This is a genomic window from Schleiferilactobacillus harbinensis (assembly GCF_008694105.1).
Classification (GTDB): domain Bacteria; phylum Bacillota; class Bacilli; order Lactobacillales; family Lactobacillaceae; genus Schleiferilactobacillus; species Schleiferilactobacillus harbinensis.
The window spans coordinates 1,604,124-2,065,496 of the sequence record NZ_CP041364.1 but is presented as its reverse complement, the minus strand read 5'-3'; the positions used below and the strand labels follow the sequence as shown (position 1 = coordinate 2,065,496).

The following is a 461,373-nucleotide window of genomic DNA, read 5'->3' as shown; positions in this document are numbered from 1 at the left end:
TCGGTTTTCTCGGTGCTGGAACAATTATTGTCCAACACCGGGCAGTACGGGGATTAACCACCGCTGCCAGTCTGTGGGCAATGGCTTGCCTGGGTCTGGCCGTGGGCATGGGCAATTATGTCGTGGCAATTGCCGGAACATTGGTGGTGTTTGGGGTGTTAGCCTTTTTGCAAAAGATCATTCGGGTCCACGCCTACAAGCGGATCGAGATTCAGTATAAGCATAAGCTGGAGACCAAAGAGTTCATCCAAAATTACTTTGATGCCCACCATATCACGGTCACTGATGTGAACTTCAACGTGACTCAAACGGAAGATGTGGCGATTTACACCAATATCTATGAGATTGAGATTCCCAAGGAGTTGAATTATGCTGGGATTATCGAAGAAATCTCAATGAACAAAAACATTATGCACATTCAGACTGTGAGTGTGTGAGAAAGGGGAGAGTCGCATGGCCCAACGCTTGAGAACGGCCCAAAAGCCGCAGCAAAAGCTGACCACGCGGCTCTTTTTGTCGCCAGCGATGCATCAGAGTATTGAAATCCTGCAATTTACTGGGGTACAACTAGATGCCTATCTGCAGCGCATGGCGGCAGAAAATCCATTTCTGCGCGTGCTGGTGCCGCGGGCAGATACCGTTGCGGATGTTTCAGCAGCAGCGCCGACGCTGCCGACACTCACTGACTTTCTGACCGCGCAAGTCCGCCTGCTGAGTATTCCCACAGTAGAAAAGAAAGCTGTCCGGGGATTGATTGCCGAACTGGACGCCAACGGTTACTTGCCGACGGACTTGCCGGCGGTTAATGCAATCGCTTTGGGCATTTTGCAAAGCTTGGAACCCGCTGGAGTTGGGGCGCGCAATCTCACGGAGTGCTTGTTGTTACAAGCTCAGCGGCAAAAGCATTTCTTTCCGTTGGCGGTGACCTTGCTGAGTGCCGGTGAGTTGACTCGGTTGGCGGACGCCAGTACGTGGGCCGCGCTGGCCAGGGACTATGGCGGCGACGCGACGGGTTTAAGCCAGGCGTTGGCCGCGATTCGAACGCTGGATCCGGCGCCAGGCAAACAGTACGCACCGCCGCAGCCAATCCAGTATATCGTGCCAGATTTAATATTGGACCATACAGGCGGCACGGTTCAATTGCTTCCGAATACCAAGCAGCAAAGCCGGTTGCGGTTTGCCCGAAAGGAGTATGACCGTTTGACACACCGGGCGGGCGATGCGGCCGCACAGCAGTACCTGCGTACCCAGCGGCAACAGTTTATGACGCTGCGCAATGCGCTGGACCGCCGGGAAGGCACCTTAGCTGCACTGGGGTCATTGGTGGCAGAGAAGCAGCGGACCTTCTTGCAAGGAAACGGGCAAATGACCCCTTTGACGCAACGGGCAGCGGCACGTTCCCTGCAGTTGCACCCCACTACCATCGGCCGGGCAATCCAGGGTAAATATGTGCAGACCGATCAGCGGATTTATCCGTTGGGTGAATTCTTTCCTCGGGCAGTGGGAACCAACCAGATCACGGCCGAAGCGGTCATTCGACGGATTCAAGATTTAGTGGCCGCGGAAGATCCCAGTGATCCATTATCAGATGCGTTATTGAATGATCAATTGGCCCGGGCGGGCATCGCCATGTCGCGGCGAGCAGTGACCAAATATCGGCGGATGGTGGGCATTCCGACGAGCTATGTGCGCTGGCGGGAATGGCAGAAGAAAGAGGGGGGATGAGGGTGTGAAAGAGCGCCAAGAAAAGTTCCACTTCCCTTGGCGCTCTAGTCGTTCAGCCGGCATCATGGTACAATCGTTGAAGCAGAATAGTTAAAGACGGTTGGCAAATCCGGATCGTTAAGAGGGTGGGGCCTATGGGCGATTATCAAACTCTGAACGAAAGGAGGTGCCGGGTTGTCTGTCACCGATGTGCTGACGATCATGCTCGCATTTGGCAGTTTCGTACTGTTACTTGTCGACTTGATGCTGAAGCTCATCATTTTCTACGACGACAATCAAAAAAACGACCGTCACTAGACTATTGGCGTGGTCTAACGGTCGTTCTACGATTGTTATGAAGTAAAAAGCCAGCCGTCTTAAACGGTTCTGCGGGGAGTCACTTGGGCCAGTGGCTCCTTTGCTGTCTATATTATACAAGATTAGCCCGTTCATTTGCAAAGCTTTCGCCCGATTACTGCGCTTCCTATCAGTTTTGAGTTTATACAATTCCGTCAATTAGCAGAATCATCCCACGTTCAAACACGGTCTGAACGATAAACCGTGTTTGAACGTGAGATTTGTTTGAACACTCACTGAAAATCTCACCGGTATTCCGCCCACACACGCGGTATGATGGTACAAAGAAAGGCGGGCGCACATATGGAAATCACGTACCAAGGAAAAACACTCAGTTTTACCAGCAATCAGGAGGTCTTTTCTCCCCACGGTCTGGATAAGGGCACAGAGGCGATGCTGGATCAGGCGGAGGTGCATGCCGATGACAGTATTCTGGATCTCGGGTGCGGCTTTGGCTTCGTCGGAATCTATTACGCAGCGACCCTGCCCCAAGCGCAGGTGACGATGGTGGATATTGACCCCAACGCTGTGCAGCTGGCACAAGCCAATGCGCAGAAAAATCATGTGACGCCCACAATCAAGCAGAGCGACGGGCTCACTGCGATTGCAGATGCTCATTTCGACGTGATCTTGTCGAATCCGCCGTATCATGAGAACTTTTCCGTGCCTAAGCATTTCATCGAAGACGGCTATCAGCAGTTAAATCCCAATGGCCGTTTCTACATGGTCACAAAGCGCCGACCATGGTATGAAAACAAGATTCGGACCGTCTTTGGCGGGGTGAAAGTCAGCGAAGCCAATGGCTATTTCGTTTTCTATGCCCAGAAACGGGTCGGCGAAACTCGGGGGCATACTCATGAGAAGAAACACACCTTATCAAAGAAGCTGCAGCGCAAGCTTGATCGGGCAGGAAAACACTGATGCAGGTATTGGGAATTTACGGCGGTCAAGACGCCAACGGGCTGACTGCGACAGTGGTGAAAGAAATTTTGAGCGCAGTTGAAGCTCCGGCCACCACGGAGTTTATTGATCTCAATACATTTGATTTGCAGCCAGAAAGTCCGCACCGGCCCAACCCGGATTTAGATCAATTGGCAGCGAAATTGCAGGCCGCCGACGTTTGGGTATTCGGCGCCCCGACCTATTACAGCACGATTCCCGGGCAACTGAAGCAATTCTTTGATGTCATGCGCCACCGCTGGACGCGGATGACGAAAGCTGGAGACAGCTTACCCAATGGAGTTTTTCAAAATAAGCATTATGTATCAGTGACCAGTTGTTTTGCGCCGACGGGGGATAATCTGTTCACCGGCCAAACTGATCTGACGCTGCGGGCAATTGATGGGGCGATGACGCTGGCCGGGGTGCACAAGATCACTGAGCTGGTTTGTCCCAACACCTGGCGACAGCGCACGCCCACGGCAAAGAAGCTGGCTCGGGCGCAGGTAATTGGGCGGCAGCTGAGTCACTATCAGCGAAAGGACGATGAAACTTTGAAACGCTATGTTTTACTCTTCTGCATGATTGCCGTGATGGCTCTAGCAACCATGGGTATTCAACAACTCTGGCCGGCACTGACCAACGGGTTTTGGCTGCGCTACGTGAGTTTTGTAGTCATTTTCTTTGTACTGTTGGCGATCATTCTGCATGTGATGACATTCATGCGGCATAAACGCGCATGAAGATCATGCTCATTGGCAATGCCGGTACCGGGAAATCCACCTTGGCCCGCTGGTTGGCGGCGCAAACGGGCTATCCGGTGATGTATCTGGATCAGTTCTGGCATACCACGGATTATTCAGCAGAAGCGAAACAATGGTTTATCCAGCAGCAGAAGAATTTCTGTGCAGCCCACGACAACTGGATCATTGACGGCAACTACAGTGGTTCGGTGGCGGTCCGCTTGGCTGAAGCGGATTTGGTCATTTGGCTGCAAGTCAGTCGCGTGCGATCCATCATCCGGGTCATTCGCCGGTCTTTGCGCTACCGCCGGGATAAAAATAGCCGCCCAGATATGGCGGCGGCGTTCACGGAACACTTTGACAAGGACTATTGGGACTTTCTGCTTTTCATTTGGCACTATGACGGCGGTAAGCTGAGAAAGGCGTTGGCAGCACAACAACCGGCACCGCAAGTCATCGTGTTGCACGGCACGCGGGCTAAGGAAAAGTTTATGGCGGATTTCAAGCGGCGGCTTGGCTGAAAAGCCCTACTTCCCTTGCGGCTCTGGTGGTTCGGCATGAACCATGACACAAAAATCAAGCAGGATAGTTGAACCACGGTCGGCAAATCTAATCGCGAAGGGGTTGATGCCTATGGGCAATGATCAAACTCTAGCGAGAGGAGGTGCTGGGTTGTCTGATACCGATGTGCTTACCGTCATGATTGCATTCGGCAGTTTAATGCTGCTGCTTGTCGACGTGATGATTAAGCTCATCGAACTACACGACAATCACAAAAACGACCGCCAGTAAACTATTTCACGGTAGTCTGGCGGTCGCTTTGTGATGTATTAGAATTTTTACTGCTGGCCGTCTTCAACGGTTCTGCGGAGGGAGCCACCGCCCAGTGGCTCCCTTTTGCTGTCTCTATTATACAAGATTCTCTGGCACTTTTGCAAAGCAACCGTTTGCAACCCCAGCGGGCTAAGACCGCACAGCCCGTTTTGTGACTAAACCAAACCCGCCCACCAACAAGAGGACCGCCACCCCAAGCTGCCACCAATTATCTGTCCACGACTGCTGACGCATCAAGATAAATAAATTCAACGGCCCGAGGTGCGGATAGCCAATACACAGGGCAAAGTAGACCGTCGGGATCAGGTAAGCTGCAGCCAATGAGCGGGACGCGGCGTAGCTGAACACAGTCAGGCTGCCAACGAACAGGACCTTAGTGACGAAATCAAAGAACAAAACGCCCGCAAAGTTCGGTAGTTGATAGCCGACGATCAGCAGCAGGTTGATCATGCTAAGCAATACGGTATACCAGCCAAAACGAATCATGTATATGGAAACCAATTGCGTCCGTTTGCTATTCAAGACGTCAGTCACCCCGGCAACCTGTTCCGGCAGGAAAATCCCGCCGAAACAGAAGATGGCGGCCAGCGGCATGAACAACTCGCCGGGTAACGCGGCCTGGGTGATCGTAGTCGGGTGCATGGTGAACAGGATCGGCATGATACTGCAAAAGGCGATCGTCAGTATACTGGGGAATAATTCATTAGCCCGGATTTCTTTAACGGCGAGCCGGCCGAATGTGTAAGCCACGATATTTTCCTTCTCTCTGTAGATTCATCAGCACCATGGTCAACCCTAAGAAGACGGTGGCCAAGAGGGTATAGCCTAACCGGTTGATGGCTAATTCTGAGTAATGGGCATAAAAGAAACTCACGTTGTGCAGCGAATTGTGCCGCGGGATCAGGAGCCAACCGTAATTTCCGATCACTTGGTGGGCACCGATCGTCATGGTGATCAGCCACCAGCCGATTTGCAGAGCAAAGCCGGTGAAATTACTAAATAGGGCATCACTGAGAAAACCGACGGCCGTGCTCACTAGCAGCGTGGGCAGGACCCAAAAGCCGGCAGCCTTAAAGAATGCCCAGTAATCGAGTGCGGCCCCGGGATAAAGCAAAATCACGCGGCCAAGCAGCAGCAAGGCGGTCATGAGTACAGGGATCAATAATCCGGCCACGCTGGCGGCATACCGGGTCGCCAGCCATTTGGGCGTGCCCATCGCTTTGGCCTGCATGGTCGGCCGGACCTGGGCACGCCGATCCGTGTAGCAATAGGCAATGATGACAATAGTCGGCAGGATACAAACGATGATGCTCGCAATATCCGCAAACAGCCGGGCATAGGTTCCGGTGATTCGGTCTTTGCGCATGATGAGGGTGTGGTCGCGGCGGGCTTCAGCCAGCGTCATCGGGCGGACCGCGAATCGCTGCAAATTGGCTGCTTGATAATCCGAATGTCCGCCCAATAACTGGTCAACGGGACCGAGTGCTTTTTCCAAGCCGCGGCGAGTATCCGCCTGGCGTGCCTGATTCAGGGCCTGTCCCACTTTGACTTGCGCCCCGGCAGTCAGGGTCACGTTTTTCGCAAAGCCGAAAGGGTATGTCACATGCGCATCGTCAGCGTGTTCTTCTTTTAACTGATCAAGCGCATTGGTCTTTAGGGCATGAAAATCGGTAGTCGTGATCAGATCATAGCGGGCTGTCGGATTCACGGGTGCCGTCGCCAGCCCCCGATCGATCATGGGCCAAACGTTGAGCAGGATAAACCCAACCGTGACAAGGGTATACAGGACAAAGGCCAGACTCGTAGTAAACCGCTTGAATTCCAACCAGAATAATTTCATTGGCGGACTCCTTGGCAGGTGGGCCGCGATTGTAGATACAGATACGCTTCTTCTAAAGTCGGCGCCACTGTGCTGGCACCGGGCATGGCTGCGGTCGCCAGAAATCGGACGTGGGCCGTATCGCCTTGCACGATTTGTTCACTAATTTCGTAGCGGGCTTTGAAGGCACTTAATTCAGCCACCGGCAAGCTGCTGGCGAAAACATGGCCGGCCGCCTGGGCTTGCAATTGAGCGGTGGTGCCCGTAAACAGCAGGTGGCCTTGATCCAGTACGCCAATCCGGTTCGTGGTCGCTTCAATGTCCGAAACAATGTGGGTGGACAACAGAACGATCCGTTCCTGGGCAAACTCCGCCAGCAGATTGCGGAATCGGATCCGTTCTTCGGGGTCCAGACCGGTAGTGGGTTCGTCCACGATCAGGACTTTCGGCTGATTAACCAGAGCCTGGGCAATACCCAGCCGCTGGCGCATCCCGCCGGAGAGCGCTTTGACCTTGGTCCGGGCCTGTTTGGTCAAATTCACTTGCGCCAGCAGGCTGGCAATGCGCCGGTGCTGGTCGCGGGCCGGCACGTGGGCCAGAATAGCCAAATACGTCAGCGCGTCGCTGACGGTCATGGTCGGATAGAAGCCAAAATATTGGGGCAGATAGCCGACTTGCGCGCGAATGGCGGCGCGTTGGGTGATGGGAATGCCGCACATCTGAATACTGCCGGCAGTGGCTTGGTCCAGGGTGGTCAAAATCCGCATCAGCGTGGATTTGCCGGCGCCGTTTTTCCCCAGCAGGCCGAACATGCCCGCCGAGATCGTCAGCGATACGTCATTCAAGGCCGGAGTGTCTTTGCCCCGATAGTGTTTGGTTAAATGATCGATTTGAATCGTATCCATTGAAAAAAGCCTCCCTTTTGCTTATAGGAAGACTTTAACAAGCGTTTATCAAGATTAAGACAAGGATCTTGAATTTCTACAAATAAGCGAACCGGGCCGTCGCCGTGACGCCCTGGGCTGTATTGGCCACTGAGAAACTGCCATGGTGAGCGGTACACAGCGTCTTGCAGATATACATGCCGACGCCTAAATGGTCAGCCGCTTTGCCGCTGGAGAAGAAGGGCAGCTGGGCGTTGGCCTGCTCTGCCGGGGTGAGTAACGGGCCATCGTTGCAGACGGCGATCTCGACGGTTTTCTTACCCACAGTCACCGTGATCCCGACTGTTGTGCGCGCAAACCGGAAGGCATTGGTCAATTGATTATCGAATACCTCCAGGATGGCGGCCGGGGCGACGGCCAGCGGGTGGTCAGGGGCGGCAGGCAGTTCTTCATGCCACGTGAAAGGAATCGTTCCGGCCAGCTTCTGGGCCTCGTCCTTTAACTGGTGCGTTAATTGAGACGGGCTGATTGGGGTGGGGCTGAGGGCAATATTGTGGATGGCCGTAATGTGGGTCATGGTTTGAATAAAGTGGTTGATGCGGTCCAGTTGCTGCTGCATATCCTGCATAATATCCGGATTCAGGGGCTGGCCCGCCTTTTGCAAGGTGAGTAATTCAATATTGCCCTGCAGGACGGTCAATGGCGTCCGCAAGTCATGGGCGAAGGCCGCGTTCACTTGCTTTTGATCATCCGCCAAACGCCAGGCGGTTTGCAAGGCATCCTGCAGCGCTTGGCGCATCTTTTCAAAGGCCTGGACCAAAGCGCCTAATTCATCGGGGGCGGTTGGGGTCAGGTGAAAATCCAGATCCTGGGCCTGAATGCGGGCGACACCGGTTTCGAGCTGCTGCAGCGGGTCGGCCAGTTTGACGCGATAAAAAAGACGGGCCGCGGCGGTCATGATGGCAATCAGGATGGCGAGGCTGCCGCCAATTGCGCCAGTCACAAAGAGAATGGTCACCGCGATCAGCCACGTGGGGGTGACATAAGGGGCAAGTAGGGAGATCAACGCATTCCAGAGCAGCAGATACACTACAATGCTCAGCCCGGCGATCAGGGTGCCTGCCAGAATGAGCCGCAATAACGCTGTTTTAATTGGCTGATCGCGCAGCCAGCTGGTTAATTTTGCCATCGGTAGCCCACTCCCCAAACTGTATCAATCGGACACTGAGCCCCGGCTTGCGCGAACGTCTGGCGAATCCGGCGAATGTGTTCGGTGATCACCCGGTCATCGCCTACCGCGTCGAATCCCCAGAGCTTTTCGTAGAGCTGTTCCCGGCTGAAGACTTGACCAGGATTCAGACTCAAGAAGGCCACTAAATCGTCCTGTTTCTTTTCTAACGCCAAGGGCTGGGCGGCCACGGTGACTTGCTGGGCACTATAATTAATGATAAGATTGCCGAACGCCGCGATTTGGGCCCGTTTCTCCGGGGCACTCGCGCGGCGCAGGTGCGCTTGAATACGGGCGCCCAGTTCAGCCAGGCTGAATGGTTTCGTCACGTAGTCGTCGCCCCCGGCGCCTAAGCCGCGGACTTTATCCGCATCGGTCACCCGGGCGGTAAGAAAAATGATGGGGACACTGGTCACTGCTCGGATGCGGCTGGTCAGGGCAAACCCATCTGTATCCGGCAAGTTCACGTCCAGCAAAATCAAATCTGGATCGTTTTGCAGTTGGGCGATGGCGGCGCCGCCGGAATCCGCGGTGAGCAGGCCATACGTCGCCAGCATCAGATCAAAATAACGCTGCATTAATTGGATGATTCCTGGATCATCGTCCACCAGCAGTACTTTTGGCTGCATGATTAATCGCCTCGCTTCGTACTTCCTATGGTAGCTGAAGAAAGACAACTTTTAAACAATCTCTGACCATCACAGGTAGTAAACCACACCGCCGAGAAGGCCGGCCAGCAGGATCAGCCACACGGGATTAACATGGTACTTTGAATCCAGGAAGAACACAACCCCAAGCACCAGCAAACTGGTCCAATCTAGCGACGCTTTGGCCCATTCCCCCAAACCGTTGATGCCAAAGACTGTGAGCAGCATGAGGGATAAAGCCACAGCCAGGATCAAACCGACCGAGGCCGGTTTGATACCGTCTAGAATGGCGGTCAAAACCCAGTTATCGTTGATTTTGTCTTCGTAGTGCAGAAATAACGGAACAAAAATAAACGAGGGGACACAAACGGCCAGGGTGGCGGCGACCGCGGTCCAGAAGCCGCCGTATAGCTGACCCAGGTAAGTGGCGGAATTGATGGCGATGGGCCCGGGAATCAAACCGTCCAATGCGTTCAAGTCGGCAAATTGCTGCACCGTCATGCCCAGTTTTTCTGATTCTTGGAAGATCAGTGACAGCATCGCGTAGCCGCCGCCAAAGCCGAGAAAGCCGATTTTTAGGAAGGTCAAAAATATCGTGATCATACCCGGCGCACCTGCTTCACCCGGCTCAAGATGATCCCGACGATGCCGGCAATGACAATCAAGGTCGGCGCGTTGGCGAGGTTCAGCACAGTCAACAGGAAGCAGGCCGCGGCGAGAATGATCGTCGGGGCATCTTTCAGATTGAACCGGGCCAAACTATAGGCGGCACTGAAGAGGAAGGCCGCGGAGGCGGCCCGAATAGCGGCCATGATACTCAGCACGACGCCCTCCTGGGGAATCATCTGATAGGCAATCGTGGCCGCCAGCATCAAGACAAAGGCGGGCAAAATCGCCCCCAAGCTGGCGGCAATGATGCCGACCGTGCCACCGATTTTCTTTCCGACAAAACAGGCGTTATTCAAGGCAATCACCCCGGGAAAGGTCTGGGACAGGGTGGCGTATTCGTAGAGCTGATCCCGTTCGATGAGGTGGTATTTCCCGACGAGTTCGCGTTCAATGACCGGCAGCATGGCCATGCCGCCAGAAAAAGTGAAGGTGCCGGCGAGTAGATAGACTTTAAACAGGATCCAGTTTTTATGCACAAAAATTCCCCCTTAGCATCCAGTTTACAGGAGATTTTAGTTGACTCAAAGTACATGTTTAGTACACTGGGCATAACTGAGCGGTTAAGGGGTGGGCAAATGAATATTCGGCAGTTAGAAATCTTCACGGCGGTAGCCGAAACGGGGTCGATCACCAAAACCGCGGAGCAGCTTTATCTTTCGCAGCCCGCGATTTCGAAGACCATTCGCGAGCTGGAGACAGATATTGGCGTGCCGCTATTCGACCGGATCGATAACCGGCTGCACCTGAATCCGGCGGGGCGGGCCTTTCGCATTCGGGCGACGCGGCTGCTGACGGAGTTTCATGACCTCGCTAGTTTCGGCGAACAGACCCAAGCGCTACCGTTGCGCGTGGGCACCAGTATGACGATTGGCCAATTGTCGCTGCCCGCGGCGGTGACTGAATTCCGCAAATTGTATCCTGATACGCCGCTGAAGATTTATTCAGAAAATGTCCAACGAATCAAAGCGCGACTGCTTAACGGCGATGTGGACGTGGCGTTCCTCGAAGGGTTTGCCTCCAGCCAATCTTTTACCGCCCTGCCGATTTCGGAATATCCGCTGCTGGCCGTGGGAGCGCCGCACTTAACGCCAACAGCCCAGCTGACTAGGGCGGAGATGCTGCAGGTGCCATTCTTGTTGAGAGAATTGGGCAGTACCCTGCGGGATCATTTCGACGAAACGATGCACCACATCGGTATCGATATTGAACCGATGCTGCAAAGCACCAGCACCGCCGTTTTGATCAACGCTGCTAAGGCTGGGTTAGGCCTGACCATCTTGCCCTCCCCCTTTGCCCAGCCGTATCTGACCGCCGGAACGCTGCAGCGGTATGAGTTGCCGGGCCAAGAGATGCGGACAGTGAACTATGCCATTACACTGAAAGGCAGTGCCGTGAATGCCGTGCAGCAGGCCCTGGTGGACTGTTTTAAGAAAGCCCAGTGGCATGAGTCGCTGTAAGCCTTAAGAAATGATGCAGGGGTCAATTTTGTCAGACAAGTTCGAATATACTACTCGTTGACTTTGGGGTAGTATATTTGAACTTTTTTGGAGTTTCAATTGATTTTCTCTAACCCATTGAAAAACAACCCGACCGCCAATCGCCGCCATTTCAGCCAGCTTTGGTTGTTCCGGGTAGGATACACCCGATTCGTCAGACACACGAAGCCGGTGCGGGCGGTCAAGTCCAAGGCGATCGACGTCCCGGTGAAACCGGTGTGCCAGAGCCGGGTGCCGCCGGGCTGCCAGCATTGCCAACCTAGTGTGCGGCCGTTGGCAGCATACTGGCGGAGCAAGTCAAAGGCTTGCGGCGGCAAGATTTGCTGACCCTGATACCGGCCGGCCTGCAGATACATGCGGACAAAGTGCGTCAGGTCGGTCAGTGGGGCAAAAAGCCCAGCATGGCCGCTCACACCATGCAGAACAGCGGCTTTCTCATCATGGACTTGGCCGCGCAGCACACCGCCGCGGGCCGGCACGTCTTCGGTGGGCACGAACCGGTGCGGCGCCGCAGTCGGATTGAAGCCGGTATCGTGCATGCTCAGCGGGGCAAAGACGTTATCCTGCAAGCTGGCTGCCAGATCACCATCGATGTGTTGAATCACCCAGCCTAATTGAATGAAGCCCAGGTCGGAATAAACCGTCTGCGTGCCTGGTGCGGCAATCAGCGGCGCCTGTTTGATTTTCTCAATGAGCCCGGCAGCGGACAAATCCAGAGCATTGGGGATGTCTGCCGGCAGGCCGCTGTCGTGGCGTAGAAGCTGGCCAATCGTTAATTGCGGCTGGCGCAGCCCAGTGACGTATTTCCCCACCGGATCGGTCAGCTGGATAATGTTGGCGCCAATCAGCTGTAAAATACGCGTGGTCGTGCCCACTATTTTCGTTAGTGAAGCCAAGTCGTAAAGCATGTCCGGTGCCAATGGGATGGCGTCATTTTCCCGTCCTTGAAAGCCAAGATAGTGCAACTCGTTTTGTTCTGGACCAATCAGCGCATATGAAATACCGTACACGGATCGGCTTGCCAGAGCAGTCTGTAAGACATCGGTGATGGCTCGTGAGTTTTCAATCATTCTTGCCGCTTCCTTTTTCATTAATATGGAACTACTGCGGTTGTCAACTGGAAGGCTATGTGCAACCAAACCCGACTCAGGTATACTCGTACTTGGTGGGATGTTGGAATGGGTATAGAAATACGTTTTCCATATAATTGGCATTTATCGGTTTAATTGCACACATCGGGGCCGATAACTGAAGGGATGGATTAACATGTACATCATCGGAATTGACAGCGGCGGGACGCATATCGTTGCTATTGCGTTTAACGGTGAAGAACAAATCGCTCAGGCAGAAACTGCCGGGGGCGGGAATATTGCCCTGGATGCGGCGGGGACGGTGCACCGAATCGTCGGTACAGTTGAAAAAATATTTCAGCAGCTGCCCGCGGCAGCGTGCGCTGGTATCTTAGTCGGCATTGCAGGAGTCGCCACGGCCGGCGGTCAGGACCAGGTGGTTAGTGCGTTGCATGAATTGTTCGCCGGCCCGGTGGTGGTGATCAGCGACGCCGATTTGGCGATGCTGAACGGTCTGCATGGTAAAAATGGTGTTGTCGCCATTGCCGGGACCGGCTCGATCGTGCTCGCCCAAACACCCCAGGGCCGCCTGCGGGTCGGCGGTTGGGGCTGGCGGTTTGGCGACGAGGGTAGCGCCTATGATATTGCGCGCCGGGCGTTCCAAACGATTCTCAGTGCCCGGGATCATGGCCGCGTCAGTCCGCTGGAAGTACCCCTGTGTGCTGCGTTGCAGGTGCCAGACTACCGTGCGGCCGTAAGCCGCACCTACCAAATGGATCGTGGAACCTTCGCCGGGTTAGCCCGGGCGGTGGCGCAAGCCGCCACGCCGGCTAATCTGGATGCCCGCGGGGCCGTTATTGATGCGGCGAATGCCTTATCAGACCAAATCACGCTCGCATTGGTGCGTACGCGATTACCGGCGCATGCGACTATCGCCTTGACCGGCTCTGTGCCGGCGAACAATGATCTCTATTTCCAAGTCGTAACCGATCGGCTGGGCAGTCATCCCCTGCGCCGGCTGCAGGGCAGTAATGCCCCGGGGGTGCAGTATTATCGCTTTAGATAGATCTGCCGTAATTGCGCCTGCATCTGGTTGTCGACGCCCAGCTGATTTTCAATATAGTCTGGTAAGGACCCGTAGTCGTCTTCGATTTTGACCAAGGCGGCATCCAGATACTCATTTCTGACCGACGCCAGCGACCGGGTGGTGGCGATCAGGGCGCTATTGCTGTCAGCGGCCCGCAAGGCGGCTATCCGGTCCCGCCGATTCTTGTGCAGCAGGGGATTGGACAGCAGATAGTCCGCGCGGATCGTGGCCGCCGGGACGCCCAGTACGGTGAGCAGGTAGACTGTCGCCATGCCGGTGCGGTCTTTCCCCGATGTGCAGTGGTAGAGCACGGCGTCATTGTCCTGGTCGTGGGCACAGAGAATCTCGAAGAAATGATGGAACGCACGCTGTGCACTGCCCCGGCTCACCATGTCCCGGTATGTGTTGACCATGTTCATGAAGCCGGCCACCGGGTCTTTATCATAGAGTTTGCGCAGCTCGACGATGGACTTGCTGACTTGGGTTTCATCCGTTGGGAAAATTGAGTTGAGTTCGTAGCGGGCGCCAGCTGGGACCCGGTCAGGCCACTGCTGCTTTTCCTTGGGCGAGCGCAGGTCAATGATCGTGCGGACGCCGTAATCGGTGAGAAAGGCCAGATCCTGATCACTGAGTTTATTCATCCGGCCGGATCGAATCAGTTTGTGATATTTAATCGTGCGGCCATCAGTCGTTTGATAGCCGCCCAGGTCCCGAAAGTTGGGGCCTTTTTCAATTGGTAGAACGTAAGGCACGGTCACAGTCATTTTTCTCCCTTCGTGAATCAAAAAGGAACCAGGGGCACATGGCCTCTGGCTCCCACAAATAGTTTACACCACTTGCTGTTACTTGGTGGTTACGGTAATGGTTGGCGCGCCCGCTTCAATCCCTTGCGGCGTGACGGGCGTGATGTTGGCCACGGCGGCCATGTTAGTAATAATCGTCATCACTGTCGTCCCTTTGCCGGCTGCCTTGATGGCATCCAGGTCCATCAGCCCGACTTGCTGGCCAAATTGCACATGGTCGCCGTTGCGGATGCTTAAGTCAAATGGCGCACCCTTCAATTCAACGGTATCCAGTCCCAAGTGAACAATGATTTCCAAGCCGGTATCGCTCTTCATCGTCCAGGCGTGCTTTGTATCCATGACACTGACGATCGTGCCGGACACTGGGGCAACAATGGTCCCCATGGCCGGTTCGACCGCGAAGCCGTCGCCCATCATTTTCGTCGAAAAGACATCGTCTTGAACGGCGGATAATGGTTCAAGCTGGCCTTGGACAGGGGCGACGAATTGGGTCGTGCCGGCGGTCACTGGGGCGTCGGCATCATCGGCCACCGCGACATCACCAGCGCCGGCCCCGACGAGGGTGCCGTCTTCATTCTTCGCCACCATGGCGCTCTTGGGCACCCCGAAGAAGTAAGTCGCCACGAAACCGCCAGCGTAAGCGGCCAGCAGACCAAAGACATAGCCCAGCCACTGGTTGTGGGCAATTAACGGGATCAGCGCCATGCCGGACGGGCCGATGGTGATCGCGCCGATGTTGCCGATGGCGCCAATGACGGCCCCGCCGATCCCGCCGCCGATACAGGCGGTAATGAACGGCCGGCCTAGGGGCAATGTCACCCCATAGATCAACGGTTCGCCAACGCCCAGAATACCAACGGGCAGCGCGCCTTTGATCATCCGGGTGAGCTGCTTATTTTTATGCGCCCGGACCCATAGTGCAATCGCTGCACCGACCTGGCCGGCACCCGCCATGGCCAGAATAGGCAGCAGGGGGGTAGATCCTAATTCTTTGATCATTTCCAAATGGATCGGGGTCAAAATTTGATGCAGACCGAACATGACCATCGGCAGGAAGAACAGACCGAGAACGAAGCCGGAGAAGGCCCCGCCTATTTTCAGGACCCAATTGATACCGCCTACGAGGGAAGAAGAAACCAGTCCGGCCAACGGCATGACCAAGAAAATGGTGAAAACTCCCATAGCGAGCAGTGTGGTCACTGGGACGATGATGATATCCAGGGAGTCAGGAATCCAGGTGTGCAGCTTCTTTTCTACCATGGACATGATCCAAACGGAAAACAGCACGCCAATGATACCGCCTTGGTTAGCGGCTAACGGCTGGCCGTTGAAAATATTGAGAATTGGGATTGGTGCCACCAGGCCCGGCAATAGAGTCAGTCCGCCAATGATGCCGCCAAGGCCAGGGGTGCCGCCGAATTCTCGGGCGGCATTGATTCCGACATAAATATTCAAGTAAAAGAATAGACCGCTGTTGATGACCTTCAGCACCGTGATGAATTCGGTCATATCCTTGCCGATCATCCCGGCAGTCTGCATGTTGCCCATGACGCCAGCAATACCGGCGATCAACCCGGCCCCAACAAAGGCTGGAATTAAGGGGATAAAGATAGATGAAATGTGCTTCAACGCGGCCCGCCACCAAGTTTGTTTAAGCTTGGCTTTCTGCGCCGCATGGGTCTCTGCCGCGACGGCTTCCACGGCACTCTTATTGGCCGCATGCCCGCCAGTGGGGAATGGTTCACCCAGGCCGACGCCGACACTGTCGACCATGGCTTGGGCGACTTTATTGACGACGCCGGGGCCGAGGATCACTTGCAGGGTGTCTTCCTGCACGACCCCGAGGACGCCGGGGATTTTCTTCAACGCGGCCATTTTGACTTTACCTTCATCAATGATGGTCATCCGCACCCGGGTCATACAGTGGATCAGTTTGGCGACATTGCTCGGGCCGCCGACGTCGGCGAAAATCGCCGCGCCCATCGTTGCATATTTATCTTGCGCCATACTCGTTATTCCTCCTCGTTCTTGACCGCTTGGGCGATGAACCCATGGGCCTTTCGCAACCGTTCAGCCGCTGCCGCTTTCGGCAGTTGCGTCAAGACCATCACAATGGCCAGCTTCACGTTTTCACCCGCGGCAGCGAAAGCTTCGGCCGCTGTATCCGCGTCGGTGCCGGTGGCTTGTTGGATGATCCGCTTGCTGCGTTCGACCAGTTTCTCATTGGTCGGCCGCACATCAACCATCAAGTTGCCGTAAACTTTGCCGATGCCGACCATGGCTCCGGTGGAGAGCATGTTCAGGATCAGCTTTTGCGCCGTCCCGGACTTCAACCGGGTCGACCCGGTCAGAATTTCCGGACCCACCGGGCATTCGATGGCGATTTGCGCATGCTGGCTGATTACCGCGTTGTCGTTGCAGGCAATACTGATCGTGGTGGCGCCAATGGCATCAGCGTAATCCAGCCCGCCAACGACGTAGGGGGTGCGGCCGCTGGCCGAAATACCGACAACGGTGTCGACCGCGGTTAATTTGTGATCGATCAGGTCCTGCCGGCCCAGCGATACGGAATCTTCCGCGCCCTCCACGGCGACGGTCATCGCCTGCATGCCGCCGGCGATCAGCCCTTGCACCATTTCGGGATCAGTGCCGAAAGTCGGAACACACTCTGCCGCGTCCAAAACGCCCAAGCGGCCGCTGGTACCGGCGCCGATGTAAAATAAACGCCCGTGATGATTAAAAGTTTGAATAATGGCTGTAATGGCTTGTTCAATGGCGGGTAACGCCCGGCTGACACTGACTGGGACCGTCTGATCCTCGGCGTTCATTGCCGCTGCAAATTCATGCACAGACATCGTGTCCAAATGCATGGTTTTCTGATTGCGCGTCTCGGTCGTCAATTTGCTCAGATCCATAATGTTTTCTCCTTCCGGGGTGTTCATATTGGCCGATGCCAATTGAAACCCTTTTCTTAAGTCTTCTGTAGTGTAGCATGATGGAAATACGGTTTCAATAGTAAATGTAAAAGAAGCTAACACATGAAATAATATATCAGGCGGCAGCAAACTCCCATCAATTCCCCTTCCTATTGTTATTTCAAAAGGAACGGCTAAAATTAGTTCTAACGGATAGGGAAGCGGGAATTGAATGACGAAAACAACGAAATTATTACGCCGCTTAGCGACCGGGAGTCAGAATTTGTTGGCGGACAACCTGGTGGGCGTTTATTTGCATGGATCCTATGTGTTGGGCGGGTATAACCCGGCGGTGAGCGATTTGGATTACATTATGGTCGTGATGCGTCGGCTGACGGTGAAAGAAAAGGCCGACTTGATGCATTTCACGACTGAAGAACTGCTGCCGCTGGCGCCGGCGAAGGGTTTGGAGTTCCACGTGTTGTTGTTGGCCCACACGCGGCATTTCCGGCATCCCATGCCCTTTGATTTTCATTTCTCCGAGTACCATCGGGCGGAGTATTTCCGTGATCCGGAGGCTTATATTGAAGGAATGCAGGGTACGGATCCAGACTTGGCGGCCCATCTCATGGTGATTCAGCAGCAGGGCCAGGTGCTCACTGGTTTGCCCATTAAAGATGTGTTTGCCCCGGTGCCGCCAGTGGCTTATTGGCAAAGCATTGTTTTCGACATTGCGGATGCCACGAAACAGATTTTGAATCAGCCGACGTATGTTACCCTGAATTTGTGCCGTGTTTTGGCCTATCGGGAAAATGGGGCAGTGCTGTCCAAGCAGGCTGGCGGCGAGTGGGGTGAGAATCATTTGCCCAAACTCTATCAGCCCTTGGCTTCCTATGCTTTGGCGTCTTATGAGGGAGACGAAGACTTGAAGACGGTGGACGGGACGATGCTGGACCATTTTGGCCCGCATCTGCTGATTCGGTTTGCCCATGAATGTGTTTCGGTGGCGGTGGATGCGAGTCAGAAAGGCGGTCAGCAATGAAGCAGACGAATACGTTAATTACTGGGGCCGATAAGGGTATCGGCTTTGAAACAGCCAAGGAACTTGGTCAACGGGGCCAGCATATCCTGCTCGGCGCCCGCAATGCCCAGCGGGGCCAAGCGGCCATTGAAAAATTGCGGGCGGCGGGCGTCGCCGCAGATCTGATTTTACTGGACGTGACCGACCAAACGACTATTGATCAGGCCGCGCAGACGATTCAAGACCGGTGGGGCTATCTGACAGTTTTGATCAACAATGCCGGAGTTGCCTTGGATCATCATGAAGCGCCGGAGAAAATGCCCATGGCGGTGATTCGAGCGGATTTTGATGTGAATTTCTTCGGCGCGGTCGCCGTCGTGCAGGCGATGATTCCGCTGCTGCGCCAGGGTCAACCAGCCAAAATCATCAACGTTTCCAGTAATATGGGGTCTCTGGGTTTGGCCAGTGACCCCAAGAGCCGGTTCTACCAGGCTAATTCCTTGGGTTACCAGTCGTCCAAGGCCGCGCTGAATATGGCCACGATTTCGCTAAGCAAAGCCTTAGCCCCAGAGATCACTGTGAACGCCGTCAATCCGGGCTATACGGCCACAGAGTTTGGCGGTTCCTGGGCGGGTGAACAAACTGTTGCCGAGGGTGCAGCGAAGATCGTGGATCTGGCGCGGGATGAGGCACCCCGGGTGACGGGGCAGTTTGTAGAAACTGCGGGGCAGCTGCCGTGGTAAAAAAGGGCGTGTCCCAGTCATCATTCGATGATTGGACACGCCCTTGATTATTCTTGGATTTTTTTTGCTAACTGTAATTCATCTCGAATCGGCAGGCCGTTTTCCGCGACTAACGGGATTTTGGGTTTAATCGCACGGGCTTTTGCTACCGCATCAGGGAATACTGCCCTGATTTGATAGCCTCTTTTCTGATAGAACGCCAGCGCCTGCAGATTATCATTCGTCGTGATCGTGGTAATCCGGTGCAATTGCTGCTCTTGGGCCAGCTGTTCCGCTGCTTGCATCAATTGCGACCCGATACCCTGGTTCGGCCGCAGGCTATCCAGAGAAATGATTTCGAGCTCGTCAGATTTCACAACATAGCTCAGTACGCCGACGATTTGCCGATCAACTACGACAACAAAACCATCTAGGTTTCGGATATCATACTGCCCGGAAGAAACCACCATATCTGTGGCACCCCACAGGCGTTGAAACAGGGGCACGACTTGCTGGCGATAGGGGGCAAGCGGGTGAATGGACATCATCAATTTCCTTTCTGTCTAGGCCTCTGCTAACTGCCGGCGCAACGCCCGAATTTCGGCGATATCCGCCTCAGGGTCCGCCACCAGAGCATCGATTTGGTGCTGCAGCAATAACTTAGTTTCACTGGTCAGATGCACTGGCGCCGTTCGCTCTGGATCGACTAACCGATGATCGCGGATCGTGTAGATTTGCTGGGCAACCCGCTGGGTGAAAGTCTGGTCGTGGGAGATTAAGAGCAAGGTGCCGGGATAGCTGGCTAGAAAGGTGCCCAGGGCGTCGATGGCTTTCAGATCCAAGTAATTGGTGGGTTCATCCAATAGCAGGAAGTTGTAATCACCGACCAAAATTCGGGCTAAGTTGGCTTTTACTTGTTCGCCGCCGCTGAGGGTACCGGCGTTTTGGGCCCATTGCGCTGGTGGAAAGCCTAGTCCGGCCAGCAGATTGCGGATCAGATGAACATCTTGGTAACTGTGTCCGGCGACATTCTCCCAGAGGGTTTGGCCGCGATCTAAAGTGTCCAGGTCTTGAGCAAAATAACCGATGCGGGCCAGCTGGTTCCACCAGACCGGTTGCGGCCGGGCCATGATGTCTTTGAAGAACGAGGTCTTGCCGGCCTGGTTGGGCCCGGTGATGGCGACCCGCTGGCCGGCGGGCACTTTCAGCTGAATGTTTTGAATCAGCGTCTTTTTCCCGCGGACCACTGTCCAGCCGCTGACCCGAAGCATCGTATGCCCGGCCAGTTGGGGGGCGGTTAAGTCTTTGAAATGCAGCGGCCGTTCCTTCTTCACCCGATCCGGGGGTACCATCCGATCGATCCGGTGTTCCAAGGCCATGGCGGTTTGGGCTTTCTTCCGTTCCGACTTGTCGTGACTGGTTAAGCCTGCCGCCTTTTTATCAGAATTGCTGAGCTTGCGCGTGTTGCCCTTTTTCAAACGATGGGCTTGCTGCAGACGCTTTTCGACTTGGATTTCTAATGCCTTTTTCTTTGCTAAATAATCGTGATACGCTGCCTCGGCCTTCTGTGCTTGGCGTTGTTCAGCCTGGCGGTAGGCGGCGTAGTCGCCGTTGAAGACGGTCACTGTGGGGTCGCCGAAGACGACGATCTGGTCAAAGGGCTGGGCCAGCAAGGTTTCATCGTGGCTGACCACGATCAGCGTGCCAGCGAAGCGGGCTAACTCCCGGGCCAGCCAGTGCTGATTGAGCAGATCAAGATTGGCTGACGGTTCGTCCAGCAGCAGGATATCGGGCTGCTCGCCCAGGACGTCGAAGATTTCGCGTTTAACCTGTTCACCGCCGCTTTCGCTGCTGAAGTCTTTCAGCTGGGGCACATAACCGATTTTGCCAACGGCTTGGATACGCGGATCATCATTGGCCGCCAGCATCTTGAGCAGCGTTGACTTGCCGGTGCCGTTGGGACCGATAATGGCGACCCGCTGGCGGCGATTCACCGTCAGCTTGGGCAGGGTGAAAAGCGGCTCAGCCGCGTCGGGGAATTGAAAGGATAACTGATTAATTTGGATGGCTAACATATAACGCACTTCCTATTCAGTTGCGAAAAGGGAGCGGATCGCGGGTCAAAAATAGCCCCGATCCACCGCGATCAAGGCTATTTGGGTACACGCCACCAATGTCCCAAAAACCAGCCTTGATCACCAACAGTCCAGACGACTCCCTTGGCATAACGTCAAGGAGTATTCGTCTCTGTGGTGGCTGAGGTTAGTTTTTAGTTTGCACTGTGGTTGTACCTCCGTAATTAATTTAGTTCTAAGATAGCATGGGCTTTTTTGAAAGTAAAGGGATGCCGGTTGACCAGCAGATGTTACCCCTATATACTACACAGCATCGAGGAGTGTCGTATATGATGGAAAATTTTCCTGCTTTATCCGCATTAATGGACCAGTACAGCTCTTTTACGTTCGGCACGGCTAAACGTTTTGGGGTTAGCCGCTATCAGCTGAACAAGGCCATTGATCAGGGTGTCCTGGATAAGTCTGAAACGGGTATCTACGTCAAGGCGGGGTATTTTGAAGACGAGATGAGCATTATTTCGCAACGTTTCTCCCGCGGCATTTTTGACCGCGAATCCGCTTTGATCTATTACGATTTAAGCGATGAAATGCCGTTTCGATACACGATGACGTTCCCAAGGGGATACCACCCAACGGCGCAGTCTTTGAAGAAGCACTTCATTAAAAAGGCCCAATACCGCACTGGCCGTTACTATTCCGCAGAGATTACCACGCAATTAACCGACTTTGGGAACAAAATCCAAATTTACTCGCTGGAGCGGTCGCTGCTTGATGCTTGGAACAGCGAGACGACGCAGCTGTACACGAAGAATGATGCCGTGAAGCGCTATGCCGAACGGCCGGACGGGGATTACAACAAGCTTTTGAAGCTGGAAAGAGAACTGTACCCTAGGTCTACTCTTTCCAAAATCTTGAAGGTGCTGGTTCAATGAAAAACAATCTGAACGCTAACGATGCCAAAATACAAGAAGACGTGAAACGGGAGCAGCTGGTTCAGGCGATAGCGGAAGCAGTGGTCAAGCTGCCGGGTCGAGAGATAAAGACCAAGGAAGAATTTCAGAAATGGTTGGAGGACGATAGCAACTGGTGATTACGCTTGTGTAAAAGTGTAAAAGTGTAAAAGCGTAATTGTGTAAACGAGGGGGGGAACTCCGTGAAATACATTTCCGGGATTTATGCCCTGAATATTCCAGACCCAACGGAACAAACTACCGGGGACTGGCATTGGGGTGCGCTGGACTGGACCCATATTCCGTTGTTTGAAACCCAGGACAGCATCTATGGCGATTACGGCATTCGTCGCGATGCCAAAGTGCCCCACGCCCCAGGGAATGCCCGCTACAACGTGGCCAACCACATCCGTGCCTTATTGGATATGCTGGTTGCTGGCCAATTCGGCTTGGCAGGCGGTATGCGGGATGACTTCATCTGCAATGACGCGCTGACACCGGAAGTGTTCGCCAAAGTTTGGCAGTTGCGGCACGCTGCCAACTGGTCGGAGATCGACAAATTTATGGGCAGTGAGTATTTTATGCAATGGGAGGATTATAAAGATGGGCGAATTCACACCACAACAGCAGCGCCACAAGGCCCTCATCCATGATCTTCTGACCGACATTAATAGCCAGGGCGATCATCAATACATCCTTAAAGGCGGCACGGCCCTCATGGCGTGTTACGGCCTGGATCGGTTCTCAGAAGACGTTAACCTGGATGGACGTGGTAGAGCAATCAAAAACTACGTTGACCGGTTTGCCAAGAAACGCGGCCTTGATTACGGTGTGACTGAGGATACCAGCACCGTGAAACGATTCATGCTGCACGATGGAAATGACCTGTTGGAGGTGACAGCATCCTACCGTAGCAAGTACATTGATCCAGCCACGGTGAATCAGATCAACGGCATCTCCGTGTACAATCTGGACACTTTAGCAATGATGAAGGACAACGCCTACCAGAGCCGAGCGAAAATTCGCGATCTGTACGATTTGATCTTCATTTTGGTGCACTATTGGGATGATGTCAGCCAGCGGACCAAGGCAGCCATTGCGGACGCTCTGTCCTACAACGGCCTGGAGCGGTTTGAGTATGACGTCAAAACGCAGCAAGACGCCCTGATTCGCAAGGATCAAGTAGACGAAATGACCAACAATTTTCTCAGCGTTTACGATCGGTTGGGCCGGCTGACGATGAAAAGCAGGTTGAACTCGCCAAGAAATCAATGAACCAAGACGCATTCAGAAAAGCGGCCATCCAAAAGAAGTTGAAGGGAATGGACCGCAGCTAGGAGGAGAAAAATGGCCAATTCAACTGTCACCATGTCCGCTAAAGGCCAAGTCGTCATTCCAGCAGCATTGCGCAAGGCATTTGGCCTGAAACAGGGCACGCAGTTTCTGGTAGACACTAACGAAAGTGGCGATCTGATTTTGAAAAAGATTCCGGATCGCGCCGATTTGGAAAAACTACTGGCTAATATCCCAAACGAAGTGGTTGAATTTGATGATAATGGACATTACGATCCAAAAAAGTCTCCGGACTTCGATGACTGGATGAAAAATGGATAGCGGGGTTGAAAGGCACAAACTACCCGTTCAGTGAACACTTTGTTTCACGTGAAACAAAACGAGCAAAGTGCTTGACGACAATGCTGATTGGGCCGACGATGACAGAAAGAAATTGAGAGGGGTGACTGGCGTGGCGGAAAACCCAGCAGAGGCATTGCGGGACATTTACAATCTGATTTTGACAAAAGGCACCCGGGACTGGGAACGCCAGCAGTTACAGCAGGCCAAGACAGAAATCGAGACCGGCGCGGCTGTTCCGGCCGTGTTAGAACGGCTGGAAGCCGTATTGCGGCCCCTGGCCAGCCGTAATAATCTCACCCCGGCAGTGACCGACTTTTATGCCCGGCTCACGAATGATCCATTGGGCGACATGGCCTTCGATTTTACCCGCCATGAAGCGGCTGATCTGCCCTATGAAGATCGGGCCATCTTCGGCGGCGGCTGTTTCTGGTGTATGGTCGAGCCGTTTGAAACGATGCCTGGGATCGTGTCGGTGCTGTCGGGTTATACCGGCGGACACACCGCTGAACCGACCTACGATCAGGTGCTGACCCAGACCACCGGCCACGTGGAAGGGGTGGAGATCATCTTTGATACCCGGGTGGTCACTTATGCCCAGCTGGTGGCATTGTATTGGCAATTGACCGACCCCACCGATGCGGGCGGCCAGTTTGAGGATCGGGGAGACGAATATCGGCCGGTGATTTTTGTCCGGGATTCCGTTCAGCGGAAAATTGCAGAACAGTCGAAGCAGGCCTTGATTGCGTCTGGCAAATATCGCCGGCCCATCGTGACCGCAATCGAGGCTGCTAGTACTTTTTGGCCGGCAGAGAACTTCCATCAGCAGTTCTATAAAAAACAACCCAAACGTTACCGGCAAATCGAAAAAGCCCGTCAGCAGTATCTCACTTGGCAAAATCTGCAAGAGCGGCTGCGGCGAGCACGTTAATTTGTTTTCGTTTGGTTCAGGCTGGTGTAGATCAGCGAATCAGTCGGATGAACATGGCCGTTGACCACGAGCGGCTGACTCGCCAATTGATAGTGATAGGTCCGGACGACATCGACCCGCTGGTCCTGGCTCGTCGTATTTTTAACAGCAATTTGATACGTACCCTGGGGCAGGGCCTTGGTCCACCGGTATACATCACCGCTGCGGTGCAGGCGGTACACTTGATTAGTGCGGACATTGCGCAGGGTCACCTGTACTGTCGTATTGAGGTGGATCTGGACCGAAAAGTACGTAGCCGGACCATTCAAGGCAACCTTTTCCGTCAGTACCGTACCTGGCGCTACCGTCGCGGCCTTCGCGTGGTATTGGGTGGACAATTGACTGCGCTGGGCAGCGACGACGGTGCTTTGCGGAGTAAGTGTGACGATGGTGTGCGCCAAGAGCGGCAGGGCGGTCAGCGCTGCCGCCAGGGCTACAAGAGCCAGGTCAGGCTGCGTTTGGTCGGTCTGCCGGGCCGGGACAGGCAGCGCGGCCAGCTGATAGAGCAGCAGCGGGAGAAGCACCTGACCATAGCGTTCTTCCACTTCCCAGAGCAGGGTGTGGAACGCAATATACCCCAGCGCGGTAACAATCGTCAGCAGCAGGACCGCATCGCGGGGGTCGCGGAGTTGCGGCCGCCAGCCCCACAAGCGCCAAGCAACTAAGAATAGCAGCGCGTCGGTGGCGATTTGGTAACTGAGTGCGGTCAACGTTTCAATGAAGGCGGCGTGTTTTTGATACCACGCGGGTGCGGCCCGGAAGCCGCCGTCCCCCCAAGTAAGAATATCCCGGACGGTGAAAAAGGTCCGCAGTTTCGTCAACCATAATTGAAACAAGCCGCTGATCCCTAATTTCTTGACCCGTGCTGTAATTGTGGCGACATCATAGGTTTGCCGGGTCTTGCTGGATAATTGGATCTCATGGCTTACGTCGGTACCGCTGTACATCCCCTGCGAGCTGGTGTTAACCCCCATCAGCAGCCAGGAAGTGACCGGCAGGGCAAATTCGGTATGCGGCTGATAATTGCTGGCCTTGCGGATCATCTGGGTTGCCGGCGTACTGAGAGCAAAGCCTAGCAGAATGATGGCCAGCGGCACGCCCAGAGCGGTCGCTTTCAAGGCCTTCTGGCGAAAGACCAGCCAGCCGACGACGGCGATTGCCGGCAGCAAAACGATCAGGTTCGGCTTAGTTAGTTGGCCGAACAAAACGGCGATACCTAAGAGCGTACCATTGATGATCCGCTGGCGGCGGGTTTGGGTCGGCCAAAGCAGCAGCGTGCGGAAAATCACGAGCAGCACCAGCATGGCGGGCAAGTCAGAATAGAAGACTTGCAGAAAATACGTATAGGCAAACGGGGTGGCGGCCATGAGGGCAAAGGCGCCGATTAAAACGCTGGCCCGTTGGGTGACGCGGCGAATCGTGGCCAATACTAACAGGATGAACCCATCCAGCAGGATCAGACTCAGCAGATGGACGGCCAGGTTGGTGGACAGGTCCAGTACGTTGGTCAGCCGGAGCCAAAGCGACAGAAAAAATGTGATGGGTACATTGTTCGGATAGCGCCAGAAGTAAGTGATGTTCCAAGTCATGTGACCCGCGGCCATTTTGTCGGCTTGCGCCAAAACGCGATAGGCATCGTGGTAAACGGTCACCGGCATGAATGTCAAGACGAGGATCTGCCCAATCACCATCACGAGCAGACCGGCCCCGAGCACCTGGTTGATCCGCCGTCGGGGCAGCCCGTTCAGAATTGGTGCCAGCCAGTGCGCCGCGACCAGGACCAAGACGCTGACGGTCAGCGCGGCCGCCGTCACCAAGCGGGTGCTGGTTCGCAGCAGGCCGCTGGTCGCGCCGATAATGAGGCAAAGGGCTAGTAGGCCAGGCAGAAAAGCCGGCCGCTTGATTTTACGCATGATACTCACCTCTCTTGTTGATGATTTTGCAGTCTTGCCGAGATTAACTGGTACAGTCGAGCGCTGACCCGGGCCGCGAATGGCCGGGCCAGCAGCCAGCAGCCGCTGGCGAACAGCAGGCCGCCCAAGATGTCAGAAGCAAAATGATCCCGCAGATACACCCGGGAGACGGCGACCAACCCGATCCACACGATGCCGATCAGGGTCGCCGCCAGCGCTTGTTCCTGGTCATCGATCAGGGGAATGATCACGAGCAAGATGGAAAAGACCAGGACCGCGGTACACACTGTGTGGCCGCTGGGAAAACTGAACCCTGTATCGGCGGTCAGCTGTTGGGTGGGCCGCGGCCGCTGCACGATGAATTTGACCAGTTCGGCGCCGGCAGCAATGGCCAACTGCAAGCCGCCTAGCAAAAGACTGCGCTGACCAGCGCCCCGCCGCCAAAGATAAACACAGAGCAGAAAAGTTAAGCTCAACACGATGGCGGGACTGCCGCAGAAGGCGATGATGTTGAAAATAGCGGTATTCAACGGGCTTTCTGCTGGAATCAAGGCGGTTTGCACTTGCTGATCCAGCGCCATGACCCAGGCCGCATGGCCCATGACCGCCACCATCAGACCGCCGAAGAGCAGTAATAAGAGGGCGCCGATCAGGCGGTTTGACTTAGCGCTCATTATTCGGCACCGCCTTTGCGGAAACGGTGCAGCACAAGTCGGATGATTGATATGAGTACAAAGATTGACATGGTTTAGAACTCCTTTGATTCGTGACGGATGGCAGACCAGTAACAGACCAGCAGGAAGAGACAGTAGCCGAGGAGGGCCAGCCAGATATTGACAGTCGGCCAATGCCTGGCGAAAACAGTACCCAGAGCGATGCCGCTGTCGGCTGCGAGGGTGACACGGGCCAGAGCAGTGAATGCGGGTTGACGGTGGTAAAGCGTAACGCCCAGCACAGTTCCGAGGACCATCCCGACTAGGCCAGCCCCGAGTATCGGTAAAGTTACCAGCCAGACGAAGAACAAACCCGTACTGACGGTGAGGCCAATCTGTTTGATCAATTGGCGGTGGTGCGCCGACCAATACCGGCCCGTGCCGCCATAGAAGAGGCCAGCAATCACGGGGCTGCCCAGCCCAATAATCAGCAGGGGAATGTTAAATAACCAAGCCGTGAATTGAATGAGCATACCAACGGTCAAACTGACCAGCAGTGCCGCGGAAGAATCAGACCGGCCCGCTTCTTCCGGCAGGCTCAGAAATAAGAAAAAAGTGGCCAGAATGATCACTGGAAATGAAATATCTTTACCCAGAGCGGACATTGAAAATTCACCCAGTGCCGCGGTGAACAGTGTCCGCAGGTCGGCAGACCACGGGTGCGGCGGCCAAGTTGCTGAATGAGCGGCCATAGCGGGCGGCCCCCTTTCTGACACTGTTCAGAATAGAACCCGATCAAATATCCGCCCACATAAGAAAAATGAACTGAATCTGAAGAATCTTCATGAATGGCGGGGCGAGCGGGCCAGACCGGCATTCGTTTCTGAATTTTTTTCAGATTGACGTTCCCAGATCTGGAAAAATAATTTTTCAAGAGGCTGAAAATGATGGCATACAAACAGGCCGCAAACCCGAAATACGAGTTTGCGGCCTGTTTATGTCCAGTTACTTATTGATTGGGGGCGGTATTGTTAGCTGGCGGCAGGGTCAGCTGAATGATCGTCCCTTGGGGCTGATTGTCAGTGATAGTGAAATGCCCCCCGCTGACCTTGGCCAGCTGGGCGGCGATGGCCAGGCCCAGCCCGGTGCCGGGAATTGAGCCGCGGATATCGGCACTGCGGTAGAATCGATCAAAAATGTGCGGCTTATCCTCAGCACTGATGCCCCGCCCCTGATCGGCGACGGTCAAGACGCTGTTGCCGGCAGCATCTGCATGCAGCGTGACGGTGATCGTACTGGCATCAGGGGAATATTTGGCGGCGTTGCCCACCAAATTATCGAGAATGTGGTTGATTGCCGATGCTGTACCGCGCATGGTTAAATCAGGGGTGATCCGACTGACGATTTTTTGGTGTACCGTGGGCATCAAAGCGGTCAGTTGAGCCGTCACGGTTTGCGACAAGTCCAGCAGCGGTGCTGGCCCGGCCATTTGGTCCGCCTGGGACAGGGTAATCAATTCGTTGACTAATTCCTGCATCTGCCGGGACTCCTCGGTGATGTAATGCACTGACTTGGGGATAATCTCTGGGTGATCGGTGCCATGGCGGTCAATGAGCTGGGCATGGCTGCGAATGGTCGCAATTGGCGTGCGCAGTTCATGGGCGGCGTTCACGATGAAAAACTTCTGCTGCTCCTGGCGGTCGTGAAGCTGAGCCAGCAGGGCATTGAAGTTGACGGCCAGATCGGTGACTTCGCTGGGCTTAGCCGGTACGGGCAAAGGCGTTGCCCCGGGATCCTCCGAGGCCTGGATCGTCTTAGTGCTGACGGACAGCGACCGCAGCGGATCAGTGAGCCGATGGGCCAGTCGGCGAATGTAGAACGGACTGATGAGCAGGGTCAAAACCAGAATGATTACCGTCACTTCCATCACCCGGACCAGAATATTCACTTGGCTGTTGAGACTTTGCCAGAGATCGTAGCGGATGCCCCGGGCGTGGGCCATTTGATGGTAGAGCAAAACGCCCTGGCGGGGCTGATAGTACAAATTACGAAAGAGCGGGACCGCGGTGGGCGGCACGGCCAGCAGTTTTTTTGTATTCGGTGAATAATAATGCCGTACTTTGGCGTCTTTGCGCATATTCGTCACGACGACATAGCTGGAACTGGTATCTAAGGTGCTGTTTTTGCGCCAATTTTCCCAGTCATCATCGCCGTCGATGGTTCGTTTCTTAACGCTCTCCACGAGGCCAACAGACGCCACTGCGGTTTCGCGCAGCAGCTGATGGCCCACCGCAATGGTGATCGCCACGCCCAAAGACAGGGTGATGACCGCCACCATGGCGACTAAATTGCGCAGCATGATGGCTGCGCTGGTTTGCTTGTGCTTCCCCATAGTGTTCGCCCCCATCACCCCGCGGCAACATTGTCAGAAATCATATAGCCCGTCCCGCGGACTGTATGGATCAGTTTCTTTTCGTCTGGCGTATCGATCTTGGCGCGCAATTCGCGGACGTAAACGTCGACAATGTTGGGCTGACCTTGGAAGTCCACGCCCCACACACTATTCAGCAGGTCGTCCCGGGTGCAGGCCTGGTCTTGATTGGTCAGCAGCGCCAGCAAGAGTTCATATTCCCGCGGCGTCAGCAGCACGATCTGGTTGTGCCGCTCGACTCGTTTAGTTTCAGTATTCACTGTTAAATCATCCAAATGGTAGACGGCGGCCGTTTGCGGTTCAGCATGACTGTGGCGCAGGGCTACAGCCACCCGGGCCAGCAGTTCTTCCATTTCAAACGGCTTGGTCAAATAATCATCCGCTCCGCCGGTCAGACCGGCCACTTTGTCGCCGATGTAATCCCGGGCTGTCAGCATAATAATCGGCACTTGGCTGGTCCGGCGGATGCGGCGCAGCACACTGAACCCGTCTAGCCGCGGCAGCATCCAGTCCAGGATGATCAGATCAATCTGGTCGGCGTGCGCTTTGAATCGGGCCAGCGCGTCCAAGCCGTCTTTAGCCCACAGTACCGTCATGTTTTCAATTTCAAATTCCGTTTGTAAAGAATCAGCGAGACCTTCCTCGTCTTCCACGAGTAATAGCGTTGTTTTCAAATGACCAGCCTCCATTTTTAATCCTTAAGGATACTGTCTTTCGTCACGCATAATATAGCACAGACCGGCCAGCAGAACGAAAATGAGGAAAGCTTGGCAGGAACTTAGTGAATGACGCTTTGGCACTCTGTTTGCTTATCACTCATTGGATGGTGGCACTTTGCCGTAAGGCAAGGAATCAGCCAGATATACGAGGAGGATGACGATGGACAATCCAAGAACGATCGTGCAGCAATTTGACCTGGTAACGACCCGCAGCCAAATGACCTTAGGGGTGATGGCCAGCGGTCATTTAGTCTGTTTATATTTAGGCCCGCGGCTGGCCAGCCGGGCATCTTTTAAAAATCTGCTAACCGACTTAAATCACGCCAGTTACTTGGCGGATACTGATGGGGTCCATAATTTTCGATTAGAACAGCTGCCTTTAGCCTATCCGACTTTCGGTAATCCCGATTTGCGCGAACCAGCGCTGGTGGTGGCCGACGAAACCGGCAGCCGCATCACGGATCTGCGCTTTGATCATTTGGAGACCTATCCGCATAAACCGGCCATTACCGGTCTGCCCAGTGCTCGGTGGGACGAGCAGACCCGGACTTGGGCCTTTGTACTGAAGGATGAGCGGCTGCATTTGCAGGTTACGCTGGTAATCAGCGCGGATGAGGACCATGATGTGTTTTCCCAGCACGTGATTTGTACCAATCAGGGATCCCATGGGCTGACCATTGAACGGGCATTTTCCTTCAATTGGGATTTCTTATCGGATCAATACCAGATGCTGAATCTGACGGGGGCTTGGAGCCGCGAGAATCATTTACAGTGGACGCCGTTAAAGCAAGGCTTCCAGGGCGTGGACAGCAAACGCGGTGCCAGCGGTCATGGGCAGAATCCGTTCATCGCGTTAGCCGCGCCAGGTACCACGTGGGACCACGGGCAAGTGATCGGCGTGAATTTGGTGTACAGCGGCAACTTCATTGCGCAGGCTAACGTGGATATGCATCAGAATACCCGCTTGCAGATCGGTATCAATCCTTTCAATTTCAGCTGGCAGCTGAATGCCCATCGAACGTTCAAGACGCCAGAAGCGACGATCGTAATCGCCGAGCACGGCCTGAATGAATTGAGTGCCCGTTATCAGCGGTTCTATCAAGACAACCTCATGCGGTCGGCAATTGCTAAGACCCCGCGGCCAGTGGTGATCAATAATTGGGAAGCCACCTATTTCAATTTCAACAAGCAGTCCTTGCTGACCTTGGCAAAAAAAGCCAAGCAAGTCGGGGCCGAGATGTTTGTCCTTGACGATGGCTGGTTCGGTCAGCGCAACAATGATACGTCATCATTGGGGGATTGGATCCCGAACACCAAGAAGCTAGGCGGTTCCTTGACAGCATTGATCAAAGAGATCAATCAGCTAGGATTGCACTTTGGCCTGTGGGTGGAACCGGAGATGGTTTCGCCGAACAGTGACTTATACCGCCGCCACCCCAATTGGATCGTGGCCGATGAGAAGCATCAGCCGCAACTGACGCGCAGTCAATACGTGCTGGATATGAGCCGTAGTGACGTGCAGGATTATTTGATAGACACCCTAGACACGTTATTGACTGAAAACAATATCGAGTACCTGAAGTGGGACATGAACCGAAACATTACGGATGCGTATACCCAGACCGTGCCGCCCCGCCGTCAGGGCGAGTTTGAACACCGCTACATGTTAGGCTTGTATAGCGTGTTGAAGGCGTTGGTGACGAAGCATTCGCGACTGTTGATCGAAGGCTGTGCCGGGGGCGGCGGCCGTTTTGATGCTGGGATGCTGGCCTATTGCTCAGCCATTTGGACGTCCGACGATACCGATGCCATTGCCCGCTTGCCGATTCAGGAGGGCACGGGACTGCTTTACCCAGCCGCGGCGATGAGTGCCCATGTTTCTGCCGTGCCTAACGAACAAATTGGCCGGAAAACCTCGTTGACTACCCGGAGAATCGTGGCGGAACAAGGCTGTCTAGGATATGAACTGGATTTGACAAAATTGACGGCCGCTGAGCTGGCGGCCATCCAGACCCAGATTGCTTCCTATAAGAAATTGCGGCGGATTCTACAATTCGGCCAGCTGATACGTTTGCCCGTGGCCGAACCGGGCAATCAATGGGCCTGGTTAAAGAAAACCGCTGACCAAATCATTGTCGACCGGGTCACGGTGCTGGTGCAGCCTAATACGGTTGAAAAACGCCAACGGTTAACCGGTTTACCGCCGAATGCCCTGTATTTTGAACAGCAGACCCAACGGACGTATGCAGCTGATTTCTTGATGCAGGTCGGCCTGCCGGTTGACCGGCCGACTGGTGATTTCTTTAGCCAGCGCTGGATATTGAGCCGAGTTTGAGCAAATATTTGACGTAAACTCACGGGTAAACACTTCAATAAATTTAGTAAAGTTGTTTGAACAAAAATACGCTTTCTTTGCTATGACTGAATTGGCATGCTGTTTGCTTCATAATATATTGAAATCGGTTGCCGGATAAAATGGGTCTTGAGGCTGGATGATGTGCAACAGGCAGCTCTCGAAGCCGTGTGCAGTTCTGACAGGCGAAACTTATGGAGGTGTTTGCAGTGATTGAAATGATGCGGGTCGACGATCGGTTGATTCACGGTCAAGTCGCTTTGCTTTGGACAAAGCAGCTGGGCTTGAATCGGATCATCGTCGCCAATGATAAAGCGGCAGCCAGTGACATTCAGAAGAATGCACTGCTGTTAGCGGCGCCGGCAGGCGTTAAAGTCGCCGTAGTACCAGTGGATAAGGCCATCAAGATGGCCAACGATCCTCGTGGGGCACACTTTAAAATGCTGTTACTGGTGAATAATGTTGGTGACTTGTACAAGATCGTCAAGGGCGTTGAACCGGGCAATACGAAAGTGGATATCGCGAACGTTGGGCGGGTCAGCGGCGATATTGAGAACAAGCATAAGCTCACTGAGACGGTGTATCTCAATGATGACGAGCTGGCCCAGGTGCAAGAGATTAACGGTCTGGCAAAGAACTTTGTCTATCAACCGCTCCCGACGGACAGCCCGAAGCCTTTTGAGAGTTTACTGAAAGGGGAATAGTCCATGTTACTCTATCAAGCATTTATTATTGCTGTATTTGTGGCTTGGGGAAAATGGTTTGGCGTTTACGGTTCTTTTGGTCAAGTCATGCCGTTCTTCTTCACTCCAGTGTTAGCGCTCTTATTAGGTAAAGATCCAGTCAACGCTCTGATGATTGATGCGGCCATCGCGCTGGCTTTTTACGGCGTTATGCAGATTGGGGCCGTGATGCCCCAGGATACTGGTTTTGGCGGGGCATTGGGCCTAGGGTTTGCCTTGATTTTGAATCAAAAGCCGGCCATTGCCGTTGCTTTGGCTGTGCCGATCTCCATGCTGGCCGTCGTGGTTTGGAACTTGCTGAAGTTCTGGTTTACCACCAACGTTGAACTCTTCGACAAGTATATTGATCAACGCAATATGAAGAAATTCAATCGGCTGTGGTGGATCCAGATGGCGGTGTACATCTTTACTTACTTCATCTTGGCTTTCCTGGCCGTTTTACTCGGCACCCATGGCATCAAGGCGTTTGTCACCAGCATTCCCAAGCCGTTCCTGAGCGGTTTGACCGTTGCAGCTGGCATGCTGCCCGCTGTTGGGATGGGCATGTTGTTGAAGTATGTTTGGAACATTGAGTTTCTGCCGTTCTTCATTGCCGGGTTCGTTCTGGCGGCTTATCTGAAGCTGCCAATTATGGCCATCAGTTTATTCGGGGTGGTCTTCGGTCTAGTCATGTTCTTCATTGATCGGCATATCAATGATGTCAAGAAGAGCATGAGTCTCAGTGCGGCGAATAACGCTGGCTCCGGCAGTGACGATGATGAGGGGGATTTCTTCAATGACTAATGAACAAGAAACACCTAAGAAGAGCAACAAATTGCAACTCAATCCCGCAGAAAAGAAAATGACGAAGCGTCTGTTCTGGCGCAACATGTGGTTAAGTTATGCGATGAGCTATACCCGCCAGCAAGGGGTTGCGTGGGATTGGGTGCACGCCCCGATTTACAAGGAAATCTATAAAGATGATCCAGACAAGTTCTGGGAGGCCATGAAGCGGAACATGGAATTCTACAACACGACGCCAAACATGAACGGCATCGTGTCTGGGTTGGCCGTGTCCATGGAACAAGAGAACGCCAAAGCACCGGCGGGCACCTTCGATACGGCAGGTATCAGCGGTATGAAGATTGGGCTCATGGGCCCGATGGCCGGGATCGGCGATACCTTCTTCGCCGGTGTTTGGTCCCTGATCTTGTCCGGAATTGGGATCAGCTTTGCCAAGGCGGGCAACATGGCCGTTCTGTTATTGTCCATCGTCGGTTTGATCCCCGTCATCGCCGTACGGTGGTACGGACAAAAGTACAGTTACAAGTTGGGCAGCAAGTACATCTCCAAGGCCGTGCAAGATGGCTTGATGACCATGTTCACCAAGGCGACCTCCATCGTCGGGGTGACCGTTGTCGGGGGCATGATTGCCAGCTTGGTCAAGTTCCCGCTGGTTTTCAAGACGAAGATCAATGGCAATGAGTTTGCTTTGCAAAAGATTTTTGATCAGATCATGCCCGGTATTCTGCCGCTGATTCTCTCTATTACGTGCTTCGTTCTGTTGCGCAAAGGCAAGAACCCGGTACTGGTTCTGGTAGGGGTCGTAGCGTTAGGGTTCCTGCTCACATTCCTGGGTATCACTGGCGCCTAAGCAAATTGATTTGAACTGAAGAAACGCAGCGTATTCGCTCCGAGCGATGCACTGCGTTTTCGTGCAGAAAGGAAAAAATAATGAATACTAACGGGCAACCCTGGACAGACGACGTGGGCGACTTGATCCAAGCCCACGGCGGCATGATTTTGCACCACGGTAATACGTACTACTGGTACGGTGAAAATAAAGGGGTCGATAACTATCGCAATGCTGAGGGGGTCAACATGGTGCCGTTTATCGGTATTTCATGCTACACTTCGCCGGACTTGCTGACGTGGCACCATGCCGGGATCGTGTTGAGCGAAGCAACTGATCCCACCAACACGCTGACCAAGGAAAGCATCTGCGAACGGCCCAAGGTCTTGTACGATGCCGAGCGTGGCCGTTTTGTCATGTGGTGCCACTACGATACGCCGGATTACAAATACGCCGGCAACCTGGTAGCTATCGCGGATAATCCGACGGGACTGTTCCAGGTACAGAGGGTATTACGGCCTAACGGCAAAGAGAGCCGGGATATGACGGTGTATCAAGACGGCGAGCATACGTATTTGATCCACAGTTCCGACATGAACAAAACGCTGTATTTCAGCGAGATGACCCCAGATCTGACGGACTGCACCGGGTTTAATGCCAAAGCGTTTGTCGATCAAGAACGGGAAGCGCCGACGGTGTTCCATGACGGGGACTGGTACTATACGATCACCTCTGGCTGCACTGGTTGGAAGCCGAATCCGGCGTTGTTTTCCCGATCGCATTTTCTGTTTTCAAACCAGAAGCTGATTGATAATCCCTGTGTTGGGTCGCGCGCTCGGACCACCTATGACGGGCAGCCGACCTACGTATTGCCGGTCAATGGCCAGTACTATCTGATGCTGGATCATTGGCAGCGGTTTGACTTGAAACATTCCGGCTACAGTATTCTGCCAATTGAAATTCACGGTCGAGATTTGGAGATTCCGTGGACCGACACGCCGTTTGGCGGGCCAATTCAATAAGTCACAGTGTTTAGAATAGTGTTTAACTTTTCCAAAAAAATAAACACTATTTCTTTTAAACACTATCTTGTTTTAGCATACTGAAAATGATACATTGAGCGGTGAGAAAAGGCTTTCGACTAAGCAGAGAGGGTATGGGATAGATGGCATCAGCCAAAGAGCGGGTACTGACGGCCCTGACGAAGTTAAACCAAGGGACCGATGCCGTAGAGACCATGACGATTGCTGAAGCATTGGATTTGAGCCGGTCGGTGACTAGTCATTATTTGTCACAATTACTGACCGAAAATAAAGTGCAGAAGCTTACTGGCCGGCCGGTCCGCTGGCAGCTGGTCCAGGCGGCGCCGGCGCCAATCCCGGAACCAGCGCTGCAACTCCACGCCTTTGCTGAGATCATTGGGGCCAACGGCAGTCAAATTGATAATATCCGCAAATGTATCGCCGCGGTGAAATATCCCAATGGCGGGCTGAATATGCTGCTGACGGGGAAGAGCGGTGTCGGTAAAACCTTCCTCGCCCATACGATCTATGATTATGCCCGGGATACCAAGGTGATTGCGGCGGATGCGCCGTTCAAGGTCTTGAACTGTGCCGATTACGCCAACAACCCGGAACTGCTGTCGTCTGTCCTGTTCGGGTACGTTAAGGGAGCCTTCACGGGCGCCAATACCAACAAAGAAGGGCTGATCCAGGCGGCGGATGGCGGCTATTTGCTGCTGGATGAAATTCACCGGTTATCGGGTGAAAACCAGGAAAAACTGTTTACTTTCATGGATACCGGTCATTTCCGGCCGATTGGCGAAAATCGGCGGGACAGTACGGCGCAGGTGCGGATCATCCTGGCGACGACCGAGGATCCCAATACCGTCTTGCTGGATACGTTCCAGCGGCGGGTACCGGTGAGTGTCCATATTACGTCTTACGCTGATCGGCCGTTGGATGAACGGCTAGCCTTCATTCGGACGTTATTTCACGGTGAGGCCCAACGCTTCAACAGCCAATTGCAGGTGGCACCGGAAGTGTTACAAATGCTGGCTGCTTTACGGCCAGTGGGCAACGTCGGCCGGTTGAAAAACTTGATCAAAGTGGCCTGTGCCCGGGCCTTTACCCGGCAAACCGACCAGCATCCGGAGCAAATGGGGATCACCTTGGAGGACTTCGAAGGCGAAGGCCTAACGGTCCACGCGGATGAACTGGTGATTACGGCCCCCATGACGATTCCGGTCGAAATGGCCACGCCGGGAGCCGTCACCGAGACCGGCGGGGATGCGGCGGCAATTCAGCAGTTTTTAACTGACCAAGCGCACCCCACGGCGGCGGACAGCCGTTTGATGGTCCAGACTTTGGAAGCCCAGCACGCCCATGATCCGATTCGCCAAACGATTTTGCATACCCTGCATGAACGCTTGTATACGCGCATTGTGCGTCATCGCTTCGGGCTGAAGAGCACGGCCGAATATGAGCCGATTTTCTTCCGGCTGTATGCCGAACGGGTCACCGTTTCCCCAGACCAATTGCGCCATTTGCAGCGGGAAGCGGCTGCTAATTTCCCCCGCTCGCTGCATGTTGCGGATCAGTTTTATGCGGCGCTGCCGGTACTGAACCAGGCCAGTCACGATTTGCTGGCCGCACTATTGGCGTGCTGTATCAGTGAGCTGGTGGATGAAAAGATTCCGTTGCGTTGTCTAATGGTCGCCCACGGCAGCCGGACGGCGACGAGTATTCAATCTGTCGTGAACCAGCTGTGCGGCACCTACTTGGTGGATGCCATTGACATGCCCATCGATACGACCATCGACCAAATTATTGGCGAAGCCAAACGGATCGTGGATTCCTTCGACACTTCTAACGGTTTCATTCTCTTAGTGGATATGGGGTCGCTCAGCCAGCTGTACCGCAAGATCAAGAATGCCCTGAGCGGCGATGTACTGGTCATCAATAACTTGACCACGGCCACCGCCCTGGATATTGCCTTGAAGATGCAGAGTCGGCTGCCTTTTGAACAGATCGCCGAGCATGCCCGGACGGATTATGCCATTTCTGCCCAGTATTTCGAAGGCTTCGCCAAGGACCAGAATATCGTCATTTCCTGCATGTCCGGGCTGGGGATTTCGGAGAAGCTGCGGGACATTTTCCACGAGGTGCTGGGCAGTCAAATCAGTTTGGTGACCATGGATTTCAGCCACTTGCAGCAAAGCGTCCGGGCCAACGACCGCAGCGAGTTCGAATCCACCCTGCTGGTGATTACGACGACCAATCTGCCGGAGTCGTTTGCCATTCCCAACATCAATATTTACGATCTGCTGGCGCCCCGCGGGCAAGTCTTCCTCCACGATATCTTGAAGAAATACATCGACCAGCGGACCTTCGATGATTTGTACAATCGCATCGTCCGCTTCCTGTCCATTGAAGGGGTCACGGAGCGGCTCTCGTTCTTGAATCCGACGGTGATCATTCAAGAAGTCGAGACGGTCATTTACAAATTCGAGCATTATTACCGGATTAAACTTGACGGGAAAATCAAACTGAATCTGTACATGTATATCTCGCTGATGGTCGAGCGGCTGATGACCGGCGCCGGGGCGGACCGGGCCAGCGACTTGGCCCCGGAAAGCAGCAGCGAGAAAGACTTCTTCGATGTGGCCAAGGGCATCTGCAAGCCCTTGGAGCTGAAGTACCACATCGATATCAACGGCTATGAGCTATCCTTGCTGTACCAGCTGTTCCAGGCAATCATCAGCGATCAGAATACGCCCAGCATCAGTTAGCAGCGGAATTGAAGCACTTGCCCCCGGGTGAGTGCTTTTTGCTTGGCATGATTTTTGCGTATACCCAGGTGAGACGATCAGAAAAGATAGGAAGAGGTTAGACAACATGACTGAAACACCTGCTTGGGTGCAGCCCTTATTTGATAAAGTCAGTGCCAAGGCGAAGGCCGAAGCGATCCGGTTGGGCAGCGCCATTCCCTATATTCCCGAGGATGGCCATTATGTGGATATGGGTAAAAAAGATGTGATTTGGTGGACCAATGGTTTTTGGGCCGGTACGCAATGGTTGCTGTACCACGCCACTGGTGATCCGGTGTTCAAACAAACGGCTGAAGCTAATGAAGCTGTATTGGATGGGGCGTTCGACAAATTTATCGGCCTGCACCACGACGTCGGCTTCATGTGGGATCTGTCAGCGGTCGCCGATTATCGGCTGACCCAAAACAACCGTTCTTGGGCGCGCGGTTTGCATGCGGCGACATTGCTCGCTGGCCGCTATAATCCCCGGGGCAAGTTCCTGCGTTCCTGGAACCGGGATCGGGCCGGCTGGGTGATCATCGACAGCATGATGAACATCAATCTGCTGTACTGGGCCCGGGATGAACAGAATGACCCGCGCTACGGTTTCATGGCGGAAGATCATGCGGATACGGTAATGAATAACATTGTCCGGCCGGACGGCTCAGTGGCCCACATCGGGATTTTTGACCCGACCACGGGGGCGCTGTTGAAGACTGACGGCGGCCAAGGTTATGGCGTCGGTTCCTCCTGGTCCCGGGGCCAAGCCTGGGCGCTGTATGGCTTTGCTTTGAGTTATGAGCATACGCAGAAAGAGGCCTATTTGGATACGGCCAAACGCGTTGCCAACTATTTCTTGGCTAATATCGCGAATACCGGTGATGTGCCGCTGGTTGATTTCCGGGCACCGCGGGAACCCAAGATTGTGGACACGTCCGCAGGGCTTTGTGCCGCTTGCGGGCTGCTGCTGTTGAGTGAACAGGTGCCGGCATTGGAACAGGGGTTGTATTACGATGCGGCCGTTAAAATCATTAGGGCCGTTGCAGACGAATACCTGGATTTGGATCCGGCAACGGATGGCATTGTCACTGGCGGGACGCCAGCGTATTTCGATGACCAGCATGAAGTGCGGATGATTTATTCAGATTTCTTCCTGGTCGAAGCATTGACCCGTTTGTTGGGCAAAAATTTCTTAATCTGGTAAGTTGACTGGTTCGGCGTGCACTACCCGGTCAAGTTAGTGTTTAGCCTAACTTGACCAGCGGGTTCACCGCGGTATTGGCACGCCGCTTGCTTTATATCTAAATGAAGGCGCTTTTGCGTCAGAAGAATAACGGAGGTGTGGACATGATTGCTATGATGCGGGTCGATGACCGGTTGATTCACGGTCAAGTCGCCGTCATGTGGTCCAAGAACTTGCAGGTGGATCGGATTCTGGTCGCCAATGACCAGATCGCGGGCAATGAGATTCAAAAGAGTGCCTTACTGATGGCGGCCCCAGATGGGATCAAGGCAGCTATTCTGCCAGTGGAGAAGGCCATTGGGTTGGCCAATAATCCCCGGGCCGCTAAGCTGCGCATTTTGCTGCTGGTGAACAATGTCACGGATTTACTGCGGGTCGTGAAAGAAGTGCCGACAGAAGGGGTCAAAGTGGACATTGCCAATGTCGGTCGGGTCGCCGGGGATCTGGAAAACAAGAAGAAGATCACGGATACCGTCTATTTGACCGATGAAGAAATCGCCCAGGCGAAGGAAGTTGGCCAAAGCGCCCAAAACTATGTTTACCAACCGCTGCCTGGCGATTCAGCCATTCCATTCATGAGTCTGCTGAAGGAGGACTAAAAAATGTTCGTCAATGCATTGATGGTGGGCTTAGCGCTCACGATTCAAAAGTTTGGTGACTGGTACGGCAGTCTGGGCTTCAACCGGCCGATGGTGGCCGGGACGATCGTCGGGATCCTGTTGGGCCACCCGACCCAAGGCATCATGATCGGTGCCGCTCTGGAACTGGTTTACTTAGGCAGTATTTCTTTAGGCGGGGTCATGCCCCAGGACTTCGGTATGGGGTCCGTATTCGGCACCGCATTTGGTATCCTGCTATCATCCAAGACCTCGGTCGCTATTGCCCTATCTTTGCCCATTAGTATGCTGGGTACGCTGGTCTATCAAGTGTTTAAGATTTGGGCGACGGCTTTGGTACCCCGTTTTGAAGCGCATTTGAAAGAACATAACATCAAGGCCTTCAACCGCCTGTGGCAAATGCAGCGGGCCGTTTACTTAGGCATGTGGTTCGTGCTCGGCTTCGTCGGCATCATGGCCGGGACCAATGCCATCAAGGCCTTGGTCAATGCGATTCCCCAACCGATCATGAACGGCTTGACCGTCGCCGCTGGGATGCTGCCGGCCGTCGGGATCGCGCTGTTGATGATCACCCTGTGGAACCGAAATTTAGCCCCGTGGTTCTTCTTAGGCTTTGCCGTCGTTTCTTTCTTCAAGGGCACGATGATCGAGGTTGCGTTCATCGGGATCTGTATCGCCATGCTGGTGGCTGTTGCTGACTTAGCTAACCGGCACAAGGGCAGCAACGACACCCCCACCACTAACGGTGCGTCCGCTTCGGATGAGGATGTAGAGGAGGACTTCTTAAATGACTGAGCAAGTGCAAAAAACCGATAGCTTCTTAACCGATAAGTCGACTGAGAAATGGTTCTACCGGAAACTGTTCTGGCGGCAAAACTGGCTGATGTTCTGTACGTCCTATACGAAACAGCAAGCCGTTACTTATTCCTGGGTCTTGGAACCGTTCTTGAAGAAAATCTACGGCGAAGATTCTGATGCATTCTATGACGCCATGCTGCGCCACCAGGATTTCTTCAACACCACACCGATGATGGCGCCGTTCATCATGGGGCTGAACACCTCCATGGAACGGGAAAACCATGATCAAGGCAAGTCCTTCGATGTCTCATCCATTGCCGCCATCAAGGCGTCCCTAATGGGCCCGTTTGCCGGCTTGGGCGACTCTGTGCAGCAAGGCGCCCTGCGGATCATCGCCACCGGGATCGCCATCGGCTTCTGCCAAAAGGGCATGTGGCTTGGCCCGCTGTTGTTCCTCTTGATCTACAACATTCCCAACATGCTGATTCGCTGGTATGGTGCGAAGTTGGGCTACTCTGTCGGCCAAGACTTTGTGGCCAAGACGATGGCGAACGGCATCTTCAAGATCATCACGAAGGCTGTCTCTGTTCTGGGGTTGATGATGATCGGGGCGATGACGGCCCAGTATGTCACGTTCACCTCGACCTATCAGGCCAAGATGGCTGGCCAAGTGTTTAAACTGCAAGCCGTCCTGGATCAAATTCTGCCTGGCTTGCTGCCGCTGCTCTTGGTCCTTGGCTGTTTCGCTTATTTGCGGAAGAAGAATCGCCCGGTCCGGGTACTGGTCGCCATTCTGGTATTAGCTTTGGTGCTGACCCTCTTGGGGATCACTGGCGGCAAGACCGCATAATTACCTGGTTGATGAACGGCGCAGGCGCATGACGGCTGGCGCCGTTCCTTTTTTCTGAAAGGAGAGAAATCGTGACACTATGTAATGACACACTGATCCGTGTCTTGTGTACAGACTTAGACGGCACGTTATTGAACGATAAGAAAGAAGTCGCCCCCGCTGACGTGGCCGCGATCAAACAGTGGCAAGCGGCGGGCCGGCTGTTCGGTATTACTTCCGGCCGTCAGGAAACCGGGGTGGCCCGCGCTATTCGGCCAGAGATTCGGCCTGATTTTGTCGTTTGCTTGAACGGCGCGCTGGTAATCAAGGTCAATGGCCAGCGGGAACGCCGGCCGTTACCGAGTACGGCCGTGGAACAAGTTCTGGGGGCCATGAACGCATATCCCGTGGCGCAAATCATCGTGACCTTTCAGGGCATTTCCCATCCCCTGGATCAGGCATCGGGGGAATTTGCGGGGATTGATCCCGCCCATTTACCGGGAAGCGGTCAAGGTATCGACAAGTTATCGGCCATTATCCGCGATCCCCGGGCCCGGGCTGATCTGCGCTTGGCATTGGCCCAGCTGCCGGTGACGACCACTCATTCCGACACTGATTATCTCGAAGTGACAGGTCAGGGTATTACGAAAGCCAGCGGTTTGCAGCTCGCCCTGGCGGATCGTTATCCCTTAGCCGCCGTGGCGGCCGTGGGGGATTACGGAAACGACGAAGCGTTGATCAAGAGTGTCGGCCTGGGCTACGCTGTGGCTAATGCGACGCCCCGGCTCAAGGCGGTGGCCGACCGGTTGACCGTGGCCAATACGGATGCACCAATTAGCCATATTGTGCAGGATTTGTTGAAATAAGGCAGAAAAAGACGGTGTCGCCGAAAAATGGGCGGCACCGTTTTTCAGTTTATTCAGCTTGCCCAAAGACTTGCAGCTCGGTTAACGCTGGGAAGGTCGATGCATCCTTGTCTTTAACCAGATGGGTCAGCTTCAACCCCGTGATGGTCCGGGGAGCAATGGCAAAGTGCTGCGGGTCAGCAGTTTTTTGCAAATGCAGGACCGTGTCGCTGCCGTCGGAGAAGGCGACGGTAATGCTGGTCCAGTGGCTGTCGTGGGGATAGTCGGCGCGAAGTACGATGACCAATTCCTCGATTTGAACGGGATGACCCAGCGTCAAAGTGAATTCGGCGTCGTCCCGGCCGGCAATGCCCCAGGACTGGAAGGGGTAGTTGCCGTGTTTCTCGTTGGCCAACATGCCGTCAATGGCGTTGCGGGCGTAAAAGGCCGGTTCGTCCCGGGTTTCGGCGTTAGCCGCCGCGTGGGGATAGGCGCCGCTGTCGTGGTGCTGGTCGTGACTGTTCTCGGACCAGTTGCGCTGCGCCTTGATTTCCGCTGGTGTCGCCAGCCGCGCCCAGGCGTAATGGTTGCGGCCGAGGAAGGCCCCGTCAGGATAGGGCCATTCCCGCTCAATGTTAAACGGGATTGTGAACACCCAGGGGGATTTGGTGACATAAAGCAGCGCGGGTTTCAGACCAGCGTCCATTTGGACCCAAACATAGGCCGGCACTCGGTCCACGGTGACCTGTAACGCATCACCCTCGGCATATTGATGGGGAAAAGCCAAATATGCGCTGGTGCCGCTGGGACTCTGTTGTAATTGCTGCTGGCCATGGACCAGCGTGATGTGTAATGACATTTTTAAACTCCTTCTGTGCGAAATGCTTAAACACTAGCTGACTGCCCAGTGTTTAATGCTTATCCACTAGTTTACAAGCAAATAGTGTGCCATCATTGGACGACAGGACTGTTTGGCACGCTGCTTGCTTAGTAACAGAGTGGAACCCAACACAGCAAGGAGACGTAATTAATGACGAGAATTATTTTTATTTCCCATAACAAATTAGCCGCCGGCATGAAGGCCGCAGTCGAGATGATCGCCGGTCAACAGGACAACCTTGAAGCGTACGGCTTAATGCCTGGGCAAAATCCGGACGAGATCATTAGCCATCTGCGGACAACGATCACCCCAGATGAACATGTACTAATCTTGGCCGATCTGGTCGGCGGCAGTATGTGCAACGCCGCCATGGCCTTGCTCAACCTGCCGAACGTGAAACTGCTCGGTGGTATGAACTTGGCCCTGGCCTTACAAGTGGTGCTCACGCCGCCGAAAACGGATGACGAGATCGACCACATGCTGGATCAGGCGAAAACCAACTTGGAACACGTGGTATTGAAGAAAGTCACGAACAACGACGGTGATGCCTTTTTCTAACCATTAAAAACACAGGGGGAGGTGCGGGATGATCATGGCGATGAATTAAGGATTTTCGCTCAATCAAACACAATCGCAGAAACTGGCGCTGACTCAGGGGATGCGCCAGTCCATTGCCATGTTGCGGCTGGATGCGCTGGACTTGCAGGATTATCTGCAAGAAATCAGTTTGGAAAATCCGCTGATCAACGTGAAAATGCCAATGATGGCGCCGGTAGCGACGAGCAGTCCCAGCAGCGGCGAGAGTTATCAGATCAAGGATACGCACGGGTCACTGTTTGCCTATCTATTGGATCAGGTCCATTTGACGATGCGCAAAACCCCGTTGCGGGCGTTGGTGATTTATTTGATCAGTCAGCTCGAACCCAGCGGCTATCTGCCGTTAAGCGACGAGGATATCCTGAAGCAGGTGGCGGTTTCGCCCATCATGCTGCTGGATGCTAAGACCCTGTTGCAGCGGTTGGATCCGCCTGGTGTGGGCGCCCATGATTTACAGGAGTGCCTGCTGCTCCAAGCGGAAAATGATGCTGATGCCGCACCCGCCGCCGCAGAGATTTTGCGGGATCATTTCCAAGCGTTGAAGGATCATCGCTGGACGGCGATTCAAAAAAAGTTGGACCTGACCGATCAGCAATTTGCCACAGCGATGAATTATATCCAGTCATTATCGGCTAATCCCGACCTGCCCTATAACCATACCGCCACCAGCTATGTCATTCCCGAATTGCGGGTGACGACCCGGGGCGGCAAATTGCCCTTGCAAATCATTCAGCACAATCAGCCGCAAGTCGTTTTTGCTGAAGAAACTTACGATCAGTTGAAGCAATCCACCGATGCCGAAGTGGCGGAATACATTCAAGACCGTTATGCCCAGTATCAAACGATTGTTTACAACATCCAACGGCGTACCGATACGTTGATGATGGTCGGGCGGCAGATCGTGCAAGCGCAGTACGCGTTTTTCACCCAACAAAAGAAGACCATCGCGCCGTTGCTGCTTCGAGATATTGCCCAAAAATTGCAGATCAGTGAATCCACTGTCAGTCGGGCGATCAATGACAAGTATATTGAAACCGATTTCGGCGTCTTTCCGCTCAAGGATTTCTTCTCCCGGTACAGCGGCGGGGACGAGGGCGCCGACCGGTCGGTGGATCAGATGACCGATGCGCTGCAAAAATTGGTGGCGGCCGAAGATCCAGCTGCGCCGTTGAGCGATGAACAGTTGGCAGCGGCGTTGCAGGCTCAGGGGTATCAAGTGGCCCGGCGAACCGTGGCCAAATATCGTAAAGAAAAGCACATCCCGTCTTCGGCCCAACGCCGGCGGAATGCGAAGCTGAAAGGATAAATCAAAGTGAAAATTCAAAATCCAATCTTACGGGGCTTTAATCCGGACCCCAGCTTGCTCCATGTCGGTCAAGATTACTATTTAGCCACATCGACCTTCGAGTGGTGGCCCGGGATTGAAATTTATCATTCCCAAGATTTGGTGAACTGGGACTTGGTGTGCGAACCCCTGAATGATGAAGCGGCGAATCCGCTGCGCGGGGTTTATAACTCTGGCGGTATTTGGGCACCGCATTTGAGTTACGCCGATGGCCAATATTGGCTGGTGGGGACGATCATCCGCAGCGCCACGGCCTTCAAGGATACTTTGAATTTCGTAATGACTAGCGATCAGATTGAAAGCCCCTGGTCCAAGCCCATCTTTTTGACCGCCAGCGGCTTTGACCCGTCTTTGTTCCATGATGATGACGGCCGTCATTATATTTTAAATATGCTCTACGATAACCGGTTGGACGAACCGGGATTCAGCGGGATCGCTTTGCAGGAGTTCGACCCGCTGACCATGAAGGTGCTGGACGAGCGCAAGAAGATTTATAATGGGACTAATCTCGGAACCTGCGAGGGACCGCAAATCATGAAGAAGGACGGCTGGTATTATTTGCTTTGCGCCGCTGGCGGTACCGGCTACAGCCATGCGGCGACAGTTGCCCGCAGCCGCGACATTTGGGGCCCTTACGAGAACTCGCCGATCATGCCGTTGATTTCGACCCGTTACACACCATATGCTCCCTTGAAGAAATGCGGTCATGCCTGCTTCTGCAAAGTCAGCGACGATGAGTGGTATATCGTCTTTCTATGTGCCCGGCCCCTGTTGCCGGTGGGCCGGTCCACGTGTCCGTTGGGGCGGGAGACCGGGTTGGCCCCGATTGAGTGGACGGCCGAGGGCTGGCCGCGCTTGAAGAATGGCACTGCCGTACCAGACCTGGAGATCGATGCGCCGTCCATTGCCCATACGCCGCAAAGGCTGGATTATTCGCAGGCGCTGGACTTTGGTCAGCTGACGAAACTGCCGCCGGAGCTGAAGACGCTGCGGGGACCGCTGGGCGATACGGCGTCCTTGACGGAACGGCCGGGCTATTTGCGGCTGCATGGCCGGGAGAGCCTGTCCAGTTTATATCATCAGACACTGCTGGCTCGGCGCTGGCAGGCGTTCCACTTCACCGCCAGTACAGAAATGACCTTTGCCCCGACGAACTTTCAACAGACCGCCGGGCTGATCCTGTTCTATGACACCGAAAACTGGGCCTATTTGTATTGTTCTTATGATGAACGGCAAAAGCAGACGTTCTTGCAAGTGGAGACGGCCACGATGAACAGCTTCCGGTATTTATCCAAGCCGGTGGCGATCGATCCCGCTCAGCCTGTCCAATTGCAGGTGATGGTGGACCGCAATATTGCGCTGTTTTCTTATCAGCAGGGAGAAAATGGCGGGGTGCTGGGCGAGACTTATGCCGCCGACCGGTTGAGTGATGATTACGTGGGCGACCACGGCCACCTTGGCTTCACCGGGGCGATGGTTGGCCTCTGTGCTCAGGACATGGATGCCCATCGCTCCTATGCCGACTTCAAGTACTTTAATTACGACGAAGATCACCAAGGATAGAAAGGTGCGGACACGGGATGCGCAGTTTTGCGGAACATTATCGGTACCGCTTGGGCGATATGATCGCCGATTACCTGGTTGACCAGGATCGCCAAGTTGAGTTGATGATTTATCCAGCGGAGCGGGCGGACCAAGTGACGGTGCCGACTAACCAAAAGACGACCGTCTCGCTGGTGCAAGCAAAATTGGCCGGCGCCGCGGTAGATAAGAACTTTACCAATGGTCTGACTATGTTCAATTCGGCAACGACCCAAAGTCTGCGGCTGGTTGGTCAGCAAGCGGACACAACCGCAGATGGCCGCCAGACGATTACGACTACCCTGCGGGATGACCAAGGCAGCACCTATCAGCACTATTTGGCCTGGCAACCAGGGCAGCAGCGGTTGAAAGTGTGGACGGCCTTTATCAACGGGCGGCCGACTACTCAGCGCTTGGTTTGGCTGGCGTCATTCTGTCTGAGCGGGGTCAGCCCGTTCTATGGCGACCAGATGCCGGCGGGGACGCTGGATTTGATTCGGTTGCACTCCAAGTGGGCGATGGAAGGCCGGATTGAAGAACGGCCCATTGAAGACTACGACTTAGAGACCAGTTGGAAACCCTCTGGCTTAGCGCTGGAACAGTTTGGCCAAAACGGCACGATGCCAGTACGCCGGTTCTTTCCCTATGTCGGTTTGCGGGACCGGGCCGCTGATGTGACTTGGTTAGCCGAGCTGGCGGGACAGGCGTCCTAGCAACTGAACGTCAGTCGGTTAGATGACCGGTTGGCCATTTTTGGCGGCCTGCCCGACGCTGATAATGGCCAATGGTTTACCGATGTAGCCCCTGGCAAAGACTATACCAGTCCGTATGCCTATTTGACCGTGGGCACTGGCGATCTGTTGACGGTCAGCCGCCGTCTGCAAACGCCAATCAAGACCACCGAGCTGCCGATTATTTACAATGAATGGGGCACCAGCTGGGGCAATCCCAGCGCGGACCTGGTCCACGAGTCGGTCGCTTTATTGCAGGACCATCACGTGGATTGTTACGTGATTGATGCTGGTTGGTACGATAGTCCCGATGGCAATTGGGACGGCGGCCACGGGGACTGGCTGGTGGATGTGGACCGGTTCCCCGGCGGTTTGGCGCCGGTGGTGCAAGATATCCATGCCCACGGAATGCAGGCCGGAATTTGGTATGAATATGAAACAGTGGGCCGAAACAGTGCCAAGTCAGCCGATACGGAGGCCCTGATCCAAAAGGACGGCATTCCGGTGACGACCATAAAGCGGCGCTTCTTGGATTTGACGCAACCAGCGGTCCAGACTTACCTGCGGGAACGCATGGTGCAGCATCTAGTGACCAGTGGTTTTGATTATCTGAAAGTGGATTACAACGATAGTGCGGGCATTGGCGCCGCCGGTATTGGCGGGGTGGCCTCGCCCGCTGAGGGGTTGCAGCGGCTGACTGATGCCGCTTTGGCGATGCTGCACGAGGTGCGCCAGGCCGTTCCGGGGATCACCATCGAGAATTGTGCCTCTGGTGGTCACCGGCTGACGCTGACTTGGATCGATGCCACCGATGTATCCTCGTTTTCCGATGCCCACGAGACCCACAGTATTCCCATCATCGCAGCAAATGAGCTGAACGTTATTCCTGCCGCCAAGAACTTGATTTGGTGTGTCGTCCATCCTGAAGATAGTCCAGATGAGTTGTATTTTCATTTGATCGCCACGTTCCTGGGCCGCGTTTGTCTTTCTGGTGATATTCGCCAGTTGCAGCCCAGCCAGTGGCAGATTATTGATCAGTGTTTAGCGTTCTATCAACACTACGCGGCACTGATTGCTCAGGGCGCGCCTTTCCGGGAGGGGCCAGCCGTTTTGAGCTACCATGATCCGGTGGGATATCAAATATCTGGTTTTAAGCAGGACAAGCAAATGCTGGTGCTGATTTTTGGGTATAATTTGCCAGCTCGACGGTTCGTGAATCTCGATATTCCCACAGGCTGGCGGCTGACGGATGCAGTGGGCAGCACTGCGATTCAGCGTACTGACCAGGGCCGGGTGAGTATCGCACCGCACATTTTTGCTGCTCGGGCGTTTGTTTTTGCCCCGACCGCGTAGGCAGGAGGATAGTTTCATGATTTTATTGATTCAGGCGCTGCTTGTTGGCACGGCGCTGGCCCTTCAGAAATGGGGCAACTGGTTCGGCTCGCTGGGTTTTGATCGGCCGATTCTGGCCGGCGCGCTCACGGGGCTGCTGTTAGGCAGCTGGCGAACAGGCATTATTGTCGGTGCGGCCCTTGAGCTGGTTTATTTGGGCAGTGTGACGCTGGGCGGGACGATTGCTTTCGACATCGGCATGGGCACCGTCATGAGCACAGCATTTGCGATTCTGGGGCCATTGCCCTTGGGGGTGACGGTCTTACTTTCTTTTCCTGTCAGTTTGCTGGGGGCTGTCGTGTATCCCGTCTTTAAGAAATGGTCAACCAGCCTTGTGCCGCGCTTTCAGGATGAATTAAAGGCCCACAAAATTCAGGCGTTTAACCGTTTGTGGCACCGGCAATGGCTGGCCTATTTGGGCTTTTGGTTCCTGGTCGGTACTGGCCTGACCCTGCTGGGGGCGCCCCTTTGCCGGTTGCTGGTGCCGGTGCTGCCCGTGCCCTTGGTGCATATTCTGACAGTGGGGGCAGGTATGCTGCCGGCGATGGGCATCGCTGCGATGCTCATTAGTCTGTGGAATAGTGAACTGATTCCGTGGTTCTTCTTAGGCTTCGCACTCGTGGCTTTTTTCAAAGGCAGTATGATCGAAGTTGCCTTTATCGCCAGCGTCATTGCGGCATTGATGGCGGGTAATGCGTGGCACCATCGGCAGCCGCCGAAGGCCAAAAGTGTGGAAGATGATTTTCTTGATGATTAGGGACTATGTATGACAAAGGCGCTGAATCCAGTTGGTGGGTTCAACGCCTTTTTGATGCCCGGTTATTGATAGCGGGGAATGGTGATTGTTTGGCTGCCGTAGTGGACTGCGTACCCAGTAGTCGTGACCGATAACCGGACGTCAGCATCCGCCGGCGCCATGCCTGGGCGGGGATCGCCCAGTACCGCACAGGCTAAGATGTGGCGACCAGGCGTGAGCTGAGTGTACAGTGCTGGTACCACATTTTTCTCCGGTGAAATCAAGTTGGTGTTCGGCCCCTGATCCACATGGGTTGGCTGCCGGTTAGCCAGCAAATCAGTGATCGTGCTGACTGCTTCGCGATTGACGGCGCTGGTGCTGTGGGCCGTGGTCGCCGGTGTCTGGTGCTTCGGATTCCAGGGTGCCAGGGGGAAGCCGCCTTCGTAGGTATCCAGGGTAAACGTTGTGGTCACCTCATGAATACGTATGTGCAGAGTTGCCGTGAGCGGCACCAGGTAAGTAACGACTTGGGCGGTGGTGGTGTGCCAGACACTGACGGCGTAATCGGCATACATTTGACTGGCGTCAATGACGCGGCGGCTGGTGAATTGGTCCTGGCCCGCAATCGAAAAGGCCAACGCATTGTCGATTGCGAATTGCTGGATGTATTGGGTATCCCGGGAAAGATTGAAGCCAAAGTGGGACGAATAGGCAAACTTGCCATATTTTTCCTGGCCGTGATACATCAGCTTGGCGATCGGAAACTGCTTCGAAGCGAGGAAGACGTGCTGGGGAATGGCAGGATCAACAATGAACTGCATACCGCCGGCGGTTTGGTTTGACCGGGCGGGCAGCGCCGGGTAGCCGGCCGCCGGCAGCTGCCAATAGGGATCGGCGGCCGGTAATTCCAGGATCGTGAACAGCTTGAAGGCCCACATGGGCGATCCCGGCGCATTGTAATCCTCGGACAGCAGGTAATTGTTATACCCGTAGCCCACGGATAACGGCCCGGGAGTGCTCAGGGTGATTGGCCGGTGGGCCCAATACTGGACGCTGCGGTCAATGAGGCCCTTGATGATGGCGGGAGAAAAGGCCGTCCCTTGATACGCCCCGCTCAAATAGAATTGGCTCCAGAAGCCGACGGGCGCAAAGCGATAGGTTAATGACCGGCCGAAGGGAATACTCCGACCCTGGGCGTCAAACCAGTAAATATACTGCTGGACGAAAGCTTGCGCTCGCGTAATAAAGTTTTTGGCGTGTTCATCATCCACCAACCGGGCGTAAAGCAGACCGTAGAAATGAAAGGCAAACCCCAGATAATAGTCCATCTGGTGCGTAGGGCCGTCGGTATACCAGCCGTCACCGATGTAGTAGCTGTTGATTTTTGCCAACGCATCGGCCAGCACTGTTGCCGAGTAAGGATACCCGTGTTTCTTCAACGCCGTATTCAGCATGATTACGAAGAAATACCAATTGCCCGCGGGCAGCTGGACGGTGTTGATGGTGTTCAGCCACTGCACCAAGTAGGCCATATCGCTGTCGCCCAGGTCCGCAGCCAGCTGGTCGCCATACAAGCCGAGGAAGTAACTGATCGCCGCTGTTTCCACGACGATCTGGCGGCGGCTGCGGTCCACTGGCGGCAGGCGACGGGCGCGGACCAGCTGGTAAAAGCGCTGAATGGCCGGATCCTCGCCTAACGGTCGGCCAGCGCTCGCGGCCGCCGGAATATGGCCCCACAGCGCCCGGGAGACGGCTTCCAGTTCGCGGATATCCGGGTCATAGGCCGCGCCGGATTCAGCAACGTAAGTATCGTCAACGGGGGAGATGCGGTTCAGCCAGTCTGTAATTTCCTGACGGGTCAGCACAAAGATCGTCCTTCTTTCTGAATTAAAAGAAGCCATACAACAGGCAAAGGATGTATGGCTTCGATACGATGGTGGGGTGATTGGTTAATTAAGGAGAGATGTTCGTATAAATGTCTCAATTGGAAGAAATGAAGAGCAGAACTGATTAACGCACCAGGTAGCCACCGTCAACCGGGATAATGGCCCCGTTGATGTAGCTGGCTGCGTCACTGGCTAAGAAGACAGATACACCCATTAATTCAGAAGGTTCTGCCCAGTGGCCAGCGGGAATCCGGTCCAAGATTTCCTTGTTCCGTTCCGGATCGCGGCGAATCGGGGCAGTGTTGGCTGTCTTGATGTAGCCCGGGGCAATGGCATTGACTTGCACGTTGTAGGCGCCCATTTCGCTGGCGAAGGCCTTGGTCAAGCCGGCCACACCGTGCTTGCTGGCGGTGTACGATGGGATGAACTTGCCGCCTTGGAAGGAAAGCATGGAACCGATGTTGATGATCTTGCCATGCTTTTGCTTAGCAAAGACCTTCGAGGCGGATAGGGACATGTGGTAAACGGCTGTCAGGTTGATGGCAATCACCTGGTCCCAATCCTTGTCTTTAGATTCCAGCAGCGGGTTGCGACGAATCATGCCGGCGTTGTTGACCAAAATATCGATGTGGCCCATCTTTTCGACGGCTTCAGCGACAACTTTGTCGGTCACCCCCGGTTCAGTCAAGTTAACATCGGCGAACTCGACTTTGCTGCCGCGCTTCTCAATCAAACGGCGGGTATTATCCCATTCGTCTTTACCGAAAGTGGGGATGAAAATGTCCGCGCCGGCTTCCGCCATAGCGACAGCATAGCCCTGGCCCAAACCGGTGTTACCGCCGGTGATGACGGCCACTTTACCCGCCAAGCTGTACTGGGTCATTTTAAATTGGTCGAGTTCTTTTTCGTGGGCTGCAATTTCTTCTGGAGATTGATCAAGTGCCATATTGAAAAACTTCCTTTCAGTTCAATGGTTATTGTAAGTAGGAATGCAATTACCGTAATTCCTTCATGGGGATCATATCCATGTCGTCATAGGTCTGGTTCTCGCCGCACATCGCCCAGATGAATGAATAGCTGCTCGTGCCGATCCCGCAGTGGATGGACCAGCTGGGGTTCACGACGGCCTGCTCAGGGCTCAGGACAATATGCTTCGTCTCTGTCGGGGTGCCCAAAATATGGAAGACCCGGGCATCGGGATCAGAGAAGTCGAAGTACATGTACGTTTCCATCCGGCGCGCATGGGTATGCGCTGGCATGGTGTTCCAACCGGACCCATCTTCCAAGACGGTGTAACCCATCTGCAATTGGCAGGTATCCATTTGGCTGGCATCGATGTATTTGTAGATCGTCCGCTTGTTCATGTGCGCCTGATCACCCATCGGCTTGGACAAGGCATTGGCAAACGGCAGCTTCTTGTTCGGGTACGTCTTGTGGGCCGGCGTTGATACGACGTAGAACTTAGCTGGCTTAGCGGCATCCTTCGACGCAAAGACCACGTGCTTGGTGCCCATCCCAACGTAGTAGCCGTCCTGTTTGACCATGTCTTCGGTTTGGCCGTCGATGGTGATCGTCCCTTCGCCGCCGATATTGATCACGCCCAGTTCCCGCCGCTGCAGGAAAAAGTCGACACCCAGACCTTTGTCCAGCTTGATCTCCAACGGTTCATCCGTCGGCGTCACGCCGCCAAAGATCATGCGGTCGTTGTAAGTGTAAGTGAGCAAAATGTTGCCGGGTTCGAATAACTTCGGCATCAAGAACTGCTCGCGCAGCTTATCGGTGTCGTAATGCTGAATATCCTCCGGACTGTGCGCGTACTGAGTAACCATAGAAAACGCCATGTTGTCTCTGTCTCCTTCTTTGTTTGTTTAACAATTTTAAACACTGATGCTGACACTGTTTAATGTTCCCTGAGGTGGAACTGTTTAACTGCTCGGCATCCATGGTACTATACGCAATTAGCGTGCCAGATGAGAAAACCCAGCGAACAAGCATCGAGGAATACTTGCCGGCTGGGTCTTTGCCAAGATGATCCATTAACGGCTGATCTTGGGGAGTGAGAAAGCTGCGTGGTACAGCGAAGCCGGTAAATCGTAGGAGGAGACCGGCCTCACTGTTATTAAGCAATTAACGTGCCAATGCAGATAAAAAGCCCCATTGACGCGCATCGAGGAGTGGCGCTGCGTCAACAGGGTGATAATGCGGCGGTCTGACCGGAAGATCGCCGCGCCTAGGAGTAAGTAAGCATATGGTCGGCGGTGTTTGCAAACAAGGGGGAGTTACAAACACCACCATTAAATAAGCAAGTATCATGCCAATGAGAAATCGGTTCTGAGTGGGAATAATAAGAAAATAGGGCTGATCAACTGCCAAACGGCGGCTGATCAGGCCTATTGCTGTGTGTTTAGTTATTTTGATTCTCAGCTTGTGCAGCGTAACGCAAATGCTGCTGTGTCCGCTTGGCGGCCTTGATGTTCTTTAATGCCCGCGCCGCTGTCTTCTTGTTGGGACTGTGTAATTGACGGTGAGCACTCGCCATATCGATTTTCTCTGCCATGATGATATCACTCTCTTCTCTGGGAACTATAGACCATCATAACACGTTAACTTACTAAATGTAAGTATCCGACGCGCTGCTTAAACGTAGATGACCGCCAGCCCAGCTGGGCCGACGTGGGTCATGATGACTGGACTGGTCAGCCGGTTCAACACATGAATGTCCGGCCGTTTCTCTTTGAGTGTCTTTTCGATCGCATCAGTATCTGTATGACTGTCAACGTATGATAAACCGACCTGGGTCACGTGGGTATCGGCAACGATCGTATCGACCACGTTTTTAAGCAGTTTCTGCATCCCTTTTTCGCCCCGGGCTTTATGGGTGACTTCCAGTTTGCCGTTGGGCATGGTCAGTTCCAGTTTCAGCTTCAGAATGGACGAAACAAAGCCGATGGCCCGCTTGGCCCGACCGCCTTTGGCAAAGTAATCCAGGCTGTTGACGAAACAGGTCAGCGTAATTTTCTTCATATAATCGGTCAGTTTGCCGACGATGGCCTTAGCGTCGCCCATCGTCTTGGCCAGCTTCGCGGCCTGGAGGACAACGAAGGCAAGACCGCGATCGGTCAGACCGCTGTCGAGCACTTCCACGGGCACATCCACTTGCTGCGCCGCCATTTGGGCAGCTTGGGCAGTTCCGCTCAGGACAGAGCCGATGTGCACCGAAACGATGCTGTCGCCGGGCTTGGCCAGCGCCTTGTAAGTTTCAACGAATTGCCCAATTGAAGGCTGACTGGTCTTGGGGAACTCGTCGTCAGTGGCCAGGTGTTCAGAGAACTCCTGGCGCGTCATATCAATGTTGTCGCGGTAAGTTTTGCCATCTAAGATAACTTGCAGCGGCACCACCGTGATGTTGTTTTCTTTAATTTCAGCCGGCGTCAGTTGCGCCGTGGAGTCGGTTACAATGTGAATCATCAAAAATCCTTCTTTCGGGCAATATGCGGTGACTCGAATGTAGAACGTAGCACCCTCTATTGTAGTTGATAAGACTACCTGCCGTCGAGCCTTCTTTTGGTATAATGTGAGTAAACGCATTCGGGGGAAGAGTAGAGCATGCAGCGTATATGGCGCCGATTAGGGCGGGGCACGGCGGTCCTTTTTCTGTTTATGGCCGTGCCGTTCATCCAAGGATTCACGGCTATGGGGGAGAAAATTGGGATCCTCGTCTTGGAGACCCTGGTGGCTCTGCCGCTAATTTGGCCGGTTCGCCGGCGAAATTATGGGTTACCCGCGGCACTCAGCCTGTGGCGGCGAATCGAACACTTGGAATTCATTGTAGTAACGGATAACACGAACCAGCTGGATCAAGAAAAGCGCCGGGAGTTTGCCCAGATGGTGCGGGGAACGCGACCGCTGGTCACGGCTTTTTACGCTGCCGGGAACTGGCTGAGCATGGTATTTTACTTTCTGCGCTGGCCCGTTGTCGGCAACTTGGTCATCAGTGCCACGTGGGTCATCGTCCTGCTGGCCCTGGTCATCATTTATTTAGTCAATGCCTCCCGGGTGTTCAATCAGCATCTGCTGCGGCGGTTTCTCGGCTTGCAGCTGGTGGTGCCGCTGACGCTTCTATGGGGGCTGCTGATCACTGGCGTGATGCGCAGTAACTCGTATCATTACTTGATGATCTACTATCTGCTGCTCAGTGTCGCCGTGACGGCAGCGATTATTTACATCATCCCCAATTATCAATTGCGAGTGCTGACCAACTATACACCGGTACTCAACGCCACGACCACTGTCATTATGTTTGTGGTAACTGAATTCGGCACGGATATCATCAAGGCCTTGATGATCGGGATGGGTCAGCTCAGTGGGAACTCGGGGGTGTTGCTGAAGGCAATGTTTGGGGCCGGGACGATCCCGGCAATCAAGACTGTATTAACGCTGGTCTCCATGATTTTTTTGATCAGCGGCAACATTGTCGCCTTGTTTATTAATCGTCATCGCGTGGCCAGCGAAACACAATTGCGGACACTGCTGGTCAGCCGGCCGACGGTGATCACCCCAGAGTTGTACCATGAATTGCAAGCCATCGTTTATCATGGCTCAATTTATAGCACATTGTACCTCGCCAGTAATCCGCCTTTGGACTCAGCAATTCGGGATTATGAGCGCACTAACGGCAATATATCCCGCGGGTGAGCCAGCCGATAATCCGCCGCCGCAAATTGGCCCGCATCGTGGGCACCCCATTCGGCCAGGGCAAAGGGCAGGCGGGCTGCATGGGCCGCTGCCAGATCTGGCGCTGCATCGCCAATGTAAACAGCGCGGGCTGTTTCCGGCAGTTGCGCCATGACGGCCAGCAGCGGGGCCGGGTCGGGCTTATGTTTGGCGGTCATATCCGCCGTCACGACGATATCGAACGCCCCTTGGAAACCGAAGCGGGTAATTTCTGTCTGCATTTCTTCATGAATCTTTGATGTAGCCACACCAACGGTGACCCCTTGGGCGTGCAACGCGGCCAGTGTATCGTGGATGCCGGGGTATACCGTGGCGTGGTCTTTTAATGCCGCCGCGTGACCCAGCCAGATTGCAAATAAGTGTTGGCGTTCTTTGGGGTCGGCGGTGAATTTCTCCAGGGCCCGCATTCCGGGAATGCCGAGGATAAATAACAGATCTTCTGCTGGCACAGTGCGGTGCTGCACCTCTTGCAGGGTCTGCTGCAATGAATGGACGTAGACGTATTCTGTATCGATCAGGGTACCGTCGACGTCGAAGATGACTGTATCAAACATGATTTCTATTTCTCCTTGCTTAATATTTTTTTTAATGCCTGCATCGTCGGCGAGAGCACCAAGTCCGCCCGGTGCGCGACAGAGATAACGAAGCGCGGCTGGCCCGGCTGACTGATGGGCAAGGCGACCAAGCCGTCGGTCGGGACCACGGCCATTTGGGTGAGAAAGCCGATGCCGACACCTTGGGCAATCATCTGCTTGACCAGGCCAACATCACCGCTGCGGTAAACAATGTTCGGCCGGATGCCAGCGGCTTGGGTGAACCAGCGCAGGGCCTGATCGTGAACGAAGCCTTCATTCAAGACGACGAAGGGCTGGTCGGCTAGAGCGGCGAAGGCGGCTTGCGGCTGCTTCGCCAGCGCGTTAGCGGGTGGCACCACAATACTGAACGGGGCATCCGCCAATGGTATTACCGCCAGCCCCGGCACAGCCAGCGGTCCGCTGCTGCCCAGCAAGGCAATGTCGATACTGCCGTTTTGCAGCATGGCCAGCAGGGTATCGGACCCGCCGCTCTGGGTGAGCAGATGTTCTGTGAGTCCAGCGGCGACCAGCCGCCCGGCAATTTTTGGAAAATAGTAATTGCCAATGATCGGCGGCAAACCGAAGCGGATCTTTTCTTCTTTTAAATGGGCAATCTCAGTATGGGCCAGGGCTAATTCCTGGCCAATCGTGCGGGCGTGGCGGTACAGCTGCTGACCTGCGGCGGTAACAGTGAGCGCGGCGTGGCTTTGGTCCCGGTGGATCAGAGTCACGCCGAATTCGTCTTCCAGCCGCTTGATGGCCAGAGTGATCGTCGGTTGGGTCACACCAAACTGATCCGCCACGCGGGTAAAGTTGCCCAGTTCCACAAGTTGGACGTAATACGCTAAATCACGGGTGTTCACGGTTGACTGCCTCCTCATATAAATAAAGCTTATCACAGCTGGGCGGTGTGACAATAACAATTTGCCGGGTGTAAGGTTCTCTATGTCAACAAAACGAAGGGACGAGATAAATAATGACCAACACACCTGAACAGATTTTAAATAACCCATTTCTCAATAAAGGCACTGCCTTCACGTCCGCAGAACGCAATGCCCTCGGCTTGAACGGCATGCTGCCGCCAGCTGTCCAAACTTTGGATCAGCAAGTTAAGCAGACTTATGCCCAGTATCAAAGCAAGGGCAGTGACCTGGAGAAGCGGATTTTCTTAATGACCATCTTCAACACCAACCACGTCCTGTTCTATAAGTTATTCAGCGAACACGTGTATGAATTCATGCCAATCGTTTACGATCCCACGATTGCCGATACGATTGAAAATTATAGTGCGTTGTTCACCGAACCGCAGAACGCTACTTACTTAAATATTGATGATCCGGATCATATTGAAGACGCCCTGCGCAACAGTGCCGACGGTCGGGACATTCGTCTGATCGTGGTCACCGACGGCGAGGGCATTCTGGGTATTGGCGATTGGGGCACGCAGGGCGTTGATATTGCAGTCGGCAAACTGATGGTTTACACGGCCGCTGCTGGTATTGACCCTAGCCAAGTATTGCCGGTCGTGCTGGATGTGGGTACAAACAATGAAGCCTTGTTGAACGATGACTTATATTTAGGCTTGCGCAAGAAGCGGGTTTACGGCAAGCAGTACCATGCGTTTGTCGACCAGTTCGTGGCCACCGCCGAGAAGCTGTTCCCCAAGCTGTATCTGCACTTTGAAGATTTCGGCCGGAGCAATGCGGCGGACATCTTGAATCAGTACAAGGATCAGATCACCGTGTTCAATGATGACATTCAAGGCACCGGGATCATTGTCTTGGCTGGTATTCTGGGCGCGCTGAATATTTCCGGTGAAAAGATGACCGACCAAGTGTATATGAGTTTCGGTGCCGGCACTGCTGGGGCTGGAATCACCCAACGGATCTATGAAGAATACATCCAACAGGGCATGGATCCGGCGGAAGCCCGGAAGCATTTCTACCTCGTCGATAAGCAAGGGTTGCTGTTTGACGATATGCCGGATCTGACGCCGGAACAAAAGCCGTTTGCTCGTCAGCGCAGTGAGTTTGCCAATGCAGACCAGTTGACTAATTTGGCGGCGGCAGTCAAGGCGGTGCACCCCACGATTCTGGTGGGCACTTCCACCGTACCGGGCACCTTCACCGAAGATATTGTCAAAGAAATGACCGCCAATACGCCGCGGCCGATCATCTTCCCGTTGTCTAACCCGACCAAATTGGCCGAAGCCAAGGCAGCAGATTTGATCCAGTGGAGTGACGGCAAGGCCCTAGTCGCCACCGGGATTCCCGCAGCGCCAGTCAAGTACAATGGGGTCACTTACGAAATTGGCCAAGCCAACAACGCGCTGGTTTATCCGGGCTTGGGTCTGGGGACCATTGCGTCGACCGCACGGTTGCTTACGGATGGTATGATTTCCGCTGCGGCCCACAGTCTGGGCGGCATTGTGGATGGCAGCCAACCCGGTGCGGCAGTCTTACCGCCAGTTTCTAAGCTCAGCGCCTTCAGCCAGACGGTGGCCGTGGCCACGGCGAAGGAAGCGGTGGCGGAGAAGCTGAACCAGGAAGATATCAAGGATGTTGAACAGGCCGTCACAGCGATGAAGTGGACACCGGCCTATACGACAGAAAAGGCGGGTGAGTAAGGGACATGACAGCACTCTTTACCTCTGTGCAGAGTATCCTGACGATTGTTCTGATCATCGCCTTGGGGTACGCGCTGCGGCGCAAGAAGTGGTTTGACGACAACTTTGCCGGGACGATTTCGAAACTGTTGATGCAGATTGCCTTACCGGCATCCATCTTTACCAGTGTGTTGAAGCGTCTGAGCCTGGACAAGCTGGTCAGTTTATCCTCTGGATTAGTTTACGGCTTCGGCGGGGTGGCCCTGGGCTATATCGTGGCTTTCTTGCTGGTCAAGCTGCTTAAAGTTCGGCCAGGCCGGCGGGGGACGTTCATCAACATGTTCGTCAACGCCAACACGATCTTTATCGGTTTGCCGTTGAACATGGCCCTGTTTGGGGATAAAGCAACAGCCTACTTCTTGATGTATTATGTCGTGAACACGGTATCCACGTGGACTCTGGGCGCCTTCCTGATGTCTTGGGATGACCCGACCAAGGCCGACAATCCGGATTCGGGCAAGAGTACCTTCAATTGGAAGAAACTCCTGCCGCCGCCGCTGCTAGGTTTCTTGGTGGCTTTGGTCTTCATGTTCCTGCCCTTTGATGTCATGAAGGTGTCCTGGCTCAGCTTCCTGATCAATGCCCTGGATTACGTGGGCAGTCTGGTCACGCCGCTGTCCCTGGTCTATATTGGGATCATTCTGGCCGACGCCGGCCTGAGTTCCATCCGCTTCGACCGGGATACGGTCGTGGCCTTGCTGGGCCGCTTCGTCATGGCGCCTGCTTTGATCACTCTGCTGATCGTCGGCGGGATGAAGATGGGCTTCAGTATTCCGAGTCTTGAAGCCCAGACGCTGATCGTGCAAGCGTCCGCTCCTGGTTTAGCCGTGCTGCCGATTTTGGCGGATAACGGTCATGGGGACGTGGAGTATGCCACAAATGTGGTCACCACATCGACGGTACTGTTTGCGGTCGTCGTACCGATCGTGATGGTATTGGTTCAGAATATCTAGTTGATCTGAATTACTTTGCGACACCCCGATGTCAAGTGTATTCTCTGCTTGGCATCGGGGTGTTTTGCATATCCTTGGATGGTAAAATATAGTAGTTAAGCGGTTTATTTACGGAAGGGGTTCTCGATTTATGGCACAGGTCATGATTCATGCCGATGATGTCGTTGGGCAGGCACTGTTTGCGGAAGAAACCGGCGGCTTCAGTCTCACTGACCGTCTGGGCGGGGGAATTGATGTCACTGCCTTTGCCCGTCAGCCGGAACGGTATTTGACCGCGGTGCTGCGGCCGGAGTCAGGCGACAGCATGGCCCTCAGCCTGCTGGTTTATGTGACGGGAGAAAAGTCGCCGGCGATGACGATTCGGTTCGGTATTTTACCAACGGTCCGGTCAACGATGGTGCTGGATAAAGAATGGTTCAAAGGCACCGTCCTTTTTCCTGATGCGCCGGTGGGCGGTCTGAAGGTAGTATGCCATGGTCATGCGGTGGCGCTTGCCGATATCACAAAATTGGAACTGGTGACGCTGCCCACCGCCGCACCAGTAACATTGCACGTAACGAATTTGCATTATACTGATACATATCCAAGGATCGGTCTGGATCAAACAGTATTAGTGGATCAGTTTGGCCAGACGATTGCCAAGGAATGGCCGGAAAAGATCCATTCTGAGGGAGAACTGCAGGAACGATTGCGCGCGGCGGCGGATCTGGCCCCGCAGATACCTGTTTCCAGTTGGGACAAATACGGCGGCGACATAACCCGCCAGTTGACCAAGGGGACAGGCTTCTTTGCAACCCAAAAGACTGATGATCGCTGGTACCTAGTCGATCCAGTGGGCAACGCCTTCTTCAGTTTGGGCGTCGACGGTGTCGGCGCCGCGAATGATTGCCGGATTGAAGGCATCCACCGGTACTTAGATTGGCTCCCCGAACACAGTGATCCGGAATATACCCATTTCTTCGCCACCGGGCATACCCCCGCGGGCAAACCAGTGGAGAGCTTCGCCTTTGCCCAAGCCAACTTGCAGCGGGCATTCGGGCCGGACTGGCAGGCGCGCTGGCAGGATATGATGCTGCATCAGCTGCGCGGGTTGGGCATTAATACCATCGGCAACTGGAGCGACCGGGCCTTGATTCGCCGGCAGGCGATGCCCTACGTGACGATGCTACCGCAGTTCCCGGACACAACAGCTCATATTTTCCGGGACTTCCCGGATGTTTTTGCCCCGGAATACACGGAAGCAGCTCAGCAGAGTGCCCAAGCATTGGCGGCGCGGAGGGACGATCCGTGGCTGATCGGCTACTTCTTGCGGAATGAGCCCAGTTGGGCGTTTGTGGATCATCTGAATCTGGGGGCCGAAGTCTTAGCTAACCCGGCCCGAACGGCGACGAAAGAGCGGTTGGTGGCTGATTTGCAGGACCAATACGCGACGATTGCGGCACTGAACACGGCGTGGCACACTGATTTCACTGACTTTGCCGCATTGTATAACACGCCAACCGTCCCGCCCGCGGCGAATGACGACCTGCGGGCGTTCTCTCGAAAAATGGTCAAGCAATACGTCAGTGTGCCAGCTAAAGCCTGCCGAGCAGTGGATCCGCAACATCTGATTCTTGGTATGCGCTGGGCCTGGGTGTCTGATCCCGACCTGATTGCCGGGTGGGAAGACTGCGACGTGTTTTCCATTAATTGCTACGCCATGGATCCCACCAAAGAACTGGATCAAGTTCGTGACCTGGGCGTGGATCAGCCGGTGATGATCGGGGAGTTCCATTTTGGAGCGCTGGATGCCGGACCCACTGCCACAGGTTTGGAAGCCGTCAGCAACCAGAATGACCGGGGGACCGCCTTCCGCCATTACTGCGAACAAGTCGCCGCCCACCCTAATGGGATCGGGTGCCATTACTTCCAGTGTTACGACCAGTTCGCGCTGGGCCGGTTCGATGGCGAAAACTATAACATCGGGCTGTTTGATATTTGCAGCCAGCCGTATCAGGCTTTGGGGGCCGCCATCAAGGAGACTGCCCGGCACATTGATGACATTAATGCCGGCGAAGCGCAGGGGACCGCGCCGTTGGTGACGGAGCTGCCGATGATTGCCTATTAATTCGTGGTATTGTAGGGATATTAAGTTTTCTGGGGAGGAAAAAACTGTGAGACCCAAAATTGATGACGTGGCCCGGGCCGCCAATGTTTCTAAGGCTACTGTATCCCGTTATCTCAACGGCCACTTTGAACGGATGTCACCGGCCACGAAAACACGGATCGCAGCGGTGATTGAGGAGATGGATTATGTCCCGAATCGCCAGGCCAGCGCGTTGAAGTCCCGCCGGACGCACCTAGTGGGAGTCGTTGTGGCCGACGTGTCAAATATGTATTCGACGCGGTTGATCGCTGGGATTAGCGAACTGACCAAAGAAGCAGGGGATCAGATTCTCATTGCGGACAGTGCCAACGATCCCGGTGAGGAACTGCGGACTTTGCAGTTGCTGCTCGGCCAAAATGTAGACGGCATTATTTTGCAGCCGCTCAGTACCGACCCACACACCTATGATTTTATTCAGGCCCAGGGTGTGCAATTGGTGATGGTGGACCGGACAACGACCCCAGTGGCGCAAGTGACAATTACATCCAGCGATTATGCGGCAAGCCGCGAGTTGGCGGAGGCCATTGTTAAGGCCCGCTATCAAGACCTGATCGTTTTTGCTAATCCAATTGCGGGGGCATCATCTCGGCGCTTACGTTACCAAGGTTTTGCCGATGTGGCGCAGGAACACGGCCTGTCGATCACCTTGCTTGAAACCGGTGACGATTCGCCTAAAGAAAAAGATGCCGGCATGATTGGTCAGTGGCTGACCAGTCACCCCGGGCACCGGCCTGCCGTATTTACCACGAATGGCCGCTTGCTGATGGCCGCTTTGACCTGGATGCAAGATCAGGGACTGCGAGCCCCGCGGGATTTGGGCATCTGCGGTTATGATGATTGGGATTGGGCCCGGTTGGCGGGACCAGGGGTGACTAGCGTTAATCAGCATCCCCAGCGCATTGGCCAAACGGCTGCTCGGTATTTATATCAGGCGATCGCGGGTCAACCCGCCCCGGCCCAGCGCATTGAAATTCCGGCTGACGTCACTTTGCGGCATTCTTTATAATTCAGTGATCAACTTTTCTGTCCGGTGGATGAACCTTGTCCGGCCGGCCTTTTTTATTCTGAGAAGGAATCTAAGTGTAAGCGGTTGACTTATTTAGGAAACCGGTTTACTATGAGACTTGTAGAGTTAAGGAAACCGATTTCCTTTATTGGCAGAAAAGCAGACAAACACGGCAAAATCCAAAGGAGGATTTTCATCATGGCAAAACCGGTTATTGTAGCAAATTTACTGTTATTGGCGGATGAATGGCAATCTGGCAAGTCACAGGCAGAGCTGATTCCGGAATTGATCGATTTAGGCTTCGACACCATCGAAATCCGGCGCGAATACTTCCGGGACTTTAACAAAGAAATTCCTGAAGTGGCCCAGCTGGCCAAAGAGCACAATTTGACCTTGTATTACAGCGTTCCGGACGAAGTTTTTGTGGACGGCCAGGTGAATCCGAAGCTGCAAAGCTATCTGGATGAAGGCAAACAACTGGGCATCAAGAAAATCAAGTGGAATACCGGGGACTTTGCCCACTTCGATGGCGATTTAGCAGCGGCCTTGAATCCGCTCATTGCCCAGGGCATTGAAGTCAATATTGAAAATGACCAAACGCAAACCAGCGGTACGTTGGCCCCCGTTGAAAAGTTCCTCGCCGCCATTAAGGCCGCCCACGTTGATTTAGGTTATGTCTATGACTTGGGAAACTGGCCGTTTGTTGGCGAAGATCCGGTCGCTGCCGCCAAAGCACTGACCCAGTATGTGCGGTATATCCACGTTAAGGACGACATCACTACGGGTGAAAAGCCAGTCACAGTCCCGCTGGATGAGGGCGACTTGCCGTGGCGGGAGATCCTCGATATCCTGCCCCAGGATGTCCCGGTGGCCATTGAATATCCGACGACGGATCATGCCGTGATTACGACGGGTAAGGATAAAGTAGCGGCCTACTACGACGCTAAGTAACTTCGCGATCAACACACACAAACAGAAGGAGCATTCACTATGGCACAAGAACGGGTGCAGCTTGATCCGCAGAAATTTGCGGAACAGTTTCTTAATACGCTGGATATTGATGTGCAACCCAAGGAACAAAACTTGGAGAGTGCCGCTAAGCAGGCCCTCGCCGCTTATCTGTCTGCTTATTTCTTGGCAGAGCGGTTTAACTCAACAGAGAACTCATTCTTTGTTGATAAAGACAACAAGGGCATCAAGTCCAGCTATCAACGGATCCTCAGTGAATTGAACGACTATTAAAGGGGAGGCTGACGTGTAATGGGCTCATTAGTTACAGGTATCTTACTCATCGTCACCTTCATCGGCTTCGTTTACTACGCCATGAAAGGCGGCAACCTGACCGTCGGTTTCTTCGTGATGGCCTTGGCCTGGACCATCATTGGCTTAACGCCAGTGAATGTGGCGGTTAAAGAGATCTTTACGGATCCCGTGTTGAATTACGGGAAAACAGCACTTTATATTATCTTAGGTTCCTGGTTTGGCCGGGTCTTGGTCGATACTGGTATTGCTGGCAGTATCAGTCGGCGGACGCAAGCCGTCGGGACAAAAGCCCCGGTGCTGGCCACGATCCTGATTGCGCTGATCACGGCGTTGATCTTCTCCAGTGCGTACGGGGTCGGTTCAGCCATTGCCGTTGGGGTCATTCTTTTCCCCATCATGTTCTCCATGGGCGTGCCCCGGCGGGTAGCCGTTTCGGTCTTCACCCTGTCGATCGGGGCCGCAATGTATATCAACCCGGTATTGTTCAACCAGTTCACGGTGTTCTTTAAAGGCGTGAAGTGGGGCGACCACTACCTGCGTTTCGGTTTTGTTGCGGCCGGTATTCAAATGCTCGTGGTGCTGGTCATGATTTTGTTCTACACCCGAAAGATCCGCAACGGCAAACCGGAAATGGTAGCCGAAGAAGAGGGTGAAGTCAAAGAAGTCCACTGGATCACCTATATTTTACCGGTCGTGCCAGTGGCCATGAGTATCTTCTTCAAATGGGACGCTGTTCCCGCCTTACTGTTAGCAACTTTATTGGCTTTCTTAATGACTGGCAATATGAAGAGCTACAAAGGCTTCGTCAAGATGATGAACGATACGGCCAAAACGGCCATTGGCGATATCGCTGGTTTGCTGATCATGCTGCTGGTGCTGACGATGTTCCAGCAGGCCGCAGTGCATACCATGAGCCAGTTCACTGGTATTTTTAAGGCAATTATCCCGAATAATCGGTTCCTGCTCGTGATCATCATGATGATCATTGCCCCGTTATCCTACTTCCGCGGTCCCTTAATGCTGTATGGCGCGGGTGCTGCCACGGCTGCCATTTTCACTGCCACTGGTCTTTTCCCGCCGTATTTCCTCTACGGTTTGCTGGTCGTACCGACCATGATGGCCGTCTCCGCGGACATCACTCAGTCTTGGAACCTCTGGTCTGTGGAATACGCTAAACTGGATACGAAGACGTTCCTGCTCACTGGGTTACCATGGGCGTGGATTGCTACGGCATTGAATCTGGTCGCCGCGTACGTTCTGTTGTAAACTCTTTCATAGGATGTCAAACCAATTAGGAGGTCATTTTTCATGTCAGAATTCTTAACCATCGGGGAACCGATCGCATTGTTTGCTTCTGAGGACGTGGACAAGTCCCTGAAGGACGCTGTCCATTTCCACAAGTTCTTAGCCGGTGCTGAAGTTAACGTCGCCGTTGGCGTTTCCCGGTTAGGCCACTCCGCCCAATACATCACCCGGGTCGGGGAAGATCCGTTTGGTGATTTCATCAAGGACCAATTGGCGGAAAATCATATTGGCACTGATTATGTATCTTCAACCCCGGATTACTGGACGGCGTTTCAGCTAAAGGACCGGGTCTCCCACGGTGATCCCAGCATCTTCTACTTCCGGCGCGGTTCTGCCGCTGCCCACTTCGAGAAGAGTACGCTGGACAAGATCGACTTTAGCGGCGTTAAGTTTGCACACTTGTCCGGTATTTTCCCGGCCATTTCGGACCAAGCCCTGGATGCCTTCAAGTACTTGATCCAACTGCTCCACGAACACAATATTCGCACGACCTTCGATCCCAATCTGCGGCCGCAGTTGTGGTCCAGCCAAGAAAAGATGGCCAGCACGTTGAATGAGCTGGCCAAAGAGGCGGAAATCATTCTGCCTGGCGACAATGAAGGGAAGATCCTGGTCGGCAGCGACGATCCCAAGACGATCGCTGATTTCTATCTGAATCAAAGCGACCGGACCAAGACGGTGGTCGTGAAGACCGGCGCCAAGGGGGCATATGTTCAGACCAAGGATGGCGAAAGCTATACCGTACCGGGCTTCAAGGTCGACAAGGTGGTTGATACGGTCGGCGCTGGTGATGGGTTTGCATTAGGCTTAGTGACGGCCTTGATGGAGGGCAAGTCCCTGCGTGATGCCGTGGTTCGGGCTAACGCAGTCGGCGCCTTCGCCGTCCAGGCTCCTGGCGACAACGACGGGTACCCGACACCGGAGAAGCTTGAAGCTTTCTTGAAAGCGAACCCGCGGTAAACAGATACGCAAGAATACGTGCTATGATTCTGATGGCACGTATTTTGCTTTTCAGTAGAATGTGAGGAAAGGTGGCAGTTATGCAATTACAAGTGGCAATTGATCGCTTGACACTAACCGACGCAACCGCGCTGGCGCAACAACTTGATGGTAAAACAGACATCATTGAAATGGGCACGTCCCTGGTGAAAGACTACGGCTACCAAGGTATCGTGGCGATGCGGACGGCCATTCAGCACAGTCAGCTGCTGGTGGATTTAAAAACCATTGACGAAGGCGCTTATGAATTCCGCCAGGGCTTCAAGGCCGGCGCGGATATTCTGACCGTCATGGGCGCAGCGTCCGAAGCGACCCTGGCGGCGGTCTACGCGGTCACCCAGGAAACAGGCAAGACCATGATGATCGACTTGATGGAAACCTCTATTGAGAAGCAGCGGCAGATTGCCGGGTTCCCCCAGGCCATTTATTGTCTGCACCACAGTACAGATCGGCAGGATAAAATGGCGCCGGACAGCACAGTGGCTGCTTTCCATGAACAGTTCCCGGACTTGGCCCACTTAGCGATTGCCGGCGGGATCGATCAGACTGGTGCCGCCGCCCTGGCCGCCCAGAAGCTGACGGACATTGTGATTGTGGGATCGGCGATTACCAAATCCGCGGATCCTGTTGCTGCTGCAGAAGAAATGATGGAGGTCGTTCATAAATGACAATTGTTTTACCGGATATTATGAAAGAAATCAACACGGTCATGGCTTTAGTGGATGAAAAACAACTGGACCAAGCCATGCCGTACCTTACGAAAGATAAACGTATCTTTGTGATTGGGGCCGGCCGCTCCGGTTTCCAAGCCAAGGGCTTTGCCATGCGCTTGATGCACATCGGTTACACGGATTACGTGATGGGTGAAACCATTACACCGTCGATTCAAAAGGGCGATACCTGGGTCGCCATTTCCGGCTCCGGTACCACCAAAGGTATTGTTGCCGATACAGAGGCTGCTAAAAAATTGGGCTTGCAGATCGTCGCGTTCACCAGCAACCCAGAGTCGCCGTTGGCCAAATTAGCCGACGCCGTTGTGGTGGTGCCTGGTGCAACCAAGACCGGCAGCGGAGTTAAGTCGATTCAGTTGTTGTCGACACTGTTCGATCAAACTGTGCATATCACTCTGGATGCACTCTGCTTGAAGTTGGCGAAACGTGATGACACCAGCAACGCGGATGCGCTTCACGAGCACGTTAATGTGGAGTAGAATAGGTATCGAAAGAACTAATATATCAGTTTTCCTAAAGAAAAGGAGACTCACTCTTCATGCAAAAAGTTGATCGTCTGTTGCGCCTGCAAAAGGCAGGTATCGTCGCTGTCGTTCGGGGCAACAGCCCAGAGGAAGCCGAAAAGACCGCCGATGCGGTGATCGCCGGCGGCGTTACGGCCATTGAATTGACTTTCACCGTGCCCCATGCGGACAAGGTCATCGAGCATTTGACCGAAAAATATGCCAATGATGATGCTGTCGTGATCGGTGCTGGCACCGTCTTGGATCCCGCCACCGCTCGGGTGGCGATGATCGCCGGTGCTGAGTTCATCGTCAGCCCCAGCTTCAACGCTGAAACGGCAAAGATGTGCAACCTGTATGCGACGCCTTATACGCCGGGCTGCATGACGCCGACTGAGATGCAGAGCGCGTTGGAAGCCGGCGTGGACTTGGTGAAGCTGTTCCCTGGTGCAGTGATGAAGCCGGCCATGGTCAGTGCCGTCCTAGCACCGTTCCCGTACCTGAGCATTATGCCCACCGGCGGCGTCAACGTCGAGAATATGGCCGAGTGGTTCAAGGCTGGCGTTACCCTGGTTGGTGCTGGCAGCAACCTGACTGCTGGCGCCAAGACTGGCGATTATGCTGCCGTCACGGTCCAGGCCAAGAAGTACCAAGCCAAGTTAGCTGAAATTCGCGGTTAATCTGATTTTTCTAAAGAGCAGACGCTACTCATCACGAGTGGGGTCTGTTTTTTCTTCGGTCTGGGGTTGGCGAATTTCCTGCGTACTGAAATTGACCCAGACCAAGTTGACGAGGACGAGCAGACTCGTGCTGAGGAAGACGGCGGAATAACTGAACGCCCCGGAGATGGTGGAGCCGATCAACGGACCCGCCACGTTCCCCGTCGCCTGAAAAGATTGATTATAACTGAAAATCCGGCCGGCCGCGTAGTGCGGACTGTATTTCGCCAGCAGCGTCTGCACCTGGGGAATCAGTGCCGCATCGGCGATACCGACGAGGAAGCGGAGAAAGCCCAGCTGCCAGACATTGGTTACAAACGCTTGGGGAATATAGACCAGCACAGCAAAGGCCAAGCCAATCAGCAAAATTTTCTCCGTCCCGATCCGGTCGCCCAACCGGCCAAAACGCGGGGCCACGAGTAAGGTCGCTACCCCGGGCAGGGAGGCAATGATGCCCGAAATGAAGGCGATGCCGCCGTGGCCGCCCATCAGTTGGCGGACGTACAGACTGAGAATCGGGCTGATAGAGTTATTCGACGCTTGAATGAACATCGTCGTGACAAACATGCCGATGATCACATGGGGATACTTCAATTCATGGAAGACCCGCTTCATCGGCACGGCGTCCGCCCGTTTGATCGGGGTGAAGTGCTCGTGGACCATGAATAAGCTGAGGAAGAAAACGAGCAGCAGCAATCCGCCCGTGACAAAGAACGTGACCCGATAGCCCACCACTTCTGCAATGGCGCCGCCCACCAGCGGACCGAGCAAGGTGCCAGAGACGTTCCCTGTGGTGAGGGTGCCCAGCGCCTGACCGGACTGTTCCCGCGGGGCCGTGGTGGCGATCAAGGCGTTGGCGTTAGAAATATATCCCGCAAAGACACCCTGCAGCAGGCGCAGCAGCACCAGCTGGTAGACATTGGTCACCAGACCCATACAGGCGATGACGATGGCCATCCCTAAACTGGCCCGGAGCAGCATCAGTTTCCGACCGCGTTCATCGGCCAGCCGGCCCCAAATTGGGGAGACGACCGCCGTGACTAAAAAAGTCGCCGCAAAAGTCAAACCGCTCCAAAAGCTGAGTTCAGTCCGGTTAAAGTCCCCCAGTGTATCGATGTAGAGGGACATAAAGGGCATGATCAAAGAAAATCCGATCCCCGCCATGAAATTGCCGAACCAGAGGACCCGGAGATTGCGTTGCCATTCCGGTAGTTTGCCGCGCCGTTTTGCCATGTCTGTCGAATCCTTTCGTGAATTTATTACTATTCAGTTTAGCATAACGACGCGACGGCTTAGGGCAGGCAGTACCTTTTCCGGTCACAGACCGTCCGTGACGGTCCAAGTAATTGTTGTTTGATACGTATCCGGCGTGATGGTCTGGGCAGGCAGGTTGAGCTGAATCTTTGCAGGAGCCCAATTCAAACTAGCCGATCCATAGACGCTTGATTGGCCCAAGGTAAGGGTTTCACTGGCATTATCGGTTAAGGCCAGCGCACCCCCAGCGGTCGTCACATTCTGAGCAGTACCGGTATCGGCAGCTGCGAAAACAAGCTGCGCGCCGGTGATCACAGCCTGGGTGGTGCGACCGGTCAACGGTCCATTGGCCGCCACACTAACCTGCCAGGGACCGGAGGCAGCCGGCAGCCCAACACTTGGCCGATGATCAGTTAAAGTGGTTTGAACATTGCCCAGCGTCGGCAAACTCAGATCGTGGCTGGCCGCGCTGGCTGGATGCCGACCAAAATCCAGATCTGTCGTGGTGAGGGAAAAGTAATGGTCACTGATTGGCCGATAGATGTACGCAATTTGTTGCGGTGCCAGCGCGCTGGTACCGGTCGTCGGTACCTGATAATAGAAAGTCGTTGGCGTATCCTGCGCGCTATGCCAAGTACTGCTGGTACCGCTGCCGGTGTATTCGTAATAGCCCAGATATTGATAGCCAACGGGCGCAGTAGGCTGGGGCGCGTTAGCGATGGCATTGCCCAGCAAGCCAGTTAATGTCCCTGGTGCAGTACCCGCGATGTCAGTCGTTGGATGGCCAGCCAGAATTGGATCCATGGTGGTGATTTGGGGATTTGTATCCGCGCTGGTGACATCCCAATAATGGAAAACGGCACTGGCTGCCGGTTGGGCACTGCCAAATTGCGGCACAAAGTTACCGGAGTCGATGTCCTTGGTCGTGTTGATGCTAAAGTTAGGCGGAGACGTCACTACTGAATTTGCTTTGGGCGCATCGAGGGTCGTGGGCACATAGAAGTAGGAACCATCGGTCCGGGCACCGGCGGCATTGATCACATCAGGCGACTGATCGTATAGATAGCCATGCAAGGCCAACCGCATGCCGGTGCCAGCTGGCAGCTGGTCCGGATAAAGCGTGGCTGGCAGTTGACCGCTGTAAGTCAGGGCAAATGTGACAGTCCCTGTTGTGCCGCGTGCAATATCAGCAAATTGTACTGTCAACTGCTGACCGGTCTGGGTAACGCCAGGTCCGGCCGTTGCTTGCAGGAGTTGGGGCAGGGTGATCAGCGCGGTGGGTTTGATCCAGTCCGCCGGGCCAATACTGGGATTGGCTAATTGCGCGGTGACATACACCGTACTTTTTGGTTGTACAGTGTAAGGCCCGCTGGTGCCGGCAGAGGTTGAAGTCCCACTGAAGCTTAATTTGGGGAGGGGAATATCGAACTTTGCGCTGGGACTCGCGTCGCTGGTGGATGCCGTCCGGCGGTACACGTAAGTAACGATCGTTAACGACTTGTAAGTTGCCGGATTGATGTCGAAATACCATTGATTGCCATCACTGCCGTAAGCATTGGCGTTAATGCGGCTGGTGACTTGCTGCCCGGCGGTATCATAGTGAGTCAATAAGAGATGGGATAAGACCCCCGTGAAATAATTGTTGTCCTTGGTGGGGGCCATACGGATCGGTGCTTTGGTCCGGTAGCTGCCCGATTGCGTGATGGTGGTGGGCAGAGCCAGCGAGGTACCATTCGTGGTCGCTTGGCGAACAACTAATGAGGGACTTTCGGGGGTGAAATAACCGCTTAACTTTTGGATGCTTTGCTCTGCCCAATAAGAACCGGTGGAACCCAGAATGGTGAACGCATAATAGTGTTTCTGGTTGATCAGGTTAATCTCCGCGCTCGTTAATGTCCTGGACCAAGTCATCGTCCGTGTTGAGTTGTCAGGATCGGCGAGAATGATCGTCAACCGGTGCGTCGCTGCGGTATACATGATTTGCATGTTCTGCCACGCGCCGCCAAGGAGATTAACCGCATTGCCAGTCTGACCGGTTAATGGCGTCTGATCGGGTTGACCGTTTTGATTGGCATCAGCGGCGGTGGCGCTCATATAACCGGTCGCATCGGTTTGGGTAAATATACCGAAGGGACCCCATTGCGTCCCGGAAGGGAAAGCGAGTGCACTGATTTTCCGGCCATCAATCAGATCATCCCGCGTCGTATAAGCATCGACGGCTGCTTGCGGGGTGTGTTTCGGATCGCCATAAAACGTTCCAGCCATTGGTCCCTTGGGATAGCCTGGATTCGGCCAGGAATCAATTTTAAAGCCAAAGGCGTTCATAAAATCAGCGGTGCCCAAATTCCCGCCACTCAAACCGATGGAGTGAATTTCCTGGGCTATTCCCTGTGTGCTGCCCATGGCTTTCACCTCATCCGCAGTGTAGGTGGGGTGCAGCGCAAATCCTACCCCGTCAGCAATTAGCGACGCATTAGAATCTTTCTTCAGCCGCACTTGCCAGGAAAAGGAAAAATCGTGCTGCATATCAATGCGCATATTCAGCGTCACTGCCCCAAGTTCAAAGCCGTGATTATCGGTTAATTGGATTTGACTCCAATGGCCGGCACCATCTGTACTGATCTCCGTGTGTCCATGGGGACTGAAGAAATCTTGGGTTTGATCATTGCCGATGTAAACCCGATTAGGGTCAGCCGGATCAGCGGCTAATAAGCGTTGAACGAGTTGGTTGGTCTGGGCCAATTGTGCTGCGCCAGGCGAAATTGTCGCCGCGGCGGCAATCTTAACGCCCAATAGTGCTACTACAAAGAGCAGACCAATAGCGATTAAATAACGTAAAAACACCAAAAAACGATTGCTTCGAATCCAAGTGCACCCATGCTTCATAAACCAATCCCCCCATGTATATCCATGACTGTTCAGCTGGCGAATTCGTTTGACTCCCACAACAAAGAATTCATTGATTTATGCCGGCTTAACATACCAATCAGCTCTACGTGACAATCTTAACATCTTCTCGGCGGGCTGGGTAGAAGCGTGCTTGGGGTATATCAGAAGGAATAAAGTGGGAGGGTACGCATAATTGGGGAGACGGGCGATATTTCCCATTTGTGAAACGCAATACTGATATATAACTATTTTTAGCGATAATAATTGAAACCACGTTTCTTACATGCTATGCTGAAACCGATTTCGAATATGCAATTATTCAACGCTTTTGGAGGCGAAAATCATGAAGAAACACATGCAGGGGATTTGGGCGGCCTTGCTCGGTTTGGCTTTGCTGCTGGTGGTTGTCAGCGGTTGTTCAACCACCAAACCCAAGGCGGCCAGTGTGGTGTCGCCCACCAGCAAAGTGGCCACCACCACAGTGTATTCAAAGGCACTGGGAATCGACTGGAACTATGACGTTTATTTGCCGGCGGGATACAATCCGACAGCTAAGAAACGGTATCCGGTCGTGTACATGATGCACGGTTTGTACGGGAATCATCGGAATTTGCTGGAGCGTTTTAATTCCCAACAGATGCTGGACGGAATTATTCACCGTACCCATCAGGGCGCGATCGTCGTCTTTATTGACGGATTCAACAGCTTCTATATCAATGCTAAGGACGGCATGAAAATGGAAGATGCCATCATGAAGGACCTGATCCCGACCATTAACAAGACCTACAAGGTAAGCACCAAGCGGAGTGACCACGCCCTGGGCGGTATTTCCATGGGCGGTTACGGGGCTGCTCGATTGGCCTTGAAGTATCCCAATTATTTCTCCAAGGCCATCCTCGTTTCGCCGGCGGTTTGGTATAATCTGCCCGCTGATAATGTCTTCCGCAAGACACTGCACGCGTTTACTGACGGCAAGACAAACTGGTCGGATAAAGTATACAATTCCGTATTTCCGACTGAATACCTGGATAGCGAGTCGGCGGATGTGCAGTTCTACGTGGAATCCACAAGTTCTGATACCACAGTGCCGATTAAGGATGTCCAGCGGTTTGTTAAAGCCGTGAAGGCCAACCACAATCCGGTTAAATTCGTGCAGGACAGCGGGGATAATCATAACTGGACGTACTGGACGAAAGCAATGCCCAAGGGGTACCAATGGGTGATTGACCAGTTCAAGGCTGGCAAGTAGAAAGTGGGTGAATGATCATGAAGAATGCAAAAAATGAAGAGACTGCCAAAGAAATTCTGGCCAACGTCGGCGGCAAGGATAATATTCAATCGAACGTCGCCTGTATGACCCGTTTACGCTTGGGGATCAAAGACAAAGGCAAGGTCAACATCAATGCCTTGAAGTCCATTGATGGTGTGCTGGCCGTCGTTGACGCCGATACGCTGCAAGTGGTTCTGGGCCCAGGTAAGGTCAACCAAGTGGCGGAACCGTTCGCGCTGCTCTCAGCCGTACCGCTGGGGTCCGAAGAAGAGGACGACGCCACCGTCGCCCAGGATACCAAAGCCTCTGAAGCGACCGATGTTAAGGATATCGCCAAGGTCAATAAGTCAGAAAACAAGGCAAAGCACGACAAGCCGTTGCAACGTGGCCTGCAGCACATCGCCAACGTCTTCATTCCATTACTGCCAGGGATTATCGCGGCTGGCTTGATTAACGGGTTGACCAACGTCATTGATTATCAGACCGGTTCGGCATTTGTGAATGACTGGTGGTACATGACGATCAAGACCTTAGGCTGGGGCCTGTTCACGTTCCTGCCGATCTTTGTCGGGATGAACGCGGCCCGGGAGTTCCATGGCAGTCCAATCTTGGGTGGCTTGGGCGGCACCTTGTGTCTCGGGGTTGTTGTCCCTGGCTTCCCGCTGGGGTCCCAGGCCATTTCCATGCCGCTAACGAATTCACCCTATGTGGTTGGGGTCGGCGGTTTGCTCACCGCGCTATTCATGGGTATCTTCTTTGCCTGGTTGGAAAAAAACATTCGCCGGTGGATGCCCACTGTCTTAGACACCTTCTTCACGCCGCTGCTCACGGTGATCATCGGTTCTTTGATTGCCGTTGTTTTCCTGCAGCCGGTGGGCGGCTGGTTGACCAATGCCATCTACTTGGTCATGGACTTCGTTTATGGCAAGTTGAGCGTGTTTGGCGGGTTCATCCTATCATCCACGTTCCTGGGCCTGGTTTCTGTCGGCTTGCACCAAGCCTTGACGCCCATCCACGTCCTACTCAACGACCCCACCGGACCAACCCATGGGATCAATTATCTGCTGCCGATCCTGATGATGGCTGGCGGCGGGCAAGTTGGGGCTGGCTTTGCCCTGTACTTCAAGAGTAAGAATGCCCGGTTCCGAAAGATGGTCATGAGCTCGATTCCCGTTGCTATTCTGGGCATCGGCGAGCCTCTGATGTACGCGGTGACGCTGCCTTTGGGCCGGTCGTTCATCACAGCCTGTATCGGCGCCGGCTTTGGCGGGGTTGTCGCCTCCCTGTTCCATTTAGGCGCTGTTTCCCAGGGTGTCTCTGGTCTGTTTGGTCTGTTGATTATGCAACCGGGTCAGCAATTGAGCTATTTATTGGCGATGGCCGTGGCGTATCTGGGCGGCTTTATCGTGACCTGGTTCTTTGGCGTTGATGAAAGCCGGATCGATGAAATCTATCCAGAGAAGTAATTAAATTTAACAGTAATACGGCAATAAGGCAGCCATCCAATTTGCGGGATGGCTGCCTTATTGCCGTATTACCAAGTTAAGCCAAGTTCCAGATGCTGCCAATGACCTGTGCCTGCCCATCAGAACTGGTTACGAATGTTTGAGTTTGGTTAGCGGCCGGAAAAATTCGACTGGTGAAGACTGTTGCGCCGTCACCAATGAAAATTTCAATAGAGGATGTATCGACGAAGACGTGTACTCGGACGCGTTCCCCCAATGGCGTACGCCGGTGCCGGACCGTGCCCCACTGTTCTGCAAAGGAGAGGCCTGCCTGGCTGCGATCCAAAGTACACAGTTGCCGACCACGATCAAGGGTTAAGCGGGTATGGTGCTGATTTAGCACATCCGCTCGGAAATCTAAAGTAACTGTCTGAGTTGCGGCTAAGCTGACCGTCAAATCGAATTCTTGACTGACTTGACCGGCGTAGGGTAAAGCCACTGTACCGGGTCCAATCTGGTTCACGGTTTGCCGCTCACGACGCAGGCTGGTCAGTTCCCGAATTGGCTGTTGCACCAGCTGATTATGATGCACGGATAATTCCCTAGGAATAACTAAGCAACCTGAATAGTGATACTGTTCAGTTGGATAGTGGATTTCTGAAATGCCCATCCAGCCGCTGAGAATTCGCCGGCCATCTGGGGCTTGCATCGTTTGAGTCGCATAGAAATCAAAACCCGCATCCAATTCTTGAAAGGCCCCATGATGGAAGCCGCGGGTGGCGTAATTCAACGGCTCGCCAACGAAACAGCCATTTTGATAGACATTGTTGAAGAAATTGCCATCCGCGCTCAATCCTTGGGGACAGAAGAGGAGCACACCGTGACCATCAACTTCAAAGTAATCCGGGCATTCCCACATAAAACCGAAGTCAGGGGTGTCAGTTTGCACTTCGCCTAACAGCCGCCAAGCAGTTAAATCGGTCGACTGATAGAGTAAAGCAGTACCTGTCAGGTTCTCCCGCTGGGCGCCTAAAAGGGCATAGTAGTGATGATCATGGTGCCACAACTTAGGATCGCGGAAATGCGGCGTATAGCCTGCTGGCGAGCCTGTTAAATAAGGTAGCGCATTCTTTTTCACCTGGTTATTTGCGTTCATCCAGGCACCAATTTGATAGGGTACCCGCACCCAATTGCGGTTCCAGGTGTTACCAGTATACATCAGGAAGAGCCGGTCACCCACGGGCAGAGCGCTGCCGGAATACGTACCATGGCAATCGTAGGACGTATCACTTTCCATTCCCGGTCCCAAATCCTGCCAGTGGACTAAATCCGGCGATGCCAGGTGATACCAGCCATGCTGCCATAGTGCCGGTTGGTGAAAGGCCAGTGGCGACCATTGGTAGAACAGGTGATATTGGCCCGCAAAGAACGAAAAGCCATTGGGATCGCCGAGGGTACCGGAGGCCGGTTCAATATGGAAGTGCTGGCGAAACGGACTCGTTTGGGCCAGTCGTTTTTCGGCCTGCACGATTTGCGGATCGACATCGGCAATATGCGGTACCATTCGCTTGAATTCTTTCTCTCGATCGATTTTTGTGAGCATGTTGATCACCTCCCCTTGTGCTGATTTAATTCAACCCTGCTTCGCTGGTTGCGGCCTTCGTTTGCAGTTTTTCCGTATCATCAGTCACTGCCGGTTTTTTCCCCATCACCCGGGCGACAATCATCGTCGCTACCAGACCAGCCGTTAGACCGATGATGTTGGCCAGTAAATAATTCAGATAGCCATTGTTCGCTGGTGATGCGATGGCAATACCGGGTAATGCTGTGGTGCCGAAGCTGATGGCCGTCAAGCGGGTGAGATAAACGAAGCCGCCGCCGATAGCGCCACCGATGCAGCCGCCAATCAATGGATACCGATTCTTGATATTGATTCCGAAAAGGGCTGGTTCAGAGATGCCGAACAGAATCGAGAAGAAGGCAGAAATGCCAACTTCCTTGGCCTTGCGGTTGTGCCGATTAAGAAACATATAGGCCAGTACGCCGCCGCCTTGACCCATCAGCGCCACACTGAATAGGGGATTCAGGAAGTCCGTCTTCGTGGTGGAAATAAGTTGGGCTTCAACGGCCCCAAACATATTGTGCAGCCCAGTAATGACAATCAGCTGCTGAACGCCGCCAAAAATCATGTACCCGAAGATGCCGAAGGCTTGCGACATCCAGACCAACGCATTGGTGATCCAGGTTGATAAGGTCATCCCAATAGGATCGACGACCAGGAAGAGGATAAAGCTGGAACAAAGAATTGTCAGCATGGGAGCGAGTACAAACTTGATGACCCCCGGCAGAATTTTTTGAAAATAATTGTCCAGTTTGGCCACGATCCAGCCCATGATCAACGCGACGATGATTTGGCCGCCAAAACTGAAGAGTGATACATGCCAGCCAAAGATGTTAGCGACCACCGCTTTGGCCGCGCCGGTGCTGACGTCACTCAGCGAGGGCAAACTGGCTGTCATCATGACCGTACCTAAGGCCAGGCCCATGATTGGCCGACCACCATAGCGCTTTGTGGCGGAATAAACCACGAGCAGCGGCAGCATGGCGAAGATACCGGAAGCTCCGAGATTGACGATTTGACTGACGCCGCTTAATCCAGGCACCGCTTGCACAATGGATTGGCTGCCAATGACTTTTTGGGTAAGCAGATTGTTTAAGCCAATCAAGATACCGCCGGCCAAGATGCCAGGTAAGATTTCGCCAAACACACCAGTTAAGTCGTCAATGAACTTAGAGAACCAGCTCTTGCCCTTTTCCGCGCTGGCGTCAACCGTATCTGAACCATCCGCTTGTGCCTGCATGTCGGGGATCCCCGTATAGGTAATGAACTCTTTTGTCACATCGTCCACCAAGCCGGCGCCAATAATAATTTGCAACTGGTTGCGGTTGATGTTGACGCCTTTAGCCAGGTCCAGGTCAGTAATCGCATCTTTATTGACCTTAGAGACATCTTTTAGGTTAATCCGTAACCGGGTAGCACAGTGGAATGCTTCCATCGCATTATCTTTGCCACCGATCGCGGCGACGACGCGGTCTGAAAAGGCGTCGTATTGTTGTTTCTTATCAGCCATCGTAATGGTCTCCTTTCGGTGATTACAGTATTGAATAATTGCAGCTTCCTTACTCGATTCATTTATAGTATCGTATAATGTAAGCGGTTCGACAATGGCAAAATGTTGCAGCCAATGGGGGCAATGTTGTGCAAGGAGGCAGTGTGTTGGTTCAATTTTACGCATTCAATAATCCAATGGAAAATCCATATTTGTATCTGTCATCCGGCGGGGTCGATCCGACCAAACCGTTACATCAGTATGGGCCGGCTGCCCGCTCCGGGTACATGATTCACTACATTCAGGCGGGCCACGGGACGTTTACCAGCAATCATAGGGATTACCATCTTGGCCCTGGCGACATGTTTTTCTGCGAACCGGGCCGCCCGGTGAACATGTTGGCCGATTCTCATGATCCATGGGTCGTCTATTGGATTCGGTTTACCGGGAAATTAGTGGAACGGTTGGCGGAAACCTTCAACCTCTCTTACCGTGCACCGGTTTTTAACGTTCGGCAGGCAGCACCCATTCGTGACCAGTTGTTGGATATTATTGCATTCTCCCAAGAACCAACTGGCGATCCGCTGCATTATGCCGCTAAGCTGCTGGACTTGATCGGCAATTTGCGCCGGTTGTTTCCAGTGAATCAGAGTGAGGAACGAGCACCCGGCCAAGTGTTGGTGGATCAGGGGACTCAGTATATGCGGAATAATTTTGACACCCCCATCAGTGTCGCCGATGTCGCCGACTATTTAGCCATTGACCGGACTTACTTATTCCGGTTATTCAAAGATAATGTCGGGATGAGTCCCAAAGCCTATTTGACCGACTACCGAATGCACGCCGCTCAAGAAATGCTGGCGCAGACGATGACCCCGATCAAAGTGATCGCCCGTTCCTGCGGTTACCGGGATGAATCCCAGTTTTCGAAGGCTTTTCAACAGCGCATCGGTCAGTCACCAATAGCGTATCGTCGGGCCAATAAATCGCGGTAGACGTGTATAATGGGAAAGAATGGAAAACTTGGAAGAGGTGCGACGATGCAACAATTTAAACTGCTGGCCTTTGACCTTGACCACACGTTATTAAAAGAAGACGGGACATTGGCAGAACCAACGATTCAAGTGCTCAAGACGCTTCATGAATCAGGAATCAAAATCGTTCTGTGTTCCGGTCGGCCGGTGCCGGGCTTGACCCACTTGAATGCGCAACTTGGTTTGACTCAGCCTGGTGATTACTCAGTTTACTTCAATGGCGGCTTAGTCAAAGAAAATGCCACTGGCGAGACGATTTTCAGCCAGACTATGCCGGAACCGGTCGTCCAGGATGTGATTCGTGTTGGGGATCAGTTCCAAGTGCCGATCGATCTGGTCTCCGCCAACGCCGTCTATGCCATCACGGATCACGGCGAGTCGCGGTATCCGCTGGTGGCGCCCCATGGTATGCCGTTCATGTTTTATCCCAGCAATGAGTTACCGGCGGATCATGCGCCGGTTTATAAATGTGCGGTCGCCGCGCAGCCGACGGTGGTCGATCAGTTGCAGAACGGCGTTCACGTCGATGGCGTCAGTGTTACCCGGTCACGCCGCGAGCTGCTGGAACTGATGCCTGCCGGTATTAATAAGCGCGTGGGGTTGGAACACCTGCTTAAGCATCTCGGGTATGGGGTTGAAAACCTGATGGTCTTTGGCGATGAAGAAAACGATCGGGAAATGATGCTGTTTGCGGGGTTGAGTATTGCCGTGGGCAATGCGATTCCGGCAATCAAGTCGATTGCCGATCGGGTGACAGACACCAATGAAGAAAATGGTGTGGCCAACTTTTTGAAAAAGTACTGAAACTTGAAAGCTGGAAATCACGTTAAACATGCGTGGTTCCTGGCTTTTTTGGCACAAAAATAAGCGCAGACTCTCCTGCGTTGTATACTTGATTCGACCAAAAATCTGATACAGAGGAGAGACGCGCCATGAATATTATAGAACATACACGGACTGAATTGGGACTTAAGAACATCATTCTTCGTTTTTCGTCACTCGTGGGCTTGAGCAAGCTGACAAAAAAGGCGAATTTTAGAAGACGCTCATCAATTTCACTGACCAAGGTGCTGGCATGGCTGATCCAAACCAAGTTTTTGGGCCGTTCCCTTTACCGAGCGATGCCCGATCCGGATTGTACGATTCGGACGGTCCGTAATGATCTGAACGATGGCCGTATCAATTGGCAACGACTGACTTGTCTGGTTGGGGCCGCGATTATTAAACATCTACGACCATACATTGATGCCCGCCGACGATTCGCGTTTATTCTGGATGATACCCTTTTTGCACGGGATTATTCCACCAAGACAGAACTGCTTGCCCGTGTGTTTAACCACGACGATCATGTCTATCAACGCGGATTCCGGGCACTCACTTTGGCTTGGAGCGATGGTAACACCCTGTTACCAGTGGATTATGCGCTGATGTCCTCTAAGAGTGCTGCCCAGCGACTGGGGAGCCCAGCTAAAACTACCAGTGGCCGGTCAATTGCTGGTCAACGCCGTGTTCAAGCCCAAGGCAAAATGAATGACGTCTCGGTAGAACTGCTAACGCAGGCTCTGGCAAATCATATTCCGGCTCACTACGTACTTTTCGACAGTTGGTTCAGTTCACCGCGGATGTTCTATACCTTGAAAACAATGGGGTTAGCCGGTATCGGGATGATCAAGCGCACGAAGAAGATCTACTACCGCTATCGTGGCCGACTTTACTCCGTCAAGGATCTCTACGAACGGTTCTGCGCTTCACGCCGGCAAACGCACACCAATTATCAGTACAGCCCCATCGTCACAGCTTATGTGAACTTGGATGATGGGACGCAAGTAGCGTACCCACTGAAGCTGGTATTTGTGACTAACCGGAAGAATGCCAGTAGTTATCTGGTATTAGCTACGACCCAAACTAATTTGCGTCCTGAAGAAATTATCCAGATGTACGGTCGTCGGTGGCAGATTGAAGGCTATTTCAAAGTAGCCAAGCAGTATCTACGTTTGGACAAGTCCCAGGTTCAAAGCTATGACGGTCTTTGCGGTCATTTGGCCGTCGTGATGATGACGTATGACCTGTTGGCGTGGCAACAGCGGTTAAACGAGGATGAACGCACACTTGGCGATCTGTTTTACGAGATGAATGAAGTCATGCCAGACATTGCAGTAACGCAAGCACTGGCATGGCTTCTGAAGGCACTATCCACACTGGGAGCCACTTTAGTGGGCACGGCAGAGGAAGTAATAAATAACATCGTTGACCATTTTGTCAGTTTTCTTCCGAAGAATCTTGTCAACCTATTGGGAATCTGACAAAAACAAGATCATTCCCGCCGCCATCTCACAATTACCAAGGCATCAGTGCACTTTCGGGCTTTCAAGTTTCAGAAAAAGTATTTTTATTTGTAATAACGACGGTAGCCATCTTGAAAGAGATGGCTTTTTTTGATTTAGCCAGATCAAGCAGTATTCTGGGTGATGGAAATGTGTGATGAATTCTGCATGTTCCTGGGCGATTATTCCCGCATTCTGCTGACGGTTCGCCATGGCGATGTTAAACTCTTCTGCTAGCGGCTCGTTGCATGTATCCTGGAAAAGACGAGAGTTTAAAATCCAGCGTCCTCTTCACGCTGGACCGGTATGTGGGCCACGATATGTTCGTTTTGGATGCAAAATAACTTTTTTGTCTTTGCAGAAAGGATGTGCCGCATGGAAATTATCACATTGAATTTGTCTACCGCAATGAGCACCTCGGCCACGTTAACCGGGTATATTCAGACTCCCAGTGAGGAGATTCCTGGGAAAACGCAGCGGCCAGTAATCCTGATTGCGCCTGGCGGCGGCTATACAATGGTGTCTGATCGGGAGGCTGAACCGGTCGCGTTAGCATACGCCAGTCGGGGATTTCAGGCCTTTGTGCTGCGCTACTCGGTGCTGCCGGCAATGTGGCCGGCGCCGTTATTGGAAGCCGCTGAAGCGGTACATCAGATTAGGGCCCATGCTGCGGACTGGTATTTGGCGCCAGATCAAGTGGCGATGCTGGGATTTTCTGCTGGGGGACATTTGGCCGCGGCACTCAGTACATTGGCCGCAGCACCTTTCTTAGCGGATCAGGGGTATCAAGCGGCGGATATTCGGCCGAATGCGCTGCTGTTGGGTTATGCCGTCGTTTCTCTGAAAGCGACGGTCACCAGTAAAAGCCGGCCTGCAGAATCCGGAAATGGCCCAATTGCCGTTGCTGAAAGAGGCCGCAGAGCTGCCGCAGCAAGTGACGGCGGCGACCCCGCCGACATTTCTTTGGGCGACGGCAACGGACGAGACGGTGCCAGTTAAGAATAGTTTGGTGTTTGCTGAAGCGTTGGCGGCGGCCCACGTCCCATTTGCGCTTCATGTATTCCCCCAGGGAGAACATGGGTTGTCGTTGGCTAACAGCCTGACGGAAGGACAGCAAGGGCACACCGTGGAGCCAACGGTGACGCCTTAGTTGGGGTTGAGCGCACAGTGGCTGCAGCTTACTTTCCCTGATGCTGGTATTGTTGTGTAGAATACAGAATAGTCAAAGCGGCCCTCATCCGAAAGAGATGAGGGCCGCTTTGCTGTTTTGTGAGTTATTCAGTCAGGGAAAAACTGGTCTGGTGTACATCGTGAGAATTTGGCCCGGCAAATAGGTCAAACATTCCTGGCTCAGTAATGAATTCACCGTCCCGATTGGCGAAAGATAGCATATCAGGAGTGATAGTCAGTGCAGCGGTTTTGGTTTCACCCGGCTGGACCGGCACCTTTTGAAAACCAATGAGCCGTTTAACGGGCTGCACGATACTGGCCACTTGGTCGTGGATGTAAAACTGGACGGTTTCTTCACGGGGCACCGTACCTGTATTCGTTACTGAGATGGCAGCTGTGAGTTCGTCTCGACCAGAAGCAGCAAGAGTGTCTGAATCCAGCTTTAGTTCACCGTATTGGACGCTGCCATAGGACAAGCCATAGCCAAATGGATAGAGCGGTTTATTTGGGTTGTCGATATAGCGGGATACAAAACGACCGCTATGCTGCGAATGATTTTCTGGCCGCCCGGTACTCAGGTGATTGTAATACAGGGGTAGTTGGCCCTCATCGTAGGGGAAGGTCATGGATAACCGACCGGTGGGATTGTAACGGCCAAAGATGACATCTGCAATGGCGTGGCCGCCTTCGGTGCCAGGGAACCAAGCTTGCAGGATGGCATCAGCCTGGTCTTGCACATCAGTTAAGACCAATGGCCGGCCGCTGATGACGATCAGTACAATAGGCTTATTCAGCTTTCGTAATTCAGCTAATAGCTGCCGCTGGTTGTCCGGTAAACGCAACCGGGTGCGGGAACCTGCTTCGCCGCTTTGCAACGTGTGCTCCCCCGCTGCAAAGACAATGATGTCAGCATTTTTGGCGATTGCTAAAGCTTGATCGTGGTTGCTTTGTTCAGTATTAGAGCCGGAGATGATGTGTCCAATTTGCTCGGCAGAGACCCCCATCTTTTCAAGCATCGATCGATCGCGAATAATGTCGGTTCCTTTAGCTGTTTGCAGCTGCTGGGCCGGAAGATACTCTAAGAAGCCGGCTTTGATGGTGACGGTATCCTTGCGCTCGCCGTGAACCGCCCACAGGCCAAGCAGCTCCTGCTCGTCAGCGTAGGGACCGATTAAGGCAACGCGCTGATTGCCATGGGGATTGAGTGGGAGCAGATTTTCGTTGTTCTTCAATAGTACGAGCGCTTTGCGACTGAGATCGCGGGCTAATGACCGCTTTTCGGGAGTCAGGGTTTGGGCATGTTCCCGCTCTTCCGTGGCCCCGCCATAAGGATGTTCGAATAACCCGAGTTCATTCTTGAGGGTCAATACGCGCCAAACGGCATCGTCAATTTTTGCTTCGCTTAAATGACCGTTTTCTACCAGTGGCTGCAGGCCGTTGGCGTAACAAGGGGATTTCATGTCAATGTCGACCCCTGCTGTCAAGGCTTTGGCGGCCGCATCGGTGCTATCCTGGGCGAAACCGTGCTTGATCAGCTCGTAAACTGAAGCATAATCGCTAATGATGACGCCATCAAACCCCCAACGCTTGCGCAGAATATCCTGCAGCAGCCATTTATCGGCAGTCGCCGGTACGCCGTTCAAGGTTGTGAGTGACGTCATTACCATTTTGACGCCGGCATCGATCGCCGCCTTGTAGGACGGCAGATAGTCCTGGAAGAGGGTGGGCGTTGATAGATCAGCAGGATTGTATTCCCGGCCAGCCTCCGCGGCGCCATAGGCGGCAAAGTGTTTCACGCAAGAGACTAAACCGCTGCCCGCAGCCAAGTTCTTCTGGAATCCTTTGACCATGGCGGCCGCAAAGCGGCTGTTGAGATAGGGATCCTCTCCGGTAGATTCCAGGACGCGGCCCCAACGGGGATCTCGGACCAAATCCACCATCGGCGCAAAGCTGACTTGCAAGCCACTGGCGCGAGCCTCGTCAGCAGTATTCGTGTAGGCCCGTTCCACCAGTGCCGGATCCCAGGTGGCGCCAATACCCAGCGGAATGGGATAAACGGTCTTATAGCCGTAAATAACGTCAGCCATAAACAGCAGTGGAATTGGATGACCGTCTTGGCGTAAGTGGATGTCTTGAATTCGTTTGACTTCTTTAGCACCAGCCACATTGAGTACAGAACCGGCTAGGTCCACTGCTTCTTGGGTAATGCCCAGTTTGCGTTGCGGTCCAAGGGAGATATCAGTGGCATCGAAAAATTCGCCGGAGAGTTGAATCAGCTGACCAATTTTTTCTTGCAGCGTGAGTGATTGCAGTAGATCGTGCAGTTTTGCTTGTTCCATTATTGATCTCCTTTATTTGGCAGCCGCTTGTTCTTCAGCCAGGGCTTTATTGTCAGCGTGTTTGAACCAAGGGTACCAAAGCAGCGGAGACAGAATGAGTTGAATAACTAGTTGTAAGATGATAATGGAGACATGGCCGCCAACGGTGGCATGGAATCCTAGAGGCAGGCCGAAAATTGTTTGGGCGCCGCTGAAACGGCCCACCAAACCGATATTAGTCGCTACATAGGCGATGATGAGCGCAATCGTGTTATTGGTGATGAACGGAATAGCCAGTTCAAAGTTTAATACCAGTGGTGTACCAAAAATGACCGGTTCAGTGATGCCAAACAGGGCTGGCACGATCGCTAAGCGCCCCAGTTCCCGATACCGCTTGCTCTTGGCAATTAACATGAGCAGGACCAGCCCCAATGCCAGGCCGCCCCAAGTCACCACGTTGAAGAAGGCCAAACCGATGATATTCGGAGCAGCGTGACCGGCTTTAATGGCCGCTAGATTTTCCATATCCATGGCTAGCCAAATGGGCGTTACCAAAGGGAAGACGACGTTTGTGCCGTGGATACCGAAGAACCACAAAATTTGCATGATTAAGCTGACCACGATCATTGCCCAAATCGAACCGCCAATGCCGCGCAACGGCACTTGAATGATTGAGTAAATCATCTGATGGAAACTGCCCCAACTCGTGAGCATAAAGAGAAAACTGATGAGCATTGCTACCAGACCGAGCACAATAGTGGGAATCAAGTTGGCGAATGCGTTGGTGACCATTGGCGGGACACCCGCAGGCATCTTGATCGTCCAGCCGTGTTGTTTGATATAGACGTAGGCACGGGCACTCAGCAAACCAATGATTAGAGCAGAGAAGACCCCTTGGGCGGAAAGCCACGTAGTAGGCAGCGCAGCCGTGAGAGATTTGCCATTCTTAATACTGCCCAGTGGCGTTAAGATGAAGAAATTAACAAGGGCAATGATCCCAGCAGCAACCCCGTCGTCGCCTTTGATGAAGAAGGGAACTAAAGCTCTGGCGACGAGGAAAACAATGAACAGGGCCAAACAGCTGATAGTGACAGTACTGACATTGCCCAGTAAAGTTGCCAGTTGGGTCAAATGTGCCCGACCTGCGTAGACACTACCGAGGACAGAGAACGATCCCAGGATGATTAAGCCTAGGGTACCCATCATGGCGCTCATCACGGCCTGTAAATATTTGTTATTGCCGACTTTATCGAGGACCGGGGTGAGCCGGTCAAAGAAATCTTGCATTTTATTTTTCATTGCAATATACCTCCATGCATAATATGATTGCGACTTCGCCTTTTACCCAAAGTATAAAACGGTTGCGCTTTCATGTGCAATGCGTAATAATGACGGAGAATATGTAAAAAAATGACATTGGAGGAATTGCGATGGCAATCCACCACGAACGAGTGCATTCAGATCAGCGGTTGCCGTTTAAGGCGTTTGTATTTGCTGCAAAAAATTTGGATCGGTACATTCCGGCACATTGGCATCAGAGTATGGAGCTGCTTTTCTGTATCTCTGGGAAATTAAACGTGTGGGAACGGGATACTTTTCACCAATTGCACGCCGGTGACGTGATTGTTATCAATTCCAATGTGGTGCATTCTACGCAGAGCCCGACAGCGAATCATATCTTGGTTATTCAGCTGTCCCTGCCGTTGCTCATGGCAGTCACAGAAGGTCAATACACAACAGAATTTATTTTTTCACTCAATACCGTGGCGCAGCCGGCCTTGAAGACTCAGCCGTTGACTGATCAGCTAGAGACGATTACTCAGTTGGTGATGCATCAAGAAAACACGCTCGCTGACCGAATTACGTTACGGGCGCGGGTCATTGCCTTGATTGGTTATCTTGTCGCAAATGACACGACGGCGAATCAACAACAAGGTACAGTGGAGGAATCATTACAGCTGGCCAACAAAATTGCTAACTACATTAATCAGCATTTTCGAGAACCAATCACGCTGCATGCCGCCGCTCAATTCAGCGGCTATTCTGATGGCCATTTCTCGCGGTTGTTTAAGGCATTCTTTGGCATGGGGTTCCACGAGTTTTTGTCAGTGATTCGATTGGACAGTGCTTTCGGTGAACTGATTCACTCCACTCATTCCTTTTCTGACATTGCTAAAGTGGCAGGATTTGGCAGTTACCGTAACTTTTACAACATATTCGTGAAGTATTACGGTATGACCCCAGGCGCATATCGGACGCGGTATTTGTATCAAAAATAGGCATCCGGTGGGGGATGCCTATTAGCATAGTGTGTTGGCTTATTCCGGAATCTTTGGTGCCGCCGTCATTTCACTCTCCGGCCGAGTCATGCCCTCTGGGAACGGCATATCCTTGCTCTTCACCGGAATATCCGGCAGGGCAATTGGAAAGACCTCAACCGGTAAATCAGCATCCTGGCCGCAGGATTGATAGGTCTTCAGCAGTCCTAATTTGATAAAGAGAGTTTGCTGATAAGCAATGCGCGCGTTCCACTCCAGTGTCTCCAGGATACGGGCGCCGATGTGCAGCTCGGATGCGGTGATTACGACGCCGTGGCTGTTGAGCAGAAAGACGTTTTCGACTGCTTTATCACCAATCTTGCTCAGGGCGTCTTTGACGATTTTGGCCAGTTCAATGGAAGTGGCCGGGGCATAGGGCAGAGTCCGAATGCGGCCGAGTTCCCGAGTAGATTCGGTAACATTAGGCATTTCCAGACCGCTGGTGGCCCAGAATAGCGATTCTGGGGCATGGGAGTGGATCACTGTGCGAATACCAGGGTGAGTCTCGTAGGCCCCTTCGTGCAGGTTGATTTCCCGAGTGACCACGCCGACACCGTCGACTTTTTCTTTACTGACCGCATCGACGACCAGGATCTGGGCAGCATGCAGGTCACCGTAGAAGGTCTCGGCCATGAAGGTGGGGGTAATTAGGATATAGGGATGCTCGCTTTGGTCGAACACTTTAACGGAGAGGTTGCCCCCGGCAATATTAGTATCTTTCCGATCGAACAGCAGGCGGACAGTCCGGGCCAGGTCTTCACGTTCCTTTTGAAACATCATTTCCATTGTGTTTTCCTCCAGTTCTGTTGGATGCGATAGTTGGTGCCATCCAATTGCGCTTTTGGCTTAATTATAAGCGCTTACAGACAGCTTGCGGGAGTCAGCTCAGCAGGTTGGATAACGTGCAGAGAAACTGACTGAATCCGTCAGCAATCGTCAAAAAAGCTCACTTAAAATCATTTCACAAGCATAGACTGTGGGAATTATTACGGAGACGGTATAATCATGGTGAGGTGATGAACTTGTATAAAAGCGAACGAATATCCAAAATCCTAGAAATTTTGGAGAAAAAAAAGGTCGTTTCAGTGGCGGATTTGCAGAAGCAGTTGTTTGTAAGCGATTCGAGTTTGCGCCGGGATTTGGTGGAATTGGAACGCACCGGCAAGATCAATCGCGGTTATGGCGTTGTCGAACTCGCTCGGGCCGATAACGTGGAACTTTCCTATATGTTTCGCGAACAGGAACACGAGGCCGAGAAGAAGAAAATCGCCGAAATTGCCAGTACATTTTTGACAGATAATCAGGCCATCTTTATTGATTCCAGCAGTACAGCGTCTTTCTTAGCACCATATTTGAGCGTCCTGCATAGTGCCATCGTGATTACCAATGGCTTGCGGCTGGCAGTGGCCTTGGATAATATGCCCGCGGTGAAGACGTATGTGACCGGCGGGCGGTTGAAGAGCGGTTCTGGGTCGCTGCTGGGGGAAACAAGTGTGGACTATGTGGATAACTTCACGGCAGATCTCGCCTTTCTTTCTTGCACCGGAATCACACCCACCCATATCTATATGTCCAGTGAATCGCAGGCTATCTTGAAAAAAAAGATGATGGCCCATGCTGAGAAAACCGTGCTGCTGGCAGATCATTCCAAGTTTGGCGCCCGCAGTTATTACCGCTTGGCCCGCACAGAAACGCTGGAGGCAGTGATTACTGATGAAAAGCCGGGGGCAGACTTCGTGGCGAACTTGGAGGCCAATGAGGTGGAATTGCTTTACGGCAATTGACGATTGTTGACGATTGATGGTGGTCAGTAGGCCGAAGTGTGACGGATTACCAAGTGGGCGCCGGTTTCTTTTCTGCCTAAATGTAAGGGGTTACACTGTAACTAGTAAACTGGTTGAAAATATAAGGAGGAATTATCAGCATGTTGCAAGTTGAGTATCCAAAAATTGGTATTCGCCCGACGATTGATGGCCGGGAGCGGGGTATCCGCGAGTCATTGGAAGATCAAACCATGGCGATGGCCCACCAAGTGGCCGCGCTGATCCATGAGCAGTTGCGGTATCCCGATGGTACGCCTGTCGAAACGGTAATCGCGGACAGCACGATCGGCGGCGTGCGGGAAGCCGCAGCGGCGAAGACGAAGTTCGACAAGGCCAATATCTGCGGCACGATCACAGTCACCCCGTGCTGGTGCTACGGCAGCGAAACGATGGATATGTCCCGGGACCTGCCCCACGCCATTTGGGGTTTCAATGGGACTGAACGGCCGGGGGCAGTTTATTTGGCCGCCGTGCTGGCTGCCCATGCTCAGAAGGGAATTCCGGCTTTCGGTATCTATGGCGAAGATGTGCAGGATAGCGACGCCGACCAAATTCCCGCTGATGTGACGAAGAAACTGATTCGTTTCGCCAAAACAGCGTTGGCCATCGGCACCATGCGCAACAAGGCCTATTTGTCCATTGGCAGCGTGGCCATGGGCATTGCCGGGTCAACAGTGAATCCGGATTTCTTCCAAGATTATCTGGGGATGCGCAATGAATATGTAGATATGTCCGAAATCACGCGGCGCATTGATGAAGGTATCTATGACCATGCAGAATTCGATAAAGCGTGGGCCTGGGCGCAAGAGCATACGCCGGTTGGGCCGGATATTTACAATGCTGATGATCCGAACAAGTTCTCGGATGCCCAAAAGGCTGAGCAGTTCCAGACCAGTATCAAGATGGTCCTGATTGCCCGAGATCTGATGGATGGTAATGAGAAACTGGCTGAGGAAGGCTTTGGTGAAGAGAGCAAAGGTCATTATGCGATCGCGGCCGGCTTCCAGGGTCAGCGCCAGTGGACCGACCATTTCCCGAACGGCGACTACATGGAATCCCTGCTCAATAGTCAATTTGACTGGAATGGCATTCACGCGCCCAATGTGTTCGCGACGGAGAATGATAGCTTGAACGCGGTGTCCATGCTGTTCAATTATCTGCTGACGAATACGCCGCAGATTTTTGCCGATGTGCGCACCTATTGGAGCCCAGAGGCCGTTAAACGGGTCACTGGTGAGACTCTGACTGGCAAGGCGGCTAATGGTTTCCTGCATCTGAGTAATTCCGGTGCGCAATCGCTGGATGGTGCTGGTTACGAAGAAATTAACGGCCAACCGGCAATCAAACCGTTTTGGGATGTGACCCAGGCTGAAGCGGATGCGGCATTGCAGAACACGCGCTGGATCCCGGCTAATATTGGTTACTTCCGGGGCGGCGGTTTCTCCAGTAATTATGTCAGCCGCGGCGGCGCCAACGGCATGCCGGCAACGATGACCCGGTTGAATCTCGTCAAGGGCGTCGGTCCAACGCTGCAATTGGCCGAAGGGTACATCGTTGATTTGCCGGAGAAAGTTTTCTCTGTGATCAATCAGCGGACTGATCCAGGCTGGCCGTCCACCATTTTTGTACCAACACTGACGGGTCACGGTGCCTTCAAGAGTGTGTATGGTGTGATGGACAATTGGGGCGCCAACCACGGGGCTATTTCTTACGGCCATATTGGCGCTGATCTGATCACCCTGGCATCAGCGTTGCGGATCCCAGTTTATATGCATAATGTCGCTGAAGAGGACATCTTCCGTCCTCGGGCCTGGAGCAACTTTGGCACGGAAGAGGCAGAAGGAGCTGATTTCCGGGCGTGCCAGAACTTCGGCCCGCTCTATCATTAAAGGTAATTAACAAGGGGGACAGGGCAATGCGCGACATCAATCTGATTGCGGTGGATCTAGGGGCCAGTTCCGGCCGCATTGTCTCGGGCGAATTCACCAAGAATGGCCCGGAAATCAAAGAAATCTTCCGCTTTGGCAATCGGCCGGTGCACATTGCCGGCGGCTTATATTGGGACTACATGAAGCTGTTCCAAGACATCAAGTACGGCTTGAACATGGCGGAGAACGAAGTGGGGGCGCTGGCCAGCTTCAGCGTGGATACCTGGGGGGTCGATTACGGGCTGCTGTCGCGCTACGGCGAAGTGGTGGCTGCGCCCCACAGCTACCGCGATCAGCGTACGACCGTTGACCTCAGCGCTTTTGGGCAGCTCATGCCCGCGGCTCAGCTGTTTCAGACCACCGGGGTCTATCCCCAGCAGATCAATTCCAATCTCCAGCTCTTCAGTGATTTGCGCCGCTACCCGGAGTATAGCGGGTTAGTCGCCCAGGTTCTGCTGATGCCGGACTTCATGAACTATCTGTTCAGCGGCATCGCGGAGACAGAGTATACGATTGCCTCCACGACAGGCCTGCTGAATGCAGAAAAGTGGCAATGGGATATACCGCTGATGACGAAGTTGGGGATTCCCACCCCTTGGTTCGGCAAACCGGTGGTCGGCGGCCGAGTCCTGGGACCAATTTTACCTGCGATTCGAGAAGAAATGGGGCTCACGAGTCCCTTGCAAGTGGTGATGGGTCCGGGGCATGATACGGCAGCCGGATTGTTGGCGGTACCGCTCATGCGTCACCCAGACAAACCCACGGCTTTCCTCAGCAGCGGCACCTGGTCGATCATGGGGATTCCCACCAAAGCACCGATCACCAACGATACGGCCTTTGCTAATGGGCTGACCAATGAAGGGGCTTTTGACGGCAGCAACCTGCTGCTGAAGAACCTGACCGGCCTCTGGATCATCCAGGAACTCCAGCGGGAATGGTCCCTGAAGGGGGACAGCATCAGCTTTGAGCGCATGACCAGCGAAGCAGATCATGCCACTAGCATTCACGCGTATATTGATACCGGCGCCGACGTCTTCGCTCAACCAGGTGGGATGAGTGAAAAAATCCACGACTACCTCATCAGCACGCTTCAACCATTGCCTAAGACCCGGGGTGAACTGATTCGCCTGGTGTTAGAAAGCATCGCGTATAGTTATCGGGATACCTTGGAAAAAATAGAAGAAGCTGCTGGCGTGCGGGTGGAACAAATCGCCATGTTCGGGGGCGGTATTCAAAACCGCGTACTGGTGCAATTGACGGCGGATGTCACGGGGCTGCCGGTGATCACTGGCCCAATCGAGGGGAGTGCCACAGGCAATCTCGTTGCCCAGCTCCAGGTGCAGAATATGGCCACTGATGATGAAGTACAGGAAATTGTGACCGCGTTGAGCGATGCCAAGCAGTGTCTGCCGATCGCAGAGAAGGAAGTCGACACGGCCTATCGATTGTACAAGAGTGCGATTGCCAGTCATCAACGGTAATCTGAGTTCAGCAAGAAAGGGTTCCAGAGCGCGATTCGGCTCTGGAACCCTTTCTGTTTGATTTGAAACTGGGCGCTAATTGATCGTTTCTAATGCGTAAATATCATGGCCCTGATGCCGCGGAATGGTGAAGTGTACGCGGCCCTCTTGGATGGTAAACGGGATTTCTTGATGATCACTGACCCGTTCGATTCGCCGAATGGTCTTCGGGAGTTTTAAAGAAAAGTCAATGTCCACGAGGGGCAAGGCCTCTTCAATGATATCGGTATACTTGCTGCGGCGCTGCTGAACATAATGCAGCAGATGCAGTACATACCGTTGGGCAGTTGGCTGCTCATTGAGCACCACATCGGCAGTACTGGGCAAGTTAGTTTGGATCAGCGGGTCGTGATCAAGCAATTGCTGGATGGCGTCCATCACGGCTGCCTTATAATTATACGTCGCCGTGGTGTTGTATAGCGTAAAGATTGGGTGGGCGAAGAAGACGAATGCCTTATTCTGCGCAATCGCGGGATAGTCAGTGGGCGTGTGGAACGGGGCTTGCATATGACTGTAGAAATGCTGGTAGGTCCGGTTGAACCAGGGCTCATAGATGCGGGCCAACGAGGCAGCGCCGGACTGCAGCGCGGTGTACATCCCGCCGCGATAATACAATACCTGTTCGAAGTCCTCCCCATTGCGTACCCAGTAATTCGTTTTGTAGGGACTGTTTTTGATAAATTGGACTGGAAACTGGTCGAATGCAAACTGACCATTGGCAAACCCGGCATGGAATGAAGTGAGCACTTTACCGCCGGCAGCCGTAAATGTATTGACTTTAGCCACCAGCGCGGCGGTGACCGATACTTCATCTGGTAAAACGACCAATCGATAATGGGACCAGTCCATCTCTGAATCAACTACATCAAAGCTTTGATGGGCTTCATTCAACATCGCTACCGCACCGGCCAAAGGCGCAGGAATCTTCACACCGGGTTGGCTATCTGGGTAAACAATCGCGATATCTGCTAGTGAACGGGTATCGGTCAAATACGGTTCAAGCGGTTTGATCTGGTTGAAGACATTGCCAATCAACCCATACGTGTGAGCTTGCAGACGCCCATTCGGGTACATCTGGTCACCGATGGATACCTTGCCGCCGTGGGCGAGAGTCAGAAACACTTCATAGTCCAGCGCGGCAGGATTCTTATAGCTGCCGAAATCGGCCCAGCCAAAGTGGAATTTCGACGTCATGCCCAAGTAATCCATACCCAGATTCTTGGCATAACGAACGGTGGCGGGGAAATAGCCGTAGCCCCATTGACTGCTGGCCAGCGCCTCAATTTCTAAATGGGAGTTGTCCGCAAGCGTTTCTCGAATGGCGGGATTGATTGACCCGGCATTATAGACAATTGGACAGTCGGGTACCTGGGCTCGAATAAACGCGGATAGGTCATGTTGGAAGTGAATCGTGACCGCGTTAACATAGCGGCGGACCTGTTCAGAATCAGTGGCATCGATCCCGGCGGCCGTCATTTTAGCCATACAGGTATGGCAATAACAGGGCGATTGACGAATAATATCGAAGAATAAACCGTCCAGACGTCCCTGAAAATAGTCCATGACTTCGAGTATTTGCTGCTTGAGATAATCAACATAAGGCGAATTGAGACATAATCGTTTGAAACCAGCCTCCAATGGCTTGATCGTCGTAGTCAAACCCTGCAGGATTTCACCGTTTTGGTTGCGCTGAAACCACTCGGGATGCTGATTGCCGATGAATTCGTCGAAGCCCACGGATAGATAGATCGGTGCCTTAATTCCGGCCGCGTGAGCGGCGTCAACTTGCTCGGATAAGAGATTGCGATGCAGATCAGGATGATGATTAGCCGCTTGCGTATCATAAAACGCGTAGCCATGGTGATCTTTCGCAAACAGTGTGATTGAGTCAACACCAGCTGCCAGCAAAGTGGCGGTGAATTCTTTAGGGTCAAACTCTGCAGCGATGGGGCTGCCGAGTTCCGGTGTGTGAAAATCAAGATGAATTTGGCGATACGCTAACTCGGCCATTAAGCACCTTGTCCTTCCGTTGTTTCAGCCGCTTTGGCATTGGCCACTTCTTGGGCATACTCAGTTTTATCAAGTCGTTTAACAAACGGCGCCCAAATCGCAATGTTGAGCAGGCAAAGCAATACCTGGAACACCACGACACGCCAGCCGCCAACCAAGAGGCCGTTCAGGACCACTGGCATACCGGAAATATTGACGCCGTTGAAGCGCGGCAAAAGATTGATCGCCGTCGCGACGTAAGCCAGAATAACGTTAATACTGGCGGTGAAGACCACCGGGATAAACAGGGTGAAGTTCAACACGTAAGGTACCCCAAAAGCCAACGGCTCGCCAATACCAAAGAGCATCGGGACCACAGCCAATTTTCCTAATGTCCGGTAGCGTTCGGAGCGGGCTTTTAATAACCAAAAGACTAAACCAAAGAGAACACACGCCCCAGAGGCATAAACGTAAATGTAAGAATAGCCGATAATGTTAGGCAGCGCCGCGCCGGCCTGGTATGCATTCAGGTTTTCCACATCCATTTGCAAGTAAACCGGCAGCATGACACTCAAGGCCACCAAATGGCCATGAACGCCGAAGAACCACAGGAAGTTGACGATCAACATGATGACCACCAAGGCAATCCAGCTGCTGCCCAACGATTTGAGTGGCGTTTGAATCAGTAAAGTGATTAAAGCGGGTAACGTCGCCACGCTGGTCTGGGCAAAAATGATCTTTACTGCGAAGAAAAGCAGCAATACGGCGCCACCGGTGGTCAAAGCTGCAAAACTGCGGGTAATCATTTCGGGAACGCCCACCGGCATCTTGACGTACAAATTGTGATCTTTAAAGAACTTCATAATGCCGGGAACGATTAATGCCACAATGATTGCCGTGAAAATACCTTCAGCACCGAGTAAATGAACGGGCAGGATGTCCTCTCCCTTGAGTGTGCCGAATGGCTGGACCACCATGTAAGCCATGATTGACAGCAAGCCGGCCATGTAACCATCCTGTTCTTTTGACTGCGCCAGATTGTAGGCAATGGCGAAGGCGGCATAGATCGACAGCAGCCCCAAGGTGACTAAATTGGGATATTTGAGCAGCGGTTTGATACCGCTATTAGTCAGGAATTGCTGGTAACCAGGCGCGCTGATCTTAGCCGCAATGGTCGTTACGATCGTTAATAGCGACCCGATAATAATGATCGGCATTAATGATGCCAAACCCATTGAAACAGCTTTGATATATGAATTTTCTTGAATCTTAGCCGCAATCTTGAGGACGCGGTCGTTGAGTGATAATTTTTCGGACCCCATAGGATTCCCTGCTTTCTTTGTAGAATTTGTGGTGGCTGTTCTTGAATTCTTTTGGTGATTTGTCCTTCACCAGTCCATGCATCCCTGATGGGCACGTAAGTTTATTGAAAAAAATGATTCAAATGGGAGCAGGACGACTCAGGACATCTTTAGCGTACTAGAATTTTAATGAACATGGAAGCGCTTTAGAAAATGTGACGTATCACCACCCGAAACGCCTTTAAAGAGTTCATAATCGCCCAGAATTCGCCATCAATCACCGATTCCGGTCAGTACAACTGCCAATGTCTGGAAGTTGGTTATGAGCAGTACGTAGGGTAAGGCTAACAAATTATTGGGCATATTCGGCCAACAGCGGGCCGTATGGAACAAACACTATTATTGAGTATAACGATATTGTGAATGAGTGTATAAGAAAAGGCCTCGAAAGTTTTTCGAGACCCATTTGAAGAGTTGATGGGTGTTGACCTAATCCTTTTCTTCCCCAACTAGTTTCTGGTCATAGAGTTTAAAGAACGGATAGTAGATAATGACCGAGAGGCCTAAATTCACTAGGGCTAAAACCACTGCCGCAAGACTGCCGCTCGTACCTAGCCAAGCACCGAAACCGACTGGAAGAATCCAAGCAATCGCCGAATTGACGACGCCGACCCAGCCCAGCTTGATGGCGACATAAGCCGTCGTCGCAAGCACCAGCGGATTAACAATGAAGGGAATGATCAGATAGGGGTATAGACAATTGGTGCGCCAAAGATGACAGGCTCGTTGATGTTAAAGATACCCGGGAGCAGGGCGGTGCGGCCTAAAACCTTCAGCTGCTTGGACTTAGCCGCGAAGTTCATGAGCAGTACCAGCCCGAGTGTACCGCCAGCGCCGCCAATGAATACCCACATATTGATGAAGTCGCCCGCAAAGATATTTTTCTGACCAGCGATGTTTTCGGTTAAAGCTACTAATAAAATTGGATTAACAAAACTATTTTTGATAATCGCCGTCCCATGGACACCGACGATCCAGAGCAGATGAATCAGCAGCAGGATGATGATCATCCCCAGCCAGGAGCCGGTGAGATTTTTAACGAAGCCAAAGGGAGCGGATAACAGGGCGTGCAGGTCCGTACCCATGAAACCCAGGATCATGGTGATCACGATCATGACAAAAGCGACAAAGATGGCTGGAACTAAGGAAGCGAAGGATCGGCTTACACCTTCTGGGACACCATCAGGCATTTTGATGGTTACGTTGTGCAATACACAGAAACGGTAGATTTGCACGGCGATGACGCCTGTGACAATGGCAATAAAGATGCCGATACCGCCAAATCGGGTGATCCAGCCATTGGCTAGTGCTAGGCCATTGACTGTTCCTGTGCCGTCTTTGACAGTTACCGCAATTCCTTTGGCCATCCCGTTGGACCAAACGATAGACGGAATCGTCATCAAGAAAGCGAAGAGGGAGAGAATCGCACCAGTAAAGGAGTTGAGCGATTTTTCGCCGGCCAGACGATATTCTTCGATATAATAATAGCCGACGGCCAGTGAATAGTAGAGGGCAATGGACCCTAATGCCATTGTGTTGCCCAGCATGTAGAAGCCGCTGAAGCGCAGCACCGTGTTGGTGAGAAAATCTGCCGCAAACGGCAAAATCTGAGGCAAATTGTTCAGGATAAGGAAGATGGAGGCAACGATGGTGAAGGGTACGGCTGCCAAACTGGCATTCATGATGCCGCGCACCAGCTTTGTACTGGCCACTTTATTCAGCGGGGGCAGCAGCCGTTTTTCCAGAAACGCAAAGAACTTATTCATCTTGAAGTCCTCCTTGGGTAATGAGATTACGATACCAATAATAGCTGTCCTTGGGATAACGGGCCAAAGTCTTCAAATCCTGTTCGTCCCGTTCAACGTAAATAAAACCGTAACGTTTGCGAATTCCTTCGTGGACACTGATCAAGTCGATGGCCGACCAAGGCAGATAGCCCTGAACCGGCACACCAGCCGCCTGGGCTCGTTGGATACTGCGAATGTGCTGTGCCAAGTAGTCGATGCGGTAGGTGTCATGAATTTGGTGGTCACTGGTCAATTCGTCGTAGGCACCCAGACCATTCTCAGTGACAAAAATAGGCAGTGCATAGCGATCGTTGATCATTTCCAGAGTGGTTTCCAAACCCAAAGGATCAATCGTCCAATTGAACTGATTCTTGGCCAGGTAGGGGTTTGTTACGCCCTTATAGAAATTCGGTTCATAGACATCTTCTGATTGCTGGTCAGAAATACCGGCCAGCCGGTCCTGCCCTTTTTGGGGGAACTCTACAGTCGCACTGGTATAATAATTAATCCCTAAGAAATCAGGAAAGTTTTGGGTGACGAGCGCGTGGTCCTCTGGCAGAATAGCCAATTCGACACCGGTTTTATGCAAATAATCGTGCAGAATAGGGTTAATGATACCCTTAACTGAGAAGTCCAGGTAGGCCCAGTTGCGCACAGCATTGAAATACATAGCCGCGCGGATGTCCTCAGGTTTTGCAGTGGCTGGATAAACATAAGAGATGTTGGGTACTGGCCCAATTTGACCATCTGGAATAATTTCGTGACAGGCTTGAATGGCTGATTTTTCAGCCACCATCAGATTGTAAAATGCCTGATAGCGTTCCTGGTGCGTATAGTGAAAGCCGACGATCTTTTCATCAGCCAGAAGCATGATGTTGGGCTCGTTGATTGTCAGCCATTTCTTCACGCGGTCGCCAAAGTGGGAAAATAGGACACGGACATAGGCTTCATAAGCAGATATGGTGGCACGATTATTCCAGCCGCCGGCTTGTTGCAGATTATCCGGCAAGTCGAAGTGGTATGTTGTGATGATGGGTTCAATATGGTGGGCCAGCATGGTATCAATGACGGCATTGTAGTGGGCAATGCCACGATCGTTGACTGGGCCAGTCCCGGCGGGGATGATGCGCGTCCAAGGAATCGAGATCCGTAAGGCGTTGATCCCCATTTTCGCCAAGAGGGCAATATCTTCCCGATAATGGTGGTAGTGATCAACGGCGACAGTAAAATCAGCGATGTCATGATTCTTCCGCGCCCGCGTGTCTTGAACTGACAAAGACTTGCCATCTTCTTGATAGGCCCCTTCGGTTTGGTGGGCGGAAAGGGATGCGCCCCATAAGAAAGTTGAATTTGCCATTTTTCTCCTCCTGCTAGCGTTTACATTCATTCTAGGATACTTTACTCTGGAATTATCAGGAGTGAACATAAGCCGGTGGTAATGTGCTGGTTGGGAAAGGAGTCGCCGAATGAAAGCCACAGCGAGTCAAGTACTTGCCCGGCAACAACGGGAATTTGAATTATTAATGGACCGAAAAAGGATTTCTATTACGGAATTGGCCGCTTTGCTGCAAGTGTCCAGAATGACAATTCTGCGGGATTTGGCGTTATTTGAGAAAAAGAAGCTGATCATCCATGATTATGGCACGGTGGTTTGGATCGGTGATGTTCAGTCAGCAAGTGCAATTGCCTCTTTACGGCAGCGGCAATATCTGGATGCCCTAGCCGCGGCAGTGCAGGATCAGCAAGTCGTGTTGATCAATGCCAGCCCGATGACGGAGTCTGCAATTTTGCGTCTCAGCAACAGACCGGTAACGATCGTCACGAATCAATTACTCACCCGTGCGGACTTCTTGTACCGACCGGCTAAAATTATCATGACTGGCGGTGAGCTGAATATCATTAATCACTTACGCTTCTTTTCCGGAGCCACGGCTATTCAAACCATTAAGGCGCATCCGGCAGACAGTGCATTAATTTTTGCCACTGGTCTGACGGAGCGCTTGTTGACGACAGAAACGCTGCCGCAATCCTTGGTGGACCGCACAATGATTGAGTATGCCGCTACAAACTATGTCTTTCTGGCGGATAATGCGTTGGGCAAAGAAAGTACCTTTATGAGTGTCAAGCGGGAGCGCATCCGGCACATTCTGCAAGCAGGGAATAAAAAATGAGCCGCAAGATTGCGGCTCACATTTCTCTGGACTAATCTTCCCACGGAATAAAGTTCGTAAAGTCCACAGTCCGCGGATCGTCATTCATCGGACCTTTGCCCTGCAGCGTCGCAATCTGCTCATGATTGTCAGCATCTAATTCGAAGTCAAAGACTTGTGCATTGGCGGCGATATAGTCCGGATGAATCGACTTGGGCAACGGCAGGAAGCCTTCTTCCAAGCTCCAGCGGATCAGGATTTGGGCGGCGGAGCGGTTATGTTTTTTTGCAATCGCGGTGACGATCTCGTTATTCAACAGCTCACCGGTAACCAGGGGCGAATACGCCTCGTTCAGAATGTTGTTGGTCGTATCATAGGCGACCAGTTCCTCTTGACGGTCAAAAGGGTTCAAGTAGTTTTGATTCACCGCCGGGACGACTTCCTGGGTTTTTGCCAATTCTTTCAAGTGGCGCACCATATAGTTAGACACGCCGATGGCTCGAGCAGCCCCGTGGGTGTAAAGATACTCCATCGCCCGCCAGGTAGTAGCGTTGAGCTTTTGCCATTCCTGATGGTGGTTGGCAATTTCAGCGCAGTGGACTAAGTACAGGTCGATGTAGTCCAGCCCTAACCGTTGCAGTGAATCAAACTGGGCGTGCAGGACATCATCGTAATTCAAGCGCTGTTCGTTCCATAGCTTGGTGGTGACAAAGATGTCCTGGCGGGGGACACCCGAATCCTTAATGGCTTTGCCTACGGCCTCTTCGTTACCATAAACGGCAGCCGTGTCGATATGCCGGTAGCCGATAGCCAGCGCGGCCTTCACGGCGGTGTAAGCGTCATCTGGCTTAGCCTGCCAGGTACCGAAGCCAATGACGGGAATATGGACGCCGTTGTTCAATGTGTACGTGTCGGTTAATGACTGTGCTTTGATTTTACCCAATCCAATCGTCTCCTTTGTGATTGACTTGATTGTATCGGTAAAAATGGCGCAAAGTCAACGCGCGTACTTGGTGATGATCTCGGCCAGTACAGCGGCTGCGTTGGCAGTGCCAGTTTTAGCCGTATAGTACTGGTGAAAGCGGGAATCGGCGAGATACATTTGTGCCAAGCCTTGATGAGCCTTGGCAGAATAAGTCGGCCAAGTATAATGCAGCCACTCCTTGTGCAAAGCAAATACTTGGTGGGCAGCGGCGGAGTTGATTGTGCCGCTTGCAGCGACTTGTTTCAGCAGCGTCAACATTTTTGCTTCAGTACGTTGCATGGCAGCATAATCGGCGGCAGTTAACCCGGCATACTGATTGTTTGCGGCCGTCACTTGGTCTTCACCATACTTTTCGCGAATTTCGGGGCCAAATTGAGCATCGTTATCCGTAATCTGTTTCTCCTTGAAAGCAGCGAATTTTTCTTCATCTGTCATCGTGGGACCTCCTTGACTGAGTGTTTGATCTAGGTTGATAAGCAAGCGATTGAGACGATCTCGTTCTTGAACAATTCGGGTTCGTTGAGACTGTAGGGCGGTCTGCTGAATTGCTGGCGGGGCATCAAGAATCTGACGTATGGTAGTTAATGGCATACCGAAAAGGCGGAGAAACAGGATGCGTTGCAACCGGTCGACTTGTGCTTCGGTATATTCCCGATAGTCATTGTCTGGATTCCGCTGAGCGCTTAACAAGCCGATGCTATCATAGTAACGCAGTGTACGGGTACTGATACCGGCTAAGGCGGCTAGTTGTTGAATTGTGTAGACCATGGGATCATCCTTTCTTGTTGCTCACAGTATAGTGTATAGGTTGACGCAGCGGTAAGGTCAAACAAAAAAAGAGACATGCCCGAAAAAATTCGGCATGTCTCTTCGTCGTTAAGGAGTCTAAAGTTGATTAGGCGTTAACAGTATTCTCTTCCTCAACCTTGTCAGTCCAAGGAGTCGCCGTTGTGGCCAAGACCTTGTTCAGACGCTCAATGTTAGCGCGTCCCTCAGTCTCCAACCACTTGCGGCCAGCCGCTTCGCCCTCAGCAGCGAACGGCTTGATCCCTGGCTTCCAAGTTGCCCGGCCGCAAAGGACACCATTGAAGGTGGACCCAGCGTCCTTGGCGAATTGCAGTTCCTTTAAGAACAGCTCGTTGGATACCCCAGCGGACAAGAAGATGAACGGTAAGTCAGTGGCTTCGCTCTCTTCCTTGTAGTACTTAGCGGCTTCTGCCTTGCTGTAAACCGGCTTGACGCCTTCGTCAGTGAAGCCTTCGACGAACTTCTGGTTAACCGGAACTTCCAGCTTCAAAACGGATACGTTGTATTGCGGCTTGCTGAATTCCTTAGTGGCAGCGATGACTTTGTGCGGCTTAACCTTGGCAAAGTCAGCGGCGCTGGCGTTCTCGTTCTTACCATCGTAAGTAACCAGCTCCAAGAACAGCGGCAGGCCGTTTTCCTTGGCTTCAGCACCGACCCGCTCAACAAAGGCATACTTGCGATCGTTGATGCTGTCGGGTTCGTCTGGATCATAGTAAAGCAGGAACTTGACGGCGTCCCCGCCCTCGTTCTTGATCCGCAGGGCCGATTGGTTGTCGATCAAATCAGGGAAGCGGCCGGGTTCAGTGGCATCGTAGCCGGTCTTCTCGTAAGAAAGCAGCAGACCGGACTGCGGGTCACGGACCTTAGTGGCCGGCAAGCCATATTCAGGGTCGAGCAGAATGGCACTGGCGTACTTGGTCAATTCGGCAGAAACGGCCTTCTTGAAGTCCACGATCTCGGTTTCGTTAGCGGGCTTGTTGCCGGCTTCCGCGATCATCTTCTTGATCGAACCCCGTTGGTCAATGGCCAAGGCAGAAATGACATTGCTGTCGTTAGACAGCTTCTTCAAGTGTTCCAACTGTGATGCATTCAATTTGACACTCATGAATAGAATGGCCTCCTATTGTAATTGCGTTTGTTTTCCCAAACCGCCTCTATTATAGAACAGGTTGGCGCTGACGTCACATATTACCCCCGATATACCCGGGAATGCACACTTTAGTCATGGTGAAAAGCCGCCACCGCCTGGTATGTTTGCTGTAATACCGGGTCTAAGGCAGTCCCGCGGGGATAAATAAAGCCCATGGGCAGTGGGGTCAGGGTGTCGGCCAAGGGTAGAATGCGCCAGCGATGCGGATCTTGGCTGCGCAGAAAAGCAGCGGATACTAATCCCACGGCGTGGCTGTGTTGTACGACAGTGGCGATACTGTGGTAACTGCCTAGGGCGAGCTGGTAATGAGGAACCAGCGATTGGGCTTGGAAGGCATCGTCCAGAATACGCCGGACATAGAACCGGTCGGCCAGGACGGCCAAGGGTACGCGGCTTAAGTTAGCGAGGGTGGCCTTTTGCAAGGCGTTGTTATCCGGCGCAGTGATGGCCATGAGACGATCGCTGAAGAGGTAGTGGCTGCTGATGGCCGGATCATCCACGGGCAGAAAGGCAATCCCGGCATCCAAGGTATGATTTTTCACCTGGTCAATGATATCCGTGGTGGTCAACTCGCTCATTTGAATGGTGAGTTGGGGACAGGCATCGGCGATTCGGCCGATGATGGGCGAGAAAAGGTGATTGCCGGAGGCCCCAAGACGCAGCGTCTGCCGGGGCGTGCGGGCCGTGACCGAGCGATTGGCATCATCAACGGCTTGGAGGATTTGAATCGCATGGAAGGTGAATTGCCGTCCAGCGGTGGTTAAGGCAATGGCCCGGCCTTGGCGATGGAACAGTTTGGTACCCAGGACACTTTCTAACTTGCGAATCTGCATACTCAGGGCGGGTTCACTGATATCCAGCCGTTCGGCGGCTTCACGATAATTAAGGGTCTGGGTCAAAATGTTGAAATAGCGCAGCTGGGTGAGTGTCCACATGAAAGACGGCCCTCTTTCTAATTGATAATCGTTACTTATTGGTTACCAAGTATACGGCATATTGTTCACGGGTGCACGACTTAATATACTCAATGTGAAGTAAAAAGCAATCAATCGTAGACAAGAGTTATGTAAAGGAGCGTTTGTTGTATGTTTAACCGTCCGTTAAACCGCTGGGTCATGCTAGCCGCGCACGTCGTGATCAACTTCGTGCTGGGCGGCGTATATGCCTTCAGCTTTTTCAAGGGGCCATTAATGGCTGAGTTCCATTGGGATCCGGCCTTGTTGGCGCTGGCTTTTTCCCTGAATATGGGGATCATTCCGATACCGATGATTATCGGTGGCAAGATGATCGATCAGGGGCACGGGAAGGCGGCCATTATTATTGGCGGCATTCTGTTTTCCCTGGGCTTTATCCTATCCGGTTTTGTCCACACCCTGCCAATGCTGCTGCTGACGTACGGCTTGCTGGCTGGATTTGGTTCCGGCCTCGCCTTCACGGGGAATTTGAATAATGTGATGAAGTTCTTCCCGGATCGCAAAGCCTTGGCGTCAGGAATCGTGCTGGCTGGTGTCGGTGTCGGCACCCTGTTGTGTACGGAGCTGGCTAAGTTCTTCTTGGCACAAATGTCGATCACGAATTCACTGCTGTGGCTGGGTATTGTGTATTTGGGCGTGCTGTTCGTCACCCAATTTTTCATCCGCTCAGCGCCAGCTAAGGGCAGCGGCGGAATTCCAGCCTCACCCATGGATCAAGATTGGCGCGGTATGCTGCAAACGGCACGGTTTTGGATATTGTTTATTATTCTCGCTGTGGGCTGTTTTGCAGGCGTGGTCATTAATTCAGCTTCTGTTCAAATCGGGACAGAACAATTCGGCTTGGCTTCCGGCGCTCTGGTGGTCAGCTTGGTGTCTATCTTTAACTCGATCGGTCGGGTCGTTTGGGGTGCTGTAGCCGATCGATTGGGCAACTACCGGACGCTGACTGTGGTTTACCTGAGCATGGCCGCCTTGATGGTGCTGCTTACGTTAGGCAGCGGTGCGGCGGCGTTCTACATTGGCGCTGTGGGGATCGGCTTTGTCTATGCCGGGGTACTGACCATCTTCCCGAGTCTGACTAGTCAAAATTTTGGAATGCGCAATCAAGGGATGAACTACGGCTTCATGTACGCCGGCTTCGGCCTGGGGTCGGTGATTTCGCCCTATGTCACGTCGGCGATCGGGGCCGGCGGTTCTTATAGCCCCGTGTTCATGCTGGCCATCTTCTTACTGGTTGGCGGCGTGGTCATGATTCAAGTGATGCAGCGGATGGGCCAGCGGGCCATTAATCAAGCAAAAGGAGCGGAAGCACATTGAAAATTGCAATTGCAGGTGCGGGCGCCATGGGCGGCCGGTTTGGGACGATGCTGGCGACGACGAACAACCAGGTCATGTTCATTGATCCCTGGGCTGACCATGTCCAAGCCATTAATGATCGGGGATTGCAGGTCCACGTGGGCAACGCAGTGACGCCTCATTGGATCCCAGCAGCCCTGCCTCAGGATGTCCACGGAAGCTTCGACCTGATTATCCTGTTTACGAAAGCGATGGGCATCGCCCCAATGCTGGAATCGTTACGGTCCATCATTACTCGTACGACCCACGTGATGGTGCTGGCCAATGGAATCGGCAACATTGAGCAGGTGGAGAAATTCGTCCCGGGGCGCCAAATTATTGCCGGAGTCACGGTGTGGTCATCTGAATTAGACGGCCCGGGCGAGATCACATTGACCGGTGCGGGCAATGTGACCCTGCAACCATTAGCCGGTCAAAGCGATGACTTTTTCCAAGCAGTTTTGACGGCCTTCCATCAAGCTGGACTCAATCCCATTGCGTCGGATGACGTCTTGGCCGCGATCTGGAAGAAGGCCGCCTTGAACTGTGTCTTGAACACTTATACGGCACTGCTTGATTGCAACGTTGGCGAATTTGGCCGCCTGCCGAATCATGAAACACTGATCGACGGTGTTTTGAACGAATTTGCCGTAGTTGCTCATCATGAGCACGTTGACTTTGATCTAGATGCGGCCCGCCAATTGATTCTGGCCCAGTTTGCGCCAGGAGGCAACAGTGCCCACTATCCGTCGATGTACCAGGACCTGGCGAAGGGGCGGCCGACGGAGATTGATTTTCTTAACGGCTTCATTGCTGCTAAGGGCGCGGCGTCAAATATCCCGACCCCGGTGAATCGCCTGTTGACGCAGTTGATCCATGGGAAGGAAGTGCTGTCGAAGCAATCGGTGAGGATTCCTGCGTAGTACAATACAAAGAGCGGCCTGACATCAGTTTAAATCGATGTCAGGCCGCTCTTCGTTTGAGACAGGTAATGCCAGTTCAATGGTGGGTGGAGTAAAGGTTAATTTGTTTGAGCCCGCCAGTAGCCATAATCAGTTCTAACCCACTGATTGCCGCCAAGATTGAAGTATGTCCGACCATCTGCCAATGTTTGCGTACCATAAGTCAACCAAGAGGAGCGGGCAGGGATAAGCTTCAATACATTCAGATGAGAATCGTATACTGCAACCGACCAGTTAGCATTTTTGGGATAACGTACAGTGAAGATGCCGCGATCAGCAAAGGGGGACGTCGACACGTCGCTTGCTTTGACATACTGCTTACCGCCCAAGTTGTAGGCGATAATTCTGCCATTAGCGTCTTTCACAATACCATAATATTTCCAAGCCGTTGCAATAATGAGTGTTCGGCCTAGAGAGATACTGGTGGCTGAATCAGAATACAGCACCGCTCCCGCATTATTGATAACATAAACGACTCCGCTTGTCTTACTTTCGGTGGGGCCATTGACGGCCACCGTAATTGTACGAGTTAGTGTAGCCGTCCGCCCATACGCGTTCGTGATCGTGTAGTTAATCGTATAGGCACCTGCTCGGTTCGTATTCACGTTGCCGGAAATTTGCCAGTCTACGCTTGGAATCGGCGTACTGTGCGTGCTGTCGGTCCAAGCATAGATACCTGTAATTGGATCAAAGGTAGTCCCCAAGTTGATGGTTGGGTCCTTGACGAACTCCTTGGTGAAAGTAAATTCCGGCGCTGGATAAATAATTGGCAAGACGTTAAGCACCGTGAGCTTAACGGTCTTGGTCTGACCATCGGCGGCAGTCAAGGTAATCTTATAAGTACCTGCTTTTTGCATGTCAACGCTGGAGAGGTCAGCAGTCACAGTGACGGCTTTCCCGTCTTTACCCGTTGCACTGGCCTTGAAATCAGCGAGAGTAGGTTTGGGATCGCCGACGTAGGCGGTGACATCACTCCCGTTAAGCGACTGTTGATTGGCTAAAATCGTGAGCTCAACGGTCTTGGTCCGACCATCGGCAGCAGTCAGGATAACATCATAGGTGCCCGCTTTTTGCATGTCAACGTTGGAGAGGTCAGCAGTCACAGTGACGGCTTTCCCGTCTTTACCCGTCGCACTGGCCTTGAAATCAGCGAGAGTAGGTTTGGGATCGCCGACGTAGGCGGTGACATCACTCCCGTTAAGCGACTGTTGATTGGCTAAGATCGTGAGCTCAACAGTCTTGGTCCGACCATCGGCGGCGGTCAAGATAATCTTATAAGTACCTGCTTTTTGCATGTCAACGCTGGAGAGATTGGCAGTCACATCGACTGCTTTCCCATCTTTATCCGTTGCACTGGCCTTGAAATCAGCGAGAGTAGGTTTGGGATCGCCGACGTAGGCAGTGACATTACTCCCGGCAAACGACTGTTGATTGGCTAAGACTGTGAGCTCAACGGTCTTGGTCTGACCATCGGCAGCAGTCAGGACAACATCATAGGTGCCCGCTTTTTGCATATTAACTTTGGAGAGGTCAGCAGTCACATCGACGGCTTTCCCGTCTTTACCCGTTGCACTGGCCTTGAAATCAGCGAGAGCAGGTTTGGGATCGCCGACGTAGGCGGTGACATCACTCCCGGCAAACGACTGTTGATTGGCTAAGACTGTGAGCTCAACGGTCTTGGTCTGACCATCGGCAGCAGTCAGGACAACATCATAGGTGCCCGCTTTTTGCATGTCGACTTTGGAGAGGTCAGCAGTCACATCGACTGCTTTCCCATCTTTATCCGTTGCACTGGCCTTGAAATCAGCAACAGTAGGTTTGGGATCGCCGACGTAGGCGGTGACATCACTCCCGTTAAGCGACTGTTGATTGGCTAAGACCGTGAGCTTAACGGTCTTGGTCTGACCATCGGCAGCAGTCAGGACAACATCATAGGTGCCCGCTTTTTGCATGTCGACTTTGGAGAGGTCAGCAGTCACATCGACTGCTTTCCCATCTTTATCCGTTGCACTGGCCTTGAAATCAGCAACAGTAGGTTTGGGATCGCCGACGTAGGCGGTGAAATCACTCCCGTTAAGCGACTGTTGATTGGCTAAGACTGTGAGCTTAACGGTCTTGGTCTGACCATCGGCAGCAGTCAGGACAACGTCATAAGTGCCTGGGGTCGATAAATCAGCTTTGGAGAGATCCACGGAAACCTTGATTGCGTTGCCGTCCTTATCCGTTGCGGAAGCCTTAAAATCGTCAACAGTGGGTGTTGGATCCCCGACACGCATAGTGAAATCATCGGCAGAAATGGATTGCTGGTTGGGCAGAGTTGTGGTGCCAATGAAGCGATATGTGAAATCGGAATTTTGAACAGACCAAGAGTTATCGACAACAGGCACTTTTTCCCCCTCATAATCAATCGGTTGGGAGCCGATAGCTACCGTTTGGTTTATAGCCGACAGATTATTTGGTTTCACAATGCTCCCTTGAAATGATTTGGATAGAGGAGATAAATCACTAATGTGATTGGAGTCTAATTTAACTGTAGTCAAGCTGCTGATGTTCTGCAGCGCAGCCACATCGGTCAGATTGTCATTCTCCAGTTCTAGATTGGATAGCTTTACCGCATTTTTGATTCCGGTGATGTCAGTGAGTGCCGGAAGGTACGCTGCACGCAACGATTCCAGATTCGTGAGCGAGGCAAGCGAATTCAAATTTGACAAGGCGGCGTTACCAGAAATAGTGAGCTTGCTGAGAAGATGCAATCCGCTAAGCGGAGTGAGATCGGTAATGCTGTTATAACCCACTTCAAGATTCGTCAGATTGTGAAGACCGCTCAGAACAGAAATATCACTGATTTTATTAGAGTTGAGATGCAGCTCCTGTAAACTAGTTAATTTGGCCAAGGGACTTACGTCTGTAATATTATTGTTATCCAGATCCAGCTGTTGCAACTGAGTCAAATTTGCCAGGGGGGATAGGTCCGAAATGCCATTATTAGTACGAGAGTTGGCAACGCTTAAGATTGACAGATTTGATGCATACTCAAGCCCAGACAAATTGCTGGGCTGATTGTAGTTGATCGACAGTTTGGTCATCTTAGCCAAATCAGCTTGGGTAAAAGCTGAACCAGTAATGATTTTCTCGCTTCGCAACTCAGAGCTGACTGCTTTTTGCAGGTTTTTTATCGGGCATCCACGAATCGACGGACATTGCAACGGCGGCTGGATTTGTTGCTGCGGCTGACACTGTGACATTAGTCAGCAGGACAGTACCAAAGGTGATTCCTGTAATTGCGACTGTTAACCATAATTTGCCTGATTTTAGCAGCTTGAAGTGCACTTTCTGATCGTGTGGCACCCTGTGTAAATGCATGGAAACAAACATCTCCTTGTTCTTTTAAGTGACAAACGTGTCTAAAATACAAAGAAAAGTTGGCGCACCCTACTGCACAATTGTTTGGCAACTTGTGTACAACTCAATCTCTCAATTCCTTAGGAGGAAAGGGATAATTTGCGAGGCAAGCCAATGTAGCAGAGTCCAAACAAGAATGCCTGAATAATAGGCACGCCAACTCGCTTTTTGCCTAACATGGATATGCCACTGTTAGGCACTTGCAGTATACCATATTCTCCTTACCGGGGGAGAAATTTATTTTCGCCGGGACGAGTTTAATTCCTTCCCGAATTGTCAAATTAAGTGCAACAGTGAAGACTCATCCATGTGAATTGGTTTAGGTAGTGGGCAGGGATTCCTCCAGGCCCAGGGGGGAGGCCTGGAGCGCCGCGATTGCGCTGCGGTATCCAAGGCACTTCCTTAACCGGTGGTTTAAGACATCTTGGCTCTTACGAATCTTCTCCTTAGAGACTTCCCATAGTGATTGACCCTTTGGAATGAATTCTCGAATCAAGCCGTTGGCATTCTCGTTACTGCCACGTTCACTGGGTGTATAGGGATGGCAGTAGTAGATCTTTGTTCCTCTGAGTTGGTCCAAGAGGGCGAACTCAGAACCGTTGTCGAAGGTGATGGAGTGGAATAGATAAGGATCATGTGTGTTCAGAACGTATTGCATGGCCTCTAAGCAAGTCCGGGCGTGATAGTTTGGGATCTTGTAGATCAGCTCATAACGTGTGACACGTTCTGTCAGGGTGAGTAATGCTGGTTGGTCGGCAGAACGCTTCCCCTTCACCAGGTCGCCTTCCCAGTCACCAACAAACCAGCGGTTATTGATTTGTTTGGGCCGCTTGTCGATGGACGTTCCAGCGATGCGTTTATTCTTACGCGCATGACTACGGCCTGGCCTTTTCTCGCGACGCCGCAACTTCTCAGGCAGATCCATGTTGGTCACTGACAACAGTCCGGCATCAATGTAGCGATACACGGTCGGCGTTGAGGGGCACGAACGATTAGGCCAGAGTTGCTGGAACTGATGCACGTACCCATCAATACTTTGTTCACGATACGCATGCTTCTTGATCTGAGCGGTCAGCCAGTTAAAGAAGTAGGTACACTTCTCCAACATGCTCTTGGCGTGGGAATGGGTCTGTCGTTCTTCGTGTTGTCGTTGGGCAGCATCAAAGAAGTAATCCTTGTAGTAATGATAATTCGAATCCCGTTGCTGGACTCGGCCGCGCTTAAGCTCACGGCTTACCGTACTAGGGGAATGATGGATGATGTGTGCAATATCGCGAATGGAATATTCATGGGAGTGCCAAAGCGCATCAATTATTCCGCGCTCGCCCTCTGTGAGTTGAGTGTACGAGCCGAGACTGTTAGACTGATTGTGGGTCATGAAGGTCACCTTTCTTGGTAGTTTAGTCGCTTCAAGGATAGGTCTTCATGGCCTATTTTGTTAAATCAACCCGGTCGATTGGTCTAACTCAATCGGTGTTGCACTTCAATTTTAAATCCGGCAGTTTAATTCCTTGACATGGCACCATTATTACCATAGAGTAGATATTCAGTAACACATGTTTTCAATCATCCACCAACTTACAAATCTTTGTTAGATATATCCTAATTAGACGAATCCGGCGAAGCTGATATTGCACAGTGATACCAAATCATTATGTTCGCCTTTTTCTATAAAATAATGTATAATAATGGCAGGCATCTAATAGACACAGGAAATGAGGATTTTTGCATGCGGATTGGCTTTACTCAAGGGGATCCTGCTGATTGTGATTTTCGACAGCAGATTGTGACACTGACAGCAACCGGCGTTGATAGGCTCTTTTTAGAAGAGACCGCTGTCCCTGGTACGATTGGCAATCAATTACACGAGATGCTGGACAGTTTGCAGGCAGATGATGTAGTGGTCATTCCGTCGCTGGCAGCATTAAGCGCAAGCAATACTCAGCTTATTGAACTTATTGATCAAATTTATCAAAAGAATGCTGTGTTGGATGTCTTGGATCTTAGGACATTTCAACAGAACACAACGTTGAAGATGCAGCGTATTCTCACGGCGACGGTGTTAGAGTCACTGCGCTATGCGCAAAAGATGGAACGCAAGCGGCGGCGCGAACAGCAACGTAAGGGCATCATTTCTGCTCAGGCGGCGGGACGCTATCGCGGTAAGCAGCTGGAGTATTCGGATACCGCGCCGGATCCAAAGAAGCGGGAGATTTACCATCAGATTGTTTCGCTGCTGCAGGCGACGCCGCGGGTCGGGGTGAGTGAGATCATGCACCGCACTGGTGTTGCTCGGCAGACCGTTTACAATATTAAACATCGGCTCGAAAAGAAGTAAAGTGCAGACAAATAGCGCATTGCTCGGGAAAGTTCTCAAGCAATGCGCTATTCTTATGCCCAATCGGCGTTTAGTGTTTGGCCGGGGCGGAGTTGTACCGGCAAGGGAGCAAGGTGCTCAGGCGGTTGGTCGTTGATGCAGGCTGTCAAAGTGGCAATGAGCAACTGCCCGAGGCCGGTGAAGGGCTGTTGAATGGTGGCCAGTTCTGGATGGTAGTCCCGCATGAACTGTGTGCCATCATAACCGATTACTTTCAACTGAGTGGGCACGTCAATACCGAGTTTAGCCGCTTCTTCCAGGACCAGCAGTGCGGTGAGGTCGTCGCTGCAGAAGATGCCGTCAATGGGTTGATTCTGCAGCATAGTGCGAATCGTTATCCGTTTCACACTGGCGACGGTGTTGAAACCTAGCGGTGTGACTGTGGGTGTTAAACCGTGTTGGGCCATAACATCGGCGTAGGCTTGCTGCCGGGCATTGGTCGGTTCGCTGGTACCGGCAGAGCTGACTAGCATGACGACGTGGCGGCAGCCCTGGGCAATCAGTGCTTCGCTGGCGATACGGCCCCCCTGGTAGTTATCACTGCTGACAATGGGAATCGTTGGTGCCAGATTACGGTCGAAGGCGACGATGGGCAGCGCAATTTTTTGATACTCAGTAATCCCTAAGTTGTGGGTGCTGGTGATGATGCCGTCAACTTGGTTGGCGGCCAGCATGCGCAGGTAGGCCCGTTCCTTGTCGGCGTTGTTGGCCGAATTGCAGAGGATCGTCTTGTAGCCGGCGGCGAAGAGAGAGTTCTCTAGCGTTGCCACCAGTTCGCCGAAGAAGGGGTTGCTCACGGAAGGAAAAATCAGGCCGACAAGCTGGGTTTTCTTACCGGAAAGCGAGCGGGCCAGGTTGTTTGGCGCATAGTTGAGCTCGCGCATGGCGGCGAAGACCTTGGTCTTTGTTTTCTCGCTTAACGCACCATAGTTATTGATCACGCGGGACACGGTGGTGGGAGAAACTCCTGCCACCTTGGCCACATCGTTCAGCGTTGCCATAATCCCACTCCTAGTTGTTGTTGATATTCAGTGCCGTCAGCGGATACAGCGTCGCGTGCACCGCGTTGGGCGCTGATGTTTCGATTCGCAGCAGGTCTGCCGGAGTCTTCGGGAAGAACCGGACCGTGCAGACTTTCTGACCGTGGTTAAAGTATAACTCCATCACGGAGGTATCGACGAATGCGTTCAGCATGACAGGCTGACCGGCGGGGAGAGAGAGGCGGCGAGTCGTGCCGTATTTCTCAGCAAACGAGACACCGGCTTGACTGCGGTCAACGATGACGGTACCGCTGGTCTGGTCAATGGTGATCTTCACGCCAGCAATAGTCAGCGTCACCGGCACTTGGCTATTTGAATGCAAGGCCAGCTCATAGTGGTCGCCGGTGCCGATGAAGGTCTCGTCATTGCCGGCAATCGTCAGCGGCCGGGCCTCGCCGCGCAGGCTCTTGGTTTCGGCCACGGGATATTGATAGAGTTGGCCGTCGCGGTAGTGAAGCTCCTTGACGAGACTCAAGCAATTAGCCCAGCCGTCTTGGGTGTCTGGTGCGTCCGCGCCCGGCAGACCAATCCAGCTGTTCAGCAGCGCGCGGACGTCTGGTGCGACAAATGCCTGGGAGGCATAGACGTCGAAACCTTCATCGAGATTGACGGGCGTGGTTGGATTGATCAGTGTCCGGGTGTCCCAGTTCACATCGTCCGCGGTGATGACCATGTTCGGGAAGATGTTTTGATAGGCAGCGATTCCCTGGTTGAGACCTTGGGGACAGAAGATGAACGCTTGGTGACCGTCAACACTCACTAAGTTGGGACATTCCACCATGAAGCCATAACCGGCATCCCAGCCGGTATGGAGGATACCCTTGAAGCGCAGCGTATCAATACTCGGGCCTTCATAAATCAATGGAAAACCCTGTTTTTGATCAGATTGGCCGCCAATCAGAACACGATAGCCGCCAGCGGTTGTCCGGGTGATCTGCGGGTCGCGGAATTCATTGGTGAATCCGGTCGGCGGGGTGCTGATCAACGGTTCAGGCAATTTGGTGACCTTGCCCGCTGTATCCAGCCAAGCGCCGACTTGATACGAATGGCGGTGCCATTCGTGGTCGCGGACGTTGCCGGTGTACATCAGGAAGAGCTTATCGTCCATCGGTAAAGCAGAGCCGGAGAAGGCCCCCTGGGCATCGTAGGGCGTATCTGGAATGAGGGCTTCGCCGTCGTTGTGCCAATGGATGAGGTCGGTGCTGCTCATCCGGACCCATGATTTCAGACCGTGTACTGGACCAAAAGGATAGGCTTGATAGAAGAGCTGCCAGCGGCCGTTGAAGAAGCTGAAGCCGTTGGGATCGTTGAGGAGGCCGGTGGTTGGCTGGATGTGGTAGTGCAGACGCCAAGGCGACGCCTGTACCTGGTTGCGGAGATTAACCAAGTATTTGGCCGGCCAGTCTCTATAGGGCCGATAGCGTAATTCAGTGGTCCATTCGTCAATCATATGAGCACTCCTTTCGAATTAAATGTTGGCAGCAACAGGCGCGTTGGCGGACGGCGCGGTCAGAGCAATGAGCTGCTGATCGGCCTGGACAGTATCCTGCGAGATCGGCTGGACGTCAGCGTAGTTGCCGGTATTGGTGATGACGACCATGACTGTGTCATCGTAACCGGCTTGTTTCAGCGCAGCGCGGTCAAAGGTGCCAAGTTCGGCGCCGGCAGTGACTTGATCGCCTTGTTGGACGGTGCTCGTAAAGTGTTCGCCCTTTAAGTTCACGGTGTCGATGCCCAAGTGAACCAGAATCTCAGCACCGTCATTGGACTTGATGCCGTAAGCGTGCTTCGTTGGATAAGCCACGGTGACGACGCCGGTCGCTGGAGAAACGACTTGATCAGAATCGGGGATGATTGCGATGCCTTTGCCCATGATGCCAGTAGCGAAGACTTGGTCGTTGACTTTGCTGATGTCTTCGACTTTGCCGGTGACGGGGGCCATGATGACTTCATCACTGACCGCTGGTGCAACGGGTTCGCCGGTCACGTCGGATGTTTCAGGCTGTTGTACCGGTGCCTTCAGGACGCGCTTGGCGTAAACAAAGGTGGCGGAGAAAGAAAGAACAAGAGAAACGACGGCACAAAGCAGGAACCAGAGGATTGATTGCGGGGCAATAGAGACAAACCCGATTAACCCAGCGGGTCCCATGGAAACTGATAAGACATGGAACATGCCCAACATGGCACTGGCGATACCGGATGCAACCGCAGCACAGAGGAAGGGGAACTTTAACTTCAAATTGATCCCAAAGATTGCCGGTTCGGTGATACCAAGCATGGCCGAAACACTGGACGCAGAGGCCAAAGCCTTTTGCTTAGAGTCTTTCGTAGCAAAGAAGATTGCCGCAGCCGCGCCACCTTGAGCAATGTTTGCCATGGAAGCGACCGGGAAGATGAAGGAGCCGCCAGTCGTGGCTTTTTGTGCCAATAACTGTGTTTCGATCGCGGGGAAAGTTTGGTGTAAACCGGTGATGACGATAGCGGAGTAAAACAGACCGAAAATACCCATGCCGATCCAACCGGTCGTGCTGTACAGCCAAACCAGTCCGCTAGTTAGACCGTCACTGACAGTCCGCAATACGGGACCGACGATTGTAAAGGTCAGAAAGCCTGTGATAACAATGGCCAACATCGGTGTGAAGGTGAAATCGACAGCACCTTTAAGGTGTTTGTGGAAGAATTTCTCCAGTGTGGCCAGGATGAAGGCCACACCCAAAATTGGTAATACTTGGCCCTGATAGCCAGCTTGCGCAATGTGTAAACCGAAGACGTTCCAATAGGGCATTTTCCCGGCAGCTTGGACAGCCGCAACACTATAGCCATTGACCAAAGAAGGCAGGACCATGATCATGCCCATCGTAGCACCTAAGTAAGGATTGCCGCCGAAGCGTTTAGTGGCGGAGTAACCAATTAGGATTGGCAGGAAAGCAAACGGTGCAGACGCCATGGCATTGACCATGTCGGCGAAGCCTTTGATACCAGGCACCATTTGTACGACCGATTGGGCGCCGAACAGATTCGGCGCAGTGAGGACGTTATTCAGCGCCATCAGCAACCCGCCAGCAACCAAGGCTGGGATAATCGGAATAAAAATATCAGAAAGCAGCTTGAATAAATTCAAAATTGGATTTTGTTTGCCGGCTGATGCAGCGACTTTCTTCAAATCATCTGTCGTCGCTTCTTTTAAACCAGTCAGTTGGATGAGGTGGTCGTAAACCTTGTCGACATCTCCCGGTCCGATGATGATCTGGTACTGGCCGTTGGTTTCGAATGTGCCTTTTACATCAGGGTCATTGTCCAACGCTGTCTGGTTGATTTTCTTATCGTCTTTCAGTACTAACCGCAACCGCGTGGCACAGTGTGCAGCGGCTTGGATATTGTCTTTGCCGATGTCGGCTAGGACACGCTTGGCAACTTCGTCATGCTTCATAATAGTGATCCTCCCTTAGATTCATCCCGTTAAGCCTTTTCATCCAAAAGTGTAACCGGCTTCAGAATAATTGTCAAGCGTTTAACAATTGATACCAAAAAGTATAGGAGAACGCCGTTAGTACCCACATAATAAGTGGCGTACGCCTGTCGTTTTCCCAGATAAGCACAATCGGAAATTATGGAGGATGCGAATTTATCAAGAGTGCAATCATTCCAAGTACTAGTTTCACTGATTTGACATACTTCTGAAGCCGCAACTGGCCCTATTGTATGCCGGAGCAGACACTGACCTTACTGACTTGACGTACTTCTGAAGCACAGGCCGCGTTGATTGAAATCGTAATAATGACACTGATCTTACTGATTTGACGTACTTTTGAAGCACAATCTTGGTGTAATCAATATCGCCCTCAGGTACTGACCTTACTGATTTGACGTACTTCTGAAGCTATCGTGACGGTGGTTTATTCGGGGCACGGGGTACTGACCTTACTGATTTGACGTACTTCTGAAGCTCCACCGTTGCCAGGACAAAGGGGTATTCGGGTACTGACCTTACTGATTTGACGTACTTCTGAAGCGCAGATGCAGGTCCAGTGATCCATAGACATAGGTACTGACCTTACTGATTTGACGTACTTCTGAAGCCTGCTGGCCCACCCCTGGTCAGCAGCACACGGGTACTGACCTTACTGATTTGACGTACTTCTGAAGCACAACGCCAAGCGTTCCAGCGTCAACTTTTGGTACTGACCTTACTGATTTGACGTACTTCTGAAGCATGATTGCCGGGTCTGGGCCTATTGCGGCAGGTACTGACCTTACTGATTTGACGTACTTCTGAAGCGAACGTCATGGCGTCCACGTCGGCTAGTTTGGTACTGACCTTACTGATTTGACGTACTTCTGAAGCAGTATCAGCGGCACGTTGAACAGGCCGCAGGGTACTGACCTTACTGATTTGACGTACTTCTGAAGCACCTCCGTCCGTAATTGGTTAATGATGTTTGGTACTGACCTTACTGATTTGACGTACTTCTGAAGCCTTGCCGCAGCACTTCTTCGCCCAATTCACGGTACTGACCTTACTGATTTGACGTACTTCTGAAGCATCGATGCCCAACCACACCCGCTGACTGCGGGTACTGACCTTACTGATTTGACGTACTTCTGAAGCGTAATGGTTGAGCTGCTGGCCGAAAAGGATTGGTACTGACCTTACTGATTTGACGTACTTCTGAAGCTACACCAAGGCATTGTCCAAAAAAATGGTCGGTACTGACCTTACTGATTTGACGTACTTCTGAAGCCGGCGCCCGAGCTGCTCGTCCATTGGCTTAGGTACTGACCTTACTGATTTGACGTACTTCTGAAGCTGGCCGTGCAAATCATCGTGGCTATTGTGCGGTACTGACCTTACTGATTTGACGTACTTCTGAAGCAAGTGGGTATCCGATAACTTGTGGGGTGATGGTACTGACCTTACTGATTTGACGTACTTCTGAAGCAAGCATTGGTGGGGAGTGAACCGGATTTGGGGTACTGACCTTACTGATTTGACGTACTTCTGAAGCAGCAGCACATGATCGTTGGTGTAGCGGTTGGGTACTGACCTTACTGATTTGACGTACTTCTGAAGCGTGATCACTGGTGGTACTGACACGGCTGTGGGGTACTGACCTTACTGATTTGACGTACTTCTGAAGCCGACGCTTTCTAATCGCTTATTCATGGGGTAAATAACGCCAGTCAACGAAGTCGTCATCAATAAAGTAATACCGCGAATTCTCAAATAAGTGCTCGCGACGCACGGATGAGAATTCTCCAACAATGATTGCCGCATTGTATTGACGGCTAGTTTCTTCCAGTTGAGCCAACTCCTTTCTGGTGAGGTAATGACTTGCGTTTAGAAAAGCACAGGGATTGTCGAGACTCATGATTTGACGGGTCTTACAACATAACTCAATATTATCATATACTTCAGTGATTGGGATTGGTGGAGCCTTTGGCCCAATAGCCTTTACAATTGCTGCAACGTCAACAGTTGAGTCAACCTTAAACGGCCAGTTATTCGCAGTCATCAGTTGTTGTAGATGGTTCTGCAATTGACGAAATTCTTCCAGCAGGGATATCTGATCTGAATTTTGAAGTTGTGTCGCGACGAATTTCACTAATTTTTTTGACAGGCTCTGTTGCAGCACATCAGCAAAAGGCTCACCGATCCAATCAATTGCCCGGTCTGGCGAAACTATTTTGTCATTGATAGAGACCACGAGTCCTTCTTCGCCAAATACCAGGGAATTGACGAATTGAGTGTACTGCTTTGGATTACTGAAATCGAACACAGTTAGACCACTCTCTTCTACCAGAAAAGGGTGATACGGGAACAAAGTGATTTTCATAGAATCACCGTCCTTGCAGCAGAGTTTCTCAAGTCATGTGAGGCGGTGCCGCTAATGAAAATCATTGCCTGGTATTGTTTTTCAGTCACCATCATCGCTTGGATGAGGCCATCTTCTGGAGAAATATTCTTTAGGCGTGCAATTAGGAAATCGGCGCTCTTGTTGTTGGGGCACACACGCATGTATACAGATTCTTGCAACATGAGAAAACATTCTCGGTCCAAAGCCTTCTTGAAATGGCGATAGGCGCGTCTGTCGGCGCTGGTTATGGTTGGCAGGTCAAACATCACTATTAATCGCATGAGTCGATACCTCATTGGGAATGGTCATCTCGCATTCTACAGTGTCTGATTCACCGCTCAAGTATTTAAGACAGTCCCGTACAAAAATACCAATCGCGGTGGTAAGGAGGGAGTTCCGGCCATTAAAGCTGATTTCTACATTCATCAAGTCAACTAACTGATATTTGATGTCCGGTGTCAGGTCATTGATGGTCTGCTGGGAGACCCACTGATCTATAAGCGGCCGGAACGGCTCCATTAGATCTGATCCCAGATTAAACGAATTGAGATTACTGTGATGGTGGATCCCGATTTCAGTGAGGAAACCATCACTGACGATTTCTCTATCAACCATGGACAGTAGAATTGCATACCCGTAATTAAGGGCCGCGTTGACAGGAGATTCACTTCGGCGGGAAAACTTGTCGTCGTTGAAGATCCGGGGAAAATACTGCTTGGCAATGGCGGCCTCACGATTGGTTGGATCACCGGTCTCAATTGTTTCGGCGAGCACCTCTAAATAGTCCGTTGCTGCACCGACAAACTGGGCAACGGATATTTGATACCGAACTTTCCAGGTGACAATGCGGGTCCAGAGGGCTTCTGTTCTCTCTGCGGGCCAGTGGCACTGTGTCATGATTCTCTCACTATCTTTTGGACCGGGATACATATTGATTAGTTTTGCGGCGGGCTGGGCCGACCGGCCAATGAATACCACCATCACATCATGTTCTGCTAATTGGGAAAGTGCGTAGGTACTAATATATACGTTTAGTGAGTTGACCAGCACGAGCTGCAGGTCTTCCATCGGCAAGATTTGTTCGTTGGCATTCAATTGAACAACCAGATTTCCTGCTCTGATGGACAATTTGGCATGTTGGGTGATAATTAAATTACGCCAGGCCATAAATATCAGTCCTCCTTTCTTGCTTCCAGCGAGATGGTCGTGATATACTAAGCGTGTTGAAGGCGTCGCGACCTTTAACGCGCATTGACCTTACTGATTTGACGTACTGTATTGAAGTCAAACAAGGCTTCGGCCAAGTTTAATCCATTGGGGTGTTATCACCCATACATAGTGAGTCACCAAGCTTTTATTGGTGGCTTACTATTTTTTTACGCAAGATCCTTTGTAGTAGAAAACAGTCCAGTGGGTGACTCACTGACCAGCAAGGTGTTCACGGGCAGTTTGACGCGCGGCTTGTACTGTAAGCGTCCAAACTCTGATAAGTGTAGTTCCTTGATATCGGTGGAGACGCTGTTGGCGTGCACACATTCCATTATTTTCACTAAAGCCTTTTTTTTAGTTAGCACTTTGTTATCGGATGATTCAATTGGAAGTTCATTGAATAACTGTTCCGCGGCAACCAGTTTTTTACCAAGCCGTTTGTCGGCATATACCTGGAAATATTTGTCGAGTTGAGTGATGATTCGCCGATAGAGGTAACGGAATTGATTGTTTAACTGAAACTTGAAAGCCCGAAAGTGCACTGATGCCTTGGTAATTGTGAGATGGCGGCGGGAATGATCTTGTTTTTGTCAGATTCCCAATAGGTTGACAAGATTCTTCGGAAGAAAACTGACAAAATGGTCAACGATGTTATTTATTACTTCCTCTGCCGTGCCCACTAAAGTGGCTCCCAGTGTGGATAGTGCCTTCAGAAGCCATGCCAGTGCTTGCGTTACTGCAATGTCTGGCATGACTTCATTCATCTCGTAAAACAGATCGCCAAGTGTGCGTTCATCCTCGTTTAACCGCTGTTGCCACGCCAACAGGTCATACGTCATCATCACGACGGCCAAATGACCGCAAAGACCGTCATAGCTTTGAACCTGGGACTTGTCCAAACGTAGATACTGCTTGGCTACTTTGAAATAGCCTTCAATCTGCCACCGACGACCGTACATCTGGATAATTTCTTCAGGACGCAAATTAGTTTGGGTCGTAGCTAATACCAGATAACTACTGGCATTCTTCCGGTTAGTCACAAATACCAGCTTCAGTGGGTACGCTACTTGCGTCCCATCATCCAAGTTCACATAAGCTGTGACGATGGGGCTGTACTGATAATTGGTGTGCGTTTGCCGGCGTGAAGCGCAGAACCGTTCGTAGAGATCCTTGACGGAGTAAAGTCGGCCACGATAGCGGTAGTAGATCTTCTTCGTGCGCTTGATCATCCCGATACCGGCTAACCCCATTGTTTTCAAGGTATAGAACATCCGCGGTGAACTGAACCAACTGTCGAAAAGTACGTAGTGAGCCGGAATATGATTTGCCAGAGCCTGCGTTAGCAGTTCTACCGAGACGTCATTCATTTTGCCTTGGGCTTGAACACGGCGTTGACCAGCAATTGACCGGCCACTGGTAGTTTTAGCTGGGCTCCCCAGTCGCTGGGCAGCACTCTTAGAGGACATCAGCGCATAATCCACTGGTAACAGGGTGTTACCATCGCTCCAAGCCAAAGTGAGTGCCCGGAATCCGCGTTGATAGACATGATCGTCGTGGTTAAACACACGGGCAAGCAGTTCTGTCTTGGTGGAATAATCCCGTGCAAAAAGGGTATCATCCAGAATAAACGCGAATCGTCGGCGGGCATCAATGTATGGTCGTAGATGTTTAATAATCGCGGCCCCAACCAGACAAGTCAGTCGTTGCCAATTGATACGGCCATCGTTCAGATCATTACGGACCGTCCGAATCGTACAATCCGGATCGGGCATCGCTCGGTAAAGGGAACGGCCCAAAAACTTGGTTTGGATCAGCCATGCCAGCACCTTGGTCAGTGAAATTGATGAGCGTCTTCTAAAATTCGCCTTTTTTGTCAGCTTGCTCAAGCCCACGAGTGACGAAAAACGAAGAATGATGTTCTTAAGTCCCAATTCAGTCCGTGTATGTTCTATAATATTCATGGCGCGTCTCTCCTCTGTATCAGATTTTTGGTCGAATCAAGTATACAACGCAGGAGAGTCTGCGCTTATTTTTGTGCCAAAAAAGCCAGGAACCACGCATGTTTAACGTGATTTCCAGCTTTCAAGTTTCAGTTGTTTAAGTCACTGACGTCTTCTGGCGTAATGGGCGAGGTAGTGAGGATGTTAATGAACGTCTGTTGATCATTCCGTGATAGCCAAAGCTGCTGGCAGTTGAATCGTTGCTGATCGCCACCAATTAGTTCAGCATAGTTATCATGAATTACCCGCTGATGGAAAAGAACCTTGTCAGCGACAATCTTGAACTTAGGGGTGCCTTTCTTGGCAGCTAATTCTGAAGCAAGAAAGGCGTGTAGAACTTTCTGCCCTTCAGTTTTTGAAACGACATACGCCTTTTTTAGATCGTTCAGCCAGAGTGTTAAGACCGGCATAACGTACAAATAATCGCCCTTCTTTTTATCTTCAATCCGAACGACAGCCAGATAAGCCCGAGTTACAGAGGTATAACCGCCGTAGAGATTAGTCGAGCGCCCTTTTTTGGTCGGGACCTTAGCATCTGAGCTTCCTCGTTTGTAGATGGTTGTTTTAAACATGGCACCATGCTTCGTGTAAGCTTCATGGACCACTAAAATTTTCTTCAATCCGTACAAATAGTCGCAATAAGGCAGCTCATCCTCGTTGTCCCAAACAATTTCTCCAGTGGCCCGGTTGGTTAAGGGTTCTTTAGATGCCAGAGCACCAATGAAATCAAACGTTCGCAACTTAGTGGCAAACGGAGTGTAATCACCGTAAGTAAAGAGCGAGCTCAGCGATGGATAACGCTGGAGCAAGTACAAGCCCAGACGGGCAGCTAGAAAGGCGTCGAAGGCGTGGTGATAATCATTCAAGCTGCGAATTTTCGGAAAATCAAATTCTTTACGGAATTGGTGGGACAAACTGGCGCGGACACTGACTATTTTAGTGTCGCTTCCAAATTCTTGATCCAGCAATTGGGTTGTTAGCTTAATAATCTGTCGAGTTTCTACGAGTTGTCGTTGGATGAAACCAGGAGCATATTTATCAATATCAGTCTCTCGCATCGAGAGGTTGAACAATTTGGTATTACTGATTAAGCCAGCTTTGTTGAGTTGATGCCAAAAGCCGTTCATTTGTGCGCCAAACCGATCAGCAGCGAAGTGTGCCGCCTTTGTATTGTTGATAGGTGCAGCGGTCAAGACGCGGTTGTCCAGGGAGTCGTCCTTCTTAATGGCTTGGGGAATAATATGGTCAATCTGATACAGTCCAAGCTGATCAATATTGATTGGCTTACCAGTATAGATGTCACGGCCGTTTTGTTGGAAGTACAAGGTCAACAAATCCGTAAATTTAGTCTTGTCCTTTATCGTTGCGGCTAATTCCCGGGCTGTATCAGAATAAGCGACATCCTTCGCTAACTCTTTGTAGGTATCGCTTAGCGTTGTCTCTCGCGGTTTGGTTCGCCGACCTTTTTGACCGGGTTCTCGCGCAGCTTCAATGAAAATCCATTGCGGTTTTTGCCCATGCATGTTAACGCCGGCGGTAAAATGTAGGAAATTGCCGATTAAGAAATGTCGGATTTCCTGCATTTTTTAGTACACTTAAACGCATACTGAATTTGGAGGAATCCCATATGCGTTTAGATGTTGAGCACTGCGTCCACCAGCACCTGATGAATAAAATTAAGCCTAACTTTGCCGAGATTGCCCGGCGATTCGATACCGACCCACGAACGGTCAAACGATACTACGAACAAAGCCTCAACCCAGCTGCCAAGCCACCAGAAAAAATGAAACGGCCCAGTAAATTAGATCCGTTCAAAGGGCTCATCCGAGAGAAGGTCGAAGCCGGCTGCTCCGCTTCCGCCATCTATCATTTCATCAAAGAACACGACTACCGAGGTGGGCAAAGCATCCTGCGAGATTACTGCCGCACAATTCGCCAGAGGGAAACCAAACGGGCAACAGTGCGTGTCGAGACCTCCCCAGGATTATCTGCGCAAGTTGACTGGAAGGAGGACATCGTCCTCACTACCCGCAGCGGCGAAGTGGTAAAAGGAAGCATCTTCCTGTACGTACTCGGCTATTCACGGGCCAAGTACCTGGAGTTCACCTTTAACCGCACGCAGACGACATTATTTGATTGTATGACCCAAGCCTTCGTTGAAACTGGCGGAGTACCCCAAGAGATCTGGTTCGATAATCAGAAGGTCGTGGTCAACCGGCACAAAAGTAATTTTGGCAAGGCCGTGTTCAATGAGACCTTCGCTGAATATGCCAAAGATGCCGGGTTCAAACCGATTGCCTGCCGACCATTTCGGCCGCAGACCAAGGGGAAAGTCGAAGCCTTGGCCCGAACGATGGACCGGTTGCGAGTATACGACCACGAATTCGACACGCCCCTCGACCTAGCTGAAATAGTGCATCTCATCTGTGACCAGCTCAACCAAGAGGATTCCCAAGCAACCGGCGTGCCGCCAGCCCTCCTCCTGGACAAAGAAAAAGAGTATCTGCACAGCTTTGATGGCGAACTGCTTGAATCTTACGCTGACCGAACCGTCGCAAGGAAAGTCAGTAAAGAATCGATGATCGTCTTCGAAAACCGGAGATACTCTGTCCCAACGAGATATATTGGGGAGATCGTGCAGTTAAAGCACGACGACAATACTCTCTGGCTTTATTATAACGGAGAAGAGGTCCGTTCTCACGTAATCACCCCTAAACGATTTAATTACGCCCGGGAGGACATGGCGGACATCGTCCGGTCTGACCTGTACCGCAACCGCGACGATGAAACGATTGACGATTATGTCGATCACAATATGAAAATGTTCGATGAAATGGAGTGACCGCGATGACCAGCTATCAAGCACTAGACGCCAACCTCAGAAAACTCAATCTGCTGTGTTTCGCAGAGCACCTGCCTGTTCTGCTCGATGAGCAGGACAAGGCTCCTAAATCGCTCACAGACGCCCTCTACGCACTGACTCAAGCCGAGCTGGCCTATCGCGAACAGAAACAGTCGGTGACCCGTATTCGGTTGGCTCGGTTCCCTTACGAAAAGCAATTGGACGATTTTGACTTCAGCTATCAGCCCACCCTGGAACGGGCGGTCATTGAGGATCTAGCCTCCTTGCGCTTTTTGAACGACAAAGAAAATATTCTATTCGTCGGCACCTCCGGCGTGGGCAAAACCCATCTCGCTACCAGCATCGGGATGGAAGCCTGCAAGCAGGGCTTCTCGACACTATTCATTCGCTGTGGGGACCTGGTTGAGCGGCTGCGCATTGCACACGACCAGCAGCGAGGCGAGGCAGCCTTGCGCCGGTATGCTCGGTATCAGGTATTGATCATCGACGAGATCGGGTATCTGCCCATTGATTCCATCGGAGCCAAGATGTTCTTCCAGCTTATCGAGCGCCGTTATGAACGGAAATCAACGATCATCACGACCAACATTGCCCTCTCCAAGTGGGGCGATACATTCGCCGACAAGACTCTGGCTAATGCCATTCTTGATCGACTGGTGCACCACTCCCGCGTGATTCGGATCAACGGCCGGTCATACCGCATGAAGGGCCATATCACAGAGCCCAAAGCGGACAAAGCACCGAATGATACTGGTTAGGCCTCTGGCCTAACTGAAGCATCACCACTAATTGGAAAGGAGAAACGCAGCTCAACTAAACCGGCAAAAAACAACATTTTCTAATCGGCAAAAAATGTCATTTTATTGTCGGCGTTGACACATGCATTGCCTTTTGGATATCCTTAACGACAGCAAGCACTTCACGAATGGCCTTCTTGTTTGCCGGAGACGTATAGAAACCGTCAATAATGTCGTTGATCATTGTCTGCCGAGAAACATCGTCAGCGCTCATCTGCGCATCAAATTGACCATCGTTCTGTTCCTTGATTTTCTTGGCAAAATCCGAATCTGTCACGCCCACAATTTCCATGAAATTCTTCGAGGTTTCCCATAAACAGTCCATGACTGTCCGGTGCTCATCGTCAACGATCCCGGCCAGGAGTTTTTTGGAGAAACTGCCCCAGCCACGGTACCGTTTGAGCGCTAACTTGCGGCGTTGTTCTGCTGACAGCCAGGGAATTTTGATAAGCATTTCCCGCCGGTTGTCTTGGTCCTCAAATAGAGTTGCCCAGGCCACAATCTTCTCAATATCGTTTTGATAGTAAGCGGTCGTTAAACGGGTATATGGTTCGCGCCGTAGCCTCCTTGTATGCTTGAGTCATCAAGTGCACAAGGAGGCTTTTTATGGTTCAAATTAAAGATATTGTGCCGGTTCAAATGACAGATCGGACACCCAGCACTGGTGGGAAGCCCCAGATAGCTGCTCGAATCAAGCTCAAAGATGCCGAAGTGATTTTTTATAATGGTGCTGATCGGAGCACTCGGCACATCGTCTTACAGGAGTTGACTGGTAATGTTCCCCAATATCCAAGAACTTAACATCTACATCATCTGTGGCAAGACTGACCTCCGCAAAGGAATTGACGGTTTAGCTGCCTCACTGCGGGAACTCTATGGTGAGAACGAAGTCCCGTACGACCACTCACTATTCCTATTTTGCGGCAGTCAGCGGGACCGGTTCAAGGCCCTTTACTGGGATCGCAGCGGCTTCGTCCTCTATTACAAGCGGTTCGAGAACGGCCACCTGCAATGGCCCCGCAACCGGTCCGACGTACAACGACTAAGCCATTACCAGTTAAAACGATTGATCACTGGTCTAAGTATTATTGAGAGGCGTACCATTCATGACCGCAGGGTCGGATATACCAATTAAATGTGGAAGAGGATGCCAAATGAAATTTGGTATTACCTCTTCCTTTTTATGATCTATAAATGATATAATCCAATAATCAATAATTCAGGAGGGCCACACATTGGTCGACCCAAAAAATAGCATTGCACTCGCAGATGCCACCCCCGAGCAATTACGGACTATCGTCCAAAATTTACTCCACGAAAACCAACAGATGCAGGAGCAGCTGGCCGTATTGAAACGTGTTCTCTATGGTCGTCGCCGCGAATCCAGCCAAAATTTGCCAGATGGGCAAACCAACCTCTTCAACGAACACGTGCTCACCCAGGAAGAACAAGCAGCGGTCGCCAAGGCGAGTGGCGAAGACGAGCCAGTCAAGAAACGCCCTAAGAAAGTGGTTCACCGAAAATCGATGGACCTGAGTCAATTACCACAAAACACTCGCGACTATACTTTAGACACTGAAGATCAGATTTGCCCAGGATGTGGGAAGATGATGGCCGATATTGGGCGGACAGCCGTACGTAAAGAGGTCGACTTTGTCCCCGTTAAGTTGTTGGCCACCACTGTTTACCAGCACACTTACGTCTGCACTAACGAGCAGTGTTTACAAGACCACGGTAAGGTAATCACCAAGAAAGCAGACGTACCGAAGCCCGTGATCTCCCACAGTATGGCTTCAAATGCGGTCGTGACCGAATCAATCTTGACCAAATTTATCTATAAAGTGCCGGATTACCGGCAAGAAAAGCTCTGGCATAATCGTGGCGCAGATTTTACCCGGCAAGCCCTGTCTGGTTGGCCTATCAAGGCAGCCGAAGAATATCTGCGGCCGCTCTACAATTTGATGCATCAAGAACTGCTGGCCCAGGATATCATTCACGCCGATGAGACGCCCTACCGGGTGCTCGCCATCAAGAAGGCCAAGACCTATTACTGGGTTTACACCTCAGGCAAGTTTGCGGAGCATCAAATTATCCTGTATGACCACGGCGACACCCGCGGGTACGGCGAAGCTGAGCGCTTCCTTAAGGGATATACGAAATACCTGCAGACCGATGGCTATGCTGTGTATCCCCGGTTGCCGGATCTGACCAATGTTTATTGCTGGGCGCACGTCCGGCGGAAGTTCGACGAAGCGGTTACCGGTGGTGATACCGGATTGGCACCCATTGGTCGGCAATACTGTAATGAGATGTTCCACTTGGAACAGGGATGGCGTGGCCTGCCCGCAACTGAGCGACTTGCGCAGCGTAAAGAACACCTCCAGCCGCAGATGGATGCCTTCTTCAAATGGTTGTTTGAATTGGGTGACAGTTACTTACCGAAATCCAAACTTGGTCGCGCAGTTGAATACGCACTGGGCCATGAAGTAGGATTACGGGCGGTTCTCCAAGACGGCCGGTTGGAGTTATCCAATAACCGGGCCGAACGAGCCGTCAAAGAGCTGGTGATGGGCCGCAAAAATTGGCTCTTCTCACAGAGCAAACGCGGCGCCGTAGCGACGGGCATCTTATTAAGTGTGCTCAAAACTGCAGAGATAAATCACCTCGACCTTCGTCAATACTTGAACTATTTGTTTGCGGCATTACCTAATTTGCCGGTGCCCGGGGACTTGACGGTCCTACAGGACTATTTACCCTGGTCACCGAAAGTGCAGGAGATCTGCCACGAATAAATAATTCGAGTACAGCAGTGGCGCAATCCTTATGTTAGAGGGTTGCGCCACTTTTTCATATACGCCCGTTTAACGACCTCTTACTTTTGATACTGTGACTGGTCGATTTGCTCCGGGATGATTTGTTGAAGATCTTGGTACGTACTATATCGACTGATCATTTTCTTTGGATCACTGAGGCCTTTGACGTCTGGCCGAGTTTTGTATTCGCCAGCTGTCACTAAATTATCTTGAATCATCCGTACTGTCACACTGGAATGATGCATGCACAGTTGATTGAAGAGACGCTGTTTCGTGTCCCGAGCCAACTTACGGCCGTCGACCCGGATATTGTTCAGTTCGTTTAACACTTCAAACTTTTGGTAGAGCAGAGATTGTTTCGGCAGGACATCTTCACCCAGCAGATAGGTATCAGGCGTCTTCATTCGGTTGATGAATTCGGCAGCTGAAGCAGTTTTATCCACTTTTTCAGTGAAGTTCCAGGGAGTGATAGCCCCTGCTTCTTTTCGGACCATCCAAGCAAAAGATGCCCCAGAAGTTTTTGCTTGTTTCTCTGCGGTAATCATCGGCCCCACGTAATATGGCACGCGAAACCCAACTAGTTCGTCAAGCATATAGGGCAGATTTTTGACCCGTTTCGGGTCGGAAACTGGATTTTTCTCAGCTAGCCAAGAATAGTAGGCTTTTTGATTCTCAATGATCCGATCGAACTCTTGTTGCTGGACCTGGTGGGGAATCACACCATTTTCACTGTTCCGCTGTTTGGGCAGAAACGAGCTCTGTTCAATTTTTCCTAAAATTTGTTGGGCGAGGGGGGATTCGTCTGTCCCAATGATTTTTTTCAAGCGGGTCAAAAAGTCTGCGTAAGGCAAAGGCTTACTCTTGTCTGTGCCAGCAATGTAATCATGATAAGCTGCCTTCAACTCCTGGCTCTTTTTCTTTGACGAATGGTTACGCAAATCCTTAAGCATTTTCAAATCGTCTTGGTGGTGTTCATAGCATTCAATCATTCCTTCAGATAGTGTTTTCCCCGACGGAATGATTGCCGAAAGTTGGACTTGACCATATAACGAATTCAAGGTGTCCAGAAAGTTCATCTGGTCTTCGGTCAGTTGACCAGTGCTGGAGTCGAACCAATCCTGAAAACCGGCAAAGTACAACTTGTTTGTGCTGAATGCATCAGCGTCCATTACGAGTAGTGATGCGACATTGACCTGCAAACCAAGTGTAGCCTTAATAAGCTCCGTGAGGACGGATTTTTTCTTCTTGGCTAGATCTTTGTCCGGTTCAGTAATTGTATTCAGCAACGCAACAATTGCTTTTTGGCGATCTGCCCGAGATTGTTCCTGATTAAGGAGGATGTCAGTTGTCTGGTTCAAAATCTCTGGAGTGATTGGTAACAATGGTCCTTCAAAGTCAAAGATGATCGCTGCATCCTCGTTTAAGGCGGTGAAAGTCTTTCCAAGGTCCAACTTGCCCGGCCTGAAGCTGGCAGTAGGCGCTGGATTCAGGAAATGGCCGCGGTATTTAACAATGTGGTGCAACGCCAAATAGATTTCACGCAAATCGAACTGATGCGGTTCCGTCATTAGTGCATAACGCAAATGGTAAATGGTTGGATATTTTTTGTGGTACTCCTGGTCGGACAGATCATTAAACAGGCCTTTAGCAACATCTGGCGCCAGCGGATCCAGAGGTGAAGTGTTTGCGTATTTCATTCTCAGGAAAAAGTCAGGATCAATTTTGGCAATGTGGGGCGCAAAGATTTCTTTAAGCAAACCCAGGCGCCATTTGCGCCGTTTCAAGCGGCGGCGGGTGGTTCGTGCGGTTCGTCTATCACCAGCGGATATTCCTGAACGAAATAAGCGTACGCCGATACCCAGATGGTGGCGTACGCGAATCACACGACCGTTGACGTTGACGACTGTCCAGCCAATCGAACTTGTGCCGATATCAATACCAACTCCATAAGGCTCCATAACGTTGCTCCTCTTTTCACAATTAATAATCCTATTATCAGGCTTTCGATCGGGGAAGGCAATTGTTTTGTTTCACAAAATAAAAACGACCCCATCACGGGATCGTCGCTGAATCAAATACGCGATTAGTAAACCTTAACGAGCTGAATCGTACCGTCGGTGAACACATTGTACAATGCCACCGTGCTGCGGCCGTTGTTCTTGCCGACCTCAATCTGGTAACCAGACTTGCCGTTCACATTGACTTGTTGATCGAATGCATAAACGAGCGGCGCGTCCGCAGCAAACTTAGCAGCGGCGGTGGGCTTCAACGCATTGATAGCCGCGTCGGAGCTGGTAATCTGTGCCGTTGTACTGCTTGAGCTGCTGGCAGTACTTGAACTGCTAGCTGATGAACTGCTGCTGGTGCTATCCGAGGATGAACTGCTGGTCGTGGACGAGCTTTCGGACTCGCTGCTGCTCTTCTTTGAGCCGCTGTCTTTCTTAACTGTTTCAGTCTTCGATGTACTGCTGGAAGCAGCACTCTGGTTGTTACCTGCGCTGCACGCGCCTAACGTGAGCAAGAGTGCGGCGCTAAGTAACGGTAACGCGATCTTCTTCTTAAGCATGGGTGTGACCTCCTTACTTGATATATTGTACTACGAAAGCGAGCTGAAACCATTAGGATGGTCTGTATATTGTGCTTCAATCCATTGGTTGCCGCCTAGGTTGTACCAGTAATGGCCGTCAACCTGCGTTTGCTTGAGGACCTTCCAGCGGCTAGCGTGCTTCAATGTGCGGCCCGCATAGGAACGGCTGCTGGCATACCCATTCCAGAGCGCAATGCCGTAGCCGGGTACATACTTGATTTGAGCCACCGCGTTTTGAGTCACCGTCGGGGTGGTCGGCGTGCCAGTATCAATATTGGTGCCACCGGTGCTGCTCGAACTGGTCCCAGTAAAGAGGCCGCCGAAATCATAACTCATGTCCACGTGCTGACCATTGTAATTATTGGTGTACTGCCAGGCCGTCGCATTGTCCACACCGGGCATATTGACGCCATAATTTGCCACCCAAATCGGATAATTGCGGGGTACTTTGTTGGCCCAGAACCAGGAGGCCATGGAGTAGGTGACTTGATTATTGAAACCGCGGGCGGCAAGCTGGCTCTGGAAGGAGACGGTGTCATTGTAGGAATCGGGCAGTGAAGAATCTTCCACATCAGCCACCACAACGGTATCTGTGCCTAAATTATATTTGGCAGCGGTGTCCGCAAAGAAGTCAGCTTCATTCTTTGCGTCCTGTGCGCCGCTATACTGGGCATAATGATATAAGCTGACTTTTAAACCGGCTGCTTGGGCCGCTTTGATTTGGGCCCCAGCCTTAGGATTGACGTAGGCGGCGCCGTCAGCGCTGCCTTCGGTCAATTTAATGACCACCCCGGCGATTTTATTGGTAGATAAAGACTTAAAGAAAACAACGTCATCTGGCTGATAGCTGGCGACGTCGGCAAATTGGCCAACGATCGCGGCGTCAGCGTTCGAAACGAAGGTGGCGGTACCGACCCCAATTCCGAGTAACAGGGCAATACCCAGCTTCTGAACGATCTTGCGTGAATGGTGCAATCGAATTCCTCCTCATAGAGTTGGCAACTTGACGCCTGTCGAGTGCCCAGCTCAGGTTTATGTGCTCCCACAAGGATAACAGATAATCGGCTGGTCTACATTACCATTCCTTAACTTTTTTGTCAGACATTCTGGGAGCCTCCTAGGCCGATTGCGCCCACCTGGTCGCCCGGTTTCTTATATTCCATTTATTTTCAAAAATTGGTTCGACCAATAAAAAAGCGGCCGTCACGCGGTCGCTTCAAATCAACACTCTTTATTGGAAAGCGGGTAAGCCGTTAGGGCTGTCAGTGTACTGACCTTCAACCCATTGGTCACCGCCCAGATTGTACCAATATTCACCATCCACGTATTTTTCACCGTAGACAGCCCAGCTGGAGGCGTTGGCTAATGTCCGGCCAGCATACTTGCGGCTGGCACCATAGCCATTCCACAGAGCGATGCCGTAGCCCGGCACGTACTTGATCGTGATGGCCTTGGAGTTAGACGACCCATTGGAATTGATCGTGGTCACGCCGTCCATGCCGGTTGGCGCATACGTGTACTTGCCTTGAATCCATTGGTTGCCGCCCAAGTTGTACCAGTATTCACCGTCGGCATAAGTTTGGGCGAGTACCTTCCACTTCGAACCGGTCAACAATGTTCGGCCGGCATAAGTCCGGTTGGCACCATAACCGTTCCACAGCGCGATACCATAGCCGGGAATGTAGTTGATTGTGGCGGTATCGCCAGTGCTCGGGGTCGTCGTGCCGGTATTGCTGCCGGTAGTGAAGATGCCTGAGAAGTCATAGCTCATATCGACGCTTTGACCATTGTAGTTGCTGGTGTATTGCCACGCCGCAGCGTTGTCCACACCGGGCTTGTCCACACCGTAGTTGGCGACCCAAATGGGATAATTGCGGGGCAGTTTGTTGGCCCAGAACCAAGAGGCCATGGAATAAGTGACTTGATTGTTGTAGCCTAGCCGAGCCAATTCCTGTTGGAACGTGACCGTGTCGCCGTAAGGATTGCTCAAGGAATTGTCCTCGACATCGGCAACCATAACGGTATCTTTACCCAGACCATATTTTGCGGCTTGGCCAGCAAAGAAATCAGCTTCGGCCTTCGCCGCACTCGCCCCGTTATACCGGGCGTAGTGGTATAGGCTGACCTTCAGGCCTGCTGCTTGCGCAGAGGCAATTTGGTTGGCAGCCTTCGGGTTAACATAGGCACCGCTGCCGCTGCCTTCAGTGATCTTCACGACAACGCCGGCCACTTGATTAGTCGCAAGATTCTTGAAGAAAAGAACGTCATCTGGTTGATAGCTGGCGACGTCAGCGAACATACCGTATGTCGTTGCTTGGGCGATTGAATTGAAACCGAACAAAGCAACGAAGAATGTCAGAAACGCGGTCAACAGGACCCGTTTCTTCCTTGAACTGTGCATGCGAATTCCTCCTAAGTGTTTTAAGAAATGCTTAATACATCTCCTCTAGTATACATGGTGAAGTTCGTGCACTGCATTACTATCTGTTTACAAAATCTTTAAGGGCCGGACCCGCGATTACTGCTTAAAAAATAACAAATGGGTCAGGCTGTGTCAGCTTGGCCCATTCGATGTCAGGGTTATTGAATATCCACTTTCTTATCCAGCACTTCATCGCTCTCCTGGGCGATGGTCAGCGCTTGGGAGAGGTCGTAGATAATGTCATCCTTATTCTCGATACCGACGGCGAAGCGCACCAGATTGTCGCGTACACCGATTTCTTTCAGCTTGTCTTTGGGATAGGGCGCGTGGGTCATCGTGGTGGGTCGACAGACTAAGGATTCCACGCCGCCTAGGCTGACAGCCAGGTCGATCATTTGCAGTTTCTCGAAGAAGACACCCAGGTCAACACCCGGTTTGACGGCAAAGGAGATCACAGCGCCCAGGCCCTTGGCTTGCTTCTTTTGAATAGCGGCTTCATCTGGCGAATACCAGCCGGGATACAGGACTTGGCTGACGGCCGGATGCTTTTCTAATGCGCCAATCACAGCCTTGACGTTCTCCTGCTGCCGGTCCAAGCGAATCGCTAGGGTGCGAATACCTCGGAGCAGGGTATAACTGTCGAAGGGACTGAGCGTGGCCCCCAGGGTATTTTGATAGAAGAAAAATTCGTTGTACAAATCGGTGTCGTTCAGCGTAATGAAGCCGGCGTTCAGATCGGCGTGGCCGCCGTAGAACTTGGTGGCGGAATAGACCGTCACATCGGCGCCCAGGGCCAGCGGCTTCTGCAAGTAGCCGGTCATGAAGGTGTTATCAACGATGAGCAGGGCGCCGTGGCGGTGGGCCAGCTCGGCGATCTTCGCGATGTCGTAGACGCGCAGCGTGGGGTTGGCGGGGGTCTCGAGGAAAACGGCTTTAGTATTCGGTTTGAAGTCGGCATCCGAGAGGGTGCTCAAGTCGGTGATGAAGTCATAATCGACCTTACGGGGCCCCAGAATGTCGAGGAAGAACCGGTACGTGCCGCCGTAGATATTGGCGGAAGACAGGATGTGGTCCCCCGGATGGAAGTGTTCAAAGACGGTGGCGATGGCGGCCATGCCGGAGGCAAAACCCAGAGCGTGATCGGCATGATCCAAGCGGGCCACGGCGTCCTCCGCCTTTTGCCGGGTGGGATTCTGAGTACGGATATATTCATATGGGCCGGCTTGGTTGATATCTTCCAGCCGATACGTGGTACTTAGGAAAATCGGCGCCATGATCGCCCCGTATTCGTTGTGCCGGGCGGGGGCCCCTTGGACAGTGAGCGAATCATCATGTAAAGGAAATTCGGGATCCAGCGGTTTTTCAAATTGATCTTTAGTCATGAAGTAATCATCCTTTCTCAACTGCGTTACAGGGCCGGTACTGTTTCTTGCAAGGCGGTGACGATCTGGCTGGCGGCGCGGGCCACGATGGCCGGGTCGGTGGCCAGGTTCAACCGAATAAAGGTGGGGGTTTGCGGGGAGAACCAGGCGCCGTAATCCACTGCCAAGTGGCAGTGATTCTGCACGAAGTCGCGGATCTTGTCCGCGGGGATGTACTGGCCGAGATCAACGTACAATAGGTAGGTGCCTTCCAGCGGATGCAGCTTCACGCCGGGGGCCTGGCGCAAGATCTCGCGGACTTGCCCGTCATTATAGCGAATGATCTGCAGAATTTGATCCAGCCAGGCTGTACCATAACGGTAGGCGGCTTCGCCGGCCACCACGCCCAGCAGGCTGGGTTCCGTCTGGTGGATAGACTTAATGAAACTATCGTAATCCTTGCGCCAGGCCGCGTTGGGAATGATCACATGGGAGTGGAGCAAAGTCGCCAGATTGAATGTCTTGCTCGGGGCATTGACCACAATGACACCGTCCCGAAAGCGGCCGTCGGCGACATCCAGAACCGAGGTGAAAGGCTGCTCACCGATTTCGAAATCCTCGTGGATCTCGTCTGAAATTACTGGGATGCCGTTGGCCACCAATGGCGTCAAAATGGTTTCCAGTTCTTCAGGTTTCCAGATTCGGCCCACCGGGTTGTGGGGTGAGCACCAGATGACCAGTTTGGGCTTGTCTTCCGTGATGATCTTGTGCAAGGCTTCGTAATCCACCTGCCACCCCTGGGGCGTATCCACTAAATTACAGGAAATCAGTTTGCGGTGGGTGTCGGTGACAGCATTAGCAAAGGGATAGTACACCGGTTGAAAAATCAGCACCGGGTCGCCGGGTTCGGTGAGCCAGTTGACCAGGCCGTATAAGGAGTTGACAACGCCGGTGTCGAACCGCAGCCATTCCGGCTTGACGGTAATCCCGTGGCGGTCCCGCTGCCAGTCGATGAAGGCGGCTTTATAACTGTCCGGAATGTAGGAATAGCCGAACACGCCCTCTTCCACCCGCTTGACCAGGGCGTCCCGGACTGGCTGGGCCGTTTTGAATTCCATGTCCGCCACCCACAGCGGTAAGAGGTCCGGGTTGCTGAACCGGTCGTCTAAGGCGTCCCACTTCAAAGTATTGGTGTGGTGCCGATCCACCAGGTGGGTTTTGATAAACGCTTTGTTTTCCGGGGTTAATTCGATTGCCATGCTGCACAGGTCCTTTCTATTATTGCGGTGTTTCTACTGGGCATCAGGCCAAACATCTTTGGCAGTTTTGGCGACCAAGGCCAATTTGGCCCATTGGTCGGCTTCCGTCAGGTTGTTGCCCTCCTCAGTGGAAGCAAAACCGCATTGGGTGGACAGACACAGGTCAGCCAAAGGAACAAACTCGCTGGCGTACTTGATCCGGGCCTTCAACCCGTCTTCATCTTCCAATTCCGGCCGTTTGCTGGTGACCAGGCCCAAGACGATCCGCTGATGCCGGCCGTTGGCGCTGATCTTGGCTAGTGGCTCAAAGCCTCCGGAGCGCTCATCGTCATATTCCAAGAAGAAACCGTCAATGTTCAGTTCAGCTAAGTAATCAGCTACTGGATCGTATGCGCCGGCGCCGGCCCATTGGGACTTGTAGTTGCCCCGGCAGATGTGCATCGTGATGGTCAAGTCTTTGGGCTTGGCGGCGATAATTGCGTTGATTACCCGCACGGCTTCCTTGGCTTGGGCGGCCCATTCTGGCTGCAGGACCTTTTCGTGGGCATTGTGCGCGAAGGCGGCCCACATCCCCCAAGCCGTGTCGTCTAATTGCAGGTAGCGGCAGCCGAGGTCGTAGAAATGCTGGATGGTTTTCTGATACGCGGGAATCAGTGCATCGTAGAAGTCCTGGACATTCTCATAATAATGATTGAGGATGTGGGCCGGTTCGCTGGGGAAGAAAACAGACGGACTCGGAATGGTTTGTTTGGCCGCCACGCCAGCGGGTACGATGCTTTGCAGGTATTGGAACGCTCGAAAGAACGGGTGCTCCGGATTATATGCGACGGGGCCGGTGACGTTCACGCCGCCCGGTCGAGATTCGCCGCCGGAAAAGGCCCAGCCTTCCTTGGGGGTGAAGAACTCTGTACCTTTCAATCCGGCGTAGAAATCCAAGTGCCACCAAGACCGGCGGAATTCGCCATCGGTGACATCCTTGTAGCCTAGGGCCACTTGCTTATCGACGATGCGCTTGATTTCGTCATCTTCGACTTGGGTCAAGGCGGCTTGGTCGATCTTGCCGGCGGCGAAGTCTGCTCGGGCTTGGTGCAACCGGGCGGGCCGCAACAGGCTGCCGACTTGGTCGTAACGGTACGGATAAACGGTTTTCGTTAGTGTGCTATTGGTCATGAATGATCGCTCCTTCGTTTATGTAGGCAAATGAGCTCCGGCCGACAGAAGCGCGGGCCTGCGCTCTCTGGACAAAAAAGACGTCCTTGAAAAAATATTTTCAAGGACGTCTTGCTGTGGGCAAACGCGGTACCACCTATCTTCGCTGACGGTTCACACCTCCAGCCTCACGAGTGCAGTCCAAACCGTAACCTTAGTACGATCAGGACGATACTCCGACGCAATAATGGGCGCACCCACCGCCGCCTCGCATATGAGCTTGGCACCGGAATCGCTCAAAGACCATGTTCGACGCGTTGGCATTACCGGTTCGCACCACCCACCGGCTCTCTGAGAACACCGCGTGCTTCTACTCATCTTCTCACAGCAGTTTTTCGTATTTGCTTTATTGGTATTGACTATAGGGCGAAAAGTGGGCGGTGTCAAGGGTGGAAAATGCGAACTATGATCATTACAGGCGCCCCTGCAGTTCCGTCTGTCGGCCATCCCGCAAGAACACTGGCAGACTATCCAGCGGTGCAGCCGCTGCCACTCGCTGACCACCAGCATAATGCTGGCCGGTCCGCGCGTCGGTCCATTCCGCACCAGCCGGCAGATAGACCTCGCGTTGGCGATCACCCGCATGGACAATCGGTGCGACTAAGATATCTGCACCAAGTAAAAACTGATCATTTACGGGCCACGCTGCCTGATCGTTAGGAAACTCATAAAAGAGCGGCCGCATCACCGGTGCGCCCGTTTCATGGGCCGCGGTCATCACTTTCTCTAGATACGGTTTGAGCAATGCCCGAATCCGAATAAACTTCGTCAGGATTTTCTCCACTTCGGGGCCAAAACTCCATACCTCATTAGGCGCACCGGCTGCTTCCGTTTCTTCGCCATCGGCCTTGTAGACCTTGGTCATCGGTTGCCGCGCACCGTGGATCCGCATTACCGGTGAGAAGGCGCCGAACTGGAACCAGCGCACCAGCAATTCTCGGAATGCCGGGTCATCCGGCCGGCCGCCATGGAATCCGCCGATGTCGGTGGTCCACCAGGGAATGCCGGCAATCCCCATGTGCAAGCCAGCGCTGATCTGATTGCGCAGATCTTGGAAGGTGGAATGAATATCGCCGGACCACACCAAGGCGCCGTAACGCTGGCTGCCGACCCAGGCGCAGCGGACCAGGTTGACTTCGGGATGGCCGTTAGCCGCAATTTCACCCTCATAAAAGCCGCGGACATACTCCCGGGGATACAGATTGCCGGTGCTCAGCACGCTGCCAGCGTAATACGTGTAATTGGCAAAGTCGTAGGTGCTGAATTCCGGTTCCGCTTCGTCCAGCCAGAAGAGATGAATCCCGTGCGCGCCATAGTTTTTCTGCACCTTATCCCACACATAGTGGCGGGCGGCCGGATTTGTCGCATCGTAGAATTCGTTATTCCCATGGAATTTCATCTGCACAGGCAGGCCATGATTCGTGTGGACCAGCAGGCCGCGTTCCCGCATATCGGCGTAATTTTCGCTGCGCTCATCGATTTGCGGCCAAACCGACACCATCAGCTTGATCCCGTAACGGGCACATTCTTCGGCCATCGCCGCTGGATCCGGGAAGAAATGGGGATCAAAGCGATAATCCCCGCAGCGCGGCCAGTGGTAATAGTCGATGACCAGGACGGATACCGGAATTTTCAGCTCATGGTACTTGCGGGCGACTGCCAGTACGTCCGCTTGCGTGGCGTAACGCAGTTTAGATTGCCAGAAACCCAGACCGTAGTCCGGCATCATCGGTGCCTGGCCAACAACGGCGCTGTACTGCGCTTCAATTTGGGCGGGGGTATCCCCGGCCGTGATCCAGTAATCCAGTTGCGCGGTGGCTTGGGCGTGCCATTCGATCACGTTTTTACCGAAAGTCACGGACCCGATGGCCGGGTTATGCCAAAGAAAGCCGTAGCCGGTGCTGGATAAATAAAAGGGGACCGATGCCTGGGAGTTGCGTTGGGCCAGCTCCAGGGTGGTGCCGTTCAGATCGGCGATGGTCTGCTGGTACTGGCCCATACCGGCAAAATGGGCTGCCGGTTGACCAGCAAACGAGGCAGTTAAGGCGTATTGGCCGCCACCAGAAAGCGGCTCGAAGCGGCGGGCCTGACGCTGCAAGGCACCGCCAGGATTTAATTCTTCCAGCAATAAGTCACCGGCAGCATTATAAAACCGCAAACGGCCGGTGCGATCCCACCAATCGCCGTTGTTTATGACGCAGCTGATCTGGCCATTGGTGATTGTGGCCTGGGTGTCAGTCACGGTTACTGCGGCTGTTGAAGCGGTCGGCAGCAGCGCACTGCAGGCCAGATCTAGCGGCCCCGTGGGTGTCGCCACCACCCGGAAGCTGTTCTGGCCCCACGCAATGATCCGCAAGCGCTCATTACTGTTTTGACACTCTAAGTAATTCGGTCCTTTGGTAAAAATTGTCAAAATAATCACATTCCTCCGCTGATAATGCCTATAGTCTAGCGGAGAAAAAGAAAGCGCGCCTTCAAAGAACCGGCACGCACTAGCATTATTCTGTCATCTTTCTGAAAACCGTGGGGGAAACGTCATAATGCCGCTTGAACTGAGCCGCAAAATAGTTGGCGCTTTGAAAGCCGACCTGGAAGGCAATGTCGGTAATCGGCGCGGCGGTCTGACGCAACAGCAGGGCAGCTTGTTGCAGGCGAAAGGCCAGCAAAAAAGCCATCGGAGTCCGGTGAAAGGCCGCCTTGAAGAAACGGGTGAACTGTTCCGGGCTGAGATTAATGACGGCGGCTAACCCGGGGACGGTGAGCGGCTCGGCGAAACGGGCATTGAGATAGGTCAAAATTTGTTTCTGCCGCTGCTCCTGCAGCCGGGCTTGAGCGGTCCGTCGCGGGTCGGGAATCGGATTCGTTAAGAGCTGGGCCAGAATCAGCAACAGCAAACCTTTGAGCAGCAACGGCCGCTCGGGAGCCGTCGCGGCATAGACCGTTGCAAACTGATCCAACAACGGGGCCAGCACAGCCTGATTGACCATTCCGGGGGTGACCGTTGCGACGGTTCGGGTCTTAGTCAATACGGCCTGCACCGCATCAGTGGTTTCACTGGCAATAAAGCGCGGCGCAAAGACGATGGCTGAAAATTGGGCAGCCACCGGCGACGCCGGGACCACATGGGCCGCGTGGATCACGCGAGCGGGAATCAGCGCGGTAGTGCCGGCGGCCATTACCCGGGCGTGGCCGTTGATGATCAGTTCAATTTGGCCTTTCTCCACCGTGAATAGTTCCAGCTCATCATGCCAATGGGCGAAGAAAAAGAACCCGTCCCAACTGCGGCGGGCGTGACCGTACCAAGCCACAGGCAGCGTTAGCGTCCCGTGCCGGGTCGGCTCTTTGAGGGCCATCGCGGGATTCGTCATTTCATCCAGCGGTGCAGGAAGGCACCCATCACCAGCCAGAGCGCTAACGTGATGCCGATGGTAATGATCCAGCCCCAGGGACTATGCTGCGCCGGCAACGGCACGTTCATACCATAGAATCCGGTGACAATCGTCGGCACCGTCAGCAGCAAGCTCCAAACTGTCATGAATTTCATCACGTCGTTCAGGTTATTATTTAGAATCGAATCATACGTCTGGGACAGGTGATCCAACGTGTGGGAGGACAGCTCCGCCATCTCTAGGACCTGGTCCGCTTCAATAACGACATCGGCCAACTGCTCTTCTTCGCCCACCGTGAAGCGCTGGTAAATCGGATGGGCGTGGACCTGGCGCAGCACCATTGTATTCTGCTTGGCCGACCGGCTGAGATAGTCAGCGCGCAGACTCAAGTCGGACAGCCGCAACAGGGCCTTCTTGGTCGTATGCTTCCGCAGTTCGGGCACGATGGCCTTACGCTCGTTATCCACGGTCTGCACTAATGGCGCAAACATGTCGGTCAGCTTGACCAGGCAGGTGAATAAGGCACTGAACGGGGACGTCGTTTCCGTCTGCGCCAGCGTCCGGTACAATTTATCCGACACCCGCAGCGTCGTCCCGTTGTCCACCACCAGCAGCGTCATACCTTTGATGATGAACGTTAGCGGCGCGTCATAGACGTCATCCTCCGGCTGATCCCGGGGCACGTTGTAAATGAGTAAGAAAGTCCCCGTCGCCCGGTCCAGCTCCGCGTGGGGCGATTCGTCCTCGTCCAGGGCGTAAGTGATCACTTCTTCGGTAATGTGATATTTCGTACGCAGCAAGGTCTGCTCCGCGGGTTGTTTGCCGTTAATGATTTGCCAGTGAAATGTGTCCTCGGTCGTCATGGTACTCCTCCCCCAAATAAAACAATAAATCTATTATCGCACATTTGAAAAAACTCGCTATTCCCTAATTGGGACAGCGAGTCGGGGGTACATTAATTCTATTAAATTGGCTTTTCTCTCAATGTCTTAATCCCAAACAGTCGCGGCATCGTGGTTTCACCAGTCCCATTCAACTGCACCGTCACCGTGTGCGGTCCCAGATTAGTGGCGTCGGCCAACGCCAGCACGTCATCCGGCAGGGTCAGATAGGCCCAATAGAAGCCGTTCGCTGGTTCAGCATTGACGGTCACAGTGTCGATCGAAGCACCGCCCACCGCGATGACCGCCCGCTGACCGGCGTCTGCCGTGTTGAACTGCAAAGCCAAGTAATTGACCGCACTGTCCGGATCCACTTGCAGGTTATAGCTGAACCAGCCGTTGCTGCTGGCAGTGCGATACGTGTGCCCAGCGTAGTTGCCCACGGTGGCGTCGGCGCTGACCGCATAGTGCTTGCCGGCCTCGGCGTTGTTGTTATCGAAGAGGAGCAGGCGGTCAATGGTCCGGCGGGCGTCCGCTGCGGCGGCGGCCGCCTGTTTTTGAATCAGGCGATACGCATCGGAATCGGCTTGGGCGAGGGTCCAGTACACTGCGTAGAAGTTGCGGTTCAACTCAGCGTAAGGATGCAGCGTTAAGCCGTTCCCCTGGGCCAAGCCGCGGAGCTTGAACGTGAGCGGCCGGTCGTCGTCGGGATCGTCCACCCGGATCACATGGTCATCCAACACGGATAACCATGTCTTCGGAGTGAACCCGTCTTTAGGGACCAGCAGACTTTCCGCATGGGCGGTCTGGGAGAACTTGGCCACCCGGACTTTCACCCCGCCATAAGCGTAATCTCCTGGGGTGTCCTGATCTGTGGGCAGTGCCCCGGCGAGAATCGTGGGGCCGAATTGGAAAGCCACCCAATCGGGATTATCCGGGCTGGCGACCGTCCGTAAGACCGCCGGAATCGTGTAAAGCAAATCTAATGGGCCATCATTCACAGTAGTGGTGATCCAGTCGTCCGCCGGTTTGTCCTCGGCGGTGCGGGTGAAATCGCCGGCTGAAAGAGAAATCAGGTCATGATTGGCCCACGCCGGAATCCGCAAGTGCAGCCGCAGGGACGAGGCCAGGGGCTGGCTAGGATCCAACCGGTCAATCGTGATGTGCACGGCCGCCTGCTTGGGCAGGTTTGCCGTCTGCGTGATCTTGGCATTCAATTCCGGCAATATCAGCGTACTGCTGAAGAACATGTTGATGTACACATCGTGGTCATCAATGAAGTACAACGAATCGCTGAGTTTGGCAAAGTTCTCGATGCCGGTTCCCTGACAGCACCAGTATTCGCCTTGGGCGGTGCTGCCGTTTAAGCCCGTGCCAGGAACGCCGAACACCCGGGAATACCCGGCTTGCATTGGCTGAAAATAAGTGGTCATGCCGGTGTCTGGATCTTGGGAAGCCAAGATCGTATTTCTGAAGGTATGCTCGTAGTACTCCGAATAGCGGACATCACCGGTGACTCGAAACAGGAGCCGGGTCAGCTTCAGCATATTGTGGGCATTGCAGGTCTCACAGGTGGAATTATCGTTATACCCGCCGTCTTCAGTGCCGTTGGTCGTGGCATCCTGCCACAGTGCATCCGGGGAGTGGAAATGCTCCGATTGCGAGTTATCCCCGATGACGTAAGTATGATGGTCGATGACCATCTGCCAGAAATTCTCGGCCGCTTGGCGATACAGAATATCCAGAGCCAGCTGGTCTTTATTAGACAAGCGGAAATAATACAGCGGATTCTCCGTGTACACGACATACCGCGTGAGCGCGCCAATCAGTTTCGGAATCGTGGTGTTGGCATGCAAGCCCGGCAGCACGTCTTCGTTGTCCGCTAAGCGGGCAAACAACGGCACTTCATCGAACAGATGCGCAGCCGCTGCGTGCTGATCGTCGCCAGTGAGGGCAAACAACTCATAAAGCGCCGCGTTCATCCCACCGTATTCGGTTTTGAGCATATCAACCGCCGCATGTGCTTCGTGCCAGGCATTGATGAAATCCGAGAAACGGCTGGCCGCAGTCAGCGCCGTTGCCCGGATCGTTTCCGTCGGCCCCATCGTCGCTGTGTCCACCAGGCCTTGCAGAATTTTGTGCAAGTTGTAGAAAGGCACCAGCAAGCCATCCGCACCATCGGGCAGGGCTGCTGCTGGAAAGGCCGGAATGAAACCCGCTGATTCGGGATGCGCTTGACCATACGCCGTTTGGGCGGCGGCCAGGCCGTCCACCAGGGTGGTCAATTTAGCCGTCAGGGCCTTTTTCTCTTCGGGGGTCGCAGTCGTTGCGGTGCAGGCCTCGTTCAAGGCAGACAAATAGTGGCCCACAAAGTGACCAGTGAAGCGGGTGGGGCTGGTAGTCCCATCTGGATTGCGGTCGGCCGCCGGGCCGTTTTCCCACCCGCCGTAATTCTTTGCATCGCCGGTGGGCAATCCTGCGGTGGCGCGAAACTCGACCAGCAGGCGCGCGGGGTCGAAACCAAGCAGATAGGCGATTTCCAGTTTCGCCGCGTGCTGCAATCCGGGATCGGTCACGGTCACCCGGGCCATGTCCGCGCCCTGAAGGTAATGGTCCGGCGTGCGGTAGCGGGACAATAATGTATTCGTGACCATTTTTTAGTAAACATCTCCTCACTTTTAGTGAAAACGTATTCGACGCCCATCGTACCGCGTCCTTTACACTGGGTCAACTGGCCGGCACGGCCACCTTTCTGCTTAAAAACGTGCCCCATTCGACAACATAGCGTATCATAGTCGGTATATTAACCGTAATGGATGGGAGTACTGCTATGCGACTGGAATCAATGGGGCAACGACACGACGCGGGGATGTTGCCGAAATGGATCGTGAGCTTGATCAATCATCGGAGTGAAAAAGTAGCGGCTGTCCGCCAATCGCTGGTGCGGGCGGAATATCTCGGCCTGACTTGGCTCGATCAGCAAGTCGTACCGGTCTCTCGGGTGCAAGGAACGATTGGCACGGAGCACCAGCAGCTGGCTAAGGTCCAGGAAGCTCTGGTCCTGGTGGATCTCATCCCCGACTATTGGGTCATTGCTAAAATCGAAGCAGATGACCGCTGGCTGATCGTTAATCCCTATCTGTGCCTGTCGTTTGGCGTCAGCTTTCGAATTTCTGGCGGCCAAGTCAGCATTCAGACTTTCTATACCCCCATTACGGCCGCTGATGGGACGGGCCGGCGGGCCAAGGCTGCGGATATCTTGGAGGCGATTACACTATCGCCGTTAGGGACTGATCCAGCAGTGGGTCTCTTTAGCGAAACCGAAGGACTCACGATCCCGGATGTGCCGGTCACATCGTTCGTTTCGCCCAAGAAGCTATTGCAATTAGAAATCAGCGACGCTGCCGCGGCGCACTACCTCAATACCCTGAGCAGTGCCTGGCCGGAAGCCACCGCCGTCCCGGCCAATCAGGTGATGGACTTCACGCCGTTGGCGGAAGCGGCTCAAGCCAAGGGCGTCCGCGGCCGGCGGGCAAAAGTAATTCAGAACCTGATTGTCGACGCCGGACTAATTCCGACCTATTGGCAAGTCCGCAAGAGCCGGTCCACGTTTACATGGCAATTATTCAATCCATTTGTTGGCCGCCACGTCACGGTGGTCTTGGACCGGGGCGACGTGCCGCGGATTTATAAATACCAACTGCTCAGCACGAAGCACGTCATGACCGATATTACCACCCATTATTTGCTGGAAGCGGCGCTGCTTGCGCCGTTTTAATGATTCCTATGCCAACTTAGCACAGCACAGAAGGGGTTTGGCGGCATAGCCAATCCAAATTTCAACGATAATCGATTGAAGCGCTTGCATCGGTGCGAAAAACGTGCTACAAATAACTATGTAATCTTAATGATTACTGATTTGTGGGATTGTAACCGGCATTGCTGGGCATTACCCTTTCTGCTTGCGGAAGGAGTGTGCCCAGCAATGCCGGCTTTTTTGTTTGCCAACATTTTAGAGAACTGAGTTGCTTCACGCACAAATTTTTGTGGAAGGAGGAATAGCCCGATGCGGGTTGTTAAAAAGATCAACAACAACGTTGCAGTATGTATTGATGGTAATGGCAGTGAATTGGTTGCCTTTGGGAAGGGACTAGGATTTCCGAGAATGCCTTATGAACTTTCGGATTTGGGAAAAATTGATATGACATTTTATCAACTAAATGCACACTATCGGCAACTGTTAACTGAAATTCCAGAGGGTGTGTTCCAAGCAAGTGCAGAGATTGTTGCGAAGGCACGGGAGGTGCTTCCCAGGGAGCTGAATCCCAACACTGTTTTTAGTCTGGCAGATCATATCAACTTTGCCATTATTCGGCTCAAGGATTATCAGGGAGTTCAGCTTCCATTTTCGTACGATATCGCGCAAATGTTTCCAGCCGAAACACAAATGGGCGCATACGCTTTGACTGTAATCCGCAACAACCTTCATGTGCAGCTGCCCAAGTCTGAGGAAACGGCGATTGCAATGCATTTCGTTAATTCCCAAGCGATGGATAGTGAGGCAACACATGCCGATCCAACGGAAGAACTGATTAATCGATCGGTACGGTTGATTGAGAAACAATTTGATATTCAAATTGACCGGCAAAGCTTTACGTATAATCGTTTTGCAATGCATTTACGCTATTACATCAAGCGGGTACACGATCAGTCCCAATTGACGGCTGGTGAAGTGAATGATCTGTTTACAACCATGCAACGGGAAGAACCCATAGTATACCGCTGTGCACAAAGTATCGCGGATTTAATTGATTTGGAGAATGGCACAACGGGAACTACCGATGAGATTTTTTATCTGATGGTTTACGTTAAGCGATTAGTCAATAATGCTCAAACAAAGAAAGAAGGTTAATTTCATGAAAAATCAAGTAAGTCAATATCAACAAATGGGGAAAGATATTTTAGATGCGATTGGCGGTAGTGCGAACGTCACTTCGGTAACGCATTGCATGACGCGATTACGATTCATTTTGAAAGACAATAGTTTACCACAAGATGACCAGGTTAGCACAATTGATGGGGTTATTGGTGTCAACCGTTCTGCCGGGCAATATCAAGTGATTATTGGTCAAACAGTCGATAAAGTTTACGATGCGGTTTGTGCCCTTGGCGGTTTTACAAAAGCCAAGCCAATCAATGAAGATATCGACACGCAGCCTATCGCAAAGACGACTTTTTCCTGGCGGCGGCTTGGTGCAACTGTGATGAATAAATTGGCAGGCAGTCTAACACCGATGATTCCAATGCTGGTTGCCGCGTCCATGTTTAAGATGTTTGCAGCTGTACTCGGCCCAAGTATGCTGCATATATTAACGGGTAGCAGCGACATGTATCGTTTGCTAACTTTTGTGGGGGATGCTGGTTTTTATTTCTTCCCAATTGTTATCGGTTACACGGCGGCGAAACAATTCAATACGTCACCCATAGTGGCCATGTTTCTTGGAGCAATCATGGTTCATCCAGAATTAATTAAAATTGTAACAGCTGGCAAACCATTTTCGATCTTTGGCATACCGATGCATTTGGTTAATTACTCCAGTACTGTGATTCCAATTATTCTGTCTGTTTGGCTGATGAGTTATGTGGAACACACTTTGAAAAAGTATGTTCCTGCGGCACTAAGTACAATTTTTGTGCCAACACTGACAATTATTATTATGTTGCCCCTGACGCTTTGTGTGGTTGGCCCTGCCGGTGGATTCTTAGGCACTTATATTTGTAATGGTATCTTGGCTTTCGGTAAGTTGGGCGGCTTACCAACTATTTTGGCAATTGGTGTGATCGGTGCGCTGTGGGAATTATTGGTTATGACTGGCATGCACCTTGTTATGATCACAACTATGATGATGTTGATTGCTCAAGCTGGACAAGATAATTTTGTTACATTGGGCGCTGCGGCGGCCAGCATTTCTGTTGCTGGAATGTGTGTCGGCGCTGCCCTGCGTCTCAAAGATCCGAAACAAAAAGCACTTGCTTGGAGTTATTTACTCGCCAGTATTGTTGGTGGTGTGACCGAACCGGCGTTATACGGGATCGCTGTTCGTTATAAGCGAACATTCTTGGGCATGATGATTGGCGGTTTTGCTGGTGCGATTTACGCCGCTTTGACCCACGTTGCCGCCTATGTTGTAGTACCGGTTGCTAATTTCTTGTGTTTAACTGCTTATGTCCATAGCGATGTCGGCAATTTGATTAACGGTATTATTAGCGGGGTCATTGCATTTGTCGTAGCGGCAATTGCGACTTATATCATTGGTGTCGAAAAGAAGCCGCATAAAGCCAGCAAACAAGCACTGGTACATGATGCAAAAACAGTGGAGGGCTAACGATATGAAAACGAAAATTATTGTCAGAGCTGACGATTTAGGATATTCTCGAGCAGTAAATTTAGGAATTGCTGATACGGTTAAACATGGGATTATTAATAATGTTGGTTTGATGGTTAACATGCCGACAACTGAGAGTGGATTAGCCATGCTTCAAGGCGAGGATATCTGTCTTGGCTGTCACACCAATATCACAGCCGGCCGCCCCCTCACTGATCCGACCCGTATACCAAGTCTCGTGACGACAGATGGTTATTTTCGATCATCTCGCGATTACCGTACAACCAAGCAAGACTTTGTTGTACTGGCTGAGGCAGTAACTGAGGTTGAAGCACAATACCAACGATTTATTGATTTAACAGGACATAAGCCAGGTTACTTTGAAGGCCACGCCGTGGCGAGCAATAATTTTGTTAAGGCACTTCGAATCGTTGCCCGGCGGCACCACCTTGATTTTCTGGACTTCGCATTTGAGCACCAGCCAGTACCTTATCGCGGGATGAATTTATACATGGTTATGGAATCAATGCAACCGGGGTATGATCCGGTAGAAACCTTACGAAAGATGGCTGCTGTCCGCCACGATGACGGTTACGGTATGATGATTTGCCATCCAGGATACCTAGATAATTATATTTTGACCCATTCAACATTAACGGTTCCGCGGACGAAAGAAGTCGATATGCTTTGTGCACCTCGGACAAAGTCGTGGTTAATTGAACACCAGATTGAACTGATCAAGTATACGGACATAACGGCAAAGACCCCCACTACGCTTTGAAAGTGGATGGCAAGTCTGACGATATTGAAGGCTGCCGATGGTTTTGTTTATCTGACCATCAATGACATGAGTGTAAAAGCTATGCACGTCGGCAATCGGATCCGAGCATGCTTCGGCCAGGTTGTCAGCCAGCGCAAGACGTAGCGGACGACCTGTATACGGACGTTCCAGATCTGTTGACTGAACCAACGCAATTGACCCTGATTCCGTATTACGCTTGGGCCAATCGGGTAGACGGGCAGATGCAAGTTTGGCTGCAACGCGGCAGGTAATGGCCTAGACCAGAACGGTTGTAGAACATAAAGCTCAAAAAATCCCAAGATGTACACAACGATTAATCATTGTATGCGTTTTGGGATATTTATATACCAATCTTAACGGTTTGTTGCAAAAAGACGGTCGAAGTGATTATAATGGAACAAGTGGCTAATGGTTACTACCACAATAAAAATTGGAGGGTCCAATTATGGCATATCGTACCGTTTATCCATATACTAACGAAGTATTGCAGACGTATGATCCAGCGACCGACGCTGAGCTGGAGCAGGCGTTGGCTGCCGGCCACGCCCTATACAAGCAATGGCGGGATGCCGATCCTGCTCCGCGGGCGCGGATCCTGCGCCAAATTGCCGCGCGTTTGCGTGCCAAACGCACTGAATATGCAACAATCATGACCCATGACATGGGTAAATTGATCGGTGAATCGGAGGACGAAATTGATTTGTGTGCGGCGATTGCCGATTATTATGCAGAACACGGACCAGCCTTTCTGCAACCGCAACCGCTGCCAACGAACCAAGGCAAGGCGTACTACGTGCGGCAGGCGACTGGGGTATTGGTAATGGTGGAACCCTGGAACTTTCCGTTCTATCAAGTGATGCGGGTCTTTGCACCGAACTTCATGGCGGGAAATCCGATGATTTTGAAACACGCATCCATCACACCGGGATCAGCTGCAGCATTTCAGGAACTCGTGACTAGTGCCGGTGCTCCGGCCGGTGCGCTGACTAACTTGTTCATGTCATACGATCAGGTCAGTAAAGCCATTGCCGATCCGCGTGTGGCCGGCGTTGCGCTGACCGGTTCTGAACGGGGCGGCGCAAGCGTAGCCGCGGAAGCAGGCAAAAACTTGAAGAAGTCCTCTATGGAGCTGGGCGGTACCGATGTGTTCATCGCCCTTGATGATGCGGATTGGGACAGGGTTTACAAGTTAGCTCCGGCCGCCCGGCTAGCCAATAGCGGTCAGGTCTGCACGTCCGCCAAGCGGTTCGTTATTGCGGCCAGTCACTATGATGAATTCTTGGAGCATCTGAAGGCAGCGTTTGCCCTGCGCAAGCCCGGCGATCCCCTGGATCCGTTGACGACATTGGCGCCAGTATCGTCAGCGAGTGCGAAAAAGAAGATTCAAAGCCAAATCGATGAAGCAGTGGCCAATGGTGCCCAAGTCTATTATGGCAATGAACCGATCGATTTGCCTGGTCAGTTTGTCCAGCCGACCATTTTGACTGGATTAACGCCGGATAATCCGTTGTACAGCCAAGAAATATTTGGTCCTGTGGCCGAGGTCTTTAAGGTCGATAGTGATGATGAGGCGGTGGCCTTGGCCAACGATTCAAATTATGGTTTGGGCGGCGCTGTTTTCTCCCAAGACCAAGCCCGGGCAGAAGCGGTGGCAGCCCGCATTGAGACTGGCATGACGTTTATTAACCAGTCCTTGCGCAGCGTACCGGAATTACCCTTTGGCGGCGTGAAGAACTCCGGTTATGGCCGGGAATTGAATAAATTAGGCTTCAGTACTTTCACGAATGAACATTTGATCGTAGCGGCACCGCAAGACTAGCTGCGGTTTCCAGATGACCCTGACATGCTTTGCAAGCAAAGTGTGCCGGGGTTTTCTTCGTAATGAGGCATATGGTCATGTACGCATCTTTCTGAAAATTAGGTCACCTATACTTGTAACGTAACAAATTTTGAGCAACCTATTTTTGGGAGGATCGTTATGACGAATAGAAATGGATTATTGCGGACCGGCACAGCGTTATTACTGGCGGGCACATTAGCTGCGGGGCCGGGTCCGGCGGTGGTCACTGCCGCAGCAGCGGATAATGCGCCGGTCACGGTGGACCAGCAGGCAGCGGAGCCAACGGCGCCCAAGCAGCCAGCCGGGCCGGAGACGCCCAGTCAAAAGATCAGCGAGACCCTGCGCTTTCGCCTGCAAAATGGTGCCCCGGCCAGCTATGGCACGCCATTGACGATTGAATTCTACGATGCTCAGGCCCCGGAGAAGCTGATTAGTACGAAAGAATTGGCGGCCACCCAGGACGAAACACCCACGGCGGCCAATTCAGAGATCACGATTTCTGACGCCGATGGGTTCCAACCTGGGAAGTCCTACGCCATCAAGCTTAAAGCGGGGGATGAGGCGTGGCAGGCGGTTCCGGGGACGATTGTATTCACAGCGGCGAAGGAGGCGGTGCAGATCGACGTTGATCGATTTGCATTGTTAAAAGGGGTCAAACAGTTTCAACTGGTAGATGAAGCCGGGCAGCCGGTGCAAGCCGTTGTCCGGGCGATTCCAAATATTGTCAACGGTGAGCAAGAAGCTGATGTTCAGCAAAGTGATGAGCAGGGGCTGGTCACCTTTTCAACCGCTGACGCGGGCTTCCGGCGGACGGTGATTTATCACCTGGCGGTTGAGGGATATACGTTCACTGATGGCGTACTGAATTGGAATCTGCTTGGGGGTGAAAAGGGGACCGACGTGACCAAGTTAACGGTGGTTAAAGTCGACCCTCAGCCCGTACCAGTACCGGATCCGTCACCGGTTCCAGCGCCGCAGCCAGTACCGGCCCCTGATCCAACACCGGCGCCGCAGCCCCAAGCCGACCCGCGCACCAGCGTCACTGGGGCGGTTTATATTGCCAGTGGCACAGCGCCCCAATATCACTGGGATGCCCAGACTAATCAGTTAACGCCGAAAGACGCCGCCTTTGATTTGACCCAAGGAACGGGCTGGCAGATTGCGTGGCGGCTGGTAACGCCCAACGGCGATGTGTATTACAGTGTAGCCAATGACAGCTATGTCGCGGCCAAAGATGTGGTCCGCACGCAAGGCTTTCAGAAACTGCGCGGCGTGGTGACGGTGAACGCATCTGGTGCTGCTTTGCGGCAGGGTACGACTGACTCGGACGGCGCAATCAGTCGGCAATTACCCGCTGGTTCCCAGTGGCAATTCTATGGGATTGCAAAAAATGCCGACGGTACCAGTGCGTATTTGCTTGGCGGCAATCAATGGATCAGCACGACTCAAGCGGACATTAGCACCGGCCAAACCCATGGGGTGTTCCGCGTAGACGCCGCCGCAACGGAAACGGTTGACCGCAACGGCCAGACGCTGGCCCGCACCTTGCCTGCTGGTTCCGGTTGGCGCGTGGCCAGCCTGCGGACTTTCCACGGTCAGTTATATTATCAAGTGGCTGCCAATGTGTTTGTGCCGGCTGTGGCCGGAGCGTATCAAGCCCAGGACTGATTCGATAGTTCAATGACAGTTGACATTCCGCAAAATGGTGTTATGCTATTTCTCAATTAAAGTGCAACAGAAAAACGGACTAAGTGAGTAGCCAAGACAGGACTGTACAGAAAACCCGGATTGCTGAGAGCGGGGTAGCCAGTCGCGGCGAATATGGCTTAGCAACCCGGCATACCGAACCGTTAGGCAAGGCTATGATGATTGGCGGCCATTACCCCGCACGCGGATGATTTCGTCCGTCGAGTGGATCGTTTTTGACGATCAAGTGGAATGGTACCGTGGGGCAGCTCACTTCTAACTAACAAAAGTTAGAAGTGGGCTGTTTTTTTGTTAGAGGGCGCAGGCCGACGGTTAGCGGCGTAGGCATAAGGACCAGGATGCAGAAAACCCGCACTTAGGTTTTATGCATCCTGGTCCTTATGCCCTAGCCGCTGTCGGCCGGAGCCCGTTTCGGCGAGGCTGCCTCCCGGACGATCCAATCAGTGCAAGTTTTTTTGTTGGCAGCACAATTTGGAGGAATGGAATGATGGTAAAGAACAAGTTTGTGATAGGCGCGATTGGCATATTGGCGGCAGCAGCGGTCGTTTTGGCTGGGTGCAACAGCCAAAGCAAGGGCAGCAGCGCGGCCAGTACCAGCAGTACCGCCAGCCAGCAAAAAACATTGAAGATCCTGGTATCCGCCGAGATCCCCCAGCTGGATTCAGCGAAGAGTTATGACGTGGTCAGCGACAGTCAAATTTTCAATTTCCAGGAAGGGTTGTATAAATTGGGCAAGAAAGACGCCGTCGTGCCGGCAATCGCCCAGAGCCAGCCCACTGTCAGCAAAGATGGTCTGACCTATACGATCAAGCTTAAAAAGAACGCCGCCTGGAGCAACGGTGCCCCGGTCACCGCCCAGGACTTTGTTTTCGCCTGGCGGCGGGCGGTGGATCCTAAGACCAAGTCCCAGAACGCGACCAAGCTGTTTTCCCTGGCCAATGCTGAGGAAATCAATGCCGGTAAAAAGCCGTTGACCGATTTGGGGGTCAAAGCAGTGGGGGACGATACCCTGCAAGTGAAATTAGCGATTGCCAATCCCTATTTCCTGCGGGAATTGACGGGCACCAATTATTTTCCGCAAAACGAGAAATTTGTTAACAAGGTCGGCGCCAAGTACGGCACGGCAGCCCAATACGTCCTGGCTGACGGCCCATTTATCATCAAGGATTGGAACGGCACCAGCGACAAGTGGTCCTTCGTCAAGAACCCGCATTACTATGATGCCAAACAGGTGAAGCTGACCAAGGTCGATGTATCGGTGGTGACGAATGCCGCTACCCAGGCCCAGACCTTTGATCAAAAGACGGCGGATATCACGCCGGTATCGGGTGAATTTATTGAGAAATACGCTAAAGATCCAGCATATCACCGCATTTCTTCCTATGGCACCAGCAATGTGGAAATTGATACGACTTCTGAGGGGCATCCGGAGCTAGGGAACGTCAACTTCCGGCGGGCGCTGTTCTACGCCGTGGATCGCAAGGCGCTGACCGGTCAGGTACTGAAGGACGGCTCGGTGCCGGCAGTGGGCTATCTGGCCCCTGGGGCGCTGCGCAACCCGGCCAACGGCAAGGATGTCAATACGGAATTGGGCACGCTGACGTATTACAGCAAGGCCAAGGCCCGCAAGTATCTTGCGCTGGCCAAGAAGGAATTGGGCAAGGATAAATTCACACTGACCTTGAAGGGCAGTGACACCGATGCGGGCAAGCGGACAACCGAGTACCTGCAATCCGCCTTCCAAAACGCCCTGCCCGGCGTGACCGTTGATGTGCAAAATATTCCGGCCAAGTCCCTGTTTGCCTCGTTAATGTCCTATAACTTCCAACTGGACACTGGCGGTTGGGAAGCTGAGGCCGATCCGTCCGTGCTGCTGCAACAGTTCACCACCGGCTACACCCACGACCATGGCGGCTTCAGCAACAAACAGTACGATCAGCTGGTCAAAGATGCCCAGGGCAAAGACGCCGCCAATGCCCAACAACGGTATACGGATCTGAAGGATGCCCAGAAAATCTTGTTGGACCAAGCCGTCGTTGTACCGCTGTATCACTCAGCGACGAATCTGTTGATCAATACGCAGCTCAAGGGTGTGCAGACCCACGCCTTTGGCCAGACGTATGATTTCTCCCGGGCCTATTTCAAATAATATCAGCATCCTCCGCCAACCCGGCGGGGGATTTTTTGAGCAGCAAAAAACCGCCAAGACACTGAAATTCAGCATCCTGACGGTGGTGTAACCTGAGTGGAGCCTAACGGACTTGAACCGTCGACCTCCTGCATGCCATGCAGGCGCTCTCCCAGCTGAGCTAAGGCCCCATTTGCTATCGCTCAAACTATATTACAGGAAGACAGAATGAAAAGCAAGCCTTGTGAGTCAATTATTTTTCTGCCGGCCCGGTGTCTGCATCGGTGTACATCGCCTGTACCAGGGCGTCGCTGACCCGCTGGGCAACTAGGGCCTTGGTGGCTAAGTGCACAAGTTCGCGGACGGCCGGCGATGCGGATTGAGCCGTTGGTGTGGTGAGCGGCACAGCCGCGTCAGTTTCTGCCGCAGCCTGAGCGTTGTATGCCTGTACCCATAAATCATAAGCTTCTTCCCAGGACAGCTCAGCAGTCAAAGTGGTTAGATAGTGATGGACGACATCCAGTGAATAGAGTGTTTTGAGCAGCGTCACCAGGATGATCTGGGCTAACTGAGTGCGGCCGTACCGTTTCTTGTCGGGCCGGGAAACCAAGCCTTGCTTGACGTAGCTGTTCACCATGGACTTGGTGACCTCCGTCCCGGTGACCATCATGGTGTAACGATTTGTTTCGCTGATCACTTGGTCCATGTATAGACCGATGTCGCTGAGATCAGCAAACAACGGCAACTGATGCCGCCGAAACTGCTGAATCCATGTTTTGAAAGCCTCAGTGAACGTGCAGATCGCTTCCCTTCTTACTATCCGCCATTATATCATAGAAGAAAAGGGGTACAAATTCAGTAAAAGCGCTTGCAAGCAAATCGATTGTACCCTATAATTTGTACTGACAAGTTGACACAATGGGAGAAATCGTTATGGAGAAAAAATACGAGATCGTTACCGCGACCATTCGGGAGTGGATCACGGGTGGACGATACCAGATCGAAGATAAACTACCAACAGAATCTGAATTAATGAGTCAATTCCAAGTAAGCCGGCACACGGTCCGCAAGTCGCTATCTGACTTGGAAGTGCAGGGCTTTATCTACCGCATCCAAGGCGGCGGGTCTTTCGTCGCGGATTACAAACACAACGCGAACCGCAGCGAGGCTCACACCAAGACGGTGGCGGTCTTGACCACCCACATTACGGACTACATTTTCCCGGCCATCATCTCGGGTATTGAAAGTCAGCTGTCGGCGAATGCTATTTCCATGCTGCTGTCCAGCACGCAAAACGACGAAACACTAGAGCGGAAGAATCTGGAGAAATTCCTGGATGACGATATTCAAGGGGTGATCGTGGAACCGACGAAGAGTGCCTTTACGATTCAGAATGAGGCGTTCTACAAGCGGTTTACCGATGCCCATATTCCTATCCTGACCATCGATGCTAAATCGAATAACGGGACCATTCCGTACTTCATCATGGATGATTTCAAGGGCGGCGTGATGGCTGCCCAGGCATTGATCGACGCCGGTCACGAGCATATTCTCGGGGTTTTCAAGTCCGACGATCAGCAGGGCATTTTGCGGATGAACGGTTTTAGCGAAGCCTTGCAGAAGAGTCAGGGCAGTATTCGCGGCGAGGTGCTGCTGTATCAATCTGAAACCGGCGAAGCCAAGCTGAAACAGCAGATCACCCATATCTTGCAGGAGACCGATCCGCCCACCGGGATCGTCGGCTACAATGACCAGATTGCGCTGGTAGCGTACAACGCCGCCCGCGCTGCGGGCTTGCAGGTGCCCGATGACGTCTCGCTGGTCGGCTTCGATAATTCCCTGTTGGCATCGCGGTTGGGCATCCGCTTGACCAGCATCAACCATCCGAAGTCTCAGATGGGCCAGGATGCGGCCGAGTTGATGATCAAAATGCTGCAGGATCCGTTACATGATTTCAGCGATGAGGCTAAAATCTATCCGCCAGAAATGGTCACCGGCGACTCGGTGCGGCCAGTGCTGGGGGCACATGACCAGGCATCAGGCGAATAGATTGGCAGGGCTGGCTAATGGCTGGCCCTTTTTCTTTGGCCTTAAGTTACCCAAATGACTAATCTCAAATACAATCATTAGCCATTTACCCCTTGAAATGGCTTACACCGTTCGTTACCATATGGATTGTAATCAAATTGTTCGGACAACTTTTCGGGAGGAAATTATGACGACAGAGAAGCAGCCAATCGTGGCCCAGCGGGCTGACCCGTTTGTTTACCGCCACACGGATGGCTATTACTATTTCACCGGGTCGGTGCCCGGGTATCAAGAAATCGAGGTACGCCGGGCCAAGACATTGGCCGGTCTCGAAAACGGAGAACGAGTAACCGTTTGGCACGCCCACGAGCGGGGGCCGATGAGTCAATTAATCTGGGCGCCGGAAATTCATTATATGGATGGCGCTTGGTATATCTATTTTGCGGCAGCGGACGACGCCAATACCCGCAACACCGAGCACCATCACCGGATGTTTGTGCTGCGCAACCGCAATGCCAGTCCCATGAATACGGACTGGGAAGAAATGGGCCAGGTTCAGACGCCCCAGGACAGTTTCAGTCTGGATGCTACGGTTTTCCGGCATGACCAGCAGTGGTACTACGTGTGGGCTCAGCTGACACCAGCCACCCGCACCAGTTCCGATATTTATATTGCCCGACTGGCGAATCCGTGGACCTTGGCGACGGCGCCGATTATGCTGTCGATGCCGGAGTATGACTGGGAACGGTCCGTATATGCGGTCAATGAAGGCCCGGCGGCCATCGTGCACGGGGATAAAGTTTTCATTACCTATTCGGCCAACGCCACGGATGAACATTACGCCATGGGGCTGTTGTGGGCTAATGCCAGTAGTGATCTGTTAAACGCCTATTCCTGGCATAAGCGCCAGACGCCGGTCTTTACCTCCAGTACCGTTCATTCGTTATATGGACCGGGGCACAACAGCTTTACCACCAGTCCGGACGGACAGCAGGACATTCTGGTCTATCATGCCCGGCCATACGATAATGCCCATCTGCAGGGCGGCTTTCTGGGCAATCCAGATCGGCATGCGTACGCCCAATCATTTATCTGGAACAGCGACGGCTTCCCTGTTTTTGGTACTCCGGGGGACAATTAGAAAGGATTGCATACATCATGGGAACAGTTTATATCGACGATCATCGGCCGCTGGGCCGCATTAATAAGGATATTTATGGTCAATTTTCTGAACATCTGGGCCGCTGTATTTATGGCGGCCTGTGGGTCGGGCCGGATTCGGACATCCCGAACACCAATGGGCTGCGCAATGATGTGGTCACCGCGTTGAAGGATATTCAGGTACCCGTCCTGCGCTGGCCGGGCGGCTGCTTCGCCGATGAATACCACTGGCAGGACGGCATCGGGCCGAACAGTCAGCGCAAGACGATGGTCAACAATAACTGGGGCGGGGTGACGGAAAATAATCACTTCGGCACCCACGAGTACTTCGAACTGCTCCAGCAAATCGGCGCAGCGGCGTATATCAACGGCAATGTCGGCAGCGGCACGGTGCAGGAGATGCAGGAATGGGTCGAGTACATGACCATGAACGGTACCTCGCCGATGGCCGATCTACGAGCCAAAAACGGCCACCCGGACCCCTGGCCGGTGAAATACTTCGGCGTTGGCAACGAAAGCTGGGGGTGCGGCGGTAATATGCGGCCGGAATACTATGCGGATTTGTATCGCCGCTACCAGACCTTTGTCCGGAATTATGATCCGGCGCACCCGCTGACGAAGATTGCCTGCGGCCCCAGCAACGATGATTATCACTGGACCGATGAAGTGATGAAAATCGCCGGCCACTACTTGGACGGCATCAGCCTGCACCATTACGCGCTGCCCTCAATCACCTGGAGCGGGAAGAAAGGCGCAGCGCTGAGTTTTCCGGAGCAGGAATGGGTGTCACTGATGCAGAGTGCCAATGAAATGGAAGAACTGATCACCCGGCACAGTGCCATCATGGACAAGTATGATCCGGACAAAAAGAAGAGTCTGGTCGTAGACGAGTGGGGCAGCTGGTACGACGTGGAACCGGGGACGAATCCGGGCTTCCTGTATCAGCAGAATACCATTCGCGACGCGTGTGTGGCGGCGTTGACGCTGCACATTTTCCAGCACCACGTGGACCGCGTGCATTTAGCCAATATCGCCCAGATGGTCAACGTGTTGCAGGCGATGATCCTGACGGACGGCGCCAAGATGATCAAGACGCCGACGTATTACGTCTTCAAGATGTTTTTGGATCACCAGGACGCCACGGCGTTGAATACCCAAGATGACCTGCCAGATACGGTGACCACCTCGGTATCAAAAACGGATAAAGGGTATCTGCTGTCCCTGGTGAATTATGGTTTAACCGCGGCAGAAGAGGTGCGGTACGCATTCCAGACCCACACCGTGACTGCGGCCCAGGGGGAAATCCTGCACAGCACTACCATGGATGCCCATAATGACTTCGAGGCACCGGATGTGGTCCAGCCGGAAGCGATGACGGCGGGGCTGACCCATGATGCCCATCAGGTGACGGTAACGATCCCGCCGATGAGTGTCGTGACGGTCCATGTCCAATAAAGTGCCCTGCTGGACTTGCGGAGATTTGGTCCAGACCGATCCGGATCAAGTCGCGCAAACCATTGCGGACCAATTAGCCCTGGAAGTGGGTAATATTGTGCCCGCAGCGGTGCGGGATGCCCGGCTGGCCGTATGCACGCAATGCCCATTTTTCCAAAACGGCACCTGCACCCAGTGCGGCTGCTATGTCCGCTTTCGCGCTAGTTTAAAGAACAAACACTGTCCTCTGAATCATTGGTCTGACGATAAGGAGTCATCTAAATGACTGAAAACGTACCGACAATTACTGTCCATCCCGACCAACCCGGGGCTGACCTGGGGGATCTCTATGGGATTTTCTTTGAAGACTTGAACCATGCCGCTGATGGCGGGTTGTACGCCGAAATGGTGCAGAACCGGTCCTTCGAGTTCTGTATGGTCGACAACCCGGAGTACCATGCGCTCACGGCCTGGGAAACGGCCCAAGGGACGCCGCTGCAACCGACGCCGTTGACGCTGCGGGTGCTCAGCGACGCGCCCTTGAACCCGACTAACCAGCACTATTTGCAGGTGGATACCCATGAACCGTTGACGATCCGCAATCACGGTTACAATCAGGGAATGTATTTCCAGAACGGCGCCGTCTACAATTTCTCCGTCTTTGCTCGTAAACTGTACGCTCCGGTGACTTTGACAATTGCGCTCACCGATGAGACTGGGCAGGTGCTGGCCAGCGGCGAGACGGTGATCGCCGCGAATGACTGGCGCCAATACCGGGTGTCACTGGTGAGTCAGGCGACGACCACTACTGGCCGACTGCAAGTGACCATTAGCGGCAACGCCCATGTGAGTCTGGACATGATCTCCCTGTTCCCTAAGGATACCTTCAAGGGCCGAGCTAATGGGGTGCGCAAAGACTTGGGCGAAAAGCTCGCTGCTTTGCAGCCGAAGTTCATGCGGTTCCCGGGCGGCTGTTTGGTTCACGACGGCAGCTTAGACCCGCGGGACCGGGATGCCAGCTACCGCTGGAAGAATTCCATCGGCCCGGTTGAAGCCCGGCCTGCCCGGCGCAATTCCTGGGGGTATAACCAGACGCTGGGGTTAGGCTATTTCGAACTTTTCCAATTGGCTGAAGACATTGGCACCACGCCGTTACCGGTCCTGCCCGGCGGCTGGGACCCCCACCATCAGTGGGGTGCACCCTTGGCCGAACTCCAACCGTTTATTGACGATGCGCTGGATCTGATCGAATTTGCCAATGGCGCGCCAGATACGGAGTGGGGCGCGCAGCGCGCAGCAATGGGTCATCCGGCCTCGTTTAATTTGCGCTATATCGCCATCGGCAACGAAGAAGTCGGGCAAGCGTTCTTTGACCGCTATCCCCAGTTCCACGCCCAGATCAAGGCCCGTTATCCCGACATGAAGATTATTAACTCCGCGGGCCCGTTTGCGGCCGGCAGCGAGTTTGACCGCGGCTGGAACAGTGCCCGGAAGCAGCACAGCGATTTAGTCGACGAACATTATTACTGCACCCCGAACTGGTTTCTTGCGAATCAGCACCGGTACGACACATATGATGCGCACGGGCCGAAAGCATTTCTCGGGGAGTATGCCTCCTGGGGTAATCACTGGGGGAATGCACTGGCGGAAGCCAGCTACATGATTGGTTTGGAGCGTAACGCGGACAAAGTCGGGCTGGCTTGTTATGCGCCATTGCTGTGCAACACTGATTACCGGAATTGGGCGCCAGACCTGATCTGGTTCAATCAGCATCAAGTCTACGGCAGCGTCAATTATGATGTGCAAAAGCTCTTCATGAACTGGCAGGGCCAGCACAACATTGCCCATACAGAGACCAATATGCCTGCCGCCACCCCGCTGCCCGCCGCGCCCACGACTGGGGCGGTCCGCTGGCAGGGCGACGGTGCAGATGTCGCGTACAGCAATATGGCGTATACCGACCTGCTCACAGAGACCACCCAGCATTTGGCCGATGGAACAGTCAAAGAGCAGGATCGGGCTGAGGTACTGGCGAAAACCAGCGGCTACTTCCGCCTGACCTTCGATTTCGTCAAGACCGGCGGCCGGCCGGATAAGGGCGTCCACTTGGATTTCGGCGTCGCGGATGAGCAGCACAAGTTCAGCTGGGTGTTAGGCGGCTGGCAAAATCAGGACGCGCTGATCAGTCAGGACGACGAGGGCGGTAACAGCTGCTTGACCGAATCCATTTGGCACGTCGAACCAAACATGCCCTATCACTGCGAATTGACGGTGGACGGCGACCATATTACCGGCAAGATCAACGGTCACGTCTTCAACAATATCCGTATTCCCAGCGGCGAAATTGCCCCATTGTACATCAACACCACCAGTATCGCCGGGCACGTGATCGTGAAATTGGTTAATGTGCAGGCTGCCGCCCAGACCGTCGAAGTGACCGGCCTGCCCGATGGCGAAGCCCTGGTGCTGACCCAGCACGCTGATCCGACTGCCCAGAATTCGTTTGCCCACCCCGACACCGTCATGAAGGCAGAGACGCCCCTGGGGGTGGTGAACCATACGGCATCAATCACCGTGCCGGCTTACGGAATCGTCTTCGTCGTTTCGAGAGGAGAAAAATAATCATGGCAGAAAAAGCCTTTCGCACCTGGGCGCCCACCGCGCCCATGGGTTGGAACAGTTGGGACTGCTTCGGCGCATCTGTCACCGAAGCCGAAGTGAAAGCCAACGCCGATTATCTGGCCAAACATTTGAAACAGTCCGGCTACGAGTATGTCGTCGTGGATATCCAATGGTACGAACCCCACGCCGATTCGTCGGTGTACCATGCGTTTGCCGATTTGGCGATGGACGATTGGGGCCGCTTGGTCCCGGCCGCCAACCGCTTCCCGTCCGCGGCCAATGGTCAAGGGTTTGGTCCCTTGGCGCAATACGTGCATGACTTGGGTCTGAAATTCGGCATCCATATCATGCGCGGTATTCCCCGTCAGGCTGTGGCCCAAAACGTGACTACCGCCGGCGGCTACCATGCCCGGGACATTGCGGCCAATAATATTTGCCCTTGGAACTCGGATATGTACGGGCTGGACATGACCAAACCGGGCGCCCAAGAGTACTACGATTCCTTGCTGGAGTTGTACGCCAGCTGGGGCGTGGACTTCATCAAGTGCGACGATATCGCCGAGTCGACCCTGTACAGCATGCATCGGGCTGAGATTCACGCGTTGCGTCAGGCCATTGACAAGACTGGCCGGGAGATCGTCCTGAGCCTGTCGCCTGGTCCGGCAAATATCAATTATGGGTACTTCTTGCAGGAAAATGCCAACATGTGGCGGCTGACCGATGACTTCTGGGATACGTGGCGCCAGTTGAAGGGCATGTTCCCAGTGGCCGCCAAGTGGGCGCCCATGGTCCGCCCGGGCACCTGGCCTGATCCGGATATGCTGCCGCTGGGGGCGATCCGCCAGCGCAGTGTCGACGGTGGGACCAAGCTGCCCCACACCCGCTTCACGACGGATGAGCAGAAGACCATGCTGACGCTGTGGGCACTGTTGCGGGCGCCATTCTTCTTGGGCGGCGATTTGCCCCAGACTGGCGATGAGCTGGCCTTGATCACAAATCAGGCTGTCTTGGCGATGCGCCAGGAAATCACTGACGCCCATGAAGAGCAGGCGACAGATACGATCGTATCGTGGCAGGCCCAAAGTGCGGCGCACCGTTACTTTGCGTTCTTCAATATCAGTGATGAAGACCGGCAGGTGAGCGCGCCGACTGAGCAATGCACTGAATTGTGGCAGGGAACGCAACTCGATGCGAGCCAAAATGTAACAATACCGGCCCATGGCGTGGCGTTGTTCCGGGCGTAATCTGTGTCAAATAAATTAAGCGGTTCAGAGTCTCGTCACCGAGATTTTGAACCGCTTTTTGATAGTCAATCAAGATTCTTTACCGGAATAAGAATGTCCAGCATAATTAAGGCACCAGAAAAGGGGTGGCAGAAATGAACGAACAACCGATATCAGCACTTGCGGACTATGCCAAGCTGCTGGCAACAGTAAAACCGAATCATCCAGTCATCTTGGCGGAAAATGGTCAATCGCAATATGCGTTAGTGAGTATTAAAGATTTTGCGGCAGCCCAGCTCTTGCAAGAATTACGTGTTGCAGAGCAGGGACCATTCTACGATTTAGACACAGTCATGAAAGAATTGACTGATTAGTTTTGCCGTGCCCGTTTCAGCACCTTAACGTCCTGACCCCGCGTTTCGATCACCAAATCGAAGCCGGGGTCATTGTCGATTTCCCCTAAATTGACCCGGGTCACGTTATCCGTATGGCTCAGGCCCACCAGGCGCTGAGACACAATGGTACGGAAGGTGTCGACGTCCTGATAATGGGCTTCGATCATTTCCCCCGCTTTGGCCAGCGTATAGCCGTCATCAATGAAATTCTTGATGATGATGATCTTCGTCAAGGTTTTCAGGCTATAGCGTTTATTGCCGCCTTCTTCATGACGGATGGGGTGGATCAGCCCCTTTTTCTCCCAATACCGGATCTGGGTCGTGGTGGCGCCGGTAATCCGGCTCGTTTCACCAATCCCCATCGAGATATTCAAGCTCTTGAGCTTCATAATCACATTATCCAATGACTTGCGCCACCTTTCACGTTCTGTCTTCTATTATGAATGTGACATTTAGTCTTGTCAATATCACAAAATGTGGTAAAGTAGTCGTACAACATTTTTTCTGAAAAAGGTGGCTTGGAGTGTGCAAGTAAAAGATAACAATGGCCGCCCCGTCAACGTCGCGATGCTCGTCGTGACGTTGATCACGGGTGTGTTCATTACGGTATTAAACCAAACAATTTTGGCGACGGCCTTTCCAACTTTAATGAAGGCTTTCGATATTTCCACCGCCACCGTCCAATGGCTGACGACCGGATTTCTGATGGTGAACGGGATCATGATCCCGGTTTCTGCCTACTTAAGTGCTAAAGTACCAACCAAATGGCTGTACATTGCGGCGATGAGTATGTTCGAATTGGGCACGGTCATTGCCTTTATGGCCAACAGTTTCCCGATGCTATTGATTGGCCGGCTGGTGCAGGCCCTGGGCGTCGGCGTGACGATGCCGTTGCTGCAAAACATCATGCTGTCAATTTTCCCCATGGAAAAACGCGGTACCGCCATGGGCTTAGCTGGGATCGCCATCGGGGTGGCGCCGGCGATTGGCCCGACCTTGTCTGGATTTGTCATTGATAATTTCGGTTGGCGGACGCTGTTCGGGATGATCATCCCGGTCGCGGCGCTGGTGCTCATTGCATCGTTCTTCTTTATGCGCGATGTGCTGCCGAATACGAATCCATCCATTGATATCCTATCGTTGATCGAATCCACGATTGGGTTTGGTGCCTTGCTCTACGGCTTCTCTGAAGTGGGTAACAAGGGCTGGGGTGATCCCATCGTTCTCGGCAGCATTGCCCTGGGCGCGATCGTAATTGCGCTGTTCTCCATGCGGCAATTACACCTCAAGAACCCCTTCGTCCAGATTCGGGTCTTTACTAACCGCACCTTCACGTTATCCACGATTCTGGGGTCCATTGCCAACATGGCCATGGTGGGGGCTGAAATGGTCATTCCCTTGTACTTGCAGATCATCCATGGCAAGTCTGCGTTGGAATCCGGCCTGACCCTGTTACCGGGGGCACTGTTGATCGCTTTGATGAGCCCGGTCACTGGCGCGGTCTTTGATCGCATCGGTGCTCGCCGCTTGGCGCAACTGGGGCTGTTCCTGCTGGCCATTGCCACCGTCCCCTATGCCTTTATCACGGCGACAACACCGTCCATCTACATTACGGTACTTTACGCCGTGCGGATGTTTGGGGTTTCCATGGTTATGATGCCGTTGACGACTAACGGCATGAACGCCTTGAGCGGTGAAATGATTCGCCACGGCACGGCCGTGAACAACACCGTGCGGCAGGTGGCGACCTCGATGACCACGGCCATCATGGTCTCTGTCTTGACCAACGTCACCAACAGTGCCAAACCAGCGGCGAGCCTTTTGAAGTTAGACCCGCTGGCCTACAAGCATGATTTCTTCAATGCCACCTTGTCCGGCTACCACGCGGCGTTCTGGATCGCCACCGGCTTCAGTGCCGTGGGCTTCATCCTGGCTTTCTTCTTGAATAAGAAGGAGCATTCCAAGGATGTGGACGTCGCCGAGCTGGCTGATGCAGATAGAAAGGAGGCGGCAGAATGATTCTCTGGATTCTTGGGATTGGCGTTCTGGCGCTTTACTTGAGCTTCATTATGATGAAGAAAAGTGCGCTGCGCAGTATCTTCATCGCCGTCTTCGGTATTGTTATGCTGGGCGCACTGCTGCTCATTACGCTGAACGACCGTAATCACTTCGGCATGACTCAAAAAACAACGACGACCACACAAACGATCACGTCGGCGTCACCGAGCAAACAGTTGCCGCTTCTGCTCTATCAAAATGTCGGCACGAACGGCAAACGGCAGGTCTATATTTATAAACACGACAATAAAACGACTCACACCACAGCGGACTATGCGGTGGTGAACCGCGTGCAGCAGAGCAGTTCTGCTGCGGCCCAGGTAACAAAAAAACGGACCGAATGGCGATACAGTTCTAACTTTTACAGTGTGCTCTTCGGAAATGAAAATGACGGTCTATTCGTTAAACAGACGAACACGTTCACCATTCCGAAGACTTGGACGACGTTGACCACGGCCCAGGCTAAAGCTTTGGCCAAGCGGCTGAAAGGCTTGCAAAAGCCTACCGCGGCACAAAAGGCCCGGATGCAGCAGGCCATTGCCGCCCAGGTCGCCGCGGCCCGGGCGAAGAACCCGACGATGACGGCAGCCCAGCAGGCGCAATTGGTTGAACAATTGACTGCAAAGATGCAGCAGCAGGCGGTTCAAGACGCTATTGCGGCGGTTAAAAAGTAAGATGTGACCATTAAAAAATCAGGCATTGCCCCAATTGAGGCCAGGGGTACACTCCCTTCAGGGTGGACAGACCAAATAATCAAAGGTCTGTTCTCCCAGAAGGGAGTTTTTTTATGCGGCGGAAGGGAATCCGTTACTCTTTGGAAGACAAGATTGAGTTCGTTAATCGAGTACTGTCTGGCCAGTCACTCATGGATGTTCAGCGATCCGGAGGGCCGCGCAAGGAAGCATTGAGTCAATGGGTACAGAAGTATAAACAATGGGGAGCAGCCGGACTCGTCCCTAAGGAACGAGCACCGCGACGCCAACAGCGTAAGCGCACGACGTATTCCAGCGAGCTCAAGTTTCAGATTGTTCAGGAATACCTAGCGGGTGGGACGTCCTACTATAAGCTGTGTGCTAAGTACGACATCTCCAATCCAGCAGTCGTTTACCAATGGGTTTCTCTGTATAATAGTGGTCAACTACTACAGACCACTAGAGGGAGTGCACTCATGACCAAGGGCAGGAAAACGACTTACGTTGAGAGAATTGAAATTGCACAGTGGACCATTGCACATGACATGGACTACCAAGGGGCCATTAAGCACTTTGGTGTTTCGTATGGCCAAGTTTATTCATGGGTAAAGAAGTTCCGCGAGAGCGGCGAGGAGGGTCTCACTGATCGTCGCGGCCAGCGTAAGCCTGAAAGTATCCTTGATGAGAATGAACGTTTAAAACTCGAGAACAAGGAGAGCAAGGCTCGGATTGATTATCTGGAGACGAAAATCGCACTATTAAAAAAATTGCAGGATGTAGAGAGAAGGAGTGCCGGCAACGACACCGACAGCACCAATATATTGCCATTCACGAACTCACCCAAGAAGTAAACCAGGTCACCAAGCGATACCACTCGGTATCGGTGTGTTGCCAAATATTCGATATTCCACGCTCTGCTTACTACAAGTGGTTGCGCCGGAAACCGACGAAGCAAGACATCGTAAACGACGAGCTGGTCCGTCTTATCAAGGAACAGGAAGCGGACAACCATTATATTTATGGCGTGCGCCGATTAACGATGATTATCAATCGGGAAACGCAACATCACGTGAACCCTAAACGGGTCCGGCGATTGATGCGGGATAACGGTATCCAGTGTTCGATTCGTCAGAAGAAGCATGATCGAGTAGCGGAGAAGAAAGAATTCATTCTTGGCAATAAATTGCTTAACCAAGACGGCAGTCATGCCTTTCATCCTACCCGGCCAAACGAGGTTTGGGTCACGGACTGCAGCGAGTTGACGTACGGTTTCAATTCAGAGTGCCGCTTGCGTCTGAGCGCGATCAAGGACCTCTACGACCATAGTATCGTAGCCTGGGAGGTTGAACCGACTGAGACTGCCACGCTGGTCACCGACACGTTCAGGGCGGCAGTAGAAGCCGAAGAAGTACTGCCTAAGCTTCTGCACAGTGATCAGGGCTCCAGTTACACTTCCCGGCTTTACAACACGGAATTAGCCGGGTCCGGCGTCATTCATAGCATGTCACGGCCAGGAACGCCTGGCGACAACGGCCCGATGGAGAGTCTCTGGAGTCATGCGAAGGCTGAGTATTTTGCCTTCTTCCACGCCAACACATACGAAGAAATGATGCGGCTCATTGAAGAATACGCGTTGTGGTACAACTGCAATCGGCGCCAAGAAACACTCGATGGCATGACCCCCGTGGAATACCGGAATCATGCCGTTAAGACAGCGGCTTGATCGTGTATTGAGGGACGCATAAGGAGGAGAACCATGATTCGAGAAGGACAATTTTACCAGGCCTGGGACCAAATTACTGGTTTTGATATTTATCGTGATGAACCGCGAGAAGAGATTATTTTCGACGCGGGTGATGTTTTCCAGGTCTACGATCATTCACTTCTTTACGACGAAGAAAGCGATTCGATTGTCGACCTTGTATTTGTTGTAACGCCGACCCGCACAAGGTTCCAAATCTACACAGAAAATGTGATAGCCAAGGCCAAGCGCATCTCTATGGGAACGTATGAGATGGCACTAAATCGGTATCCAACTATTCCAGAAGGACCATTTGATTAGGAAAGTTCTTGGATCAAAAATGGCAGCCCCTGCGGACTGCCAAAATCAGTAACTAATTCGCCCCTAATTGGGGAACAACACGAGAACGACCTTTTAATATTTGAGCTGTCCACTTGACGGGGCACCGCCCCCAGTGCCTGATTTTTTAATGCTCAGATGCATTCTTCGAGGCAACTTTACTGCCTGGGTCTTGCAGGTTGACCGGTAAGGGGTGGGCCTGGACCCACCAGATGAGCAGACCGCTTGTCCCCAACGTAATCAACAGGACCAGCAGCGGCGTGCGGTTCAAGAAGCGCTCGACGCCCTGGTAAGCATGCGATAGGGCAATGACAAACGGGTTCAAGCGAAATGAGTCGTTAATGATATTGATCGCCACGATGGTCCAAAATGCATAATATAAACGGTGCTGGGCAGGGCGGTGCCATTGGATAATGCGCAAAAAAATCAGCGCCACCGACCAGTCAACGCTCACGTGAATCAGCCAATAGGCTGTACCTTGCATTGGCAGGGGCCAATCAGCAGTGAGGGTATCCGTGTAGAAGCGATACATTAACGTCTGACTCATAGTGCCCAAAGTGGCTAACCACATGGCGCCAGCCAAGGCCAGTTGCCCCATGAAGCGCCAGCGGTCTTGATCGCTTAAACCAGCTCGTTGCAAGTCTTGATGTAATTGACTGTTGACGATTATTGCAAGCAGTAAAAGCAGTAGAAACCCGTCGGCGAATGGACTCCTTCCGCCAAAGGTAATCTGGCGAACATATTCCGGCAGCGTTTGGTGCTGCGCCGCTGCTTCGCTGTATAGTGAAGCCACGGAGAAAGCATTCAGCAACAGCGTCACCAGAACAAATATTATGATGCCCCAATGATGTTTGCGCCAGATGATATGCCAACCGAGTTGCATGAAATCCCTCCATTCTGATTGCCGTTAGCGCAACGCCGCCCATTCACATGGCTACATCGGTTTCGCTGAGTTGCGGAACAGCCGATCCTGCTTAACGGGCAGCGGGCGGGCCTGGATCCACCAGGAGAGAAAAGCAATTGTACCGAATTCAAGAATCAAAACGAGTAACGGAGTCCGATTTAGGAACGCAGCCATCTGATACCGCAGCACAGCGGTTGTTCGGAAGAAGCTTAATACTAACGCCGCGCCAATCCATGCAATAAAGAAGTACGCTAAAAATTGAATCCGCCGCTCTGACCATTGCACCGCCCGCAGGCAGAGCAGTGCGGCCAACCAGTAATAGCCGAAGTGAATCAGCCAAGCGGTCACGCCCAACAGCGGCAAAGGCCAAGGAGCAGTGACGGTATCGGTATAATACAAATAGGTGAGAGTCCGGTCGGCAATCGCCAATGTGGCAGACCAAACGGCCAACGCAGCCGCAAACACGCTCATCAAGCGCCAGCGCTGCTGATTAGTTAGACCGATTGCACTGAGCTCTTTTTGCAGTGCACTGGCATCGCCGCCCATGAACACAATCAACAAAATCAGCCACCACACTGCACTGAACGGACTCGTACCGCTGCTGCTGATATGTTTAACAAATTCCGGCAGAGATTCCTTGCCGGCCCAACTGTACATTGACGCAATCTGGATCATCGTCAGTAAGAGTGTCCCAACCAAAAACACAAGCAGTCCCCGGTAGTGCTTGTGCCAAATAACTGCCCAACCGCGCGCCATGATTGTCGCCTCCATTTTTGCCTCCATTTTTGCCTCCATTATACAAAGCGCTTACAGCTAATGCTATTAAAAGCGCTTGTCAGCATACCGGCGCAAAAGTTGCGCCGGGCAGTTAAATCTGGCACAATCGGGTGACACAAGAGGATGATATGGAGGATATTATGCGGAACGTGGGTAAGCTTTTCGTACTGGACTGGAAGCGGATCGGCAAAACGCCGCTTGCCGCGCTGCTGATTGCTGCTTTGGTGGTGATTCCCAGTCTCTATTGCTGGATGAACGTGTGGGCGTTGTGGAATCCTTACAGCAATACCCAGGATTTGACCGTGGCGGTGTACTCCGCCGATCAGCCCGCGGCCTTTCAGGGGAAAAAGGTCGCCATTGGCGATGAATTATTGAGCCAGCTGAAGAAAAACAAGAAACTGGGCTGGCGTTTCGTTAAGTCCAAGCAGGCGGTTCAAGACGGGGTACGCAGCGGCGAGTATTACGCCGGGGTGGTCGTGCCCAAGACCTTTTCAGCGGACTTGCTGACGTTTGTGCAGGGCAAGATCCATAAACCGCAGTTGGAATATTACGTCAACGAAAAGATCAATGCGATTGCCCCCAAGATTACCGGCACGGGGGCGGCGACTTTGCAGAGTACAATTTCTGACCAGTTTGTCACCACTGTGGCGGAAGCGGTGGGCACAGGCTTCAATAAGGCCGGCATCACGCTGGGAGATAATTTACCCCTGATTCGCCGGTTCAGCAGTTTGGTGACCACGACCAATGATCAATTGCCGACGATTGAAAAATATTTGACCGAGGTCGGTGCGCTGCAAAATAAGATGCCTGAGATTCGCCAGAAGCTGCAGGCCGCCAATGATATGGCCGGTTATTTACCAGAGATCAACCAAATGGCACAAAAGCTCACGGCAGCCAATGGTTACTTGCCCCTGGTGGCCGATGCGGGCAGTTTAGCCACGCAGGTCCAGGGCAAATTACCTGAGGTACAGCAAGCCGGCGATCAGCTGAATACGGTGGTGACCCACTTCAGTGATCTGTCGGCAGCAGTGAAAAAGGCCGCCACCGTCACCAGTAATGGCTTGACGGTCATCAATCAAGTTGATGGCACCTTGCCCGCCCTGAATGAGTTTGGCAAGAATGCCCAGGCAGCCATTGCGACAACCAAAGATGAGGTGCTGCCGAAGGTGACGACCGCTTTGGGTATTGTGCAAAACGCTGCCGATTCAGGGCTGACTTTGATTGCGGCCGCCAATACCGCGCTGAGCGCTGATTTAACGACGCTGCAAAATCAACTGCAAAGTCTGGATAGCAGCAGCGATACCGCTGCAGTGAAACAGGCGATGGCGGTTCAGTTGACGGCATTAGCGGAGCGGCAGGAAAAGACCGCCGCGAATGCGACCAGTCTGGCCGATACTTTAACCCGGTTGGAAACCAGTTATAACCAATTGACGGGCCGAGAGGAGCACCCCTTGGCGGTGGCCATTATCCAGCTCAGAACAGTGGCCGCTCTGGCGACCAAGATTCAGCATGATGCCGCTGAGTTGAGTGCCACCCTGCCGAGTATGGACACGGCGGCGATTCAACAGCGGTTGGCTGCGCTGACTGGAACGGCGAACCAGTTTGCCCAGGCCGCCCAAGACTTGCAGGCCAGCGATCTGAGCAGCAGTGTACAAAAACTGATCACAGCCTTCAGCAACCAATTGGCCGCCGCCGGGACGACGCTGACGACGATCAATAATCAGGTTCTGCCGGCCATGCCGGCACTGCTGCAAGGAACAAAATCGCTGCTCACCCAGGCCAATGAATTTTTGACAAAAATGCAAACCCAGCTGCCGGCCCTGCAAAAAGAATTGACGGATGCTAATTCTTGCTGAATGGGCACATGCAGCTGATCAAGAGCGGCATCACGACGGCCGCTGATTTGTACCGCAATGATTTCCCGGCGCTTAAGACCAAGCTGATGCGCGCCACTGATTTCATCAATAATGATTTGCCGGGTGTGGAAAATGAATTGACCAATACGCTGACCCTGGCCAATACCAAAATGCCGGTCCTGCAAAGCGGCTTGAATGACGCCCAAACACTGATCACCAATGACTGGCCGACGCTGAAGGAAGCCATTCAAAAGGGCGCGGCCGCCATTCAAAAGGGAGAGAAATCCGTTGATCTCAGTCAGCTGCTGAAGCTGCTCAGCCGTGATGCCGCCAAGGAAGCCAATTTCTTGGCCACGCCGGTGACTTTGACCCAGCATACGATGTACCCCATTCCCACCTACGGCTCACAAAGCGCGCCATTCTGTCTGGCCCTGTGTATTTGGGTCGGGGCTTTGCTGCTGGGCGCACTGCTCAAGATGGAATACAATTTGCCCCCGGAACTGGCCGGCGTTACCGTGAAACAGCAATACCTCGCCCGCTGGCTGACGTTCGCCGGGTTGGGCATGCTCCAAGGACTGATCGCGGCGCTGGGCAATCTGTTTTTGATCCATACTTACGTGGTGAATAAACCCTTGTACCTGGTGTTTGCGATGTTTCTCGCGCTGGTCTTCGACTCGATCCTGTACATGCTGGTCTCCCTATTCGGCAATATCGGCAAGGGGATCGGAATCATCATTCTGGTCCTGTCCATCTCCGGTGCCGGCGGGAACTTCCCGGTCGTGCTCTCCAGCCATTTCTTCCAAGCAATCAACCCGTGGCTGCCGTTTACCTATGCCGTGAACCTGTTGCGGGAAACGGTCGGCGGGATTTACTGGTCTCACCTGTGGCTGGACGTGGCCGCCTTGACCGCGTTCGGGTTGGTGTTCTTCGGTCTGGGCATTCTGCTGAAGGAGCCGATCCATCCATGGATCGTGAAGATGAATAAAATGGTGCACAAGTCGCAAATTATTGAGTAAGCGAACAGGCGCTGCCTCCCAATGTCGGAGACAGCGCCTGTTTTGGCGTGTTGGCTTAGCCAATATGCCGCGAGAATTTCTTAAAGTGGAACAAAGTATCGATACGCTTAAAGTAATCGTCGGGGATGTGCAGGTCCAGTGCCTTCAAGTTGTTCTGCAACTGGGCTGGTTTGCTCGCGCCAGTGATCAGGCTGGAGATCCGCGGGTCGCGCAGCGCCCAGGCCAGGGAGAAGGTGGCTAAGTCGGTGTTGAGCTCATCCGCCATCTTGACCAGCTCTTCGACCTTCTTCAGATTATCTTCGGTGAGCATGGCTTGAATCTGATCTTGGTAAGTTGCCCGGGAACCGGCCGGAATCGGCTGGCCTAAGCGGTATTTACCCGTGAGCAGCCCTTGAGACAGTGGGGAGAAGGGCACGATGCCCAGGCCCAGCCGGCCGCAGACGTCCATCAATTCATTTTCGATATAGCGGTCGAAAATGTTGTATTGCGGCTGAACCACACTCATCGGGTGCAGGCCGTTGCGCTGAATAATCAATTGCGCTTCGAGAATCTGGACCGGGGTCCATTCGCTGACGCCGTAATAGAGAACCTTGCCGGCGTCGACCAGATTGCTTAAAGCAGTCAATGTCTCTTCCAGCGGGGTTTCCGGGTCAAACCGGTGGCAGAAATACAGGTCCAAATAATCCGTCTGCATATTCTTCAGAGAAGTATCGATGGATTCCATGATGTGCTTGCGGGACAAACCGCGATCATTGGCGCCCTCACCGGTCGGGAAATAAACCTTGCTGGAAATGACTAATTCTTTTCGCGGAAATTCTTTCAATGATTCCCCGAGGAACCGTTCAGCAGCACCGCCGCTGTATGCGTCCGCACAGTCGAAGAAGTTGATGCCATTTTCATAAGCCAGCTTAATGCTTTCGGCAGCCAAGTCTTGTTTTTCTTGACCGTGCAAATTGGTCATCCAACTGCCCAGAGCTAATGCACTGACGCGCAGCCCTTGTTTGCCTAAATGTCGATATTCCATGAGTGATAACCGTCCTTCCATAATTTGTTACCGCTTTAAGCGTAAGGGTAATCCCGCCGGAAGGCAATAACGCACTTTTTAGTTACCGCGGTCGTTGCAGGGTATGTATGGACTGCTCATGGGCGCGGAAGTCCCCAGGAGTCTGACCATAGGCGGCTTTAAACACCCGATAGAAATGACTCAGATCGGAATACCCGACTTGATCGATGATTTCCTCCACACTCAGGTCCGCTGTACCTAACAAGCGCGCGGCTTCTTTCAAGCGTAGATTTTGCAGCAGGGATGAGAAAGAGTAGCCAGTTTCCCGCTTGATATACCGACTTAGGTAGCCCTTGCTGAGGTGAAATTGGTCAGCTACGGCCGTCAAGGTCACGGTCCGCTTATTTTCGCTGATGTAGTGAATGATCTGGGGCATAGCCTGCCGCTGGTGCTGACCGGTCAGCACTTTTACGCTGGTCAAGTGATGACGAATCAATTGACCAAAAAGGAGCATCACATAACTGTTCATGATAATCATGCTGCCGCCTTGGTGCAGCGCCGTCTCCTGGGACTCCTCATACAGGTGCAGTACCGCATCCTCAATTTCAGGATTATTTAATGCTGGAAAAAAGAGAATGTTCGAGAAGTCTTTGACATAGAGCATCTGCCAAAAGAAGTCAGAAATCTGATTGCTCTCCATGAGCAAGGGCGAGAATGTTTCTTCGAAGGTGGTCCGGCGCATGATGATATTGATACAGATGCTTTGGTCGTCATTGACGAAGAAAGCTTGATCAATATTAGGACAGACGATGATTAAGCTGCCCTGAGGAACCAGCGTTTCGGTCCCATGGAGGTAGAAATAACACTGTCCTTGGACGACATAGGATATTTTTACAAATTCCAGGCTGTGTTCGAAAGCGGGCAGATAACGGAGGTGTTTGAACGCGACAATTTCCGATTCTAGGTGCGGTGGGTACACCAACGATTGTTCAGTTGCTGCAGTTATTATGGGCTGCGTCCGCGGGACGAAGAACTGACTTTCGTAAAAGCGCGTAGCAATATCAGACAACGGCTGATCGGGGAAGACCGTTGCACGCTGTTGATGCTTTTTGTAATTCGCGACAAACTCAGTCCAGGAGTGGATCAATGGAAAACCTGGGCCAGGAATATAAGGGTTCGCCTGATAGAGGCGGCGATAGCCAGCCTCAACTGTATCAAATTGAAGTAGTTCATGTAGCAGTTTGGCTTTATCCATAGCGGCACGCTCCTCTCCGCCAGTATACCGGAAAGGTCATATAAAACCAATGAAGACTCCCAGTGACGGCTGTATCCGTTACCAGTACACTGGTTGAGTAAGGCTCGGGGAGCGTTTCCAGAACGTACCAGGTATTATTCACGTTATATCAGCCGCAACTTCTCCGCCATCTGATCAGTGGCGCTGAGTAGATTGCAGCTGGTATCCAATGAAACGGAGGAATCCAGCAATGGATCAAGCAGCAGATAAATCGTTGGTTAAAAAGTATTTCCCGTTGGCAGTTGCCGCAGGGATCGGCTCGATGCTCGGGTCCGGAATTATTGTCGGTCTTGCCGCTACGATTACCGTGTGGCAGCAAACCTTAGCGTTAACAAACGCGCAAGTCGGATTCATCTCGGGTGCGCTGACCTTCGCCATTGCCTTTGGTTCAATCTTTGGCGGGCGCTTGGCGGAAACGGTGGGGTTGACCCGCTTCTTCAATTGAATCAATCTCGTCTATGCCATTGGCGCTGGCATCGTCATGTTGGCTAATAGTTATGCGGTATTACTAACCGGGGTGATCATTACCGGCCTCGCCTCTGGCGCGGATCTGCCGACATCGTTGACCGTCGTTTCCCACGATGCACCCGATAATAAAACCAGTTCGAGCTTAGTTTCAGCCACTCAGATCTTCTGGCAAGTGGGGATTTTCATTTCATACATCTGTTCTTTTGCCGTGTCTACTTTGGCTGGCGCTACCGGCGCGCGCATTGTTTTCGCCATTCTGACGGTGTTTGCCGTGATCACTTGGCTTTGGCGGACGTTATCCCACAAGTTCAAGCAGTTCCACGAAGAAGCCGACGCGCGGTACGCCAAAGCTGGCGTACAAGGCGGCGGTGCTGCCAGGGCAGAAAAGGTTTCCTTAACGAAAGTACTATTCGGCAAAGATAAAGCCAAGTATCTGAGCATTTTACTGGCAATCACGGTGTTTTACGTTGGTTGGAACTTGTTAGCTAATACCTGGGGCCAATTCCAAACATTCATGTTAGTGAAAGCCCATGCGTCACAGAGTCTGGCGACTGGGGCAGGCATTGTCCTCAATGTGATTGCCTTGATCGTTTCGATTATCTTTGCCTCAGTGGCCGGTGGCAAACATCGGAATCAAGCATTTTTTGCCGGCACAGTGATCATGCTAGTCGCCATGGTCGGCTTAGCAGCCAGTACCGGTGATTTGTGGATGATCATGGCAGCCATTGCGTTTTATAATCTGGGCAGCCCGTTGGCCGGTGAGGCCTTGTATAAGGTGTGGACCCAGGAGTCGTATCCAGTCGAAATTCGGTCATCGGTGCAAGGTCTGATTAATGGTTTCTCGCGGATCTGCTGTGCTCTGTTTGCCATGATTACGCCAGCACTGGTTGTGCCCAGTGCAATCAAAACGACAATGTGGGCATTTGCTGGAATCATCGTGATCAGTTTCTTAGGCGGTTTGGTGATGCTGCGGCTGCAAAAGCGATACGGTCGTTTGGATTAATGGTTGAAAGAAAGGAATGAGTCGCGTGTCCGCTACTTTGTCGGTGACACCAGTACACTTAACGGTTGAACACTATCCCGGAGATGTACTGGGAATTGGCCAAACCGTGCCGCGTCTGTCTTGGCAATATTCAGATGTTGTGCCCGCAGATGCGAAAACAGAATTAGAAATCACTCGGAGAATGCCAGCGGCCCAGGCTGTTGTACAGTCCGTCCCGGTGGGCCGGGCGGACAATGTCTTACTGCCGTGGCCGCTCACCCCGCTGAATGCCCGCGAACAGGTCATTGTGCGGGCCAGGCTGACTCAAGCCGATGCAGTTTCTGAATGGTCTGCGCCGTTGCACTTTGAACTTGGTCTGACGGTGGCTTTTGAACGGGAGGCAGCCTTCGTTGGACCCGCCCAATTGGATGGGCATACGGATCATCGGCCGCAGCCGCTTGTGCGGACTGAATTTGTGGTACCAGCCAAACCGGTCCAAGCCCGCCTTTATCTGTCTGCGTTGGGCTTAGTCGATGCTGAATTGAACGGCCAACGTGTGGGTCAGGATATTTTAACGCCAGGATGGACCCAGTATGACGATCGGCTTGAGTTGTGGACGTATGACATTACCCAGCAATTACAAGCTGGGACCAATGCGTTAGGCTTCTGGCTTGGCGACGGGTGGTACCGGGGACGCGTCGGATTCAAGGGCGGTCAGGCAAATGTTTATGGCGACCGCTTAGGCGTCTTTGCTCAAGTTGAAATCTTTTACGCCGACGGCAGTGAGCAACAGATTTTTTCGAATTCCTATGACCGGCAGTGGTATACAGTCAACGGGCCAATTACCGCATCCAATCTTTTCGAAGGCGAGGACTATGATGCCCGATTAACGCAACCGGGTTGGACGATGCCAGGATTCGATGACAGCGGTTGGGACACTGTCGCCCAGATCCCGTTTGATAATCGAAAATTGGAATTGCCCATTCTGCCACCGGTCCGGGCCCATGGTCAGCATCCGGCCGTGACGATTGCGAAAACGGGTGAGCACAAAGGACGGACCAATTGGATCGTTGATTTTGGGCAAAACTGTACACAGCGCGTACGTCTGCATATTCATAACCTGGCGGCTGGTGATCAAGTCAGTATTCAGCACGCTGAGGTCCTAGAAAAAGATGGTTCGCTGTCCACGCGGCCGTTACGCCGGGGCAGCAACTTGATACGTATATCAGCAATGGTGAGGATGCCCTCTGGGAGCCGCGGTTCACGATCCATGGCTTTCGGTATGCGGAAGTCAAAGGCTGGCCCGGTGAATTAACTGCCGCCGATATGGAATGTATTGTGTATTACTCAGCCATGAAGCAGGTTGGCCAATTTGCCAGTTCCAATCAGTTGGTGAATCGATTACATGATAACGTGCTATGGTCCATGCGGTCGAATTTTGTTTCCATTCCAACGGATTGTCCGCAACGGGATGAGCGGCTGGGCTGGACGGGGGATATCTCGCTATTCGCGCCGACGGCAGACTATTTGTATGACACCAGCAGCTTCTTGAGTAATTGGCTGGTGGATGTTCGCTCGGACCAAAAAAAGTGGGGCACAGTGCCTTTCTATACACCGTTCATTCCCTTCGCTGAGTGGTCGAGTCCCCAAGCCATTGCCATTTGGGGCGATGCGGCGGTCACGGTTCCTTGGACTTTGTATATGAACAGCGGCGATAAGCAGCAACTGGCTTCCCAGTATGCTTTAGCCCAGGCGTGGATCGATGAGGTCCGCGGGTATCTTTCCCCAGATGGCGTGTGGGATCGTAAACCCCACTATTCCTTGGGTCAATTGGGCGACTGGTTAGATCCCACCGCGCCGCCTGATGATCCGGTAAAAGCAATGACCCAAAAGGAACTGGTGGCGACGGCGTTTTTCGCCCGCAGCGTGCGGTTGTTTGTCAAAATGGCCCAAGCGTTGGATCGACCGGAAGAAGCAGAGCGTTATGAGCGGTTGGCGCAGCATATTGGACGAGGCTTCCAGCATCGTTTTGTTCACGCTGACGGACGGATGACATCCGATACGCAATGTGCCTATGCGTTAGCAATCGTGTTTAACTTACTCACTGATCAGCCGGAGTTGCAAACTAAGGCGGGCAACCGGTTAGCGGCCCTGGTTCAGGCATCGCATGGTCAAGTCAGCACGGGCTTTGCCGGTACGCCTTACGTGTTGCCCGCATTAACGCAAACCGGCCATCTCCAAGAGGCATACAGCCTTTTTCTATCAGATAAGTGCCCCAGCTGGCTGTATCAGGTCAAAATGGGCGGCACCACCACCTGGGAACGATGGGACTCCATGCTGCCGGATGGTTCGGTGAATCCGGGCGTCATGACTTCCTTTAATCACTATTCACTGGGGTCGGTGGCGGCCTGGATGCACAGTACGATTGGCGGATTGACAGCTACTGCACCCGGATGGCGGACCTTTCGGGTGGCGCCCCAGCCCGGCGGCGGCATTACCCAAGGACAAACGAGTCACGAAACGCCGTATGGTTTGGCGGCCGTGACGTGGCAGCTGCGCGCTGATGAATTTCAGATCACGGTGACGGTACCGAATGGCACGACGGCGACCGTTGTCATGCCGGGCGGGACCGCCAGCAAGACGGTAACGGCGGGTCACTATACGTGGTCGGAGCCGGCAGCAGTGAGCGTTCAATAAATCAATTTTGGCGAGTGGTCTACACGGTGAGTGCAGCTGCTCGCCTTTGGTGCGTCACCAAGCAGAAAGGAAAAATGATATGGTATTGCAAGCTGTTTTGCGTGTGAATAATGAAACGGATTTTACTTTTACTGCCCGACCGCAGTTTTCATGGCAATTATTCGGGGGAGAGAAGGGGCTGCATCAACAGCACTACTTGTTAGAGGTGGCGGCAGATCCTGATTTTTACCATATTCTCTGGCAAATTGAGCGGAATGGCGCGCAATCCTTTGGGGTCAGCATGCCAGCGGTTCAATTGCAACCGACCGCCGAGTATTACGCCCGGGTGCAGGTCCGCACGAACCAAGGTACAACGGATTGGTCAGCCCCAGTGCGCTGGGCTGATCCCCGGACAACTTGGCAAGCTGGCTGGATTCGGCCAGTCAAAACACAAATTGGCGGACCCAAGAAGCAGAAACGGCCATACACTGCCCAGAAAGAATTTACGATTCAGCATCCAGGCCAGCGGGCGATTTTACGTCTTTCTGCCCTAGGGATGTACCATGCCCAGCTCAACGGCCAGGACGTGGGTCGTGATTATTTCCGGCCAGGCTTCACGGATTACAGTCAGCGAGTGCAGTACCAGAGTTATGACGTCACGGCATTGCTGCAAAGGACGAATACTTTGCGTATCGAAGTGACCGAAGGCTGGTATTCCGGGCTCTATGGCTGGTGGGGCGGTCATGATCTATTTGGCAATACCAACGCGGTAATTGCGCAATTGGAGATCGACGGCCAGGTCGTGGTCGGCACCGATGCGTCTTGGACGCAATGGTATGGCCCCCGGCAGTACGCTGATTTATATAACGGCGAGGAATATGATGGCCAGAGCGACTGGCAGCCGGTTGGGCAGATGGTACCGTTTCCTTACAGCAAAGCGGTGTTGGTGCCCCAGGAAGGGCCCAGTGTGCGGGTGTTGAAAAAGATCACCCCGCAACGGCTCTTCCATGATCCGGCGGGACATTTGGTTTTGGACTTGGGCCAAAATATTGCGGGTTGGATCGCGTTTAAGAACCAACATGTGGTTGCCGACACGGTCACGTTGACCCATGGTGAAGTGTTGGACCAGCAAGGAAATTTCTTCCGGGATAATATTCGGGCGGCCGCTGCCGAAGATATTTATCACCTGCCGCTTAACGACGGTCAAACGTATCAACCGCGTTTCACGTATCACGGCTTTCGCTATGTGCAATTGACCGGATTCGCGGATGACGTCCCTGTGACTGATTTCACCGGGGTGGCCATCAGTAGTCTGCATCGCCAGACCGGCACGTTCACCACGGATAATGCCGCGATCAATCAGCTGCAAAGCAATATTCTCTGGGGTCAGCGGGATAATTTTGTGGAGATTCCCACTGATTGTCCCCAGCGCGACGAGCGGGCCGGGTGGACCGCCGATGCCCAAGTCTTCATGCCGACCGCGAATCTGAACTATGATACGCAACACTTTGTGAAACGCTGGCTGCGCGACTTCTTGCCGGCTCAGCAGGCCCAGGACGGTGCGTTGCCGGTGGTCATCCCGGATATTCTGCGCGGCGGGTTCAACGGAACGACCGGCGTTTGGGGTGACGCCGCCGTGCTGATTCCGTGGTACATCTATCGCACTTATGGCGATATTCAAGTCCTGCGGGACCAATATACCAGCATGCAGGCGTGGGTCAATTATGTGCGCCGGCGAGGCACCGAGGAAGGGCTGTACAATACCGGGGCCCAACTGGGTGATTGGCTGGCCCTGGATACGCCAGCGGGCAGCTATCACGGCGGTACGGACCAGAACTTTGTGGCGACGGCCTTCTTTGCCTGGTCCACAGCGGTGCTGGCCAAAACGGCCTGGCTGCTGGGTAAAGTGGCCGATGCCCATGACTATGAACAATTGCATACGAGTATTGTTGCGGCTTTCCGGCGGACGTATTTGGCTGGTGTGACACCAAAGAAAGATACCCAGACCGCCAATGTACTGCTGTTGCAGTGCCAGCTCGTGGAGAAAGGAGAGCGGCCCGCCGTCGCCCAGCATTTGGCCGATTTGATTCAGAAGAACGGCGGTCATTTGGATACCGGCTTTGCCGGGGCACCGTATCTTTGCCCGGTATTGTCCGCGAATGGTCAAACCAAGGCCGCTTATGATCTGCTTTTCCAGGAAAGTTATCCGTCGTGGCTCTACGAAGTCCAGCAGGGCGCAACGACGATGTGGGAACATTGGGATAGTTTGAAGCCAGACGGCAGTTTTTGGAGCAGCGATATGAACTCGTTTAACCATTACGCATACGGGTCCATTGGTCAGTGGCTGTACGAAACCGTCGCCGGGCTCCATGCTCAGCGGCCCGGCTACCAACGGTCGGTGATCGCGCCCCAGCCCGACGCCCGTTTTGGTCATGTGCAGGCCGAGATCAATACGGTATTTGGTCCGTTAGTATCCGACTGGTATTTGCGTGATGGGCAATTCACTTTGACCGTCACGATTCCGGCCAACACGACGGCCCAGGTCGTCCTGCCCAATGGAGCCGGGCAAGAGGCAATGGTCCTGGCCGCGACGGCACAATCGGCTCAGTTTACTGATGGTACATTGCGCCGGCGGACGATTGATTCCTTTGGCGTCAAATTTCAAGAAGCCATTCCTGCCGATGCGGAACTCTGGCCCGTAGCCGCCGCTGACTTAGGCTTTCTTCTAGGATCCGGCACGTACACGTTCCATTATGCGGTCTAAAATCCGTCATTGACAGCAACCGCTCCCATACCCTATTGTTACCGCAACAAGGGAATGTGGAGGAAAATCATGACGTCATTTAAAGTACGCAGTTTTGTCTTGATCCTGCTGGCGTTCGTCCTGGGGTGCAGCGAGTTCATCATCGTGGGCGTGCTGGACGACATCAGCACGGAGCTGCACGTCGGGGTCTCAACAGTCGGTTATCTGGTGACGATTTTCGCGCTGGTTTACGCGGTCAGTACGCCGTTTGTCACGTCGGCAGTGGGCCAGCATACCCTGTATCGGTTTATGCTGTTTTTGATGGGGATCTTCATCATTGGCAATGTGCTCAGTGCGGTGGCGTTCACGTACCCCGTGTTGGTCGTGTCCCGGATCATCACCGCCATCGTTTCCGGGCCGCTGATTTCCATCGCATTGACGTTTGCTAATTACATTGCGCCAATAAGTAAGAAAGCCTGGCTGATTTCCTGGGTCTTCTCTGGATTCAGTATTGCCTCGGTCTTCGGCGTGCCGCTGGGTACTTGGATTGCAACGGCGGCCGGGTGGCGATTGTTGTCGTCAGCGTGCTCACGATGGCGCTGATTGCTTTCTCCCTGCCGCGGGATCTGCGCCAGCGGCGGCGGACGCAAGCAGCCGGGCAGGGGCAAAGTGCCGATGGCGTCATGGCCCTCTTCAAGGATCGGCGGATCCAAATTGGCATGCTGATGCCGATGGTCAGCATTGCCGGGGTCTATGTGGTATACACCTATCTGCGGCCGCTGCTGTCCCGCAACCTGGGCTTCACAACTAATGTCGTCACGATCCTGCTGTTCATCTTTGGGGTGATGTCCCTGATCAGTAACCAGCTCAGCGGCCGGCTGGCTGACAATGACGGCCTGCTGAAGATGCCAAAGATTTTCGGCGCCGAATTGGTGTTGATGCTGCTGATGCCGCTGGCGTTGACGAACCGGGTGACCGGTTTGATCGCGCTGATGCTCATGGGCGTCGTGATGTATCTGATCAATTCACCGATTCAGATGCATTTTCTGGGCGTGGCCGAACGGGATTATCCCCAAGCCATTGTCATGGCGTCGTCTCTGAATTCCATCTTTGCCAACTTCGGCATTGCCCTGGGCAGTGCCACGGGCGGTTTGATCGTGGATCATTTGAGCATGCGGGTCACCGGGTTTGGCGGGGCGGTGTATATCTTGGCCGCACTGTTGCTGGTAATTTGGTTGAATCGGGTGAATAAGCAAGCGGCGGAGGCGGTGCCAGTAAAGCAGGTGCCGACTGGGGCAGCCGCTAAAGTGCAGAAGGGTTAGAAAAAGGAACAGCCGTTATCCTGGACGTTGAACGAGGGCGTCGAGGATAACGGCTGTTTTTAGGGCCTGGGTTTTGACGGCCGAAATCTAGATTGAAGCTCATAGTAAGGGCAACTCCTTAAGACGATGTTACATAAGAGATGTAGGGCAAAACAGGCTAAGCCTGTGCGGACTTCTTATTTGGTGCAGAGTCGCTATCTGGTTTTTTTGAAGTGCCATACCATTTCTTTTGATCCTCGTCGAACTTTTTGGCGACATCTAAATCATGGCGCAGTTCCTGTCGGATTTGCTCACGTTCATCGTCACTTAGCCCATCTAGCCATTTCTGAAATGTGGCGGAGTCGGGTAATTTGTAACTCACGATGGGGCACCTCTTTCATCAACCGAAAAGGGCTTACTATTTCCAAATTGTAGCATGGCAGACGGTCCTTGAACTGTACGAACGCTCGGATAATCAAGTACAATGAGGCTATCTGATATTGACGGGTGATAACATGCATGCACTTTCAATCAAACAGCCCTATGCTTGGCAGATTCTAACCGGCGATAAACCATACGAATATCGAACGTGGTTGCCGGGCACAGTGCAGCAGTTTCTATTGGTCAGTTCCAGTCAGCCATCAGCGATGGACTTCGGCTGGGGCTTGGCCAATGGCTATGCGCTAGCGGTGGTGGATATCACCGGCACACCGCAATTGGAAGACGATGGCAGCTATGCTTGGCCGGTCAAAGTGCATGCGGCGGTGACTCCTTTTCCGGTGAAAGGCAAACTGCATTTTTACGAGGTCGCAGACGCTCAAATCCACCAGCACCCGGAATGGGCAGCAGATCTCCGGCAATATCAGCGCGGCGCATCAGTCAGCGATAACTCGGCGTTCTATCGCGACTACTTGGCCCCACTGGCGGCTGTTGGGTTCAGCCAGATGCCGCTGAAATACCAGAAAATCTATAATACGACCCGGAGTTGGGAACAAGTCGGGGCGGTGTGGGCGCAAGCCAAACGGCAATAGCTGTACCGCCAGAGAAGGGAGCCAGGCCGATGAAACGACTGCATGATTTCTAAGTACCAAGAAAGGGTGCTTAGAATGAGTCGAAGTTACAAACATTTTCCCTGTGTGAAGGAGTTCAACCGCGGAATGAAGGCCGCCACGAATCGGCGGCTGCGGCGCAAGCTGAAGTGCGGCGTGTTCGATGAGGTCATGGCCGGCAAGAGCAATGCCTATCGGCGGCTGTTTGAGAGTTGGGATATTTCCGACTATGCGTTTCGGAGCAGTGCGCAAGAGGCACTGCAACAGACCCGTGATGTGTATCGGTGGACTACTGTTTACAGTACTACCGTAGTGGATATCAAGGATCGAACAACTTGGATTGAAAGTGAGAAACAACTTTGGCTGCCAGTGATCGTACCTGTGAGTTATCGGGAAACGGACCAAGTGCCAGCCAATTGGCATCCCCGACACCCCAGTGCACGGGCTTGGCGGTTGAATCAGAATGTTTGGCAATATGTGCGGGACTATTTACGCAAATAGTATAGTGTAGAACCAGCAAAGCGGCCCAAATCATCCACGATTTGGGCCGCTTTGCTAGTCATCCGGGTTTTATCTTTTTACACCGACGGCCTTCTTGAACAGAAAATTACAGCAATCTGGAGTCGCTTAGCCAATATCAAATTGCTCGGATAAGACATGATACTTGCTAATAGTGATTGCAACCGGATTCACGATGTGCTAGCCTATTACTGGAGTTAGTACGAATAAACAACCAACCCATCATTCAACCTTGGAGGTCATTCTATGACGGTTACTTATCACGTTGCCAAAACTGGCGCAGGCACTAATCCCGGCAGTGCCGCCGCCCCATTTCTCACCATTCAGCAAGCAGCAGACATCGCGGTGGCTGGTGATACCGTGCTGGTCCATGCCGGTACGTACCGGGAGTGGGTCAAGCCGCGGCACAGCGGTCTGAATCAAAACGAGCGCATCACATACGCCGCCGCCCCAGACGAACACGTCACGATCAAAGGCTCAGAAGTGGTTAGAGGCTGGCAAAAACAAGCCGGCGCAGTCTGGGCCGTGACGGTACCTAATACGTTCTTTGGGGACTATAATCCCTTTGCCCACGCCGTTGACGGCGATTGGCTGGTGTACCCAGAGGACCGGTCGGCCCACGAGGGAGACGTCTACCTGAACGGCCATTCGCTATTTGAGGCGCATTCTTTAGACGAAGTGGCGCATCCGCAACGCCGAGAAAAGAACCCGTTCCATCTTTATTGGGGTTTGGACGAGAAAATTCTAGATGCGGATGGCACCGTGTTTGTTTGGTATGCTCAAGTTGATAATGAGACGACGACGATTTACGCCAACTTTGGCCCGGCTGATCCCAATCAAGAAACCGTGGAGATCAATGTCCGCCGGTCCTGCTTCACGCCGGAGGCGATTGGCCGCAATTACATCACGGTCCGCGGTTTTGAGATTTGTCAGGCAGCAACGCCCTGGGCACCGCCGACAGCTGACCAATTGGGGATCATCGGGCCCCACTGGAGCAAGGGCTGGATCATTGAAGATAATGACATCCATGATAGCAAGTGTTCCGGTATCAGTCTGGGCAAAGAAGCCAGTACCGGCGACAACGACTTCACCAAAACCCGGCGCAAACCGGGCTATCAGTACCAGATGGAAGCCGTCTTCAAAGGCTTAGCGGCCGGGTGGGATAAGGCCCGCGTGGGGTCCCACATCGTGCGCCATAACCACATCCATGATTGCGGCCAGACTGGCATTGTCGGCCACATGGGCTGTGCCTTCTCGGATATTTACGGCAACGACATTGCCCGCATCGCGATGAAGCGGGAATTCTGGGGCCATGAGATCGGCGGCATCAAGTTCCATGCTGCCTTGGATGTTCAGATCCACGACAATCATATCCATGAGTGTACGCTGGGCACTTGGTTGGACTGGCAGACCCAGGGCACGCGGGTGGCGCGCAACGTATACGACCACAACGACCGGGACCTCATGGTGGAAGTCAGCCATGGGCCTTACCTGGTCGACAACAACATCTTTGCGTCGGGGTACAACTTCGACAACATGTCCGAGGGTGGGGCCTACGTCAACAATCTCTGCTGCGGCGCAATTGGTCTCAACAAAGTGCTGGACCGGGCGACCCCGTATCATTTTGCCCACACCACTGAAGTGTTAGGCACCCAGCCGATTTATGGCGGGGACGACCGCTGGTATCAGAATGTTTTCGTGGGCAGAAATGACGACCGGTTATACGGCACCGCTGGCTATAACGGCCACCCCACGTCTCTGGCGGCGTTTATTCAGGCGTACGAGGCGAAAGGCGGCGACGTTGAGACCTATGCGCAACTGGCGCAGCCAGTCTACATTGATGCCAATGTGTATCTGCATGGGTCTAAGGGCTACGATGAAGAGCGGCACAGCGTGAGCGATGCGGTTGATCCCCAGATCAAAATCAGCGAGGAAGCAGACGGCTTGTATCTGACCATTACGCTGCCGGCCAATTTCACCCAGGTGCCCACCCGGCAGCTGGATACCGCCGCGCTGGGCGTGCCCCGGGTCGTGGCAGAACCCTTTGAACATCCGGATGGGTCGCCATTGATGATCGCCCAGGATCTGACCGGTGCGATGTTGTCTGAAAAGCCGATCCCTGGACCGATTCAAGCCCTGCAACCGGGTCTTAACCATATCAAGATTATGACCAGAAATTAAGCCGCAGTGAGTCTGGCATTTTTTGATCGATGCGGCATGGGAGCGCCTTTTGGAGGGAGTTCGCGGGGCACTGGGTATTTCCCAGTGCCCCTTTTTGAATAGCTCTTGTACCAAAGTACCACTAGCAGTAAAATATCCTTCGCGCCAAATTTGTGCGGTCAAAAATACTGATGAAAATGCATGTAAGCGGTTGACTTGTCCGGTCAAATATTTTACACTTTGCATTGGATATATGAGTTAGCCAATTAAGTTTAGCGGAGCCGGGTGCACTGCATCCTCTGCCATGAAGGAGTGTCAATCAATGTTGTTAACAGTACCCAATTACAAATTCTGGTTCATCGTCGGGAGCCAAGCCCTGTATGGTGAAGACGACTTGAAGTCTGTCCGTAAGGATACCGAGGTCATCATCAAGGCCTTGAACGATAGTGGCAAGCTGCCTTATCCGATTGAATTCAAGGAAGTCGCCATTGACGCCGAGACTATCACTTCTGCGATGAAAGAAGCCAACTACCGCGACGATGTGGCCGGGGTCATCACTTGGATGCACACATTCTCACCGGCCAAGAACTGGATCCGGGGCACGAAGTTACTGCAAAAGCCGCTGCTGCACCTGGCGACGCAATTCCGGGAAGATATTCCTTGGGATACCATCGACATGGACTATATGAACCTGAACCAGTCCGCCCATGGCGACCGGGAATACGGCTTCATCAATGCCCGCCTGCGCAAGCATAACAAGGTCGTTTACGGCTACTGGAAGAACCCGGAAGTCCAACAAGAGATCGCGGACTGGATGGACGTTGCCGTTGGTTACAACGAAAGTTTCAAGATCAAGATTGCCCGCTTTGGCGATAACATGCGCAACGTCGCCGTCACTGAAGGCGACAAGGTTGAAGCCCAGATCCAGTTTGGCTGGACTGTTGACTACTGGCCGGTTGGCGACTTGGTTGAACAAATCAACAAGGTTTCTGAAGTCGACATTGATAAGGAATACGCTGATCTGGAGAAGAAATACGATCTGGTACCGAGTGCCGGCGACAACGATCCGGAATTCTTCAAGGACCATGTCCGTTATCAATTGAAGGAAAAGATTGGCATTGAGCGCTTCTTGGATGCCCGCGGCTGCACTGGGTTCACCACGAACTTCGAGGATCTGCACGGCTTGAAGCAATTACCGGGGTTGGCTGTGCAATTGCTTCAAATTGAAGGCTATGGGTTTGGTGCTGAAGGGGATTGGAAGTCTGCGGCATTTGGCCGGTTGTTGAAGATCATTGCCCACAACAAGCAGACGGCCTTCATGGAAGACTACACCTTGGATCTGCGTCCGGGCCACAATGTTATCTTGGGCTCGCACATGCTGGAAGTTGACCCGACTTTGGCTAGCACCAAGCCGCGGGTTGAAGTACATCCTTTGGGCATTGGCGACAAGGAAGACCCGGCCCGCTTAGTATTTGACGGCTCTGAAGGCGACGCAGTGGACGTGACCATTTCTGACTTCGGTGACGAATATCGGATGATCATGTACGCGGTTGACGCCAAGAAGCCGGACGTTCCGGCACCCCATCTGCCGGTTGCCCGTCAGCTCTGGGTACCGAAGGCCGGCCTTAAAGAGGGCGCGACCCAATGGATCCAAGACGGCGGCGGTCACCACACGATCCTGACCTTAGCCTTGAGCACCACGCAATTGGTTGACTTGGCCACGATGTTTGGTTTGAAGTATTCTGATATTAAGTAGTTGCGCCGACAATAATCCGCAGTTGCGGGAATAATTGCGCCATCTAAACCGGCCGATAATCCACCCGTATGGATTGTCGGCTGGTTTTTTCTTAAATTGAGCAAAGGAGCATTTTTAAAATGAGTAGTGAAACGATCAAGCAAGAGATTCAGGCCGGGCAGACAGTCTTAGGCATTGAGCTGGGCTCGACCCGGATCAAGGCGGTCCTGATCGACTCCCACTTTGAGACGATCGCCGCGGGCAGCTTTACCTGGGAGAATAAGTTCGTGGACGGGATCTGGACCTATCCGCTGAAGGAAGTCTGGCAGGGGCTGCAATCTGCTTATACCGAATTGACCAACAAGATTCGCGCTGAATATGGTGTTTCCATTACCAAAATCGGCTCCATCGGGGTCAGCGCCATGATGCACGGCTACCTGGCTTTCGACAAAAACGGCCAGCAACTGGTGCCGTTCCGCACCTGGCGCAACAACATTACCGGCGAGGCGGCGGATCAGCTGACGAAGCTGTTCAACTTCAACATTCCCCAGCGCTGGAGCATTGCCCACCTGTATCAGGCCATTTTGAACCAAGAAAAGCACGTGGATCAATTGGACTTCATGACCACGCTGGCGGGTTACGTCACCTGGCAATTATCTGGGGAGAAAGTCATCGGCATCGGTGACGCCTCCGGGATGTTCCCGATCGACGAACAGACCCATGATTACAACGCCAAGATGATCACCCAATTTGAAAGCTATACCGGCGTGCTGGGCCATAATATCAAGATTCGTCACCTGTTCCCGAAGGTCTTGCTGGCCGGTGACCGGGCGGGGATGCTGACGGCAGCCGGTGCGAAGCTGCTGGATGCGACCGGCACGCTGCAAGAGGGCGCGCTGATGGTGCCGCCGGAAGGCGATGCCGGAACCGGCATGACGGCGACTAACGCCGTGCGCAAGCGGACCGGGAATATTTCGGCCGGGACGTCCGCTTTTGCCATGGTCGTGCTGGACAAGCCGCTGAGTCAGGTCCACCGGGACATCGACATCGTCACGACGCCGGATGGCGCGCCGGTGGCGATGGTGCATACCAACAACTGTACATCGGACATCAATGCCTGGATGGGGCTTTTCGCTGAGTTTGCTAAAGCGACTGGCCAGCATCTGAGCGCTGATGAGCTGTACAAGACGCTCTTCAACGAATCCACTAAGGGTGATCCGGACTGCGGCGGCGTGCTGAACTTCAGCAACGTCTCGGGTGAAAATATCACCAATATCCAAGAGGGCCGGCCGCTGTTCGTGCGCACTCCGAACTCCAACTTCACATTGGCCAACTTCATTAAAGCCCAACTGTATTCGGCCTTTGCCCTGCTGAAGATTGGGATGGATATCCTGACGAAGAAGGAACACATCCACACGGACGCGATGATCGCCCAGGGCGGCATCTTCCGGACCCCGAAGATTGCCCAGCAAGTCTTGGCCGATGCGTTGGACATTCCGATTACCCTGATGGCGAATGCTGGCGAAGGCGGCCCGTGGGGCATGGCCGTGCAGGCCCTTTATGGCCTGAATAACGCCGACCACGAGTCGTTGGCCGATTACTTGGATCACCAGGTCTTCGCTCAGCCGGAGAGCACGACGCTGGATCCGGTGGCGGTTAATGTGCAAGGCTTCGACGACTATATCGCCGTCTACCAGAAGGCGCTGCCGGTGGCGGTGGCCGCGGGGGACGACATCCAGGACTACCAGCCGAGCAAGCAGGTGACAGAATGACAAACACCGACGGCGGTTACTTGTTCATTCATTTCACCGGTACGGAACACCCCGCCAGTGGTGAACAAATCTATTTTGCGACGGCTTGCACTGGCATGATTTGCACCAGCAGCAGCCCGTCTTGACCTCTGACGTCGGTGAGATCAGTTGATGTGGCAAGGCTTGTCGTATTTTATTTTTGCCCTCAGCTATGTTGTCACTAATTCACTGTTCGCCTATTATGTCCAATACGTTTTAGGCCGCACCGATAAATTCTATATGGTAGGCATTATCACCACCGTCTTGGGCATTATCTCTGTCGTTCTCTTCCCCAGCATTGAATTGGCCGTCAAGCGGCGGGCCATTTATGTTGGCGGGATCTGCTTAATGCTGATCGGCTACGTGACCTTCCTGCTAGCAGGAAGCAATCTGTTACTGGTGTATATCGCGGTGGGTGTTTTCTTCTTCCCGTATCCGATGATTTTCTTGGCCGCATTAATGACGATCACGGACAGTGTGGAGTATGGCCAATGGAAAAATGGAACGCGCAATGAATCCGTGACGCTGTCCGTCCGGCCGCTGATCGATAAGCTGGCCGGGGCACTGGCCAATGGGATGGTGATCCTAGCGGCCGTCAATTCCGGGATGGTCGGGAAGGCCAAACCCAGCAGTATTCACCCGGACCAGCTGCTGAAGTTCAAAGGGTTCATGTTCTTTGCCCCGATGATCCTGTTGGTGCTGGCGGCGTTCATTTACTTGGCGAAGGTCAAGCTGACGGAGAAGAAGCACCAGGAGATCGTCAATGAGTTGCAAGCGAAGCTGAGTGCGGAGCAAAATAACTAGTCAGAAAAACACCCCAGCCCACTCTCGGAAAAACGAGAATGGACCGGGGTGTTTGCGTTAATGGGTCTGCGCTGCGATTTTCTTGCCAAATTCAGTCTGATCGAAATGATCAATGATGTCTTTCAATTCGTCATGGCGCAGGCTGGCGCCGAAGAGGGGACTGCCGGGTTCGGTCATGATGCCGTCGGCGATCGTGTAATGGACGACGGTGTCAAACCCCATGCTGTCCACGAAGGCGGCCACGGTATCGACGGCCTCGCGGTCATCACCAGTGACGAACAGGGCCTTGCGTTTCGGGTCGCCCTTGGGCCGGGCTTCTTCCTGCAAGTTATGGTAGCCCATGTGATTGAACGTTTTGACGATCGTCGCGCTCTTGAAGTAGGCCTGGACCTGTTCGCTGGACGTGGCTGATGGATTCAGGACTTCTTCGCGAATGCCGTCAGTTTCCCACCAGTAGTTCATGGCATCAATAACCAGCTTGCCCTTGAGTAAGTTAGGATCGATGTTCTTGTACCGGCTGAGGGGAATCGCGAGAATAATGATGTCGCTGTTGGCGACGACGTCGGCGTTCTCCGAAGCAATGGCGCCAGGAACCAAGGTCTTGATGGTTAGGGCGATCTTTTCGACCGCCCCGGAGCCGGAAATGCGCACTTCATAGCCTGCATCCAAGGCGAGTCCGGCGAGAACGATGCCGACTTTTCCGGCGCCTAAAATACCCACGCGTTTAATCGTCATTATTTCACCGCCGCCGTTTCTGCTAAGATTTCCTTCACCCGGGGGACGACTTTCGTGCCGTACAGTTCAATCATTCGTTCACGCTGGGCGGCGGTTTGGTTGCCGGCACCGTAGACGATATCGAAGCGGCCCAGGCCGAGTTGGTCAATCGTCCGAGCCATGCGCTGCGCGACGATTTCTGGGGTGCCCACGTAGAATGAGCCGACCTTGGTTTCGCCGTCGAATTGCTCCCGGCTCATTGGTGCCCAACCGCGGGTCAGGCCGATCCGGTCGAAGTTGGCCTTGATGTTCTTGTAGGCCACTTCTAAGGCGTCATCCTCATCATCTGCGATAAACCCGTGGGAGTGGACGGCGATCGGAAACTCCGGCTTGCCCAGCTGCTGCGCCGCGGTATGATATAGATCAATATACGGCTTGAAGCGGCTGGCTTGGCCGCCGATGATGGCAATGATCACTTTGTAGCCGACCTTTACGGCGCGGATGATCGACTCCGGCGAACCGCCAATGCCGATGTAGGTTTCCAGCTTGCCGTGTTCAGTCTTCGGGTAGACATCTTGATCCTTCAGTGAGGCGCGGAATTTTCCTGACCAGGTAACCGGCTTTTCGTTCCGCAACAGGTCGTACAAGCCCAGCTTTTCGTTGAACAGATCATCGTAATCGGTCAGATCGTAGCCGAACAATGGGAAGGATTCGGTGAACGAACCGCGGCCCAGCATGACCTGGGCGCGGCCGTTGGATAAGGCATCCAGGGTGGCGAACCGTTCATAAACACGCACTGGATCGTCGGAACTGAGCACCGTCACGGCTGTCGCCAGCTTGATGTTCTTGGTTACCGCCGCGATCGAGGCCAGGACGGTTTCCGGACTGGACACGCTATAATCCGGCCGGTGATGTTCGCCGACGCCCATGACGCTCAAGCCGAGCTCATCGGCCAGTTGGCCCTCCCGGACAATTTGCCGAATAGACTGCGCGGCGGTCTGCAAACTGCCGTCTTCATTGGCAACAATGTCCCCGAACGTTTCCAACCCGAATTCTAAGTGATCGATATCTACCATTGCGTATGGCCTCCTATATCTGGTTGCTTACTTTTTGTAAGTGAATAATTATATAGTATGGCATTTTGTGGCGAATGGCAACCCTCAGTTTTTTCCGAGCAGGTATTTTTTGCGTAATGTAATGGGTGATGAGGGAAAATGGCCCTCGTCGGATCCGCAATTAGAATTGGAGGAAACCGGATGGTGTTACAAAAAGTGCGACGCGCTGGTGTGGCAAAAGTTGACGATGAATTTTCTCTCGGTGTATACTTGATGTATACAGAAGGAGATGAGCAGATGACGGTAAAAATTCGCAAGGTCGGCAATTCCAATACGCTCACCGTGCCAAACACGATTCAGCCGCAAGCAACGGAATATGATGTCTATCAAGGCCGGGATGGCGTGATTGTTTTTGTGCCTAAACATCAGAATCCTTTCCGCGATGAGGAATACATCAACACCCATGATTTGACGCAAACCGAAGAAATCGGAGGAACGCTCATTGGCCGCGAAATTCCAGAAGACTGACGCCTACATTCCAGATCAGCAAGACATCATTTGGCTCGATTTTGATCCGGCGGTGGGGCATGAGATTCGAGATCGGCGGCCCGCGGTGGTGCTGAGTAATAAAGGGTACAGCCAGCTGACCAACCTGGTGGTCGTGGCGCCGATTACGCATGCCAAGAAAAACAAATTGCGCAAGAACGGATTTTTTGTCCCGGTCAATACAGAAGACATTGACGGGTACGTTAATCCATTGCAGTTTTTCACTTACGATTACCAAAAACGCCGGGCAGAATATGCTGGCTTTCTGCAAACAGCGGATTATGTCACCGTTAAACAGACTGTGTTAGACATCTTGGATTAGCATCAACGAGGCTCAATTACGCAACGGCAGCGTGATTGGTTTTTCTTTTTAAGTAATAGACTACAAAAGAGATCATGGCGTGTTAACTTTAAGGGAGCGGCTAATAGAAAGAAGGTATTTTCCATGTCTGAAATTCCTACGATTACTTTGCGTGACGGTTTACAATTGCCAGCGATCGGCTTCGGCACCGCCGGTATGCGCGGTGCGCAAGGCGTCCAGGCCATCGATAGTGCGATTAACCAAGGCTACCGGCTGATCGATACCGCCTACAATTACGAGAACGAGGGCACGGTGGGCGCAGCGGTCCGCCGGAGTCCGGTGCCCCGGTCGGATTTGTTCATTTCTTCTAAGCTTCCCGGTCGTTATCACGAATACGGCAAGGCCGTCACGGCCATTCAAGAATCGCTGTACCGAGCGGGCTTAGACTATTTCGATCTGTACCTGATCCACTGGCCGAATCCGGAGCGGAATCAGTACGTGGATGCCTGGCGGGCGTTGATCGATGCCCAGAAGTTCGGCTTGATCCGGTCAATCGGCGTCAGCAATTTTGTCCCGGAATACTTAGACCGGTTGGAGAAAGAAACCGGTGTGCTGCCGGCGGTGAACCAAATCGAGCTGCACCCGCACCACAGCCAGCCGGAGCAGCGGGACTATGATCGCGCCCACGGCATTGTGACCGAGGCCTGGAGTCCGCTGGGCGGGAAGGGCCCGAAGACGCAGCGGATTCAAGAAACCTCGGTGCTCCAGGATTTGGCAGAGAAATACCACAAATCCGCTGCCCAGATTATGCTGCGCTGGGAGCACCAGCTGGGCGTACTGCCCTTGCCGTTGTCCCACAATCCCGGACGGCAGGCGCAAAACTTGGATATTTTTGATTTCAGTCTGACTCCTGATGAGGTGCAGGCTGTCACTGAACTTGATGGGGAACGGCAGGTCACTGGTTACGGTGATCCGCGGACCCACGAAGAATTGTAAGTTGGACAAAGAAAAAAACCTGACGGTGGTTCGCTGCCGTCAGGTTTTTGCGTAATGTATTGGTAGAGGAAAGAGACTGCAACAAGTTCGACAATGGCTTCTGCCTATTATATACTGCATATGGAATTATTTGCAGTATATAATAAGCAAAAAAAGGAGGGATACTGGATGGCCCAGCCGTTGAATCGACTCACAAACCAGTACAGTACGTTCACGTTTGCCACAGCCAAACGTTTTGGTGTGACCCAGGCGATGCTGCAAAAAGCAGAACGGCATGGCGATTTGCGCCGCACTGAACGGGGCGTTTTTGTCGTCACCGGATTTCAGAGCGACGCCCTCAGCATGCTGAGCCAGCGGTTCAGCCTGGGGGTGTTTTCGGGTACGACGGCGCGACAGTTTTACGATTTATCGGATGAATTGTCAGCGTATTATGAAATGACCTTCCCCCGGGGCTATCACAATCCAAGTCTGGCTCGACATCATGTGCGCCCGCGTTATCAGATCCCGCAGCGGTACCAGTTAGGAATTGAAGATGCGTCCACACTTACGGGTAATCCGGTGCGGGTGTACTCAATTGAACGAATGGTGTTGGAGACATGGGAAGATAAAAACGCTGACGTGGAAGTGCGCCAACAAACAGTACAAGAGTTTATCCGCCGATACGGGCAGGATTACCACCGACTGGCGGAAGTTGTCCGGCTTGCAGAGGTCCTCTATCCCAAGACTGGCTTAATTGCCACCCTGGAGGTATTTACATGACCGAGAATCGAGGCTTGGATATTGTCAACCAGCGTGCTGATGAGTTACATGTCCCACGCCAACAGTTTCAACGGTTGTTCTATTTAGAACAATTGCTTATTCAGCTTTCTTCCTCGGAGTACCGGAATGCTTTTATCTTCAAAGGCGGTCTAGAAATTCAAGAAATGTTGGGCATCCGCCACCCATCATTCAATTCTTGATCAATCAAAGACGGTGCAGTTTAGGACTTTTCCGCAAGAACAAATCATTGCCGATAAGGCTGTAACCTTGTTGCAACGTGAAGAAGCCAATACAAGAGCAAAAGACTCGTATGACTTGTATGCTTTAACGACAATGGAACAGAAAGATTGGGACTGGCCAAGCTTGCGTACGGCATTCGCAAAAACTGCGCGTAAGAAGGGCTTGCCATTGCCAACGCTTACTGAGTTGTCTGACGTTCTGGTCCGGTTGAAAAACAGCAACGCTTTACAATCCAATTGGGTTCGCTACCAGAAAGAGCACGAATTTGCGCGGGGAATAGATTACGAGACTGTGATGGGTACAATTGGTGATTTGCTTCAGCGACTTATCAATATCGGCAATTGACCAGCAATCCACAGATAATCTTTTAAGTTGGACGAAAGAAGACCTGACGGCAGCGACACAACCGTCAGGTCTTCTTTCGTAATGCACTGTGATACGGGCAGAAAACGGTCACATGTTTTTCTAAATTCCCAATATGAATGAAACGTTAAACAATGTTGTTTTCGACGGGTCAGTAGTCTGCTCGTTCTCGACCCACTGGACCATCATCGAATGTCCCGTATTTTTCGCGCAACGCTTTAAAGTCAACGTGAGAAAATGTCCCGTCCAGCCAGGGATTTCCTTTGACTTTCTTATGTTCAAGATCAGTCTCGTCAGTTTTTGGATAATTCCTAACTTGATGAGCAATATGGGACTTCGAAATCCGCCTCTTAGTATTGTGAGTCATGGCGTATTCCCCCTCACAACAAGTATATACTGCTGAGCAAGAAAATTCCGCTATCTTGGCTCCGCTTGAGACGAAGCTGTTATACCCTTGAAGGCAGGGGAAGGGCAAAAGAATCATTCGGGGTCATGATCAACCGCTGATTCTGGAAAGACAGTTGATAAACAACATACCCCGACTGATTATAATCTTCAGCGTTCCACCGATTGCCCCAGTACAACAACTGATCATCCACCGGCAGGACAAACGTCGGCTGACTGCCATAAGTCGTTTTGTCGCCGATAGTCACCAGATCAGTCCAGTCGCCGTCAATTCGATCAGCACTGGCGTATTGCCCTTGATTCGGCGCCCAGCCGGTACAGAACGAACTCAACATATAATACCGGCCATTTTGCTTGAACAGCGCCGGCGCTTCCCGGTATTCGCCGTTCCACAACCGATTGACCAAGCGCTGGACATTCAAATAGTCGTCGCTGAGCCGATAAATGTGCATATCGGCATTATCCCGGGCCGTGGAAATAAAGTAGGCCGCGCCATCATCATCTTGGAACAGGGTGCAATCCCGGGACATGAAGCCGAACGGCTGGAAGGACCCGTGGTAAGTGAATTCGTCTTCCGGACTGGCTGCCGTGGCCACCGCTGCGGATGCTTCCCGGTAATCCACACCGTTTTCGTAATGGAGCCACATCACATATTGTTTGGTCTGCGGGTTGTAGAGTACTTTGGGCCGTTCCAAGTTCACCTTGTGCTGCGAATTGCCTAGGTTCAGCGTGGCCCGTACCCGGGTCTTGGCCATGGGCGATTCGGTGGTCAGACTGTGCCGGACGAATTCCCAATTGATCAGATCTTTCGAGCGGTAGCAGCTCACGTAGTAATTCTCCCGCCGATCCTCGCCATACCAGTAATACGTATCCGCCACTTTGATAATCGTGCCGCCATGGGCGTGCAGCGGGGCACCGGCAGTATCGGTCCAGACGGCACCATTGCGTTGTTCAGTCAGCATTTCTTGCGTCCTCCTTGATGGTTGTTTTCACTGTCCATTGTGCCGAAGAAAGGTGGGCACTTGAAGGCGTAATTTGCAGACAAAATAGGCGAATTTGAAGAAACAGTCATTATGCCTTGTGAAGGGCTTACAATGCACAGGCAGATGTGCGAAAATGCCTGTATACAATAGAATTCACAAGTAAAAGGAGACTTTTTTCCATGGCACATACACTGCAAGAAATTGACGCGGTCATCGCCCAGGGCCCGTTTCACCCCACGTGGTCGGAACTCGCCACCAACACCGTTCCTGCCTGGTGGGCGCATGCCAAGTTCGGTATTTTCAGCCATTGGGGCGTCTTTACGGTGCCCGAATTCGGCAGCGAGTGGTATTCCAGAAATATGTATATTCAAGGATCTGCGCCGTTTAAGCATCACGTGGCGACATATGGTCCCCAGGATAAGTTTGGTTATAAGGATTTCATTCCCCTATTCACCGCCAAGGAATTCGATGCGGACAAGTGGCTGGATCTGATTCAAGCCTCGGGGGCGCAGTACTACATGCCAGTGGCCGAGCACCATGACGGCTTCCAGCTGTACAAGAGTACCTTGTCCCACTACAACAGTGTTGAAATGGGGCCGCATCGCGATGTGATTGGGGAGTTGCGCCAGGCGACACTGGCCCGCGGGCTGCATTTCACCCTATCCAATCACCGGGCCGAGCACTGGTTCTTTATGAGTCATGGCCGGGAATTCCCCAGCGATATCCATGGCGAGTTGAAACGCGGTGATTTCTACTGGCCAGCGATGCCGGAACCGAAAGACCACTTTGATACCCGCAGCCAGCCTTATCCTACCCAGGAATACTTGGAAGATTGGCTGCTGCGGAACTGTGAGCTGGTGGATAATTATCAACCCGAGCTGGTGTATTTCGATTGGTGGATCCAGCACGAAGCCTTCAAGCCGTATCTGTTGAAGTTTGCGGCCTATTATTACGACCGGGCGGCCCAGTGGGGCAAGCAGGTGTCCATCTGCTACAAGAACCAAGCCATGGCTTGGGGCAGCGGTATCAAAGAAATGGAGCGGGGCGGTTTCAATACAGCGCAGCCGTTCCATTGGCAGACCGATACGGCCATTGCGCGGAATTCGTGGTCGTACACGACGACTTTGGACTACAAGGAAGCACCGGAGATTCTGTGCACCCTGATCGATACCGTCAGCAACAACGGTAATTTACTGCTGAACTTTGGCCCGAAAGCCGACGGCAGCATCGCCGATAAAGACCGGCAGATTCTGACAGCGATTGGTGATTGGCTGAAAGCCAACGGCGCAGGCATCTACGGTTCTTATCCGTGGGAAAAGTCAGCAGAAGGACCGACCCAAGCGGCCAGTGGAGCGTTCTCGGATAGCAAAGCCCAGGTGTATACGCCTGAGGATTTCCGGTTCACGAGCAAGGATGGGGCCATTTATGCCTATCAATTGGCCCCGGGTGAAAGCGCGGAGGCCGTGGTGAAGACCTTTGCCGCGATGCCGGCGGGCCATGAGGATGAAGGGTACAACGGCATTATCAAACACGTTGAACAGTTGGGCGTTGGCGACGTGCCGTTTACCCGGGACGAGGCGGGGCTGCATATTGCCGGGCAAACGGTTGCGGATGGTGTGCCGCGCGGATTCAAGATTATTTCTGAATAGTAAAACAGCACTGCTGGCAGCCAACACTTTTGCTGTGGTTTTGATATACTAACGGTGACTGAAGAAAGACACAGATTCACCACAACGGTCCTATCACCCGTTGTGGACGATCATCCTCGCGGGTGGTCGTTTTTTGATTACATCACCCATGAATGCAAGCTTGCGCACATGTGCATACCTGCATTCATGGGTGCTTTTTATGCGGTAGGATACTTTCAGCATGCATTAATTGATGGAGGTATTCATACATGACAGAGAAAAACGATCCCGCTAGCGCTCGCCGGCGGATGCACAGCCCGAATAAGAAAACCAAGGCCCGCGCCTTGAAGATCCTGAAAGAGTATAAACGGGTCAAACGCCACGCCCGTTACGTCGCCATGGCCAACGGGAGCAGTGAAGAGAAATGAGAAAATGGCTCAGTCTCCTGGGTATCGCTCTAACTGCTGTCAGTCTCGCGGCCTGCGGTACGCACCAAGCAGCGAAGAGCGCCAACGTCAGCGTTGAATCCAGTCAGCCCACCAAATATCGCCGGGTCGTCGTGTCCACGGGCACGATTGCCCAATATTTATCGGCTCTCCACGTCCCCATGGTGGGGGTGCCGCAGGAAGATAACGTGCCAGCCAGTCTGAAAAAGCTGCCGACCATAGGCCAGCCGCGGCATGTTAATTTAGAGAAAGTAGTCAGTCTGCACCCGGATCTGTTCATTGGCGACGCCGCCATGGCGAATATGACCCAGCAAGCCCTGGCTAAACAGAAGATCAAGACAACTTACTTAGATAATATGAGTTACGACAAAGTGATGACCAACATTGAGCGGCTGGGCAAGATGTTTGGCCGCCAAGCCCGGGCCCAAGCCATCGTCAAGCGGATGAGGCAAAATGAAGGCAAAGCCGTGGCCGGAGCGGCGAAATTAAAAGGAAAGAAGGTGGTGATTCTTTTCGGTACCGGAGAAAACTTCATGGTCGCCACGAAGAACTCCTATCTGGGCAGTTTGCTGGGCAAACTCGGGGTCCACAATATCGCGGACGATCTTGTTCACGCCCCGACGCCTTACATGCCGATTAGTATGGAGTCCGTGGTGGCTAAAAATCCAGATTATATCCTAACGCTGGCCCACGGCAATAAGCAGGCAGCGACCGCGGCGTTCAAGCAAGAAATGGCCAAGCCCATCTGGCAGACCACCGCGGCTCGGCAGCAAAACCACGTCTATGCGTTGGCTGATCAGACTTTTCCGGTGACCGGCAACATCCACGCCGACACCACGTTGACGAATTTAAAGGATTTGTTGCTGTATGGTCCGCAACAGTAAACAACGATCTTTGCTGGCCTTGGTGCTGGGCCTCCTGCTTCTGGTCAGCGTCCTCCTCAGCGTTGGCTCGGGCAGTGTCCATATCCGGCTGCCAGAGATTGCGGCGATCCTGCGCGGGGCCGCCACCCCGAACGCCGCCGTTTTCACTCAGATTCGCCTCCCCCGGGTGAGCTTATCGCTCCTGGCGGGTATCAACCTCGCTTTAGCCGGGCTGCTCCTCCAGACCGTGCTGAAGAACCCGCTGGCTGATCCGGGAATCATGGGGATCAATGCCGGTGCCGCATTTGGCGCCACTTTGATCATGCTGCTGTGGCCCGCCGCTACGGCGGCAGTACCGTTGGTCGCCTTCCTGGGAGGAATGGCGGCCTTCTTGCTGATTGTGGGCTTTTCTTGGCGGCGGAATTTGTCGCCGGTGGTCCTGATTCTCGCCGGGGTGGCAGTGAACACAGTGATCAGCGGTGGCCAGTCCGTGCTGACGACGCTGTTCAGCGATCGGCTGCAGGGGGTGGTCGCTTGGCTAAACGGCGACTTGAGCGGAAAAACATGGGGGCAATGCGGTCTGCTGCTGGTCTATGGGGTGCCGGCTTATCTGACCGTCTTGCTGCTCAGCCGTCAGCTGAATGTATTGAGTCTGAATGATAACGCCGTCGCCAGTCTGGGGTTGCCGGTACGGCGGTATCGGTTAATGTTATCAAGCGTGGCGGTGTATCTGGCCGCTATCACGGTGGCCCAAGTCGGTCTGATTGGCTTCGTCGGGTTGATCGTGCCGCACATCGCCCGCTTGCTGGTGGGCGGCAATCATCGCTGCCTGTTGCCGTTTACTGTCCTGATAGGGGCCGTGGTTGTTTCCTTTGGCGACACTCTCGCCCGAACCATTGTCGCGCCGGTGGAACTGCCCGTCGGTACGATTATGGCGATTTTTGGCGGCCCTTTCTTCTTATTTCTTTTAATCCGGCGAAAAGGGGGTACAGTTTGATGATGACTGGTAAAGAACTCACCTATCGCTATCCCGGTGCGGTTCAACCAGCGCTTCAACAAGCCACGGTGACACTGCCGCCGGGCCAAATCACCGCGTTGATTGGCCCGAATGGATCGGGCAAAAGTACTCTGCTGCGCTGCCTGACTGGCACACTGACGCCGCAACAGGGCACTGTTTGGTTGCAAAACCGGCCTTTACAGCATCTGCCAGCCAGACAGCGAGCTCAGCGGATTGCCGTGGTCCAGCAGGCTAACCAGGACCAGCCGCTGCTGACGGTGGAAGAAATCGTCCGGCTTGGCCGGACACCTTTTCATCGGCTCTGGTCGTCCTGGACGACGGCCGACCAGCACGCTGTTGAGCAGGCTTTGGCCAATACCGGCTTAACCGATTTGGCTGACCAGTCGTATACCGCCTTGTCTGGCGGTCAGCAGCAGCGCGTTTGGCTGGCCATGGCATTGGCTCAAAAACCGGCTGTGCTGTTTCTGGATGAACCGACAACATATCTGGATATCCATTATCAGCTCGGTTTGCTGCAGACATTGCGCCAATTGAGCCGGACTCAAGGGCTGACGGTCGGTTTGATCCTCCATGATTTGAATCAGGTGCTGCAGTTTGCTGATCGGACCTACTGTGTCCAAGCGGGGCGGATCGTTGCCGGCGGGAAAACAGTGACGGTTTTGACCCCGGCCTTGATCCGTGATGTTTTCCAGGTTGAGGCCAAACTCATCAGCGGTACTTTGGCACTTCATTAGTAAAGAGGCGTCCCCATCAATCACGGGGACGCCTCTTTTGGCCGCTTGGCCTAAATGATTTCCAGATGCAATTGTTCCTCAGATACCCACGCCAGTTTCGCTTCCAACTTGAACAAAGTCAGCGAAATGACCGCTGGTACGGCCACACCCATGAGCAGATAGACCCAGAACATGCCCATGTTGGTGGAAGCCAAGGCAATTGGAGCAATCAAGGAGTTCAACCCCAAGCCGGCTAATTTATACGTGGCTTGGAAGTTAAAGACCATCGTCGCGATTGGGGCCGCCACCACTGCGGCCACCATCGGCGGAATCGCCAAGCGCGGATTCGCCAGCAAGTTGGCGAACTGCACTTTCGGCGTGATGATGCCCTGGGCAATGTTCGCGCCCAGATTGTTTCTGCGGAAAGACATGATCGTAAAGCCGACGAATTGTGCGGTGGTACCAATCAATGCTGCTCCGGAAGAGATCGGGTCGAGCATGATGGCTACCGCCAGTGCCGCCGATGATGCCGGGGTCATTAAGAAAATGGACCAGGCCAGAGAGACCAGCATTGATCCGACTAATGGATTGACTTGCATCGAGTTCGCAATGACTTTCGATAACCAGACGAGGGCCGGGGTAGTGACTGCGGCCAAACCCAAGCCGACCACGGTGCCGATGAATGTGGCCGCCAAGGGTACCAGCATCATGTCCAACGGCGTCTTGCCGGTTAGGTAGTTACCAATTAAGACGGCCACTAAGCCCGCGGCAACGGCCGAAATCGGCTGACCGGTGGTCAACACGATGCCGCCAGCGGCCTGGGGCAAGGCGTGTCCCGTCGCGGTGATGCCATTCGTGGCAGATTGAGTGAAAAAGGCCGCGTTCGCCCCAATTGTCGAACTGATCATGGCACTGAAAGTAACGAGCGTATTAGCTTTTAATGTGACGGCGATCGCCACACCAAAGGCTGGTCCGAGCAGGACCTGGGCAATCGCCCCAATTTGGTACAACGCGGTCCAGTGAGTAAAATTGGCGATGGACTGCAACAACAGGCCAATCCCCAAACACACCAAAATGGCATTCGCCACCCCGGCTGATACCCGGTATACGTAATCCATGGTCTTCGGTTTCGCTGCTGCTGATTCCTCCATCCAATCGCCTCCTAATAAGTATTGATGAGAATTGTACTCGGGAATCTAGAAAACTGCAATACTATTTTTGAAAAATATTTGAAAAGTCCAATGAAAAGGAACTTTTCTGCCATCAACCGATAAAAAAAGCCTGAACCCTGGGGCTCAGACTGAAAATTGATTATGTTAATGAACAGGCTTCTTGAATTCCGGCCGCAAGGCATGCCATAAACTCTCCGCTGCCTGCCGCCACTGCTGGCGGGTTGCCGGCGGTACAGCTTGGACGGCATGATGGATGATCCGCAGGTGCCGGACTGTGAACAAATCATGGGTGGTCCTGGCGTGGGTGGCATCCACCACGGTATACAGAGACGCCAGCACTGCACCCCGTTCTTCCCGAGGGATGCTTTGCAGCCATTGGGTGATGGCTTCCTGGGTGTACTGCGACAGAAAATCCGTCTTGGGGCGGCGGACAAAATGCCGGCCGCGTACCTGCCAGGTGAACGGATCATGCTGCCATAGGGTGAACCCGTCACTGTCGACCACACTGAAATCCTGGTGCGGTTCCAGCAGCATGCCAAAGATTGAGGCCTGGGGCACCAGTTTGGTGATCCGCGGTGCCAGCAGTACATACCGCTCTTCCATCTCTGGATCAGGGAGGAAACCCGGTCCGTCAAAATTGAAGATGCGGACGATGTCTTCCCGGGCCGCCGGCGTACTATGCAGGGCGGCGTAAACCGCTAAGTTGCCGCCTTTGGAGTGACCGCCGAGATAATATTGGCCGGGGAAAGCCGCTTGGATATCGTGCAAATAGCGCACGGCGGCCCGTTGCGAGGGCACGACCGGCAGGTAAGACATGTTTAAGTCTTCCTTCCAGCCGGCAATCGTCGAATTTGTCCCGCGAAAGGCAATATAGTACTGCTGCGGCGCAAGTTCCAGCGTCATTGCCGCAAACTGCTGGGCGGCCGCGGCATCGAACTGTTCCCGGCACTGGTGCCACTGAACATCGCGGAAGCGGGGACTGGCAGTGAGCAGCCGCAGCAGCGCTAAGTAATGCGCCGGGACGTAAGTGTGCGCCGTCATTTGCTGCTGTATCGCCGGATCAAGTGCCAAGTCGCCCAGCCGGTGATACGGGGTGGCATACAGCCGGCTGAAATCCATGTACGACAGCACCGCACAAATCAAACCGTCCACTTCGTTGAATGGCTGCTGCGCAAATGACTGCCCGCCATATTGCGCTGCATAATGGGCAAGATAATGACTGGCCACGACTGACATCTCCTTTAATTTTCGATTTTGGCACGGTTGCGGAGAGAAAACAAGCCGCTTAAGACTGACACGGCGGTCGGTCTCAAGCGGCTTGGCGGAACGGAGTTAATAGTTCACTGGTTCATCGCGCGGGACTGGTGCGTTGCCGTAAATAGCCTTCGCCGTCCAGTCCTTGGCTGGATCAGCCCAGAACGGATCGCTGACGGGCAAGCCCAGCGGCAGGAACACCGTATTGCACAGATACACACTGCCGTGATTGATGTAGCCCTCGCCCATGGTTGGCTGATTGCCGTAAAAACCGATATTCAGCCAGCCGTTGGCATCGAACATGTCCGTGGCGGTGGCGGTCCGCTGGATCACAGCGGTCAGCGCTGCCCGCACTTGGCTGGGCGCGACGTTTTCCGGCAGGTTATGCTGCCAGACCGCCTGGGCCAAGGCGTGGAATGCACCAAAGCGATAGGTGATGGATCGGCCCAGTACCGGGAACGTGCCCTCTGGAGAAATCACTCGTTCCAGCGAGGCCGCATAGCGCGCGGCACGCTGGTAGACAACGTCCCGAATAGACCGGGTGTACGCGTCTGAATAATACGTTACCGCGTCCACCAGCAGCGGGTGAATGACGTAACTGTTGTAGTAGTCCACGTGGACATCTTGCCCATCACCGTAGATCCCGTCGCCGCGGTACCACTGCATCATCTTTTGCAGCAGAGTATCGATCTTTTGCTGGGAATAGGCTGGATCGTCCAGCTTCCAGCGCATGATTTCCACCAGCACGCTGAAGAGCACCCAGTTGGATTCATACGGCTTGATCTGGGCGGTCAGTTGCAGGGCGTACAGAAAATCATCTTGGACATCCTCCGGCATATCGTCGATCATCCGGTCCCCGCCGCGCAGAATGCCGTCCGCGAGGAACGCCATATCCACCAGCGGTTGATGGTCGCCGACGATGGGCATGTAATCCCGGGATTCAGGGCGCATGCCGTTGGCTAGGCCGCGGTAATACAGATCGAGAAATTCCGCTTGCACGGCCTTTTCGTTTTCTGGAATATCCGTTGCGCCCAGCCAAGGGCCTAAGCCGCAAATGGTGCGGCCAAATGCCTCCAGCAGGGCCGACGGTTTCAACGGTGGCGTCTCCGTCGGCAAATCGCTGTGCAGTGTCTCGTTCGCCAGACTATGCAGCACCGGCGATGCGATGCGCTGCATCGTGTCAAGCCAATATGTTCGTTCATCAGTCATTCGAATCACCAGCCTACCAGATAAACAGAGCCTGCCCAGTGACCCGCAACAGAGCCTCCAGGTAGAAATAGTCGCCGTAAATTATCGGAAATTCGTGGGTCGCATCATGATAGGCGGCCGTACCTTTCTCTAACAGAAAGTCCGTGCTGGTCTCAAAATGCGCCCGCTGCTCGGTCAATGCTTGGAGGAGACGCAACGCTGCCGCCCGATAGACGGCCGCATTGGCATCTTCGACGTGTTGGGCCAATTCCAGCAGCCCACAGGCCGAAATTGCGCCAGCGGACGTGTCTTCCCAGTGATCGGGCTGAGCAAAGTCCACCGGCAGCAGGCCATCCGCCGGGATCCGGGAGATGACGTAGTTCGCCACTTGCTGACTGCTGGCTAAGAACGCCGGATCGCCAGTGTGCCGGTAACTCAAGGCAAAACCGTACAGCGCCCATGCTTGGCCCCGGGTCCAGCTGGAGCCTTCGCCCAAGCCTTGACCGCCGGGAGCGTCGATATACGCGCCGGTCTCTGGATCCAGATCCACCATGTGGTTAACGCTGCCGTCGGCCCGGAGCAAATACCGTGCCGCTGTTTGCGCATGCTTCTCCGCCACAAACTTGAAGCGGGGATCGTGGGTCTCCCGACTGGCCCAATACAGCAAGGGCAGATTCATCATGCAGTCAATGATGAACCGGCCGGCCATGCGGCCGTCACCTTTGTCGTTCCAGGCCCGGATGAAGTTGCCAAGGGGATTGAAGCGGCCGGCCAAATTCTCGGCGGCCAGCAGACCCCGGTTGCGGGAGGCCTTGTTACCGGTCAGCGTATAGTCCGCCACCGCAGTCGGCAGCCATTTGAAGCCATTGTCGTGGTCCAAACGGTCTGCCTGCATCAAGTTGGCGTCCAGCTGCTGTTCCAGAGTTTCGGCGTTATCCCGGTAAACTTGGGTGCCGGTGACGTGGTAAAGCTGCCACATTAAGCCGCCCCAGAAGCCGTTAGTCCACCACGTGGGGTCCTTCGTACTCAAATCGATAAAACGGCCCTGGTCGTCAGTGGTGTAGGGCATGGCCCCGGCATTACGGGCGGCCACGGTGGGCATTTTGGCGATGATTTCAGCAATCGCGGTCGTGACCCAGACGGGTGCGCTTGTCTCTTCTGTCATGAGAAAAATCTCCTACTTGAGTTCTTGCATGGGAATGGCATCCATGTCGTCATAAGTCTGATTCTCGCCGCACATCGCCCAGATGAACGAATAGCTGCTCGTGCCGATCCCGCAGTGGATGGACCAGCTGGGATTGACCACGGCCTGTTCTGGACTCAGGACGATATGCTTCGTTTCAGTCGGGGTACCCAGAATATGGAAGACCCGGGCATCAGGATCAGAGAAGTCGAAGTACATGTACGTCTCCATCCGGCGGGCATGAGTGTGGGCTGGCATCGTGTTTCAGCCCGAACCGTCTTCCAGCACCGTATAGCCCATCTGCAGTTGGCAGGTATCCATTTGGCTGGCGTCGATGTACTTGTAAATCGTCCGCTTGTTCATGTGGGCCTGATCGCCCATCGGCTTGGACAAGGCATTGGCAAACGGCAGCTTCTTGTTCGGATACGTCTTGTGGGCCGGGGTCGACACGACGTAGAACTTAGCCGGTTTCGCCGCGTCCTTCGAGGTGAAGACCACGTGCTTGGTGCCCATGCCGACGTAGTAGCCGTCCTGCTTGACCATGTCTTCGATTTGGCCGTCGATGGTGATCGTCCCTTCGCCGCCGATATTGATCACACCCAGTTCCCGCCGCTGCAGGAAGAAGTCGACACCCAAGCCCTTGTCCAGCTTGATCTCCAACGGTTCATCCGTCGGCGTCACGCCGCCAAAGATCATGCGGTCGTTGTAAGTGTAAGTGAGCAAAATGTTGCCGGGTTCGAATAACTTCGGCATCAAGAACTGCTCGCGCAGCTTATCGGTGTCGTAGTGGCGAATGTCCTCTGGACTGTGGGCATACTGGGTAACCATGTTGAAACTCATGAATAATCCGCCCCTTTAGATTTCTTAATAGGAAACTCTATTTCTTATACGTACAATCCGACTATAGCATGACCAGCCAGAAAAGCAACCGGATTCATGCATTTCGGCCAAAGAATTGCAGGGCAGTCAACGCCGGAAATGGGGACGCAGGGTCCGCCCGATGCAGATCATGGAACGTGACGGCGGTGGCGGTGTGTTCGGCAAAATCGAAGTATTGCGGTTCCCCGGTCTTGCGCAGGGTCAGAACCTCGTTTTGGCCATCAGAAAAAGTGAGGACGGCGGTGTCCCACCAGCTGTCGTGGGGAAAGTCAGCCCGCAAGACGACCCCGACCCGATCAAGAATGACTGGCCGACCCAGTTCCACGGTCAAAGCAGCGTGGGGATCCTGGTTGATACCCCAGGACAGGTAGGGGTATTCGCCGTGGAGATTGCTGGCCCAGACGCCGTCAATGGCGTTTCGAGCAAAGAAAGTCGCGTCGTTGCGGGTTTCCACGTTAGCGTGGGCATGGGGGAAGACACCGGTGGCTTGCGGCTGGTCGTGGGGATTCAAAGCCCAATCCCGGTAAGTGTCGGTCTCCTCCGGCCAGGCACGCCGGGCACTAAGGTAATGGCGCTGGGTCTTAAACGCTGCCTCGGGCCGGGCGTCCTGGGCATTTTGACTGAGATCGATCGGGTAATCCCAAGTCGGGGTGGTCAAATAAACCAGGGTGGGCGCCAAGGTTTCGTCAAACTGCACCACGTAGTATCCGGGCACGCGATCCACTTGCAGGCGAATGATGTCGCCATCTGCATAGGTAAGGGCCTGGGTGGCTAAAAAGACACTGTCGCTGCCGGTGTTGTGCAGGTCCTTGGGCGCGTCATCGTAGTCGTTTTTACCCTGGCGGATTGCACCTTGGGCGTTCAGAATCGTCAATTGCAGCATACTCAACTAGATTCCTTTCTTCTTATATACTATTGCAACGTAATCGTGATAGGAGCCAGGCCGTTGGTCTGACAGGTGACCGTGGTGTGGGCGGGGTCAGTACTGCGGACAAAAATGACCAAGTGTCCCGCCAGTGTCCGGCGATAATCGGCGCTGTAGTCGGTCGTGTCCGCGAGATTGCCGTTCTCCAGCCCCAGCAGTGTGCCGCCGGCCACGACAGCATGGATAATTTGTTCCGCTTCAGTGGGATGGCCGGCTTGGTCGAGCAGCGTGACTTCAATTTGGTACACATCATCGTCAGCAATTTGCGGGGCCTGGGGATCAGACCATACCGCAGCGTGCAGCTGAGCAGGAGCACCTACGGGGACCAGCGTATCGGTGACTTGCGCGCCTTGATACGTCCCGCGGACCAGCAGCGGCTCATTCTTGTAGGCGATGGTGGTTTCGTAATAGCCGTGTTTGGCATCGTAAACCGGCGCCGACAGCGGGGTGGTGCCCAGGGTCAGCTGCAAGTGCTGGCAGTTCGTGTAGAAGCGGACGGTAATGGCTGAACCAGGTACATAGTCCCACCGCCGGTAAAGCGGTTCCCATGGATAGTGTAACGTACCTTGGGGGACGGTGACCATCTTTAATACGGGTGTTTTTGCCCACCAGCTTTGGCGTAAATAATAAGGTGTCTTAGAAAAGCCGGCCAGCGTGAGCAGTCCCGCGCCAGACCCGTGGATCGGCCAGCCCTGGGCCTCGCCAAGATAGTCGATACCGGTCCACAGAAACTGGCCGGCGACATACTCATGGTCAGTCACCGCTCGCCAGGCGGCGTAGTCGTGACCGTTTTCGCTGCCGATGAAGGGCTTCGCCGGGAAGCGTTCGTGATCCTGGGCGTAGAGGTGTTCCTTGTAGTTGTAGCCGACGACATCCAGTGCATTGAGCAGACCAGTGCGGGCGGACAGTTCCGGGAAGGCGGCGGCTAAGGTTACCGGCCGGGTGTCGTCGTTGGCTTTAACGATCTTCACCAATTCAGCTGCAATCACGCTTAACCGCCGGGTATCCGGCCGATCCGGATTATATTCCCGTTCGGCGGCTGGTTTATTCGCATCATTGTTGCCGGTCATTTCTTTAAACAAGGGATTGGCATACGGATCGTTGGGATAATCGACTTCATTACCGATGCTCCAGGCAATCACAGAGGGGTGATTACGGTCCCGCTGGACCATATTCGCCAGATCAGCCGCGTGCCAGTGGGGGAAGTCGTGGGCATAGCCGCCAAACTTCGGCGGATACACGTTGTGCCCCTGCCACCACTTGTTCTTCGGGTTCTCCCATTCGTCAAAGGCTTCGTCGAAGACTAAGAAGCCCAACTGGTCGCACAAATCATATAGTGCTGGCGTATGCGGGTTATGACTCATCCGGATCGCGTTGGTCCCCATTTTCTTCAGCGCCAGCAGCCGGCGTGTCCAAACGGGGGCCGGTACCGCCGTGCCCAGCACGCCGGCGTCTTCATGGAGGCACACGCCTTTGATTTTCAGCGGCTGGCCGTTCAAGTGAAAGCCAGTATTCGGGTCAAACGCGGCATTGCGGATCCCGACAATTTGGGTGTACGTACTTTGCACATCACTGCTGTCACTGGTCAGCGTGGTCGTCAACCGATATAAATGGGGATGATCCACCGACCACAGGGCCGGTTGGGGCAGCACGGTACTGCTGGTGACGACTTTTTCTTCATTACTTTTGATCGTTTCTGTATGGGTCAATGACACTGTCTGGTCCGCATCAAGGCGAGTCAGTGTATCCTTGACGGTCACGAGGTGCGTATTTACTAAACGATTGCGGACCTGATGACGAATTTGCACCGTCGCTTGGTCTGCTGAGACTGTCGGGGTGGTGAAAGTTGTCCCGTAATCGGGGATCATCAGCGCTTGGTGAACTTCCAGATAGACGAGCCGATTCAACCCGGTGCCATTGAACCAGCGGGAATCAGCCAGTTCCTGCCGCGCCAGCCGGACGGCGATGACCAGATCACCATCCGGGGCATCCGCCAAGAGATCCGTAATATCGAAGCTGAACTCCGCATACCCAGAAGGCCGGCCGCCCAAGTGATAGCCATTGACCCAGACGTCACTATTGCGGTAAGCCCCAGCAAATTTCAGGATCACCGTATCATGGTCTGAGCGGGATAACGCCGTCAGGGAGAAATGTCCCCGATACCAGCCCACGCCGCCGTTTAAGTAGCCGGTGCCGCTGGCGTTATGCCGATCAAAGGGTTCATGAACGCTCCAATCGTGGGGCACAATGACCCGTTCCCAGTCAGTATCATCGAAGTCTTTTTGCCAGGTCGATTGGGCGTCAGTATGGCTGAAGCGCCACGTCCGTAATTGTATTTGTTCCATGGTTTCCTCCTATTGATTACGCTTTTCAGAACAACTATCTAGAATGTACGAGATTTAACGGAAGTTGTCCAGATAACTCCAGAAAATGTTTTAGTAAATTGACCGGAGAAATTTTGCCGAAAGGGTTTACTTTACGAAAATTATAGATTATAGTACCAAATGTAAGCGGGAACAATAAGATGTTGTTAAGCAATTATCGTGCCAAAGCTTAAAATTGATGATAAGCAATTATCGTGCCAACAGTTGTTAATAGACGGAACCATCTGGAAAATGTTTTTAAGCCAGCTGTATTTGTTTTGCCCAAAAATAATATAGTGTCAACTTGTCCGGCTAAAATTCTGGCTAATTAATGTGTTGAACAATGGTTTTGATCTGGCAGTGTTGGTTGAGAGGAGGAGAGAACGAATCATCGTAGGACCGCACTAAGAATCGTTAGTTGTCCGAATCAACTAATATATTAATTTTTATTGCGGCTGTTTCTAAGCATTACTGCAATACATGACAAGCGCGGGAAATTACGAACGCGCTCACTGAGGAGGAAAGTCACCATGCAGAATGTTGCAACCGAGACTGCGAAGCCTCGCATCAAAAAAGAGAAAAAGAAGAAGCGCGGCTTCATTGCCGACTTCAAACGAAACAAAGCCCTGTACTTGATGATGATTCCCGGCATTATTTTCTTCATCATCTTCTGTTACGTGCCAATGGTTGGCCTGATCATGGCCTTCGAGAACTTTAATATCATGGATGGGGTCTTTGGCAGCCAGTTCAATGGAATCGAGAACTTCAAGTTCCTGCTCAGTCCCAGTATGCTGCCGGACCTGTCCCGGGCCGTCTATAACACAGTGTTCCTGAACGTATTATGGATCGTTTCCGGAACGATTGCCGCTGTTGGTTTGGCGGTCGTCTTCAATGAAATTCGCCGCAGCCGATTGAGTAAACTCACCCAATCCTTATCGATCCTGCCGAACTTCTTGTCCTGGGTTATCATCGCGCTGTTCCTAGACGTGTTCCTGAATACGCGGACCGGGATCGTGACGAACCTGCTGGCTAATGTCGGCATGAAATTGAACTTCTACCAAGATCCGAAGGTATGGCCGCTGGTGCTGGTCGTCTTGAAGATTTGGCAAGGTGCCGGGTATGGTTCCATCATCTACCTGGCGACAATCACCGGGATCGATAGTCAGATCTATGAAGCGGCTGAGATTGATGGGGCTAGCCGTTGGACCCAGATCACCAAGATCACGCTGCCGATTCTGATGCCCACGGTGGTCCTGCTGACGCTGTTCTCCATTGGGAAGATCTTCAATGGGGACTTCGGCATGCTGTACGCCATTATCGGCGACAATTCAACGCTGTATCCCACCACCGATGTTATTGATACCTATGTGTATCGGATGATGCGGACGTTGAACGAATTCGGCCTGTCCACAGCAGTCGGCTTAGTCCAGTCCGTGGTTGGTCTGTTCATGGTCATGATCGCCAACTGGCTGGCTAAGAAATTTGCACCGCAATCCGCAATCTTTTAATCGGGAGGTGACTCATTATGAAACAAACAACCGCAGAAATTACCGCAGAATCGGAGGACCAATCAGGGCGCGGCGCCGTGCGAAAGAAGCACCCCCGGTTTCAGCGGATCCATTACCAAACTAAAGGCGATGTCGCCGTTGACGCCGTTGCCACGATCATTGGCGTCAGCTTCGCCCTCTTGTGTCTGATCCCGTTTCTATTCGTTATCGGCACATCGTTCTCGTCCGAAGCCAGTTTGACGGAATATGGCATTCACATTATTCCCCATAGCTTCTCCTTGGCGGCGTACCAAATGTTGTTTGAAGGCAAGCAGATCTTCATGTCCTATGGGGTGACGATCTTTATCACCGTTGTGGGCACCCTCTTGAGCCTGACCCTGAGTGCGATGATGGCCTATCCGCTATCCACCGGCCGTTTGAAGCTGGGGAACACCATCAACTTTCTGGTGTACTTCACGATGCTGTTCGGCGCCGGTTTGGTGCCGAGCTACCTGCTGATCAGCAAGTATCTGCACATGGATAACACCATCTGGGTCCTGATTATCCCCGGGGTCATCAGCCCCTGGAACATGTTCCTGCTGCGCAACTTCTTCTCATCCATTCCCCGGTCGCTGTCTGAATCGGCAGAAATGGATGGCGCGTCAGAAATGACCATTTTGTTCAAAATCATCCTGCCCGTCGCCAAACCGGCGCTGGCCACAATCGGTCTGTTCTACGCGTTGGGTTACTGGAATGCTTGGTTCGGTGCTTTGCTTTACATTTCGGATCCGAACCTGTATCCGTTACAGTTCCTGATCATGAAGATCATGAAGAACGTCGAGGCCATTCAAGAAGCGGCCCGGCAAGGGGTGGCCATTTCCACGGCCAATCTGCCGGATATCACCGCCAAGATGGCCACCGCCGTGGTCACCATCGGCCCGGTTGTCGTATTCTATCCATTTGTCCAGAAATACTTCACTTCTGGTTTGATGGTTGGTTCTGTCAAAGGTTAATTTGAGGAGGAAAATTCAATCATGAAGATGTGGAAAAAAGTCGGCTTAGTGTCCGCCTTAGCGCTGTCGATGTTCAGCTTAGCCGCCTGCGGGAAAGGCAGCAGTGCCGACAACGGGTCGACCACGGCCAAGGCCACCGGCCAATCAACGTTCAAAGAACCGGGTAAACTGGATATTTACTTCTTCAACGAAGGTAAGAACGTCAATAAAGTCGTTAAGAAGTTTGAATCCGAAACAAAGAGTACGTTAAATACGCAGATCAAGTTCCACTGGACCACTGACCACAAGCAGGAAATGCCGTTGAAGTTCGCGGCCAAGACGCCGGTCGATTTGACCTTTGATGCGTATTGGCAGAACTTGTCGAAGAACATCAGTGATGGCGTTTACGCGAACCTGGCGAAGTACTTCGATAACGACAAATATCCTGGCTTGAAGAAGGCATTCCCGAAGGAAGTCTTGGATCTGGTGCGCCAAAAGAACGGGGCCATCTACAACATTCCGCTGATTGCGACAAATGGTCAGGCCCAAGGGTTCATCATCGACGGCAAGCTGCGGAAGAAATACAACCTGCCGAAGGTCACTGATGACAAGACGTTCTATCAATATCTGGACACCATGTATAAGCACCAGAAACAAGAGAAATTGACGTCTGTCCTGTCCCTGTGGGGGATTGGTTATCAGGATTACCTGAACCAGACGCAAGAAAAGCTGCAAAACAACATTGTGACCATCACCGGCCCGGACTATGATGTGCAGCTCAGCCCGGACGGCAAGAAAGTTGAGGGCATCATCGGCATCGGCGATCCCGACAGTGATGCTAAGAACTTCAAGGCCCCTTATAATGGCAAGAACTTCAAGAACGAACGGTACGAAGAAATTGCCTCGAAATATGGCAAATTTGTCGATCCCGCAGCATTGAGCGGCGAATCCAGCGGTACCTCGAAGACCGCCGGCACCTTCACTTACTTGACCGAATGGCCGAGTAAGAGAGCGGACGCTGTGGCTAAAGGTGAAGATCCTGAACTCTACATTTGGCAAGATCAAGTGCGGAACCAAAAGGGCACGATGATCAGCGAAATGACCACGGCCAATAACTTCTTATGTATCCCCCGGTATTCCAAGAATATCGATCGGACCATGGCCTTCTTGAACTGGATTTACTCCAGCCCGAAGAACTGGGATCTGTGGAATTACGGGATCGAAGGGCAAGACTGGGAAGCTGTTGGCAAGAACGAATACAAGTCCCTCAGCCCGAAGGACAAGTACACGTTCCCGACTTACGAAATGACCGACAATACAACGTACACCAAGATCGACAGCACGCTCAGCCCGGACGTGAAGAAGATGTATGCCTATTCCTTGGACAACAAGAACTGGAAGGCCAACCCGTTGGCCGGGTTCAACTTCGACAGCACCTCTGATCCGGCCGTGAAGCAAGCCTTTGCATCCTATAACACCGCTTTAGGCGACGTGCGCGGCTACTTCCAGACTGGGCTGTACGGCAGCAAGACCAAAGAAAAGCTGGATGCCTTCTACAAGAAGTCCAAGAAGGACTCTGACGTGGTTAAGGCAGCCATGAAGAAACAGATCCAAGCATTCTTGGATGCACGGAATAAGTAATTACGATGCGTGCAGCCGCTGTACCTGAATACTGATTGAAAAAGGGGGTGCCAGCCTGGTCCATGGATTATCACGGATCAAGCCCGTGCGCCCTTTTTCTGGTGAACGTCAGCGGCTGCTGGCGTGGGAAGGAGTAACCCCTAATGAAAGTCTTTAATCTCAATAATCCCGTTTATCAGACGGTCGTCAAACTGGTGGATCTGTTTTACCTCAGCGTGCTGATGCTGCTGTTTGCGACCCCGGTATTGACTATGGGCGCGGCCTTTTCGGCCGGGTATTACACGTATCAAAAGCTGTTCAGCGACAATGAAGAAGGCGGCGTCACCCACACATTTTGGCTGAGCTTTAAAGACAACTTCCTGGGGTCGCTCCCGGTGACTATTGGCGCGCTGGTCTTGATGAGTGTACTTTACGTCAATATCCAGGCCGTGGATAAGGGCTTGCTGACGATCCATTTTATGAAGTACGTCTTCATGGGCTTGCTGATCCTGCTGGCGACCTATTGGCTGCTGTATCTGTGTTTGAATGCCCGGTTTGCCAGCACGATTCGGCAACGGTTGATTACCACGTTATCTATGAGTCTGATGTATCTGCCGCTGACGATTGTCTTGGCCATTTTGGTGGTCGTGGCTTACTTCGTGGTCACCATCGTGCCGATTACCATTGTCCTGCTGCCGGCGGGACTGGTCTTCGTGGCGAATATGTTCTGTGAGCCGGTCTTTCGGCGTTACATGTGAGGAGGGGCATCATGCGGGACAACATTCGCAAGAATTTTCAAAAGCGCGGCCCGCTGGCGAAAGTCGGCTATTTCTTCTATGTCTACGAAGGCCAGCTCATCGCGCTTTCGCTGACGCTGCTGCTGGTCCTGGGGATCACTTTCTCCATGGTCTTCAAAAAAGAACCGGCGCTGAGTGTACGGGTATTGAGCCATGGTCAGAATTACGAGAACATTGCTTTGAAATTATCTGGTGATTTCAAGCATGACGTCACTCTGTCAAAGCGGCAAATCGTTGATATTTCGAATCTGGATCTCAGTGACAACAAGAACCAGGACACTTTTGTCGCCCAGCTCACCGGGCACCAAGTGGATGTGATCCTGCTCACGCCCAAGATGGACAAAGAGATGACGCCGCTGTTCAAAAAGAATCGAATCTACAAGGTTTCTTGGCAGCCGCCTAAGGTGAACGGCGTTAAGCTGGTTGCCCGGGTGCCGGAAAAGGTAGCCCATGTCAAAGCGGTCAAACAGTTGACTGGTTATCATGCAGAAAAATAGTTTTTGGAAAGGATTGGATTGGGTTGAAGAAACGACAGATTGGTTGGCTGTTCGCGATCACGGCGCTTCTTGGCGTGCTCGCGGTGGGATTGCCGACTAAGCCGGTGCAAGCTGCGACAGATCCGGCGCTCCCGGCCATTACCCGGCGTGTATCCCTGAAGATTCGGAAGGAAAACGGCATCCGCCACCCGGCGATCAGTGTTGATCCCGGCAAGCTGGTGCAGACCCGGCGGATGCTGCTGCAAGGGCAAGCCCCCTGGCAGACGTATTACGCCGGCATGGTGCAGACGGATTATACAAGCCGGACATTCAAGGCGAGAAACTTGCAAGCGGGAACCTATGACACGCCAGCCAATAACACGTTCAAACGGAATTCCCAGGAAGTGCTGCTGAGTGCGGATGGTTTCCGGGCGTATACCCAGGCGGTGATGTATTACCTCACTGGAGACCCCCAGTACCGATACAATGCTTTGCGTCTCGTGCGGACTTGGGCGAACATGGATCCCACGGCATACCAGTATTATCCAGACGCGCATATCCATGTACCGGTACCGTTTTACTACATGGTCAGTGCCGCAGAATTACTGAAATATACGACGGTGAAAGATAAGACGTTTGTGGATAGCGACCAGCGGACGGTGGATATGCGCTGGACCCAGACAGATACCGACAAGCTCACCACGAATTTAATCAACCCGGTGATGAAGACCTTCTTGAATGCCAATAACCATTATTTCAATCAGCACCTGTACACGCTGACTGGGAACTTCGCCGGAGCAATCTTCAAAAATGATCAGGCTGCCTACCAGAAGTACGTCGAACAAGCGCTGGTCAATAAGAATACGGACAAGCCATACGGCAATGGCGCTTTGGCGCACCTGTTCTATGCGGTGGCGGCAGACGATCCGCGTAATGCGACGAAGCAGTCGTTTATCCAACATTTGGAAATGGGCCGGGATCAAAACCACGCTAAGGATGACATCCTGGACCTGATCGGCATCGCCCGCATCATCAATAATCAGCGCAGCAAGGTGGATGCAAAAACCGGTCAGGTGGTGAAAAAGCATGGTGTCGATCCATATCAGTTCCTGAATAAGCGGCTGTTGAGCGGCGTCGAACAATTCTATCAGTACAACCTGGGCAGCACCATTCCCTGGGTCCAGTTCGGTGCCCAGGGCAATGCCCAGTTTCCCGCCTGGCCCTCCGATGGGGTTAATAACCTATTGGATTATGGCGGACCGATCAGCAGCGATGGGCGCGGCCGGTTGAATAAGTTCTTCAGTTCCAGTGAACTGTTTGACTACTACCGCTATCAAGAGGGTATGTCGCTCAAACAGCTGCAAAAAACGGCACCCGCGGTAGTACAGCAAGCCACGCACCTGAACGATGCCATTTTTTATGAAGGTACGGGCACTCGCAATTTCTGGGGCAGTTACAGCGACAACAAGATGACTGAGATTGGTGCAGAGTATTGGTTGTCCATGCCGCGGCAGAAGGCCCAAAACGATCAAGCCCGGCCAGCGGCAGTCCAGGCCGCAACCAGCGACGTCGCCTTCAGCCAATTCGGCACGGTCCTCGATCAACGGCTGGCCGTCAAGAAACAAGACTATATCGCCGTGCGCGCGGCGGCTAACCAGAAACAGATCCAAGAAACGGCGTACGATCAAAGTTATCCCAAAGACAAAACCACTGTACGCGGCGGCCACCAGCTGGCTTTAGCCGGCTTGGTCAAGTCGGCAACTGGCCAATACGGATTGCGGATCCGATCAAACGGTACCGCCAAACTGCTGGTGAGTGCCAGCAATGAACCTGGCGCGGCGTATCAGACGATCGCGCTGCCCGATACCCACGGCCAATGGGTGAACCTGGCGTATTCCGATCCAGCGGTGCATTCGGCGTACACCGATTTCTATGCCGTGATTGGTGATTCGGCCGTCACGGTGGACTTCGCCGCGCTGACGTACTTCAACCAGCCCAGCGGAACCCAGAGCCAGGTGCCCACCATTGCCATCAGTGCCGCGCACAGCACCGTTTTGGTTGGCGAACAGACCACGTGGCCGGTGACGATCACCAATGCCGCCAAACAAGAACTGCTTTCCGGCCCAGCCGGCATGACGCTGGCGGCGGATGGCCGCAGCTTGCAATGGCAGCCGACCAAGGCAGGTACGTACGAAGCGGTGATTGCCGCTGACAACGACACCACGGTCGTGACCAAGATCCTCACGCTAACCGTTGCCCAGAATCGCCAAGCAGCCTACGATCAAGTGCACGCTACTGTGAGCAAACAGCCCTACACGCCCACCAGCGTGAGCAAGTTGACCCAAGCCAATGATGCGGTCGTGAAACTGCTCAGCACAGGCAGCACCGACGATTTCCTGGCCGCCCTGGCCGCTTACCGAACCACGATCCAAGCCGCTGAACTGATCAACCCGACACTGAGTGACGGCAGTCTCAATTATGCCGCCTACCCGGATATGGTGACCACGTATGTCGGTGATCAGCAGCGAACCATTAATCTCACCAGCCTGCTGGACAACAATCCCGGGTCAACTAATGGTGATTTCAAAGCACCCCAGATCTTCGATTTTGGCCCGGACTTCCGCGTGCGGCCGACCTCGTTCATGATCCAAGCCCGCACCGGTTTCCCGAACCGCAGTCAGGGGACCAATGTTTACGGTTCTTTGGACGGCAAAACCTGGACGAAGCTGACGGAACACATGACGGCTTGCGTGACCACACCGCAGACCCTCCCAATTGCTAAAGAGAAACAGACCGCTTACCGCTACTTGAAGTTCCAAGTTGACGAACCCGGTTTGCCGACGGATCCGGCTTATCCGGGGGTGATTGATTACGGGGAGATCCGTGTGTTTGGGGAGCGTGAGTTGACGACGAAATGAAGTAAAAGATGACGTATTTGTAGCAAACAGCTTAGGATCGCTGAAATAATGCGAGACTAGGCTGTTTTTATATCGACGCGGAAAAGTGGGGAGCACTGACAAAAGACTAGGACAAAAAAGTACCAATAAAGTTAAATTCAAAAGATGTACGGAATAAAAATCGAGAAAAAGCCGCCACGACGGCTTTTTCTGTTTAGTAAATGTTTTCCAGTAAAACTTTTCCAGACAAATTGGCAACATATTTGCGTGGAAGTGTTTACTTTCACAACAGTCTCGTATATTATATACGGTGTAAGCGCAAACAGAGAGTGCGATCTTGAGAATGTGGGTGCCGTCAATTGTCCGGATAACTGATGGAAGCAAAGGAAAATCCTTGAGATTAGTTCGACGGGTTGCGTGCAATCATCAAAATTTTAGTAAAATTCGAGGAGGAATTTTGTGATGAAGGGCTGGAAAAAGATTGGCCTGACCTTGATGGCCACAGCTACTGCATTAACACTAACGGCATGTGGCGGTGGTTCGTCCAATACTAGTGGGGAATCTAATGGCAAGGTAACCATTCAGTTCATGCACTGGGGTGGTACTGACACATACAAGGGCGACTATCAAAAGCGGATTGCAGCCTTTGAAAAGGCTAACCCAAAAATCAAGGTTAAGACCATCACAGTTGGCGACAACTACGATACCAAGCTGCAAACCATGATTGCCGGAAACAAAGCACCAGATGTTGCCCAGGTAGCCGAAAACGGGACTGGCTTTGCTTCTAAGAATGCATTTATTGATTTGGATCCTTACATTAAGAAAGACAATCTCGATATGGTTAAGACGTATGGTAATGCGTCTGCGTTGTACAAGTGGAAAGGCAAGTTTTTCGGTATGCCCGACCGGGGCGGTTCCGGTATTCTTGTTTACAACAAGAAGATTTTTGATAAGGCCGGCTTAGCCTATCCGAACGACAAGTGGACCATGGAAGACTTTTACAAAGCAGCCAAGAAGCTGACCATTGACGGTACTGGCAAAGAAAAGAAGCAATACGGTACGCAGGTCGCTGACTACGTCCTTGGCTGGGGCGGCGCAATGATGAGCAATGGCGGCTCCGTCATCAATGCTTCCACAAAGAAAGCAACGATCAATTCACCCGAGAACGTGAAGACTTTTGAAGAGTACAACAAGAACTTCAAGGAATCCAGCATTCCTTACCAAGTTTCTGAAGATAAAGTTAACCGGTTCCAAGGTGGTAAGGTAGCCATGATTCTTGATGGTATGTGGCAAATTCAACCCAGCATGAAGCTGAAGGGTATGGAGTTTGACATTGCTCCGATGCCCGGCAAGTACACTTGGTCCACTGGTTCTGCCTTGACGATTTCTCGGCAGTCCGACAAGGCTCACCAAGATGCGGCTTGGAAGTTTATTAAGTACATGGGTAGTTACAAGGCCCAACAGATTCTGGGCAAGAACTTGATGGACTGCCCGGCTAACTTGCAGGTGCTGGATTCTAAGGAATTCCAGAATCAAAAGATCATGGGCAAGACGGTCAATATGGAGGCCATTGCTGAAAACCAGCGGAAGGTCAAAATTGATGGCATGCTTAAAGGACCGTGGTACGCTGAAGCAATGACGGAAACGTCCAATCAGTTAAAGGAAATGCTTCTTGGTCACCAAACTCCGGCAGCAACGCTTAAGTCTTTACAATCTAAATTACAGACAATTGTGAATAAGTACTAAGCGTCTGTCTAGCGTGAAGTAAATGGGGAGAGATTGTCGGCAGCTGAGACAATCTCTTCGCATATCTAGTAGAAGGAGTGACTACTCATGGAAGCAACCGAAAGAAAGACAATGGATGAGCGCAACACATCCATGGCCAAGAAGCGGGAGCGGATGAACCGCAACTGGTTTTTCTTCTTCATATCACCTTGGCTGATCGGTTTTCTATGCCTGACTGCAGGCCCGATGATTTTCTCGTTCTTTATGAGTTTTACTAACTGGGATTTGATGACCCAGATGAAATTCATTGGTATCCAGAACTATGTCAATTTATTCAAAGATCCGATTTTCTTAACTTCAATGAAGAACACGTTCTTGTACGCTGCCATCAGTGTACCGTTGAATCTGCTGCTTTCCTTAGGCATGGCGTACTTGTTGAGTTTTCACTTGAAGGGCATGCGGTTCTTCCGTACTCTTTATTACCTGCCTGCGATTGTGCCGGCGGTAGCTAGTACCATCCTATTCACCAATATTTTAGCCACCAACGGTTTGCTGAACAAAGCATTGAGCTTCATTGGTATTCAAGGGCCGTCCTGGTTGCTGAATAAGAATATCGTTCTGCTGAGCTTCGTGTTCTTGGCGGTATGGGGCGTTGGGGCGACCATGGTTTTGCTGCTCTCCTCCATCAATAGTATCGATGACGCCATGTACGAGTCAGCGACACTGGACGGAGCAACACGGATGCAGATGTTCGTGCATATTACATTGCCCCAGATTTCGCCGGTCATCTTCTTCAACTTGATCACCGGGATTATCGGGTCCTTGCAAACTTTCACCCAGGTTTACTTGATGACTAAAGGTGGACCGGATAACGCCAGTCAAATGATCGTGCCTTATCTGTATACCAACGCCTTTTCATATTACCGGATGGGATACGCGTCAGCGATGGCTTGGGTATTGTTCTTCGTCATCTTGATCCTGTCGGTTATCGTACTGAAGTCATCCAGCGCGTGGGTATTCTATGAACAGGAGGTTAAATAAACATGCTCGATCGAAAAATGAAGTGGTATCACAAGCTGTTTATTTACGTTGTTCTGTGTGCGATTGGCTTCGTCCTGTTTGCCCCGTTCATGTATATGATTTCAATCTCTCTGGCCGGCAAACAGACCAACGCTGTTCAAAACTTCAGTTTCTTCCCTAAAGAATTTTATTGGCAGAACTACCGGACACTGTTTGGCAACATGTTCGGCGGTGAATATCCGATTGGGACTTGGTTCCTGAACACGTTGTTCGTCGTGGTGTTGAGTATTATCGGTCAGATGTGGTCCAGTTCTTTCGTGGCCTACGGTTTCGCTAAAATGCAGTACAAGCATAAGAATGGCTTCTTCCTGTTACTGCTGACAACCATGATGCTACCTGGTCAAATCACTTTGATTCCTGTATTCATCATCTTCCGTAACTTGGGCCTGTACAATACATTGTGGCCGCTGATTATTCCGCAGTTCTTCGGCTCGGCGTACAACATCTTCTTCACGCGGCAATTCATGACCGCTATTCCTGGCGAACTATACGAAGCTGCTGAATTGGATGGGCTGAATTACTTCGGCATTTACCGCAAAATCGTGCTTCCCCTGGTTATGCCGGCATTAGCGGCGATCGCAATTTTCACGTTCAACTGGGCGTGGGGCGATCTGATGGGTCCGTTGATTTATGTGTCAGATTCAAGCAAGTTTACGCTCGCCTTAGGGGCAGCCAACTTGTCCGCAGCGACCAACCCCAGTGGTACGATCAATACCTCGCTGGTTATGGCCCTGTCCTTCTGCTTGTCCATCCCACAGATCGTCATCTACTTCTGGGGTCAGAAGTACCTGTTCAATCTCAACTTGGGCTTGGGTAACAGCGGGAGCAAATAATCTTGTCCTGCGCGTTAAAAAAGTAAGGAGCAATCGCCATGCATCGCCAAGAATTCATGTACAAGCTTTACCACTATTCAAGTTACCTCAATTACATCATCTGGATATTTGAAGTGAATGCGTTGATGCTCGTGCTGAATACACCGCTCATTTTAGCGGCGATTGGTTTCCGTTTGAGTGTGGCGACTCTACTGCTCTACGTGGTGTGCACCTTGCCCGTTGGGCCAGCGCTATACGCCGGCTTGTCTGCATTGGCGCACGCCGACACAAATAATGGTGTGGTGAAATCGTTCTTCCGAGCCCTCAAGGAGAAAGGTCTGACCATCCTCAAATGGTCAGCCATCCCAGTCAGTGTGATCTGGTTAATGCTCTTCAACCTCTCTGTGACGGGGAAGATTGGCAGCATGGAGCTGCTGTGGTGGCTGAATGTTGTTTTGCTCGCTGTGGTGGCGGCGTTCACAGTCAATGTAGTTATTGTCCTTGTGTCGTGGCCGCTATCGGTTAAGGATGCCACAATTCTCACGTTGAAACTGAGCGTCGTTAAGTCGTTCCGTTATTACATGAACCTGATCATCATCGTTGGGACCTTCATTTTGCTGAAGCTGTTCCCGGTGTATATCGTATTGTTTGGCCCGGCACTGGCCTTGCTGCTGTGCAAGGTGAACTTTCAACCTGTCATTGATTACGTCAATGATCGGCCAGAGAATAAGTAGTACGCATTGCCCCGCAGTAACTTGTGCGGGGTATTTTGCTGGTTCAAAATGAATCCCCTTTCTTACAAATCTGGTATACTAGTTATTTGACCGGAGAAACGGAGGCATTCATGTCAGAAAAAAATCAGTTGCATGTTTATCCAATCCCTGCAGGGGCTGTTCAACAGAAAGACTACCTGTTGCGAGTGCGGTCTGCGGGCGGCGAGTGGAAAACTTTATCTGCGTATCAGGTCAAAGTCGATATGCACGACGTTCGGGAGGCGTCGATGGTCTATTTCGACTTTGCGGGCACCGTGGAATTGGAAATCACTTTTCCAAAGTTCTACACCGTTTATGATGTTCAGGTCCGCCCGGCATCAGCGGGGGTGCGGAATACGTTTGCGGCCAAAAAAGTAATCTTGGTGATTGACCAACCAGGTAATTTCAGCGTGGAGATCAATAAGGATCGGTTCCACAATCTGCACGTATTTGCTGGGGCCATTGAAGAGACGCCGGCGCGGGATGCGTCTGGGGTTTTACACAACACAATTGGCAACAGTGCTAATGATCAGATCGCGGCGCAACCAGTTAATCGACTCGTGTACGTGGATCCAGGCGTGCACTACATCGGCAGTTACATCTGGGAGATTCCCAGTGATACACGGGTGTATCTGGCTCCTGGGGCCGTCTTGATGGGCGGTTTAGCGATTCGCCAAGCCCGCAATGTGCATATTTTTGGCCGCGGAGTCGTCTATCAGGGCCATCTTGATCCGCATTATTATACCGACGGGTTGACCATTGATCAGGCCACCGACGTTTCCATTGCCGGAACCTGCTTCATCGATCCATTGCACTACACGATTGCCATGGGCGGCAGTGACGGAATCACGATTGATAACGTGAAGACCTTCAGCTGTTTAGGCTGGTCGGATGGCTTTGACATGATGAGCTGCAGTCATGTCACGATTCGCCGATCTTTCCTGCGGACGTCGGATGACTGCATTGCTATCTATGGCAGCCGCTTCACCAATTACGGCGGCAGCCATGATGTGACCGTAACGGATTGCGTACTCTGGGCAGACGTGGCGCACCCGATGAATATGGGTACCCACGGCGATGCGGCCCACGATGGCGACGTCATCGAAAATATCCGTTTCGAAAACATTGACGTCCTGGATCAGCACGAATTTCAATCCAATTATCTGGGCGTGATGGCGTTGAATCCGGGGGACAAGAATACGATCCGCAATGTGATGTTCAAGAATATTCGCATTGATGCCCTCGAACACGGACGCGTTTTCGATGTTGAGGTGAAATACAACAAGGATTACAACCCGGCCCCAGGCCGGCTGATCGAAAATATTACCTTTGAGGATATTCACATCACCTCTGGTCCGGGGGAAGAAGTTTCCCTGGTGGCTGGGTATGACTCGACGCATCCGGTACGGGATATTCTGTTCAAGGATATTTATCGAGATGGGGGAAAAGTTGCTGATCTTTCCGCCGCAAATATTCACGTTGGTGATTACACGAGTCAAATACGAATTGTGTAGAAAAAGACCTGGCCTGCCGCAGCTGTCATCCAGCTGTTTAGCTCGGCTATTTACCCAGTATCAGAAGTAAACATAATATCATGTCAAAACGTCCAAGCCAGGCTGGTGTCTCAGTCTGATTTGGACGTTTTGGTTTAGGCTAAGCGCGCCACCGGGGCAGGCTCCGGTTGCTCACGACGGGGCGTCATCCGAATAACACCGGTCAGCTGGGGCTCGATTTCTGGGTACAACTGGTGCGTGATCATCAATACCGTCAATTTCGGATCGGCCAGCAGCGTTTCCTCAATTTTCAGTGCTTGATCCTTATCCAAACTGGCCGTGCCTTCGTCCATCAAAACGATTTGTTTATGCCGCAGAAATCCCCGGGCTAATGCCAGTCGTTGCCGCTGGCCGCCGGAGAACGTCCGGCCGTTTTCACCCACGCTGCTGTCTAGGCCCTGGGGCAGGCGGCGGACCTGGTCCCAAAGATCCGCGCGCTGCAAGGCGGCGATCAAAGCCGCGTCTGGATAGTCATCACCCAAAGTGAGATTATCCCGTACTGTGCCGGAAAAGATGTAGGGGATTTGGTCCAGATAAAGTACTTGGTCGCGAATCGCCGTGGTGCTCAATGTGCGATATTCTTGGCCGTTCAGCGTTAGTGAGCCGGCGTAAGCCGTGAGCTTACCGGCCAGCAGGTTGAACAGGGTCGATTTGCCGCTGCCGCTGGGGCCGACGATGGCGTACTTGCCGCCAAGGCGAAAGTCTTGATTCAAGTCGGCCACGGCTTTGGTCTGACCATAGGTGATGGTCAAATCCCGCAGGACGAAACCGCTGGTCACGGTGGGCAGCACTTGGCTTTCTTTAGCAGCCGGGGCGGGCAGCTGATCGTATTTGGTAAACAGGGCATTCGTGCCGCTGATCAAGGTGAGCTGAGAAGACAGGCTAGCCAGCATACTGAAGACGCGGAAGGAAAGGGTGCCAGTGGATTGAATCAAACCAATGGAAACGATATGTTGGAAGGCCAGCAGGGCGGTAATAAAGATGATGCTGATCTGGGCGGTGATATTGGTGAAATTGCCCAGCGTACTGGCGATGGCCTGGATCTTGGTCTGATGTACTTTGGCGGCGGCTAAGGGCTGCTGCGCGTCGTGGATCAAGGCATGCAGCAACGGCTGGTGATTCAAGGCCAACAGGGTATCGAATCCCTTGAGATGGTCATTCACCACTTGCATGAAGTGCTCATTTTTTTGACTGACCAACTGGCTGGCCTTCGCCATGTGCCGGCGCATGACGATGGGGACGACGATCATCAATCCGCTAAAGCCCAAGGCCGCGGCGGCTAAAGTCCAATGCATAGTAACCAAGGTGATGAGCGAAAATAACGCGATGAGGCCGCTATCGACGAGCGAATACACGTTGGTAAAGCCTTGCGTCTCGATCTGGTTGATATCGTTGCTCAGCCAGGAACTGTAGTCATCTGTTTGGCGGGCATGATACGCCGTGTAGGGCAGGGCACAGATCCGGTTCGTGAGATCATCCCGAACCGCGTTGTCCATTTTCTGGGTCGTTTTCGCCCGCAGCATGGCCTGCCAGTAATACATGGCCAGCAAAATGATGAAGTTGCCGACATCCCACAGCACCCAACGCAGGAAAAGCGGGAAGTCGAACTTGATGAGGGCGTTCAGTTGGGCAGCAGAAAGCAGAGCAGAAAGAATCGTTTGGATCGAGGTGATGGTCGTCAGTCCCAAGTAAAGCAGATTACTGGGCCAGAATTGTTTGAAATAGCGGGTCATGATAAAACACACTCCTTATGCTTGATGTACCTCTAGCATAAAGAGTGTGTGATTGGGGGACTTGACAGCTTGCATATCTGCAAGTTGATTTGCTGATTGGTGTCAGGCCACTATTTGATTGGTGTTAATCCACACGCAATCCTTCCGCAATTTTATCCAGGTTCCACTTCATCATCCCATAGTAACTATCCCCGGTTTTGCCTTTCGCGGCAATCGAATCGGTGAATAAGGTGGAATGAATCGGAATGCCGGTATCCTTCGAAACGGTCTGCATCGGTTTGGCATTCACGCTGCTCTCCACGAAGAGGGACCTGGGTTTGACTTGGCGCAGCTTGCGCACCAGAGACGAAATCTGATCCGGGGTGCCTTCTTCTTCCGTGTTGATTTCCCAAATATAAGCAGACGGGATGTTGTAGGCTTTGCTGAAGTACTTGAAGCAGCCTTCGCTGGTCACGATCAGTTTTTTATTCGCGGGAATCTTGGCGAATTTCGTCTTAGCCGCAGCGTCCAATCGGGCAAGCTTGGCGGTGTACCGTTTCATATTGCGCTGATAATCTGTTTTGTGCTGAGGATCGACCGCGCTTAACTGAATGGCAATATTTTTGGCATAGATGATGCCGTTGGCCAGATTCAGCCAGGCATGGGGATCTTCCTTGCCGGTTTCGTTTTTCCCTTGCAGATAAATCACATCAATGCCGTCGCTCACGGCGTGGGATTTTTGGCTGGCGGCTGGACCGATATTCTTTTGCAGTTTGGTAAACCAGGCATTGGGCGCATTTTCCAAATTGACGCCATTGTAGAAAATGACATCGGTCTTGCTTGTACTGCGGACATCCGCCGGGAGCGGATCGTATTCGTGGGGATCCTGGCCGGTGGGAACGATGACGTGAATTTGGGCATGCTTGCCCGCAATATTTTTGGTGATGTCGCCGATGATCGTATCGGTGGCCACCACCCGCACTTGGCGATTGGTGACGTGCACGGCACTGCTTTTGCTCTGGGCACTCTTTTGCTGACCGCAGGCGGCCAGCGTGATGCCGAACAGACCGATCGCGAGCCAGCTAATCAGCTTTTTTAGTTTGGACATTTTTCTTCCTCCATAATAGATTCTGTTTCGGGGAGAACGGGAAACTGAGGGCAAATACGGCGGTGCCGCAGATGACGATGCAGGAACCAACGGGAATATTAAAGGAATAACCAAGAACCAGGCCCACTAGCGAGACAGTCCCGCCAATGGCCGCGGCTGCCCAGATCATGGTGTGCAGCTGGTTGACGAACATGTACGCCGTGGCGGCCGGGGTGATGAGCAGGGCGACGATCAGGATCGTGCCCACGCTTTGCATCGAGACGACCGCCACTAAGGTGAGCATGATCATCAGGAGATAATGGTAGACGGCCACGTTCATTCCCCAGGCTTGAGCGGCCGCCGGATCAAATGAGGTCAGCAGCAATTGTTTGTAGAAGAGCAGGATCACCACGAGCACGATCAGCGAAATGATGATTGTCAGCACCATATCGCTGTCCTGCACGGCCAGTACATTGCCAAAGAGAATATGAAATAAATTGGTGGTCGTGTGCACCAGGCCGATGAGGATGACCCCCAAGGCCAGAAAGGTGCTGAAAGTGATTCCGATGGCGGTGTCGCTCTTGATGACACTATGCTGCTGGATCGTCGTAATTAACAAGGAGGCAAAAATACCAAAGGCAATGGCCCCTAAGACTGGATGAATACCAATGAGAAAGGAGACGGCGACGCCGGGCAGGACAGAGTGGGAGATGGCGTCCCCCATCAGCGACATGCCGCGCAGGATGATGAAACTGCCCAGGACGCCGGCGACGATACCGATGGTTACCGAGGTAAACAGGGCATTTTGCAAGAAATGAAAGGACTGCAAATCGGTCCAAAAATGGCTGATCACGGCCTATCGCCTCCCACATCCGCTAGGCCGTACGCTTGGCGCAGCGCGTCATCGGTGAACGCGGTGGCGGTGGGGCCAGCCGCGATGACCCGCCGGTTGATTAATGCAACATTGTCAAAGTATGCCGGGACGGTCTTGAGATCATGGTGCACCATCAGGATCGTTTCGCCGTTGTGCGCCAAAGTGCGCAATAGGGCCATCATCACCTGTTCGCTGTGCGCATCGATCCCGGCAAAGGGTTCATCCAAGATGATCAGCCGCGCGTGCTGGACCAGGCAGCGCGCCAGGAAGACCCGTTGCAGCTGACCGCCGGATAATTGGCCGATTTGCCGCTGCTGGAAATCCAGCATGTCCACTTCGGCTAGGGCGCTGCGGGCGGCGCGGCGTTCCTTTTCTCTTGGCCGCTGCAACAGGGCGAGGCGGGGATACGTACCTAATAAGACACACCCCAGCACGGTGATGGGAAAAGTCAGATCGATCCGGCTGGTCTGGGCGACATACGCAATGTCTTTGGCGACTGCCGCGAGGGGGATATCATCCAAGTATCCCTGTCCTTGATGGGGAATCATGTTCAGAACGGCCCGCAGCAAGGTGGATTTGCCAGCCCCGTTCGGCCCGATGAGGCCATTAATACTGCCGGCAGGAAAGGCAAAGGTGGCATCATCAAGGACGCGCTGACCGGCCTGATAGGCAACTGAGACATGGGCAACTGAAAAAATAAAATCACTCCTCTCCGCAACTAGTTCATACAGCCTAATTAACATACTAGGCAAGCCTAAGATACTACTTGGGAATTTATTTTGCATGCATGCCGATGCACATGTAAGGACTTTGTCCTCAGAAAAAAGCCGCCTGAACCACCGTGAAAACGGTGATCCAGACGACTTTGCGCGTCAGACTTAAGGTGCCGGTGTGTAGGAAAAATTAAATTCAATATTCTGATCGTAGTTGCCAAACCCCTTGCCATATAGGGTACAGCCCCCAGCGTGGTCGGCGTCCTTAGGCGCCGCCACTCGGAAGGTCCACAGCGGCGCGGTGAGCAGCCGCAGCTTGGCGAAAGTGTTGTAGCTGGTGGCGTGGCCGTTGATCCAGCAACCCATGTCGGTGATCCGCAGATTCACCTGGGTGCCGTACTGGTTGACGCCGGAGGAATACCAGTCGGGGTTGTACTTGCCCCGTTTATCGATGAAGTCGCCGGGACTGGTCCACTGCCCCAGGGATGTGCCATTGAGGAAGAAGGTCAGGTCTGACGGCCAGTTGTTGTTGCCGCCGGGGAATTCGGATCCCAGTTCCATGGAAATGTCCACGATCTTCAAGTGCTGGCCGTCCTTCAACGGATTCATGATCGTGTATTCTACGTATCCGCTGGTGAACCAGATCAGAGACGCGCTGAAGCGCTCGGGGTCCATGAAGAATTTTGGATCGTCGAATTCGCCGATAATATGAGTAGTGGAGACCAGGCCGCAGGGCGGAGTGACCTTGAAGTTAGTGTATTGACCGATGGGCAGCGAAGAATGATACGTGCCATAGGGGACGATGGCATTTTTCGGGAAGGCCACCTCCAAGGATTCCACAATCAAGGTACAGCGTTTCTGCAAACCGGCCTTGCCGGGGATCCGCTCGGTCTTGATCAGGCCGGCATTTTCTAACACATCCACATGTTTCGCCACCACCGGGTTGCTTAAATGCAGGGTGGCGGCCATTTCTTTCACGTTGGCCGGCTTCTCGGCCAGCAGCTGAATGATCGCCACCCGGGTCTTGCTGCCGAGGGCGGCGAACAGCGGCACCGCTTCCTGTGAGACATCTACTTTCATGATTGATTGACTCCCTTATTATCGTCATTAGTACATTGGGTAATTAATATGTGCAATATTACCCACCTACCTGTTTACTTAACCTATTGGCTACGATACCATAGCTCTGTAAGCGATTCAACTAATATATTTTGAGGAGTGTTTCACGTGAAAAGCAGCATCACTTTAGATAAATATGCGCCCGTCGGCCAGATCGATGAACGCATCTACGGTTCCTTCATCGAGCATCTGGGCCGGGCGGTGTATACCGGCATTTATCAGCCGGGCCATCCAAGTGCCGACAAGAACGGGTTCCGCCAAGACGTTATCGATTTGATCAACCAGTTGAATGTGCCGATCATTCGTTATCCGGGTGGGAACTTTGTCTCCGGCTTTAACTGGGAAGACAGTGTTGGGCCGAAAGACCAGCGGCCCCGCCGGCTCGATCTGGCCTGGCAGACGATCGAAACGAATCAGTTCGGCCTGCATGAATTCATGCAGTGGCTGAATAAAGTTCACGCCGCGCCGATGATGGCGGTGAACCTGGGGACCCGGGGCATCGATGCCGCCCGCAATCTGATCGAATACACGAACTTCCCCAAGGGCAGCTATTATAGCGACCTGCGCCGCCAGAATGGCGCCGAAGCACCCTTCAACATCAAGACCTGGTGCCTCGGCAACGAAATGGACGGCCCGTGGCAGATCGGCCACAAGGACGCGGTGGCTTACGGCAAGCTGGCCGACGAAACGGCCCATGCCATGCGGACCGTGGATGATACGATCGAAACCGTTGCCTGCGGCAGTTCGGCGCTGACTATGCCGACGTTTGGCTCCTGGGAATCCACCGTTTTGGATATTGCCTACGATCGGGTCGACTATCTGTCGCTTCATCGATACTATGGCAACCAGGACAATGATACCCCGAATTTTCTGGCGCAATCCTTGGACTTGGATGATTTCATCAGCGGGGTGGTGGCGATATGTGATGCCATCAAGGCCCGCAAGCACAGCAAGAAAACAATCAACCTGTCGCTGGACGAATGGAACGTGTGGTACCACTCTAACGACCATGACGCCCAGGATGCCAAGTGGCAGGAACACCCCCATAAGTTGGAGGATATTTACAACTTCGAAGACGCGCTGCTGGTCGGGTCCATGCTGATCACGATGCTGCACCACGCGGACCGGTTGAAGATGGCCTGCTTGGCGCAATTGGTGAACGTCATTGCCCCGATCATGACGGATGAAAACGGCGGGGCGTGGGCCCAATCGATTTTCTATCCCTTCATGCAGGTATCGACCCTGGGCAAAGGGACAGTGCTGACGCCGATCGTAAAGAGCGAGACTTATGGCACCAAGGAATTTGACGCAGTACCATTTGTGGACGGTGTCGCGGTCTTGAACGATGCCGGCGATACGGTGACGGTGTTTGCCGTGAATAAGTCCTTGGATACGCCGCAAGAATTCACCATCGCCGCGGGCGACTTCCAGTTTGACCAGGTGACGCTGAGCAGTCAGTTCGCTGGTTATGGCTTGAAGGAGACTAACGAAGACGGCCATATGCGCTTGGCGGATAACACCAGTTATTACCTGGCGGATGATGGCGTCCACGTGACGCTGGCGCCGGCTTCTTGGAATGCATTCCAAATCAAAGTGCAGTAGAAGGAGATAAACATGCAACCCAATATTCAGTTCGGTGTGGATTATTACCCCGAACACTGGCCCCAGAGTCGGTGGGAAACAGACTTCGCCATGATGCAGGACATGGGGATTGACGTGGTCCAGCTGGGCGAGTTTTCATGGTTCAAATTGGAACCGGCGGATGGTCAATTCGATTTTGGCTGGCTGGATGACGTGCTGGCCTTGGCGGCAAAACACGATATTCACGCGATCCTGGGCACCCCCACGGCCGCGCCGCCGGCCTGGCTGATTGCCCAGCATCCGGACATTCAGCCGGTGGACCGGGAGGGCCGGACCCGATATTTCGGCGGGCGGCATCATGATTGCCAGTCCAATCCGATTTATCGGGACTATATCGCCCGCTTTGTCCGCACTTATGCCCAGCACTTTGGCAAAAATCCCACAGTGATCGGCTGGCAGGTGGACAATGAACTGGGCAATAGTCATGGGGGCCTGTGCTACTGCAAATATTGCCAGCGGCATTTCCAGAAATGGCTGCGGGAAAAATATCAGACGATTGAGAATCTGAATGACAATTGGGGCACGGCTTTTTGGAGTCAGGGTTACCAAGACTTCAGTCAGATTCAGGCGCCCAAGATCACCGTGACGGGTGAGAACCCCAGCGCGATGCTGGACTGGAAAGAATGCCATTCAGACCTGATCAATGAATTCCATGCCTATCAGGCTAAAATCATTCGTCAGTATTCGCCGGATCGCTTCATCACTCACAATATGATGGGCTTTTCCCCCGTTGTTTCCTACTATGATCTCGGCCAGCAGTTGGACTTCGCCAGTCATGACCAGTATCCCAGCGGCCATTTTCTGGCGGATCAAAACAGCTTCCGGGGTGATCGCTGCGCGGCGGAATTGGATTTTATCCGCGGCGTGAAGCAGCAGAGCTTCTGGATCATGGAGCAGCAGACGACGATCACCGGCTGGGAAGTCATGGGCCGCCTGCCCAAGCCCGGCCAGATCCCGCTGTGGTCAATGCAGTCGGTGGCCCATGGCGCCGACGCCATCGTGTACTTCCGCTGGCGGTCGTCCGCGTTGGGTACGGAGCAATATTGGCACGGTATTTTGCCCCATTCTGGTATTCCGGGGCGGGCTTACCGGGAGATTCGCCATTTTATGCACCAGACCAAGCCGCTGCTAAAAGAAATCAACGGGACGGTGCCCCGGGCCAAAGTGGGGATCGTGTTCTCCTATCCCCAGGACTACGCCATTGACATTCAGCCCCAGCATCCGGACATGACCTATGTGGATACGCTGATGACGTATTACAAGGCGCTGTATCGACGCAATGTCGCCGTGGACTTCATTCAGGATGCCGCTGATTTCAGCCAATACGAGCTGGTCATTGCGCCCTTGCAGTACCTGATGACGCCGACCTTGGCCGACCGCTATGCGGCGTACGTCCAAGCCGGCGGGCAGCTGGTGCTGACCATGCGCACCGGGGTTAAAGAAGCGAACAACCTGTGTATGACCGATGCCGCGCTGCCGGGCAAGACACTTGGCCAGGTGTTGGGCCTGACCGTGCCGGAATACGATTGCCTGCGGGATGTGGCCGTGGTCATTGATTGGGCCGGGCAGCAATACACCGGCACCCACTGGGCGGATTTGATCGAACCGACTACGGCGGAGCCGTTGGCGATATATGGATCGGAATTTTATGCCGGCACGCCGGCGATCACCAAGAATCACTATGGTGCGGGTACCGCCTATTATGTGGGTACGGAATTGACCGATGACTCGGCGGACCGTTTAGTGGCCGGGCTGCCCACTGTCGCCGCCGAGACCATCGCGACGCCGGCTGAGGTGGAAATCGTACACCGGGACGCGGCGGCGAAGCGGTACTATTTTGTCCTGAACCATACCGGGGAACAGCAGAATATCACGATTCCGATTGGCTGGCAGGCGTATTTCTCGGATCAGGATTCTGGGCACTTGGCCCCTTACAGTTATCAAGTATTTACGGAGGAAACGAACTAAATGGCAGATACTAATTACTTATTTGTGCATTTCCGCGAGACGCTGCCGGATGCGCTCGGCGAGCAGTGTTATTTCGGTTTGAGCCGGGACGGTTATCACTGGGCAGAGACCAACGGCGGGCAGCCGATTTTGACCAGTCAGGTGGGCGAAAAGGGCGTGCGCGACTTTACCATTGTGCGTACTCAGGACAACAAGTTCCACATCATCGCCACGGATCTGAGCCTGGCGAATAATTTCAAGACCAAATACCATAATTCGTGGGCAGAAATCAATCGCCACGGCAGCAAGTACTTCGTGGTCTGGGATTCCGACGATTTGGTCCACTGGAGTGATTCCCGGATGATCGAACTGGGCAACGAACACTTCGGCTGCTTGTGGGCGCCAGATGTGATCTGGGATGCGGAACATCAGGATTATGTACTGCATTGGTCCTCTTCGGTGGATTATAACGACTGGGGCAACCAGGTGATTTATTTTGCCCGCACCACCGATTTTGTCCACTTCGCCCAACCAGAGATTCTCTATGCTAAGGACGATGCCAGCATTATTGACTCTGCAATGTACGAAAAGGACGGCAAGTATTATCTCTTCGTGAAGAGTGCAAATAATCCGACGACGATCATTGAACTGTGGTCGGGGTCGGCGACCGGGCCTTGGACGCGGGTGCCCGGCTTTGACCAGGCCATGAGTCCGTTGGAAAAAGGCCAGTATGAAGCACCCACGGCCTTTGAACAGCCGGACGGGACCTGGTGTCTGTTTTTAGATTATTACGGTCCGCAGCATGCCCAGGGCTATGTGCCGTTTGTCGCCCGGGATATTGCCACCGGTGAATTCAAGATGGCGACCGCTGAGTTTTCGTTCCCGTATGGCTTCAAGCATGGGACGATTTTGAAGATCACGCCCGCTGAATACGATCGAATCAAGCAGGCGTTTGCCTGATCGCATTCTGAATCACTTGGGCAATGGCCATGGGGGACTCGTTGGCGCCGCTGGCCAGCCACTTGGTGATCACCCGGACCGCGCCGCTGAAGAAGAACTCGTAGTAGTAGGCGAGCAGTGCCGGGTCGCTTTCGTGAAAAACCTGCTGATAGTGCTGTAATGTCTGGGCCCGGACGGGGGTCAGCACCGCCTGCAGCAGGGGGCTGTCATGAATATTGCGGATGATGATCAGCGTCGCTGTTTCCTGGGATTGGATCACTTCCAGAATGGGCGGCAGCCACTGGTCAATATTGGCGGTACCCGTGTGGATCAACGGCTGCACTTCTTTAACCAAGTCCCGTTCAATATCGGCGAATAATTCCGCTGGACTGGCGTAATGCAGGTAGAAAGTCCCCCGGTTCACGTCAGCCTCTTGGCACAATTCGGTAACGGTGATCGCTGCCAACGAGTTATGTTCCAACAATCGAATCAAAGCGTCTTTTAATTGCCGTCGGGTGTATTGCGCCCGGCGGTTATTTTTGATGCCTGGCATGCTAGTTCCTCCCCATGAATTGAACAAGAATGGCGGATGTGTTGAATTGATAACACATTGCTTTCAGTTGTGCTTGTCTCTTGGGTCTGAGTATTGCATACTGTCATTGAATAGACAAGGTGTTCAATTAATGGAGGGGTACGCATGGCCTATATTGATGTGAAACATGAATCGAAACGATACCAAATGGGCGAAACGGTCATCAAGGCCAACGACGACATTTCTTTCTCCGTGGATCAGGGCAAACTCACGGTGATCCTCGGCCCCAGCGGCGCTGGCAAATCGACGCTGCTGAATATTCTTGGCGGGATGGATTCCCCCAGCGGCGGCGAGATCATCGTCGACGGGACGGATATTGCCAAATTTAATGAAAAGCAATTAACGACTTACCGGCGCAACGACGTGGGTTTCGTTTTTCAGTTTTATAATTTGATCCCGAACTTGACGACGGTGGAAAATGTCGAGCTGGCCACGGCGATCGTGCCGGATGCGCTGGACCCGACGACGGTCTTACAAGAAGTCGGTTTGGCGGCGCGGCTGGATAACTTTCCTTCCCAGCTCTCCGGCGGCGAGCAGCAGCGGGTGGCGATCGCCCGGGCATTGGCGAAGAACCCGAAGCTGCTGCTGTGCGACGAACCCACCGGGGCGCTGGATTATGAGACTGGGAAACAGGTGTTGTCGTTATTGCAGGACGCCAGCCGCCAAGACGGCAAGACGGTGATGATCATTACCCATAATTCGGCGATTGCCAAGATGGCCGACCGGGTGATCCGGATCAATGATGCCCGGGTGCGGTCGGTGGTCGATAACGATCAGCCGACGCCGGTCAGCGAGATCGTGTGGTGATTGCATGACACCCATGGCGAAGTATATGTGGCGCAATATCCGGGATTCTTTGGGCCGGTTTATTGCGATTATTTTGATCATCCTGCTGGGGGCGCTGATTTTTGTCGGCGTCAAAGCGACCGGGCCGGCCTTGAATGCGTCGCTGAACGCCACGGTCAAGCAGGACCGGTTGAGCGATGTGCAGCTGATGTCGACGACGGGCTTCACTAGCAAAGACGTTGCGACGGCGGAGAAAGCCGCCGGCGCCCAAGCGGAAGCCGTGAAGTTCAAGTACGTCAGCGGCAGTAAAGGCCAAGTTGTGGCCTTGTATGGCTACCAACCCGGCCAGCAGTTGAACCAATTTTCGTTGCAGAGCGGCCGCAAGCCGGTGAAACCCAACGAAATCGTGCTGGACCAGCGGGCCAAGCGGACGTTCGGCTACAAGCTGGGCCAAACCTACACGTTTCCAGCAGACGCCAAACTGACCCGGCGGACATTCAAGATCGTCGGCTTTGCGGATTCCCCGCTGTACATTGATAACGCCCAGCGGGGGTCGGCCAACGTCGGCGACGGGGCCGTGCGTTATTTTGCTTATATCCCGGCCAGCCAAATGAAGATGAGCGTTTCTTCCCTACTGAACGTGCGCTTCAAGAGTTTGCAAACGGCCGATACAGTCACGGATCATTATGCAGATTTGGTGCGGGCGAAGGAGAAAAAGCTGAAGGCAGTCTTCAAGCCCCGGGCAGCGGCCCGGAACCAGGAGCTGCTGGCACCGACGCTGAAAAAACTGGATGCCCAGCAGGCCCAATTGGACGCGGCCAAAAGACTAGCGGGCAATACGCCCCAGATTGCTGCCCAACAGGCGGCACTGACTGCTGGCCGGAAGAAAGCCGTCGCGGCGGTGAAGACCAGTTACACCTGGCAGGTGCGCAACGATCTGCCGGGCTTCTCGGCTTACGGCGACAGTTCCGACCGGATCGCGGCCATCGCCAATGTCTTCCCGGTGTTCTTCTTTCTGGTGGCGGCGTTGATCACCTTCACCACGGTCACGCGGATGGTGGAAGAAGCCCGGGGCCAAATTGGCGCGTTCAAAGCGCTGGGCTATGGCAAATGGCGGATCGCCGTCAATTACTTGAACTACGCCTTGATTGGCGGCGTTGTCGGGACAATTCTAGGTTCGGTCATCGGTAATTGGTCAATTCCGCGGATCGTTATCGCCTTATATAAGAATGAATACTTGCCGCTCCAGCCGGTGGTGCCCATCGGCTGGGACTCGGCGGCGTTAGCGGGGATTTTCTCCCTATTGGCCACAGTCGGGGCGGCGGCCATTGTAGTCCGGGAACAGCTGGCGGAGAAGCCGGCGGCCTTGATGCTGCCCCGGGCGCCAAAGTCGGCGAAGCGGATCCTGCTGGAGCGGATCACGCCGTTGTGGCGGCGGTTCAATTTTAATCAGAAAGTCAGCTACCGCAACCTGTTCCGCTATAAGTCCCGGATGTGGATGACGATTATCGGGATCGCCGGCGGCACGGCGCTGATTTTGACAGGATTTGGCATCAAAAATTCCATCGAGGCCAGCGGCAGCCGGCAGTACAGCGAAATCGTCAAGTACCAAGCGGTGGTCCGGCTGGCCGATGACGCGCAGCCGACCGCGGCCCGCCGGGTGCTAGCGGCGGATGACCATTACCGCAGCAGTCTGGCGGTGACTGCCGATGTGGCCGACCTCACCGCCCATGGCCAGCACCAGGACGATGTGACGGTCTTTGCCACGGATCAGCCGGCAGCCTTGCGCCGCTATATTGGGCTGCATGCGCAAAAAGGCGGGCAGGCGATTACGCTGCCGGCCAGCGGCGTGGTGCTGACGCAGAAAACGGCTAAGCAATTGGACGTCGCAGTCGGTGATGCCGTGCGGGTGAAGACCACCGCCGGCCACACGGGCCGGGCTCGGGTGGCGGCGATCGCCACGAATTATGTGGGCAATACGCTGTACCTTTCTAACAGTGCCTATCAGAAAATGCTGGCCGTCAAGCCGACCGCAAATTCCCTCCTGGTGCGGCTGAAAGCACAGACGGCCAGTCAGCGCAACACGCTGGCCCGGCGCTTGCTGAAGAGCGGCGATGCGCTGGGGACGAGTTATACCGTGGACCAGCAGAAGACCGTGGGCAACATGGGCAAGATGCTCAACCCCGTGGTCATGATCTTCATCCTGCTCTCCGGCGTGCTGTCCTTCGTGGTGCTGTACAACCTGACCAACATCAACGTCGCCGAACGGATCCGCGAGCTGTCAACGATCAAGGTGCTGGGGTTCTATGACCAGGAAGTGACGATGTACATCAGCCGGGAGAACATCATCCTCACCGGCGCAGGAATTCTGTTCGGCTACGCCGGCGGCAACCTGCTCACGGCGTATATCCTGCACCAGGCCGAGACGCCCCAGATCGTCTTCCCGCTGCATATTAGCTTGTTCGGGTATGTGGTGGCCACGGCGCTGATGATCGCCTTCACCGGGATCGTGATGTTCATCACCCACCAGCGGCTGAAGCGGGTGGACATGGTGGAAGCGTTGAAGTCGAATGATTAGGCAGTGTGTTATTGGCCGGATTCCTGGTGAGGGGTTCGGCTTTTCGTTTGGCCGGGGGCGGGGTAAAATGGTAGCACGCAGTGTCGAATTCGTCTGGATATTTTGCGTAATGTAGTGTTGATCGGCAGCATAAGCGGACAACGCTACAGGAGGAAATTACGGATGACAGTCGATATTAATGAACAGCAGTTTTATCAACTACAGCAGATGCTCAAGACGCTGGAGACAAACAAGGTTACTTTGGCTGAGTTTGGCGAACAGAAACGTTACCTAATTTTTGGTATTTTCCAGCCGCAAGAACGATTCAACACGATTATGAATCGCACCGGCCATAAGCAGAAAAGAAAACTGACGCTAATTATGGAATCACGTGCCAGCGGGGAAATGTATCGTTATGATGTTGTGGGTACGACGCATTACGGAATTCCAACCCCACACTTGCATATCTACGATTCAAAGCACAATAGCAGGAGAAATGTTGTATTCGGCGATGAGCTAGGAATCCTGAATATTGATGCCGCATCATCCGATTATCTCGTTACGGCTGTGCTTAAATTTTTGCAGTTTAATCATGTAGAAACTGCCAAGTTGATGATTAATGGCAACCCAGTTTGAATGGAGGGCAATGACGATGACAACAAAAACATCTTGGGCAGCCAATTATGCAAACTGGTTGCAAGAACAATATCAGGTAACAGCGTTGGACGACGCGGATGAAATTACGACACCGTTCACCAATTCGATTGGCGATGATATTCAAATCTTTGCAGTTGCCCAACCCGATGGTTCACTTGAGTTGACGGACGACGGCAATACGATTAATGACTTGCAAATGATGGGTATTAACATTCATAATCCCACGAGAAGGCAGGTGATTATGGGCATTCTTGAGCAGTATACTGTCAGGCTTCGTGACGACGAGCTAGTTGTACATGGCAAAGTCAATAACTTTCCCAGCATGAAGCAGCGCCTCTTGCAGGCAATTCTGCGCATTGACGATTTATCCCAGACCCGCCGAGGGACAGTAACAAGTATCTACCAACAGGAAGTTGCCTCATTTTTGCGAGACAATGACTTTGGTGGGTTGCCCAATTACGTGTTGCAGGGTGGAACAGGAAATCAGTACAAGGTTGACTATGCCATTGGGGAGACAAAAGTAAAACCGTTGCGACTTATGCAAGTGATTAACAAACCAGGATTTCAACGCGTGGCTGCTGAGGGGGCAACGTTTGCTGACATTCGTAGCAATCAAGCATTGCATAATTCTGACATTCAGTTTGTTGTCATTTTTAATGACAGTGAGAGAAAGGTGTCACAGGCAACAAGCAATATTGCACGGCAGAATGCAATTGAACTCCTGCCTTGGAGTGACAAGACAGAATTATTAGCGTTACGCTGAGTACAAGTTCGAGTACCAATTGTATACGCCGTGCTGGCAATCGATACCCATTTTGATGCTTACAAGCATTAGCGCTGTGCGGGCAGCTGGCGTTCTTTCTCCAACTGTCTAACCTGCTCCCGCACATCCACCCCCGGGTCCACCTGCTGGTTATTCAAGAACGTATGCGTATACGCCCGCCGGTACTGACTCGGGGTCAGTTGCAGCTTCTTCTTGAACAGCCGGCTGAAATATTTCGGGTCGCTGAAAAACGCCTGCTGACTCACAGAAGCGACGGGGTCGTTAGTCGTCAGCAGCAAGTACCGGGCGTAGTCCAAGCGGACGGCGTTGCTGTACTCTTGGATGTTTTGGCCGGTGTCCCGCTTGAAGACCCGGGTCAAATAGCTGGCGTTCAAATGAAAATGGTCGGCGATGGCCGCCACGGTGGGCTGCTCGGCCATATGCGGGTTGCTAATACCCTGATGTAGTGGGTTGGCAGTCCGTTGCTGGGCGTAATCGTTGGCTAATTCAATGAACAGCATGGTGGCTTGATAATCCGCCGCGTGGGGCACGAGATACTGGCTGTGGCTGACATCCAATAATTGGTGGATGTTGACGACGGCTTTTTCTTGGGCCTGTAAATGAAAAAAACGGGGCAGTGTCAGACCATTGGGCGCGCTGGGCCGGGTGTCCACCACCGCCGGAGCAACCACGTGGCCCCAGAAAAAGCTGCTTTTGGTCACCGTTTGGCGCGCCCCGACAATGGTTTCATGGGGAAAGACCGTGAGCACGTCGCCGGCTTCCAATGTGTACGGTTTGCCTGACACCTGTAAAAACACTTGCCCGCTGAGGCCGACTAATATTTCGGTGTCCTGGCCATGGTGGTAGCGGTGGTGCTGCCAGCCGAGTTCGGCGCTGAACTCGCTACAGGACACATAAACCAACGGGCGGGATAAATTAAAATGACAATGTTCCACGAGAAACACGCCCCTTTCTCAACAAGTCAGATTTGTCCACTTTTCCTATCAGTATAGCAGTTCCGCCGGTGCTTGAAAGCCCTTAAACTAACAGTATCAAAACAATTTTGGAGGGCCATTATGCAAATCAAGGATATCAAAGTGACGGATCCGTTCTGGACGAAGTATCGGGACATCGTGAAGACTAAGCTGATTCCCTATCAGTGGTCAGTGATCAACGACGACAAGGACATCGCCATTGAGAAAGAAAACGCGGGGGCATACGATGCCGTGGAGAAGAGTCACGCGGTGGAGAACCTGAAGATTGCGGCAGGGCTGGCCAAGGGCCATTTCTATGGCTTCTGGTTCCAAGACTCCGATGTCTATAAATGGCTGGAGGCGGTGGCTTACGCGCTGCGGTACGCGCCGGACACGGAACTAGAGGGCATCGCCGACAGTTTGATCGACATTATTGCCCAGGCCCAGGAACCCGACGGCTATTTGGACACTTACATCCAGATCGAAGCACCGACCCACAAATGGACCCATGTGTCATTGAGTCACGAGCTGTACGTCATGGGTCATTACATCGAAGCCGGCGTGGCGTATTACCAGACGACGCATAATCAGAAAGCTCTGGATATTGCAGAGAAAATGGGCGATTGCATCGACGCCAACTTTGGGCCGGAAGACAATAAAATGCATGGCTATCCGGGTCATCCGGAAGTCGAGCTGGCCTTGGCTAAACTGGCGGACGAGACGGGCGATGTCAAATACACCAAGGTGGCTAAGTACATGATTGACCAGCGCGGTACGCATCCGAATAATTTCTTCGAAGAACAGTTAAAAAATGCCCAAACTAAGAAAATTGAAGATCCGTATTTTGGTGATGCCAGTCAGCCGGATCCGGACGCACCGTATTTTCAAAATGACGTACCCGTGCGGGATATGCAGAGTGCTGAAGGCCATGCGGTCCGGATGACGTATCTGCTGACGGGGATGGCCCATGTGGCCCGGCAGACCGGGGACGAGAGCTTGATGGCGGCTTGCCAGCGGCTATGGGAAGATATCACCCAGCGCCAGATGTACGTCACCGGCGGGATCGGGTCGTCTGCCCCCAACGGCGAGGCCTTCACCTTTGATTACGATCTGCCCAACGATACGGCCTATGCTGAAACCTGTGCATCTTGTGCCATGGCGTTTTTCGCGAAACAAATGCGAGACGGTCGCCAGGATGCGGACTATGGCGATGTGTTGGATCGGGAACTATACAACGGTACGATTTCCGGTATGTCGCTGGACGGGGAGCATTTCTTCTATGTTAATCCGCTGGAGGTGGATCCGGAGGCGAGTGCCAAGGATCCGATGAAGTCCCACGTGAAGGTGCAGCGGGCGGCGTGGTTCGACTGTGCCTGCTGCCCGCCGAACCTAGCCCGGCTGGTGGCGTCGGTGGATCAGTATATTTATACGGTGACTGACGATGCCATCTATGCGGACCAGTTCATCGGCAACGAGACGACCTTCGATAACGGCGTGACGATTGCCCAATCCGGCAACTTCCCTTGGTCCGGTGAGGTGACCTTCCAAGTGCGTGCTGCGGGCAGTGTGGACACCATCCTGGCAATTCGGATCCCAGCGTGGAGCCGACACAATTATCAGGTGACCGTAGCTGGTAAGCCTTATGCCGGTGTACTGGATCATGGGTACTTGAAAATCAAGCAGACTTGGTCGGGCACGATGACGATCACTGTGTCGTTGGACATGAGTGTGCAAGAAATCCATGCTGATCCGCGGATCAAGGATGATGTGGGCAAAGTCGCCATCCAGCGCGGGCCGGTGGTCTATGCCCTGGAAGAGGCGGACAACGGCAAACACTTGCAGGCTAACAGCGTAGCCGCCGATGCTCAGTTTACTGTAACAGAAGACAACAGCACGTTTGCCGTCCCCACGGTGCAGCTCACCACGACGGGGACCCATACCGATGCCGCCACTGTCCCCGGCACTTTATACGGCGCCAGCGCAACGGTCTTGACCCATGCCCAGCCGCTGGTCTTTATCCCGTATTTTGCCTGGGCCAACCGGGCGCCGGGTGAAATGATGGTTTGGGTGCACCAGCACTAAATTTGCCCTGACGTGTACCAAAACATGCGGTATACTGGTGTGTGAGTGCTTTCATACTTAGAAGGAGTGTTGTACATGGCTGACATGACAGCGAACACGAAGGTTTTTGATCATTACAATGGGGACGATGTTTATGAGTATTCTTTGACTAACAAGCACGGGGTGACGCTGAGCACCTTGAGCTTTGGCGCCAATTGGTATGAGCTGCTGGTTCCGACCGCGGCAGGCAAGCAGAATCTGCTGCTGAATTTCCCCCACGTGGCGGATTATGCGGAGAAGAACCCGTACCTCTGCATGTCCATCGGCCGCACGGCGGGTCGGATCGGCAAGGGTCAGTTCACCATCAATGGTGAAGACTACCAAGTCGACCAAAATGAAGGTAAAAATGATCTGCACGGCGGCTTCCACGGCTTCAATTCCTACAATTGGGACGGCCGGATCGAAGACAACCACATTATCTTTACGAAGAATGTGACCAGTGATATGGATGGCTTCCCAGGCAACATGGCCGTGACCATCACCTATACGCTGACCGAACAGGACGAGGTGCTTATCGACTATTCTGCCAACGCGGACGCTGATACGCTGTTCAACCCGACGAACCATGCGTACTGGAATTTGAACCCCGGCGATGTCACGGTGGGCAACCACGATCTGTACATTAACAGTACAGATCGGCTGACTTTGGATGGCGAAAAGATTCCGACGGGCGAGTTGACTCCGCTGAAGGGAACCCCGTTTGACTTCAGCCAAACGGCTTCACTGGGCAAGGCCATTGCCAATCTGCAAGACATTCCAGAAAAGGGTATCGATGACGTTTACGTGCTGAACGACCACAAAGTGGATGAACCGGTTGCGACATTGAGCGATCCGGACAGCGGCATCAGTGTGGATATCTTCTCTGAACGCAACGCCATCGTCTGCTTCACGGCGAACGGCTTCAAGGCGGACGAACCATATATCGGCAAGACCGGCCAGCCCCATGTCGGCGTCGCCCTGGAATCCCAGCAGGCCCCCAACGCCGTGTTTGACCCGAATTACGGCAACATTACCGTTGGTCCCAACGAAATCAAGCACGTGTACACGAAGTATCACTTCAGTTATTAAGTCAAACAGCAAAGAAAGTGCCCCGCGTACCGAGTTGCATCTCGGCGGCGGGGCACTTTTTGGCGTGGGTCAACTACATGGATTTTCCTAACGATAAGAGATCGTCGTCGTCCAGAAATGGCAGGAACGCATGCCATTCGTTCCGGTCGGCGCCGGTTTTGATCAAATGGCGTACATGATCGGCGACGGCACCGCTGGGGGCGAAGGGTGCCAGCTTGCTTAAGCTGGGCGCCATATCCGGATCAGCGGCCCACGTTTTGAAGTAGTAGGCAATGGCTTCGTCATCCAGGAAGGGCGCCGCATCCACAATGGCGTTGACCTCATCGGGATGTTTGACCAGCAAGGCCTGGAGCGCTGCTGAATCGACAAAGGGGTAGAACTTGCGCCGGGCCTTGCGGTCAAAGTTCGGATCAGCCCAGTATTTTTCCAGGACTTCATTGGCCACCCGTTCGTCCATGAAGGGCAGCAGCTTAGCCAGCAGCTGGCTATTTCCCGGGAAATTCGGCAGGACATATTTCTCAACGATCTTGTTCAAATCGTCATCGGCTAAGAACGGTGCTACGGCCACGACCTGCTGCAAGAAGCTCGGCGCGTCACGGTGTTTCATGAGTTGCTTAAAGAGGGCCTCATCCGAAAGAAACGGAGCGATGTCTTTCAAGTAGTCCGGCGACAGGTCCACGTCGTCGGCTTTTTCATCCACTTGGGCGGGCTTCATCACGGGGGCGAAGTCTTTCAGCGTATCCGCGTCGACCTTCGCTGTGTCGTCTTGGACGATCGTGACCTTATGGGCCGCATCCGCGGTGTTCAATAGGTCGTCCAGGGACAGATCCAAGATCTGGGAGAGATCGGCGTACTTATCGATATCGGGGACGGACTGGCCGCGCTCCCAGTTGCTGACGGCTTGGTAGCTGACGCTGAGCTGGTCGGCCAGGTCATTTTGGGTCATGTTTTTGGCTTTGCGGGCGGCCGCAATTTTCTTACCAATACGGTTGGCATCGAAGATAATCATGGGACATTCCTGCTTTCTGAATTGTTGTGCAGCCGGTGTTCGCTGGCTGTTGGCTATAACTGTACCGCCGGTGGGAGCACTTGCCTATCAACCAGTGCTTGAGTTGATCAATGGGCTTTCTCAACTGACGCTTGAGGGCTATGATTAAGGACAAGGATAGCAGAAAGGAAGCTGATAGCAATGGCGATCATCACCGTATGGCGACAGGAATTCTCCGATTACCGGCACATCCACAACATCAATGCGACGGAGGAACAGACCGTCCGGATCTATATGCCCTGGCCAGGGCATTCGGTACGGTTTCAACTGACTGCCGAGTTCGATGAAGTGCCGATCCATGTGCGGGCGATGTCCGTGTCCCGGGGTGACGATATGCCCCTGCCGGTGACCGTGGGCGGCCAGGATCGGTTCGACGTGCTGCCGCGGCTGACCCGTTGGACGGATTGGGTGGATCTGAATTTGGCCGGCGGCGAGTGGCTGACGATTTATATCCACGCCACCAACCACACGATTCGTACGCTGGGCAGTGTCAGTGCCACCAACCTGATCGATCCCGGCCAGGCTGAGGCGGACGAGCGGTTTTTCGGCGTCAACGCGGTGCAGGCGGCGGTGGATGTGGATCAGCCGGTGCGGCGGTTGGTGTTCTTTGGCGACTCACTGACCAACATGAGCCGGTTCTCGGCGCCGCTGGCGCGGAAACTGGTGAAGCGGGGCATCGTGACCGCCAACCATGGCATTTCCGGCAACCGGCTGCTGTATCCCGGGCACGGTTTATCCCCATGGGTGCATAGTTTTGGCGAAGCCGGGATTCGGCGGATCGACCATCTGTTGGTCACAGAACCGCCGGCGATGCTGCTGTTTATGGAAGGATTGAACGATTTGCTGCATCCGGGCACCGAGAGTCCCGCCCGGGAACTGCCCAGCGCGGCGGGATTGAACCAGGGAATCGACGCGGTGGCGGCGAAATGTGCGGATCGTCACGTGACTTTCATCCCCATGACCATCACGCCTTTCGGCCAGAGCCAGCTCAGCGGGATTGAGGCGTGGAGTCCGGAGAAAGAAAAGATTCGCCAAGCCGTGAATGACCACATTCGCAGTTTCCCGTATGCCATTGATTTAGCCAGTCAGGTTGCGAGTACCGCTGACAGCAGCGTCCTGGACGCCGTGTACGATTGCGGAGACCATATTCACTTTTCTGTTCCCGGCGGGCGCGAAGCAGCTAAGTTCCTTTACGCCGACCTGCGCAAGCAGAAACTTGTTTAACATTTTCATGCGGTAGTGGACTTTTTTCAGTGGACCGTCTATCATAATAGATGACATAGATTTGAAATCTAGATGATCAACAATCCGCTGGAGGTGCCACATTGGAAACTCATCACGTATCCCGTTACCGTATCCATTATGAAGTGAAGAACGCCGTCTCCCATGGGGTCTGGTTTCTAGTCAGTATTTGGCTGGTTACTGCCCTCTGGCTGCGGGCGGGGGCCCATCACGCCGGGCCGCTGGAAATGACTGCCTTAGTGATCTACGGGGTGACCTTGCTCAACCTGTTTCTGGCGTCCACGATGTGTCATGCCATGGCATTCACCAAGGCAGCCCGGATCTTCCAGATCCTGGACCACTCGGGAATCTACTTATTTATTGCCGGGACTTACACGGCATACACACTGGTCGCGATTGGCGGCGTCACCGGTTGGGTCATGCTGGCCATCGAATGGTTCTGCGCCATCGCCGGCATCGTGATCCACGTGGTCAGCGGCAATCCCCACCAGAATATTGAGACGCTGCTCTACATCATCATGGGCTGGCTTTGCATCGCCGCTGCCCCGACACTGTGGCGGACGTTGGGTCCGGTGGGCTTCTGGTTCCTGGTCTCTGGCGGGGTAGTCTTTACCCTGGGGGCTGGGATCTATAGTATTAAGAAACTTAAGGAGGGCCATTTTATCTGGCATTTCTTGGTAATCATCGCTAGTACGTTGATGTATGTATCGATTTATTGGTTAGTTTAAGAGAGGGCCGCCCAGCGATGGGCGGTTTTTTTTGGTAAAAAAAGCACGATCTATTTGACAAAAATGCGGCAGCCATCCTACGCTAGGGAGAGCACTACGAGGAGGTGATTCGATGAGTAAACTTTTTGCGACTCTGGCGATCTGGTGGCTCATGTTTGTGGTGGGCGTTGCCCTAATCACGATGTACATGGCGACTAATGGAAATTATGAAGGTGCCCTGGTTTTTTTCCTACCGGTGCTGATTCTTGGTTTCCCGATTAGTCGATATTTGAAGCGTCACTTGCTGCACCAGCGTGTGAAATAAACCGTCGCGGATACATATCAAGGCCGTAATCTGGTAGTGTACCTATTTGGTATTTTAGGTTAAGCCATTCAGAGTTGAGCGGCTTTTTGAACGAGAAAAAGGCCATCGGCAAAAAGACTGTCGATGGCCTTTGAAGTGAGTTACGATTGCTTTTCTGAATTCTTGGCAATTTTGGCTTTGTCTTCGGCGGTCAGCAATTCTTTGGGGTAGCCGGGATCAGTGGGGAAGAGATAGCCCATTCGTGGGCTAATTCGATCATATCTTCTTTGGTGAGGAGGTGATCTAATTCCTCTTCGGTATAATCCTTGAGATCCTTAGGCTCCTTTCGCTCAGCCATTGATGTCATCCACCCTTTGCTGCTTCAGCAACGCAGCATATCCAGAATCTCCCGGAAACAAATACCCCAGCCGATGGCCTAATTCTTTGATATCGGTATCACTCATAAACGCATCGATTTCTTCATCAGTATAGTAGGGAACCGCCGGGATTTCCTTTTTTCTGCCCATCAACTGCGCCTCTTTTCAGTACATTGAGATTGTTCTTATTGTACGCCTATGCTATCTTTAGGAAAACTTAGTCCAAACGAAAAGAGGAGTCAGCATGAAACAGGAAACGAGCCCCAAGGCCATCACGATGAATATCCTGAATGGCCTATCAGTCGGCATCATTGTAGCCCTGGTGCCGGGGGCGCTGCTCAATGCCCTGGTCAAATTAGTCTTGCCGGTGGCCCCGTGGCTTAGCGTAGTGACCCAGATGACGGGGATCGCGCAAACGATGCTGCCGGTGTTGGCGGCGGTCTGTGTGGGGATGATGGCTAAATTTTCACCCATTCAAACCGGGTCATTGGCGTTGGCCGCCATTGTCGGCGCGGGCAACATCCACGCCACCAAGGCCGGCATGGCCATTGCCGGCACGGGCGATGTCATTAACACCGCACTGACTATTGTTGTCGGCTACCTGCTGATCTTACTCTTGGGTCAGCGGCTCAAAGCCTACACGATTCTGCTGATTCCCAGTATTGTCTTGATCGTGGGCGGCGGGATCGGACTGTTGACGTATGGGCCGGTGACCGGCGTGACCAAGTTCATCGGTCAATTGGTTGAACAGCTGACGACGCTGCAGCCCATCCTCATGGGTATCTTGATGGGCATGGCATTTGCGCTCCTTATTGTGTCGCCTATTAGTACGGTGGGCATCGCGACGGCCATCAATCTCAGCGGGATTGCGTCCGGCTCCGCGAATCTGGGCATCGTTGCCGCTGGCTTTGCTCTGGCCATCTATGGCTGGCGCGCCAATTCCGTGGGGACTTCCATCGCCCATTTCTTGGGTTCGCCCAAGATGCAGATGGCGAACCTGCTGGCTAAGCCCAAGCTGCTGCTGCCGCTGGTCTTGAATGCCGGCATCCTTGGCGGTTTAGGCGCGCTGTGGCAAGTTAAAGGAACACCGATGAGCGCTGGTTTCGGTTTTTCTGGTTTGGTCGGGCCCCTGGCGGCGTTGGAAGGATATGGCAGCCCCAATGCGATGACCATTCTGCTGATTATCGTGCTGTTCTTGGTGCTGCCGGTGGTGCTGGGGATTGCCAGCAATTTCGTGTTTACCCAGGTGCTGCATTATCAAACGGCGGAGGATTACGCGCTGCATTACGAATAAGATGTGTATCAGAAAAGGCCTCAACTGGGGAACCAGTTCGGGCCTTTTTCGCTACCCAACGGCTTGGATAGCGGCCGGTGTTGCGTTAACTTTCTCTAACCGCTGATCATGCAGCGTATATTCAGTGAACCCATACTTGGCCAGCAAGTCTGAATCAAGATGGTGCGCGCTCTCAATAATGGTCAGCGGCAGCGCGTAGAGCAATTCGCGAATCGCCCGACTGTTTTCATCGTCCAGACCAGCAGTGATTTCGTCCAACAGCAGGACCGACTTGTGCTGCAGCAGGGCCCGGGCAATCACCAAGCGTTGCTTCTGGCCGCCGGAGACATCGCTGCTGTCCGGGCTGATTTGGCGGTTCAATGGATTCGGCCCGAGTTCGGTGAGCAGTTGGACGTCGGCGAGGGCTTGGCGCACGGCGGCGTCGGGTACTGCGGCATCGTGCAGGGTGAGGTTATCGCGCACGGTCCCGGCAAAGAGCCACGGCTCTTGGGCGACATAAGCCACTGCCGTTGGGGCAGCGGGCTGACCGGCCAATAACACTTGGCCGCTGGTTGGTGCTTGCCAGCCAGCGAGGAGGTTCAGCACCGATGTTTTTCCAATACCGGAGGGACCGGTGATCAATACTTTTGCCCGGGCTGGAATGGTGAGTGTGGTCGGCACCAAAATCGAATGGTCGGGACCATAGTCCAAGCTGGCTTGCTGCAAAGCGTAGGCGGCTTGATCGGCTGGGAGGACAGCGGTAGTGGTATCGGCAAAGGGCTGCGGCTGCGCCGGTAAATTTCTCAATTCCCGGGTACTGGCCAGCTGCCCCCATTGCTGCATGACCGCCTCAATGTTTTGGACGGCATTATTGGCAGTCAGCGACAGGGTGAGCAAAATGCCCAAAGTAATGCCGTAACCGCCGTGGGTCATGAGCCAAAAGCCGATGCCCCAGGGGCCGACCAGAGAAAGGATCACCGTTAACAAAGCACCGTACTGGATGGTCCATTGCAGATTGCCCTGCCGCTGGAAAGTGCGTTCGCTATGCTGCAACGCGTGCCGGACTGGTGCGAACATCGTCTTTTGCGCGGCCGCTTGGACGATGTCCCGCCGGCCTGTCAGCCAATCGGTGCCCGCTTGCATGGTCTGGTCATTGGCTTGGCTCCACTGCTTGCCGATCGCAGCCAGCCGATTTTTGCCTAGCAGCATGGGAATCGCGCTCAAGGCGGAGAAGCCGACGAAGACGAGGCCCATGAGCCAGTGCACCCGGAGCACGAAGACGGTGGAAATAACCGCGGCAATGCTGCTTTCGGTAATGCCCGACAGGACCCGGAAGTAGCGGTTCTCAATTTGCCCGGCATCATTCGTGATGTGGTTCAAGCCTTTGCTGGTCTGTTCACCGGTTTGAAAGCTGGTGATCAGCATCGCGGCCTTCAGCTGAATGTTCAGGTGCTTGACGGCGGCATTGACCAGCATTTGTTCAAAATAAAGGCCCGTATACGTGGTGAAATAGAGGCCGGCGGCCATGACGAGAAAACGGGTTAATTGGCCGCTATTTGCGTTCACCAGACTGGGGAAACCGCCCAAGACGATCCCATTCACCAGCCCTTCAAAGCTGCCGATGACCATGGTCCCCAGCAGCAGAATCAGAATTTGCTTTGGTATGTTTTTAAGTACCCACCGGATATTGATTGTCATCGAAACCACGCTCCCTATCTATTTGATGAGTCAAGCATAGCTGGTAATAGTGCATTGATTCCGATGAGTGACATAAATGTCACAGGTTTGCCGTAAACCGCTGGGGCACACTGATCTCAGTCCATAACTTTCTAACCGTTGCAAGCCATCTCTCTTAGTTTTCTCTGCTATACTGTGGATAGTTCCAAGAAAACGCACACTGCAAAGAAAAGAGTGGATGTTATGCAAGCCATTATTACCGTCGTCGGCCAGGATAAGGTCGGCATCGTGGCCGGTGTCAGCTCCAAGCTGGCGGCCATGCACATTAATATATTGGATATTTCCCAGACCATTATGGAGGGCAGTTTCACGATGATGCTGCTGGGCGGCCTGCCGGAAGATGCCGACTTCAAGGCGGTCCAGCAAGCCCTTACCGATTTTGGCACCCAGCAGGATCTGACCATTCGCATCCAGCGTCAAGAGATTTTTGACGCCATGTCGTCATTGTAGGAGCCGGCCCATGGAACAACAGAAGATAATTGATACCATTCAGATGATCAGTGAAGAAAAGCTGGATATCCGCACCATTACGATGGGCATTTCTTTACTGGATTGTATTACCGGCGATACCCGGGCCACGGCGGAACGGATATACGACAAGATCATGCATAAGGCCGCTCACCTCGTGCAAGTGGCGGATGAGATTGAGACTGAATACGGCATTCCCATCGTTAACAAGCGGATCAGTATCACCCCGGTGGCCATGCTGGCCGGGGCCGACCCGCATCCGGACTTCCGCTTGATTGTCCGGCGGCTGGATGATGCCGCCAAGGCGCTGGGGGTGGACTTTATCGGCGGATACTCGGCGACGGTTCAGTCCGGCATCACGCCGGCGGAAGAGAACTTGATGCGCTCCATGCCGGAAGCGCTGAGCATGACCGACCGGGTCTGCGGGTCCGTCAACATCGGTTCGACCAAAGCCGGCATGAACATGGATGCCGTGAAGATTATGGGGCAAGTGATCAAAGACCTCAGTGCCACTGGCGCGACCAATGCGATGAAGCTGGTCGTTTTCTGCAACGCTGTGGAGGACAATCCGTTCATGGCCGGTGCATTCTGGGGTGTTTCCGAAGGTGATACGGCGATCAATACCGGCGTTTCTGGGCCCGGTGTCGTGCAGCGGGCGTTAGCCCAAGTACCCGAAGCCGATTTTGCCCAAGTATGCGAAACGATTAAACAGACGGCCTTCAAGGTGTCCCGGATGGGCCAGTTTGTCGGCAAAATTGCTGCCGAACGGCTGCATGTCCCGTTTAATATTGTGGATCTATCCCTGGCGCCGACCCCGGCTCCTGGCGACTCCGTGGCTGAGATTCTGGAGACCATGGGGTTGGGTTCCGTTGGCGCCCCCGGGACTACCGCCGCTTTGGCCCTGCTCAACGATGCCGTGAAGAAAGGCGGCATCATGGCGGCCGAACGGGTCGGCGGGTTATCCGGCGCCTTCATTCCTGTTTCAGAAGACGGCCGCATGATCGAAGCGGCGGCAGCGGGGCAGATCACGGTGGAAAAATTGGAAGCCATGACCGCGGTGTGTTCTGTCGGCTTGGACATGGTCGCGATTCCCGGCGACACACCGGCCAGCAGTGTCAGCGGCATGATTGCGGACGAAGCGGCGATCGGGATGATCAACGCCAAGACCACGGCGGTACGGCTGATTGCCGTGCCCGGCAGCCGAGTCGGGGATATGGTGGAATTCGGCGGGATCTTTGGCCGGGCCCCTGTGATGGCTGTCAATTCGGCGTCGTCGGCCCAGTTCATTGCTCGGGGCGGGCACATTCCGGCGCCGATTCATTCGTTCAAAAATTAATCACAATAATTTGGCTCCTTTGCGTATCTAGCTTATGCAGAAGTAGAAGGGATGACCAGAAATGGAGAGACCAGATGACTTAGATCAGCAAATACACGACTTACGGGAGAAACTGGAGTCGCTGCAAGCCGCCTCGGACCAGCGGATGGCGGCTTATCTGCACAGCCAAGGAATTTATACCCTGACCCAGTTGCGGGAGAAACTCGGTGAACCGCATGGACCGACCCCGCCAGCCCTATCAGAAACGCCGCCGGCAGCGCCCGCGACTCCGGTTGCCCCGGCAGTTGAGAGCGATGCGGCGCCAGTGCCGAACAAACCGGCGGCACCCGCTGCACCGCGGCCGGCTCCGACCGACTTATCTTTTAATGCGTTACTGTTGCAGGTACCGCTCATGGCGAAAACCATCCGCCAGATCGTGACGATCGTGGAAGAGCGCACGGCCCACCGCTTCCCCCGGGATTTACAGCGGACGCTTTTCTTCACTAAAGACTTCGATCTGCCGTTATTCACGTATATTAAAAACAACATCCTGTCCGATTATGATCCGGGGCAAGACGTCACAATGACTGGGCCGCAGCTGCAGGCCGCCCTGACTTATGCCGCCCATGCCAATGATCGGGACGACGGCAGCGACGACGCACCGGCCAAGGAGAAAACCGCGCTGGCAGCAAAGCAGGGCACACCGGCGCCGCAACCGGCCGTGTCCACGCCGTTATCGGCGCTGCGGTCAGTGGAAACCACGCCCCTGCAGATGACCAGCATCACCCGGCCGGCCCCGGCGCCGCGCAGACCCCTGGCGAATCCCCGGGCCCTCGTGGAACGCAAACTCGCTGGGGCCACCGCGGGCGGCCGCTACATCAGCGAATCGCTGGTCCGTACGCTGCACTTGAGCGGTGGTGAAACAGTGGAAATCGTGCCCAAAGAGGGGGACGACCTGCCGTATTTCAAGATTCTCAAACCGGCCGATAGCAGCTATCATGCTCCGATCCACCGCTTGACGTTCATCCCGGCCGAAGAGGACGAGAACGGCCAGCTGGTATTGAAGCACGCCTATACCCAAGCACCGCTGGTGGATCCGGGTACCGGCGAGACCTTCGAATTCATCGTTGATCCCCACCGCTATCCGCTGCTCCATGCCGGTCAGCTGGTGGATTTCGCCTGGTACGAAGGGCAGGACCCGCGGGCCGGCAAGATCTACTGGATCCATCTGTTGGAAGAAAGCGCACCGCTGGCGCCGCGGCCGGTTAGTACGCCAGTCAAAAAGGCCATCAAAAAGCCGGTTGAAGAACCAGCCGAGGCGGAGAAAGCCGCGGAAAGCGAAACACTGCAGTTTGATCTCAATGGCGGTACCGTCCTCATCGTCGGGGCCCCGAAACATGACGGCAACGTCATTGCCATGCTCAAACAGCACGGCGGTCAGCTGACCCATTTTGATGCTAAGAGCAACGCTTATAGCCAGCTGCCGACTATGATCCGCCATGCGGACTACGTCATCTTGATTCCCACCGCCGCCTCGCACCATTCCACGCAGACAGCCGTCTCCTTAGCCAAGCGTTACGAACGGCCCTTCGCCGTGGCCAATACGCTGTCCGTGGTCAACGTCGAACGTGCGGTTTACCGCGCGGTGAACGGCTTGCCGGCCCGGTCCGTCAGCCAGCAGGATACGTATCTGGAGTCCGCCGCGGGCGCGGAACAGAACTGATTAGCCAATCAGGCAATCTTTCCAAGCGGAAGGATTGCCTTTCTTGTAACTGCTATATTACAATGGTGGTGAGTAAGAAAACGGGTACACACACGAGGAGTGGACGGCTATGCCGATGATGAATCAGCAGGATGAGGCCTATGAAGGGCTGAAAACGATGGTGTTAACGATGCAGCTGAAACCAGGGGAGAAAATCGACAAGCATCGCTTGGAAGACAAGCTTGGTATTGGGATCACACCGATTCGAGAAGCCATTATTCGCTTGCGCCGGGAAGGGCTGTTCAATGTTATCGCCCAAAGCGGTACGTACGTCGCCAAGATTGATCTGGATACCCTTTCCCAAGGGCGGTACGCGCGGATGAATATTGAACGCAGTGTGACCGCCGATGCGGTCAAAATTATCTCCGCCGATGATATTACGGAGCTGGAACGGCTATTGCAGATGCAGTCGCTATACCTGCGTTCCGGCAATTACGATAAGTTCTTCCAAGCGGATGAAGATTTCCATGAACTATTCTACAAGGTGACGGATAAAGAGTTCATCTGGCACTGGCTGCGGTTGCTGAATCTCCAATTTGACCGCTTCCGCTACCTGCGCCTGGAACTGCCCGGTTTGGAGTGGGATAAGATCTTGAATCAGCATAAAGAGATCGTCGCCCGGATCAAGGCCCAAGACGCCGCCGGTGCCGCCGATTTAGTCGTTGACCACCTGCACATGGTGGACGATGACGTGAAGATCGTGCTCGCCGCGTATCCGGAATATTTCGCGCCGCAAGCAGCGGCTCAACCGGAAGTGACGCAGTAATGCAAAAAGCAGCGAATCGGCCGAGTGAAGTGCCCCATAATTGTTAGACAGATACTCTAACGATTGTGGGGCATTTTTATGACCAAATATTCAAGTGAGTTCAAGGTACAGGTTGTCCAAGAGTATCTTTCTGGACGGGTTTCCTATCCAACCCTTTGCGCTAAATACAGTATCCCGTCAATGACCCCAATCCGGAGGTGGGTTAAGCAGGCTCAAGCTAATGGACTGGAGTCGCTTCAACGTAAACGTACCAAAGTCGCTTATTCATTGGAACAGAAACTGTCTGTGGTAGACTATTACCAAACTAGTGGTGAAGGTGTGGCATCGGTGGCTGCTCACTTGGGATCAATGCCTCGCAGGTGGCTGTCTGGGCGAAGATCTTCAAGACTGAGGGAGTAGCGGGGTTACGTCCCAAACCGCGAGGAAGGCGGTCTACAGTGAAACACAAGAAACCTAAGCAAGCGAAGAAGCTGGAACTCAGTGAGAAGGAAGCCTACCAGCAAGAGATATTAAAACTGCGCGGTGAACTATACCATACAAGAATGGAACGTGACTTCTTAAAAAAATTAGGGGCCGTATCGAAGAACAATCTGCCGCCAAAAAAGCAGCAGTAGTTGACGCGTTACGGCACGACTATCCGCTCAAAGAATTATTGTTATTAACCCAATTACCCCGGGCTACCTTCTATGACCGCTTGCAGCGCAAGAATAAGCCAGATAAATATGCGGCCTTAAAGGCATTCATCAAGAAAACATTCCGTGACTCGTATGAAACCTACGGTTATCGCCGTATTCATATCATGGCCCGCAAGGCTGGTTTCAAGTGCTCCCCCAACACGGTGCTCCGGTTGATGGGGCAGCTCGGTCTCAGTGTGACGTTGTATTCACGCCATACCAGCAGTTATCACTCATACAAGGGGAAAGTAGGTACGGTGAATGATAATCTGCTGCACCAACGATTCGATGCTCAGGAACCATTCACGGTGCTGCATACTGATGTGACGCAAGTCAAACTGGTCGATCACAGTTGGGGGTATATTTCAGCGGTAATTGATGAAGCCAGTCGCGAAGTCATTACGATTATTGTGAGTAACTCTGCGAATAAAGGGCAGCTTCACTTGACCTTAGACGATCTGGCTAAGAAGCTGCCTGCCAATGTCACGCCAATCATGCACTCCGATCAAGGCTGGCAATACCAGACCCGTGAATACCAGTCTCGGGTACATGCTATGGGGATCGTTCCCAGCATGTCTCGTAAGGGTAACTGTCACGATAATGCGCCAATGGAAAGTTTCTTCAATCTGCTCAAGCGTGAACGGATCAATCGGCAACCCATCAAAGATCTTTCAGAGCTGAAACAAGTCGTGACTCACTACGTCACGTGGTTTAATCATGATCGCATCTCACTCAACAAAAACGGCCTGACTCCGATCGAATACCGGACTCAGGCCGTAGCGTAATTATTTTTCAAACTGTCTAACTTTTTTGTTGCACTTCAGAGGGTCAATTCGCTGCTTATTTATGTTAGATGATTTCTGCGCCAAACGGGACGAGGGCGAGCTTGGCCAGTTTGAAATGCTGCTGACCAAAGGGAATGCCAATAATCGTGATCGACAGCAGCAGGCCCCACAGCAAGTGGTTCAAAGCCAGTTCCAGTCCGCCGAAGATCAGCCACAGGATATTCAGGATCAGGCTGCCGGTCCGGTTGGACGGCACGACTTCTTTGCCAAACGGCCACAGGGACAGCCCGGCAATCTTGAAACACTGCAGACCGATGGGGATGCCGACGATCGTGATGCACCAGACACAGCCCACCAGGAACCAGCCGATGGCGGAGAGAAAACCGCCGAAAATGAACCATAAAATATTACCCAGACAGCCCATGCCGTCACCTATCCTTTCTGATATAAAAAACCGGAACAGCCAGCAATGGCGTTCCGGTTTAGTGAGTGGAGCCTAACGGACTTGAACCGTCGACCTCTTACATGCGAAGCAAGCGCTCTCCCAGCTGAGCTAAGGCCCCAAAAGCACTTGACTATAATACCGCGAATGGCCGGCACCCGTCAAGGGCTAACCGCCAATCAGCGGCTCTCGGTGAAGTAGTCGGGATAGGCGTCGCGCACCACTTGCACGTCGTCACCCACCATGTGCAGGTGCTCGGTGATGACGGCGTGGTCCTCTTTCTTCGCGGGCAGGACGACAATCCGTCCCCGAATGGGTCGATTTCTATATAAAACGACGCCTACACGAACATAAACTGGATGCTTGGAGGCTGCGCTCTTACCTGCGGGTTTTGCGCGATGGCCCGGACGAAGATCAATGGGAGCGGCAGGAACCGGCAGATGCTCGGGTCATGCTGCTGGCGACCACCCACATGACCTTGACAGACGACTATATTGCTAAAAAACTGCGGGAACAAGCGATCGATGAAGCGTAACACCCATCAAAGAGGCAGGTGATGCAGTCCATTGGGGCAGCATTGGTGTTGTTACGTGCTTAAATAAGGCCAGCAGTAGTGTTGTTAATCGATCAATGTAATCGCTTCAAATAATGTGCAAAACACCTTTCATATTGAGCTGAAAGGTGTTATTGTTAAACTGATATATCAGTAAAAGGGAAAATCAAATTAACGGAGGTTTTCTATTGTGGTTAAACTGACCGACGATTATCAACAAAACGCCCAGGCGTTCAAAGCGGCCGGCATCGCGGTCCCGCAATTCGATCAGGCGGCGATGAAGGCGGCAACGGATCAAAAGCCCGTCTGGGTCCACTTCGGCGGCGGCAATCTGTTCCGCTGCTTCCATGCGAAGATTGTCCAAGATCTGCTGAACAGCGGCGACTTGCAGAGCGGGGTGATCGTGGCGGAAACCTATGACGGCGACGTGCCCAAGGACATCTACAAGCCCTATAAGAACCGGGTGCTGCAGGTGGTCATGGCGCCCGATGGCAGTTTGGACAAGACACTGATTGCCAGTGTGGCCCATGCCATTTACTATAACCGCGACGACGAATTCGGCTGGCAGACGCTGAAGGATGTTTTTGAACAACCGTCCCTGCAGCTGGTAACCCTGTCGATCACCGAAAAGGGCTATGCCCTGCATGACATGAACGGCAACCTGACGGACCAAGCCAAATACGACATCACCCACGGTCCGGAAGTGGCCCAGACGAATATGGGGGCCATTGCCCGGCTGCTCTTTGCCCGCTATCAAAGCGGCACGTTGCCGATTGCTATGGTCAGCACGGACAATTTCTCGGAGAATGGCCAGCGTTTCCAGGATGGCATTTTGACCATCGCTAAGGGCTGGGTCGACAACGATTACGTGCCCCAAGACTTCGTTGATTATTTGAGCGATCCTAAGCAGGTCAGCTTCCCCTGGAGCATGATCGACCGAATCACGCCGAACCCGGCCCAGAGTGTTGCTGATAAATTGGCTAAGGAAGGCTTCGAAGATACCACCATCGTGCACACGGCCAAGCACACCAATATTGCCCCCTTCGGCAACACCGAGGAGACCCACTATCTGGTCATTGAAGACAGCTTTCCCAATGGCCGGCCAGCATTGGAAAAGGCCGGCGTGATGCTGACGGATCGGGAGACGGTCAATGACGCCGACCAGATGAAGGTCACGGCCTGCTTGAACCCGCTGCATACGGCGTTGGCCATTTTCGGCAATCTGCTGGGCTATACGTCCATCGCGGCCGAAATGGAGAACAAGGATCTGGTCGCGCTGATCAAGCGGCTAGGCTATCAAGAGGACCTGCCGGTGGTCAAGGATCCCAAGATCATCAATCCCAAGGAGTTCCTGGATACTTTGCTGACTAAGCGGCTGCCGAATCAGAATATTCCGGATACGCCCCAACGGATCGCCAGCGATACATCACAGAAGATTCCGGTCCGTTATGGCGTCACGATTCAGCACTATGTCGATCAAGGTGGGGACGCCGTACAGCAACTCGTTGCCATTCCGTTTATCTTGGCTGGCTGGTGCCGTTATCTGCTGGCTGTTAATGACCAAGGTGAGGCTTTTGAGCCAAGCCGCGATCCATTGCTGAAGGACCTCCAGGCCCAACTGGGCAGCTTGAAGCTGGGGTACACCGGTGACGTGCATGCTGCCTTGCAGCCGATTTTGAGCAACAAACAGATCTTTGGCAACGATCTCTATGCGATTGGCTTGGGGGATAAAGTAGAAGCCAACTTCAAACAGCTGATCACTGGCCCGGGCGCTGTTGCCAAAGCGCTGCACGCATTGAATGAGGAGGAAGATTAAATGCAGAACATGGGATTCCGCTGGTATGGATCAAAGGATGACAACATCACCCTGCAGCAGATCCGCCAGATTCCGGGTACGACCCAAGTGGTCGGCGCGCTATTCGACGTGCCGGTGGGGGAAGTGTGGCCTAAGAGTGAGATCGCCGCTTTAAAGAAGCAAGTTGAAGACGCCGGGTTGAAGCTGGAAGTCATCGAGTCCGTTAATATTCACGATGACATCAAGATCGGTTTGCCCACCCGGGACCGCTACATTGAGAATTACAAAGAGACCATCAAGAACCTGGCCGCTTATGGTATTAAGGTAATCTGCTACAATTTCATGCCGATCTTCGACTGGCTGCGGACCGATCTCCATTATCCGCTGCCCGACGGCAGTAACGATATGGCCTTCCAACAGGACAAATTGAAGCCGAATCCCCAAGATATCATTGACTCAGTGCGCAACGACTCCGAAGGCTATGTCCTGCCAGGTTGGGAACCAGAACGCTTGGATACGATTGCGCACTTGTTTAAAGCCTATGCCGGCGTTGACGAACGCAAACTGCGGGAGAATATGAAGTACTTCTTGGATGCAATTATCCCCACCTGCGAGAGTTATGGCGTCCGCATGGCCATGCACCCGGACGATCCGCCCCGGGAATTGTTCGGCCTGCCCCGGGTGTACAAGAACGCTGAGGACATGCGCATCATCGAAGGGATGCACGAGTCCCCATATAATGGTTTCACCATTTGCACCGGCAGCCTGGGGGAGAATCCGAAGAACGACGTCCCAGCGATCATTCGCGAGTTCGTGAAGAAAGACCGCGCGCCGTTTATCCATGCCCGGAATATTAAGTTTATGAACGCCCAAGGCGACTTCCACGAATCCGCCCACCTATCCTCTGAGGGCAGCTTAGACATGTACGAGATCATGAAGGCCCTTTACGATACCCACTTCGACGGCTATATCCGGCCGGATCACGGGCGCAATATTTGGGGTGAAAATGGCCGGCCCGGGTATGGTCTGTACGACCGGGCGCTGGGTATTACCTATTTGAACGGATTATGGGAAGCAATCGAGAAAGGAAATAAGTAACATGGCCTTTTTAGATGATGATTTCTTACTGACCAACGCTCCAGCAAAGACGCTGTTCCATCAGTATGCGGACGGGCTGCCGATCATCGATTTCCACTGTCATTTGAATCCTCAGGAAATCTACGAGAACAAGCCCTTTAAGAACATGACCCGGATCTGGATCAACGAGGGTACTTACGGCGATCACTATAAGTGGCGCCTGGAGCGGGCCAACGGGGTGCCGGAGAAGCTGATCACCGGGGACGGCGACGACTACGACAAGTTCTTGGCCTGGGCGGACACGATGGCCCAAGCTTTCGGCAACCCGGTCTTCGAATGGACCCACTTGGAGTTGAAGCGGTACTTCGGGATTAATGACGTCTTGAACCGTCACACCGCACCGCTGATTTGGGAGCAGGCCAACAAGCTGTTAGCGACACCGGCCTTCAAGCCCCGGGCGCTGATCAAGAACAGCAACGTCCAAGTCGTCTGCACCACCGATGATCCGGCCTCTGATCTGCATTATCACCAATTGCTCAAGCAAGAGGAGGCGGCTAATGGGTTCAAAGTTTTGCCCGCCATGCGGCCAGATAAGCTGGTGCACATTGAAGCCGCTGGGTTTGGTGATTATCTGCGCGAATTGGGCCAGCAGGCCCAGATTCAGATTGGCTCGTTCGCCGCGTTGCAGACAGTGCTGGAGCAACGGTTCCAGTACTTTGCAGAAGTCGGCGGCCGGCTGTCTGACCATGGCTTGGACCGGTTCCGCTTTGTCGAAGCCAGTGCCGACGAACTGGATCGAATTTTGATGAAGGGCGTGCAGAATCAGCCGCTGACGAGTAAAGAACTGGATCAGTACCGAACAATGCTGATTGAAACACTGATGCGCTTGAACAAACGCTTCAACTGGACGATGCAGTTCCACGTGAATGCCGCGCGAAATCTGAGCCTGCCCGGATTTAAGGCCACTGGCGCGGATACCGGCTACGATGCGATGGGTACGCAACCGGATATCGTGGCGGAGTTCACCAAGCTGTTCACCGTAATGGATAACACTGGCGAAATGCCGAAGGTAATTTTCTATTCCTTGAACCCCAATGATTGGCTGGAAGCGGCCACAATGATGCAATCCTTCGGCGGCCAGGGCGATGTCCAGCACTTGCAGCTGGGGGCGGCGTGGTGGTTCAACGACACCGCCGAGGGCATGACTCAGCAGTTGCGAACCTATGCAGAGCAAAGCCTGCTGCCGCACTTTGTCGGAATGCTGACAGATTCCCGCTCGTTCCTGTCCTACCCGCGGCATGAATACTTCCGCCGCGTGCTGTGCAATTTCTACGGCCAGCTGATTGAACAGGGTCGGGTGCCGGATGATCTGGCAACCATTGGCCAAGTGGTGCAAAATATCAGTTACTACAATGCGCGCCGGTATTTTGGATTCTTCGATAATTGATTAATCTTGCTGGCAGACGGCCCGCGGGTGGGAAAAACTTTTCCTGCCCGAAGGCCGTCTTTGCTGTATTCAGCCGTTTTCAATGGACAATCACGGTAATTTGCCCATTGCAAGAAAGCGGATACAGAGATAGACTGGTAATTGTGTAAGGATGAGCTAATTGGGCTGATCACTTTTGGAAGAGGGGTTAATAATGGCAGAACGCAGTTATGATTTTTTGATGCCCAGTGTCAACTTTTTTGGACCCGGTGTCATTCATAAAGTAGGGGAACGCGCCAAGATTCTCGGCATGAAGAAGCCGGTGATCGTTACCGACAAGTTCTTGGAAACAATGAAGGACGGGGCGGTCCAGCAAGCTTTGCAGTCCTTGACTGAAGCGGGCGTGGATTATGTGATCTATAACGGGGTGGAACCGAATCCGAAGATTCGCAACATTCAAGAAGTGAAGAAACTTTACTTACAGTCAGGCGCCGACTCGATCATCACGATTGGCGGCGGTTCTGCCCATGATACCGGTAAGGGTGCCGGCATCATCCTGACCAATGGGGACGACATCACCAAGCTGGCGGGGATCGAGACGCTGGACAATGCCCTGCCGCCGCTGATTGCCGTAAACACGACCGCCGGTACGGGGTCCGAGCTGACCCGTCATGCCGTGATCACCAACGAACAGACGCACTTGAAGTTCGTCGTCGTATCGTGGCGCAATATTCCGCTGGTCTCTTTTAACGACCCGACGCTGATGCTGGACGTACCGCCGGCATTGACCGCCGCCACCGGGATGGATGCTTTTGTTCAAGCCATTGAGCCCTATGTGTCAGTGGACCGTAATCCGATCACCGATGCCCAATGTATCCAGGCCATTCAGCTGATTGAGGGCTCCTTGCGGGAAGCCGTGGCCAATGGGCATAATCTGGATGCCCGGACCAAGATGGTAGAGGCCGAAATGCTGGCCGGGATGGCGTTCAATAACGCCAACTTAGGCTACGTCCACGCCATGGCCCATCAACTGGGCGGTCAGTACGACGCGCCCCACGGTGTGTGCTGTGCCTTGCTGCTGCCGTATGTGGAGCAATACAACATTATTGCCTGCCCGGAACGGTTCGCTGAATTGGCAGACATTATGGGTGAAAATACGGCGGGGTTATCCACCCGCGATGCCGCCGAGTTGGCCATCAAAGCCATGAAGCAGATGTCTGAAGACGTTGGGATTCCGAAGTCAATCAAGGATATTGGCGCGAAGCCAGAGGACTTTGAGTTGATGGCGGAAAATGCGTTGAAGGATGGCAATGCGTTCTCTAACCCGCGTAAGGGGACGAAGCAGGATATTATTGATATTTTCCAAGCGGCGTACGACGCAGAATAAAGTATTGAGATGGCTGAAAATGGCACTTGCCTTGGGACAGGTGCCATTTTTGCATGTGATAATGGATTTGCGCAGAAACCCGGCAAGCGTGTTATGGTAAAGATGACAACGATTGGATTAAGATCATCAAATGGGGGTTATTTCGAATGGTAAAACTAACCGACGACTATCGCCGCGATGCCCGCTTATTCAAGGATGCCGGCATCACTGTCCCGCAATACGACCAAGCTGCCATGAAGGCGGCCACAGATGCTCATCCGGTATGGGTACACTTCGGCGGCGGTAATTTATTCCGTTGTTTTCACGCAAAAGTTGCCCAAGACCTGTTAGACAGCGGTGACCTGCAAAGCGGCATTATTGTGGCGACTACGCACAGTGCCACGATTCCCAAAACAATTTATGCACCCTATGAGAATCGGATGCTGCAAGTGATCGTGGCGCCCGACGGCAGCATGGAGAAGAATCTGATTGCTAGTGTCGCCCATGCCCTGTACTACAATCGAGCCGATCCGTTCGGCTGGTTCGTGCTTCGGGCCATTTTTGAACAGCCGTCACTGCAACTGGTCACCATGACAATTACGGAAAAGGGCTATGCGCTGCGGGATATGAATGGTGAGTTGACCGCAGATGCCCAATACGATATTACCCATGGCCCGGAAGTGGCGAACACGGCGATGGGAGCCATTGCGCGGCTGCTGTTTGCCCGTTACCAAAGCGGGGCTTTGCCGATTGCAATGGTCACGACGGACAACTTTTCTGAAAACGGCCAGTACTTTGAGAATGCCATTCTGACCATTGCTCAGGGCTGGTTGGACAACGGCTTTGTACCCCAAGGCTTTGTTGATTATCTGAAAGATCCTAAGCAGGTCAGCTTCCCTTGGACAATGATTGACCGGATCACGCCAGCGCCGGCGCAAAGTGTCGCTGACCAGCTGGCCCGGGATGGTTTTGAAGACACCACCATTACGAAGACCATCGCGCCCTTCGGTAACACGGAGCAGACTCATTATTTAGTGATTGAGGACAGCTTCCCCAATGGCCGGCCGCCGCTGGAGAAAGCCGGCGTGATCCTGACTGACCGGGATACTGTGAATGATGCCGACCAGATGAAGGTGACGGCGTGCCTGAACCCGCTGCATACCGCTTTGGGTATCTTTGGCAGTTTGCTGGGCTACACGGCCGTGGCTGATGAAATGGACAATCCAGACTTGGCAGCTTTGGTCAAGCGGCTGGGCTATCAGGAAGATTTGCCGGTCGTCAAAGATCCCAAGATCATTAATCCCAAGAAATTCTTGGATACGCTGATCGAACAGCGGCTGCCGAATAAGTACATTCCTGACACGCCCCAGCGGTTGGCCACCGACGCATCCCAGATGCTGTCGATTCGCTACGGCGTCACCATTCAGCATTATCTGGATCAAGGCGGCGACGCTATCCAAAAGCTGGTGGCCATTCCACTCATCCTTGCTGGTTGGTGCCGGTACTTGTTAGGCGTGGACGATAAGGGTGAGATATTTACGCCGAGTCCGGATCCGCTGCTGGCTGATTTGCAAAAAGAACTGCGCAGCGTGCAGGTGGGCCAGACGACCGATGTTCATGCGGTACTGCAACCGATTCTGAGCAACAAACAGATTTTTGGTCATGATTTGTATGCCATTGGTTTGGGCGACAAGGTCGAGGCCGACTTTAAGCGGATGATTGCCGGTCCTGGGGCAGTGGCCCAGGCGCTGCATGAGATTGCTTAACGTGTAACGAAAAGCAGTGTTCTGCTGGAAGAATTCAGTCAGAACGCTGCTTTTATTATTGGTCTAAAAGTGAATCACATAGTCACAATCCACAAACTGTTCCGGCGCTTCAAATGCCGCCAACTGCGCTGCAAGACCCGCCGCCGGCACATCATGAATACCGCGATGGGTCACCCGGCGCACCAGCTCCGGCAGCGGCGGGGTGGGAAATACAATGGCAAACACCCGGCAAGTCGGGGCCAGCAGTTTCACTCTTTTATATAGCGCCGTGCGCCTAGCCTGGTTCAGATTGGTCGCGTCGATGATGATTTTCTCTTGATTGGCGCGCAGTGCGGCTTCCAACCGCGCATGCAAGACGGCAAAAACTTGGGCGTTGGTACGCTTAACCACCGCAGGGGGCTGGTCGTACAAAGGATAGATGCCCGCCTGTTTGCACAGCTCATCCCGAATCGCGTCGGAAGACAAATCCACCACGTGCTTCTGCTCTTTCGCCCACGTGGTTTTGCCCGCGCCGGAAACGCCGATCAGTTCAAAAATATTACTGGCCACAATGCCCGGTACCCCCTATTCGGAGACTAGCATACCACTATGGCCGGACATCGTTGAGCTGGCCATCCGCGGTCCGTTCGACTTTCATCTCCTTGATGGAAATATAGCCCATTTTGCTGATCAAACTCTTTTGGACAGTATCAGACTGCAGATAGTTAATGTATTGAACCTCCGCCACAGTCGGCTTGCCCTTGACGTACAGATGCTCATAAGCCCATAACGGCCAGGTGCCGGTTACGATATTCGCCTTGGACGGCTTGATACCGTCGATGTAGACCGGGGTGACGCTGCTATCCAAATAGGAAAGCGCCAAGTAAGAAATGGCCCCAGGGGTCGCGGCGACCATTGCCCGGGCTTTCGCCGACGACTCCTGTTCCAGGCCGGTTTTCGGCTCGCTGCCGTGCAGTACTTGGCGGTCGAAACTGGTCCGGGTCCCGCTGCCCGCGGTCCGGTTAATAATGGTAATGGGCAGATCCGGTCCGCCCAGTTGCCGCCAATTTGTATAGTTACCGGCAAAGATTAAACGCAGGGCCGTGGTCGAAATGGTGCGTACGCCCAACCGATTGTTCACGATGGGGACAATGCCGACCACCGCAATTTTGTGATCCACCAGCGTGTTTGGCACCACGCCGTCTTTTTCTTCCGCAAAAATATCACTCATCCCGAAACTGACCTGGCCGTTGGCAACCTTGGTCAAACCGGCAGCGGAGCCGCCTTTTTGGATTGTGACATGGACGTTTGGATGATCTGCTGTATAATTCTTCGTTGCTTCCTCAACTAACGGAGCCATTGCAGTGGAACCGGCGAGGGTCAGCCGTTCCGGCGTGTGTGCGCCCAGCCGGCCGCCCTGGGCCACGGCAATACCGCCCACCAGGGCGACAACAACCAGCAACACTGCAGTACCCCAAATCAGTACTCGGCGTCGTTTGGTCATGATGATAACCTCCTCTTTCTTCACCCCCTAGTATAGGGAAGAAACGTAACGATCCCAGCTGGTTTTGTGTCACGAAAACGTAACGGCGGCGCAAGTCCAGACTTCCGACGGATAGACAGGGTGCAGAATATGGCATAATGTACCTATATCACGCAAAACGAAAATACCATCCGAGCGGTGGCCTTGGCCCTGCTCTAAAAAGGAGTTACGCATGCTTGAACTGAAGCACATCAAGAAGTATTACCACGTCGGCGATACGATCACGAAAGCGCTGGACGATGTCTCGGTGTCGTTCCGCCAACAAGAATTCGTCGCTATCCTTGGCCCTTCTGGTTCGGGGAAGACCACGCTGCTGAACATGATTGGTGGATTGGATCGGTATGATTCCGGCGATTTGATCATTGAAGGCAAATCGACTAAGACCTTCAAAGACGCGGATTGGGATGCCTACCGGAACAACTCCATCGGCTTCATTTTCCAGAGCTATAACCTGATCGGCCATTTAAGCATCATGGATAATGTCGAAATGGGCATGACCTTGTCCGGCGTATCCCGGGCGGAAAAGGAAAAACGGGCCGTGGATGCCCTGACCCGAGTTGGTTTGGCCGAGCATATGCACAAGCGGCCGAATCAATTATCCGGCGGGCAGATGCAACGGGTGGCGATCGCCCGGGCAATCGCCAATGATCCCGAGATCCTGCTGGCTGATGAACCCACCGGCGCGCTGGATTCCGAGACCAGTGAAGAAATCATGCAGCTGATCAAGGAGCTGTCCAAAGAACGGCTGGTGATCATGGTCACCCACAACCCGCAACTGGCAAAGCAGTATGCGGACCGGATCATCAACTTTGCGGACGGCAAGATTCTAAACGATTCCGCGCCGTACAGCGAGCACGAGGCGGACGATCATTTCACGCTTAAACGGACGAAGATGAGTTTCTGGACGGCGTTGAAATTATCGTTTACGAACATTAAGACGAAGAAGGGTCGGACGTTCCTGACGATGTTTGCTTCCAGTATCGGGATCATCAGCGTCGCCATCGTTTTAGCCCTGTCTACGGGGTTCCAGACCCAAATCGACAAGACCGAGGCGGAAACGCTGGCCCAGTATCCGATTACGATCGCCCAGCAAGGGCAGGATACGTCTCAGCGGCCGTCTCAGGAGAAGGGCTTTTCGAAAAGTGATCAAGTCACCGCGCAGACTAGTGCGGCCGATAAGGCCCAGCACGTCAATAAGATCAGCCAGAAGTACCTGGATTATCTGAACGGCTTAAACAAGAAATTGGCCAAAAACATCAGTTATACATACGCCACCGGCTTCAACCTGGTCCGCGACGTGAATGGCCAGTATAAACCGGTGAAGTTCTCCAACAGCAATCCCGAACGCAGCGGGGTAGACGCCAGTGCCATGATGTCCACGCTGGGCGTCGGCGGGTCGGTCTACCCGGTGGACCGGTACGGCAAACAGTCGTACCTGGAGTCCAATTACAAGGTGCTGGCTGGCAGCTATCCCAAGGCGGCGACCGACATCGTCTTAGTGGTCAACCGGGACAACACGGTAAATATCAACAGCTTGAAGAACTTAGGTTTTACCGTGAAAGAAAACCAGAAGTATAACTATAACGATCTGGTGGGCCAAACGGTAAAGGTTGTGGCCAATGATGACTACTATCAAAAGCTGCCCACCGGGAACTTCATTCCGAAGAAAGACTACAACGATATGGCCAACGCCAAGAACACGAAGACGTTGAAGATCACCGGCGTGCTCCGGGTGCGGTCGAAGAAGTCCGATGGCATGCTGGCCAGCGGGATTGCGTATTCGGATCGGCTGAGCAGTGAAATCATTGGTCAGAATAAGAACTCCGCTATTGTGGCCGCCCAAAAGAGCAGCGACACCAACGTCATGACCAACGAGACCTTGACAGCGAGCACCAAGAAGACGCTGCTCGCCTATCTGGGCGGTGACAAGATTCCGGCCGCAATTCAAATTTATCCGAATAACTTCGATGATAAGGATAAGATTCTGACTTATCTGGATAAATACAACAAGGGCAAGAGCAAGGCCGACAAAATCATCTACACCGATCTGGCCGGCACGGTGTCCAGCCTGACTGGCGGCCTGATGAGCGCCATCACCTATGTCCTAGTGGCCTTCGCTGGCATTTCCCTGGTGACCAGCATGATCATGATCGCCATCATCACCTATACCTCCGTTCTAGAACGGACGAAGGAAATTGGGGTGTTGAAAGCCCTGGGCGCTCGGAAGAAGGATATCACCCGGGTGTTCGACGCCGAAACCGTAATTCTCGGCGTCGGTGCCGGGGTCCTCGGCGTATTCATCGCCTGGCTGGCGACCTTCCCCATCAACATCATTTTGTATAACATCACCAGTTTAGCCAACGTTTCCCACCTCAACCCGATCCACGGGGTGATTTTGATCATTGTCTCCACGATCCTCACCGTCCTCGGCGGGCATATCCCGGCGCGGATGGCGGCGAAGAAGGATGCTGCGATTGCGTTGAGAACCGAGTAGTTTTAAATAGGCAGTAAAAAACAGAGCGGCGTCATTACCGGAATCTTCCGGTGATGACGCCGCTTTTACAATATCGTGACTGGTTTAGGTCCTTTTTCTTTAAGCTGCTTTGATACCATAACGTTAAGCGCAAGTGGCCAATAGGCTAAAATGGCTCGGGAAGGTGACAAACGATGCGTGAACGTGATTTAACACTGGCCAGCCTCGTACTGCTCAGTGCGGCCTGGTTAGCTGCCCTCATTGGCATCCCCGGTCCAGTAATTGCCTATTTGTGGCTTGCCGGCTTGGGTATCACGCTGACAGTGACCGGCATTCTACTAGCAAATCCCCAAATGGGGCTCAAAAAGATTAGAAGCACTAGAAAACATCAACCAATCGGGTAGCGCCCCGATTTGTCCAGACAATAAAACGGCCCAAGGATCAGAATACGAATTCTGGTTCTTGGGCCGCCTTTACTATCCGTGAGCAAATTATTTCTGTAATTCCGGTGCTTCGGCGACAATACGGTTGGCAACTGCTTCGCTGGTCACCAGATCAGTGAGCAGGCCGCCGCGCAAAGCGCCGAGGGTCGCCCGAGTCTTGAATTTGCTGGTCACAATGGCGAATCGGCGAGGTACGGCCATGACTTGCGCCAAAGGAATGCCCAGTACGGGGACGTCATCCGGGTTAATGAAGTCGCCGGCCACAGTATACGGCCGACCAAAGATGACCCCGGCAACGTCCGCGATGCGCTCACCCGGCACGATTTTCTCCCGCTGTTCATGCCAAATAGGAATCGAATCAATGGAGTCCATGGTGCCGATGCCGGTGATCAGCATGTCCATCTTGGACCCCAGTGCCAGCGTAGGCTGCAAGGCGGGTTCAGCACTGAGTAGTCGGCGGGCAGCGGGATCGAATACATACAAGGGGCCGACCAGGGTCCGATAGTTGCTGCTGAACTTGTTGGCGGCCATTTCCACCATCCGGGTCGATCCGGCGCGGGAATGATATTTCATGTTTTCCCCCAGATATTGGGTAAACAGAAGCTCTGGCTGATTGTCCGCGGCGAAATGCTGGATCACGTTGTAGATCGTTCCGCCCCAGGTCAAGCCCACCACGTGCTGGGTGCGGATCAAATTTTGACTTTGCTGAGCCGCATAGGCGACGACGTGTTCTGCGGTTTGGGTCGGGTTGGCGGCATCTTTGATAATTGCAATGTGGGGAATGTTAAAGGTCTGCCGGAATTGCAGTTCCAGGGCTTGAATGCGGGTGGTGGGGGCTTGAATGGTAATGGTCACTAAACCGGAGGCCTGAGCTTCGTGGAGATATTTTTCTACGAAATAGCGGGAAACATGGTATTTCTCCGCGAGCTCACTGATTGAAGCACGGGAAAAATAATAATCTTGAGCGATGGCGGTGAGGAGGGCCTGATGTTCCGGTGTCGCCATATGCATTACCTGCTTTCTTTAAATTCCCGACCATTATACCATTTATTTGGCATTAATTTTCAATTTTGAAAATTAAGCCTTTTAATTTGAAAAATAAAAAACACAGTGGCATAATAGGGAACCGTTGAGAACGGAAGATAATGGGTCAATAAGGAGGTCATTTTTTTGGCAAAAAATGAAGTAGAACAGCTGCACAGTGCCCACACTGGCGTGTTGTCCATCAAGCCGGAACTGGCGGTCAATAACCGCGACGACTTGGGTAAGGCGTACACGCCCGGAGTAGCCGGGTTGGCCAAAGAAATTGAAGCTGATCCAGCGAAAAAGGATATTTATACCACCAGCGGCAAGCTGGTCGCGGTAGTCACGGACGGCAGTGCCGTGCTCGGTTTGGGCAACATCGGCCCGGCTGGCGGGCTGCCCATTGTGGAGGGCAAAGCCTTGCTGTATAAGGAACTGGCCGGCGTGGATGCGATCCCCATGGCAGTGGAACAGGTCAGCATTGATGAGTTCGTCGCCACGATCAAGAACATCCAGAAGAGCTTCGCCGGGATCCATCTGGAAGATATTGCGGCGCCGCGGTGCTTCGCCATTGAAGATGCGCTGCAGCAGCAGCTGGACATTCCGGTCTATCATGACGACCAAGAGGGCAGTGCCATCGTTGTTTTAGCCGGCTTGATCAATGCCGCTAAAGTCGTGGGCAAGCCGCTGGCTGATTTAAAGATCGTTTTGACCGGCGTTGGCGCGTCCGGCATTGCCACCGCGAAATTGCTGCTGGCGGCCGGTATCAAGCACATCACCCTGGTGGATATCCACGGTGTCGTTAAGCCTGATGATGACCGGTACAACAGCTACCAGCGGGAATTGGCCGGCCAAGTGACCAGCGCCGCCGGCGATACGCTGGACGAGGTGATCGACGGGGCCGATGCCTTTGTCGGGTTGTCCGATGCCCATGTACTGACTGGGGCACAGGTGAAGAAAATGGCGGCTCAGCCGATTATTTTTGCCTTAGCCAATCCGGTTCCGGAAATTGATCCAGCCGAGGCCAAAGCGGCGGGGGCTGCGGTTATTGCCACCGGGGCCAGCAAATACCCGAATCAGGTCAACAACATTTTGGCCTTCCCCGGTTTGTTCCGTGGTTTGCTCAAGAGCGGCTTGAAGTCGGTGAATGTTGACTTGGAGACTAAAATTGCCGAGGCGCTCGCCGGTTTGATTACCGCGCCGACCGCTGAAAAAATTGTGCCCGGCGTGTTTGACGCAGGTGTCGTTGATGCTGTGACGGCGGGCGTAGAGGACTACGCCAAGACTCAAAAATAAAACATAGAACACTGGCGTCCGACTGCACTCGGTCGGGCGCCATGATGGGGTGAAAAAGTTATTATGGAAATCTTTTGGACATCGATCCAAAGCGTTCTAGCCATTATGATCATGATTGCGGTCGGCTACTTCGCTCAAGGAAAAGGCTGGTTTGACGAGAAGTTCTCCGGCGCCCTTTCCAAACTAATCATGCAAGTGGCTTTACCGGCATCTATTTTTATGTCGATGATGAACCACTTCAAGCCGGAGCAGCTGGCTAAATTGTCGGTCGGCCTGCTCTATAGTGTTGTCAGCATCACGATTGGCCTGTTGATTTCTTGGTTGGTCGTGCGCGTGCTGAAGGTACCCAAGGGTAAGCGCGGTCTGATGATGACCGCTATGAACTTTGCCAACACGGTCTTCATCGGGATGCCGTTGAACCAGGCTCTGTTCGGTGATAGTTCCATTCCGTACTTGCTGGTCTACTACATTGTCAACACCGTTATGCTTTGGACCATCGGCGTTTGGATCATTGCCGCTGACGATCCCACGGTTGGTGCTGATGGCACGGCTAAAGTGAAATTGGACTGGCACCACTTGATTCCCACACCGCTGTGGGGCTTCATTGTGGCTTTGCCGTTCATCTACATTCCCTGGCTGCGGACCCATTTGCTGGTCAACTTCGTCACTTTGACTTTGACGGATGTTGGCGCCCTGGTGACTCCGTTGTCCTTGATCTACATCGGGATTATGCTGAAGAGCTTCGGCATCGGCAACATGCAGTTTGACCGCAACGTGGTCGTCACGCTGCTGGGCCGGTTCGTGCTGGCGCCAGTGATCATGTTCCTGCTGATCGCTGCCGGCGTCAAAGCCGGCTTAGGGATGGTCCCGGTCTTCCAGAAGACCTTGATCATCCAGGCGGCCACGCCGACGTTCGCCGTGCTGCCGATTCTGGCCACGACCTATCATGGGGACGTCAAGTTTGCGACCAACATCGTCGTGTCAGCCTCTGTGCTCTTTGTGGTGGTCGTGCCGATCATCATGGTTTTACTGGGTTAATCGCCAATGGCTGATATTCGTGATCTCCATTTACGGGTGCCCGGTGTGCGCCAAGCATGGCTGGCTTTTCTCGCCGCCCACGGCTTGAGCGGCTTCTCTGATGCGGAGATTGCCAGCGTGGACAGTGTCATTGGTCTTTATGACGGCGATCGCTTAGTGGGCACCGGGGCCATTGCCGGCAACGTCCTCAAGTTCATTGCGGTGGACGAGGGCGACACGCCGGGGGCGAACTTTAATCAGGTCGTCTCTGAGCTGCAATCCCGGCTGATGCTGGCCGGTCATAGCCACATGATGGTGTTCACGAAGCCGCAATACGAAGCCAGTTTTGGTCATGTGGGTTTCACCACACTGGCCAAAACAGACGTTGGTGTGCTGCTGGAAGCGGGCATGCCGGGGATTAAGCAATACCTCACGCAACTGCCCGGCGTCGGCGATCAAGCGGCCAAACACGTGGCGGCCATCGTGATGAATGCTAATCCGTTCACCCGCGGTCACCGGTATTTGGTGGAAAAAGCGGCGTCTGAAAACGACATCGTGGATGTTTTCGTGGTGTCCACCGACCGCTCGCTGTTCACCAGCGCGGAACGGATGCAGCTGGTCCAGGCGGGCCTGGCGGACTTGAAGAACGTGCGCGTCTATCCTGGCGGCGACTATATGGTCAGCTATGCCACATTCCCTGCGTATTTTCTGAAATCCGGGGATGACGTTATTCGCTATCAGACCACCTTAGACGCCCGGCTGTTCCGAAACTGGGTCGCGCCGACGCTGCACATCACCAAACGCTACGTCGGCGAGGAACCCAAGTCCCACACTACCGCCATTTACAATGACGTACTGGCCCAGGAACTGCCGCCAGCGGTGCAGCTGATCGTCGTGCCGCGTCTCACAGAGGCGGGCACGGTGGTCACCGCCACCCAGGTGCGCCAAGCCATTGCGGAGGCGCAACTGGCCACCGTCAAGGATTTCTTACCGCCAACAACATGGCAGTTCATTCAGGATCATTACGCTGAGTTACTGAAGCGAATTGAGAAAGGACAGAATGTTCGTGGAAATTAAAAAAACTGCACTGGCAGGGACGCTGGAGTCTTCTGACATCCAGATCACCCTGTCGCCGGCAACGGCCGGTGGAATTCAGATCGACTTGGATTCCGCTGTTGCCAGCCAATATGGTGACGAAATTAAAAAGGTTATCACTGATACACTGACTGGTTTCAAGATTGACAATGCGCTGGTCAAGGCTGTGGATAAAGGGGCTTTGGATTGTGTGATTAAGGCGCGGACCATTGCGGCCGCACAACGGGCATTGGAACAGACAGAACCTGCTTGGGAGGTGCTTTAATATGGCAGAGACTGAAGAACGTTTACGCCGGACGATGATGTTCGTCCCCGGCAACAACCCGGCCATGTTGAAGGACGCTGGGATCTACGGCGCCGACTCCATCATGTTTGACCTGGAAGATGCCGTTTCTTTGCAGGAAAAGGATGCCGCCCGGGACTTGGTTTATGAAGCCTTGCAGACAGTGGACTACGGCAATGCTGAAAAGGTCGTCCGGGTCAATGGCGTCGACACCCCGTTTTACAAGGATGACGTTCGGGCGATGGTTAAGGCGGGTATTGATGTCATTCGCCTGCCGAAGACTGAAACAGCCGACATGATCAAGGAATTAGTGGACGATGTCGCCTCTGCCGAGACTGAATTTGGCCGAGAAGAGGGCTCCACCCACGTGATGGCGGCCATCGAAAGTGCCAAGGGCGTGGTTAACGCCAACGAAATCGCGGCCGCTTCCGACCGGATGATTGGGATCGCGTTGTCCGCCGAAGACTACACTACCGACATGAAGACTCACCGGTACCCGGATGGCCGCGAGCTGGAATATGCCCGCAACGTTATCCTGCATGCTGCTCGGGCCGCCGGTATTGCGGCTTTCGATACGGTATTCACCAACCTGGACGACGAAGCCGGCCTGATTCGCGAGACGCAATTTATTCACCAGCTGGGTTATGACGGCAAGTCCGTCATCAATCCGCGGCAAATCGCGGTGATCAACAAAGTCTATGCACCAACCAAGGCGGAGATTCAAACTGCACAGCAAGTCATTGCAGCGATTGAAGAAGCCCACGAGAAGGGTTCCGGCGTCATTTCCCTGAACGGCCAAATGGTCGATCGGCCAGTGGCTCTGCGGGCCCAGCGGGTCATGAACTTAGCCAAGGCGTCACACTTAGTAGACGAGGAGGGCAATTATGTCGAAGAATAATGTCGGTGTGGATATTCCCGATTCCATTTTGAATCAGTATGATTACAAACCCTATGCGGGGGCAAAATTGGGCAACCCCGTCAGTCAACGGGTTGCTCCTCAAGTGCGTGCCCAATTTGGCGAGAACAAGGTCGTTAATTCCATCGCCGATGTCGTCAAGGCCGAGGTCAAAGACGGTATGACGATTTCCTTCCACCACCATCTGCGGGAGGGCGACCAAGTCTTCAATGAAGTGATGCAGGTGATCATTGATCAGGGTATCAAAGATCTGACCCTGGCCCCGTCTTCTTTGACCAACGTCATGAACGACATGGTCGTCAAGGCAATTAAGGCTGGTACAGTCACCCACATCACTAGTTCCGGCATGCGCGGTTCCCTGGGTGATGCGGTTTCCCACGGTGCCTTAAAGAGCCCCGTGATTTTCCGTTCCCATGGCGGCCGGGCCCGGGCGATTGAAACCGGCAAAATCAAGATCGACGTGGCCTTCCTTGGCGTGCCGAACTCAGATGCGGAGGGCAATGCCAACGGTATGACCGGCGATGCTGCCTTTGGTTCTCTGGGGTATGCCCTGATGGATGCCAAGTACGCCAACAAAGTCGTGCTGCTGACTGACAATCTGGTGGATTACCCGAATACGCCGGCCTCCATTAACCAGACCCAGGTCGATTATGTGGTTAAGGTTGCTCAAGTTGGTGATCCAGACAAGATTGGTTCGGGCGCAACTCGGTTTACCAAGGATCCCAAGGAATTGAAGATCGCTCAAATGGTCAACGACGTGATTACCCATTCCCAATACTTCAAGGATGGCTTCTCGTTCCAGACCGGTTCCGGCGGTGCCGCGCTGGCCGTGACTCGATACTTACGCCAGTCCATGCTGGACAAGGGCATCAAGGCGTCCTTCGCCTTAGGCGGAATCACCAAGCCGACCACTGATTTATTGGCCGAGGGTCTCGTGAAGAAAGTCATGGACGTCCAAGATTTCGATAAAGGCGCTGCAAATTCTATGCATACCAACCCTGCACAGCAGGAAATTGATGCTTCCTGGTATGCTGATCCTTTCAACAAGGGCGCTATGGTTGATAAGCTGGATGTCGTGATCCTGTCTGCGCTGCAAATCGACACGGACTTCAACGTCAACGTCTTGACCGGTTCCGATGGTGTTCTGCGGGGCGCCGTTGGCGGGCACCAAGATGCTGCCACGGCGAAGCTGACGATCATTTCCGCACCGCTGGTTCGGGGCCGCTTGGCAACCATCGTACCGAAGATGACCTCCATTACGACGCCGGGCGAATCTATTGACGTCGTGGTAACCGAGATTGGGATTGCCATCAATCCGCGGCGCAAGGATCTCATTGATGCTTTGAGCCATATTCCGGGTGTGCCGGTGTTCACGATTCAAGAGCTGGCCGCCAAGGCGGAGGCTATTGTGGGCAAGCCCAAGGCGATTGAGTATACGGATCGGCCGGTGGCCCTGGTGGAATACCGGGACGGCAGTTTGATTGATGTGATCAATCAGGTTAAGGATTAATCTGTTAATGTTTTGAACACGGGGCTGGGATAAAATCTCTCTCTGCTACGCACTTGACACTCGGTGCGGCGAGAAGCTAGACTTTTTGTTCCAGTCCCGTATTGTATATAATTAATAGCGCAGAAAGGGTGACTTCATGGCAGAGACGATTTTCGATCAGGGGGCAGACGAGGATATTATGGCAGTGCTGGCCAATAAGGATGCCCGGGTGGCGTATCAGGATAAGCTCATGGCGGACTATCCGGACAGTACGATTTTGGCCACTAAGCTGAATATTCCGGGGCCGATCAAGAATAATGATCATTTGGAGCAGCTGTTTGCAGCAGGTGTTCGGCAACTGCACGCCCTGTTTCCGACGGGTACGGTGACGGTCCAGCCGGAGTGGCATAAGCCCACCGGTCCGGAGGCTTTCTGGGTCGTTGAGTTGCCGGTCAATGCGGCGAAACAACGGGCGATTCAGTTTGAAGACCAGTATGCCCTGGGCCGCCTTTTTGATGTGGATGCGCTCACCTTGGCCACGAAAGAAAAACCGTTATCCCGCCAGGATTTGGGTTATCCGGCCCGCCGCTGCCTGATCTGCGGCCGGCCGGCCAAGGAGTGCGCCCGGTCCCGCCGGCACAGTGTCGCTGAATTGCAAGCGGAGATCAGCCGCCGTTATTTTACCTACTTTAATCAGGATATGGCCCATGCAGGTAAGTGAGTTGCCGCTGCTGGCGGAACGGGCGTTGATCTATGAAGTGCTGGTGAACCCGAAACCGGGGTTGGTCGATCCGGTGAGTGCGGGGGCCCATCGGGATATGGATGTCTTCACATTTGTGGACAGTGCGACTGCTCTGCGGCCATATTTTGAACAAGTCGCAAAAATTGGCGCCGCATACCCGGAGACCGATTTGCGCGGATTATTTCACGCTATTCGGCCAGTGGGGGTCCAGGCAGAGAAGACGATGTTTGCGGCGACGGCGGGAATCAATACGCATAAAGGCGCAATTTTTTCCCTCGGTGTGCTGGTGGCGGCAACTGCCTGGACGATGCAGCAAGATGCGGTCCTGACAGTGAACCGCATCATCCGCGCCGTTCAGGCAATGCTGGCCGGTTTAACGGCTAATGATTTCGCTGGCGTGCAGGAAAAATCCCCAACAGAATTAACGGCTGGGGAACGGGAATATCTGAAATACGGCTTCACCGGTATCCGTGGCGAAGCCGAGGCCGGCTTTCCCGCGGTAACCGAATGGGCGCTGCCGTTTTTGCGGACGCAAGCAGCCGGTGATCGGAATACCCGGTTGCTGGACACCTTCATGGTAATCGTCGCCCATACCCGGGACAGTAATGTGATCAAACGGGCCGGCACGGCGGATATTATTCCCTGGGTTCATGACCAAACTGCCGCTTATTTCCAGCTGGGCGGTGCTCAAACCGTGGCCGGCAGGCAGTTTCTCACCGATTTGAACGCCACGTTCATTGACCGCAATTTGAGTTTGGGCGGCAGTGCGGATCTATTGATTTTGACCATCTATCTGGCGCTCGTGTTTGATTGGCTGCCATTTCAAGAGGAGGATCAGACATGATTCAGTGGCGTTCCATTCAGCATGGTGATGAAGCCGCCATCGTGGCGGTGTTCATCGCCAGCGTGCATCAAGTGGCCCGGCGGGATTACCCGCCGGAACAATTAGCTGCTTGGGCACCGGAGACTGGCATCGACCCGGTGGCGTGGTGCGCACCGCTGTTTCAGGACGACACGCTGGTGGCCGTCAGTGCCGGCCGCATCGTCGGGTTCGCCAACATGACCCAAGCGGGGTATCTGGATCGGGTCTACGTGGCGCCGACGCATCAAGGCCAAGGAATTGCCAGTCATTTGGTCGATGTGTTGGAACAGCATGCCCGCGTTCGCGGTGTGCACCGGATCACGGTGGCCGCGTCGCACACGGCGTTGGCGTTTTTCAAGGCGCGGGGCTACCAGGCAGTGCGGGCGAACATTGTGGAACGGGACGGTGTCAGGATCGGTAATACGATCATGGCGAAAGTGATTTAAAAGGACCAGCAAATCGGCATTATCCTCCGGTTTGCTGGTCCTTTTTGGCTTCTGCTGCTCAGTTGTCTTTATCCACCGATTGATTGTGGAATTTTGTGCCTTGGGGAATGCTGTAGCCCATGGCGAGACCAACTTGGCGGAGTTCCTCATCAGTGAAATGAGCGAGAATTTCCTCTTCCGTAGTTACGGGCAGCAGACGATCAGCACGTTCTTTTGACATGGAAACGAACACTCCTTTGTACTGAGCTATTTAGACTGGTTGCTGTTTTCGTGGAACTTAACATTCTTGGGGAAGATATAGCCCATTTCTTCGCCAATTTCACGCAGCTCTTCGTCGGTGAAGGCGTTGAGAATATTTTGTTCGGTGAGGATCGGCATTCGCTTGTCGATGTCTTTCATGGCCATGGTCATTCCTCAATTCTTGTGCGCAAGGCTGTTATTGTTCTTTAGCTTGATGCTTGGACTGGTTGGTTTCTTCGGGGAACTTTACATTTCTGGGGAAAATGTAGCCCATACCCTCACCAAGTTTACACAGTTCATCATCGGTAAATGTGTCAATAATCTGCTTTTCTGTCAGGAGGGGCAACCGTTTGTCAATGTCTTCCATCGCCATAGTCTGTGCTCCTTTACAGGTGGTGCTGATACTCTCACGGTTTACAATAAACGAGTCGCAGGTTCCACGATAAGGAATCACCATAGCCTGTTGAACAAAAAAACGACCATCGATACCCGACGGCCGCACATTTAACAGTAGTGATCAGTGGTTATCAATTGGATTCTTCGAAGGCAGAACCGTGATAATGAGTGTAATCAGCCATAGAATGAAGTAAATAATCCACGCAATCGCAATGGTGTGCGAGTTGGCAGCAATCATCGCTGTAATCAACTGAGCGCCCCATAAGACCCCATACCACCACGGGCTCACCCCAGCATCCCGGAAACGACGCAGGAGCAAAGTGAATTGCGGTAACGTGAATAAGGAACTCACAGCGAATACGACGCCGATTGTCGACCACAACACGCGGAAAGCACCAGTACCCGGGTCCAAAAGTGTGGTCGTTACGGCATATGTTGAAAATAAGATCAACGGAACCGCAACAATCAGTGAGATGACGGCAATAATACCCCCCCATAAGACGATCCACCAGTACTCGGACCGGCTGGACCGGCCGCTGAAGACGCCTGCCCGGCGGAAGAATTCAGGGATGGCACCGACCATACCGACCCGGCGGCCGTCCTCATTAGGCCGGGTGGACCACAGCGGAACTGGGTGACGGGTGGGCAATACTTTAATCACAAGGTCGGCGAGATACAAGATGCCAATCGTGATTTGCACCGCTGTCGTGGAAATAGCCAAGCCAGTCAAGAAGATGGGCACGACGCGGGTGATCAACAGCAGCCATGGATTGACACCGGCATCCCGATACCGGCGAATGAGCAGCGCCCAACTCGGCAACCCTTGGAATAGGAACCATTCGAGGATGAGGACGACGACAATTCCCAGAAAACCGCCAAAAACGTATTCCAACGGTTGATTATCATTCTGGCCCCAGGCCAAGAACGTCGCGGCCACACCGCTGACTAGCAGGATGCCGACCCCGATGACAGCAACCAGCGTATTCATTAAGAAAATCCACCAATACTGGCCTCGCGTACTGCTGCCGCGGAAGTCGCCGGCACGGAACCAGAAGTCTTTAAATGCGTGAACAAAGCCTACCTGTGTGTTCATCTCGAAGACACCCCTTTTAAAAATTGCATCCAGCGAGTTGCGGCTTTCCTAGGACCCGTTGAATAGAAGTTACACGTCCCGACCAGATTTCTTCGTTGGCAAAACGGTAATCACAACTTCCACCAGCCAAAGGACGATCCGCACGACCCAAGCAAAAACGATAGCCTTGTCACTGGCGATGATTAAGGTGACGATCACATTCATCACCCATAACGCGCCGTACCACCAAGGACTCACCCCGGCATCCCGGAATCGGCGAAGCAATAGGGTGAGCTCGGGCAGGGTAATGAGGGACCCGATGCCGATCAAGAGGCCCAAAACTAGAAAATAACGGGTGAGATTCGGCACATCACCGACTGCACCGGAAGCTCCTTGCACGCCCAGAAAAATGATCATCGGCACAATGGCCATGGTCACCACCATGATCACGATACTGATGAGAATCGACAGCAAGCATACCCACCAATATTGAGACCGGCTGGAGCGGCCGCTGAAGATGCCGGCCCGCCGGAAGAAATCCGCCAACGCACCGCCCATACCAACTTTGCGGCTCGGCTCATTCGGTCGGGTCGACCAGAGCGGCACGGGATGACGGGTCGGCAGCAATTTGACTACGAAATCAATGAGACCGAGGACTAACATGATGATCCAAGCAATTGGGTTATTGCCCGCAATAGCCAAAATTACGATGGGGCCCAACCACGTTACCAGCAACAGCCAAGGGCTGACCCCTGCATCTCGGTACCGGCGAATGGTTAAGCTCAAATTGGGCAGCCCTTGATAGAAGAACCAAGCCACCAATCCGACCACAATGACGCCGACGGTGCCGCCAAAGAGTTGCACGGGCAGACCCGGACCAATTTCATGAGTGCCGAAACTAAAAATGTAGATAGCTAACCAAATTGCGCCGACAGTGACGAGGGCAATCAAGAAGTTTAATAAAACGATCCACCAATATTGTCCCCGCGTACTGCTCCCGCGGAAGTCTCCGGCTCGGAACCAGAAATCTTTAAATGCGCCGACAAAGCTTTTTTGGGAGTTCATCGCCACCACCTGCCTTTCACTGACAAATTGTGAGCGCCAAACAAGTGTGATGCAATGGAAACAGGTGAGGTCTTACAAGACTGTAAGGCAGAGCTCATATATGGGCCGTCTGTTTCGTCGGCAGCGCAGTGATGATGACTTCAATGACAAGAATAACAGCTGTGGCAATCCAAGAGGCCGCGTATTGTTTGCTGAGAATCAGCCCGACGGAAACGACTACCTGCAACAACGTGAGTACCCCATACCACCAAGGATTGATCCCAGCGTCCCGAAAGCGGCGAATGACTAAAGTTAAACTGGGTAAATAAACCAATGATGCTAACCAGACGAAGATACTGCGAAATGCATAATAACCAGACAGGTCAACATCCATCCGGCCAGGATGGGAGCCGAGGACAAGAAAGAAGATCGAACCGATCATCATCAGAATAAATCCTCCCAGTCCAATAATGACGGACCACAAGATGATCCACCAATATTGAGAGCGACTGGAGCGGCCACTGAAGACACCGCCGCGGCGGAAGAAATCGGGGATCGCACTCAGCATGCTCGCTTTTTGACCGTCTTCATTGGGACGAGTCGACCACTGCGGCTCTGGGTGACGAGTTGGCAGCAGCGGAATGATGATAAAACCAATCAGATAAAGAATGCTGGCAATAATGAGCGCCGCCACGTTGCGGCCGCTCAAACTAGTGATCAAGGCCGGTGCCAACCAGGTCAGCAGTAACAGCCAAGGGGTCACCCCGGCATCCTGGTAGCGGCGAATGCTGAGGGTGAGCATGGGTAATCCTTGAAATAGAAATATACCAAGGGCCACAATAAACGGTATGCCAGCGGCGGAGCCCATGAATTGCAGGGGAGAGCGGGTCCCTGACGAACCCACCCCGGCCAGTGTCGCTACGGTCAATACGCCGACAGCAATACCGAGAACCACTCCCAACAGCAAATCAATCAGAAAAATCCACCAATACTGCCCCCGGGTACTGCTCCCCCGGAAGTCGCCAGCGCGGAACCAAAAATCCTTAAAAGCTGCGACAAAACCCTTTTGCGTGTTCATTGTAAAACACCCGTCTTTCTGCTAAACCGTGGACGCCAATAGCCCAAACGACCTGTACTAAAACGATTAGGAAGTAGAAGACTAGCCGAATCAGCTGTTAAATTTCCCGCAAGGCTGCCAAAACCTTTGCAATGGAGCAAGTAATCTATTGATTAGGCCGACTGCTTTGTGGGCAATACAGTAATCACAAGGAGGACAATGCTGAGAATGCCGACAATAATGAAGCCCCAATTGAATTGTTTACTGCCGGCAATGAATGCACTGGCACCAAGCTGCATGATGAACAGCACCCCATACCACCAGGGATTAACACCGGCGTCCCGGAAGCGGCGTACGGTCAATGTGAGATTCGGCAGGTAAATCAGGGAGGTCAAGCCCAGCAATACGCCAAGGTACATGAAAAAACTGGTGAGGTCTGGCACACCGGATGCAGAATTCAGACTGCTGACAACGGAAATTACAGTGAATGGAACGGAAATGACCGTGATCGCAATACCAATAATCACGCCCCATAGCGTGATCCACCAATATTGAGACCGGCTTGACCGGCCGCTGAAGACACCGCCCCGGCGGAAGAAGTCTGGAATCGCCTCGACCATGCTCACTGTCCGGCTATCCTCATTCGGCCGTGTAGTCCAGGCCGGGACCGGATGCCGGGTAGGCAGCAGGGTAATGACTAAATCGGCCAGCCGCAAGAGTCCGGCGATCACTTGTCCGGTTGTGTTTCGGCCTGCAATTGCGAGGATGATGCCCGGCGCCAGCTCAGTCAGCAGCAATACCCAAGGGGTGACCCCAGCATCCCGATACCGGCGAATGACCAACGACAAGCTGGGCAATCCCTGATAGAGGAACCAGAATAAGAGAAGGATAAAGGTGACCCCGGCAACGTTACCGAATAGATGGAAAGGATTGACATTACTATTCGGACCAATCGCCATGAAAGAAGACAACGCACCACCAATTAAGGCAACTACAAAGACCAATCCAAGCAGAAAATTGATCAGAAAAATCCACCAATACTGTCCCCGGGTACTGCTCCCCCGGAAGTCGCCAGCGCGGAACCAAAAGTCCTTAAAAGCTGCGACAAAACCCTTTTTCGTGTTCATCCCAAACACCCCTCTTTCTGCCTCAAGTGTGGACGCCAAGGAATGTAAACGCAATCAAGATGACTTGGACCTTACGAAACTGTTAGACGATAAAAGATGGGCCGAATTAACGTAAAACCCGCCTAATAGCCGCCTAAACCATTACAATGGTAAGTGGGAGGGCGATTCTTTATGTCTATCATTAACGAAGATGAACGGATTCAAATCTTGAAGGACTTGGTGACCATTCCGTCGGTGAATGACCACGAGCTGCAAGTGGCCAACTACTTGCAGCAGCTGCTGGCCAGCCACCAGATCGAAAGCAAGGTCCTGCCCGTGACCGGCGATCGGGCAAATCTAGTGGCAGAAATTGGCCACGGCCAGCCGGTGCTGGCAATTTCCGGACACATGGATGTCGTTGATCCAGGGACCAAAACCGATTGGGACAGCGATCCATTCACATTGACTGAACGCCAAGGCAAGCTCTTTGGCCGCGGCGCCACGGACATGAAGGGCGGTCTCGCCGCGATGGTCATTGCAATGATCGAATTGGCCGCCCAGGGCAAACCAGAAAAGGGCACGATTCGCCTGATGGCGACCATGGGCGAAGAAGTCGGTGAGCTGGGGTCGAAGCATTTCTTAGATGCTGGTTATATGAAGGATGTTGATGCCTTGCTGATCGGCGAACCTTCCGGCTGGTTCGTCGCTCACGCCCACAAGGGTTCCATGGATATCCGCTTCACATCCCATGGTCGGGCGGCGCATAGTTCTATGCCGGAGCAAGGGTTTAACGCCATTGACCCATTGTTGCAACTGCTGCAAGACGGCAACCATCTTTTCCGAGAGATGAACCAGCAGACCAACGAGCTGCTGGGGCCGCTGACGTTTAATACCACCATTATCCATGGTGGCCAGCAGGTGAACTCGATTCCGGATAAAGCCACCGCGGAGATGAATATCCGGACGATTCCTGAGTCCAACAACGCTGAAGTTACGAAAGAGTTGAAGCGGTTGGTAGCCATTCAAAAGGAAGATGGCGCCCAGATTGATATGGACGTGTATATGTCTCAACCCTCCCGCGCAGTGCAGGGCGATTCAAAGCTTGCCGACCTGGCGGCGGAATTGGGCAAGCAGGCCAGCGGTAAAGAATTGAAACGCGGCGGCATTGCCCCGGTTACGGACGCGTCCAATCTGCTAGCGGGCAAGCCGCAGGACTTTCCGTTCATTATTTTTGGCCCGGGGAATAACACGCCGCATCAGGTGAATGAATCTGTGCCGAAGAAGATGTACCTGCAATTCTGTGATTTGTATCAGCAGGTGTTTGAACATTACTTGACTGATTAATAATGGGCATTGCCCTCACGTAGTGTCGTTGATGGGATATTCTCGTTGCGTTAGTAGTGTCTTGTTTTTTGCGTATGCCAACGCTGTTTGCGGCGAATTGTGCAGCCTCGTACGACTGAGGTCTCTTTTTTTCTGCTCAGTTAGTACAGCGCTTTCTTTTTTGCTATACTCAGCATGATTAATGAGGAGGCGCACGAATGGACATTGATTACGCAGCAGGGATCGTCCCCGCTCCGCGGCAGCTGGCGTGGCAGCGGCAGGAATTCTATGGCTTCATCCACTTTGGCATGAATACGTTCACCGACCAGGAATGGGGGACAGGGCAAGAGTCGCCGGCATTATTTAACCCGACGCACCTGGATTCGCGCCAGTGGGCGGATACCGCACGACGCGCGGGGATGACCGGGTTGATCCTGACCTGCAAACACCATGACGGCTTTTGCCTGTGGCCCAGCCGCTATACGGACCACACCGTGGCCCAGTCGACCTGGCGGGATGGTCAGGGGGATGTGGTGGCGGAGACGGCCCAGGCTTGTCGGGAGTTTGGGTTGAAATTCGGCATTTATTTGTCGCCCTGGGACCGGGCCGAGCCCACTTATGGGACTGGCACACCCTATAACGATTTCTACATTAACCAGCTCACTGAATTGTTGACGCAGTACGGGCCGATCTTTGAAGTCTGGCTGGATGGGGCCAATGGCGAAGGACCAAACGGTAAGAAACAGCACTACGATTGGACGCGGATCTATGAAACGGTGCGCCGCTATCAGCCGGAGGCCGTGATTGCCGTGTCTGGTCCTGATGTTCGCTGGGTGGGCAACGAATCAGGTCATACCCGGACCAATGAATGGAGTGTGGTGCCGGCGGGGCTGCGGGATACCGAAAAGACAGCGGACCGGTCGCAGAAAGCCGACGATGCGGCCTTTGCCCAGACGTATACGTCGGCGGATGACGACCTGGGCAGCCGCCAGGCTTTAGCTGACTATACCGGTCCGCTGGTGTGGTATCCGGCGGAGGTCAATACGTCCATTCGGCCGGGGTGGTTCTATCATGCCGACCAGGACACGGCGGTGAAATCGGCGGATGCGCTGTTTGCTCTTTACCAGCAGGCCGTTGGCGGCAACGCGACGTTGTTATTGAACCTGCCGCCTATGCCCAGTGGTCAATTGGCTGATCCGGATGGCGCAGTGCTGGCCGCTTTGGGTCATAAAATAAATGCTTTTCAACAGAAAAATCTGCTGGCTGGCGGGCAGGTGACTTTCTCATCAGTGCAGCAAGAGATACCGACCGGCTCATTAATCACCCGCGGTACTCAATCGGAATACTGGCAGCCGGCAGCAGATGATTCCGCGCCCACCGTGACAGTGGTGCTGCCGCACCCCGTAACGTTGAATGCCCTGGTTCTGCAAGAAGAAATCAGCCGCGGTCAGCATATCGAAACAGTCCAAGCAGCCGTCCAGCGGCCTGGCACGACGGCTTGGGAGCCTGTCGCCACGATTGGCACGGTTGGTTATCAGCGCATTGCGCGTATGCCTGAAATGACCGTGCAAGCGGTCCGATTGGTCTTTACTCAGTACCGCCAATTCCTGACGCTGCGTTATTTAGGCGGCAACTTACTCACTTAAACAGAAAAACACCCGCAATCCGGCACCGGGGGCGGTGCCCCGTCAAGTGGACAGCTCAAATATTAAAAGGTCGTTCTCGTGTTGTTCCCCAATTAGGGGCGAATTAGTTACTGATTTTGGCAGTCCGCAGGGGCTGCCATTTTTGATCCAAGAACTTTCCTAATCAAATGGTCCTTCTGGAATAGTTGGATACCGATTTAGTGCCATCTCATACGTTCCCATAGAGATGCGCTTGGCCTTGGCTATCACATTTTCTGTGTAGATTTGGAACCTTGTGCGGGTCGGCGTTACAACAAATACAAGGTCGACAATCGAATCGCTTTCTTCGTCGTAAAGAAGTGAATGATCGTAGACCTGGAAAACATCACCCGCGTCGAAAATAATCTCTTCTCGCGGTTCATCACGATAAATATCAAAACCAGTAATTTGGTCCCAGGCCTGGTAAAATTGTCCTTCTCGAATCATGGTTCTCCTCCTTATGCGTCCCTCAATACACGATCAAGCCGCTGTCTTAACGGCATGATTCCGGTATTCCACGGGGGTCATGCCATCGAGTGTTTCTTGGCGCCGATTGCAGTTGTACCACAACGCGTATTCTTCAATGAGCCGCATCATTTCTTCGTATGTGTTGGCGTGGAAGAAGGCAAAATACTCAGCCTTCGCATGACTCCAGAGACTCTCCATCGGGCCGTTGTCGCCAGGCGTTCCTGGCCGTGACATGCTATGAATGACGCCGGACCCGGCTAATTCCGTGTTGTAAAGCCGGGAAGTGTAACTGGAGCCCTGATCACTGTGCAGAAGCTTAGGCAGTACTTCTTCGGCTTCTACTGCCGCCCTGAACGTGTCGGTGACCAGCGTGGCAGTCTCAGTCGGTTCAACCTCCCAGGCTACGATACTATGGTCGTAGAGGTCCTTGATCGCGCTCAGACGCAAGCGGCACTCTGAATTGAAACCGTACGTCAACTCGCTGCAGTCCGTGACCCAAACCTCGTTTGGCCGGGTAGGATGAAAGGCATGACTGCCGTCTTGGTTAAGCAATTTATTGCCAAGAATGAATTCTTTCTTCTCCGCTACTCGATCATGCTTCTTCTGACGAATCGAACACTGGATACCGTTATCCCGCATCAATCGCCGGACCCGTTTAGGGTTCACGTGATGTTGCGTTTCCCGATTGATAATCATCGTTAATCGGCGCACGCCATAAATATAATGGTTGTCCGCTTCCTGTTCCTTGATAAGACGGACCAGCTCGTCGTTTACGATGTCTTGCTTCGTCGGTTTCCGGCGCAACCACTTGTAGTAAGCAGAGCGTGGAATATCGAATATTTGGCAACACACCGATACCGAGTGGTATCGCTTGGTGACCTGGTTTACTTCTTGGGTGAGTTCGTGAATGGCAATATATTGGTGCTGTCGGTGTCGTTGCCGGCACTCCTTCTCTCTACATCCTGCAATTTTTTTAATAGTGCGATTTTCGTCTCCAGATAATCAATCCGAGCCTTGCTCTCCTTGTTCTCGAGTTTTAAACGTTCATTCTCATCAAGGATACTTTCAGGCTTACGCTGGCCGCGACGATCAGTGAGACCCTCCTCGCCGCTCTCGCGGAACTTCTTTACCCATGAATAAACTTGGCCATACGAAACACCAAAGTGCTTAATGGCCCCTTGGTAGTCCATGTCATGTGCAATGGTCCACTGTGCAATTTCAATTCTCTCAACGTAAGTCGTTTTCCTGCCCTTGGTCATGAGTGCACTCCCTCTAGTGGTCTGTAGTAGTTGACCACTATTATACAGAGAAACCCATTGGTAAACGACTGCTGGATTGGAGATGTCGTACTTAGCACACAGCTTATAGTAGGACGTCCCACCCGCTAGGTATTCCTGAACAATCTGAAACTTGAGCTCGCTGGAATACGTCGTGCGCTTACGCTGTTGGCGTCGCGGTGCTCGTTCCTTAGGGACGAGTCCGGCTGCTCCCCATTGTTTATACTTCTGTACCCATTGACTCAATGCTTCCTTGCGCGGCCCTCCGGATCGCTGAACATCCATGAGTGACTGGCCAGACAGTACTCGATTAACGAACTCAATCTTGTCTTCCAAAGAGTAACGGATTCCCTTCCGCCGCATAAAAAAACTCCCTTCTGGGAGAACAGACCTTTGATTATTTGGTCTGTCCACCCTGAAGGGAGTGTACCCCCGGCCAGAATGCGGGTATTTTCTTACCCCTTGGGCAGCAGCCCCAGGGTCGTGGTCAATTGCCAAGTTGCCAGCAAATCTCGGTGCGTGATCGTCGGGCCGGTCACTGCGCGGTCATCCCGCTGGCGCGCATCAACGAAGAGACGGTAGTCCTGATTCCGCTGGGTCGTCAGCGTCAGCGGTCCAGTCGGCAGCTGAATGGTCACCTCGTCAAACAGCGGAATACCGAAGACGTAATCACCAAAGCCCGGCCGCAGCGGATACAAGCCCAGCGCCGACCAGATATACCAGCTGCTCATGGAGCCATTATCTTCGTCTCCGGGGAAGCCCGCCGGTCCGGCATTGAACGCATGCAGCAGCAACTGCTTGACCAGCAGCTCTGTACTGGCCGGCTCGCCGGCCAGGGCAAAGAGATAGGGAATATGGAAGCTGGGCTGGTTGGAAATGGCGATCTGGCCGAAATCAATGGCACTCATTTCGGCCATTTCGTGGATCACCCCGTGGTAGCTGCCCACATTATAGCGCGGTGCGGCGTTAGCTAGGGTGTGCAGAGTATGGAGGAAGGCCTGCGGCCCGCCGGCCAGGTCGATCAGTCCAGGGATATCCTGATAGACGGCGAAGCTGTTTTGCCATGCACTGCCTTCAGTGAATCCCTGGCCCCACGTGTAGGGATTGAAGCTGTTTAAGAATGTCCCGGTGCGCGACTTGGGGTGCATCAGCCCAAATTTCGGGTCGAACAAATGCCGATAGTTCTGGCCCCGGGGGGCGTAATCCTCGGCAATGTCCGGCCGCTGCAATTTTGTCGCCACCACGCCGATCAGGGCGTCCGAATAGGCGTAATCCAAAGTCTGGTTGACGCTTTCGGGAATATCTGCTGGCACATAGCCCAAGGTTTGATAATCTTTCAAATTAGGTCGGCCATAATGGGGATCGTCGCTGGGGGTCTCGGCCCCATGGACCATTGCAGTTAATAAATCGGGCCACAGATCCGGCCGAATATCTTTGTCCACGGCGTCTGCGACCACCGCATCGGCCATCGTGCCCGGCATCATCGCCCGTTCATCGGGGGAAAGCCACTTGGGCAGGTAGCCGGTTTCTTTGGCACTATTCAAGAAGCCTTCCAAGAAATACCCATACTGGGTCGGCTGCACCAGGGCGAGCAGGGGGAAAGTGGTCTTGTAAGTATCCCAGAACCCGGTATTGGTGTACAACCGGCCCGGCAAGGCCCGCCGTTCCGTGGTACTGTAATGCACCGGCCCGCCGGCCGCGTCGTATTCATAGAAACGCATGGGGAACAGCAGGGACCGGTACCAGCTGGTGTAGAAAGTTTGTACCCGGTCCGCGTGATGATCCTGGACCGTGAACAGGGCCATTTTCTTCTCCCACTCCGCGGTATTCGCTGCCACCAGCTTGGCGAAGGGCTGCCGTTCCAGTTCCGCCAGGGCCCGCTGGGCGTACTCGGCACTAATGAAGGACGCTGTGAAATGAATGACCACCGGCTGGCTGTTGGAAATGGTGTAGGCCAGGGGCGTATCTTCGGCGTGCCACGGGGTGTCGCAGCTGACCGCCAGGTACATGCTGAAATCGGGATCGGCGCTGGCGGTCTGGTTTTGCAGCTGCAGGACCACCCCGCGATTATCCTGGTGGACGATCGTCCAACGATCCGGGGCCTGGATCTGGAAGGTGAACTCCCGAGCCGCCGAGGTGTACCGCAGTGCCCCGCCCCGGGCGGTCGCCGTGGCCTGGGTGCGCATTTGGTGCGGTTCATCGTAAATATCGATGACCGCCGGGGAGAAAGTGGCCCGGTCCGGCTGGTACGTGCCGGCCGCTTTATTGGTCGTGGCCCGGAACAGACAGTGCTGGAAATCACCGATCCACGGACTAGGCTGGTGGGTCAGCCGGATCCCTTCGAATTGGCGGCTGGCCGGGTCGAAGAACCAGGCGCCCCGGTCCCCGTTGGTCTGGACCGTGAGATAGTGCATCCCCCAGGGCACCCCGGTCAGCGGCAGGGTGTTGCCGTGGGAAAAGTCAGGATGGCTGGCGGTGCCTTGGCGGGTATCAATGCGTAACATGGAATCACTCCTTTAGTTGAATGGTACAGTGGATGCCCGGGTCACCAGCGTGACCGGGACGCGTTTATGTTCCGGCAGGCGGGCCGCCGGATCGTTCATTTGAGCCAGCAGGGTGTTCACAGCTTCGGTTCCAATCTGGACAAAATCCTGGCGGATCGTGGTCAGGGCCGGTTCCTGCAAGCGGGCCGCCGGCAAGTCATCGAAGCCGACCACGCTCAGATCAGCGGGCAGCGACCAGCCCAATTGTTTGAGTTGCTGCATGAAGCGCAGGGCTTCTAAATCATTTTCCACCACGACGGCGCTGATTTTTTCTTGGCGCAGGAAAGCCGCCCGTTCACTGGGCAGGGCGCGGGTGGTCAGGGCCTGGGCCCAGGCCAGCGGATCACTGGCGGCTGGCGGATCATCCCGGTAGCCATTGAGATAGCCGAAGAAGCGGGCGCTGACCGTACCGGTGAAGGTGTCCCAGAAGTTGGTCCGGGCGAGAAAGGCAATACGCCGGTGGCCCAGCTTGAGCAGATGCTGGACGGCCAACTGCCCGCCGGCCTCGTTATCCGCCGTCACACTGGGAATCGCGACGCCAGGAATGGTTTTATCCAGCAGCACGATGGGGATCTTGGCTAAGTAAAGCGTAATGAGCCGCGCGGTATCGGCACTGAGGGTGGTGGGATAGTAGAGCACCCCGGCATATTCCTGCTGAATCTGCTTGATCGGCAGCGCGGCGAATTGCTGATTGGGCATACTCAACAGTTCCCAATCTGTATCGGCCAGGGTGTCGCTGATGCCCTGTTCGTAATTGCCGATGCCGTGACTGTCAGCGAAAGGGATCACCAGCAGAATACGGCGCGAGCCGTTACTAGTGCGGTGGCCCTTGACGAAACTGCCGACTCCTTGCACCCGGTAGATCAGATCCGCGGCGGCCAGTTCATTCAGCGCCCGTTTCGAGGTGATACGGCTCACGCCATATTTGATGGCCAGGGCGTTTTCACTGGGCAGCGGGGTATTGGGCGCCAATCGGCCAGAGAGAATGGATCGGCGCAGGGCTTGGTATATTACTTGGTATTTGGCTGTCATAGACCGTCCTTTCTGCACTTGGTATACGCAAAAGATACCACTTATTTGAGCAAATAGCCATAATGGGAGCGATTTCTTTTAAACAACATGATATACTTTCGGTATAAAAATATACCAAGGAGCGATTACACTATGACCTCATACGTTACCCCCGCTGTGCAGGGGTTTGTGGACCAAGTCCGGACCCTTTGCGGCCGCAGCCACGCCGATTGGGCCGACATTTTTGCCCGGACCTTCACCGACACCTTAGCTAATGCGATGAAACCCGATGGCCCGGACCGGATCTTCGTGCTCACCGGCGATATTCCTGCCATGTGGCAGCGGGACACCACCGCTCAGATTCGGCCGTATCTTGTGTTGGCCCAGACCGATACTGGGATGGCCGATATCATCAGCCGGGTGGTGCAGCGGCTTTTCTTCAATATGGATCACGATCCGTATGCCAATGCCTTCAACCTGAAAGCCAATTATGCCGGCCACCAGAGCGATGCGACGACGATGACGCCCTGGATCTGGGAGCGGAAGTATGAGCTGGATTCTCTCTGCTATCCGGTGCAACTGGCCTATCTGTTGTGGCGCAACACCGGGCGGACGGATCATTTCGATGCCCAATTCCAAGCGGCGATCAAGAAAATGATCCATGTGATCCGTACCGAACAGCATCACGAGACGTCACCCTACCGCTTTGAACGGACGGAAGACCGGCCGGAGGATACGCTGATCGACGGCGTCGGCCGACCGGTGGGCTATACCGGCATGTCCTGGAGCGGTTTCCGACCCAGTGATGATGCGTGTGTTTATGGGTACTTGGTGCCGGCGAACATGTTTGCCGTCGTCGTGCTGCGCCAGCTGGCCGACATTTACACCGACGTACTGAAAGACACCGCCAGTGCCGCTGATTTTCTGCAATTAGCCCAAGAGATTCAAGACGGCATTGATCAGTACGGCACGGTGAAGAACGCCGCCGGTGAGACGATTTACGCTTACGAAGTAGACGGTTTGGGCAACGCCTTGGTGATGGATGACGGCAATGTACCCAATCTGCTGTCCGCACCGTATCTTGGCTATGTCGAGGCCAGCGATACCGTTTATCAGGACACCCGCCGGACGATCCTCAGTCCGGAGAATCCTTACTATTATAAGGGCCGGGTCGGCGGCGGCTTGGGGTCGCCCCACACGCCGCCGCACTATATTTGGCCGATCGCCCTGGCCATGGAAGGGTTGACCACGGCGGATCGGACGGAGAAGGCCGCGTACTTGGATCTGTTGACGCGAACCACCGGCGGTACCGGCATGATGCATGAATCCTTCCAAGTGAACGATCCCACCCAATACACCCGGGAGTGGTTCTCCTGGGCCAATATGATGTTCTGTGAGCTGGTCATGGACTACGTTGACCTGCGTGTGCGGCAGTAAAGGAGAAAAATCATGGCGAAGAAAAAGGTATTTGTTATTTCCCACAGTCACTGGGATCGCGAGTGGTATATGGCTTATGAAGACCACCACATGCGGCTGGTACAGCTGATCGATGATCTGTTTGACTTGTTTGAAAACGATCCGGATTTCAACAGCTTCCATCTGGACGGCCAAACGATCATTCTGGACGACTATTTAGCCGTACGGCCGGAGAAGCGGGCAGAACTGCAGCACTGGATCGACGCGGGCAAGTTGCGGATCGGGCCGTTCTACATTTTGCAGGACGACTTCTTGATCAGCGCCGAAGCCAACGCCCGCAATGCCATCCTCGGCCGGCGCTTCTCTGACAAATGGGGCCAGCCGGTGCCGTTGGGCTATTATCCGGATACCTTTGGCAATGCCGGTCAGGTGCCCCAGATGTCCCGCTTGGCCGGCCTAGATACGGTTGCCTTTGGCCGAGGCGTGACGCCGACCGGGTTCAACAATACTACTGGTCCCTTGGGGGATTATGACTCCACGTATTCCGAAATGTATTGGCAAAGTCCAGATGCGTCCAAAGTGCTGGGCATTCTCTTTGCTAATTGGTACAGCAATGGGAACGAAATCCCGGCGGATCCGGTGGCGGCCAAGCACTATTGGACTGAGCATCTGGCGGCGGCCGAACGGTATGCCGCTACGCCTGACCTGCTGTTCATGAATGGCGTCGACCATCAGCCGGTGCAAAAGAACTTGAGTCAGGCCCTGGCCGTGGCCCGGGAGTTGTTCCCGGATTATGAGTTCATCCATTCAAATTTTGCTAACTACATTGCGGCCCTGAAGGCCGATTTACCCGCCGATCTGACCACGGTTAAAGGGGAGCTCACTTCCCAAGCAACCAGCGGCTGGTATACCCTGGCCAATACAGCATCCAGCCGAGTGTATTTGAAACAGCAGAATACAACGACCGAACGGTTGCTGGAAAACCATGCGGAACCCTTGATGGCGCTCAGCGGTTTGACTGAAGACAGCATGCAGGACCGCTTGACCTATGCCTGGCAGACCTTACTGCAAAACGATCCCCACGACAGCATCTGCGGCTGTTCCGTGGACCCGGTGCACAAGGGAATGCTGGACCGCTACGCCCGCGCCCAGGAAGTGGGCACATGGCTGACGAAAACGGCGCTGACCAAGCTGGCTGGGCAGATCGATACCCAAGATTTCCCCGCCGCCAGCAAGCCTTTCTTAGTGATCAACACCGCCGGGGCAGCCAAGACGGCCGCGGCCACGGTCACAGTGGAGTGGGCCCGGGCGCCCTTTAGCGCCGGCAGTCCGCAACAGCAGTATCGTAAACTAGAAGAAATCCGGCAAAATCTGCCGGCCTTGCAGGTCATTGATGCGTCCGGCCAAGTCGTGCCGGCGCACATTTCTGACACGGTTGTCCGCTTCAATTACGACTTGCCGGACCGCGCCTTCCGGGTGCCTTACATGGGCCTGTACATCTCCGTGACCCTGCCGGTGACCGTGCCGGCGTTCAGCTGGCAAGGCTACGCGCTGACGACTGGCGAAGCCGGCCAGGATATGGTGACTGAGGATCACGGGACCACCTTGCACAACGAGGCGCTGACCGTGGCCTTGGCCGCTGACGGCACAGTGACGATGAATGGGACCAAACTGGTCTTCACGGATACCGGGGATATTGGTAATGAATATATTTATAAAGCAGCGGAAAACGACCAGCCCATCCCGGCCGGTCCCGCCCGGAATATTGTCCGGACCAACCGCAATGGGGTCCAGACGCTAACCTATGACCAGACCCTGACCATTCCGGTAGCGGCCGATGCCCAATTGGCCATGGAACAGCAGAGCGTGACCGATATTACCCAGCGTCATGCCGTCCGCGGCGGCGAGACCGCCGAGCTGGTGCTGCACGTGGTCCTGACCTTAGCCGGCGAGAGCCGGCAGCTGCAGATTCATTTGACCGGTGACAACCAGATGCGCGACCACCGGATTCAAGCCCGCTTCGTGACGGGGATTCAAAGCGATCATCATCAGGCAGAGTCGATCTTTGAAGCAGTGACCCGCCCGAACACGCCGGGCAAAGCCTGGCGCAATCCGGAAGATCCCCAGCACCAGCAGGCGTTTGTGGATCTCAGCGACGATCAGGTTGGGGTGACAGTCGGTAACTTTGGCCTCAACGAATACCAGATCGAGCAAAAGACGGGGACCATTGCGGTGACCTTGCTGCGCTGCGTTGGGGAAATGGGGGATTGGGGCTACTTCCCGACACCCGATGCCCAATGTCAGGGGCCGTTTCATGCCGATTTAACTTTCCAGACGCACACCGCTTCGGCCGCTGATATCCAGGCGACCTGGCAATTGGCCCGGGCCGGGCAGATCGACCTGACGACAGTTCAGCTGCCCGCCGAGCAAACGGGCACTTTGCCGAATGCTAACACGTATCTGACCGTGGATAATCCCGCCTTTGCCGTGACCGCCCTGCACGTCAGTCCGGCCAGCGGTGATCTGCTGGTACGGGGGTACAACCTGACGGATGTGCCCCAGACCGTGGCGATCAGCTATCGCGGCGCGCTCCCGACCGACGTTGTTGATTTCTTGGAACATCCGCTGCCGGCCAAACCGGCTGACCCCTTGCGGCCGGCTGAGATTCGCACGTATCGGTTCAGAAAGGACTAATGACAATGAGCGACACCCAATTCATCATCACGGATTACGGCGCTGAAGCCGGCGCAGACACTGTCCAAACTAAGCCGATTCAAGCCGCCATCGACGCCTGCCGGACAGCCGGCGGCGGGACGGTGGTGGTTCCCGCCGGCCGGTTTACCACGGGCAGTTTGCGTTTGTATAGCCATATCACCTTGCACTTGCAAAGCGGGGCGGTGGTGCAGGGCAGCAGCGACTTGGCAGAGTACACCAATTTTGGCGAAACGACGGATATTCGCTATTTGAGCGATCCACGGTATATCCGGGACTGGCATCTGCCCCCGTATTATTTTCAGGCGCTGCTCTGCGCCTATGATGCCGTGGACGTAGCCATTACCGGCGATCCCGGCAGTTTGATTGACGGCAGCAGTGTGCGGGACCCTAACGGCGAAGAACACTTTCGCGGGCCGATGGGCATCGTGCTGGCCCGAGTCCAAGGCGTCCGCTTGCAAGGTTATACCTTGGTCAATTCCGCGAACTGGGCCAATGTACTGCCTGCCTGTCAGGATGTCGTAATTAATGATGTGACCGTTCTGGGCGGCCACGACGGCTTTGATCTGCATCATGCTCGCCATGTGACCATCGCGGGGTGCCGTATCGAGACCGGGGACGACTGTCTCGCCGGTTACGATATTCAGGACCTGACGGTGCGCGATACGTATCTGAATACTGCCTGTAACAGCCTGCGGGTCGGCGGTACGGGGATCGTCTTCGACCACTGTACATTCCGGGGACCAGGGAAATTCCCCCATCTCCTGGATCACAACTTCGACACCCTTAATGTGTTCATGTATTTCGCCATGCAAGTGGATCCTGTCACCACCACGGCGGCCGATGTGACCATCCGTAACGCCAGCATTGACCACGTGTCTCACTTGGTGACCTACCTGCAGGGCGAACCAACGGCTCTGCAAGATGGCCCCGCCCTCCAATCATTGACATTCGACAACGTTCAGATTGCTAATATCACAGAAACGTCGCTGTTTGTCGGCCGCAGTGAAAATGCAGCGCTCCGATTGAAAGAGTGTGTGATTACACCCACAACCAATTTGCCGCTGCTGCCCATCGTCTGTTTCCTGTTGATGGGCGTGGGGATGATGCTGCTGCAAAAGATCAGCCCCAACATTAATCGCCAATATTTGCAAAGCTTTGTCCAGCTGGGCAGCCGCTTTCTGGATGATTTGGGCGGCATGAGTACGCTGGTGATGTACGGCGCGGCCAAACGGTACCGGGAGCGTTTCGCTAAGGATGCGGAGTTTTTCCGCGGGAAGACCATGGCGCTGCTGAAGTATCAGCTGCAATCCCTGTTCATTCTGAACGGGCTCGTTTTCGCCGGCATGGGCGCGGGCGCGTTTGTCCTGTGGGGACCGTTGCAGGCCGGCCGCTTGACCTTAGTCCAAGCCGGCGTGCTGTGGCTGCTGTTGGCGCAACTGCTGGTGGCCGAGCGGCAGCTGGGGTATTTCTTCCATATTGTCATGAGTACCCGGCCGGCTTTAGCCAATATTTTTCGAATCATCGCGGCTGGTCAGGAGACTCCCGGGGATGAGACCCGCGGCACCTTCCGGGGGACCATCAAGACAGTTCATTTCCATAATGCCGCGTTTGACTATGCTGACGGTCCGCGCCTCTGGTCCGGTGTGTCGCTGACGCTGCAGCCTGGTCAGCTGTACGGGCTGGTGGGTGAAAACGGCACTGGCAAGAGTACGTTTGCTCAGGTCCTGCGCGGTCAGTTAGCCCTCGTCCAGGGCAAAGTCACTTTTGACCGGCGCAATGCCGCTGCTTTTTCCCGGGCGGATTGGCTGAACCATGTGGGCTATTTGGATGATCGGCCGTATTTGTTTTCGGGGACGATTGCTGAAAATATTGCATTGGGTGCGGCTGACCAGCCGGATTGGTGGGCCCAGGTAGCAAAGCTCGGGCTATGCCAATTCGCGGCAGACTTGCCGGCGGGCCTGCAAACGCAAATCGGTGAAGACGGTCGTTTTCTGTCACCGGGGCAGCGTCAGCAGATTGCCTTTGCCCGGCTCTTATTAATGCATAAAGACATTTATATTTTCGATGAAGTGACGGCCAATATTGATGCAATGAATGCCCAAATCATTATGGCCGCGATCAAGCAGTTGAGCCAGCGGGCCATTGTGCTGTGTATCACCCATGAATGGCGGGCGATCGATCAGCTGGATGTGATTTACTTCCTGGCGGACGGTCAGATCACCAGCGGGACGAAACGGGTATTAGCTGTGGACAACGCTGCCTTCCGCCGGTTATTAGATACGCAAAAGGAATTGGAGGCGGCGGGATGATTCGACGCATGTTAACGTACGTGGGCTATCTCGTGCCCGTTTTGATCTTCAGCTGGTTTGCTGGGCTGATTGCTGAGCTTGGTCAGGTCTTCGTGGCTTGGCAGGCCGGGCGCCTGTTCATCAGCGGCAGCCAAAGTGTCTGCCCGCTGCTCTGGTGGCTGATCGGCGGCATCTTCATCGCGGCGATCGGTGCCTTTGCCGAGCAATACGCGGGGCATTATGTGGCGTTCAAGGCCCTGGCCGATCTGCGCAACGTCGTGTACGCCAAGGTGCAGCGCCTGGCCCCGGCGGGACTGGATAATCAGCGCTCCGGGGATCTGCTGAAAGCCGTGGGTGATGATATTGAGGCGATGGAAGTATTCTATGCCCATACCATTGTGCCGATTGCCATCGGTGCGACCTTCACGCTGGTACTGGCTGTGACATACGCCTGGTACGATCTGGTGGCTGGGCTGCTGGTGTTGGCAGCCAGTACACTGGTCGGCGGTGTTTTGCCGTTATACCGGTACCGCCGGCTGCGTACCGCCAATGCCCGCTTGGCCCAAGTACAGGGCGAGACCCAACAGCAGATGCTGGAGGCGGTGCGCGGTCGGGATGCCTTGCTCCAACTGCACGCCGCCGGTCAGAAAATGGCTGCCGTGGATGCCCAGTATCAACAGGAAGGTCCGGCTCAGCAAGCGGTGGGTGTTTTGAACGGCTAAAAGGGTCAATTGGCCTGGCTGATCATCATTGGCACCTGGCTGGCGCTGGCTGCTTGGCTGGGTGTCCGCACGCACTTTTCGCTGGCGGTCTTGCCGCTTCTTTTGGCGTTTCCCTTTGCTTTTCGGCCCCTCCTGGCGTTGGCTAATTTGCCAGACAGCTTGAGTAAAGGACTGGGGGCCACCAAGCGGGTGTTTGTTCTGTTGGATACACCGGAACCGAATCAGACAGATGGTACTCAGGCGCTGACGGACAACATTGCGGACGTGCAGGTGGATCATTTGACCTATGCTTATCCCGATCGGGCCCAGACGGTCTTGCAAGATGTGAGTTTGCAGCTGCGGCAAGGCCAGATTGGCGGTATCGTCGGCGTCAGCGGCGCTGGCAAATCGACTCTGGCCAAGTTGCTGATGAAATGGTACCCGGCACCAAAAGGGACGATTGCCATCAACGGCGTGGATGCGGCCGATTGGCAGACGGCGACGCTGTGGCAGGAAATCAATTATTTGCCCCAGCGGGCCCAGATTTTCCACGCCACAGTGCGCGAAAACCTGCAATTAGGGGCAAAGGACCTGACCGGGGACGCAATCAAGCGGGTCCTTGCTCAGGTGAAACTCACCGAGCGCATTGACCGGCTGCCCATGGGCTTGGATACCGTCTTGAATGCGGACAGCGGTCTGTCTGCCGGCGAACAGCAGCGGCTGGCCTTGGCCCGGGCCTTTCTGCACCCCTCATCATTACTGATTCTAGACGAACCAATCAGCAATCTGGATGTGATCAATGAACAGATCATTCTCAATAGCATTCGGGATTACTACCCTGGGATGGTCCTGATGATCACCCACCGGGAAGAAACGCTGGGCTTCTGTGATGTCGTATGGCGCTTGGCCGATGGGCAATTAACTGTTGAGAAGTGACAAGTTCGCTGGTGACTCTGTTATAATGATAGAAAGCGTTACGGCGTTGAATTGACGAAGGAGGGGTCGTCGCGTGTACCTGTTGCATCGAATTTACAACCAAACATCGGCTGCCATGCAGATCCGATTATTGGAGGAAGAAAACAAGTTATCGATTGGCTATGCCGCTTTTGTTTTGGCAGGGGAGGGCGACACCCTCATCGGGCATGCTCGGACCATGGCCAAGGCGGATTTTGCCGTATATTTCGCGGCCCTGGGCCACAAGATGGGGCTGCCCTGGGCGACCCGGACCCGCAGCCACTGGTTGTATTATTTTCTCCAGTTAGAATCGAATGATACGGTGGTTGTGCCTACCCATACCGGATTTGCCATCTATCGGGTCACAGACGCGCCGGAGGTGGTGCCGACCGTGGCTCGGGAACATGATGTCGGCTTCACCGTACCAGTCAAATTGCTGGTGAACGATCCCAAGGGGGCAGTTGGCGCTGCTTTGACCGATGCGATGCGGTTTCGCGGGACTGACTTGATGCTGTCCGGCCAGGCGACCCAGGATATTGATGGGTTAGTCGCTGGGCAGGACACCACGGTGCCCGAACCGGCCGCGGCCGCCGTGGCGGCTGTACAAGAGACGCTGCAGGGATTGCACCCGGCGCAGTTCACGGAGATCGTGGGCCGCTATTTACGTGCCATGGGTGCGGATGAGGTGCGCTATCCAGCCGCTGATCCTAATGAAGATGAGACCCCCGTTGATATTTTGGGTGTCTTCCGCAATGTCGGCGCGGTGATTCTGGTCCATGCCCAACAGTATTCCGGCACCGTACCGGAAGCCGGAATTCAAGAGCTGGTCGGGTTCCAATACACCACTTTTGAAGGGTACGACGCCATGGCGGTCATCAAGTGGTTTGTCACCACCGGCCATTTCCCGGAAGATGAGGATGAGGCCGTGGGTTATGTGCAGGAAAATCGGGTGCAGGTCTTGCAGGATAAAGATTTAGCCAAGCGGTTAGTGATCAGTGGCGTGGATTTGAGCTTTGCAAAGGCATAAATACACGCAATATAGGGACTGGGACAAAACTTTCATTTCAAGCGTACCTAGTGCCAATGCGCAGCCGCAGCTTGCGGAGCATTGGCACGGCGTAGCAGAAGGAGTTTTGTCCCAGTCCCTTTCGCGTCGAAAGGAGGAGCACCGATTGGCCAACATTGTTTTAGAACGACCCTTGATCACAGTGACCGATATTGTCTGGGGCTTTGACCAGACAACCCAGCAGGTCAATGTGTTATTAATCAAGCGTGCTGACCAGCCGTTTCAAAATTTCTGGGCCTTGCCGGAGACGGCGATGCGCGTCCATGAAAGTGCCCATGAAGCCGCCCTGCGGTTGATTCGGGAAAAAATCGGCTTGGATCTGTCGGCATTCCACGCCGAGCAGCTGGCCACCTTTACGGCGCCGGACCGGGCCCCAGGGGAGCGGGCGCTGTCTTTGAGCTACATGATTTTTCTGCCCCAATTGCCGGAATTGACGCCCGGTCCCGGGGCCTTGGCGGCGGCTTGGTTTGCTTTGACGCCCCAGGCCAATGGCCGCTTCCGGTTCAGCCGGGCAGGGCAGCAGTTTACCACCTTGGCGGCGGATGAGTATCTGCGGGATCAGACCCCCACCACCGGTCTGGCTTTTGACCACAACTGGATCTTGACGGTGGCCTGCCAGCGAATCGCCAATAAGTTGGACTATCAGCCCACGATCCTGTTGATTTTGGGCCCGACGTTCACCCTGAAGCAGGCTCGCCATATTTTTGCCCAATTCGGCCAATCGGAGCCGGACAACTCCAATTTCTTACGCAACCACAAGAAACTGCTCACGCCCGCGGGGTCACGCCCCCAACCAGGGCCGGGGCGGCCGGCTAAAGAATTCCGCCTGGCCGATTTCTGAAAATTTTCTTGGCGTTCTGAGTCGAGTATGTTATACCTGAAGTGTACTAAGTGAATAGGCGATGACGTTCGCCAGGGGTAAGCAGGTTTTCTGCATACCGCACAAACATTACAGTATGTAATTGATGACGCCTACAATATTCCGCTGCGAGCGGGTTATTGTGGGCGCCTTTTTACATAATTTGGAAAGGAAGTTTTTGGTGATGGCAGTTACGATTAGTCAGGTCCATGGACGCGAAATTTTTGATTCTCGGGGCAATCCCACTGTGGAAGTGGATGTCCATTTGAGCGATGGCGGCTTTGGCCGCGCGGGGGTACCCTCCGGCAAGTCCACGGGTGAAAATGAAGCCGTGGAATTACGGGACGGCGGCAGCCGGCTTGGCGGCAAGGGCGTGTTAAAGGCCGTGGCCAACGTCAACGGCGAGATCAACAAGCGGCTGCAAGGCGTTTCACCCTTCAACCAAGCGGAGATCGACCACATTTTGATTGAGCTCGACGGCACGCCAAACAAGGGCCGTTTGGGCGCCAACGCCATTCTGGGTGCGTCCATGGGCGTGGCCCGGGTTGCGGCGGATTCACTGCACGAACCATTGTATCGCTACTTAGGCGGGGTTGATCTGGAGTTGCCGCAAACCTTCCACAACGTCATCAACGGCGGGGAACACGCCGACAACGATATCGACATCCAGGAATTCATGATCACGCCCATCGAGCGGAAGAACTTCCGGGACGGCTTTGAGAAGATCGTCAACGTGTATCATCAACTGCAAGCCAACTTTGAAAAGGAAGGCCTGTCCACCGGCTTAGGCGATGAAGGCGGCTTTGCCCCGAACTTGCCTTCTGATGAAGCGGCGATTCAAGAGCTGGTTAAGGCCATCAAAGGTGCCGGTTATGAACCGCGTAAGGAAATCGGCATTGCCTTTGATGCCGCGGCGTCCAGCTTTGCCCAAAAGGATGGCACGTACTTGTTTGAAGGCAAGAAGCGGTCTGCCGACGAGATGGCGGCTTATTACGAAGACTTGCTGAAGAAGTATCCGGCCATTGTCTCCATCGAAGATCCGTTTGGTGAAAACGATTGGGACAACTTCGCCAAGTTCACGCAAAAGAACAAGGATCGGGTCCAAATCGTCACTGACGATAATGTCTGCACGAACCCGATGCTGATCCGCAAGGCCATCAAGGCCGGCCTGGCTACGTCCTTCCTGATCAAGCTGAACCAAATCGGGACCGTGAGCGAAACGATGGAAGCCATTCGTTTGGCCCGGAAGAATAACTGCACGGTCATGGTGTCCCACCGGTCTGGTGAAACCACGGACGACTTCATCGCCGACTTCTCCGTCGCCATGCACGCGGAGCAGCTCAAGGCTGGTGCACCGGCCCGGGGTGAACGGTTAGCCAAGTACAACGAATTGCTGCGGATCGAGGAAGAATTGGGCGACCAAGCGAAGATCGCCACCTTCCCAGACAGCGTCGACTTAGACTAATTCTTGTCACCGGTCGGCGGACAGTGACCGCTGAATGATGACCGTTTAGTTAAGACATGTGATTATCTCAGTTATACCCATGCAGCTTTTCTTAACTGCATGGGTATACTTGGTTATGGAGTAAAGAAAGGGATGGATATCATGGCAGGAACGCCGATGGAAGAAAAATATCCGCAGGCGGGGCTCGCCCCAGAAGAAGTGGCGGCGAAGCAGAAGGAGTTTGGGGCGAACCAGCAGCCAGCGCTGCCCACGGCGTTTTGGCGCCTGGTGCTGAACGGATTGTGGGGACCGCTGCCCTGGCTGCTGGAGGCGGCCATTATTCTGGAATTCTTTCTGGGCAAGGGGCTACAGGCGACATTTATCCTGTTGCTGCTGGTTTTCTCTGCCGTCGATGGGGCGGTGCAAAAGAAACGTTCGATGAAGGCGCTGGGCGGCCTGCACGCCGATCTGCGGACCCAATCCCGGGTGAAGCGGGGTGACCAATGGGAAAATATGCCGGCCGACGGCTTGGTGCCGGGGGATATTGTCCACGTGCAGCTGGGAGACGTGATCCCGGCTGACGGAACGGTCCTGATTGGCGGCCTGAGTGCCGACCAGGCGGCTTTGACCGGTGAAAGTGCACCGGTGGCGAAGGCCGTTGACGATCCCGTCTATGCGGCCGCCACGGTCGTTTCCGGCGATGCCATTGTACAAGTGACCAAGACCGGGACGAACAGCAGCTACGGCAAGACCGCTGAATTGCTGACCCACGCCACCGCACCGGGCCGGTTGGAGAAATTGCTGTTCGGCATTGTCCGGCTGCTGGTGATTCTGGATGTGGCTTTGGTGATCGTCTTGACCGTCACCGCGCTGCTGCGGGGCACGAGTATCATGTCGCTGCTGCCGTTTCTGGTGATTTTGTTCATCGCTACGATTCCGGTGGCGATGCCGTCCAGTTTCACCGTGGCCAACTCTGTCGAGGCATCACGATTAGCCAAGAAAAAGATCCTTGTCAGCGGACTGACGGGGATTCAAGAAGCAGCATCATTGGATGTGCTGCTGGTGGATAAAACTGGGACGCTGACCCAGGACCGGACGGCCCTTGCCGCTGTATCTGCGTTGGAGCCGGCCAGCTATAATGAGGATGCCGTATTGACCTTAGCGGCCGCCGCTTGCGATCCCCAGGGCCGCAGCAGTATTGAACGCGCGATCCGCGAGGGCGCCGCGAAAAAAGGGACTGTTTTAACCCCGACGTCGTTTACGCCCTTTGATCCGGCGAAGAAATATTCAGCCGCCACGGTGACTTGGCAGGCGCATGATCATCAGGTGCAGCTTGGTTCGCCGACAATTTTGATGCAGGCCGCTCAGGTACCAGACAATTTGCGTGCTGAACTGGCGAAGCTGACAGCCACCGGTGCGCGGGTCGTAGCGATCGCCGCGGATGGCGTTATCGTTGGCCTAATCGCCATTGCCGATCCCATCAAGCCCGACGTGCCAGCGCTGATCAAGCGGCTGCGCACCCGGGGCGTGCAGGTGATCATGCTTACCGGCGACACCCGGGCCACGGCCCAGGCGGTGGCGCAGCAAGTCGGTCTGCAGGGGGCCATTGGTACACCGGCTGAGATGGACCAGGCGCCCCGGGATTATGCCGGATTTGCCAACGTCCTGCCCGCGGATAAGTTCCGGCTGGTCCAAGACTTGCAAAAAGCCGGGGCCGTCGTCGGCATGCTGGGTGATGGGGTGAATGATGCGCCGGCGCTGAAGCAGGCCGATGTGGGGATTGCCGTGACCACCGCCACGGATATTGCCAAACTGGCTGCCGATATTATTTTGACCGAACCCGATCTCGGGGCCATCAACGATGTCGTTGATTCTGGCCAGCGGGTCTATCAGCGGATGATGACCTGGATCATCACTAAACTGACCCGGACGGCTCAGCTCACGATTCTGCTGACGTTCGGCTACTTGTTCACCGGTTTCTTCCCCATTTCTCTGAGCATGATCGTTTTCATCGTGATGATGAACGATTCTGTGACCTTGACGTTGGGGACGGATCGGACCTACCCCAGCGACCGGCCGACCCGCTGGCAGTTGGGTGATTTGGCCAAAATTGCTACGGGTTTGACGTTGGGCTGGCTGGTGCTGGGCTTCTTGCTGCTGTGGTACTTCGAGTACCAGCTGCACCTGTCCGCTGATAGCACCAGCACACTGCTCTTTGCTTATCTGATCTTCTCGGCCATGGCCACGATTTATATGACCCGGACGCGGGGGGCCTTCTGGCGGGCAGTGCCGAGCCGTACCGTGCTTGGTGTCACCTGTCTCAATATGGTCTTAACAACAGTCATGGGGCTGACCGGGTTCATCACTCCGCGGGCACCGATTGGGCCGTATTTGCTCGTGATCGCGGGCGTGATTGTCTTCGCCGTGTTACTGGATCTGCTCAAGCAGGCGTTTTATCGCCAGCAAGCGGCGTGACGCAGCAGCAAACAGCGCAGGGTCATAATCCGTCAGTTCTTCTTCACCATAGCGGCGGGTATTGCCGATATAACAGCGATAATTCAGTTCGATCTGCAACTCCGTGACCCGGGGGTCTTGGCCGTAGTGGCGGGTAATGTCGCCGCCGCGGAAAGGATAGTTATCGGATACGGTAAATCCGGCAGTCGTCAGTGCGGCGGTCACTTGCAGGCGGAAGGCCTTGCTGCTGGTCTGATCGTGTTCGCTGCCCAGCACGATGTCTTGGGGATGGATACTGGGCTGACCGGGGTAGAACGCAAAACTGTGCAAATCGATCAAGGTGACATGACCGAACGCGGCGATTTTATCAGCTAATAAGCGCTGCAATGCCGTGCGATACGGGTGATAGTAAGCGGCCAGGCGGTGTTCGATCGTCGGCAATGATAGCGGCGCGGCGTAAAGCGGATGACCAAACGTATTTTGCTGGTATACCGTGGTCCGCTGATAACTGCCTGCCGGCGCAACGATCACCGGTCGGTTCGGATCAGCCGCATAACGATTGACGTGATTGGTCAGGGTCGTGAAACCAGCGGCGGGCAGAAAGTCGTACAGGGCGGGCAGAAACCAGTCCGTGTTGGCAAGAATGGCTCCGGGTAAGAGTGCTTGGCGCATGTCATCCGGCAGCCAAGTACCGCTGTGAGGCAGGCTGATGACAACGGGGTAACGATGGGTATGTTGGTTTTGAATCGTAATTAAGTCCAAGTGAAAATCTCCAATATGGAGCGGCAACTGATCTGACGGTTGCCGCTTTTCTTTTACTGGGAAACTATACCAACGAAATGGGTTGCGGACAAGAGTGTGTGGTGACTGGTATACTAGTTTTAAAAGATGATAGGAGGGATTCAATGCATATTCTTGTGACCGGCGGGGCCGGGTTTATCGGCAGCAGCTTTATTCGGTTCATGCGCCAGCGGCATCCTGATGATGTGCTGATCAATTTGGACGCGCTGACCTATGCGGGGAATTTGAGCAACCTGGCGGATGTGCCTGAAGAGGCACACTATCATTTTGTTCACGGTTCTATTCTGGATCACGATCTGGTGGTACAGCTGATTAAAAAGTACCAGATCGACGCCATCGTGAATTTTGCAGCCGAATCCCATGTGGATCGCAGTATTGCGGATCCGCTGGTCTTTGTCGATACCAATATTCGCGGTACGGCCACGCTGCTGGCGGCGGCCCGGGAGACCAAGATCGAGCGGTTCCTCCAAGTCTCAACGGATGAGGTCTATGGCAATATTCCCGGCACCGGCTATGTGACTGAAGCAGCCCCGCTTCACCCCAGTTCTCCTTACGCAGCCAGCAAGGCCAGCGCGGACCTGTTGGCGCTGGCCGATCACCATACCTATGGCCTGGATGTGGTGATCACCCGCTGTGCCAATAACTATGGTCCGTATCAATATCCTGAGAAGCTGATCCCGCTGATGATTCAGCGGGGCCTGACGGGCCAGCCGCTGCCGGTATATGGCGACGGCTTGAAAACCCGCGACTGGCTGCACGTGCTCGACCATTGCCGGGCAATTGATTTCGTGCTGTGCCATGGGCAAAGCGGCGGGATCTACAATGTCACGGGAAACAACGAGCACGCCAATTTAGAAATTGTTCAGCGGATCATTCAGCAGCTGCATATTGACCCGAGCTTGATTCAGCATGTGCCGGATCGGTTGGGAGATGATTCCCGGTATGCGCTGGATGCGACGAAGATTCGGGACGAACTGGGCTGGGCGCCAACGGTGGCTTTTGTCCAAGGCATGACGGATACCATTGCGTGGTATCGGACGCATCGGAGTTGGTGGCAAGGGTTGAATCAAGGCTAAATATCAGGCGAGTCTTGTACCAGCCGCTTTTTCCGGGTAAACTAATGATTATTGAATCGGTGATGACGTTCGCCGAGCAGCCTTCGGTAAAAGCAGTTGATGTCGCCCTTTTAAAGGGGGCATGAATTGAGGGCTGCAACTATTACGGAATGTAATTAATGACGTCTACACGCGCTGCGCAATGCAGTGGCTTGTGGACGTCATTTTTTCGTGGAAGGGGAAACAGTGTGAAGAAGATGGGCAGTATCCTCATTGTATTTTTGGGCGGCGCTTTAGGCGGCCTCGCCCGGTATGGCTTAAATCAATGGGTGGGTGATCCAACAAGCCTTTTAGGCACCACCATTGAAAACTTAACCGGCAGTTTTCTTCTGGCGCTGTTAACGGCCTATGCCGTGGACAGTGATTGGCCCGATGCACTGGTGCTGGGCCTGGGTACCGGGGTAATTGGCGGGTATACCACGTTTTCTACTTTGATGCTGGCGACGATGACCAACATACGCCAAACCCCAGGGCGGACCTTGGGTTTATTTCTGGTGAACCTGCTGGGCGGGTTAGTGCTGGCCGGCTTGGGCTATTACCTCGGCGACCGGGCCACTGAGCGACGGGAGGGCGAGCAATGATTTGGTTTTGGCTTGCTGGCGGTGCCGGGATTGGTTCGGTGCTGCGATATGGCGTGACGACGCTGGGTAAAGGTCTGTGGCCAGGTCGGCCGTGGGCGACGATGATCATTAACGTGCTCGGAGCTTTTGCGGCCGGCTTGTTCAGCAGCTTAGCCGGCTTATCGCCGTTGGTGCAAACAGTCTTGCTCACCGGCCTGTGCGGCGGCTTCACGACGTTCTCCACGTTTACGGTGGATATGGTCATTCAATTGCGGAACCGGCAATGGACCTGGGCGCTGGTGTACGAAATCGGGTCCGTGGTGCTCGGCTTGACCGCCGTTTGGCTGGGGATGCTGGTTGGCGCATAGGAAAAGGCAGGTCATGGCGGCCTGCCTCTGCTTAACTAATCCGTGTAAATCTTTTTCGCTAAACCAAAGGCGGACCATGCCTTGGGCCAGCCGGCGTAGAAGGCCAGCTGGGTGATCAGTTCGACCATTTCGTCTTTGGTCACGCCGTTTTGTTTTGCCAGTTTCATGTGGGATTCTAATTGCGGGAATAATCCTTGAGACATTAATGATGCACAGGTGATCAGACTGCGGTCGCGGGCGGACATTTTATCTTCCCGGGACCACACTTCACCAAACAAGACATCATCATTGAGCTCAGCAAATTTCGGCGCAAAGTCGCCTAAGTTGTCGCGACCTGCGGTTTGTTTTTTAGCCATCATAAAACCTCCAGTTTGAAATTATTCAGCCAAGGCCGTTGCAGCATCATGAATGACCCGCACGCTGTTGATGACCAAGGGGAAACCAATATAGGGCAACAGCTGAATGGCGGACCAGACGAGCTCGCTTTCCGTATTCCCAGCTTTAAGACTGCCCCGGGCGTGGGCTTTGATTTGAAAGTCCACGTTCAAGGTAATCAGGGCCAGCAGCTCATAGCGCTCCCGGTCTTTGACGCTGAGCACGCCGTAGCGGTAGTAATCATTGAAGAAATGATTGGTCAACGCTGCGGGAATGAAGTCGCCAGCGCCGTCTGGCAAGTCGTGCAGCAAATGCTTGATCTCGGTGCCGTAAAGTTCCGCTTGGGTCTGCTCGCCAAAGTCGGGTGCTTGATCCGGGGCGGCCGCTGCCAGGGTGACATGCTGGTCAGTGAAGACCTGCTGAATCGCTGGCAGGGCCTGGCTGACGCGCAATGTGCCAACCACTGGGGTCAGCTGATAAACGACTTCCAACACAATTTCGGGTGCCACGCCGGCCGCCAAAACTGTTTCAGTTTGGGCGGCTATTGGCGAGATCGTACCCTGACAAATGCTGGCGATCAACGGAATCAGCAGCCGCTCGCGGGTCAGATGCATCGCCCCGGCGTGGTCAACGGCGCGGACCAGAGGACAGGTGCGCCGGTCAAAACCGGCCAGGACGGACTGTTCAGTCATTACTTGGTACCTAATTGGGCGTACTCGGCGTCAGTGACTGGGGCCAGCCATTCAGTCGTGCCTTTGGTGATGGCAATGTGGCTGAACCAGCTGTCTTTCGTGGCGCCATGCCAGTGCTCAACGCCCTTGTGAATGGCGACGGTGTCGCCGGGATGTAGCAATCGGGCCGGCTTGCCCTTTTCTTGATACCAGCCCTCACCAGCAGTAACCAGCAGCAACTGGTAACCGTCATGGTGAATATGCCAATTGTTGCGACAGCCTGGTTCAAAAGTCACGTTGGCAACGTGGACATCAATGTTGTCGTCAGCGGGGATCAGACTGTTCAGGTAGCTTTGCCCGATGAAGTATTTCTGATACGCGGTGTTCTTGTCGCCTAAACCGAAGAGGCCGCCTTGTTGTTTATTTTCTGCCATGTGAAAAATCCTCCTTTTATGATCATGATTACCATAACGCCTGGGCCGTGTAATATATAATACTAATAGATGATAAGAAGCCATGCACGCGACTTATAGAAGGGAAGACACCTAATGGAATTGCGGACTTTACGGTATTTAGTGGCGATTGCCGATGCGGGGACGATGACCGCGGCGGCCCAGCAGCTGCATGTTTCCCAGCCGGCGTTATCCCGGCAGATGATGGATCTGGAAGATGAGCTGCACACGCCGTTGTTTGACCGCTCCGGGCGCGGTGTCAGCCTGACTTCGGCGGGAACCTACCTGGTGAATCGGGCCCGCCAGATTTTGACCATGGCCGATAGTACTGTGGCGGCATTGGATCAGCAGACGCCGCTCATCTGGTCCAGCAATACCCAGCGGTGCAGTTGCGGCTTTATAGCGGCAACGCCGACGATATTTTTGAACGGCTGGACCATGGCTTGCTGGATTTTGGCGTCGTCATTGATCCGGCCGATAAGAACAAATACGCCTGGGCGCCGCTGCCCGGGCGGAATGTCTGGGGCCTGGCTATGCCGGCCAGTGCGCCGCTAGCCAAGAAATCGGGCATTACCCGACAGGAGATGCCCCAGTTGCCGCTCATGATTTCAGAACGTGCGGCGGTGCAACAGATGTTAGAAAACTGGCTGGGTGCACCACTCAGCGCAGATCAAATCGTTACCCGCTACAACTTGATTTACAATGCCGCACTGCTGACGAAGGCTGGGGTGGGGTACGCGGTGACTTTGCGCCATTTGCTGGATCCCACGGACCGGACGCTGGTGTTCGTGTCGTTCACGCCGACCCTGACTACCGCGATGACCTTGATCTGGCCGAAGAATACACCGTTATCCCCAACGGCCCGGGCTTTTCAGCAGATTTTTAGCACGCAAAAACCTTAACCGCGTTGTATTTTGACCTATGCAAAACTAACCGAATCCGGTAAGATTAAGTGAATCGGTTGTGAAAAAAATATAGTGTCAAAGGGGAGATTTTTGCGATGAAGAAAAAGTCATGGCGTACTTGGTTACGCACTGCCGCAGTAGCGGTCGGCGTGCTGGTGGGCGGACTGTTGGCCAGTCCGGCCAGTACCCAAGCCGCCGCGCGGAATGTCGGCACGGTGAATTATGTGCAAGGTTACGGTATTGTGCTGTATCAAAAGCCGGGGAGCGGGGCATTACTCAAGTATTTAAAGACCAACAGTCGTTGGCAGGTCTTTTCCGGCGGGCAAGCGGGGAGCGACTATTACTTCGGTCTAGGCGGTGCACAGTACATGTCCGGCCGTTATTTTGACTTGCAGAACGAAACAAGCAGTCAATCCCTCAATGCCGTTGGCCGGGTGAAATACGTGCCGGGATACAGCATTGCCATTTGGAATAAGGCGACCAATGGCCGCCAACCGGTACCGGGTCGCAAGCTGCTGCATAACTCCGCTTGGCGTGTATTCGGCCGCAAGGTGGTCAACGGTCAGTCCTGGTACGAATTGGGTACAAACCAATGGATTCAGGGCACCTATTTCTATTTGACTAAGGAGACCAGCCGCGGGGCTAAGGCCTACACGACCAAGCCGGAAGATTTAATGAATAATCCGGGGTCATCGAATCCCGGCCAACCAGAAACCAACCCCGGTCACAGCAACTATGAAACAGTCTTTGTAGCCGCCACGGGCAATAAATATCACTTCAACCGCAACTGCCGCGGGCTTTCAAACGCGAACCAAAGCACGCTGCGCAAGATGACCCTGAAAGAAGCCAAGGCGAAGGGCTACACGCTTTGCAACTACGAACACTAATCAAATGAGCACACAAATCGGGCCCGCCAGCGCAATCCGCGTTGACGGGCCCGATTTGCATTTAAAAACTAGTTAGTCACTGCCTGCTTTTCGGCCAGCAGCGCCTTTTGCGCCGCCACGTTCATAATATTCCATGGCCGGTCGAAGCCCGGTTGGAAGAAGAAATCAGCGTAGGCCAGATCTTTCAAGGTCATCTTGCCTTGAATCGCCAGACTGATAGCGTTGATGTTCGCGGTCACGTCGCGCTTGGACATGATTTGGGCGCCCAACACGCGCAGGCTTGCCGGGTCATAAGTCAGCTTGAAGTAGACTTCGGTATTGCCGGCTTCAGTGGGCACAAACGGGGGTTGGGTCGTGTCAGTAACGAAGACCGACGCCGTTTTCACACCATACCGTTCAGCAGTACCTTCCTTGATCCCCGTGGAAGCAAAGTGGTAATCAAAGACGGACAGAGCGGAAGAACCGGAAACCGGCGGCATGGCGACGTCGTCACCCAGCACGTTCTTGGCCGCGATCCGGCCTTGGCGGCGGGCATTGGTGGCCAGGGCAATCTGCTGCGGTGTGTCTGTGGGCGCAAACGGCACTTTCGTGGCATCGCCCACGGCGTAAACGTCGGCCGCGGATGTTTCCAGATGGTCGTTGATCTTGACCAAGCCCTTCTCATCCAAGTCGACCACACCCTTGAGCCAGCCAGTGTTGGCCTTGATTCCGGCGGTTTGGATCACGAGATCTGCCGGATAAGTACCTTGGTCGGTAACCACTTGCTGCACCGCCCCTTGGTGGCCGACAAATTTCTTCACCAGTTGGCCGGTGGCCGGATAAATGTTGTTGGCCTTCATGGTTTCAGTTAACCGGTCGGTGAATTCCGCATCCAGATAAAGGCCCAGCGGTCTGGCAATCATATCAATTAAGGTGACATGTTTGCCTGCTTTCGCGAACACTTCAGCGGCTTCCACACCAATATAACCGGCCCCAATAACGACGACATTTTGCAACGTCGGGTCAACGGTCTTGGCCTTGAGCTTGATTGCCCAATCCCGGCCGCGCATGGCGTAGACATTCTTCAAATCGTTGCCCGGTACCGGCAGATTGACCGGTACAGCACCAACGGAGAGCACTAATTTATCATAACTTTCTGTCCGAGTCGTATCGTGGGCCAAATCGTGGACCGTGACTTGATGCTTTGCAGCGTCCACTTGGGTAATCTCTTGGCGCGTGAAGACGTGCACACCCTGGGCACGCATGCCTTCCGGGGTCGCGTAGCGGACGGAATTGACGTCCTTCACGACACCCTCTAAGTACAACTGCATCCCGCAGGAGAGGAAGGAGAGAAAATCCCCCTTTTCATACCATTGAATTTCAGTATCGGGCTGTTCAGCCAAAATACCGCGGACTGTTTCGTAACCACCATGGGAAGAACCAACGACGATGACCTTCATTAAATAATCGCACTCCTTTTGTAAAATTAAATTGCAGACAATCCTACAAGCTCATCGTATCACGTCGACGCGCTTGGTCGCAACCGTCTATATAAATTGTAACAATTATAATCTAGGAGTCAATACTATTTGGCAAATCCCACTTAGCCGGTTCACGCGCCAGGGGTCGCTGGCTTATAATGGAGATGTACGTTGAAAGGGGTGTCAAGTTCTCTTGAAAAAAATATTGAACAATCCAAGTGACCTCGTGCCGGAAATGGTTGCCGGCATGGTGGCCAGTTATCCCCAGTATGTCCGTCAGATTCCTGAAACCACGGCGGTTGTCCGGAACGATAAGGCATTCACCGGAAACCACCCGGCCAAAGTGGGCGTGGTCTCTGGCGGAGGCAGCGGCCATGAACCGCTGCACGCCGGTTTCGTCGGCCTGGGCATGTTGACTGCGGCCGTCGCTGGCCAGGTCTTCACGTCGCCGACGCCGGATCAGATCTACGCGGCAATCAAAGCGGCTGATCAGGGTCAAGGGGTCCTGCTCATCGTCAAGAACTACTCTGGTGATGTGATGAACTTCGACATGGCTAAGGATCTAGCCAGCATCGACGATATTTCCGTTGAATCCATTGTGGTGGATGACGATGTCGCCGTGGAAGATTCCCTGTATACCCAGGGCCGGCGCGGCGTCGCCGGCACGGTTTACGTGGAGAAAATTGTTGGGGCGGCTGCCGAAGCCGGGGCGGACCTCAAGAGCCTCGTTAAACTGGGCAAAGCGGTGATTGAGCAAACCAAGACCATCGGCGTCGCACTCCACGCCGCCACGGTGCCCGAAGTCGGTCATCCCGGCTTCGAACTGGGTCCGGACGAAATGGAATATGGTGTCGGCATTCATAATGAGCCGGGCTATAAGCGGGAAAAGATGGTCCCTTCGGCGCAATTAGCCAAAGAACTGCTAGATAAAATTGGGCAGCAATACACCGGCGGTCTCAGCGGCAAGAAGTTTGCCGTGCTGGTGAACGGCTTTGGCGCCACTCCGCTGGGTGAACAATTTGTCTTTGCCAACGACGTGCTCCAGCAATTAACGGACGCTAAAGCGACGGTCGCCTTCACCAAGGTCGGCAACTATGTCACCTCGCTGGACATGACCGGTCTTTCGCTGACGCTCCTGCAGTTAACAGATGATAAATGGCTGGACTATTTGAATGCACCAGCCGCGACGATTGGTTGGGGGGACACGCGTAATGAACGTTGAACAAGTGAAGCAATGGATGCAGTTATACCAGACAGAAATTGAAAAGAACAAGGACTATCTCAGTCAGCTGGACACCGATATCGGCGACGGCGACCATGGCAACAATATGGCCCGGGGCGTCGACGCCGTGGCCGCTGGATTAGCGAAAGATAATCCAGCTGATTTGGCCCAGACCTTCAAGAGTATTGCCATGAGCCTGATCAGCAAGGTTGGCGGCGCGTCGGGTCCGCTGTACGGCACCGCTTTTCTCGAAATGGCCAAGGCCGCTAAGGACAGCGAAAGTGACATTCCGACTTTGCTGCAAGCGGCTGCCGATGGGGTCGCCAAACGCGGCGGGGCCAAGGTTGGCGACAAGACCATGGTTGATGTCTGGACCCCAGCAGCCCAAGATGCGAAGGCGGGCCAGCTCAACGCTGCCAACATCGACAAACTCGTTGAGGCAACTAAACCGTTACGGGCGTTGAAGGGCCGAGCGTCATATCTCGGCGAACGCTCCATTGGTCATTTGGATCCCGGCGCCGTCAGCACTGGGATGTTGTTGAAGACGCTGCTGCAAGCAACGGCCAAGTAAAGAAAGGAGACTTTCCATGGCTGCCAATACACAGACCGGCATGGTGCTGGTGTCCCATGTACCCGAGATCGTGGCCGGCATCAGCAAGCTGATTCGCCAAGTTGCGCCGGACATTAACCTGACCACCGCCGGCGGCACCAGCGATGGCGACATCGGTACCGACGCCACCCATATTCTTCAAGCCATTGACGACAATCACGCCGATGAGTTAATGGTCTTCTACGATCTCGGCAGTGCGAAGATGAACTTGGATTTGGTTACCGACATGACCGACAAGACTCTGCACCGCTACGATGTGGCCTTCGTTGAAGGGGCATATACTGCCGCAGCACTGCTCCAAGCTGGGGACAGTCGGACAGAAATTGAGAAGCAATTAGCGCCGTTGAAGATTAAATAATCACCGGCAACAGTGGTCCGCTGAGGCATCGCGCTTCAACGGACTATTTTTATCGGGAAACGTTTAAAAAGGCGCTTCCTTTTTAGAAAAGTTCGTGGTTTATTGAATTTGCAGATCAGAAACGTTTCTAACATATGGAAAGAAGGAGCTTTTCATCCAATAACAGCGAGGATACCCCACTTCAACGGCTTCGCCGTAAGTGGGGGAGGAATCGCTGAGCTTTTGACTTGACTGTTCGCTATGGCAACTTGGTATGCTGGTTTTAGATGATGAAAACGCATTTTCCCACCAAAGGAGGCCGGTATGCAAAACACGCAAGTACTCAAAATGCAGATCAAGTTCGCTCCAGACGATACTTCTGGGCCAGCGGCCATGCAGGAAACCATGAACCACTATCGTGATGCCTGCGACCTGATCAGCCAGCATGTCTTCGACCGGAATTTTAAGTTCAGCACCTTCTATCTCCACGCAGTCTTCTACAAGAAGCTCACGGATAAGACGTCAAAGATGTATCTGAAAGCTCAAATGGCTCAGTCCACTACTCGAACTGTGGCCGCTCAGTATAAGGCTTTGGAGACTAAGCAGCACCAGAAAGCCTGGGGGTGGAATAATCCTGACACCAAGAAATGGGTCAAAGAACGGGCTAAAGACCTGACGGACTTGTGGCATCCGATCCACTTCAAACGGCCGCAGGTCGATTTGGTGTTCAATCGGGATTGGTCGGTGTTGGATAACTGGGCGAAGTTGTCCCTGAACACCATTCGCGGTCGAGTGATTGTCACGCCCATTACCACCCACTGGGAGAAGTATCTCACCGGCACATGGAAATTCGGCACGGCAAAAGTCATTAAATCAGGCCAAAAATGGTTCGTGCACATCAGTGTAGCCCAGGAAGTTCCTGATGTTCCATTGGAAAGTATCCAACGGGTAGTGGGTATGGATCGCGGGCTGATCAATATCCTCACGGCCTATAATGATGAAACCGGTGAAACTGAGTTTGTCAGTGGTAAGAAACTGCTCAACAGGCGACGTTACGGAAAACAGCAGCGGAAACACCTGCAACAGAAGAAAACTTCAGCTGCCCGGCAGCGGCTCAAGAAAATCGGTCATCGAGAAAACGGTTGGGTGACGAATATGAATCACCAGCTTGCTAAGGCACTCCTTGACTTCTATGGGCCTGGAACACTATTTTCCATCGAGAAGCTGAATGACATCCGTGAAGCGCTGGAAAATCGCCAAAGGATAAGAAGTACGAGCGGGTCAGCTGGCCTTATTACCAGATGGAACAGTTTTTGCTGTACAAAGCCCAACAATACGGCTGTATCGTGATCAAAGTGGATGCGCACTATACCAGCCAGCGCTGTCCCAAGTGCGGCACCATTGACAAGAGTGCTCGAAATCACCAGCTCCACGAGTACCATTGCAAGCAGTGCGACTTCCGCACTAATGATGATCGCGTCGCTGCGATGAACCTGGCCGAACTTGGCCGGCGCTATTGGCCGGCGACAAAGAGCCGTCGTTTGATTCAAAGAAGCAAAAGAAAGCAAACCGGTCGGGCATGGCCTGACTTGTCGTCAGGGCGCTGTCAGCCGTCCTCAGATGTAACCATCGCGTAGGAGTCGTGAGACGTTTGGACTACAGTTTCTCAAAGGTTCCAAGAGGAGCACCGATCCACTGGGCATGAGTTGCAAGTTCCCACTTCAACGACTTCGGTCGTAAGTGGGGGTAGTTGACGGAAAAGGTGTATCACACAACATTCGTTGCCGCAGCCGTTGCGTCCTGTTCTGCCAAAAAGCGCCGGGACAAGGCACTGTGGGATCGGTTGAAACGCGACCGCTGGCTCTACGTGATGCTGATGCCGGGGATTCTGCTGACGCTGATCTTCAATTTATTCCGATGTATGGCGCCATCATCGCTTTTAAAAATTACAACCCGCTGTTGGGGATCTTGTATAGTCCGTGGGTGGGATGGGCGCACTTCCAGGAATTCATTTCCTCCTTGAGCTTCACGACGCTGCTGAATACGTTCAAACTCAGCGCGTACGGTCTTCTGCTCGGCTTTCTGCCACCGATCATCCTGGCCATGTCATTAAACCAGATCATGAACAAGGAGATTCAGCAGAAATTGCAGTTGATCCTCTACGCGCCGAACTTCATCTCAGTAGTCATCATCGTCGGTATGCTGGTCCGCGAATGGCCCGATTAACGGCTTGACCACTAAGCTGACCGGAAAACCAATCATGTTCATGTATAATCCGGGGTACTTTCGTTCAATTTACATTCTTTCTGGAATTTGGCAGGCATGGGTTGGACATCCATCCTTCACACCGCCACGCTGGCGGAAGTGGGCACCAACCAGCTGGTGGTGGATCAACAAGCGGGGAAAATAGCCTACTATAACACAGCTTTGACGGATATTGAACGCAGCAACCCGATCACGGAGACCGCCTATCAGGCGACGGCTGATGGAAAAATCAAAGTAATTACCGAAGACGATATCATCGTGGTGTATACGGGCAATCAAGCTTTCTGCAACCGCATTTATGAGGCTAAGAAGGCGACATTGTGGATGCAACTGCAATAAACCGGCGTCTAAAAATACGATCTGCGGGGGCGGTGCCCCGTCAAGTGGACAGCTCAAATATTAAAAGGTCGTTCTCGTGTTGTTCCCCAATTAGGGGCGAATTAGTTACTGATTTTGGCAGTCCGCAGGGGCTGCCATTTTTGATCCAAGAACTTTCCTAATCAAATGGTCCTTCTGGAATAGTTGGATACCGATTTAGTGCCATCTCATACGTTCCCATAGAGATGCGCTTGGCCTTGGCTATCACATTTTCTGTGTAGATTTGGAACCTTGTGCGGGTCGGCGTTACAACAAATACAAGGTCGACAATCGAATCGCTTTCTTCGTCGTAAAGAAGTGAATGATCGTAGACCTGGAAAACATCACCCGCGTCGAAAATAATCTCTTCTCGCGGTTCATCACGATAAATATCAAAACCAGTAATTTGGTCCCAGGCCTGGTAAAATTGTCCTTCTCGAATCATGGTTCTCCTCCTTATGCGTCCCTCAATACACGATCAAGCCGCTGTCTTAACGGCATGATTCCGGTATTCCACGGGGGTCATGCCATCGAGTGTTTCTTGGCGCCGATTGCAGTTGTACCACAACGCGTATTCTTCAATGAGCCGCATCATTTCTTCGTATGTGTTGGCGTGGAAGAAGGCAAAATACTCAGCCTTCGCATGACTCCAGAGACTCTCCATCGGGCCGTTGTCGCCAGGCGTTCCTGGCCGTGACATGCTATGAATGACGCCGGACCCGGCTAATTCCGTGTTGTAAAGCCGGGAAGTGTAACTGGAGCCCTGATCACTGTGCAGAAGCTTAGGCAGTACTTCTTCGGCTTCTACTGCCGCCCTGAACGTGTCGGTGACCAGCGTGGCAGTCTCAGTCGGTTCAACCTCCCAGGCTACGATACTATGGTCGTAGAGGTCCTTGATCGCGCTCAGACGCAAGCGGCACTCTGAATTGAAACCGTACGTCAACTCGCTGCAGTCCGTGACCCAAACCTCGTTTGGCCGGGTAGGATGAAAGGCATGACTGCCGTCTTGGTTAAGCAATTTATTGCCAAGAATGAATTCTTTCTTCTCCGCTACTCGATCATGCTTCTTCTGACGAATCGAACACTGGATACCGTTATCCCGCATCAATCGCCGGACCCGTTTAGGGTTCACGTGATGTTGCGTTTCCCGATTGATAATCATCGTTAATCGGCGCACGCCATAAATATAATGGTTGTCCGCTTCCTGTTCCTTGATAAGACGGACCAGCTCGTCGTTTACGATGTCTTGCTTCGTCGGTTTCCGGCGCAACCACTTGTAGTAAGCAGAGCGTGGAATATCGAATATTTGGCAACACACCGATACCGAGTGGTATCGCTTGGTGACCTGGTTTACTTCTTGGGTGAGTTCGTGAATGGCAATATATTGGTGCTGTCGGTGTCGTTGCCGGCACTCCTTCTCTCTACATCCTGCAATTTTTTTAATAGTGCGATTTTCGTCTCCAGATAATCAATCCGAGCCTTGCTCTCCTTGTTCTCGAGTTTTAAACGTTCATTCTCATCAAGGATACTTTCAGGCTTACGCTGGCCGCGACGATCAGTGAGACCCTCCTCGCCGCTCTCGCGGAACTTCTTTACCCATGAATAAACTTGGCCATACGAAACACCAAAGTGCTTAATGGCCCCTTGGTAGTCCATGTCATGTGCAATGGTCCACTGTGCAATTTCAATTCTCTCAACGTAAGTCGTTTTCCTGCCCTTGGTCATGAGTGCACTCCCTCTAGTGGTCTGTAGTAGTTGACCACTATTATACAGAGAAACCCATTGGTAAACGACTGCTGGATTGGAGATGTCGTACTTAGCACACAGCTTATAGTAGGACGTCCCACCCGCTAGGTATTCCTGAACAATCTGAAACTTGAGCTCGCTGGAATACGTCGTGCGCTTACGCTGTTGGCGTCGCGGTGCTCGTTCCTTAGGGACGAGTCCGGCTGCTCCCCATTGTTTATACTTCTGTACCCATTGACTCAATGCTTCCTTGCGCGGCCCTCCGGATCGCTGAACATCCATGAGTGACTGGCCAGACAGTACTCGATTAACGAACTCAATCTTGTCTTCCAAAGAGTAACGGATTCCCTTCCGCCGCATAAAAAAACTCCCTTCTGGGAGAACAGACCTTTGATTATTTGGTCTGTCCACCCTGAAGGGAGTGTACCCTCGAGGACGGTGGTCTGCGCCATAATGAACCGGTTAATATCGACGGAGGCAGCCGAGTGACACGGGATGAGGATAATCCAGGTATTTGGCTGATGAGATTCAGGATATGGTGTCATATCGATAAAGTGGAATTCAATATTGGCATCAGAAAAATCCAAGTGACGGATTCGAAACGAGGTATTCAGCAGTTGCTTGAGATTGGGATAATTATCCATGGCACAGGCCTCCTTGGCTAATCAACATACCAATTATAGTTTAGCATAGCGGCCAATATCTGCTGACGACGCCATATTTTCCAAGCATCAAATACCCTAATTCCCACTTTGCTGCTTACAATAGAAAATGGATATACATATTATTGGGGGAGTGTGAATCATCATGAGAATTGCAGAATATGACCAGATCCTAGCTGATCTGGTGGCCATTCCGTCGGTGAATGACCATGAAGCCGCGGTGGCGGATTACTTAGAAAAGTTGTTGGCCAAGCACCATATTACCGCTCAGCGAGTACCTTATGCCCCTGGCCGGGACAACCTCGTCGCTGAGATCGGCAACGGCCAGGGCCCAGTGCTAGGCTTCGACGGGCACGCTGATACCGTGGCTCTGGGGGACCGCGCGAAGTGGCAGACTGACCCGCTGGTTGGCACGATCAAGGCCGGCAAGATGTACGGTCGCGGGGTGACCGACATGAAGGCCGGCTTAGCCGCTGGCGTGATTGCCATGATTCAGCTCCATGACGCCGGCGTTTTACTGAACGGTACGATCCGCTTGCTGGCCACAGTGGGAGAGGAGATCGGGGAACTCGGCGCGCATCAATTGGCCGAACAGGGTTATGTTGACGATATGGCCGGCATTGTCATCGGTGAGCCCAGCGGTGTTGCCAAGGACTTTGTCACCCAACCGGCGGCGCAAAGTATTTTTCCGTTGTCACCCGAAGAGCGGGATGCCCTGGTGGCCGCTAACCAGAATACAGAGCAGCATTTCGTCGTGGCCGCCCACAAGGGGACCCTGGCTTTCCGCGTTGATTCCGTCGGCCAGGCGGTGCACAGCTCTATGCCGGAGCTGGGGTACAACGCGATCACCCCCTTGCTGACTTTCTACAATCGGGTTCAGCAGTATTTCGAGGACCAAGCCGGGCTGAAAGATCCCATCTTGGGGCCCGCCACACCCGTGGTCACGCTGTTGAATGCCGGCGAACAGATCAACACCGTACCGGTCAGTGCCAGCATGAGTATTAATGTGCGCACGATTCCGGAAAAAACAAATGACGCTATGCTGGCCGATATTCAGGCATTGGCGGATGAAGTCAACCAGGCTGAGCAGGCGCACTTAACGATCCGCGTCATCAGCAAACTTTCGCCGATGTCCACCGACCCTAACGCCCGGTTGGTCCAGTTGACGAAAAGAATTGGCGAGAAGCATTTGAAACAGCAGCTGCCGGTGATTGGCGTTTCAGGCGGCACTGATGCGTCGCCCATCGTGGATCGCAACCCCAACATTGAAGCCGTGGTGTTCGGACCCGGGAACTTTTCCGCCCATCAGGTGAATGAATACGTGGATATGGGGATCTATCACCAGTACATCAACCTCTACATTGATTTGTTCAAACACTATTTAGCTGGGATGTAAGCGCAATAATCAGTGTGCTGCTGAAAATTGTGATAAGCTAAAAGCACAAGTCTAAGTAAAGGAATGGTCATTACGGGGATTATTTATGCCCTCATCACGGCCGCCTGTTGGGGCAGTATTTCAGTGGTGAGTCACAAAATCGGCGGGAGCAGTCAGAACCAGATTCTCGGAGAAAGTTACGGTATTCTGCTCTTCGCCCTGGTCTATTACTTCATCGAACAACCAACGATTAATTTGGAGACGATGCTGGTGGGCGTGGCCTCAGGGCTGTTCTACTGCTGGGGTCAAAATCAGCAATTTCGCGGGTTGGAAGCCCTGGGTGTATCCATGGGGATGCCGCTCTCGACAGCGGCCCAGCTGGTGATCACGACGCTGGCCGGGGCCTTCGTCTTTGGCGAATGGACCGATCAGCGGGATTATGTTTTCGGCTTCGCGGCGCTCTTGATTTTGATTCTTGGCGCCGTGTTTACGTCTAAGAAAGAAAAGACGGCCGATACGCCAGCGCAAACCGGTAATAAACAGCAAGTGATCGGGATTGTCGCCGTGCTGTTGTCCGGGGTGGGCATTTCGCTTTATTCCATCGTGAACAAGGCCTTTTCGCCGGATCCGGCAGCTTTGATTCTGCCCCAAGCTGTGGGAGTGCTCATTGAAGGGTTCGCGGCCAGCAGCACGCAGTCGCCCCGCAAGCTCAACAGCCGCTTCACGTATTACAACATTGTCCTCGGTCTGCTCTGGGCGCTGGGTAATTTGTTCTATACCCAGGCGGTACATATGAGCGGCCTGGCCATCAGCTTTTCCTTATCCCAAATGGGCGTTGTCATTTCGACCCTGGGCGGCATCCTGATTCTGCGCGAGCACAAGACCCACAAGGAACTGGTCTATACGCTGATCGGTTGCGGTTTAGTGATTCTGGGCGGCGTCCTGCTGGGCGTCATGCAGGCTTAGGGAGGCAATGATATGACAGACGAAGAGAAAAAACAGGTCCAAGCCTTAGTCCACAGTGCGCACCGAATTCAGACCGGTCTGTGGCTGGCGGCCAGTATTTGGCTGCTGGCCTTGGCCGGCGCGATTGGCCAGCAGGTTGCCCGGGCGTTGGGGTATACTGCCCAGCTGCCGCTGGCTGCCGCGGCGGCGATCATCGCGGTGCTTTTGGCCGTCACCGCCTATCCGTTGACCCTTCTGATTCAGCAGCAGCAATTGGCGAAAAAAGTGTGGCAGAGTTTGCCCCAGGAAAAGCTGCGCTCCACCGCTCAAGTAGCCGACCCCATCACTGGGGTGACGGATTTGGGCACCCATTATTTGGTGACAGCCCCGCTGGCTTCGATTACCTTAGAAAAGGGGCCCACTCAGGTGGAGGTCGATCCCCAGGCCACGCAGTCCACATACAAGCAGCAGTCCAGTTATTTCAATATTCATCACTTGAATCACTGGCTGCGGCCGGCCGCGGTGAGCGGTAAAGAATTTCTGGCCGCTTTGCCGGAGGATCGGTATGAACAGCTCGTTAATGCTGATCGGCAAGCAGATATTCTGCATTTGACGCCCGCTGATTTTGCTCAATTGCAACGGACCAGCGAGTAATACAGTTGTTTGCCAAAACGCCTGCCTTGAAGCTGCTATGACAGTTGAAAGGCGGGCGTTTTGTGCTGTTCCATTCAAAAAAATATCTGTATCACTCTGTTTTTCTGTAACCGAATCCATTTATACTTTGTGAAATTTTCAAAATCGCGCACGAATAGGCCTTTCGAGAACTTTGTGCAGTGTTTTGGATACAGCCAATATACCCTGTTCCGACACGTTTTCAGACTATTTACAAGCGAGTAAAAGGGCGTTATGGTAATTGTGAAATAAGTCATCAGGAGATGTTCATTATGCCAGTAACCACATTGAAAAAGGTTTATGATGCCAATGAATCTGTTGCCACCGAAGTCAACGACTTAGTCGCCGGGGCGCAACGGGCATTCAAGGAATATCAAGAATTTGATCAACAGCAAGTGGACGCCATTTGTCAGGCCGTCGTCAACGCCGCCATCGTCCACTCCCGGGTACTGGCCTTTCTCGCTTGGAAAGAAACCGGCCGGGGCAACGCTGAGGACAAGGCCATCAAGAACATTTATGCCAGCCAATATATTTGGAACAACATTAAAGACGACAAGACTGTGGGCAAAATTGAAGAGGATCCGGCCCATGGGATTACCAAGTATGCTGAACCGCTGGGTGTTGTAGCCGGAGTCACGCCGGTAACGAATCCGACGTCTACGGTAATTTTCAAGATTCTGATGGCGCTGAAGACACGCAACGCGATCATCTTCGGTCTGCACCCGCAGGCTCAGCAATGCGGTGTCGCGACGATTCGGGTACTGAGCAAAGCGGCGACGGATGCCGGGGCGCCGGCCAACCTGATTCAATACATTCACCATCCCAGTATTGAAGCCACGGATGCCTTAATGAACAATCCGCAAGTCGCCATCGTGTTGGCTACCGGCGGCCCAGGCATGGTCAAGGCGGCGTATTCCACTGGTAAACCCGCCTTAGGCGTTGGCCCTGGCAACGCGCCGGCGTATATTGAGCAGAGTGCCGATATCAAGAGCGCCGTCAGCGATATTATGCTGAGCAAGACCTTCGACAACGGGATGATTTGTGCTTCTGAGAACAGTATCATCGTTGATGCCGCCATCGAAGACCGGGTCAAGGCGGAGTTCACGAAGCAGGGGGCCTACTTTGTCCCCGAAGCGGATGTACAAAAACTCAGCGATGCCGTCATTGATCCGCAGCGCCATACTGTCCGCGGACCAGTTGCCGGCCAAACTGCCGAGAAGATCGCCCGCCTGGCCGGAATCACTGTCCCCAAGGGGACCAAAGTATTGATCGCACCGGTCGCCGGGATTGGCAAGAATTATCCGTTATCCGGTGAAAAGCTGTCCCCGGTATTGTCCATGTATCGGGCCAGCACTCGGGCAGCGGCCTTCAATCTGTGCTTGGCGTTGCTGAATTATGGCGGCTTGGGCCACACGGCTGCGCTGCACACAACGGATAAAGAAGTGATTGCTGAATTTGGTCAATTGATGCCGGCTTGCCGGATCCTGGTCAACCAGCCCGCATCCTTGGGGGGCATCGGCGGTCTGTTCAACGCCCTGACCCCGTCGTTGACCTTGGGTACCGGGACTTACGGGAAGAACTCGATTTCCCATAACTTGACCGATACCGATCTATTGAATATTAAGACAGTCGCGACGCCGACACGTCACCCCAACGATTTGATCAGTGAATTGCGCGGTGTCATTCGGAAGCAGCAGCTTTAATCCACTATATGAAAAAATCTCGGAGCGTCTGCGCTGAAGCGTGGCGTTCCGGGATTTTTTGCTGTCTAGCGGTGATACTGGAAAACGCCCAGAGCAGTCCCAATTTTCCTGCTGCTGAGCAGATACTCTTTGGCGGCGCGTTGCAGTGAGGTGGTTTCGGGATACTTGGCTGGGTCAGCCAACGGGGCGCCGAAGATGCGTTCTTCGGCCTGACGGTCGTTCGGGAAATCGGTCACGATGGTGAACCGGCGCTGAAATTCCAAAATATGACTGCGCGCCGGCAGCAACTGCTGCAAATCAGGTGACAGCAGCCACGAGTGGCAGCAGAACCAGTCACGCTGAAAATAGGTGTTGGCCTGATCAAACGATGCCGTACACTCTGCCGGCAGCAGCGGTCCGCCCGCCGGGATATGCACATTCAGCCAGATATCAGAGATAGCCAGCAGATGATGGTCAGCCGGGGCAGTCAACGGCTCAAACTGCAACCGGCCGAGGCGAACCAGGCGGTGCTGCAAAGTGCGCATCAACCAAGGGACTTCCGTGATCCCCCATGTGCCGGTTTTGGCGTAATGGTCCTGGGCCCAGAGGGTCAGGTCGCGGTAGGAATCGTAATAGACTTGCGGACTGAGACCATGGGCCGGGTAGTAGGCGCTGTCCTCGGCCGCCAGATCAGTCAGCACGGCCAAAGCTAATTCTGGATTGGCCAGCAATCGGTCTTGAAATTTGCTTGGGTTGGCCGATAGTGCTTTTTGCCACCAGGGAAGCGAAAGTCGGGTACGCACAATTATTGATTGCGCTGCGGCCGGCAGTGCAATCTTTGCCATAAAGTCCTGTAAACTCATTCCAATCGCCTCCATCTTTTAATAGCTTAAGCCAACACAGCCCCCCTGACCAGTGGGAGAACCGGCCAGGGGGGCTACTCAAGATAAAATGATGAGGGAGGAAACCAGCCGGCAGCATTCTTGGGGAGGAATTTGTGCACCTGCTGATAATTTGTATCCTACGCGGTGCCCTTGAAGAAAGTATGATGGCTTTGTTTGGTAAAAGTGAAATTCGAACTGGCTTTGTTGTGTTTTTCTAAACCCGGCGCACCCAGTAATCAGCATACGCCGTACCATCGTGGTGCCCAATCAACTGTTCAGCGGTGGCTGTGAAGCCCGCGCCTTGCAGTGCTGCGATCCGTTCTGTGGCGGCGGGTACGGCTTTGGTGGCGACCTGAGAGCAATCAAATAAAGAAAAGGCGGGGGCGACGATTAATGCTAAAATCTCGGCAATTGCCTCGGTTTGCTCGTAATCACTGCGCAGATCCAGCCGCAGCACTCCGCAGTTCGTGAAGTAATCCGCTGTCTCCCGGTGAAACAGCTCGATTGTGCCAATCACGGTTTGCGTTTTGTTAGCGATGATCGACCAGCGAACAAAGCCCTCCTCGGCATATTCCGCCAAGCAATAGGTAACGGCCGCCTGCATTCTTTTTAAAGTGGTGTAGTGGAAATCATCGCCGCCGCAATTGTCGCTGTTGAATAGCGGCACTGCTCGCGGGTCGGAATAAACAGCTAACAAATCTTGGGCGTCGGCGGGGGTGACCAGCCGCAAAGAATAATGACTACCCACAAATTGAGGACAAGCGTGATAAACAGTGGTCATAAAACACACGCTCCTTCGCTGAGATAAATACCGAATGCTTGTTTGCATTATCCCATGAGAACGGTTACGTGGCAAGCAAAATCGACCTGGACAAATTAGTCCATGGTTACGGTCAAAACATTCCATTCTCTTCTTGGCCCAATCCCCCATAATAGCTTCTTGACAGTAACAACCGAAGAAATTGGGAGGAAAATTATCATGAATCCATATCAATGGATTTGGCACTATGCGAGACGCTACAAGGGGCGAATGGTCATGGCGGCGGTGCTGATCATCGGTAACGCGCTGGGCATTATTGTGGTGCCCTTGCTCGGCGGGAAAATCATCGACGTGGTCATCAATCAAGGGCATACCGAGCAGCTGCCGTGGATGCTTGGCGTCATGATCGGCACCACGCTGCTGCGGACCATCATGCGCTATTTGTACCAGATCCTGTTTGAACGGGTGGGCCAGAACACGCTGTACGACGTGCGCAAAGACCTGTTCAACAAATTGCAGACCCTGGACTTCAACTTTTTCAACACGGTCCGTACCGGGGATATCATGGCCCGGATGACCGGAGACATGGATGCCATTCGGCACTTTGTTTCCTGGGTATCCTATAACGTCATCGAATGTGTGCTCTGGTTCTTCACGGCGGTGGTCGTGATGAGCACCATTTCCTGGCAGCTGATGCTGGCGCTGGTGGCAGTCACCCCGCTGATCGGAATTTTGACGATCATGATGAGCCAATCGGCCCACCCCGTCTTCTTCCAGATTCGCCAGAGCTTTGCCCGGCTGAATTCGATGGTGGAAGAAAACATTTCTGGGAACCGGGTGGTCAAGGCATTTACCCGGGAACCCTATGAAATTCAGAAGTTCGATAAACTGAATAACGAATACAAACAGAGAAACATGGACTCCGCTGCCGTGTCCCGGCGCTACTTGCCATTTCTGGACTTTCTGGCCTCGGTGCTGACGGTTATTGCGCTGTTGCTGGGTGGTTACTTCGTGATCTCTGGGAAGATGACCCTGGGCGATCTGGTGGCCTTCAACGGCTTCCTCTGGATGCTGAATCAGCCAATGCGGATGAGCGGCTGGCTGATCAACGATATTCAGCGTTTCTCGGCAGCGACGATCAAGATTCGCCAGATGCTGGGTGCCAAGTCTCGGATTCCGGTGGAAGATTCGCCGGATTATGAACACATTAAGGGGACGGTGGAATTCAAAGACGTGAACTTTGAATATGCCGATGACCCCAGCCAGCCGGTACTTCACGACATCAACTTCAAAGTGACGCCGGGGCAAACCATGGGGATCTTGGGTGAAACCGGTTCCGGCAAGTCCACCCTGATGAACCTGATTACCCGCTTTTACGACCCGACCAGCGGGGCCGTCTTGATCGACGGCAAGCTGGCCAAAGACTATCCCGTACGCCAGTTGCGGGATCAGGTGACCATTGTCATGCAGGATCAGTTCCTGTTTTCCGACACCATTGCCGAGAACATCAATTATGGTAACCGGGAGGCCAATCCGCGCTTTATTCGGGATATGGCCAGCGTCGCCGATGCCGAGAACTTTATTGAAGAAATGCCGGAAGGGTACGACACAGTTGTTGGCGAACGGGGCGTTGGTCTGTCCGGCGGCCAGAAGCAGCGGATTTCCTTAACCCGGGCTTTGGTCAAGGACCCGTCGATCCTGATTCTGGACGACACGACGTCGGCCCTGGACATGGAAACCGAAGCCAAGATTCAAAAGGAATTGCGCCGGATCACCAAGGATAAAACGACGTTTATTATTGCGACCCGCATTTCGTCCATTCGGCAAGCGGATCAGATCATCGTGCTGCAACATGGCCGAATCATCGAGCGGGGCACCCATGAAGAATTATTGGCCAAGCACGGCTATTACTACGACACATATCAAAAACAACTCGGTGCGCTGGGCGTGACCCCGGATGCACCGCAAGCAGAGGAGGCGGTCACCAATGGCTAAACGGAATACTTACGATCAAGACGAAGAGCTGGAACAGGAATTTAACTGGGCCTATTACAAACGGCTGGGCAAGTATTTGAAGCCGTACCTGCGTCGACTGCTGGTGGTGGTGGGCAGCATTCTCCTGGCCAACGTGGCTGTCATCATGGGACCGTATCTGACCAAAGTGGCCATTGACCAGGCTATCCCCAATAAGGACATGGGTCAGTTATGGCTGATTGCCGGGATCTTTCTGGTGACCTTGATCGTCGCGTTCTTCTGTATGCGGTACCGGATCTGGGCAATCACTGAGATCGGCCAGGACATGCTGAAGGATATGCGGTCGGATATTTTTGACCACTTGCAGACCCTGCCGTTTTCTTACTTCGATTCCCGGCCCCACGGCAAGATTCTGATTCGGGTCGTGAACTACATCAACACCCTGTCGGATCTGCTGAGCAACGGGCTGATCAACTTGATTTCAGACTTGATCAGTCTGATCGTAACTTTGATCTTCATGTTCGTCATTGACTGGAAACTGACCCTGTACAGTATGGCTTTGCTGCCGATCCTGTTCATCTGGGCCTGGGTCATCAAGAACAAACAGCGGGTGGCGTATCAGATTTTGAGCAACAAGCAGTCCAACCTGAACGCTTATATCCATGAAAGTATTGCCGGGATCAAGGTCACGCAAGGGTTTGCTCAGGAGAAAAATGCGGAGCAGCGCTTTGCCGACGTTTCCGAAGAATATCGCTCGACCTGGATGCACACGGTGAAGATTCAGTTCGCCCTGTGGCCCGGGGTGCAAAACATTGCGATCATGACGACCGCCCTGATTTACTTCGTCGGCGTCAATCGCATCGGCGTGGCCGTCACCACCGGGACGCTGATTGCCTTCATCGGCTACATCAACAACTTCTGGAACCCGGTGATCAACATCGGGAACTTCTACAACTCCCTGATCACGGCCACCGCATACTTGGAGCGGATCTTTGAGACGCTGGATGAAAAGCCGGAGATTCAGGACGCGCCGGATGCCTTCGCGCTGCCGCCGATTCGCGGCGACGTGCAGTTCAACGACGTCTCTTTCAAGTTCGACCAGGACGGCCCGATAATCCTGCACCACATCAATTTCTATGCGACCCCGGGGCAATCCGTTGCGCTGGTCGGCCCTACCGGTGCCGGGAAGTCCACGGTGATCAACCTGCTGTCCCGCTTCTATAACGTAACGGATGGGGAGATCCTGATCGACGGGGTCGACATCAGCAAGGTCACCCTGAAGTCCCTGCGCCAGCAAATGGGCGTCATGCTCCAAGATACCTTCATTTTCTCCGGGACGATCCTGGATAACATCCGTTACGGGAAGCTGGATGCCACGGAGGAAGAAGTCATCGCCGCGGCTAAGGTCGTGCGGGCGGACGATTTCATCCGCCACCTGAAGAACGGCTACAACACAGAATTGCAGGAACGGGGCTCCACCCTGTCAGCCGGGCAGCGCCAGCTGATTGCCTTCGCCCGGACCCTGCTGGCCGATCCCCGGATTTTGATTTTGGATGAAGCCACCGCGGCGATCGATACCCAGACAGAAATCCTTTTGCAGCAGGGGTTGAACGCTCTGCTCAAGGGCCGGACGAGTTTCATCATCGCCCATCGGCTGTCCACGATTCAAAATGCCGACCAGATCTTCGTCATTGACCATGGCGAGATCGTCGAGCGGGGGAACCATGACAGCCTGATGGCGGATCATGGGGCATACTTCGATTTGTATGATGCACAGTACCAGATGTTGAAGGCTTTGTAATCGGAGTTCAAAGAGACCGCGGGTCAGTTGCAGTGAGCAACCGGCACCGGTCTCTTTTTGATGTACCAGACATAAGATGGGCGAAATGTTAAAATGAATTATAGAGCGTTTTCATTTTTAACAGATTGGTCTGACATCTTGTACGATTACCGGTCGCAGTGCTCCTAGTTGTTTGGCGCTGCTGGCCAGAGGGGAGCGCGCCGCGGTGTTGAACTTGTCGTTGAAGGAAGTTGTTATCCGATTGACCCTGTCAATCATCATTGCCGGTTGTGTGGGTTTTGAGCGGGAGCACAAGAACCGGCCGGCGGGGATTCGAACTCACATTTTGGTCTGTATTGGGGCCACCATTATTGCCTTAACCCAACAGTCGATCGCCGAAGAGGCGTTTTCTTTGGTCCGCGCGTATCCCAAGCTGGCCACGGTGATCAAGTATGATCAGTCCCGGCTCATCGCCCAAGTGGTCAGCGGTATCGGCTTTCTCGGGGCGGGGACGATCATCGTGACGAAGCAGCGGGTCATGGGGCTGACGACGGCCGCTTCGCTATGGGCGGTGGCTGCGGTCGGTATTGCCATCGGGATGGGCTATTATCAGGTGGTTTTTGTCGGCTTTGCGGCAATTATGTTTTCGCTGTCGTTGGTGCAAAAACTGGTCAAGGTGCGCAAGATCAACAACTTGGAAATTCAGTACGTGCACCGGCAAGAGACTAAAGAGTTCATTAATAACTATTTTGAGAAAAAGAATATCGAGATCGAAGATGTCACGTTCGAGGTGCAGATTATCGAGAATGAGCGGATCTATCGCAATACGTTTACCATTGATCTGCCCCGGCTGCTGACGTATGCCGATGTGATTGACGATCTGTCCATGTACCCTAATATCCGAGAAGTGCGTCTGGTCGCGGTGAATGACTAATCAGCAGCTTATTTTGGCGGGTTCATCGTTTTAGCGATGAGGCCGCTTTTATATTCTGTAAGCGGTATAATAGAGCAATCAAGAGCACCGGAGGGAGTTGGTCAGTATGCTGGATATGTCCGGCACGTTACCGGAAGTGCTCTACGTGTTTCCTTACCAGAATACCAAGGTCGGCGATAGCCGTTACCATCAGCATGACTTCCCTGAGATTTCGATCATGGTCGACGGGTGCGCAGATTACTTGATTGGGGACCAGCACCATCATATTACGAAGGGGCAAGTACTGGTTTTTAATCCGCATACCTGGCATCAAGATAGTCAACCAATGGGGACCTTCAGCTACCAAGTGCATATCGGCTTTCGCAACTTTGTTCTGCCAGGGATCGGCAGCGATAAACTGCCCTTTGCCAATTCCGTGATCGATTTGGGTAATCAGTGGCATGATTTTTTTGCCGTGGTCCATCAATTGATCGACGAAAATCATCGCCAGGCACTGGGCAAGCAGCTGCTGGAACGGGCGATGGTCACTGAGCTGCTGGTGTATTTGTTGCGGGCACTGCCGGAGAACTGTGTCGCCGATGACCAGATCCTGGGCGGCGAGCAGCCGTCGGATTCGCCGGCAGAGGCGCAAGCCCTGGTGACCCAGGCCACTTATTACTTGAATGCCCACTATGATGAGGATGTTTCATTAGCCCGCTTGGCAGCCAGTCTGCACGTCAGTAATGCCCACTTGTCGCGGCTGTTCAAGACGGTGACGGGCAAGACGCCGAGTAATTACTTAACCCGGATTCGGCTGCAGCGGGCAGAGGAGTTATTGCAGAACGATCAGTTGACGATCAAGGAAGTAGCCAACCGGGTGGGGTACTTGGACGCGTTGTACTTCTCGAAGTTGTTTAAAAAGCACTTCGGCCGCACACCGTCGGCCCAGAGGTAAAAAGATCCGTCAGATGAAAACTCATCTTGGCGGATCTTTTATTTTGACACGATCTAACGGCTCACGTTGCTATTGCTGCTCAGGGTCTTCTGAATATCCGCATCGGTAATCACATTCAAATCTCCATGAATCGTCAGCTTTAGCACGCTGGCGGTACTAGCGTAGTCGATCATCTGCTGGGGCGTAAAGTGGCTGATCAGCCCGTGCACCAGGGCAGCGCCGAAGGCATCACCGTTGGCCACGCCTTCCATGACGTGGACGTGGTAGGTTCGACCTTGATAGACCTGCTCTCCCTGAACCAGTAACGCCGTGCAGGTGTTGTCATCGGCGGTAGGCATATCCCGGACGACACTAGCCACCGTGTGCACACTGGGATATTGCCGCTGAATTTGCTGCATGGCGGCCACGAAGCTATCCTTCTGTTCGATGCCCCGGGTCATATCGCCGTCAAAGGCCTGGATACCCAGAGAACCGGCGAAGTCTTCGTCGTTCGCAATGCAGATGTTGACGTAAGGCATCAATTTAGCCATGGCGGCTTGGGCGTCAGCGGGCGGCCACATTTTGCCGCGGTAATTCACATCGCAGACCACAGTGATCTGGTGGGCAGCACAATATTGGCAGGCCGCCAGCAAGGCGATGCGCATCTCGTTGGATAGGGCAGCCGTGATGCCGGAAAAGTAGAAATAGGTGACACCGGCCAGCAAGGTTGGCCAGTCAAATTCATTCGCCTGAGCGAGAGCAAAAGAACTGCCCGCTCGGTCGTAGACGACATTGGTACCGCGGACGCTGGTCCCTTTCTCAAAGAAATAAATCCCCAGGCGCGGGCCGCCGCGGAGGATTTTACTGGTGGCTGCGCCGAACTTGCGGACGGTCGCTAAGGCGGTGTCGCCCAAGGCGTTGGCCGGCAGCTTGGTGAGAAAGGCCGCCTGATCGCCCAGCAGTGCCAGCGATACCGCGACGTTGGCCTCTGAGCCGCCGTAATTGGCGGCGAACGTGTCCGCTTGCAGGATCCGCTGATATTCCGGCGGCTTGAGCCGCAGCATAATTTCGCCCATGGTTAATACGTTATCCAATGTGATCCGCTCACTTATGGCTGGATTGTCACTGCATCTTATATATCAGTATAGCATTGGCAAATCAGGGTGCCTAGCCGGTATTGTGCCACTCAGCACCCGAACGTTAAAAAATTCAACCGGTCAAATTAAAATTTTTTCTGAAAATTTGTCATCCGTTGCAGCTGTTAGCCTTCAACCGTTTTTTACATGTCTTTTACACTTTATAGTTCGTCTTTTGACGTTTTTCTCACCGAACAGTCATTGCACTCACTCGTAACGGTTATATAATACGAACGAGTCAACCAAATAAGACCGTGGAGGGATACATCGTCATGAAGATTTGGAAGAAACTGGCCGCCAGTGCTCTGGTGTTGGTCAGTGTCGTTGGTTTAGCGGCATGCAGCGGGAAGGGCAGTGCCCAAGCCAAGCAAAGCACAGGGTATACGCCCAAGAGCTTGAACGTTCAATTTGTGCCGTCCGTCCAAGCCAACAGCATTGAAGCCAAGGCGAAGCCGCTGGCCGCTTTGCTGAAAAAGCAGCTGGGGATTCCCGTGAAGGTAACGGTCTCCACTGACTATAATTCAATCGTCGAGGCCATGAGTTCCAAGCAGGTAGACGTCGGCTTTCTTCCGCCTGATGGGTATGTCCAAGCCCACAAACAAAAGGCTGCGGATGCCTTGCTCCAAGCCGAGCGGTATAAGATCGTCCAACCGGGCGGCCGCAACTCCACGAAGCTGACTTCTGAATACCGGTCTATGATCGTCGTGAAGAAGGGGTCTTCAATCAAGTCTTATAAGGATCTGAAGGGCAAGAAGATTGCCGTCCAAGACGTCACATCTTCCTCAGGTTATATCTGGCCCGCCGCTGAATTGAAGGAAAAGGGCATCAACATTTCTAAAGACGATACGCTGGTCAACGTCAAGGGTCACGACCAAGGCGTCTTATCCGTCTTGAACGGCGATACCGATGCGGCGTTTGTCTTTGAAGATGCCCGGAACCTGGTCAAGAAAGACGACCCGGACATCATGTCGAAAGTCGTGCCAATCTACTTTACGAAGCCGATTCCCAATGACACCATCTCAGTCCGCCAGGATATGAGTGCTGCCTTCCGGAAGAAGCTGGCCGCGGCCTTCATTAAGATCGCCCACACGAAGAAGGGCCACGCGATTATTTCCTCGGTCTACCAGCATGAAGGGTATGTCCACACCAAGGACAGCAACTTCAATATTGTCCGCAAGTACGACAAGATTGCGGCCAGCACGACCAATAAACAGTAAGCAGGACCAGCGGAACGGAGCTGGGGGCAATTTGTCCCCTGGCTCTTTTCGCGTATTAATTGGGAGGACTCATTTTTGGAAAATTCGGAGACAGTACAGGCACCGCAGGAACCCATTATTGAATTCAAAAACGTCAGAAAGATCTACGACAACCAAACGGTGGGTCTAAAAGACATCAACCTGACCATCTATCCCGGTGAATTCGTGGTCGTGATCGGTTTGTCCGGGGCCGGCAAGAGTACCTTGATGCGGTCAGTGAACAGGCTCCACGATATCACCGCCGGCGATATTGAGATCGGCGGCCGGTCGATCACCCAGGCCAAGGGGAAAGAGCTGCTGGCGATGCGCCGGGAGATCGGGATGATTTTCCAAAACTTCAATCTGGTCAAGCGGGCCACGGTACTGCGCAACGTGCTCACCGGCCGAGTGGGTTATTATCCCACCTGGAAAATGATGTTTGGGATGTTCACTCAAGCGGACAAGCAAAAGGCCTATGAAGCCTTGCAGCGGGTGGAATTGGCCGACAAAGTATACGCACGGGCCGACGAGTTATCCGGCGGTCAGCAGCAGCGGGTCTCTATTGCCCGGGCCCTGACCCAGGAGCCGCGAATCATTCTGGCCGACGAACCGATCGCCAGTCTGGATCCCCAGACGACCCACCGGGTGATGGACGACTTGAAGAAGATCAACGAAGAGCTGGGCATCACCGTACTGATCAACCTGCACTCCGTTGAGTTGGCTAAAGAGTACGGGTCCCGTATTGTTGGCATTCGGGCGGGCCACAAGGTCTTTGACGGCCCGGTGGCCAGCGCGGACGACGCCACGATTGATGCGATTTATTCCGGTGCCGACACTGCAAAGGCGGGTGCTTAGAATGGAGATGAGTCAAAAACCAACGGCGTCGCCGACACTGCCGAAGAAGCCGTTTGGCTGGGAGAAACTCGTGATCACCGGGTTAATGGTCGGTGGCCTAATCTGGTCGGGCATCGTGACGGAGGTTAACGTCCCCCAATTCGTGGCCAACTTCGGCCAGTTTGCCCAGATCATTGTGGAAATGCTGAAGCCGGATTGGAGCTACGTCAGCTACGTGGTGGCGCCCTTGATTCAAACCATTAAGATGGCGGTCATCGGTACGGCCATCGGCGCCGGTTTGGCCTTTCCCTACGCCTTTCTGGTCTCTCGCAACGTCGTGACTAACCGTTTCGTCACCGGTCTCTTTCGGTTCATTCTGAATATTATTCGGACGATCCCGGACTTGCTGCTGGCGGCTCTGTTTGTCGCCGTCGTCGGCATCGGCCCGGTGGCCGGGATCATTACCTTGGCTATTTTCTCCTTCGGCATGGTCGGGAAGCTGTTTTTTGAAGCCGTGGAGACCATTGATGAAGGCCCCATCGAAGCCTTGAAGGCCAGCGGGGCCAATCAGTGGGAGATCGTGCGCTACGCGGTCATTCCCCAGGTGATGGGCTATTTCGTCAGTTACACCCTGTACGCCTTCGAAATCAATGTCCGGGCCTCCACGGTCCTGGGCTACGTGGGTGCTGGTGGGATCGGCCTGTTCCTCCAGCAGAACCTCAGTCAATTCCGCTATGATCGGGTCTCGCTGATGGTCCTGCTCATCTTCGCCGTTGTGTTAGTCATTGATTACGTGAGTTCCAAGACCCGGGAGGCGTTGTTGTAATGGAATTGTCAGAAAGCCGCAAATTACCCGCCCGGAAACACACCCGGGAATGGCGCCGCTGGTTGGCCGGTGCGCTGCTGGTGGGGCTGGTCCTGTGGTCGTTCACCGGCATGCCGGCCTTTGCCATCAAGGACAACGCGAAACAGATTGGCGGGGCAATCATCGCCGGCATCTTCAACCCGGATTGGCACTATGTCTGGACCGGCGACGGCGAAGATCTGGTGTCGACCTTGCTGCAAACCGTCGCCATTGCCTTTGCTGGGACCTTTATTTCCGCCGTCGTATCGCTGCCCTTCGCCTTCTGGGCCGCCCGGAGCAAGCATAAATTCTGGCTCGTATCCCGCAGCGGCAAGTTCGTGCTGACGGCCATTCGGACGTTCCCCGAAATCGTCCTGGCCCTGATGTTTATCAAGGCTGTGGGCCCCAGTGCCTTTGCCGGGGTGCTGGCCGTCGGTTTCCATTCTGTCGGCATGCTGGCCAAGCTGTTCTCAGAAGCCATCGAGAACCTGGATAATGGCGCGGGGGAAGCCGTCACTGCCGCCGGGGGCACCCATTTGGATACCACCATGCTGGCCACGATTCCCCAACTGCTGCCGGAGTTTATTTCTAATACACTATACCGGTTCGAGCTGGCGATTCGATCTGCGTCTATCCTCGGGATCGTCGGCGCCGGCGGGGTCGGCACGCCGCTGATCTTCGCCATTTCTTCCCGGGCCTGGTCCCGGGTCGGCATCATTCTGCTGGGCATCGTGATCATGGTCACCTTGGTGGACTTCATTTCCGGCGCGATTCGCAAACGCCTGATATAAATCTGGGTCTAAAGTCTAGGGCGCATTTCTGCTTCGGCGGGTGTAAGATGTTCCCATTAAGGGGGACGTATTACAATGAAAAAGTTGAAATCCCGGCTGGATGCCTATAGTGACGCGGTCATTGCCATCATCATGACGATCATGGTCTTGGACCTGACACCGGTACTGAAGGACAGTTGGCCGGCCTACTTGAGTCTGGCCAAAGAAGTGGGAATCTACGGGATTAGTTTCGCGCTGGTGGCCAATATGTGGTACCAGCACGCCACGGCCTTTGAGGAAATCGAGGACATGACCTACCGGATCATGGTCTACGATTTCCTTTTTCTCGCCGTTTTATCCCTGACGCCCTTGGCCACCAATATGATGGCTTCGAACACGACGCGCACCACGGTGATGGCCTATGGCATTTTGAATCTTCTGCTGTCCTTTACGTTTCGGCTGCTGGCCAAGGCCATTGTCCATTTTCAATACACGGATAAGTCGCAAATGCGCCAGGTTTATGGAAAAATCTACGGCGCCCAGAACCCGCTGTTCATGATTTGGACCGCCGTCTTGCTGGTGATTGCCTGGTTTTGGCCGTTTATCGCTGTCTGGTTCTACCTGTCCTATCCGGTGCGGGACTTACTGTTCACCGGCAGCACCCGCCAGCAGATGCACGACGCAGAACAACTGACGCCGGATCAGCGGTCGGAGTATTTGCATTTAACGCCAGAGCAGATGCGCAAGTTCCAGCGCCAGGTCCAGCGCTCCCGGCAGCAGCAAGTGTGGCAAGGGAAGAAAGCCACACCTCAGGATTGGTCCAATATTTTACAGCAGTGGCTGGATACAAAAGTTGCCCCGGCACCGGATACGGCGGTCAACGGCGATGCCCAGGATGTCGGGCGGCAATTGACCCGGGACCAGTGGCGGGCGTTTGCCATGGCCCAGCGCCAGAACGATCCCCGGGCCAAAGAAGTCAAACAGCGGTTGCAGGCGTTCACCAAGCAGCAGTATGACCAGAAAAAAAAAGATGATCAGTGACCCAAGCGTTCCGGTATGGCAAACCCGAGGTGATGGATTACAATGGAGGCGAAATCTAGATCAACAAGTAATGGGGGAAGACTATCATGAAGAAAACGAGACGCGTGGTCGTAGCGAGTCTCATCGCGCTGCTGGTGGTACTGGGGGGCATTGTCGGCGGCGTCACGTATTATCGGCATGCCGCGCAGCCCGTCGTCCGTGACCGGGTGGCTCCAGTCCGGACGAGGGCTAATAGCAGTACCAGTCGGCAGGCCAGCAGTCAACCAAAGCCACGAAAAAACGTCGTTCAGGCGGCCGTGACCAGTGACCGGATACCATTGAGCAAATGGCAGAAACAAAGCACCCCGGTGCAGTTGCCGATTTTGATGTACCACGACATCGGCCAGGGCAACACCCTGATGATGCCGGCGGACCAACTGAAAAATCAGCTCACTTGGCTGAAGCAGGCAGGGTACTATGAGTTAACCCCCGCCGAGGCCTATACGGTGCTTTCTGAAAATAAAGTGCCCCAGGCCAAGATCGTCTGGATCACCTTCGATGACGGTTATCGCAGCATGTACACCACCGGTTTGCCGTTGTTCAAAGCGACCAACAGCCGGGTGACAATCAACGAAATCAGCGGGTCTGTCGGCAGCAATTGGAACCTGACCGCAGAGATGATCAAAACGATGCAGCAGAACAACGTCGACTTTGCCTCGCACACCGTCAGCCACCTGGAGCTGAACAAACTGCCCAACGCCCGCCAGCAAATGGAATTAACAAATTCCCGCCAAACGCTGGCCCAGATCACGGGCACCGCGCCCAACACGATTGCCTACCCGGTGGGGCGCTATAACGTAGCCACTTTGCAATATGCCAAGGCCGCCGGCTACCAGATGGGGTTGACCACGACGCCAGGATTGGCGGCTGCCAGTCAGGGCATGTACGCCCTCCATCGGGTGCGGGTCAATCCGGGCCAGACCCAGGCCGGTTTTCTGAATTTAGTCCAGCACGGCTATTGACGCGAGGTCCCAATTACTGTATCGTAAATCAGTATATGTGCAGAAAGAAAGGGGGACGTCATCGTGTCACAAAATACTCATACAGGTGTTTCCAATAACCGTCGGCCGGTATCCCAAGCTAACTCCAAGGAACGGGTTGCTCACACGACCAAAGTACTTGAATTCTTGGCTCAGCGGGCTAAGGCAGACGAGAGCAAGTAATTGCTCGACCTTAAACCAGTTATGAAGCACCGGCCACGGTGGGCGACCCCCATAAGCTAGGTGCTTTTTCTTTGCCCTTTTTTCTGATAGAATGGCGGGCATGTATTAGTACCCACGTTCAACAACCTACCAGAAATCGGAGTGACATTCCTGATGCGTATTCGTAATATCCTTGCGGTGCTCGCCGCAGTTGCCGTTCTCGGCGGCGCCTGGGTGGCGGTTTATCATTGGACACAGACTCGTCCCAGCGAAAAAAGTGCCGTGCAATCGCGTAAAAAGAAACCCGCCCAAGCTGATTCCGAGCAGTCAGCGATCGTTTCCACAGCATCATCATCTTCATCAGCGGCTAGCAGCTCGGCTTTGCCCCAGCTGCTCACCAGCGGAACCAATCACATTCCCGCCGCTGACGGCTATACGTTCAACGCAGCCAATGTGCGAGCCAAAATGGCCGTGGCCGCGAACCCCAGCGAACCCAAAGTGGTCTTTCTCACCTTCGACGACGGGGTGAACACCACCATGACCCCGCGGGTGCTGAATGTCTTGAAGCAATACGGCGTGCACGCCACGTTCTTTATCGTCGGCAATACGATTAACGCCCAGACCGCCCCGGTCCTCAAGCAGGAATACGCGGCCGGCCATGCCATCGGGACCCATAGCTTCACCCACGTTTACAGTACCCTGTATCCCAAGCGCAAGGCCGATGCGGTCGCCATCGTCCGGGAAGCAGCCGCCAGTGTTAAGGCGTTACAGGGCGTCTTGGGCGAAAGCTATTACCCCCATGTTTGGCGCTATCCCGGCGGCCACATGTCCTGGCAGAACCTGGCCGGCGCCGATGCAGACTTAGACCGGCTGCACCTGACCTGGATGGATTGGAATGCCGCTGTGGGCGATGCGTTGGGCAAAGGAAAGACCCCGACTACGGTGGCTGGGGTCTTGAAGTATCACGTCGCGTCGCTGAATGCTTTTCCCCACAGCGCGTATCGGGTGGTACTGATGCATGATGCCCCGGACAAGCAGACGACGCTAGCCGCGCTGCCCAGTATTATTCAGTATTACAAGAATAACGGGTATCAATTTGGCATCCTGGGTTAATTTGCCAGGCGCAGCAAAGCGGCGGTGATCAGCGGATCGTAGAACAACCGGTAGCCGGCGGCGTTGGGATGGGGTCCCGTGCCGCCGACGGCTTGGCGGTTGCTGCCGTTGGCGTCCAATTTGTCATAGGAATAATCATGCTGATAAGTGGGCAAAAAGGCGTTGAAACCGCTCTGGGCATACAAATCAACCACCGAGATACTCCATTTTTGACACATCGCCACGGACAGGGCATGCAGCCGATCTTGGGCCGCCAAGGTCCGGGCCGGCGTTTTGTGGGTGGCAATGTACAGCGGATGAGCGCCTTGGTATTTGGTCAAGAGCAGCCGACAAACGGTCTCGAAGGCGCCGCAATAAGTATAGGGCTCCAGCGGGGTGGTAAAGTCCGGCGTGATCATCCCCAAGACTTTGGGCTTTTCCGTGATGTTTGCGTAAGCGTCGTTGGCGATGCCGTCAAAAACGACAAAATCGGGCACCTCGGCGGGCGCATTCACTGCCTGCTGCACAATATCGATGGCCGGGTCAGCGGCCGCGATGATGCGCATGCTGGCACCATTGATGCTGAACTTTTGACAGTGCAGCTGATGGGCGTCGCCGATATCGTCGACAAAGCTGCGATGCGCGGCGTGGCCCTCGACAATACTGGTCCCAAAGGCGTAGAGCGTTTTTCCGGATAATGGATCAGACATAAATGGTTTTCTCCTTTTTCAAACAGTACAATATGGGTGAATCCGATTTCTTAAGAAAGCAGGTCTTTGTATATGGAACTGATTCAACAGACTCTGACCACGCCGCTGACCCAATCGGCCACCTTGACCGGTTATATTCAGACCCCGAGTGCAGAAATGCCGGGGAAGGACCACCGGCCGGCAATCTTGGTGATTCCTGGCGGCGGCTACACGATGGTCTCCGACCGGGAGGCCGAGCCGGTGGCGCTGGCCTATGCCAGTCATGGCTTCCAGGCCTTCGTTCTGCGGTATTCCGTCTTGCCGGTGGCCTGGCCAGCCCAATTGCTGGAAGCCGCGGAAGCGATGCACCAGATTCGGGCGCATGCCGATGACTGGTATTTGAATCCAGATCAAGTGGCGACGCTTGGCTTTTCTGCCGGCGGGCATCTGGCAGCCGGTTTGGCAACGCTGGCAGACCAGCCATTTATGGTCAAACAGGGCTACCAGGCCGCGGATATTCGGGCGAATGTGCTGCTGGGTTACGCCGTTGTTTCGTTGAGCGCGACGGCGGCAGTTCACGCTGGCCCAGATCCGATGCAGCAGGCGGTGCATGCCCAGGACGGTCCATTATTGAAAGAGGCCACAGAATTACAACAGCAAGTCACGACGACCACGCCGCCGACGTTCCTTTGGGCGACTGCCACGGATGCGGTGGTGCCGGTACAGAACAGTCTGCAATTCGCCAGTGCGCTGGATCAGGCCAATGTGCCGTTTGCCCTGCACATTTTCCCCCAAGGCCATCATGGCTTATCCCTGGCGAATGCGTTAACCAATGGTCGGCACGGCACTGACTTAGAACTGACTGTGACGCCTTGGCTCAAGCTGAGCTTGCAGTGGCTGCAAGTCACTTTTCCAGACGCCGGGATTGAGGCGTAAAAGCTTGTTGACATACTAATATATTACGCTTACGGTAGTGAATGTTAGCGTAATCATAAATTATTGTCAATGACAAAGGGAGTTTCATCAGTCATGAGTGTTGCACAAGCACAATCTAATCCTGTCCAGCTGCAGGTCGCCCCGGCTACCTTGGCCGCCACCAGCGTCAGCTTGATTTGGCAGCGGCCTAAGGGGCTGCCCCAGGCACAGTACCGCGTCACCGACGAAGCGGGGCATGAGTTAGCCCGCCGGACAGTGCACCAGACCCACGTGACGCTGACCGGGTTGACGCCACGGAGTCCATATACGTTCATGGTGGCGGTAATCAATGGGGGCAGCGTGGTGGGCACCCCCGCCACGGTCACAGTGACCACCCGTGCCGCCGGACCGGTGATCGACGTCACCCAAGCCCCCTATCTGGCCGACGCCACCGGCCGCCACATGAGCACGGCCAAAGTCCAAGCCGCCATTGACGCCTGTCCAGCCGGCGGAACGGTCCTCATTCCCGCCGGGGCAACGGTCCAGACCGGGGCGTTATTTCTCAAAAGCCATCTGACGTTCCGCATCGAAGGCACATTGCAGGCCAGTGTCAACGCCGCGGACTATCGCGCCCGGGCTGTCTATCCCGGGCAGGTGAACGCCGATGGGCTGATTCTCAACCGCTACGAAGGTTGGGAGATGTTCACTTACGCCAGCGTGCTGAATGCCGGCTGGCTGAATACCTCCGACCGCTTGGCTGCTGAGTGCACCGATTTAACAATCTGCGGCCATGGGACAATTGATGGCGGCGGCATGGCCTTAGGCAATGCGATGCGCCAGTTGTACGCCGATAAAAAGAAGTTCCCCGAGTATGTATCCGACAACCAGGGCGGCCGGCGCAACCGCGGCCGGCTGATTCAATTACTGCAATGTCATGATGTGGATATTCACGATTTGACGTTGCAAAATCCACCGGCCTGGACTGTGCACATGGTGTATTGCGATACGGTGACGACCCATGACGTGACTATCCTGTCCCATGGCATCGATAACGGGGACGGCTGGGATCCGGATTCATCCCGGCATATGATGATCTATGGCACGACCTTTGACATCGGCGATGATTGCATCACGGTTAAATCTGGGAAGAATCCAGAAGGCAACCACTTGAATCTGCCCACCGAACACGTTCGCGTGTTTGACGTCCACATGCGCGGCGGCCACGGGATGATTGTCGGCAGTGAAATGTCCGGCGGTGTTTCCGATGTGGTCATTCGAGACAGCCGGATCGAACACACCACGTATGGTCTTGAATTGAAAGCCAACCCGGACCGGGGCGGGTACATCCGTGATGTCACAATGCAAGACTGCCGAGTGGACCGTTTCGCCGCCCACAGCGTGCCTTACAACGCCGATGGCGCACCGGCACCAGATCTGCCGGTGGTCGAAGATATCACGGTGGCCGATGCCGTCATCACCGGGGCCGAGAAACAGCCGGTGGACCTGATCGGGTTCACCCGGGATGATCGTGTTTCGCCCATTCGCCGGGTGCGCATGACCAACGTCACCCTGGGGGTCGCAATGGGCGGTGTCAAGGAAATCCGGATGCAGCATTGTACGGATGTCACGCTGACCAACGTCCGCCAAGCCAGTAATGGCCAATTGCCAGCAATCAAGCAAACGGATGTTAAGCAGTTAACTGTCCAGTAATCCGGCAACCAAATAGCCGAGATCAGAAATCAAAGTGATTTCCGACCTCGGCTGTTTTTATCCCATATCCACCCCGGTAAAGCCGGTCTTATCCGCCGCGGTAATGGGATGCAGGACCCGGCAGGGATTGCCCGCGGCGACCACGTTGGCAGGCAGATCCCGGGTGACCACACTGCCCGCGCCAACGACGGTATTCGCACCAATGGTCACGCCGGGCAGTACCGTCACGTTGGCCGCCAGCCAAACCTGGTCGCCAATCGTAATCGGCTGGGCAGTACAGCCGCCGGCTTCCCGTTCGCCGGGATCCAGCAAGTGGTTGCTGGTGTACAAGCCGACTTTCGGTCCAAAAAGCACCCGGTCGCCGATAGTGATCGGGGCCCCGTCCAGCAGAACACAATCGTAGTTCGCGTAGAAATGATCCTTGACGTGGATGTTCCGGCCGAATTCTACTCGGAAATTGGGTTCGATCATGGGGTCCACACCGCAACTGCCAACCAAGTCGCGGAAGCGGGCCAGGCGCGTATCAATATCCGGCGCCTGATTGAGGGCGGTGGTCAGCCGGGTGGCCTCGGCCCGGACCGCAATCAGTTGCGGATCTAAGTCGTTATAAGGTTTGCCGGTAGCCATGCGGGTGAATTTTTCTTCGAGTGCAGTCATAAGATGAAGTACCTCCTAGAATTCGTGATGGGTTTATCATACCTGAACTTCGAACAGTTGAGAAATTCATCCCGGCGCCCGCGGCGATTTTGCTAAAAAAGCCCAAACCCAGCGGTGTAACGCTTTGAAATTACGGAAGGTTACCGGGTTTTAGTAAAAGGTTGATTTTTTACCCTATTTGTTAAGTTTGTACCATGTTCTGCTGTAAGCGCTTGCGGCATACTATTTCTTGAAAGGGTTGATCAAGCCAATCAGATTTTGGAGAGGAGATAAGTTATGCAAGCGGCACCTACAGAAGCACAAATCGATACGCGCCTGCATTCGCGTAAGCATCAGCTGGCGGTTAACATTAAAAAAGCGACACCGCTGTACATTCTGCTGATTCCAAGCTTTATTTTGGTCATTCTGTTCAGTTACCTGCCCATGGGCGGCATTGTCATGGCCTTCCAGGACTACAAGCCCTGGTTGGGAATTCTGCACTCGCCCTGGGTGGGCTTCCAGAACTTCCAGCAGATCTTTCAGTTTGACGATTCCCGCCAAGCTATTATCAACACGGTGATTATTTCCACCGGGAAAATTATTTTGGGAATCATCGTACCGGTGTGTATGGCCCTGCTGTTGAACGAAGTGCACAACATTGGCATTAAGCGGGGGATTCAAACCTTGGTTTACCTGCCGAACTTCCTGTCATGGGTCACCGTGGCCGGGATGATGCAGGATATCCTTTCCGACAACGGGATCGTCAATAAGGTAATCACCTCGCTGGGCGGCAACAGCATCTTCTTCCTGGGCGATCCGGGCATTTTCCGGCAGCTCGCCATTGGGTCAGATGTTTGGAAGGGCTTTGGCTTCGGGATGATCGTGTATCTGGCGGCCATTGCCAACATTAATCCCGACTTGTATGAAGCATCCGAGATGGACGGCGCCAGCCGTTGGCAGCAGACGCTGCACATTACGCTGCCCAGTATGCTGCCGATGATCATCGTCATGACCACGCTGAGCTTAGGCAGTGTCTTGAATGCCGGTTTCGACCAAATCTTCAACTTATACTCACCATTAACCTATAAGACAGGGGACATTATTGATACCTATGTGTATCGGGCGTCGCTGTTGAACGGTCAGTACAGCTTTGGTACGGCCGTCGGACTATTCAAATCCGGCATCGGCTTAGGGCTGACCGTCATTGCTTACCGCTTGGCGTATAAATTCGCCGGCTATCGGATCTTTTAGAAAGGGGTGTCGGTATATTGAAACGAGTGACCAAAGGCTACCGCGTATTCAGCGCGATCAACACTGTCTTCCTGATTCTGGTGGCATTAAGCTGTATCATCCCGCTGATCAACTTAGTGGCGGTATCGTTATCCGGTAAAGGGGCGGCAAACGGCGGACTGGTATCATTTTGGCCGGTGGATTTCACACCGATCGCCTATATCAAGACATTCGCCAACAGCAACTTCATTCGGTCGTTCTGGATCTCCATCGCCCGGACAGCCATCGGGACCGGCTTTAGTATGTTTGTCATCACCACCGCCGGGTATGCCCTGTCGAAGAAATTCCCGGGGCGCAACATCATCATGTGGTTCTTCGTTTTCACCATGCTGTTCAACGACGGGTTGATTCCGTCATACTTGGTGAATTCGGCGCTGGGCCTCAAGAACAACTTCTGGGTGTATATCCTGCCCGGCGCGTTCAGTGCATACAATTTGATCCTGATGATCAACTTCTTCAAGACGATTCCGATCTCTTTGGAAGAAGCGGCACTGATCGATGGGGCCAGTTTCTTCAAGATTTTCTGGAAGATTTATCTGCCCCTGTCTTTACCGGGGCTGGCCACCATCGGCCTGTTCACGATGGTCGGCAACTGGAATGAATGGTTCACGGGGATCTTGTATATGTCCGACACAAAGAACTATCCATTGGCGACATTCCTGCAAGTTATCGTAGTGCAAGGCAATTCGCAGCAGCTCGCCCTTGATCCGACCAGTGCCCAGGCTATGTCGGAACGAACCCTGAAGGCCGCGCAAGTATTCATCGGGGCATTGCCGATTTTGATCGTGTATCCATTCCTGCAGAAGTACTTTGTTAAAGGCATCGTCATGGGTGCCGTGAAGGAATAACGAGGAGGAAGAAGAAAATGAAGTTCACGAAGTTGGTGGCCAGTTCCGTGGCGTTGTTGAGCGTGGCCTTGCTGGTTGGCTGCGGCAATATGAGCAGCGGCAGCAGTTCTGAGAAAGTGGCGAAGAAAAATGCCCAGGGCGTCTATAGCCCGACGGTGACGATCACGACGGCCAAACAGTTGGATGAAAGCGCTGGGAAATATGCCAAAGGTGATGACCTGAACACTAATCCGTTCATCAAACTGGGCGTCAAAGATTTAGGAATTAAGATCAAGACGACACTGCTTGGCGGGGATGCCGGCAACTACAGCACGAAACTGCGCCTGGCCTTGACGGGGTCGGAGTCGCTGCCGGATGTCTTTCCGGTCTATGACACCCAGATGGCCTCCGATATGACCGATTCCGGCAAAGTGAAGGCGATCAACGGGGATATCGAGAAATACATGCCGGAGCGCTTGAAGAAAATCTATCGCCAGTTCCCGGATACCATGTCGCCCGTGACTCGCGACGGCAAGATCTACGGCATCTCTATTGCCCCGGCGTATACCGAAGGCGAAGTAATGATCATTCGGCAGGACTGGCTGGATAAATTGCATCTGAAAGCACCGCAGACGATTGATGAATTGGAAAAGGTCATGGCCGCCTTCACAAATGATGACCCTGATGGCGATGGTAAAAAAGATACCTTTGGGCTGACGTTCTCCGGGAAAGACGGCTATGCAACCGGTTGGGTGGCCGATAGTCAAACGATTTTCACCGCCTTCACCGGTAATCAGATCATGAACTCGTGGCAAAAAGACGATAATGGTCAGTTGGCCTATGGTTCGGTTGCCAGCGGCAACAAGGAAGGCCTGGCCAAGATGGCCGAGTGGCACAAGAAAGGCTATTTGTATCCTGAAGGCGGCGCGAGCGCGGCCTGGGATGCGATGAAGCCGTTCAACGAAGGCAAAGCCGGAATCATCTTCGGCCGGCCGTGGGTCGTGGATAGTTTAGCGGACGTTAAGACCGTGGATAAGAAAGCCAAGGTTGTGGCTTACTCGAACCTGCAGCAGCAGGGGAGCGACAAGTTAGCCATGCAGCAGGCCCAGGTCAATGACGGCTACTTCATGTTTAACAAGGACTTCAAGAACATGCAGGCGTTCTTTGACTACTATAATTGGTTGTACGGACCGGCATTTGGCGATAAGGGCTTCAAGTACGGCTACATCGAGAACTACGATTACGACATCGTGAAGGGCAAACCGGAATATGATTCCACCAAGTATGAACCGGCGAAAGCCACTGTCATGTCTCCGGATAAGGTTGCGATTACAAAGAATTCCCCGCAAATCGGGTATGTGGCCAAAGCCTATTACGATGTTGAAAAGGGCGTTAAGCCGACCACTGGACCGTTGTTCCGGGCGCAATGGACCTTTGCCAATCGCCCGGATAACGGCCAAGGGCTACGCAATTTCGTACGAGGATCGCGCGAACCTGGTGCCCAACAAGTTTACTGGGGCGCCCACGAAGAGCATGAAGCAGAAATCGGACCAGTTGCAGACCCTGGAAAAAACCACGTACAATAACATTGTCTATGGTCGGCAATCTGTTGATTCCTTCGATGCATTCGTTAAGAAATGGAAGGCCCAAGGCGGCGACGAAATTACCAAAGAAGTTAATCAATGGTATAAGACAGCGGCTAAGAGCAGAACCGAAATTCTTGACAATTTGAAGTAATCTCATAGCAGCATGCGAACCCATCACCCTGGCGGTCTTGGGCTCATTATTTTCTTGGGAGGGATCACTGTGCGGAACCGAATTCGTCAACTGCTGCTGGTGTTTGCCGCCGCCCTGGCCTTCTTATTGGTCTTCGTGGGCGCGCTGTATTACATCAGCGTGAGCAATAATCGGACCGCCTTGATTCACTCCGCCAAACGCCAGATTGATTACGCCAGTCAGCAGTTTGCGGCGAAGGCCGCGTCAGTGGAGACAACGGCCGGCTTTCTCTCCGGCACCGATGCGTTCCGCGACTTTGCCAGCCAGCAGGAACTGGACCATGGCTCCTATGAGTATATGATTGCATCGACGAGCGTTCAGGATACCGTTGCCAATAGTCTGACCCAAGAGCCGGATGTCGCGCGGGTGGTGGCTTATTGGCCGGCCACCGGGAATGTTGTCACAGCGCCGGGCATTACCCAACCAATCGTTGGCCACGATTGTTTTGCTGGCCGTCCCGCCAGCGGTTGGCAGTATACGTCGCAAGGACTGTTCTATTTGCTGGGGTATCCTTATAGCGGACCGGCCAAAAGCCAACAGTTTCGTATTTCGCTGCAAGTTGCCAACGCCTATATTCGGCGGATGCTGCGGGCGGGAGCACGACGCAGAGTCGGGAATTGCTGGTGCAGCGGAATCGGCCGGCCTATGCCGCCATGACGGCGGTAGACCGGCAGGTGGTCAAACACTTGATGCACCAAGACACCACTTGGCAGGAAGCACAATTGACTTCTATCACGGTGAAAGACGTCCCCTACGACGTGTTTTATCAGTCAATCGGCACCACCGGCCTGTTTCTGGTTTCTTACATCCCGGCCCAGGCGTTCATGGGCTCGATCAATCAAGTCACCGGCGTCATGGTGCTGGCCATTGTGATCCTGAGTCTGATCGGTTTCTTCCTCATCATTTTGTTCTACAACAATGTGGTGAAACAGCTGAATATTTTGACCCATAAGTTCAAGCGGGTTGAAAATGGCGACTATACGACCCGAATCACGCAATTCCCGGGGAACGAGTTCGATTACGTCTTCAACCAATTCAATCAGATGGTGGGCGGGGCCGAGCATTTGCTGCAATCGTATAATCACGAATGGCATTTGCGGGAAAGCGCGGAGCTGCGGCAATACCAGGCCCAGATCAATCCGCATTTTCTCTTCAACAGCCTGTTTTACATCATTTCCGTCGCCCACGATCCGGAAGCGGTGACGGAAATGACCGCGCATCTGGCCCGGTATTACCGGTATCAGGCCCAGAAAAATCATCTGGTGACGGTGGGCGACGAATTGTCCTTTGCCAATGAATATTTGAGTGTCATGGCCTTGCGCAAGCAGATTCGGTACACCTTGGATTGTCCCGAGGCAGTGAAATCGCAGCCGATTTTACCCCTGCTGCTGCAACCGCTGATTGAGAATGCGATTACCCACGGAATCGAAAACAAAGCAGGGGCGGACCAAATTGTGGGGAAGAGGTCGTTAAACGGGCGTATATGAAAAAGTGGCGCAACCCTCTAACATAAGGATTGCGCCACTGCTGTACTCGAATTATTTATTCGTGGCAGATCTCCTGCACTTTCGGTGACCAGGGTAAATAGTCCTGTAGGACCGTCAAGTCCCCGGGCACCGGCAAATTAGGTAATGCCGCAAACAAATAGTTCAAGTATTGACGAAGGTCGAGGTGATTTATCTCTGCAGTTTTGAGCACACTTAATAAGATGCCCGTCGCTACGGCGCCGCGTTTGCTCTGTGAGAAGAGCCAATTTTTGCGGCCCATCACCAGCTCTTTGACGGCTCGTTCGGCCCGGTTATTGGATAACTCCAACCGGCCGTCTTGGAGAACCGCCCGTAATCCTACTTCATGGCCCAGTGCGTATTCAACTGCGCGACCAAGTTTGGATTTCGGTAAGTAACTGTCACCCAATTCAAACAACCATTTGAAGAAGGCATCCATCTGCGGCTGGAGGTGTTCTTTACGCTGCGCAAGTCGCTCAGTTGCGGGCAGGCCACGCCATCCCTGTTCCAAGTGGAACATCTCATTACAGTATTGCCGACCAATGGGTGCCAATCCGGTATCACCACCGGTAACCGCTTCGTCGAACTTCCGCCGGACGTGCGCCCAGCAATAAACATGGTCAGATCCGGCAACCGGGGATACACAGCATAGCCATCGGTCTGCAGGTATTTCGTATATCCCTTAAGGAAGCGCTCAGCTTCGCCGTACCCGCGGGTGTCGCCGTGGTCATACAGGATAATTTGATGCTCCGCAAACTTGCCTGAGGTGTAAACCCAGTAATAGGTCTTGGCCTTCTTGATGGCGAGCACCCGGTAGGGCGTCTCATCGGCGTGAATGATATCCTGGGCCAGCAGTTCTTGATGCATCAAATTGTAGAGCGGCCGCAGATATTCTTCGGCTGCCTTGATAGGCCAACCAGACAGGGCTTGCCGGGTAAAATCTGCGCCACGATTATGCCAGAGCTTTTCTTGCCGGTAATCCGGCACTTTATAGATAAATTTGGTCAAGATTGATTCGGTCACGACCGCATTTGAAGCCATACTGTGGGAGATCACGGGCTTCGGTACGTCTGCTTTCTTGGTGATTACCTTACCGTGGTCTTGTAAACACTGCTCGTTAGTGCAGACGTAAGTGTGCTGGTAAACAGTGGTGGCCAACAACTTAACGGGGACAAAGTCGACCTCTTTACGTACGGCTGTCCGCCCAATATCGGCCATCATCTTCCCACATCCTGGGCAAATCTGATCTTCAGTGTCTAAAGTATAGTCGCGAGTGTTTTGTGGTAATTGACTCAGGTCCATCGATTTTCGGTGAACCACTTTCTTAGGGCGTTTCTTGACTGGCTCGTCTTCGCCACTCGCCTTGGCGACCGCTGCTTGTTCTTCCTGGGTGAGCACGTGTTCGTTGAAGAGGTTGGTTTGCCCATCTGGCAAATTTTGGCTGGATTCGCGGCGACGACCATAGAGAACACGTTTCAATACGGCCAGCTGCTCCTGCATCTGTTGGTTTTCGTGGAGTAAATTTTGGACGATAGTCCGTAATTGCTCGGGGGTGGCATCTGCGAGTGCAATGCTATTTTTTGGGTCGACCAATGTGTGGCCCTCCTGAATTATTGATTATTGGATTATATCATTTATAGATCATAAAAAGGAAGAGGTAATACCAAATTTCATTTGGCATCCTCTTCCACATTTAATTGGTATATCCGACCCTGCGGTCATGAATGGTACGCCTCTCAATAATACTTAGACCAGTGATCAATCGTTTTAACTGGTAATGGCTTAGTCGTTGTACGTCGGACCGGTTGCGGGGCCATTGCAGGTGGCCGTTCTCGAACCGCTTGTAATAGAGGACGAAGCCGCTGCGATCCCAGTAAAGGGCCTTGAACCGGTCCCGCTGACTGCCGCAAAATAGGAATAGTGAGTGGTCGTACGGGACTTCGTTCTCACCATAGAGTTCCCGCAGTGAGGCAGCTAAACCGTCAATTCCTTTGCGGAGGTCAGTCTTGCCACAGATGATGTAGATGTTAAGTTCTTGGATATTGGGGAACATTACCAGTCAACTCCTGTAAGACGATGTGCCGAGTGCTCCGATCAGCACCATTATAAAAAATCACTTCGGCATCTTTGAGCTTGATTCGAGCAGCTATCTGGGGCTTCCCACCAGTGCTGGGTGTCCGATCTGTCATTTGAACCGGCACAATATCTTTAATTTGAACCATAAAAAGCCTCCTTGTGTACTTGATGACTCAAGCATACAAGGAGGCTACGGCGCGAACCATATACCCGTTTAACGACCGCTTACAATTGTGGTGCGTGTGCGGCACCAGGATGATGGCCTCATCTTTACCGTGGAAAATGACGGGGCACCATTAACTGATGAAGAAATTGCCCAGTTGATTTTACGCATCAATCGCCCGGAACCCAGCAAAGATGGGCGGCATTTGGGATTATGGAATGTTAACCAGCGGCTGATCAACTTTTACGGCCGAGACGCTGGCTTGCGCTTTGACGCCAGTGACCTGGGCGGCTTAGCAGTGACGTTCCGGCTGCCAATGAAAGGAGGGCATACCGTTGAAAGTATTGCTCGTGGATGATGAAAACCACATTTTAGAATACTTGAAGCATTTGATTCGCTGGTCGGATTTTGGTTATGATACGGTTCTGACGGCGACCAGCGGGCAGGCGGCCAGTCAGTTGCTGCAAGCGGAGAAGCCGGCCTTGCTGATCACCGATATTCGGATGCCGGAAGTCTCCGGGCTAGATTTAGCCCGGTTGGTGACGACCAACAAGTTAGCGACGCAAGTGGTGATCCTTTCCGGTTATTCCGAATTTGATTATGCCCAGCAAGCATTGCGTTACGGTGTCGTGGATTACTTGCTCAAACCGGTATTGCAGCCGGATCTGGAGAAGGTCGTGCGCCATGTGGCCCAGTTGCGCCAGGAGAACTTCGATTTGAGCAATACCCGGCCGCTGCAACTCTGGCTGGCGGCATTGACCACGCTGCCCCAGGCGGTGCCGGAGGGCAGTCTGATCTATTCGGCGCTGGTGCGCGATAACTATGCGTGGCGCCTGCTGCCGCCCCAGGAGATTGCGGATGTGCCGGCGTTAGTCACCGTGCCGTTGACCGCCCACATGCTGCTGCTGACCAATGAGGAAGTTGGCCTGCCGATTGTTCCGGTTACCAAGCAGAAGGATACCCATCAGGCCCTGTTCCAGTACTTATTCGGCGAATTACCCGCCGACTATCATTATTTTCCCGGAGATAAACGCAACATCAACTATTTCCCCCAGATGCAGACCATTAACAAGCAAGAAGAAGATACGGTGCTCTTCAATCAGTTGTTCATTGATCTGGTGACTTTGATCAATGGTCATAATCCAGTCTTGCTGAAGGATTTGGGAATCAACGATCTGTGGCACGTCACCGCGGGGCGCTTACAGGCGAATATGCCGGTGCTGGCGGATTGGATTCAGTCTTTCTTCCAGCAAGACCGCAGCATTGAGGTTGTCGCCCACGTGAAACAGTACATTACGGCGAATTTAGGCGATGACGTCACTCTGGATAAATTGGGTGATTTGGTATATCTGCACCCGGTTTATCTGTCTCGGCTCTTCAAGAAAGAGGCGGGGACGACGATTGGTCAATTCACGGTCGATGTTCGCATGGAACGGGCGGCGGCGTTATTGGTGGAATCCAATCTGCGCGTGGAGGATATCAGCCGGATGGTGGGGTATAACGAAACCCAGTATTTCATCCGGGTGTTCAAACGGCATTACGGGCTGACGCCGAAACAATATCGGGAAATCAAGACAATGCAAGGAGAGCAGGGACATGGAATTGGAACATCACTCTAGCGTCATCACGAAGTGGGTCTTTATCTTGGTCAAAGCGGAAATTATCCTGCTGCTGACGACTTGGCCAATGCTGTATCTGTTGTTGAACCTCAGTATGGCCAGCAATGTGAATGAAGTCGGTACTTTGGTGCTGACGATTATTGCCTTGGTACCGTTCATCGTGGCGCCCGGGTGGTGTGCGGCCTATGCGACGGTCCGCCATTTCTACCGAAAAAAAGAAGAACCGCATTTCTGGCGGACGATTTGGCGCCAGTACAAAGAGAACTACAAGGCTGCAATGCTGATAGGGTTAGTGTTTGATGCGTGGCTGTTCGTGCTCTACACGGCCTTTTGGTATTACGGCCGGTTCGGCGCCATGGGGCGGGCGATTCCCCTGGTGATCATGGGCTTGAGCGTGTATTTCTTCCTTTTTGTCCTCGCTTACGTCACCGATCGCGAAGAAAGCCTGTTGGGTTATTGGCATAAGTCAGTGCAAATCATCATGCAGCATCCGGTCCTGTTTCTATCGCTGTTGTTTGAAACGACGCTGACCGGCTTGATCGGGTTCGTCATCAAGCCCTTGATGATTTTGGTCGCCCCTGGCGTTATTTGTCTGATTGTGATGTATTTCTACTTGTAGATGACTAAACTGGAAGAAGCAAAGCTAGGAAGAAGGGCGAAGTAATGACAACTTTTGATCTGCAGACGAATGCGGCTGGCCAGCTGACCGGCCTATCCGCCGCCAACGACACCGCGCACATGAATTGGGCCCAGAACGACCGGACAACGGTGTGGGGCACGGTGACCAGCAAGCAGTCGTTAACCGCTGCCGTGGAGCGGCATGTGCAGGGCGACCAGCTGGTCGAAACCTACACACTAACAAACAACACACCGTTCGATATTTACAGTCAAGAGACAGATATCGGCATTGCCCTGCCGCTGCCGGATACCTACTTGGCGGATGAGCGGGCGCTGAATCAGCGTTGCAACGTCCATCTGTGGTGCGGCGGCAGCGCGAGTTATATCATGGCGCTGCGGATGGACGGCAGCGGGCCGAATCTCGGGGCGGTGCTGCGTCAGGGGAGTCTGCAAGGATACAGTATCAATCGAGATCTGGCGCAAGCCAGCAACGAACGGGGCGACTTTATTCTGCATCCCGAAGACCTGCACTTGCATCCGGGTGAGCGTTATACGCTGCAACTGGTGTGGTTTTGGTTTGCGGACCGGGGGGATTTCCAAGCGCGGTTACGGAAGTTTCCCGGTTTTCTGACGGTACAGGCACCGCAATATACGCTTTTCCCCGGCGAGACGGTACCGGTGACGATTCAGGGGCAGGGTATCGATTTAGCCGCGGTCACGCTGACGGTGGATGGCAGTCCGGTTAGCGGCGCGGTGCAGGATGATCGCTTGGTTTACGAACTGCCGGGTGATTTAGCCGTCTGTGCGCATCGGTTGCGCGTGCAGGCCGGTGGGCAGACGACGTGGGCAGATTTCTACCAACAACCGGGCTTCGCCGAGTTGGTGAAGCGGCGGGTGCACTTCATCGTTGACCATCAGCAATGCCACGATGCGGCCAGTGCTTTGAACGGCGCGTATCTGGTTTACGATAACGAGACGCACCGGCAGTACTACGAGCACGTCAATGACCTGGATGCCGGCCGGGAACGGGTCGGCATTGGGGTGCTGCTGGCGTATTATTTGCAGACGCATGAGGATGCGGTGGTGGCCCGCAGTTTAGAGCAGTATCTGCATTTCGTCCGCATCCAGTTGCTGGATGAAACGACCGGCGAGGTATTCAATGATGCCCCGCGGAACAACGACACTCATCGGTTGTACAATTTCCCTTGGGTGGCGGATTTATTTCTGCAAGTGTATCACTGGCGGCACGAGGCAGCGGATTTGGACCGAGCGGTGCAGATCATGCGGGCGTATTTCAAAGAAGGCGGCGATTAGCATTATTCCATTGACGTGCCGATGAGCGACTTGATCGAGACGCTGCGGGCTGCCAATCGGCCGGACGATGCTGCCGAGATGCTGGCGGGGTGCGAGCGCCTGGGTGAGTTCATCCTGCAGCATGGGCAGAACTATCCCGCCCATGAGGTCAACTACGAACAAAGCATCGTGGCTCCCGCCGCCATTTACCTCCTCGAATTGTTCCAACTGACCGGAGATGAGCGATACCGGGAAGGCGCCGCCGTTCAGTTGCGCGGCCTAGCCGCGTTCCACGGTGATCAGCCGGATTACCATGTGTATGGGGCGGCCATTCGCCATTGGGACGGGTACTGGTTTGGTAAACGCAAGCTGTACGGAGATACATTCTCCCACTATTGGAGCGCGCTGTCGGGTATTGCCTTTGCTGGAGCCCAAACGGTATTCCCCGATGCCGATTATCCGGACCCCGAAGCAATATTCCGTAACGTACTGAGCATGTTCTTCCCTGACGGCAGGGCCACTTGTGCCTTTGTGTATCCTATGAGCGTGAATGGGGTCCGCGCCCACTATGCCGACCCGTGGGCGAATGACCAAGATTGGGGGATGTACTTTGCTCTTAAATATAGTAATATAACAGTATAACGGTTACAAAGGAGACTATTTATGGGCGTAGTACGTAACGGCGTACCGTGGTTTGATCAGTACCACAAACCGGTGAACGCGAAGGCCGGCTGCTTAGTGCAGGCCAATGATCATTACTATCTGTTTGGCGAGTACAAGACCAATGACGAGAACAAATTTATCGGTTTTTCGCGGTATGTGTCCACCGATTTGGAGCATTGGCAATACACGGGATTGGCATTAGGGCCGCAGAGCAGCGGGTTGCTGGGGCCCAATCGTATCGGTGAGCGGGTGAAAGTGCTGGCCGCTCCAGCCGGCGGGTATGTGATGCTGATGCACACTGATGACCTGGGCTATACGGATCCCCACGTGGGCTTAGCGACCAGTCCAACCATTGATGGCACATTCGAATTTCAAGGGCCGCCGCTGTTCAATGGCGAGCCGATCCATATGTGGGATCTCGGGACTTTCGTGGACGATGACGGGACGGCGTACCTCTTGACCCACGAGGGCAACATTTACCAGCTGGCCCCGGATTACCGCAGTGTGGTCGCGCTGATTGTCCGGGATATTGCCCCGAGGGAAGAATCGCCGGCGATGTTTCGCCAGGGCAATCGCTATTTTCTGCTGACGTCGCATAAGACCAGTTGGGAACGGAACGATAACGTGTATTACACCGCCGTCAGCCTGGCTGGTCCGTGGGAGAAGCAAGGCGTGTTTTGCCCGGCAGGCACGTTGACATACAACTCCCAATGTTCATTTGTCTTCATGCTGCCGACAGAATACGGCACCGTACCCATGTATCTGGGCGATCGCTGGTCCTTCCCGAAGCAGGCGGACGCGGCCACGCAAGTGTGGTTGCCAATCACCGTCAGCGGCGACACAATCACTATTCCTGAGTACTGGGAAGAGTGGGAAAACAGCACAGTTAAGCCCGTGACGTCTTCCGCGGCAGCGACTCCTGTGGCATTCGCTTCAGCCACCCCGGCGGAGGAGTTGACGATTCCCTTCACGGGGCGGCGGCTTGCCCTCGGCGGGATCACGAATCGGCACAGCGGCTACGCCAGAGTTGTGCTGACCAATGAACGGGACCAGCCGTTTCAGGATTCCTATGTGGATTTCTACAATAAAGTCCCGAGCACCGGGCTGCGCTATATGGCGCCGGAACTGGTGGCCGGTTGTTACACCCTGCACATCATCGTAGCGGGTACGCACGGCGTCTGGCAGGACAAAGCCGGCCATATTTTTGGCAGCGATGGTGATTTGGTGCAGGTGACGGGATACCAAATTGACGCATAAGTACGGCTTAAGCGGGCGAAATGGTCCGCTATTTTTGTGCGCTGAGTAACACACTCACCAAAAGTAAAGATTTTCTTCAAAAATCAAATTAAAAACCATACCCGACTCCCGTAAACTGAATCTAAAGGGTAAAGGGGGCAGTGCAGATGACGGTGATTGGAATTGACTTCGGAACAGCAAGCGCCATGGTCAGTTATTTTGACGGCCACGCCGGGCGCATTATTCCCAACGAGTGGGGCGCGGAACTGACGCCAACGGTGGTCAATGCTGCTCCCCAGAGCGAGGTGACCGTGGGGGCGGTCGCCAAAGCCCGGGGCAGTTTGGACCCGGCCGCGACGGCGGCCGGTTTCAAGCCCTTTTTGGGGACCAAGAAACGGTATGTGCTGCAGGGGGAAACATACACGCCCACGGAGCTGACTGCCTTGGTGCTGAAGAACTTGCGCGTCAGCGCGCAACGTTATCTGGGAGAATCGGTTAGCGAGGCCGTATTGAGTGTGCCCGCGTATTTCGATAATCGGCAGCAGGCGGCCTTGATCGAGGCAGCTAAGCTGGCGGGGCTGACGGTGGTCCGCTTAATTGGGGAAGCAACCGCCGCTGCCCTGGCCGATCAGACCGCAGTCACCAATGTTCAGCGGATTCTGGTCATGGATATGGGGGCCGATCATTTCTCCGTCAGTCTGGTGCAGCACGCCGCTGGTACGTTGCAGATCATGCAGCAGGAGGTGGCCAACCACCTGGGCGGCAATGACTTCACCCATGCCTTGGTAACGGATTTTGCGGCTGAGGCCCGCCTGACCGGGATTGATCAGCCACTGTATCATCAGCTTTTTGATCAATTGGAAGAGTTGAAAAAGACGGCGAATACAGATATGAATACGCTCAGTGTGGGGGACACAGAGTATTCCTATTCAGTCGACGCCGCGCATCTGAAGAGCGTGTTCGCGCCATTGCTAGGGGCAATGCGCGTACCGCTGGATCAGGTACTGCATAGTGCCGGCTTGCAGCTGTCGGACATCGATCAAGTGGTGCTGGCCGGTTCGGGAGCCCAGCTGCCGGCGGTGCGGCAGCAGGTCGCCAAACTATGCCGGTGTCTGCCGCTGCTAGGTGCAACACCCGGAGACCAGGTTGCGCTGGGTTTGGCTGCGCTGGCGGGGCAGCCGCAGCTTTGTCAAACTTTGCGGGAAATGGTGCTCGCGCCCATCAGCGCGCACTCCTTTGAGACGCAGGCTACCCAAGAAACCGCGAACGGGGAAGTCACCGATTTCTTCGTGCCGCTTGTTGACCGGGGGGATTCATTACCGAGTCAGGCCGTCTGTTCGTTCACGATTGACTCTGGGGAGGAAATCAGCAGTGTGCCGGTGTTCTTAGGGGAGTACCAGCACACGCACGAGAACGTGTATCTGGGGGCTCTAGCGGTTCCCCAGGCCTCGGCAGCTCGGCAAGTGACGGTGCAGTTTGCCTTCAACAGCGATTTGAACCTTACGGTGGCGCTGCGCAACGACACGACAGAGCAAATTGCAACGACGGTATTCGTTCTGGACCAAGATGATCTCAATGATCTGGAACGGGCGCGGATGCGTTCGCGCCTCGCCGCGTTCAAAGTGCCGAGCAAGGAAGAAGCGGAGAATCAGCTGATTTTGACCCAGCTGGAACGGCTGAGTCAAGAGACAACGGGGTCCGTGCGGGAACGGTTCCGGGCCGAACGGATGAACTTCTTGCAGTTGCTGGCCAAACAGAATATGGAAGCCATTAACCGGGCCCGGGACGAGTTCGCCGATTTTATCCGGGATATGCAGAGTGAATATATTCTTTGAACCGGACAGACAAAAGGCCTTGGTTCACCATTCTTGGGAGGAGAATGGTGAACCAAGGCCTTCTTTTGTATCACTCAGGGACCAAAGGCCAACCATTACGCCAGCTGAGTACCGGCCTCTAAAGTATTATCCAGCTTGAAAATTTGCTCAACGTCAATGACCACCACGCCGGCCCGCGGGAACCGATCAAAGATTTTGGTTTTCCCCAAAATCTCGTTAGCGTAGTCGTCATTTTCGTGGATGTGAGCGGTGCCTTCGAAGCGGAATCCCTTCTGGGCCACACGGTCCGCCACGGCCACGGCCGCTTGCGGATTCGCTTTCAAGTTGGTGTAAGCGTGACGGAAAGTATGCTCGAAGTAGATGAGGTGCGAGTCGTCAAGAACGTGCAACGATCCCTTCGGTCCGACTTGTGGTTTGCTGTCAGCGCCGCTTGTCGCTAAGTAGGGCAGCTGATTTTTCAGCATGTCCTTCATTTCGGATGTCAATTCTGCCATAGTGCCATCTCCAATCATGAATTTATGGAACATTCTTACTTAAAGTAAGTATATCATAGAGAAATGCTACTTGTCTGCTTAGGATAGGCTGTTTTAGACTTTCTGAACGATTCAACGGGCGGCTGTATTATTATTCAGAATCTTTACACCGATTTAACACTCGCCGCCAATCCCTCACACCGTTTTTACATTGTCCCCGCTATACTTGCTTTCAGAAAATAAAATCAGGAGGACATGGAATCATGGTCGAACTCATTGGTTTAATCACGACGCTGTTGATGCTGGCTTATTTGTTGAACGTGTTGGTACGAGGTGATAAGAAGTGATGACGATGGTAGGGACTTATGCAGTGTATTTACTGGTGCCGCTGCTCTTGGCGATTCCTCTAGGGCGGTATATCAGCAAGGTGATGGCTGGCCAGAACACTTGGTTGACGCTGATTTGGGGTCCGTTGGAGAAACGGCTGACTCGCTGGCTGCGCCTGGATGAAAAAATGGACTGGCGGCGGTATGCGCTGGGGGTTGGTGCGTTCTCTGTATTGAGCTTCGCAGTGCTGCTGCTGATCCTGCGGTTCCAGAACTTTTTGCCGGGCAATCCCCAGCACTTCGCCGGGCTGTCCTGGTCACTGGCTTTCAATACGGCAATTTCGTTCGTTACGAACACGAACTGGCAGAGCTATTCGGGCGAATTGACGCTATCGAACTTTGCGCAGGTCCTGGGCCTCACCGTCCAGAACTTTGCCAGCGCCGCCGTGGGCATTGCCGTTGTCTATGCCGTGATCCGCGGCTTGGCGGGACACCAGCGCCATGAGTTAGGCAATTTGTGGCAGGATATGATCCGGGCCATTCTGTATATCTTACTGCCGCTGAGCCTATGCACCGCCCTGTTGCTGATCTGGTGCGGGGTACCGCAAAGCACCAACGGATTTACGACGGCCACCTTGAGTCAGCCGGTGGCGGTGAGTGCGGACGGTAATCTCATTCCCGGCGCCCGGGTCAATACCAGGACCGATACGGTGACCGTGGCTGGCAAAAAGGTGGCCAAGGCCCGGATCGTCACGAAAGAAACCTTGCCGATTTTCCCCCAAGCCAGTCAAGTGGCGATCAAGCAACTTGGCAGCAACGGCGGCGGCGTGTTAGGGACCAACTCAGCCCATCCTTACGAGAATCCCAATGCCGTGAGCAACTTCATTGAGTATTTGGCTATTGTGCTGCTGCCAATGGCCCTGGTCTTTGCCTTTGGCTGGAGTATCGGCCGACCCAAAGAAGGCTGGATGTTCTTCATTGCCATGGGCATTTTGTTCCTGATCGGCCTAGGCGTCACCGGCTGGGCGGAAACCCGCGGGGTGCATGTGGCCGGCCTGGGCACGATCACCATGGAAGGCAAAGAAGCCCGGCTGGGCGTACCCGCCTCGGCAATTTGGGCCGTGGGTACCACCGCGACCAGCAATGGTGCGGTCAATGCCATGCTGGACAGCTTTTCACCCTTAGGCGGCCTGCTACCGATGATGCTGATGCAATCCGGCGAAGTCGTCTTTGGCGGCGTTGGTTCCGGGCTTTACGGCATGCTTGGGTTCGTCCTGCTGACAGTGTTCATCGCCAGCCTGATGGTCGGCCGGACACCGGAATACTTAGGAAAGAAAATCGGCCCGGGAGAAATGCGCATGGCCGTGCTGGCCTGCTTGGCCACGCCGCTAACCATCTTGATCAGCAGTGGCATCGTGGCCGCTTTGCCGGTAGCTGCCCAGTCATTAACGAATGCGGGGGCTCACGGCTTCTCTGAATTTCTCTACGCGTTTTCGTCGGCCGGGGGCAATAACGGGTCGGCCTTTGGCGGCTTCAACGCCAACACGCCGCTGATGAATATCAGTCTGGGACTGGTCATGGCCGCGGCCCGGTTCGTGCCAATCGTGGCCATGCTCAATATTGGCCAGCGAATGGCCGAACAGAAGCTGACCGCCGAAACAGCCGGGACTTTGAAGACGACGAATGCCACCTTCGTGATCCTGCTGCTCATCGTGGTCTTGATCATCGGCGTCTTGAGCTTCTTCCCGGCGCTATCGCTGGGGCCGATCGTCGATGCCTTAACGCATTAATTCAGGAAGGAAGAATACGACGTGATGGCGAAGAAAGAAATGTCTAAAGAACGCTTGCTGACTGGGACCAATATGTGGAGTGCTGTCCGCAAGCTGAACGTTAACGATGAAAAAAACAATCCGGTCATGTTTCTGGTGTATATTTCGGCGGCAATGACCACGCTGCTGTTTGTTTTATCCTTGGCGGGGATCACGGACCACATCGTCACCAGCGGCTTCATTGCCACTGTGGCGATTATTCTATGGATCACCTGCTGGTTCTCGAACTTGGCTGAAGCAACCGCGGAGGGCCGGGGCAAAGCCCAAGCGGCCACGTTGAAGGCCTCTCGGAAAGACGTCACGGCGCACAAGGTGGTTGACCCGCAACACCCGGACCAATACACAGACGTGGCCGGGCCGTTGTTGGAAAAAGGCGACTACTTCCTGGTCAAGGCCGGCGAACAGATTCCGGCGGACGGTGAAGTCGTGGTCGGCGCCGCCTCGGTGGACGAAAGCGCGATCACCGGCGAATCGGCGCCGACGATTCGCGAAGCCGGGGGTGATCGTTCCGCGGTCACTGGCGGGACAACGGTTTTGTCGGATACCTTGGTGGTCAAAGTCACCCAGGAAAAGGGTCATAGTTTCTTGGACAAAATGATTGGCATGGTGGAGGGCGCCAACCGGCAAAAAACCCCCAACGAAATCGCCCTGGAGATCCTGCTGGTGGCCCTAGCACTGATCTTTGTGCTGGTCACCGCGTCGCTGTTTACGTATTCCAAGTTGTCTGCCCAATTAATGGGGAAGGCCAATCCGATTTCCATCGTGTGGTTGATTGCCCTGTTTGTCTGCCTCGCCCCCACCACAATTGGGGCTTTGCTGTCAGCCATCGGCATCGCTGGCATGAGCCGGCTCAACGCCGCCAATGTGCTGGCCATGAGTGGTCGGGCCATTGAAGCCGCCGGGGATGTGGATGTCCTGTTGCTGGATAAGACAGGGACGATCACGTTCGGTAACCGCCAAGCCAGCGAATTCATCCCGATGCCCGAGCATACCGCCGAAGAACTAGCGGATGCCGCCCAACTGGCGTCGTTAGCCGACGAGACACCGGAGGGCCGATCCATCGTGGTGCTGGCCAAAAAGCAGTTCAATCTGCGTGGCCGCGAAGTCGGTCATAATCAGTATCATTTCGTTCCATTCACAGCTCAGACCAAGATGAGCGGCGTGGATTATCAGGGTATTGAGATCCGCAAAGGGGCGGCCGAAAACGTGAAACAGTATGTTCTGCAGCACCAGCATACTTACTCGGATGACTGCACCGCGGCAGTGGACCAAGTGGCCCGCCAAGGGGGCACGCCGCTGGTGGTCACGAAGGACTATACCGTCCTCGGCGTCATTGCCCTGAAAGACATCATTAAACCCGGCGTCAAAGAGAAGTTTGGCGATTTGCGCAAGATGGGGATCCAAACGATCATGATCACCGGCGATAATCCGGTCACGGCGGCGGCGATCGCCGCTGAGGCGGGGGTGGATGACTTTCTGTCCCAGGCCACTCCGGAAAGCAAAATGGAGACAATCCATAAGTACCAGGCGCAGGGCCATCTGGTGGCCATGACCGGCGACGGCACCAATGACGCGCCGGCTCTGGCTCAGGCCGATGTGGCGGTGGCGATGAATTCTGGCACCCAAGCGGCCAAGGAAGCCGGCAATATGGTCGATCTGGATTCTTCCCCGACTAAGCTGATCGATATCGTCCGCATCGGCAAGCAATTGCTGATGACTCGGGGTAGTTTGACGACGTTCTCGATCGCCAATGATATTTCGAAGTACTTCGCGATCATTCCGGCAATCTTCATGAATTTGTATCCACCGCTGCGGGTCTTAAACATCATGGGCTTGCACAGTTCAACCAGCGCGATTCTGTCCGCGCTGATCTTCAATGCCCTGATCATTGTGGCCCTGATTCCCTTGGCGCTGAATGGTGTGAAATACCAGGAAATTCCTGCCGCCAAATTGTTGAAGCACAATCTGTGGTTGTACGGCGTCGGCGGGCTGATCGTGCCCTTTATCGGGATCAAGTTGATTGATTTGCTGATTGCGCCGCTGGTGGCGCTGCTTTAGGAGGCTGGAAGAAATGAAGACATGGTTGCGCGCAGGCTGGATCCTGCTGGGCTGTATGGTCATCGTCGGGCTCTATACCGCTGTGGTGACGGGAATCGGCCAAACGTTTATGGCGGATCAGGCCAATGGCAGTCTAATCCGCACCAAAGGAAAAGTGACCGGCTCGCGGTTAATTGTCCAACCGGAGACCGCTGATGGCGATCTGTGGGGACGGGCCATGCATATTGCCCGTGACGGCCAGACGCTGCAGGCCGGGCCGACTAATTTAAGCCCGGCCAGTACCGCTTTTCGTAAACGAGCTAAGGCCCTGGCGGTGGTCATCGCGGCCCGCAATCCAGACGCCCGGGGAGCGGTGCCCCAGGAATTGATCACCACGTCCGGCAGCGGCGTGGATCCGGATATCAGTCTGGCGGCGGCCCTCTGGCAGGTACCGCGGATTGCCAAAGCCCGCGGCGTGCGCCAAACGGTGGTACGTCAGACGATTCAGCGCCAGGCCACCAATGCCGCCACCCAAATTCTGGGTCAGCAGACCGTGAATGTCGTGGCGGTCAACCAAGCACTGGCCAAATTGAAATAAGCTCTGTCAAGACAGTAACTGCCCGGTGCATTGCCACCTGGGCCAGTTACTGTCTTCGTGGTATGGTGGTGGTATAATACAGCACAGTGGGAGGGATTGGATAGCGATGGACACACAAACAAGCACGCCGGCAACTGGTAAACGCGGACAGCTCAAAATATTTTTTGGTTATGCAGCCGGGGTGGGTAAGACCTACCAGATGCTGGAGGAAGCCCACCAGTTGCAAGAGCGCGGCGTGGATGTCGTTGTCGGTTATGTTGAACCCTTAGCCCGCCCGGATACCATGGCTTTGGTCCAGGGGCTGGCACGGCTGCCCCAGGGAATGAGTTATAAAGGGATGATGGTCAATGAGTTTGACCTGACTGCCGCTTTGAAGCGGCATCCCCAGGTCTTACTGGTGGACGAACTGGCCCACACGAATACGGATCGGACCCGGCATCAGAAACGCTACCAGGATATTGAAGAACTGCTGACGGCGGGCATCTCGGTCTATACCACGATGAATGTGCAGCATCTGGAGAGCCTCAACAATATCGTGGAGGGCTTCACCCACGTGCACGTTCGGGAAACAGTGCCGGATGATTTCTTTGATCAAGCCGATCAGATCAAACTGGTGGACTTGGATCCCAAGGATCTGCTGGAACGGTTGAAGATGGGCAAAATCTATCGCCCAGACATGGCGCAAGAAGCGATGCAGCATTTCTTCACGCTGACTACCCTGTCGTCACTGCGAGAAATCGCCTTGCGCCGGATGACGATGCGTTTGGCCACCCGCCAGGAGACGACCACCGAAAACCTGCTGGTATGTTTCTCCGGTTCTGAGACGAGCAAGGCCGTGCTGCGTTCGGCCATGCAGCTGGCCCACGCTTTCTCCGGCAACATCACAGCCCTCTATATTTCGCCCCGCATCGCCGGTGCGAAACCGTCGGCGGCGGTGACGGCGAATATGCGGCTGGCGGAAAAGCTGGGGATGCAGGTGGCGGTTCTCTACGGCGAGCAACGGGCGGAATTGATTGCTGAGTACGCCAAGAGCAACCATATTTCCAAACTGATCCTGGGGGCGGGTAATATATCCCTGTATAACCGGCTGCGCTACCGGGGCAGTATCATCGACCAGTTGAACCAGAGCCTGCCGGAGGTGGATAAATATGTCATCCCCCATCAGAAGGCGCACCGTCGCCGGCGCTGGCAATGGCCCGAAATCTATTGGCAGGATGCTGTGCGCACGATGCTGATTCTAGCGGCCTGTACGGGCGTGGGCCTGGTCTTGATGCCGCTGCACGTGGCGCAAGAGAACATTATTTTGATCTACATCCTTGGGGTGCTGTTGAGTGCGCTGGTGACGATCGGCCGTAGTGCCAGCACGGTGGCGGCAATCGTCGCCGTCGCCCTGTTCAATTATTTCTTCACCGTCCCCTATGGCTCGTTCGCCAGTGATCCAGAGAACATTGTCACCTTCGCGATGATGGCCGTCGTTGGCCTGCTTAGCGGCTCCTGGACTACCCGGCTGCGCCGGCAAGCCGCGGATGAAGCCCAGCAGACGCAGCGGACGCAGATTCTGCTGAATGCCAGTCATGAATTGGAAAAAGCCCAGGATCTCACCGATGTTTTATTGGTGATCGGCACCCATGTCCAGCGGCTGGTCAACCGGGATGTATTCCTTTATCCCCGGCAAGGGGACAAACTGGGGCTGCCCTTTAAACTGCCGGGCAGTACCGCCAATCAGCTGACCGCCTATTTCACCGCCAATGAACGGGCAGTAGCGGCCTGGGTGTTGAAAAACGGGCAGGCCGCCGGCCGGCACACCGACACTCTGCCCCGGGCGGCCGGGTTGTATTTACCAATCAACGGGGTTCAAGGCAATCCACCGGTGGCCGTGTTGGGTATTGCTATGCAGGGCAGCTCGTCAATCGACTTTTATACCCGCACGCTGCTGAACTCGATCATCGATACGAGCATCTTGGCCATCCAACGGGTCCAGGAAGCGGAAGAAAAGAGGCGGGTCGCCAAGCTGATGCATCAAGAGACGACCAGGGCTAACTTGCTGCGCGGCATTTCCCATGACCTGCGCACGCCGTTGACCACAATTTCCGGCAATGCCGATATGCTGGTGCATCAAAGCGATCGGCTCTCAGCGGACCAGCGGCATGGACTGTACCAGTCAATTTATGCCGACGCTGTGTGGTTGACCGGGATGGTGGAGAACTTGCTGGCGATGACCCGCTTTACTGACGGCAAGATCGTGATTCAGCGGGAACCGGAACTGGTGACGGACATCGTGGCGGAAGCAATGCAGCATCTGCACCCAGAAGCCAGTAAACATCACCTCCGGACGGCGATCAACGATGATCTGCTCTTAGTCAGCACGGATGCCCAATTGATCGTCCAAGTCCTCGTGAACATCATCAATAATGCCATCCAATATACCCCGGCAGGGTCGCATATCACCGTGTCCGCCAGAAATGAAGGGGCGATGGCCTTGATTACGATCGCCAATGACGGGCCGCATATTCCTGAAGCCGAGCAGAAGAAGCTCTTCGAATTGTTTTACAGCAAACAGCAGCAGACCAGCGAACGGCACGGGATGGGCATTGGTTTGGCCCTATGCCGCACCATTGTCCAAGCCGCCGGCGGCCAAATTGGGGTATACAACATTGATCCGCAGGGGGCAGCCTTTTACTTCACGCTGCCGCGGTATCAAGAGAAAGAAGGGGCGTAACATCAAAACACATCGGATTTTGCTTGTTGAAGACGATTTGGAAGTAGGAAAGCTGGTCCAGATGGCCTTGCAAGCGAATGATTACGGCAACGAATGGGCCCATAACGGCAGCCAGGCAGAGACTCTGATTGCCAGTTATCGGTCGGAAGTGATTCTGTTGGATCTGGGCTTGCCGGATATTGACGGTACAGTGATCATTCAGCAGGTCAGACAAACAAGTGCCACGCCGATCATCGTCATTTCCGCTCGGGGCGAGGAGAGCGACAAGATCAACGCCCTAGACCTCGGCGCGGATGACTATCTGATTAAGCCGTTTTCGGTCGCTGAATTACTCGCCCGGATTCGGGTGGCCTTGCGGCGCAATCGTTACCTGGTCCAACAAACGGCTACCCCTGTGGCGACCCAGTACAGCAACGGGGCGCTGCGGATTGATTACGATGCCCAGGTGGTTACGTTGAGCGGCACACCGATTCATCTGACCGCGATTGAATATGCACTGCTGGCTGAGTTTTCCCGGAATGCCGATAAGGTACTCACCCACCACTATCTGCTGACCAAGATTTGGGGCGCCGAAAGCACTTCAGATACGTCCTCGTTGCGGGTCGCGGTTGCCACCCTGCGGCGGAAAATTGAAGCGGCCCCGAACGCGCCGCAATTTATTCAGACCTATATCGGGGTGGGGTACCGGTTGGTCCAGCAACCGGAGGAATGATCAGGTAGCCTAATGAATTGAGGCTACAGAAAAGGTGTCTCGCCATTCAACGTAACGGTTGCACGGCGAGGCACCTTTTCTGCATTTTTATTGTTCGATATTCTGAATTTCAATGGGGGTCGACCCCGGGACCAACTTGCGCAGTTCCTCCTGAATCGTCGGCAATGCTTGGGAGAATGTGAGTTGAATCCGGCGCTGCGTGGTGGTGATGAAGATGGCCACCACGCGGTCCTTGCCGTTGGGCAGAGTGACTGGCACCAGCGTGATCCCGGCCAAACGGTCGTAACGAATCACACTGGAAATAAAGCCGTTGTTCACCAAGCGCTTATCACCGATCCCGCCGACACCAGCTTGAATACAATTCAGCAGGAAGCCGGCGAGGAACAGGACGAGCAGCCAACGGACCCAATTGTTGGCAATGCCAGCGCCGGTCCAGCCCCAGCCAACGACCATTAGGCCAAGCAGAAACGGCCAGTAATTATAGTGCGCTCGTAATACAATTTGCGCTTGCCAGAAGATGGAGACGATACAGCCTGTCAGCAATACCGCGTCCATGATGATCATGAAGATTAGCCACCAGTCGCTCATCGTACGCATCCCTTGCTTTCTTTATCACTACAAGTATATCATGCTTGCCAAATTGGCCCACCGACTAAAGTCTTATCCTAGCGATAAAAAGAAACAGCGCTCCACCAACTTGGCGGGGCGCTGCTATAGTTAACGCATCGCTGACTAATTAGGCGTTTTCTTTACTCAAGAAGTCTGTCAATGGAATCAAACCTTCCGTCTCGTACTTCTTGGTGAAGGCGGCAACAGCATCCTTGTCTTGGGTCTTCGGGTCGATCTGCAATTGTTCAACCGGCAGCGGCCGATCGTTGGCAATGTGCACGTCGATGACCACCGGGCCGTCTGCTGTCTTGGCTTGGGCGAAGGCTTCCTTCAATTCAGGCAGGGTGTGGACTGTGAAGCCCGTGGCACCCATGGCCTTGGCGGCCAAACCGAAATCGGCGTCCTGCAGGGCCACTCCGGAGTGGGGCTGCTTGCTGTCATCTTGTTCCGCTTCAATGAAGCCCAGACTCTGGTTGGACAAGATCACGTTGATAATCGGCAGTTTGTACTTCACTTGGGTAATGATATCTTGCATCACCATCGTGAAACCGCCATCACCGGAGATCGACCAAACTTGACGATCCGGGTACTTGGTTTGAGCGCCGATCGCGGCCGGCACGCCATAACCCATGGTGGCGTACCAAGCAGACGTACTGAAGCGCTGCTGATCATGCAGCTTCAAGAAGCGGAAACCGTCGATCGTGACGTTACCCACATCGACTTGGAAGATGGCATCGTTGGTGGCCATGGCATTGATTTCCTTGAAGATCGGTTCAACCCGCAACGGCGTGCGATCATCATCTTCGAAACTGGATACCCAGGTGTCCCAGTTCTGGCGGTTAGCCAATGCTGCGCGGTACCAGCCGCTTTCCGGCTTTTCGTCAACCTTTTCAAGCAAGGCTTGCACGGTCTTCTTGGCGTCCGCCAAGATGGCCAGGTCAACCTTGTGGCGGCGCGTGAACTTCGTACCGTCAATGTCCACTTGGATAAAGGTGGCATCCGGTTTTTCAAAGTAACCTTGGAACGGCATATCGGACCCCAGCGTGATAATGGTGTCGGCTTGTTGCAAAATCTCTATCCCGGGCTTGGTAGCGACTCGGCCCGCCGCACCCATGTAAGCCGGTGTGTCATCGGGCACGATCCCCTTGGCAATCGCTGTGGACATGATCGGCGCGTGGAGTTTATCAGACAAGGCAATAACGTCCTTGCCGGCACCCTTGGTCCCTTTCCCGATGTAGATCAGCGGCCGTTTGGCGGCAGTCAACAGCTTCGCCGCTTCCGCAATCTTATCAGGATCCGGTCCCGGCAGAATTGCCTTTTGATAAGTAAAGGCCGAGCTGACATAGTTATCTTCAATCGGTGTCCAGCCCAGATCCTTCGGAATGGTCACCACAGCGACACCGTTATGGCGAATTGCTTGCCGAATGGCTTCATCAACGACGGCCGGCAGTTGTTGCGCTGTCATGGCCGTCCGGTTGTATACAGAAACGTCCGCAAACATCGGGTTCTCGTTCATTTCCTGGAAGTAGCTGGTGTTCATCGTGCTAGTCGGCACCTGACCAACCAAGGCCAAAACCGGCACGTGGTCATACTGAGCATCGTACAACCCATTCAGCAAGTGCACCGCACCAGGACCGGCAGAGCCGAAGGTAGCAGCGATCTTCCCCGTGATTTTCGCTTGTCCGGCAGCCGCCAAAGCCCCAACTTCTTCATGGCGAACCTGAATGTAATGCATTCGATCCTTCAAATTATACAGGGCGTTCATGGTGGAGTCGAAGGAACCACCAGGCAATCCGTAAATGGTATCGATCCCCCAATCGAGCAATACCTTGATCATTGCATCTGACGCGTTGATTTTATCAGCCATCGCAAAAAAGCCTCCTTGAGAAATTATCACTAATAAAAAATAAGTAAAATGCTTACATCACTATCTTATAGCATGGGGGCAAGGAAGGCAACTGAAATGTTTGTTCGGGTAAGAGAGGGCGCAGGCGACCGGGTAGAAGCGTAGTGATCAGGCAGGCCAGGCACAAACCCCGGATTTGTGCCTGGCCTGCCTGATCACCTAGCTTCTGGTCGCCGGAGCCCGTTTAGAGGGAGAGCCCATCCCTGATACCCCTTACAAAACCGTTATTTGGCAAGCACTCGCGCCAACGTTTATACTAGAGTTATCTAGGTTTTACTGGGAGGTATGACCGCCGTGAGCATCGCACTCACCATTTTCGTCATTATCATGATCTTCAACACGGTGGGAGCCATTGTCACGGTTTTCCACCGGCCCCGGAATATTGCCAGTACGCTGGCCTGGCTCATGGTGCTGGTCCTCTTGCCCGTGGTCGGCTTTTTACTGTACGCCTTTCTCGGCCGCGGCTTAGCCCAGGAAAAAATCTTCGATATCAGCCATGGGGAACACATTGGGTTGCAGCACTTGAAGCAGATGATCCTCACCGACGATAAAGCCGATCCGGATAATGAACGCTCTGACCATACGACCACCCACACGGCCCGCCAGCTGATCCATTATTTCGTGAACGCCCAGGACGCGCCGCTGACCAAGCGGAATTTCGTCCAGGTGTACACGGATGGGCAAGCCCAGATCCAGGCGATTTTTCAGGATATCCGCGCCGCCAAAGAAACCGTCCACGTGGAGTATTATGCTTTCTTCAACGACAACATTGGCAATCAATTTCTTGATTTATTGACGGAGAAAGCCAAAGAGGGCTTGGAAGTCCGGCTGATCTATGATCCTTGGGGATCGCCGCACACCAGCCGCCGCTGGTTCCGGGACTATGAGGCCGCCGGCGGCCAGGTGGTGCCGTTTATTACCGCGCAAAACGTGGTCGCCAAGACTCGGCTCAACTATCACTTGCACCGCAAGATCGTGGTGATCGATGGCCGCATCGGTTACACCGGCGGTTTCAACGTCGGCGACCAATACGTGGAACCAACGAAGAAGTTCGGTTACTGGCGGGATACCCAGGTCCGCCTGGAGGGTACCGCGGTCCTGTCCTTGCAGGAACGCTTTGCCATGGACTGGAACGCCTCAGTGGGCCGTAATGGCGAGCTGATCACCTTCCAGCCGAAATACTTCCGCCATCCTGATCCCAAACTGGACGGCCATGCCAATATCCAGCTGGTCTCCGATGGACCGGACAGCACCGCTCAGATCCTGAAGGGCGGTATGATGCGGATGATTATGCTGGCGGAAAAATCGGTTTGGATTCAGACCCCGTACTTGATCCCCGATGACAGTATGATCGATACTCTGATGGTGGCGGCCGCTTCTGGCGTGGACGTCCGCATCATGATTCCCAACAAGCCGGACCATCCGTTTATCTACCGGGCCACGCAGTATTACGCGAATCTATTGACCTTAACGGGGGTCAAGATTTATATTTACGACAAAGGCTTTATCCACGCCAAGACTGCCGTCATGGACAACAAGGTGGTCACTGTCGGTTCCATGAATCAGGATATCCGCAGTTACGCGCTGAACTTTGAAGCCAATTGCTTCATCTACGATTCCCGCGTGTCCCAGCAGTTTACGGACATCTTTAACGCCGATATCAAAGACAGTACGTTATTGACCCGCCAAGCGATCGCCAAACAATCACGCTGGCTGCGCTTCAAGCAGTACTTCTCCCGGCTTCTCTCCCCAATTCTTTAGCAGTTCAGAAAGGACGCTTCCAATATATGCAGATCCAAGTGGCAGAAAATACCCCTGTTACCGTCACGGTCACCGGTACGGGTCAACCCATTGTTTTCTTGAACGGCTTCGGCGGATTCAAGGAGATCTGGGCGGCGCAAATTCCAGCCGTTACCGCTTGGGGTTATCAGGCCATCACCTGGGACTACCGCGGTCAGGGTGCCTCCGGCGGCGACACCGCCACCAGTCTGCGAGAACTGGCCGGGGACCTGCATACGGTGCTGAATGCGTTGGCTGTGCATGACCCGATTCTGGTCGGTCATTCCATGGGCGCTAGCGTCATCTGGGCGTTTCTGAAAGATTATCCGGCGTTTCCGATCAAGGCGGTGGTCACGGTGGACCAAAGTCCGAAGATGGTGAATACTCAGGACTGGTGGTACGGTTTTCGGGGACTCGACCGGGCCAGTGTCCATCAGTTCTTCCAACTGATGAGCCGGCATCATGAGACGCTTCAGGGCCTGGATCCGGCAGTCGCCCAACCGTTGCAAGCGGCCGAGCAGGCCCACCCGTTCTTCCGCATCGCCGCGGAGGAACTGCTCAGCGATCACCTGCGCGCCGATTGGCGGCCGGTGGTGGAAAAAATCAGTTGTCCGACGCTAATGATCAGTGCTTTGCAGAGCCCGTATTTCCCTGACGGCTATGCCGACTGGGCGGTCAAGTGGAATCCGCAGATCCAGACCCAATCGATTGATGGGTGCGGGCACGATATCATGGCGGAGGTCCCAGCTGCGTTTAACGATATTTTGCGGGACTTTTTATAATTACTGGCGGTAAACTGAAGTACTCGCATGGGTTCATCTTGCTGGCAGGAACGGTTTTTATCCAATGGCAAAGCTTACAAACCAAAACAAAATCTGGAGAAGCCATCGCGGCATACTCCAGATTTTTTTGCTCTTTGATAAGGGTTTCAGGATTTAGTTTCTCGCGATGCAACTACTCGGGCCAAAAAGAATAAGGTGATGCCGATGATTATCGGAAATAATTGAGTGAGGTATAGAACGGCATACGCAGTTTGACCATGGAGTACAGGACTGGCATAGCCCATAATAATCAGCCAAAAAAGAATCATATCAGCTAGAATACTTATCGCCAACGCGGTAATTGATAATTGCTTTGACAAGAGTTGAGTAAAGATACTGAGGATTGCGACTACGCCAAACCCAATAAGACCCAGTAACAAGTAGATCCCAAGCATACGTCCTACTGACAAAGGCCCGTTGGCGTCCGGGCCCCGTACCCACGATTGGAGTACGGCGAGAAAGATTAGCCAAATTGGTGGGGCGGCAATCAATAAAACAGCAACTAACCAATTTGCTGCCTTTTTCATTGCAATCGCTCCTCTCCTGAAGATGTGTGTGGAGCGGCATGTGTCTACGGTAGAGGTGAGTAATGAGTTGTTCATCTTCCGTGCGCACTTTTAGTTTGGTACCACTTATTTAAGGTAAGTATATCACATTATTGAAAGGGCTTTCATTAACTGTGCTACACTAATTCAGACCAGAAACTGAGTTCTATCAATGTGTTGATCGCTGTAGCGGTCAAAGCTTGCTAGATAATTCTACAAAAACTGGTATGCACAGTAGAATGGACACAAGGGTACACATAATTGGAAATTAGTGATTACACCGGTGGTCTGAGCAAGAACGCACCATAGAACGCTGAATTCTGAAGCAACTAATGAATTTTTTTACTCCCTGTTTTTTGGCAATTCTAGCTTTTCCAAATTATCAGCTGAAGAAAACGGAAATTGGGTTAATTAGATCAATTTTTTGATAGGCCGATTTGGAGGCGGAAAAAAGACCGTTTTCGTCAAACGGTCCAAACAGTGCAAGTTTAAGTTTAGTTATTATCCCGATTGCCGCCGAAGAGAATGATTAACCGGAGCAATTGCAGGAACGTCGTCAGCGCAGCGGCCACATAGGTCAGAGCGGCTGCGGTTAAGACTTTCTTCACCATCACGACTTCATCGCCGGAGAGCAGCGGTGAGCTGGAGAGGATGTTGACGGCGCGGCGGGAGGCGTTGAATTCCACTGGCAGGGTGACCAGTTGGAAGAGCAGGGCCAGGGAGAAGGCCGCGATGCCGATGTTGATTAACAATTGACTATGGGCAAGCAGCACGCCCACTAAGATGATTGGCAGGGCGAGTGACGAGCCCAGATTAGCAATGGGGACAATACCGGCGCGCAGGGCCATGGGCCAATAGCGGACCTTGTCCTGCACCGCGTGGCCGCATTCGTGGGCTGCCACGCCAATGGCGGCGACAGACGTGGAGTCTGCCGTAGACTGGGATAGATTCAGCGTTTTATCTCGGCCATTGTAGTTATCGGTCAAATTACCAGCAATCCGGTTGATCTGGACATCGTGAATACCGGCTGATCGCAATATATAGGCGGCCGCATCGGTACCACTGGCGCCGGATCGGCTGGTGACCTGGTCGTATTTACGGAATGTGCTGTTGACATACCACGACGCCGCTCCGGAGAGCACCAAACCGATAATAACTAAATAGAAGGTGGGATCCCACCACCACATCATGGGAAAGTACATGGCTAATAGCTCCTTTTCGAATTCCTAGACTCTCTGCCGTTAGAATAACAAAAAGACCGGCGGGTGTCGTCGGTCTTAATACCGATTATTCAGCGCCCGGCGGCGTAATGGAGACGGCTCGACTGATCTGATAGAGATCAAAGTCGTCCGGTGCACCGTCGCCGGTGTATGACGCCGGCTTGTAACCCAGCGCCGTTAAGGTCGGCTGCACCGTGGTATCGCCGGCGGGGACCCAAATCGTCAGGGAGCTGAGACCGAGTTCAGCAAAGGCAAAGGCCGACATATGGCCGATGATTTCCCGCACGCTCGCCGCCGTCAGTTCTTTAGGCACCAATTCCAGGTGCAGGCCGGCTTGGCCGCTGTCTTCATCAATGGGGTCGAGGGAAAAAATACCGACGAATTGTTTGGCGCTCCGGTCGGTAATGCCCCAGGTGAGCTGCCGGTTGCGCATGACGGCCACCATGGTGTGGCTGATGTAATCGACGGTTTGGTTGATGTCGGCGTCTGCCGGCCGATTCGTTTGGGCGGCAACCGCCGGATCATGCCGCAGGGCAAACACGTCTTTCACCGTGGAGACGGTCAGCCAATCGAAGGTAAACCGGGGAGTCATAATTGGATGGTACTTTTCAAATTGTTCCACAACGCCACACTGCTTTCTCTTGAAGTTTCACTCTCTTTAGTATAACAAAGGGCGCCAGCCGCCGCACAGAATCGGGCTTGTGGGCGGCCGAGCAGGCCGGTAAGATGGAAGGTATCGAAAAAAGACGGAGGCAGCAAAGACATGGCAAAGAAATATTATGCAGTGGCGCGGGGTAAAAAGACGGGGGTCTTTACCGATTGGCCGACGACCCAAAAATTGGTGGCCGGGTTCCCCGGTGCCCGCTATAAGAGTTTTCCGACCCGTACGGAAGCGGCAGCGTGGGTGGCGGCGGGGGGACCCAAGACGTCCAGTAAGCCGAAAGCCGCCGCGGCGGTCAATGCGCCAAGTCAACCGCAAAAAAAATACACCGTCGCGTTATGGAGCGACGGCGGTTCGCGGAATACCGGCAACGTTGCCGGCGGTCACGTGAAACAATCGGACGTGGCGGCCTGGGCCTATTTGCTGGTGACTCAGGATAAGAAGAAATACAGCGGCTCGGCAGGCGAATTTGGCGCCACCAACAATCGGATGGAAATCATGGGCCTGCTCAATGCGCTGCGCCGTTTGGAACAATTGGGCTTGAACCAAGAGCCGATTTTAGCCACGCTGGATTCCCAATATGTGCTGAATGCAATCAATAAAGGCTGGCTGCGCGGTTGGCAGCGTCGCGGCTGGCAGCGGGCGAATAACCAGCCGCTGGTGAATGCGGAATTATGGCGGGAACTGGCGGCAATCTTGCCGCATTTCTCACAGTTGGATCTGCAGTGGACCAAGGGCCATGCGACGAATTCAGGGAATGTGTTTGTGGATACGCTGTTGAATCAGACGATGGATGCGCTGCTCAAGGCTCGGGCAGATCAGTCCTGAGATAGCCGGAAACCAGAGTATCCAGATACCAGTACAAGACGACGAAATCCGAACCAGTGCCGAAGTCCTGCATCTGGATCAGGGGCAGGTCATTCTTGATGCCCATCAGATCCGCCATCTCCATGCTGGTGGTGAGGATGATATCGTAGCTCTGAGTGGAATCGTAGTTGGTGACGACCACGTTGAAGTTGGCAGTCATCTGTTCGTTCAGGGCCTTGCGCAGGTAATAATTAACGGGCAGGTCGTGGCTGGTCAAGAGGCCGATGCGGTACTGGCGGCGGGTATGGCGCAGCAGCAGCAGGGTCATGGTCAAGCGTTCGGTCAGGACCGCCTCTGCTCCGGGTGCGCTGAACGCCGTGGAGAGCCGCTGCAGGCGGGAGATCACCACGTGGATGAACTTCATCTGACCGGATTCCGGCTTCCAGTACACGCCCTGCATGGCGGTGTACACCAACTGGTGGGCGTTGGTGATCGTCCCCGGCATCAGCGCCAAGGTGGTCAGTTCAGTGAAAAAGATCAGCTGCAGTTCCTGGTGCATGGTGGAGATATCGAATTTGCTGGCTAAAAAGTCCATCACCGCGTGGGTATAACTGCGCATCCGTGTACTGAACTGGGTCATGCCCAAATACAGGTTTTTGTACAGTTCGCTCTTCATCGGGAAAATGCGGGCGTAGAAAGAAAAGACAAAAAAGGCGATGCCCTCAAATTCCGTGGCGATGTGGGTGTTTTTGGCGAAGACCCGGTCCCAAATGGCAAACATTTTCTGCACTTTGGGCAGGTCTTGGATCAGTGACAGCTTGAAGGCCCCGGTGTTGTCGTTCAGCGGATGGTTGAGCGAAACCCGCTGGAGCACGACATGCAAATAGATGCGGATCGACTGCCGCGTATTTTGGGGCAATCGGCCGGTGACTTCTTCTTGAAAGTCATGGATAAATTCCTCAATTTGCGGATTGTTGGCATTGGTCAAGCGGGCATCATGTCCGTTGACGACACTGAACAACTGGTAATAAAAGTGGCGAATATCCAATTCTCGGCCTTGCAAACGATTATTGCGAATCACCAAATGGAACTCTGCCAAATACTCGTTCAAGCGAGTCACGTGGCGGAACAAAGTGGATGAACTCATCAATAAGGCCCGCTGCAAGGCGGTCATGGTGAACTCGTTGTGCCAGAAAATGTAGATCAATATCTGGTACGCAGAACTGTCTCGAATCAGCATGTTCGTCACGTCATCAAGGGTGGGCAGGTTGATCAGGTCGAGAATATACTCGGCTTCCGGCGACCCTAAGTGGAATGGGGCGTTAGGGAAAAGGTTATTCAGCTGATCCCCCAGAATCGCCATGTGGTCGGCAATTAAGCGCGGATCCACCTGCAGATCAGTGGCCATTTGTTTGCGGGTGGCATGGCCGTTATGGGTGTATAGGTATTGAACGAAAGTAAGATCTTGGCGCACGCGCGGTTCCAAGAAATCTTCTTTTTCCATGATAAGTCAGTCCCCCTAGTTGGCGCAGCCCGTTCCCCGAATGGACTGCGTCTCTTTTCACTATCTTTCGTATTGATTATAGTGGGAAATGGGAATTAAAAAACCAATCCGCCTCACAAACTGCAAAAATTTGTGAAGTGATTGGTTTAGTTGCGTAAAAGGAAGCTTAAAGGCACTACTTAAACAAGTTCACGATCTGGTTCCAGACGTTCTGGAAGAACTGACCGATGGCGTCCAAGACCTTTTGCAGCAGGTTCCGGTTCTCCTGGGTATTCAGCTTATCAAAGATACCCTTGGCATTGCTTTGAATATCGTTCATGACCTTGCTGGCCTGTTCTTTGAAGCTGCTGCTGTTCAGGGCACCGGAATTACGGATTTCCACCAGTATGTTGATGATCTGCTGCTTCTGGTTATTGTTGATGATGGTGCCCAGATTATTCTTATTCAGCTGGTTATTGACGATGGTGGTGATGTCGCCAGTAGAAATGCTGGTTCCTTTTTGCGCCATTTCCTCCTTAGCGCCGGCCACGGCGTTGTTCAACTGGGCATCGGAGTATCCATCCTTACCCTTGTTGGCCTGGTTGATGTCATTCAGGGTACTCATTTCGTTCTGAGCGGCAGTAACCTGCTTCTGGTTCAACGCATCGCCGTTTTGGGCAAAGGCGGCGTAAACGCCGGCCAGGGCACCAGAACCGTCAATGGGCACGGCCGAAGTGACGTAGATATTGGCATCCGTCACGCCGGCGGTCAGCGCGGCGTTTTTATACTGATCCGCGGTGATCTGGGTAATGTTGTTCTTGCCGTTATAGGGCAGGATATGAACGTTGATGCCGCTGCCGCTGCTGGTCTTTTGAACGGCGGCACTGGACCAGACGCCGGAACTGCTGGTGAAGGATGAACCGCTGGGGTTCAGGTATTTGACCAGGGTATCTCCGGTGACGGTGATCGTGTTATAGCTGGCCCCATTCAGCGGGGCGGTTAAGGTACTGATGGTGCCGCTCTTTTGACTATCCGTTAGACTGGTGCCCAGGGTAACAATGGGCTGGCTCCAGTTATCCGCGGCGTGGGCTGGGGTGGACAGGAGCAGCGCGCCAGCCACGGCGGTGATCAAAATCGCTAGAAAACGAAATAACTTGCGCATGATTTCTTTCCTCACTTCTCGATGATGTAGGTCCAGTATACCAGCGAACGCCCGCTGCGGAGTTCCGTAACGGGCGTTCTTAAGGTCTGCATAAGCAAAATCAGTCTTCCGACCGAGTTAACTGTCCCACGAGCGCATTGACCAAAGCGTCGGTTTCTTTCAAGGTGACGTCGTTCACGTCGGGCCGGGGACTGGCAGTTGTCAGCCAGTGCAGGCCTTCGGTGGGTACGCCGTAGAGGTAGACGTTGGCCAAAGGATCGCCGGCGGCAGTGATCAAGGCGTCGGTTTGGCGATCCACGCTGATTGCCCCGGTGGGCTGGACTTGATCGTTGAGATGCAGCGTGTGGGGCTGAAGCAGGCCGTTTTTATTCAGACTCTGAATCAGCGGATTATCCGCGGTGGGATAATTGACGGCTGGCAGCCGCGCTTCGATCAGACTGCTGGCCCGATATTGGCGGGCGGGGTATTTCAAGGAGCGGACTGTGAAACCCAGCGGTTCTGTCTCAACCGTCATGGCCGGACCCACCAGGGTCACGATACCGGCGGAAACCAGGGCGGCCAGTTCTTGGATGCGGTGCGCCGGTGGACCGATGGACAGGAAATCATTGATTGGCTGGAATTCCTTTAAGAAAATCTGCCAATAGTCCGTATCGCTGAGCAGCCCCTTTTCCACCACCTGACGAATCGGGTCGCGCATGTCCCGGAAGACTTCCAAGGCACTGGTCAAGGGGCCGGTCTTGGTCCCCCGGGCGGCTTCGGTGTAATCTCGGGTTAAGTAATCTTGAATGTAGCGGGGGAAACTGGCGGCGTTCGTATTTTGGGCGGGGTTGATCAAACTCGGCCAATCCCAGAGCTGAGCGGCTGGGACGCCGAACTGGTTGGCACTGCGGGTCGGATGGGCCGTGGCGCGCATAGCCGCCTGCAGCTGGGCCAAGTCAATGGCCGGATACTGTTCTTGCACCAGCAGACTGTAGTAGACGTACTCCACTTCGGCCTGCAGCAGATGCCAGAAAGTCAATCCGGAGACGTGCCCGGCCGCCTGCCATTCGGCCAATTTGGCCGGGGTCAGAAATTGCGGCACGTCCTCTTCGCCATCAGCCTTTTGGTTGTATCCTTTGGCCCGGTACGGGAAGCCGCCGCGGGAGCTGGCGTAAATATGCGGTTCGTTGCCGGCGGGCCGATAGGTCAAGCGGCCGTCTTTATCGGCGGCGAACGTGCCGCCCCGGCCGGTCGTTAAAAGGGTGACGTAGTCAAAAAAGCTCAGCCCCAGCCCGCGCAGAATGACCCGTTCGCCATTTTTGTTATTGACTTCGATTTTTTTGAGCAGCGGCGCTGCGTCGGCTGGGTTGCGCTGCGGGATATACAACAGATCGTTTTGGGCCGCATGGCGGGCAAACTTTTCCTGTTCATCCGTCAGCTTGTTTTCGCTGTAACCCAGAGCCATGACGACCCCATTGACGGTGGTATGTTGGCGGCCCGCCGTGAGCCGCACCGCGGTGGGGCTTTGCCACTGGAGATCGGTGACCTGGGCGGGTTGGAAGGTGATGTCGGCGTCGGCCGCCTGACTGCGGACGAACTCATAGAACCACTGGTTATAGGCACCGTATAATGCGCGGGTGGCATAGCCGCGTTCGGACAGTTGGGCCGCTTCCCGGCGCAGGGCCTGGGTCGTGGACCAGGTCTGTTTGGGCAGCCAGTCCGGGGCCACCTGTTTGCTCCACTCGTAGAGGTTGGGTCCAGTGGTGAGGGGACCGCCGCTCAAAGTCACGGAAGCATCCGTGAACAGGGTGATCTGAATGGGGATGGTATTCATGATCAAGGCCAGCGGCTGTTCCGGCTGCCAAACCATGCCGCCGATACCGGCTGGATCGTATAATGTGACCGAAAGCGGGAAATGATCCCGGTTATGCCGGGCGACCAGCCGCTCCAGGGTCATTAACCCCCGGGGGCCGGCCCCGATAATTGCGATTTTCATGATGATTGCTCCTTCTTGAACTCATTAGTCTATATAGTAGCATGTTCAGTCAATAATAAGCGTCAGCGTGCTCGCCCGGCATGATGGTATAATTAACCGGAAGAATTTTACTCGATCATTACAGGAGGGCCATATGCCAAAAGTATTAGCCGTGAATGCCGGCAGTTCTACGTTGAAATTTCAAGTTATCGCCATGCCTGAAGAGACGCTCCTCGCGTCCGGCGGTATCGATCGGGCCAGCAGTCCGGATGCCGTTTTGACGATCAAAGATGCCCAGGGTCAGACCCATGAGAGCCGCGCGCACTTAGAGAATATTGACCACGCGGTGGACACACTGCTCACCACCCTGGTCGCCCAGGGGGTGCTGACCAGTCCCGACGAATTGGCCGGCATTGGTCACCGGGTCGTGGCCGGCGGCGAGAAATTTGCCGCGCCGACGCTGGTGACGCCCCAGGTCTTAAAGGACATTGCCGCATTAGCCGAATACGCACCGCTGCATAACCCTAGCGAAGCAGCTTATATTGAAGCCTTTGCCCGCCGGCTGCCCCAGACGCCGGCCGTCGCGGTGTTCGACACAGCGTTCCACCAAACTATGCCCAAAGTCAATTATCTCTACAGTATTCCGATGACTTACTATCGCCAGTTTGGTGCCCGCCGTTACGGTGCCCATGGCACTAGTCATGCCTATGTGGCCCACGAGGCGGCTAAGCTGCTGCACCGGGACTTGGCGAGTTTGAGACTGGTCACCCTGCATCTGGGCAATGGGGCCTCCGCCGCGGCTATTCAGCGCGGCGCGTCCCTTGATACATCCATGGGCTTCACGCCGCTGGCCGGCTTGACCATGGGCACCCGCAGCGGGGATATTGATGTCTCCCTGGTGGCTTATTTAGCCAACAAGACCCATCAATCCTTCGCCGATATGGTCCAAATATTGAACGACAAATCGGGGATGCTGGGATTGACGGGTCTCTCATCTGATTTCCGGGACATTGACGCGGCCGCCCAAGCAGGCAATGAACGGGCCATCTTGGGTGAAAAAGTCTTCATTAACCGGGTCGTGAAATACATTGGCGCCTATACCGCTGAAATGGGCGGCCTGGATGCCATTGTCTTCACCGGCGGCGTTGGGGAGCATCGCGGCTCCTTGCGCCATGGCGTTTTACAGCAATTAGCCTACATGGGGATCGTGGAAGATCCAGCCCAAGTCAACGCCCAGGCCACGGCTTTTCTCACGACGCCGGCGTCGGCTGTGCAGGCCCTGGTTGTGACGACGAACGAAGAAGTGATGATTGCGCGCTCGGTAATGCAGGTGACTGCTCACTAGGCACATACTGCGCCAAGAAGCGCTTGACCCGGGCGGCGTATTCCTGCGGAGCCGTCGCAAACGAGTTGGCGTGGGTCGCTCCGGGTACCAGCCACATGTCCTTGGGCGCTGAGGTGGCATTGAAACAGTCAATACACATGGACGTGGGCACGTAGGTGTCAGCGGTGCCGTGAATGAAGAAAATCGGCCGGGTATTCTTCTTCAACTGACTGATACTGGTCACACTGTCCGCCAGCGACAACCCCAGGGTGATTCGATTGATACCGCTGATGATCGGCCAAAACGGCCATTTAGGCAGGTGGAACTGGGAGCGCATCTGGTAGGTCAGTTCCTCTTCCACAGACGAATAGCCGCAGTCTTCAATGATTGCTTTGACTTGGTGCGGTAATTCCTCGCCGCTGACCATCATGACGGTGGCCCCGCCCATGGAGATGCCGAAGAGGACGATCTCGCAGTCCGGTCCCAACCGGCCGATGACTTGGTTGATCCAGTCCAGGTAATCCAAGCGGTCCAGCAGACCAAAGTTGATGTACTTGCCGGCGGAACCGCCATGGGACCGGTTATCCGGCATCAAGACATTGTAGCCGTCCTCCCAGAATAACCGAGCACTGGCGGCCATCTTCCGTGCCTGGCCTTTGTAGCCATGGGAAATGATGACGGCCTTCTTTGACGGCTGCGCGGCTGGTAAATAAAAGGCTTGAATTTCCTGATCCGGGTCATCATGGTTCAGCCACCATTTTTCTTTGGGGGTGTTCAAGAACCATTGATCAGCGTCATAATAGGGTGAATCCGGCGGTAACGGCGTCGTCATGACGGTTTTATCCGCCCGCTTGAAGGCATATTGATATAACAAGGCGGAAATGACAGCGGTCGTGGTCGTGAGCACCACCGGCGCGCCGACTTGAAGCATTTTTTTCATGGTTGGCATCGAAAGACCTCCTTTAGAAGATAACGTGGATGAGCGAGCCGATGGCGAGCACTAATATGGCGACCGTACTCAGCACCAGCCCCACCGTAATGACGAAGGGGCTGAGCAGTAAGGTGGCAATGGCCAAGATGACTGCAGTGCCGGCCCAGACCAGCACCGCGGTGACCACTGACCACGCGCCGAACCAAAGCCAGCTGGCCCACCACAACAGGAGGGCGATCAATCCGCCGAAGAGTATCCAGTAGCGCAGCCAGTAGCCCACCCCGTGGGTCGAATCCGCGTCTATTGTCCATTTTGCCATAACCGTCACCATTCCTTCACTGACATTAATAAACCTAACACTAATTTTAACACGGTGCGCCAACGCATCGAAATACGCAGAAAGGACCACGTTATGCTGTTCTTTATTGGTAATGAAACCCCTAGTACCACCGATACGTTTATCCCCCAGAGCGTGGACCTCGCGCTCAGTTTGGCGGCCCGCGGGGTGGCCGCGCGGGTCCTGACTTTGAATTATGATCGGATGCAGGCGCGCACACCGGTCAGCGGCGACGCGGCCGCACTGTGCCTGAATCTGTGGGACGAATTGCAGAAAGTCGGGCAGCAGACCAAGCGGACCTTGACGTTTCGGGATCTGCACCTGGGTAATAAACAGGATTGGCAGATCAATTTGGCGACCCAGGAATATACCGTGGCCGGCCAGCGCTGGGCGGTTGTGCACACGATTGCGGATTCGCCCCAACTGGATTATGTCGATTATTATGGCGGGACGGACGAGGTACGCAAGCGGGATTTCTACGACCGTCGCGGCTTTCTGTCCGTCAGTCAGTATTTGAATCCGGCCGGCGAAGTGCAGCAGGAGATCTATTGGGATGTCCATGGCCAGGCGGTCCTGGAGCATTTCTTTGAACCGGTTGCCCATCAAGCACCCCGGGGCGGGATGGTGCTGCTGCCGCATTTTGGCGGTAAGCAGATGATCTTTCCAGCTATGGCAGCGGCGCTGGGCGCTTTGGCCCAAGCGGCGGTGGTGGAAACGCATCAGGCCGGGGCGGCGACAATGGTCGCGCAAGACACCCCCGCGGTCTTGGCAGCAGTCGCCCAGATGAGCCTGCCGCGGGTCTACGTCTTTTCCCACCATAGCAATCTCACCCAAACGGTGGAGACCAATGCGCTGTGGGACCATGTGCAGACTTTGTTCAGTCAATTTGCCGGGGTGATCGTGCCCGACCAGCTGCTGGCCACAAAATGGGCGGCCCGGACCGGACAAACCATGACGGTGGCCCAGTTTCCCAAACATGCCATTTTTCCCACTGAGGCGGTACTGCCGCTGCCCAAGCGCACGCCGGCTTCGGTACTCGCTTTCTTGGATGATGACCCCCAAGGCAGCGGGCTGAAGGCTTTGATGACCTTGTTCACCACGCTGCGCCAAACAGTCCCCAATGTCCGGCTGACGATCTACCAGCCGCATTTGGGCAGTACGCCGCTGCCCACCGCCAGTAATGAGCAGGGCGGCAGTGTCCAGTTTATTAGTACGGCGGCGCAATGGACCGCTGCTTTGGCCAGCCATCAGGTCTACGTCAGTGTCGCTGATTTTCCGGCGGCGGCGATGATGATCAGTGCGTTGGCCCACGGCCTGGCCGTCGTGGCCGCCACAGACCACGCCGGGGCCGTCACCCCCTTTGTCCGGCCGGGAGAAAACGGCGCCATCGTGCCTGCGGCGAATACCCAGCAGTTCGCGACCGAAATCAAAACGCTCCTAGGGCATAAAAAAAGTTTAAACACGGCCCAGAAAACGTCTTTGGCCCTGGCCCAAGGGTATACTGAGGACGCTGTCATCAGTTCATGGCAAGCTATCGACAAAGCAGGTGAGGACGACGGAAATCAATAACCCCCAGTGGCCGTATCGCCACCCGTGGCTCTTTACGCTGATCTTTTTCGTTGGCTTCATGGCGCTGACCGTGCTGATCAGCTGGATCCTGCACCAGCCGCTGACGGGGCTATTTATTAAACAGCCGGCGGTCAATGCCCTGTACATGACCCTGGTGATCACACTGTCAGTGCTCCTGCCGCTGCCGAAGTGGTCAACGAACGAACGCTTTTTGCTGTATTCGGCCATTTTCTGGGTGATCATTTTGATCGACGCCTATGCCTTAGAGGGCAATCGGTTCTATTGGTCGGGCTTTGGGACGTTAGCGCTGATTTCCCTGCTGCCGGGATTTGTGGCTTCATTTGTCGTGGGCAACCACATGCAGCGCCGCTTGGCAAAAGAAAAGGCCGCTTCCCAGCAGCCTGATGACCCGAAAAAAGAGACTCATTCTAAATAATGATGCTTGAGATCGGCGAGATCCTGATCGGATAATCGCAGGGCATCCCGCCAAAAAGCAGCGAAACTGCCGTAGACGGTGTCAATCGCCTGGAAGATACCCGGCATTGCGTCGCTTTCGCCCATCATCAAGTTCATCTTGTTGATGCGTTCGTCGACATGGGGATCTTGCAGATATTTAGCGATCGCCGCATCGCTCATGCCGCCCAGCACCAGGTTTGTCAGCAGGTAATCCTGAGTGATCAGCTCATCTGAGACGCCCAGGGCTTTTTCAATCAAACCAGCACCCATGCCGGTGCGGTCTTTGCCCGCGGCACAATGAAAGACGACACTGTGCCCCGGTGTCGTATTGGCCAGCATTTGCTGGAACATGAAAGAATACGCGTGCTGACTGAAAGGATCCAAAATGATCTGCTGGTACAGACCGGCCAAGCCGGGCGCGTAATCGAAGTCCGCCGCGCGGCTTCTTTCGCTGTGGTTGAAGAAATTCTTCACCCGCTGCCAGGCGCTGTCCTGGTCGCCGGCAGTCATAGCGTAGACCGGATCATGGTAGTAGTGAACGCGGCCGGGTAATTGATCTGGGGCCATGATGGTTTCACTCTTGGAGCGAAAGTCAATGACGACCCGCACCCCATAGTCCCATAGTTGGGCCTTGCCCTGTTCGGTCACACCGCTCAGGCTGCCCGAGCGCAGAATTTGTTTGGGGACGATGCGGTGCCCGTCCGCGGTCGGGATGCCCCCCAGCTCCCGCAGATTGACACTTCCTGCCACCGGGACGACCCGATTTGTTAACTCAGTCATTTCGCTCAACTCCTTTTTGTCTACACCCCCATTATACCGTGCGCGGTAAGCGGTGACAGACCCGCAGCGCTTCGTCTGGTATAATAATCCCGATGATCAACGAAAGGTGGAATTTTTTTGGAACCGCTCATATCCATAATCGTCCCCGCATATAATCTGGAGGGCCTGCTGAACCGCAGTGTGCAGGCCTTGCTGCAACAAACGTACCGGAATATTGAGGTGCTCATCGTGGACGATGGCTCCACCGACGAAACGTACCGTATTGCCCAGGAGTTCGCCCAACTGGATTCCCGGGTACGGGCGTTGCAGATGCCGAGCAACGTGGGCATTTCGAAGACGCGTAATGCCGGTATGGCAGAAGCCCGGGGGGAGTTTTTGACTTTTTCTGACGGTGACGATTGGACTGAACCGACTCAGATGGCGTGGTACATGGATCGGTTTGCGAAGCACCCCCAGGCCGCGATGGTCGCCTGCGGATTTGTCATTGAGCCCAGTGGCAAGCGGAATCAGTCGCGTAAGCGGGGGATGGTGGATCAGAAAGAAATGCTGTCTCTGGTCAGCCGGCCCAGCGGCCCGGTGCGCGGGTATACGTGGAATAAGTGTTACCGGACGGCCATTATCAAGAAACATCACCTGACCTTTGATGATGATGTGAAGTTGATGGAGGACGCGCTGTTTAATACGCGGTATATCATGCATGGTCAGCACTATTACATTGAGAACACGCCGTTGTATCATTACGTGCAGCGCGATGGGAGTGCGATTCATACGGGTGTAACGGTGACGAAGAAGGCGCGGGATATTATGGTGGTGAATGCCCGGATGCAGCATATTATTGCGGCGGGGCGGGAACGGCAGAGTAAGAAGTCGAAGCAGTCGATTTCGGATTGAAAGTTGGCATTCTATTGCCGTGCCAAGGCTCCGCAAGCTGCGGCAAAATTGGGCTGGCGACGCGCAGCAAGTGCGAAGCCGAAGGCGTAGCTAGTGGTGACGGCGGTTTGAGCCCGCTGAGGACCGCGGTCTCAAACACGCCTAACCACATCGGCGGCAAGCCGCCGTGTGGTTTCCACCACTGAGCCCATTTTGCCTCCGCTTGCTACGCATTGGCACTAGGTACGTGCAGACTCAAGAATTTACGTCATCCTATTTTTTGTGAAAGGAAGGGATTACGTCGTGGACGTAGAAAAATATATCAAAGCCCATATGTACGGCACGCCGTCGGTGAATCCTGATGACAAACGGGAGTTTATGGGCAACTTTCGGGAAAATGTGGCGTTGGCGTTAACGGTGGGCCAGGTTGTTGGGGCAGTGCCGGTGGCGTTGGTGCAGCGGACGATGGCGGCTTATCCGACGGGACATATTTATATTAACGGCCGGTTGGGGTCGACGGTGCAGCATCAGCTGCTGCACTTGGCACTGGCGGCGGATTATCCCTTTACTTTGATTACCCAGGCGGGGGTGCGGGTGCACCAAACAGCCTTGCAGGATGGGGATATGGCGGTGGTGATTGCAGATCCCCGGGAGCCGATCAAGCGGCGGCTGGTGATCTAGTCGTCATTCGGTGAAATCTTGATACGCAGCAGTTTGTACTGACTGCCGCTAAGATGGCGCATCTGAATATGTGCTCCCTTGTAACGTCCCAGGTTACCGTAGTGATAACCGCGGCCGATATCATCGCTGAAATTTACCACTTTGATGTGGTGATGCCGATATGGTTTTAAGCAACGGTAGGTGTATGTATCGGCTCCGCGGCTAACTTTAATCAATTCTTTGGGTGACTGCTCATTGAGTATCTGGTTGAGCTGTTTGTCAGCTGCCACCTGGGGGTCAATTATCGGTGCCGCTAAATCGTGAACGACGCTGGAAATTGTCCACCCGCAAAACAGAACGAAGAGGATCGCCGCCAGTGCAGCCCACGCCCAGCGCCAGCGGTAAAGGAGATAACTAATTTTGTAAAAGAATGCACCCATGTTAAATTCTGCCTCCTCAGGACAACAAAAACGCTCTCTGTGGTCTAGGCTATGACCAAGAGAGCGTTTTGCTGATTATTCAGGTGATTCTTTAGAGAATCTTGTTAATGGTCCAATTCCTGGGACAGTTTAATCACTTGATCCACGACACTGCCCAGATATTGAATGGTATTGTGCAACGGCGCGTCTGTGGTGATATCGACCCCAGCCACTTTGGCCGAGTCGATCGGGTCTTTGCTGTCGCCTAAGGTGAGGAAGTCCAGCCAGTTTTGCACTGCGCCGGGCTGGTTATCGCGAATGCGCAGGAAGGCTTGGGTGGATACAGTGAGGCTGGCGGAATACGTGTAGGAATACAGGCCCATGTAATAGTGGGACTGGCGCATCCAGGTCAGGTCGCTGTTGTCATCCAACTGGAGGGCATCGCCCCAGAAGCGCTTGAACACGGTGCGGGTGATGGCGTTCAAATCCTTGGCATCGAACGCTTCGCCGCGATCGACCATGGCGTATACTTCCCGCTGATAGGCGGCTTCCAGCAAGTGGGTGATGAAGTTGTGGAAGTAGGTGTTGGTCAGCAGCTTGGTATAGGCAAAACGCTGCATCCGCGGATCGTCCGTACCCTTGATCAAGCTGTTCGTCAGCAAGAGTTCATTGAACGTCGAGGGGGCTTCAATGATGTAGCCGGAAGGCGTGAACGCCAGCGGACCATGTTTCTCGGCGGACAAGATGCCTTGGCCAGCGTGGCCGAGTTCGTGGACCAGCGTATACACATCGGCCAGTTCATGGGTCCAGGACATCAGGATATACGGATGGACGCGATAGGGTTGGGCACAAAAGCCGCCGGTTTCTTTACCCTGGTTACCAACAAAGTCCACCCAGCGTTCGGGATAAGCGTGCATGATCATGTCATGGTACGGCTGGCCTAGTTGGGCGACGGCTTGGCTGATGTAGTCTTTGGACTGATCGATGGACACGCTGGGGGCAAAGTCCGGGTCCAGGTCGATCAGCCGATCGGCGAAGGTCATCTGGTCTAACCCGCGTTCCTTTTGCAGGTGTTTGACGTATTTCTGCATGATTGGGCCGAACTCATTGGTGATCAAATCGATTTGGCGGTCAAACATGCTCCGGGGCACTTCTTGGTCGTAGATGAGATAATCGACAACGCTATCAAAGCCGCGCAGGGTGGCGAGCCGTTTCTCTTTCATCACCTGGGCATAATAATTTGCTGCTACCGTATTCTGATACTGGGCCAGGACGTGGGAGAAAGCCGCAAAGGCCGCCCGGCGGACTTTGGTGTCCGGACTGTAAGCATACAGATCCTCATACATCGTGAAGGACAGCGGGTAGGTCTTGCCGGCCACTGTGAAGTCTGGAAAATGCATGTCGGCGGAGCGGGTCTGGCCATAAATGGTCGCAAAGGCGTCCAGCGTTGGTTCTAGTTGCGCCAGGGCTGCTTCAGTGGCGGGGGCCAGCCGAATTTTCTTATCCCGGCGAACATGCCGGACCAAGGGAGCATAATCTGCATTGGCCGCAGCAATTTGATCCAGCGCAGCATCGCTCAATTCAGACAGCGCACTGATGAAGAAAGTTAAGCCAGTATTCGCCTGGGTCAACACATCCTCGGCTTTGACGCTTAAGGCCCGGTAATGGGCATTGGTCAGATCCGTGGATTGGGGCAGAAAAGCATAGGTCCCCAAGTGGTCCTGCATTTCTTGAATCTGGGCATAAGCGGGCAAAGCTTTGAGGGCACTCGCCGCATCCGTGATTTGGCCAGTGTAATCGGCGATAAATTGCTTAGTCAAGGAAGCAAATTCTTGCAGCGCTTGGCTAAAGGCGTCTTCTGTGGGATACAACGCGGTGAGGTCCCAGGTGTATTGTTGGGGCACGTCTTGGCGCCGGGGCAGGGCAGTCGGTTCAGTCATCGAATCATCCTTCCAAAATGTGATTGCTCTCACTGTACCACAATTTTGTTTCTCATTGGGCAGATGGTCGCCAACGCCGGCGATTTCCATTATAATAGGACCAGACATGGAAAATTTGGAGGCTGACATGGTTAAGAACGGTAATGTACCAGAATTGAAGTTGTTCGCGCTGAACGGCAATCCTTCTTTGGCCCAACGTATTGCAGACGCGGTCGGGTTACCCTTGAGCGGCGCAACGATCAAGCATTTCAGTGATGGTGAAATTCAGGTCAACATTGATCAGAGTGTTCGGGGCGATGACACCTATGTGATTCAGTCCGTGGCCGATCCGGTCAACGAGAACTTCATGGAATTGATGATCATGATTGACGCGCTGCGCCGGGCCAGTGCCCGGACGATCAATGTCGTCCTGCCCTATTACGGCTACTCCCGGGCAGACCGCAAGACCCGTTCGCGGGAACCGATCACGGCCAAGCTGGTTTCCAACTTGATCGAGATGGATGGGGCGACCCGGATCGTTGCGCTGGATCTGCATGCAGAACAGATTCAAGGGTTCTTTGATATCCCCGTGGATCACCTGCAGGCCATTCCGCTGATCGCCACTTATTTCTTGAAGCAGAACCTCTGTGAGAATAAGGATGACCTGGTCGTGGTTGCGCCGGATCACTCGACGACGAAGCGGGCCCGGGCTTTGGCCGAATACTTTGGGGCGCCCATCGCCATTGTGGATAAGCGGGACGAAACGGATACGACCATTGACCCGATGGACATTATCGGGGATGTCAAAGGCAAAACAGCCATTATTGTTGATGACATGATCGATACCGGCACGCGTTTGGCAGCCTCCGCCTATTCATTGCAGGCGGCCGGCGCCACCCGGATTTTGGCCGGCATCACCCATGCCGTATTCTCTGCCGGAGCGGTGGACAAGATCGAGGCTGCACCGTTGGAACAAATCGTCTTCACCGATACCATTCAATTACCCAAGGATAAAGTGCGGGACAAGTTCGTGCAGTTGTCGGTGGGCCCGCTCATTGGCCAAGCTATCCACATGATTTTCCAAAATCAATCGGTGGATGAGTTGTATGATGCGCGCAGTGCTCAGGATATGTTCATGATCAATGATCTGAGCAAGGACACCGCGGTGGAACAAGAAGACCGCTAATTAAACACAAAAAAGGGATCAGCGCCGTCTAGCAAACGCTGGTCCCTTTTAGTATGCCTGAGACTCACCAGGCCACACTCATCTGAGAATTTTCAAAATGGGGCTGCTCGATTTCATCCAGCAGCGCAATGGCATAGTCAGCCATGGAGATCGCCGATTTCCCATTTTTATCCCGCAGCAGGATGCCCGGGCTGCTCTGGTAGTGGCCTGTGCGATCGCCATCCGGCAGGAAGTACTCCGCCGGACTGACGTAAGTCCAGTGCAATCCGGGGGCTAAATCCAGCACTTGGGTGCTGCGGGCCATGTAAATGGAGGTGGGATAGAAGCTTTCGGGGAACCCAGGTGTTTCATAGAAGCGGGTCGTTTTTTGGGCATCAGTGAAGCTGCTGCCGGCCCCGCCCACGACCAGCAAGCGAACCGGCTTATTTTTCAACAAGTTGGCTAAGGATTCTACCGACGTGACGTAGTCCCGCTCCTGACCACGGGGGGCCCGGAAGGCCGAAACCAAGACGTCCAGGTTTTCGATATCCCGGGGCGCCAGCGCATAGAGATCCGCTTGGACCATCTTCAGCCGAGGATCGTGGGCCAGCGTCATGTGGCGCACAAAGCCCGTCACCTGATGCCCCCGGTTCAAAGCTTCCGCCGTAATGAGTTTGCCCACTCGGCCGGTGGCGCCAATGACACCAATTTTCATGATCAAAACCGTCCTTTCGTTACGATTTCTGTTCACCCGGCTGCAGCGCGGCCAAGTGGGTGAGGAACGCGCCCAAAGCCTTACCGCTGATGGCGGCGCGGACCTTGTCGGTGAAGTCCAAGGCGAATAAGCGATCCGCCGCGATGATCTGGTCCACCAGCACCTGGGGCAGTTCCCGATACAGCGAATAATGGCGGCGCTCGGTATTGTCTTCGTGGAAGAAATGAACGTGATAGACGTCGTCATCCGCGAATCGGTAGGCGCGGATCTGCACCGGAATGACTCCAGCGGTATTGCCTCGGTCCACAAATTGGCTGACGGTTTCGGTACTGCCCAGATCCACTGGCCGCTTCAATTCAGTGAAGACCGCTCGGCCGACGGCATTGGCCAGAATCGGGGTGCCAGCACCTTCACCGCCAGGCCAGATGGCCTCTTCGGGAGTGGCTAAAAACGCCTTGCCGGCGTCCTCTGCCTGCCACGTGAGTGTATTCTGCCCAATCGTCAGCACAATTTGACTGCCTTGAATGACAATATCCACGGCCACGTCTTTACCATTGGTTGTTTGTAAATTGTAAACTGTCATGGCTAAACCTGCTTTCTATCCCGCCAGGGGTGTTCGTCCGGACTGTCCCACAACTTAACGCCACGCAATTTTTGGTAATACATAATCACTGAGCACATTCCGCAGAATGATGAACAAGAGAGGAACCGAAACCGCCAGTGGGATCCAGAGCAGCAGACTGCCGGTGTCCCAGATGGAGACCAGGGAGAAGAACGATTGACCCACGGGGAAGAGGAAGATGCAGGCGAAGGCAGCCACCAGGACGCTGATCAGCAGGATCTTGAGCCGATCAAACGGTTGGGAAACGGCAGCCAAAGCGGTGAAGCCGACCAGCCCCGTGAGCAGGACGGTCAAAGTCCCCGTGGTATCCATATTCAACCCGAGCAGACCGCGCATCCAGCTCATGAGCAGAGCATAGAAGACAACGCTGAGGGCCCCCGGGGCGGCGGTGATCATCACGTTCTCGTAGAACTTCCGGGCAATGGGCCGATAATCCGGCTGCAGAGCCAGGAAGAAAGTCGGGATGCCCACCGTCAAGGCAGAGATCGGGGTGAGTTGGATGGGAATGAACGGATATTCCAAACTGAAGATCACACTGATCAGCGACAATGCGATGGAATAAATTGTCTTGACCAGAAACAGAGAGGCAACCCGCTCAATATTGTTGATGACCCGGCGGCCTTCGTTCAAGACGAAGATCATCGCGTCGAAGTCGGCATCCAACAGCACAAAGTCGGCAATCTCCTGGGCGGCTTCAGAACCGCCGGCCATCACGATGGCACAGTTGGATTCTCGCAAGGCCAGAATATCGTTGACGCCGTCGCCGGTCATCCCCACGGTGTGGTTGGCCCGTTGATAGGCCTGGACTAGACTGCGCTTCTGAGTCGGGGTGACCCGGCCAAAAACGGTATAGCGGGCGACTAAATCATCGAAGTCGGCCTGCTCGCCCACCGTGCTCATATCAATAGCCGCATCGGCGTGGGGAATGCCCGCCCGCCCGGCCACGTTGGCGACGGTCAGGGGATTGTCGCCGGAAATGACTTTAATGGTTACGCCCTGGGCGCGCAAGTAGTCAAAAGTGCCAACGGCTTCCTTGCGCAGCTCGTCGGCGATATACACCAGCCCCACCAATTGCAGGTCCGCAGGAATCTCGTCGTCGGTCATCACGATATTGCTATGGGCAACAGCGATGATTCGAAAGCCGTTCTTTGCCGCGGTCGTTATTTCCTGGGAAATATCGGCGGGCAGGGATTTGAACATAAACTCTGGTGCGCCCAAGAGCACACTGCCGTCGGCGAACGCTGCGCCGCTCCACTTGCGGGATGACGAGAAAGGGGTGACCCGGCTGGCCGTGGGCAGCTGCTGGGGTTTGGTCAGGTACTGTTTCAGCGCTGTGGCCGTCTGATTGTCGTCGCCGATCGTGTAAACGGCATTGGTCAGCCACGTACAAACTTGGTCCGTCGTTTGGCCGGCAAAGGCTTTGAGCTGAGTGACGGATAATTTGCCGGTGGTGATCGTCCCAGTCTTATCCAAGCAAAGGATGTCGACCCGGGCCAACGCTTCAATGGCGGTTAGCGAGCGGACCAGCACCCGGCGTTTGCCTAAGTTCATTGCGCCGACAGCCAGAGCAACGGAAGTTAAGAGGACCAATCCCTCGGGGATCATCCCGACCATCGCCGCGCTGGTGCGCAGAATGGAATAGTTCAGCGTGCGGCCATGCTGCCAGCTGCGGAGAAACAGCAGCAGACCCAGCGGGACCAGCGCATACGTGATGAATCGGATGATCTGGTTGATGGTATTAAGCAGCTGGCTGTTGTTGTTTTTCTTTTCCTGTTTGGCTTCCCTGGCCAGTTTGTGGACAAAACTGGCACTGCCCACAGCAGTCACTTGCACCGTGGCATTCCCACTGACCAGATAGCTGCCAGAAGTGATTGAATCGCCCGTGTTTTTCCGGATCGGCCGGGACTCGCCAGTAATCTGCGATTCGTCCACTTCGATGCCCGCAGTTGCCCGGACGATGCCGTCTACAGGGACCGCGTCGCCGCGGGTCAATTGGATCAGGTCATCTCTGACGATGGCTTCCTGATCGATGGGTTGGGCTTGGCCGTCCCGGAAGACGGTGGTCGGATGCTGGGCCAGCAGAGAGACCTTGTCCACCTGGCGTTTGGCGCGGATTTCTTGAAACGTACCGATCACGGTGTTGACCACGACGACCAGCAGAAATAACAGGTTCTTGTAGGAACCAGTGCTGACGATCAAGATGCCTAGCACGATGTTGATGATGTTAAACAGGGTGACGATGTTTTCCCGCAAGATCTGACCGATCGAGCGGGTCAAGGGTTTCGGCGCGATATTGCGCTGGCCCTGTTGGTTGCGTTCTTTTACTTGGGCAGTGGTTAACCCGGTGTGGAGATCTGTTGGGGTGATTTTCTCGGTTTCGGTGGCCAAGCGCTGATCACTTCCTATTCTTTTTGCTTCTTCAGCGTCTATCCCGATTTTAACACAACGCTTGGCAATACACGGTTGAATACGCTTAGCAGCGGTGGGAGAAAATGGGACTGAGACGAAGACTGTGCTCTGGCTGCCGTGCCAGAATTCAGTCTACATCCTAGTCCCATTCGTGTTTCGACCAGATTATTGTCCGTATTCGTTTAAGAAAGACGTAACCTTCCGCTGATATTCCTTCGGCTGTTTGGCCCAGGATTGGGCGTGGGCGGCACCCGGGACGACCCAGAGTTGTTTGGGTTGTTTGGCCGCTTTATAGTTGGTGTAGACCATCTTGGTCGGGACGAAGGTGTCCTTGGCGCCGTGGATGAAGAAAATTGGGCGGGTGTTTTTCTTCAATGCAGTGGGCGCGTCGCCGTCATCGAAGTTGTAGCCGGCGCGGATTTGAGCGACGATATTCACCGTGTTGATCAGTGGGAAGGGCGGCAAGCCGAAAAGTTCCTTCAACTCGTAGGCCAGTTCATCGTGGATGGACGAATAGCCGCAGTCTTCGATGATCGCTTTGACCTGGCTGGGCAGTTTTTCGCCGCTCATGAACATCACGGTCGCACCGCCCATGGAGACGCCGAAGAGCGAAATCTTGCTTTGCTGGCCGTCCTTAGCGATTACCTGTTTGACCCACTTGATGTAATCCAGCCGGTCCGGCCAGCCATAACCGGCATAATTGCCCTGACTGGCCCCATGGCCCCGATCGTCGGGGGCGAGGACGTTGTAGCCCATGGTGTGGAACATCCGGATATAATTCGCCATATCCTCTTTCTTACCCATATAGCCGTGGGCGACGACGATCGTCTTCTTCGTCGCCTTGGCTGCCGGGACATAATCCGCCACCAGTTTCAAGTTGCTGTTGGCTGCGGTTTCATGCCAAGTGAATTTCTTCGTCGCCGCTAACCAGCGTTTGTTCCGGTCCAGTACCGGGTCTTTCTTATTGCTGAGAAAGTCCTTCTTCCCCGGGACGAATCCGTAATTGTACATATACAGACTGGCGCCGGTAAGGACGACCAGGAACAGCACCGCCAATATACTGATGATGACCGTGAGTTTCTTGCGTAATGACCACTTTTTACGTTTTTCTTGCATGATGTTGACCCCTTTGTTAGACTCTTTTATTCAGTCTACCAACATTCCGGCTCAGCGCAAGATTGTAAGTCTTTTTACAGTATGTTCGGCTCGAACCCGGTATAATGGAAGTAGTTTCTTTTTTTGAGAAAGGAGAAGATCCCCATGGTTGCGAAGAGCATCGTGATGTTATACGACAAGCGTCATCCTCAAGCGGATGAAGAGAAAAAGCGCACCAGTTTGGGCAAAGTGGCCGGTTTTGTCGGCCTATTGTCGAATATGCTGTTGTTTGCAATTAAGCTGGCCATTGGTCTCTTCTCAGGGTCCATCGCCATCATGGCTGATGCATTCACCTGTCCGATACCGCTGGTTCCATTGTCACGCTGGTTGGTTTCCGCATGGCCGGCATGCGCGCCGACCGCGGCCATCCGTACGGTCATGAGCGGTTCGAATACATCAGCGGCATGCTGGTATCGATGTTAATGATTTTTGCCGGCTTGGACTTCGTGCAGAGTTCTATTGAAAAAATTCAAAACCCCACCGCGGACAACATTACGCTGATCGTGCTGGTGACGTTGGTCGCCTCCATCTTAATTAAATTGTGGCAAAATTTATTCTACAAAGAGATGGGTGCCACCATTGAATCCGACACACTGAAGACGACCGCCTTGGATAGTCAGACTGACGTGGTAGCGACTTTTGCCGTCCTGGTATCGGCCTGCCTGTCTCAATTTGCCCACTTGAACATTGATGGCTGGATTGGGTTGTTTGTCGCCCTGTATCTGATTTATGAAGGGGTCGACAGTATTCGCGGGTCTGTGAATAACCTGGTCGGCAGCCGCCCGTCCGAAGAAGAAGTGCAGCGGTACACCGATCAGTTGTCGACTTACGATGAAATTCTCGGTTTCCATGACTTAATGATTCACCATTACGGTCCGACCCAGATCTTTGCTACTGTGCATATCGAGCTGGACAGCCGCTGGTCTTTGGACCAGGCCCACGAAACGATCGACAAGATCGAGCGGGATTTTCAGAAGGACCTGAACGTGGAGCTGGTGGCCCATATCGATCCCATCGATATTGACGACCGGCTGACGGCGGAGATGTACGAACGCCTGCAAGCCATCATCAAGTCCATCGGCGGGGGCCTGCACACCCATGATTTTCACATTGAGCATGGGCCGCACCACACCCGCATCGTCCAGTTCGATGTCGTCGTGCCGGATGACTATCCTGAGGATGACAAGACGCTGAATCTGCGAATCTTGGCAGACTTGCGCCGGTACTATCCGAATGTGACGACGGAGATCGATTTCGACCATAATTACATGGGTCATGATCATACAGTCCTATGAACGGGTGCTCATGTGCGCATATTTGCACGCACGGTTTTTCAGGCTGGGTATACTGGGATACAGACTTTCAGAAAAGGCTGTATCCTTTTTCATTTTTTAGGAGGAAAAAACTTCATGCGTAAATTATTGAAACCATTATTTGTGTTGATAGCGGGCCTGTTACTGGTCTTGACGGGGTGTGCTCAGAACGGTAATGCCAGTTCAGCCAATAGCAAGATCACTTATGTAACCAGTACCGATTTCTATGCGGAGCCGGCCGCGGCGGTCTTAGGCAGTCACGGCAAAGCCGAACCGATCATCCACAGCACCAGTGTGGATCCCCACGACTTTCAACCAACCACGGCCGACGGCAAGACCGTCGCGGCAGCAAACGTCGTCCTGGTCAACGGGCTGGGGTATGACCACTGGCTGAATAAGCTGGCGGCCAACAGCAAGGCTAAGCTGCTGACGGTGTCGACGATCGTCGGCGCCAAGAACGGCGACAACGAGCACCTGTGGTATCGGCCGGAAACCATGGGCAAGGTCACGGATGCCCTGGTCAAAGAATTCAGCAAGCTGCAGCCCGCGAACAAGAAGGACTTTGAAGCCAATGGTGCTAAGTACAAGAAAGAATTGGCCAAACTGACGCCGCTGATCGATGCTAAAAAGACCAGCAATCACGGGAAAGTTGCCGTGACGGAGCCGGTCTTTGGCAATATGCTGGATGCTCTGGGCTACAAGGTGATGGACGAAGCCTTCGCCAACGCCACTGAAGACGGCAATGATCCGTCCACTGCGGTTTATGCCAAGGTGGAAAAGGCCATCAAGGATAAATCCATCAAGTTCTTCGTGGTCAATACCCAGACCACCAGCAAGGTGATCACCCAATTGACAGACTTAGCCAAGAAGAACGATGTGCCCATCGTGCGGGTCACTGAAACCAAACCTAAAGGCGTGGACTATGTGCAATGGATGGCGAAACAGTTGAATGAGATTCCGGCTTCTGCCAATAAATAATTATTTCTTTTCTTCCCGGGACGGCTGCGGCTGTGCCCGTTTTAACTCAGCGGGGCTAGTTCTTCGTGGCGGGTATCGGCTTGGCCTTGCGCAGATTGCCGCTCATCCGCAAGTAAGCAAAGAAGTGGAAGAGAATCCCCAGAACGAGGAGCAGGGCGGACAAGGGGATGGAAAAGAACGCGGCGATGATGGAAGCCCCGTAGATTGCCACACTGCGCAGCGGGTCGAACTTGATGGTGGTGTAAAAATCAGTGGTCACGTGGGGCGCCTTGAGATCCATGTGCCGATGCAGATAGACATACATCAGAAAGAAGGTCAGCGACACGAACAGGGCAACCAGATCGTACAGGATAAAAGCGACCCGCATGTCCTGGGTGTTCCGGATGGCCAGCGTATGGGCGACCAGGGACATCGGGTAATCGATCAGGGTGATGCTGAATAAAATCAGCAGATTCAGCATATTCACGTTGCGATCGATCCGGGTCAAGGTGTTGAAGTAGTCGTGGTGAAACAGCCACAGGGTGCCCACATAGAAGTAAGAGACCACATAAGCGGCCATGGTCGGCCACTGGTTGACAACCGCTGCCGCCAAGTGCCCCGCTGTGTATGCAGGAATGCTGAAATTTAAAACAAGAATGGTGATTAGAATGGAAAAAGCGCCATCGCTGAAGGCCTGAAACCGACTAATTGACATAGACAATCCCCCCAAATATCGGTACCATTACAGTATAACTTTTTCGGTGGCAAACCGGGCGAATAGGGGTCTTGGAACGATGCTGGCAATTTTCAATAGTGCGGAATTACCCGTGGTTTTCGGTTACGGGGGATTAGTTGTGCTGGCTTTTTTGGCGTTGTTTCTGGTGTGCTGGTTGGCAGAACCGCGGCGATTGTTGAATGGCACCCTGTTCATGGCCTTTTTTGTTGTTTTCTGGCTCTGGCTGGGGACGACGATTATTTACACTAGGAATATACTCTTGATTTACATCACTGGGGGTCTATTCCTAATCACTATGGTAATTCTAGGGCTCATTTGGGGGACTTCGTTTATTTGGCTGCTATGGAACGCTTGGATCGTCTGGCGGCGGGAAAGCCATACGCTGGCCAACATGCTGACGCTGTTCACCGGCTTGGGCCTGCTGATTCTCTGGGCGCTGACGGCATTTCTCAATCGGCTGCCCGCCTGGCTGCAGGTGATCGTGGGGACGGGCAATGCCCTTATGTACTACGGTACGTTGCTGCTGTTCAATTTCGTCTTCAGTCTGATTCTGTATCAAATGTACCCGATTCCTTACAAGCAGCAGTACATTATCGTCTTGGGGGCCGGCCTGCTCCATGGAGACACGGTTTCTCCATTGCTGGCGGCCCGCATCGAGCGGGGGATGAAGTTTTACTACCGTCAAATTAATAAGGGTCGGCCGGCGCCAAAAATCATTTTCTCTGGCGGTCAGGGCGCTGATGAAAAAATATCCGAAGCCGAAGCGATGCGGAATTACGCTATTGCCCATGGTATTCCGGCGGGGGATACACTGTTGGAAGATATGTCCACCACGACCCAGGAAAATTTGCGTTTCTCCAAGGCTTTAATGCAGAAACGGGAAATTGGGAAAGGCCGCATTCGCGCCATCTTTGTTTCCAATAACTATCATATTTTTCGGGCGGGCATGTACGCTCGGGCGGAGGGCTTGCAGGCGAATGGCCGCGGCGCCCACACGTCGTTTTATTACCTGCCGAACGCTATTTTGCGGGAACTGATTGCCGTGACGCTGATGCATAAGCGGCGGCACATCGTTGTGGTGGGAATTATCCTGTTTTTTGCCGGATTATCGTTCATTATATCGTTCATCCACTAATTAATTGGGTGCAGAGCAAACGGCCAGCTTCCACGATGGGAGGCTGGCCGTTTGCTAATCTGCTACATTGTATTTTGGGTGTGCTGGTCATATTGAGCGATTTGGTCCTTTAACTCATTGACTTCTTTCTTCAGCTGGTCTTGGGTGATGCTCATACTCACTAAGGCGATAGACAGTAAGACAATGCAAATGGTGTCGGCTTGGGACAACAAGAATGATAGTAATGAGCGCATGATGTCGCCACCCCCCCTGATTTTTTTCTACCTCAATTATCTCCGAAATTCCGCGGGATAGCGAGCTAAAACGCTTTTACATTCGTTTGGCATCCATGCTAAAATGCGGTGACAGGGGAGGTGGCTGCATGGATGAACGGTTACGCACGCTGCGTCAGCAGCATCAGCTGACGCAACAGGAACTGGCAGAAAAGTTACAAGTCAGCCGGCAGACGGTTTCCAATTGGGAAAATGGCCGGTCAGTACCGGATCGGGTCAATATCGCCGAATTGGCGAAAGTATATCAGCTTCCATTGGAAACTCTGCTGGGTACATCGGTCCACGCCAAGCCGGCGCCGCCGGCACCAACTGAACAGGAACGGCACATGACGCTCTTCGCCGTGGTGTTGATGTTTCTCTCGTGCATTACCCCGCTGGCGGCGATTCTGTCGCTGTTTATCGTCATCAGCTGGAAAGACCACCTGCCCCGCCTATTGTACCGTCTGGCCGCCGTGATTTTAACCATTCTTTCGTCAGTGAACGTGATTTTGATTATCGCGCTGATCGTCTTCTTTCCCTTCTAATTGCCATCATAATGGGCTCTGGCCGCGTGCCGGGGCCTTTTTCTCCGCCTTTTGACCGACCTAACATTACAAAATCGTTCGCGTACGCCAGTCTTTCCGTTGCTACACTGGTAACCATAGAGAAATCAACAAATGAGGAGCGTAATTCATGGCCAATGTGGTAGAAGTTAAAAAAGTACGGAAAGTTTACGGTAAAGCGAATGAAAAGCAGACAATGGCGCTGAAGGATGTCTCCTTCAACGTTCAGGCCGGGGAATTCATCGGCATCATGGGGGCGTCCGGTTCAGGCAAGTCCACCTTACTGAATATCCTATCGACACTGGATAAACCGACGGCCGGCGATGTTCGGATCAATGGGCAGGACGTGACCGGCTTGAAGGGCAATCAGTTGGCGGACTTCCGTTCCCATGAAGTCGGGTTCATTTTCCAAGATTTCAATTTGCTGGAGAATCTCACCTCCCGGGAAAACATTGCGCTGCCTTTGTCATTGCAGGGTGTCAGCGCTAAAAAGATCGCGCCTCAGGTACAGAGCATTGCGGAAAAGCTGTCGATCACTGAGATTCTGGATCAATACCCCACGGAAATTTCCGGCGGCCAAAAGCAGCGGGTCGCGGCGGCCCGGGCCCTGGTCGCCCAACCGGCGATCCTGTTCGGGGATGAACCCACCGGCGCTTTGGATTCCCACAGCGCCCGGGAATTGCTGGATACGATGACATCGTTGAATCAAAACGACGGCGTATCCATCCTGCTGGTCACCCATGATCCGTTTTCGGCCAGCTACTGCCAGCGCATTCTGTTCATTAAAGACGGCGTGATCGGTCAGGAGCTGAAGCGGAAAGATCAGGACCGCACGGCATTTTATCACCAGATTCTGGACGAACTTGGGACTTTTGAGGACTAGGAGGGGAGAGACGAGTAATGCTTTGGAAACTTGCACTCGGCGGCATTAAGAGCCGTCTCAAAGATTATGTCGTGCTCTTCTCCGGCTTAACGATTTCTGCCGCGATTTTCTACATGTTCCAATCGCTGGCCAGTAATCCGGAGTTCTTGAAAGCTAATTCCACCCTGGGGATGATCGTGTTCATTTTCTACTTCGGGTCTGTTTTGTTAGGCATCATCACTTTGGTTTACATATTGTATGCCAACTCGTTCTTATTGACGATGCGCCAGCACGCCTATGCGATGTTCATGATGCTGGGGGCTAAATCTCGGAAAATTGCCCAGTTGATTTTCATCGAGACTGTCGCAGTCGGGTTGATTGCCACCGTGGTGGGCAGCGCCATCGGCGTGGGCTTGACGCAAATTATCAGTCAAGTACTGGTCAAACAGATGGACATTTCGATCACGAAGTTTTCACCCTGGAGCACCAACGCAGCCATCGTCACTGGCGTGTTCTTCCTGGTCCTCTTCGCCATTGCCGCGCTGTATAATGCGGGCAAGCTGGTGAAGACACCGGTCTTGAATCTGTTGAATCAGGATAAGACGCCGACCCGTTTCAAGCGCAATCCGGTCCTGTGGGGCATTGAAGTCGTCGCTGGGCTGGGCTTACTGGCCATTGGTTACTTAAGCATGGCCAATCTGAACACGCTGCAGCTGCTGGGCATCGGTATCGCGCTGGTGACCATCGTGTTGGGCTCCTACTTCGTGTTCGATGCTTTCTTCCTGATGATCATTCAGCTGCTGCGGCGGAATACCAAATTCCGGTTAACGGGCTTACACAGTTTCACCCTGGGTCAATTGAGCTTCCGCATCCGGGACTTCACCCGGCTGCTGTCCATGGTGTCCATTGTCTTCGCCTTGGCGCTGGGGGCGATCACGGTTGGCTTAGGCTTCCACGACCAGATTCAATCCATGGCCGCGCAGGTATCGCCCTATGATTTAGTCCTGCATGATCCAACCAGTAAAACGGCCAGTCAGGCAGACGCGCTGAAGCCGACCAGCGTCAGCACCTACCGCTATAAAGTCGACGGCAAAACGATCTACTTCCTGGCTGACGATTTCAACAAGGCGCCTTACAAGATGTTTAATCCCAAGCAAAACGCGGATGGTTCCTTCAGTGTCCAAAAACAGACCTATACCGGCACGGAAATGCTGAAGAAACCGGATAGTTACACCGGCACGCTGCGCGGCTTAGCCGTCGCCAGCGCTGATTCGGCGCCAATCAAAGTGGTCGATGCGGCGACCTACGCGAAGACTGCCGGCCAGGCGCATACGGTCTCGCTGTACGTCACGAAGGATTTCATGGCCAGCAAGGACAAGCTGAAGGCGCTAGTGGCCGCGGATGCCGCCCGCCAAGGGGGCAAAGTCGCCACCATGGATATGAACCAGAAGTATTCAGTTTATGCACTGTACAACAGCATGATGTCCGGCTTCGAATTCATGGGGCTGTTCCTGGGTATCGCCTTCTTGGCCATGCTGGCGTCCTGCCTAATGTTCAAGATCTTGTCCAGCGCTGCCAGTGATGCCCTGCGCTACCAGATGCTGGAAAAGATCGGCACGCGGCGCAGTTTGTTGAAGCGTTCGATTCGCCAAGAAATCGGTGTGCTGTTCTTACTGCCAGGCGTGTTGGGCATCATCCATGTGCTGTTCGGCTTGCAGATGTTCAAGGTCACCGATCTGCTGCCGCAGCCGTACCACAACATTTGGCTGCCGTTTCTGATTTTCTTAGTACTGTATGTTTTGTATTATTTCTTAACAGTGCAGCTGTACAGCGGCATCGTGTTACAAGGCCGGGGGGCCGAAGACTTCCAACGGGGTGAATAAGGGATGTTAAAAAAAGCAGGGATCGTTTTATTGGTGATTTTGGGACTCATGGCAATCGGCGGGGGCTGGTATTACCACGAGAATTACACCGGTGAGGATTATTACGTGAAGATCACCACCAACGGTGAAAAATTGCGGGACACCGAAGCCCCAGCGGCGTATCAAGTTTATTACGAGTATGCGCTGCCAGCCTTTAACGAAGCCGGTCAGCAGCGGCAGGTCACCTTCGATGCGTTTCGAGACAATCCGTTACGCCGGAATGCATACCTGAAGGTGGCATACAACCATACCCGCGGCGTAATTTTGAGTTATGAAGAGGTCCAGCAAAAAGACATTCCCAAAAAGGCGGCCAGCAAACTGAATTAAGCGCTGGCTAGACGAAAACACGCCCCTGAATGCGCATCGCGGGCATTCAAGGGCGTGTTTTCTTATTAGTTTACTGTAAGGTTTTCTTGAAGAAATCCAACGTGTTGTTCAGCACATCAGCTTGATAGGCCTTGCCGTGGCGGGCTCCCGTCAAATATTGACTGATGGTCGGCACCCCGGCCTGGCTCAGGGCATCCTGCATTTTCTGTACGCCGCTGATCGGCACCAATTCGTTCAAGGAATTAGCGAAGTAGATCGGGCCGGACTTAGCCGACACCCGTTGGATTGGATCGGCTTCCTTCAATTGATCCAGGTCGCCGTTGACGTAGTTCAGGACAAACCATTTGTAAAACGCATCGTGGGCACCGTCTTGGTCGATCTGGGCACTGGCTAAGACGGTGGCGTCCTGCTTGGTATCCGGCTCAGCCACAACGTCGGGGTGTTTTGTCACCCAATCGTACAGGTCGAAGATCCCCGACCAGGAAACAGCCGGAATGCCGAACTTCAACGCCAGCTCGCCGGACAAATTACCGCCGGCACTCGCGCCAACGGCCGCGATCTTGCTGTGGTTGAAGGTATAATCGCTATGCTTCAACCAGGTATAAACAGTTTCGATATCATCCCGAGACGCGGGGAACAAGTCCTTTGGCGCCAACCGGTAATTGGGCACGATGGTGAAGTAGCCTTCTTCAGCCAGAATCTCTGCCAAGTCAGACTCCTTGGACTTATCGCCCCGGAACCAGCCGCCGCCATGGATAATGATGATCGCCGGCGACTGCGCCGTCACGACTTCGGTGGTGTAGATATCGGTAGGTAATTGGTGCGTTGGGTCATAGATCACATCTTTGGTAATTTTGACATCGGTCATATTAGAAATCACTCCTTAGAAGGGACTGGAAATCTTGAGTTTCAGCGTACCTAGTGCCAAGTGCGGAGCGCTTGGCACGGAAGGGCCAGACGACACTTCCATCCCAATCCAGCTCTTTACATTGCGCGGTTATTATACGGCGTTTTTACTGAAAAGGCGTCAAATATGCTTACCCGCCGCCAATATGGCATAATAGCGGGTGACGTTACATTTTTGGGGGAATAGTTAATGGGATTTCGTAGTATTCGCTATACCGGTCAAGCCCTGCGGGAATTCTTCCGCCACTGGGGCAGTTATTTTATTCTAAGCTTCGTTGTCGGCGAAGCAATTAGCCAAATCATCGTACCGCTCCTGCGCTGGTCCAGTCAGATGATTTTGCAGGCCAGCGGCATCGCGTATGTGTCCTACAACAATCTGGGCGAGATCATCACCCAGCACACCTGGGGCGCGCTCGGGCTGCTGGTGATGTTTTTTCTAGTGCTGTTACTGGTCTATGCCCAATTTGCCATGCTGCTGACAGGGGTCGATAATATTGTCCACCAGCGCCAGCAGAATTTGCGGTCGGTCTTCGGTGAAGCCATCCGGGATCTGCAGCGGATTCGGCCAACGACGGTGCTGTTCTTTGTCTTTTACTTTATTCTTGTCATTCCCTTTGCTGGCGGGATCATCAACTCGGCATTACTGGATAAAGTGCGGATCCCAGAGTTTATTCTGGATTTTCTCAACGAAAATAACTTCTACGCCATGTTGATCGGTATCTTTTATCTGATCATGCTGTACGTCGGGATTCGGCTGATTCGCGTCCTGCCCCACATGATCTTGGACGACCAGCCGGCCGGTACTGCCTTGCGCAATAGTTGGCGGGAAACCAAGAAGCACTTCTGGTTTTACTTCTGGCGGGTCACTTGGCTGACCGCGGTCGTGGCCGTCGTGCAAGTTTTGTGGACGGAAGGTCTGGTGGGTATCCAGACGTACCTGGATACTTCCCAGCAGACGTTTGCCTATGCCGGTTCAATTATTACCATGGCGACACTGCAGGTCGGCGGGGTGTTTATCATGGCGCTGACGACCACACTGTATTATCTCGTTCTGGTCAGTCCGGACGCCGTGACCAAAGCGGCACCCGCACCGATCAGTGTTAAGGAACAGAAGAAGCGCAAGCGCTGGCCCCGGGTCATCGCCGGAGTGGTCATTGTTCTTGTGGCCATTGCTTACCTGATTTATAACGCCGTCTACATGGCTGGCGGCTTTGATTACAACCCCATCACCATTTCCCACCGGGGCGTGGACGACCATAATGGTGTTCAGAATACCATTCCCGCCTTGGAGAAAACTGCCAAAGAGAAGCCGGATTATGTCGAAATGGATATCCATGAGACCAAGGACGGTCAGTGGGTGGTCATGCATGATGAAAATTACGAAGCCTTAGCTGGCGTGGATAAGACCCCGCGGCAACTGACTTTGGCCCAGGCAACTCAGCTGACGGCCAAAGAAGACGGCCATTCGGCGCCAGTGGCTAGTTTCGATGCTTACTTGGCAGCGGCGGAACGGCTGCGCCAAAAATTAGTCGTGGAAGTCAAAACGACGCCTCACGATTCAAAGGGCGCGATCAACGGTTTTATCCAAAAGTATGGGGCCCGCCTGATCAAAGACCATAACCGGGTCCACTCGTTGGATTATCGAGTGATTGCGGCCATTAAAGCCCAAGAGCCCAAGTTGTACGCCAGTTTCATTCTGCCCTACGACATTGTCTTTCCCCAAACCAAGGCCAACGCCTACACCATGGAGTACACGACCTTAGATGTTGATTTCATCAGTCAGGCCCAGGATCAGGGTAAAGAAGTCTGGGCTTGGACGGTGGATGATCCGGACAAGATGGAGGAAATGATTTTCATGGGTGCCGACGGGATCATCACGGATAACCTCAGCGATCTGCAGCAGACAATCAAGGATCAAGTGCACCATCCCAGCTATGCCGCTCGGCTGCGGGTTTATGGGAACCAGTTTGATTGGAACGGATTGAATGGGGCGGAGAACTAGCCGTTAGTCTCAGCTAAGCACAGATGATTTGCTAAAAAAGCGAAAGCGCCCAGAACTTTGCTGAATACAGCAGAATTCTGAGCGCTTTTGTTGTTGCTGTCAGCGTGGTGAGTGAACTTGACTTTGAGTATTTCGCTGGCGGCGTTTATTTATCACATGGATGATTAAGACGGCGGTACCAAAAGCTAACCCCATCCAGATGATACCGAAAGACCATATTCCAAGAAAGGGTACGAGTGAACGGACGAACTCTGATACGCCCAGAAAGACTGCAGCCGTGAGAAAATAAATCCAGTTGACGGCCTTGGGACTAAGTGGGTGAATTATTGCTTTTGACATTTTCAATACGTTCCAATCAGTGACCAGCCCTGGCGTTGCAGTACTAGCTGGAGTTATTATGGCTAGAATAGCAAAGTGCTGTTAGTCCTGCAAATGGCCTGCCGCTATTTCACCAACGCGGCCGGCGACGAGTCAACAAGAGACTAATGTGAAAACTAATATAAGCGCCGAGAGTGACCCAGCCGAACAGAAACGGCAAGGGGTGCATAAATGGCACCAGACTGCGGACGAAGAACGCTGTTCCGGGGAAAATTAGCATGATGGGCAGTCCCTTGTCCCGCCAAGACTTGGGCAAGCGGGGAATGCGGTCAATTAAAAAAGTAAGCAGAAGACAGGCAAGCGTCCAAAGCAGGGCAAAGAGCCAAGTGCTGGTGATGGTTGGGTTTTGATAAATCAGTATCGGCAAGGCGCCAAACACTATGGATCTCACTATCGTATCCGTTTGATCGTAGACCACGGCCTGTGGGACGACGACCCGGGTGACGGTGATGCCAAAGACAATGACCGCAACGATGCATAACACGATCCACAGCAGAACAAACCACCAATCACTGAGTTGCGGCACCAACGGCCGGACAAACTGGGTACTGAAGGCAAAGATGGCAATGATCAAGAAGACGCGCGGTTGCAATGTGCGCTGCTTGAAGTTTTTCTCTGTTCGCACGGGTTCCACCTCCTAAAGACTGCTGATGCTATGGTCAGTCTACCAAGGGGGGAAAACGCCGTCAAAGAAAACCGCTGGCCCATGTCTGGAACGACACGGCCGGCGGCTGATGAAGCTGTTTTTAATCCAATCCCTTGTCGCCAATATCATTGCGAATCGCCAACGGACCTTGCACTTCAGCTATCGCCCCATAGGCGTTGCCTTGCGCGCTGGCCAGATCCGGTCCGCTCCCGATCACTGTGAAGACGCGGCCGCCATGGGAGAAGAGCCGGCCGTCCTTTTCCTGAACGCCGGCGGGCAGCCAGCGGCCAATGGGCCAATCCGCGGGAACGTCGGCCAATGGTAAGGCGTTCATCGCGCCGCCGGGATATTCCGGATGGGCGGCGACCACCCCGACGTAGGTTTTACCGTCTAATTCTAACGGTGTGGGCCGGTCCGCCAGCAGATCTGTGATCAGCTGATAGAAATCATTCTTGATCTGCGGCAGAAGCACCTGGGTTTCCGGATCGCCGAAACGCAGGTTGTATTCTAAGACTTTGGGGCCTTTCTGCGTGAACATCAAGCCAATGTACAGTACCCCGGAACCGTTCAGGCCATCACTGACCATCCCGGCAATGGTTTGAGCGACTAAGTGGCGGGCAGCTTCCCGTTCGTCGGCGATAAACTGCGGGGCCGGAGATATCGCGCCCATGCCGCCGGTATTCGGCCCGGCATCCTGCTCGAAGCGGCGTTTGTGGTCCTGGGCCAAGGGTAAGGTCACATAGGTACCGTCGTGATACAACGCCAGCACCGAGGCCTCTTGACCGGTCAGACATTCCTCCACCACCACGGTGGCATTGGGGTCCCGGGCATAAAGCTGCGCCAGCGCTGCCTCTGCTTCCGTGTTGGTCTTGGCAACGATCACGCCTTTGCCAGCGGCGAGCCCGTCGGCTTTGAAGACCAGCGGCACGCCGGCTTCAATCAAGGTCTGCTGACCCGCCGCCAACGAATGGATCGTCCGGCTCGCCGCCGTGGGCAGCTGATGACGTTCCATGAAGGCTTTGGCAAAGGCCTTGCTCGCCTCCAGCTGCGCCGCCGCCTTGGTCGGCCCAAACACCGGCTGGTCCGCCGCCTGGAACGCATCCACAATACCCGCCGCCAACGGCACTTCCGGACCAACAAAGGTCAAAGCAATCGCATGCTGCCGCGCAAAAGCAATCAGACTCGGAAAGTCGTCAACGTCAATATCCACCGGCACCAAACCCAGCCGCGGCATCCCAGCATTACCCGGCGCCACATAAACCGCCGCCACTTGCGGCGACTGCAGAAACTTCAACCCCAGCGCACTCTCCCGCCCGCCGTTACCGATGATCAGAATGTTGTTCATGATAAATGGGGCAAGGAAACCCATGATTTCAATCATGGGAGGAATTGCCCCGACCCTTCTTTCTTTGATATAATTTACTTAGCCGATAAGAACAAACGTGTGGTTAAGGAGGTGCTCGGGTGGAACTGACCAAGACGGTCAAAATACAGATCAAGCTGACTGCGGCAGCAGATGGGGACTTGCTGCGTCAGGCCATGGAACAGTATTGCTTGGCCTGTGACGCCGTCAGCCGCTATGTGTTTGACCATGGTTTTGTACTCAACACTACGAAACTGCAAATCGTCCTGTATCGCGACCTGCGAACTCAGTTTGGGCTGAAAGCCCAAATGGCGCAGTCGGTCCTGCGAACCGTGATCGCTCGCTATAAAGCGGTGCGCACTCAGCTGAAACAGAAGCCCTACCGCTATCAAGACGAAGCCGGCAAATGGCAAAAACACGCTAAAGATTTGACCTGGTTGTGGCACCCGATCAGCTTCCAGCGGCCGCAGCTGGATCTGGTCCGGCGGCGGGATTGGGCCATCCGCAAGGACGGCTCCTTTTCCCTGAACACATTAGACCGCCGCATCACTGTTTGGCCGGTACTGAACCATTGGCGCGACTATTTTGACGGCACCTGGAAACTCGGTACCGCCAAGGTACTGACCAGCGGTGGGAAGTGGTATCTGCACATCGGCGCGACCAAAGAAGTGCCGGATTATACCCAGGACCAGACTGTCCACGTCGTGGGCGTTGACCGGGGGCTGCGCTTTCTAGCCACTGCGTTTGATGAGACCGGCCGGACCCAATACCGTTCCGGGACCCGGGCGCTCAACAAGCGGCGGCGGTACAAACACTTGCGGGCCAAACTGCAAGCCAAGGGGACCAAATCAGCGAAACGAGTCTTGAAACGGATCCGTCAGCGAGAGAACCGCTGGATGTCGAACGAAAACCATCGTGCGGCTAAGGCACTCGCTGACCACTACGGACCAAACACCCTGTTTGTGCTGGAAGACTTGACTGATGTTCGCTTTACGACCGAACAAGTCGCTAAAGACCGCCGCTACGAACAAGTCAGTTGGCCGTTTTACCAGCTGGAACAGTTTCTGATTTACAAAGCCGCCGCGCAGGGCAGCCATGTGCTGAAAGTGCCGTCTGATTATACCAGCCAGCGCTGTCCGCAATGCGGCGTGATCAAGAAACAGCAACGAAATCACGACCGCCATGAATACCGGTGTGCCTGCGGTTTCCAGACCAATGATGACCAGTCGGCCGCCATGAACATCCAGCAACTGGGCAACCAGTGGCTGGCCGGTACTGCTAAGTCGCGCTACACGCGCAAGCGGACCGGTTAGAGCAAAACTGCACCTGCGGGAGCTGTCAGCCCCCGAGGCCGTTGAGACACGACCTGAGATGTGACCACACTAAGTAGGAGCCGTTAGGCGTTTGCACTACTGCTGCCCGTTGAGCAGCGTGAGTCACAAGCCCGCTACTTTAGTGGCGGGTAGTTGACTTCAGTAAAATCCTCCTCTAGGGAAAATGGAGTATCAATGTTGCTTGAGACAAAACTTGTATTTCTGACGTGTCTATTGCCAAGTGCGTAGCAAGCGGAGGTAAAATGGGCTCAAAGCGCCGTCACCACTAGCTACGCCTTCGGCTTCGCACTTGCTGCGCGTCGCCAGCCCCCTCAGCCGGAGCTTGCGGAGCACTTGGCACGGCGTACGAAGCAAGAGATATTTTCTCAACGCCTAATGCCGGAAATGCCGTACCCCCGTCGTCACCATCGCAATCCCATACTCATTCGCCTTATCCACCGACTCCTGGTCCCGAATACTCCCCCCCGGCTGAATGATCGCCCGAATCCCATGCTTCGCCGCATAATCCACACAGTCGTTCATTGGGAAGAACGCATCCGAAGCCAAGACCGCCCCGGCAAAATTCGGGTTCTGCTGGGCTTCCTTCAGCGCAATCTCCACAGAACCGATCCGGTTCATCTGACCGGCACCGATACCCAATGTCTGACCGGCTTTAGCCACCACGATGGCATTGCTCTTGACGTGTTTGACCACACTCTGGGCAAACAGCAGCGCGGCGATTTGGTCGTCCGTCGGTTCGGTCGTGGTAACGACGGTCAGATCATCGGGTCCTTCCAAGCGGGTGTCGCTTTCCTGAACCAGCAAGCCGCCGGTGACAGAAACTGTTTCATACCGCGGCGCGGCATCTTCTGCGGGCAAGGCAATCGTCAGGACCCGCAGGTTCTTTTTCTTTTCCAAAATCTTGAGCGCGTCAGCGTCGTAAGCCGGCGCCATGATGATCTCCAAGAAGAGCTTGTGCATTTTCTCGGCCGTCACCGCGTCCACCGGCCGGTTCAGGGCGATGATGCCGCCAAAGATGGACATCGGGTCGGCATCGTAGGCCTTGTCCCAGGCCGCCTCGATCGTCGCCCCCTGACCGATGCCGCAGGGGTTCATGTGCTTCACGGCGACAACGGTGGGCCGATCAGAGTATTCCGCCAGCATGCGCAGGGCGGCGTCAGCGTCCTTAATATTATTATACGAAAGTTTTTTGCCGTGCAGTTGAGCCGCGTTGACTAACGAATCCGCCGGGGCATCAGGGGCCGCATAGAAGGCGGCATGCTGATGGCTGTTTTCGCCATACCGCAGGCTCTGCCGCTTGGTGTAGGTCGGGGTGAAGCGGTCCGGGAACGGATCATCGGCCAGGTAGGCGGCAATTTGGGCATCGTAAGCGGCCGTTATTTGAAAGACCTTCACGGCCAGTTGCTGGCGAAAATCGGCGTCGTCCGCGGCTAAGGCGGTCAGCACGGCGGGATAATCGGCTGGATCAGCGACCGCCCAGACACTGGCGCCGTTCTTGGCGGCGGCCCGCAAAGCGGTGGGACCGCCGATATCGATCTGTTCGATGGCTTCGGCCCGGGTAACACCAGGCTTCTTAATTGTGGCAGCGAAGGGATAGAGGTTAATGCACACCAGGTCGATGGGGGCGAGCCCCTGATCGGCCAGGGCCGCCATGTGGGCCGGCAGATCGCGGCGGGCGAGGATACCGGCATGGATCGCCGGATGCAGGGTCTTCACCCGCCCGTCCAGCATTTCCGGGAAGCCGGTGATGTCGCTCACTTCGGTACTGGGGACGCCTGCGGCGGTGAGGGCTGCCCGGGTGCCGCCGGTGGTGAGCAGTTCGAAGTTTTGCGCGATGAGCCCTTGGGCAAATTCTACTAAACCAGTTTTATCCGATACGCTTAACAATGCACGACGCAAGTCAGATCATCCTTTCGTAATGAGCTGTTCGATAGTGGCAGGTAAGAGACGGTGTTCAGTGGCATGGATTGCTTGCTCTAACTCTGGTTCGGTCATTCCTGGCAGAATCCGGACCGGTTCTTGAGCGATGATCTCGCCGGTGTCGATGCCGGCGTCCACGTAATGGACGGTGACGCCGGTGATTTTTACCCCATAGGCATACGCATCGGCAATACCGGTGCGCCCGGGGAACGCCGGCAGCAGCGCGGGGTGAAGATTCACGATGCGCCGGGGAAAAGCGGCCAGCAAGGTGGGACCGATGATCCGCATGAAGCCGGCCAAGACGACCAGGTCCACGGGGGGCAGAGCAGCCAGTATGGCCTGTTCTGCCGCTTTTTTCGTGGGGTAGTCGCGGTAATTGAAGACATGGACGGGGATGCCAAACCGGGCGGCCTTGGCAATCACCGGGGCGCCAGGCTGGTCGCAGACCAGGACGGCGATTTCGGCCCCGCGGGTACTGGTTTGGAAGTGTTCGGCTAAGGCTAAAAAGTTGGTGCCATTGCCCGAGGCAAAGACGGCGAGCCGTTTCATGCAACCGGCCCCCATTCCAAGGCATCCTGGGTGCGGGGCACCACCGCGCCGAGGCGAATGGCGGCGGGGATAGCGGCCGCGTTTTCCGGGGCAACGGCCAGAACCATACCGATACCTAAGTTGAAGGTTTGGCGCATGGTGGCCAGCGAGAGGCCGCCGGTGTGCTGCAAGCGGGTGAAAATCGCCGGCCAGGTCCAGGCCGCCGGATCGATTCGGGCCGCTAACCCCTTGGGCAGCATCCGCGGCACGTTTTCCTGCAATCCGCCGCCGGTGATGTGGGCCAAGCCATGGAGCAGGTGCTGGTCCAGCAATGGCCGGATAACCGGTTCATAGATTCGGGTCGGCGTCAGGAGCGCGCCATCGGTGATCGGCAAGACCTGCCGGACCAGAGAGAAGCCGTTACTGTGCAGCCCGCTGCTGGGCAGACCCAGCAGCACGTCGCCGGCCTGAATACCGGCAGGCAGCTGCTCGGCGGCGGCCACTTGGCCGACCCCGAAGCCGGCTAGGTCGAAATGATCCGCTGGATAGATGCCGGGCATTTCTGCGGTTTCTCCGCCGATCAAGGCCAGGTGCGCCTGGCGGCAGCCGGCGACGATGCCGGCGAGAATCTGCGTGGCCTGGTCCGGCCGCAGTTTGTCCACGGCCAGATAATCCAGGAAGAACAAGGGCTGGGCGCCGGTGGTCAAGAGATCGTTGGCGATCATCGCCACCAGATCGATGCCGATCGTGTCTACTTTGTTTTGAGCCAGAGCCACGAGGAGTTTTGTTCCTACCCCGTCCGTGGCGCTGACCAGCAGCTGACTAGAATCTTGCGGCAAGGCGTAGGCGGCCGCAAAGCTGCCCACCCCGGTGCGGACATTGGCGTCATAGGTGCTCGTGGCCAGTGGGGTCAGCCGCTGGACCGTTTCTTCCCCCGCGGCGATATCCACGCCGGCTTGGGTGTAATCGATGGCCATTAGGCAGAAACCTCCGATACTTTAATGTGCAACAGAGCCAATTCTTTCTGTAATTCTGCGCTGTAATCATACAGCGGCGTTGGATACTCACCGGTGAAGTAGGCCACGCACAAGCCGCGGTGGGGCGCAGTGGGATCGAGATTGACGCTTTCTTCCAAGGCCTCGGTAGAGAGAAAACCCAGGGAATCGGCCCCGAGAATATCCCGCATCTCACTGATCGAGTGATTCGCCGCCATCAGTTCGTGGGTGGACTGAATGTCGATGCCGTAAAAGCAGGGAAAACGCAGCGGCGGCGAGGCAATGCGTAAATGGACCGCCCTGGCTCCGGCGCTTTTTAGTAACCGGACCAGCTGTTTCGACGTCGTCCCCCGGACGATGGAATCGTCCACCAGGGCGACGGATTTGCCTTCAACGACCGCCCGGACGGCACTGAGCTTGCGCTTGACGGCCGCTTCCCGCAGCGCTTGGGTCGGCTGAATGAAGGTGCGGGCGACATACTGACTTTTCACCAGCCCCAAATCATAGGGGATGCCGCTTTCCCGGGCGTAACCCAGGGCCGCTGATAACGACGAATTCGGCACCCCGACGACGATATCCGCGTCCGCTGGCTGTTCCTGAGCCAAACGCCGGCCCATGGCGAGCCGGGCCTGGTGGACATTAACTCCGTGGATCTGGGAGTCAGGGCGGGCAAAGTAGATGAATTCCATGGAGCATACACTGAGCGTAGTGTTGGTCGTGTACTGCTGGGTGGTGACGCCGTTGGCAGTGACACTGACCAATTCCCCGGGTTGGATGTCCCGGACAAAGTCGGCGCCGACCGCGTCTAGGGCCGCCGTTTCGCTGCAGATCACGGTACCGCCATCGGGCAAAGTGCCCAGCACCAGCGGCCGGAACCCATTGGGGTCCACCGCGGCGTACAGGCCATGCTCGGTGAGCAGTTCGAAGGCAAAGCCGCCGTGGACCTGATTCAGGGCGTCGATCAACTGACCGGTGAACGTGGCAGCTGGGGAGCGGCGCAGCAGGTGCATCAAGACTTCGGTGTCGCTGGTGGTATGGAAAATGGCGCCGTCGTTTTCCAGGTCGCGCCGCAGCGAGCGGGCGTTGGTCAGGTTGCCGTTGTGGGCCAGGGCTATGGCTTCGGTACTGAACCGGAACAGCAGGGGCTGGATGTTTTCCAGCAGCCGGCCGCCGGCAGTGGCATAGCGCACATGGCCCAGCGCGGCCGGGCCGGCTAACTCAGCGATGTCTTCGGGTTTAGTGAAGACTTCGCTGAGCAGGCCCAGGCCGTAGTGGCGGCGCAGCCCGGCGGGGGTGAGACCGACGATGCCGGCCCCTTCCTGGCCCCGGTGCTGCAGGGTGTGCAGGCCGAGGTGAGTGATGGCGGCGGCGTGGGGGTTGCCCCAGACGCTGAATAAGCCGCATTCTTCGTTGAGTTCCTTTAATTCATGCGGCACGGAATGCCCTCCTCCCAAGCCTGGTGCAGGTCAGCCAAAGACGCGGAGAACGTCCGGTTCGGCGCGGCAATGGTGACTTGCGGCGCCGCCGTGGTCCGGCCCAATAGAGTGGCCGCAATGCCCAGGACCTTTTCAAAGGCGGGCTGGTTCTCCGGCGCAATGGTGATCAGGAAGCGTCCCGGGGTTTCGGCGAAGAGCCAGCTGGTGGGCACAGCCACCCGCAGATCCGCGCCGATTTGGTTGGCGAAGGCCATTTCAGCCAAACCGGCCAGCAAACCGCCTTCGCTCAGATCGTGGGCGGCGGTAACCAGATGCGCCCGGATCGCCGCCAGCACTTGGTCCTGCTGGCGTTTCACGGTGGCCAGGTCCAGGTCGGCCAACCGGCCGGCAATATCGCCGGTGAGCAGTTTTTGAATCTCACTGCCGCTGAAATCCGGCTGGGTGGTGCCCACCAGGTAGACAAGATCGCCGGCTTGCTTGAAGTCCTGGGTGGTGATCGTCGTCATGTCCTCGATCAGTCCGACCATCCCGACCATTGGCGTCGGATAAATGGCGGTGCCATTGGTTTCGTTGTACAGCGACACGTTGCCGGAAATCACCGGGGTATTGAAAACCTTCGTAGCGGCGGTGATCCCTTGGGCGGACGTTTCCAATTCATAAAAGATTTCCGGTTTTGTGGGATCACCGTAATTCAGGCAATCGGTGATGCCCAACGGGGTGGCGCCGCTGGCCACCAGGTTAGCGGCGGCTTCGGCGACCGTGCGCTGACCGCCAATGTACGGGTCCAGGTAAACATAGCGGCCGTTGCTGTCGGTGGTCATGGCGATGGCCCGGTCGGTCCCTTTGATCCGCAGCACTGCGGCATCGCTGCCAGGGAGGACGACGGTATTCGTCTGGACCTGGGCATCATAGCGGCTAAACAGGCTGGCCTTATTGGCAATGGTCGGCTGGCTCATCAGCCTTGTCCACGTGGCGGTCAGATCGGTGATCACCGGCTGCCAGTCGGGCGCGGGGGCCTGCAAGCGGGCCGGCTGCTGACTGGCCTGGTGATAGACCGGCGCATCGCTGGTCAAGGACGACACGGGGATGTCGCAGACGGTTTCGCCGTGGTGGGTCAATACATACTGGTGACCAGCAGTGACTCGGCCGATCACGACCGCATCCAGACCGTAGCGGGCAAAAATTTCTTGGATCTCGGCCTCATGGCCGGCCGCCACACACAACAGCATCCGTTCCTGGGATTCAGACAGCATGATCTCAAAGGAGGTCATGTCCGGTTCCCGCTGGGGCACCAGGTCCAGATCCAAGGCCATACCGCTGGCCGATTTGCCGGCCATTTCCACACTGGAAGACACCAGCCCGGCGGCACCCATATCCTGCATGCCGACGAGAATGTCCTGGTGATCATTGGTCACTTCCAGGCAGGCGTCGACCAGCAGTTTTTCCATAAAGGGATCGCCGACTTGAACAGCCGACCGGTCAGCCGCTTCGCTGTCGGAGAACGTGCCGGAGGCAAAGGAAGCGCCGTTGATACCGTCCCGGCCGGTTTTCGCGCCAACGTAGAGAATGGCGTTGCCCACCCCGGCCGCCCGGCCTTTCTGCAATTGGTCTTCGTCCATGATGCCGACGCACATGGCGTTGACCAGGGGATTGCGGGCGTAGGTGGGGTCAAAGGCGGTCTCGCCGCCCACCGTGGGAATGCCGATGGCGTTGCCGTAGCCGGCGATGCCGGCGACCACTTGGTCCAGCAGCTGGCGGGTGCGGGGGTCGGTCAATTCGCCGAAGCGCAGGGAATCCAGCACGGCGATGGGCTTGGCGCCCATGGAGAAAATATCCCGGATGATGCCGCCGACACCGGTGGCCGCGCCCTCATAGGGTTCCACTGCGGAGGGGTGGTTGTGGCTCTCGGCCTTAAAAACGACGACCTTGCCCGCGCCGATGCGAATGGCCCCGGCGCCTTCGCCCGGGCCCATCACGACATTCTCGTTCTTGGTCCAGAACTGGCGCAGCACCGGTTTGCTGTATTTATACGCACAGTGTTCGCTCCACATCCCGCTGGCTAAGCCGACTTCCGTGAAGGTGGGCAAGTGACCGATCAATTGGGTGAAGCGGTCGTATTCCGCATCGGTCATGTCCCATTGGCGGTATGGTTTGGCGGTGCGGATTTCTTCAGGACTCAGCTCAACCTGCAACATGGGCGGCGGCTCCTTTCGTGGCGTTCAATAAGGAATAAAAGACCCCCCGGCCGTCAGTCCCGCCAAGCAGGGCTTCGACGGCGCGTTCCGGGTGGGGCATCATGCCCAGCACGTTGCCGGCCCGGTTGGTGATGCCGGCGATGTCGTGGATACTGCCGTTGGGGTTGTCCTGGTAGCGGAAGACCACTTGGTGATTGGCTTCCAGCTCGGCCAGGGCCGCCGGGTCGGCATAGTAGCTGCCCTCGCCGTGGGCGATGGGCAGCGTGATACTTTCCATATCAGCATAGTGGTTCGAAAACGCGGTGGCGGTATTGAGCACCGTCAGCGGGGCCGGTGCACAGATGAAGTGCAGCGACGTGTTCCACTGCAAGGCCCCCGGCAGCAGCCCGGCCTCGGTGAGGATCTGGAAGCCATTGCAGATGCCGACGACAAAGCCGCCGGCGGCCGCGAAGTCCTTGATTGCCCCCATGATCGGCGAGAAGCGGGCAATGGCGCCGCTGCGCAGATAGTCGCCGTAGGAAAAACCGCCAGGGAGAAAGACGGCATCATACCCGTTTAGGGTCTCCTGGCTGGCGGGGATCAGATCAGCGGGGATGCCGCAGACGTGGGCCAAAGCCCATTGCAGATCCTCATCGCAGTTGGACCCGGGGAACGTGATAACCGCGGCTCGCATTTAAGCCACCTCCAGGTCGAAGCGATAGGTCTCCATGTTCACGTTGGCCAGCAATTGGTCGCAGATTTCTTCCACCTGGGCCCGGACGGCGGCTTCATCGTTGCCCTGCAGCAGCAGTTCGAAGTACTTGCCGTAGCGGACGTCCTGAACATTCTGGTGGTCCATCCGGGTCAGGGCAGTCTTGATTGCTTCGGCTTTCGGATCCAGAACAGACGGCTTGTAATTGACGTAGATCTTGGCTTTAAACATCGCTTATTCCTCGCTTTCGGTTAACCGGCGCAGCACTTCTTCATAAACGGGGACTAACGGGCCTTCATCCTGGCGGAAGACATCCTTGTCCAGGGACTCTTTGGTTCGGCTGTCCACCAAGCGGAAGTTGTCCGGGGATAGTTCATCGGCCAAGACCAGTGTTTCGTCGCTGAGCCGACCGAATTCAAACTTGCCGTCCACGAGCGTGATGCCGGCTTTGGCAAAGCGGGCAGTGAGCAGGGCATTCAGCTGATCGGTCAGGGTGCGGAGCTGCGCCAGCGTAGCCTGGTCGGCGATCCGCAGGGCTTTGATCTGATCATCGTTCATGAACGGATCATCCAGCGTGTCGGACTTGTAATAATACTCATGAATGGCTGGGGAGAAAGGCCGCAGGTGGCGGACTTGAAATTTGCTTTCGAAATGACCGGAGGCAAAATTGCGGAAGACCACTTCCAGCGGCAGCATCGCACATCTGTAGACCCGCATGGTGGTGGCATTGTCGGTGGCGATATAGTGGGTGGGAATACCCGCCGCCGCGACGGTTTGAAATAATAGGCTGGAAATCTGCAGGTTGACTGGGCCCTTGCCCTGGATCTGCACTTTCTTTTTGCCGTTCAAGGCAGTGGCCTGGTCCAGGTAAACGACCTTTAAAATGTCGGGATCAGCGGTGCTGTAGAGTTGTTTGGCCTTACCGGTATAAATCAAAGTGGCTTCAGTCATGAGTTGATGTATCCTCCCAATTAACGGATTCAGTCAAAGCCGTCATCGATTGGCGGTCTTCGGCAACAACAGTAATGTGGCCCATCTTGCGGCCGGGGCGGATCTCGGCCTTGCCGTAATCGTGGAAATGCCACTCGGGATGGGCCGGCCAAAGCTGTTTGGCTTTGGTCAGGTCTTCGCCCAGCAGATTGCGCATCACGGCCGGCTTGCGCTGGCGGATCGGCGGGATCGGCAGGCCGCAGATACTCAGGATGTGGGCGGCAAACTGGGACAGGTTGCAGGCTTCGATGGAATAGTGGCCGGAATTGTGGGGCCGCGGGGCCAATTCGTTGACCAGGATACCGGCGGGGGTATCGAATAGTTCGATGCCCAGCACCCCGGCCAGGTCGAGGCTGGCGGCAATGCGCTCGGCCATCGCCGCGATGACTGCCGCTTTGTCGGCAGATAGCCGCGGCGCCGGGGCCAGGGTGGTGTGCAGGATATGGTGGGCGTGGCGGTTCTCCACGACCGGGAAGCAGCGGACCGTACCGTGGCCGTCCCGGGTGACCATGATGGATAACTCCCGGGAGAAGGCCTGGCGCTTTTCTAAAATACAGGGCTGCTTGGCGGCTAGTGCTTGCCCGGCCGGGAGATCGGCGGGACTGGTCAAATCCTGCTGGCCATGGCCGTCGTAGCCGCCGGTGGTGGTCTTCAAAATGGCGGGATAGCCGATGCGGGCGATAGCCGCGGGCAGTGCAGCGGCGGTGGGCACGCTGGCAAACGGGGTGACCGGCAGGCCGTGGTTCTCCAAGAAAGTCTTCTCGCGAATCCGGTCCCGGGAGATGGCCAGCAGTTCAGTCCCCTGGGGCAGTGCGGCGTATTGTTGGGCCTGGCGCAGGGTGGTCAGGTTGACGTTCTCGAACTCATAGGTGAGGACGTCGCTGGCCTGGGCCAGCTGCAGCAGGGCGGCGGTGTCGTCGTAGGCCGCAACGATCTGGTCGTCGGCGACTTGACCCGCTGGCGCGTTGGGCGTGGGATCGAGGACGATGATCCGGTAGCCCATGGCTTTGGCCGCCAGGGCCATCATCTGGCCCAGCTGACCGCCGCCAACGATACCGATGGTGGCTGGCGGCAGAAACATTTCCCTAGTCACTGAGCTGCGCCCCGCTTTCCACCGCTGCATCGTGCTGGGCGGTGCGGTACGCGGTGAGCTGATTGGCTAAGGCCGGATCCTGCAAGGCCAGGATCTGACCGGCCAGCAGGGCGGCGTTGATCGCGCCGGCATTGCCGATGGCCAGGGTGCCCACGGGCACGCCGCTGGGCATCTGAACGATGGACAGCAGCGAATCCATCCCGCTCAAGGCGTGGCTCTGGATCGGCACGCCCAGGACCGGCAGAGTCGTGTTGGCCGCCAGCATGCCGGGCAGGTGGGCCGCGCCGCCGGCACCGGCGATGATCACCGCGTAGCCGGCGGCCCGGGCACCGCTGGCAAAGGCCTGCAGCTCCATCGGCATCCGGTGGGCGGAAATGACTTTGGCAGTATAGGCGATGCCCAATTGCTGTAACGTGGTACACGTATTTCGCATCGTGGGCCAGTCGGATGCTGAACCCATGACGACTGCAACTTTTGCCATGAATTGACCTCCATTGATTGAAGTTGGGTTCAGCATACCAGACGAGTTCTCGAAAAACAACTAAATTCTTAACTATAATTAGCTTCAATCAATTGAATGTTCGTATTATATATTTTAATCTGGTTCTCGGTTTCGAGCGGGCCAGATACCGAACAATAACATCACCACGGCGTCAAAACCGTTTTTCTTGAGAACAAAAGAATCATCGGATGGGCGGTCAGTATAGGAATATTAGTGTCCGTGGAAATCAGATAAAACCGAACGATGACAAAATTGAAATGGTATATTCCACATCTTTTGCCATAAAAAAATTCCGAACGATGGGTGTCGTTCGGAATTGAAGGGCGAATATTGTTTTTTAACTGGTTTTCTTGACGGCTGACCGACTAATTACGGGCGATCTCATAATCCCCAGCGTCCGGATCCCGGACAGTGACCGGGATCCGGACCAGCGTGCGGACTTGATCGGCCGGCGTGGTGAGAATATTATCCAGATACACCGTCCGGTAGCCGTCCTGGGCCCGGGTCATCCCGTGGCCCTGCATGAAGTCCGTCAAAGTGGTGAAGACTGAGCTGGCCTCGGTAACGGGGCCCTTTTGCAGCAGCTGTACTTCCACCCCTTCTTCAGTGCGGCGATATGCCACTTGCCGGGCCGCCGCTGTGAGCGGACCAGCGGCGGCCTGCGCCGCGGTCAGCAGCTCCGGGACGGTGAAATTGGGCTGCTTGATCAGCATTGTGTACGCGCCGTGGGGGGTCCGGTACACACTCAGCGGATAGGGGACATAATCCCGGAACCAGTCGATCAATTTGCTGTGCCGCGCCTGTTCCTTGATGCCCGCCGCGAAGGCGTACATTGCGGCCGCCGCATCCTTGAACTCCGGATTGGCCAGCTGCGCTTCACCGGTGCCTTGGAACATTAAGTAATTCCGTTCTGTCAGTATTACCAGCGACGGCGTGTCTCCCAAGTTGTACTCAGTTTGTTCGTCAATGCGATAATCGAATTGGGCCATGATGATCCCTGCTTTCCTTTTTCTGCCGGTCATTATAAACAGAAATGCAGAAAAAGGGTTAGCTTATGCTTGGGGAAATGGACTGATGATGTCGTGGTAGCGGGCAAACCCTAATTTGCCGCCTTTTTCGGTGGCAATGGCAGTCAAGGGGGCAGTCATTTCCGGCAGCTCGGGCAAGCGGCCGTCTTCCCAGGCACTGAGCCGCTCCACTGCCGTTAACAGGCGCTGCTTCAGCGCGCCGAAGCGGTTATCCACGACCTCCCAGCCGATGGGCGAGCGCTCCACCAGCCACAGGGTCTGGCGGGCATCATGCAGTTTATCCAGGCGGCGGGCCAGCGCTTGCAGCTCGGCGATCACCCCGGTCATTTCGTCCCGGTCACCGGCCCGATAGGCGTCCTGAATGGCGCCCAGCAGGTGGGCTTTGTGACTGAGAAAGCGGGCCAGTTGCTGATAATAAGCATACAGCGGCCGGGTGGTTTGGGTCGTGACCGCCCCGCCAAGTTTCTCTGCCAGCACCCGATAGTGCTTCTCGGCATCCACGCCGCTGAAGTTCGCCCAGAGCCGCGGGGTCAGCCAGTCCATGTAGAGCAGCAGTTTGCTAGGATTGGCGCCTTGGATGTTCGTCTTGCCCCGGCGCTTGAAGTTGTCGAATTGATCCAGGGCATAGAAACCATCCCAGTCTTCGTGCTGCATGAGCCAGAATTGCGCGGCCAGCCAGTCTTTGGTTAATTCTGGCGCATAGGCCGCTTCCGCCACAGCCTGTAAGCCAAGCATCATCGCCCGGGTCGGTGTCTCGCCGCCATCGGTGAAAGCGGCGGCAGCCCATAGTTCAGTGGGGCGGGTCAAAGCCGCCGCTTGGGCCGCGGCGACCATGACGCCCTGGTTGGGAGCCAGGCCCTGATCCATATGCAGAGAAATGGCGCCAGCCGGTGCTTTGTCCGGTACAGCGGTCAATATTGTCTGGGCAATATGCAAAATTTGGGCATCTGTATTTAACTGATCACTGTCCAGCAGCGTATTCGGACCGGTGATCACAGTCAAGGCGGTGTAACCCAGCATCGCCAAGCGCTGCAGCAACGCCTGACCCTCGCGGGTGGTTAATTGCGCATTGTGGCGAATATCCAATAATAGACCCACAGTCGCGGCGGTTGGCGTCTCCTGGTAGCTGAAATGCCGTTCGTTTTGCGCGTGGGCGATCCACTCGGTCAGCCCGCGCAGCGCCGCGGCACCGCCGGGATACCCGATGGTCCCGGCGGTGTCTGCCCGAGTCACGGTCAAGGTCCCGGCGGTTGGGGCCAGGGTCACAGTCAACTCAGCATCCGCGGTCACCGTGATGTCCCACCGCGGGGCCAATAGATCAATAGCGGGGCGCAACGAATCGGGGAGCCCCGTGATGTTCAATTCCATTTGCTGTCGCCTCCTACATTAATTATACCGTAGGCCTCGTATTTCTTGCAGGAACATGCTACATTACGAGTGGGATAATTGCGCATCGATGAACAAATTCAAATGTGGAGGTTGGCAATGATGGGTAATGCAATTTTTGCCGGGATTGACTTGGGCGGGACCAACGCCAAGGTCGCTTTGTTCGATGATCAGCTGCATCAAATTGGTGAGAAACGGGCACCCAGTCGGGCGACCGAGAGCGCCGATATTATTTTGGAAAACTTAGCCGCGTTATTAACGGGGCTGCTGAAAGAAACCGGGACGGACCCCGAGGATCTGATGGCCCTGGGAATCGGGGTGCCGGGACTGATGGATGTTCAGGCCGGGATTTCCCATTATCTGGCCAACTTCCCCCAATGGCGGGATGTGCCGGTGGTGCAATGGTTTGAAAACCGCCTGCATATTCCGGTCGTTTTGGACAACGATGTGCGGATGAATACGTACGGCGAATGGTCGGAAGGGGCCGCCAAGGGCGTCCAGAATGCCATCCTGTTAACCTTGGGTACGGGTGTCGGCGCTGGTATTATTCTGGAAGGTAAAATGCTTTACGGCACCACCGATAGTGCGGGGGAGTTGGGACACATGTCAATCAACGCGAATGGCCGCCCGTGCAACTGCGGCAACATCGGCTGCTGGGAACGCTACGTGTCCGCCACGGGTCTGATTCAAACGACCCAGGAAGCCATTGCTAAAGCCCCGACTAGTGTGCTGGCGGAGTGGCAGGCTGAGGGACAGCCGCTAACCGGTAAAATGGTTTCGCTGGCTTACGACGAAGGGGACGCCGTCGCCCATGAAGTGATGAATCAAACCGGCGAATGGCTTGGCGTTGGCCTGGTATCGATTATCAACGTCTTCAACCCGGAGCGGATCATCATCGGCGGGGGGATGGCCGCTGCCGGGAAACGAATTATGACACCTGCCCAAAAGTACATTGACGCACATGCCCTGGCCCAGCCGCTGGCTGCCGCCAAAATCGTACCCGCGGCCTTAGGCGATCGAGCGGGTATGGTCGGGGCTGCCGTCCGCGGCCGGGCTAAATGGGCTAAAAATAACGCCTCGTGACGCACCACACAGGCTTTTGCCTTTGAGAAATCGCAAGATAAACGTCACAAATCCTTCACATTTTCCAGCTACCATAACAGAGTCGAAAGGTTAATTCCTTTCCCCCAAACATTCTTTTCATGATTTTTCTTCTTTCCATTTTCCGCCATCCATGGACTATCCTCTCCCCAGGTGGTCCGGCAGAAAAGCGAATACCGCAGCGACCTCCCCTCGTTGCGGTATTTTTGTGCAGAGAGGGCGGAGGCCGACGGTCAGAAGCGGCGGCAGAAGGACACCCCGGCACAAAACCCGCACTTAGGTTTTTTGCCGGGGTGTCCTTCTGCCATAGCTTCTGTCGGCCATAGCTTCTGTCGGCCGGAGCCCGTTTAGGAGGAGGACGCCTACTTTAGACACTAAAACCAGTACAAACAAAAACGGGCAGACACACCGCGATTTTCCACGGCCATCCGCCCATTTCCAGACCAACACTCACACCCCAGGGAATCCCGGGAAGAAGTAGCCAACGAGTGCCCGTAAAACAATACCAGCCAACAGACCGGCAATGAAAATCAAAGTGTACTTCCCAATGCTCTTGGACCTAGTCATCAGCACTCACTCCTTAATTTCAACGTGTACCAATATCCATAATAATAGAATAGCATGGTTCAACCTTTTTTGCAAACGCTTACAGTGTATCCAAAACAAAAAGCCGCCCCAGCAGGCGGCTTCCAAACATCACAGGATCAGTCGACTTAATCCTCGCCGATTTCCCGAACATACATATTATTCGTATGGTGCGACTTGCCAAACGGAATACCCAGCGTGATCACCATGCGGTCACCCTTTTCCAGCAAGCCTTCGCTCACGGCAACCTTTTCCGCCGTTGCATAGATCTCATTGATGTTCTCCGTATCGTCAATGACGATCGGGGTCGTGCCCCAGGAGAGGATCAAGGAATCAGCGACTTCATTGGTGAAGGTCAAGGCAATGATCGGAATATTGGGGCGGAAGCGGGCAATACTCCGGGCCGTAAAGCCATTGGCGGTAACGGCCACGATGACTTTGGCGCCAACCCGCTCGGCCGCGGAAACGACTGAGTAGCCCAGCGTATCCGTAATGCTGTCATTGGCGTTGAACGCGTCCATGATCACAGAGTGCTGCGGCAGATCCTCATCAGTGGCTTCGTCGATCCGGGCCATGGCCGCGACAGACCCAACTGGGTACTTGCCGTTGGCACTTTCGCCGGACAGCATCGTCGCGTCGGTACCGTCATAGATGGAGTTGGCGACGTCAGCGACTTCAGCCCGCGTCGGCCGCGGATTTTCTTGCATTGAGTTCAGCATCTGCGTCGCCGTGATAACCGGCTTGTGGGCCATGTTCGCCTTGCGGATCAGGGATTTCTGTACTTGCGGAACCATTTCGAAGGGAATCTCGACACCCATGTCGCCCCGGGCCACCATCAAGCCATCGGAAACGGCCAGAATGGCATCGGCATTGTTAATGCCTTCTTGGGATTCGATCTTCGGGATGATCATGACATGCGGATTCGGACCAGCATCAACCAAGTCCCGGATATCTTGCACATCACTGGGTTTGCGGACGAAGGAAGCAGAAATGTAGTTGAAGCCTTGTTGCAAGCCCCAAGTAATATCGTCCCGGTCTTTTTCAGTCAGCCCCGGCAGGTTGATCTCAACGCCAGGGGCGTTGACACCCTTTTTACCGCCCAAATCGCCAGCGTTTTCGACAACGGTAACCAGTTCGCGCTTGCTGTCGTCCTTTTCCAGAATCTTCATATCCAGCAAGCCATCGTCGAAGAGGACGTGGCCGCCGACATGAACGTCATCGTACAGGCCGGCATAGCTGACCCCGATTAATTCCTTGCTGGTCCAAATGCTGGCGTCCATGCCGATACGGACCTTGTCGCCAACGTTAAAGTGGATCTTGCCGTCTTCTTTAACATCGGAGCTGCGGATTTCCGCACCTTTGGTGTCCAGCATCAAACCGATCCGCTTGCCGGTGATTTGCATGGCTTCGTGGGCCTTCTTAAACCGGCCGAGTTGTTCCTCGTGATCGCCGTGGGAGAAGTTGAAACGGAAAATATCCGCGCCAGCCTTGATCAGCTGCACCATAATGTCCGTAGTATTGGCGGCCGGACCGACCGTGGAAACGATTTTAGTTCTACGCATTGTTTGCTTACCCTCCAGAATTGATGAAAAATTTGGTCATTGATACACAAGGCTTATTATAGGGGAAAACGGTTACTAGGACAAGAGAGGGCAGTGGGCGAAGCCGACCGGGTAGAAGATCAGGATGACTGGAACACAATTGAAAGTGGTGTAAGCGAATCTAGTGTTAAGTGCGTAGCAAGCGGAGGCAAAATGGGCTCAGTGGTGGAAACCACACGACGGCTTTGCCGTCGATGTGGTTAGGCGACTTGGAGACCGCGCAGCGGGCTCCAAGCGCCGTCACCACTAGCTACGCCTTCGGCTTCGCACTTGCTGCGCGTCGCCAGCCCAATTTTGCCGGAGCTTGCGGAGCACTTGGCACGGCGTTCCAAGAAAGAGTTTTATTTTGCTCCCCAATCTCGAGACAATAAAAAACCGAGGCGTTCAGTTCGCCTCGGTCTCCATAATCAGCGTTGTTGGCGCCTCTGCAGTGCAGATTGCCGATTACTTCTTGAGAAGTTTCTCAGCCAATGCCTTAACGTCATCGTCGGACATGTCCAATGTAGGCTCCATGTCTTTCTCAGTCTTGTCAGTGCTGTGATTGTTCTTCTCCATGTAGTAGTCCCAAAGAGCATCACGGATTGGAAGCTTACTATCGCTCCAGTCGAACTCTTCGTTCATCTTCTTGTCCAACATGATGGTCATTTCGATGTCCTTAGGATCGCCCGCTGTACCGTCTTCAACTGCCATAATCCATACCTCCATTAATTAGTTACTTGCTACAAATACCATTGTAATGCATCGGGACCATTTCAGCACGAAAAAAAGCTCGAAATGCGTTATTTTCCGAAAACTAGGCTTAATCGTTGCCGAGAATACTGCGTAAATCGTCGTTATGGGCCGTACTTTGGCCGCCCTGATTGAAAGCAAACGGGAAATACTTTTCCAAATGATAATTAACTGCCAGGGTATGCAAGGTATCTTCTGCGCCATGGATGGTCGCGTCACTGACATCCTCGTTATATTTAAGACGCTGGACATACTCCTTGGCATTGGCCAAAGTGGCGTCGTCGGTTTCGCCCTGTTTACTGATACGGGAAATCGTTTGGGTGAGCACATCCACTAAGGGCTGCCGGGCATTTTGCACCGGGTCATCCAAATGAGTTAACCCGCTGCTGGTGAGCGGCTGCTGGCCGGCGATCGCGGTGTACGCCTGATCTGTGCCCCCCTGGGCCTTCACTTTGCTGATTCGGGCCAGGGCGGCGGTTAACGCGTCCCGATCGTATTGCGACACTTGGCGTACTTGGCCGGAGGCGATTTGCGACGGCGACATCACGTCGTTATAGCTCTGCGGCGCATGGGCCAGCCCCAGGGCATGACCGAATTCGTGGATGAAGATGTTGATCACATCCGTGTCGCTGGTATTGTTTTTTTGCGCCGTGGTATTCAGCAGGATCTTATGGCCGTTGCTGGCCAGCCCAGAGAAGGACAGGTACTTGCTTTGCACCGGTGCCAGGTAAACGTCCGCTGCTGCTTGGGTGGTTTGGGGGACGATAATCGTGCGGCCCGCGGCCTTGTTCCACCACGCCGCGGCGCTGGCCGCTTCGGTTTGGTATTTCGGCAACGCTTGCGCATTATAGACGATTTGGCCGTTCTCATCCGCCAGCCACCAGCTTTCCAACGTCGACCAGCCCTTGGGGGCGCTGGCACTGGTGTTTTGCTGTTCAGAAATCAGTTGACTGACCCGGTGCACTTGATCGTAGGTTTGCCATTTGCGAATGCCGACCAGCAATAATAACACCAGGCCGGCCACAATGGCGAGTTGAAACAGAAATGTGATGAAACGCCACAGCACACGCATATTGCCACTATCCTTTCCACTCTCTGGCAACAGCTTACCGAGTTGGCTGATGAAAAGCAATTGATGAGCTTACAACGTGAACTTTCCTTTAAACTGCGTTACCATTAAATAGCGTGCATTACCCGCGATAGCCCTTTCATTCGCCGCTGGTGAATGGTGGTCGCAAGTCGATCTTGCGGCTTAGCAGGGCGCTATTTTTTTAGAAAGTGGAGGTTTCCCTGTGGTTAAAATACTACTGAAATCCGTGCGGGAGTATAAATGGATGTCTTTGCTCTCGCCGCTCCTCGTGACCATTGAAGTCATGCTGGAAACTTATATTCCTTTTATTATGGGAAACATCATCGATTACGGGATCACCCCTGGCAACCTGGGCTATATCAGTTCCTGGGGGATGGTCTTGGTGGGCTTGGCCGTGGTCTCCTTGATCGTCGGTGCCGGAGCCAGCTGGTTCTCCAGCCATGCTGCGGCCGGTTTTGCCCAGAACCTGCGGCATGATGAATTCGCTCAGGTGCAGAAGTTCTCGTTTGCCAATATCGAGCATTTCTCCACAGCCAGCGTCGTGACTCGGTTAACGACTGATATCACCAACGTGCAGCAGGCCTACCAGATTTCAATCCGGATCGCCTTTCGGGCCCCGTTGATGTTCATCTTTTCGATGATCATGTCCTTCCGGGTGAGCCAGCAGATGGCCTTGATTTTTGCCATTGTCGTGCCCATCCTGGCAGTCGTTTTGTACCTCATCATTCATACGGCATATCCGCTGTTCAGCCATGTTTTCCGCCGGTATGATATTTTGAACCGGGTCGTGAACGAAAACTTGCGGGGTATTCGAGTGATCAAGACCTTTGACCGGCAAGAGGAAGAAATCAATAAGTTCAAGGATGCCAGCAACGGCATCTTCACGATTTTCTCCAAGGCCCAACGGCTGATGTCCCTGAACGCGCCGGTGATGACCTTCATGATCAACACCACGATGCTGATCGTTTCCTGGGTCGGGGCCCAAATGATTGTGGGCAAGTCCCTGGAGACGGGCCAGCTGGTCGCGCTGTTTTCTTACACCATGAGCATTCTGTTCAGTTTGATGATGCTGTCGAACATCATTACCATGCTGTCGGTGTCCCAAGCATCAGCCAACCGGATCGCGGCAGTGCTGCAAGAGAAGCCGTCCATTGTGGACCCGGCCAAGCCGGTGACCACGGTGAAAGACGGGTCAGTCACCTTCGATCACGTCTCCATGACCTATCTGCACGCTGAACATCCCAGTGTGGCTGATGTGTCCCTGCAGATCAAGCCTGGCGAATTTGTCGGGATCATTGGGGCGACCGGCTCCGGCAAGTCGACATTGGTCCAGCTGATTCCCCGGTTGTACGATGTCACCAAGGGCACCGTGCTGGTCGGTGATGTGGATGTGCGCAACTACGCCTTGCGGCCATTGCGGGATGCCGTGGCCATGGTGCTGCAGAACAATACGCTGTTTTCTGGTACGATTTATGAAAACCTGCGCTGGGGCGATCCCAATGCCACCGACGCTGAAGTGGAAAAGGCAGCTCAAATGGCCCAGGCGGACAGCTTCGTCCAAGAGATGCCTAAGAAATACGATACCTATATTGAGCAGGGCGGGAGCAACGTATCCGGCGGTCAGAATCAACGGCTGACCATTGCCCGGGCCTTGCTGAAGAAACCCAAGATCCTGATCTTGGATGATTCCACCAGTGCCGTAGATACCGAAACCGAAGGAAAGATCATGACCGCGCTCCGGACTGAATTGCCGGATATGACCAAGATCATGATTTCCCAGCGGATCACGTCCATTGCCCAGGCCGACCAGATCATCGTCATGGATGATGGCCAGATCAATGGCGTTGGCACCCACGAGGAACTGTTGAAGAGTAATGCCATTTATCGGGAATTGAATAATTCCCAGCAAAAGGATGTCCAAGATACGATCAAGGAAGGAGGGGACAGCAATGCGCCAGATGCGGGGAACAAGTAATAATAACCGAGGCCGGGCGCGTAAGCCGGAACATACCTGGCGCACGCTGGGCCGGCTGCTGCAATATACCTTTGCCAGTTCCCGGACCATGTGGGTGGTGTCGATCATCAGTATTATCGTTGCCGCTTTGTCCGCTTCTTTGGGGTCAAAGTTCATTCAGACTCTGATCGATAGTTACATCATGCCCCTGACTAAAGAAACGACGCCGAACTTTGCGCCGCTGATTCAAGCGATTGCCATCATGGCGGCGATTTATTACACCGGTGTGATCGGTACTGGCATTTTCACCCAGTTGCAAGTGATCATCGGCCAACGGGTGCAGAAGCAGATCCGGGATGAAATGTTTGAACACATGCAGTCCCTGCCCATGAGCTATTTCGACCGCAATGACGTCGGCGATATCATGAGCCGCTACACCAACGATGTGGATACGCTGATGCAGATGATTTCTCAAAGTATCCCAACATTCATTCAGTCGTTGTTCAACATGGTCTTCGTGCTGATCATGATGATTTTGATCAGCCCGCTGCTCACCTTATTGTCGCTGGTTGTTCTAGGACTGAGTATCATCTTTGTCCGGGTCTTGTTCTCCCAGTCGTCCCGGTACTTCTCCGCCCAACAGCAGGCACTGGGTACGGTGAACGGTTATGCGGAAGAAATCCTTAACGGCTTGAAGGTCGTCAAGGTTTTCTCCCACGAACAGGCGGTGCAGAAACAATTTGATACGTACAATTCTGGGCTGCGCAATGATTCCGCAAAGGCCAACGCTTACGCGACCATGGTCTTTCCCATCATGGGCAACATGTCCAACCTGCTGTATGTGCTGACCGCTGTGGTGGGGGGCACCTTGGCCGTCAATAACGTGATCACCTTGACCTTGGGCGGTCTGGCCGCTTTTCTGCAACTGAGCCGGGGCTTTACCCAGCCGGTTGCTCAGATCTCGCAGCAGGTCAATTCGATTATCATGGCCTTGGCCGGGGCAGAACGGATCTTCGGTCTGCTGGATGAAAAGCCGGAAAGCGATGACGGCAAAGTCACGCTGACGAATATGAAGAAAGACGCCGCCGGCAATCTCGTTCCGACCAAAGAACATACCGAGAACTGGGCCTGGCAAGTACCCGGCACGCCAGTAAAGCTAGTGCCCGTGCAAGGCGTTGTCGAGTTTAAAGATGTGAACTTCTCCTATTATCCTGGCGTCCAGATTCTGCACGACATCAACTTGACCGCCAAGGCTGGGGAGAAAGTCGCCTTTGTCGGGGCCACCGGGGCCGGGAAGACGACGATCACCTCGATGATCAACCGCTTCTACGATATTGATTCCGGTCAGATCACCTATGACGGGATTGATATTCGGGAGATTAAAAAGGCGGACCTGCGCCGGTCGCTGGCCATCGTTTTGCAAGAGACCAATTTGTTCACCGATACGATCATGAACAATATTCGGATGGGCAATCTGGATGCCACCGATGATGAAGTGATTGCCGCGGCCAAACTGGCCAATGCCGACGAATTCATCCAGGAATTACCCAAGGGTTATCAATCCACGATTGACGGAGACGGCAGCGACTTGTCCCAGGGCCAGCGGCAGCTACTGTCGATTGCCCGGGCCGCTGTGGCCGATCCGCCCGTGATGATCATGGACGAAGCCACCGCCAGTATCGATACGCGGACTGAACGCGCTGTCCAAGCTGGGATGGATAACCTGATGAAGGGCCGCACCACATTTGTTATCGCCCACCGCTTATCCACAATTTTCAACTCTGACCTGATCATTGTCTTGGATCACGGGAAGATCGTTGAACGGGGGAATCATGAACAATTAATGGCGCAACACGGCGAGTATTATCAATTGTATACAGGCTCGCTGGTACTTGAATAAGTTTCATTTGGCTGAAACGGGTCAAGAATTCGCATTGCGCGGGTCCTTGGTCTGTTTTTTTATTTTCTCCTGGGGGGAACGGTTGTCACCGTTGTATTTGTCCGTGCAATACCGGTATAATTGAGCTAGACTAGATTTTGAAGCGTAATCGTAGATAAGGGAGTAGGTGTTGAACGGTGGAGTATTGTCCAAATTGTGGCTACCCTGTGAGCTCACAACAGAACTTTTGCCAAAATTGCGGTTATCCGTTAACGGAACGGGCCCGGCAAATGGTCATGGGGGTGGCCCAGTTAAAGTTGTTGCAGCCGATTCAAGGGGATGGCCAACAGGGGGACCAATCCGCGACTGCAATCCGGACCAGTGAGCGCACAGTACCACAAAATGGGACCTTGGGTTTGACGGCGGATACGCCGGCAGAGCCCAGTCCGGTGCAACCGGAGGAGCCGACTTTCTCCAGTCAGCCGACCTGGGACCAAGGCCAAGGGCAGCCCGCGGCTAATCAGGCAGCCGCTGATCAATACGATCAGGCTCCGGTTTATCCCGGGTTCACACCGCAACCGGCCCAGCCGGAACCAGCCAGTGCGCCCCAGGATCAACCGTGGCAGCAGCCGCAGGGATCCGGGGCCCCGGCTGATTTCGCTGGTCAGAATAATTCCTATGCGGCCCCGCAGCAGAACGCTAACTATTACGGCACGCCCAGCGGCAATGCGTATGCTTCGGTGAATGACCAAGTGCCGCCGCAGCAACCGGATTACGGTGCGCAGCAGCCCGCCTACGGGTCAGCCGCACCAACGGATACCGATCCTTACGGCAGCAGCACCGGGGCCAATTATCAAAGCGCTCCGCAGCAGCCGCAGGCCCAGCCGGCAGACGCCTATCAAGCACCGAATCAGGGGCAAGATGGACCATATCAGCAAGCACCTGATCAATACGGCCAAGCTGCCCAGCCGCAGGCACCGCAGTATGATACGGCCAACAACTACGCCGCTGATACTGCTTCCGCTGCCCCAGACAGTGCATCCGCGGCCAGCAGCTACGACCCGATCAATAATGACTACGGTGCCGCACCGACTGATCAGACTGACCAAGATCAGGATCAGTACGCGGTCGACGATGAGGCGGCTGAGCCCAAAGAGAAGTTCCATATCGGCGTGACTGATATCTTAGGCGCCATCTTCTCCTTCGTGGTGATGCTCGGAGTTTATATTCCAGGCTACTTCTCTAATACTGCCAGCTTGGTCGACTTCAGCAATGGCACCTCACTGCTGAGCAAGATGCAGTTGACATCACCCGCCGCGCTGCGCTACCTGCTCTTAGTGGTCGCCGCCATTGGCCCGCTGATTTTTATTGTCTTCAGTTTCTGGAAGCGCCGCTCGTCACCGCTCATCCGGTTCGGGGCGGGGGTCTTCAGCGTCATCGGCTACGCGTTCCTGTTCGTGCTGATGTTTGCTAAGGGCGCCATTACCACGGTGCAAATTCAATCCACCGGGTTTGCATTGATTGGGTATATCTCCCTGGCTTGCCTGTTGGGCGAGTTTATCATTGGGCTGGTTGACCTGATGCGGTCTTAACGCGGTCATGCTAATACAAAAACACACCTGCCGAATATTTTCAGCGGGTGTGTTTTTGTGTTGCCTGTTAATTACTCAGTCGGTGCACTCGGCTTGCAAATGATATACAGATCAAGCATTGATGCAATTAGAATCACAATCAAGACGATGCCGTTGCGACGGAAGATTTGACTGGCATTGACGACATAAGGGACGATGCCCAGTAAAACGCCCCACCACGTGGAGAGGCCGACATCGTGAAAGCGGCGTACGATCAGGGCCATCATGGGAACAACGGCCATGACAAAAGCAATGATGAAGATACCCGTCCAGATTGGTGCATTGTGCCAGGCTTCGGGAACCATTACTAACCACAGATTGCCGGTAGTGGTATCTGCATTGCCGCCTGCCCATGCAAATAGCATTGTGGGAATAGTCATAATGAGCAAAGCGCCCAGTACTGACCACCAATACTCCGAGAGGCTGCTCCTACCGCTGTAATCAAACGCTCTGGTGTAGAAAAGCTTCATGGCTTGGATAAAATTGACAGGTTGCGTTTTGTTTTGGGTGGTCATCATGTTAAAAGCACTCCTTTCAACAGAATCACCGATTTAAGTCTCACCAATCATTGAAATTGTAACGTATAGGTCTTCCAACGCTTGGTTGTATTGATGACAAAAACAAGTATCCTATAGCATAAGGGGGGAAGTTTGATGATCGATCAGCTTGCTAAGCGCTATGGCCAGATATTTCACGAAATCAGAGTGCGCCGCTGCCTAACGATTGATCAGGTACGCGGCGGGTTGGACGCCAGTACCGTGTCCCGGTTTGAACGCGGCCTGGCGATGATTTCCACGGCTAATCTAATTGCCCTCCTGCATTCAGCGGGGATGAGCGGCACCGAATTTTTCAATATCGTTGGTGCCTTACAACCCACGGTGATTGAACGATTGATGGACGATATTCAGCTGGCCGATCGGCGGGCGGATCGGCCAGCTCTGCAAGAGGCTGTGCAGGTGCTTAAGCAAAATACGGAGGGGAGCATTCCGGCTCAAATCTTGGTTATGGTGGTCAATGGGGCAATCACGCGGATCACTGTGCCGGAGTATCAGTTTGCAGCCACTGACCAGGATCGGATTGCAGATTATCTGACAGAAGAGCCGACTTGGTTCAAACTGGAATATTTTATTTTCAACCAAGCCGTACCGTCGCTTTCGGCGGCTTTGAACCTGCGCTTGTACCGGAATATGATGCGTTCTTTTGCGGCCAATCGATTGCCGGATTACACCGGCTTGGTGGGCTCGTCGCTGGCTAAGCTGGCAGTGGTTTGGCTCCGTCAGGGGGATTGGAATACGACGTACCGGATGATCCATGATGCCAAACAGTATCTGGCGGGAGCCAACAGTGTGCTGATCACTTACCGGGCCCAATTGATTGAACTGGCAGCCAACTATCTAGACGCTCGGGATGGAGATTATTTGCTAGCTATTAAAACCAAGCTGGCTTTCTTTCAAACCGTTGATCCAGCGATCTACCAGGCCGATTTGCGCTGGCTACGCTTGTTGCAGGTACCGGTGTGAGGCAGTCCGCCAAAACTGGTGGAATTGCTGGCTGATGATGGGCAGCAAAACGATGATCAACAGAGCCAGACACCACCAGCTCAAATTGAGCAGCGCACTTTGCGGCTGTAACGCGTCGCTATCCGCGGTTTTCTGCAAGATACCGGTAATCGTCTCGTTGATTCGGAAATAGGTAAGCGGAAAATTTGGAATTGCCGGCATCACTTGGGTGATCCCCACTACCAGCAACAGGCCCACCGTCGTCAGCCAGCTATTCCGGAATAACTGAGCGAAGACCATGTTCAGCAAAGTGAGAAAAAGGATCAGCAAAATGATTAAGCCGAATGCTTGGAACAGATAACTGCGCAGCGGCATAAAGCTTTCGGCGAGGCCCAGGCCCTCAGGGTTGGAGAAGCCGAACACAGGATACCGCAAGTCGCCCCAGCCGGCGCCGAGTCCAATCCCGAGCGTAACCAGTCCTAGGGGTAACAGAACAATCTGAGCAAACGTATAGAAGATGATACTAAATTGGTTTCCCAGTTGTGCCAACGTCCGTTGTCCTTGCAACAGCAGCCAATCGCTGTGGGCTTTCTTATTGGCCAGCTCTTTAGCCCATTGCCGGCCCGTCAGTAGAATACCCACCAAAAATAGCAGGATGACACTATTGGCGCGAATCAAGTACCAGAGGTAATACCAGCCCTGCAAATAGTAGTGGGGATTATCGCGCAGCACCATCTGAGTGTCCTGGGTACTCAGCCCGTCCAAATCACCAGTACTCGTTTCAATATCCAAGCTGTCCGGGTATATTGGTGTGATTTTTTGGCGCCGCATGTATTGAAATTGGCTATAGGTGCGCGCCATGCTGTTCAATAACACGTTATTCATAGTTTCAATATTTGCGTACAGGCGAATACCGAACCCTGGCAACACAGTTGTTTGATTCTTTTTAGATAAGTTAATGGCGAGCGAATCCATGTACCACTGGTGATAGGCAGTGGGTGATTTTTTAAAAGAAATCAGTTCGGCACGCCCCATTTGTTTATTTCCGACATACTGTTTGTCCAGCCTTTGCGTATAATTTTGCAGAAACTGCGTCTGAGCCTGGCGTTGCTGCCAAAAGCCAACGCTTAACCCAATTGCCAACAGTAAGACAACTGGCCAGACCAAGGGCCGTTTGCGCAGTTCAAAACGTAGCGCATATCCCCATCTTTTCATGTTTGTTTCCTCCTTACAGGCAGTGATCAATCCCACCACTTATGTTCAGTATGCCAGAAAAAGCAGCTTACAGGGCGTAAGTTGCTTTTGCGCAAACAAGTAAATTGAATAGAATATGCTAAGCGGGAACGAATTCGGTGCTGTCAATCACCCGGTCCACCTGTTGGGCAATGGTCGGCCGCAGGTGGTGGGTGACCATGACCACGGTTAAGTGCGGGTCAGTGACGATCATTTCTTCAATGGCCTGGGCCGATAGCGGATCCAGAGAAGCCGTACTTTCATCCATAAAAACAATTTGTCGGCCTTGGAGCAATCCCCGGGCGAGCACGATCCGCTGCTTCTGACCGCCGGAGAGATTATGGCCGTCTTTTTCCACCATTGTGGTCAAACCGCCGGGCAGATCAGCCACCATCTTGGCCAGGCCAACCCGTTGGATGACGGTTGCCACCGCCGTATCAGAATAAGGTTCGCCCATGGTCAAATTGTTTTTCAACGTATCGTTGAACATAAACGGTGTCTGGTCCAAATAGGTAACCTGCGCGATTAGGCTGTCCGGGAGAATTTGCCGGTAATTTGTCGTGTCGTACAGCAGAGTGCCGGTGTAATTTGTCAGGTTGCCGATGAGCAGGTTCAGAACAGTCGATTTACCGCTGCCGGAAGGGCCGATTAGGGCATACTTTTTGTTTTTAGCCACCGTTAGGGAGAAGTTTTGCAGGATTGGCTGACTCTCTTCGCTATAAGCGAAGGTAATATCATGCATCTGCAGGGCCGTGGTGAACGGAGCGATTTTTTCTAACCCTGCCGTGTCCCGCACCGGTACCTGATCGAACTTATTGAAAATGGGAATAATGCTCTTCATGTCCATATAGGAGGACATGACACTGGTCAGACCGGAGAAAATTAGACCGGCAAAATTCATGCTGGCATTCACCGTGCCCACAGGGACCAGGTGCTGCCATACCAAGTAGCCGGTGAGCAGTAGAACGAGGTTTTGGCAAATCGCACTCGTACCCCAAATCGTCGCATTCGTAATGCCGTACATTTTTTGCCAGGAATTGACGTGGACCGCCACGTCGTTGGAGGCGGCCACCGTCCGCTTGACCAGGAGTTTGCGCAGGCTCAGTAAATTCAAAGCATCAAAGCCGCTCAGCACATCTGAGATACGGCCCATCAACCGTTCATTGGCGTGGGTCATCGCTAGTGAATGGGCCTGTAAAGACGTGTCGAACGCCTTGGGGACCAGATACACGACCACGGCCAAAACCAATACTGCGATGCTCAGGGAATAGTGGTATGCCGTGAGGGCTGCCGCGGCAAAGATGACGGAAAAGGAAGACTCGACAATTTCCAAGGCATCGTAGAATCCGTTGACCCCAATGGTGTGGACATCATTCGTCAGCCAAGAGGCATAGACTGCCGGTGATTGGCTGTGAAAGACTTCGTAGCTGGTATTGCTCAGCCGAGCGGTGATGTCTCGGCGAATAGCGGTATTCATCAGTTGCCGGCAACGCGAAAACTGATATTGCTGCACGCCCATTAGACCGCAGTACAGGGCATAGGCCGCGGTCATAAGCCCCACCCAGAGAAAAAATTTAGGAAACTGGCCGGCTACCAGTGCCGTCAAGGCATTGGCGCTGCCAATCCCGTTGGCGGTCTGCATCACCGCCATGAATAGTACGATGATCACTAATAATGAATTTGGTCCCTTAAATTCCCAGAGATAGTGCCGTAAATGCTTATCCATGCTGATCATCCTCTCGTTTATCTTTTGTTTGCGGAAACCAAAAAAGCCGTCAACTGTGCGTCGGCAGCTGCGGCTCAAAAAATAAACGATGGATGATAGGCACCACAAAAAGCAGGTGCCTTAATCCCACTTACTCAGAGGATTAGGCTGCCGATTCAATTTTCTGGCGTGCATCGGCAAAGAACACCAATGCAAAACGAGAGAAAATCTTTTCGCGCAGCATCATGGGACAACCCTCCTCTGATTTATGATGGCCTAAAGATACCACCAACAATGATAAAAGGCAATATGAAAATTAAAAATAGTTGTGAAGGCCCTGTGAGCACGCGCCTGTCCCGATTTCAAGCTGTTTTACCGCCATTATGCTATAGTAGATAGGTCAATATTCGAGGAGGAAAGATTTTGGAACGCGAAACAATCACCGACCTAGGGGCGGTTTTGGCCGGCTTCATTGCCGGCGCGGGGTTGCTGCCGGTGTTTACCCGGTTTTCGAAACGGCGGGCGGCATCGCAGAAGGTGGAGGCTCAGGCTCAGCAGCGGTTGGATCTGCCGGCCAACGATGGCAATTTTTCAGTCAAACAAATTCCCACATTATACGTCCACGGATTCCGCGGCGGCGCCCATTCGACCCAGCAGATGGTGGAATCGGCGGCCAAAGCGACCCGCCAGGACAGCTGGCTGCAGGTCACTTACGAGGGCGGCGGCAAGATGTCCTACGCGGGGAATTGGACCAACGACCCGCATCCCATCGTGCAGGTGGTCTTTAAGGATAACTGGGTCGGTACCCGGTTTATTTCGCGTTATTTAGAAAAAGTCCTGCCCGCCCTGCAAGAACGCTACGGCTTCACCCAATACAATGCGGTGGGCCATTCAGTTGGTGCCACAGCGCTGGTGTTTGCCGAAATGCGGAATTACGATAATCCGAAGTTTCCCAAGCTGAATAAGCTGGTCCTGGTGGGCGGTCCCTTTGATGGCGTCGTTGCGTTGGGCGATCTGCCGAATTTCAACCGCTTCACGTGGAGCGGCCGACCGATTTTGATGAACCCGACTTATTTAGAAATGCTCTTGAGCCGCAATCGGTTCCCAAAAGATGCCAAGGTGTTAAATGTGTTCGGCAACCTGAACAATGGGACGAATACGGACAAGTACATCACCGTGATCTCAGCCAAATCGATTCGGTATATTTTGGCGCCCATCGTTAAGTCCTTCAGTGAAATCGAAGTTCGCGGCTTGCCGGGGGAACACAGCATGCTCCATGATGACTCGCTGGTGCTGAATAAGATTAATAAGTTTTTGTACGGTCAGCCGTAATCTGAAGGGCCTTGCCAAGCAATCCAGTTATGGTATGATAGCTTTTGAAAAACTAAATGAGAAACCACACAAGGGGGAGCCATCTGGCTGAGAACGAGTAATCGGACCCTTCGAACCTGTTCGTTAATGCGAGCGTAGGAATTGTGCGTGGTATTGAAAAATACCTCCTTTGTGCTTGGAAACTCAAACATTAGGGAGGCTTTTTTATGTTGAAGAAGAAGATTACCCTCGGCGGTTTGATCGAGGGCGCCATCATGGCCGCGCTGGCCATGGCGCTGAGTTATATTCCCCATAGTATCGGCGGGTTGGGGATTCAATTGCAGTGGGGCTTGCTGCCGTTGATTCTGGTTGCTGAGCGGCGGGGTTGGCAGGTGGGAACAATCGCCGGTTTGATTTGGGGCTTGCTGGATGCCATGCTCCGCGGCGGCAGCAATCTGTTGAACCCGCTCCAGATTATCATGGAATATCCGGTCGCGTTCGGTGTCCTCGGTCTGGCTGGCTTAGTGGCCCTGCCGCTGCGAGACGCTTTGAAGGACCGCAAGTTAGGCATGGCCGTGGGCTATATTTTCATTGGCGGCCTAATCGGCACCATTGCCAAGTATTTCTTCCACTTCATTGCTGGGGTCTTCTACTGGGGTCCTTATGCCCCCAAAGGCTGGAATGTGTGGCTGTTCAGCCTGTATGTTAACGGGATCAGTGCTGTTTTGGGATTGATTTACGTGGCGGTGGTCCTGGGCGTACTGGCCTCCATCGCACCGCAATTATTTGTGGTATCGAATCGGAATCGGCATATTGAAGAGGCTCATTAGTTAATTTAAACAAAGCAGATAATGCCCGCTGTGGTCAGTAATTTGGCTATGGTGGGCATTTTCTCTCTTGAATCTGGTATAGGCCGGTTCGAGAACATCACTTTTTTAATTTGCTTAGTACGGCAATATGCTGGTTTGCTGAATAAATCGCTTGCACAAAAGCAATTTAACGGCACTGACGATATTATTGACTATGCTGATAGTGTTGGGTGATTGGATAATCAGTTAAGAGAAAGGGTGGGCACCATGAAAGCTAAGATAATGACAGCATTGCTGGCGGTGGCGGCTGGATTAGGCATTACGGCGGCCATGCCCAGTACGACGGCCAGCGCGGATACCGCCGGTTCAGTGATCGTTTACGATGGAAATATTGACGGCGTCGTGCGGGTGTTCCAAGGCCAATTACCGCCCAAGACGATGACTTATCGGCAAACATGGGACGGCGGCCGGTATACGATCAGTGTGACGCTGCAAAGTTACCGTGAAGCTGGCGATGGTCAGTATATTGGAATTTATGCTGGTGAGCTGCATCGGTTGGGCGAGCGGCCGGCGGAGTGAGGGCCTGACAGCCTCCGCGTAAACGGGCTCCGGCCGACAGCGGCTAGGGCAGAAGGGTGAAGGACCAGTAAACCTAAGCGCGGGTTTTCTGGTCCTTCGCCCTTCTGCCTACGCCGCTAACCGTCGGCCTGCGCCCTCTGTACAAAAAGAAGCACCGTCGCCTGGTATCGGGTCGACGGTGCTTACTTTTTATTGTTCAACTGCCAGGGGGAGGCTGGTTGGCTGAACTGTTGGATAGGTTGTTGGGGGAGGAAAATCAACATGAAGAAAAAGTTTTGGTTGCTTGCTGTTGTTGGCAATCAAGTCGAGGACTTACATTAACTGCCTCGCTCTTGACATTTTCTATATTATCTGGAAATTGCGAAGAATTTGTGACGTTTAGGTGGCGTAATTTCGAAATGTGGTCTTATCTGGAATTCTTGACTTGGCCCTTCGGCAGCGTCAAGGCAATCAGCGCGCCACCGACACCAACCAGCGCGAAGATGAAGAACGTCCATTGGAAGCCGACGACTTGGCTGGGGATCTTCCCTAAACCGGCGTTTTGATTGGTAAACAGCGTCAGCAGGGCAGTCGCAATAGCGACGCCGGCGGAGCCGAACAACTGCCGAGCAGTGGTCGTGACGGCCGTGGCATGGGCGACCAGATCTTCCGGTAAATCATTGGCTCCCATGGTCACACTGGGCATCATGACGAAGGCGTTGCCGCTTTCGATGAAGGCGGCCATGATGATCGATAGGACCAGCAGGCGTTGGCTGGCGGCCCAAATCATCGCGGCCATACCGACGACGATCAGACTTTGGCCGATCAAAACCACCCATTTGCCGCCCATCCGGTCCAGCAAGCGGCCGCTGATCGGGTTGAGCAAAGCTAAGACAACAGCCGCTGGGACCATTGCGAGGCCAGAAACCAAGGCGGACGTGCCCAGCACGTTTTGATAATACAGCGGCATCAAGATCGTTGTGACGATCAGGGCAATGTATGAAATTCCGGTCAGAAAGACGGATTTCGTGTAAATACCACTGGTGAAGACCCGCAGATTCAACAACGGCTTATCCCGGTGCAGCTGGCGATAAATGAACCAGGCAATCGCCAGGACACTGGCCACCAGCAAACCGCCTAAAAGACCCCATTGTGGATCAGCGGAAACACTTTCGGTCAGCACGTATAGCACGCCGATAAAGCCCAAGCCCAATACCACGGACAAGCCGTCGATCTCACTGGGATACTGACCGACGACATCCTGAATCGCCCAGGGAGTCAGCAGCAAGACGATGGCCATGACCACCAGGAATAGGACGAAGAGTCCGCGCCAGCTGGTGAAATTCAAAACGACCCCCGACACGATGGGCCCGACTGCCAGGGCACTGCCCATGATCAAGCCCGCCAGCCCCATGACGCTGCCTCGGCCAGGGACGGGCGTGATGATCAGCAGAACAGTTTGGTACGATGGAAAAATAATACCGACGGCGACGGCCTCCAGCATGCGGCCCAAAACCAGGACCCAAAACGTTGGCGCCACGACGCAGAGCAGGGTGCCGGCACTGAATGTGAGCACGACACTGACAAATAATTTCTTGAATGGAATGTTATGTAATAGCCACGGACTCGTGGGAATTAACAAACACATGACCAGCATGAATCCAGTGGTGAGCCATTGGACCATGCTGGCCGGGATGGCGAATTCACGCATGAGCGTGGGGTACGCCGTAGATAAGGACGACTGACTGATGGACATGCCGAACGTGCCCAGCAATAGTGTGCCGATAAAAGCGGTACGCTGCCGGCCATTGGTCAGTTGGATATCGTGAGTTACCATGAAAATCACCTCGAAACTAGCATAAGCTATTTTCATGACCGTTTCAATAATGATTCTAAACTGGCACCGATTGCATTTTTCTGCAACCGGCTTCAGCATCTGCTAAACTGGAATGAGAATGGTTCAGAGAGGAAGAAACGATATGTCAGATCTCGTAGTCATTGATGTGGGCGGGACGTCGATCAAACACGGCGTACTGCATGATGATCAGCTGGTGAGTCAAGGCAGTGTGCCGACCCCTAAGGATTTAGCGGGGTATTATGCGGCCCTGACGGCCATCGTCCAGCAGGCCAAAGCAGACTATGCACCAGTGGGCGTGGGTATCAGCTCACCGTAAGAGGTCGTTAAACGGGCGTATATGAAAAAGTGGCGCAACCCTCTAACATAAGGATTGCGCCACTGCTGTACTCGAATTATTTATTCGTGGCAGATCTCCTGCACTTTCGGTGACCAGGGTAAATAGTCCTGTAGGACCGTCAAGTCCCCGGGCACCGGCAAATTAGGTAATGCCGCAAACAAATAGTTCAAGTATTGACGAAGGTCGAGGTGATTTATCTCTGCAGTTTTGAGCACACTTAATAAGATGCCCGTCGCTACGGCGCCGCGTTTGCTCTGTGAGAAGAGCCAATTTTTGCGGCCCATCACCAGCTCTTTGACGGCTCGTTCGGCCCGGTTATTGGATAACTCCAACCGGCCGTCTTGGAGAACCGCCCGTAATCCTACTTCATGGCCCAGTGCGTATTCAACTGCGCGACCAAGTTTGGATTTCGGTAAGTAACTGTCACCCAATTCAAACAACCATTTGAAGAAGGCATCCATCTGCGGCTGGAGGTGTTCTTTACGCTGCGCAAGTCGCTCAGTTGCGGGCAGGCCACGCCATCCCTGTTCCAAGTGGAACATCTCATTACAGTATTGCCGACCAATGGGTGCCAATCCGGTATCACCACCGGTAACCGCTTCGTCGAACTTCCGCCGGACGTGCGCCCAGCAATAAACATTGGTCAGATCCGGCAACCGGGGATACACAGCATAGCCATCGGTCTGCAGGTATTTCGTATATCCCTTAAGGAAGCGCTCAGCTTCGCCGTACCCGCGGGTGTCGCCGTGGTCATACAGGATAATTTGATGCTCCGCAAACTTGCCTGAGGTGTAAACCCAGTAATAGGTCTTGGCCTTCTTGATGGCGAGCACCCGGTAGGGCGTCTCATCGGCGTGAATGATATCCTGGGCCAGCAGTTCTTGATGCATCAAATTGTAGAGCGGCCGCAGATATTCTTCGGCTGCCTTGATAGGCCAACCAGACAGGGCTTGCCGGGTAAAATCTGCGCCACGATTATGCCAGAGCTTTTCTTGCCGGTAATCCGGCACTTTATAGATAAATTTGGTCAAGATTGATTCGGTCACGACCGCATTTGAAGCCATACTGTGGGAGATCACGGGCTTCGGTACGTCTGCTTTCTTGGTGATTACCTTACCGTGGTCTTGTAAACACTGCTCGTTAGTGCAGACGTAAGTGTGCTGGTAAACAGTGGTGGCCAACAACTTAACGGGGACAAAGTCGACCTCTTTACGTACGGCTGTCCGCCCAATATCGGCCATCATCTTCCCACATCCTGGGCAAATCTGATCTTCAGTGTCTAAAGTATAGTCGCGAGTGTTTTGTGGTAATTGACTCAGGTCCATCGATTTTCGGTGAACCACTTTCTTAGGGCGTTTCTTGACTGGCTCGTCTTCGCCACTCGCCTTGGCGACCGCTGCTTGTTCTTCCTGGGTGAGCACGTGTTCGTTGAAGAGGTTGGTTTGCCCATCGGGCAAATTTTGGCTGGATTCGCGGCGACGACCATAGAGAACACGTTTCAATACGGCCAGCTGCTCCTGCATCTGTTGGTTTTCGTGGAGTAAATTTTGGACGATAGTCCGTAATTGCTCGGGGGTGGCATCTGCGAGTGCAATGCTATTTTTTGGGTCGACCAATGTGTGGCCCTCCTGAATTATTGATTATTGGATTATATCATTTATAGATCATAAAAAGGAAGAGGTAATACCAAATTTCATTTGGCATCCTCTTCCACATTTAATTGGTATATCCGACCCTGCGGTCATGAATGGTACGCCTCTCAATAATACTTAGACCAGTGATCAATCGTTTTAACTGGTAATGGCTTAGTCGTTGTACGTCGGACCGGTTGCGGGGCCATTGCAGGTGGCCGTTCTCGAACCGCTTGTAATAGAGGACGAAGCCGCTGCGATCCCAGTAAAGGGCCTTGAACCGGTCCCGCTGACTGCCGCAAAATAGGAATAGTGAGTGGTCGTACGGGACTTCGTTCTCACCATAGAGTTCCCGCAGTGAGGCAGCTAAACCGTCAATTCCTTTGCGGAGGTCAGTCTTGCCACAGATGATGTAGATGTTAAGTTCTTGGATATTGGGGAACATTACCAGTCAACTCCTGTAAGACGATGTGCCGAGTGCTCCGATCAGCACCATTATAAAAAATCACTTCGGCATCTTTGAGCTTGATTCGAGCAGCTATCTGGGGCTTCCCACCAGTGCTGGGTGTCCGATCTGTCATTTGAACCGGCACAATATCTTTAATTTGAACCATAAAAAGCCTCCTTGTGCACTTGATGACTCAAGCATACAAGGAGGCTACGGCGCGAACCATATACCCGTTTAACGACCGCTTACAGCTCACCGGGGGCAGTGAATAAAAAAACTGGCGTCATTGAAGGCGCCAGTGCGATTCCGTATATTCATAATTTTCCGATTATTCCAGAATTGGAGAAGCACTTTGGCCTGCCCGTCAGTATGGAGAACGATGCCAATTGTGCCGCCTTGGCGGAACTGGCCAGCGGGGCCGGCGCAGGTACCAGCAATCTCTTATTCATTGTGATCGGGACCGGTATTGGCGGCAGCGTCATCGTCAATCATCAAGTAATCCACGGCCGCCATTTATTTGGCGGGGAATTCGGCTTCATGCTCATGGACAGTCACAATACGCTCAGTGATCTGGGCTCGCCGGTGCACATGGCAGAACGCTACACCGCCCGGAAAGCGGACGGCAAAACTTATGATGGCCAGGCCGTGTTTGCTTTGGCCCAACAGGGCGACGCCCTTGCTCAGGAAGAAGCCCGGACTTTCTACAAGGCACTGGCTACGGCAATTTTCAATCTCAGTTATGCCTTTGATCCGGATAAGGTGATTCTTGGCGGCGGCGTGTCCCAGGCTGATTGGCTGATTCCGACGCTGAAGCGGTATTTGCAGGATATTCTGGACGAAGTCAAAATCGCGCCCTGGATGCCGGAATTAGCCCTGGCCCATTACCGCAGCCAAGCCAACTTGATCGGTGCCGCAGTGGATTTCCGCCAGAGCCGGCCGGAAGGCGGACAATCAATCAGTTAGGGCATCACAAAAATATAGATCAGCGTTAATGCACCAACGACGGCCCCCAGTAAGGTGAGGACGAGCCGCCGTTGGTGTTTTTCTTTGCTCATGTACAACGTGTAGCAGATCGTGGTCAGAAACATCGCGATCAGGCCGGCCAATAAAATGGCAAAACCGCGGAACGCCGGGTTGGCAACGATAATGGCACTGACCAGACTGGCCACGCCGAATACGGCACTGACTGCGAACCAGCCAACGGCATGAGTGGATTCCATAGGTATGCTTTCTTCCCTTCTCATAATACAAAAATATAGGCAGCAACATACAGCCCGTAAACGACCACCAGGGCAATCCCTTCTTTGTTGTCGATCTCGTCCCGGGAGCCGTCAATGATGAACCATCCTACTAATAATAGGACCAACAGCAGCATGGGGAAAGTCACGAAGTAAAAAACTTTAGGCAAATATATGGTGGCTGGCGAAAAAGCGATCGTCAGGCCGTTTACCAGCAGCAGATTCATGACGTTGGCCCCGATGATGTTGCCCAGCGCCAGACCGCCAAAGCCGCCTTTGGCTGCGTAATAAGCCGTCACTAATTCTGGAAAGCTGGTGCCCAGCGCGACCACTGTAGCGGACACGATGGCGTCACTGATATGCAGCCGGCCAGCGATTTCCACGCTGGCATCAACCAGCGCATTGGCACTGATGGCAATGACCAGACCGGTGCCGATAATCCAGAGCAGGCGGACCCAGGTCGCTGTTTTTTTATCCGGCGGTGCCGGTACCGGCGTACTGGCTGTTTTCTTTTTATCCTGATTATTCTGGCGAATGATCAGGTACAAATAGGCGGGAATCAGCAGCAGGAAAACGATCCCGACCCAGCGGGGAATATATCCTCGGCCAGACATTAGGGTCAGACAGGCGGCAAAAATCAGCAGCAGGGATGCGGTGAGCAGCAGCTGCACCCGGGAGAGATTGTGCCGCGCGACCGGAATCGTCCCGGCAATAGCCCCGACGCCCAGCACAATACTCATGTTGGTGATGACGGAGCCGGTGGCGTTGCCCACGGAGAAGTCGGTCACGCCTTGAAAGATGGCGGACACAGCGATGGCCACTTCAGCCAGGGTGGTGCCTAACGCAACCACGGTGGCGCCGATGACGACGTCTGAGATGCCGGCATCCTGGGACAAGTGGATCGCGTGATCCACGAGAATATCCGCCGCCCGGGTGAGGAGAACGAGGGTCAAGAGAAAGATCGCAACGAGGCCCCACATGGGGAGGGTCGTGATGAATGCGGTCATAAAGGCACTCCTTTGTTATTTTCTTAACTTAATTGTACCATCCTGCCCGGGTATGGTGTGGTGTGGGCGGATGTATGAGCAGTTATCAATGTTCCCACCGGTCGGACTGTTATACTATGGACAAGGAGATGAGCAGATGGTGCCCAAAATGATGCGGGCGATTGCGGCTTTCCAAACGTTGCCAATTCGTGATGAAGCGAGTCTGCAAGATGTTTGGCTGCCTGTGCCGACGCCCAGACCGAATGATGTACTGGTTAAAATCTTGGCGATCTCAGTCAACCCGGTGGATGTGCGCATTCGCCATGCGCTGCACGGCCAAAAGCGGCCGCATGTTTTGGGCTTCGATGCGGTGGGGGAAATCGTCCAGTTGGGCGTCGATGTGCGGGACTTCACCGTCGGCGACCGGGTCTTTTATTTTGGTTCCACCCAGCGCCCGGGCAGCAATGCTGAATATCAGCTGGTGGATTATCGCCTGATTGCCAAAGCCCCCCAGCGTTTGACGCTGGGCCAAACCGCGGCGCTGCCGATGACCGCCGTCACCGCTTGGGAATTGCTGTTTGAACGAATGAGTATCCCCGCCGCGGCGCATGCGACCCATGGGTCCATGCTGGTGATCAATGCCGCCGGCGGGGTGGGCAGTATTTTGGTCCAGCTCGCCCAGTGGGCCGGTCTGGACGTGATCGCCGTCGCCAGTCGCGTCAACTGGCCCTGGCTGCAAAAATACGGAATCCATAAATTAGCGGATTATCATAGCGATTTAACTCCGCAAGTCCAGGCTTTGGGGTACGATATGGTGGACTACATTGCCACCCTGTATGATCCCGTACCTTATTTTGGGGCAATCGCAGATTTGATCGCACCCATGGGCCATGTTGGCTCAATCGTGGCCACCGATGATTCATTGCCGGTGGCCTGGCTGAAGAACAAATCCGTTAGTTTGGATTGGGAATATGTTTTTTCTAAAAGTGATTACGCTTATCAAATGGCGACCCAGGGCCAGATTCTGCAACGGCTGAGTGCCTTGCTGGACGCTGGGGCGCTGCGCTCAACCATTGCCTATAATTTTCACGGCATCAATGCCCGTAATTTACGCCAGGCTCAGGCCATGCTTGAAACCAAGAACACGATTGGTAAAATTACTTTACAGGCTCCCTTTGATGGGGAAGCCAAAGCGTTAGACGATATTGTTTGGAAGGATCCCCAATCTTATGCAGATGAAACACTGGTGGCTTTCCCTAGTCGTCGTCCTGATGACGGGGATCGCCGCGCTGGTACTGACTCGGGTCAACGCCACCTGGTACACCCAACCGGTAGGCCAAGTGATCGCGGTAAAGACCGGCAGCACTAAGAAGAACCTTGATGAACACAATAATACAGATTATCAGACGCGGCAGACGCTGACGGTCAAAATGCTCAATGGCGCCAACCGGGGTAAAACCTACCGTACGGGTAATGTATATACCCGTTCCGGGGCGGTGGATCAGCAGTATCGGACCGGTCAGCAGGTATTTATCAGCTGGCAGGATAAGGCCCGGACTAAACTGGCGATTACGAATCAAAAACGAGATACGGTGATCGTTTTTCTGATTTGGCTGGTGGCCGTTGTCTTGTTGGCGGTGATGCGTTGGCAGGGAGCGATCGCCATCCTCAGTGTGGTGGCAAACATCGCTCTGTTTTTGCTGGCCATTCAATTCGAGCTGCTGCGCTATGGGGCGTCCATGCTGTGGATCTTTGCGGCCCTGAATGTTTTGTTTACGCTGGTGACGCTGCTCCTGATTTTAGGCCCTAAACGGCAGTTTTTGGTGTCCAGCATCGCGACTCTGGGCGGCACCTTTTTAGCCTACGGTATTTTTGTGCTGGTGCTGCAGGTCACCGGCGGTAACGGCCTGCATTATGAGGCGGTGGCTTATGCGCTGCAACAGCCTAAGCCAATCTTTTGGGCCAGTATTATGATTGGCTCCTTAGGGGCAATTATGGATGAGACTTCCGATATTTCCTCCGCGCTGGCGCAAATCGTGATTGAAACCCCAGACGTTCACCGCTGGCAGCTCTTTCGATCTGGTATGACTGTGGGCCGGGAGATCGTGGGGCCACTGATCAGCATCCTCTTTCTGATCTTCATGGCTGACACCTTCCCGATGGCCGTTCTGTACTTAAACAACGGGAACAGCTTCAGCCAAACGTTCACCTGGACGATGTATCTTGGCATGGTTCAATCTCTGGTGAGCGCGATTGGCATCGTCGTCACGGTACCGCTGACGAGTTTCCTCAGTATGCTGTTCTTAGGGGGGCGTAAATAATGGGTGTGATCAGTCTCTTAGGGGTGATCCTGCTGGTCCTGCTCGTGCTGGTTTGCGGTAAGAGCGGGTTGACTATTTTCTTCGGCCTCCTATTGAACTTTGTCCTGCTGTTTATTACTGTGACTCTGTTCGGCCTCGGGGCGCCGCCGGTGCTGACGACGATTCTGGCCAGTGCCGTGATCCTCGCGGTGGTTGTCTTTTTCAGTGCCGCCAGCAACCGGGTGACGCGGATCGCCTACGTTGTTTCTCTCGGGGTGATGCTGATTCTGGCCGGGTTGGCCTGGCTGATCCAGTTCTTTGGCAACATCCAGGGCTTTGGTAACGAGGTTGGGGAGGATATCGGCGGCTTTTCGCTGCTGATCGGGGTGTCCTTTGGCCAGATCGTCGTCAGTATCCTGATGCTGTCAGCCTTGGGCGCCGTCGCCGAGGCCAGTATTGCGGTGACCAGCGGGTTGTTTGAAGTCGCTGATCAAGTACCGGATATTACCCCGGCCCAGCTGTTCAAAGACGGTCAAGAAATCGGCGGCAAGATCATCGGCACCGCACTGAACACGCTGTTTTTCGGCTTCTTCGGTTCCTACCTGGCGTTGTTTATCTGGTTTGTTCAGTTGAAATATGCCCCAGGGCTGCTGTTCAACGATAAACTCTTCGTCAGCGAAGCGGCCTCCGTTTTGCTTTCCACCGTGGGCGTAGTCGCCACCGTGCCCCTGTCCACCTGGGTCGTCAGTGTGACCCTGCAGCATGAAGCGGCCCAAGCCGCCAGAAAGGAAGATCATTAACCGTGGCGAAACGCCGTAAACCTACCCATCGCCGAGGGAAGAAACAACCCGTTCATATCACCCTCGGTTCCCTGATTGTCATTGCCATCATTGCCTTCGCCGTCGCCCGTTTTGGCGGCGGCGCGAGTACGCCCAGCGGGACGACCCATTCGGATGCAGCGCCGAGCAGCCAAGTCAGCAGTGCAGCCAGCCAGAGCAGCAGCACGAGTCAAAGCAGCACCGCTGCGTCGTCCTCAGCCGTGGGCGATAGCAACTGGCAGGCCACTTATGCGGCTTTAGCCAAACTGACCTTTCAATCCGGCAACCCGGCCGCGATCAATGTCAACAGCGGCAAGAGTACGCTGGCCATGAGCGCCTGGCAGAGCAACCACATTGCTTATGGCAATCTGGATAATCTGAACCGAACGACCACCGTGACGGCGTATCTGCAACGGTCCAACTTGGGCCGTTCTGCCGGTCGGCCAGCGCAGAAATGGCAGCCCACCGGCTGGCATCAAGAGTATCGGGTGATCAATGGGGACCGGATCCCCGTCGTCAATCGCGGCCATTTGATTGCCTATACGATGACCTTCAATTTGAATAGTGACGGCGTGCCCCAGACCGGGGCCGAGGGCAGTTCCGACAACCCGAAGAATCTAGCGACCCAAACTGAATTTTCTAACCAGAAGACGATGCAGGTCTATGAACAAGCCGTGCGGGACGCCTTGGGGCGTGGCGCGCGGGTGATCTATCAGGTGACCACGGTTTTTCGGGGGAATGAATTGATGCCCCGAGGTTATTGGTCCCAAGCCGTATCATCGGATGGTCAGCTGAATTTCAACGTCTATATTTGGAACGTGGAACCGCAATTGCAGTTCGACTATGCCACCGGCAGAAATACGATTGACCGGAACATGCGGGTCACCGAAATTAATCAGTAGTGTCAAAAACAGCGCCGCCAGTTCATAGAAGTTGAGCTGGCGGCGCTGTTTGCGTTCGGTACACTTACTGTAAGATTGCTTCGCGTTTGTTGATCAGGTAAGTTATCAATTCAGCAAAGATGTAGATGATCAGGGCTGTTAAGAAAAATGAGAAAGTCACATCAGAGAAGAAATGGGCGCCGATCCGCACCCGGCTGAGACCGACCAAAGCGCCCCAGAGGATGCCGAAAACAAACCAGCGCTGGCGGGCTTTGCCCGTCGCAAACCAAGACAAGACAATGGCCAGCGTGGCCGCCATGGTGTGCCCAGAGGGGAAGGACTTGTGACCAGTGATGCCGTTGGGGTGCAGCCATGAGGTAAAGTCGCTTTGGGCTTTATTCAGTTCATAGGGCCGGACACGGCCCCAATCCTGTTTCAGCGTGGCGTTAGCTTGGGATGCAAACCAGGCTGTGGCCGTGGCGAAGACCGCCACCAGCATCAGCTGGGCAATTTGTGCGTCACTCTTCTTGGCCAGCCACAGTTGGACCAGAATAGAGATGACCACAAGCAAGATCAGGGTCACGGTGATATTCACCGCCACCGGCAAAGCGACGGCGGCGCTGTCACTGTTGGCCATGCCGATGGGTTTGCCGTTTTTCAGATTGTTTTGGATGGCCGCAATATAGCTGCCCTCTTCATTGACGTACTGCTTGGTCTGCCACGCCGTCAAGACGAACCCGCCCAGGGCGAGACTGCCGGCGAATAAAGGCCGTGCTTTCTTCCGCCAGGCATAAGTCATGGCAATTTCGCCGCTGATGATATAAACAAAATAGACCGGGAATTCCCCAAAGGTTTGGAAAAATGTGCCGAACCAGCTGCCGTAGTCAATGACGGTATTGCTGATGGCCAAATCCGCAAATGTTGCGATTACCATCAGGACCACACAAACCAGGGCAGAAATACCAAACCATCGTGTTTTGTCTTGTTCTTCCATCATGGTGATGGATCACCTCCCATTAATACTTTTAGGATACGCTGCCAGCTTCACAGGATAACCTGTTTTCAGTAAATAGAAAGTAAAAATCACAAGACTTCCATTCCGGCATTGAATGCGGTGACATTATTGTTATTGAATTTTTTAAGCAAACTTCATGGTAATTGCTGCGTCAATGAGTATAATAAGTCAGAAGGTAAAAAGAAGGAGGAAATCGTTATGCTAGCACAACAATCACTCAGCGCTACATACGCGGTCAACAAACCCATGCGGGCGTTCGAACACGTTGACGGCACTTTGCACTTATGTGTGATCAAACCCGGTACTGAGCTGCATGTGGAAACATTAGATGATGACCGTCCTGGCGCTCTCGTGAGCGTTCACCATGCCGATCACGTCGATTACTACGATGTCACCCAAGAAGAATTGTTCAGCAAAGCTGATCCCAAATAAATTCAAAAATAAAGACGCAACCCCGCGCGGGCTGCGGCTTTATTTTTATACATGCGTGGTCAACCGGGTCAGCCAGTCGCCCACCCCTTGGACAATGAACACCATAATCAAAATAATGATCATTGCCACAAAGGTCACATCATTCTGGAACCGCTGGTAGCCGATGGACACCGCCAGATTGCCCAAGCCGCCAGCGCCAACTGCCCCAGCCATCGCCGTCAGGCCAATCAAGGAAATCAGCGTCAAGACAGACACCCGAATCAAATCCGGCAGGCCTTCCCGCAAATAAACGCGGAAGATAATATCGATATTCGACGCCCCCATTGCTTGGGCAGCCTCGATGATCCCGCCGTCCACCTGGACCAAAGCGTTTTGCACCTGACGGGCATAGAAGGGGATCGTCCCCACGACCAGCGGTACCAGGGCAGCAGTATTCCCAATCGTGGTGTGCACTAAGAGCCGGGTCAGAGGGTAAATGACAGCCAGCAGAATCACAAAAGGAATAGACCGGAAGATGTTCACGATCTTATCCAGAATGCTATAGACCGCTGGGTGAGGCATGATGCCGCCTTGATCGTAAACCACCAGCAAGATGCCAACGATCAGGCCCAAGATTCCTGCGATGATCGCTGAGAAGAAGGTCATGTACAGCGTCTCCAAGGTCGCCTGCCAAACCTGGTCCCAGATGGGCATCACGTTGGGTAAAAACTTATTCAGAATAGACATTAGTCCACCGCATCTCCTTTCGGATCCAGCAAGGTGACCGTGACGCCCTGGTCCCGTAATTGGGAGAAGGCTGTGGGCAGTTTCGTCGTGTCCCCGGTCAGAATAACAATGAGATTGCCCACCGGTACATCCTGTAAGAATTCAATGTTCCCATACAGAATGTTGGCGGTGATACCGTATTGTTGGTAAAGGCTGGCAATCAGCGGCTGGTCGGTGCTGGCCCCGGTGTAGGATAAATGCACGAGCCGGGCATTGGCTGGCAGATTGATCACCGCTGGCTGCTTGCGCACTTCTGCCAGCGCCGTATCTAATTGCGTCGCTGTATTGATGAAGTCGCGGGTCAGCGCCTGTTGGGGATTGGAGAAAATATCCAGCAATGCGCCGCGTTCCACGATTTTGCCGTCTTCCATAACCGCCACGTGGTTGCACAGTGACTTCACGGCAGACATTTCGTGGGTAATGAAAACGATGGTGATGTGCAGCTGCTGGTTCAGCCGTTTCAAGAGGTCGATGATTTCCCCAGTGGTCTTAGGATCCAGGGCACTGGTGGCCTCGTCGCAAAGCAGAATCTCCGGATCGTTGGCCAAGGCCCGAGCAATCCCCACCCGTTGCTTCTGACCGCCGGATAACTGGGCGGGGTAGGCGTCTGCCTTATCGCTCAGTCCGACCAGTGCCAGCAGTTCCTGTACTTTCTTGGCCCGACCGGCCTTGGTCAGTTTGCTGTAGCGCAAGGGATATTCGATGTTCCCGGCAATCGTGCGGGAATTCATCAGATTAAAGTGCTGAAAGATCATCCCGATTTTGCGCCGAGCGACCCGCAGCTGGTCTTTATCCAGCTTGCCCAGGGCTTGGCCATTGACGATGGCGGTACCGCTGGTGGGCTTTTGCAAATAATTGATCACTCGGACCAGCGTGGATTTGCCGGCGCCGGAGTAGCCGACGATGCCGTAAGTGTCCCCGGCTTCGACCTGCAAAGAAACATCCTGAACGGCGTGGACCGTGCTGGCTTTGTTCTTGAACGTGACGGTGATGTCTTTCAAGTCAATGATGGTTGCCATGTGAGTTGCGTTGCCCCTTTCTTTCTATAGAAGAACGCACAAACCGATCCGGGGTTGGCAGATCGGTGCGCACGTTATTCCACGATGCCTGATTACTTGGCTAAATCTGCGAATATATCGGTGAGAAAGTCGATGCCTTGATGGAAATCACTAATGCGGATGTTCTCATTCGGAGCGTGGGGGCCGCTCTTGGCGTAACCCACACCGAAAGCGAGCAGCGGCGCGTGGAGATAGTGATTAAACAAGTACATCGGGCCGGTACCGGCGGAGCTGGGCAGCAATTCGACTTTGTCGCTGCCGTAGACCGTCTGGGCGACATCCGTGATCCGGGTGACCAGCGGGGCGTCCAGGCCGGAGCGGTAACTCTTTTCCCCCATCAAGTATTCTACCTTAATATCACCGAAACCGTGACGGGCCAGATGCTGGCGGACCAACTCAGCAACTTCTTCCGGGTCCAGATCCGGTACCAGTCGAATATCCAACTTAGCCCGAGCGGTGTGGGGCAGCACCGTTTTGACCCCCTCGCCTTCGTAACCGCCGGTCAAGCCGGCAATGTTCAGGGTGGGGGAGAAAGCCGCTGCGCCCGCGATATCCTTGGTCAGAAATGGCCGAGTCAGCCCGTGCGCAGCCTTGATGGCGGCTGGATCAACGGATTCCGCCGCGACCAGCTGTTTTTCCCGGTCCGTGGGCGGCACGATCTTAGCCGCTAACCCATCGATCAGCAATTCGTTCGTTCCCACAGCCCGCAACGTGCTCAAGGCCTGGACCAGCCGGACCCCAGCGCCCTCAATGTAGGCCGCGGTGGAAGAATGGATGTCTTCAGAAGCCGTGGTGGCCACCAGGTCAATGCAGCAAATGCCCTTATTGCCGCCGGTGATTTGGAGCTGTTCCTGGGCGTTCTTGCTGCCGGATTCCCAGACCACAACGTCGGCGTTGAAGGTGTCGGCGTATTTTTCCAAATAGTTCTCTAAATGCTGGCTGGCGATTTCTTCTTCACCCTCCAGCAGGAACTTCACCCGGCACGGCCAGTCGCCGTGTTCTTCGTGGTACAAGGTGAGGGCGCACAGCCGGGCGATGAGGTCGCCTTTACAATCCGCCGTGCCTCGGCCGACCAGCAGGCCGTCTTTTTCGGTCAGGGTGAAGGGTTCAGAATCCCACAATTCCAACGGTTCCGGCGGTTGCACGTCATAGTGATTGTAGAACAGGATCGTTGGCGTCGCCGCGGTCACGCGGGCCGGGGTGAATTCTCCGTGGATCACCGGGTTGGGCCAGTCGGAGAAGACTTCGGCTTGACCGCCTAAGCTGGTGATCAATTCTTTAAGAAAGGCGACCGTTTCCGGGATGCCTTTCTTTTGGGCGGACACCGACGGAATGGCGACGTATTCGGCGAGGTATTTGGTAAATTGACTGATGATCTGCTGCTTATCGACACTCATTAAACAGGTCCTCCTTTCGCAAGTCTTACTTCAGCGTGATGTCCCAAGCCGGAATGTCGGCACCCTTGTAGATTTCCTTCAAGAGCTTCTTGGTGGCTTCCGTCTGATAGGCCTTGACCAGGTCCAGGTAAGTCTTGTTCTTGGCGTCCTTCTTGTTGGCGGCAATGATGTTAATGTAAGGTTCAGACTTCTTGTTGACTTTCTCGACATACAGGGCGGAATTCGGGTCCAGCTTGGCGTCGTTGGCCACACCATCGTTGACCACGGCGGCAGTGACATCAGACAATGCCCGGGCGGTTTGGGCCGCATCCAGAGCGGTGATCTTCAAGCCCAGCTTGTTTTCCTTAATGTCGGCCGTGGTGGGCAGCGCTTTGTTGTCCAGCTTGATCAAGCCGATGGTGGCCAGGACGTTCAATGCGCGGCCTTCATTGGTGGCATCATTGGGGATAGCGATTTCGTCCCCCTTCTTGAAATCTTTGACGGACTTGATTTTCTGGGAATATAGACGGATCGGGGCCAGGATGGTTTCACCAATGCTGACGATGTCCGACTTGTGGGCTTTGTTCCAATTATCCAGGAAGAATTGGTGCTGGAAAGCGTTCAGGTCGATGGAACCATCGCTCAATGCTGCGTTGGGTTGGTTATAATCGGTGAACTTGGTGAGCTTTAAGTCAATGTTGTATTTCTTCTTGGCCACTTTGCCGACGGCTTTCCAGATCCGGTCGTCACTGCCCATGATGCCCAGGCGGACTGTCTTCAGGGATGCTGACGAGGCCGATGAGGAGCTGGCGGAACTGCTCTTACCGCTGCCGCAAGCCGCGAGTAAGAAGAAGAGCGGCAAGGCCAGGGCGATGGTGATCAGGGTGCGTTTGATTGATTTCTTCATGATTGATTCCTCCGTTTGGTTTAAAAAAATGAGTTGAGCGGCGTGTACGAGTTTGCTGGTCGGCGCCGACCAGCTTTTGGCAAATAAAAAAATCCGCCTCTAGTGTGACTAGAAGCGGATTTTCCGCGGTACCATTCTAATTTGTGTTTCAGCTTACGCCAAAACACCTCGCCAACGTACAGACGCCAAATAATGCGTCGTCATACGCGTGCATGGTAATGGATGCCGGCCATTGCAGTCTTACCCGAAGGTTCGATGCACCGATCGCAGGCCATTTTCGCGCCGCCTGGCTACCTCACTCTCAGCTGGTGTGAGTTTTCTGTACAGTCTCGGCTTTGCTACTTTCCTGTTCTCGTCGTTTACGCTGCTCTTTGATTGATTAACCACGATGATAAACAGATAAATCGGGGTTGTCAAGCTTTTAGATTTTTGGCTCTCATCACTTGACAATTCGATGAATTATCGATTAACTAAGAGCCAATTGGGAACGGATGGGAGAAAGTGGGCGGAACTGATCGTGAAGGTTGTTAAATTTGGCGGGTCATCTTTGGCTAATGGGCCGCAGGTGGCTAAGGCGGTGGAGATCATGCGGGCTGATCCGCGGCGGCGGGTGATGGTGGTGTCGGCGCCGGGGAAGCGGTTTGGCGGGGATGCTAAGGTGACCGATCTGCTGGGCGAGCTGGCAGCGGCTATTTTGGCGGGGCAGGACACGGCCTCGTTGTTGGGGCAGATTTTGGGCCGGTATCGGAGCATTGCCGATTACTTTGACTTGGCCGGGGAGACCATTGCCGATCATTTTCGCACCCACTTGCGGACCTTGCAGGAATCAGACTATCCCAATTCTGAGTACTTATTAGCGGCCTTTTTAGCCCAGGGCAAGTGGATGAACGCGCATCTGATCGCCGCCGTTTTGCAGCACGAAGGCCTGCCGGCCCGGTGGGTATCGCCCCAGGACTTGGGCATGGTGGTTGCTGGACCGCCGCGGCTGGCTCAGCTGCTGCCGGATAGTTATGACCGGCTGGCAAATTTCTCATTGCCAGCGGATGAAATTCTGGTGGTCCCTGGATTTTTTGCTTACGACGCCCAGGGCCATATTGCCACCTTTGCGCGCGGCGGGTCGGACATCACCGGCAGCATTCTCGCCCGCGGCCTGCACGCGGACTTGTATGAGAACTTTACTGATGTGTCGGCCATCTATGCTGCCGATCCGCAGATCATTGCCCATCCCCGGGCAATCAATACGCTGACCTATCGCGAAATGCGGGAACTTTCCTGTGCCGGCTTTTCTGTTTTTAACGACGAAGCCATTGTC

The 461,373-nt window shown here is 53.8% G+C and carries 419 protein-coding genes, 2 tRNA genes, 14 pseudogenes, 1 CRISPR repeat array and 2 riboswitches (2 of these 438 running past the window's edge); of the genes and pseudogenes, 253 read left to right on the top strand and 182 right to left on the bottom strand.

All coding sequences use genetic code 11. The features are described from left to right. From FMM01_RS10260 to FMM01_RS16285, 7 genes are all read left to right on the top strand, one after another. On the top strand, positions 1-437 hold the 3' portion of the coding sequence (locus tag FMM01_RS10260; RefSeq protein WP_150392453.1) for an MgtC/SapB family protein. The gene continues 268 nt to the left of window position 1, outside the view; the window shows 437 of its 705 coding nt (coding positions 269-705); its start codon lies off the left edge, out of view; it ends in the stop codon at positions 435-437. A gap of 16 nt (positions 438-453) precedes the next feature. Continuing rightward, entirely contained in the window at positions 454-1,725 is a 1,272-nt protein-coding gene (locus tag FMM01_RS10255; protein WP_150392452.1) for an RNA polymerase factor sigma-54, read from the top strand. A gap of 174 nt (positions 1,726-1,899) precedes the next feature. Beyond that, positions 1,900-2,022 carry a putative holin-like toxin gene (locus FMM01_RS10250; protein ID WP_121499996.1) on the top strand — a complete coding sequence of 41 codons (123 nt, stop codon included), beginning with the start codon at positions 1,900-1,902 and terminating at the stop codon, positions 2,020-2,022. Positions 2,023-2,364: 342 nt separating this feature from the next. Further along, a complete protein-coding gene (locus FMM01_RS10245; RefSeq protein ID WP_063516010.1) occupies positions 2,365-2,982 on the top strand; it encodes a class I SAM-dependent methyltransferase in 618 nt (205 codons plus the stop codon). After that, positions 2,982-3,743, top strand: a complete 762-nt coding sequence (locus FMM01_RS10240) for a flavodoxin family protein (protein WP_150392451.1) — start codon at positions 2,982-2,984, stop codon at positions 3,741-3,743. Before FMM01_RS10245 ends, FMM01_RS10240 begins: the two co-directional genes overlap by 1 nt. Then, a complete protein-coding gene (locus tag FMM01_RS10235) occupies positions 3,740-4,264 on the top strand; it encodes an AAA family ATPase (RefSeq protein WP_150392450.1) in 525 nt (174 codons plus the stop codon). Before FMM01_RS10240 ends, FMM01_RS10235 begins: the two co-directional genes overlap by 4 nt. A gap of 112 nt (positions 4,265-4,376) precedes the next feature. After that, the gene (locus FMM01_RS16285) at positions 4,377-4,535 is read left to right on the top strand and encodes a putative holin-like toxin (protein WP_155827906.1); all 159 of its coding nucleotides are present in this window, start codon (positions 4,377-4,379) and stop codon (positions 4,533-4,535) included. A 171-nt stretch (positions 4,536-4,706) separates the two neighbouring features. Here FMM01_RS16285 and FMM01_RS10230 read toward each other — a convergent pair whose 3' ends face one another. From FMM01_RS10230 to FMM01_RS10200, 7 genes are all read right to left on the bottom strand, one after another. After that, positions 4,707-5,237 carry an ABC transporter permease gene (locus FMM01_RS10230; protein ID WP_150393275.1) on the bottom strand — a complete coding sequence of 177 codons (531 nt, stop codon included), beginning with the start codon at positions 5,235-5,237 and terminating at the stop codon, positions 4,707-4,709. A 58-nt stretch (positions 5,238-5,295) separates the two neighbouring features. Further along, the gene (locus FMM01_RS10225) at positions 5,296-6,417 is read right to left on the bottom strand and encodes an ABC transporter permease (protein WP_150392449.1); all 1,122 of its coding nucleotides are present in this window, start codon (positions 6,415-6,417) and stop codon (positions 5,296-5,298) included. After that, positions 6,414-7,301 carry an ABC transporter ATP-binding protein gene (locus FMM01_RS10220; protein ID WP_150392448.1) on the bottom strand — a complete coding sequence of 296 codons (888 nt, stop codon included), beginning with the start codon at positions 7,299-7,301 and terminating at the stop codon, positions 6,414-6,416. The genes FMM01_RS10225 and FMM01_RS10220 overlap by 4 nt, the downstream gene beginning before the upstream one ends. Before the next feature lie 76 nt (positions 7,302-7,377). Then, positions 7,378-8,469, bottom strand: coding sequence for a HAMP domain-containing sensor histidine kinase (locus FMM01_RS10215; protein WP_150392447.1), 1,092 nt, complete (start codon positions 8,467-8,469; stop codon positions 7,378-7,380). Further along, positions 8,457-9,137, bottom strand: coding sequence for a response regulator transcription factor (locus FMM01_RS10210; protein WP_150392446.1), 681 nt, complete (start codon positions 9,135-9,137; stop codon positions 8,457-8,459). The genes FMM01_RS10215 and FMM01_RS10210 overlap by 13 nt, the downstream gene beginning before the upstream one ends. Positions 9,138-9,206: 69 nt before the next feature. Beyond that, the gene (locus tag FMM01_RS10205) at positions 9,207-9,758 is read right to left on the bottom strand and encodes a chromate transporter (RefSeq protein ID WP_027828584.1); all 552 of its coding nucleotides are present in this window, start codon (positions 9,756-9,758) and stop codon (positions 9,207-9,209) included. Beyond that, positions 9,755-10,300 (bottom strand): chromate transporter, encoded by a 546-nt coding sequence (locus FMM01_RS10200; RefSeq protein WP_051225296.1) that lies wholly within the window; start codon positions 10,298-10,300, stop codon positions 9,755-9,757. Before FMM01_RS10200 ends, FMM01_RS10205 begins: the two co-directional genes overlap by 4 nt. A gap of 99 nt (positions 10,301-10,399) precedes the next feature. Between FMM01_RS10200 and FMM01_RS10195 the strand changes: the two genes are divergently transcribed. Next, positions 10,400-11,281 carry a LysR family transcriptional regulator gene (locus FMM01_RS10195; protein ID WP_063516004.1) on the top strand — a complete coding sequence of 294 codons (882 nt, stop codon included), beginning with the start codon at positions 10,400-10,402 and terminating at the stop codon, positions 11,279-11,281. Positions 11,282-11,376: 95 nt separating this feature from the next. Here the strand turns inward: FMM01_RS10195 and FMM01_RS10190 are convergent, their stop codons facing one another. Beyond that, the gene (locus FMM01_RS10190; protein WP_150392444.1) at positions 11,377-12,390 is read right to left on the bottom strand and encodes a serine hydrolase domain-containing protein; all 1,014 of its coding nucleotides are present in this window, start codon (positions 12,388-12,390) and stop codon (positions 11,377-11,379) included. A gap of 196 nt (positions 12,391-12,586) precedes the next feature. Here FMM01_RS10190 and FMM01_RS10185 point away from each other — a divergent pair, with 196 nt between their 5' ends. Beyond that, positions 12,587-13,456, top strand: a complete 870-nt coding sequence (locus FMM01_RS10185) for a BadF/BadG/BcrA/BcrD ATPase family protein (protein WP_150392443.1) — start codon at positions 12,587-12,589, stop codon at positions 13,454-13,456. On the opposite strand, the gene FMM01_RS10180 is transcribed toward FMM01_RS10185, so the two are convergent. The 3 genes from FMM01_RS10180 to murQ form a co-directional block, all read right to left on the bottom strand. After that, positions 13,441-14,241 (bottom strand): tyrosine-protein phosphatase, encoded by an 801-nt coding sequence (locus tag FMM01_RS10180; protein WP_150392442.1) that lies wholly within the window; start codon positions 14,239-14,241, stop codon positions 13,441-13,443. The genes FMM01_RS10185 and FMM01_RS10180 overlap by 16 nt on opposite strands. Positions 14,242-14,319: 78 nt before the next feature. After that, entirely contained in the window at positions 14,320-16,287 is a 1,968-nt protein-coding gene (locus FMM01_RS10175) for a glucose PTS transporter subunit IIA (protein ID WP_150392441.1), read from the bottom strand. Between the two features lie 5 nt (positions 16,288-16,292). Continuing rightward, positions 16,293-17,195, bottom strand: a complete 903-nt coding sequence (gene murQ, locus FMM01_RS10170) for an N-acetylmuramic acid 6-phosphate etherase (protein WP_150392440.1) — start codon at positions 17,193-17,195, stop codon at positions 16,293-16,295. A gap of 232 nt (positions 17,196-17,427) precedes the next feature. Here murQ and FMM01_RS10165 point away from each other — a divergent pair, with 232 nt between their 5' ends. Both FMM01_RS10165 and FMM01_RS10160 read left to right on the top strand, forming a co-directional pair. Beyond that, positions 17,428-18,237, top strand: coding sequence for an aminoglycoside adenylyltransferase domain-containing protein (locus tag FMM01_RS10165; protein WP_150392439.1), 810 nt, complete (start codon positions 17,428-17,430; stop codon positions 18,235-18,237). Continuing rightward, positions 18,234-18,959, top strand: a complete 726-nt coding sequence (locus FMM01_RS10160) for an SDR family NAD(P)-dependent oxidoreductase (RefSeq protein ID WP_150392438.1) — start codon at positions 18,234-18,236, stop codon at positions 18,957-18,959. The genes FMM01_RS10165 and FMM01_RS10160 overlap by 4 nt, the downstream gene beginning before the upstream one ends. Before the next feature lie 47 nt (positions 18,960-19,006). Here FMM01_RS10160 and FMM01_RS10155 read toward each other — a convergent pair whose 3' ends face one another. Then, positions 19,007-19,486 (bottom strand): GNAT family N-acetyltransferase, encoded by a 480-nt coding sequence (locus FMM01_RS10155; RefSeq protein WP_223849923.1) that lies wholly within the window; start codon positions 19,484-19,486, stop codon positions 19,007-19,009. 15 nt (positions 19,487-19,501) lie between these two features. Continuing rightward, on the bottom strand, positions 19,502-21,013 hold the full coding sequence (locus FMM01_RS10150) for an ATP-binding cassette domain-containing protein (protein WP_150392437.1): 1,512 nt from the start codon (positions 21,011-21,013) through the stop codon (positions 19,502-19,504). A gap of 329 nt (positions 21,014-21,342) precedes the next feature. Here FMM01_RS10150 and FMM01_RS10145 point away from each other — a divergent pair, with 329 nt between their 5' ends. The 6 genes from FMM01_RS10145 to msrA all read left to right on the top strand — a co-directional run bounded on the left by FMM01_RS10145 (position 21,343) and on the right by msrA (position 24,526). After that, complete coding sequence (locus FMM01_RS10145; RefSeq protein ID WP_223849922.1) at positions 21,343-21,945, top strand: type IV toxin-antitoxin system AbiEi family antitoxin domain-containing protein; 603 nt, start codon at positions 21,343-21,345, stop codon at positions 21,943-21,945. Beyond that, positions 21,942-22,103, top strand: a complete 162-nt coding sequence (locus FMM01_RS16280; RefSeq protein WP_186810148.1) for a hypothetical protein — start codon at positions 21,942-21,944, stop codon at positions 22,101-22,103. Before FMM01_RS10145 ends, FMM01_RS16280 begins: the two co-directional genes overlap by 4 nt. Before the next feature lie 63 nt (positions 22,104-22,166). Continuing rightward, the gene (locus FMM01_RS10140) at positions 22,167-22,616 is read left to right on the top strand and encodes a hypothetical protein (RefSeq protein ID WP_150392436.1); all 450 of its coding nucleotides are present in this window, start codon (positions 22,167-22,169) and stop codon (positions 22,614-22,616) included. Beyond that, positions 22,567-23,238, top strand: coding sequence for a nucleotidyl transferase AbiEii/AbiGii toxin family protein (locus FMM01_RS10135; RefSeq protein ID WP_150392435.1), 672 nt, complete (start codon positions 22,567-22,569; stop codon positions 23,236-23,238). The genes FMM01_RS10140 and FMM01_RS10135 overlap by 50 nt, the downstream gene beginning before the upstream one ends. Before the next feature lie 72 nt (positions 23,239-23,310). After that, positions 23,311-23,577, top strand: coding sequence for an AbrB/MazE/SpoVT family DNA-binding domain-containing protein (locus FMM01_RS10130; RefSeq protein WP_146994162.1), 267 nt, complete (start codon positions 23,311-23,313; stop codon positions 23,575-23,577). Between the two features lie 130 nt (positions 23,578-23,707). Beyond that, entirely contained in the window at positions 23,708-24,526 is an 819-nt protein-coding gene (gene msrA, locus FMM01_RS10125) for a peptide-methionine (S)-S-oxide reductase MsrA (protein WP_150392434.1), read from the top strand. On the opposite strand, the gene FMM01_RS10120 is transcribed toward msrA, so the two are convergent. The 5 genes from FMM01_RS10120 to FMM01_RS10100 all read right to left on the bottom strand — a co-directional run bounded on the left by FMM01_RS10120 (position 24,523) and on the right by FMM01_RS10100 (position 30,236). Beyond that, a complete protein-coding gene (locus FMM01_RS10120) occupies positions 24,523-26,478 on the bottom strand; it encodes a glycosyltransferase family protein (RefSeq protein ID WP_150392433.1) in 1,956 nt (651 codons plus the stop codon). The two genes, msrA and FMM01_RS10120, sit on opposite strands and share 4 nt — an antisense overlap. A gap of 5 nt (positions 26,479-26,483) precedes the next feature. Next, positions 26,484-27,152, bottom strand: coding sequence for a phosphatase PAP2 family protein (locus FMM01_RS10115; RefSeq protein WP_150392432.1), 669 nt, complete (start codon positions 27,150-27,152; stop codon positions 26,484-26,486). A gap of 74 nt (positions 27,153-27,226) precedes the next feature. Continuing rightward, on the bottom strand, positions 27,227-27,883 hold the full coding sequence (locus FMM01_RS10110; protein WP_150392431.1) for a hypothetical protein: 657 nt from the start codon (positions 27,881-27,883) through the stop codon (positions 27,227-27,229). 257 nt (positions 27,884-28,140) lie between these two features. Further along, complete coding sequence (locus FMM01_RS10105; RefSeq protein ID WP_150392430.1) at positions 28,141-29,523, bottom strand: sensor histidine kinase; 1,383 nt, start codon at positions 29,521-29,523, stop codon at positions 28,141-28,143. A 14-nt stretch (positions 29,524-29,537) separates the two neighbouring features. Next, the gene (locus tag FMM01_RS10100; RefSeq protein WP_150392429.1) at positions 29,538-30,236 is read right to left on the bottom strand and encodes a response regulator transcription factor; all 699 of its coding nucleotides are present in this window, start codon (positions 30,234-30,236) and stop codon (positions 29,538-29,540) included. 205 nt (positions 30,237-30,441) lie between these two features. On the opposite strand from FMM01_RS10100, the gene FMM01_RS10095 reads away from it, so the two are divergent. The 11 genes from FMM01_RS10095 (at position 30,442) to FMM01_RS10045 (ending at position 43,150) form a co-directional block, all read left to right on the top strand. Further along, positions 30,442-32,616, top strand: coding sequence for an alpha-galactosidase (locus tag FMM01_RS10095; protein WP_150392428.1), 2,175 nt, complete (start codon positions 30,442-30,444; stop codon positions 32,614-32,616). 236 nt (positions 32,617-32,852) lie between these two features. Next, on the top strand, positions 32,853-33,338 hold the full coding sequence (locus FMM01_RS10090; RefSeq protein ID WP_223850062.1) for a PTS sugar transporter subunit IIB: 486 nt from the start codon (positions 32,853-32,855) through the stop codon (positions 33,336-33,338). A 3-nt stretch (positions 33,339-33,341) separates the two neighbouring features. Further along, positions 33,342-34,160 (top strand): PTS mannose/fructose/sorbose/N-acetylgalactosamine transporter subunit IIC, encoded by an 819-nt coding sequence (locus tag FMM01_RS10085; protein ID WP_146994171.1) that lies wholly within the window; start codon positions 33,342-33,344, stop codon positions 34,158-34,160. Continuing rightward, a complete protein-coding gene (locus tag FMM01_RS10080) occupies positions 34,153-35,010 on the top strand; it encodes a PTS system mannose/fructose/sorbose family transporter subunit IID (RefSeq protein WP_190973341.1) in 858 nt (285 codons plus the stop codon). Before FMM01_RS10085 ends, FMM01_RS10080 begins: the two co-directional genes overlap by 8 nt. 80 nt (positions 35,011-35,090) lie before the next feature. Continuing rightward, positions 35,091-36,011 carry a glycoside hydrolase family 43 protein gene (locus FMM01_RS10075; RefSeq protein ID WP_150392426.1) on the top strand — a complete coding sequence of 307 codons (921 nt, stop codon included), beginning with the start codon at positions 35,091-35,093 and terminating at the stop codon, positions 36,009-36,011. A gap of 143 nt (positions 36,012-36,154) precedes the next feature. Beyond that, entirely contained in the window at positions 36,155-38,779 is a 2,625-nt protein-coding gene (locus tag FMM01_RS10070; protein ID WP_150392425.1) for a sigma 54-interacting transcriptional regulator, read from the top strand. 106 nt (positions 38,780-38,885) lie between these two features. Continuing rightward, complete coding sequence (locus FMM01_RS10065) at positions 38,886-40,001, top strand: glycoside hydrolase family 88 protein (protein WP_150392424.1); 1,116 nt, start codon at positions 38,886-38,888, stop codon at positions 39,999-40,001. A 143-nt stretch (positions 40,002-40,144) separates the two neighbouring features. Beyond that, positions 40,145-40,639 carry a PTS sugar transporter subunit IIB gene (locus FMM01_RS10060; RefSeq protein WP_150392423.1) on the top strand — a complete coding sequence of 165 codons (495 nt, stop codon included), beginning with the start codon at positions 40,145-40,147 and terminating at the stop codon, positions 40,637-40,639. A 3-nt stretch (positions 40,640-40,642) separates the two neighbouring features. Continuing rightward, complete coding sequence (locus tag FMM01_RS10055) at positions 40,643-41,452, top strand: PTS mannose/fructose/sorbose/N-acetylgalactosamine transporter subunit IIC (protein WP_146994177.1); 810 nt, start codon at positions 40,643-40,645, stop codon at positions 41,450-41,452. After that, positions 41,445-42,305, top strand: coding sequence for a PTS system mannose/fructose/sorbose family transporter subunit IID (locus tag FMM01_RS10050; protein WP_150392422.1), 861 nt, complete (start codon positions 41,445-41,447; stop codon positions 42,303-42,305). The genes FMM01_RS10055 and FMM01_RS10050 overlap by 8 nt, the downstream gene beginning before the upstream one ends. A 71-nt stretch (positions 42,306-42,376) precedes the next feature. Beyond that, positions 42,377-43,150: an HAD family hydrolase gene (locus FMM01_RS10045; protein ID WP_190973340.1), complete on the top strand. Its 774-nt coding sequence runs from the start codon at positions 42,377-42,379 to the stop codon at positions 43,148-43,150. 49 nt (positions 43,151-43,199) lie between these two features. On the opposite strand, the gene FMM01_RS10040 is transcribed toward FMM01_RS10045, so the two are convergent. Continuing rightward, positions 43,200-43,988, bottom strand: coding sequence for a hypothetical protein (locus FMM01_RS10040; RefSeq protein ID WP_150392420.1), 789 nt, complete (start codon positions 43,986-43,988; stop codon positions 43,200-43,202). Between the two features lie 171 nt (positions 43,989-44,159). Here FMM01_RS10040 and FMM01_RS10035 point away from each other — a divergent pair, with 171 nt between their 5' ends. The 6 genes and pseudogenes from FMM01_RS10035 to FMM01_RS10010 all read left to right on the top strand — a co-directional run bounded on the left by FMM01_RS10035 (position 44,160) and on the right by FMM01_RS10010 (position 50,412). After that, positions 44,160-44,567 carry a PTS sugar transporter subunit IIA gene (locus FMM01_RS10035; protein WP_146994181.1) on the top strand — a complete coding sequence of 136 codons (408 nt, stop codon included), beginning with the start codon at positions 44,160-44,162 and terminating at the stop codon, positions 44,565-44,567. Positions 44,568-44,634: 67 nt separating this feature from the next. After that, positions 44,635-45,912 (top strand): annotated as a pseudogene (gene rpoN / locus FMM01_RS10030) (RNA polymerase factor sigma-54); the annotation flags it as partial. Positions 45,913-45,918: 6 nt separating this feature from the next. Next, a complete protein-coding gene (locus FMM01_RS10025; RefSeq protein WP_150392418.1) occupies positions 45,919-47,514 on the top strand; it encodes a glycoside hydrolase family 43 protein in 1,596 nt (531 codons plus the stop codon). Between the two features lie 17 nt (positions 47,515-47,531). Further along, positions 47,532-48,245: a hypothetical protein gene (locus FMM01_RS10020; RefSeq protein WP_150392417.1), complete on the top strand. Its 714-nt coding sequence runs from the start codon at positions 47,532-47,534 to the stop codon at positions 48,243-48,245. Positions 48,246-48,275: 30 nt separating this feature from the next. Further along, positions 48,276-49,616, top strand: a complete 1,341-nt coding sequence (locus tag FMM01_RS10015; protein WP_190973339.1) for a glycoside hydrolase family 36 protein — start codon at positions 48,276-48,278, stop codon at positions 49,614-49,616. 16 nt (positions 49,617-49,632) lie between these two features. Then, a complete protein-coding gene (locus FMM01_RS10010; RefSeq protein WP_150392415.1) occupies positions 49,633-50,412 on the top strand; it encodes a PTS sugar transporter subunit IIC in 780 nt (259 codons plus the stop codon). Between the two features lie 62 nt (positions 50,413-50,474). Here the strand turns inward: FMM01_RS10010 and FMM01_RS10005 are convergent, their stop codons facing one another. The 5 genes from FMM01_RS10005 to FMM01_RS09990 all read right to left on the bottom strand — a co-directional run bounded on the left by FMM01_RS10005 (position 50,475) and on the right by FMM01_RS09990 (position 55,745). Further along, on the bottom strand, positions 50,475-52,256 hold the full coding sequence (locus FMM01_RS10005) for a DUF2264 domain-containing protein (protein WP_190973338.1): 1,782 nt from the start codon (positions 52,254-52,256) through the stop codon (positions 50,475-50,477). A gap of 145 nt (positions 52,257-52,401) precedes the next feature. Then, positions 52,402-53,223, bottom strand: a complete 822-nt coding sequence (gene kduD, locus FMM01_RS10000) for a 2-dehydro-3-deoxy-D-gluconate 5-dehydrogenase KduD (protein WP_150392413.1) — start codon at positions 53,221-53,223, stop codon at positions 52,402-52,404. Between the two features lie 49 nt (positions 53,224-53,272). Further along, entirely contained in the window at positions 53,273-54,118 is an 846-nt protein-coding gene (gene kduI, locus FMM01_RS09995) for a 5-dehydro-4-deoxy-D-glucuronate isomerase (RefSeq protein ID WP_150392412.1), read from the bottom strand. 563 nt (positions 54,119-54,681) lie between these two features. Beyond that, a complete protein-coding gene (locus FMM01_RS16275) occupies positions 54,682-54,834 on the bottom strand; it encodes a putative metal homeostasis protein (protein WP_162143234.1) in 153 nt (50 codons plus the stop codon). A gap of 80 nt (positions 54,835-54,914) precedes the next feature. Further along, the gene (locus FMM01_RS09990; RefSeq protein ID WP_027828849.1) at positions 54,915-55,745 is read right to left on the bottom strand and encodes a DegV family protein; all 831 of its coding nucleotides are present in this window, start codon (positions 55,743-55,745) and stop codon (positions 54,915-54,917) included. A 138-nt stretch (positions 55,746-55,883) separates the two neighbouring features. Between FMM01_RS09990 and FMM01_RS09985 the strand changes: the two genes are divergently transcribed. Beyond that, positions 55,884-56,972 carry a hypothetical protein gene (locus FMM01_RS09985; RefSeq protein WP_051225345.1) on the top strand — a complete coding sequence of 363 codons (1,089 nt, stop codon included), beginning with the start codon at positions 55,884-55,886 and terminating at the stop codon, positions 56,970-56,972. On the opposite strand, the gene FMM01_RS09980 is transcribed toward FMM01_RS09985, so the two are convergent. Next, positions 56,936-57,565, bottom strand: a complete 630-nt coding sequence (locus tag FMM01_RS09980) for an HAD family hydrolase (protein ID WP_150392411.1) — start codon at positions 57,563-57,565, stop codon at positions 56,936-56,938. The genes FMM01_RS09985 and FMM01_RS09980 overlap by 37 nt on opposite strands. A gap of 5 nt (positions 57,566-57,570) precedes the next feature. Then, entirely contained in the window at positions 57,571-58,449 is an 879-nt protein-coding gene (locus tag FMM01_RS09975) for a LysR family transcriptional regulator (protein ID WP_150392410.1), read from the bottom strand. Positions 58,450-58,562: 113 nt separating this feature from the next. On the opposite strand from FMM01_RS09975, the gene FMM01_RS09970 reads away from it, so the two are divergent. From FMM01_RS09970 to FMM01_RS09920, 11 genes are all read left to right on the top strand, one after another. Next, on the top strand, positions 58,563-60,212 hold the full coding sequence (locus FMM01_RS09970) for a malolactic enzyme (protein ID WP_150392409.1): 1,650 nt from the start codon (positions 58,563-58,565) through the stop codon (positions 60,210-60,212). Between the two features lie 5 nt (positions 60,213-60,217). Then, a complete protein-coding gene (locus FMM01_RS09965; protein WP_027828853.1) occupies positions 60,218-61,204 on the top strand; it encodes an AEC family transporter in 987 nt (328 codons plus the stop codon). A gap of 130 nt (positions 61,205-61,334) precedes the next feature. Then, a complete protein-coding gene (locus FMM01_RS09960) occupies positions 61,335-63,311 on the top strand; it encodes a beta-galactosidase (RefSeq protein WP_150392408.1) in 1,977 nt (658 codons plus the stop codon). 46 nt (positions 63,312-63,357) lie between these two features. After that, on the top strand, positions 63,358-64,356 hold the full coding sequence (locus tag FMM01_RS09955) for a LacI family DNA-binding transcriptional regulator (RefSeq protein ID WP_190973337.1): 999 nt from the start codon (positions 63,358-63,360) through the stop codon (positions 64,354-64,356). Between the two features lie 198 nt (positions 64,357-64,554). Beyond that, positions 64,555-65,307: a sugar phosphate isomerase/epimerase family protein gene (locus FMM01_RS09950; RefSeq protein ID WP_027828856.1), complete on the top strand. Its 753-nt coding sequence runs from the start codon at positions 64,555-64,557 to the stop codon at positions 65,305-65,307. A 39-nt stretch (positions 65,308-65,346) separates the two neighbouring features. Next, positions 65,347-65,598 carry a hypothetical protein gene (locus FMM01_RS09945; protein ID WP_027828857.1) on the top strand — a complete coding sequence of 84 codons (252 nt, stop codon included), beginning with the start codon at positions 65,347-65,349 and terminating at the stop codon, positions 65,596-65,598. Positions 65,599-65,616: 18 nt separating this feature from the next. Beyond that, a complete protein-coding gene (locus FMM01_RS09940; protein WP_027828858.1) occupies positions 65,617-66,885 on the top strand; it encodes a hypothetical protein in 1,269 nt (422 codons plus the stop codon). Between the two features lie 42 nt (positions 66,886-66,927). Further along, positions 66,928-67,884, top strand: coding sequence for a sugar kinase (locus FMM01_RS09935; protein WP_027828859.1), 957 nt, complete (start codon positions 66,928-66,930; stop codon positions 67,882-67,884). Between the two features lie 80 nt (positions 67,885-67,964). Further along, on the top strand, positions 67,965-68,591 hold the full coding sequence (locus FMM01_RS09930) for an orotidine 5'-phosphate decarboxylase / HUMPS family protein (RefSeq protein ID WP_150392406.1): 627 nt from the start codon (positions 67,965-67,967) through the stop codon (positions 68,589-68,591). Next, positions 68,588-69,133, top strand: coding sequence for a 6-phospho-3-hexuloisomerase (hxlB, locus tag FMM01_RS09925; RefSeq protein WP_150392405.1), 546 nt, complete (start codon positions 68,588-68,590; stop codon positions 69,131-69,133). The genes FMM01_RS09930 and hxlB overlap by 4 nt, the downstream gene beginning before the upstream one ends. A gap of 59 nt (positions 69,134-69,192) precedes the next feature. After that, on the top strand, positions 69,193-69,837 hold the full coding sequence (locus tag FMM01_RS09920) for a bifunctional 4-hydroxy-2-oxoglutarate aldolase/2-dehydro-3-deoxy-phosphogluconate aldolase (protein ID WP_027828862.1): 645 nt from the start codon (positions 69,193-69,195) through the stop codon (positions 69,835-69,837). A 24-nt stretch (positions 69,838-69,861) separates the two neighbouring features. On the opposite strand, the gene FMM01_RS09915 is transcribed toward FMM01_RS09920, so the two are convergent. Together FMM01_RS09915 and FMM01_RS09910 are read right to left on the bottom strand one after the other, a co-directional pair. Then, the gene (locus FMM01_RS09915) at positions 69,862-71,109 is read right to left on the bottom strand and encodes a multidrug efflux MFS transporter (protein WP_027828863.1); all 1,248 of its coding nucleotides are present in this window, start codon (positions 71,107-71,109) and stop codon (positions 69,862-69,864) included. Between the two features lie 84 nt (positions 71,110-71,193). Beyond that, positions 71,194-74,016, bottom strand: coding sequence for a lectin-like domain-containing protein (locus FMM01_RS09910; protein WP_150392404.1), 2,823 nt, complete (start codon positions 74,014-74,016; stop codon positions 71,194-71,196). 346 nt (positions 74,017-74,362) lie between these two features. Between FMM01_RS09910 and FMM01_RS09905 the strand changes: the two genes are divergently transcribed. Beyond that, a complete protein-coding gene (locus FMM01_RS09905; protein ID WP_223849921.1) occupies positions 74,363-75,268 on the top strand; it encodes an alpha/beta hydrolase in 906 nt (301 codons plus the stop codon). Positions 75,269-75,285: 17 nt separating this feature from the next. Then, positions 75,286-76,755, top strand: a complete 1,470-nt coding sequence (locus tag FMM01_RS09900; protein ID WP_027828866.1) for a PTS transporter subunit EIIC — start codon at positions 75,286-75,288, stop codon at positions 76,753-76,755. Between the two features lie 76 nt (positions 76,756-76,831). Here FMM01_RS09900 and FMM01_RS09895 read toward each other — a convergent pair whose 3' ends face one another. After that, positions 76,832-78,337: a glycoside hydrolase family 32 protein gene (locus FMM01_RS09895; RefSeq protein ID WP_146995023.1), complete on the bottom strand. Its 1,506-nt coding sequence runs from the start codon at positions 78,335-78,337 to the stop codon at positions 76,832-76,834. A gap of 25 nt (positions 78,338-78,362) precedes the next feature. Then, positions 78,363-79,865, bottom strand: coding sequence for a PTS transporter subunit EIIC (locus FMM01_RS09890; protein WP_150392403.1), 1,503 nt, complete (start codon positions 79,863-79,865; stop codon positions 78,363-78,365). Positions 79,866-80,011: 146 nt separating this feature from the next. On the opposite strand from FMM01_RS09890, the gene FMM01_RS09885 reads away from it, so the two are divergent. The 5 genes from FMM01_RS09885 to FMM01_RS16805 all read left to right on the top strand — a co-directional run bounded on the left by FMM01_RS09885 (position 80,012) and on the right by FMM01_RS16805 (position 84,352). Continuing rightward, positions 80,012-80,839 (top strand): helix-turn-helix transcriptional regulator, encoded by an 828-nt coding sequence (locus tag FMM01_RS09885; RefSeq protein WP_146995021.1) that lies wholly within the window; start codon positions 80,012-80,014, stop codon positions 80,837-80,839. 45 nt (positions 80,840-80,884) lie between these two features. Further along, positions 80,885-81,682: a Cof-type HAD-IIB family hydrolase gene (locus FMM01_RS09880; protein WP_190973336.1), complete on the top strand. Its 798-nt coding sequence runs from the start codon at positions 80,885-80,887 to the stop codon at positions 81,680-81,682. A gap of 128 nt (positions 81,683-81,810) precedes the next feature. Then, the gene (locus tag FMM01_RS09875; RefSeq protein WP_150391763.1) at positions 81,811-83,181 is read left to right on the top strand and encodes an IS4 family transposase; all 1,371 of its coding nucleotides are present in this window, start codon (positions 81,811-81,813) and stop codon (positions 83,179-83,181) included. A gap of 396 nt (positions 83,182-83,577) precedes the next feature. Then, complete coding sequence (locus FMM01_RS09870; RefSeq protein ID WP_190973335.1) at positions 83,578-84,201, top strand: alpha/beta hydrolase; 624 nt, start codon at positions 83,578-83,580, stop codon at positions 84,199-84,201. Next, entirely contained in the window at positions 84,089-84,352 is a 264-nt protein-coding gene (locus FMM01_RS16805) for an alpha/beta hydrolase (protein ID WP_150392400.1), read from the top strand. Before FMM01_RS09870 ends, FMM01_RS16805 begins: the two co-directional genes overlap by 113 nt. 124 nt (positions 84,353-84,476) lie before the next feature. Here FMM01_RS16805 and bglX read toward each other — a convergent pair whose 3' ends face one another. Beyond that, positions 84,477-86,711: a beta-glucosidase BglX gene (gene bglX / locus FMM01_RS09860; RefSeq protein WP_150392399.1), complete on the bottom strand. Its 2,235-nt coding sequence runs from the start codon at positions 86,709-86,711 to the stop codon at positions 84,477-84,479. Positions 86,712-86,723: 12 nt separating this feature from the next. Further along, positions 86,724-87,989, bottom strand: coding sequence for a PTS sugar transporter subunit IIC (locus tag FMM01_RS09855; protein WP_150392398.1), 1,266 nt, complete (start codon positions 87,987-87,989; stop codon positions 86,724-86,726). Between the two features lie 131 nt (positions 87,990-88,120). On the opposite strand from FMM01_RS09855, the gene FMM01_RS09850 reads away from it, so the two are divergent. Then, positions 88,121-88,969: an AraC family transcriptional regulator gene (locus FMM01_RS09850; RefSeq protein WP_150392397.1), complete on the top strand. Its 849-nt coding sequence runs from the start codon at positions 88,121-88,123 to the stop codon at positions 88,967-88,969. Positions 88,970-89,008: 39 nt separating this feature from the next. Here the strand turns inward: FMM01_RS09850 and FMM01_RS09845 are convergent, their stop codons facing one another. Next, positions 89,009-89,794, bottom strand: a complete 786-nt coding sequence (locus tag FMM01_RS09845; RefSeq protein ID WP_027829470.1) for a class II aldolase/adducin family protein — start codon at positions 89,792-89,794, stop codon at positions 89,009-89,011. Between the two features lie 230 nt (positions 89,795-90,024). Here FMM01_RS09845 and FMM01_RS09840 point away from each other — a divergent pair, with 230 nt between their 5' ends. The 3 genes from FMM01_RS09840 to FMM01_RS09830 all read left to right on the top strand — a co-directional run bounded on the left by FMM01_RS09840 (position 90,025) and on the right by FMM01_RS09830 (position 94,240). After that, positions 90,025-90,792: a DeoR/GlpR family DNA-binding transcription regulator gene (locus FMM01_RS09840; protein ID WP_223849920.1), complete on the top strand. Its 768-nt coding sequence runs from the start codon at positions 90,025-90,027 to the stop codon at positions 90,790-90,792. Positions 90,793-90,932: 140 nt separating this feature from the next. Beyond that, on the top strand, positions 90,933-92,720 hold the full coding sequence (locus FMM01_RS09835; protein ID WP_150392396.1) for an L-fucose isomerase: 1,788 nt from the start codon (positions 90,933-90,935) through the stop codon (positions 92,718-92,720). A 26-nt stretch (positions 92,721-92,746) separates the two neighbouring features. Further along, the gene (locus FMM01_RS09830) at positions 92,747-94,240 is read left to right on the top strand and encodes a rhamnulokinase (RefSeq protein ID WP_150392395.1); all 1,494 of its coding nucleotides are present in this window, start codon (positions 92,747-92,749) and stop codon (positions 94,238-94,240) included. Between the two features lie 75 nt (positions 94,241-94,315). On the opposite strand, the gene FMM01_RS09825 is transcribed toward FMM01_RS09830, so the two are convergent. From FMM01_RS09825 to FMM01_RS09810, 4 genes and pseudogenes are all read right to left on the bottom strand, one after another. Continuing rightward, positions 94,316-96,289 carry an alpha-amylase family protein gene (locus FMM01_RS09825; protein ID WP_150392394.1) on the bottom strand — a complete coding sequence of 658 codons (1,974 nt, stop codon included), beginning with the start codon at positions 96,287-96,289 and terminating at the stop codon, positions 94,316-94,318. Beyond that, the gene (locus tag FMM01_RS09820; RefSeq protein ID WP_150392393.1) at positions 96,289-97,590 is read right to left on the bottom strand and encodes a PTS sugar transporter subunit IIC; all 1,302 of its coding nucleotides are present in this window, start codon (positions 97,588-97,590) and stop codon (positions 96,289-96,291) included. Before FMM01_RS09820 ends, FMM01_RS09825 begins: the two co-directional genes overlap by 1 nt. Positions 97,591-98,058: 468 nt before the next feature. After that, a pseudogene (locus tag FMM01_RS09815) lies at positions 98,059-99,395 on the bottom strand (PTS transporter subunit EIIC). Further along, positions 99,388-100,773, bottom strand: coding sequence for a glycoside hydrolase family 1 protein (locus FMM01_RS09810; RefSeq protein WP_150392392.1), 1,386 nt, complete (start codon positions 100,771-100,773; stop codon positions 99,388-99,390). Before FMM01_RS09810 ends, FMM01_RS09815 begins: the two are co-directional and overlap by 8 nt. A 109-nt stretch (positions 100,774-100,882) precedes the next feature. Between FMM01_RS09810 and FMM01_RS09805 the strand changes: the two genes are divergently transcribed. Further along, positions 100,883-101,587 (top strand): DeoR family transcriptional regulator, encoded by a 705-nt coding sequence (locus tag FMM01_RS09805; protein WP_150392391.1) that lies wholly within the window; start codon positions 100,883-100,885, stop codon positions 101,585-101,587. 31 nt (positions 101,588-101,618) lie between these two features. Here the strand turns inward: FMM01_RS09805 and FMM01_RS09800 are convergent, their stop codons facing one another. From FMM01_RS09800 to FMM01_RS09785, 4 genes are all read right to left on the bottom strand, one after another. After that, on the bottom strand, positions 101,619-102,509 hold the full coding sequence (locus FMM01_RS09800) for an aldo/keto reductase (protein ID WP_223849919.1): 891 nt from the start codon (positions 102,507-102,509) through the stop codon (positions 101,619-101,621). Between the two features lie 54 nt (positions 102,510-102,563). Further along, positions 102,564-103,319 carry a MerR family transcriptional regulator gene (locus FMM01_RS09795; protein ID WP_150392390.1) on the bottom strand — a complete coding sequence of 252 codons (756 nt, stop codon included), beginning with the start codon at positions 103,317-103,319 and terminating at the stop codon, positions 102,564-102,566. 127 nt (positions 103,320-103,446) lie between these two features. Further along, positions 103,447-104,463 (bottom strand): tagatose 1,6-diphosphate aldolase, encoded by a 1,017-nt coding sequence (locus FMM01_RS09790; RefSeq protein WP_027829475.1) that lies wholly within the window; start codon positions 104,461-104,463, stop codon positions 103,447-103,449. 113 nt (positions 104,464-104,576) lie between these two features. Then, positions 104,577-105,443, bottom strand: a complete 867-nt coding sequence (locus FMM01_RS09785) for a LysR family transcriptional regulator (protein WP_150392389.1) — start codon at positions 105,441-105,443, stop codon at positions 104,577-104,579. 150 nt (positions 105,444-105,593) lie between these two features. Between FMM01_RS09785 and FMM01_RS09780 the strand changes: the two genes are divergently transcribed. Both FMM01_RS09780 and FMM01_RS09775 read left to right on the top strand, forming a co-directional pair. Next, the gene (locus tag FMM01_RS09780) at positions 105,594-106,799 is read left to right on the top strand and encodes an L-lactate MFS transporter (protein ID WP_223849918.1); all 1,206 of its coding nucleotides are present in this window, start codon (positions 105,594-105,596) and stop codon (positions 106,797-106,799) included. Then, entirely contained in the window at positions 106,796-107,740 is a 945-nt protein-coding gene (locus FMM01_RS09775) for a 2-dehydropantoate 2-reductase (RefSeq protein WP_150392388.1), read from the top strand. Before FMM01_RS09780 ends, FMM01_RS09775 begins: the two co-directional genes overlap by 4 nt. A gap of 98 nt (positions 107,741-107,838) precedes the next feature. Here FMM01_RS09775 and FMM01_RS09770 read toward each other — a convergent pair whose 3' ends face one another. From FMM01_RS09770 to FMM01_RS09760, 4 genes and pseudogenes are all read right to left on the bottom strand, one after another. After that, positions 107,839-110,166 carry a bacterial Ig-like domain-containing protein gene (locus FMM01_RS09770; protein WP_223850060.1) on the bottom strand — a complete coding sequence of 776 codons (2,328 nt, stop codon included), beginning with the start codon at positions 110,164-110,166 and terminating at the stop codon, positions 107,839-107,841. 381 nt (positions 110,167-110,547) lie between these two features. Next, positions 110,548-110,865 (bottom strand): annotated as a pseudogene (locus tag FMM01_RS16800) (leucine-rich repeat domain-containing protein); the annotation flags it as partial. A gap of 58 nt (positions 110,866-110,923) precedes the next feature. Continuing rightward, positions 110,924-111,142 (bottom strand): KxYKxGKxW signal peptide domain-containing protein, encoded by a 219-nt coding sequence (locus FMM01_RS16795; protein ID WP_190973332.1) that lies wholly within the window; start codon positions 111,140-111,142, stop codon positions 110,924-110,926. Between the two features lie 358 nt (positions 111,143-111,500). Beyond that, on the bottom strand, positions 111,501-112,559 hold the full coding sequence (locus tag FMM01_RS09760) for an IS30 family transposase (RefSeq protein WP_150391459.1): 1,059 nt from the start codon (positions 112,557-112,559) through the stop codon (positions 111,501-111,503). Between the two features lie 351 nt (positions 112,560-112,910). Between FMM01_RS09760 and FMM01_RS09755 the strand changes: the two genes are divergently transcribed. Further along, positions 112,911-113,519: a recombinase family protein gene (locus FMM01_RS09755; RefSeq protein WP_027827607.1), complete on the top strand. Its 609-nt coding sequence runs from the start codon at positions 112,911-112,913 to the stop codon at positions 113,517-113,519. Positions 113,520-113,572: 53 nt separating this feature from the next. Here FMM01_RS09755 and FMM01_RS09750 read toward each other — a convergent pair whose 3' ends face one another. The 9 genes from FMM01_RS09750 to cas9 (FMM01_RS09710) form a co-directional block, all read right to left on the bottom strand. Continuing rightward, positions 113,573-114,562 carry a LacI family DNA-binding transcriptional regulator gene (locus FMM01_RS09750; RefSeq protein WP_419555029.1) on the bottom strand — a complete coding sequence of 330 codons (990 nt, stop codon included), beginning with the start codon at positions 114,560-114,562 and terminating at the stop codon, positions 113,573-113,575. Between the two features lie 7 nt (positions 114,563-114,569). Next, a complete protein-coding gene (locus FMM01_RS09745) occupies positions 114,570-116,048 on the bottom strand; it encodes a sucrose-6-phosphate hydrolase (RefSeq protein WP_150392383.1) in 1,479 nt (492 codons plus the stop codon). Between the two features lie 18 nt (positions 116,049-116,066). Further along, positions 116,067-118,028: a sucrose-specific PTS transporter subunit IIBC gene (locus tag FMM01_RS09740; protein ID WP_150392382.1), complete on the bottom strand. Its 1,962-nt coding sequence runs from the start codon at positions 118,026-118,028 to the stop codon at positions 116,067-116,069. A gap of 218 nt (positions 118,029-118,246) precedes the next feature. Further along, positions 118,247-119,737: a CRISPR direct-repeat array (repeat unit 36 nt; unit sequence GGTACTGACCTTACTGATTTGACGTACTTCTGAAGC). Between the two features lie 17 nt (positions 119,738-119,754). Next, complete coding sequence (gene csn2 / locus FMM01_RS09735) at positions 119,755-120,432, bottom strand: type II-A CRISPR-associated protein Csn2 (protein ID WP_150392381.1); 678 nt, start codon at positions 120,430-120,432, stop codon at positions 119,755-119,757. Continuing rightward, positions 120,429-120,734 carry a CRISPR-associated endonuclease Cas2 gene (cas2, locus tag FMM01_RS09730; protein WP_150392380.1) on the bottom strand — a complete coding sequence of 102 codons (306 nt, stop codon included), beginning with the start codon at positions 120,732-120,734 and terminating at the stop codon, positions 120,429-120,431. Before cas2 ends, csn2 begins: the two co-directional genes overlap by 4 nt. Continuing rightward, positions 120,712-121,620: a type II CRISPR-associated endonuclease Cas1 gene (cas1, locus tag FMM01_RS09725; RefSeq protein WP_150392379.1), complete on the bottom strand. Its 909-nt coding sequence runs from the start codon at positions 121,618-121,620 to the stop codon at positions 120,712-120,714. Before cas1 ends, cas2 begins: the two co-directional genes overlap by 23 nt. Before the next feature lie 209 nt (positions 121,621-121,829). Further along, the gene (locus FMM01_RS16790; protein WP_190973331.1) at positions 121,830-122,204 is read right to left on the bottom strand and encodes a Cas9 endonuclease PAM-interacting domain-containing protein; all 375 of its coding nucleotides are present in this window, start codon (positions 122,202-122,204) and stop codon (positions 121,830-121,832) included. Positions 122,205-122,252: 48 nt separating this feature from the next. Then, complete coding sequence (locus tag FMM01_RS09715; RefSeq protein WP_150391763.1) at positions 122,253-123,623, bottom strand: IS4 family transposase; 1,371 nt, start codon at positions 123,621-123,623, stop codon at positions 122,253-122,255. Positions 123,624-123,751: 128 nt separating this feature from the next. Beyond that, on the bottom strand, positions 123,752-125,245 hold the full coding sequence (cas9, locus tag FMM01_RS09710; RefSeq protein ID WP_150392378.1) for a type II CRISPR RNA-guided endonuclease Cas9: 1,494 nt from the start codon (positions 125,243-125,245) through the stop codon (positions 123,752-123,754). A gap of 44 nt (positions 125,246-125,289) precedes the next feature. On the opposite strand from cas9 (FMM01_RS09710), the gene istA reads away from it, so the two are divergent. Then, positions 125,290-126,504 (top strand): IS21 family transposase, encoded by a 1,215-nt coding sequence (gene istA, locus FMM01_RS09705; RefSeq protein WP_150392377.1) that lies wholly within the window; start codon positions 125,290-125,292, stop codon positions 126,502-126,504. 5 nt (positions 126,505-126,509) lie between these two features. Then, positions 126,510-127,283, top strand: coding sequence for an IS21-like element helper ATPase IstB (gene istB / locus FMM01_RS09700; RefSeq protein ID WP_056990049.1), 774 nt, complete (start codon positions 126,510-126,512; stop codon positions 127,281-127,283). Positions 127,284-127,380: 97 nt separating this feature from the next. Here istB and FMM01_RS09695 read toward each other — a convergent pair whose 3' ends face one another. After that, a complete protein-coding gene (locus tag FMM01_RS09695) occupies positions 127,381-127,833 on the bottom strand; it encodes a CRISPR-associated endonuclease Cas9 REC1/REC2 domain-containing protein (protein ID WP_150392376.1) in 453 nt (150 codons plus the stop codon). A gap of 95 nt (positions 127,834-127,928) precedes the next feature. Between FMM01_RS09695 and FMM01_RS09690 the strand changes: the two genes are divergently transcribed. From FMM01_RS09690 to tnpC (FMM01_RS09680), 3 genes are all read left to right on the top strand, one after another. After that, complete coding sequence (locus FMM01_RS09690) at positions 127,929-128,123, top strand: hypothetical protein (RefSeq protein WP_150391512.1); 195 nt, start codon at positions 127,929-127,931, stop codon at positions 128,121-128,123. Then, positions 128,098-128,457 (top strand): IS66 family insertion sequence element accessory protein TnpB, encoded by a 360-nt coding sequence (gene tnpB, locus FMM01_RS09685; RefSeq protein ID WP_057824131.1) that lies wholly within the window; start codon positions 128,098-128,100, stop codon positions 128,455-128,457. Before FMM01_RS09690 ends, tnpB (FMM01_RS09685) begins: the two co-directional genes overlap by 26 nt. Positions 128,458-128,557: 100 nt before the next feature. Continuing rightward, positions 128,558-130,114, top strand: coding sequence for an IS66 family transposase (gene tnpC / locus FMM01_RS09680; protein ID WP_150391513.1), 1,557 nt, complete (start codon positions 128,558-128,560; stop codon positions 130,112-130,114). Positions 130,115-130,194: 80 nt separating this feature from the next. On the opposite strand, the gene cas9 (FMM01_RS09675) is transcribed toward tnpC (FMM01_RS09680), so the two are convergent. The 11 genes from cas9 (FMM01_RS09675) to FMM01_RS09625 form a co-directional block, all read right to left on the bottom strand. Further along, a complete protein-coding gene (gene cas9 / locus FMM01_RS09675) occupies positions 130,195-132,093 on the bottom strand; it encodes a type II CRISPR RNA-guided endonuclease Cas9 (RefSeq protein ID WP_150392375.1) in 1,899 nt (632 codons plus the stop codon). Positions 132,094-132,218: 125 nt separating this feature from the next. Further along, positions 132,219-132,701, bottom strand: coding sequence for a hypothetical protein (locus FMM01_RS09670; RefSeq protein ID WP_027827611.1), 483 nt, complete (start codon positions 132,699-132,701; stop codon positions 132,219-132,221). 30 nt (positions 132,702-132,731) lie between these two features. After that, positions 132,732-133,697: a GH25 family lysozyme gene (locus tag FMM01_RS09665; protein ID WP_190973329.1), complete on the bottom strand. Its 966-nt coding sequence runs from the start codon at positions 133,695-133,697 to the stop codon at positions 132,732-132,734. 256 nt (positions 133,698-133,953) lie between these two features. Next, complete coding sequence (locus FMM01_RS09660; protein WP_150392373.1) at positions 133,954-135,123, bottom strand: GH25 family lysozyme; 1,170 nt, start codon at positions 135,121-135,123, stop codon at positions 133,954-133,956. Between the two features lie 179 nt (positions 135,124-135,302). Beyond that, positions 135,303-136,526 (bottom strand): trans-sulfuration enzyme family protein, encoded by a 1,224-nt coding sequence (locus tag FMM01_RS09655; protein WP_051225105.1) that lies wholly within the window; start codon positions 136,524-136,526, stop codon positions 135,303-135,305. 26 nt (positions 136,527-136,552) lie between these two features. Beyond that, the gene (locus FMM01_RS09650; protein ID WP_150392372.1) at positions 136,553-137,764 is read right to left on the bottom strand and encodes a MalY/PatB family protein; all 1,212 of its coding nucleotides are present in this window, start codon (positions 137,762-137,764) and stop codon (positions 136,553-136,555) included. 33 nt (positions 137,765-137,797) lie between these two features. After that, on the bottom strand, positions 137,798-138,934 hold the full coding sequence (locus FMM01_RS09645) for a 5-methyltetrahydropteroyltriglutamate--homocysteine S-methyltransferase (protein ID WP_150392371.1): 1,137 nt from the start codon (positions 138,932-138,934) through the stop codon (positions 137,798-137,800). Positions 138,935-139,385: 451 nt separating this feature from the next. Further along, complete coding sequence (locus FMM01_RS09640; RefSeq protein ID WP_150392370.1) at positions 139,386-141,386, bottom strand: glycoside hydrolase family 31 protein; 2,001 nt, start codon at positions 141,384-141,386, stop codon at positions 139,386-139,388. Positions 141,387-141,471: 85 nt separating this feature from the next. Further along, complete coding sequence (locus tag FMM01_RS09635) at positions 141,472-142,326, bottom strand: helix-turn-helix domain-containing protein (RefSeq protein WP_190973328.1); 855 nt, start codon at positions 142,324-142,326, stop codon at positions 141,472-141,474. An 11-nt stretch (positions 142,327-142,337) separates the two neighbouring features. Beyond that, positions 142,338-143,225 (bottom strand): magnesium transporter CorA family protein, encoded by an 888-nt coding sequence (locus FMM01_RS09630; RefSeq protein ID WP_150392368.1) that lies wholly within the window; start codon positions 143,223-143,225, stop codon positions 142,338-142,340. A 101-nt stretch (positions 143,226-143,326) separates the two neighbouring features. After that, a complete protein-coding gene (locus FMM01_RS09625; protein WP_150392367.1) occupies positions 143,327-145,897 on the bottom strand; it encodes a beta-L-arabinofuranosidase domain-containing protein in 2,571 nt (856 codons plus the stop codon). A 176-nt stretch (positions 145,898-146,073) separates the two neighbouring features. On the opposite strand from FMM01_RS09625, the gene FMM01_RS09620 reads away from it, so the two are divergent. The 8 genes from FMM01_RS09620 (at position 146,074) to FMM01_RS09590 (ending at position 156,127) form a co-directional block, all read left to right on the top strand. Continuing rightward, complete coding sequence (locus FMM01_RS09620) at positions 146,074-147,021, top strand: hypothetical protein (RefSeq protein WP_150392366.1); 948 nt, start codon at positions 146,074-146,076, stop codon at positions 147,019-147,021. A 288-nt stretch (positions 147,022-147,309) separates the two neighbouring features. Beyond that, positions 147,310-148,155: a PRD domain-containing protein gene (locus FMM01_RS09615; protein ID WP_150392365.1), complete on the top strand. Its 846-nt coding sequence runs from the start codon at positions 147,310-147,312 to the stop codon at positions 148,153-148,155. Positions 148,156-148,159: 4 nt separating this feature from the next. Then, on the top strand, positions 148,160-149,629 hold the full coding sequence (locus tag FMM01_RS09610; protein ID WP_150392364.1) for a PTS transporter subunit EIIC: 1,470 nt from the start codon (positions 148,160-148,162) through the stop codon (positions 149,627-149,629). Positions 149,630-149,633: 4 nt separating this feature from the next. Continuing rightward, a complete protein-coding gene (locus tag FMM01_RS09605) occupies positions 149,634-150,410 on the top strand; it encodes a ChbG/HpnK family deacetylase (RefSeq protein ID WP_150392363.1) in 777 nt (258 codons plus the stop codon). Positions 150,411-150,517: 107 nt separating this feature from the next. Continuing rightward, a complete protein-coding gene (locus FMM01_RS16270; RefSeq protein ID WP_190973327.1) occupies positions 150,518-150,682 on the top strand; it encodes a hypothetical protein in 165 nt (54 codons plus the stop codon). Between the two features lie 194 nt (positions 150,683-150,876). Beyond that, entirely contained in the window at positions 150,877-152,250 is a 1,374-nt protein-coding gene (locus tag FMM01_RS09600; RefSeq protein WP_150392362.1) for an NAD-dependent succinate-semialdehyde dehydrogenase, read from the top strand. A gap of 159 nt (positions 152,251-152,409) precedes the next feature. Then, a complete protein-coding gene (locus FMM01_RS09595) occupies positions 152,410-153,939 on the top strand; it encodes a hypothetical protein (RefSeq protein WP_150392361.1) in 1,530 nt (509 codons plus the stop codon). 523 nt (positions 153,940-154,462) lie between these two features. Next, positions 154,463-156,127, top strand: a complete 1,665-nt coding sequence (locus FMM01_RS09590) for a peptide ABC transporter substrate-binding protein (RefSeq protein ID WP_190973326.1) — start codon at positions 154,463-154,465, stop codon at positions 156,125-156,127. 97 nt (positions 156,128-156,224) lie between these two features. Here the strand turns inward: FMM01_RS09590 and FMM01_RS09585 are convergent. Continuing rightward, positions 156,225-156,297 (bottom strand) — tRNA-Ala (locus FMM01_RS09585). Between the two features lie 62 nt (positions 156,298-156,359). Continuing rightward, positions 156,360-156,851 carry a DUF1836 domain-containing protein gene (locus FMM01_RS09580; protein ID WP_150392359.1) on the bottom strand — a complete coding sequence of 164 codons (492 nt, stop codon included), beginning with the start codon at positions 156,849-156,851 and terminating at the stop codon, positions 156,360-156,362. A 188-nt stretch (positions 156,852-157,039) separates the two neighbouring features. On the opposite strand from FMM01_RS09580, the gene FMM01_RS09575 reads away from it, so the two are divergent. The 7 genes from FMM01_RS09575 to FMM01_RS09545 all read left to right on the top strand — a co-directional run bounded on the left by FMM01_RS09575 (position 157,040) and on the right by FMM01_RS09545 (position 164,948). Then, the gene (locus tag FMM01_RS09575) at positions 157,040-158,155 is read left to right on the top strand and encodes a GntR family transcriptional regulator (protein ID WP_190973325.1); all 1,116 of its coding nucleotides are present in this window, start codon (positions 157,040-157,042) and stop codon (positions 158,153-158,155) included. A gap of 166 nt (positions 158,156-158,321) precedes the next feature. After that, positions 158,322-159,275, top strand: a complete 954-nt coding sequence (locus FMM01_RS09570; protein ID WP_150392357.1) for a glycoside hydrolase family 43 protein — start codon at positions 158,322-158,324, stop codon at positions 159,273-159,275. A gap of 17 nt (positions 159,276-159,292) precedes the next feature. Next, on the top strand, positions 159,293-160,750 hold the full coding sequence (locus FMM01_RS09565) for an alpha-N-arabinofuranosidase (protein ID WP_146994815.1): 1,458 nt from the start codon (positions 159,293-159,295) through the stop codon (positions 160,748-160,750). After that, positions 160,740-161,015 (top strand): DUF6171 family protein, encoded by a 276-nt coding sequence (locus FMM01_RS09560; RefSeq protein WP_146994814.1) that lies wholly within the window; start codon positions 160,740-160,742, stop codon positions 161,013-161,015. The genes FMM01_RS09565 and FMM01_RS09560 overlap by 11 nt, the downstream gene beginning before the upstream one ends. Next, positions 161,012-163,351 carry an alpha-L-arabinofuranosidase C-terminal domain-containing protein gene (locus FMM01_RS09555; protein ID WP_150392356.1) on the top strand — a complete coding sequence of 780 codons (2,340 nt, stop codon included), beginning with the start codon at positions 161,012-161,014 and terminating at the stop codon, positions 163,349-163,351. The genes FMM01_RS09560 and FMM01_RS09555 overlap by 4 nt, the downstream gene beginning before the upstream one ends. Positions 163,352-163,353: 2 nt before the next feature. After that, positions 163,354-164,595, top strand: a complete 1,242-nt coding sequence (locus tag FMM01_RS09550; protein ID WP_150392355.1) for a glycoside hydrolase family 27 protein — start codon at positions 163,354-163,356, stop codon at positions 164,593-164,595. 134 nt (positions 164,596-164,729) lie between these two features. Then, entirely contained in the window at positions 164,730-164,948 is a 219-nt protein-coding gene (locus tag FMM01_RS09545) for a hypothetical protein (protein WP_150392354.1), read from the top strand. On the opposite strand, the gene FMM01_RS09540 is transcribed toward FMM01_RS09545, so the two are convergent. Continuing rightward, on the bottom strand, positions 164,945-165,358 hold the full coding sequence (locus FMM01_RS09540) for a MerR family transcriptional regulator (RefSeq protein ID WP_150393268.1): 414 nt from the start codon (positions 165,356-165,358) through the stop codon (positions 164,945-164,947). The two genes, FMM01_RS09545 and FMM01_RS09540, sit on opposite strands and share 4 nt — an antisense overlap. Positions 165,359-165,494: 136 nt before the next feature. Here FMM01_RS09540 and FMM01_RS09535 point away from each other — a divergent pair, with 136 nt between their 5' ends. The 5 genes from FMM01_RS09535 (at position 165,495) to FMM01_RS09515 (ending at position 169,781) form a co-directional block, all read left to right on the top strand. Beyond that, positions 165,495-166,988 (top strand): MDR family MFS transporter, encoded by a 1,494-nt coding sequence (locus FMM01_RS09535; protein WP_150392353.1) that lies wholly within the window; start codon positions 165,495-165,497, stop codon positions 166,986-166,988. After that, complete coding sequence (locus FMM01_RS09530) at positions 166,985-167,701, top strand: DUF4811 domain-containing protein (RefSeq protein WP_150392352.1); 717 nt, start codon at positions 166,985-166,987, stop codon at positions 167,699-167,701. Before FMM01_RS09535 ends, FMM01_RS09530 begins: the two co-directional genes overlap by 4 nt. Before the next feature lie 113 nt (positions 167,702-167,814). Continuing rightward, entirely contained in the window at positions 167,815-168,570 is a 756-nt protein-coding gene (locus tag FMM01_RS09525) for a helix-turn-helix domain-containing protein (RefSeq protein ID WP_150391623.1), read from the top strand. A gap of 32 nt (positions 168,571-168,602) precedes the next feature. Next, complete coding sequence (locus FMM01_RS09520) at positions 168,603-169,442, top strand: IS3 family transposase (protein ID WP_063516983.1); 840 nt, start codon at positions 168,603-168,605, stop codon at positions 169,440-169,442. Between the two features lie 33 nt (positions 169,443-169,475). Continuing rightward, entirely contained in the window at positions 169,476-169,781 is a 306-nt protein-coding gene (locus FMM01_RS09515; protein WP_056990078.1) for a hypothetical protein, read from the top strand. Between the two features lie 145 nt (positions 169,782-169,926). On the opposite strand, the gene FMM01_RS09510 is transcribed toward FMM01_RS09515, so the two are convergent. Next, the gene (locus FMM01_RS09510) at positions 169,927-170,682 is read right to left on the bottom strand and encodes a hypothetical protein (RefSeq protein ID WP_150392351.1); all 756 of its coding nucleotides are present in this window, start codon (positions 170,680-170,682) and stop codon (positions 169,927-169,929) included. A gap of 51 nt (positions 170,683-170,733) precedes the next feature. Continuing rightward, positions 170,734-171,459 carry a hypothetical protein gene (locus FMM01_RS09505; RefSeq protein WP_150392350.1) on the bottom strand — a complete coding sequence of 242 codons (726 nt, stop codon included), beginning with the start codon at positions 171,457-171,459 and terminating at the stop codon, positions 170,734-170,736. Between the two features lie 161 nt (positions 171,460-171,620). Here FMM01_RS09505 and FMM01_RS09500 point away from each other — a divergent pair. Beyond that, a pseudogene (locus tag FMM01_RS09500) lies at positions 171,621-174,352 on the top strand (YhgE/Pip family protein). Between the two features lie 55 nt (positions 174,353-174,407). Here the strand turns inward: FMM01_RS09500 and FMM01_RS09495 are convergent. Further along, entirely contained in the window at positions 174,408-175,376 is a 969-nt protein-coding gene (locus FMM01_RS09495) for an aldo/keto reductase family protein (RefSeq protein ID WP_150392349.1), read from the bottom strand. A gap of 82 nt (positions 175,377-175,458) precedes the next feature. Further along, positions 175,459-176,610: an AraC family transcriptional regulator gene (locus tag FMM01_RS09490; RefSeq protein WP_150392348.1), complete on the bottom strand. Its 1,152-nt coding sequence runs from the start codon at positions 176,608-176,610 to the stop codon at positions 175,459-175,461. Between the two features lie 229 nt (positions 176,611-176,839). Between FMM01_RS09490 and FMM01_RS09485 the strand changes: the two are divergent. The 5 genes and pseudogenes from FMM01_RS09485 (at position 176,840) to FMM01_RS09470 (ending at position 184,840) form a co-directional block, all read left to right on the top strand. Next, positions 176,840-178,120 (top strand): annotated as a pseudogene (locus FMM01_RS09485) (MFS transporter). Positions 178,121-178,136: 16 nt separating this feature from the next. Next, positions 178,137-179,377: pseudogene (locus FMM01_RS16500) on the top strand (family 78 glycoside hydrolase catalytic domain); the annotation flags it as partial. 48 nt (positions 179,378-179,425) lie between these two features. Further along, positions 179,426-180,796: an alpha-L-rhamnosidase-related protein gene (locus tag FMM01_RS16495; RefSeq protein ID WP_419555028.1), complete on the top strand. Its 1,371-nt coding sequence runs from the start codon at positions 179,426-179,428 to the stop codon at positions 180,794-180,796. 79 nt (positions 180,797-180,875) lie between these two features. Next, entirely contained in the window at positions 180,876-183,539 is a 2,664-nt protein-coding gene (locus FMM01_RS09475) for a family 78 glycoside hydrolase catalytic domain (RefSeq protein ID WP_150392347.1), read from the top strand. A gap of 69 nt (positions 183,540-183,608) precedes the next feature. Next, positions 183,609-184,840: pseudogene (locus FMM01_RS09470) on the top strand (MFS transporter). Positions 184,841-184,997: 157 nt separating this feature from the next. Here the strand turns inward: FMM01_RS09470 and FMM01_RS09465 are convergent. After that, positions 184,998-185,201: a hypothetical protein gene (locus tag FMM01_RS09465; protein ID WP_150392346.1), complete on the bottom strand. Its 204-nt coding sequence runs from the start codon at positions 185,199-185,201 to the stop codon at positions 184,998-185,000. 133 nt (positions 185,202-185,334) lie between these two features. On the opposite strand from FMM01_RS09465, the gene FMM01_RS09460 reads away from it, so the two are divergent. The 7 genes and pseudogenes from FMM01_RS09460 to FMM01_RS09430 form a co-directional block, all read left to right on the top strand. Then, the gene (locus tag FMM01_RS09460; protein ID WP_190973324.1) at positions 185,335-185,850 is read left to right on the top strand and encodes an ASCH domain-containing protein; all 516 of its coding nucleotides are present in this window, start codon (positions 185,335-185,337) and stop codon (positions 185,848-185,850) included. Between the two features lie 75 nt (positions 185,851-185,925). Next, positions 185,926-186,369, top strand: a complete 444-nt coding sequence (locus tag FMM01_RS09455; protein WP_190973323.1) for a hypothetical protein — start codon at positions 185,926-185,928, stop codon at positions 186,367-186,369. 264 nt (positions 186,370-186,633) lie between these two features. Continuing rightward, positions 186,634-188,568, top strand: a complete 1,935-nt coding sequence (locus FMM01_RS09450; protein WP_150392344.1) for a right-handed parallel beta-helix repeat-containing protein — start codon at positions 186,634-186,636, stop codon at positions 188,566-188,568. A 304-nt stretch (positions 188,569-188,872) separates the two neighbouring features. Then, a complete protein-coding gene (araA, locus tag FMM01_RS09445) occupies positions 188,873-190,303 on the top strand; it encodes an L-arabinose isomerase (protein ID WP_150393267.1) in 1,431 nt (476 codons plus the stop codon). 119 nt (positions 190,304-190,422) lie between these two features. Continuing rightward, positions 190,423-192,054 carry a xylulokinase gene (locus FMM01_RS09440; RefSeq protein ID WP_150392343.1) on the top strand — a complete coding sequence of 544 codons (1,632 nt, stop codon included), beginning with the start codon at positions 190,423-190,425 and terminating at the stop codon, positions 192,052-192,054. Then, positions 192,051-192,179, top strand: coding sequence for a hypothetical protein (locus FMM01_RS16645; protein ID WP_263405048.1), 129 nt, complete (start codon positions 192,051-192,053; stop codon positions 192,177-192,179). Before FMM01_RS09440 ends, FMM01_RS16645 begins: the two co-directional genes overlap by 4 nt. Before the next feature lie 16 nt (positions 192,180-192,195). Continuing rightward, positions 192,196-192,876 (top strand): annotated as a pseudogene (locus tag FMM01_RS09430) (MFS transporter); the annotation flags it as partial. A 57-nt stretch (positions 192,877-192,933) separates the two neighbouring features. Here the strand turns inward: FMM01_RS09430 and FMM01_RS09425 are convergent. Continuing rightward, complete coding sequence (locus FMM01_RS09425; protein ID WP_150392341.1) at positions 192,934-193,614, bottom strand: NADPH-dependent F420 reductase; 681 nt, start codon at positions 193,612-193,614, stop codon at positions 192,934-192,936. Beyond that, positions 193,611-194,666 carry an LLM class flavin-dependent oxidoreductase gene (locus FMM01_RS09420; RefSeq protein ID WP_150392340.1) on the bottom strand — a complete coding sequence of 352 codons (1,056 nt, stop codon included), beginning with the start codon at positions 194,664-194,666 and terminating at the stop codon, positions 193,611-193,613. Before FMM01_RS09420 ends, FMM01_RS09425 begins: the two co-directional genes overlap by 4 nt. Before the next feature lie 180 nt (positions 194,667-194,846). Between FMM01_RS09420 and FMM01_RS09415 the strand changes: the two genes are divergently transcribed. The 6 genes from FMM01_RS09415 (at position 194,847) to FMM01_RS09390 (ending at position 197,832) form a co-directional block, all read left to right on the top strand. After that, a complete protein-coding gene (locus FMM01_RS09415) occupies positions 194,847-195,173 on the top strand; it encodes an antitoxin of toxin-antitoxin stability system (protein WP_223849916.1) in 327 nt (108 codons plus the stop codon). Further along, positions 195,148-195,513, top strand: a complete 366-nt coding sequence (locus FMM01_RS09410) for a type II toxin-antitoxin system PemK/MazF family toxin (protein WP_027827652.1) — start codon at positions 195,148-195,150, stop codon at positions 195,511-195,513. The genes FMM01_RS09415 and FMM01_RS09410 overlap by 26 nt, the downstream gene beginning before the upstream one ends. Before the next feature lie 123 nt (positions 195,514-195,636). Further along, entirely contained in the window at positions 195,637-196,488 is an 852-nt protein-coding gene (locus FMM01_RS09405; RefSeq protein WP_150392339.1) for an aldo/keto reductase, read from the top strand. Between the two features lie 168 nt (positions 196,489-196,656). Further along, positions 196,657-197,247 (top strand): type IV toxin-antitoxin system AbiEi family antitoxin domain-containing protein, encoded by a 591-nt coding sequence (locus tag FMM01_RS09400; protein WP_150392338.1) that lies wholly within the window; start codon positions 196,657-196,659, stop codon positions 197,245-197,247. Then, positions 197,244-197,447, top strand: a complete 204-nt coding sequence (locus FMM01_RS09395; protein ID WP_150392337.1) for a hypothetical protein — start codon at positions 197,244-197,246, stop codon at positions 197,445-197,447. Before FMM01_RS09400 ends, FMM01_RS09395 begins: the two co-directional genes overlap by 4 nt. A 13-nt stretch (positions 197,448-197,460) precedes the next feature. Further along, a complete protein-coding gene (locus FMM01_RS09390; protein WP_190973322.1) occupies positions 197,461-197,832 on the top strand; it encodes a nucleotidyl transferase AbiEii/AbiGii toxin family protein in 372 nt (123 codons plus the stop codon). A 169-nt stretch (positions 197,833-198,001) separates the two neighbouring features. Here the strand turns inward: FMM01_RS09390 and FMM01_RS09385 are convergent, their stop codons facing one another. Both FMM01_RS09385 and FMM01_RS09380 read right to left on the bottom strand, forming a co-directional pair. Continuing rightward, a complete protein-coding gene (locus FMM01_RS09385; protein WP_150392335.1) occupies positions 198,002-198,217 on the bottom strand; it encodes a hypothetical protein in 216 nt (71 codons plus the stop codon). A gap of 79 nt (positions 198,218-198,296) precedes the next feature. After that, positions 198,297-199,217, bottom strand: a complete 921-nt coding sequence (locus FMM01_RS09380) for a family 43 glycosylhydrolase (protein WP_150392334.1) — start codon at positions 199,215-199,217, stop codon at positions 198,297-198,299. A 200-nt stretch (positions 199,218-199,417) separates the two neighbouring features. Here FMM01_RS09380 and FMM01_RS09375 point away from each other — a divergent pair, with 200 nt between their 5' ends. The 5 genes from FMM01_RS09375 to FMM01_RS09360 all read left to right on the top strand — a co-directional run bounded on the left by FMM01_RS09375 (position 199,418) and on the right by FMM01_RS09360 (position 203,927). Further along, positions 199,418-200,887 (top strand): alpha-L-fucosidase, encoded by a 1,470-nt coding sequence (locus tag FMM01_RS09375; protein WP_150392333.1) that lies wholly within the window; start codon positions 199,418-199,420, stop codon positions 200,885-200,887. 248 nt (positions 200,888-201,135) lie between these two features. Next, positions 201,136-201,294: a putative metal homeostasis protein gene (locus tag FMM01_RS16265; RefSeq protein WP_162143216.1), complete on the top strand. Its 159-nt coding sequence runs from the start codon at positions 201,136-201,138 to the stop codon at positions 201,292-201,294. Beyond that, positions 201,291-202,196 carry an ABC transporter substrate-binding protein gene (locus FMM01_RS09370; protein ID WP_027827656.1) on the top strand — a complete coding sequence of 302 codons (906 nt, stop codon included), beginning with the start codon at positions 201,291-201,293 and terminating at the stop codon, positions 202,194-202,196. The genes FMM01_RS16265 and FMM01_RS09370 overlap by 4 nt, the downstream gene beginning before the upstream one ends. Beyond that, positions 202,180-203,172, top strand: a complete 993-nt coding sequence (locus FMM01_RS09365) for a FecCD family ABC transporter permease (RefSeq protein ID WP_150392332.1) — start codon at positions 202,180-202,182, stop codon at positions 203,170-203,172. The genes FMM01_RS09370 and FMM01_RS09365 overlap by 17 nt, the downstream gene beginning before the upstream one ends. Further along, complete coding sequence (locus FMM01_RS09360; RefSeq protein WP_051225113.1) at positions 203,172-203,927, top strand: ABC transporter ATP-binding protein; 756 nt, start codon at positions 203,172-203,174, stop codon at positions 203,925-203,927. The genes FMM01_RS09365 and FMM01_RS09360 overlap by 1 nt, the downstream gene beginning before the upstream one ends. A gap of 50 nt (positions 203,928-203,977) precedes the next feature. On the opposite strand, the gene FMM01_RS09355 is transcribed toward FMM01_RS09360, so the two are convergent. The 7 genes and pseudogenes from FMM01_RS09355 to FMM01_RS09325 all read right to left on the bottom strand — a co-directional run bounded on the left by FMM01_RS09355 (position 203,978) and on the right by FMM01_RS09325 (position 212,852). Beyond that, positions 203,978-205,057, bottom strand: coding sequence for a PTS sugar transporter subunit IIC (locus FMM01_RS09355; RefSeq protein ID WP_150392331.1), 1,080 nt, complete (start codon positions 205,055-205,057; stop codon positions 203,978-203,980). A 165-nt stretch (positions 205,058-205,222) separates the two neighbouring features. Further along, complete coding sequence (locus FMM01_RS09350) at positions 205,223-206,305, bottom strand: Mbeg1-like protein (protein ID WP_190973321.1); 1,083 nt, start codon at positions 206,303-206,305, stop codon at positions 205,223-205,225. Between the two features lie 105 nt (positions 206,306-206,410). Continuing rightward, positions 206,411-207,541: a DUF2264 domain-containing protein gene (locus FMM01_RS09345; RefSeq protein WP_150392329.1), complete on the bottom strand. Its 1,131-nt coding sequence runs from the start codon at positions 207,539-207,541 to the stop codon at positions 206,411-206,413. A gap of 13 nt (positions 207,542-207,554) precedes the next feature. After that, positions 207,555-208,685, bottom strand: a complete 1,131-nt coding sequence (locus FMM01_RS09340) for a glycoside hydrolase family 88 protein (protein ID WP_150392328.1) — start codon at positions 208,683-208,685, stop codon at positions 207,555-207,557. A 12-nt stretch (positions 208,686-208,697) separates the two neighbouring features. Further along, positions 208,698-209,543, bottom strand: a pseudogene (gene kduI, locus FMM01_RS09335) (5-dehydro-4-deoxy-D-glucuronate isomerase). A gap of 94 nt (positions 209,544-209,637) precedes the next feature. Then, positions 209,638-210,465, bottom strand: a complete 828-nt coding sequence (locus FMM01_RS09330; RefSeq protein WP_302803949.1) for a hypothetical protein — start codon at positions 210,463-210,465, stop codon at positions 209,638-209,640. 29 nt (positions 210,466-210,494) lie between these two features. After that, positions 210,495-212,852 carry a glycoside hydrolase family 2 TIM barrel-domain containing protein gene (locus FMM01_RS09325; protein ID WP_150392326.1) on the bottom strand — a complete coding sequence of 786 codons (2,358 nt, stop codon included), beginning with the start codon at positions 212,850-212,852 and terminating at the stop codon, positions 210,495-210,497. A 548-nt stretch (positions 212,853-213,400) separates the two neighbouring features. On the opposite strand from FMM01_RS09325, the gene FMM01_RS09320 reads away from it, so the two are divergent. The 11 genes from FMM01_RS09320 (at position 213,401) to FMM01_RS09270 (ending at position 227,022) form a co-directional block, all read left to right on the top strand. Continuing rightward, positions 213,401-214,378 (top strand): ABC transporter permease, encoded by a 978-nt coding sequence (locus FMM01_RS09320; protein ID WP_150392325.1) that lies wholly within the window; start codon positions 213,401-213,403, stop codon positions 214,376-214,378. 17 nt (positions 214,379-214,395) lie between these two features. Continuing rightward, positions 214,396-215,370, top strand: a complete 975-nt coding sequence (locus FMM01_RS09315; protein WP_150392324.1) for a carbohydrate ABC transporter permease — start codon at positions 214,396-214,398, stop codon at positions 215,368-215,370. 21 nt (positions 215,371-215,391) lie between these two features. Further along, positions 215,392-216,990 carry a DUF3502 domain-containing protein gene (locus FMM01_RS09310; protein ID WP_150392323.1) on the top strand — a complete coding sequence of 533 codons (1,599 nt, stop codon included), beginning with the start codon at positions 215,392-215,394 and terminating at the stop codon, positions 216,988-216,990. Between the two features lie 143 nt (positions 216,991-217,133). Continuing rightward, positions 217,134-217,727 (top strand): DUF624 domain-containing protein, encoded by a 594-nt coding sequence (locus FMM01_RS09305; protein ID WP_150392322.1) that lies wholly within the window; start codon positions 217,134-217,136, stop codon positions 217,725-217,727. An 11-nt stretch (positions 217,728-217,738) separates the two neighbouring features. Then, positions 217,739-218,263, top strand: a complete 525-nt coding sequence (locus FMM01_RS09300) for a hypothetical protein (RefSeq protein ID WP_150392321.1) — start codon at positions 217,739-217,741, stop codon at positions 218,261-218,263. Between the two features lie 23 nt (positions 218,264-218,286). After that, on the top strand, positions 218,287-221,160 hold the full coding sequence (locus tag FMM01_RS09295; protein ID WP_150392320.1) for an alginate lyase family protein: 2,874 nt from the start codon (positions 218,287-218,289) through the stop codon (positions 221,158-221,160). 441 nt (positions 221,161-221,601) lie between these two features. Continuing rightward, positions 221,602-222,885 carry an ABC transporter substrate-binding protein gene (locus FMM01_RS09290; RefSeq protein ID WP_150392319.1) on the top strand — a complete coding sequence of 428 codons (1,284 nt, stop codon included), beginning with the start codon at positions 221,602-221,604 and terminating at the stop codon, positions 222,883-222,885. A gap of 87 nt (positions 222,886-222,972) precedes the next feature. Then, a complete protein-coding gene (locus tag FMM01_RS09285) occupies positions 222,973-223,905 on the top strand; it encodes a carbohydrate ABC transporter permease (RefSeq protein ID WP_223849915.1) in 933 nt (310 codons plus the stop codon). A gap of 2 nt (positions 223,906-223,907) precedes the next feature. Next, positions 223,908-224,777, top strand: a complete 870-nt coding sequence (locus FMM01_RS09280) for a carbohydrate ABC transporter permease (RefSeq protein ID WP_051225114.1) — start codon at positions 223,908-223,910, stop codon at positions 224,775-224,777. 38 nt (positions 224,778-224,815) lie between these two features. Beyond that, positions 224,816-225,490, top strand: coding sequence for a YesL family protein (locus FMM01_RS09275; RefSeq protein WP_150392318.1), 675 nt, complete (start codon positions 224,816-224,818; stop codon positions 225,488-225,490). Between the two features lie 110 nt (positions 225,491-225,600). Continuing rightward, positions 225,601-227,022, top strand: coding sequence for a glycosyl hydrolase family 28 protein (locus FMM01_RS09270; RefSeq protein ID WP_150392317.1), 1,422 nt, complete (start codon positions 225,601-225,603; stop codon positions 227,020-227,022). 134 nt (positions 227,023-227,156) lie between these two features. Here FMM01_RS09270 and FMM01_RS09265 read toward each other — a convergent pair whose 3' ends face one another. From FMM01_RS09265 to FMM01_RS09245, 5 genes are all read right to left on the bottom strand, one after another. Further along, complete coding sequence (locus tag FMM01_RS09265; protein ID WP_150392316.1) at positions 227,157-228,794, bottom strand: ABC transporter ATP-binding protein; 1,638 nt, start codon at positions 228,792-228,794, stop codon at positions 227,157-227,159. Positions 228,795-228,918: 124 nt separating this feature from the next. Continuing rightward, positions 228,919-229,881, bottom strand: a complete 963-nt coding sequence (locus tag FMM01_RS09260) for a metal ABC transporter substrate-binding protein (protein ID WP_150392315.1) — start codon at positions 229,879-229,881, stop codon at positions 228,919-228,921. After that, positions 229,856-230,713 (bottom strand): metal ABC transporter permease, encoded by an 858-nt coding sequence (locus FMM01_RS09255; protein ID WP_150392314.1) that lies wholly within the window; start codon positions 230,711-230,713, stop codon positions 229,856-229,858. The genes FMM01_RS09260 and FMM01_RS09255 overlap by 26 nt, the downstream gene beginning before the upstream one ends. After that, entirely contained in the window at positions 230,710-231,477 is a 768-nt protein-coding gene (locus tag FMM01_RS09250) for a metal ABC transporter ATP-binding protein (RefSeq protein ID WP_150392313.1), read from the bottom strand. The genes FMM01_RS09255 and FMM01_RS09250 overlap by 4 nt, the downstream gene beginning before the upstream one ends. A 135-nt stretch (positions 231,478-231,612) precedes the next feature. Continuing rightward, positions 231,613-232,527, bottom strand: coding sequence for an ArsR/SmtB family transcription factor (locus FMM01_RS09245; protein ID WP_150392312.1), 915 nt, complete (start codon positions 232,525-232,527; stop codon positions 231,613-231,615). A 147-nt stretch (positions 232,528-232,674) separates the two neighbouring features. On the opposite strand from FMM01_RS09245, the gene arfA reads away from it, so the two are divergent. The 3 genes from arfA to FMM01_RS09230 are packed head-to-tail and all read left to right on the top strand — an operon-like array spanning position 232,675 to position 237,114. After that, complete coding sequence (gene arfA, locus FMM01_RS09240; protein ID WP_150392311.1) at positions 232,675-234,168, top strand: arabinosylfuranosidase ArfA; 1,494 nt, start codon at positions 232,675-232,677, stop codon at positions 234,166-234,168. A gap of 12 nt (positions 234,169-234,180) precedes the next feature. After that, the gene (locus tag FMM01_RS09235) at positions 234,181-236,175 is read left to right on the top strand and encodes a beta-galactosidase (RefSeq protein ID WP_150392310.1); all 1,995 of its coding nucleotides are present in this window, start codon (positions 234,181-234,183) and stop codon (positions 236,173-236,175) included. After that, on the top strand, positions 236,176-237,114 hold the full coding sequence (locus tag FMM01_RS09230) for a glycoside hydrolase family 43 protein (RefSeq protein ID WP_150392309.1): 939 nt from the start codon (positions 236,176-236,178) through the stop codon (positions 237,112-237,114). It begins immediately after the preceding gene. Here FMM01_RS09230 and FMM01_RS09225 read toward each other — a convergent pair. Then, complete coding sequence (locus FMM01_RS09225) at positions 237,095-237,646, bottom strand: TetR/AcrR family transcriptional regulator (RefSeq protein ID WP_027829491.1); 552 nt, start codon at positions 237,644-237,646, stop codon at positions 237,095-237,097. The two genes, FMM01_RS09230 and FMM01_RS09225, sit on opposite strands and share 20 nt — an antisense overlap. Positions 237,647-237,790: 144 nt before the next feature. Here FMM01_RS09225 and FMM01_RS09220 point away from each other — a divergent pair, with 144 nt between their 5' ends. From FMM01_RS09220 to FMM01_RS09205, 4 genes are all read left to right on the top strand, one after another. Continuing rightward, a complete protein-coding gene (locus FMM01_RS09220) occupies positions 237,791-238,492 on the top strand; it encodes an ABC transporter ATP-binding protein (RefSeq protein WP_150392308.1) in 702 nt (233 codons plus the stop codon). 4 nt (positions 238,493-238,496) lie between these two features. Continuing rightward, the gene (locus FMM01_RS09215) at positions 238,497-241,049 is read left to right on the top strand and encodes an ABC transporter permease (protein ID WP_150392307.1); all 2,553 of its coding nucleotides are present in this window, start codon (positions 238,497-238,499) and stop codon (positions 241,047-241,049) included. 162 nt (positions 241,050-241,211) lie between these two features. Then, the gene (locus FMM01_RS09210; protein ID WP_150392306.1) at positions 241,212-241,664 is read left to right on the top strand and encodes a DUF6978 family protein; all 453 of its coding nucleotides are present in this window, start codon (positions 241,212-241,214) and stop codon (positions 241,662-241,664) included. Positions 241,665-241,680: 16 nt separating this feature from the next. Beyond that, on the top strand, positions 241,681-242,448 hold the full coding sequence (locus tag FMM01_RS09205; RefSeq protein ID WP_150392305.1) for a DUF1828 domain-containing protein: 768 nt from the start codon (positions 241,681-241,683) through the stop codon (positions 242,446-242,448). 68 nt (positions 242,449-242,516) lie between these two features. Here FMM01_RS09205 and FMM01_RS09200 read toward each other — a convergent pair whose 3' ends face one another. Next, positions 242,517-243,404: a helix-turn-helix transcriptional regulator gene (locus tag FMM01_RS09200; protein ID WP_150392304.1), complete on the bottom strand. Its 888-nt coding sequence runs from the start codon at positions 243,402-243,404 to the stop codon at positions 242,517-242,519. Positions 243,405-243,524: 120 nt separating this feature from the next. Here FMM01_RS09200 and FMM01_RS09195 point away from each other — a divergent pair, with 120 nt between their 5' ends. Further along, positions 243,525-245,504, top strand: coding sequence for a glycoside hydrolase family 127 protein (locus tag FMM01_RS09195; protein ID WP_150392303.1), 1,980 nt, complete (start codon positions 243,525-243,527; stop codon positions 245,502-245,504). A gap of 75 nt (positions 245,505-245,579) precedes the next feature. Continuing rightward, a complete protein-coding gene (locus tag FMM01_RS09190) occupies positions 245,580-246,611 on the top strand; it encodes an aldose epimerase family protein (protein ID WP_150392302.1) in 1,032 nt (343 codons plus the stop codon). A 73-nt stretch (positions 246,612-246,684) separates the two neighbouring features. Here the strand turns inward: FMM01_RS09190 and FMM01_RS09185 are convergent, their stop codons facing one another. Beyond that, a complete protein-coding gene (locus FMM01_RS09185) occupies positions 246,685-247,620 on the bottom strand; it encodes a helix-turn-helix transcriptional regulator (RefSeq protein ID WP_150392301.1) in 936 nt (311 codons plus the stop codon). Positions 247,621-247,800: 180 nt separating this feature from the next. Here FMM01_RS09185 and FMM01_RS09180 point away from each other — a divergent pair, with 180 nt between their 5' ends. From FMM01_RS09180 to FMM01_RS09170, 3 genes are all read left to right on the top strand, one after another. Further along, positions 247,801-248,883: a GDSL-type esterase/lipase family protein gene (locus FMM01_RS09180; protein ID WP_150392300.1), complete on the top strand. Its 1,083-nt coding sequence runs from the start codon at positions 247,801-247,803 to the stop codon at positions 248,881-248,883. Positions 248,884-248,984: 101 nt separating this feature from the next. Continuing rightward, positions 248,985-249,629 carry a PAQR family membrane homeostasis protein TrhA gene (gene trhA, locus FMM01_RS09175; RefSeq protein WP_027829150.1) on the top strand — a complete coding sequence of 215 codons (645 nt, stop codon included), beginning with the start codon at positions 248,985-248,987 and terminating at the stop codon, positions 249,627-249,629. Positions 249,630-249,741: 112 nt separating this feature from the next. Further along, positions 249,742-249,933 (top strand): PTS system mannose/fructose/sorbose family transporter subunit IID, encoded by a 192-nt coding sequence (locus FMM01_RS09170; RefSeq protein ID WP_150392299.1) that lies wholly within the window; start codon positions 249,742-249,744, stop codon positions 249,931-249,933. Between the two features lie 190 nt (positions 249,934-250,123). On the opposite strand, the gene FMM01_RS16260 is transcribed toward FMM01_RS09170, so the two are convergent. Both FMM01_RS16260 and FMM01_RS16255 read right to left on the bottom strand, forming a co-directional pair. Further along, positions 250,124-250,270 carry a hypothetical protein gene (locus FMM01_RS16260; protein WP_190973320.1) on the bottom strand — a complete coding sequence of 49 codons (147 nt, stop codon included), beginning with the start codon at positions 250,268-250,270 and terminating at the stop codon, positions 250,124-250,126. Next, positions 250,263-250,439: a hypothetical protein gene (locus FMM01_RS16255; protein WP_190973319.1), complete on the bottom strand. Its 177-nt coding sequence runs from the start codon at positions 250,437-250,439 to the stop codon at positions 250,263-250,265. The genes FMM01_RS16260 and FMM01_RS16255 overlap by 8 nt, the downstream gene beginning before the upstream one ends. 94 nt (positions 250,440-250,533) lie before the next feature. On the opposite strand from FMM01_RS16255, the gene FMM01_RS09165 reads away from it, so the two are divergent. Then, entirely contained in the window at positions 250,534-251,583 is a 1,050-nt protein-coding gene (locus FMM01_RS09165; protein WP_150392298.1) for a PTS sugar transporter subunit IIC, read from the top strand. Between the two features lie 51 nt (positions 251,584-251,634). On the opposite strand, the gene FMM01_RS09160 is transcribed toward FMM01_RS09165, so the two are convergent. Beyond that, positions 251,635-253,260 carry an ABC transporter ATP-binding protein gene (locus FMM01_RS09160; protein WP_150392297.1) on the bottom strand — a complete coding sequence of 542 codons (1,626 nt, stop codon included), beginning with the start codon at positions 253,258-253,260 and terminating at the stop codon, positions 251,635-251,637. Positions 253,261-253,482: 222 nt separating this feature from the next. On the opposite strand from FMM01_RS09160, the gene FMM01_RS09155 reads away from it, so the two are divergent. The 8 genes and pseudogenes from FMM01_RS09155 (at position 253,483) to FMM01_RS09125 (ending at position 259,069) form a co-directional block, all read left to right on the top strand. Then, a complete protein-coding gene (locus FMM01_RS09155; RefSeq protein WP_027829147.1) occupies positions 253,483-253,749 on the top strand; it encodes an ACT domain-containing protein in 267 nt (88 codons plus the stop codon). A gap of 10 nt (positions 253,750-253,759) precedes the next feature. Then, complete coding sequence (locus FMM01_RS09150) at positions 253,760-255,103, top strand: PFL family protein (RefSeq protein WP_150392296.1); 1,344 nt, start codon at positions 253,760-253,762, stop codon at positions 255,101-255,103. Positions 255,104-255,164: 61 nt separating this feature from the next. Next, a complete protein-coding gene (locus FMM01_RS09145) occupies positions 255,165-256,805 on the top strand; it encodes a DUF2325 domain-containing protein (RefSeq protein WP_150392295.1) in 1,641 nt (546 codons plus the stop codon). Between the two features lie 109 nt (positions 256,806-256,914). Further along, a complete protein-coding gene (locus FMM01_RS09140) occupies positions 256,915-257,610 on the top strand; it encodes a GntR family transcriptional regulator (protein WP_150392294.1) in 696 nt (231 codons plus the stop codon). Between the two features lie 78 nt (positions 257,611-257,688). Further along, a pseudogene (locus FMM01_RS16785) lies at positions 257,689-257,850 on the top strand (transposase); the annotation flags it as partial. 83 nt (positions 257,851-257,933) lie between these two features. After that, positions 257,934-258,029: pseudogene (locus FMM01_RS16780) on the top strand (helix-turn-helix domain-containing protein); the annotation flags it as partial. 18 nt (positions 258,030-258,047) lie between these two features. Beyond that, positions 258,048-258,224, top strand: a complete 177-nt coding sequence (locus FMM01_RS09130) for a hypothetical protein (RefSeq protein WP_223850089.1) — start codon at positions 258,048-258,050, stop codon at positions 258,222-258,224. Further along, complete coding sequence (locus FMM01_RS09125; RefSeq protein ID WP_150391972.1) at positions 258,176-259,069, top strand: IS3 family transposase; 894 nt, start codon at positions 258,176-258,178, stop codon at positions 259,067-259,069. Before FMM01_RS09130 ends, FMM01_RS09125 begins: the two co-directional genes overlap by 49 nt. Before the next feature lie 64 nt (positions 259,070-259,133). Here FMM01_RS09125 and FMM01_RS09120 read toward each other — a convergent pair whose 3' ends face one another. Further along, positions 259,134-259,493: a YccF domain-containing protein gene (locus FMM01_RS09120; protein WP_027829143.1), complete on the bottom strand. Its 360-nt coding sequence runs from the start codon at positions 259,491-259,493 to the stop codon at positions 259,134-259,136. A 66-nt stretch (positions 259,494-259,559) separates the two neighbouring features. Then, positions 259,560-259,632, bottom strand: a tRNA-Ala gene (locus FMM01_RS09115). 270 nt (positions 259,633-259,902) lie between these two features. On the opposite strand from FMM01_RS09115, the gene FMM01_RS09110 reads away from it, so the two are divergent. The 6 genes from FMM01_RS09110 to FMM01_RS09085 all read left to right on the top strand — a co-directional run bounded on the left by FMM01_RS09110 (position 259,903) and on the right by FMM01_RS09085 (position 267,494). Next, the gene (locus FMM01_RS09110; RefSeq protein ID WP_223849914.1) at positions 259,903-260,046 is read left to right on the top strand and encodes a hypothetical protein; all 144 of its coding nucleotides are present in this window, start codon (positions 259,903-259,905) and stop codon (positions 260,044-260,046) included. Between the two features lie 208 nt (positions 260,047-260,254). Then, entirely contained in the window at positions 260,255-261,880 is a 1,626-nt protein-coding gene (locus FMM01_RS09105) for a mannitol dehydrogenase family protein (protein WP_150392292.1), read from the top strand. Beyond that, positions 261,881-262,957 (top strand): mannonate dehydratase, encoded by a 1,077-nt coding sequence (uxuA, locus tag FMM01_RS09100; protein WP_150392291.1) that lies wholly within the window; start codon positions 261,881-261,883, stop codon positions 262,955-262,957. Between the two features lies 1 nt (position 262,958). Then, entirely contained in the window at positions 262,959-264,383 is a 1,425-nt protein-coding gene (gene uxaC / locus FMM01_RS09095; protein WP_027829140.1) for a glucuronate isomerase, read from the top strand. A gap of 193 nt (positions 264,384-264,576) precedes the next feature. Further along, complete coding sequence (locus FMM01_RS09090; protein WP_150392290.1) at positions 264,577-265,749, top strand: iron-containing alcohol dehydrogenase; 1,173 nt, start codon at positions 264,577-264,579, stop codon at positions 265,747-265,749. Between the two features lie 146 nt (positions 265,750-265,895). Continuing rightward, the gene (locus FMM01_RS09085) at positions 265,896-267,494 is read left to right on the top strand and encodes a mannitol dehydrogenase family protein (RefSeq protein ID WP_150392289.1); all 1,599 of its coding nucleotides are present in this window, start codon (positions 265,896-265,898) and stop codon (positions 267,492-267,494) included. A gap of 63 nt (positions 267,495-267,557) precedes the next feature. Here the strand turns inward: FMM01_RS09085 and FMM01_RS09080 are convergent, their stop codons facing one another. After that, positions 267,558-268,043, bottom strand: coding sequence for an ATP-binding protein (locus tag FMM01_RS09080; protein ID WP_186810145.1), 486 nt, complete (start codon positions 268,041-268,043; stop codon positions 267,558-267,560). 37 nt (positions 268,044-268,080) lie between these two features. After that, positions 268,081-268,977 carry a phosphate ABC transporter substrate-binding protein gene (locus tag FMM01_RS09075; RefSeq protein ID WP_063516375.1) on the bottom strand — a complete coding sequence of 299 codons (897 nt, stop codon included), beginning with the start codon at positions 268,975-268,977 and terminating at the stop codon, positions 268,081-268,083. 211 nt (positions 268,978-269,188) lie between these two features. Between FMM01_RS09075 and FMM01_RS09070 the strand changes: the two genes are divergently transcribed. Both FMM01_RS09070 and FMM01_RS09065 read left to right on the top strand, forming a co-directional pair. Continuing rightward, positions 269,189-271,510 (top strand): ABC transporter ATP-binding protein/permease, encoded by a 2,322-nt coding sequence (locus FMM01_RS09070; protein WP_150392288.1) that lies wholly within the window; start codon positions 269,189-269,191, stop codon positions 271,508-271,510. 173 nt (positions 271,511-271,683) lie between these two features. Next, positions 271,684-271,893 carry a hypothetical protein gene (locus FMM01_RS09065; RefSeq protein WP_027829308.1) on the top strand — a complete coding sequence of 70 codons (210 nt, stop codon included), beginning with the start codon at positions 271,684-271,686 and terminating at the stop codon, positions 271,891-271,893. 87 nt (positions 271,894-271,980) lie between these two features. Here FMM01_RS09065 and FMM01_RS09060 read toward each other — a convergent pair whose 3' ends face one another. Beyond that, complete coding sequence (locus FMM01_RS09060; protein WP_150392287.1) at positions 271,981-272,937, bottom strand: sugar-binding transcriptional regulator; 957 nt, start codon at positions 272,935-272,937, stop codon at positions 271,981-271,983. Between the two features lie 165 nt (positions 272,938-273,102). Between FMM01_RS09060 and FMM01_RS09055 the strand changes: the two genes are divergently transcribed. From FMM01_RS09055 to FMM01_RS09015, 9 genes are all read left to right on the top strand, one after another. After that, the gene (locus tag FMM01_RS09055) at positions 273,103-274,251 is read left to right on the top strand and encodes an NAD(P)-dependent malic enzyme (RefSeq protein ID WP_150392286.1); all 1,149 of its coding nucleotides are present in this window, start codon (positions 273,103-273,105) and stop codon (positions 274,249-274,251) included. Between the two features lie 63 nt (positions 274,252-274,314). Continuing rightward, on the top strand, positions 274,315-275,289 hold the full coding sequence (locus FMM01_RS09050) for an AEC family transporter (RefSeq protein ID WP_027829305.1): 975 nt from the start codon (positions 274,315-274,317) through the stop codon (positions 275,287-275,289). A gap of 6 nt (positions 275,290-275,295) precedes the next feature. After that, a complete protein-coding gene (citC, locus tag FMM01_RS09045) occupies positions 275,296-276,345 on the top strand; it encodes a [citrate (pro-3S)-lyase] ligase (protein ID WP_150392285.1) in 1,050 nt (349 codons plus the stop codon). Beyond that, positions 276,335-276,628: a citrate lyase acyl carrier protein gene (gene citD, locus FMM01_RS09040; protein ID WP_027829303.1), complete on the top strand. Its 294-nt coding sequence runs from the start codon at positions 276,335-276,337 to the stop codon at positions 276,626-276,628. Before citC ends, citD begins: the two co-directional genes overlap by 11 nt. Position 276,629: 1 nt before the next feature. After that, positions 276,630-277,544 (top strand): citrate (pro-3S)-lyase subunit beta, encoded by a 915-nt coding sequence (gene citE / locus FMM01_RS09035; RefSeq protein WP_063516372.1) that lies wholly within the window; start codon positions 276,630-276,632, stop codon positions 277,542-277,544. After that, complete coding sequence (gene citF / locus FMM01_RS09030; RefSeq protein ID WP_035441076.1) at positions 277,531-279,072, top strand: citrate lyase subunit alpha; 1,542 nt, start codon at positions 277,531-277,533, stop codon at positions 279,070-279,072. Before citE ends, citF begins: the two co-directional genes overlap by 14 nt. 136 nt (positions 279,073-279,208) lie before the next feature. After that, complete coding sequence (gene citX, locus FMM01_RS09025; RefSeq protein ID WP_150392284.1) at positions 279,209-279,772, top strand: citrate lyase holo-[acyl-carrier protein] synthase; 564 nt, start codon at positions 279,209-279,211, stop codon at positions 279,770-279,772. After that, positions 279,759-280,637: a triphosphoribosyl-dephospho-CoA synthase CitG gene (gene citG, locus FMM01_RS09020; protein WP_150392283.1), complete on the top strand. Its 879-nt coding sequence runs from the start codon at positions 279,759-279,761 to the stop codon at positions 280,635-280,637. The genes citX and citG overlap by 14 nt, the downstream gene beginning before the upstream one ends. Next, a complete protein-coding gene (locus FMM01_RS09015; protein ID WP_150392282.1) occupies positions 280,634-281,101 on the top strand; it encodes a GNAT family N-acetyltransferase in 468 nt (155 codons plus the stop codon). Before citG ends, FMM01_RS09015 begins: the two co-directional genes overlap by 4 nt. Before the next feature lie 58 nt (positions 281,102-281,159). On the opposite strand, the gene FMM01_RS16250 is transcribed toward FMM01_RS09015, so the two are convergent. The 7 genes from FMM01_RS16250 to FMM01_RS08995 form a co-directional block, all read right to left on the bottom strand. Continuing rightward, the gene (locus FMM01_RS16250) at positions 281,160-281,321 is read right to left on the bottom strand and encodes a hypothetical protein (RefSeq protein ID WP_190973317.1); all 162 of its coding nucleotides are present in this window, start codon (positions 281,319-281,321) and stop codon (positions 281,160-281,162) included. Between the two features lie 26 nt (positions 281,322-281,347). Then, positions 281,348-281,506: a hypothetical protein gene (locus tag FMM01_RS16245; protein WP_190973316.1), complete on the bottom strand. Its 159-nt coding sequence runs from the start codon at positions 281,504-281,506 to the stop codon at positions 281,348-281,350. Positions 281,507-281,537: 31 nt separating this feature from the next. Continuing rightward, positions 281,538-281,714: a hypothetical protein gene (locus FMM01_RS16240; RefSeq protein WP_190973315.1), complete on the bottom strand. Its 177-nt coding sequence runs from the start codon at positions 281,712-281,714 to the stop codon at positions 281,538-281,540. 144 nt (positions 281,715-281,858) lie between these two features. Beyond that, the gene (locus FMM01_RS09010) at positions 281,859-282,830 is read right to left on the bottom strand and encodes a DUF805 domain-containing protein (RefSeq protein ID WP_150392281.1); all 972 of its coding nucleotides are present in this window, start codon (positions 282,828-282,830) and stop codon (positions 281,859-281,861) included. Positions 282,831-282,899: 69 nt separating this feature from the next. Next, positions 282,900-283,874: a DUF805 domain-containing protein gene (locus FMM01_RS09005; RefSeq protein WP_150392280.1), complete on the bottom strand. Its 975-nt coding sequence runs from the start codon at positions 283,872-283,874 to the stop codon at positions 282,900-282,902. Between the two features lie 94 nt (positions 283,875-283,968). Next, a complete protein-coding gene (locus FMM01_RS09000) occupies positions 283,969-284,931 on the bottom strand; it encodes a DUF805 domain-containing protein (protein ID WP_150392279.1) in 963 nt (320 codons plus the stop codon). A gap of 152 nt (positions 284,932-285,083) precedes the next feature. Further along, complete coding sequence (locus FMM01_RS08995) at positions 285,084-286,037, bottom strand: DUF805 domain-containing protein (protein WP_150392278.1); 954 nt, start codon at positions 286,035-286,037, stop codon at positions 285,084-285,086. A gap of 171 nt (positions 286,038-286,208) precedes the next feature. Between FMM01_RS08995 and FMM01_RS08990 the strand changes: the two genes are divergently transcribed. Both FMM01_RS08990 and FMM01_RS08985 read left to right on the top strand, forming a co-directional pair. Then, positions 286,209-287,360 (top strand): ArgE/DapE family deacylase, encoded by a 1,152-nt coding sequence (locus tag FMM01_RS08990; protein ID WP_150392277.1) that lies wholly within the window; start codon positions 286,209-286,211, stop codon positions 287,358-287,360. A gap of 197 nt (positions 287,361-287,557) precedes the next feature. Further along, positions 287,558-288,985 (top strand): alpha-L-fucosidase, encoded by a 1,428-nt coding sequence (locus FMM01_RS08985; RefSeq protein WP_150392276.1) that lies wholly within the window; start codon positions 287,558-287,560, stop codon positions 288,983-288,985. A gap of 159 nt (positions 288,986-289,144) precedes the next feature. On the opposite strand, the gene FMM01_RS08980 is transcribed toward FMM01_RS08985, so the two are convergent. The 5 genes from FMM01_RS08980 to FMM01_RS08960 all read right to left on the bottom strand — a co-directional run bounded on the left by FMM01_RS08980 (position 289,145) and on the right by FMM01_RS08960 (position 294,323). Next, positions 289,145-289,450 (bottom strand): hypothetical protein, encoded by a 306-nt coding sequence (locus FMM01_RS08980; RefSeq protein ID WP_056990078.1) that lies wholly within the window; start codon positions 289,448-289,450, stop codon positions 289,145-289,147. Between the two features lie 33 nt (positions 289,451-289,483). Next, the gene (locus FMM01_RS08975; protein ID WP_063516983.1) at positions 289,484-290,323 is read right to left on the bottom strand and encodes an IS3 family transposase; all 840 of its coding nucleotides are present in this window, start codon (positions 290,321-290,323) and stop codon (positions 289,484-289,486) included. Positions 290,324-290,355: 32 nt separating this feature from the next. Continuing rightward, positions 290,356-291,111, bottom strand: a complete 756-nt coding sequence (locus tag FMM01_RS08970) for a helix-turn-helix domain-containing protein (RefSeq protein ID WP_150391623.1) — start codon at positions 291,109-291,111, stop codon at positions 290,356-290,358. 92 nt (positions 291,112-291,203) lie between these two features. Next, positions 291,204-293,252: a GH92 family glycosyl hydrolase gene (locus FMM01_RS08965; RefSeq protein WP_150392275.1), complete on the bottom strand. Its 2,049-nt coding sequence runs from the start codon at positions 293,250-293,252 to the stop codon at positions 291,204-291,206. 12 nt (positions 293,253-293,264) lie between these two features. Then, complete coding sequence (locus FMM01_RS08960; protein ID WP_146995065.1) at positions 293,265-294,323, bottom strand: GntR family transcriptional regulator; 1,059 nt, start codon at positions 294,321-294,323, stop codon at positions 293,265-293,267. A gap of 132 nt (positions 294,324-294,455) precedes the next feature. On the opposite strand from FMM01_RS08960, the gene FMM01_RS08955 reads away from it, so the two are divergent. The 9 genes from FMM01_RS08955 (at position 294,456) to FMM01_RS08915 (ending at position 308,220) form a co-directional block, all read left to right on the top strand. Further along, positions 294,456-295,739 carry a glycoside hydrolase family 125 protein gene (locus FMM01_RS08955; protein WP_027828000.1) on the top strand — a complete coding sequence of 428 codons (1,284 nt, stop codon included), beginning with the start codon at positions 294,456-294,458 and terminating at the stop codon, positions 295,737-295,739. Positions 295,740-295,751: 12 nt separating this feature from the next. Continuing rightward, positions 295,752-298,412 carry an alpha-mannosidase gene (locus tag FMM01_RS08950; RefSeq protein WP_150392274.1) on the top strand — a complete coding sequence of 887 codons (2,661 nt, stop codon included), beginning with the start codon at positions 295,752-295,754 and terminating at the stop codon, positions 298,410-298,412. A 5-nt stretch (positions 298,413-298,417) separates the two neighbouring features. Beyond that, entirely contained in the window at positions 298,418-300,742 is a 2,325-nt protein-coding gene (locus FMM01_RS08945; protein ID WP_190973314.1) for an ATP-binding cassette domain-containing protein, read from the top strand. After that, on the top strand, positions 300,739-301,443 hold the full coding sequence (locus FMM01_RS08940) for an ABC transporter transmembrane domain-containing protein (RefSeq protein ID WP_190973313.1): 705 nt from the start codon (positions 300,739-300,741) through the stop codon (positions 301,441-301,443). Before FMM01_RS08945 ends, FMM01_RS08940 begins: the two co-directional genes overlap by 4 nt. Positions 301,444-301,452: 9 nt before the next feature. Then, positions 301,453-302,358 carry an ATP-binding cassette domain-containing protein gene (locus FMM01_RS08935; RefSeq protein WP_150392271.1) on the top strand — a complete coding sequence of 302 codons (906 nt, stop codon included), beginning with the start codon at positions 301,453-301,455 and terminating at the stop codon, positions 302,356-302,358. 73 nt (positions 302,359-302,431) lie between these two features. Then, a complete protein-coding gene (locus FMM01_RS08930) occupies positions 302,432-303,403 on the top strand; it encodes a restriction endonuclease (protein ID WP_150392270.1) in 972 nt (323 codons plus the stop codon). 145 nt (positions 303,404-303,548) lie between these two features. Beyond that, complete coding sequence (locus FMM01_RS08925; protein WP_146995148.1) at positions 303,549-304,283, top strand: NUDIX domain-containing protein; 735 nt, start codon at positions 303,549-303,551, stop codon at positions 304,281-304,283. A 48-nt stretch (positions 304,284-304,331) separates the two neighbouring features. Further along, positions 304,332-304,424, top strand: a riboswitch (Fluoride riboswitch). Positions 304,425-304,485: 61 nt separating this feature from the next. Then, complete coding sequence (gene eno / locus FMM01_RS08920) at positions 304,486-305,766, top strand: phosphopyruvate hydratase (protein WP_150392269.1); 1,281 nt, start codon at positions 304,486-304,488, stop codon at positions 305,764-305,766. A gap of 132 nt (positions 305,767-305,898) precedes the next feature. Further along, positions 305,899-308,220 (top strand): HAD-IC family P-type ATPase, encoded by a 2,322-nt coding sequence (locus FMM01_RS08915; RefSeq protein ID WP_190973312.1) that lies wholly within the window; start codon positions 305,899-305,901, stop codon positions 308,218-308,220. Here the strand turns inward: FMM01_RS08915 and FMM01_RS08910 are convergent. Next, positions 308,173-308,961, bottom strand: coding sequence for an N-formylglutamate amidohydrolase (locus FMM01_RS08910; protein WP_150392267.1), 789 nt, complete (start codon positions 308,959-308,961; stop codon positions 308,173-308,175). The two genes, FMM01_RS08915 and FMM01_RS08910, sit on opposite strands and share 48 nt — an antisense overlap. A gap of 143 nt (positions 308,962-309,104) precedes the next feature. Here FMM01_RS08910 and rfbB point away from each other — a divergent pair, with 143 nt between their 5' ends. The 3 genes from rfbB (at position 309,105) to FMM01_RS08895 (ending at position 311,043) form a co-directional block, all read left to right on the top strand. Then, the gene (gene rfbB / locus FMM01_RS08905) at positions 309,105-310,076 is read left to right on the top strand and encodes a dTDP-glucose 4,6-dehydratase (protein ID WP_150392266.1); all 972 of its coding nucleotides are present in this window, start codon (positions 309,105-309,107) and stop codon (positions 310,074-310,076) included. A gap of 236 nt (positions 310,077-310,312) precedes the next feature. Further along, on the top strand, positions 310,313-310,696 hold the full coding sequence (locus FMM01_RS08900) for a fluoride efflux transporter FluC (protein WP_035439975.1): 384 nt from the start codon (positions 310,313-310,315) through the stop codon (positions 310,694-310,696). Then, the gene (locus FMM01_RS08895; RefSeq protein WP_146995144.1) at positions 310,693-311,043 is read left to right on the top strand and encodes a fluoride efflux transporter FluC; all 351 of its coding nucleotides are present in this window, start codon (positions 310,693-310,695) and stop codon (positions 311,041-311,043) included. Before FMM01_RS08900 ends, FMM01_RS08895 begins: the two co-directional genes overlap by 4 nt. Positions 311,044-311,078: 35 nt before the next feature. On the opposite strand, the gene FMM01_RS08890 is transcribed toward FMM01_RS08895, so the two are convergent. Genes FMM01_RS08890 through FMM01_RS08880 form a run of 3 tightly spaced genes read right to left on the bottom strand, consistent with a single transcriptional unit; the run spans position 311,079 to position 312,523 of the window. Then, a complete protein-coding gene (locus FMM01_RS08890) occupies positions 311,079-311,399 on the bottom strand; it encodes a carboxymuconolactone decarboxylase family protein (RefSeq protein ID WP_027827982.1) in 321 nt (106 codons plus the stop codon). A gap of 21 nt (positions 311,400-311,420) precedes the next feature. Further along, on the bottom strand, positions 311,421-312,110 hold the full coding sequence (locus FMM01_RS08885; RefSeq protein ID WP_146995143.1) for a carboxymuconolactone decarboxylase family protein: 690 nt from the start codon (positions 312,108-312,110) through the stop codon (positions 311,421-311,423). Further along, the gene (locus FMM01_RS08880) at positions 312,110-312,523 is read right to left on the bottom strand and encodes a cupin domain-containing protein (RefSeq protein ID WP_146995142.1); all 414 of its coding nucleotides are present in this window, start codon (positions 312,521-312,523) and stop codon (positions 312,110-312,112) included. Before FMM01_RS08880 ends, FMM01_RS08885 begins: the two co-directional genes overlap by 1 nt. A gap of 114 nt (positions 312,524-312,637) precedes the next feature. On the opposite strand from FMM01_RS08880, the pseudogene FMM01_RS16720 reads away from it, so the two are divergent. Together FMM01_RS16720 and FMM01_RS08870 are read left to right on the top strand one after the other, a co-directional pair. Then, positions 312,638-313,443 (top strand): annotated as a pseudogene (locus FMM01_RS16720) (LysR family transcriptional regulator). Between the two features lie 98 nt (positions 313,444-313,541). Beyond that, a complete protein-coding gene (locus tag FMM01_RS08870) occupies positions 313,542-314,333 on the top strand; it encodes a hypothetical protein (RefSeq protein WP_150392265.1) in 792 nt (263 codons plus the stop codon). A 68-nt stretch (positions 314,334-314,401) separates the two neighbouring features. Here FMM01_RS08870 and FMM01_RS08865 read toward each other — a convergent pair whose 3' ends face one another. After that, positions 314,402-315,772 carry an FAD-dependent oxidoreductase gene (locus FMM01_RS08865; RefSeq protein WP_150392264.1) on the bottom strand — a complete coding sequence of 457 codons (1,371 nt, stop codon included), beginning with the start codon at positions 315,770-315,772 and terminating at the stop codon, positions 314,402-314,404. Between the two features lie 214 nt (positions 315,773-315,986). Between FMM01_RS08865 and dhaK the strand changes: the two genes are divergently transcribed. The 7 genes from dhaK (at position 315,987) to FMM01_RS16770 (ending at position 320,566) form a co-directional block, all read left to right on the top strand. Next, positions 315,987-317,015, top strand: a complete 1,029-nt coding sequence (gene dhaK, locus FMM01_RS08860) for a dihydroxyacetone kinase subunit DhaK (protein WP_027827977.1) — start codon at positions 315,987-315,989, stop codon at positions 317,013-317,015. Continuing rightward, entirely contained in the window at positions 317,005-317,586 is a 582-nt protein-coding gene (gene dhaL / locus FMM01_RS08855) for a dihydroxyacetone kinase subunit DhaL (RefSeq protein WP_027827976.1), read from the top strand. The genes dhaK and dhaL overlap by 11 nt, the downstream gene beginning before the upstream one ends. A 16-nt stretch (positions 317,587-317,602) precedes the next feature. Continuing rightward, the gene (dhaM, locus tag FMM01_RS08850) at positions 317,603-317,983 is read left to right on the top strand and encodes a dihydroxyacetone kinase phosphoryl donor subunit DhaM (RefSeq protein ID WP_063515608.1); all 381 of its coding nucleotides are present in this window, start codon (positions 317,603-317,605) and stop codon (positions 317,981-317,983) included. A gap of 303 nt (positions 317,984-318,286) precedes the next feature. Continuing rightward, entirely contained in the window at positions 318,287-319,312 is a 1,026-nt protein-coding gene (locus tag FMM01_RS08845; protein WP_150392263.1) for a transposase, read from the top strand. Beyond that, a complete protein-coding gene (locus FMM01_RS08840; RefSeq protein ID WP_150392262.1) occupies positions 319,264-319,599 on the top strand; it encodes a zinc ribbon domain-containing protein in 336 nt (111 codons plus the stop codon). The genes FMM01_RS08845 and FMM01_RS08840 overlap by 49 nt, the downstream gene beginning before the upstream one ends. Positions 319,600-319,795: 196 nt before the next feature. Next, positions 319,796-320,188: a hypothetical protein gene (locus tag FMM01_RS16775; protein WP_419554996.1), complete on the top strand. Its 393-nt coding sequence runs from the start codon at positions 319,796-319,798 to the stop codon at positions 320,186-320,188. 96 nt (positions 320,189-320,284) lie between these two features. Continuing rightward, on the top strand, positions 320,285-320,566 hold the full coding sequence (locus FMM01_RS16770; protein WP_419554995.1) for a hypothetical protein: 282 nt from the start codon (positions 320,285-320,287) through the stop codon (positions 320,564-320,566). A gap of 157 nt (positions 320,567-320,723) precedes the next feature. Here the strand turns inward: FMM01_RS16770 and FMM01_RS08825 are convergent, their stop codons facing one another. Genes FMM01_RS08825 through FMM01_RS08815 form a run of 3 tightly spaced genes read right to left on the bottom strand, consistent with a single transcriptional unit; the run spans position 320,724 to position 322,690 of the window. After that, positions 320,724-321,029 (bottom strand): hypothetical protein, encoded by a 306-nt coding sequence (locus FMM01_RS08825; protein WP_056990078.1) that lies wholly within the window; start codon positions 321,027-321,029, stop codon positions 320,724-320,726. Positions 321,030-321,062: 33 nt separating this feature from the next. Then, a complete protein-coding gene (locus FMM01_RS08820) occupies positions 321,063-321,902 on the bottom strand; it encodes an IS3 family transposase (protein ID WP_063516983.1) in 840 nt (279 codons plus the stop codon). Positions 321,903-321,934: 32 nt separating this feature from the next. Further along, positions 321,935-322,690 (bottom strand): helix-turn-helix domain-containing protein, encoded by a 756-nt coding sequence (locus FMM01_RS08815; protein ID WP_150391623.1) that lies wholly within the window; start codon positions 322,688-322,690, stop codon positions 321,935-321,937. Positions 322,691-323,137: 447 nt separating this feature from the next. On the opposite strand from FMM01_RS08815, the gene FMM01_RS08810 reads away from it, so the two are divergent. The 4 genes from FMM01_RS08810 to FMM01_RS08795 all read left to right on the top strand — a co-directional run bounded on the left by FMM01_RS08810 (position 323,138) and on the right by FMM01_RS08795 (position 327,687). After that, a complete protein-coding gene (locus FMM01_RS08810) occupies positions 323,138-324,388 on the top strand; it encodes an ArgE/DapE family deacylase (RefSeq protein WP_150392260.1) in 1,251 nt (416 codons plus the stop codon). A 63-nt stretch (positions 324,389-324,451) separates the two neighbouring features. Next, positions 324,452-325,333: a GRP family sugar transporter gene (locus FMM01_RS08805; protein WP_150392259.1), complete on the top strand. Its 882-nt coding sequence runs from the start codon at positions 324,452-324,454 to the stop codon at positions 325,331-325,333. A gap of 12 nt (positions 325,334-325,345) precedes the next feature. Continuing rightward, complete coding sequence (locus FMM01_RS08800) at positions 325,346-325,966, top strand: hypothetical protein (protein WP_027827966.1); 621 nt, start codon at positions 325,346-325,348, stop codon at positions 325,964-325,966. A 290-nt stretch (positions 325,967-326,256) separates the two neighbouring features. Continuing rightward, entirely contained in the window at positions 326,257-327,687 is a 1,431-nt protein-coding gene (locus tag FMM01_RS08795) for an aldehyde dehydrogenase family protein (protein ID WP_150392258.1), read from the top strand. 65 nt (positions 327,688-327,752) lie between these two features. Here FMM01_RS08795 and FMM01_RS08790 read toward each other — a convergent pair whose 3' ends face one another. Further along, positions 327,753-328,529 (bottom strand): acyltransferase domain-containing protein, encoded by a 777-nt coding sequence (locus tag FMM01_RS08790; RefSeq protein WP_150392257.1) that lies wholly within the window; start codon positions 328,527-328,529, stop codon positions 327,753-327,755. A gap of 235 nt (positions 328,530-328,764) precedes the next feature. After that, positions 328,765-329,331 carry a GNAT family N-acetyltransferase gene (locus tag FMM01_RS08785; RefSeq protein WP_150392256.1) on the bottom strand — a complete coding sequence of 189 codons (567 nt, stop codon included), beginning with the start codon at positions 329,329-329,331 and terminating at the stop codon, positions 328,765-328,767. A gap of 198 nt (positions 329,332-329,529) precedes the next feature. Between FMM01_RS08785 and FMM01_RS08780 the strand changes: the two genes are divergently transcribed. The 4 genes from FMM01_RS08780 to FMM01_RS08765 all read left to right on the top strand — a co-directional run bounded on the left by FMM01_RS08780 (position 329,530) and on the right by FMM01_RS08765 (position 334,932). After that, positions 329,530-331,305 (top strand): ABC transporter ATP-binding protein, encoded by a 1,776-nt coding sequence (locus FMM01_RS08780; protein ID WP_063516972.1) that lies wholly within the window; start codon positions 329,530-329,532, stop codon positions 331,303-331,305. After that, the gene (locus tag FMM01_RS08775; RefSeq protein ID WP_150392255.1) at positions 331,298-333,085 is read left to right on the top strand and encodes an ABC transporter ATP-binding protein; all 1,788 of its coding nucleotides are present in this window, start codon (positions 331,298-331,300) and stop codon (positions 333,083-333,085) included. Before FMM01_RS08780 ends, FMM01_RS08775 begins: the two co-directional genes overlap by 8 nt. A gap of 205 nt (positions 333,086-333,290) precedes the next feature. Beyond that, the gene (locus FMM01_RS08770; RefSeq protein ID WP_146994323.1) at positions 333,291-333,998 is read left to right on the top strand and encodes an MgtC/SapB family protein; all 708 of its coding nucleotides are present in this window, start codon (positions 333,291-333,293) and stop codon (positions 333,996-333,998) included. Between the two features lie 106 nt (positions 333,999-334,104). After that, complete coding sequence (locus FMM01_RS08765) at positions 334,105-334,932, top strand: AraC family transcriptional regulator (protein WP_150392254.1); 828 nt, start codon at positions 334,105-334,107, stop codon at positions 334,930-334,932. A 53-nt stretch (positions 334,933-334,985) separates the two neighbouring features. On the opposite strand, the gene FMM01_RS08760 is transcribed toward FMM01_RS08765, so the two are convergent. Then, positions 334,986-336,005 carry a sugar kinase gene (locus FMM01_RS08760; RefSeq protein ID WP_150392253.1) on the bottom strand — a complete coding sequence of 340 codons (1,020 nt, stop codon included), beginning with the start codon at positions 336,003-336,005 and terminating at the stop codon, positions 334,986-334,988. A gap of 314 nt (positions 336,006-336,319) precedes the next feature. Here FMM01_RS08760 and phnD point away from each other — a divergent pair, with 314 nt between their 5' ends. From phnD to FMM01_RS08725, 8 genes are all read left to right on the top strand, one after another. Next, a complete protein-coding gene (phnD, locus tag FMM01_RS08755; RefSeq protein WP_150392252.1) occupies positions 336,320-337,264 on the top strand; it encodes a phosphate/phosphite/phosphonate ABC transporter substrate-binding protein in 945 nt (314 codons plus the stop codon). Positions 337,265-337,339: 75 nt separating this feature from the next. Beyond that, a complete protein-coding gene (gene phnC, locus FMM01_RS08750; protein ID WP_223849913.1) occupies positions 337,340-338,137 on the top strand; it encodes a phosphonate ABC transporter ATP-binding protein in 798 nt (265 codons plus the stop codon). A 7-nt stretch (positions 338,138-338,144) separates the two neighbouring features. Then, positions 338,145-338,942: a phosphonate ABC transporter, permease protein PhnE gene (phnE, locus tag FMM01_RS08745; protein WP_150393264.1), complete on the top strand. Its 798-nt coding sequence runs from the start codon at positions 338,145-338,147 to the stop codon at positions 338,940-338,942. Positions 338,943-338,947: 5 nt separating this feature from the next. Then, complete coding sequence (gene phnE / locus FMM01_RS08740; protein ID WP_405127568.1) at positions 338,948-339,751, top strand: phosphonate ABC transporter, permease protein PhnE; 804 nt, start codon at positions 338,948-338,950, stop codon at positions 339,749-339,751. A gap of 75 nt (positions 339,752-339,826) precedes the next feature. Then, positions 339,827-340,771, top strand: a complete 945-nt coding sequence (locus FMM01_RS08735) for a TMEM175 family protein (RefSeq protein ID WP_150392250.1) — start codon at positions 339,827-339,829, stop codon at positions 340,769-340,771. Between the two features lie 86 nt (positions 340,772-340,857). Continuing rightward, the gene (locus tag FMM01_RS08730) at positions 340,858-341,772 is read left to right on the top strand and encodes a polysaccharide deacetylase family protein (RefSeq protein WP_150392249.1); all 915 of its coding nucleotides are present in this window, start codon (positions 340,858-340,860) and stop codon (positions 341,770-341,772) included. 63 nt (positions 341,773-341,835) lie between these two features. Beyond that, positions 341,836-341,973: a hypothetical protein gene (locus tag FMM01_RS16235; protein WP_162921621.1), complete on the top strand. Its 138-nt coding sequence runs from the start codon at positions 341,836-341,838 to the stop codon at positions 341,971-341,973. A 153-nt stretch (positions 341,974-342,126) separates the two neighbouring features. Further along, entirely contained in the window at positions 342,127-343,065 is a 939-nt protein-coding gene (locus tag FMM01_RS08725; RefSeq protein ID WP_150392248.1) for a polysaccharide deacetylase family protein, read from the top strand. On the opposite strand, the gene FMM01_RS08720 is transcribed toward FMM01_RS08725, so the two are convergent. Continuing rightward, positions 343,062-343,754: an SGNH/GDSL hydrolase family protein gene (locus FMM01_RS08720; RefSeq protein WP_150392247.1), complete on the bottom strand. Its 693-nt coding sequence runs from the start codon at positions 343,752-343,754 to the stop codon at positions 343,062-343,064. The genes FMM01_RS08725 and FMM01_RS08720 overlap by 4 nt on opposite strands. Before the next feature lie 72 nt (positions 343,755-343,826). On the opposite strand from FMM01_RS08720, the gene FMM01_RS08715 reads away from it, so the two are divergent. Together FMM01_RS08715 and FMM01_RS08710 are read left to right on the top strand one after the other, a co-directional pair. Next, complete coding sequence (locus tag FMM01_RS08715) at positions 343,827-344,669, top strand: alpha/beta hydrolase (RefSeq protein ID WP_150392246.1); 843 nt, start codon at positions 343,827-343,829, stop codon at positions 344,667-344,669. A 93-nt stretch (positions 344,670-344,762) separates the two neighbouring features. Beyond that, positions 344,763-346,358 (top strand): glycosyl hydrolase family 28 protein, encoded by a 1,596-nt coding sequence (locus FMM01_RS08710; protein ID WP_190973310.1) that lies wholly within the window; start codon positions 344,763-344,765, stop codon positions 346,356-346,358. Between the two features lie 57 nt (positions 346,359-346,415). Here FMM01_RS08710 and FMM01_RS08705 read toward each other — a convergent pair whose 3' ends face one another. After that, entirely contained in the window at positions 346,416-347,015 is a 600-nt protein-coding gene (locus FMM01_RS08705) for a sugar O-acetyltransferase (RefSeq protein WP_150392244.1), read from the bottom strand. A gap of 276 nt (positions 347,016-347,291) precedes the next feature. Here FMM01_RS08705 and FMM01_RS08700 point away from each other — a divergent pair, with 276 nt between their 5' ends. The 6 genes from FMM01_RS08700 (at position 347,292) to FMM01_RS08680 (ending at position 352,374) form a co-directional block, all read left to right on the top strand. Continuing rightward, entirely contained in the window at positions 347,292-348,245 is a 954-nt protein-coding gene (locus tag FMM01_RS08700; protein WP_150392243.1) for an ABC transporter permease, read from the top strand. Positions 348,246-348,271: 26 nt separating this feature from the next. After that, positions 348,272-349,132, top strand: coding sequence for a carbohydrate ABC transporter permease (locus FMM01_RS08695; protein WP_223850056.1), 861 nt, complete (start codon positions 348,272-348,274; stop codon positions 349,130-349,132). Between the two features lie 17 nt (positions 349,133-349,149). Beyond that, positions 349,150-350,697, top strand: a complete 1,548-nt coding sequence (locus tag FMM01_RS08690; RefSeq protein ID WP_223849912.1) for a type 2 periplasmic-binding domain-containing protein — start codon at positions 349,150-349,152, stop codon at positions 350,695-350,697. Then, positions 350,645-350,848, top strand: a complete 204-nt coding sequence (locus FMM01_RS16480) for a hypothetical protein (protein ID WP_223849911.1) — start codon at positions 350,645-350,647, stop codon at positions 350,846-350,848. Before FMM01_RS08690 ends, FMM01_RS16480 begins: the two co-directional genes overlap by 53 nt. Before the next feature lie 69 nt (positions 350,849-350,917). Continuing rightward, positions 350,918-351,544 (top strand): hypothetical protein, encoded by a 627-nt coding sequence (locus FMM01_RS08685; protein ID WP_150392241.1) that lies wholly within the window; start codon positions 350,918-350,920, stop codon positions 351,542-351,544. Then, positions 351,511-352,374: a sensor histidine kinase gene (locus FMM01_RS08680; RefSeq protein ID WP_150392240.1), complete on the top strand. Its 864-nt coding sequence runs from the start codon at positions 351,511-351,513 to the stop codon at positions 352,372-352,374. Before FMM01_RS08685 ends, FMM01_RS08680 begins: the two co-directional genes overlap by 34 nt. Before the next feature lie 55 nt (positions 352,375-352,429). Here FMM01_RS08680 and FMM01_RS16635 read toward each other — a convergent pair whose 3' ends face one another. The 4 genes and pseudogenes from FMM01_RS16635 to FMM01_RS08660 all read right to left on the bottom strand — a co-directional run bounded on the left by FMM01_RS16635 (position 352,430) and on the right by FMM01_RS08660 (position 354,614). Then, entirely contained in the window at positions 352,430-353,062 is a 633-nt protein-coding gene (locus tag FMM01_RS16635; protein WP_263405102.1) for an IS66 family transposase, read from the bottom strand. Continuing rightward, positions 353,032-353,892, bottom strand: a pseudogene (locus tag FMM01_RS16630) (IS66 family transposase); the annotation flags it as partial. The pseudogene FMM01_RS16630 and the gene FMM01_RS16635, both read right to left, overlap by 31 nt. A 193-nt stretch (positions 353,893-354,085) precedes the next feature. After that, entirely contained in the window at positions 354,086-354,445 is a 360-nt protein-coding gene (gene tnpB / locus FMM01_RS08665) for an IS66 family insertion sequence element accessory protein TnpB (protein ID WP_057824131.1), read from the bottom strand. Next, positions 354,420-354,614 carry a hypothetical protein gene (locus FMM01_RS08660; RefSeq protein WP_150391512.1) on the bottom strand — a complete coding sequence of 65 codons (195 nt, stop codon included), beginning with the start codon at positions 354,612-354,614 and terminating at the stop codon, positions 354,420-354,422. Before FMM01_RS08660 ends, tnpB (FMM01_RS08665) begins: the two co-directional genes overlap by 26 nt. Positions 354,615-354,701: 87 nt before the next feature. Here FMM01_RS08660 and FMM01_RS08655 point away from each other — a divergent pair, with 87 nt between their 5' ends. The 7 genes from FMM01_RS08655 to FMM01_RS08625 all read left to right on the top strand — a co-directional run bounded on the left by FMM01_RS08655 (position 354,702) and on the right by FMM01_RS08625 (position 361,895). Next, positions 354,702-354,989 carry a sensor histidine kinase gene (locus FMM01_RS08655; RefSeq protein WP_190973309.1) on the top strand — a complete coding sequence of 96 codons (288 nt, stop codon included), beginning with the start codon at positions 354,702-354,704 and terminating at the stop codon, positions 354,987-354,989. Further along, complete coding sequence (locus FMM01_RS08650) at positions 354,967-356,250, top strand: response regulator (RefSeq protein ID WP_150392236.1); 1,284 nt, start codon at positions 354,967-354,969, stop codon at positions 356,248-356,250. The genes FMM01_RS08655 and FMM01_RS08650 overlap by 23 nt, the downstream gene beginning before the upstream one ends. After that, the gene (locus tag FMM01_RS08645) at positions 356,228-356,869 is read left to right on the top strand and encodes a DUF624 domain-containing protein (protein WP_150392235.1); all 642 of its coding nucleotides are present in this window, start codon (positions 356,228-356,230) and stop codon (positions 356,867-356,869) included. Before FMM01_RS08650 ends, FMM01_RS08645 begins: the two co-directional genes overlap by 23 nt. 44 nt (positions 356,870-356,913) lie before the next feature. Further along, positions 356,914-358,182: a hypothetical protein gene (locus FMM01_RS08640; RefSeq protein WP_150392234.1), complete on the top strand. Its 1,269-nt coding sequence runs from the start codon at positions 356,914-356,916 to the stop codon at positions 358,180-358,182. A 21-nt stretch (positions 358,183-358,203) separates the two neighbouring features. Next, a complete protein-coding gene (locus FMM01_RS08635; protein ID WP_150392233.1) occupies positions 358,204-358,803 on the top strand; it encodes a hypothetical protein in 600 nt (199 codons plus the stop codon). Between the two features lie 21 nt (positions 358,804-358,824). Next, positions 358,825-360,081 (top strand): family 43 glycosylhydrolase, encoded by a 1,257-nt coding sequence (locus FMM01_RS08630; protein ID WP_150392232.1) that lies wholly within the window; start codon positions 358,825-358,827, stop codon positions 360,079-360,081. Between the two features lie 146 nt (positions 360,082-360,227). Beyond that, a complete protein-coding gene (locus FMM01_RS08625; RefSeq protein ID WP_150392231.1) occupies positions 360,228-361,895 on the top strand; it encodes an Hsp70 family protein in 1,668 nt (555 codons plus the stop codon). A gap of 95 nt (positions 361,896-361,990) precedes the next feature. Here FMM01_RS08625 and FMM01_RS08620 read toward each other — a convergent pair whose 3' ends face one another. Continuing rightward, positions 361,991-362,389 (bottom strand): pyridoxamine 5'-phosphate oxidase family protein, encoded by a 399-nt coding sequence (locus FMM01_RS08620; protein WP_150392230.1) that lies wholly within the window; start codon positions 362,387-362,389, stop codon positions 361,991-361,993. Positions 362,390-362,714: 325 nt separating this feature from the next. On the opposite strand from FMM01_RS08620, the gene kdpA reads away from it, so the two are divergent. From kdpA to FMM01_RS08595, 5 genes are all read left to right on the top strand, one after another. After that, positions 362,715-364,484: a potassium-transporting ATPase subunit KdpA gene (gene kdpA / locus FMM01_RS08615; RefSeq protein ID WP_150393263.1), complete on the top strand. Its 1,770-nt coding sequence runs from the start codon at positions 362,715-362,717 to the stop codon at positions 364,482-364,484. A 39-nt stretch (positions 364,485-364,523) separates the two neighbouring features. Beyond that, positions 364,524-366,581, top strand: coding sequence for a potassium-transporting ATPase subunit KdpB (gene kdpB, locus FMM01_RS08610; protein WP_419555027.1), 2,058 nt, complete (start codon positions 364,524-364,526; stop codon positions 366,579-366,581). A 13-nt stretch (positions 366,582-366,594) separates the two neighbouring features. Beyond that, positions 366,595-367,158, top strand: a complete 564-nt coding sequence (locus FMM01_RS08605; RefSeq protein ID WP_150392228.1) for a potassium-transporting ATPase subunit C — start codon at positions 366,595-366,597, stop codon at positions 367,156-367,158. Positions 367,159-367,264: 106 nt separating this feature from the next. Next, positions 367,265-369,877 (top strand): sensor histidine kinase, encoded by a 2,613-nt coding sequence (locus FMM01_RS08600; RefSeq protein ID WP_150392227.1) that lies wholly within the window; start codon positions 367,265-367,267, stop codon positions 369,875-369,877. After that, positions 369,813-370,589 carry a response regulator transcription factor gene (locus tag FMM01_RS08595; RefSeq protein ID WP_473772540.1) on the top strand — a complete coding sequence of 259 codons (777 nt, stop codon included), beginning with the start codon at positions 369,813-369,815 and terminating at the stop codon, positions 370,587-370,589. Before FMM01_RS08600 ends, FMM01_RS08595 begins: the two co-directional genes overlap by 65 nt. Before the next feature lie 87 nt (positions 370,590-370,676). On the opposite strand, the gene FMM01_RS08590 is transcribed toward FMM01_RS08595, so the two are convergent. Both FMM01_RS08590 and spxB read right to left on the bottom strand, forming a co-directional pair. Further along, positions 370,677-371,186 (bottom strand): hypothetical protein, encoded by a 510-nt coding sequence (locus FMM01_RS08590; protein WP_150392226.1) that lies wholly within the window; start codon positions 371,184-371,186, stop codon positions 370,677-370,679. Between the two features lie 139 nt (positions 371,187-371,325). Then, a complete protein-coding gene (spxB, locus tag FMM01_RS08585) occupies positions 371,326-373,065 on the bottom strand; it encodes a pyruvate oxidase (RefSeq protein WP_150392225.1) in 1,740 nt (579 codons plus the stop codon). A 333-nt stretch (positions 373,066-373,398) separates the two neighbouring features. Between spxB and cls the strand changes: the two genes are divergently transcribed. Together cls and FMM01_RS08575 are read left to right on the top strand one after the other, a co-directional pair. Continuing rightward, entirely contained in the window at positions 373,399-374,865 is a 1,467-nt protein-coding gene (cls, locus tag FMM01_RS08580; RefSeq protein ID WP_419554994.1) for a cardiolipin synthase, read from the top strand. A 26-nt stretch (positions 374,866-374,891) separates the two neighbouring features. Then, positions 374,892-375,665 (top strand): alpha/beta fold hydrolase, encoded by a 774-nt coding sequence (locus FMM01_RS08575; protein ID WP_150392223.1) that lies wholly within the window; start codon positions 374,892-374,894, stop codon positions 375,663-375,665. A 146-nt stretch (positions 375,666-375,811) separates the two neighbouring features. Here FMM01_RS08575 and FMM01_RS08570 read toward each other — a convergent pair whose 3' ends face one another. The 3 genes from FMM01_RS08570 to FMM01_RS08560 form a co-directional block, all read right to left on the bottom strand. Beyond that, entirely contained in the window at positions 375,812-376,231 is a 420-nt protein-coding gene (locus tag FMM01_RS08570; protein ID WP_150392222.1) for a hypothetical protein, read from the bottom strand. Between the two features lie 512 nt (positions 376,232-376,743). Continuing rightward, positions 376,744-377,451 carry a zinc metallopeptidase gene (locus FMM01_RS08565; protein ID WP_027827949.1) on the bottom strand — a complete coding sequence of 236 codons (708 nt, stop codon included), beginning with the start codon at positions 377,449-377,451 and terminating at the stop codon, positions 376,744-376,746. Between the two features lie 85 nt (positions 377,452-377,536). Beyond that, entirely contained in the window at positions 377,537-378,091 is a 555-nt protein-coding gene (locus tag FMM01_RS08560; protein WP_063516814.1) for a GNAT family N-acetyltransferase, read from the bottom strand. Positions 378,092-378,232: 141 nt separating this feature from the next. Here FMM01_RS08560 and FMM01_RS08555 point away from each other — a divergent pair, with 141 nt between their 5' ends. After that, positions 378,233-378,958 (top strand): ribonuclease H family protein, encoded by a 726-nt coding sequence (locus FMM01_RS08555; RefSeq protein ID WP_027827948.1) that lies wholly within the window; start codon positions 378,233-378,235, stop codon positions 378,956-378,958. On the opposite strand, the gene FMM01_RS08550 is transcribed toward FMM01_RS08555, so the two are convergent. The 3 genes from FMM01_RS08550 to FMM01_RS08540 all read right to left on the bottom strand — a co-directional run bounded on the left by FMM01_RS08550 (position 378,933) and on the right by FMM01_RS08540 (position 383,557). Further along, positions 378,933-380,441, bottom strand: coding sequence for an AcpB/EbpR/MafR family transcriptional regulator (locus tag FMM01_RS08550; RefSeq protein ID WP_150392221.1), 1,509 nt, complete (start codon positions 380,439-380,441; stop codon positions 378,933-378,935). The genes FMM01_RS08555 and FMM01_RS08550 overlap by 26 nt on opposite strands. 175 nt (positions 380,442-380,616) lie before the next feature. Continuing rightward, the gene (locus FMM01_RS08545; RefSeq protein ID WP_150392220.1) at positions 380,617-381,582 is read right to left on the bottom strand and encodes a DUF1002 domain-containing protein; all 966 of its coding nucleotides are present in this window, start codon (positions 381,580-381,582) and stop codon (positions 380,617-380,619) included. Between the two features lie 100 nt (positions 381,583-381,682). Then, on the bottom strand, positions 381,683-383,557 hold the full coding sequence (locus FMM01_RS08540) for an FAD/NAD(P)-binding protein (RefSeq protein WP_150392219.1): 1,875 nt from the start codon (positions 383,555-383,557) through the stop codon (positions 381,683-381,685). A gap of 133 nt (positions 383,558-383,690) precedes the next feature. Here FMM01_RS08540 and FMM01_RS08535 point away from each other — a divergent pair, with 133 nt between their 5' ends. Then, positions 383,691-384,881, top strand: a complete 1,191-nt coding sequence (locus tag FMM01_RS08535; RefSeq protein WP_027829750.1) for an acetate/propionate family kinase — start codon at positions 383,691-383,693, stop codon at positions 384,879-384,881. Here the strand turns inward: FMM01_RS08535 and FMM01_RS08530 are convergent. Together FMM01_RS08530 and FMM01_RS08525 are read right to left on the bottom strand one after the other, a co-directional pair. Next, positions 384,787-385,809, bottom strand: a complete 1,023-nt coding sequence (locus tag FMM01_RS08530) for an alpha/beta hydrolase (RefSeq protein ID WP_223849910.1) — start codon at positions 385,807-385,809, stop codon at positions 384,787-384,789. The two genes, FMM01_RS08535 and FMM01_RS08530, sit on opposite strands and share 95 nt — an antisense overlap. A gap of 13 nt (positions 385,810-385,822) precedes the next feature. Further along, positions 385,823-386,110 (bottom strand): hypothetical protein, encoded by a 288-nt coding sequence (locus FMM01_RS08525; RefSeq protein ID WP_027829749.1) that lies wholly within the window; start codon positions 386,108-386,110, stop codon positions 385,823-385,825. Between the two features lie 93 nt (positions 386,111-386,203). Here FMM01_RS08525 and FMM01_RS08520 point away from each other — a divergent pair, with 93 nt between their 5' ends. Beyond that, the gene (locus FMM01_RS08520) at positions 386,204-387,697 is read left to right on the top strand and encodes a glycosyltransferase (RefSeq protein ID WP_027829748.1); all 1,494 of its coding nucleotides are present in this window, start codon (positions 386,204-386,206) and stop codon (positions 387,695-387,697) included. After that, positions 387,675-388,133, top strand: a complete 459-nt coding sequence (locus tag FMM01_RS08515) for a hypothetical protein (protein ID WP_063516825.1) — start codon at positions 387,675-387,677, stop codon at positions 388,131-388,133. Before FMM01_RS08520 ends, FMM01_RS08515 begins: the two co-directional genes overlap by 23 nt. On the opposite strand, the gene FMM01_RS08510 is transcribed toward FMM01_RS08515, so the two are convergent. After that, entirely contained in the window at positions 388,121-388,933 is an 813-nt protein-coding gene (locus FMM01_RS08510; protein WP_035441430.1) for a tyrosine-protein phosphatase, read from the bottom strand. The two genes, FMM01_RS08515 and FMM01_RS08510, sit on opposite strands and share 13 nt — an antisense overlap. 117 nt (positions 388,934-389,050) lie before the next feature. On the opposite strand from FMM01_RS08510, the gene FMM01_RS08505 reads away from it, so the two are divergent. Together FMM01_RS08505 and FMM01_RS08500 are read left to right on the top strand one after the other, a co-directional pair. After that, positions 389,051-389,824 (top strand): glycosyltransferase family 2 protein, encoded by a 774-nt coding sequence (locus FMM01_RS08505; RefSeq protein ID WP_190973308.1) that lies wholly within the window; start codon positions 389,051-389,053, stop codon positions 389,822-389,824. Positions 389,825-390,106: 282 nt separating this feature from the next. After that, a complete protein-coding gene (locus FMM01_RS08500; protein WP_150392217.1) occupies positions 390,107-390,484 on the top strand; it encodes a DUF1694 domain-containing protein in 378 nt (125 codons plus the stop codon). Here the strand turns inward: FMM01_RS08500 and FMM01_RS08495 are convergent. Together FMM01_RS08495 and pepF are read right to left on the bottom strand one after the other, a co-directional pair. After that, positions 390,481-390,903: a hypothetical protein gene (locus FMM01_RS08495; RefSeq protein WP_146995032.1), complete on the bottom strand. Its 423-nt coding sequence runs from the start codon at positions 390,901-390,903 to the stop codon at positions 390,481-390,483. The genes FMM01_RS08500 and FMM01_RS08495 overlap by 4 nt on opposite strands. Positions 390,904-391,007: 104 nt before the next feature. Beyond that, positions 391,008-392,822: an oligoendopeptidase F gene (gene pepF, locus FMM01_RS08490; RefSeq protein ID WP_150392216.1), complete on the bottom strand. Its 1,815-nt coding sequence runs from the start codon at positions 392,820-392,822 to the stop codon at positions 391,008-391,010. Positions 392,823-392,949: 127 nt separating this feature from the next. Between pepF and FMM01_RS08485 the strand changes: the two genes are divergently transcribed. Further along, on the top strand, positions 392,950-393,987 hold the full coding sequence (locus FMM01_RS08485; protein ID WP_150392215.1) for a ribose-phosphate diphosphokinase: 1,038 nt from the start codon (positions 392,950-392,952) through the stop codon (positions 393,985-393,987). A 64-nt stretch (positions 393,988-394,051) separates the two neighbouring features. Here the strand turns inward: FMM01_RS08485 and FMM01_RS08480 are convergent, their stop codons facing one another. The 4 genes from FMM01_RS08480 to FMM01_RS08465 all read right to left on the bottom strand — a co-directional run bounded on the left by FMM01_RS08480 (position 394,052) and on the right by FMM01_RS08465 (position 398,828). After that, on the bottom strand, positions 394,052-394,681 hold the full coding sequence (locus FMM01_RS08480) for an NAD(P)-dependent oxidoreductase (RefSeq protein WP_150392214.1): 630 nt from the start codon (positions 394,679-394,681) through the stop codon (positions 394,052-394,054). 19 nt (positions 394,682-394,700) lie between these two features. After that, complete coding sequence (locus FMM01_RS08475; protein ID WP_150392213.1) at positions 394,701-395,264, bottom strand: hypothetical protein; 564 nt, start codon at positions 395,262-395,264, stop codon at positions 394,701-394,703. A gap of 54 nt (positions 395,265-395,318) precedes the next feature. Next, the gene (locus FMM01_RS08470; protein WP_223849909.1) at positions 395,319-397,691 is read right to left on the bottom strand and encodes an HAD-IC family P-type ATPase; all 2,373 of its coding nucleotides are present in this window, start codon (positions 397,689-397,691) and stop codon (positions 395,319-395,321) included. A gap of 186 nt (positions 397,692-397,877) precedes the next feature. Beyond that, on the bottom strand, positions 397,878-398,828 hold the full coding sequence (locus FMM01_RS08465; protein ID WP_150392212.1) for an alpha/beta hydrolase: 951 nt from the start codon (positions 398,826-398,828) through the stop codon (positions 397,878-397,880). Between the two features lie 144 nt (positions 398,829-398,972). Here FMM01_RS08465 and FMM01_RS16230 point away from each other — a divergent pair, with 144 nt between their 5' ends. The 3 genes from FMM01_RS16230 (at position 398,973) to FMM01_RS08455 (ending at position 401,158) form a co-directional block, all read left to right on the top strand. Next, on the top strand, positions 398,973-399,290 hold the full coding sequence (locus FMM01_RS16230) for a hypothetical protein (RefSeq protein WP_190973307.1): 318 nt from the start codon (positions 398,973-398,975) through the stop codon (positions 399,288-399,290). Further along, a complete protein-coding gene (locus FMM01_RS08460) occupies positions 399,206-400,162 on the top strand; it encodes a cation diffusion facilitator family transporter (protein ID WP_150392211.1) in 957 nt (318 codons plus the stop codon). The genes FMM01_RS16230 and FMM01_RS08460 overlap by 85 nt, the downstream gene beginning before the upstream one ends. A 114-nt stretch (positions 400,163-400,276) precedes the next feature. Beyond that, complete coding sequence (locus FMM01_RS08455) at positions 400,277-401,158, top strand: metal ABC transporter solute-binding protein, Zn/Mn family (protein WP_150392210.1); 882 nt, start codon at positions 400,277-400,279, stop codon at positions 401,156-401,158. Between the two features lie 55 nt (positions 401,159-401,213). Here FMM01_RS08455 and FMM01_RS08450 read toward each other — a convergent pair whose 3' ends face one another. Beyond that, entirely contained in the window at positions 401,214-401,852 is a 639-nt protein-coding gene (locus tag FMM01_RS08450) for a TMEM175 family protein (RefSeq protein ID WP_150392209.1), read from the bottom strand. 79 nt (positions 401,853-401,931) lie between these two features. Between FMM01_RS08450 and FMM01_RS08445 the strand changes: the two genes are divergently transcribed. Next, a complete protein-coding gene (locus tag FMM01_RS08445) occupies positions 401,932-403,008 on the top strand; it encodes a YdcF family protein (protein ID WP_150392208.1) in 1,077 nt (358 codons plus the stop codon). 62 nt (positions 403,009-403,070) lie between these two features. Here FMM01_RS08445 and FMM01_RS16225 read toward each other — a convergent pair whose 3' ends face one another. After that, the gene (locus tag FMM01_RS16225; RefSeq protein WP_190973306.1) at positions 403,071-403,241 is read right to left on the bottom strand and encodes a hypothetical protein; all 171 of its coding nucleotides are present in this window, start codon (positions 403,239-403,241) and stop codon (positions 403,071-403,073) included. Positions 403,242-403,369: 128 nt separating this feature from the next. Between FMM01_RS16225 and FMM01_RS08440 the strand changes: the two genes are divergently transcribed. The 4 genes from FMM01_RS08440 (at position 403,370) to FMM01_RS08425 (ending at position 406,933) form a co-directional block, all read left to right on the top strand. Beyond that, the gene (locus FMM01_RS08440) at positions 403,370-403,804 is read left to right on the top strand and encodes a helix-turn-helix domain-containing protein (protein ID WP_150392207.1); all 435 of its coding nucleotides are present in this window, start codon (positions 403,370-403,372) and stop codon (positions 403,802-403,804) included. Between the two features lie 148 nt (positions 403,805-403,952). Beyond that, positions 403,953-404,705 (top strand): ABC transporter ATP-binding protein, encoded by a 753-nt coding sequence (locus tag FMM01_RS08435; RefSeq protein ID WP_027829735.1) that lies wholly within the window; start codon positions 403,953-403,955, stop codon positions 404,703-404,705. A gap of 17 nt (positions 404,706-404,722) precedes the next feature. Next, positions 404,723-406,567: an FtsX-like permease family protein gene (locus FMM01_RS08430; protein WP_146995037.1), complete on the top strand. Its 1,845-nt coding sequence runs from the start codon at positions 404,723-404,725 to the stop codon at positions 406,565-406,567. Positions 406,568-406,570: 3 nt separating this feature from the next. Then, positions 406,571-406,933 (top strand): YxeA family protein, encoded by a 363-nt coding sequence (locus FMM01_RS08425; RefSeq protein ID WP_027829733.1) that lies wholly within the window; start codon positions 406,571-406,573, stop codon positions 406,931-406,933. A 70-nt stretch (positions 406,934-407,003) separates the two neighbouring features. Here FMM01_RS08425 and FMM01_RS08420 read toward each other — a convergent pair whose 3' ends face one another. Further along, positions 407,004-407,801, bottom strand: coding sequence for an alpha/beta hydrolase fold domain-containing protein (locus FMM01_RS08420; protein ID WP_307724001.1), 798 nt, complete (start codon positions 407,799-407,801; stop codon positions 407,004-407,006). A 228-nt stretch (positions 407,802-408,029) separates the two neighbouring features. Between FMM01_RS08420 and FMM01_RS08415 the strand changes: the two genes are divergently transcribed. Next, on the top strand, positions 408,030-409,841 hold the full coding sequence (locus FMM01_RS08415) for a glycerophosphoryl diester phosphodiesterase membrane domain-containing protein (protein ID WP_150392206.1): 1,812 nt from the start codon (positions 408,030-408,032) through the stop codon (positions 409,839-409,841). 448 nt (positions 409,842-410,289) lie between these two features. Here the strand turns inward: FMM01_RS08415 and FMM01_RS08410 are convergent, their stop codons facing one another. Both FMM01_RS08410 and purD read right to left on the bottom strand, forming a co-directional pair. Then, positions 410,290-410,844, bottom strand: a complete 555-nt coding sequence (locus FMM01_RS08410) for a hypothetical protein (RefSeq protein WP_150392205.1) — start codon at positions 410,842-410,844, stop codon at positions 410,290-410,292. Positions 410,845-410,965: 121 nt separating this feature from the next. Continuing rightward, on the bottom strand, positions 410,966-412,210 hold the full coding sequence (purD, locus tag FMM01_RS08405; RefSeq protein WP_150393260.1) for a phosphoribosylamine--glycine ligase: 1,245 nt from the start codon (positions 412,208-412,210) through the stop codon (positions 410,966-410,968). Between the two features lie 119 nt (positions 412,211-412,329). Here purD and FMM01_RS08400 point away from each other — a divergent pair, with 119 nt between their 5' ends. After that, on the top strand, positions 412,330-413,541 hold the full coding sequence (locus FMM01_RS08400; protein WP_150392204.1) for an RNA-guided endonuclease TnpB family protein: 1,212 nt from the start codon (positions 412,330-412,332) through the stop codon (positions 413,539-413,541). A gap of 393 nt (positions 413,542-413,934) precedes the next feature. Here FMM01_RS08400 and purH read toward each other — a convergent pair whose 3' ends face one another. The 12 genes from purH to FMM01_RS08340 all read right to left on the bottom strand — a co-directional run bounded on the left by purH (position 413,935) and on the right by FMM01_RS08340 (position 426,308). Continuing rightward, positions 413,935-415,461 (bottom strand): bifunctional phosphoribosylaminoimidazolecarboxamide formyltransferase/IMP cyclohydrolase, encoded by a 1,527-nt coding sequence (purH, locus tag FMM01_RS08395; RefSeq protein WP_150392203.1) that lies wholly within the window; start codon positions 415,459-415,461, stop codon positions 413,935-413,937. A gap of 6 nt (positions 415,462-415,467) precedes the next feature. Next, positions 415,468-416,031: a phosphoribosylglycinamide formyltransferase gene (gene purN / locus FMM01_RS08390; RefSeq protein WP_150392202.1), complete on the bottom strand. Its 564-nt coding sequence runs from the start codon at positions 416,029-416,031 to the stop codon at positions 415,468-415,470. Beyond that, the gene (gene purM, locus FMM01_RS08385) at positions 416,028-416,987 is read right to left on the bottom strand and encodes a phosphoribosylformylglycinamidine cyclo-ligase (RefSeq protein ID WP_150392201.1); all 960 of its coding nucleotides are present in this window, start codon (positions 416,985-416,987) and stop codon (positions 416,028-416,030) included. Before purM ends, purN begins: the two co-directional genes overlap by 4 nt. After that, complete coding sequence (purF, locus tag FMM01_RS08380) at positions 416,987-418,441, bottom strand: amidophosphoribosyltransferase (RefSeq protein ID WP_150392200.1); 1,455 nt, start codon at positions 418,439-418,441, stop codon at positions 416,987-416,989. Before purF ends, purM begins: the two co-directional genes overlap by 1 nt. After that, complete coding sequence (gene purL / locus FMM01_RS08375; RefSeq protein WP_150392199.1) at positions 418,426-420,636, bottom strand: phosphoribosylformylglycinamidine synthase subunit PurL; 2,211 nt, start codon at positions 420,634-420,636, stop codon at positions 418,426-418,428. Before purL ends, purF begins: the two co-directional genes overlap by 16 nt. After that, positions 420,623-421,309, bottom strand: coding sequence for a phosphoribosylformylglycinamidine synthase subunit PurQ (gene purQ / locus FMM01_RS08370; RefSeq protein ID WP_150392198.1), 687 nt, complete (start codon positions 421,307-421,309; stop codon positions 420,623-420,625). The genes purL and purQ overlap by 14 nt, the downstream gene beginning before the upstream one ends. Continuing rightward, positions 421,310-421,558, bottom strand: a complete 249-nt coding sequence (gene purS, locus FMM01_RS08365; RefSeq protein ID WP_150392197.1) for a phosphoribosylformylglycinamidine synthase subunit PurS — start codon at positions 421,556-421,558, stop codon at positions 421,310-421,312. A 3-nt stretch (positions 421,559-421,561) separates the two neighbouring features. After that, on the bottom strand, positions 421,562-422,278 hold the full coding sequence (locus tag FMM01_RS08360) for a phosphoribosylaminoimidazolesuccinocarboxamide synthase (protein ID WP_150392196.1): 717 nt from the start codon (positions 422,276-422,278) through the stop codon (positions 421,562-421,564). Then, positions 422,271-423,398, bottom strand: coding sequence for a 5-(carboxyamino)imidazole ribonucleotide synthase (gene purK, locus FMM01_RS08355; RefSeq protein WP_150393259.1), 1,128 nt, complete (start codon positions 423,396-423,398; stop codon positions 422,271-422,273). Before purK ends, FMM01_RS08360 begins: the two co-directional genes overlap by 8 nt. A 4-nt stretch (positions 423,399-423,402) precedes the next feature. Next, complete coding sequence (gene purE, locus FMM01_RS08350; RefSeq protein ID WP_150392195.1) at positions 423,403-423,891, bottom strand: 5-(carboxyamino)imidazole ribonucleotide mutase; 489 nt, start codon at positions 423,889-423,891, stop codon at positions 423,403-423,405. Between the two features lie 386 nt (positions 423,892-424,277). After that, the gene (locus FMM01_RS08345) at positions 424,278-424,901 is read right to left on the bottom strand and encodes a hypothetical protein (protein ID WP_150392194.1); all 624 of its coding nucleotides are present in this window, start codon (positions 424,899-424,901) and stop codon (positions 424,278-424,280) included. A gap of 63 nt (positions 424,902-424,964) precedes the next feature. Then, positions 424,965-426,308 (bottom strand): hypothetical protein, encoded by a 1,344-nt coding sequence (locus FMM01_RS08340; RefSeq protein ID WP_150392193.1) that lies wholly within the window; start codon positions 426,306-426,308, stop codon positions 424,965-424,967. A gap of 117 nt (positions 426,309-426,425) precedes the next feature. Here FMM01_RS08340 and FMM01_RS08335 point away from each other — a divergent pair, with 117 nt between their 5' ends. Further along, the gene (locus FMM01_RS08335; RefSeq protein WP_027829718.1) at positions 426,426-427,409 is read left to right on the top strand and encodes an ROK family protein; all 984 of its coding nucleotides are present in this window, start codon (positions 426,426-426,428) and stop codon (positions 427,407-427,409) included. A 731-nt stretch (positions 427,410-428,140) separates the two neighbouring features. On the opposite strand, the gene pyk is transcribed toward FMM01_RS08335, so the two are convergent. From pyk to FMM01_RS08320, 3 genes are all read right to left on the bottom strand, one after another. Further along, positions 428,141-429,574, bottom strand: coding sequence for a pyruvate kinase (gene pyk / locus FMM01_RS08330; RefSeq protein WP_027829717.1), 1,434 nt, complete (start codon positions 429,572-429,574; stop codon positions 428,141-428,143). A gap of 483 nt (positions 429,575-430,057) precedes the next feature. Next, the gene (locus FMM01_RS08325) at positions 430,058-430,303 is read right to left on the bottom strand and encodes a P8 family protein (RefSeq protein ID WP_035441415.1); all 246 of its coding nucleotides are present in this window, start codon (positions 430,301-430,303) and stop codon (positions 430,058-430,060) included. A 109-nt stretch (positions 430,304-430,412) separates the two neighbouring features. Further along, a complete protein-coding gene (locus FMM01_RS08320; RefSeq protein ID WP_150392191.1) occupies positions 430,413-431,414 on the bottom strand; it encodes a matrixin family metalloprotease in 1,002 nt (333 codons plus the stop codon). Between the two features lie 220 nt (positions 431,415-431,634). Between FMM01_RS08320 and FMM01_RS08315 the strand changes: the two genes are divergently transcribed. The 3 genes from FMM01_RS08315 (at position 431,635) to FMM01_RS08305 (ending at position 436,857) form a co-directional block, all read left to right on the top strand. Beyond that, positions 431,635-433,407, top strand: a complete 1,773-nt coding sequence (locus FMM01_RS08315; protein ID WP_150392190.1) for an ABC transporter ATP-binding protein — start codon at positions 431,635-431,637, stop codon at positions 433,405-433,407. Continuing rightward, a complete protein-coding gene (locus FMM01_RS08310) occupies positions 433,391-435,286 on the top strand; it encodes an ABC transporter ATP-binding protein (RefSeq protein ID WP_223850054.1) in 1,896 nt (631 codons plus the stop codon). Before FMM01_RS08315 ends, FMM01_RS08310 begins: the two co-directional genes overlap by 17 nt. 176 nt (positions 435,287-435,462) lie before the next feature. Continuing rightward, positions 435,463-436,857, top strand: coding sequence for a zinc ribbon domain-containing protein (locus FMM01_RS08305; protein ID WP_150392188.1), 1,395 nt, complete (start codon positions 435,463-435,465; stop codon positions 436,855-436,857). A 71-nt stretch (positions 436,858-436,928) separates the two neighbouring features. Here FMM01_RS08305 and FMM01_RS08300 read toward each other — a convergent pair whose 3' ends face one another. Next, positions 436,929-437,414, bottom strand: coding sequence for a DUF805 domain-containing protein (locus FMM01_RS08300; RefSeq protein ID WP_150392187.1), 486 nt, complete (start codon positions 437,412-437,414; stop codon positions 436,929-436,931). 135 nt (positions 437,415-437,549) lie between these two features. On the opposite strand from FMM01_RS08300, the gene FMM01_RS08295 reads away from it, so the two are divergent. Next, positions 437,550-438,416, top strand: coding sequence for a helix-turn-helix domain-containing protein (locus tag FMM01_RS08295; RefSeq protein ID WP_150392186.1), 867 nt, complete (start codon positions 437,550-437,552; stop codon positions 438,414-438,416). On the opposite strand, the gene FMM01_RS08290 is transcribed toward FMM01_RS08295, so the two are convergent. Further along, positions 438,390-439,610, bottom strand: coding sequence for a hypothetical protein (locus tag FMM01_RS08290; RefSeq protein WP_150392185.1), 1,221 nt, complete (start codon positions 439,608-439,610; stop codon positions 438,390-438,392). The genes FMM01_RS08295 and FMM01_RS08290 overlap by 27 nt on opposite strands. A gap of 118 nt (positions 439,611-439,728) precedes the next feature. Beyond that, a complete protein-coding gene (locus tag FMM01_RS08285) occupies positions 439,729-441,354 on the bottom strand; it encodes an ATP-binding cassette domain-containing protein (RefSeq protein ID WP_190973486.1) in 1,626 nt (541 codons plus the stop codon). Positions 441,355-441,756: 402 nt separating this feature from the next. Here FMM01_RS08285 and FMM01_RS08280 point away from each other — a divergent pair, with 402 nt between their 5' ends. The 3 genes from FMM01_RS08280 (at position 441,757) to FMM01_RS08270 (ending at position 444,032) form a co-directional block, all read left to right on the top strand. Beyond that, positions 441,757-442,665, top strand: coding sequence for an alpha/beta hydrolase (locus FMM01_RS08280; RefSeq protein WP_223850026.1), 909 nt, complete (start codon positions 441,757-441,759; stop codon positions 442,663-442,665). Positions 442,666-442,727: 62 nt separating this feature from the next. Further along, positions 442,728-442,823, top strand: a riboswitch (TPP riboswitch). A gap of 48 nt (positions 442,824-442,871) precedes the next feature. Next, positions 442,872-443,474, top strand: coding sequence for an energy-coupled thiamine transporter ThiT (gene thiT, locus FMM01_RS08275; protein WP_150392183.1), 603 nt, complete (start codon positions 442,872-442,874; stop codon positions 443,472-443,474). Positions 443,475-443,720: 246 nt separating this feature from the next. After that, positions 443,721-444,032, top strand: coding sequence for a hypothetical protein (locus tag FMM01_RS08270; protein WP_150392182.1), 312 nt, complete (start codon positions 443,721-443,723; stop codon positions 444,030-444,032). A 406-nt stretch (positions 444,033-444,438) separates the two neighbouring features. Here the strand turns inward: FMM01_RS08270 and FMM01_RS08265 are convergent, their stop codons facing one another. Continuing rightward, positions 444,439-445,848, bottom strand: coding sequence for an MFS transporter (locus FMM01_RS08265; RefSeq protein ID WP_035441410.1), 1,410 nt, complete (start codon positions 445,846-445,848; stop codon positions 444,439-444,441). 142 nt (positions 445,849-445,990) lie between these two features. Between FMM01_RS08265 and FMM01_RS08260 the strand changes: the two genes are divergently transcribed. Further along, positions 445,991-446,185: an ROK family protein gene (locus tag FMM01_RS08260; RefSeq protein ID WP_150392181.1), complete on the top strand. Its 195-nt coding sequence runs from the start codon at positions 445,991-445,993 to the stop codon at positions 446,183-446,185. 80 nt (positions 446,186-446,265) lie between these two features. Here the strand turns inward: FMM01_RS08260 and tnpC (FMM01_RS08255) are convergent, their stop codons facing one another. From tnpC (FMM01_RS08255) to FMM01_RS08245, 3 genes are all read right to left on the bottom strand, one after another. Further along, positions 446,266-447,822, bottom strand: coding sequence for an IS66 family transposase (tnpC, locus tag FMM01_RS08255; protein ID WP_150391513.1), 1,557 nt, complete (start codon positions 447,820-447,822; stop codon positions 446,266-446,268). A 100-nt stretch (positions 447,823-447,922) separates the two neighbouring features. Then, a complete protein-coding gene (gene tnpB / locus FMM01_RS08250; protein ID WP_057824131.1) occupies positions 447,923-448,282 on the bottom strand; it encodes an IS66 family insertion sequence element accessory protein TnpB in 360 nt (119 codons plus the stop codon). After that, entirely contained in the window at positions 448,257-448,451 is a 195-nt protein-coding gene (locus tag FMM01_RS08245) for a hypothetical protein (protein WP_150391512.1), read from the bottom strand. Before FMM01_RS08245 ends, tnpB (FMM01_RS08250) begins: the two co-directional genes overlap by 26 nt. 59 nt (positions 448,452-448,510) lie before the next feature. Between FMM01_RS08245 and FMM01_RS08240 the strand changes: the two are divergent. After that, a pseudogene (locus tag FMM01_RS08240) lies at positions 448,511-449,248 on the top strand (ROK family protein); the annotation flags it as partial. Here the strand turns inward: FMM01_RS08240 and FMM01_RS08235 are convergent. Continuing rightward, positions 449,245-449,505 carry a hypothetical protein gene (locus tag FMM01_RS08235; RefSeq protein WP_027829702.1) on the bottom strand — a complete coding sequence of 87 codons (261 nt, stop codon included), beginning with the start codon at positions 449,503-449,505 and terminating at the stop codon, positions 449,245-449,247. The pseudogene FMM01_RS08240 and the gene FMM01_RS08235 sit on opposite strands and share 4 nt — an antisense overlap. A gap of 20 nt (positions 449,506-449,525) precedes the next feature. Next, positions 449,526-450,530, bottom strand: coding sequence for a sodium:calcium antiporter (locus tag FMM01_RS08230; protein ID WP_150392180.1), 1,005 nt, complete (start codon positions 450,528-450,530; stop codon positions 449,526-449,528). A gap of 136 nt (positions 450,531-450,666) precedes the next feature. Here FMM01_RS08230 and FMM01_RS08225 point away from each other — a divergent pair, with 136 nt between their 5' ends. From FMM01_RS08225 to FMM01_RS08210, 4 genes are read left to right on the top strand one after another with little or no spacing between them, the layout of a single operon-like run. After that, entirely contained in the window at positions 450,667-451,878 is a 1,212-nt protein-coding gene (locus tag FMM01_RS08225; RefSeq protein WP_051225505.1) for a zinc-binding alcohol dehydrogenase family protein, read from the top strand. Next, positions 451,781-452,830, top strand: coding sequence for a YibE/F family protein (locus FMM01_RS16475; protein WP_162921626.1), 1,050 nt, complete (start codon positions 451,781-451,783; stop codon positions 452,828-452,830). The genes FMM01_RS08225 and FMM01_RS16475 overlap by 98 nt, the downstream gene beginning before the upstream one ends. Continuing rightward, positions 452,830-453,609, top strand: coding sequence for a YibE/F family protein (locus FMM01_RS08215; protein ID WP_063516564.1), 780 nt, complete (start codon positions 452,830-452,832; stop codon positions 453,607-453,609). The genes FMM01_RS16475 and FMM01_RS08215 overlap by 1 nt, the downstream gene beginning before the upstream one ends. A gap of 2 nt (positions 453,610-453,611) precedes the next feature. Then, on the top strand, positions 453,612-454,529 hold the full coding sequence (locus FMM01_RS08210) for a DNA/RNA non-specific endonuclease (protein ID WP_063516563.1): 918 nt from the start codon (positions 453,612-453,614) through the stop codon (positions 454,527-454,529). A gap of 64 nt (positions 454,530-454,593) precedes the next feature. Here the strand turns inward: FMM01_RS08210 and FMM01_RS08205 are convergent, their stop codons facing one another. Then, a complete protein-coding gene (locus FMM01_RS08205; RefSeq protein ID WP_336495160.1) occupies positions 454,594-455,505 on the bottom strand; it encodes a phosphatase PAP2 family protein in 912 nt (303 codons plus the stop codon). A gap of 216 nt (positions 455,506-455,721) precedes the next feature. Here FMM01_RS08205 and FMM01_RS08200 point away from each other — a divergent pair, with 216 nt between their 5' ends. Beyond that, positions 455,722-455,955, top strand: coding sequence for a hypothetical protein (locus FMM01_RS08200; RefSeq protein ID WP_027829696.1), 234 nt, complete (start codon positions 455,722-455,724; stop codon positions 455,953-455,955). A 45-nt stretch (positions 455,956-456,000) separates the two neighbouring features. Here FMM01_RS08200 and FMM01_RS08195 read toward each other — a convergent pair whose 3' ends face one another. The 4 genes from FMM01_RS08195 to FMM01_RS08180 all read right to left on the bottom strand — a co-directional run bounded on the left by FMM01_RS08195 (position 456,001) and on the right by FMM01_RS08180 (position 460,061). Then, a complete protein-coding gene (locus tag FMM01_RS08195) occupies positions 456,001-456,681 on the bottom strand; it encodes a methionine ABC transporter permease (RefSeq protein WP_027829695.1) in 681 nt (226 codons plus the stop codon). Then, complete coding sequence (locus FMM01_RS08190; RefSeq protein WP_190973494.1) at positions 456,681-457,730, bottom strand: methionine ABC transporter ATP-binding protein; 1,050 nt, start codon at positions 457,728-457,730, stop codon at positions 456,681-456,683. Before FMM01_RS08190 ends, FMM01_RS08195 begins: the two co-directional genes overlap by 1 nt. 101 nt (positions 457,731-457,831) lie before the next feature. Continuing rightward, positions 457,832-459,175, bottom strand: a complete 1,344-nt coding sequence (locus FMM01_RS08185; RefSeq protein WP_150392178.1) for a M20/M25/M40 family metallo-hydrolase — start codon at positions 459,173-459,175, stop codon at positions 457,832-457,834. Positions 459,176-459,200: 25 nt separating this feature from the next. Further along, entirely contained in the window at positions 459,201-460,061 is an 861-nt protein-coding gene (locus tag FMM01_RS08180; protein ID WP_150392177.1) for a MetQ/NlpA family ABC transporter substrate-binding protein, read from the bottom strand. A gap of 517 nt (positions 460,062-460,578) precedes the next feature. Here FMM01_RS08180 and FMM01_RS08175 point away from each other — a divergent pair. Further along, positions 460,579-461,373, top strand: the 5' portion of a protein-coding gene (locus FMM01_RS08175; RefSeq protein ID WP_150392176.1) for an aspartate kinase. Its footprint extends 582 nt past the window's final position; the window shows 795 of its 1,377 coding nt (coding positions 1-795); the start codon lies at positions 460,579-460,581; its stop codon lies beyond the right edge, outside the window.

Excerpts from the sequence above, each read along its gene's own strand:
- csn2 (WP_150392381.1), bottom strand. The coding sequence starts at position 120,432 with ATGAAAATCACTTTGTTCCCGTATCACCCTTTTCTGGTAGAAGAGAGT.
- FMM01_RS08985 (WP_150392276.1), top strand. The coding sequence starts at position 287,558 with ATGGACATTGATTACGCAGCAGGGATCGTCCCCGCTCCGCGGCAGCTG.
- FMM01_RS09530 (WP_150392352.1), top strand. The coding sequence starts at position 166,985 with ATGATTCTCTGGATTCTTGGGATTGGCGTTCTGGCGCTTTACTTGAGC.
- FMM01_RS08960 (WP_146995065.1), bottom strand. The coding sequence starts at position 294,323 with ATGACAGCCAAATACCAAGTAATATACCAAGCCCTGCGCCGATCCATT.
- FMM01_RS09910 (WP_150392404.1), bottom strand. The coding sequence starts at position 74,016 with ATGAAGCATGGGTGCACTTGGATTCGAAGCAATCGTTTTTTGGTGTTT.
- FMM01_RS08425 (WP_027829733.1), top strand. The coding sequence starts at position 406,571 with ATGTTAAAAAAAGCAGGGATCGTTTTATTGGTGATTTTGGGACTCATG.
- rfbB (WP_150392266.1), top strand. The coding sequence starts at position 309,105 with ATGCATATTCTTGTGACCGGCGGGGCCGGGTTTATCGGCAGCAGCTTT.
- FMM01_RS09950 (WP_027828856.1), top strand. The coding sequence starts at position 64,555 with ATGGCAAAACCGGTTATTGTAGCAAATTTACTGTTATTGGCGGATGAA.
- FMM01_RS08215 (WP_063516564.1), top strand. The coding sequence starts at position 452,830 with ATGGGTGTGATCAGTCTCTTAGGGGTGATCCTGCTGGTCCTGCTCGTG.
- FMM01_RS09990 (WP_027828849.1), bottom strand. The coding sequence starts at position 55,745 with ATGATTCACATTGTAACCGACTCCACGGCGCAACTGACGCCGGCTGAA.
- FMM01_RS09185 (WP_150392301.1), bottom strand. The coding sequence starts at position 247,620 with ATGATTATCTTCGATGCCAACCGTATTGGTAAGAAAATTGCGGCCGCC.
- FMM01_RS08325 (WP_035441415.1), bottom strand. The coding sequence starts at position 430,303 with ATGGCAGTTGAAGACGGTACAGCGGGCGATCCTAAGGACATCGAAATG.
- FMM01_RS10230 (WP_150393275.1), bottom strand. The coding sequence starts at position 5,237 with ATGCCGATCCTGTTCACCATGCACCCGACTACGATCACCCAGGCCGCG.
- cas2 (WP_150392380.1), bottom strand. The coding sequence starts at position 120,734 with ATGCGATTAATAGTGATGTTTGACCTGCCAACCATAACCAGCGCCGAC.
- FMM01_RS08520 (WP_027829748.1), top strand. The coding sequence starts at position 386,204 with ATGCTGTTCTTTATTGGTAATGAAACCCCTAGTACCACCGATACGTTT.
- FMM01_RS10240 (WP_150392451.1), top strand. The coding sequence starts at position 2,982 with ATGCAGGTATTGGGAATTTACGGCGGTCAAGACGCCAACGGGCTGACT.
- FMM01_RS10255 (WP_150392452.1), top strand. The coding sequence starts at position 454 with ATGGCCCAACGCTTGAGAACGGCCCAAAAGCCGCAGCAAAAGCTGACC.
- FMM01_RS09760 (WP_150391459.1), bottom strand. The coding sequence starts at position 112,559 with ATGACCCACAATCAGTCTAACAGTCTCGGCTCGTACACTCAACTCACA.
- FMM01_RS08575 (WP_150392223.1), top strand. The coding sequence starts at position 374,892 with ATGCAGATCCAAGTGGCAGAAAATACCCCTGTTACCGTCACGGTCACC.
- FMM01_RS09855 (WP_150392398.1), bottom strand. The coding sequence starts at position 87,989 with ATGAAAAATAAAATGCAAGATTTCTTTGACCGGCTCACCCCGGTCCTC.
- FMM01_RS08260 (WP_150392181.1), top strand. The coding sequence starts at position 445,991 with ATGTCAGATCTCGTAGTCATTGATGTGGGCGGGACGTCGATCAAACAC.
- FMM01_RS09780 (WP_223849918.1), top strand. The coding sequence starts at position 105,594 with ATGTTTAACCGTCCGTTAAACCGCTGGGTCATGCTAGCCGCGCACGTC.
- FMM01_RS09510 (WP_150392351.1), bottom strand. The coding sequence starts at position 170,682 with ATGCAACTCGGTTGGCATATCATCTGGCGCAAACATCATTGGGGCATC.
- FMM01_RS09550 (WP_150392355.1), top strand. The coding sequence starts at position 163,354 with ATGGCAGAAAAAGCCTTTCGCACCTGGGCGCCCACCGCGCCCATGGGT.
- FMM01_RS08195 (WP_027829695.1), bottom strand. The coding sequence starts at position 456,681 with ATGTCTATTCTGAATAAGTTTTTACCCAACGTGATGCCCATCTGGGAC.
- citC (WP_150392285.1), top strand. The coding sequence starts at position 275,296 with ATGGCTGATATTCGTGATCTCCATTTACGGGTGCCCGGTGTGCGCCAA.
- FMM01_RS16245 (WP_190973316.1), bottom strand. The coding sequence starts at position 281,506 with ATGGCCATGAAAGACATCGACAAGCGAATGCCGATCCTCACCGAACAA.
- FMM01_RS09870 (WP_190973335.1), top strand. The coding sequence starts at position 83,578 with ATGGAAATTATCACATTGAATTTGTCTACCGCAATGAGCACCTCGGCC.
- FMM01_RS09905 (WP_223849921.1), top strand. The coding sequence starts at position 74,363 with ATGAAGAAACACATGCAGGGGATTTGGGCGGCCTTGCTCGGTTTGGCT.
- FMM01_RS09320 (WP_150392325.1), top strand. The coding sequence starts at position 213,401 with ATGCAGAATGTTGCAACCGAGACTGCGAAGCCTCGCATCAAAAAAGAG.
- FMM01_RS16480 (WP_223849911.1), top strand. The coding sequence starts at position 350,645 with ATGAAGCAGAAATCGGACCAGTTGCAGACCCTGGAAAAAACCACGTAC.
- kduI (WP_150392412.1), bottom strand. The coding sequence starts at position 54,118 with ATGGCGTTTTCTATGGTTACTCAGTACGCGCACAGTCCGGAGGATATT.
- FMM01_RS09900 (WP_027828866.1), top strand. The coding sequence starts at position 75,286 with ATGAAGAATGCAAAAAATGAAGAGACTGCCAAAGAAATTCTGGCCAAC.
- FMM01_RS10010 (WP_150392415.1), top strand. The coding sequence starts at position 49,633 with ATGATTTTATTGATTCAGGCGCTGCTTGTTGGCACGGCGCTGGCCCTT.
- FMM01_RS08870 (WP_150392265.1), top strand. The coding sequence starts at position 313,542 with ATGAAGAAAAAGTCATGGCGTACTTGGTTACGCACTGCCGCAGTAGCG.
- FMM01_RS08955 (WP_027828000.1), top strand. The coding sequence starts at position 294,456 with ATGACCTCATACGTTACCCCCGCTGTGCAGGGGTTTGTGGACCAAGTC.
- FMM01_RS08440 (WP_150392207.1), top strand. The coding sequence starts at position 403,370 with ATGGATGAACGGTTACGCACGCTGCGTCAGCAGCATCAGCTGACGCAA.
- FMM01_RS09980 (WP_150392411.1), bottom strand. The coding sequence starts at position 57,565 with ATGTTTGATACAGTCATCTTCGACGTCGACGGTACCCTGATCGATACA.
- FMM01_RS08465 (WP_150392212.1), bottom strand. The coding sequence starts at position 398,828 with ATGCAAGAAAAACGTAAAAAGTGGTCATTACGCAAGAAACTCACGGTC.
- FMM01_RS08290 (WP_150392185.1), bottom strand. The coding sequence starts at position 439,610 with ATGAAAAGATGGGGATATGCGCTACGTTTTGAACTGCGCAAACGGCCC.
- purM (WP_150392201.1), bottom strand. The coding sequence starts at position 416,987 with ATGGCCATCGATTACACCCAAGCCGGCGTGGATATCGCCGCGGGGGAA.
- FMM01_RS09505 (WP_150392350.1), bottom strand. The coding sequence starts at position 171,459 with ATGGCGCGCGGTTGGGCAGTTATTTGGCACAAGCACTACCGGGGACTG.
- FMM01_RS08235 (WP_027829702.1), bottom strand. The coding sequence starts at position 449,505 with ATGGAATCCACTCATGCCGTTGGCTGGTTCGCAGTCAGTGCCGTATTC.
- FMM01_RS09650 (WP_150392372.1), bottom strand. The coding sequence starts at position 137,764 with ATGGCAATCGAATTAACCCCGGAAAACAAAGCGTTTATCAAAACCCAC.
- FMM01_RS08460 (WP_150392211.1), top strand. The coding sequence starts at position 399,206 with ATGGCCGGCATGCGCGCCGACCGCGGCCATCCGTACGGTCATGAGCGG.
- FMM01_RS10135 (WP_150392435.1), top strand. The coding sequence starts at position 22,567 with ATGGGCGAATTCACACCACAACAGCAGCGCCACAAGGCCCTCATCCAT.
- FMM01_RS10245 (WP_063516010.1), top strand. The coding sequence starts at position 2,365 with ATGGAAATCACGTACCAAGGAAAAACACTCAGTTTTACCAGCAATCAG.
- FMM01_RS08525 (WP_027829749.1), bottom strand. The coding sequence starts at position 386,110 with ATGGCAAAATGGACAATAGACGCGGATTCGACCCACGGGGTGGGCTAC.
- FMM01_RS09825 (WP_150392394.1), bottom strand. The coding sequence starts at position 96,289 with ATGGCCGAGTTAGCGTATCGCCAAATTCATCTTGATTTTCACACACCG.
- FMM01_RS09245 (WP_150392312.1), bottom strand. The coding sequence starts at position 232,527 with ATGAAAGTAGATGTCTCACAGGAAGCGGTGCCGCTGTTCGCCGCCCTC.
- FMM01_RS08710 (WP_190973310.1), top strand. The coding sequence starts at position 344,763 with ATGAGTGTTGCACAAGCACAATCTAATCCTGTCCAGCTGCAGGTCGCC.
- FMM01_RS09610 (WP_150392364.1), top strand. The coding sequence starts at position 148,160 with ATGAAAAATCAAGTAAGTCAATATCAACAAATGGGGAAAGATATTTTA.
- citG (WP_150392283.1), top strand. The coding sequence starts at position 279,759 with ATGCAGGTAAGTGAGTTGCCGCTGCTGGCGGAACGGGCGTTGATCTAT.
- uxuA (WP_150392291.1), top strand. The coding sequence starts at position 261,881 with ATGCAGAACATGGGATTCCGCTGGTATGGATCAAAGGATGACAACATC.
- FMM01_RS09625 (WP_150392367.1), bottom strand. The coding sequence starts at position 145,897 with ATGGTCACGAATACATTATTGTCCCGCTACCGCACGCCGGACCATTAC.
- FMM01_RS09810 (WP_150392392.1), bottom strand. The coding sequence starts at position 100,773 with ATGGCAAATTCAACTTTCTTATGGGGCGCATCCCTTTCCGCCCACCAA.
- FMM01_RS09690 (WP_150391512.1), top strand. The coding sequence starts at position 127,929 with ATGGTTCAAATTAAAGATATTGTGCCGGTTCAAATGACAGATCGGACA.
- dhaM (WP_063515608.1), top strand. The coding sequence starts at position 317,603 with ATGGCTGCCAATACACAGACCGGCATGGTGCTGGTGTCCCATGTACCC.
- FMM01_RS09375 (WP_150392333.1), top strand. The coding sequence starts at position 199,418 with ATGGCACATACACTGCAAGAAATTGACGCGGTCATCGCCCAGGGCCCG.
- FMM01_RS08980 (WP_056990078.1), bottom strand. The coding sequence starts at position 289,450 with ATGATTCGAGAAGGACAATTTTACCAGGCCTGGGACCAAATTACTGGT.
- FMM01_RS09615 (WP_150392365.1), top strand. The coding sequence starts at position 147,310 with ATGCGGGTTGTTAAAAAGATCAACAACAACGTTGCAGTATGTATTGAT.
- FMM01_RS08725 (WP_150392248.1), top strand. The coding sequence starts at position 342,127 with ATGCGTATTCGTAATATCCTTGCGGTGCTCGCCGCAGTTGCCGTTCTC.
- FMM01_RS08990 (WP_150392277.1), top strand. The coding sequence starts at position 286,209 with ATGTCTATCATTAACGAAGATGAACGGATTCAAATCTTGAAGGACTTG.
- FMM01_RS08715 (WP_150392246.1), top strand. The coding sequence starts at position 343,827 with ATGGAACTGATTCAACAGACTCTGACCACGCCGCTGACCCAATCGGCC.
- FMM01_RS08950 (WP_150392274.1), top strand. The coding sequence starts at position 295,752 with ATGGCGAAGAAAAAGGTATTTGTTATTTCCCACAGTCACTGGGATCGC.
- FMM01_RS09190 (WP_150392302.1), top strand. The coding sequence starts at position 245,580 with ATGGCTGACATGACAGCGAACACGAAGGTTTTTGATCATTACAATGGG.
- FMM01_RS10080 (WP_190973341.1), top strand. The coding sequence starts at position 34,153 with ATGACTAATGAACAAGAAACACCTAAGAAGAGCAACAAATTGCAACTC.
- FMM01_RS08705 (WP_150392244.1), bottom strand. The coding sequence starts at position 347,015 with ATGACTGCACTCGAAGAAAAATTCACCCGCATGGCTACCGGCAAACCT.
- FMM01_RS09160 (WP_150392297.1), bottom strand. The coding sequence starts at position 253,260 with ATGACAATCAATATCCGGTGGGTACTTAAAAACATACCAAAGCAAATT.
- FMM01_RS09985 (WP_051225345.1), top strand. The coding sequence starts at position 55,884 with ATGCAGCGTATATGGCGCCGATTAGGGCGGGGCACGGCGGTCCTTTTT.
- FMM01_RS09235 (WP_150392310.1), top strand. The coding sequence starts at position 234,181 with ATGCAACCCAATATTCAGTTCGGTGTGGATTATTACCCCGAACACTGG.
- FMM01_RS08800 (WP_027827966.1), top strand. The coding sequence starts at position 325,346 with ATGACAGACGAAGAGAAAAAACAGGTCCAAGCCTTAGTCCACAGTGCG.
- FMM01_RS16645 (WP_263405048.1), top strand. The coding sequence starts at position 192,051 with ATGACAAACACCGACGGCGGTTACTTGTTCATTCATTTCACCGGTACG.
- FMM01_RS09340 (WP_150392328.1), bottom strand. The coding sequence starts at position 208,685 with ATGACAGAAGAGACAAGCGCACCCGTCTGGGTCACGACCGCGATTGCT.
- FMM01_RS09305 (WP_150392322.1), top strand. The coding sequence starts at position 217,134 with ATGAAAGTCTTTAATCTCAATAATCCCGTTTATCAGACGGTCGTCAAA.
- FMM01_RS10110 (WP_150392431.1), bottom strand. The coding sequence starts at position 27,883 with ATGGCCGCTCATTCAGCAACTTGGCCGCCGCACCCGTGGTCTGCCGAC.
- dhaL (WP_027827976.1), top strand. The coding sequence starts at position 317,005 with ATGAACGTTGAACAAGTGAAGCAATGGATGCAGTTATACCAGACAGAA.
- FMM01_RS09880 (WP_190973336.1), top strand. The coding sequence starts at position 80,885 with ATGCAACAATTTAAACTGCTGGCCTTTGACCTTGACCACACGTTATTA.
- FMM01_RS09930 (WP_150392406.1), top strand. The coding sequence starts at position 67,965 with ATGCAATTACAAGTGGCAATTGATCGCTTGACACTAACCGACGCAACC.
- FMM01_RS08700 (WP_150392243.1), top strand. The coding sequence starts at position 347,292 with ATGCAAGCGGCACCTACAGAAGCACAAATCGATACGCGCCTGCATTCG.
- FMM01_RS10095 (WP_150392428.1), top strand. The coding sequence starts at position 30,442 with ATGGACAATCCAAGAACGATCGTGCAGCAATTTGACCTGGTAACGACC.
- FMM01_RS09205 (WP_150392305.1), top strand. The coding sequence starts at position 241,681 with ATGACAACAAAAACATCTTGGGCAGCCAATTATGCAAACTGGTTGCAA.
- spxB (WP_150392225.1), bottom strand. The coding sequence starts at position 373,065 with ATGGCTGATAAAATCAACGCGTCAGATGCAATGATCAAGGTATTGCTC.
- tnpB (WP_057824131.1), top strand. The coding sequence starts at position 128,098 with ATGTTCCCCAATATCCAAGAACTTAACATCTACATCATCTGTGGCAAG.
- FMM01_RS08300 (WP_150392187.1), bottom strand. The coding sequence starts at position 437,414 with ATGATGACCACCCAAAACAAAACGCAACCTGTCAATTTTATCCAAGCC.
- FMM01_RS09785 (WP_150392389.1), bottom strand. The coding sequence starts at position 105,443 with ATGTGGACACTCACCCAGCTGCGCTATTTCAACATTTTGACCCAGACC.
- FMM01_RS09265 (WP_150392316.1), bottom strand. The coding sequence starts at position 228,794 with ATGACCCGCTATTTCAAACAATTCTGGCCCAGTAATCTGCTTTACTTG.
- FMM01_RS09620 (WP_150392366.1), top strand. The coding sequence starts at position 146,074 with ATGCGACTGGAATCAATGGGGCAACGACACGACGCGGGGATGTTGCCG.
- FMM01_RS08735 (WP_150392250.1), top strand. The coding sequence starts at position 339,827 with ATGAAAAAGTTGAAATCCCGGCTGGATGCCTATAGTGACGCGGTCATT.
- FMM01_RS08900 (WP_035439975.1), top strand. The coding sequence starts at position 310,313 with ATGGGCAGTATCCTCATTGTATTTTTGGGCGGCGCTTTAGGCGGCCTC.
- FMM01_RS09325 (WP_150392326.1), bottom strand. The coding sequence starts at position 212,852 with ATGGAACAAATACAATTACGGACGTGGCGCTTCAGCCATACTGACGCC.
- FMM01_RS09260 (WP_150392315.1), bottom strand. The coding sequence starts at position 229,881 with ATGTCCAAACTAAAAAAGCTGATTAGCTGGCTCGCGATCGGTCTGTTC.
- kduD (WP_150392413.1), bottom strand. The coding sequence starts at position 53,223 with ATGGCACTTGATCAATCTCCAGAAGAAATTGCAGCCCACGAAAAAGAA.
- FMM01_RS09820 (WP_150392393.1), bottom strand. The coding sequence starts at position 97,590 with ATGGGGTCCGAAAAATTATCACTCAACGACCGCGTCCTCAAGATTGCG.
- FMM01_RS09275 (WP_150392318.1), top strand. The coding sequence starts at position 224,816 with ATGCATCGCCAAGAATTCATGTACAAGCTTTACCACTATTCAAGTTAC.
- FMM01_RS09165 (WP_150392298.1), top strand. The coding sequence starts at position 250,534 with ATGAAACAGGAAACGAGCCCCAAGGCCATCACGATGAATATCCTGAAT.
- FMM01_RS10190 (WP_150392444.1), bottom strand. The coding sequence starts at position 12,390 with ATGATTGAAAACTCACGAGCCATCACCGATGTCTTACAGACTGCTCTG.
- pepF (WP_150392216.1), bottom strand. The coding sequence starts at position 392,822 with ATGACTGAACCGACTGCCCTGCCCCGGCGCCAAGACGTGCCCCAACAA.
- FMM01_RS16250 (WP_190973317.1), bottom strand. The coding sequence starts at position 281,321 with ATGTCAAAAGAACGTGCTGATCGTCTGCTGCCCGTAACTACGGAAGAG.
- FMM01_RS09595 (WP_150392361.1), top strand. The coding sequence starts at position 152,410 with ATGACGAATAGAAATGGATTATTGCGGACCGGCACAGCGTTATTACTG.
- FMM01_RS09005 (WP_150392280.1), bottom strand. The coding sequence starts at position 283,874 with ATGAACTCCCAAAAAAGCTTTGTCGGCGCATTTAAAGATTTCTGGTTC.
- FMM01_RS09250 (WP_150392313.1), bottom strand. The coding sequence starts at position 231,477 with ATGTTAATTAGGCTGTATGAACTAGTTGCGGAGAGGAGTGATTTTATT.
- FMM01_RS08630 (WP_150392232.1), top strand. The coding sequence starts at position 358,825 with ATGGGCGTAGTACGTAACGGCGTACCGTGGTTTGATCAGTACCACAAA.
- FMM01_RS16270 (WP_190973327.1), top strand. The coding sequence starts at position 150,518 with ATGCTTCGGCCAGGTTGTCAGCCAGCGCAAGACGTAGCGGACGACCTG.
- purL (WP_150392199.1), bottom strand. The coding sequence starts at position 420,636 with ATGTTGCAGGTTGAGCTGAGTCCTGAAGAAATCCGCACCGCCAAACCA.
- FMM01_RS10020 (WP_150392417.1), top strand. The coding sequence starts at position 47,532 with ATGCGCAGTTTTGCGGAACATTATCGGTACCGCTTGGGCGATATGATC.
- FMM01_RS10155 (WP_223849923.1), bottom strand. The coding sequence starts at position 19,486 with ATGATGTCCATTCACCCGCTTGCCCCCTATCGCCAGCAAGTCGTGCCC.
- FMM01_RS08200 (WP_027829696.1), top strand. The coding sequence starts at position 455,722 with ATGCTAGCACAACAATCACTCAGCGCTACATACGCGGTCAACAAACCC.
- FMM01_RS10160 (WP_150392438.1), top strand. The coding sequence starts at position 18,234 with ATGAAGCAGACGAATACGTTAATTACTGGGGCCGATAAGGGTATCGGC.
- FMM01_RS08785 (WP_150392256.1), bottom strand. The coding sequence starts at position 329,331 with ATGACCACTGTTTATCACGCTTGTCCTCAATTTGTGGGTAGTCATTAT.
- tnpB (WP_057824131.1), bottom strand. The coding sequence starts at position 448,282 with ATGTTCCCCAATATCCAAGAACTTAACATCTACATCATCTGTGGCAAG.
- FMM01_RS10205 (WP_027828584.1), bottom strand. The coding sequence starts at position 9,758 with ATGATCACGATATTTTTGACCTTCCTAAAAATCGGCTTTCTCGGCTTT.
- FMM01_RS10050 (WP_150392422.1), top strand. The coding sequence starts at position 41,445 with ATGACTGAGCAAGTGCAAAAAACCGATAGCTTCTTAACCGATAAGTCG.
- hxlB (WP_150392405.1), top strand. The coding sequence starts at position 68,588 with ATGACAATTGTTTTACCGGATATTATGAAAGAAATCAACACGGTCATG.
- FMM01_RS09590 (WP_190973326.1), top strand. The coding sequence starts at position 154,463 with ATGATGGTAAAGAACAAGTTTGTGATAGGCGCGATTGGCATATTGGCG.
- FMM01_RS08230 (WP_150392180.1), bottom strand. The coding sequence starts at position 450,530 with ATGACCGCATTCATCACGACCCTCCCCATGTGGGGCCTCGTTGCGATC.
- citX (WP_150392284.1), top strand. The coding sequence starts at position 279,209 with ATGGCAGAGACGATTTTCGATCAGGGGGCAGACGAGGATATTATGGCA.
- FMM01_RS09970 (WP_150392409.1), top strand. The coding sequence starts at position 58,563 with ATGACCAACACACCTGAACAGATTTTAAATAACCCATTTCTCAATAAA.
- istB (WP_056990049.1), top strand. The coding sequence starts at position 126,510 with ATGACCAGCTATCAAGCACTAGACGCCAACCTCAGAAAACTCAATCTG.
- FMM01_RS08965 (WP_150392275.1), bottom strand. The coding sequence starts at position 293,252 with ATGTTACGCATTGATACCCGCCAAGGCACCGCCAGCCATCCTGACTTT.
- FMM01_RS08225 (WP_051225505.1), top strand. The coding sequence starts at position 450,667 with ATGGTGCCCAAAATGATGCGGGCGATTGCGGCTTTCCAAACGTTGCCA.
- FMM01_RS10235 (WP_150392450.1), top strand. The coding sequence starts at position 3,740 with ATGAAGATCATGCTCATTGGCAATGCCGGTACCGGGAAATCCACCTTG.
- FMM01_RS08765 (WP_150392254.1), top strand. The coding sequence starts at position 334,105 with ATGCTGGATATGTCCGGCACGTTACCGGAAGTGCTCTACGTGTTTCCT.
- FMM01_RS09070 (WP_150392288.1), top strand. The coding sequence starts at position 269,189 with ATGCTTGAACTGAAGCACATCAAGAAGTATTACCACGTCGGCGATACG.
- FMM01_RS08945 (WP_190973314.1), top strand. The coding sequence starts at position 298,418 with ATGAGCGACACCCAATTCATCATCACGGATTACGGCGCTGAAGCCGGC.
- FMM01_RS10165 (WP_150392439.1), top strand. The coding sequence starts at position 17,428 with ATGACGAAAACAACGAAATTATTACGCCGCTTAGCGACCGGGAGTCAG.
- FMM01_RS08555 (WP_027827948.1), top strand. The coding sequence starts at position 378,233 with ATGGCAAAGAAATATTATGCAGTGGCGCGGGGTAAAAAGACGGGGGTC.
- FMM01_RS09395 (WP_150392337.1), top strand. The coding sequence starts at position 197,244 with ATGACCGAGAATCGAGGCTTGGATATTGTCAACCAGCGTGCTGATGAG.
- FMM01_RS09645 (WP_150392371.1), bottom strand. The coding sequence starts at position 138,934 with ATGACCAATAGCACACTAACGAAAACCGTTTATCCGTACCGTTACGAC.
- FMM01_RS10055 (WP_146994177.1), top strand. The coding sequence starts at position 40,643 with ATGTTCGTCAATGCATTGATGGTGGGCTTAGCGCTCACGATTCAAAAG.
- FMM01_RS09545 (WP_150392354.1), top strand. The coding sequence starts at position 164,730 with ATGAACGAACAACCGATATCAGCACTTGCGGACTATGCCAAGCTGCTG.
- FMM01_RS10195 (WP_063516004.1), top strand. The coding sequence starts at position 10,400 with ATGAATATTCGGCAGTTAGAAATCTTCACGGCGGTAGCCGAAACGGGG.
- FMM01_RS10060 (WP_150392423.1), top strand. The coding sequence starts at position 40,145 with ATGATTGCTATGATGCGGGTCGATGACCGGTTGATTCACGGTCAAGTC.
- FMM01_RS08415 (WP_150392206.1), top strand. The coding sequence starts at position 408,030 with ATGGGATTTCGTAGTATTCGCTATACCGGTCAAGCCCTGCGGGAATTC.
- FMM01_RS09215 (WP_150392307.1), top strand. The coding sequence starts at position 238,497 with ATGACACCCATGGCGAAGTATATGTGGCGCAATATCCGGGATTCTTTG.
- FMM01_RS10210 (WP_150392446.1), bottom strand. The coding sequence starts at position 9,137 with ATGCAGCCAAAAGTACTGCTGGTGGACGATGATCCAGGAATCATCCAA.
- FMM01_RS08185 (WP_150392178.1), bottom strand. The coding sequence starts at position 459,175 with ATGAGTGTCGATAAGCAGCAGATCATCAGTCAATTTACCAAATACCTC.
- bglX (WP_150392399.1), bottom strand. The coding sequence starts at position 86,711 with ATGGAACAAGCAAAACTGCACGATCTACTGCAATCACTCACGCTGCAA.
- FMM01_RS08435 (WP_027829735.1), top strand. The coding sequence starts at position 403,953 with ATGGCCAATGTGGTAGAAGTTAAAAAAGTACGGAAAGTTTACGGTAAA.
- FMM01_RS09365 (WP_150392332.1), top strand. The coding sequence starts at position 202,180 with ATGGTCCGCAACAGTAAACAACGATCTTTGCTGGCCTTGGTGCTGGGC.
- FMM01_RS08450 (WP_150392209.1), bottom strand. The coding sequence starts at position 401,852 with ATGTCAATTAGTCGGTTTCAGGCCTTCAGCGATGGCGCTTTTTCCATT.
- FMM01_RS10105 (WP_150392430.1), bottom strand. The coding sequence starts at position 29,523 with ATGGGGAAGCACAAGCAAACCAGCGCAGCCATCATGCTGCGCAATTTA.
- FMM01_RS08660 (WP_150391512.1), bottom strand. The coding sequence starts at position 354,614 with ATGGTTCAAATTAAAGATATTGTGCCGGTTCAAATGACAGATCGGACA.
- FMM01_RS08625 (WP_150392231.1), top strand. The coding sequence starts at position 360,228 with ATGACGGTGATTGGAATTGACTTCGGAACAGCAAGCGCCATGGTCAGT.
- FMM01_RS09280 (WP_051225114.1), top strand. The coding sequence starts at position 223,908 with ATGCTCGATCGAAAAATGAAGTGGTATCACAAGCTGTTTATTTACGTT.
- FMM01_RS09155 (WP_027829147.1), top strand. The coding sequence starts at position 253,483 with ATGCAAGCCATTATTACCGTCGTCGGCCAGGATAAGGTCGGCATCGTG.
- FMM01_RS08335 (WP_027829718.1), top strand. The coding sequence starts at position 426,426 with ATGATGGGTAATGCAATTTTTGCCGGGATTGACTTGGGCGGGACCAAC.
- FMM01_RS09575 (WP_190973325.1), top strand. The coding sequence starts at position 157,040 with ATGGAGAAAAAATACGAGATCGTTACCGCGACCATTCGGGAGTGGATC.
- FMM01_RS08345 (WP_150392194.1), bottom strand. The coding sequence starts at position 424,901 with ATGGCCCAATTCGATTATCGCATTGACGAACAAACTGAGTACAACTTG.
- purK (WP_150393259.1), bottom strand. The coding sequence starts at position 423,398 with ATGTTTCTGCCGCCAGCCACCATCGGTATCGTTGGCGGCGGTCAGCTG.
- FMM01_RS09565 (WP_146994815.1), top strand. The coding sequence starts at position 159,293 with ATGGGAACAGTTTATATCGACGATCATCGGCCGCTGGGCCGCATTAAT.
- FMM01_RS08550 (WP_150392221.1), bottom strand. The coding sequence starts at position 380,441 with ATGGAAAAAGAAGATTTCTTGGAACCGCGCGTGCGCCAAGATCTTACT.
- FMM01_RS08865 (WP_150392264.1), bottom strand. The coding sequence starts at position 315,772 with ATGAAGGTCATCGTCGTTGGTTCTTCCCATGGTGGTTACGAAACAGTC.
- FMM01_RS08815 (WP_150391623.1), bottom strand. The coding sequence starts at position 322,690 with ATGCGGCGGAAGGGAATCCGTTACTCTTTGGAAGACAAGATTGAGTTC.
- FMM01_RS08890 (WP_027827982.1), bottom strand. The coding sequence starts at position 311,399 with ATGGCTAAAAAACAAACCGCAGGTCGCGACAACTTAGGCGACTTTGCG.
- FMM01_RS10130 (WP_146994162.1), top strand. The coding sequence starts at position 23,311 with ATGGCCAATTCAACTGTCACCATGTCCGCTAAAGGCCAAGTCGTCATT.
- FMM01_RS10065 (WP_150392424.1), top strand. The coding sequence starts at position 38,886 with ATGACTGAAACACCTGCTTGGGTGCAGCCCTTATTTGATAAAGTCAGT.
- FMM01_RS09670 (WP_027827611.1), bottom strand. The coding sequence starts at position 132,701 with ATGCTTAAGAAGAAGATCGCGTTACCGTTACTTAGCGCCGCACTCTTG.
- FMM01_RS08645 (WP_150392235.1), top strand. The coding sequence starts at position 356,228 with ATGGAATTGGAACATCACTCTAGCGTCATCACGAAGTGGGTCTTTATC.
- FMM01_RS09405 (WP_150392339.1), top strand. The coding sequence starts at position 195,637 with ATGTCTGAAATTCCTACGATTACTTTGCGTGACGGTTTACAATTGCCA.
- FMM01_RS09360 (WP_051225113.1), top strand. The coding sequence starts at position 203,172 with ATGATGACTGGTAAAGAACTCACCTATCGCTATCCCGGTGCGGTTCAA.
- purD (WP_150393260.1), bottom strand. The coding sequence starts at position 412,210 with ATGAACAACATTCTGATCATCGGTAACGGCGGGCGGGAGAGTGCGCTG.
- citF (WP_035441076.1), top strand. The coding sequence starts at position 277,531 with ATGTCGAAGAATAATGTCGGTGTGGATATTCCCGATTCCATTTTGAAT.
- FMM01_RS09400 (WP_150392338.1), top strand. The coding sequence starts at position 196,657 with ATGGCCCAGCCGTTGAATCGACTCACAAACCAGTACAGTACGTTCACG.
- FMM01_RS09385 (WP_150392335.1), bottom strand. The coding sequence starts at position 198,217 with ATGACTCACAATACTAAGAGGCGGATTTCGAAGTCCCATATTGCTCAT.
- FMM01_RS16265 (WP_162143216.1), top strand. The coding sequence starts at position 201,136 with ATGACAGAGAAAAACGATCCCGCTAGCGCTCGCCGGCGGATGCACAGC.
- purQ (WP_150392198.1), bottom strand. The coding sequence starts at position 421,309 with ATGCGAGCCGCGGTTATCACGTTCCCCGGGTCCAACTGCGATGAGGAT.
- FMM01_RS10215 (WP_150392447.1), bottom strand. The coding sequence starts at position 8,469 with ATGGCAAAATTAACCAGCTGGCTGCGCGATCAGCCAATTAAAACAGCG.
- FMM01_RS09310 (WP_150392323.1), top strand. The coding sequence starts at position 215,392 with ATGAAGATGTGGAAAAAAGTCGGCTTAGTGTCCGCCTTAGCGCTGTCG.
- FMM01_RS08485 (WP_150392215.1), top strand. The coding sequence starts at position 392,950 with ATGGTTAAGAACGGTAATGTACCAGAATTGAAGTTGTTCGCGCTGAAC.
- FMM01_RS08285 (WP_190973486.1), bottom strand. The coding sequence starts at position 441,354 with ATGGATAAGCATTTACGGCACTATCTCTGGGAATTTAAGGGACCAAAT.
- FMM01_RS10185 (WP_150392443.1), top strand. The coding sequence starts at position 12,587 with ATGTACATCATCGGAATTGACAGCGGCGGGACGCATATCGTTGCTATT.
- FMM01_RS10120 (WP_150392433.1), bottom strand. The coding sequence starts at position 26,478 with ATGCGTAAAATCAAGCGGCCGGCTTTTCTGCCTGGCCTACTAGCCCTT.
- FMM01_RS09495 (WP_150392349.1), bottom strand. The coding sequence starts at position 175,376 with ATGGAATATCGACATTTAGGCAAACAAGGGCTGCGCGTCAGTGCATTA.
- purN (WP_150392202.1), bottom strand. The coding sequence starts at position 416,031 with ATGAAACGGCTCGCCGTCTTTGCCTCGGGCAATGGCACCAACTTTTTA.
- tnpB (WP_057824131.1), bottom strand. The coding sequence starts at position 354,445 with ATGTTCCCCAATATCCAAGAACTTAACATCTACATCATCTGTGGCAAG.
- FMM01_RS10040 (WP_150392420.1), bottom strand. The coding sequence starts at position 43,988 with ATGTCATTACACATCACGCTGGTCCATGGCCAGCAGCAATTACAACAG.
- FMM01_RS16230 (WP_190973307.1), top strand. The coding sequence starts at position 398,973 with ATGGTTGCGAAGAGCATCGTGATGTTATACGACAAGCGTCATCCTCAA.
- phnD (WP_150392252.1), top strand. The coding sequence starts at position 336,320 with ATGAAGATTTGGAAGAAACTGGCCGCCAGTGCTCTGGTGTTGGTCAGT.
- FMM01_RS08565 (WP_027827949.1), bottom strand. The coding sequence starts at position 377,451 with ATGTACTTTCCCATGATGTGGTGGTGGGATCCCACCTTCTATTTAGTT.
- FMM01_RS08590 (WP_150392226.1), bottom strand. The coding sequence starts at position 371,186 with ATGCGTACGATGAGCGACTGGTGGCTAATCTTCATGATCATCATGGAC.
- FMM01_RS16495 (WP_419555028.1), top strand. The coding sequence starts at position 179,426 with ATGGAATGTATTGTGTATTACTCAGCCATGAAGCAGGTTGGCCAATTT.
- FMM01_RS08480 (WP_150392214.1), bottom strand. The coding sequence starts at position 394,681 with ATGAAAATTGGTGTCATTGGCGCCACCGGCCGAGTGGGCAAACTCATT.
- FMM01_RS09940 (WP_027828858.1), top strand. The coding sequence starts at position 65,617 with ATGGGCTCATTAGTTACAGGTATCTTACTCATCGTCACCTTCATCGGC.
- FMM01_RS09380 (WP_150392334.1), bottom strand. The coding sequence starts at position 199,217 with ATGCTGACTGAACAACGCAATGGTGCCGTCTGGACCGATACTGCCGGT.
- FMM01_RS09415 (WP_223849916.1), top strand. The coding sequence starts at position 194,847 with ATGGTGTTACAAAAAGTGCGACGCGCTGGTGTGGCAAAAGTTGACGAT.
- FMM01_RS08535 (WP_027829750.1), top strand. The coding sequence starts at position 383,691 with ATGCCAAAAGTATTAGCCGTGAATGCCGGCAGTTCTACGTTGAAATTT.
- cas9 (WP_150392375.1), bottom strand. The coding sequence starts at position 132,093 with ATGGAGCCTTATGGAGTTGGTATTGATATCGGCACAAGTTCGATTGGC.
- FMM01_RS09805 (WP_150392391.1), top strand. The coding sequence starts at position 100,883 with ATGAAAGCCACAGCGAGTCAAGTACTTGCCCGGCAACAACGGGAATTT.
- FMM01_RS16475 (WP_162921626.1), top strand. The coding sequence starts at position 451,781 with ATGACGGGGATCGCCGCGCTGGTACTGACTCGGGTCAACGCCACCTGG.
- FMM01_RS09935 (WP_027828859.1), top strand. The coding sequence starts at position 66,928 with ATGTCAGAATTCTTAACCATCGGGGAACCGATCGCATTGTTTGCTTCT.
- FMM01_RS09715 (WP_150391763.1), bottom strand. The coding sequence starts at position 123,623 with ATGAATATTATAGAACATACACGGACTGAATTGGGACTTAAGAACATC.
- FMM01_RS09455 (WP_190973323.1), top strand. The coding sequence starts at position 185,926 with ATGAGTCGAAGTTACAAACATTTTCCCTGTGTGAAGGAGTTCAACCGC.
- FMM01_RS09145 (WP_150392295.1), top strand. The coding sequence starts at position 255,165 with ATGGAGAGACCAGATGACTTAGATCAGCAAATACACGACTTACGGGAG.
- FMM01_RS10085 (WP_146994171.1), top strand. The coding sequence starts at position 33,342 with ATGTTACTCTATCAAGCATTTATTATTGCTGTATTTGTGGCTTGGGGA.
- FMM01_RS09270 (WP_150392317.1), top strand. The coding sequence starts at position 225,601 with ATGTCAGAAAAAAATCAGTTGCATGTTTATCCAATCCCTGCAGGGGCT.
- FMM01_RS09180 (WP_150392300.1), top strand. The coding sequence starts at position 247,801 with ATGGCGATCATCACCGTATGGCGACAGGAATTCTCCGATTACCGGCAC.
- FMM01_RS08320 (WP_150392191.1), bottom strand. The coding sequence starts at position 431,414 with ATGCGTGTGCTGTGGCGTTTCATCACATTTCTGTTTCAACTCGCCATT.
- FMM01_RS09460 (WP_190973324.1), top strand. The coding sequence starts at position 185,335 with ATGCATGCACTTTCAATCAAACAGCCCTATGCTTGGCAGATTCTAACC.
- FMM01_RS08880 (WP_146995142.1), bottom strand. The coding sequence starts at position 312,523 with ATGGCAGAAAATAAACAACAAGGCGGCCTCTTCGGTTTAGGCGACAAG.
- FMM01_RS16795 (WP_190973332.1), bottom strand. The coding sequence starts at position 111,142 with ATGCATTTACACAGGGTGCCACACGATCAGAAAGTGCACTTCAAGCTG.
- FMM01_RS08530 (WP_223849910.1), bottom strand. The coding sequence starts at position 385,809 with ATGCCAACCATGAAAAAAATGCTTCAAGTCGGCGCGCCGGTGGTGCTC.
- FMM01_RS09140 (WP_150392294.1), top strand. The coding sequence starts at position 256,915 with ATGCCGATGATGAATCAGCAGGATGAGGCCTATGAAGGGCTGAAAACG.
- FMM01_RS09920 (WP_027828862.1), top strand. The coding sequence starts at position 69,193 with ATGCAAAAAGTTGATCGTCTGTTGCGCCTGCAAAAGGCAGGTATCGTC.
- FMM01_RS09965 (WP_027828853.1), top strand. The coding sequence starts at position 60,218 with ATGACAGCACTCTTTACCTCTGTGCAGAGTATCCTGACGATTGTTCTG.
- FMM01_RS10150 (WP_150392437.1), bottom strand. The coding sequence starts at position 21,013 with ATGTTAGCCATCCAAATTAATCAGTTATCCTTTCAATTCCCCGACGCG.
- FMM01_RS10225 (WP_150392449.1), bottom strand. The coding sequence starts at position 6,417 with ATGAAATTATTCTGGTTGGAATTCAAGCGGTTTACTACGAGTCTGGCC.
- kdpB (WP_419555027.1), top strand. The coding sequence starts at position 364,524 with ATGTCTAAAGAACGCTTGCTGACTGGGACCAATATGTGGAGTGCTGTC.
- FMM01_RS08270 (WP_150392182.1), top strand. The coding sequence starts at position 443,721 with ATGAAAGCTAAGATAATGACAGCATTGCTGGCGGTGGCGGCTGGATTA.
- FMM01_RS08310 (WP_223850054.1), top strand. The coding sequence starts at position 433,391 with ATGCGGGGAACAAGTAATAATAACCGAGGCCGGGCGCGTAAGCCGGAA.
- FMM01_RS09960 (WP_150392408.1), top strand. The coding sequence starts at position 61,335 with ATGGCACAGGTCATGATTCATGCCGATGATGTCGTTGGGCAGGCACTG.
- FMM01_RS09570 (WP_150392357.1), top strand. The coding sequence starts at position 158,322 with ATGACGACAGAGAAGCAGCCAATCGTGGCCCAGCGGGCTGACCCGTTT.
- FMM01_RS09830 (WP_150392395.1), top strand. The coding sequence starts at position 92,747 with ATGCGCGACATCAATCTGATTGCGGTGGATCTAGGGGCCAGTTCCGGC.
- FMM01_RS09540 (WP_150393268.1), bottom strand. The coding sequence starts at position 165,358 with ATGAAGCTCAAGAGCTTGAATATCTCGATGGGGATTGGTGAAACGAGC.
- FMM01_RS09745 (WP_150392383.1), bottom strand. The coding sequence starts at position 116,048 with ATGATTGACGAATGGACCACTGAATTACGCTATCGGCCCTATAGAGAC.
- FMM01_RS08790 (WP_150392257.1), bottom strand. The coding sequence starts at position 328,529 with ATGAGTTTACAGGACTTTATGGCAAAGATTGCACTGCCGGCCGCAGCG.
- FMM01_RS08475 (WP_150392213.1), bottom strand. The coding sequence starts at position 395,264 with ATGACAGTTTACAATTTACAAACAACCAATGGTAAAGACGTGGCCGTG.
- FMM01_RS09075 (WP_063516375.1), bottom strand. The coding sequence starts at position 268,977 with ATGACCAAACGACGCCGAGTACTGATTTGGGGTACTGCAGTGTTGCTG.
- FMM01_RS09790 (WP_027829475.1), bottom strand. The coding sequence starts at position 104,463 with ATGAGTGTCAAATTGAATGCATCACAGTTGGAACACTTGAAGAAGCTG.
- FMM01_RS09420 (WP_150392340.1), bottom strand. The coding sequence starts at position 194,666 with ATGGTAGATATCGATCACTTAGAATTCGGGTTGGAAACGTTCGGGGAC.
- FMM01_RS08360 (WP_150392196.1), bottom strand. The coding sequence starts at position 422,278 with ATGACTGAAGCCACTTTGATTTATACCGGTAAGGCCAAACAACTCTAC.
- FMM01_RS09605 (WP_150392363.1), top strand. The coding sequence starts at position 149,634 with ATGAAAACGAAAATTATTGTCAGAGCTGACGATTTAGGATATTCTCGA.
- FMM01_RS08840 (WP_150392262.1), top strand. The coding sequence starts at position 319,264 with ATGGAACAGTTTTTGCTGTACAAAGCCCAACAATACGGCTGTATCGTG.
- FMM01_RS09090 (WP_150392290.1), top strand. The coding sequence starts at position 264,577 with ATGGCAGAACGCAGTTATGATTTTTTGATGCCCAGTGTCAACTTTTTT.
- kdpA (WP_150393263.1), top strand. The coding sequence starts at position 362,715 with ATGACGATGGTAGGGACTTATGCAGTGTATTTACTGGTGCCGCTGCTC.
- FMM01_RS16285 (WP_155827906.1), top strand. The coding sequence starts at position 4,377 with ATGGGCAATGATCAAACTCTAGCGAGAGGAGGTGCTGGGTTGTCTGAT.
- FMM01_RS08430 (WP_146995037.1), top strand. The coding sequence starts at position 404,723 with ATGCTTTGGAAACTTGCACTCGGCGGCATTAAGAGCCGTCTCAAAGAT.
- FMM01_RS09345 (WP_150392329.1), bottom strand. The coding sequence starts at position 207,541 with ATGACTGATGAACGAACATATTGGCTTGACACGATGCAGCGCATCGCA.
- FMM01_RS09635 (WP_190973328.1), bottom strand. The coding sequence starts at position 142,326 with ATGGCCCTCAAAGAGCCGACCCGGCACGGGACGCTAACGCTGCCTGTG.
- FMM01_RS08895 (WP_146995144.1), top strand. The coding sequence starts at position 310,693 with ATGATTTGGTTTTGGCTTGCTGGCGGTGCCGGGATTGGTTCGGTGCTG.
- FMM01_RS09845 (WP_027829470.1), bottom strand. The coding sequence starts at position 89,794 with ATGGAAATGATGTTTCAAAAGGAACGTGAAGACCTGGCCCGGACTGTC.
- FMM01_RS09840 (WP_223849920.1), top strand. The coding sequence starts at position 90,025 with ATGAACTTGTATAAAAGCGAACGAATATCCAAAATCCTAGAAATTTTG.
- FMM01_RS08995 (WP_150392278.1), bottom strand. The coding sequence starts at position 286,037 with ATGAACACGAAAAAGGGTTTTGTCGCAGCTTTTAAGGACTTTTGGTTC.
- FMM01_RS09555 (WP_150392356.1), top strand. The coding sequence starts at position 161,012 with ATGACTGAAAACGTACCGACAATTACTGTCCATCCCGACCAACCCGGG.
- FMM01_RS16275 (WP_162143234.1), bottom strand. The coding sequence starts at position 54,834 with ATGGCAGAGAAAATCGATATGGCGAGTGCTCACCGTCAATTACACAGT.
- cas9 (WP_150392378.1), bottom strand. The coding sequence starts at position 125,245 with ATGCAGGAAATCCGACATTTCTTAATCGGCAATTTCCTACATTTTACC.
- FMM01_RS08295 (WP_150392186.1), top strand. The coding sequence starts at position 437,550 with ATGATCGATCAGCTTGCTAAGCGCTATGGCCAGATATTTCACGAAATC.
- FMM01_RS16240 (WP_190973315.1), bottom strand. The coding sequence starts at position 281,714 with ATGGCGATGGAAGACATTGACAAACGGTTGCCCCTCCTGACAGAAAAG.
- FMM01_RS08825 (WP_056990078.1), bottom strand. The coding sequence starts at position 321,029 with ATGATTCGAGAAGGACAATTTTACCAGGCCTGGGACCAAATTACTGGT.
- FMM01_RS09915 (WP_027828863.1), bottom strand. The coding sequence starts at position 71,109 with ATGGCAAAACGGCGCGGCAAACTACCGGAATGGCAACGCAATCTCCGG.
- FMM01_RS08540 (WP_150392219.1), bottom strand. The coding sequence starts at position 383,557 with ATGAAAATCGCAATTATCGGGGCCGGCCCCCGGGGGTTAATGACCCTG.
- FMM01_RS09015 (WP_150392282.1), top strand. The coding sequence starts at position 280,634 with ATGATTCAGTGGCGTTCCATTCAGCATGGTGATGAAGCCGCCATCGTG.
- FMM01_RS09285 (WP_223849915.1), top strand. The coding sequence starts at position 222,973 with ATGGAAGCAACCGAAAGAAAGACAATGGATGAGCGCAACACATCCATG.
- FMM01_RS09655 (WP_051225105.1), bottom strand. The coding sequence starts at position 136,526 with ATGACTAAAGATCAATTTGAAAAACCGCTGGATCCCGAATTTCCTTTA.
- FMM01_RS08245 (WP_150391512.1), bottom strand. The coding sequence starts at position 448,451 with ATGGTTCAAATTAAAGATATTGTGCCGGTTCAAATGACAGATCGGACA.
- FMM01_RS08730 (WP_150392249.1), top strand. The coding sequence starts at position 340,858 with ATGAAGAAAACGAGACGCGTGGTCGTAGCGAGTCTCATCGCGCTGCTG.
- FMM01_RS09475 (WP_150392347.1), top strand. The coding sequence starts at position 180,876 with ATGGTATTGCAAGCTGTTTTGCGTGTGAATAATGAAACGGATTTTACT.
- pyk (WP_027829717.1), bottom strand. The coding sequence starts at position 429,574 with ATGCGTAGAACTAAAATCGTTTCCACGGTCGGTCCGGCCGCCAATACT.
- FMM01_RS16280 (WP_186810148.1), top strand. The coding sequence starts at position 21,942 with ATGAAAAACAATCTGAACGCTAACGATGCCAAAATACAAGAAGACGTG.
- FMM01_RS09740 (WP_150392382.1), bottom strand. The coding sequence starts at position 118,028 with ATGAAGCATGACGAAGTTGCCAAGCGTGTCCTAGCCGACATCGGCAAA.
- eno (WP_150392269.1), top strand. The coding sequence starts at position 304,486 with ATGGCAGTTACGATTAGTCAGGTCCATGGACGCGAAATTTTTGATTCT.
- uxaC (WP_027829140.1), top strand. The coding sequence starts at position 262,959 with ATGGCCTTTTTAGATGATGATTTCTTACTGACCAACGCTCCAGCAAAG.
- FMM01_RS10175 (WP_150392441.1), bottom strand. The coding sequence starts at position 16,287 with ATGGCGCAAGATAAATATGCAACGATGGGCGCGGCGATTTTCGCCGAC.
- FMM01_RS16770 (WP_419554995.1), top strand. The coding sequence starts at position 320,285 with ATGGGTTGGACATCCATCCTTCACACCGCCACGCTGGCGGAAGTGGGC.
- FMM01_RS09895 (WP_146995023.1), bottom strand. The coding sequence starts at position 78,337 with ATGCTCACAAAAATCGATCGAGAGAAAGAATTCAAGCGAATGGTACCG.
- FMM01_RS09660 (WP_150392373.1), bottom strand. The coding sequence starts at position 135,123 with ATGCACAGTTCAAGGAAGAAACGGGTCCTGTTGACCGCGTTTCTGACA.
- FMM01_RS10070 (WP_150392425.1), top strand. The coding sequence starts at position 36,155 with ATGGCATCAGCCAAAGAGCGGGTACTGACGGCCCTGACGAAGTTAAAC.
- purS (WP_150392197.1), bottom strand. The coding sequence starts at position 421,558 with ATGTTTAAAGCCAAGATCTACGTCAATTACAAGCCGTCTGTTCTGGAT.
- FMM01_RS09490 (WP_150392348.1), bottom strand. The coding sequence starts at position 176,610 with ATGGATAAAGCCAAACTGCTACATGAACTACTTCAATTTGATACAGTT.
- FMM01_RS08495 (WP_146995032.1), bottom strand. The coding sequence starts at position 390,903 with ATGGGTGCATTCTTTTACAAAATTAGTTATCTCCTTTACCGCTGGCGC.
- FMM01_RS09000 (WP_150392279.1), bottom strand. The coding sequence starts at position 284,931 with ATGAACACGCAAAAGGGTTTTGTCGCAGCTTTTAAGGATTTTTGGTTC.
- FMM01_RS09755 (WP_027827607.1), top strand. The coding sequence starts at position 112,911 with ATGCGGATTGGCTTTACTCAAGGGGATCCTGCTGATTGTGATTTTCGA.
- FMM01_RS09630 (WP_150392368.1), bottom strand. The coding sequence starts at position 143,225 with ATGACGACCGAGGACACATTTCACTGGCAAATCATTAACGGCAAACAA.
- FMM01_RS09850 (WP_150392397.1), top strand. The coding sequence starts at position 88,121 with ATGGCAATCCACCACGAACGAGTGCATTCAGATCAGCGGTTGCCGTTT.
- FMM01_RS08620 (WP_150392230.1), bottom strand. The coding sequence starts at position 362,389 with ATGGCAGAATTGACATCCGAAATGAAGGACATGCTGAAAAATCAGCTG.
- murQ (WP_150392440.1), bottom strand. The coding sequence starts at position 17,195 with ATGGATCTGAGCAAATTGACGACCGAGACGCGCAATCAGAAAACCATG.
- FMM01_RS09060 (WP_150392287.1), bottom strand. The coding sequence starts at position 272,937 with ATGGCGACACCGGAACATCAGGCCCTCCTCACCGCCATCGCTCAAGAT.
- phnE (WP_150393264.1), top strand. The coding sequence starts at position 338,145 with ATGAGTCAAAAACCAACGGCGTCGCCGACACTGCCGAAGAAGCCGTTT.
- FMM01_RS08640 (WP_150392234.1), top strand. The coding sequence starts at position 356,914 with ATGACAACTTTTGATCTGCAGACGAATGCGGCTGGCCAGCTGACCGGC.
- FMM01_RS09330 (WP_302803949.1), bottom strand. The coding sequence starts at position 210,465 with ATGCTGCAATTGACGATTCTGAACGCCCAAGGTGCAATCCGCCAGGGT.
- FMM01_RS08795 (WP_150392258.1), top strand. The coding sequence starts at position 326,257 with ATGCCAGTAACCACATTGAAAAAGGTTTATGATGCCAATGAATCTGTT.
- FMM01_RS08265 (WP_035441410.1), bottom strand. The coding sequence starts at position 445,848 with ATGGTAACTCACGATATCCAACTGACCAATGGCCGGCAGCGTACCGCT.
- FMM01_RS10180 (WP_150392442.1), bottom strand. The coding sequence starts at position 14,241 with ATGACTGTGACCGTGCCTTACGTTCTACCAATTGAAAAAGGCCCCAAC.
- FMM01_RS08510 (WP_035441430.1), bottom strand. The coding sequence starts at position 388,933 with ATGACTGAGTTAACAAATCGGGTCGTCCCGGTGGCAGGAAGTGTCAAT.
- FMM01_RS08180 (WP_150392177.1), bottom strand. The coding sequence starts at position 460,061 with ATGAAGAAATCAATCAAACGCACCCTGATCACCATCGCCCTGGCCTTG.
- FMM01_RS08845 (WP_150392263.1), top strand. The coding sequence starts at position 318,287 with ATGCAAAACACGCAAGTACTCAAAATGCAGATCAAGTTCGCTCCAGAC.
- FMM01_RS09085 (WP_150392289.1), top strand. The coding sequence starts at position 265,896 with ATGGTAAAACTAACCGACGACTATCGCCGCGATGCCCGCTTATTCAAG.
- FMM01_RS09220 (WP_150392308.1), top strand. The coding sequence starts at position 237,791 with ATGGCCTATATTGATGTGAAACATGAATCGAAACGATACCAAATGGGC.
- FMM01_RS16805 (WP_150392400.1), top strand. The coding sequence starts at position 84,089 with ATGGCCCAATTGCCGTTGCTGAAAGAGGCCGCAGAGCTGCCGCAGCAA.
- FMM01_RS09515 (WP_056990078.1), top strand. The coding sequence starts at position 169,476 with ATGATTCGAGAAGGACAATTTTACCAGGCCTGGGACCAAATTACTGGT.
- FMM01_RS09300 (WP_150392321.1), top strand. The coding sequence starts at position 217,739 with ATGCGGGACAACATTCGCAAGAATTTTCAAAAGCGCGGCCCGCTGGCG.
- FMM01_RS08970 (WP_150391623.1), bottom strand. The coding sequence starts at position 291,111 with ATGCGGCGGAAGGGAATCCGTTACTCTTTGGAAGACAAGATTGAGTTC.
- FMM01_RS10115 (WP_150392432.1), bottom strand. The coding sequence starts at position 27,152 with ATGAGCGCTAAGTCAAACCGCCTGATCGGCGCCCTCTTATTACTGCTC.
- FMM01_RS08810 (WP_150392260.1), top strand. The coding sequence starts at position 323,138 with ATGAGAATTGCAGAATATGACCAGATCCTAGCTGATCTGGTGGCCATT.
- FMM01_RS09210 (WP_150392306.1), top strand. The coding sequence starts at position 241,212 with ATGACAGTCGATATTAATGAACAGCAGTTTTATCAACTACAGCAGATG.
- FMM01_RS10220 (WP_150392448.1), bottom strand. The coding sequence starts at position 7,301 with ATGGATACGATTCAAATCGATCATTTAACCAAACACTATCGGGGCAAA.
- FMM01_RS09835 (WP_150392396.1), top strand. The coding sequence starts at position 90,933 with ATGTTGCAAGTTGAGTATCCAAAAATTGGTATTCGCCCGACGATTGAT.
- FMM01_RS09225 (WP_027829491.1), bottom strand. The coding sequence starts at position 237,646 with ATGCCAGGCATCAAAAATAACCGCCGGGCGCAATACACCCGACGGCAA.
- FMM01_RS08445 (WP_150392208.1), top strand. The coding sequence starts at position 401,932 with ATGCTGGCAATTTTCAATAGTGCGGAATTACCCGTGGTTTTCGGTTAC.
- FMM01_RS08600 (WP_150392227.1), top strand. The coding sequence starts at position 367,265 with ATGGACACACAAACAAGCACGCCGGCAACTGGTAAACGCGGACAGCTC.
- FMM01_RS08635 (WP_150392233.1), top strand. The coding sequence starts at position 358,204 with ATGAGCGACTTGATCGAGACGCTGCGGGCTGCCAATCGGCCGGACGAT.
- FMM01_RS08915 (WP_190973312.1), top strand. The coding sequence starts at position 305,899 with ATGGATATCATGGCAGGAACGCCGATGGAAGAAAAATATCCGCAGGCG.
- FMM01_RS09945 (WP_027828857.1), top strand. The coding sequence starts at position 65,347 with ATGGCACAAGAACGGGTGCAGCTTGATCCGCAGAAATTTGCGGAACAG.
- citE (WP_063516372.1), top strand. The coding sequence starts at position 276,630 with ATGGCAGAGACTGAAGAACGTTTACGCCGGACGATGATGTTCGTCCCC.
- FMM01_RS08940 (WP_190973313.1), top strand. The coding sequence starts at position 300,739 with ATGATTCGACGCATGTTAACGTACGTGGGCTATCTCGTGCCCGTTTTG.
- FMM01_RS09450 (WP_150392344.1), top strand. The coding sequence starts at position 186,634 with ATGACGGTTACTTATCACGTTGCCAAAACTGGCGCAGGCACTAATCCC.
- FMM01_RS09150 (WP_150392296.1), top strand. The coding sequence starts at position 253,760 with ATGGAACAACAGAAGATAATTGATACCATTCAGATGATCAGTGAAGAA.
- FMM01_RS10035 (WP_146994181.1), top strand. The coding sequence starts at position 44,160 with ATGACGAGAATTATTTTTATTTCCCATAACAAATTAGCCGCCGGCATG.
- FMM01_RS16255 (WP_190973319.1), bottom strand. The coding sequence starts at position 250,439 with ATGGGCAGAAAAAAGGAAATCCCGGCGGTTCCCTACTATACTGATGAA.
- FMM01_RS09560 (WP_146994814.1), top strand. The coding sequence starts at position 160,740 with ATGTCCAATAAAGTGCCCTGCTGGACTTGCGGAGATTTGGTCCAGACC.
- FMM01_RS08720 (WP_150392247.1), bottom strand. The coding sequence starts at position 343,754 with ATGTCTGATCCATTATCCGGAAAAACGCTCTACGCCTTTGGGACCAGT.
- FMM01_RS09010 (WP_150392281.1), bottom strand. The coding sequence starts at position 282,830 with ATGAACACACAGGTAGGCTTTGTTCACGCATTTAAAGACTTCTGGTTC.
- FMM01_RS09230 (WP_150392309.1), top strand. The coding sequence starts at position 236,176 with ATGGCAGATACTAATTACTTATTTGTGCATTTCCGCGAGACGCTGCCG.
- FMM01_RS08690 (WP_223849912.1), top strand. The coding sequence starts at position 349,150 with ATGAAGTTCACGAAGTTGGTGGCCAGTTCCGTGGCGTTGTTGAGCGTG.
- purE (WP_150392195.1), bottom strand. The coding sequence starts at position 423,891 with ATGGCAAAAGTTGCAGTCGTCATGGGTTCAGCATCCGACTGGCCCACG.
- FMM01_RS16225 (WP_190973306.1), bottom strand. The coding sequence starts at position 403,241 with ATGCGCTCATTACTATCATTCTTGTTGTCCCAAGCCGACACCATTTGC.
- FMM01_RS08570 (WP_150392222.1), bottom strand. The coding sequence starts at position 376,231 with ATGAAAAAGGCAGCAAATTGGTTAGTTGCTGTTTTATTGATTGCCGCC.
- FMM01_RS09195 (WP_150392303.1), top strand. The coding sequence starts at position 243,525 with ATGCAAATCAAGGATATCAAAGTGACGGATCCGTTCTGGACGAAGTAT.
- FMM01_RS09120 (WP_027829143.1), bottom strand. The coding sequence starts at position 259,493 with ATGGGCTGTCTGGGTAATATTTTATGGTTCATTTTCGGCGGTTTTCTC.
- FMM01_RS10090 (WP_223850062.1), top strand. The coding sequence starts at position 32,853 with ATGATGCGGGTCGACGATCGGTTGATTCACGGTCAAGTCGCTTTGCTT.
- FMM01_RS08420 (WP_307724001.1), bottom strand. The coding sequence starts at position 407,801 with ATGACCGATGTCAAAATTACCAAAGATGTGATCTATGACCCAACGCAC.
- FMM01_RS09355 (WP_150392331.1), bottom strand. The coding sequence starts at position 205,057 with ATGGAGGAATCAGCAGCAGCGAAACCGAAGACCATGGATTACGTATAC.
- FMM01_RS10145 (WP_223849922.1), top strand. The coding sequence starts at position 21,343 with ATGATGGAAAATTTTCCTGCTTTATCCGCATTAATGGACCAGTACAGC.
- FMM01_RS08205 (WP_336495160.1), bottom strand. The coding sequence starts at position 455,505 with ATGATGGAAGAACAAGACAAAACACGATGGTTTGGTATTTCTGCCCTG.
- FMM01_RS09370 (WP_027827656.1), top strand. The coding sequence starts at position 201,291 with ATGAGAAAATGGCTCAGTCTCCTGGGTATCGCTCTAACTGCTGTCAGT.
- FMM01_RS09050 (WP_027829305.1), top strand. The coding sequence starts at position 274,315 with ATGGAAATCTTTTGGACATCGATCCAAAGCGTTCTAGCCATTATGATC.
- FMM01_RS08805 (WP_150392259.1), top strand. The coding sequence starts at position 324,452 with ATGGTCATTACGGGGATTATTTATGCCCTCATCACGGCCGCCTGTTGG.
- FMM01_RS10075 (WP_150392426.1), top strand. The coding sequence starts at position 35,091 with ATGAATACTAACGGGCAACCCTGGACAGACGACGTGGGCGACTTGATC.
- FMM01_RS09600 (WP_150392362.1), top strand. The coding sequence starts at position 150,877 with ATGGCATATCGTACCGTTTATCCATATACTAACGAAGTATTGCAGACG.
- FMM01_RS09795 (WP_150392390.1), bottom strand. The coding sequence starts at position 103,319 with ATGGTCTACACAATTCAACAACTAGCCGCCTTAGCCGGTATCAGTACC.
- FMM01_RS09440 (WP_150392343.1), top strand. The coding sequence starts at position 190,423 with ATGAGTAGTGAAACGATCAAGCAAGAGATTCAGGCCGGGCAGACAGTC.
- thiT (WP_150392183.1), top strand. The coding sequence starts at position 442,872 with ATGTTGAAGAAGAAGATTACCCTCGGCGGTTTGATCGAGGGCGCCATC.
- FMM01_RS09875 (WP_150391763.1), top strand. The coding sequence starts at position 81,811 with ATGAATATTATAGAACATACACGGACTGAATTGGGACTTAAGAACATC.
- cas1 (WP_150392379.1), bottom strand. The coding sequence starts at position 121,620 with ATGGCCTGGCGTAATTTAATTATCACCCAACATGCCAAATTGTCCATC.
- FMM01_RS09170 (WP_150392299.1), top strand. The coding sequence starts at position 249,742 with ATGAGTAAACTTTTTGCGACTCTGGCGATCTGGTGGCTCATGTTTGTG.
- istA (WP_150392377.1), top strand. The coding sequence starts at position 125,290 with ATGCGTTTAGATGTTGAGCACTGCGTCCACCAGCACCTGATGAATAAA.
- FMM01_RS08605 (WP_150392228.1), top strand. The coding sequence starts at position 366,595 with ATGAAGACATGGTTGCGCGCAGGCTGGATCCTGCTGGGCTGTATGGTC.
- FMM01_RS09065 (WP_027829308.1), top strand. The coding sequence starts at position 271,684 with ATGCGTGAACGTGATTTAACACTGGCCAGCCTCGTACTGCTCAGTGCG.
- FMM01_RS09525 (WP_150391623.1), top strand. The coding sequence starts at position 167,815 with ATGCGGCGGAAGGGAATCCGTTACTCTTTGGAAGACAAGATTGAGTTC.
- FMM01_RS08455 (WP_150392210.1), top strand. The coding sequence starts at position 400,277 with ATGCGTAAATTATTGAAACCATTATTTGTGTTGATAGCGGGCCTGTTA.
- FMM01_RS09290 (WP_150392319.1), top strand. The coding sequence starts at position 221,602 with ATGAAGGGCTGGAAAAAGATTGGCCTGACCTTGATGGCCACAGCTACT.
- FMM01_RS08775 (WP_150392255.1), top strand. The coding sequence starts at position 331,298 with ATGGCTAAACGGAATACTTACGATCAAGACGAAGAGCTGGAACAGGAA.
- FMM01_RS08340 (WP_150392193.1), bottom strand. The coding sequence starts at position 426,308 with ATGGAATTGAACATCACGGGGCTCCCCGATTCGTTGCGCCCCGCTATT.
- FMM01_RS08780 (WP_063516972.1), top strand. The coding sequence starts at position 329,530 with ATGAATCCATATCAATGGATTTGGCACTATGCGAGACGCTACAAGGGG.
- FMM01_RS08545 (WP_150392220.1), bottom strand. The coding sequence starts at position 381,582 with ATGCGCAAGTTATTTCGTTTTCTAGCGATTTTGATCACCGCCGTGGCT.
- FMM01_RS16260 (WP_190973320.1), bottom strand. The coding sequence starts at position 250,270 with ATGGCTGAGCGAAAGGAGCCTAAGGATCTCAAGGATTATACCGAAGAG.
- FMM01_RS09890 (WP_150392403.1), bottom strand. The coding sequence starts at position 79,865 with ATGGCTGATAAGAAACAACAATACGACGCCTTTTCAGACCGCGTCGTC.
- FMM01_RS08885 (WP_146995143.1), bottom strand. The coding sequence starts at position 312,110 with ATGACTGAACAGTCCGTCCTGGCCGGTTTTGACCGGCGCACCTGTCCT.
- FMM01_RS09315 (WP_150392324.1), top strand. The coding sequence starts at position 214,396 with ATGAAACAAACAACCGCAGAAATTACCGCAGAATCGGAGGACCAATCA.